This window comes from Streptomyces sp. M92, from assembly GCF_028473745.1.
Taxonomy (GTDB): Bacteria; Actinomycetota; Actinomycetes; order Streptomycetales; family Streptomycetaceae; genus Streptomyces.
In genome coordinates this window covers 3405365-3866737 of sequence record NZ_CP101137.1, presented here as the reverse complement: position 1 = coordinate 3866737, position 461373 = coordinate 3405365, and the positions used below count along the sequence as shown (strand labels likewise).

380 protein-coding genes, 6 tRNA genes, 3 rRNA genes, 14 pseudogenes and 2 riboswitches (2 of these 405 only partly in view) are annotated in these 461373 nt (G+C 71.3%); of the genes and pseudogenes, 144 read left to right on the top strand and 259 right to left on the bottom strand.

Features of this window, described 5'->3' with window-relative positions:
* Both M6G08_RS17565 and M6G08_RS17560 read right to left on the bottom strand, forming a co-directional pair.
* Positions 1 to 604, bottom strand: partial view of a type I polyketide synthase gene (locus tag M6G08_RS17565; RefSeq protein WP_272588095.1) — the beginning only. 5105 nt of this gene lie to the left of the window's left edge; 604 of the gene's 5709 nt are visible here — the first part of the coding sequence; it begins with the start codon at positions 602 to 604; its stop codon lies beyond the left edge, outside the window.
* Positions 605 to 615: 11 nt separating this feature from the next.
* On the bottom strand, positions 616 to 930 hold the full coding sequence (locus M6G08_RS17560) for an acyl carrier protein (RefSeq protein ID WP_272588094.1): 315 nt from the start codon (positions 928 to 930) through the stop codon (positions 616 to 618).
* 150 nt (positions 931 to 1080) lie between these two features.
* Here M6G08_RS17560 and M6G08_RS17555 point away from each other — a divergent pair, with 150 nt between their 5' ends.
* The 11 genes from M6G08_RS17555 (at position 1081) to serS (ending at position 11995) form a co-directional block, all read left to right on the top strand.
* The gene (locus tag M6G08_RS17555) at positions 1081 to 2712 is read left to right on the top strand and encodes an aldehyde dehydrogenase family protein (protein ID WP_272588093.1); all 1632 of its coding nucleotides are present in this window, start codon (positions 1081 to 1083) and stop codon (positions 2710 to 2712) included.
* Positions 2713 to 2757: 45 nt separating this feature from the next.
* Positions 2758 to 3897: an acyl-CoA dehydrogenase family protein gene (locus M6G08_RS17550; RefSeq protein WP_272588092.1), complete on the top strand. Its 1140-nt coding sequence runs from the start codon at positions 2758 to 2760 to the stop codon at positions 3895 to 3897.
* A gap of 185 nt (positions 3898 to 4082) precedes the next feature.
* Positions 4083 to 5384, top strand: a complete 1302-nt coding sequence (locus M6G08_RS17545) for an aspartate aminotransferase family protein (RefSeq protein WP_272588091.1) — start codon at positions 4083 to 4085, stop codon at positions 5382 to 5384.
* Complete coding sequence (locus M6G08_RS17540) at positions 5381 to 5863, top strand: type II toxin-antitoxin system RatA family toxin (RefSeq protein WP_272588090.1); 483 nt, start codon at positions 5381 to 5383, stop codon at positions 5861 to 5863. Before M6G08_RS17545 ends, M6G08_RS17540 begins: the two co-directional genes overlap by 4 nt.
* Before the next feature lie 21 nt (positions 5864 to 5884).
* Positions 5885 to 6478, top strand: coding sequence for a hypothetical protein (locus M6G08_RS17535; RefSeq protein WP_272588089.1), 594 nt, complete (start codon positions 5885 to 5887; stop codon positions 6476 to 6478).
* Complete coding sequence (locus tag M6G08_RS17530; RefSeq protein ID WP_272588088.1) at positions 6475 to 7032, top strand: flavin reductase family protein; 558 nt, start codon at positions 6475 to 6477, stop codon at positions 7030 to 7032. The genes M6G08_RS17535 and M6G08_RS17530 overlap by 4 nt, the downstream gene beginning before the upstream one ends.
* A complete protein-coding gene (locus tag M6G08_RS17525; RefSeq protein ID WP_272588087.1) occupies positions 7029 to 8021 on the top strand; it encodes a ferritin family protein in 993 nt (330 codons plus the stop codon). Before M6G08_RS17530 ends, M6G08_RS17525 begins: the two co-directional genes overlap by 4 nt.
* Positions 8018 to 9025 carry a beta-ketoacyl-ACP synthase III gene (locus M6G08_RS17520; protein ID WP_272588086.1) on the top strand — a complete coding sequence of 336 codons (1008 nt, stop codon included), beginning with the start codon at positions 8018 to 8020 and terminating at the stop codon, positions 9023 to 9025. The genes M6G08_RS17525 and M6G08_RS17520 overlap by 4 nt, the downstream gene beginning before the upstream one ends.
* Before the next feature lie 106 nt (positions 9026 to 9131).
* Entirely contained in the window at positions 9132 to 9362 is a 231-nt protein-coding gene (locus M6G08_RS17515; protein WP_018888444.1) for an acyl carrier protein, read from the top strand.
* Complete coding sequence (locus M6G08_RS17510; RefSeq protein ID WP_272588085.1) at positions 9362 to 10582, top strand: beta-ketoacyl-[acyl-carrier-protein] synthase family protein; 1221 nt, start codon at positions 9362 to 9364, stop codon at positions 10580 to 10582. The genes M6G08_RS17515 and M6G08_RS17510 overlap by 1 nt, the downstream gene beginning before the upstream one ends.
* A 135-nt stretch (positions 10583 to 10717) precedes the next feature.
* Entirely contained in the window at positions 10718 to 11995 is a 1278-nt protein-coding gene (gene serS, locus M6G08_RS17505; protein WP_272588084.1) for a serine--tRNA ligase, read from the top strand.
* Positions 11996 to 12078: 83 nt separating this feature from the next.
* Here the strand turns inward: serS and fabI are convergent, their stop codons facing one another.
* The 6 genes from fabI to M6G08_RS17475 all read right to left on the bottom strand — a co-directional run bounded on the left by fabI (position 12079) and on the right by M6G08_RS17475 (position 17431).
* A complete protein-coding gene (gene fabI / locus M6G08_RS17500) occupies positions 12079 to 12843 on the bottom strand; it encodes an enoyl-ACP reductase FabI (protein ID WP_272588083.1) in 765 nt (254 codons plus the stop codon).
* Positions 12840 to 13166 carry a ferredoxin gene (gene fdxA, locus M6G08_RS17495; RefSeq protein WP_272588082.1) on the bottom strand — a complete coding sequence of 109 codons (327 nt, stop codon included), beginning with the start codon at positions 13164 to 13166 and terminating at the stop codon, positions 12840 to 12842. Before fdxA ends, fabI begins: the two co-directional genes overlap by 4 nt.
* Before the next feature lie 2 nt (positions 13167 to 13168).
* Positions 13169 to 14593, bottom strand: a complete 1425-nt coding sequence (locus M6G08_RS17490) for an MFS transporter (RefSeq protein ID WP_272588081.1) — start codon at positions 14591 to 14593, stop codon at positions 13169 to 13171.
* Positions 14594 to 14778: 185 nt separating this feature from the next.
* Complete coding sequence (locus M6G08_RS17485) at positions 14779 to 15882, bottom strand: fatty acid desaturase family protein (protein ID WP_272588080.1); 1104 nt, start codon at positions 15880 to 15882, stop codon at positions 14779 to 14781.
* A gap of 245 nt (positions 15883 to 16127) precedes the next feature.
* Positions 16128 to 16292, bottom strand: coding sequence for a hypothetical protein (locus tag M6G08_RS17480; protein ID WP_272588079.1), 165 nt, complete (start codon positions 16290 to 16292; stop codon positions 16128 to 16130).
* 143 nt (positions 16293 to 16435) lie between these two features.
* Positions 16436 to 17431 carry a DUF2156 domain-containing protein gene (locus M6G08_RS17475; protein ID WP_272588078.1) on the bottom strand — a complete coding sequence of 332 codons (996 nt, stop codon included), beginning with the start codon at positions 17429 to 17431 and terminating at the stop codon, positions 16436 to 16438.
* 175 nt (positions 17432 to 17606) lie between these two features.
* Between M6G08_RS17475 and M6G08_RS17470 the strand changes: the two are divergent.
* The 7 genes and pseudogenes from M6G08_RS17470 (at position 17607) to M6G08_RS17440 (ending at position 23417) form a co-directional block, all read left to right on the top strand.
* Positions 17607 to 17699 (top strand): annotated as a pseudogene (locus M6G08_RS17470).
* Between the two features lie 31 nt (positions 17700 to 17730).
* Positions 17731 to 17823 (top strand): annotated as a pseudogene (locus M6G08_RS17465).
* A 415-nt stretch (positions 17824 to 18238) separates the two neighbouring features.
* A complete protein-coding gene (locus M6G08_RS17460; protein ID WP_030862306.1) occupies positions 18239 to 19033 on the top strand; it encodes an AfsR/SARP family transcriptional regulator in 795 nt (264 codons plus the stop codon).
* A 107-nt stretch (positions 19034 to 19140) separates the two neighbouring features.
* Complete coding sequence (locus M6G08_RS17455) at positions 19141 to 19572, top strand: hypothetical protein (RefSeq protein WP_272588077.1); 432 nt, start codon at positions 19141 to 19143, stop codon at positions 19570 to 19572.
* A gap of 24 nt (positions 19573 to 19596) precedes the next feature.
* Entirely contained in the window at positions 19597 to 21141 is a 1545-nt protein-coding gene (locus M6G08_RS17450; protein WP_272588076.1) for an acyl-CoA carboxylase subunit beta, read from the top strand.
* A gap of 32 nt (positions 21142 to 21173) precedes the next feature.
* The gene (locus M6G08_RS17445; protein ID WP_272588075.1) at positions 21174 to 21362 is read left to right on the top strand and encodes an acyl-CoA carboxylase epsilon subunit; all 189 of its coding nucleotides are present in this window, start codon (positions 21174 to 21176) and stop codon (positions 21360 to 21362) included.
* 1074 nt (positions 21363 to 22436) lie between these two features.
* Positions 22437 to 23417, top strand: a complete 981-nt coding sequence (locus M6G08_RS17440) for an SDR family oxidoreductase (protein WP_272588074.1) — start codon at positions 22437 to 22439, stop codon at positions 23415 to 23417.
* Between the two features lie 17 nt (positions 23418 to 23434).
* On the opposite strand, the gene M6G08_RS17435 is transcribed toward M6G08_RS17440, so the two are convergent.
* A complete protein-coding gene (locus tag M6G08_RS17435) occupies positions 23435 to 23602 on the bottom strand; it encodes a WCX domain-containing protein (protein ID WP_272591364.1) in 168 nt (55 codons plus the stop codon).
* Between the two features lie 44 nt (positions 23603 to 23646).
* On the opposite strand from M6G08_RS17435, the gene M6G08_RS36000 reads away from it, so the two are divergent.
* The 7 genes and pseudogenes from M6G08_RS36000 (at position 23647) to M6G08_RS17400 (ending at position 27994) form a co-directional block, all read left to right on the top strand.
* Complete coding sequence (locus tag M6G08_RS36000; protein WP_443049030.1) at positions 23647 to 23814, top strand: hypothetical protein; 168 nt, start codon at positions 23647 to 23649, stop codon at positions 23812 to 23814.
* Positions 23815 to 24016: 202 nt separating this feature from the next.
* A pseudogene (locus M6G08_RS17425) lies at positions 24017 to 24100 on the top strand (lamin tail domain-containing protein); the annotation flags it as partial.
* A gap of 527 nt (positions 24101 to 24627) precedes the next feature.
* Positions 24628 to 24831 carry a cold-shock protein gene (locus M6G08_RS17420; RefSeq protein WP_023586105.1) on the top strand — a complete coding sequence of 68 codons (204 nt, stop codon included), beginning with the start codon at positions 24628 to 24630 and terminating at the stop codon, positions 24829 to 24831.
* A gap of 350 nt (positions 24832 to 25181) precedes the next feature.
* The gene (locus M6G08_RS17415; RefSeq protein ID WP_272588073.1) at positions 25182 to 26678 is read left to right on the top strand and encodes a DEAD/DEAH box helicase; all 1497 of its coding nucleotides are present in this window, start codon (positions 25182 to 25184) and stop codon (positions 26676 to 26678) included.
* Positions 26679 to 26724: 46 nt separating this feature from the next.
* The gene (locus M6G08_RS17410) at positions 26725 to 27129 is read left to right on the top strand and encodes a CBS domain-containing protein (protein WP_272588072.1); all 405 of its coding nucleotides are present in this window, start codon (positions 26725 to 26727) and stop codon (positions 27127 to 27129) included.
* Positions 27130 to 27178: 49 nt separating this feature from the next.
* Entirely contained in the window at positions 27179 to 27490 is a 312-nt protein-coding gene (locus tag M6G08_RS17405; RefSeq protein WP_272588071.1) for an SCO5918 family protein, read from the top strand.
* 264 nt (positions 27491 to 27754) lie between these two features.
* Entirely contained in the window at positions 27755 to 27994 is a 240-nt protein-coding gene (locus M6G08_RS17400) for an alpha/beta fold hydrolase (protein WP_272588070.1), read from the top strand.
* Positions 27995 to 28030: 36 nt separating this feature from the next.
* Here the strand turns inward: M6G08_RS17400 and M6G08_RS17395 are convergent, their stop codons facing one another.
* From M6G08_RS17395 to M6G08_RS17380, 4 genes are all read right to left on the bottom strand, one after another.
* Entirely contained in the window at positions 28031 to 28423 is a 393-nt protein-coding gene (locus tag M6G08_RS17395) for a type II toxin-antitoxin system death-on-curing family toxin (RefSeq protein ID WP_272588069.1), read from the bottom strand.
* Complete coding sequence (locus M6G08_RS17390; RefSeq protein ID WP_272588068.1) at positions 28420 to 28614, bottom strand: ribbon-helix-helix protein, CopG family; 195 nt, start codon at positions 28612 to 28614, stop codon at positions 28420 to 28422. The genes M6G08_RS17395 and M6G08_RS17390 overlap by 4 nt, the downstream gene beginning before the upstream one ends.
* 285 nt (positions 28615 to 28899) lie before the next feature.
* Complete coding sequence (locus M6G08_RS17385) at positions 28900 to 30228, bottom strand: class I SAM-dependent RNA methyltransferase (RefSeq protein ID WP_272588067.1); 1329 nt, start codon at positions 30226 to 30228, stop codon at positions 28900 to 28902.
* A 78-nt stretch (positions 30229 to 30306) separates the two neighbouring features.
* On the bottom strand, positions 30307 to 32370 hold the full coding sequence (locus tag M6G08_RS17380; protein ID WP_272588066.1) for an APC family permease: 2064 nt from the start codon (positions 32368 to 32370) through the stop codon (positions 30307 to 30309).
* A 208-nt stretch (positions 32371 to 32578) separates the two neighbouring features.
* Here M6G08_RS17380 and M6G08_RS17375 point away from each other — a divergent pair, with 208 nt between their 5' ends.
* The 3 genes from M6G08_RS17375 (at position 32579) to M6G08_RS17365 (ending at position 34296) form a co-directional block, all read left to right on the top strand.
* On the top strand, positions 32579 to 32701 hold the full coding sequence (locus M6G08_RS17375; protein WP_272588065.1) for a hypothetical protein: 123 nt from the start codon (positions 32579 to 32581) through the stop codon (positions 32699 to 32701).
* 246 nt (positions 32702 to 32947) lie between these two features.
* On the top strand, positions 32948 to 33619 hold the full coding sequence (locus M6G08_RS17370; protein WP_272588064.1) for a potassium channel family protein: 672 nt from the start codon (positions 32948 to 32950) through the stop codon (positions 33617 to 33619).
* Positions 33619 to 34296 (top strand): potassium channel family protein, encoded by a 678-nt coding sequence (locus M6G08_RS17365; RefSeq protein ID WP_019325863.1) that lies wholly within the window; start codon positions 33619 to 33621, stop codon positions 34294 to 34296. The genes M6G08_RS17370 and M6G08_RS17365 overlap by 1 nt, the downstream gene beginning before the upstream one ends.
* A gap of 110 nt (positions 34297 to 34406) precedes the next feature.
* Here M6G08_RS17365 and M6G08_RS17360 read toward each other — a convergent pair whose 3' ends face one another.
* From M6G08_RS17360 to M6G08_RS17325, 8 genes are all read right to left on the bottom strand, one after another.
* A complete protein-coding gene (locus M6G08_RS17360; RefSeq protein ID WP_272588063.1) occupies positions 34407 to 35195 on the bottom strand; it encodes a DUF3159 domain-containing protein in 789 nt (262 codons plus the stop codon).
* Positions 35196 to 35198: 3 nt separating this feature from the next.
* Positions 35199 to 35597, bottom strand: a complete 399-nt coding sequence (locus tag M6G08_RS17355; RefSeq protein WP_071528847.1) for an OB-fold nucleic acid binding domain-containing protein — start codon at positions 35595 to 35597, stop codon at positions 35199 to 35201.
* A gap of 62 nt (positions 35598 to 35659) precedes the next feature.
* Positions 35660 to 36343 (bottom strand): response regulator, encoded by a 684-nt coding sequence (locus M6G08_RS17350; RefSeq protein ID WP_272588062.1) that lies wholly within the window; start codon positions 36341 to 36343, stop codon positions 35660 to 35662.
* Positions 36340 to 38886 carry a DUF4118 domain-containing protein gene (locus tag M6G08_RS17345; RefSeq protein WP_272588061.1) on the bottom strand — a complete coding sequence of 849 codons (2547 nt, stop codon included), beginning with the start codon at positions 38884 to 38886 and terminating at the stop codon, positions 36340 to 36342. The genes M6G08_RS17350 and M6G08_RS17345 overlap by 4 nt, the downstream gene beginning before the upstream one ends.
* 123 nt (positions 38887 to 39009) lie before the next feature.
* Complete coding sequence (locus M6G08_RS17340; RefSeq protein WP_272588060.1) at positions 39010 to 39708, bottom strand: ABC transporter ATP-binding protein; 699 nt, start codon at positions 39706 to 39708, stop codon at positions 39010 to 39012.
* A 319-nt stretch (positions 39709 to 40027) separates the two neighbouring features.
* Positions 40028 to 40780, bottom strand: a complete 753-nt coding sequence (locus M6G08_RS17335; protein WP_272588059.1) for a DUF3710 domain-containing protein — start codon at positions 40778 to 40780, stop codon at positions 40028 to 40030.
* Between the two features lies 1 nt (position 40781).
* Positions 40782 to 41360, bottom strand: a complete 579-nt coding sequence (gene dut / locus M6G08_RS17330; protein WP_272588058.1) for a dUTP diphosphatase — start codon at positions 41358 to 41360, stop codon at positions 40782 to 40784.
* On the bottom strand, positions 41357 to 41941 hold the full coding sequence (locus tag M6G08_RS17325) for a PaaI family thioesterase (RefSeq protein ID WP_272588057.1): 585 nt from the start codon (positions 41939 to 41941) through the stop codon (positions 41357 to 41359). Before M6G08_RS17325 ends, dut begins: the two co-directional genes overlap by 4 nt.
* A gap of 57 nt (positions 41942 to 41998) precedes the next feature.
* Between M6G08_RS17325 and M6G08_RS17320 the strand changes: the two genes are divergently transcribed.
* On the top strand, positions 41999 to 42460 hold the full coding sequence (locus tag M6G08_RS17320; RefSeq protein ID WP_272588056.1) for a DUF3093 domain-containing protein: 462 nt from the start codon (positions 41999 to 42001) through the stop codon (positions 42458 to 42460).
* 19 nt (positions 42461 to 42479) lie between these two features.
* Here M6G08_RS17320 and M6G08_RS17315 read toward each other — a convergent pair whose 3' ends face one another.
* The 4 genes from M6G08_RS17315 to M6G08_RS17300 form a co-directional block, all read right to left on the bottom strand.
* Positions 42480 to 43448 (bottom strand): hypothetical protein, encoded by a 969-nt coding sequence (locus M6G08_RS17315; RefSeq protein WP_272588055.1) that lies wholly within the window; start codon positions 43446 to 43448, stop codon positions 42480 to 42482.
* 13 nt (positions 43449 to 43461) lie between these two features.
* A complete protein-coding gene (locus M6G08_RS17310) occupies positions 43462 to 43758 on the bottom strand; it encodes a DUF4193 domain-containing protein (protein ID WP_003993510.1) in 297 nt (98 codons plus the stop codon).
* 406 nt (positions 43759 to 44164) lie between these two features.
* Entirely contained in the window at positions 44165 to 45409 is a 1245-nt protein-coding gene (locus M6G08_RS17305; RefSeq protein ID WP_272588054.1) for a sensor histidine kinase, read from the bottom strand.
* A 6-nt stretch (positions 45410 to 45415) separates the two neighbouring features.
* Positions 45416 to 46069 carry a response regulator transcription factor gene (locus tag M6G08_RS17300; RefSeq protein WP_003993508.1) on the bottom strand — a complete coding sequence of 218 codons (654 nt, stop codon included), beginning with the start codon at positions 46067 to 46069 and terminating at the stop codon, positions 45416 to 45418.
* A gap of 415 nt (positions 46070 to 46484) precedes the next feature.
* Between M6G08_RS17300 and M6G08_RS17295 the strand changes: the two genes are divergently transcribed.
* A complete protein-coding gene (locus M6G08_RS17295; RefSeq protein WP_019325850.1) occupies positions 46485 to 46658 on the top strand; it encodes a hypothetical protein in 174 nt (57 codons plus the stop codon).
* 178 nt (positions 46659 to 46836) lie between these two features.
* Here the strand turns inward: M6G08_RS17295 and M6G08_RS17290 are convergent, their stop codons facing one another.
* The gene (locus M6G08_RS17290; protein ID WP_272588051.1) at positions 46837 to 47655 is read right to left on the bottom strand and encodes an inositol monophosphatase family protein; all 819 of its coding nucleotides are present in this window, start codon (positions 47653 to 47655) and stop codon (positions 46837 to 46839) included.
* Positions 47656 to 47663: 8 nt separating this feature from the next.
* On the bottom strand, positions 47664 to 48791 hold the full coding sequence (locus M6G08_RS17285; RefSeq protein ID WP_272588050.1) for a ferrochelatase: 1128 nt from the start codon (positions 48789 to 48791) through the stop codon (positions 47664 to 47666).
* A 207-nt stretch (positions 48792 to 48998) separates the two neighbouring features.
* Here M6G08_RS17285 and M6G08_RS17280 point away from each other — a divergent pair, with 207 nt between their 5' ends.
* Positions 48999 to 50255, top strand: a complete 1257-nt coding sequence (locus tag M6G08_RS17280; RefSeq protein WP_272588049.1) for an MFS transporter — start codon at positions 48999 to 49001, stop codon at positions 50253 to 50255.
* Complete coding sequence (locus tag M6G08_RS17275; protein WP_272588048.1) at positions 50197 to 51534, top strand: FAD-linked oxidoreductase, L-gulonolactone oxidase family; 1338 nt, start codon at positions 50197 to 50199, stop codon at positions 51532 to 51534. Before M6G08_RS17280 ends, M6G08_RS17275 begins: the two co-directional genes overlap by 59 nt.
* Here the strand turns inward: M6G08_RS17275 and M6G08_RS17270 are convergent.
* Positions 51458 to 52318, bottom strand: a complete 861-nt coding sequence (locus M6G08_RS17270; protein WP_272588046.1) for a hypothetical protein — start codon at positions 52316 to 52318, stop codon at positions 51458 to 51460. The genes M6G08_RS17275 and M6G08_RS17270 overlap by 77 nt on opposite strands.
* Positions 52319 to 52789: 471 nt before the next feature.
* Between M6G08_RS17270 and sepH the strand changes: the two genes are divergently transcribed.
* Positions 52790 to 53851, top strand: coding sequence for a septation protein SepH (gene sepH, locus M6G08_RS17265; protein ID WP_272588045.1), 1062 nt, complete (start codon positions 52790 to 52792; stop codon positions 53849 to 53851).
* Positions 53852 to 54329: 478 nt separating this feature from the next.
* On the opposite strand, the gene M6G08_RS17260 is transcribed toward sepH, so the two are convergent.
* Positions 54330 to 55181 (bottom strand): sulfurtransferase, encoded by an 852-nt coding sequence (locus M6G08_RS17260; RefSeq protein ID WP_272588044.1) that lies wholly within the window; start codon positions 55179 to 55181, stop codon positions 54330 to 54332.
* Positions 55182 to 55466: 285 nt separating this feature from the next.
* Here M6G08_RS17260 and M6G08_RS17255 point away from each other — a divergent pair, with 285 nt between their 5' ends.
* Both M6G08_RS17255 and M6G08_RS17250 read left to right on the top strand, forming a co-directional pair.
* On the top strand, positions 55467 to 56321 hold the full coding sequence (locus M6G08_RS17255) for a VOC family protein (protein WP_272588043.1): 855 nt from the start codon (positions 55467 to 55469) through the stop codon (positions 56319 to 56321).
* Between the two features lie 57 nt (positions 56322 to 56378).
* On the top strand, positions 56379 to 57254 hold the full coding sequence (locus tag M6G08_RS17250) for a PhzF family protein (protein ID WP_272588042.1): 876 nt from the start codon (positions 56379 to 56381) through the stop codon (positions 57252 to 57254).
* Between the two features lie 65 nt (positions 57255 to 57319).
* Here M6G08_RS17250 and M6G08_RS17245 read toward each other — a convergent pair whose 3' ends face one another.
* The 4 genes from M6G08_RS17245 to M6G08_RS17230 all read right to left on the bottom strand — a co-directional run bounded on the left by M6G08_RS17245 (position 57320) and on the right by M6G08_RS17230 (position 63114).
* The gene (locus M6G08_RS17245; protein WP_272588040.1) at positions 57320 to 57970 is read right to left on the bottom strand and encodes a thymidine kinase; all 651 of its coding nucleotides are present in this window, start codon (positions 57968 to 57970) and stop codon (positions 57320 to 57322) included.
* Positions 57971 to 58028: 58 nt separating this feature from the next.
* Entirely contained in the window at positions 58029 to 59222 is a 1194-nt protein-coding gene (locus tag M6G08_RS17240; RefSeq protein WP_272588039.1) for an alkaline phosphatase family protein, read from the bottom strand.
* Entirely contained in the window at positions 59222 to 59815 is a 594-nt protein-coding gene (locus M6G08_RS17235) for a DUF5998 family protein (RefSeq protein ID WP_191887866.1), read from the bottom strand. The genes M6G08_RS17240 and M6G08_RS17235 overlap by 1 nt, the downstream gene beginning before the upstream one ends.
* Positions 59816 to 59877: 62 nt before the next feature.
* Positions 59878 to 63114 carry a bifunctional acetate--CoA ligase family protein/GNAT family N-acetyltransferase gene (locus tag M6G08_RS17230; protein WP_272588038.1) on the bottom strand — a complete coding sequence of 1079 codons (3237 nt, stop codon included), beginning with the start codon at positions 63112 to 63114 and terminating at the stop codon, positions 59878 to 59880.
* Positions 63115 to 63314: 200 nt separating this feature from the next.
* On the opposite strand from M6G08_RS17230, the gene M6G08_RS17225 reads away from it, so the two are divergent.
* The gene (locus M6G08_RS17225) at positions 63315 to 63596 is read left to right on the top strand and encodes an HPr family phosphocarrier protein (protein ID WP_100048058.1); all 282 of its coding nucleotides are present in this window, start codon (positions 63315 to 63317) and stop codon (positions 63594 to 63596) included.
* A 171-nt stretch (positions 63597 to 63767) separates the two neighbouring features.
* Here M6G08_RS17225 and M6G08_RS17220 read toward each other — a convergent pair whose 3' ends face one another.
* The 4 genes from M6G08_RS17220 to M6G08_RS17205 form a co-directional block, all read right to left on the bottom strand.
* Entirely contained in the window at positions 63768 to 64463 is a 696-nt protein-coding gene (locus M6G08_RS17220; protein ID WP_272588037.1) for a GntR family transcriptional regulator, read from the bottom strand.
* Between the two features lie 213 nt (positions 64464 to 64676).
* Positions 64677 to 65441 (bottom strand): M23 family metallopeptidase, encoded by a 765-nt coding sequence (locus M6G08_RS17215; protein ID WP_272588036.1) that lies wholly within the window; start codon positions 65439 to 65441, stop codon positions 64677 to 64679.
* Between the two features lie 12 nt (positions 65442 to 65453).
* Positions 65454 to 65618: riboswitch (cyclic di-AMP (ydaO/yuaA leader) on the bottom strand.
* A 189-nt stretch (positions 65619 to 65807) separates the two neighbouring features.
* On the bottom strand, positions 65808 to 67196 hold the full coding sequence (locus M6G08_RS17210; RefSeq protein WP_272588035.1) for a M16 family metallopeptidase: 1389 nt from the start codon (positions 67194 to 67196) through the stop codon (positions 65808 to 65810).
* On the bottom strand, positions 67193 to 68560 hold the full coding sequence (locus M6G08_RS17205; protein WP_272588034.1) for a M16 family metallopeptidase: 1368 nt from the start codon (positions 68558 to 68560) through the stop codon (positions 67193 to 67195). Before M6G08_RS17205 ends, M6G08_RS17210 begins: the two co-directional genes overlap by 4 nt.
* A 331-nt stretch (positions 68561 to 68891) precedes the next feature.
* Here M6G08_RS17205 and M6G08_RS17200 point away from each other — a divergent pair, with 331 nt between their 5' ends.
* Complete coding sequence (locus tag M6G08_RS17200; RefSeq protein ID WP_272588033.1) at positions 68892 to 71348, top strand: DNA gyrase/topoisomerase IV subunit A; 2457 nt, start codon at positions 68892 to 68894, stop codon at positions 71346 to 71348.
* 20 nt (positions 71349 to 71368) lie between these two features.
* Here the strand turns inward: M6G08_RS17200 and M6G08_RS17195 are convergent, their stop codons facing one another.
* Positions 71369 to 72451: a CobW family GTP-binding protein gene (locus M6G08_RS17195; protein ID WP_272588032.1), complete on the bottom strand. Its 1083-nt coding sequence runs from the start codon at positions 72449 to 72451 to the stop codon at positions 71369 to 71371.
* Between the two features lie 320 nt (positions 72452 to 72771).
* Here M6G08_RS17195 and M6G08_RS17190 point away from each other — a divergent pair, with 320 nt between their 5' ends.
* On the top strand, positions 72772 to 73323 hold the full coding sequence (locus M6G08_RS17190; RefSeq protein ID WP_272588031.1) for a DUF6082 family protein: 552 nt from the start codon (positions 72772 to 72774) through the stop codon (positions 73321 to 73323).
* A gap of 56 nt (positions 73324 to 73379) precedes the next feature.
* Complete coding sequence (locus tag M6G08_RS17185; protein ID WP_272588030.1) at positions 73380 to 73616, top strand: hypothetical protein; 237 nt, start codon at positions 73380 to 73382, stop codon at positions 73614 to 73616.
* A gap of 135 nt (positions 73617 to 73751) precedes the next feature.
* Here the strand turns inward: M6G08_RS17185 and M6G08_RS17180 are convergent, their stop codons facing one another.
* Positions 73752 to 74921 carry a citrate synthase/methylcitrate synthase gene (locus tag M6G08_RS17180; protein WP_272588029.1) on the bottom strand — a complete coding sequence of 390 codons (1170 nt, stop codon included), beginning with the start codon at positions 74919 to 74921 and terminating at the stop codon, positions 73752 to 73754.
* Positions 74922 to 75034: 113 nt separating this feature from the next.
* On the opposite strand from M6G08_RS17180, the gene M6G08_RS17175 reads away from it, so the two are divergent.
* From M6G08_RS17175 to M6G08_RS17160, 4 genes are all read left to right on the top strand, one after another.
* Positions 75035 to 76294 carry a citrate synthase gene (locus tag M6G08_RS17175; protein ID WP_272588028.1) on the top strand — a complete coding sequence of 420 codons (1260 nt, stop codon included), beginning with the start codon at positions 75035 to 75037 and terminating at the stop codon, positions 76292 to 76294.
* Between the two features lie 54 nt (positions 76295 to 76348).
* Complete coding sequence (locus M6G08_RS17170; RefSeq protein WP_272588027.1) at positions 76349 to 77293, top strand: ferredoxin family protein; 945 nt, start codon at positions 76349 to 76351, stop codon at positions 77291 to 77293.
* A 129-nt stretch (positions 77294 to 77422) separates the two neighbouring features.
* On the top strand, positions 77423 to 79138 hold the full coding sequence (locus M6G08_RS17165; protein WP_272588026.1) for an ATP-binding protein: 1716 nt from the start codon (positions 77423 to 77425) through the stop codon (positions 79136 to 79138).
* The gene (locus tag M6G08_RS17160; protein ID WP_272588025.1) at positions 79135 to 79815 is read left to right on the top strand and encodes a response regulator; all 681 of its coding nucleotides are present in this window, start codon (positions 79135 to 79137) and stop codon (positions 79813 to 79815) included. The genes M6G08_RS17165 and M6G08_RS17160 overlap by 4 nt, the downstream gene beginning before the upstream one ends.
* Before the next feature lie 21 nt (positions 79816 to 79836).
* Here M6G08_RS17160 and M6G08_RS17155 read toward each other — a convergent pair whose 3' ends face one another.
* The 3 genes from M6G08_RS17155 to M6G08_RS17145 form a co-directional block, all read right to left on the bottom strand.
* Complete coding sequence (locus M6G08_RS17155; RefSeq protein ID WP_272588024.1) at positions 79837 to 81429, bottom strand: monocarboxylic acid transporter; 1593 nt, start codon at positions 81427 to 81429, stop codon at positions 79837 to 79839.
* Positions 81426 to 81932: a DUF485 domain-containing protein gene (locus M6G08_RS17150; protein WP_272588023.1), complete on the bottom strand. Its 507-nt coding sequence runs from the start codon at positions 81930 to 81932 to the stop codon at positions 81426 to 81428. The genes M6G08_RS17155 and M6G08_RS17150 overlap by 4 nt, the downstream gene beginning before the upstream one ends.
* Positions 81933 to 82045: 113 nt before the next feature.
* Entirely contained in the window at positions 82046 to 84172 is a 2127-nt protein-coding gene (locus M6G08_RS17145) for a DNA gyrase/topoisomerase IV subunit B (protein WP_272588022.1), read from the bottom strand.
* Positions 84173 to 84612: 440 nt separating this feature from the next.
* On the opposite strand from M6G08_RS17145, the gene M6G08_RS17140 reads away from it, so the two are divergent.
* Entirely contained in the window at positions 84613 to 84843 is a 231-nt protein-coding gene (locus M6G08_RS17140; RefSeq protein WP_019325822.1) for a DUF7455 domain-containing protein, read from the top strand.
* Between the two features lie 111 nt (positions 84844 to 84954).
* Here the strand turns inward: M6G08_RS17140 and M6G08_RS17135 are convergent, their stop codons facing one another.
* The 7 genes from M6G08_RS17135 to M6G08_RS17105 all read right to left on the bottom strand — a co-directional run bounded on the left by M6G08_RS17135 (position 84955) and on the right by M6G08_RS17105 (position 95754).
* A complete protein-coding gene (locus M6G08_RS17135) occupies positions 84955 to 85812 on the bottom strand; it encodes a S1 family peptidase (RefSeq protein WP_272588021.1) in 858 nt (285 codons plus the stop codon).
* Positions 85813 to 85945: 133 nt separating this feature from the next.
* Positions 85946 to 87484, bottom strand: coding sequence for an RNA polymerase sigma factor (locus M6G08_RS17130; RefSeq protein ID WP_272588020.1), 1539 nt, complete (start codon positions 87482 to 87484; stop codon positions 85946 to 85948).
* Between the two features lie 439 nt (positions 87485 to 87923).
* Positions 87924 to 88811, bottom strand: a complete 888-nt coding sequence (whiH, locus tag M6G08_RS17125) for a sporulation transcriptional regulator WhiH (RefSeq protein ID WP_272588019.1) — start codon at positions 88809 to 88811, stop codon at positions 87924 to 87926.
* A 161-nt stretch (positions 88812 to 88972) separates the two neighbouring features.
* Positions 88973 to 91381 (bottom strand): ATP-binding cassette domain-containing protein, encoded by a 2409-nt coding sequence (locus tag M6G08_RS17120; RefSeq protein WP_272588018.1) that lies wholly within the window; start codon positions 91379 to 91381, stop codon positions 88973 to 88975.
* Between the two features lie 124 nt (positions 91382 to 91505).
* On the bottom strand, positions 91506 to 92264 hold the full coding sequence (locus M6G08_RS17115; RefSeq protein ID WP_272588017.1) for an NUDIX hydrolase: 759 nt from the start codon (positions 92262 to 92264) through the stop codon (positions 91506 to 91508).
* 130 nt (positions 92265 to 92394) lie between these two features.
* A complete protein-coding gene (locus M6G08_RS17110) occupies positions 92395 to 94314 on the bottom strand; it encodes a glycogen debranching N-terminal domain-containing protein (protein ID WP_272588016.1) in 1920 nt (639 codons plus the stop codon).
* Positions 94315 to 95055: 741 nt separating this feature from the next.
* On the bottom strand, positions 95056 to 95754 hold the full coding sequence (locus tag M6G08_RS17105; RefSeq protein WP_443048828.1) for a DUF4192 family protein: 699 nt from the start codon (positions 95752 to 95754) through the stop codon (positions 95056 to 95058).
* Between M6G08_RS17105 and M6G08_RS35995 the strand changes: the two genes are divergently transcribed.
* Positions 95727 to 96548 carry an endonuclease domain-containing protein gene (locus M6G08_RS35995; RefSeq protein WP_443048827.1) on the top strand — a complete coding sequence of 274 codons (822 nt, stop codon included), beginning with the start codon at positions 95727 to 95729 and terminating at the stop codon, positions 96546 to 96548. The two genes, M6G08_RS17105 and M6G08_RS35995, sit on opposite strands and share 28 nt — an antisense overlap.
* Here M6G08_RS35995 and M6G08_RS17100 read toward each other — a convergent pair.
* Positions 96459 to 96761, bottom strand: a complete 303-nt coding sequence (locus tag M6G08_RS17100) for a helix-turn-helix domain-containing protein (RefSeq protein WP_272588015.1) — start codon at positions 96759 to 96761, stop codon at positions 96459 to 96461. The two genes, M6G08_RS35995 and M6G08_RS17100, sit on opposite strands and share 90 nt — an antisense overlap.
* Positions 96762 to 96791: 30 nt before the next feature.
* Between M6G08_RS17100 and M6G08_RS17095 the strand changes: the two genes are divergently transcribed.
* From M6G08_RS17095 to M6G08_RS17070, 6 genes are all read left to right on the top strand, one after another.
* A complete protein-coding gene (locus M6G08_RS17095; RefSeq protein WP_272588014.1) occupies positions 96792 to 97922 on the top strand; it encodes a DNA methyltransferase in 1131 nt (376 codons plus the stop codon).
* A 121-nt stretch (positions 97923 to 98043) separates the two neighbouring features.
* Positions 98044 to 99168, top strand: a complete 1125-nt coding sequence (locus tag M6G08_RS17090) for a hypothetical protein (RefSeq protein ID WP_272588013.1) — start codon at positions 98044 to 98046, stop codon at positions 99166 to 99168.
* 44 nt (positions 99169 to 99212) lie between these two features.
* Positions 99213 to 101441, top strand: coding sequence for an ATP-binding protein (locus tag M6G08_RS17085; protein ID WP_272588012.1), 2229 nt, complete (start codon positions 99213 to 99215; stop codon positions 101439 to 101441).
* Positions 101442 to 101469: 28 nt separating this feature from the next.
* A complete protein-coding gene (locus M6G08_RS17080; RefSeq protein ID WP_272588011.1) occupies positions 101470 to 101805 on the top strand; it encodes a winged helix-turn-helix transcriptional regulator in 336 nt (111 codons plus the stop codon).
* Positions 101806 to 102031: 226 nt separating this feature from the next.
* Positions 102032 to 102607, top strand: coding sequence for a hypothetical protein (locus M6G08_RS17075; protein WP_272588010.1), 576 nt, complete (start codon positions 102032 to 102034; stop codon positions 102605 to 102607).
* Positions 102608 to 102843: 236 nt separating this feature from the next.
* Positions 102844 to 103317 (top strand): hypothetical protein, encoded by a 474-nt coding sequence (locus M6G08_RS17070; protein WP_272588009.1) that lies wholly within the window; start codon positions 102844 to 102846, stop codon positions 103315 to 103317.
* A 157-nt stretch (positions 103318 to 103474) separates the two neighbouring features.
* On the opposite strand, the gene M6G08_RS17065 is transcribed toward M6G08_RS17070, so the two are convergent.
* The gene (locus tag M6G08_RS17065; RefSeq protein ID WP_272591363.1) at positions 103475 to 103708 is read right to left on the bottom strand and encodes a helix-turn-helix domain-containing protein; all 234 of its coding nucleotides are present in this window, start codon (positions 103706 to 103708) and stop codon (positions 103475 to 103477) included.
* A gap of 182 nt (positions 103709 to 103890) precedes the next feature.
* Here M6G08_RS17065 and M6G08_RS17060 point away from each other — a divergent pair, with 182 nt between their 5' ends.
* A complete protein-coding gene (locus M6G08_RS17060; RefSeq protein ID WP_272588008.1) occupies positions 103891 to 104205 on the top strand; it encodes a transposase in 315 nt (104 codons plus the stop codon).
* 85 nt (positions 104206 to 104290) lie between these two features.
* Here the strand turns inward: M6G08_RS17060 and M6G08_RS17055 are convergent, their stop codons facing one another.
* The 3 genes and pseudogenes from M6G08_RS17055 to M6G08_RS17045 all read right to left on the bottom strand — a co-directional run.
* Positions 104291 to 106756 carry a tyrosine-type recombinase/integrase gene (locus M6G08_RS17055; RefSeq protein ID WP_272588007.1) on the bottom strand — a complete coding sequence of 822 codons (2466 nt, stop codon included), beginning with the start codon at positions 106754 to 106756 and terminating at the stop codon, positions 104291 to 104293.
* The gene (locus tag M6G08_RS17050; RefSeq protein WP_336298999.1) at positions 106743 to 107873 is read right to left on the bottom strand and encodes a tyrosine-type recombinase/integrase; all 1131 of its coding nucleotides are present in this window, start codon (positions 107871 to 107873) and stop codon (positions 106743 to 106745) included. The genes M6G08_RS17055 and M6G08_RS17050 overlap by 14 nt, the downstream gene beginning before the upstream one ends.
* Before the next feature lie 146 nt (positions 107874 to 108019).
* Positions 108020 to 109069, bottom strand: a pseudogene (locus M6G08_RS17045) (DUF4192 family protein); the annotation flags it as partial.
* A 141-nt stretch (positions 109070 to 109210) separates the two neighbouring features.
* Between M6G08_RS17045 and M6G08_RS17040 the strand changes: the two are divergent.
* Complete coding sequence (locus M6G08_RS17040; RefSeq protein WP_272588006.1) at positions 109211 to 111376, top strand: RecQ family ATP-dependent DNA helicase; 2166 nt, start codon at positions 109211 to 109213, stop codon at positions 111374 to 111376.
* 281 nt (positions 111377 to 111657) lie between these two features.
* On the top strand, positions 111658 to 112272 hold the full coding sequence (locus M6G08_RS17035; protein WP_272588005.1) for a hypothetical protein: 615 nt from the start codon (positions 111658 to 111660) through the stop codon (positions 112270 to 112272).
* Between the two features lie 193 nt (positions 112273 to 112465).
* Here M6G08_RS17035 and M6G08_RS17030 read toward each other — a convergent pair whose 3' ends face one another.
* The 3 genes from M6G08_RS17030 to M6G08_RS17020 all read right to left on the bottom strand — a co-directional run bounded on the left by M6G08_RS17030 (position 112466) and on the right by M6G08_RS17020 (position 114574).
* Complete coding sequence (locus M6G08_RS17030) at positions 112466 to 113098, bottom strand: hypothetical protein (protein ID WP_272588004.1); 633 nt, start codon at positions 113096 to 113098, stop codon at positions 112466 to 112468.
* Between the two features lie 68 nt (positions 113099 to 113166).
* Entirely contained in the window at positions 113167 to 113868 is a 702-nt protein-coding gene (gene rnhB, locus M6G08_RS17025; protein ID WP_272588003.1) for a ribonuclease HII, read from the bottom strand.
* Positions 113869 to 113950: 82 nt separating this feature from the next.
* Positions 113951 to 114574 (bottom strand): TetR/AcrR family transcriptional regulator, encoded by a 624-nt coding sequence (locus M6G08_RS17020; RefSeq protein WP_272591361.1) that lies wholly within the window; start codon positions 114572 to 114574, stop codon positions 113951 to 113953.
* Positions 114575 to 114758: 184 nt separating this feature from the next.
* Here M6G08_RS17020 and M6G08_RS17015 point away from each other — a divergent pair, with 184 nt between their 5' ends.
* Positions 114759 to 116306 carry an MFS transporter gene (locus M6G08_RS17015; protein ID WP_272591360.1) on the top strand — a complete coding sequence of 516 codons (1548 nt, stop codon included), beginning with the start codon at positions 114759 to 114761 and terminating at the stop codon, positions 116304 to 116306.
* 282 nt (positions 116307 to 116588) lie between these two features.
* Here the strand turns inward: M6G08_RS17015 and M6G08_RS17010 are convergent, their stop codons facing one another.
* The 3 genes from M6G08_RS17010 to M6G08_RS17000 all read right to left on the bottom strand — a co-directional run bounded on the left by M6G08_RS17010 (position 116589) and on the right by M6G08_RS17000 (position 118899).
* Positions 116589 to 117494 carry an ADP-ribosylglycohydrolase family protein gene (locus tag M6G08_RS17010; RefSeq protein ID WP_272588002.1) on the bottom strand — a complete coding sequence of 302 codons (906 nt, stop codon included), beginning with the start codon at positions 117492 to 117494 and terminating at the stop codon, positions 116589 to 116591.
* Between the two features lie 12 nt (positions 117495 to 117506).
* A complete protein-coding gene (locus tag M6G08_RS17005) occupies positions 117507 to 118166 on the bottom strand; it encodes a histidine phosphatase family protein (protein ID WP_272588001.1) in 660 nt (219 codons plus the stop codon).
* 127 nt (positions 118167 to 118293) lie between these two features.
* Positions 118294 to 118899, bottom strand: coding sequence for a YdbC family protein (locus M6G08_RS17000; RefSeq protein ID WP_073731754.1), 606 nt, complete (start codon positions 118897 to 118899; stop codon positions 118294 to 118296).
* A gap of 157 nt (positions 118900 to 119056) precedes the next feature.
* Between M6G08_RS17000 and M6G08_RS16995 the strand changes: the two genes are divergently transcribed.
* The gene (locus M6G08_RS16995; RefSeq protein ID WP_272588000.1) at positions 119057 to 119590 is read left to right on the top strand and encodes a TerD family protein; all 534 of its coding nucleotides are present in this window, start codon (positions 119057 to 119059) and stop codon (positions 119588 to 119590) included.
* 77 nt (positions 119591 to 119667) lie between these two features.
* Here the strand turns inward: M6G08_RS16995 and M6G08_RS16990 are convergent, their stop codons facing one another.
* Positions 119668 to 122562: a vitamin B12-dependent ribonucleotide reductase gene (locus tag M6G08_RS16990; protein ID WP_272587999.1), complete on the bottom strand. Its 2895-nt coding sequence runs from the start codon at positions 122560 to 122562 to the stop codon at positions 119668 to 119670.
* A 167-nt stretch (positions 122563 to 122729) separates the two neighbouring features.
* A complete protein-coding gene (gene nrdR, locus M6G08_RS16985) occupies positions 122730 to 123284 on the bottom strand; it encodes a transcriptional regulator NrdR (protein ID WP_272587998.1) in 555 nt (184 codons plus the stop codon).
* A gap of 615 nt (positions 123285 to 123899) precedes the next feature.
* Here nrdR and lexA point away from each other — a divergent pair.
* Positions 123900 to 124679: a transcriptional repressor LexA gene (gene lexA, locus M6G08_RS16980; protein WP_272587997.1), complete on the top strand. Its 780-nt coding sequence runs from the start codon at positions 123900 to 123902 to the stop codon at positions 124677 to 124679.
* A gap of 120 nt (positions 124680 to 124799) precedes the next feature.
* Here lexA and M6G08_RS16975 read toward each other — a convergent pair whose 3' ends face one another.
* The 4 genes from M6G08_RS16975 to M6G08_RS16960 all read right to left on the bottom strand — a co-directional run bounded on the left by M6G08_RS16975 (position 124800) and on the right by M6G08_RS16960 (position 130990).
* Positions 124800 to 126782 (bottom strand): ATP-dependent DNA helicase, encoded by a 1983-nt coding sequence (locus M6G08_RS16975; RefSeq protein ID WP_272587996.1) that lies wholly within the window; start codon positions 126780 to 126782, stop codon positions 124800 to 124802.
* Positions 126783 to 126921: 139 nt separating this feature from the next.
* Entirely contained in the window at positions 126922 to 127623 is a 702-nt protein-coding gene (locus M6G08_RS16970; RefSeq protein ID WP_272587995.1) for a GNAT family N-acetyltransferase, read from the bottom strand.
* Positions 127624 to 127690: 67 nt separating this feature from the next.
* Entirely contained in the window at positions 127691 to 129763 is a 2073-nt protein-coding gene (locus tag M6G08_RS16965; protein WP_272587994.1) for an IucA/IucC family protein, read from the bottom strand.
* Positions 129764 to 129805: 42 nt separating this feature from the next.
* Positions 129806 to 130990, bottom strand: a complete 1185-nt coding sequence (locus M6G08_RS16960) for an aminotransferase class III-fold pyridoxal phosphate-dependent enzyme (protein WP_272587993.1) — start codon at positions 130988 to 130990, stop codon at positions 129806 to 129808.
* Between the two features lie 307 nt (positions 130991 to 131297).
* Between M6G08_RS16960 and M6G08_RS16955 the strand changes: the two genes are divergently transcribed.
* Positions 131298 to 132527 carry a trypsin-like serine peptidase gene (locus M6G08_RS16955; RefSeq protein ID WP_272587992.1) on the top strand — a complete coding sequence of 410 codons (1230 nt, stop codon included), beginning with the start codon at positions 131298 to 131300 and terminating at the stop codon, positions 132525 to 132527.
* A gap of 77 nt (positions 132528 to 132604) precedes the next feature.
* Entirely contained in the window at positions 132605 to 133819 is a 1215-nt protein-coding gene (locus M6G08_RS16950; protein WP_272587991.1) for a trypsin-like serine peptidase, read from the top strand.
* 88 nt (positions 133820 to 133907) lie between these two features.
* Here the strand turns inward: M6G08_RS16950 and hflX are convergent, their stop codons facing one another.
* From hflX to miaA, 6 genes are all read right to left on the bottom strand, one after another.
* Complete coding sequence (hflX, locus tag M6G08_RS16945; RefSeq protein WP_272587990.1) at positions 133908 to 135401, bottom strand: GTPase HflX; 1494 nt, start codon at positions 135399 to 135401, stop codon at positions 133908 to 133910.
* Positions 135402 to 135557: 156 nt separating this feature from the next.
* A complete protein-coding gene (locus M6G08_RS16940; protein WP_272587989.1) occupies positions 135558 to 137045 on the bottom strand; it encodes a M1 family metallopeptidase in 1488 nt (495 codons plus the stop codon).
* 496 nt (positions 137046 to 137541) lie between these two features.
* Positions 137542 to 139713: a RelA/SpoT family protein gene (locus M6G08_RS16935; protein ID WP_272587988.1), complete on the bottom strand. Its 2172-nt coding sequence runs from the start codon at positions 139711 to 139713 to the stop codon at positions 137542 to 137544.
* A 216-nt stretch (positions 139714 to 139929) separates the two neighbouring features.
* The gene (dapF, locus tag M6G08_RS16930) at positions 139930 to 140799 is read right to left on the bottom strand and encodes a diaminopimelate epimerase (RefSeq protein WP_272587987.1); all 870 of its coding nucleotides are present in this window, start codon (positions 140797 to 140799) and stop codon (positions 139930 to 139932) included.
* A gap of 107 nt (positions 140800 to 140906) precedes the next feature.
* Positions 140907 to 141407: a hypothetical protein gene (locus tag M6G08_RS16925; protein ID WP_272587986.1), complete on the bottom strand. Its 501-nt coding sequence runs from the start codon at positions 141405 to 141407 to the stop codon at positions 140907 to 140909.
* Between the two features lie 107 nt (positions 141408 to 141514).
* Positions 141515 to 142453, bottom strand: a complete 939-nt coding sequence (gene miaA / locus M6G08_RS16920) for a tRNA (adenosine(37)-N6)-dimethylallyltransferase MiaA (RefSeq protein WP_272587985.1) — start codon at positions 142451 to 142453, stop codon at positions 141515 to 141517.
* A 183-nt stretch (positions 142454 to 142636) separates the two neighbouring features.
* Here miaA and M6G08_RS16915 point away from each other — a divergent pair, with 183 nt between their 5' ends.
* A complete protein-coding gene (locus M6G08_RS16915; RefSeq protein ID WP_272587984.1) occupies positions 142637 to 142909 on the top strand; it encodes a hypothetical protein in 273 nt (90 codons plus the stop codon).
* Positions 142910 to 142933: 24 nt separating this feature from the next.
* On the top strand, positions 142934 to 143227 hold the full coding sequence (locus M6G08_RS16910; protein WP_272587983.1) for an antitoxin: 294 nt from the start codon (positions 142934 to 142936) through the stop codon (positions 143225 to 143227).
* A gap of 413 nt (positions 143228 to 143640) precedes the next feature.
* Here M6G08_RS16910 and M6G08_RS16905 read toward each other — a convergent pair whose 3' ends face one another.
* From M6G08_RS16905 to M6G08_RS16890, 4 genes are all read right to left on the bottom strand, one after another.
* Positions 143641 to 144363 (bottom strand): class III extradiol dioxygenase subunit B-like domain-containing protein, encoded by a 723-nt coding sequence (locus tag M6G08_RS16905; protein ID WP_272587982.1) that lies wholly within the window; start codon positions 144361 to 144363, stop codon positions 143641 to 143643.
* Between the two features lie 54 nt (positions 144364 to 144417).
* Entirely contained in the window at positions 144418 to 145935 is a 1518-nt protein-coding gene (miaB, locus tag M6G08_RS16900) for a tRNA (N6-isopentenyl adenosine(37)-C2)-methylthiotransferase MiaB (RefSeq protein WP_272587981.1), read from the bottom strand.
* Between the two features lie 86 nt (positions 145936 to 146021).
* Positions 146022 to 146684 (bottom strand): response regulator, encoded by a 663-nt coding sequence (locus M6G08_RS16895; protein ID WP_073731733.1) that lies wholly within the window; start codon positions 146682 to 146684, stop codon positions 146022 to 146024.
* A complete protein-coding gene (locus tag M6G08_RS16890; RefSeq protein WP_272587980.1) occupies positions 146681 to 147757 on the bottom strand; it encodes a HAMP domain-containing sensor histidine kinase in 1077 nt (358 codons plus the stop codon). Before M6G08_RS16890 ends, M6G08_RS16895 begins: the two co-directional genes overlap by 4 nt.
* A 198-nt stretch (positions 147758 to 147955) precedes the next feature.
* Between M6G08_RS16890 and M6G08_RS16885 the strand changes: the two genes are divergently transcribed.
* Together M6G08_RS16885 and M6G08_RS16880 are read left to right on the top strand one after the other, a co-directional pair.
* Positions 147956 to 148441, top strand: a complete 486-nt coding sequence (locus M6G08_RS16885; protein WP_272587979.1) for a cation:proton antiporter regulatory subunit — start codon at positions 147956 to 147958, stop codon at positions 148439 to 148441.
* A 4-nt stretch (positions 148442 to 148445) separates the two neighbouring features.
* Positions 148446 to 149696: a cation:proton antiporter gene (locus tag M6G08_RS16880; protein ID WP_272587978.1), complete on the top strand. Its 1251-nt coding sequence runs from the start codon at positions 148446 to 148448 to the stop codon at positions 149694 to 149696.
* Positions 149697 to 149804: 108 nt separating this feature from the next.
* On the opposite strand, the gene M6G08_RS16875 is transcribed toward M6G08_RS16880, so the two are convergent.
* Complete coding sequence (locus M6G08_RS16875) at positions 149805 to 150215, bottom strand: pyrophosphohydrolase domain-containing protein (RefSeq protein ID WP_272587977.1); 411 nt, start codon at positions 150213 to 150215, stop codon at positions 149805 to 149807.
* 110 nt (positions 150216 to 150325) lie between these two features.
* Between M6G08_RS16875 and M6G08_RS16870 the strand changes: the two genes are divergently transcribed.
* Positions 150326 to 151318 carry a TAXI family TRAP transporter solute-binding subunit gene (locus M6G08_RS16870; RefSeq protein WP_272587976.1) on the top strand — a complete coding sequence of 331 codons (993 nt, stop codon included), beginning with the start codon at positions 150326 to 150328 and terminating at the stop codon, positions 151316 to 151318.
* On the opposite strand, the gene M6G08_RS16865 is transcribed toward M6G08_RS16870, so the two are convergent.
* Positions 151297 to 152739: a sensor histidine kinase gene (locus M6G08_RS16865; protein WP_272587975.1), complete on the bottom strand. Its 1443-nt coding sequence runs from the start codon at positions 152737 to 152739 to the stop codon at positions 151297 to 151299. The two genes, M6G08_RS16870 and M6G08_RS16865, sit on opposite strands and share 22 nt — an antisense overlap.
* Before the next feature lie 9 nt (positions 152740 to 152748).
* Complete coding sequence (locus M6G08_RS16860; protein ID WP_272587974.1) at positions 152749 to 153435, bottom strand: response regulator transcription factor; 687 nt, start codon at positions 153433 to 153435, stop codon at positions 152749 to 152751.
* A gap of 318 nt (positions 153436 to 153753) precedes the next feature.
* Between M6G08_RS16860 and M6G08_RS16855 the strand changes: the two genes are divergently transcribed.
* From M6G08_RS16855 to M6G08_RS16825, 7 genes and pseudogenes are all read left to right on the top strand, one after another.
* On the top strand, positions 153754 to 154530 hold the full coding sequence (locus M6G08_RS16855; RefSeq protein ID WP_272587973.1) for an amino acid ABC transporter ATP-binding protein: 777 nt from the start codon (positions 153754 to 153756) through the stop codon (positions 154528 to 154530).
* Positions 154531 to 154642: 112 nt separating this feature from the next.
* The gene (locus M6G08_RS16850; protein WP_272587972.1) at positions 154643 to 155467 is read left to right on the top strand and encodes a glutamate ABC transporter substrate-binding protein; all 825 of its coding nucleotides are present in this window, start codon (positions 154643 to 154645) and stop codon (positions 155465 to 155467) included.
* Between the two features lie 87 nt (positions 155468 to 155554).
* Positions 155555 to 156220, top strand: coding sequence for an amino acid ABC transporter permease (locus tag M6G08_RS16845; protein WP_272587971.1), 666 nt, complete (start codon positions 155555 to 155557; stop codon positions 156218 to 156220).
* Entirely contained in the window at positions 156217 to 157113 is an 897-nt protein-coding gene (locus M6G08_RS16840) for an amino acid ABC transporter permease (RefSeq protein ID WP_272587970.1), read from the top strand. The genes M6G08_RS16845 and M6G08_RS16840 overlap by 4 nt, the downstream gene beginning before the upstream one ends.
* Positions 157114 to 157288: 175 nt before the next feature.
* Positions 157289 to 158914, top strand: coding sequence for an FAD-dependent monooxygenase (locus tag M6G08_RS16835; protein ID WP_272591359.1), 1626 nt, complete (start codon positions 157289 to 157291; stop codon positions 158912 to 158914).
* Positions 158915 to 159000: 86 nt separating this feature from the next.
* A pseudogene (locus M6G08_RS16830) lies at positions 159001 to 159207 on the top strand (cysteine dioxygenase); the annotation flags it as partial.
* Positions 159204 to 159596, top strand: coding sequence for a rhodanese-like domain-containing protein (locus tag M6G08_RS16825; RefSeq protein ID WP_272587969.1), 393 nt, complete (start codon positions 159204 to 159206; stop codon positions 159594 to 159596). The pseudogene M6G08_RS16830 and the gene M6G08_RS16825, both read left to right, overlap by 4 nt.
* A gap of 43 nt (positions 159597 to 159639) precedes the next feature.
* On the opposite strand, the gene recX is transcribed toward M6G08_RS16825, so the two are convergent.
* Both recX and recA read right to left on the bottom strand, forming a co-directional pair.
* A complete protein-coding gene (recX, locus tag M6G08_RS16820) occupies positions 159640 to 160374 on the bottom strand; it encodes a recombination regulator RecX (RefSeq protein WP_272587968.1) in 735 nt (244 codons plus the stop codon).
* A gap of 3 nt (positions 160375 to 160377) precedes the next feature.
* Complete coding sequence (recA, locus tag M6G08_RS16815) at positions 160378 to 161496, bottom strand: recombinase RecA (protein WP_336298998.1); 1119 nt, start codon at positions 161494 to 161496, stop codon at positions 160378 to 160380.
* 277 nt (positions 161497 to 161773) lie between these two features.
* On the opposite strand from recA, the gene M6G08_RS16810 reads away from it, so the two are divergent.
* Complete coding sequence (locus M6G08_RS16810; RefSeq protein WP_272587967.1) at positions 161774 to 161974, top strand: DUF2191 domain-containing protein; 201 nt, start codon at positions 161774 to 161776, stop codon at positions 161972 to 161974.
* A gap of 5 nt (positions 161975 to 161979) precedes the next feature.
* On the opposite strand, the gene M6G08_RS16805 is transcribed toward M6G08_RS16810, so the two are convergent.
* Together M6G08_RS16805 and M6G08_RS16800 are read right to left on the bottom strand one after the other, a co-directional pair.
* Entirely contained in the window at positions 161980 to 163224 is a 1245-nt protein-coding gene (locus tag M6G08_RS16805; RefSeq protein WP_272587966.1) for an AI-2E family transporter, read from the bottom strand.
* A 60-nt stretch (positions 163225 to 163284) separates the two neighbouring features.
* On the bottom strand, positions 163285 to 163479 hold the full coding sequence (locus tag M6G08_RS16800; protein WP_007445009.1) for a DUF3046 domain-containing protein: 195 nt from the start codon (positions 163477 to 163479) through the stop codon (positions 163285 to 163287).
* Between the two features lie 81 nt (positions 163480 to 163560).
* Between M6G08_RS16800 and M6G08_RS16795 the strand changes: the two genes are divergently transcribed.
* On the top strand, positions 163561 to 164514 hold the full coding sequence (locus M6G08_RS16795; protein WP_272587965.1) for a hypothetical protein: 954 nt from the start codon (positions 163561 to 163563) through the stop codon (positions 164512 to 164514).
* A gap of 24 nt (positions 164515 to 164538) precedes the next feature.
* Here M6G08_RS16795 and M6G08_RS16790 read toward each other — a convergent pair whose 3' ends face one another.
* Genes M6G08_RS16790 through M6G08_RS16780 form a run of 3 tightly spaced genes read right to left on the bottom strand, consistent with a single transcriptional unit; the run spans position 164539 to position 166450 of the window.
* A complete protein-coding gene (locus tag M6G08_RS16790) occupies positions 164539 to 164847 on the bottom strand; it encodes an AzlD domain-containing protein (RefSeq protein ID WP_272587964.1) in 309 nt (102 codons plus the stop codon).
* Entirely contained in the window at positions 164844 to 165587 is a 744-nt protein-coding gene (locus tag M6G08_RS16785) for an AzlC family ABC transporter permease (RefSeq protein ID WP_443048823.1), read from the bottom strand. Before M6G08_RS16785 ends, M6G08_RS16790 begins: the two co-directional genes overlap by 4 nt.
* Positions 165584 to 166450, bottom strand: a complete 867-nt coding sequence (locus tag M6G08_RS16780) for an AraC family transcriptional regulator (RefSeq protein WP_443048822.1) — start codon at positions 166448 to 166450, stop codon at positions 165584 to 165586. The genes M6G08_RS16785 and M6G08_RS16780 overlap by 4 nt, the downstream gene beginning before the upstream one ends.
* Before the next feature lie 180 nt (positions 166451 to 166630).
* On the opposite strand from M6G08_RS16780, the gene M6G08_RS16775 reads away from it, so the two are divergent.
* Together M6G08_RS16775 and M6G08_RS16770 are read left to right on the top strand one after the other, a co-directional pair.
* A complete protein-coding gene (locus tag M6G08_RS16775; protein WP_272587962.1) occupies positions 166631 to 171688 on the top strand; it encodes an ATP-dependent helicase in 5058 nt (1685 codons plus the stop codon).
* Between the two features lie 18 nt (positions 171689 to 171706).
* Positions 171707 to 172555, top strand: coding sequence for a DNA-formamidopyrimidine glycosylase family protein (locus tag M6G08_RS16770; RefSeq protein WP_272587961.1), 849 nt, complete (start codon positions 171707 to 171709; stop codon positions 172553 to 172555).
* Between the two features lies 1 nt (position 172556).
* Here the strand turns inward: M6G08_RS16770 and M6G08_RS16765 are convergent, their stop codons facing one another.
* From M6G08_RS16765 to M6G08_RS16710, 12 genes are all read right to left on the bottom strand, one after another.
* The gene (locus M6G08_RS16765; protein ID WP_272587960.1) at positions 172557 to 173042 is read right to left on the bottom strand and encodes an SRPBCC family protein; all 486 of its coding nucleotides are present in this window, start codon (positions 173040 to 173042) and stop codon (positions 172557 to 172559) included.
* Entirely contained in the window at positions 173039 to 173431 is a 393-nt protein-coding gene (locus M6G08_RS16760) for an ArsR/SmtB family transcription factor (RefSeq protein ID WP_336298997.1), read from the bottom strand. The genes M6G08_RS16765 and M6G08_RS16760 overlap by 4 nt, the downstream gene beginning before the upstream one ends.
* A 59-nt stretch (positions 173432 to 173490) precedes the next feature.
* Positions 173491 to 173751, bottom strand: coding sequence for a hypothetical protein (locus M6G08_RS16755; protein WP_272587958.1), 261 nt, complete (start codon positions 173749 to 173751; stop codon positions 173491 to 173493).
* Positions 173752 to 173758: 7 nt separating this feature from the next.
* A complete protein-coding gene (locus M6G08_RS16750) occupies positions 173759 to 174229 on the bottom strand; it encodes a Dps family protein (protein WP_272587957.1) in 471 nt (156 codons plus the stop codon).
* A gap of 205 nt (positions 174230 to 174434) precedes the next feature.
* On the bottom strand, positions 174435 to 174815 hold the full coding sequence (locus tag M6G08_RS16745; RefSeq protein ID WP_007387871.1) for a helix-turn-helix domain-containing protein: 381 nt from the start codon (positions 174813 to 174815) through the stop codon (positions 174435 to 174437).
* Positions 174816 to 174924: 109 nt separating this feature from the next.
* Positions 174925 to 175470: a CinA family protein gene (locus tag M6G08_RS16740; protein ID WP_272587956.1), complete on the bottom strand. Its 546-nt coding sequence runs from the start codon at positions 175468 to 175470 to the stop codon at positions 174925 to 174927.
* Entirely contained in the window at positions 175467 to 176171 is a 705-nt protein-coding gene (pgsA, locus tag M6G08_RS16735) for a CDP-diacylglycerol--glycerol-3-phosphate 3-phosphatidyltransferase (protein ID WP_272587955.1), read from the bottom strand. The genes M6G08_RS16740 and pgsA overlap by 4 nt, the downstream gene beginning before the upstream one ends.
* Positions 176168 to 177649, bottom strand: a complete 1482-nt coding sequence (rimO, locus tag M6G08_RS16730; RefSeq protein WP_272587954.1) for a 30S ribosomal protein S12 methylthiotransferase RimO — start codon at positions 177647 to 177649, stop codon at positions 176168 to 176170. The genes pgsA and rimO overlap by 4 nt, the downstream gene beginning before the upstream one ends.
* Positions 177650 to 177740: 91 nt before the next feature.
* Positions 177741 to 178616, bottom strand: a complete 876-nt coding sequence (locus tag M6G08_RS16725; protein WP_272587953.1) for a helix-turn-helix domain-containing protein — start codon at positions 178614 to 178616, stop codon at positions 177741 to 177743.
* 263 nt (positions 178617 to 178879) lie between these two features.
* Complete coding sequence (locus M6G08_RS16720; protein ID WP_272587952.1) at positions 178880 to 181612, bottom strand: DNA translocase FtsK; 2733 nt, start codon at positions 181610 to 181612, stop codon at positions 178880 to 178882.
* A 156-nt stretch (positions 181613 to 181768) separates the two neighbouring features.
* Entirely contained in the window at positions 181769 to 182443 is a 675-nt protein-coding gene (locus M6G08_RS16715) for a response regulator (RefSeq protein ID WP_272587951.1), read from the bottom strand.
* Between the two features lie 415 nt (positions 182444 to 182858).
* Entirely contained in the window at positions 182859 to 188336 is a 5478-nt protein-coding gene (locus tag M6G08_RS16710; protein WP_272587950.1) for a HAMP domain-containing protein, read from the bottom strand.
* Between the two features lie 392 nt (positions 188337 to 188728).
* Here M6G08_RS16710 and M6G08_RS16705 point away from each other — a divergent pair, with 392 nt between their 5' ends.
* Complete coding sequence (locus tag M6G08_RS16705) at positions 188729 to 191482, top strand: SpoIIE family protein phosphatase (RefSeq protein ID WP_272587949.1); 2754 nt, start codon at positions 188729 to 188731, stop codon at positions 191480 to 191482.
* 56 nt (positions 191483 to 191538) lie between these two features.
* On the opposite strand, the gene M6G08_RS16700 is transcribed toward M6G08_RS16705, so the two are convergent.
* From M6G08_RS16700 to M6G08_RS16655, 10 genes and pseudogenes are all read right to left on the bottom strand, one after another.
* A tRNA-Thr gene (locus M6G08_RS16700) sits at positions 191539 to 191614 on the bottom strand.
* 79 nt (positions 191615 to 191693) lie between these two features.
* Entirely contained in the window at positions 191694 to 192356 is a 663-nt protein-coding gene (locus M6G08_RS16695; RefSeq protein ID WP_272591358.1) for a DegT/DnrJ/EryC1/StrS family aminotransferase, read from the bottom strand.
* 114 nt (positions 192357 to 192470) lie between these two features.
* Positions 192471 to 192587 (bottom strand): 5S ribosomal RNA (rrf, locus tag M6G08_RS16690).
* Positions 192588 to 192675: 88 nt separating this feature from the next.
* Positions 192676 to 195796 (bottom strand): 23S ribosomal RNA (locus M6G08_RS16685).
* A 305-nt stretch (positions 195797 to 196101) separates the two neighbouring features.
* A 16S ribosomal RNA gene (locus tag M6G08_RS16680) occupies positions 196102 to 197632 on the bottom strand.
* Together the 16S, 23S and 5S rRNA genes form the textbook arrangement of a ribosomal RNA operon.
* Positions 197633 to 198119: 487 nt before the next feature.
* On the bottom strand, positions 198120 to 199805 hold the full coding sequence (locus M6G08_RS16675) for a ribonuclease J (RefSeq protein WP_272587948.1): 1686 nt from the start codon (positions 199803 to 199805) through the stop codon (positions 198120 to 198122).
* Positions 199806 to 199965: 160 nt separating this feature from the next.
* Positions 199966 to 200865, bottom strand: coding sequence for a 4-hydroxy-tetrahydrodipicolinate synthase (gene dapA / locus M6G08_RS16670; protein WP_272587947.1), 900 nt, complete (start codon positions 200863 to 200865; stop codon positions 199966 to 199968).
* 227 nt (positions 200866 to 201092) lie between these two features.
* A pseudogene (gene thyX / locus M6G08_RS16665) lies at positions 201093 to 201542 on the bottom strand (FAD-dependent thymidylate synthase); the annotation flags it as partial.
* Positions 201543 to 201554: 12 nt separating this feature from the next.
* A pseudogene (locus M6G08_RS16660) lies at positions 201555 to 202472 on the bottom strand (intein-containing protein); the annotation flags it as partial.
* Positions 202452 to 202742: pseudogene (locus M6G08_RS16655) on the bottom strand (FAD-dependent thymidylate synthase); the annotation flags it as partial. The pseudogenes M6G08_RS16655 and M6G08_RS16660, both read right to left, overlap by 21 nt.
* Before the next feature lie 186 nt (positions 202743 to 202928).
* Here M6G08_RS16655 and M6G08_RS16650 point away from each other — a divergent pair.
* Positions 202929 to 203168, top strand: a complete 240-nt coding sequence (locus M6G08_RS16650) for a hypothetical protein (RefSeq protein ID WP_272587946.1) — start codon at positions 202929 to 202931, stop codon at positions 203166 to 203168.
* Positions 203169 to 203287: 119 nt separating this feature from the next.
* On the top strand, positions 203288 to 203842 hold the full coding sequence (locus tag M6G08_RS16645; RefSeq protein WP_272587945.1) for an SCO5741 family PH domain-containing membrane protein: 555 nt from the start codon (positions 203288 to 203290) through the stop codon (positions 203840 to 203842).
* Positions 203843 to 203908: 66 nt separating this feature from the next.
* Here M6G08_RS16645 and M6G08_RS16640 read toward each other — a convergent pair whose 3' ends face one another.
* From M6G08_RS16640 to rpsO, 5 genes are all read right to left on the bottom strand, one after another.
* Positions 203909 to 204364: a tetratricopeptide repeat protein gene (locus M6G08_RS16640; protein WP_272587944.1), complete on the bottom strand. Its 456-nt coding sequence runs from the start codon at positions 204362 to 204364 to the stop codon at positions 203909 to 203911.
* A gap of 59 nt (positions 204365 to 204423) precedes the next feature.
* The gene (gene dapB, locus M6G08_RS16635; protein ID WP_272587943.1) at positions 204424 to 205176 is read right to left on the bottom strand and encodes a 4-hydroxy-tetrahydrodipicolinate reductase; all 753 of its coding nucleotides are present in this window, start codon (positions 205174 to 205176) and stop codon (positions 204424 to 204426) included.
* Between the two features lie 42 nt (positions 205177 to 205218).
* A complete protein-coding gene (locus M6G08_RS16630; protein ID WP_272587942.1) occupies positions 205219 to 206598 on the bottom strand; it encodes a M16 family metallopeptidase in 1380 nt (459 codons plus the stop codon).
* Positions 206595 to 208814, bottom strand: coding sequence for a polyribonucleotide nucleotidyltransferase (locus M6G08_RS16625; protein WP_272591357.1), 2220 nt, complete (start codon positions 208812 to 208814; stop codon positions 206595 to 206597). The genes M6G08_RS16630 and M6G08_RS16625 overlap by 4 nt, the downstream gene beginning before the upstream one ends.
* Before the next feature lie 362 nt (positions 208815 to 209176).
* Positions 209177 to 209464, bottom strand: coding sequence for a 30S ribosomal protein S15 (gene rpsO / locus M6G08_RS16620; RefSeq protein WP_019330982.1), 288 nt, complete (start codon positions 209462 to 209464; stop codon positions 209177 to 209179).
* Positions 209465 to 209764: 300 nt separating this feature from the next.
* On the opposite strand from rpsO, the gene M6G08_RS16615 reads away from it, so the two are divergent.
* Positions 209765 to 210061 carry a DUF397 domain-containing protein gene (locus M6G08_RS16615; protein WP_272587941.1) on the top strand — a complete coding sequence of 99 codons (297 nt, stop codon included), beginning with the start codon at positions 209765 to 209767 and terminating at the stop codon, positions 210059 to 210061.
* 63 nt (positions 210062 to 210124) lie between these two features.
* Here M6G08_RS16615 and eccD read toward each other — a convergent pair whose 3' ends face one another.
* Positions 210125 to 211636: a type VII secretion integral membrane protein EccD gene (gene eccD, locus M6G08_RS16610; protein ID WP_272591356.1), complete on the bottom strand. Its 1512-nt coding sequence runs from the start codon at positions 211634 to 211636 to the stop codon at positions 210125 to 210127.
* Between the two features lie 258 nt (positions 211637 to 211894).
* Here eccD and eccCa point away from each other — a divergent pair, with 258 nt between their 5' ends.
* Positions 211895 to 215872 (top strand): type VII secretion protein EccCa, encoded by a 3978-nt coding sequence (gene eccCa / locus M6G08_RS16605; protein WP_272587940.1) that lies wholly within the window; start codon positions 211895 to 211897, stop codon positions 215870 to 215872.
* A 103-nt stretch (positions 215873 to 215975) separates the two neighbouring features.
* On the opposite strand, the gene M6G08_RS16600 is transcribed toward eccCa, so the two are convergent.
* The 7 genes from M6G08_RS16600 to M6G08_RS16570 form a co-directional block, all read right to left on the bottom strand.
* Complete coding sequence (locus tag M6G08_RS16600) at positions 215976 to 216275, bottom strand: WXG100 family type VII secretion target (RefSeq protein WP_272587939.1); 300 nt, start codon at positions 216273 to 216275, stop codon at positions 215976 to 215978.
* 109 nt (positions 216276 to 216384) lie between these two features.
* Positions 216385 to 216735 carry a WXG100 family type VII secretion target gene (locus M6G08_RS16595; RefSeq protein WP_272587938.1) on the bottom strand — a complete coding sequence of 117 codons (351 nt, stop codon included), beginning with the start codon at positions 216733 to 216735 and terminating at the stop codon, positions 216385 to 216387.
* A 114-nt stretch (positions 216736 to 216849) separates the two neighbouring features.
* On the bottom strand, positions 216850 to 218145 hold the full coding sequence (locus tag M6G08_RS16590) for a S8 family serine peptidase (RefSeq protein ID WP_272587937.1): 1296 nt from the start codon (positions 218143 to 218145) through the stop codon (positions 216850 to 216852).
* Positions 218146 to 218169: 24 nt separating this feature from the next.
* Positions 218170 to 219921, bottom strand: coding sequence for a hypothetical protein (locus M6G08_RS16585; protein WP_272587936.1), 1752 nt, complete (start codon positions 219919 to 219921; stop codon positions 218170 to 218172).
* Positions 219921 to 220340, bottom strand: a complete 420-nt coding sequence (locus M6G08_RS16580; RefSeq protein ID WP_443048818.1) for a DUF2563 family protein — start codon at positions 220338 to 220340, stop codon at positions 219921 to 219923. Before M6G08_RS16580 ends, M6G08_RS16585 begins: the two co-directional genes overlap by 1 nt.
* Before the next feature lie 1199 nt (positions 220341 to 221539).
* On the bottom strand, positions 221540 to 223723 hold the full coding sequence (locus tag M6G08_RS16575) for a hypothetical protein (protein WP_272587934.1): 2184 nt from the start codon (positions 223721 to 223723) through the stop codon (positions 221540 to 221542).
* Between the two features lie 5 nt (positions 223724 to 223728).
* Positions 223729 to 224175, bottom strand: a complete 447-nt coding sequence (locus M6G08_RS16570; RefSeq protein WP_272587932.1) for a hypothetical protein — start codon at positions 224173 to 224175, stop codon at positions 223729 to 223731.
* Positions 224176 to 224662: 487 nt separating this feature from the next.
* Here M6G08_RS16570 and M6G08_RS16565 point away from each other — a divergent pair.
* The 4 genes and pseudogenes from M6G08_RS16565 (at position 224663) to M6G08_RS16550 (ending at position 229380) form a co-directional block, all read left to right on the top strand.
* Positions 224663 to 225791 (top strand): annotated as a pseudogene (locus M6G08_RS16565) (IS3 family transposase).
* Positions 225792 to 225861: 70 nt separating this feature from the next.
* Positions 225862 to 226290 (top strand): hypothetical protein, encoded by a 429-nt coding sequence (locus M6G08_RS16560; RefSeq protein ID WP_272587931.1) that lies wholly within the window; start codon positions 225862 to 225864, stop codon positions 226288 to 226290.
* 20 nt (positions 226291 to 226310) lie between these two features.
* Complete coding sequence (locus tag M6G08_RS16555) at positions 226311 to 228671, top strand: hypothetical protein (protein WP_272587930.1); 2361 nt, start codon at positions 226311 to 226313, stop codon at positions 228669 to 228671.
* 28 nt (positions 228672 to 228699) lie between these two features.
* On the top strand, positions 228700 to 229380 hold the full coding sequence (locus M6G08_RS16550; protein ID WP_272587929.1) for a hypothetical protein: 681 nt from the start codon (positions 228700 to 228702) through the stop codon (positions 229378 to 229380).
* 121 nt (positions 229381 to 229501) lie between these two features.
* On the opposite strand, the gene mycP is transcribed toward M6G08_RS16550, so the two are convergent.
* Positions 229502 to 230767 carry a type VII secretion-associated serine protease mycosin gene (gene mycP, locus M6G08_RS16545; protein ID WP_272587928.1) on the bottom strand — a complete coding sequence of 422 codons (1266 nt, stop codon included), beginning with the start codon at positions 230765 to 230767 and terminating at the stop codon, positions 229502 to 229504.
* Between the two features lie 29 nt (positions 230768 to 230796).
* Positions 230797 to 232323: a type VII secretion protein EccB gene (gene eccB / locus M6G08_RS16540; RefSeq protein ID WP_272587927.1), complete on the bottom strand. Its 1527-nt coding sequence runs from the start codon at positions 232321 to 232323 to the stop codon at positions 230797 to 230799.
* A gap of 211 nt (positions 232324 to 232534) precedes the next feature.
* Here eccB and eccE point away from each other — a divergent pair, with 211 nt between their 5' ends.
* The 8 genes from eccE (at position 232535) to M6G08_RS16500 (ending at position 244568) form a co-directional block, all read left to right on the top strand.
* Complete coding sequence (eccE, locus tag M6G08_RS16535) at positions 232535 to 233893, top strand: type VII secretion protein EccE (protein ID WP_272587926.1); 1359 nt, start codon at positions 232535 to 232537, stop codon at positions 233891 to 233893.
* Positions 233893 to 234660, top strand: a complete 768-nt coding sequence (locus tag M6G08_RS16530) for a hypothetical protein (protein ID WP_272587925.1) — start codon at positions 233893 to 233895, stop codon at positions 234658 to 234660. The genes eccE and M6G08_RS16530 overlap by 1 nt, the downstream gene beginning before the upstream one ends.
* A gap of 313 nt (positions 234661 to 234973) precedes the next feature.
* Positions 234974 to 238228, top strand: a complete 3255-nt coding sequence (locus tag M6G08_RS16525; RefSeq protein ID WP_272587924.1) for an SCO5717 family growth-regulating ATPase — start codon at positions 234974 to 234976, stop codon at positions 238226 to 238228.
* Between the two features lie 411 nt (positions 238229 to 238639).
* A complete protein-coding gene (locus tag M6G08_RS16520) occupies positions 238640 to 240508 on the top strand; it encodes an ABC transporter substrate-binding protein (RefSeq protein ID WP_272587923.1) in 1869 nt (622 codons plus the stop codon).
* A gap of 4 nt (positions 240509 to 240512) precedes the next feature.
* The gene (locus M6G08_RS16515) at positions 240513 to 241559 is read left to right on the top strand and encodes an ABC transporter permease (RefSeq protein ID WP_272591355.1); all 1047 of its coding nucleotides are present in this window, start codon (positions 240513 to 240515) and stop codon (positions 241557 to 241559) included.
* On the top strand, positions 241556 to 242518 hold the full coding sequence (locus M6G08_RS16510) for an ABC transporter permease (protein WP_272587922.1): 963 nt from the start codon (positions 241556 to 241558) through the stop codon (positions 242516 to 242518). The genes M6G08_RS16515 and M6G08_RS16510 overlap by 4 nt, the downstream gene beginning before the upstream one ends.
* Positions 242515 to 243516, top strand: coding sequence for an ABC transporter ATP-binding protein (locus M6G08_RS16505; RefSeq protein ID WP_272587921.1), 1002 nt, complete (start codon positions 242515 to 242517; stop codon positions 243514 to 243516). Before M6G08_RS16510 ends, M6G08_RS16505 begins: the two co-directional genes overlap by 4 nt.
* Positions 243513 to 244568, top strand: coding sequence for an ABC transporter ATP-binding protein (locus M6G08_RS16500; protein WP_272587920.1), 1056 nt, complete (start codon positions 243513 to 243515; stop codon positions 244566 to 244568). The genes M6G08_RS16505 and M6G08_RS16500 overlap by 4 nt, the downstream gene beginning before the upstream one ends.
* 569 nt (positions 244569 to 245137) lie before the next feature.
* Here M6G08_RS16500 and M6G08_RS16495 read toward each other — a convergent pair.
* The 9 genes from M6G08_RS16495 to rimP form a co-directional block, all read right to left on the bottom strand.
* Positions 245138 to 246094 carry a bifunctional riboflavin kinase/FAD synthetase gene (locus M6G08_RS16495; RefSeq protein WP_272587919.1) on the bottom strand — a complete coding sequence of 319 codons (957 nt, stop codon included), beginning with the start codon at positions 246092 to 246094 and terminating at the stop codon, positions 245138 to 245140.
* 117 nt (positions 246095 to 246211) lie between these two features.
* Positions 246212 to 250237, bottom strand: coding sequence for a trypsin-like peptidase domain-containing protein (locus tag M6G08_RS16490; protein ID WP_272587918.1), 4026 nt, complete (start codon positions 250235 to 250237; stop codon positions 246212 to 246214).
* Positions 250238 to 250490: 253 nt separating this feature from the next.
* Positions 250491 to 251396 (bottom strand): tRNA pseudouridine(55) synthase TruB, encoded by a 906-nt coding sequence (gene truB, locus M6G08_RS16485; RefSeq protein WP_272587917.1) that lies wholly within the window; start codon positions 251394 to 251396, stop codon positions 250491 to 250493.
* Positions 251393 to 251872: a 30S ribosome-binding factor RbfA gene (gene rbfA, locus M6G08_RS16480; RefSeq protein ID WP_272587915.1), complete on the bottom strand. Its 480-nt coding sequence runs from the start codon at positions 251870 to 251872 to the stop codon at positions 251393 to 251395. The genes truB and rbfA overlap by 4 nt, the downstream gene beginning before the upstream one ends.
* A gap of 55 nt (positions 251873 to 251927) precedes the next feature.
* Complete coding sequence (locus M6G08_RS16475) at positions 251928 to 252221, bottom strand: DUF503 domain-containing protein (protein ID WP_217250894.1); 294 nt, start codon at positions 252219 to 252221, stop codon at positions 251928 to 251930.
* A 152-nt stretch (positions 252222 to 252373) separates the two neighbouring features.
* Positions 252374 to 255421, bottom strand: a complete 3048-nt coding sequence (gene infB / locus M6G08_RS16470; protein ID WP_272587914.1) for a translation initiation factor IF-2 — start codon at positions 255419 to 255421, stop codon at positions 252374 to 252376.
* A gap of 161 nt (positions 255422 to 255582) precedes the next feature.
* Complete coding sequence (locus M6G08_RS16465; RefSeq protein WP_272587912.1) at positions 255583 to 255888, bottom strand: YlxR family protein; 306 nt, start codon at positions 255886 to 255888, stop codon at positions 255583 to 255585.
* 134 nt (positions 255889 to 256022) lie between these two features.
* Complete coding sequence (gene nusA, locus M6G08_RS16460) at positions 256023 to 257033, bottom strand: transcription termination factor NusA (RefSeq protein ID WP_272587911.1); 1011 nt, start codon at positions 257031 to 257033, stop codon at positions 256023 to 256025.
* A 2-nt stretch (positions 257034 to 257035) separates the two neighbouring features.
* Positions 257036 to 257584 (bottom strand): ribosome maturation factor RimP, encoded by a 549-nt coding sequence (rimP, locus tag M6G08_RS16455; RefSeq protein WP_272587910.1) that lies wholly within the window; start codon positions 257582 to 257584, stop codon positions 257036 to 257038.
* 310 nt (positions 257585 to 257894) lie between these two features.
* Here rimP and M6G08_RS16450 point away from each other — a divergent pair, with 310 nt between their 5' ends.
* Genes M6G08_RS16450 through M6G08_RS16440 form a run of 3 tightly spaced genes read left to right on the top strand, consistent with a single transcriptional unit; the run spans position 257895 to position 259850 of the window.
* Positions 257895 to 258440, top strand: coding sequence for a hypothetical protein (locus M6G08_RS16450; protein WP_272587909.1), 546 nt, complete (start codon positions 257895 to 257897; stop codon positions 258438 to 258440).
* Positions 258437 to 258889, top strand: a complete 453-nt coding sequence (locus tag M6G08_RS16445; protein WP_272587908.1) for a ferritin-like domain-containing protein — start codon at positions 258437 to 258439, stop codon at positions 258887 to 258889. Before M6G08_RS16450 ends, M6G08_RS16445 begins: the two co-directional genes overlap by 4 nt.
* Positions 258890 to 258947: 58 nt before the next feature.
* Positions 258948 to 259850 (top strand): aminoglycoside phosphotransferase family protein, encoded by a 903-nt coding sequence (locus tag M6G08_RS16440; RefSeq protein ID WP_272587907.1) that lies wholly within the window; start codon positions 258948 to 258950, stop codon positions 259848 to 259850.
* A 562-nt stretch (positions 259851 to 260412) separates the two neighbouring features.
* Here the strand turns inward: M6G08_RS16440 and M6G08_RS16435 are convergent.
* The 7 genes from M6G08_RS16435 to M6G08_RS16405 form a co-directional block, all read right to left on the bottom strand.
* Positions 260413 to 262116: a proline--tRNA ligase gene (locus tag M6G08_RS16435; RefSeq protein WP_272587906.1), complete on the bottom strand. Its 1704-nt coding sequence runs from the start codon at positions 262114 to 262116 to the stop codon at positions 260413 to 260415.
* A 73-nt stretch (positions 262117 to 262189) separates the two neighbouring features.
* Positions 262190 to 262720, bottom strand: coding sequence for a GNAT family N-acetyltransferase (locus M6G08_RS16430; RefSeq protein ID WP_272587905.1), 531 nt, complete (start codon positions 262718 to 262720; stop codon positions 262190 to 262192).
* Positions 262721 to 262791: 71 nt separating this feature from the next.
* Entirely contained in the window at positions 262792 to 263640 is an 849-nt protein-coding gene (locus M6G08_RS16425) for a GNAT family N-acetyltransferase (protein WP_272587904.1), read from the bottom strand.
* A gap of 99 nt (positions 263641 to 263739) precedes the next feature.
* Positions 263740 to 264897 carry a flavodoxin-dependent (E)-4-hydroxy-3-methylbut-2-enyl-diphosphate synthase gene (gene ispG / locus M6G08_RS16420; protein WP_272587903.1) on the bottom strand — a complete coding sequence of 386 codons (1158 nt, stop codon included), beginning with the start codon at positions 264895 to 264897 and terminating at the stop codon, positions 263740 to 263742.
* Between the two features lie 225 nt (positions 264898 to 265122).
* On the bottom strand, positions 265123 to 266427 hold the full coding sequence (locus M6G08_RS16415) for a M50 family metallopeptidase (RefSeq protein ID WP_524540349.1): 1305 nt from the start codon (positions 266425 to 266427) through the stop codon (positions 265123 to 265125).
* Complete coding sequence (dxr, locus tag M6G08_RS16410; RefSeq protein WP_272587902.1) at positions 266424 to 267680, bottom strand: 1-deoxy-D-xylulose-5-phosphate reductoisomerase; 1257 nt, start codon at positions 267678 to 267680, stop codon at positions 266424 to 266426. The genes M6G08_RS16415 and dxr overlap by 4 nt, the downstream gene beginning before the upstream one ends.
* 406 nt (positions 267681 to 268086) lie before the next feature.
* Positions 268087 to 270042, bottom strand: coding sequence for an acyl-CoA dehydrogenase family protein (locus tag M6G08_RS16405; RefSeq protein WP_272587901.1), 1956 nt, complete (start codon positions 270040 to 270042; stop codon positions 268087 to 268089).
* 331 nt (positions 270043 to 270373) lie between these two features.
* Between M6G08_RS16405 and M6G08_RS16400 the strand changes: the two genes are divergently transcribed.
* On the top strand, positions 270374 to 271387 hold the full coding sequence (locus tag M6G08_RS16400; RefSeq protein WP_272587900.1) for a LacI family DNA-binding transcriptional regulator: 1014 nt from the start codon (positions 270374 to 270376) through the stop codon (positions 271385 to 271387).
* 89 nt (positions 271388 to 271476) lie between these two features.
* A pseudogene (locus M6G08_RS16395) lies at positions 271477 to 271734 on the top strand (glycoside hydrolase family 31 protein); the annotation flags it as partial.
* Between the two features lie 401 nt (positions 271735 to 272135).
* Here M6G08_RS16395 and M6G08_RS16385 read toward each other — a convergent pair.
* A pseudogene (locus M6G08_RS16385) lies at positions 272136 to 272396 on the bottom strand (IS200/IS605 family accessory protein TnpB-related protein); the annotation flags it as partial.
* On the opposite strand from M6G08_RS16385, the gene M6G08_RS16380 reads away from it, so the two are divergent.
* Positions 272319 to 273065, top strand: a complete 747-nt coding sequence (locus M6G08_RS16380) for a sulfotransferase family protein (protein WP_443048813.1) — start codon at positions 272319 to 272321, stop codon at positions 273063 to 273065. The pseudogene M6G08_RS16385 and the gene M6G08_RS16380 sit on opposite strands and share 78 nt — an antisense overlap.
* 94 nt (positions 273066 to 273159) lie before the next feature.
* Here the strand turns inward: M6G08_RS16380 and M6G08_RS16375 are convergent, their stop codons facing one another.
* From M6G08_RS16375 to M6G08_RS16350, 6 genes are all read right to left on the bottom strand, one after another.
* Positions 273160 to 275364, bottom strand: a complete 2205-nt coding sequence (locus tag M6G08_RS16375; RefSeq protein ID WP_272587899.1) for a glycosyl hydrolase family 95 catalytic domain-containing protein — start codon at positions 275362 to 275364, stop codon at positions 273160 to 273162.
* A complete protein-coding gene (locus M6G08_RS16370; RefSeq protein ID WP_272587898.1) occupies positions 275361 to 277337 on the bottom strand; it encodes a beta-galactosidase in 1977 nt (658 codons plus the stop codon). Before M6G08_RS16370 ends, M6G08_RS16375 begins: the two co-directional genes overlap by 4 nt.
* A complete protein-coding gene (locus M6G08_RS16365) occupies positions 277337 to 279568 on the bottom strand; it encodes a 1,4-beta-glucanase (RefSeq protein WP_272587897.1) in 2232 nt (743 codons plus the stop codon). Before M6G08_RS16365 ends, M6G08_RS16370 begins: the two co-directional genes overlap by 1 nt.
* Positions 279569 to 279648: 80 nt before the next feature.
* Complete coding sequence (locus tag M6G08_RS16360; protein WP_272587896.1) at positions 279649 to 280611, bottom strand: carbohydrate ABC transporter permease; 963 nt, start codon at positions 280609 to 280611, stop codon at positions 279649 to 279651.
* Entirely contained in the window at positions 280608 to 281645 is a 1038-nt protein-coding gene (locus tag M6G08_RS16355) for an ABC transporter permease (RefSeq protein WP_272587895.1), read from the bottom strand. The genes M6G08_RS16360 and M6G08_RS16355 overlap by 4 nt, the downstream gene beginning before the upstream one ends.
* A 25-nt stretch (positions 281646 to 281670) precedes the next feature.
* Positions 281671 to 283359, bottom strand: coding sequence for an extracellular solute-binding protein (locus tag M6G08_RS16350; protein ID WP_272587894.1), 1689 nt, complete (start codon positions 283357 to 283359; stop codon positions 281671 to 281673).
* A gap of 308 nt (positions 283360 to 283667) precedes the next feature.
* Between M6G08_RS16350 and M6G08_RS16345 the strand changes: the two genes are divergently transcribed.
* Positions 283668 to 286538: a glycoside hydrolase family 3 C-terminal domain-containing protein gene (locus M6G08_RS16345; protein ID WP_272587893.1), complete on the top strand. Its 2871-nt coding sequence runs from the start codon at positions 283668 to 283670 to the stop codon at positions 286536 to 286538.
* Positions 286539 to 286583: 45 nt separating this feature from the next.
* Here the strand turns inward: M6G08_RS16345 and M6G08_RS16340 are convergent, their stop codons facing one another.
* A complete protein-coding gene (locus M6G08_RS16340) occupies positions 286584 to 287294 on the bottom strand; it encodes a response regulator (protein ID WP_272587892.1) in 711 nt (236 codons plus the stop codon).
* Positions 287291 to 288505 carry a sensor histidine kinase gene (locus tag M6G08_RS16335; protein WP_272587891.1) on the bottom strand — a complete coding sequence of 405 codons (1215 nt, stop codon included), beginning with the start codon at positions 288503 to 288505 and terminating at the stop codon, positions 287291 to 287293. Before M6G08_RS16335 ends, M6G08_RS16340 begins: the two co-directional genes overlap by 4 nt.
* Positions 288506 to 288647: 142 nt before the next feature.
* Between M6G08_RS16335 and M6G08_RS16330 the strand changes: the two genes are divergently transcribed.
* From M6G08_RS16330 to M6G08_RS16320, 3 genes are read left to right on the top strand one after another with little or no spacing between them, the layout of a single operon-like run.
* Entirely contained in the window at positions 288648 to 289790 is a 1143-nt protein-coding gene (locus M6G08_RS16330) for a glycosyltransferase 87 family protein (protein WP_272587890.1), read from the top strand.
* Positions 289787 to 290980 (top strand): glycosyltransferase family 4 protein, encoded by a 1194-nt coding sequence (locus tag M6G08_RS16325; protein WP_272587889.1) that lies wholly within the window; start codon positions 289787 to 289789, stop codon positions 290978 to 290980. Before M6G08_RS16330 ends, M6G08_RS16325 begins: the two co-directional genes overlap by 4 nt.
* A 38-nt stretch (positions 290981 to 291018) precedes the next feature.
* Positions 291019 to 291432 (top strand): cytidine/deoxycytidylate deaminase family protein, encoded by a 414-nt coding sequence (locus M6G08_RS16320; protein ID WP_272587888.1) that lies wholly within the window; start codon positions 291019 to 291021, stop codon positions 291430 to 291432.
* Between the two features lie 82 nt (positions 291433 to 291514).
* Here the strand turns inward: M6G08_RS16320 and M6G08_RS16315 are convergent, their stop codons facing one another.
* The 4 genes from M6G08_RS16315 to M6G08_RS16300 form a co-directional block, all read right to left on the bottom strand.
* On the bottom strand, positions 291515 to 292960 hold the full coding sequence (locus M6G08_RS16315) for an aldehyde dehydrogenase family protein (RefSeq protein ID WP_272587887.1): 1446 nt from the start codon (positions 292958 to 292960) through the stop codon (positions 291515 to 291517).
* Positions 292961 to 293147: 187 nt separating this feature from the next.
* The gene (locus M6G08_RS16310; RefSeq protein ID WP_272587886.1) at positions 293148 to 293549 is read right to left on the bottom strand and encodes a hypothetical protein; all 402 of its coding nucleotides are present in this window, start codon (positions 293547 to 293549) and stop codon (positions 293148 to 293150) included.
* A 63-nt stretch (positions 293550 to 293612) separates the two neighbouring features.
* Complete coding sequence (locus tag M6G08_RS16305; RefSeq protein WP_272587885.1) at positions 293613 to 295262, bottom strand: PucR family transcriptional regulator; 1650 nt, start codon at positions 295260 to 295262, stop codon at positions 293613 to 293615.
* Positions 295263 to 295408: 146 nt separating this feature from the next.
* A complete protein-coding gene (locus tag M6G08_RS16300) occupies positions 295409 to 297811 on the bottom strand; it encodes a type IV secretory system conjugative DNA transfer family protein (RefSeq protein ID WP_272587884.1) in 2403 nt (800 codons plus the stop codon).
* A 266-nt stretch (positions 297812 to 298077) separates the two neighbouring features.
* Between M6G08_RS16300 and gabT the strand changes: the two genes are divergently transcribed.
* Together gabT and M6G08_RS16290 are read left to right on the top strand one after the other, a co-directional pair.
* A complete protein-coding gene (gene gabT / locus M6G08_RS16295; protein ID WP_272587883.1) occupies positions 298078 to 299412 on the top strand; it encodes a 4-aminobutyrate--2-oxoglutarate transaminase in 1335 nt (444 codons plus the stop codon).
* A gap of 461 nt (positions 299413 to 299873) precedes the next feature.
* A complete protein-coding gene (locus M6G08_RS16290) occupies positions 299874 to 300560 on the top strand; it encodes a phosphatase PAP2 family protein (protein WP_272587882.1) in 687 nt (228 codons plus the stop codon).
* On the opposite strand, the gene M6G08_RS16285 is transcribed toward M6G08_RS16290, so the two are convergent.
* The 8 genes from M6G08_RS16285 to M6G08_RS16250 all read right to left on the bottom strand — a co-directional run bounded on the left by M6G08_RS16285 (position 300499) and on the right by M6G08_RS16250 (position 310176).
* Positions 300499 to 302310: a chitinase gene (locus M6G08_RS16285; RefSeq protein ID WP_272587881.1), complete on the bottom strand. Its 1812-nt coding sequence runs from the start codon at positions 302308 to 302310 to the stop codon at positions 300499 to 300501. The genes M6G08_RS16290 and M6G08_RS16285 overlap by 62 nt on opposite strands.
* A gap of 87 nt (positions 302311 to 302397) precedes the next feature.
* Positions 302398 to 302856: a hypothetical protein gene (locus tag M6G08_RS16280; protein ID WP_272587880.1), complete on the bottom strand. Its 459-nt coding sequence runs from the start codon at positions 302854 to 302856 to the stop codon at positions 302398 to 302400.
* Between the two features lie 124 nt (positions 302857 to 302980).
* Entirely contained in the window at positions 302981 to 304408 is a 1428-nt protein-coding gene (locus tag M6G08_RS16275) for an NAD(P)/FAD-dependent oxidoreductase (protein WP_272587879.1), read from the bottom strand.
* A 12-nt stretch (positions 304409 to 304420) separates the two neighbouring features.
* The gene (locus M6G08_RS16270) at positions 304421 to 305242 is read right to left on the bottom strand and encodes an ABC transporter permease (RefSeq protein WP_272587878.1); all 822 of its coding nucleotides are present in this window, start codon (positions 305240 to 305242) and stop codon (positions 304421 to 304423) included.
* On the bottom strand, positions 305243 to 306172 hold the full coding sequence (locus M6G08_RS16265; RefSeq protein WP_272587877.1) for an ABC transporter permease: 930 nt from the start codon (positions 306170 to 306172) through the stop codon (positions 305243 to 305245).
* The gene (locus M6G08_RS16260; protein ID WP_272587876.1) at positions 306172 to 307332 is read right to left on the bottom strand and encodes an ABC transporter ATP-binding protein; all 1161 of its coding nucleotides are present in this window, start codon (positions 307330 to 307332) and stop codon (positions 306172 to 306174) included. The genes M6G08_RS16265 and M6G08_RS16260 overlap by 1 nt, the downstream gene beginning before the upstream one ends.
* Positions 307333 to 307337: 5 nt before the next feature.
* The gene (locus M6G08_RS16255; RefSeq protein WP_272587875.1) at positions 307338 to 308585 is read right to left on the bottom strand and encodes a polyamine ABC transporter substrate-binding protein; all 1248 of its coding nucleotides are present in this window, start codon (positions 308583 to 308585) and stop codon (positions 307338 to 307340) included.
* A 55-nt stretch (positions 308586 to 308640) separates the two neighbouring features.
* Positions 308641 to 310176: a gamma-aminobutyraldehyde dehydrogenase gene (locus tag M6G08_RS16250; RefSeq protein ID WP_272587874.1), complete on the bottom strand. Its 1536-nt coding sequence runs from the start codon at positions 310174 to 310176 to the stop codon at positions 308641 to 308643.
* A 203-nt stretch (positions 310177 to 310379) separates the two neighbouring features.
* Here M6G08_RS16250 and ybiA point away from each other — a divergent pair, with 203 nt between their 5' ends.
* A complete protein-coding gene (ybiA, locus tag M6G08_RS16245) occupies positions 310380 to 310946 on the top strand; it encodes a riboflavin biosynthesis intermediates N-glycosidase (protein ID WP_272587873.1) in 567 nt (188 codons plus the stop codon).
* Positions 310947 to 310987: 41 nt separating this feature from the next.
* On the opposite strand, the gene M6G08_RS16240 is transcribed toward ybiA, so the two are convergent.
* Positions 310988 to 311692, bottom strand: a complete 705-nt coding sequence (locus tag M6G08_RS16240) for a DUF4190 domain-containing protein (protein ID WP_272587872.1) — start codon at positions 311690 to 311692, stop codon at positions 310988 to 310990.
* Positions 311693 to 311749: 57 nt separating this feature from the next.
* On the opposite strand from M6G08_RS16240, the gene M6G08_RS16235 reads away from it, so the two are divergent.
* From M6G08_RS16235 to M6G08_RS16225, 3 genes are all read left to right on the top strand, one after another.
* Positions 311750 to 312910: an adenosine deaminase gene (locus tag M6G08_RS16235; protein WP_272587871.1), complete on the top strand. Its 1161-nt coding sequence runs from the start codon at positions 311750 to 311752 to the stop codon at positions 312908 to 312910.
* Positions 312911 to 312924: 14 nt separating this feature from the next.
* Positions 312925 to 313638, top strand: a complete 714-nt coding sequence (locus tag M6G08_RS16230; RefSeq protein ID WP_272587870.1) for a glycerophosphodiester phosphodiesterase — start codon at positions 312925 to 312927, stop codon at positions 313636 to 313638.
* 155 nt (positions 313639 to 313793) lie between these two features.
* Positions 313794 to 314954: a serine hydrolase domain-containing protein gene (locus tag M6G08_RS16225; RefSeq protein WP_272587869.1), complete on the top strand. Its 1161-nt coding sequence runs from the start codon at positions 313794 to 313796 to the stop codon at positions 314952 to 314954.
* Positions 314955 to 314960: 6 nt separating this feature from the next.
* Here M6G08_RS16225 and M6G08_RS16220 read toward each other — a convergent pair whose 3' ends face one another.
* The 3 genes from M6G08_RS16220 to M6G08_RS16210 form a co-directional block, all read right to left on the bottom strand.
* A complete protein-coding gene (locus tag M6G08_RS16220) occupies positions 314961 to 315506 on the bottom strand; it encodes an HXXEE domain-containing protein (protein ID WP_272587868.1) in 546 nt (181 codons plus the stop codon).
* A gap of 13 nt (positions 315507 to 315519) precedes the next feature.
* On the bottom strand, positions 315520 to 316716 hold the full coding sequence (locus tag M6G08_RS16215; RefSeq protein WP_272587867.1) for an ABC transporter substrate-binding protein: 1197 nt from the start codon (positions 316714 to 316716) through the stop codon (positions 315520 to 315522).
* A gap of 172 nt (positions 316717 to 316888) precedes the next feature.
* Positions 316889 to 318328 carry a gamma-aminobutyraldehyde dehydrogenase gene (locus M6G08_RS16210; RefSeq protein ID WP_272587866.1) on the bottom strand — a complete coding sequence of 480 codons (1440 nt, stop codon included), beginning with the start codon at positions 318326 to 318328 and terminating at the stop codon, positions 316889 to 316891.
* A gap of 227 nt (positions 318329 to 318555) precedes the next feature.
* Here M6G08_RS16210 and M6G08_RS16205 point away from each other — a divergent pair, with 227 nt between their 5' ends.
* The 7 genes from M6G08_RS16205 to M6G08_RS16175 all read left to right on the top strand — a co-directional run bounded on the left by M6G08_RS16205 (position 318556) and on the right by M6G08_RS16175 (position 325439).
* Positions 318556 to 319071, top strand: coding sequence for an Lrp/AsnC family transcriptional regulator (locus M6G08_RS16205; protein WP_272587865.1), 516 nt, complete (start codon positions 318556 to 318558; stop codon positions 319069 to 319071).
* A 2-nt stretch (positions 319072 to 319073) separates the two neighbouring features.
* A complete protein-coding gene (locus M6G08_RS16200) occupies positions 319074 to 320444 on the top strand; it encodes an aspartate aminotransferase family protein (protein ID WP_272587863.1) in 1371 nt (456 codons plus the stop codon).
* Positions 320445 to 320638: 194 nt separating this feature from the next.
* Positions 320639 to 321427, top strand: coding sequence for an ABC transporter ATP-binding protein (locus M6G08_RS16195; protein WP_272587862.1), 789 nt, complete (start codon positions 320639 to 320641; stop codon positions 321425 to 321427).
* A complete protein-coding gene (locus tag M6G08_RS16190; RefSeq protein ID WP_272587861.1) occupies positions 321409 to 322854 on the top strand; it encodes a hypothetical protein in 1446 nt (481 codons plus the stop codon). Before M6G08_RS16195 ends, M6G08_RS16190 begins: the two co-directional genes overlap by 19 nt.
* Positions 322855 to 322971: 117 nt before the next feature.
* Positions 322972 to 323379 carry a VOC family protein gene (locus M6G08_RS16185; protein WP_272587860.1) on the top strand — a complete coding sequence of 136 codons (408 nt, stop codon included), beginning with the start codon at positions 322972 to 322974 and terminating at the stop codon, positions 323377 to 323379.
* A 26-nt stretch (positions 323380 to 323405) separates the two neighbouring features.
* Positions 323406 to 324554 (top strand): LOG family protein, encoded by a 1149-nt coding sequence (locus M6G08_RS16180; protein ID WP_272587859.1) that lies wholly within the window; start codon positions 323406 to 323408, stop codon positions 324552 to 324554.
* A 156-nt stretch (positions 324555 to 324710) separates the two neighbouring features.
* A complete protein-coding gene (locus tag M6G08_RS16175; protein ID WP_272587858.1) occupies positions 324711 to 325439 on the top strand; it encodes an LAETG motif-containing sortase-dependent surface protein in 729 nt (242 codons plus the stop codon).
* A gap of 88 nt (positions 325440 to 325527) precedes the next feature.
* Here M6G08_RS16175 and M6G08_RS16170 read toward each other — a convergent pair whose 3' ends face one another.
* The 10 genes from M6G08_RS16170 to rpsB all read right to left on the bottom strand — a co-directional run bounded on the left by M6G08_RS16170 (position 325528) and on the right by rpsB (position 336316).
* Positions 325528 to 326328 carry a maleylpyruvate isomerase family mycothiol-dependent enzyme gene (locus M6G08_RS16170; protein ID WP_272587857.1) on the bottom strand — a complete coding sequence of 267 codons (801 nt, stop codon included), beginning with the start codon at positions 326326 to 326328 and terminating at the stop codon, positions 325528 to 325530.
* A gap of 25 nt (positions 326329 to 326353) precedes the next feature.
* On the bottom strand, positions 326354 to 327382 hold the full coding sequence (locus tag M6G08_RS16165; RefSeq protein WP_272591353.1) for an ABC transporter ATP-binding protein: 1029 nt from the start codon (positions 327380 to 327382) through the stop codon (positions 326354 to 326356).
* 14 nt (positions 327383 to 327396) lie between these two features.
* The gene (locus M6G08_RS16160; RefSeq protein WP_443048809.1) at positions 327397 to 329076 is read right to left on the bottom strand and encodes an ABC transporter permease; all 1680 of its coding nucleotides are present in this window, start codon (positions 329074 to 329076) and stop codon (positions 327397 to 327399) included.
* Positions 329052 to 330137 carry a thiamine ABC transporter substrate-binding protein gene (locus M6G08_RS16155; protein WP_272587855.1) on the bottom strand — a complete coding sequence of 362 codons (1086 nt, stop codon included), beginning with the start codon at positions 330135 to 330137 and terminating at the stop codon, positions 329052 to 329054. Before M6G08_RS16155 ends, M6G08_RS16160 begins: the two co-directional genes overlap by 25 nt.
* Positions 330138 to 330216: 79 nt before the next feature.
* Positions 330217 to 330322: riboswitch (TPP riboswitch) on the bottom strand.
* Positions 330323 to 330363: 41 nt separating this feature from the next.
* A complete protein-coding gene (rlmN, locus tag M6G08_RS16150) occupies positions 330364 to 331494 on the bottom strand; it encodes a dual-specificity RNA methyltransferase RlmN (protein ID WP_272587854.1) in 1131 nt (376 codons plus the stop codon).
* Between the two features lie 158 nt (positions 331495 to 331652).
* Positions 331653 to 332783 carry a phosphatidate cytidylyltransferase gene (locus M6G08_RS16145; RefSeq protein WP_272587852.1) on the bottom strand — a complete coding sequence of 377 codons (1131 nt, stop codon included), beginning with the start codon at positions 332781 to 332783 and terminating at the stop codon, positions 331653 to 331655.
* A complete protein-coding gene (frr, locus tag M6G08_RS16140) occupies positions 332783 to 333340 on the bottom strand; it encodes a ribosome recycling factor (protein ID WP_272587851.1) in 558 nt (185 codons plus the stop codon). The genes M6G08_RS16145 and frr overlap by 1 nt, the downstream gene beginning before the upstream one ends.
* 181 nt (positions 333341 to 333521) lie before the next feature.
* Positions 333522 to 334280: a UMP kinase gene (pyrH, locus tag M6G08_RS16135; RefSeq protein WP_043379389.1), complete on the bottom strand. Its 759-nt coding sequence runs from the start codon at positions 334278 to 334280 to the stop codon at positions 333522 to 333524.
* A gap of 205 nt (positions 334281 to 334485) precedes the next feature.
* A complete protein-coding gene (tsf, locus tag M6G08_RS16130) occupies positions 334486 to 335322 on the bottom strand; it encodes a translation elongation factor Ts (protein WP_272587850.1) in 837 nt (278 codons plus the stop codon).
* A gap of 97 nt (positions 335323 to 335419) precedes the next feature.
* Positions 335420 to 336316 (bottom strand): 30S ribosomal protein S2, encoded by an 897-nt coding sequence (rpsB, locus tag M6G08_RS16125; protein WP_073731571.1) that lies wholly within the window; start codon positions 336314 to 336316, stop codon positions 335420 to 335422.
* A gap of 608 nt (positions 336317 to 336924) precedes the next feature.
* Between rpsB and M6G08_RS16120 the strand changes: the two are divergent.
* Positions 336925 to 337400, top strand: a pseudogene (locus M6G08_RS16120) (murein hydrolase activator EnvC family protein).
* Between the two features lie 37 nt (positions 337401 to 337437).
* On the opposite strand, the gene M6G08_RS16115 reads toward M6G08_RS16120, so the two are convergent.
* From M6G08_RS16115 to M6G08_RS16035, 17 genes and pseudogenes are all read right to left on the bottom strand, one after another.
* On the bottom strand, positions 337438 to 337995 hold the full coding sequence (locus M6G08_RS16115; RefSeq protein WP_272591352.1) for a TetR/AcrR family transcriptional regulator: 558 nt from the start codon (positions 337993 to 337995) through the stop codon (positions 337438 to 337440).
* A 128-nt stretch (positions 337996 to 338123) separates the two neighbouring features.
* Complete coding sequence (whiG, locus tag M6G08_RS16110) at positions 338124 to 338966, bottom strand: RNA polymerase sigma factor WhiG (protein ID WP_055421734.1); 843 nt, start codon at positions 338964 to 338966, stop codon at positions 338124 to 338126.
* Positions 338967 to 339250: 284 nt separating this feature from the next.
* Positions 339251 to 340381: a DNA-processing protein DprA gene (gene dprA / locus M6G08_RS16105; RefSeq protein ID WP_272591351.1), complete on the bottom strand. Its 1131-nt coding sequence runs from the start codon at positions 340379 to 340381 to the stop codon at positions 339251 to 339253.
* 404 nt (positions 340382 to 340785) lie between these two features.
* Positions 340786 to 342411 (bottom strand): YifB family Mg chelatase-like AAA ATPase, encoded by a 1626-nt coding sequence (locus tag M6G08_RS16100; RefSeq protein ID WP_272587849.1) that lies wholly within the window; start codon positions 342409 to 342411, stop codon positions 340786 to 340788.
* Complete coding sequence (locus M6G08_RS16095; RefSeq protein WP_272587848.1) at positions 342411 to 342773, bottom strand: YraN family protein; 363 nt, start codon at positions 342771 to 342773, stop codon at positions 342411 to 342413. Before M6G08_RS16095 ends, M6G08_RS16100 begins: the two co-directional genes overlap by 1 nt.
* 117 nt (positions 342774 to 342890) lie before the next feature.
* A complete protein-coding gene (locus M6G08_RS16090) occupies positions 342891 to 343199 on the bottom strand; it encodes a DUF2469 domain-containing protein (RefSeq protein WP_003993268.1) in 309 nt (102 codons plus the stop codon).
* A 56-nt stretch (positions 343200 to 343255) separates the two neighbouring features.
* Positions 343256 to 343780 (bottom strand): NUDIX hydrolase, encoded by a 525-nt coding sequence (locus M6G08_RS16085; protein ID WP_272587847.1) that lies wholly within the window; start codon positions 343778 to 343780, stop codon positions 343256 to 343258.
* Positions 343770 to 344546 carry a signal peptidase I gene (gene lepB / locus M6G08_RS16080; RefSeq protein ID WP_272587846.1) on the bottom strand — a complete coding sequence of 259 codons (777 nt, stop codon included), beginning with the start codon at positions 344544 to 344546 and terminating at the stop codon, positions 343770 to 343772. Before lepB (M6G08_RS16080) ends, M6G08_RS16085 begins: the two co-directional genes overlap by 11 nt.
* Positions 344547 to 344669: 123 nt before the next feature.
* A complete protein-coding gene (lepB, locus tag M6G08_RS16075; RefSeq protein WP_272587845.1) occupies positions 344670 to 345674 on the bottom strand; it encodes a signal peptidase I in 1005 nt (334 codons plus the stop codon).
* Positions 345568 to 346647 (bottom strand): annotated as a pseudogene (gene lepB, locus M6G08_RS16070) (signal peptidase I); the annotation flags it as partial. The gene lepB (M6G08_RS16075) and the pseudogene lepB (M6G08_RS16070), both read right to left, overlap by 107 nt.
* Positions 346640 to 347440: a signal peptidase I gene (gene lepB / locus M6G08_RS16065; RefSeq protein ID WP_272587844.1), complete on the bottom strand. Its 801-nt coding sequence runs from the start codon at positions 347438 to 347440 to the stop codon at positions 346640 to 346642. The gene lepB (M6G08_RS16065) and the pseudogene lepB (M6G08_RS16070), both read right to left, overlap by 8 nt.
* Before the next feature lie 45 nt (positions 347441 to 347485).
* A complete protein-coding gene (rplS, locus tag M6G08_RS16060; protein WP_007444857.1) occupies positions 347486 to 347836 on the bottom strand; it encodes a 50S ribosomal protein L19 in 351 nt (116 codons plus the stop codon).
* Positions 347837 to 347972: 136 nt separating this feature from the next.
* Positions 347973 to 348806: a tRNA (guanosine(37)-N1)-methyltransferase TrmD gene (gene trmD / locus M6G08_RS16055; protein WP_272587843.1), complete on the bottom strand. Its 834-nt coding sequence runs from the start codon at positions 348804 to 348806 to the stop codon at positions 347973 to 347975.
* The gene (rimM, locus tag M6G08_RS16050; protein ID WP_272587842.1) at positions 348806 to 349372 is read right to left on the bottom strand and encodes a ribosome maturation factor RimM; all 567 of its coding nucleotides are present in this window, start codon (positions 349370 to 349372) and stop codon (positions 348806 to 348808) included. Before rimM ends, trmD begins: the two co-directional genes overlap by 1 nt.
* Positions 349373 to 349499: 127 nt before the next feature.
* Positions 349500 to 349739 carry an RNA-binding protein gene (locus tag M6G08_RS16045; protein WP_004924853.1) on the bottom strand — a complete coding sequence of 80 codons (240 nt, stop codon included), beginning with the start codon at positions 349737 to 349739 and terminating at the stop codon, positions 349500 to 349502.
* 2 nt (positions 349740 to 349741) lie between these two features.
* Positions 349742 to 350161, bottom strand: coding sequence for a 30S ribosomal protein S16 (gene rpsP / locus M6G08_RS16040; RefSeq protein ID WP_073731582.1), 420 nt, complete (start codon positions 350159 to 350161; stop codon positions 349742 to 349744).
* Between the two features lie 241 nt (positions 350162 to 350402).
* Positions 350403 to 350999: a hypothetical protein gene (locus tag M6G08_RS16035; RefSeq protein WP_043379434.1), complete on the bottom strand. Its 597-nt coding sequence runs from the start codon at positions 350997 to 350999 to the stop codon at positions 350403 to 350405.
* 684 nt (positions 351000 to 351683) lie between these two features.
* Here M6G08_RS16035 and M6G08_RS16030 point away from each other — a divergent pair.
* Positions 351684 to 352598, top strand: a complete 915-nt coding sequence (locus tag M6G08_RS16030; protein WP_272587841.1) for a class I SAM-dependent methyltransferase — start codon at positions 351684 to 351686, stop codon at positions 352596 to 352598.
* Positions 352599 to 352779: 181 nt separating this feature from the next.
* Positions 352780 to 353388: a hypothetical protein gene (locus M6G08_RS16025; protein WP_272587840.1), complete on the top strand. Its 609-nt coding sequence runs from the start codon at positions 352780 to 352782 to the stop codon at positions 353386 to 353388.
* 71 nt (positions 353389 to 353459) lie between these two features.
* Here M6G08_RS16025 and ftsH read toward each other — a convergent pair whose 3' ends face one another.
* From ftsH to nsdA, 6 genes are all read right to left on the bottom strand, one after another.
* Positions 353460 to 355406, bottom strand: a complete 1947-nt coding sequence (gene ftsH, locus M6G08_RS16020; protein WP_272587839.1) for an ATP-dependent zinc metalloprotease FtsH — start codon at positions 355404 to 355406, stop codon at positions 353460 to 353462.
* A gap of 102 nt (positions 355407 to 355508) precedes the next feature.
* Positions 355509 to 357059 (bottom strand): signal recognition particle protein, encoded by a 1551-nt coding sequence (gene ffh, locus M6G08_RS16015; RefSeq protein WP_272587838.1) that lies wholly within the window; start codon positions 357057 to 357059, stop codon positions 355509 to 355511.
* A 154-nt stretch (positions 357060 to 357213) separates the two neighbouring features.
* On the bottom strand, positions 357214 to 359661 hold the full coding sequence (locus M6G08_RS16010; RefSeq protein WP_272587837.1) for a [protein-PII] uridylyltransferase: 2448 nt from the start codon (positions 359659 to 359661) through the stop codon (positions 357214 to 357216).
* Between the two features lie 29 nt (positions 359662 to 359690).
* On the bottom strand, positions 359691 to 360029 hold the full coding sequence (locus M6G08_RS16005) for a P-II family nitrogen regulator (protein WP_006346309.1): 339 nt from the start codon (positions 360027 to 360029) through the stop codon (positions 359691 to 359693).
* Positions 360026 to 361390, bottom strand: a complete 1365-nt coding sequence (locus M6G08_RS16000; RefSeq protein WP_272587836.1) for an ammonium transporter — start codon at positions 361388 to 361390, stop codon at positions 360026 to 360028. The genes M6G08_RS16005 and M6G08_RS16000 overlap by 4 nt, the downstream gene beginning before the upstream one ends.
* Before the next feature lie 318 nt (positions 361391 to 361708).
* Complete coding sequence (gene nsdA / locus M6G08_RS15995) at positions 361709 to 363202, bottom strand: transcriptional repressor NsdA (RefSeq protein WP_272587835.1); 1494 nt, start codon at positions 363200 to 363202, stop codon at positions 361709 to 361711.
* A 444-nt stretch (positions 363203 to 363646) separates the two neighbouring features.
* On the opposite strand from nsdA, the gene M6G08_RS15990 reads away from it, so the two are divergent.
* Entirely contained in the window at positions 363647 to 364318 is a 672-nt protein-coding gene (locus M6G08_RS15990) for a bifunctional DNA primase/polymerase (RefSeq protein WP_272587834.1), read from the top strand.
* A gap of 208 nt (positions 364319 to 364526) precedes the next feature.
* Here M6G08_RS15990 and ftsY read toward each other — a convergent pair whose 3' ends face one another.
* Positions 364527 to 365735: a signal recognition particle-docking protein FtsY gene (ftsY, locus tag M6G08_RS15985; protein ID WP_272587833.1), complete on the bottom strand. Its 1209-nt coding sequence runs from the start codon at positions 365733 to 365735 to the stop codon at positions 364527 to 364529.
* Between the two features lie 176 nt (positions 365736 to 365911).
* Between ftsY and M6G08_RS15980 the strand changes: the two genes are divergently transcribed.
* Entirely contained in the window at positions 365912 to 367363 is a 1452-nt protein-coding gene (locus M6G08_RS15980) for a cytosine permease (protein WP_272587832.1), read from the top strand.
* A 1115-nt stretch (positions 367364 to 368478) separates the two neighbouring features.
* Here M6G08_RS15980 and M6G08_RS15975 read toward each other — a convergent pair.
* The 4 genes from M6G08_RS15975 to M6G08_RS15960 all read right to left on the bottom strand — a co-directional run bounded on the left by M6G08_RS15975 (position 368479) and on the right by M6G08_RS15960 (position 374812).
* The gene (locus M6G08_RS15975) at positions 368479 to 369894 is read right to left on the bottom strand and encodes a sugar porter family MFS transporter (RefSeq protein ID WP_272587831.1); all 1416 of its coding nucleotides are present in this window, start codon (positions 369892 to 369894) and stop codon (positions 368479 to 368481) included.
* A 216-nt stretch (positions 369895 to 370110) separates the two neighbouring features.
* A complete protein-coding gene (gene smc / locus M6G08_RS15970; RefSeq protein WP_272587830.1) occupies positions 370111 to 373665 on the bottom strand; it encodes a chromosome segregation protein SMC in 3555 nt (1184 codons plus the stop codon).
* Between the two features lie 273 nt (positions 373666 to 373938).
* On the bottom strand, positions 373939 to 374151 hold the full coding sequence (locus tag M6G08_RS15965; protein ID WP_003973418.1) for a hypothetical protein: 213 nt from the start codon (positions 374149 to 374151) through the stop codon (positions 373939 to 373941).
* Between the two features lie 379 nt (positions 374152 to 374530).
* Positions 374531 to 374812, bottom strand: coding sequence for an acylphosphatase (locus tag M6G08_RS15960; protein WP_073731596.1), 282 nt, complete (start codon positions 374810 to 374812; stop codon positions 374531 to 374533).
* A gap of 186 nt (positions 374813 to 374998) precedes the next feature.
* Here M6G08_RS15960 and M6G08_RS15955 point away from each other — a divergent pair, with 186 nt between their 5' ends.
* Both M6G08_RS15955 and M6G08_RS15950 read left to right on the top strand, forming a co-directional pair.
* Positions 374999 to 376228, top strand: coding sequence for a CAP domain-containing protein (locus M6G08_RS15955; RefSeq protein WP_272587829.1), 1230 nt, complete (start codon positions 374999 to 375001; stop codon positions 376226 to 376228).
* 24 nt (positions 376229 to 376252) lie between these two features.
* Positions 376253 to 376660 carry a winged helix-turn-helix transcriptional regulator gene (locus M6G08_RS15950; protein WP_272587827.1) on the top strand — a complete coding sequence of 136 codons (408 nt, stop codon included), beginning with the start codon at positions 376253 to 376255 and terminating at the stop codon, positions 376658 to 376660.
* A 19-nt stretch (positions 376661 to 376679) separates the two neighbouring features.
* Here the strand turns inward: M6G08_RS15950 and mutM are convergent, their stop codons facing one another.
* The 9 genes from mutM to fakA form a co-directional block, all read right to left on the bottom strand.
* The gene (gene mutM, locus M6G08_RS15945; protein WP_272587826.1) at positions 376680 to 377540 is read right to left on the bottom strand and encodes a bifunctional DNA-formamidopyrimidine glycosylase/DNA-(apurinic or apyrimidinic site) lyase; all 861 of its coding nucleotides are present in this window, start codon (positions 377538 to 377540) and stop codon (positions 376680 to 376682) included.
* A gap of 88 nt (positions 377541 to 377628) precedes the next feature.
* A complete protein-coding gene (rnc, locus tag M6G08_RS15940; protein ID WP_272587825.1) occupies positions 377629 to 378474 on the bottom strand; it encodes a ribonuclease III in 846 nt (281 codons plus the stop codon).
* Between the two features lie 7 nt (positions 378475 to 378481).
* Complete coding sequence (gene rpmF, locus M6G08_RS15935) at positions 378482 to 378655, bottom strand: 50S ribosomal protein L32 (RefSeq protein WP_003951102.1); 174 nt, start codon at positions 378653 to 378655, stop codon at positions 378482 to 378484.
* A 2-nt stretch (positions 378656 to 378657) separates the two neighbouring features.
* A complete protein-coding gene (locus M6G08_RS15930; protein ID WP_272587824.1) occupies positions 378658 to 379302 on the bottom strand; it encodes a YceD family protein in 645 nt (214 codons plus the stop codon).
* Positions 379303 to 379457: 155 nt separating this feature from the next.
* Complete coding sequence (locus M6G08_RS15925; RefSeq protein ID WP_272587823.1) at positions 379458 to 380576, bottom strand: F0F1 ATP synthase subunit B family protein; 1119 nt, start codon at positions 380574 to 380576, stop codon at positions 379458 to 379460.
* A gap of 121 nt (positions 380577 to 380697) precedes the next feature.
* On the bottom strand, positions 380698 to 381177 hold the full coding sequence (gene coaD, locus M6G08_RS15920; protein WP_272591350.1) for a pantetheine-phosphate adenylyltransferase: 480 nt from the start codon (positions 381175 to 381177) through the stop codon (positions 380698 to 380700).
* A 26-nt stretch (positions 381178 to 381203) separates the two neighbouring features.
* A complete protein-coding gene (gene rsmD / locus M6G08_RS15915; RefSeq protein ID WP_272587822.1) occupies positions 381204 to 381791 on the bottom strand; it encodes a 16S rRNA (guanine(966)-N(2))-methyltransferase RsmD in 588 nt (195 codons plus the stop codon).
* Positions 381792 to 381898: 107 nt separating this feature from the next.
* Entirely contained in the window at positions 381899 to 384109 is a 2211-nt protein-coding gene (gene recG, locus M6G08_RS15910) for an ATP-dependent DNA helicase RecG (RefSeq protein WP_272587821.1), read from the bottom strand.
* Between the two features lie 61 nt (positions 384110 to 384170).
* On the bottom strand, positions 384171 to 385931 hold the full coding sequence (gene fakA, locus M6G08_RS15905) for a fatty acid kinase ATP-binding subunit FakA (protein ID WP_272587820.1): 1761 nt from the start codon (positions 385929 to 385931) through the stop codon (positions 384171 to 384173).
* A gap of 268 nt (positions 385932 to 386199) precedes the next feature.
* Between fakA and rpmB the strand changes: the two genes are divergently transcribed.
* Positions 386200 to 386385 carry a 50S ribosomal protein L28 gene (gene rpmB, locus M6G08_RS15900; RefSeq protein WP_013000438.1) on the top strand — a complete coding sequence of 62 codons (186 nt, stop codon included), beginning with the start codon at positions 386200 to 386202 and terminating at the stop codon, positions 386383 to 386385.
* A 142-nt stretch (positions 386386 to 386527) separates the two neighbouring features.
* Here rpmB and thiD read toward each other — a convergent pair whose 3' ends face one another.
* Together thiD and M6G08_RS15890 are read right to left on the bottom strand one after the other, a co-directional pair.
* Positions 386528 to 387325 (bottom strand): bifunctional hydroxymethylpyrimidine kinase/phosphomethylpyrimidine kinase, encoded by a 798-nt coding sequence (gene thiD, locus M6G08_RS15895; protein ID WP_272587819.1) that lies wholly within the window; start codon positions 387323 to 387325, stop codon positions 386528 to 386530.
* Complete coding sequence (locus M6G08_RS15890) at positions 387322 to 388290, bottom strand: thiamine-phosphate kinase (protein WP_019328746.1); 969 nt, start codon at positions 388288 to 388290, stop codon at positions 387322 to 387324. Before M6G08_RS15890 ends, thiD begins: the two co-directional genes overlap by 4 nt.
* 228 nt (positions 388291 to 388518) lie before the next feature.
* On the opposite strand from M6G08_RS15890, the gene M6G08_RS15885 reads away from it, so the two are divergent.
* Positions 388519 to 388752 (top strand): Lrp/AsnC family transcriptional regulator, encoded by a 234-nt coding sequence (locus M6G08_RS15885; RefSeq protein WP_019328745.1) that lies wholly within the window; start codon positions 388519 to 388521, stop codon positions 388750 to 388752.
* Between the two features lie 240 nt (positions 388753 to 388992).
* On the opposite strand, the gene M6G08_RS15880 is transcribed toward M6G08_RS15885, so the two are convergent.
* From M6G08_RS15880 to M6G08_RS15870, 3 genes are all read right to left on the bottom strand, one after another.
* Positions 388993 to 390162 (bottom strand): D-alanine--D-alanine ligase family protein, encoded by a 1170-nt coding sequence (locus M6G08_RS15880; RefSeq protein WP_272587818.1) that lies wholly within the window; start codon positions 390160 to 390162, stop codon positions 388993 to 388995.
* Positions 390163 to 390254: 92 nt separating this feature from the next.
* Positions 390255 to 391265, bottom strand: coding sequence for an NAD(P)H-dependent glycerol-3-phosphate dehydrogenase (locus M6G08_RS15875; protein WP_272587817.1), 1011 nt, complete (start codon positions 391263 to 391265; stop codon positions 390255 to 390257).
* Entirely contained in the window at positions 391262 to 392059 is a 798-nt protein-coding gene (locus M6G08_RS15870) for a lysophospholipid acyltransferase family protein (protein ID WP_272587816.1), read from the bottom strand. The genes M6G08_RS15875 and M6G08_RS15870 overlap by 4 nt, the downstream gene beginning before the upstream one ends.
* Before the next feature lie 143 nt (positions 392060 to 392202).
* Here M6G08_RS15870 and cofC point away from each other — a divergent pair, with 143 nt between their 5' ends.
* Together cofC and M6G08_RS15860 are read left to right on the top strand one after the other, a co-directional pair.
* Complete coding sequence (gene cofC, locus M6G08_RS15865) at positions 392203 to 392841, top strand: 2-phospho-L-lactate guanylyltransferase (RefSeq protein ID WP_272587814.1); 639 nt, start codon at positions 392203 to 392205, stop codon at positions 392839 to 392841.
* Between the two features lie 9 nt (positions 392842 to 392850).
* A complete protein-coding gene (locus M6G08_RS15860) occupies positions 392851 to 393054 on the top strand; it encodes a hypothetical protein (protein WP_217246754.1) in 204 nt (67 codons plus the stop codon).
* A 720-nt stretch (positions 393055 to 393774) separates the two neighbouring features.
* Here the strand turns inward: M6G08_RS15860 and M6G08_RS15855 are convergent.
* From M6G08_RS15855 to leuC, 4 genes are all read right to left on the bottom strand, one after another.
* Complete coding sequence (locus M6G08_RS15855; protein ID WP_272587813.1) at positions 393775 to 394434, bottom strand: HU family DNA-binding protein; 660 nt, start codon at positions 394432 to 394434, stop codon at positions 393775 to 393777.
* Positions 394435 to 394571: 137 nt separating this feature from the next.
* Positions 394572 to 394802 carry an SCO5555 family protein gene (locus M6G08_RS15850; RefSeq protein ID WP_272587812.1) on the bottom strand — a complete coding sequence of 77 codons (231 nt, stop codon included), beginning with the start codon at positions 394800 to 394802 and terminating at the stop codon, positions 394572 to 394574.
* 276 nt (positions 394803 to 395078) lie between these two features.
* Complete coding sequence (gene leuD, locus M6G08_RS15845) at positions 395079 to 395672, bottom strand: 3-isopropylmalate dehydratase small subunit (protein WP_073731615.1); 594 nt, start codon at positions 395670 to 395672, stop codon at positions 395079 to 395081.
* Between the two features lie 5 nt (positions 395673 to 395677).
* A complete protein-coding gene (gene leuC / locus M6G08_RS15840; RefSeq protein ID WP_272587811.1) occupies positions 395678 to 397108 on the bottom strand; it encodes a 3-isopropylmalate dehydratase large subunit in 1431 nt (476 codons plus the stop codon).
* A gap of 197 nt (positions 397109 to 397305) precedes the next feature.
* On the opposite strand from leuC, the gene ndgR reads away from it, so the two are divergent.
* The gene (ndgR, locus tag M6G08_RS15835) at positions 397306 to 398022 is read left to right on the top strand and encodes an IclR family transcriptional regulator NdgR (RefSeq protein WP_073731617.1); all 717 of its coding nucleotides are present in this window, start codon (positions 397306 to 397308) and stop codon (positions 398020 to 398022) included.
* 98 nt (positions 398023 to 398120) lie between these two features.
* Here the strand turns inward: ndgR and M6G08_RS15830 are convergent, their stop codons facing one another.
* The gene (locus tag M6G08_RS15830) at positions 398121 to 398651 is read right to left on the bottom strand and encodes a DUF4188 domain-containing protein (RefSeq protein ID WP_272587810.1); all 531 of its coding nucleotides are present in this window, start codon (positions 398649 to 398651) and stop codon (positions 398121 to 398123) included.
* Positions 398652 to 398731: 80 nt separating this feature from the next.
* Here M6G08_RS15830 and M6G08_RS15825 point away from each other — a divergent pair, with 80 nt between their 5' ends.
* On the top strand, positions 398732 to 399376 hold the full coding sequence (locus tag M6G08_RS15825) for a MerR family transcriptional regulator (RefSeq protein WP_272587809.1): 645 nt from the start codon (positions 398732 to 398734) through the stop codon (positions 399374 to 399376).
* A 63-nt stretch (positions 399377 to 399439) separates the two neighbouring features.
* Here M6G08_RS15825 and M6G08_RS15820 read toward each other — a convergent pair.
* The 9 genes from M6G08_RS15820 to M6G08_RS15780 all read right to left on the bottom strand — a co-directional run bounded on the left by M6G08_RS15820 (position 399440) and on the right by M6G08_RS15780 (position 403914).
* Positions 399440 to 399512, bottom strand: a tRNA-Glu gene (locus M6G08_RS15820).
* 43 nt (positions 399513 to 399555) lie between these two features.
* A tRNA-Gln gene (locus tag M6G08_RS15815) sits at positions 399556 to 399627 on the bottom strand.
* A gap of 20 nt (positions 399628 to 399647) precedes the next feature.
* A tRNA-Glu gene (locus M6G08_RS15810) sits at positions 399648 to 399720 on the bottom strand.
* A 29-nt stretch (positions 399721 to 399749) separates the two neighbouring features.
* Positions 399750 to 399822: transfer RNA gene (locus tag M6G08_RS15805), tRNA-Glu, on the bottom strand.
* A gap of 39 nt (positions 399823 to 399861) precedes the next feature.
* Positions 399862 to 399933: transfer RNA gene (locus tag M6G08_RS15800), tRNA-Gln, on the bottom strand.
* Positions 399934 to 400025: 92 nt separating this feature from the next.
* Complete coding sequence (locus tag M6G08_RS15795; protein ID WP_272587808.1) at positions 400026 to 400760, bottom strand: HAD family hydrolase; 735 nt, start codon at positions 400758 to 400760, stop codon at positions 400026 to 400028.
* Between the two features lie 545 nt (positions 400761 to 401305).
* Entirely contained in the window at positions 401306 to 402790 is a 1485-nt protein-coding gene (gene gltX, locus M6G08_RS15790; RefSeq protein ID WP_272587807.1) for a glutamate--tRNA ligase, read from the bottom strand.
* Positions 402783 to 403559 carry a fumarylacetoacetate hydrolase family protein gene (locus M6G08_RS15785; protein WP_272587806.1) on the bottom strand — a complete coding sequence of 259 codons (777 nt, stop codon included), beginning with the start codon at positions 403557 to 403559 and terminating at the stop codon, positions 402783 to 402785. The genes gltX and M6G08_RS15785 overlap by 8 nt, the downstream gene beginning before the upstream one ends.
* Before the next feature lie 166 nt (positions 403560 to 403725).
* On the bottom strand, positions 403726 to 403914 hold the full coding sequence (locus M6G08_RS15780; RefSeq protein ID WP_272591526.1) for a hypothetical protein: 189 nt from the start codon (positions 403912 to 403914) through the stop codon (positions 403726 to 403728).
* A gap of 602 nt (positions 403915 to 404516) precedes the next feature.
* Here M6G08_RS15780 and M6G08_RS15775 point away from each other — a divergent pair.
* From M6G08_RS15775 to M6G08_RS15740, 8 genes and pseudogenes are all read left to right on the top strand, one after another.
* Positions 404517 to 408406: pseudogene (locus tag M6G08_RS15775) on the top strand (ATP-binding protein).
* Positions 408407 to 408415: 9 nt separating this feature from the next.
* Entirely contained in the window at positions 408416 to 408829 is a 414-nt protein-coding gene (locus M6G08_RS15770; RefSeq protein ID WP_003973453.1) for a roadblock/LC7 domain-containing protein, read from the top strand.
* A gap of 111 nt (positions 408830 to 408940) precedes the next feature.
* A complete protein-coding gene (locus tag M6G08_RS15765) occupies positions 408941 to 409339 on the top strand; it encodes a DUF742 domain-containing protein (protein ID WP_007387727.1) in 399 nt (132 codons plus the stop codon).
* A complete protein-coding gene (locus tag M6G08_RS15760; protein ID WP_003973455.1) occupies positions 409320 to 409895 on the top strand; it encodes a GTP-binding protein in 576 nt (191 codons plus the stop codon). Before M6G08_RS15765 ends, M6G08_RS15760 begins: the two co-directional genes overlap by 20 nt.
* A gap of 410 nt (positions 409896 to 410305) precedes the next feature.
* Positions 410306 to 413569, top strand: coding sequence for a nitrate- and nitrite sensing domain-containing protein (locus tag M6G08_RS15755; protein ID WP_272587804.1), 3264 nt, complete (start codon positions 410306 to 410308; stop codon positions 413567 to 413569).
* 10 nt (positions 413570 to 413579) lie between these two features.
* On the top strand, positions 413580 to 413993 hold the full coding sequence (locus tag M6G08_RS15750; protein WP_004983065.1) for a roadblock/LC7 domain-containing protein: 414 nt from the start codon (positions 413580 to 413582) through the stop codon (positions 413991 to 413993).
* A 94-nt stretch (positions 413994 to 414087) separates the two neighbouring features.
* The gene (locus M6G08_RS15745) at positions 414088 to 414660 is read left to right on the top strand and encodes a DUF742 domain-containing protein (RefSeq protein ID WP_272587803.1); all 573 of its coding nucleotides are present in this window, start codon (positions 414088 to 414090) and stop codon (positions 414658 to 414660) included.
* On the top strand, positions 414641 to 415222 hold the full coding sequence (locus tag M6G08_RS15740; protein ID WP_009314218.1) for a GTP-binding protein: 582 nt from the start codon (positions 414641 to 414643) through the stop codon (positions 415220 to 415222). Before M6G08_RS15745 ends, M6G08_RS15740 begins: the two co-directional genes overlap by 20 nt.
* Before the next feature lie 247 nt (positions 415223 to 415469).
* Here M6G08_RS15740 and M6G08_RS15735 read toward each other — a convergent pair whose 3' ends face one another.
* The 3 genes from M6G08_RS15735 to M6G08_RS15725 all read right to left on the bottom strand — a co-directional run bounded on the left by M6G08_RS15735 (position 415470) and on the right by M6G08_RS15725 (position 419780).
* Complete coding sequence (locus tag M6G08_RS15735; RefSeq protein WP_272587802.1) at positions 415470 to 415667, bottom strand: acyl-CoA carboxylase epsilon subunit; 198 nt, start codon at positions 415665 to 415667, stop codon at positions 415470 to 415472.
* Between the two features lie 17 nt (positions 415668 to 415684).
* Entirely contained in the window at positions 415685 to 417268 is a 1584-nt protein-coding gene (locus tag M6G08_RS15730; protein WP_272587801.1) for an acyl-CoA carboxylase subunit beta, read from the bottom strand.
* A 154-nt stretch (positions 417269 to 417422) separates the two neighbouring features.
* Positions 417423 to 419780, bottom strand: coding sequence for a polysaccharide lyase 8 family protein (locus M6G08_RS15725; protein ID WP_272587800.1), 2358 nt, complete (start codon positions 419778 to 419780; stop codon positions 417423 to 417425).
* Between the two features lie 166 nt (positions 419781 to 419946).
* On the opposite strand from M6G08_RS15725, the gene hpnR reads away from it, so the two are divergent.
* Positions 419947 to 421440, top strand: coding sequence for a hopanoid C-3 methylase HpnR (gene hpnR, locus M6G08_RS15720; protein ID WP_272587799.1), 1494 nt, complete (start codon positions 419947 to 419949; stop codon positions 421438 to 421440).
* Between the two features lie 91 nt (positions 421441 to 421531).
* Positions 421532 to 422089, top strand: coding sequence for a YceI family protein (locus M6G08_RS15715; protein WP_272587797.1), 558 nt, complete (start codon positions 421532 to 421534; stop codon positions 422087 to 422089).
* Here M6G08_RS15715 and M6G08_RS15710 read toward each other — a convergent pair.
* A complete protein-coding gene (locus M6G08_RS15710; RefSeq protein WP_272587796.1) occupies positions 422076 to 422627 on the bottom strand; it encodes a cysteine hydrolase family protein in 552 nt (183 codons plus the stop codon). The genes M6G08_RS15715 and M6G08_RS15710 overlap by 14 nt on opposite strands.
* Before the next feature lie 4 nt (positions 422628 to 422631).
* Positions 422632 to 423249, bottom strand: coding sequence for a TetR/AcrR family transcriptional regulator (locus tag M6G08_RS15705; RefSeq protein ID WP_272587795.1), 618 nt, complete (start codon positions 423247 to 423249; stop codon positions 422632 to 422634).
* Positions 423250 to 423325: 76 nt separating this feature from the next.
* On the opposite strand from M6G08_RS15705, the gene M6G08_RS15700 reads away from it, so the two are divergent.
* Positions 423326 to 424219 (top strand): DMT family transporter, encoded by an 894-nt coding sequence (locus M6G08_RS15700; protein ID WP_272591349.1) that lies wholly within the window; start codon positions 423326 to 423328, stop codon positions 424217 to 424219.
* A 40-nt stretch (positions 424220 to 424259) separates the two neighbouring features.
* Here M6G08_RS15700 and M6G08_RS15695 read toward each other — a convergent pair whose 3' ends face one another.
* From M6G08_RS15695 to ureA, 6 genes are all read right to left on the bottom strand, one after another.
* On the bottom strand, positions 424260 to 425612 hold the full coding sequence (locus tag M6G08_RS15695) for a hypothetical protein (protein WP_272587794.1): 1353 nt from the start codon (positions 425610 to 425612) through the stop codon (positions 424260 to 424262).
* Positions 425613 to 425695: 83 nt separating this feature from the next.
* Positions 425696 to 427300: a citramalate synthase gene (cimA, locus tag M6G08_RS15690; RefSeq protein ID WP_272587793.1), complete on the bottom strand. Its 1605-nt coding sequence runs from the start codon at positions 427298 to 427300 to the stop codon at positions 425696 to 425698.
* 355 nt (positions 427301 to 427655) lie between these two features.
* On the bottom strand, positions 427656 to 428264 hold the full coding sequence (locus M6G08_RS15685) for a TetR/AcrR family transcriptional regulator (protein WP_272587792.1): 609 nt from the start codon (positions 428262 to 428264) through the stop codon (positions 427656 to 427658).
* A gap of 10 nt (positions 428265 to 428274) precedes the next feature.
* Positions 428275 to 429294 (bottom strand): agmatine deiminase family protein, encoded by a 1020-nt coding sequence (locus tag M6G08_RS15680; protein WP_272587791.1) that lies wholly within the window; start codon positions 429292 to 429294, stop codon positions 428275 to 428277.
* Between the two features lie 32 nt (positions 429295 to 429326).
* Complete coding sequence (locus tag M6G08_RS15675) at positions 429327 to 431039, bottom strand: urease subunit alpha (RefSeq protein ID WP_272587790.1); 1713 nt, start codon at positions 431037 to 431039, stop codon at positions 429327 to 429329.
* On the bottom strand, positions 431036 to 431758 hold the full coding sequence (gene ureA / locus M6G08_RS15670) for an urease subunit gamma (protein ID WP_272587789.1): 723 nt from the start codon (positions 431756 to 431758) through the stop codon (positions 431036 to 431038). The genes M6G08_RS15675 and ureA overlap by 4 nt, the downstream gene beginning before the upstream one ends.
* Positions 431759 to 431902: 144 nt before the next feature.
* Between ureA and M6G08_RS15665 the strand changes: the two genes are divergently transcribed.
* Complete coding sequence (locus tag M6G08_RS15665; protein ID WP_272587788.1) at positions 431903 to 433357, top strand: cytosine permease; 1455 nt, start codon at positions 431903 to 431905, stop codon at positions 433355 to 433357.
* A 39-nt stretch (positions 433358 to 433396) separates the two neighbouring features.
* Here M6G08_RS15665 and M6G08_RS15660 read toward each other — a convergent pair whose 3' ends face one another.
* From M6G08_RS15660 to M6G08_RS15640, 5 genes are all read right to left on the bottom strand, one after another.
* Positions 433397 to 434485, bottom strand: a complete 1089-nt coding sequence (locus tag M6G08_RS15660; protein WP_272587787.1) for a branched-chain amino acid aminotransferase — start codon at positions 434483 to 434485, stop codon at positions 433397 to 433399.
* A gap of 259 nt (positions 434486 to 434744) precedes the next feature.
* The gene (locus M6G08_RS15655; protein ID WP_272587786.1) at positions 434745 to 435788 is read right to left on the bottom strand and encodes a 3-isopropylmalate dehydrogenase; all 1044 of its coding nucleotides are present in this window, start codon (positions 435786 to 435788) and stop codon (positions 434745 to 434747) included.
* Positions 435789 to 435864: 76 nt separating this feature from the next.
* Positions 435865 to 435996, bottom strand: coding sequence for a hypothetical protein (locus M6G08_RS15650; protein WP_079187824.1), 132 nt, complete (start codon positions 435994 to 435996; stop codon positions 435865 to 435867).
* Positions 435997 to 436304: 308 nt separating this feature from the next.
* A complete protein-coding gene (gene pruA, locus M6G08_RS15645; protein WP_272587785.1) occupies positions 436305 to 437945 on the bottom strand; it encodes an L-glutamate gamma-semialdehyde dehydrogenase in 1641 nt (546 codons plus the stop codon).
* Between the two features lie 46 nt (positions 437946 to 437991).
* Complete coding sequence (locus tag M6G08_RS15640; protein WP_272587784.1) at positions 437992 to 438918, bottom strand: proline dehydrogenase family protein; 927 nt, start codon at positions 438916 to 438918, stop codon at positions 437992 to 437994.
* Positions 438919 to 439083: 165 nt separating this feature from the next.
* Here M6G08_RS15640 and M6G08_RS15635 point away from each other — a divergent pair, with 165 nt between their 5' ends.
* The gene (locus M6G08_RS15635; protein ID WP_272587783.1) at positions 439084 to 440340 is read left to right on the top strand and encodes a PucR family transcriptional regulator; all 1257 of its coding nucleotides are present in this window, start codon (positions 439084 to 439086) and stop codon (positions 440338 to 440340) included.
* Positions 440341 to 440346: 6 nt separating this feature from the next.
* On the opposite strand, the gene M6G08_RS15630 is transcribed toward M6G08_RS15635, so the two are convergent.
* Entirely contained in the window at positions 440347 to 440931 is a 585-nt protein-coding gene (locus M6G08_RS15630) for a TetR/AcrR family transcriptional regulator (protein WP_272587782.1), read from the bottom strand.
* A gap of 96 nt (positions 440932 to 441027) precedes the next feature.
* Here M6G08_RS15630 and M6G08_RS15625 point away from each other — a divergent pair, with 96 nt between their 5' ends.
* Entirely contained in the window at positions 441028 to 442575 is a 1548-nt protein-coding gene (locus M6G08_RS15625; RefSeq protein WP_272587781.1) for an MFS transporter, read from the top strand.
* A gap of 63 nt (positions 442576 to 442638) precedes the next feature.
* On the opposite strand, the gene serA is transcribed toward M6G08_RS15625, so the two are convergent.
* The 6 genes from serA to M6G08_RS15595 form a co-directional block, all read right to left on the bottom strand.
* Positions 442639 to 444228 (bottom strand): phosphoglycerate dehydrogenase, encoded by a 1590-nt coding sequence (gene serA / locus M6G08_RS15620; protein ID WP_217246783.1) that lies wholly within the window; start codon positions 444226 to 444228, stop codon positions 442639 to 442641.
* Between the two features lie 262 nt (positions 444229 to 444490).
* On the bottom strand, positions 444491 to 445489 hold the full coding sequence (gene ilvC, locus M6G08_RS15615; protein WP_272587780.1) for a ketol-acid reductoisomerase: 999 nt from the start codon (positions 445487 to 445489) through the stop codon (positions 444491 to 444493).
* A gap of 139 nt (positions 445490 to 445628) precedes the next feature.
* A complete protein-coding gene (ilvN, locus tag M6G08_RS15610; protein WP_019329768.1) occupies positions 445629 to 446153 on the bottom strand; it encodes an acetolactate synthase small subunit in 525 nt (174 codons plus the stop codon).
* 21 nt (positions 446154 to 446174) lie between these two features.
* Positions 446175 to 448019 carry an acetolactate synthase large subunit gene (locus M6G08_RS15605; protein WP_272587779.1) on the bottom strand — a complete coding sequence of 615 codons (1845 nt, stop codon included), beginning with the start codon at positions 448017 to 448019 and terminating at the stop codon, positions 446175 to 446177.
* A gap of 253 nt (positions 448020 to 448272) precedes the next feature.
* Positions 448273 to 451311, bottom strand: coding sequence for a putative bifunctional diguanylate cyclase/phosphodiesterase (locus M6G08_RS15600; protein WP_272587778.1), 3039 nt, complete (start codon positions 451309 to 451311; stop codon positions 448273 to 448275).
* 393 nt (positions 451312 to 451704) lie between these two features.
* Positions 451705 to 452646 (bottom strand): 2-hydroxyacid dehydrogenase, encoded by a 942-nt coding sequence (locus tag M6G08_RS15595; RefSeq protein ID WP_272587777.1) that lies wholly within the window; start codon positions 452644 to 452646, stop codon positions 451705 to 451707.
* 75 nt (positions 452647 to 452721) lie between these two features.
* On the opposite strand from M6G08_RS15595, the gene M6G08_RS15590 reads away from it, so the two are divergent.
* Both M6G08_RS15590 and M6G08_RS15585 read left to right on the top strand, forming a co-directional pair.
* Positions 452722 to 453720 carry an aldo/keto reductase gene (locus M6G08_RS15590; protein WP_272587776.1) on the top strand — a complete coding sequence of 333 codons (999 nt, stop codon included), beginning with the start codon at positions 452722 to 452724 and terminating at the stop codon, positions 453718 to 453720.
* A gap of 101 nt (positions 453721 to 453821) precedes the next feature.
* On the top strand, positions 453822 to 454991 hold the full coding sequence (locus tag M6G08_RS15585; protein ID WP_272587775.1) for a PQQ-dependent sugar dehydrogenase: 1170 nt from the start codon (positions 453822 to 453824) through the stop codon (positions 454989 to 454991).
* An 8-nt stretch (positions 454992 to 454999) separates the two neighbouring features.
* Here the strand turns inward: M6G08_RS15585 and M6G08_RS15580 are convergent, their stop codons facing one another.
* From M6G08_RS15580 to M6G08_RS15555, 6 genes are all read right to left on the bottom strand, one after another.
* A complete protein-coding gene (locus M6G08_RS15580) occupies positions 455000 to 455203 on the bottom strand; it encodes a DUF6191 domain-containing protein (protein WP_272587774.1) in 204 nt (67 codons plus the stop codon).
* Between the two features lie 38 nt (positions 455204 to 455241).
* Entirely contained in the window at positions 455242 to 458331 is a 3090-nt protein-coding gene (locus tag M6G08_RS15575; RefSeq protein ID WP_272591348.1) for a helix-turn-helix transcriptional regulator, read from the bottom strand.
* Positions 458332 to 458435: 104 nt separating this feature from the next.
* Positions 458436 to 458621: a hypothetical protein gene (locus M6G08_RS15570; RefSeq protein ID WP_272587773.1), complete on the bottom strand. Its 186-nt coding sequence runs from the start codon at positions 458619 to 458621 to the stop codon at positions 458436 to 458438.
* A gap of 214 nt (positions 458622 to 458835) precedes the next feature.
* Positions 458836 to 459417, bottom strand: a complete 582-nt coding sequence (locus M6G08_RS15565; protein ID WP_272587772.1) for a hypothetical protein — start codon at positions 459415 to 459417, stop codon at positions 458836 to 458838.
* A gap of 35 nt (positions 459418 to 459452) precedes the next feature.
* Positions 459453 to 460037 carry a GNAT family N-acetyltransferase gene (locus M6G08_RS15560; RefSeq protein WP_272587771.1) on the bottom strand — a complete coding sequence of 195 codons (585 nt, stop codon included), beginning with the start codon at positions 460035 to 460037 and terminating at the stop codon, positions 459453 to 459455.
* A protein-coding gene (locus M6G08_RS15555; RefSeq protein ID WP_272587770.1) for an MMPL family transporter crosses the window boundary here: on the bottom strand, positions 460015 to 461373 show its 3' portion. Its footprint extends 888 nt past the window's final position; the window shows 1359 of its 2247 coding nt (coding positions 889-2247); its start codon lies beyond the right edge, outside the window; it ends in the stop codon at positions 460015 to 460017. Before M6G08_RS15555 ends, M6G08_RS15560 begins: the two co-directional genes overlap by 23 nt.

Below are 461373 nucleotides of genomic sequence, written 5' to 3'. Positions count from 1 at the left end.
TCTCGCCCGAGCGCAGGGCCTGCACCGCCAGGTGCAGTGCGACCAGGGAGGAGGAGCAGGCGGTGTCGACGCTCATGCTGGGTCCGCGCCACCCCAGGAAGTACGACAGCCGGCCCGACAGCGGGAACATCGTGATGCCGGAGGCCAGGTGGCCGTCCATCTCCTCGTATGGCAGAGACTCCAGCTCCAGCGCGTAGTCGATGGAGCTGGCGCCGACGTAGACGCCGCCGTTGCCGCGGCGCAGCGGTGCCGGGTCGATGTTGGCGTGCTCCAGGGCCTGCCAGGCGGTCTCCAGCAGCAGGCGCTGCTGGGGGTCCATGTACCGGGCCTCCTTCGGGGAGATGTTGAAGAAGCCGGCGTCGAAGAGGTCCACGCGGTCGAGGAAGCCCCCCGCGGTGGTGTGGATCTTCCCCTTGTCCTCGGGGGTCTCGGGGGTGAACGCGGCCACGTCCCACCGGTCCTGCGGGATCGGGCCGATCCCGCTGCGCCCCTCCCGCAGGAAGGCGTCGAACTCGTCGGGCGAGGTGCTGCCGCCGGGGAATCGCAGACCGATTCCGACGATCGCGACCGGCTCGGGCGGCTGCTGGGATTCCGCACGCGGCATGGAGGGACTCCTTAGCTTTCCTGAGAGGAACTGTTCTGGACGGCCTGGGTCAGGTGGTCCACCAGATGAGCGATCGTCGGCTCGTTGAAGAGCACGTTGACGTTGATGGAAAGATCGAGGAGCCGCTCCAGGCTCTGGCGTATCTCGGTCAGCCGCAGTGAGGTGAGTCCGAGATCGAAATAGCTGATGTCGAGCGGGAGGTCCTCGGATTCATCCATGAGGAGAACGGCCCTGAATTTCTTCAGGACGATCGACTCGATTTCTTCGGCGAGTTCGGCGCGCGGCAGGTCACGCAACCGCTGAACCGTGCTGTCGACGGATGGCATGCGGTCATGCAAGCAGCGCCGACTGACGCCCCACTGACGGACGGCCGGGCCGGCTCGGCTGAATCAGCCCCCTGTCAGCGCCGGGTCAGATTCCACTGCCACGCTCGCAGTGCTTCGAAAAATCCACTCGCCAAAGGTGAAAGGCTGAAGATGCTTCGCGAAGCCGCGCAGGAGGAGAGTGCCGAGGCACCTTCCGATATCAGGAGCTACGACCTCTACATCGCGGGCAAGGACGTCGCGGGTGACGGATGGGTGTACACCGTCAGTGGCCGGTCCCTGCTGGAAGACGTGTTCACCAGCGTGAGCCTGAAGCGTGCCCTGGAGCAGGACCCGGAGTCGGAGGCGGCCAGGCACCCGTACGTCGTCGGGCGCTGCGCGGTCGCGGACGACGCGTCCATCGACCTCGCCACGCAGGCCGCGGCCGCCGCCGCACCCGACTGGGCGGCCGTGCCGCTGGAGCGGCGGATGCGGCTGGGCACCCGGTTCCGCGAGGAACTCATCAAGCACCAGGACGAGTTCCTGCGCATGCTGGTCGCCGAGTCCCACCCGGTGAAGCTGGCCCGCTGGGAGCTGAGCTGCCTGCTGCAGATCTACTCCCCGGGCTCCCTTCGCTGGTACACCAAGCAGATGCGGGTGGAGAAGGAGTACGCCGGCCGCACGCTGGTGCTGCACCGCCAGCCCGACGGTGTGGTGGCGTTCAACCCGCCGCAGAACGCACCCCTGCCGAGCGCCGCTCTGTGCGTCCTGGCGCTGATGGCCGGCAACGCGGTGGTGGTGCGGGCGCCGCGCAGCATCGCGCTGAGCACCATGTGGCTGCTGCGGGACGTGGTGGCGCCGCTGCTGGAGGAGATGGACGCGCCGGCCGGGGTGCTCAACGCGGTGTGCAGCAACCCCAAGCAGACCATGGACCGCTGGATCGCGGACCCGCTGATCAACGACATCTTCTACATCGGCGGCAGCCAGGAAGGCCTGCGTTTCGAGCAGCAGTGCGTGGCGCACGGCAAGAAGCCGATCCTCGAACTGGCGGGCAACGACGGAATCGTGGTGTGGAAGGACGCCGACATCAAGTGGGCGGCCGAGGCCATCGCCGAGGCCTTCTACGGCTCCGGCCAGATCTGCATGGTGCCCAACTACGTGCTGGTGCACCCGGACGTCGCGGACAGCCTGATCGCCGAGGTGAAGGAGCAGGTCAAGGGCGTCCGGCCGGGCCTGCCCGAGGAGGAGGACGTGCTGCTGTCGCCGGTGCGGCGCAGCGAGCGGTTCTTCCGGCTGCTGCGGCAGGCGCTGGACAACGGCGCCGAGCTGGTCACCGGCGGCCACCGCACCGAACTGGACGGCACGCCCTCGGAGACGGGGGTCTTCCTCCAGCCGACGGTGGTGCGGGTGGACGGCCTGGACCGGGCGCGCACCTACGACGTGGTGCGCGAGGAGACGTTCTTCCCGCTGGTGCCGATCGTGGTCCCCGAGCGGGAGGACGACGACGCCCTCCTGGAGGCGTTCCTGCGCTTCGTCAACGGCAACGACTACGGGCTGCGCAACTCCCTGTGGTCGCGTTCCGACCATGTCATCGAGACCTTCGTGCGGCGGGTCGTCAACGGCGGCCTGCTGAAGGTCAACGACTCCCACATCGGCTTCCTGCCCTACCTGCCCAGCCACGGCGGTACCGGCCGCACCGGCGGCGCCTTCGGCGAGGCCAACTACCCGATGCTCAAGACCTCCCACGTGCAGGGTGTCAGCATCGCCCGCGACGTCAGCCCGTACGACGCGGTGTTCGGCGCCTGACCGCCCTCCGCCCCTGAACCCCGCCGTTTCCGCTGGAGGTTTCCGTTGCGTTCCCTAGACCTGGCCCGCTCCGTCTGCGAGCGCTTCCACCCCGGTCTGCTCAAGGAGCTGGACCAGATTCCGTACACCGACCGCGAGCGGCCCGGCAGCCCCGTGATCGACCTGTTCCGCATCCACGGCGGGGTCGGTCTGCTGATCCCCGAGGAGTACGGCGGCCACGGCGCCGACGCCCTGGACGCGCTGCGGGTCCAGCTGGCCCTGGGCGCCGTGTCACCGTCGCTGGTGGCGGCCGTGTCGATGCACCACTTCACCGCCGCGATGCTGTATTCGCTCGCCGCCAAGGCGGGCCGGCTGACCGACGAGCAGACGACCCTGCTGCGCCGGATCGTGCCCGACCAGCAGGTGATGGCGTCCGGGTGGGCCGAGGGCCGGACGGCGCAGAACGTCCTCAAGCCGGCCGTGACCGCCCGCCCGGTGCGCGACGGGTTCCTGCTCACCGGCGCGAAGAGGCCGTGCAGCCTGTCCCGTTCGATGAGCCTGCTCACGGCGAGCGTCGCCATCCACAGCGACGACGGCGAGCCGGAGCTGGCGCTCGCCCTGGTGCCGGCCGACGCGCCCGGCCTGTCCGTGCACCCGTTCTGGGGCAACGACCTGCTGGCGGGCGCGGAGAGCGACGAGGTGCGGCTGGAGGACGTGTTCGTGCCGGCCGGCATGGTCGTGCGGGCCGGCGCCGACGACCCGCACCGCCTCGACGACCTCCAGTCGGCCGGGTTCGTCTGGTTCGAGATGCTGATCTCCGCCGGGTACGCGGGCGGTGCGCTGGCGCTGGTGGAGCAGGTACTGAAGCGCGAGCGCGGCAGCGTGGCGGAGCGGGCCTCCCTCGCCGTGGACATGGAGGCAGCGGTCGCGCTGCTGGAGGGCGTCGCGCGGGCGACCGGTCCGGAGCCCGGCGACGAGGAGTCGGTGGCCCGCGTACTGGTGGCCCGGTACGCCGTGCAGAACGCCCTGCCCGGCATCGCCTCCCGCGCCCTGGAGCTGCTGGGCGGTCTGGACTTCGTCCGCGGCTCCGCTCCCGCGCAGGCCGCGGCGGCGCTGCGGGCCCTCGCCTTCCACCCCCCGTCGCGCGCCGCCGCCGCCGAGCCGCTGCTGCGCTGGTTCGGCGGCGGCGAACTCGTCCTCGCCTAGGCCCTGTCGTCGGATTCCCGTCTGCTCGGCGACGGGAATCCGACGACAGGACCCAGCCGCGGCCGGGACGGTCCGCCGTCCGCTGAACCCCCGGTCACGGCACCACCGCCGCCGGTCAGGCCCTCGGCCGAGGCACAGTCCCGGTCCCGTCCGCACGACCCCACGACCCTTGGAGTGAGCCACACGTGACCGTCATCCAGGAATCCCCGGCGGCTTCGTCCGCCGACGCCGAGGCAGAGGTCCTCGGCCTCTACCGCGCGCATCTGAGCAAGGGCCGGGCCACACTCGCCGAGCTGTTCGGCAGCCACATGGAGGTGGCGTCCGAGGGCGCCTGGCTCACCACCAGCGACGGTGAGCGCTTCCTCAACGCCGGCGGCTACGGCGTGTTCGTCATGGGCGCCCGCCACCCGATCGTGATGGAGGAGGTGGAGCGCCAGCTGCGCACCCACCCCACCGCGACCCGCATCCTGCTGGAGCCCACCGTGGCCCGCGCGGCCGAGGCACTGGTCTCGGTGCTGCCGGCCGGTCTGGACCGGGTGCACTTCGCGCTGTCGGGGGCGGAGGCGGTGGAGACCGGCCTGAAGCTGGCCCGCGCGGGCGGTTTCAAGCGCACGGTCTCCATGCGTGGCGGCTACCACGGCAAGACCCTCGGCGCGCTGTCGGCCACCGCCAAGGAGGTCTACCAGCGGCCGTTCCGCCCGCTGGTGCCGGACTTCCTGCACCTGCCCTTCGGTGACGCCGACGCCCTGCAGGCCGAACTCGCCGCCCACCCGGGCGAGGTGTGCGTCATCCTCGAACCGGTCCAGGGCGAGGGAGGTGTGATCATCCCGCCGAAGGGCTACCTCAAGCGCGTCGAGGAGCTGGTGCGCGAGTACGACGGCTTCCTGATCCTCGACGAGGTGCAGTCCGGCTTCGGCCGGCTCGGCGAGTGGTGGGGCGCCGACATCGATGGCGTCGTCCCGGACGTCCTGCTCGCCGGCAAGGCGCTCGGCGGCGGGGTGATGCCGGTCTCGGCGGCCGTCGCCACCCGCAAGGCCTTCCGTCCCTTCGACAAGGACCCCTACGTCCACACCGCCACCTTCTCCGGCCAGCCGGTGCTGATGGCCGCGGTCCAGGGCGCGATCCGGGCCGTGACGGAGGAGCGCCTGGTCACCAGGGCGCTGGACCTGGGAGCCCGGCTGCTGCCGGCGATCACCGAGATCGCGCGCCGCAACATCCCCGACCTCGTGGTGGACGTGCGCGGCCGGGGCCTGCTGATCGGTGTCGAACTCGTCGAGGCCGGGCTGGCCGGCGAGCTGCTGATCGAACTGTTCAACCACGGCGTGGTCGCCAACCATTCGATGAACGGCAGCTCGGTGGTCCGGTTCACCCCGCCCGCCGTGCTCGGCGACACCGACGTGGACTTCCTCCTCAACTCCTTCGACCTGGCCACCCGCGACCTCGTACGGGGCGCGGCCAAAATGCCGGAAGGCGGTAACCGATCGTGAGGCACGTCGAACTCGATGCCCTGATACCCGCGGAGCAGGCCGAGACGGTCCTGCACGCCGTACGGCGCTGGGAGCGATACCCGGACCTGGCGCCCCACGTCAACGCGACCACGGTGCACTCCGCCTACCCCGACCCCGCCGCCTCCTCCAGCTGGGAGCTGCACTTCCGCAGCGGCCTGCTGCGCTGGACCGAGGACGACACCGTGCTGCCGGAGCAGGGCGAGATCCGCTTCGAGCAGTCCGACGGGGACTTCGACTCCTTCTCCGGGACCTGGTCGGTGACGCAGGACGGCGACGATGTCGCGGTCCGCTTCGACGCCGACTTCGACTTCGGCATCCCGAGTCTGGAGGGCATCCTCGACCCGATCGCCGAGCGGGTCATCAAGGAGACCGTGGCCTGGGCGCTGACCGGGCTGTTCCCCGCCGTGCGCATCAGCGGCGGCATCGAACTCACCCAGTCCGCCGCGGTCGGCGCCTAGCGCATCAGGGAGCTGCTGACCATGGACCAGGCAAACCCGTTCGAGACACCGCGCACGTACTCGCTGCACCGCGCCGAGTACCTCGTGGGCTTCGCCGTCACCACCGGCCTGATGATCGCCCACTTCGACGAGATCCGCTGGCTGCCGGCGATCGCCCTCTTTCTCTACATCGACCTGATCGGCTACATTCCGGGCGCGATCGCGTTCCGGCGCAGCGGCGGGCGGCCGATCCACAAGGCGTACTACGTCCTGTACAACGTGATGCACAGCCTCATCACCCAGGCCGCCGTGGCCGCGCTGTGGTGCTGGCTGGTGAAGCCGGAGTGGGCGCTGCTGGTGCTGCCCTTCCACCTCTTCGGCGACCGCGGGCTGTTCGGCAACTTCATGAAGTCCTTCACGCTGCCCTTCGAGCCGGTCCGCCAGCCCGGCTACCTGCGGCTCCTGGACGACCTGGGTCTGCCCCACCCCAAGCCGGTCGGACATGCCGCGGACCCGGTGCCGGTCGGGCACATCCCGGTCCGCAAGCCGGTGCCGGCGCCGCGGGCGGACGCCGCCGCGGCGCGGGCCACCGGGGCCGGGGAGCCCGCGGCCAGGGAAGCGGAGGCACTGCGATGAGCATCGCGACCGCGACCGGCCCGCGCACCCGCCGGCCCGTCCGCCAGGACCCCGCGGAACGACGCCGGGCGCTCTACCACCTGGCGTCCCCGGTGTCGGTGCTGACCACCGGCCCGGAGAGCCGGATGCACGGCACCACCGCGAGCACGGTCACCCTGGTCTCGCGCGAGCCGCTGCTCGTCGGCGTCGTGCTGCGGGCCGGCTCGTCCTTCGCGCGGCGGGCCGCCGCCGAGGGCCGGTTCGCGATCAACGTGCTGGGCGGTGACCAGGCGGAGGTGGCCCGCCGGTTCGCCGACAGCGGGCGCCCCGACGGCAGCGCCCAGTTCGCGGGCCTGGCCTGGACGGCGGACCCGTACGCGCAGGCTCCGCTCATCGCGGGCGCGCTCGCCCACTACACCTGCCGCTTCCACTCCGCCCACGCCGCGGGCGACAGCGAGCTGCTGCTCGGCCGCGTCGTGCGCGCCCGGGCGGACGAAGGGCTCCCCCTACTGAGCTACGCCGGCCGCCTGCACGCCGGCACCCTGCACCTGGCGAAGGAGGCCGCCGCGTCATGACGCAGTCCAAGGTACTCGTGGCCCCCGAGGCCGACTGGGACAAGGCGCCCGGTCTGCTGGACGGGGCGAAGGAACTCACCCTCGGTCCCGAGGAGTGCGACCTCGCCTACTGGATCACCTCGGTGGCCCAGGGCACGCTGCGCGACCGCGGCGTGACCGGCCACCACGACGACGCGATCGTCCCGGACTTCCTGAAGGAGCCGGGCCCGCTGCGCGAGGCGCTGGTGCTGGAGTTCGGTCTGCGCGGGCTGTCCGAGGAGATAGCCACCCGGCTGCTCGGCCACTACGTGTCGATCGCGCCCGGCATCCCCGAGCTGGAGTTCTACGCCACCCAGTTGCTCGACGAGGCACGGCACGCCCGGGTGTTCCGCAACCACCTGGTGGAGCTGGGCGTCCCGGCCGACACGCTCCTGAAGAGCATCGACGAGATGGCCCGGGACTACCGCGCCCGGGTGCTGGACCCGGTGGTCGACTTCACCCTCGACATCGTCCGGGACCAGGCCGACTTCCCCGGCGGTGTCGCCGTGTTCGCCATCGTCATCGAGGGCGTGCTGGCGCCGGCCGCCGAGCTGAGCGAACGCAAGTGGACCCCCCTGTCCCCGGCCACCGGCGAGATCTCCCGCGGCACCGCGATCGACGAGATCCGCCATCTGACGGTGGCCAGCACCATCCTGCGCGACCACGTGGCCGCGCACCCCGAGTACCGTCCGCGCCTGCTGGAGATCCTGCGGGCCGGCGTGCGGCTGTGGGACGAGATCCCCGACCGGGAGTTCGTGATCCACCGCGAGGAGCTGTTCCAGGAAGGCATGCTCCGGCACGCCGACCGGATCGGCGACTACGAGATCTGGCCCGGCGTGCGGATGCTCGACACCACTCCCGAGCAGCGCTACGACATGGCCGAGCGGTGGACCGACGAGATGGCCGAGGCCCGGATGTCCTACATGGGCCTGCCCCTGGAGGTCCTCAGCGGTCCGGGACCGGAGGCGTGAGCACCCGGCCGGCCGCCGTGGTCTGCGGGATCGGGTCGTACGTCCCGCCCGACGTGGTCACCAACGAGGATCTGGCCCGGCGTCTGGACACCTCGGACGACTGGATCCGCTCGCGCACCGGCATCGCCCGGCGCCGTGTGGTCGCCCCGGGCACGGCAACCAGCGACCTGGCGGTCGAGGCGGGCCAGCGGGCCCTGAAGTCGGCGGGAGACGGGCGGGCGGGCGCGGTGGTGCTGGCCACCACCACCCCGGACCAGCCGTGCCCGGCCACCGCGCCGCAGGTCGCGGCGCGGCTCGGACTCGGCGAGGTGCCCGCCTTCGACGTGGCCGCCGTCTGCTCCGGCTTCCTGTACGGCCTGGCCAGCTCGGCGGGCCTGATCGCCGCCGGGGTGACGGACCGGGTGCTGCTGATCGCCGCGGACGCGTTCACGACGATCATCAACCCCGAGGACCGCGCCACGGCGGTGATCTTCGCGGACGGCGCGGGCGCGGTGCTGCTGCGGGCCGGCTCTCCCGGGGAGCCGGGCGCGGTGGGCCCGCTCGTGCTGGGCAGCGACGGCGGGCTGAGCGATCTGATCGAGGTGCCGGCCGGAGGGTCGCGGCAGCGGTCGTCCGGCCGGGATCCCGCGCCGGAGGACCACTTCTTCCGGATGATGGGCCGCGACACCTACCGGCACGCGGTGGCGCGGATGACCGCGACCTCCACCGAGGCGGCCGAGCGGGCCGGCTGGCGGCCGAGCGACGTCGACCGGTTCGCCGCGCACCAGGCCAACGCCCGCATCCTGGAAGCGGTCTCGGAGCGGCTCGGCATCCCCGCCGAACGGCGGCTGAGCAACATCGCACGGGTCGGCAACACCGGCGCCGCCTCACTGCCGCTGCTGCTGGCCGAGAGCGCGGCCCAGGGACGGCTCACCGCCGGGCACCGGCTGCTGCTGACCGCGTTCGGCGGCGGGCTGTCCTGGGGCGCGACCACGCTGGTCTGGCCCGAGGTAACGACCGTCTGACGTTCCGTCGTAAGCGGGGCCCGGACCGGCCCCTCCCACACGCGCTGTCCGACACAGCGGAGAACGGGCGCTTGCGCCTTCGAGAGAACTGTCGAAAGGAACCGACATGCTGGAGCAGCTCAAGGAAATCCTGTCCAACAAGCTCAAGGTGTCGCCCGAGGCCATCACTCCGGAGGCCACCCGGGAGGACATCGAGCTGGACTCGCTGGCCGTGGTGGAGCTGTCGCTGCTGCTGAAGTCCGAGCTCGGGCTGGACGTCAGCGACGACGATCTGCTGGAGGCGGAAACCGTGGCCGACATGGTCCGGTTGATGGAGGAGCGGAGCGCGAAGGTCTGATGGCCGGAATGGACATCGCCGTCACCGGGCTCGGCCTGGTCACCCCGGGCGGTATCGGGGTCGGGCCGAGCTGGGCGGCGGTCTGCGACGGCAGGCCGGCCGCCGCCCTCGATCCGCTGCTGACGGACAACCCTGTAAGTATCTCCTGCCGGGTGCCCGGCTTCGACCCCGAGCGCCTGCTGAGCGCGCGGCGGGCCCACCGCCTGGACCGGTTCGTCCAGTTCGCGCTGGTCGCCGCGCACGAGGCGGTGGCCGACGCGGGCCTCGATCCGCAGACGTGGGACGGGGCTCGGGTGGGTGTGGTGCTGGGCTGCGCAGACGGCGGCCCGGGTACCGTCGAGGAACAGCACCACGTGCTGCGCGAGCAGGGCGCCGACCGGGTCTCGCCGCTGTTGCTGCCCATGCAGCTGCCGAACATGCTGGCCGGGCAGACGGCCCTCGAGTTCGGGGCGACCGGGCCCAACCTGGTGGTGGCCACCGCCTGCGCCTCGGGCGCGACCGCCATCGGCACGGCCCGGGACCTGCTCGCCCTCGGCCGCTGCGACATCGTCCTCGCGGGCGGCAGCGAGGCCATGGTCACCCCGCTGGTCATGGCCGGCTTCGCCCAGATGGGGGCGCTGTCGAAGCGGCACGACGACCCGGCCTCCGCGTCCCGGCCGTTCGACGCCGACCGGGACGGCTTCGTCGCCGGGGAGGGCGCCGGCATCCTCGTCATGGAACGGGTGGCGGACGCCCGTGCCCGCGGCGCCCACGTGCACGGCCGGATCATCGGCTACGGCGCCACCGCCGACGCCCACCACATGACGTCGCCGCACCCCGACGGCGCGGGCATCGAGGCCGCCGTCCGCGCCGCGCTCGCCGACGCGGGCGCGGACCCGGACGACGTCCAGCACGTCAACGCCCACGGCACGTCGACACCGCTGAACGACCTGGCGGAAGCCCGCATGATCGGCCGGACGCTGCGCGGGGAGCCGCTGGTCACATCCACGAAGGGAGTCACCGGACACCTGCTCGGCGCGGCCGGGGCGGTCGAGGCCGCCTTCACCGTGCTGAGCGTCGAGCACGAACTCGTGCCCCCCATCGCCAACCTCGTCATGCCCGACTCCAGAATCGACATCAAACTCGCCCAGACCGCCACCTACCTGCCCATCGACCTCGCCCTGAGCAACTCCCTGGGCTTCGGCGGCCAGAACACGGCCCTGGCCATCGCCCCGGCCTGAACGGTCCGGGCACGTACCGGCAGCCGCCCCGCGGAGCACCTCCGCCGGGCGGCTGTTCCCGTGCGGCACCCGGCCGCACGGCGCCCGCCCCGCCGGTCCGCGGGCGCGCCCCCCGCCTCACGTCAGGAGTCCACCGTGCACGATCCCCAAGAACTGCTGAAGGACGGGCCGCAGGCCGTACGGCGGCTGGCCCGCCGCCGCCACGACCTCGACCCGGCCGCGCTGGCCGACGCCCTGCGCGAGCGCAACGGCGCGCAGGCGGAGGTGACCCGGCTGCGCACCGAACTGAACCGCACGGCCAAGGCCCGCCGCTCCGGCCCGCCGACCGAGGAGGAGAAGGCGTCCGCCCGGGCGCTGCGGACCGAGGTGCAGCGGGCCGAGGCCGCCGCCCGCACGGCCGCGGCACACCTGACCGAGCTGCTGCTCTCCATCCCCAACATCCCCCTGGACGCGGTCCCGGACGGCGACTCGGAGAAGGAGGCCGTGGAGATACGCCGGGGCGGTCCCGCTCCGCGTCCGGCGGACGGCGCCCGCCACCACGCCGACATCGGGGAGGCCCTCGGCATCCTCGACGGCCCGGCCGCGGCCCGGCTGTCCGGTGCCCGCTTCGCCGTCGCCCGCGGGGCCGGGGCACGACTGGAGCGGGCCCTGCGCGACTTCCTCCTCGACCTGCACACCCGCGAGCACGGCTACACCGAGCAGTCGGTGCCGTTCCTGGTCGACCGCGACACCATGACCGGGACCGGGCAGTTGCCCAAGTTCGAGGACGACCTGTTCCGCACCCGGGTCGGTGAGCGCGAGCTGTTCCTGATCCCCACCGCCGAGGTCCCGCTGACCAACCTGGTGGCCGGCCAGCTCCTCGACTCCCGCTCGCTGCCGCTGGCCTTCACCGCCAGCACGCCGTGCTTCCGGGCGGAGGCCGGGGCGTACGGCCGGGACACCCGCGGCATCCTGCGGCTGCACCAGTTCGAGAAGGTGGAGCTGGTGCGCGTCTGCGCCCCCGAGGACGCCGCCGCGCAGCTCGAACTCATGGTGAACCACGCCGAGGAGTGCCTCAGGCGCCTGGAGCTGGCCCACCGCGTGGTGCTGCTGCCGGCCGCTGACCTCGGGTTCTCCGCCCGGATGACCTACGACGTCGAGGTGTGGCTGCCGGGCAGCGGCTCCTACCGGGAGATCTCCTCGGTCTCCGACTGCGGCACCTTCCAGGCGCGTCGCGCGGACATCCGCGTCAAGCGGCCCGACGGGAGCAGGACCCCGGCGGTCACGCTGAACGGCTCGGCGCTGCCGATCGGCCGCACGGTCGCCGCGCTGCTGGAGCAGGGTGTGCGGGAGGACGGCTCGGTGGTGCTGCCCGAGGCCCTCGTCCCGTACACCGGCTTCCACCGGATCCTGCCGGGCGGGGACACCGCGTAGGCGCCGGCGGACGCCACCGCGAAAGGGGCGGGAGCCGGGTCCGCGACCCGCTCCCGCCCCTTTCTCCGCGCCCGGCCCGGGGCTCAGGCGCCCATCATGTGCACCCCTCCGTCGACGTGCACGATCTCCCCCGTGGTGCGCGGGAAGAAGTCCGACAGCAGGGCGACGACCCCGCGGGCCGCCGGGTCCGGGTCGGCGGGGTCCCAGCCCGCCGGGGCCCGGTGCTCCCAGACCTCGGCGAGGTCGGCGAACCCGGGGATGGACTTGGCGGCCATGGAGCGCAGCGGTCCCGCCGCGACGAGGTTGCAGCGGACGCCGCGACCGCCCAGGTCCCGGGCGAGGTAGCGGCTGGTCGACTCCAGGGCGGCCTTGGCGACGCCCATCCAGTCGTAGCGCGGCCAGGCGACCGCGGCGTCGAAGGTCAGCCCGACCACCGAGCCGCCGCGCCGCTCCATCAGCGGCAGGCAGGCCGTGGTCAGCGACTTCAGGGAGTACGCCGACACGTGCACGGCGGTCGACACGTCGTCCCAGTCGCCGTCCAGGAAGGAGAAGGCGCCCCGCGGCCCGTAGGCGATGGAGTGCACCAGTCCGTCCAGGGTGTCGGTGTGCTCGCGGATCCGGTCCCCGAGGCCGGCCAGTTGCCGCTGGTCGGTGACGTCGAGTTCGAGCACCGGCGCCGGCTTCGGCAGCCGTCCGGCGACGCGCTCGATCAGGGAGAGGCGCCCGAAGCCGGTGAGGAGTACCTCGGCACCCTCCTCCTGGGCGATGCGGGCCGTGTGGAACGCGATGGACGCGTCCGTGACGACCCCGGTCACCAGGATCCGCTTGCCGGCGAGGAGTCCGCTCATGCCCGGGCCACCCCCTCGGGCAGGGCCCGCACCAGCGGGGAGTCGTGACCGAGGGCGCCGAGTGCGGCGGCACCGCCGGGCGAGCCCACGGCGGCGAAGAAGTCGGCGTTGGAGGCGGTGTGGTCGCCCCACTCGGCGGGCACGTCGCCCTCGAAGCAGATCGCCTCGACGGGGCAGACGGGTTCGCAGGCGCCGCAGTCGACGCACTCGTCGGGGTGGATGTACAGGGCCCGGCGGCCCTCGTAGATGCAGTCCACGGGGCACTCGTCGACGCAGGAGCGGTCCTTGACGTCGACGCAGGGCAGCGCGATGACGTAGGCCATCGTCAGCTCCTCTTCGTCACGGGGGTGGTCGGGGGGCCGGGGACGCCGTCGACCGGAGCCCCGGTGGTGCGCTCGCCCAGCAGCAGGACGGTCGCCGCCAGGGCCGCCATCGCCGCGGCGATGACCCCGAACAGGGCACCGGGGCCGTGCGAGTCCAGGACCGGCAGCAGGACGAACGGCAGTGCGGCGGCGCTGAGTTTGGACAGCGAGTAGGCGGCGCCGGACGCGGTGGCGCGGATCGCGGTCGGATACTGCTCGGAGAGGTACACGTGCGAGACGCTGGAGAAGACGTTGCTGCACAGGGTGTAGACGAAGCCGAACGTCACGATGACCGCGGGGGACCCGGCATAGGCGAAGCCGAGGCCGGCCACCATCATCGCCGCCGCGGAGGCCGCGACCAGCGTCCGGCGCTCGAACCGGTCGACGATCGGCAGGGCCAGCGCGGAACCGACCGGGTAGCCCAGGAAGGACAGCGCGGTGAAGCCGATGCCCGCGACGATGCCATAGCCCTTGGCCGCGACGATCTGGGGGGCCAGCGTGCCGAAACCGTAGTAGCCGACCACGGACAGCACGCAGAAGATCCACAGCACCACCGTGCGGCGCCGCATGCCGCGGCCGAACACGTCGCGCACGCGGTGGCGCACCGCGGCCGGTTCCACCGGTCCGGCGGTGTCCGCGGCCACCGGGCGAACCGTCGCGGGACGGTCCGGGTAGGCCTGCTTCTCCATCTCGGCCACCAGCAGCTCGGCCTCCTCGGTGCGGCCCTGGGCGGCCAGCCACCTCGGCGACTCGATCAGCCGACGGCGCAGCACCCACACCACGGCGGAGCCCAGTGACCCGATCACGAACAGCCAGCGCCAGCCATCGATGCCCAGCGGGGACAGGGGCACCAGCCACAGCGCGGCGAAGCCGACGGCGGGCACCCCGCAGAAGGCGACGGTGTAGGCCCAGGCGATGTACCGGCCCCGCCGCTTGGCGGGCAGCACGTCGGCCAGGTAGCAGTCGGACAGCACCTGTTCGGCACCGATGCCGATGCCCGCCAGGAAGCGGGTGACGATCAGCCAGGCCGCGTTCGGCGAGAAGGCGCCCAGCAGGGAGAAACCCGAGTAGATGGCGAGGTTGATCAGGAAGGCCCGGCGCCGGCCGAACCGGTCGGCGACCCGGCCGAGCACCAGCGAGCCGATGAACTGGCCGATGAACACCGAGGCCAGGACGAGCTTGAGCTCGGTCGCTCCGAAGGCGAAGTCGTTCTGGAGCACCTTGGCGATGGTGCCCGAGAGGTTGTTCTCGAATGTGTCGAAGAGCAGACCGATGCCGACGACCATGGTGAGTCTTCGGTGCATCGGGGTGATCGGCATGCGGTCCAGGCGGACCCCGATCGCGGCGGGGGCGGTGACACCGCCCGCCACCGTGGTGGTCTGGGACATGGGGAGGCTCTCCTTGGACTCCTGGTTCTCAGGGACTCCGGTGAGGGAACCGCCCGGGCCGACGGCGGGCCCGGGCGTGCGGCCCGGGGGCCGGGGCTGTGGACGCGTGGGGGGGTGCGGGGCCGTGCAGGACCGGAGTGTGGGGGAGGTCCCGGACCGGCGGTGACCGAGGGGCGCGGGCCGGGTCAGGCCGCCTGGGCCGCCCGGCGCCTGATCTCCTCCTCCACGGTCCCGGCCCGCACCGGCTCACTGACCTCGTACAGGTAGGAGGCGACCTCCCGGTAGGAGGCCCAGAAGCCGACCTCGTGGTACGGCACCCCGCGCTCGGCGCAGTAGGCGCGGGTCAGTTCCCGGGCGCGCGGCAGGTGCTTCTGCGGCATGGCCGGGAAGAGATGGTGCTCGACCTGGTAGTTGAGGCCGCCGTAGAGGAAGTCGACCACCGGGTTCGGGCGGATGTTGCGAGAGGTGAGGACCTGGCGCTCCAGCCAGTCCAGGGTCTCCTCCTCGCCGTCGCGGACGTCCATGCCCTTGTGGTTCGGGGCGAAGATCATGCCGAAGTAGACGCCCAGGGCGGCGTGCTGCACAAGGATGAACGCGACGGCGAGGACCGGCGACAGCACCGTGAAGACCAGGGCGCAGTAGACCGCGGTGCGCAGCACGATCAGGAACGACTCCAGCACGGGCCGCTTGGTCTTGCCCTGGGCGATGGACACCACTGCCGTCCGGAGCATCTTGAAGCCCTCCAGGACGAGCAGCACGAAGAACAGCACGCTCTGGTGGCGCACGACGAACTTCTGCGTACCCCGTCGGCTGGGGTACTGCTTGACGTCGAAGATGACGGTGCGCCGGCCGATGTCCGGGTCCTTGTCCAGGTGGTTGGGGTTGCTGTGGTGCCGGTTGTGATGGTTGACCCACCAGCCGTAGCTGACCCCGTTGACGAGGTTGGCGTGGATGTAGCCGACGGCGGAGGCGGCCTTCTTGCCGCGGAACATGGCCTTGTGTCCGGCGTCGTGCCACATGAACGCCGACTGGCCGCCGCACAGCCCCATCCACAGGGCTGTCAGCAGCTGCCACCAGGAGTCGCCCAGGGCGAAGAACGCGGCGAATCCGATCAGCAGCAGGGTGGTGTTGAGCGCGAGGCGGCCCACGTAGTAGCGCGGGTCGAGGTCGAGGAGACCTTCCGCCTTGACGCGTTTGAGGAGCTCGGCGAACGTCGCCGAGGCGCCGGTGCGCGGACCGGCCGCGGAGGCGGCTGCTGCCCCGGCTTCTTGTGTGTGCGGACGCTGCATGCGTTGCTCTCCTTGGGAGAAGTGCCCCGTTCGGGCGGCGGCGCCGCTGCCCCGCCAACCTGCGGGCGCCGCGAGTCGACAATGCTCCCGCGGGCGGTCGGGAACGCGCGGGCGTGCCCGCCCGGCGGTCCGGTTACGCCGGAGCACAGTGCGGTACTCCGCCGGGGGACCACCGGACGAACACGTGTCCAGCGTGCCGCGCCAGGCTGATGTGCCACTGATGCCGGTCTGATCGGCGGCTGTCGTCAGGCGGCGGACTCGGCGCGCAGCCGGTCGTCGAGCGCCAGGACGGCGGCGTCCGCGTCGCGCGCCACATCCTCGTCGTCGGGCGCGCCGATGACGGCCATCAGCCGCTCGACCACGGTGTGCTGGAGGAGTTCGGTGCTGGTGTCGGGTCCGTTGTCGCTCATCGCTGGTTCTCCTGTTCCGGAAGACGGGTGGTGCGTGAGGGCGGTGCGCAGAGGGCGACCCGCGGCTCGCGGCGACGCCGTGTCCCGCCGCGGGCACGGTCGGTCCGGCGTGCCCCGCCGCGGACGTGACGGGTGATGCCCGGTCAGAAGGCCTTGCAGGCACGGAAGACGTGGGCGAAGGAGGCCAGCGAGGCCCCCGGGCCGTCGAAGGCGACGTACTCCGGGATGACCACGTCCGGAGCCCACTTCTGCTTGTACGACAGCTGGGTCTGCGCCGGGTACAGCGCGGCCCCCTCGGCCCATAGGGCGTGCATCAGCCACTGGAACGCCGGACTGTGGCCGTCGATCTCGTGGCCGGCGTCGAGGCCGGTGAACGGGGTGAAGCCGAAGTGCAGCCACTCGACGCCCTCCGAACGGAACACCTCGACGGCGGTCGCGTTGATGGCCTCCATCAGTCCCGGGGAGCCGTCCGGGACGCGCCGGCTCAGGTCGTGCATCCAGCCCGCCCGGCCGCCGTACACCGGCGAGTAGGAGATGTACGCCACGGGGCTGCCGTCGATGGTGCCGGTGAACAGCCGGCGATGCGCCTGCGCCGGTCCGCCGATCTGGCCGACCAGGAACTCCAGTTGCCGGGCGCCGCCCTTGGCGCCGAGCCAGGCCCGGTCGATGGCGGCGATCGCGTCCTGCCAGTCGTCGGCGGGGACCTCCTGGACGACCAGGCCGTTGCGGCGGGCCCGGGAGATCTTGTTGCGCAGCTGCATGAAGCGGGTGCCGCTCAGTGTGAAGTCGGGCAGGCCGACGGCCCAGGAGGCGCCGACCTGGTTGACGGTGAAGCCGCGGTGGGCGTAGTGCTCGGCGTCGGCGCGCTGAAGCTGGATACCGACCAGGGTGCGGCCCTCGTCGCGGACATGTCGGCGAAAGGCCTCCAGGAGGGGGCCGTAGGCGTCGGGGGCGGCGAAGGGGCCACCGAGCTGAACGGCGAACCGGCCCGTGCGGCGATACACGACGACGCCGTCGGCGCCGGGCAGTGTGAAGACGTCGTTTCCGCTGTTGAGGGCCAGGAACGCGCTGGGATTCTCGCTTGACGTATGGGTGCGTATCGCCTCGAGAATCTGGGTGTCCATGGCGGTCACGGTCATTGTTTTCCCCTTTCGGGAGCGTTTTCCGTCGTCCCGAGTAGAGCACCGGGGACAGGTTCTGGAAAAGACCGGACGAGCATTCTCCGATCGAGTCAGAGAGACGTCAGCGCTTTGTCAGAACCCTCTGCCAATGTTGTTCTCGTGAACGGCACGGGAGACCGGAGGCCGGGAACGAGGAGAGGTGCCCGGAGCGGCTTATCGGGGACCAGGGAGCAATCTCACGGTCGGGCCCACAAAGCCCACGCAGGTTCAAATCCTGCCCTCTCCGCGCAATCGGCCACGCACCAATGGCCACACAAGGAGAGGTGCCCGGAGCGGCCTATCGGGGACCAGAGAGCAATCTCACGGTCGGGCCCACAAAGCCCACGCAGGTTCAAATCCTGCCCTCTCCGCTCGTCGTCCACACCCCGGCACCCGGCTGCCGGCGCGGCCCCGCCCCATCGGCCGCGCGGCCCCGGTGCCGCATGCACCGTCGGTGACCCCCCGCGCCGGCGGACACACGCGCCCCGGTGCGCTGCCCGACACTGGGCGGCGCACCGGGGCGCGGACACGTTCGCATCCACCACCACGCCTTCCGCTTGGCCCCTGACGTCCAGCAAACGCGCAGGTCATCACCCTTGCGGGCCCGGCTCAGATTCGTTCAGCAGAAAAATACCTTCTCAAAGGAATGATTCTGTGCCAGGATGGAGTCGGGAGGAAACCCCGGGACGGAGACCGGCCGGGAGACCGCCATGCGGCCTCGGCGAGACGGACCGCCGTGACCGGCCCCCGACCACTCTCTGCCGCACTGATCGCCAAGGGGGAAACATGCTGAGGTTCTCGATCCTCGGGGCACTGCAGATCCGCACCGCGTCGGGACCGGCCGAGATCTCCGGCGATCTGCAGCGGACTCTGGTCCAGACGCTGCTGGTCAGCGAGGGTCAGTCGGTCTCCGGTGAGGCGCTGGTCGAGGAGATGTGGGGCGAGGGCGCCCCGGACAACCAGGCCAACGCGCTTCAGGCCCACGTCAGCCGGCTGCGTCGCAAGCTGCGCGGCCTGGAGCCCGACCGCACCACCTCGCGCGTCACCATCCACCCCTCGGGCTACCGCCTGACGGTCAACGAGGGGGAGCTGGACGCCGCCGAGTTCGTCAGGACGGTCCGCCAGGCCGAGACCCTCGGCTCGGGCTCACCGGAGGAGGCGGCCCGGTTACTGAGGCAGGCCCTGGCCATGTGGCGGGGGCCGGTCTTCGGCGGCTTCACCGGCGGGACCCTGTGCCAGCTCGCCGGTGCCCGCTACGAGGAGTACCGCATGCGGGCCATGGAGCTCCGCTTCGACGCCGAGCTGAGGCTCGGCCGGCACGCCGCGGTCCTGGCCGAACTCGCCGAGACCCATACGAGCCACCCGCTCAGGGAACGCTTCTGCGAGCAGCTGATGATCGCCTTGTACTGCGCCGGCCGCCAGGCCGACGCCCTGGACGTGTTCCGCCGTATGCGCCGCCACCTCGCTGACGAACTCGGCATCGAGCCCTCCCCCGCGCTGCGGCAGGTCGAGAGCGCCATCCTGTCCCACGACCCGGCCCTCTCCGGTGACGTGCGCGCTCCCCTGCTCCAGCTCACCTGACGCCACCGGTCCCGACGCCGCGTAAGCGGCACGTCAGCCGCCGGTCAGTACTGCTTGGGACGATCCGGACCGGAAGTGGAAACGCCCCCCGACCTTTGGAGAACCACATGACCACGAGCCAGTCGCCGGCCCGCGCCGTGACGACCCAGGGGCGCGCGGAGGCCGCGCGTCCGTTACGTCTCTTCCTCGGCCTCGACGCCGTCGTGACCGGCGGCAACGGCCTCATCTACCTGTTCGCGGCCGGCCCGGTGGGGGACCTGCTCGGCCTCGACACCGGCTTCCTCCGCGGCATCGGCGTGTTCCTCACCATCTACGGCGTGCTGGTCGCCGTGCTGGCCAGCCGCCCGGTGCCGTCCACCGCGGCCACCAAGGCGGTCATCGAGGCGAACCTGCTGTGGGCGGTCGCGAGCGTGGCCGCCGTGGTCTTCGGCTGGCTGGACCCGAACACCGTCGGCACCGTGTGGACCCCGCTCCAGGCGGCCGTCGTCGCGGCCTTCGCCGTGCTCCAGATGAACGGTCTGCGCCGGCTCGGCAACTGACATCCCGTCCCATCAGGGGGAGACATGAGGTCCCACGTCGCGGAACTGGCCGGGATACGCCGCCAGGTGCTGGCCGGCCCGAGTGAGAAGGCGACGGCGGCGCAGCACGCCAAGGGCAAGCTGACCGCGCGCGAGCGGATCAGCCTGCTGCTGGACGACGGCTCGTTCCGCGAGGTCGAGCAGCTGCGCCGGCACCGGGCGACCGGATTCGGCCTGGAGGCCAGGAAGCCGTACACGGACGGTGTGATCACCGGCTGGGGCACGGTCGAGGGCCGCACGGTCTTCGTCTACGCCCACGACTTCCGGATCTTCGGCGGTGCGCTGGGCGAGGCCCACGCCACCAAGATCCACAAGATCATGGACATGGCCATCGCGGCGGGCGCACCGCTGGTCTCCCTCAACGACGGCGCCGGCGCCCGCATCCAGGAAGGCGTCACCGCGCTCGCCGGCTACGGCGGCATCTTCCGGCGCAACACCAGGGCGTCCGGCGTCATCCCGCAGATCTCGGTAATGCTCGGCCCGTGCGCCGGAGGTGCCGCCTACTCCCCCGCACTGACCGACTTCGTGTTCATGGTCCGCGAGACGTCGCAGATGTTCATCACCGGACCGGACGTCGTCAAGGCGGTCACCGGTGAGGAGATCACGCAGAACGGTCTCGGCGGCGCGGACGTGCACGCCGAGACCAGCGGCGTCTGCCACTTCGCCTACGACGACGAGGAGACCTGCATCCAGGAGGTCCGCTACCTCCTGTCCCTGCTCCCACAGAACAACCGGGAGAACCCGCCCGCGGTGCCGTGCGACGACCCGCACGACCGTCGCTGCGACACCCTCGCCGACCTGGTCCCGGCGGACGGCAACCGGCCCTACGACATGGCGGAGGTCATCAAGGAGATCGTCGACGACGGTGAGTTGCTGGAGGTGCACGAGCGCTGGGCCCGCAACATCATCTGCGCGCTGGCCCGTGTCGGCGGGCAGGTGGTGGGCGTCGTCGCCAACCAGCCCCGAGTGCTCGCCGGCGTCCTGGACATCGAGGCCAGCGAGAAAGCCGCCCGCTTCGTGCAGATGTGCGACGCCTTCAGCATCCCGATCGTCACCCTCCTGGACGTTCCCGGGTTCCTGCCCGGTGTCGACCAGGAACACGGCGGCATCATCCGCCACGGCGCCAAACTGCTGTACGCGTACTGCAACGCCACGGTGCCGCGGATCTCCCTGATCCTGCGCAAGGCCTACGGCGGCGCCTACATCGTCATGGACTCCCAGTCCATCGGCGCCGACCTCACCTACGCCTGGCCCACCAACGAGATCGCCGTCATGGGCGCCGAGGGCGCGGCCAACGTCATCTTCCGCCGCCGGATCGCCGAAGCCGAGGACCCCGAAGCCACGCGGGCCGAGCTGGTCAAGGAGTACAAGGCGGAATTGATGCACCCCTACTACGCGGCCGAGCGGGGCCTGGTCGACGACGTCATCGACCCCGCCGACACCCGCCAGGTCCTCATCCACTCACTGGCGATGCTGCGCACCAAGCACGCCGACCACCCCGCCCGCAAGCACGGCAACCCCCCTCAGTGACGGCACGGCCGTCCCACAGTGACGGAGGTCCCATGCTCACTCCCCCGCCCCCCATCCGTATCGAGAAAGGCCAGGCCACGGACGAGGAACTGGCCGCCCTCGCGGCCCTGCTGCTCAGCCGTGCCGCCCGGGCCGGCGTCGACGCGCCGACGCCCACGCCCGGCACCACCTCCTGGCGCCCCCACCGCTTCCACCCCCCGCACAGCTGGCAGACGCCCTGAGCGGTGCCGCGCCGAAGCGCCGGACCGGCCCCCTCCCCCGAGGGGCCGGCCCGGCGCTTCGGCGCGCCCGGCTCCCGCCGGCTGTGCACCCCGCCGCGGGGCCCGCTGCCCTCCCTTGTCCGGCCGGACTTCCCGGACACGACGACCCCGCCGGGGACCGGGCACCTTGCCCGCGGCATCGGGGATCGCCGCGCACTCCCCGTGCGACCCCGTCGAAAGCAGGCGACTCCCTACCGACACGGGAAAGGACCAGGTGAGGTCGGGCCCTTCGCTTCCGCGACAGCTGGTTCGGTCACGGCGTCAGGCCCGTCCGGTCGGGAGCGCACCCGGACCCGCCGGTCCGCCGGGTCCGCCGGGTCCGCCGGGTCCGCCGGGTCCGCCGGGTCCGCCGGGTCCGCCGGGTCCGCCGGGTCCGCCGGGTCCGCCGGGTCCGCCGGGTCCGCCGGGTCCGCCGAGGAGCGTGCCGCCCGCGGTCGCCTCGGTACAGGGCGCCGGGACGGCGGTGTCCGGCATGCGTGCGGCGAGCGCCTCCCCCGCCCAGGGCGAGCCGCCACCCCTGACGGCCGGTCCGCCGGGCCCGGCCCAGCGGCGCACAAAAGCGCAGGTCAGACCCCCTGCCAGCAGGTTCGAGGATCGCGACGCACTCCGCATGCGACGTCATCGGAAGGATGTCGGTCTCAGCGAGCCACGGAAAAGACCAGGTCAGAGCCACGTTTCTTACTCCCCGCACAGCGTGAGTGCACCCAGAGCGTCAAACGAGCGTCACGGTCGAACATTCCGCAGACTCCAGAGGTCAACTGGCTCCTCATCGTGTCGGATTGGGTGTCCCAGACGAGCTGGTCCGGGCGGGTGGGGGTGCCGGGGACCCAGACCGGGCTGAGGTCGATCGCCCGTTCCCTTGATGCCAGCTGGTCTCCCGCTGGGAGATCATGCGTGCGGTGTCCATGCCGTGCACGGGAGCCTGACCGGCGTCTCAGTGTGAGGACGTACTTGGCGCTATGGCCGGGACGATGCGCGGTACCCGCACATAAAAGGTGACGTGTTCTGTCGGTTTTAGCGTGAACGATGGATGACATGAGCAACGAGGACATCACCAGGCAGACCACCAAGAACACCGAGCAGGCCAGTCCGAAGGGTCCGCTCGCGGGACGGATCGCCCTCGTGGCGGGTGCTACCCGCGGGGCGGGACGAGCTCAGGCTGTGGAACTGGGGCGGGCCGGCGCGACCGTGTATGTGACCGGCCGAACCACCCGGGCCCGGGCCAGCGAGGTCGGCCGGACGACCGAGACCATTGAGGAGACCGCCGAACTCGTCACCGCAGCGGGCGGCACTGGAATCGCAGTTCCCACCGACCATCTCGACGAAGCCCAGGTCCGCGCCCTCGTCGAGCGGATCGACCGGGAGCACGAGCGGCTCGACATTCTCGTCAACGACCTGTGGGGCGGCGAGCACCTTCTGACCGCCTCGGTGTTCGGAAAGAAGAGCTGGGAGACACCGCTCGCCGACGGCCTGCGGATCCTGGAGCTGGGCGCGCGCTCGCACGTGATCACGGCGGCGCTGCTGCTTCCGCTGCTGATCCGCTCCGACGCGCCGCTGCATGTGGAAGTCACCGACGGTACCGCGCACTCCAACCGCCGCTACCGGGAGAACATCTACTACGACCTGGCGAAGAACGCCCCGATCCGCCTCGCGTTCGGGCTGGCTCAGGAGCTGGCGGAGTACGAGGGCACGGCGGTCGCGGTGTCCCCAGGCTTCCTGCGTTCGGAGCAGATGCTCTCCCACTTCGGTGTGAGTGAGGAGAACTGGCGTGACGCGATCGCCCAAGAGCCGACGTTCGCGATCGCGGAGTCCCCGCTCTACCTGGCCCGTACGGTCGCGGCGCTGGCCGCCGACCCAGACCGCGCGAGGCGGTGGAACGGCAAGTCCACCTCCAGCGGGGAAATGGCCAGGGCATACGGGGTGACGGACGTGGACGGCAGCCAGCCGGATGCCTGGGCATACTTCGAGGACGTCACCTACGGCGGCAAGGAAGGCTCCCCTGACGACTACCGCTGATCCTCGGCTTCCCCGGGTTACGCCTCTCGAGGGTCGGCCTGGTAGAGGGCAGCCGGAGCTGCGGCGCGTTCACGGAAGCGGGCGCGCAGGCAAGCCGGGGACAGCACCTCGACGTCCGCGCCGAGCCGGGCCAACTGGTCGAAGACGACGTCCTCGTACTCCGCCGGCGGCTCGAGGCTGACCAGGCCAGCGGGGTTGGGGGCGCTCGCGGAGGCGGGCGCCCCCCGCGATGGCAGCCCCGTCCACGACGGCAGGCAGCCGCCGCAGCCCCTGGCCGGTCAGCCGGACCGTGACGGTGGTACGCAGCAGGGTGCGGGCGAAGGCGGCCGAGCCGGTCTCCGAGTGCGCGGCCAGGTCGAAGGCCGGGCCGCGCATGAACGGCTCCTCCGCTCCGTGAGCGGAGCCGAGGGCGGTGATCCGGTCGACACGGTAGGTACGCCAGCCGCCGTCATGGTCCTCCCGCTCACCGGGGAGCGGATCACGGCGTACCAGGTGCCGGCCTTCAGCACGAGCCCGTACGGCTCCACCACCCGCGTTCCGCTGCATCCGACAGCCCCAGATCCTGCAACGCAGAGGGCAGACCGGACGCATCCCGCGGCAGCGGAACCCGCGCCGACGTCCACGCCTGCACAAAGAAGGCCAACGACCACGACGGTAACGGCTACATCACCTACCACGGCTAACCAACCAGCCCGAGCCGACAGCCGGTTGCCAGGCAAGACGTCTGGCAACCAGCCCCTCCCCCGCAGTGCTCGCCGCGCGCGAGACATACACCCGATAGGCAGCAGTCCACTACGCCCCGAGCAGGTCGGCGTCATGGCCGGACCTGTCTGCCCCCGCGGCGGTGCGACCCGTGCAGTAGCGGAGAGCGTGGTGGGGACCGGATCACGCGAGCGCGGCATGCAATATATGGCGTCGCGCGGTGGGTCAATATCTGTGCGCGCGGTTTGAGTTTTCATCGGAGCATGCGGATAGATTCTCTGCCGCAATAAGCAAGGTGGCGTTCTTCACCGCACAGTGGCTGCTGTGGCGTGCTACTGTCGATGTCAGTTGCAGTTGTGGTTCCCGAAATTTCAAGTGCTCCGGTCGGGCTCTGTACCCCTGGAAGCGCTTTTATATCTCCGGTCTTTTTCCGGGCGGGGTGATCATTGCGGCGACACGTGGTTCGCACGGTGCGGATCCCGTATGACTGCCCCGAAGGAGAAATGACATGGCTGCTGGTACCGTGAAGTGGTTCAACGCGGAAAAGGGCTTCGGCTTCATCGAGCAGGACGGTGGCGGCGCTGACGTGTTCGCCCACTACTCGAACATCGCCGCCCAGGGCTTCCGCGAGCTGCTGGAGGGCCAGAAGGTGAGCTTCGACATCGCGCAGGGCCAGAAGGGCCCGACGGCCGAGAACATCGTTCCCGCCTGACGCTGACTGTCACATACTTGTAGCTGGGGCCCGCATCCTTCGGGGTGCGGGCCCCAGCTACATGCGTTTCCCGCAGTGTTTTCACCTGCGGACGACACCCCGGACAGCATGTGCTTACCGCACACGGATCGTCCTTCGAGGGTGCAACCCGCATCCTTCATAGCTACAGCGCAGTGGACGCTTCGAATATCGAAGCCCACAGCACCCCCAATCATTCCAGCGCATGTGCCGCACAGATTCTCTGTTGGCCAGATCCGCTGGCAAGGCCCACCGGTCCATTCTTGCGATTCTCCGTGCTGCCCATTGCTTCGGAAATTCCTTGATATGTGCCGCATCGAGGAAGGTTCCGTATGAACCGCACACGCACGAACGACCGCTTCACTCGCACCCGTCAGGGCAGTGCCGACTCCGGAAAGGGCGGCAGCCGCTTCGGTTCGCCGGCGCCGCGCCGGCCGGCCGGACCCAGCCGCTCCGGCGGTTACGGCCGGCGGCCCGCCGCCGTCCAGGGGGAGTTCGCCCTCCCCCGGACGATCACCCCCGCGCTTCCCGCCGCGGAGGGCTTCGCCGATCTCGACATGCCCGGGGAACTGCTGGCCGCGCTCGGCCAACAAGGGGTGACCGTGCCGTTCCCGATCCAGGCCGCGACCCTGCCGAACTCCCTCGCCGGCCGCGACATCATGGGCCGCGGGCGCACCGGTTCCGGAAAGACCCTCGCCTTCGGCCTGGCTCTGCTGGCCCGTACGGCCGGACGGCGGGCCGAGCCTCGGCAGCCGCTGGGGCTGGTCCTCGTACCGACACGTGAACTGGCGCAGCAGGTCACCGACGCGCTCACCCCGTACGCCCGCTCTGTGAAGCTGCGGCTGGCCACCGTTGTGGGCGGGATGTCGATCGGCAGGCAGGCGTCGGCGCTGCGCGGTGGCGCCGAGGTCGTCGTCGCCACCCCGGGACGTCTCAAGGACCTCATCGACCGCGGCGACTGCCGGCTGAACCAGGTCTCCATCACCGTCCTCGACGAGGCCGACCAGATGGCCGACATGGGCTTCATGCCGCAGGTCACCGCCCTGCTCGACCAGGTCCGCCCCGAAGGCCAGCGCATGCTGTTCTCCGCCACCCTCGACCGCAACGTCGACCTGCTCGTACGCCGCTACCTGACCGATCCGGTCGTGCACTCCGTCGACCCCTCGGCCGGCGCCGTCACAACGATGGAGCACCACGTACTCCATGTCCACGGCGCCGACAAATACGCGGCCACGACCGAGATCGCCGCACGCGACGGTCGCGTGATCATGTTCCTCGACACCAAGCACGCCGTCGACAGACTGACCCGGGACCTGCTCGACAGCGGGGTACGGGCCGCCGCCCTGCACGGCGGCAAGTCCCAGCCGCAGCGCACCCGCACCCTGGCGCAGTTCAAGACCGGACACGTCACCGTCCTGGTGGCGACCAACGTCGCGGCACGCGGCATCCACGTCGACAACCTCGACCTCGTCGTCAACGTCGACCCGCCGACCGACCACAAGGACTACCTCCACCGGGGCGGCCGCACGGCCCGCGCCGGCGAGTCCGGCAGCGTCGTCACGCTCGTCACCCCGAGCCAGCGCCGCGGCATGGTCCGTCTCATGTCGGACGCCGGGATCCGGCCGCAGACCACCCCGGTCAGCCCGGGCGACGAGGCCCTCAGCCGGATCACCGGAGCCCAGGCCCCGAGCGGCATCCCGGTCGTCATCACCGCCCCGGCGACCGAACGCCCCAAGAAGCGCGGCGCCACCTCACGCGGCCGACGCCGCCCCGCCTCGGCGACCCGGCGTACCCCCGCACCCAAGTCCACGACTGGCGCGGCCGCCTAGAACCGTCCTGATCAAGAACCCCGCCCGTCTGCGCAGGAGGCACCCCTTGACGCTAGGACAGCTGCAGTATCGCTCCGTTATCGCTCGCCCATTGCACGGCACGGTGGCCGACGTCATGGACGCCGCCGGGCCACAGGTCTGGTTCGACATGACCGTCGAGGTGGCGCTGTCTGTGATGACCGCCGCCCGTACCGAGCATCTGGTCGTCTGCGACGAGGATGCCCGGTGCGTCGGCCTGGTCACCCAGGCCCGGCTCACCGCCGTCCGGGACAGCTCCGAGTACACCGACCGGCTCCGCCTCGGTGACATCACCGACGGCAGCGAGCCCTTCGTCTCACCATTGGCCACGAGGGAAGAAGCCGAGGACGCGGTGCCCTTCGGACGGCTCGGGCTGGTGCCCGTGGTCGACGAACACGGCAGCGCCCTGGGCGTCCTCGCTCTCTCCCGCTGAACCGCCAAACGGCGGCCGGCCCCGTAACCTCTCCTGCCTGTGAGGCATCATGCGCTGTGTCATTGCCCGCTTCCCGTTCGACCTGACCAAGAGCGGCGTGCTGGAATCGATGAAGGGCGTCAAACCCGAACCGGTCACCGGCGAGTCCGTGATCATCGGACGACGCCGCTACCCCGCCAAGCAGGTCGGCCAGGTCATCACCCGCCAGGACCGCCGCGACTTCAGCGCCGGCGAAGTTCTGAGGGCCATGGCCCAGCTGGGCTTCACCTGCCGCACCCTTACCGAGGCCGCCCCCGCGCGCAGCGACAGTCCGTTGCAGCGGGCTTCCGCAATGCTCGGCGCCCCCCACCTGTCCGTCTGACCGACGCGACAAGCGCGCCGACACCAGAACAGCGGTGAGGGCCCGACCGGCACGCCGGCCGGGCCCTCACCACATGCCGCATTCCCCGATCGATGCGCGAGTGAGGCGGCAGCGCCGCGACGCCGTACTGAATCCTGCTGCTGGGGTCTGTAGACGGCACCCATCTGCTGGAGTTGTGGGACAAGCGACGCGCCTTCTACCGTCCCGGCGAGGAGGCGGCCCTGGGACGGTACGTCGTGGACCGCGCTGACTGCCCTCGACCGCGTGGAGGAGGGCCACGAAGCGGTGCGCCGCTACGTCATGGAACCCCGCCTGCCACAGATCACCGCACGCACGCTGGCGGTCTGTGCGCCCGACGATCACTCCTCCCGGCCGTCCCTGGCGAAGTTCGCGGCAGCGCTCGGCTGCCCGACCAGAGTGCTGTCCGACGGGCGCGTGGCGGCATCTGAGCAAGTGCCCCAGGAGTTCGCCGCGACCATAGCGGACTGGATCGGTCGCATGTGACCTCCGTGTAAGGCGACCCCGGGACGTCCTGGAGCGTCAGGAAACGGGGAACCATGTCGAGAGGCGCTTGGCGATGGCCGGTACCTCGATGTTGTCCTGCGCGACGTCCTCGACGAACGGGCCGGCCACGGAAACGTGCGGTGGGACGGTACTCGCGCTGACGCCGTTGAACCGCAGGAAGACACGCATGGCGAGCCAGGCGGTGCGCTTGTTGCCGTCGATCAGCGCGTGGTTGCGGGCGACGGAGTGCAGCAGTGCCGCAGCCTTCTCGTGCAACGTGGGATACAGCTCGGCCCCGAACACGTTGGTCCGGGGTCGCTCGATCGCCGACACCAGAAGGCCCATGTCGCGCACGCTGTGTTCGGTGCCGTTGACCGTGCGGGCGATGGCCAGGATCTCGTCGATCTGGAGGTAGCGCACGCCGGTCACTTCAGGTAGTCCAGGATCTCCGCATCGCTGTCCATCAGCTCGGCCAGGACGTCATCGACCTTCAGCTCGGCCCGGTTCTGGGCGTCACGGATGGCCTCGATGGCAAGTTCCTGCTTGCTGCGGCCTTCCCGACGAGCCCGCTCGGACAGCTTCGCGTCAAGGTCGTCGGGGAGTCGGAGTGTCATCGCCATACATGCATGATACCTGGCCGGTATCACGACTGACGTGGTCGAACCGTGTTCTAAAACGCGGAGCCCAAGATGGCGGCGCACAGCGCCTCAGGAGGTGCAGCAGAGGCTTCTGCTGCGAGCGTCACCCGAGCGTCAAGAATCCCCGAACGCCTCGAAAGACGTTGCCTGTGCACGCACCTCGCGCACGAACCCGCGGGTTAGCGAGTTATAGAGACCGATCCGCCCGCTCGAACCGCTGCACGGAGGGACAGGTCGAGCAACCCACCCGGACGAAAAAAGCGCATGTCAGGACCCCTTGCCAGCAGGTTCGAGAATCGCGACGCACTCGACGTGCGACGTCATCGGGAACAGATCGAACACCCGCAGCATCCGCACCCGGTACCCCCCGTCCCGGAAGTACCCCAGATCCCGCGCCAGCGCCGCCGGGTCGCACGCCACGTACGCGACGCGACGCGCCCCCAGGGACGCGAGGTGCTCCACCGTCTTCCGTCCCGCCCCCGCGCGCGGCGGGTCCAGGACGATCAGGTCGACCTCGTCGATGCCCGTGCGCGGCAGGACGGACTCCACCTTGCCCTGTTCGATCCGCACCCGGTCGAAGCCGGCGAGGTTGTGCCGGGCGTCCTCGACCGCGCGCTTGCCGGACTCGATGCCGAGGACGGCGCCCTTGTCGCCGACCCGGTCGGCGAGGGCGCCGGCGAAGAGGCCGACTCCGCAGTACAGGTCGAGGGCCATGTCGCCCTTGCGCGGGAGCAGGCCCTGCATGACCGCCTTGACCAGGGTGTCGGCGGCCTTGGGGTGGACCTGCCAGAAGCCGCCGCTGCCCACCCGGTAGGTGCGGTCGTCGGCGCGCTCGCGGACGAAGGGGCGGCCGTGGACGCGGTGGACGCCGCCGTCCTTCTCCCCGACGCGCATGACGGAGACCGGGCGGTCGAGCTCGACGATGGGCAGGCGGGCGCCCGGTCGCGGGGTCAGGATGACCTGGCGGTCCTGGGAGCCGGTGGCCGCGATCGCCTCGACGGACTCCATGCCCGGCCAGTCCCGTGCCTCGATGCCCAGCTCGCTGACGCCCTCCGCGGCGATCATGCAGTGGTCGATCGGCTGGACCTCGTGCGAGCGGTGCTTGCGCAGGCCCGCGCGGCCCTCGGAGTCGACGGCGTACTGGACGCGGGTACGCCAGGACGGGACCTGGCCGGCGGGCACCTTGTCGCCCTCGGCCGGCATCACCGTGCCGTCCCAGCCGGCCTCCTCGGGGGTGAGGCCCGCCAGGCGCTTCAGCTGCTCGGCGACGACCTCGCCCTTGAGGCGGCGCTGGGCGCCCGGCTTGGCGTGCTGCCAGTCGCAGCCGCCGCAGCGGCCGGGGCCGGCGAAGGGGCAGGGGGCCTCGATGCGGTCCTTGGAGGCGTCCAGGATCTCGACCGCGTCGGCGCGCAGGAAGCGGGCGCCCTCCTCGCCCTCGGTCACCCGGGCCACGACCCGCTCGCCGGGCAGCGTGTGCCGGACGAACAGCACCTGCCCCTCGGACGTACGGGCGATGCAGTGGCCGCCGTGGGCGACGGGGCCGATCTCGACCTCGTACTCCTCCCCCACCAGCGATTTCTTCGGTTCTGCCTGCATGGCGGGGTGACTCCAGAGAACGGGACGGCAAGGCACGGCCGCCGGAAGGCGGGCGCCGAAGGACAACAGCCGTCCAGTCTACTTCGACGGCGAGGACTCCTTCGCCCGGTCGGGGCCCGCGGGGCCGCGCCGGACCGCACCGGGCGCGTTCCAGTCCTGGCGCTTGCGCGCGCGCCGCTTGGCGGCCTCGGAGGACTGGAGCTGGTACGGGACCGAGGTGACCATGACACCGGGGGTGAAGAGCAGGCGGCCCTTGAGGCGCAGGGCGCTCTGGTTGTGCAGCAGGTGTTCGTACCAGTGGCCGACCACGTATTCGGGGATGATCACCGAGACCGCGTCGCGCGGGGACTCCTTGCGCAGGCTCTTGACGTACTCGATGACCGGCCGCGTGATCTCGCGGTAGGGCGAGTCCAGCACCTTCAGCGGTACGGCGATGCCGCGCCGTTCCCATTCGTCGCGCAGGGCCTTGGTCTCGGCCGGGTCGACGTTGACGCTGAGTGCCTCCAGGGTGTCGGAGCGCATGAGCTTGGCGTAGGCGAGGGCGCGGAGGGTGGGCCGGTGGATCTTGGAGATGAGGACGACCGAGTGGACGCGGGACGGGCGGACCATGTCGTCGGGCTGCGCCTCGTCGGGGTCCTCGGGGGCGGCGATCTCCTCGGCGACGCGGTCGTAGTGCTTGCGGATGGCCGTCATCGTCGCGAAGAAGATGCACATGCCGAGCAGGGCGACCCAGGCGCCGTGCGTGAATTTGGTGGCCAGTACGACGACCAGGACCAGGCCGGTGAAGAAGGCGCCGAAGGCGTTGATCGCGCGGGAGCGGATCATGCGGCGGCGGGCGGCCGGGTCCTTCTCTGTGGCCAGGTGGCGGTTCCAGTGGCGGACCATGCCGATCTGGCTGAGCGTGAAGGAGACGAAGACGCCGACGATGTAGAGCTGGATCAGGCGCGTCGAGTCGGCTCCGTAGATGAAGACCAGGAGCATCGCGGCGCCGGCGAGGAGCACGATGCCGTTGGAGAAGGCCAGGCGGTCGCCGCGGGTGTGCAGCTGGCGGGGCAGGTAGCGGTCCTGGGCGAGGATCGAGCCGAGCAGCGGGAAGCCGTTGTAGGCGGTGTTCGCGGCGAGGAAGAGGACGAGTGCGGTGGCGGCGGCCAGGATGATGAAGAGGAAGCTGCCCTCCCCGAAGACCGCCTCGGCGACCTGCGAGATCACCGGGTGCTGCACGTAGTCCGAGCCGAGCGCGACGCCGTTGTGGAAGAGGTCGGTGGCCGGGTTCTCCGACATGCGGACGTCGGTGGCGGCGGCCAGGGCGATGATGCCGCAGAACATGGTGACGGCGAGCAGGCCCATCAGCGCGAGGGTGTTGCCCGCGTTCTTCGACTTGGGCTTGCGGAAGGCCGGGACGCCGTTGGAGATCGCCTCCACGCCGGTGAGGGCGGCGCAGCCGGAGGAGAAGGCGCGCAGGAGGAGGAAGACCAGGGCGAAGCCCGCGAGGCCGCCGTGCTCCGGCTTGATCTCGTAGTCCGCGGTGGGGGCGCGCATGGTGTCGTCCAGGACCAGGCCGCGGAAGGCGCCCCAGGCAATCATGATGAAGACGCCCGCGACGAAGACGTACGTCGGGATGGCGAAGAGCGTGCCCGACTCCTTGACGCCGCGCAGGTTCATCAGCGTCAGCAGCAGGATGACGGCGATGGCGCAGAGGACCTTGTGCTCGACCACGAAGGGGATCGCGGAGCCGAGGTTCTCGATGCCGGAGGAGATGGAGACCGCGACGGTCAGTACGTAGTCGACCAGGAGGGCGCTCGCCACCGTCAGACCGGCCTTCGGGCCGAGGTTGGTGTTCGCCACCTCGTAGTCGCCGCCCCCGCTCGGGTAGGCGTGCACGTTCTGCCGGTAGGAGGCGACCACGGTGAACATCAGCACGACGACCGCGACCGCGATCCAGGGGCTGAAGTGGTACGCCGACACGCCCGCGATGGACAGGACCAGCAGGACCTCGCCGGGCGCGTAGGCCACGGAGGACAGCGGGTCGGAGGCAAAGACGGGGAGGGCGATGCGCTTCGGCAGGAGCGTTTCGCCCAGCCGGTCACTGCGCAGTGCGCGCCCGATCAGAATCCGTTTGGGCACGTCGGTCAGTTTGGACACAACAGAGGATCGTAAGCCTTCGAACGGGCGCCCGCCCACCCGCCACCCCCGATCGCCCCGCGCTCTGCCCTACGGGTGAATTCGGCGGCCGGGAGGGCTGCGGATTCCACAGGTCGCGCGGTCGGCGTGCCTGAATGTCCGACTGTATGACGAAGACTGCCCGATTGCCGACCGCTCCCCGGCCGTCGCACCGCCCCTTGGAGGTCCCATGCACCTGAGCGACCTGAGCGCAGAGCTGATCGGCGGCGCCGCCACGCTCGTCGGCCTCGGAATCCTGACTCTCGCCAGCATTCGCAGCATCGGCCGGCGGGACTCCTCGGCCGGAGGGTGAGACGGCCCCCTGCGGCCCCCGGAGGCTTGCCGCTACGTTGGGGGCGGACGACGGGGAGACCCGGCTTCCGATCGGGGTTCCGGACTTCCCGGGGCCCCGAGCGGCGTCGGGGTCGGTGCCCACCGGCATGATGTTCCCCTGCGGCCCGCACACCGGCCGCTATGTGTCGCCAGGCGAGCCGAAAGAGAGACATGAGCAGGACATCCACTAAGGCCGGCGGGCCCGCAGGAAGCGGGGTGTGAGGCGATGCACATCGTGATCATGGGCTGCGGGCGTGTGGGCTCGGCCCTCGCGCAGACGCTGGAGCAGCAGGGGCACACGGTCGCCGTGGTCGACCAGGACCCCACCGCCTTCCGCCGCCTCGGTTCCACGTTCGGCGGCCGCCGGGTCACCGGTATCGGCTTCGACCAGGACACCCTGCGCGAGGCGGGCATCGAGGAGGCCGGCGCCTTCGCCGCCGTCTCCAGCGGCGACAACTCGAACATCATCGCCGCCCGGGTGGCTCGTGAGATGTTCGGCGTGGAGAACGTCGCCGCCCGCATCTACGACCCCCGCCGCGCCGAGGTCTACCAGCGTCTGGGCATCCCCACGGTCGCCACCGTCCGCTGGACGGCCGACCAGATGCTGCGCCGGCTGCTCCCCTCGGGCGCCGAGCCGCTGTGGCGCGACCCGACCGGCGGGGTCCAGCTCGCCGAGGTGCACACCTCTGCGTCCTGGGTCGGCCACAAGATCAGCCGGCTCCAGGAGCAGACCGGGGTGCGGGTGGCGTTTCTCACCCGGCTCGGCGAGGCGATCCTGCCCTCCTCGCAGACGGTGTTGCAAGAGGGTGACCTGGTGCACGTGATGATGCGCACCGACGAGGTCGACAAGGTCGAGGCGGCGTTCGCCCAGGGTCCTGAAGAGGAGGGCGGTCACTGATGAGGGTCGCCATTGCCGGAGCCGGCGCGGTCGGCCGTTCGATCGCGGGCGAGCTGCTGGAGAACGGCCACGAGGTCCTGCTCATCGACAAGGCGCCGACCGCGATCTCGGTCGAGCGGGTGCCGATGGCGGAGTGGCTGCTCGCGGACGCGTGCGAGATCACGTCCCTGGACGAGGCGGCGCTCCAGCGCTGCAACGTCGTCATCGCCGCGACGGGCGACGACAAGGTCAACCTGGTCGTCTCCCTGCTGGCCAAGACGGAGTACGGCGTTCCGCGGGTCGTCGCCCGGGTGAACAACCCGAAGAACGAGTGGCTGTTCAACGAGTCCTGGGGCGTGGACGTCGCCGTCTCCACGCCGCGGCTGATGTCGGCCCTGGTCGAGGAGGCGGTGAGCGTCGGCGACCTGGTCCGGCTGCTGCGCTTCAGCCACGGCGACGCCAACCTCGTGGAGCTGACGCTGCCGGAGGAGTCGGCCTTGGCCGGCACGCAGGTCGGGGACGTGGAGTGGCCCGAGGACACCTCGCTGGTCACGATCATCCGCGGCACCCGGGTGCTGACGCCGTCCGGGGAGGACTCCCTGGAGGCCGGCGACGAGCTGCTGTTCGTGGCGGCGCAGGCCCGCGAGGAGCAGCTGGAGGACCTGCTGTCGGCGCGCAAGGGCAGTACGGCGCGCTGACCGGCGTACGGCCCGCACCTGGCCCGCGCACGGTCCGCGCATACGACGGTGGGGCGCCCGGAGATCTCCGGGCGCCCCACCGTCGTATGCCGTCACCCTTCCGGGGGGCGTCAGTCCTTGCGGTGCCTGCCGCCGGGCGCGGGGTCCAGGGTGTCCTCGCCGCGGGCCTCGCGCTCGGCCTTCGCGCGCTCCTCACGCTCCTTCTCGGCCTGCTCCGCCGCCTCCATCTCCGCGAACACGTCGATGGGAGCCGGCGCCTTGGCCAGGAAGACCCAGGTCAGCCAGACGGCGAGCAGGAAGGGCGGGATCTTCAGGGTGACCAGGACCCAGCCGAGCTGCTCGGTGTCCGCCCACCAGTACAGCGGGAAGAGGATCGCGGACTTGGCGAGCAGGATGAGGCCCCAGGCGTAGCTGGCCTTGGTGTAGGCCTTCTTGCGTCCCGGGTTCCGGGTGCGCCAGGAGAGGTTCTCCTTGAAGACCGGGCCGAGGATCAGACCGATCAGGGGCACGCCGGCCAGCGCGGTCACGATGTACGCCAGGGCCAGGCCCAGGGTGTAGAGCATGCCCGGCAGGTAGAAGTTCTTGGCGTTGTCGGTCATCATCGCGAAGACCACGCCGAAGGCGACGCCGAAGACGCCGCTGAAGGCGTGCTTGACGGTGTCCTTCATCGCCAGCCGGACCACGACCAGCACCAGCGACACGGCGAGCGCCGCGATCGCCGACATGTGCAGGTCGTTGTTGAGCGTGAAGATGGTGACGAAGAGCAGGCCCGGCAGCACCGTCTCGACCATGCCCCGCACGCCGCCGAACGCCTCGAACAGCGCGGCCTCCGTCACCGCCCGCGCGTCGCCGGCTTCCGTGTCCTGGGTGTCTTCGGTCGGCTTGTCGAGCGACGTCACCGGCTACTCCCGTCCGAGGGGTCTCAGTTCGTATTTCGGGTTGAAGAGCACCCGGCGGCCCCGGCTCATGGAGATCCGGCCCGATGCGATGAGCTTGCGCCCCGGCTCTATGCCCACGATGGAGCGCCTGCCCAGCCACACCACGTCCAGGGCGGCGGAGCCGTCGAACAGCTCGGCCTCCAGGGCCGGGACGCCCGCGCGCGGTCGCAGGGTGACCGTGCGCAAGGTACCAGTAACCGAGACGATCTGACGGTCCTGGCAGTCGCCGATACGGGTGCAGCCGGCGGTGTCGGCGTCCTCGCGCAGTTCCTCGGACTCCAGGTCCTCCTGCGACGAGGAGAGCCGGTCGAACATGCGCCGGAACCGGCCCACCGGCTTGTCGGAACGCGGAGCAGCACTCATGTCTGAAGCGTACCGGGGCGCGCCGACAGCGAGACACCCTCTCCTGGCCGGTATCGCGAGGCTCACTTCTCGAAGCGGTACCCCATGCCCGGCTCGGTGATGAAGTGGCGCGGGTGCGCCGGGTCCGTCTCCAGCTTGCGGCGCAGCTGCGCCATGTAGACCCGCAGGTAGTTCGTCTCCGTCCCGTACGACGGTCCCCACACCTCCTGGAGGAGCTGCTTCTGGCTGACCAGGCGCCCGGTGTTGCGCACCAGCACCTCCAGCAGGTGCCACTCGGTGGGCGTCAGCCGTACGTCCCGGCCGCCGCGGTTCACCTTCTTCGCGGCCAGGTCGACGGAGAAGTCGGCGGTGTCGACGATCACGTCGTCCTCGCCGCCCGGAACGGGTTCGGCCCGGCGGACGGCGGCACGCAGGCGGGCCAGCAGTTCGTCCATGCCGAAGGGCTTGGTCACGTAGTCGTCGGCCCCCGCGTCGAGCGCCTCGACCTTCTCGTCGGAGGAGTGCCGGGCGGAGAGCACCAGGATCGGCACCCGGGTCCAGCCGCGCAGGCCCCGGATCACCTCGACGCCGTCCATGTCGGGCAGGCCCAGGTCCAGCACCACCACGTCGGGGTGGCGGGCGGCGGCGAGCTGAAGGGCGGTGGCTCCGTCGTGGGCGGCGTCGACCTCGTAGTGCCGGGCCTTGAGGTTGATCACGAGGGCCCGCACGATCTGCGGTTCGTCGTCGATCACGAGCACCCGGGTCATCGGGCGGCCTGCCTTTCTGCTGTGGTGACAGGGAGAGCGCCGGCGTGTGGACCGGCCGCGCGGAGGGTGAGCACCATGGTGAGGCCGCCGCCGGGCGTGTCCTCGGCGTTCAGCGTGCCGGCCATCGCCTCGGCGAAACCCCGGGCCACGGCCAGGCCGAGGCCCACTCCGGCTCCGCGCGGGGCGTCGCCGTACCGCTGGAAGGGCTCGAAGATGCGCTCCTTGGCGCCGTCCGGCACGCCCGGTCCCCGGTCGACGACCCGGACCTCGACGCGGTCCGCGAGGGCGCTGGCGGCGACCAGGACGGTCCGGTCGGCGGGGCTGTACTTGACGGCGTTCTCGATCAGGTTGGCCATCGCGCGCTCCAGCAGCCCCGCGTCGACGGCGACCATGGGCAGCGTCTCGGGGACGTCCAGCTCGACGCTGCCCTCGGGGACGCCGCCGAGCGCCATCGGCACCACCTCGTCGACGTCTATCTCGCGGATCAGCGGCGTGACCGTGCCGGTCTGCAGGCGGGACATGTCGAGCAGGTTGCCCACCAGGTGGTCGAGGCGGTCGGCGCCCTCCTCGATCCCCTCGAGCAGCTCGGCCCGGTCCTCCTCGGACCACGCCACGTCGTCGGAGCGCAGACTGGTGACCGCGGCCTTGATGCCGGCGAGCGGTGTCCGCAGGTCGTGGCTGACGGCGGCCAGCAGCGCCGTGCGGATGCGGTTGCCCTCGGCCAGCGCGCGGGCCCGGTCGGCCTCCTCGCGCAGGCGCCGGCGGTCCAGTACGACGGCGGCCTGGGCGGCGAAGGCGGCCAGCACCCGGCGGTCCTCGGCGGGCAGCACCCGGCCGGTCAGCGCGAGGGCCATGTGGTCCCCGACCGGCATGTCCACGTCCGCGTCCTCAGGGCGCTCCACCGGCGGGCCCGTCCCCGCCCGTCCGGCGCAGGTCCAGGGCGCCACGTCGCCGTCCCGTTCCAGCAGGGCGGCCGACTCCATGCCGAAGGTCTCGCGGACCCGTTCCAACAGGGTCTCCAGGCTGGTCTCGCCGCGCAGGACGTCACCGGCGAGGAAGGAGAGGATCTCCGACTCGGCGCGCAGCCGGGCGGCCTGGTGGGTGCGGCGGGCCGCGAGGTCGACGACCGAGGCCACGGAGAGCGCGACGCCCACGAATATGGCGAGCGCAAGCATGTTCCTGGGGTCGGCGATGGTGATCCGGTTGACCGGGGGCGTGAAGAACCAGTTCAGCAGGAGGGAGCCGACCGCGGCCGAGGCGAGCGCCGGGTACAGGCCGCCGAGCAGCGCGGCGGCCACGGTCAGCGCCAGGTACAGCAGCACGTCGTTGGCGAGGCCGAGGTGGACGGTGTTCAGCAGCAGGGTGAGCAGGACCGGGCCGCCGAGGCCGGTGAGCCAGCCCCAGACGCTCCGGGAGCGGCCGAGCCGCGCGCCCGTGGCCACGGGCAGTCCCCGGCCCTTGGCGACCTCCTCGTGGGTCACGATGTGGACGTCCAGGTCGGGGCCGGACTCACGGGCCACCGTGGCGCCGACGCCGGGTCCGAAGACGTACTGCCAGGCCTTGCGGCGCGAGGAGCCGAGGACGATCTGGGTGGCGTTGCTGCCGCGCGCGAAGTCGAGCAGCGCGGCCGGTATGTCGTCGCCGAGTACGTGGTGGAAGGTGCCGCCGAGGTCCTCCACCAGGGTGCGCTGCACCGCCAGTTCCTTGGGGGAGGCCGCGGTGAGCCCGTCGCTGCGGGCTATGTAGACGGCCAGCACCTCGCCGCCGGCGCCCTTCTCCGCGAGGCGCGCGGCCCGGCGTATCAGGGTCCGGCCCTCGGGGCCGCCGGTCAGGCCGACCACGATGCGCTCGCGCGAGCCCCAGATCCTCGAGACGCGGTGTTCGCTGCGGTACTGCTGGAGGTACTCGTCAACCCGGTCGGCCACCCACAGGAGGGCCAGCTCGCGCAGGGCGGTGAGGTTGCCGGGGCGGAAGTAGTTGGACAGCGCCGCGTCGACCTTGTCCGGCTGGTAGATGTTGCCGTGGGCCATGCGCCGGCGCAGCGCCTGCGGCGACATGTCCACGAGCTCTATCTGGTCGGCCCGGCGCACCACCTCGTCCGGCACGGTCTCCTGCTGCCGTACGCCGGTGATCGACTCGACGACGTCGCCGAGGGACTCCAGGTGCTGGATGTTGACGGTCGAGATCACGTCGATCCCGGCGGCCAGCAGCTCCTCCACGTCCTGCCAGCGTTTGGCGTTGCGGGCGCCGGGGACGTTGGTGTGCGCCAGTTCGTCCACCAGGGCGACCCGGGGGGCGCGTTCCAGCACCGCGTCCGGGTCCAGTTCGGTGAAGACGGCGCCGCGGTGAGCCAGCTCCCGGCGCGGCACCTGCTCCAGGCCGTGCAGCAGCACCTCGGTGCGGGACCTGCCGTGGTGCTCCACGAAGGCCACGACGCAGTCCGTGCCCCGCTCCATGCGGCGGTGCGCCTCGGACAGCATCGCGTACGTCTTGCCGACGCCCGGTGCCGCACCGAGGTAGATCCGAAGCTTGCCGCGTCCCATGGCCTCATTGTCTTCCGGTCAGCGCTGGTTGCGCAGCGTCGACCCTACGGCCAGCAATCCCGACAAATCAGGGCGGGACAGGGGGCGCCGGTGCTCTTTGACGCAACTCTGACGCCCGCGGTGTCACTCCGCGACGATCTCCCCGTCCCGGAGTTCGAGCACCCGGTCGGCCAGGTCCAGCAGTGTGGCGTCGTGGGTGGCGACGAGGGCGGTGACCCGTTCGCTGCGTACGACGGCCCGCAGCAGCTCCATCACGGCGTGCCCGGTCTGCGCGTCCAGCTGGCCGGTGGGCTCGTCGGCGATCAGCAGCGCCGGGTTGTTGGCGAGGGCGCGGGCGATGGCGACCCGCTGCTGCTGCCCGCCGGACAGCTCACCGGGACGCTGGGCGGCGTGGTCGGCGAGGCCGACGAGGGAGAGGAGCAGTGCGACGCGTTCCTCGCGTTCGCGCGGTGCGGTACGGCGCAGCCGCAGCGGGACGCCGACGTTCTCGGCGGCGGTGAGGATCGGGATGAGGCCGAAGGACTGGAAGACGAAGCCGACGCGGTCCCGGCGCAGGGCGAGCAGGCCGTCCTCGTCCAGTTCCGCGAGGTCCCGGCCGTCGACCTCGACCCGCCCGGCGTCGGCCGCGTCGAGCCCGCCGACGATGTTGAGCAGCGTGGTCTTCCCGGAGCCCGACCGCCCCTTCAGGGCGACCAGCTCACCACGCCGCACCTCGAAGGAGACGCCGCGCAGGGCGTGTACGGCGGCGGCCCCGTGACCGTACGCCTTGCGCACGCCCTCGACGCGCACCATGGTGTCGGTGACCACCTGGCCCTGGCTCATGTGCCCTCCCCCGCCGGAAACCGGGCGCCAGTATCGCCGGGCGGCACCGGGACGTTCAAGGTGCGGCACGGGTCGTCACCGCGACCCCGGCACAACGGCGCGACCCCGGCACAACGGCGCGACCCGTCACGGCCGGTGCGGCCGTGCGGGGCCGGTGCGGCCCGTCACCGTCGGTGCGGCCGGTCACGGTCGGCACCGCCCGACACGGCCGCGCGGAGCGGAAGGGCCGGATGTCGCGGCGTGGCCCCGGCATGGCACGGAGGGCCGTGTCCCCTACGGGACGCGGCCCTCCGTGCCGAGTGCTCGAACTCGTACTCGCCTACCGGACCTCGGTGATCTCCGGGCCGCGCTGGAGCTGGCCCATGCCGCCGGAGAAGCGGGAGCCCTCCTCCTGCTGGACGCCCTCGGGGACCATCTGCGCGTCGTTGGGGAGCTTGAGGACGATCGGGTCGCGCGGGGCCATCGGACCCTCGCCGCGGACCACGACCGTGTCCCGGAAGATCTGCTCCAGCAGACCGGCGGCCTGCGGCTGCACGGCGCCCTGGCCGGAGATCACGCCGCGCAGGAACCAGCGGGGACCGTCCACGCCGACGAAGCGCACGACCTGGAAGCCGCCCGTGCCGTCCGGCAGCTGCACCGGGACCTGCGCCCGCAGCTCCCAGCCCAGCGGGCCCTCGACCTCGTCGATGATGCCGCCCTGCTGGGTGATGCCGGAGCCGATCTCCTCGCGCACCTCGGCCCAGATGCCCTCGCGCTTGGGCGCGGCGAAGCCCTGCAGCTGGATGGCGCTGTCGCGCAGCACGACGGTCGCGGCGACGATCGCGTCGCCCGCGACCTCCACCCGCAGCTCCATGCCCTCGACTCCGGGTACGAACAGACCGCCCAGGTCCACCCGGCCCTCGGCGGGGTCGCGGACCTCGGTGCTGTCCCAGGGCCCGTCGGGCCGCGGTTCGGGCTCGAGCCGCACGCGCTCGCGCTCTTCGTCCGCCTCGGTGTCGACGCTGTCGACGACCTGCTCGGCCTCGCCGGCCGCGTCCTCGGCGGCATCCCTCTTCTTGCGACGTCCGAACACGTCACTGTCCTTCCCGGTCGGATACGACCGAAGCGTATCGATTCCCACCCGTCGGGCCGCCCTCGGCGACCTGACCGCTTGTGCCGCTTGCGCGGTCCGTCCCGGCGTGGCCGCCGGTGGACCCGAAGCCCCCTCCGGCCCGCGCCGAGTCGGGAAGCTCCGCGACCTGATGGAAGCGGACCCTCTCGACCTGCTGGACGACCAGTTGGGCAATCCGGTCGAAGCGCTCGAACCGCACGCTGTCGCGCGGATCGAGATTCACCACGATCACCTTGATCTCCCCACGGTACCCGGCATCAATCGTCCCCGGGGCATTCACGAGGGCGACACCGAAGCGGGCAGCGAGCCCGGAACGCGGGTGCACGAAGGCCGCGTACCCCTCCGGGAGCGCCACAGACACGCCCGTGGGAAGAACGGCGCGCTCACCGGGCTTCAGTTCGCAGTCGACCGTGGTGCGCAGGTCGGCGCCCGCGTCGCCGGGCTGCGCGTACTCCGGCAGCGGAACGTCGGGGTCGACGCGGCGGATCAGGACGTCGAGGTCGGGGCGGGGCTCGCGGTGTCCGGGGTCCGGCAGACTCACGGGTTCACCTCGAAGGCACGGGCCCGGCGGACCTGGTCGGGGTCGTCCATGGCGGCGCGGATCTCCTCCTCGCGGCCGTGGTTCACGAAGTGTTCGACCTTGACCTCGATGAAGAGGGCGTCGGCGCGCACGGCCACGGGTCCGTCGGGGCCGCCGATCCGGCCGGTGGCGGTGGAGTAGATCTTCCGGCCGGCCACCGCGGTCACCTCGGCCTCCAGGTACAGCGTGGTGTCGACGGGCACCGGCCGCAGGAAGTCGGTCTCCAGCCGCCCGGTCACCGCGATGGTGCGCAGCAGCCAGTTGAGCGAACCGAGGGTCTCGTCCAGCGCGCTGGCCAGCACGCCGCCGTGGGCGAGGCCGGGGGCGCCCTGGTGGGCGGACTGCACGGTGAACTCGGCGGTGATCGACACGCCTTCACCGGCCCGCGCCTGGAGGTGCAGCCCGTGGGGCTGGTCGCCCCCGCAGCCGAAGCACTGGCCGTAGTGGGCGCCGAGCAGCTCGCCGGGGGCGGGCGCGTCGGGGTGCCGTACGGGTTTGACGGCGTCGGCGGGGGGCTGGAGACCTGGGGAAGTACCACTCACAGGCGCAGACCTTACCCGCGCGTCGGCCGAACACCGATACCGTGCCAAGCTTGGTGCATGCAGCTCTCGACCGCCCCGTACGAAGAACGCCTCACCGCGCCCCGCTCCTGGTGGCTGGGGTCCTTCCTGGTGGGGCTCTCGTTCGCCCTGATCCTGCTGCCCTTCGGCACGCTGCCGATGCTGGGCGGCCTGGCCGGCGGAACGGCGGTCGCGGCGGTTGCGGCCAGTTCGTACGGCGCGGTCCGCATCCGCGTCGTGGGGGACTCGCTGATCGCGGGCGAGGCGAGGGTGCCGCTCTCCGCCCTGGGCGAGGCGGAGATCCTCGACCCGGAGGAGGCCCGCGCCTGGCGGACCCACAAGGCGGACACCCGCGCCTTCCTGCTGCTGCGGGCCTACATTCCGAGGGCCCTGCGCGTGCCGGTCACGGACCCGGAGGACCCGACTCCGTACCTGTACCTGTCGACCCGCGAGCCGGAGCGGCTGGCCGAGGCCCTGAAGGCGGCGAAGGCGGCGGCGTAACGCCACCGCGGGCGGGCTGTCAGCGCCCGCCGTCCCCGTCGGAGCCGTGACCTGAGCCCTTGGGGCCGCCGAAACCCTTGGGGCCCAGCTCCTTGGTGAGCGAGCCCATGTCCAGCGCGTCCTGCGGCCCCTCCAGGGCCGGCAGCTCGTCGAGGGCGCTCCACGGCACCTGCCTCTTGCGCAGGTCCGCCCGGATCCTGTCGGCGAGCTTCCTGGTGTCGCGGCGGTTCATGACGGCGCCCACCGCGGCGCCGATCATGAACGGCATGAGGTTCGGCAGGTTGCGCACCATGCGCTTCATGATCTGCTGGCGCAGCTGGCGCTTCATGTGGCTGTTCATCGCCGAGCCGAGGGTCGACGGTTTGGACACGTCGACTCCGCGCTCGTCGGACCAGGAGTTCAGGTACGCGGTACTGCGCTGCGCGAGGCTGCCCGGCGGACGCAGGCCGTACACCTCGTGCAGTTCGGCGATCAGTTTGAGCTCGATCGCGGCCACGCCGGTCACCTCGGCGGCCAGTTCGGTCGGCATCGCGGGCGGCACGGGCATCATCGCCGCCGCGCCGATCCCCGCGCCGACGGTCGCCGTGCCCTTGGTCGCGCCCGTGACCAGCCGGTCGGCGATCTCCTCGGGGCCGAGGCCGGGGAACTGTCCGCGCAGCGTCGCCAGGTCCCGTACGGGCACGCGCGGCGCCAGTTCGATGATCCGGTCGGCGAGGTGCGCGAGGGCGGCCCTGGCGCGCTGACCGCCGTTGCGGACGCCCTGGCCGGCCTTGTGCCGGAACGCCGCTGCCCTGCGCCGGGCAGCGGGCGCCGGCGGCTGCGCGGTCGCCGGGAGGTCACCCCGGTCGGCCACTGATTCGAGCGGGGCCGTCCCCGTGTCGGTCGGGCCCCGCTCGTCGTCACGCGCGCTGTAGGAACCGTCGAGCGGCCCTTGGTCCGCTTCCCGCCTGTGGAAGCGGCGCTTCCAGGGAGGGGTCGAGCCAGTCACGGCCGACCCCGCCTCAGTCGCAGTCGCGGCAGATCGGCTGGCCGTTCTTCTCCCGGGCCAGCTGGCTGCGGTGGTGCACCAGGAAGCAGCTCATGCAGGTGAACTCGTCCTGCTGCTTCGGCAGTACACGGACCGCCAGTTCCTCGTTCGAGAGGTCGGCGCCGGGAAGTTCGAGGCCTTCCGCGGCCTCGAACTCGTCGACGTCGACGGCCGAGGCGGACTTGTCGTTCCGCCTGGCCTTCAGCTCTTCGAGGCTGTCCGAGTCGACGTCGTCGTCGGTCTTGCGTGGAGTGTCGTAATCGGTTGCCATGGTCGCTCTCCCCCTCTGGGTGTCTGCGGGTGTCTCCAGCGCACGTAACGCGTGAGAGGCCGGACTTGTGCCCGACCCGAGGCGGAGATTTTGCCTCACATCAAGGTCTGTTACTCAATCGACACCCAACCGGACTCCTCATGAGTGATCGGCTTGGATGGCGATGGGGACCGTACACGGTCCGAATGTCGCACTTCAAAGGCGCCTCACCGTGTACTTCCCGTGATCAGGGCCCCTGAAAACCAGGACTTTCCCGGCCTTCCGACAGGGTGCATGATCACGGAGAGTAGATGGCGAGAAAGCCGGTGCTGTGATCGATCACACAGGCAACTCCAGGGCCGTCGGCCTGGAAATTCCGCTCAAAGCGAACATCCTCGGGTGTCGGTGAGATGTCGGGGTCATGATCTCAGACGGGGAGCGTCACTCGCATCACGAGCCCCCCGCCGTCGCGCGGCTGAGCGTAGATGTGCCCGCCGTGCGCCCTCGCCACCGACCGCGCGATGGACAGCCCGAGACCGACGCCCTTGTCGCTCCCCGTGCGTTCGGTGCGCAGGCGGCGGAACGGCTCGAAGAGGTTGTCGATCTCGTACGCCGGCACCACGGGCCCGGTGTTGGTGACCACCAGGACCGCCTGGCCGTTCTCGACCGAGGTGGTGACCTCCACCCAGCCCTGTTCCGCCACGTTGTAGCGCACGGCGTTCTGGACGAGGTTCAGGGCGATGCGCTCCAGCAGGACGCCGTTGCCCTGCACGACGGCCGGGTCCCGCGTGCCGCGGATCTCCACGCCCTTGGTGTCCGCCTCGGCGTGCACCTGGTCGATGGCCTGGCCGGCCACCTCGGCGAGGTCCACCGGTTTGCGCTCGACGATCTGGTTGTCGCTGCGGGCGAGCAGCAGCAGGCCCTCGACGAGCTGCTCACTGCGTTCGTTGGTGGCGAGCAGGGTCTTGCCGAGCTGTTGGAGCTCCACCGGCGCGCCCGGATCGGACAGGTGCACTTCCAGCAGGGTCCGGTTGATCGCCAGGGGCGTGCGCAGCTCGTGGGAGGCGTTGCCGACGAAGCGCTGCTGGGCGGTGAAGGCCCGCTGCAGTCGCTCCAGCATGTCGTCGAACGTGTCCGCGAGCTCCTTCAGCTCGTCGTCCGGACCGTCCAGCTCGATCCGCCGGGAGAGGTCGGAGCCCGCCACCGCGCGCGCGGTGCGGGTGATCCGGCCCAGCGGCGACAGGACGCGTCCGGCCATCGCGTAGCCGAAGGCGAAGGCGATCACGGCGAGGCCCAGCAGGGCCAGCAGCGACCGGCTCAGCAGCCGGTCCAGGGCTTCCTGGCGCTGGCGGTCGATGCAGTCGCTGATCGCGGCGTTGAACTGCGACAGCGACAGGTTGCCGTCCGTGATGCCCGGGCAGTCGTTGCTGGCGACCTGGAGGTCCTGGAAGTCGACGATCTTGTAGAGCGGCTGGTTGCCGGTGCGTACCGCCTGGGCGGCGAGCAGGTAGATGATCGACAGCAGCAGGATGCCGGCGATGAGGAACATGCCGCCGTACAGCAGCGTGAGCCTTATCCGGATGGTGGGCCGCAGCCACGGCATGGGGGTGGCCGAGCGCGGGTCCCAGGTGGGCTTCGGGGGCGCCCCGGGGGGCGCGGGTGTCGTCGCCACGGCCGGTCAGATCCGGTACCCGGAGCCGGGGACGGTGACGATGACGGGCGGCTCGCCCAGTTTGCGGCGCAGGGTCATGACGGTCACTCGTACGACGTTGGTGAACGGGTCGGTGTTCTCGTCCCAGGCCTTCTCCAGCAGCTGCTCCGCGGAGACCACGGCCCCCTCGCTGCGCATGAGCACCTCGAGCACGGCGAACTCCTTCGGCGCGAGCTGCACCTCCTTGCCGTCGCGGAAAACCTCGCGACGGTTCGGGTCGAGCTTGATGCCGGCGCGTTCCAGGACGGGCGGCAGGGGCACGCTGGTGCGGCGGCCCAGGGCACGCACGCGCGCGATGAGCTCGCTGAAGGCGAAGGGCTTGGGCAGGTAGTCGTCGGCGCCGATCTCCAGGCCCTCGACCCGGTCGCTGACGTCGCCGGAGGCCGTGAGCATCAGCACGCGGGTGGGCATGCCCAGCTCGACGATCTTGCGGCACACGTCGTCGCCGTGCACGAGCGGGAGGTCGCGGTCGAGGACGACCACGTCGTAGTCGTTGACGCCGATGCGCTCCAGGGCGGCCGCACCGTCGTACACGACGTCGACGGCCATGGCCTCCCGGCGCAGTCCGGTGGCCACCGCATCGGCGAGCAGTTGCTCGTCCTCGACGACGAGTACGCGCACGTCGCTTGTCCTTCCTGTGTCCACCCGCGTAGCGCTTCCGGGGCGCACGAGGGCAGGGGCCGGCGGGGTGTGTTGCCTCCATCCTGCCCTTTTCGGCCATAAGTCGGCTGTAAGACGAGGGAAGGCCCGGGAGGAACACCGGTACGGGAGCGGGAATGCGAGATTTTCTCGCGTGGTTGAGGTTTCCGCGGAAGAGAGCGGGGGGAGGACGGCTTTACACCCCGCGATCACGCTCTGCCTGTACCGCGTCACCGCGCGGTATGCCGCGGTCCGCTTCCGCAGAGCGGGCGTGGGTGTCCGGCACCGTCGCCGCCCGGAAGGGCAGCGCTGGGCACTCCACCGGAGACGTGATCGTCCCTTCCGAACGGCACACCCCCGTGCCACCGACCCACGACCCAGGACGAGGGGGCGCAGCATGGACGCTTTCACCGCAGGACTTCTGCAGCGCATAAAGACGACCGAGTCCGACCTGTCCCGGGCCCGCGACGAGGGGGACGAGTTCCTCGTCGAGGTGGAGCTGGGAGAGCTCGACGACCTGCGCCGTCTCGCTGCCGAGCACGGCGTGGAGGTCGGCACGACCAGCGTCTGACCAGCCCGTGAAAGACAGGGCCCCGGCGGGATCCAGCGCCGGGGCCCTGTCGTGTGCGGTGCCGTCCGGGGGCGAGCGGCCGGCGTGTCGTCGCCGACCCGGACGACGTCGGCGCCGATAGCGGGCCGCAGCGGGGGCGCGCACACCGCCCCTCCCTGCCCGCCCAACCGCCGGAGGCCTACGCTCCGAAGTCCGTCAGGAGCCGCTGGAGGGGCTCGAAGACCTCCGGGGTGGCCGCGATCGTCAGGTCGGCGGACGGGCGCTCACCGGGGCGTCCGCCGGTCACCGCGCCCGCCTCCCGGGCGATCAGGTCCCCGGCCGCGAGGTCCCACGGGTGCAGCCCCCGCTCGTAGTAGCCGTCGAGGCGGCCGGCGGCCACGTCGCACAGGTCGATCGCGGCGGAACCGCCGCGCCGGATGTCGCGCACCAGCGGGATCAGCCGCCGCGCGATCTCGGCCTGCTCGGCGCGGACGTCGGCGACGTAGTTGAAGCCGGTGGAGACCAGGGCCTGGTCCAGCGGGGCCGGAGCGCGGCAGGCGAGCCGGCGTTCGCCGTCCCACGCTCCCGTCGCCCAGGCTCCGCCGCCGAGCACCGCGTGGTACGACTCGCCCCGCATCGGGGCGACGACCACGCCGGCCACCCGCTCGCCGTCCTGCTCGGCGGCGATGGAGACGGCCCAGGTGGGCAGCCCGTAGAGGTAGTTGACGGTGCCGTCGAGCGGGTCGACGACCCAGCGGACGCCGCTGGTGCCCTCGGTGGCGGAGCCCTCCTCGCCGAGGAAGCCGTCGTCGGGGCGGCGGTCGGCGATCAGGCCGGTGATCAGCTTCTCGGCCGCGATGTCCATCTCGGTGACCACATCGATCGGGCTGGACTTGGTGGCCGCGACCGCCAGGTCGGCCGGGCGGCCGTCGCGCAGCAGCTCGCCCGCGCGGTGGGCGGCCTCCTGGGCGATCTTCAGCAGCTCGGCATGGAGGGGGGCGGGCGTCACGTCGGTCACGGGGCTCCTCACGCGTAGGGGCTGTCGGCGCCCGCGGCGGCGGGGCGGGGGGCGCGGGCGGGGCAGCAGCCGACCGGGCACAGGTTGTGGCTGGCGCCGAGCGCGCCGAGGGCGCACGGTGCGACGTCCCGGCCCTGCTCGACGGCGGCCCGCTCCAGCACGAGGTCGCGGACCGCGGCGGCGAACCGCGGGTCGGCGCCCACGGTGGCCGAGCGGCGCACCGGCAGCCCCAGCTCCCGCGCCTTGGCCGTGGCCTCCGTGTCGAGGTCGTACAGGACCTCCATGTGGTCGGAGACGAAGCCGATGGGTGCCATCACCACAGCGGGGACGCCGGCCGCGTGGCGCTCCTCCAGGTGGTCGCAGATGTCGGGCTCCAGCCACGGGATGTGCGGGGCGCCGGACCGCGACTGGTACACGAGCTGCCACGGGTGGTCGACGCCGGTGCGCTCGCGGACGGCGTCCGCGATCACCTGCCCGACGTCCAGGTGCTGGCGCACGTACGCCCCGCCGTCGCCGTGGTCCTCGACCGGGCCGGAGGTGTCCGCGGCGGAGTCGGGGATCGAGTGGGTGCAGAAGGCGATGTGCGCGCCGTCCCGCACCTCCTCGGGCAGCTCGGCGAGGGACCGGACGACCCCGTCGACCATGGGCTCGACGAAGCCCGGGTGGTTGAAGTAGTGCCGCAGCTTGTCGATCCTCGGCAGCTCCAGGCCCTCGGCCTCCAGGGCGGCGAGCGCGTCCGCGAGGTTCTCGCGGTACTGGCGGCAGCCCGAGTACGACGCGTAGGCACTGGTGGCGAGGACCAGGACGCGGCGGCGTCCGTCGCGGACCATCTCGCGCAGGGTGTCCGTCAGGTACGGGGCCCAGTTGCGGTTGCCCCAGTAGACCGGCAGGTCCAGGCCGTGCTCGGCGAAGTCCTTGCGCAGGGCGTCCAGCAGGGCGCGGTTCTGGTCGTTGATGGGGCTGACCCCGCCGAAGAGGAAGTAGTGCTGGCCGACTTCCTTGAGGCGTTCCTTGGGGATGCCCCGCCCGCGCGTCACGTTCTCCAGGAACGGGACCACGTCGTCGGGACCCTCCGGGCCGCCGAACGAGAGCAGGAGCAGGGAGTCGTAGGGGCTGGCGTCGAGCACGTCTGGCATGTCTCGATCCTGCCACCCGCCACTGACAACCCACCAACGGCGGGGTCCCGCCGCGCGTCCCGGCCAGGTCCGCGGGCGCGCTCGCGCCCGTCCCGCGGGGTCTTTCCGGGCTGTCCTGCGGGGTGTTTCCCACGCGTCCGCACGAGTAATCTGTATCGACTGCGTTCGGACCTTACCGAGCCCACTGAGTCGTTCCCGGAGACCGCGTTGCCCAGTCCCTACCGCGCCCTGTTCGCCGCCCCCGGCACCAAGGCATTCTCGACCGCGGGCTTCCTCGGCCGGATGCCGCTGTCGATGATGGGCATCGGCGTGGTGACGATGATCTCGCAGCTCACCGGGCGGTACGGACTGGCCGGTGCCCTGTCGGCCACCATCGCGCTCGCCGCCGCCGTGGCCGGACCGCAGGTCTCCCGCCTGGTCGACCGGTACGGCCAGCGGCGGGTGCTGCGCCCGGCGACCCTGGTGTCGCTGACCGCGGCGGCCGTGCTGCTGCCGGCCGCGCACTACGGGTGGCCGGACTGGGTGCTGTTCGTGGCCTGCGTCGGCATCGGCTGCGTACCCAGCCTCGGCGCGATGGTCCGCGCCCGCTGGGCCGCGCTGTACCGGGGCACCCCGCAGCTGCACACCGCGTACTCGTTCGAGTCCGTGGTGGACGAGGTCTGCTTCATCTTCGGGCCGATCATCTCCATCGGCCTGTCCACGGCCTGGTTCCCGGAGGCCGGGCCGCTGCTGGCCGCCTGCTTCCTGGCGACGGGCGTCTTCTGGCTGACCTCGCAGCGCGCCACCGAGCCGGAGCCGCACCCGCGCGAGGAGAAGGGCGGCGGCACCGCGCTGCGCTCCCGGGGGCTCCAGGTCCTGGTCGCCACCTTCGTGGCGACGGGGGCGATCTTCGGGTCCATCGACGTGGTCACCGTGGCCTTCGCCGAGGAGGAGGGCCACAAGGCCGCCGCCAGTGTCGTACTCGCCCTGTACGCGGCGGGATCGTGCACGGCGGCCATGGTCTTCGGGCTGCTGCGCTTCGCCGGACCGCCCGAGCGCCGCTGGCTCCTGGGCGTCTGTGCGATGGCCGTGAGTATGATCCCCCTCCTACTGGTCGGAAACCTGCTGTTTCTGGCCGCGGCGCTGTTCGTTGCGGGTCTGTCCATCGCTCCCACGATGATCACGACGATGTCCCTCATCGACCAGCACGTACCACGCACGCAGCTCACCGAGGGCATGACCTGGGTGAGCACCGGCCTCGCGGTCGGCGTCGCGCTCGGCTCCTCCGCGGGCGGCTGGGTGATCGACGCCTCCGGGGCGCGTGCCGGGTACGGGGTTCCGGCGGTGGCCGGTGCCGTCGCGGTCGCGGTCGGTTTCCTCGGGTACCGCCGGCTCAAGCGGCCGGCTCAGCGTCGGGGAGGGACCGTTGAGCAGCACACGCACGGCACACGGGACGGCGAGCGGGAAGAACGGCACATGGCGTAACTGGGGCGGCAACGTCTCCGTGCGCCCCGCGCGGGAGGTCACTCCCGCCTCCGTCGAGGAACTGGCCGAGGCCGTCCGCGGGGCGGCGGACGAGGGGCTGCGGGTCAAGGCCGTCGGCACCGGCCACTCCTTCACGTCCATAGCGGCGACGGACGGCGTGCTCATACGCCCTCGGTTCATGACCGGGATCCGCCGCATCGACCGCGACGCGATGACCGTCACCGTCGAGGCCGGCACCCCGCTCAAGCGCCTCAACCTGGCCCTCGCTCGGGAGGGCCTGTCGCTGACGAACATGGGCGACATCATGGAGCAGACGGTGTCCGGGGCCACCAGCACCGGCACCCACGGCACCGGCCGCGACTCCGCCTCCATCGCCGCCCAGATCCGGGGTCTGGAGATGGTCACCGCTGACGGGTCGGTGCTGACCTGTTCCGAGCGGGAGAACGCCGACGTCTTCGCCGCCGCCCGGATCGGCCTGGGGGCGCTCGGTGTCGTCACCGCGATCACCTTCGCCGTCGAGCCGGCCTTCCTGCTCACGGCCCGCGAGGAGCCGATGCCCTTCGAGCGGGTCCTCGCCGAGTTCGACGAACTGTGGGCCGAGAACGAGCACTTCGAGTTCTACTGGTTCCCGCACACCGGAAACACGAACACCAAGCGCAACAACCGCAGCGCCGGTCCCGAGCAGCCGGTGGGCCGGCTGAAGGGCTGGTTCGAGGACGAGTTCCTGTCCAACGGCGTCTTCCAGGCGGCCAACTGGGTCGGCCGCGCGGCGCCCGCCACCGTCCCGGCGATCGCCCGGATCTCCAGCAAGGCGCTCTCCGCGCGGACGTACACGGACACTCCCTACAAGGTCTTCACGTCCCCGCGCCGGGTGCGGTTCGTGGAGATGGAGTACGCCGTCGCGCGCGAGGCCGTCGCCGAGACGCTGCGTGAACTGAAGGCGATGGTGGACCGGTCCCCGCTGAGGGTGAGCTTCCCGGTCGAGGTGCGCACGGCCCCGGCGGACGACATCACGCTGTCCACCGCGTCGGGCCGCGACAGCGCGTACATCGCCGTCCACATGTTCCGGGGGACGCCCTACCAGGCGTACTTCACCGCGGCGGAGCGCATCTTCACGGCCCACGAGGGCCGGCCGCACTGGGGCAAGCTGCACACCCGGGACGCCGAGTACTTCTCCCGGGTGTATCCGCGCTTCGGCGAGTTCACGGCGCTGCGGGACCGTCTTGACCCTGACCGTCTGTTCCGGAACGACTACTTGCGCCGGGTTCTGGGGCCGTAGCCGAGGCGTCGGGGGCCGGGCTCGCGGCGTCGCCGGAACCGCCGTCCCCGGTGGCGTCCGGGGTGGGCGTCGGGGTGGCCGCCGTACCGCCGTCCTCCTCGGCGGCACCGTCCGACGACGGGTCGCCGCCGGTGCCGCTCGGGGTCCCGGACGGGGTGGCCGCCGGGGTGTCGCCGCCGGAACCGGAGTCCCCCGGCTCACCGGTACCGCCGGGGTCCTCGTGCTCCTGTCCGTCGCCGGAGCCGCCGCCGGAATCGCCCTGCTCCCCCGTGCCCGAACCGCCCTTGTTGTGGCCGGAGAAGGCGCTGCCGACGGTGGTGCTGTGGCCGCCGCTCAGGGTCTCGCCGGAGGCGAGTTCGTACGCGGTGATCCCGGCCATGGTGACGCCGAAGACGAGGGCCGCCGCGACCAGGGGGCGTTTCCAGCCGCGGGTGCGCACGCGGTGGACGGTTCCCTCGGTGAACTCTCCCGGAGCCATGGCCGGCCCGGAGCCCGGCGCCGGGGCCGGTACGGCCCGCACACCGCCGCCCGTGCGCCTGACCCGCAACTGCTCGCCGGTGCGCTTGAAGAAGTGCTGGAGGACCGACCCTCCGCAGGTCGCGATGACGCTGATCAGGCCGGCGCCGAGGATGGTGCCGTACACGCCGAAGGAGGAGGCGAGTTTGGCGGCCACCACCGCGGCCAGGGCACTGCCCGCGACCTGGGGCACGCTCAGGTCGATCCGCCTGGACCGCACCTCCGTTCGCGCATTCGTCTCGCCTGCGGCATCGGGCTTTTCACGCATCACCGGACCTTGCCTGTCTTTCCCGTACGTGATCGATCAACTGCACGAGAAAGGGACGAGCGGTCGAAACCATTAGTTCCGTTTCTGGTGATTGCGTGAAGTACGCCACGCCGAGATCACGGAAAACACGCCGAGGGCGGCCAAGCGTCGCCTCTTGCCAGAAGTTGGGCGGCGTGCCAATCCACGCACGTGGCCCGAATGGAGTACTGTTGCGAGCCCTGGGTCCGGTCTCCCGTCAGGGGGTCCGGGACCGCGAAGGACCGCCGGGAGGGGGCTAGTTGCACAGGGTGACGAAATTCGTCACTCAGCGTTGCGAACAGGTAACCGTGCCATAACGGCGATCCAGGGCCCGTGCCCGACACGCCGGGCAACTCGGCAAGGTTGTGGCAGGCTGCACCCGGGCAGGCCACACTCGACAGAGCGGAAGCAGCGACGCACGTGACGTCGGCAGGCACCACCCGGGAGGTCCCCATGCCCGAACTGCGTGTCGTGGCCGTCTCGAATGACGGCACACGGCTGGTGCTGAAGGCTGCGGACAGCACGGAGTACACGCTTCCGATCGACGAGCGGCTCCGGGCCGCCGTGCGCGGCGACCGTCCCCGCCTCGGCCAGATCGAGATCGAGGTGGAGAGCCATCTCCGCCCCCGCGACATTCAGGCGCGTATACGTGCCGGCGCGACCGCGGAAGAGGTCGCCCAGATGGCCGGCATCCCCGTCGACCGCGTACGGCGCTTCGAGGGCCCCGTGCTCGCCGAGCGCGCGTTCATGGCGGAGCGGGCCCGCAAGACACCCGTCCGCCGTCCCGGCGAGAACTCGGGGCCGCCCCTCGGCGAGGCCGTGCAGGAGCGGCTGCTGCTGCGCGGCGCCGACAAGGACACCGTCCAGTGGGACTCCTGGCGCCGCGACGACGGCACCTGGGAAGTACTGCTGGTCTACCTGGTCGCGGGCGAACCCCACTCGGCGAGCTGGACCTACGACCCGCCCAGGCGCCTCGTCCAGGCCGTCGACGCGGAGGCGCGCACGCTGATCGGCGAGACCGACGACCTCGCCGCGCCCGAGCCCAGTGTCCCGTTCGTCCCGCGCATCGCCCGGCTGCCGCGCGACCGGCCGCTGGACCGTACGCTCGACCGGGAGCAGCGGGAGCGGCCGAGCCTGCCCCCGCCCCCGCCGTCGGAGCCGGACGAGGAGACCGTGGCCACGGCCTCGGCCGAACGCGAACGCGACTCGCTCACCAGCCTGCTGGAGGCGGTGCCGAGCTTCCGGGGCGACCTGGTGGTGCCCGAGCGCGCGCCCGAACCGGCTGAGGAGCCCGTCGAGGAGCCCGAGGTGGAAGAGCCTCCGGCCACCGCCGCGTCGGCCGGTTCCGCCTACGCCGACGTGCTCATGCCCCGCTCCGTGGGCAGCCACCGCGACCGCCTCACCGGCTCCACGGACCGCCAGGCCGAGGCCGACGGAGTACGGCCGGGCCGCCGGGCGGCGGTCCCCAGTTGGGACGAGATCGTGTTCGGGACACGGCGGAAGAAGCAGGAGTAGGCGGACTCTTCCGCCCGACGGACGCTCGACGACGCCCGATGAGTCAGGGGCGCACCCCGCGCGGGTGCGCCCCTGACTCGTCGGGCGGTCGGCGCCGGGCGTCCGGCCCGGCCCCCGGGCCCGGGTGTCTGCCGGGTCCGGCACCGGCGGGGGCGCTGCCCCACCAGGATCACGGCCTCGCCGGGAGTCGGCCCCGGCTGGGCAGCCGGGCCCGGCGCCGCTTGGTGCTACTCGCGGGCGCGTCCAGTGCCCCACCGGGAGCGCGTTCGGCACACTCACCGAGGGCCCGGCCCGGCGAGTCACGGGCCACCGGGGCGGCGCCGACGTGCCTCCAGGACCAGGCCGGCGTGCCCGCCGGGGTGAGCCCGAGGGGTCCACCGGCGTTGGCTCACGTACCCACCGGGCGGCGCACCGGACACACCCTGCGGCGGTCCGGTGTGTGCGCCGGCTGACGGACCTGCCTACCGGATCGGCACGCCTACTGGGGATCGGGTCCCACGGCGACCGGCCGCTCCGGGTCCGCCGACCACTCCGACCACGAACCCACGTACAGCGCCGCCGGGATGCCCGCCACCGCCAGCGCCAGCACCTCGTGGGCTCCCGACACGCCCGAGCCGCAGTACACACCCACCGCACCGTCCCCGTCGGCGCCGAGGGAGGCGAAGCGTGCGCGGAGTTCGCCAGCCGGCAGGAAGCGGCCGTCAGCCGCCACGTTGTCCGTCGTGGGCGCGGACACGGCGCCCGGGATGTGACCGCCGACCGGGTCGATCGGCTCGACCTCGCCTCGGTACCGCTCCCCCGCGCGGGCGTCGAACAGCACGCCGGACCGGGCGAGTGCGGCCGCCCCGTCGGCGTCCAGCAGGCCCGCCGCCCCCGGTTCCGGCGTGAAGTCTCCCTCCGCGGGGACGGGGACGTCCGTCGACAACGGCGCCTCCCAGGACGGCAACCCGCCGTCGAGGACCCGCACGTTCGGGTGACCCGTCCAGCGCAGCAGCCACCAGGCCCGGGCCGCCGCCCACCCCTGTCCGCCGTCGTACACGACGACCGGCCGACCCGCCGACACGCCGGCCCGGCGCATCGCCGTGCCGAACTCCGCCACGTCCGGCAGCGGGTGCCGGCCGCCGGTACCCGCGGCCGAGGCGAGTTCCTTGTCCAGGTCGACGAAGACCGCGCCGGGGAGGTGCCCGGCGGCGTACTCGGCCCGGCCGTCGAACGGCGGGGCACCGGCGGCCCCGGCCGTGCTCAGCTGCCAGCGGACGTCGAGCAGGACGGGCGGGTCCCCGCCCGCCAGTTCGTCGGCGAGTTCGGATGCGGAGATGATGGCGTTCATGGCTCCATCCTGGCGTACCGAGTGGCCGCCGCGCCGCTGTCGGGCTACTCTGCCCGCCGGACAGCACCGATCACGAGGCGTACGGGTTCGAGCACATGCTGTACCACCCGGGACAGCCGGCCTGCCCCGGCGGGCACACCCGAACGCGCCCGGCACCGGACGCGGTGCCGGCATCGGCGCGAAGGTCCGTCGGAGCGGAAGCCGTCGAAGCGGCATCCGCGCAAGCGCAATCCGTCGGAGCGGAAGCGGACGCACGGCCCGCGCAGGGCCGAGAAGAGAGTGGCGATGAGCGACGCACGGGGGTCGGCCGACCGGAACGGCGAGACGAACGCCCGGCGCGCACCCGGCACACCCTGCTGGGTGAGTCTGATGGTGCACGGGCCGGCCGCGACCCACGACTTCTACGGAGCTCTGTTCGGCTGGGAGTTCCGGCCCGGTCCCCAGCAACTGGGCCCCTACGCACGGGCGCTGCTCGACGGGCGGGAAGTGGCCGGCATCGGCCAACTGCCCCCGGACCGGCACCTTCCCATCGCCTGGACGCCCTACTTCGCCTCCGACGACGTCGACCGGACGGCCGAGACGGTACGCCTGTGCGGTGGCACCGTCGGCGTGGGCCCGCTGGACGCCGGCGAGGCCGGCCGCCTGGCCATCGGCTCCGACCCCTCGGGGGCCGTCTTCGGCGTCTGGCAGGCGGCGGCCCACCTCGGCACGGCGGTCACGGGAGTCCCGGGCACACCGGCGTGGAACGAGCTGGTGACGTACGAGTCGGCGAGCGTCGCCAAGTTCTACGAGACCGTGTTCGGCTTCGAACTGGTCCCGGAGGACACGGCCGACCGCGACTACGTGACCCTGCGGCTCGACGGCCGTCCAGTCGCCGGCATCCACGGCGTCGGAGGCGCCCTGCCGCGCGACCGGGGACCGCACTGGGTGACGTACTTCCAGGTGGCCGACGCGGAGGAGTCCCTGGAGCACCTCACGGCGCTGGGCGGCCACGTCCTCGAACCGGCCGGGGACTCCGCCCACGGCCGGGTGGCGATGGTGGCGGATCCGGAGGGGGCGCGGTTCGCGGTGCTGCAGGGCGGGCGGGACCGGGCCACGGACGCCCCGGACAACCGCCGGGAATCACACCCGCGTGGGTGACGGATCAGGGGCGGTGGCGGCCGGAATAGCCCTGGTCCGCCCGCTGTTGCCGCGAGCATGACGACGAATGTGACGCACCCCGAGGTGCTTCGCTACACCGCCTTCTCCGGCTCCCCCGACGGCGGGAACCCTGCCGGTCTCGTCCTGGACGCCGCCGGCCTCGACGACTGCGACATGCTGGCCGTCGCCGCCGAACTCGGTTACTCGGAGAGCGCGTTCCTGACCGCGCCCCCGGAAGGGCTCGGCGGCCAGGAGGGACGTGCGTACGGGATCCGCTACTTCAGCCCCAAGGCCGAGGTGCCGTTCTGCGGGCACGCCACCGTCGCGGCCGCCGTCGCACTGGCCGAGCGGATCGGGCCCGGGGAGCTGGTGTTCGCGACGCCCGCCGGCACCGTACCGGTGGAGGTCACCGAGGAGGGCGGATCGCTCCGCGCCACGCTCACCAGCGTCGAACCGCACGTCGAGCAGATCGCCGACGCCGACCTCGCGGAGGCGCTCGCGGCGCTCGGCTGGCCGGCCGCCGATCTCGACCCGGCGTTCCCGCCCCGGATCGCGTTCGCCGGCGCGCGCCATCTCGTGCTCGCGGCGGCGACGCGCGCCCGCCTCGCGGACCTGGCATACGACTTCGCACGTCTGGAGGCCCTGATGCACCGCCTGGACCTGACCACGGTCCAGCTGGTGTGGCGCGAGTCGGCCACCGTCTTCCACGTCCGTGACCCGTTCCCCGTCGGCGGCGTCGTCGAGGACCCGGCGACCGGCGCCGCGGCCGCCGCGTTCGGCGCGTACGCCCGGGAGCTGGGTCTCGTACCCGAGGACACCGTCCTCACCCTGCACCAGGGCGAGGACCTGGGCCGGCCCGGCGAGCTCACGGTCACGCTGCGCGCGGGTGACCGGCGGGTACGGGTGAGCGGCGCGGGAACCCGGATCGGCTGAGCCTGACGCTCGGGCGGTCAGGCGGTCAGGCGGTCAGGCGGTCAGGCGGTCAGGCGGTCAGGCGGTCAGGCGGAGGACACCGGCAGCACGTCAGGTGACAGCGCCGCCGCGCGGGACGCCGCCGCCGTCATCCGGCGCCGGTGGTGGCGTCGGCACAGCACCTCGTAGCCGACCTCGTCGGCGGAGTGGGCGACGTCGCCGACGACCACCTGGGCGCCCTCGACGACCATGACGCCGCCGACCGTCCGGGCGTTGTGCGTGGCGCGGGCGCCGCACCAGCACAGGGCCTCGACCTGGAGCACCTCGACGCGGTCGGCGAGTTCGACCAGTCGCTGGGAGCCGGGGAACAACTTGGAGCGGAAGTCGGTGGTGATGCCGAAGGCGTACACGTCGACGCCGAGGTCGTCGACCACGCGCGCGAGCTGGTCGATCTGCTCCGGCGCGAGGAACTGCGCCTCGTCCGCGATCACGTAGTCCGCGCGTCCGCCCTGGGAGAGGTGGTCGACGAGATAGGCGTACAGGTCCTGGCCGTCCTCGACCTCCACCGCGTCGGTGACCAGGCCGAGGCGCGAGGAGAGCTTGCCCTCGCCCGCACGGTCGTCCCGGGTGAAGATCATGCCGGCCAGACCGCGCGCCGAGCGGTTGTGCTCGATCTGGAGAGCCAGTGTCGACTTCCCGCAGTCCATCGTTCCGGAGAAGAACACCAGCTCGGGCATGAGGGGTTGAGCACCTTTCGGCATCGGCATCGGCATCGGTGAAGCGGAGGGGAAGGGGTCAGGAGCGTACTTCGAGCAGCGGGACGAGTTGCTCGGCGGGGGTCATCGACCCGTGGTTGCCGACCATCGAGGATTCCTTCGGCTCCCGCTCCGAGGCGACGAGCAGGACGTCGTCCCGCGCGGCGGCGATCACGTCGCCGATGCGGGCGTACACCCGGTCGTCGATGCGGGGGCCGAACCAGCCCGCCTCGATCGCCTCGTCCCTCGACGCCACCCAGAACTGCTCGCCGAGCACCTCGCGCCAGCAGGTCAGCACGTCGCTCTGCGCGCCCGGGACCGCGTACACGTGCCGGGCGCGGCCCTCGCCGCCGAGGAGGGCGACGCCCGCCTTCAGCTCCCAGTCCTCGTCGAAGTCGATGCGGTGGTCCTCGTCGAAGGGCACGTCGATCATGCCGTGGTCGGCGGTGACGTACAGGGCGCTGCGCGGCGGCAGCTGCTCGGCGAGGCGCTGGACGAGCCGGTCGACGTGGGCGAGCTGGCCGCGCCAGGTGTCGGAGTCGACGCCGAAGCGGTGTCCGGCGCCGTCGACCTCGGCGTAGTACGTGTAGACGAGGGCGCGGTCGGCGCCGGCCAGCTGCTCGGCGGCGAGGTCCATGCGGTCCTCGCCGGACAGCCGGCCGTGGAACGCGCCGCCGCTGAGCGCGACCTTGGTCAGCGGGGTGTTCGCGAAGGTCGGGGAGGAGACCTGGGCGGCGTGCACTCCCGCGCGGTGGGCGAGTTCGAAGACGGTGGGGTACGGCTGCCAGGCGCCCGGCACGGTCCACGGCTGCCAGCGCAGCTGGTTCATCAGCTCGCCGGTGTCCGGATTGCGCACCGTGTATCCGGGCAGGCCGTGGGCGCCCGGTGGCAGGCCGGTGCCGACGGAGGCTAGGGAGGTCGCGGTGGTCGCCGGGTAGCCGGCGGTGATCGGACGTCCGGTGCCGCCGCGTGAGCTGCTGAGCAGCGAGCTCATGAAGGGGGCGTCCTCGGGGTGGGCGCGCAGTTGCTCCCAGCCGAGGCCGTCGATGAGGAACACGCAGTTGCGGTCGGCGGGGGTCAGCTCGGTGATGCCCGCCGTCGTGCCGGGGACGCCGAGGCCGGCGGCCAGGGTGGGCAGCAGGTCGGCGAGGGATCCGCTGCCGTACTCGGGTACGGGGGCGGAGTCGACGGGGAGCGGTTCCGGGTCGGTGTCCCAGGCGGCGGGCTGGACCATCAGCGCGAATCCGCCGTCGCCTCGGAAAGGGCCTGCGCGAAGGCGAGCGCCTGGCGCACCGTCTCCGGGCCGTCCCCGGCCTCGCTGACGCGCAGGCTCAGGTCGTCGGCGGTCGAGCTGCCGGTGTAGCCGTGGTCGGCCTCGCAGTTGGGGTCGCCGCAGGCGGCGGGCTCCAGGTCGAGGCGGGAGACGGCGCCCCAGCCGATGGTGAGCACGATCTCGCGGGGCAGGGTGCCCGGCTTGTACTGCTCCGGGTTGGCGACCACGCGGCTGACGACGATGGACGAGATCCGGCCGAGCTTGACGGACTCGGTGGACGTCGTGGCGTACGGCGTCGGGGAGGTGTCGTCGGCGGCCTGCTCGTCGGTGTGGCTGACGATGAAGCGGTTGCCGGTGAGCACGAGCACGGTCACGTGCCGGCGCACCTCGTTCTGGTCGAACGTCGTCTCCTGGTGGACCAGGTACGACCGCACGGGCTCGCCGCCCACGGCAGCCTCCACCGCCTCGGCCACGAGGGCCGGGTAGTAGCCGCTGCGCTCGATCGCCGCTCGCAGCCCCTGGGTCGTCGTACTGGTCTTGGCCATGCCGTCCATCCTACGGGGGCCCACTGACTGCGCGGGACGCCTGTGCGGCACCCGTCCCGGACGGTGCGCGGTCAGTACGCGGGCAGGGTACGCGGGCCGAGATCGTCCCTGGCGGGAGGGGGCGCGAGGCGGACGGAGGCGCTGAGGACGCTCAGGCCGCGCGGGGCCACGACGACCGGTTCCAGGGTGACCGCGACGACCTCCGGGTGGTCGTCGACCAGCCGGGATACCCGCAGCAGCAGCTCTTCCAGGGCGGCGGAGTCCACCGGGGCCGATCCTCGCCAGCCGAAGAGGAGGGGTGCCGTGCGGATCGAGCGGATGAGCGTTTTCGCCTCGCGGTCGGTGACCGGGACCAGCCGGTGGGCCATGTCGCCGAGCAGCTGGGTGGCCGCCCCGGCGAGCCCGAAGGAGAGCGCGGCGCCGGCCGCCGGGTCGATGACCGCCCGTACGACGGTGTCGACACCGCGCGGAGCCATGCCCTGCACCACCGGGCGCAGCTCCGCGGGCGTCCCGAACAGCTCGGTCAACTCGGCGTAAGCCCGGCGCAGTTGCTCCTCGTCCGCCAGGTCGAGACGTACGCCGCCCAGGTCGGCGCGGTGGCGCAGGTGCGGGGCGGTGGCCTTGAGGGCGACGGGGTAGCCGATGGCGCGTGCGGCGGCGACCGCGTCTTCGGGGGTGGGGGCGGGAAGGGCGCGGTGGACGTGGATGCCGTACCTGCCGAGCAGCTCGCAGGCCTCCGCGTCGCCGAGGGCGAGTCCCTGCCCGCGCGCGAGGTGCCCGGCGATCAGTCCGGCGGCGCCCTTCTCGTCGATGTCCTCGTACTCCGGCACCTTGCCGGGGTCGGCGGCATCGCGCCGCCACTGACCGTAGGCGACGGCGTGGGCGAGGGCCCGGACGGCGCGTTCGGCGGCGGGGTAGGCGGGGATGAGGCGGGTGCCGCGCGGATCAGCGTCCTCCGGAACAGTGCCGGTGCCGGGCGCGGCCGGGGTGGGCGGCTGCGACCTGTCGGACGGGGCGGCGGGCGTGTCGAAAGCGGCGGTCCGGGGTTCGGCGGTGGGCGCCGGGTGGCGGGGGCGAGGGTCCGTCGACGCGGTGCTCCGGGACTCGGTGAGCCCGGCGGGCTGCGGGGTCGTGTGGTCAGTCGTCCGGGGGGCCGTGGGCGCGGAGGCCTGCGGATCCGGGGACGCGGAGGCCTGCGGATCCGGGGACGCGGAGGCCTGCGGATGCGGGGACGCGGAGGCCGGCCAGCCCGACGACCTTTCGAGCCGCGTGCCCGACGACGCGGTGGCCCCAGGCTCACCCGGCCCCGCGGCCCCCGGGCCCGAGGAGTCAGTGGTCCGGGGTTCGTAGGGCTCACCGCTCCGGGGGCCCGTGGGATCGCCACCCCCGGGCTCCGCAGGCGCCGGCTGCGGTTCCGTCGGCTGGAGCGCCTGCGGTGCGGTGCTCGCCGCCGCCGAGAGGGCCTCCGCCAGGCCGCCCAGTTCCACGTGGACCACCAGGACCGGCTTGGCCGGCACCGTGGCGGCCGCCGACCTCAGGGCCGCCGCCAGCGCGGCGTCCCCCGCCGACCCCTCCCCCACCGTCGGGATCGCGGTCACCACCACGGCGTCGCACGCGTCGTCGGCCAGGGCCCGGGACAGGGCCGCGTGGAAGTCGTCCGCCGAGGCGGCCGTCGTCAGGTCCAGCGGGGGGTGCGGACGCAGCCCCTCGGAGAGACACGCGTCGTATGTCAGCAGGCCCAGGGACTCGGAGTTCCCCAGGATGGCCACCCTCGGCCCGGAAGGCAGCGGCTGGCGGGCGAGCAGCAGCCCCGCGTCGACCAGGTCGGTGATCGTGTCGACGCGGATCACGCCGGCCTGCCTGAGCAGCGCGGAGACCGTCGCGTGCGGGAGCCGCGTCCCCCGCACGGCGTGTCCCTGCGGTGCCACGCCCCCGTGCCGGGCCCCCTGCACCACGACCAGGGGTTTGACGGCCGCCGTGCGCCGGGCGAGGCGGGTGAACTTGCGGGGGTTGCCGATGGACTCCAGGTACATCAGCGCGACGTCGGTCTCCGGGTCGTCGTACCAGTACTGGAGGACGTCGTTGCCGGAGACGTCGGCCCGGTTGCCGGAGGAGACGAAGGTCGACACGCCGGTGACGCCGGTGACCCCGCCGCCGCGCCGGTGCAGCCGGGAGAGCAGGGCGATGCCGATGGCGCCGGACTGGGCGAACAGGCCGATCCGGCCGGGGCGGGGCGTCTCGGGGGCGAGCGAGGCGTTCAGCCGCACGTCCGCGGAGGTGTTGATGATCCCGAAGGCGTTGGGCCCGATGATCCGCATGCCGTACGTGCGCGCCTGCCGCACGAGGGCGCGCTGGCGTTCGCGTCCCTCGGGGCCGCTGTCGGCGTATCCGGCGGAGATCACCACCAGGCCCTGCACACCGTGCTCGCCGCACTCGGTGACGACCTCGGGGACACGCTCGGCGGGGACGGTGACGACGGCGAGGTCGACCGGCCCGTCGATGTCGCGCACCGAACGGCACGCGGGCACCCCGTCGATCTCCTCCCGGTCCTCGGGGAAGGCCTTGTTCACGGCGTACAGCCGACCGGTGTAGCCCGCGGCCCGGATGTTGCCGAGGATGCTGCGGCCGACTCCCCCCGGCGTGCGGCCGGTGCCGACGACCGCGACCGAGCCGGGCCTCAGCAGCCGCTGCACGGAGCGCGCCTCCGCGCGCTGCTCGCGCGCGTACTGCACGGCCAGCGAGCGGTCGGTCGGTTCGAGGCCGAACTCCAGGCGGACCACGCCGTCCTCGAAACTGCGCTTCTGGGTGTACCCGGCGTCCATGAACACCTTGATCATCTTGGTGTTGGCGGGCAGCACCTCGGCGGCGAAGCGGCGGATGCCGCGCTCCCGGGCGACGGCGGCGATGTGCTCCAGCAGCGCGGAGGCGACGCCGCGCCCCTGGTGGGCGTCCTGGACGAGGAAGGCGACCTCGGCCTCGTCGGCGGGTGCGGTGGCGGGCGTTCCGCCGGCGCCGATCCGGTCGTAGCGTACGGTGGCGATGAACTCGCCGCCGACGGTGGCCGCGAGTCCCACCCGGTCCACAAAGTCGTGGTGCGTGAAGCGGTGGACGTCCTTGGCGGACAGGCGAGGGTACGGCGCGAAGAAGCGGTAGTACTTCGACTCGTCGGAGACCTGCTCGTAGAAGCTGACCAGGCGCTCGGCGTCATCAACGGTGATGGGGCGGACGCGCGCGGTGCCGCCGTCACGCAGCACCACGTCGGCCTCCCAGTGGGCGGGATACTCGTGCCGGTCCGACGAGGTCTGCATGGGCCCCAGAGTACGGCTCGCGTACGACAACGGCGCGAGGCAGTCTGTGGAGGACGGAAGGTCGGGCCGAGGCCGCGGTCCGACGATCACGCGGGGCGGCGCACGGTGCCGTCCCGGCACGCTTCACGATGTGGGAAACTGGTCTAGACAAGACTGGTCTAGACAACATGAAACCTTGAACACCTGAAGGGCAGCATCACATGGCTGAGCGCCGCGTCAACGTCGGCTGGGCCGAGGGCCTCCACGCCCGCCCCGCCTCCATCTTCGTCCGAGCCGCCACGGCCACAGGCGTCCCGGTCACGATCGCCAAGGCCGACGGTTCCCCCGTCAACGCGGCCTCCATGCTGGCCGTCCTCGGCCTCGGCGCCCAGGGTGGCGAGGAGATCGTCCTCGCCTCCGACGCCGATGGCGCGGACGCCGCCCTGGACCGGCTGGCGAAGCTGGTCTCCGAGGGCCTCGAGGAGCTTCCCGAGACCGTCTGACCGACGGAAAGAGCAATGCCGAACGGCCCGCCCGGAGCACCGGGCGGGCTTTTCCTTTTTCTCTTCTTCCCTCTTCTTCCCTCTTGACGGACCGCGGTGCTGCTTTTCGAGGGCATTCGGAGACAGGGGAGAAAACCCCCCGGCCAATACCTCTTGTATACGGACCGCGTGTTAATACCGCAGACTCGCCGTGTTTACGGCACGTTGCGAATTCCTCACGTGCTCCGTCCGCTCGCCCCCGGGGGCGAACCGCAGCCGGTACGCGGGAGCGGACCGCTCGGTGTGCAGCGCCATGAGCGCCCGCGCACGCTCGGCGTCGCCACGGGCCACCGCGTCGGTGATCGCGCCGTGCTCCGCCCAGCAACCCACCGGATCGGCGGGCGTCGCCGCGGCGTACATCCAGGCGATCTTCCGGCGCAGCTGGGTCAGCAGGGCCGCCAGGGAGGGGCTGCCGGCGGCCTGGACGAGGGTGTCGTGGAACCATCCGTCCAGTGCCCGCAGATCCTCACCGTGCCCCTGCCCGGCACGGCCCTGACCGAGCCTGACCAGCCCGCGCAGCACCTTGAGGTGGGCCTCGGTGCGGCGCCGGGCGGCCCGTGCGGCGCCCAGGGGCTCCAGGAGGGCGCGGGTCTCCAGCAGGTCGGCGGCCTCCTGCTCGGTGGGTTCCGCGACGCACGCGCCCGCGTGCCGCCGGGTCACCACGAAGCCCTCGGCCTCCAGCGTGCGCAGGGCCTCGCGGACGGGGACGCGGGAGACTCCGTAGCGGCGGGCGAGCAGTTCCTCGGTGAGGCGGCCGCCGCGCCCGTGGACACCGGCGACGATGTCGTCCCGGATCGCCGTACACACCGAGTGCGCCGGAATACGCATGCCCGACCTCCGCCTTGATCCCCGTGAAAACGTCGACGACTGACATGTATTCAGTGACTCTAGGCCAGTCGGGCGGACATTCCGACGGCAGGCCGGATTTCATGGATGTTTTTTGGACAGCGGTCATGGCCCCCGGACCGCACGCGGAAATGGGAAAGGCCCCGGCTCGGGGAGCCGGGGCCTTTCCAGAATCCTGCCGTCCGCGGTCCGTCGTCAGACGTTCACGCCGTGGGAGCGGAGATAGGCGACGGGGTCGATGTCCGAGCCGTACTCGACGCCCGTGCGGGCCTCGAAGTGCAGGTGCGGCCCGGTGACGTTGCCGGTGGCACCGGAGAGGCCGATCTGCTGGCCGGCGGAGACCGACTGGCCCACCGAGACGCCGATGGACGACAGGTGCCCGTACTGCGTGTACGTGCCGTCGTGCATCTTGATCACGACCTGGTTGCCGTACGCCCCGCCCCAGCCGGCCTCGACCACGGTGCCGACGCCGACGGCGTGCACGGTGGTGCCGGTGGAGGCGTGGAAGTCGATCCCGGTGTGGCTGCCGGAGGACCACAGGGAGCTGCCGGCCTGGTAGGCGGTGGAGACGTACGAGGCGGTGATCGGCGACACGAAGGTGTTGAGGCGCTTGCGTTCGGCCTCCCGCGCGGCGCGCTCCTTGGCCTGGCGCGCCTCCTCTGCCGCTTCGGCGGCCCGCTCGCGCGCGGCCTCCTGGGCCGCCTCGCGGGCGGCGGCAAGCTGGGCGGCCTGCTCCTGGGCGGCGGCCTGGGCGTCGATCTCGTCGGCTACGGAGTCGCCGATGGAGACGACCGGGGTGATCCCGGTCTGCTCCGCCTCGGGCTCGGCGGCGAGCGCCGGTGCGGCGAGGGTGCCGACGACGCCGGTGGTGGCGAGGGCCGCGACGCCCGCCGCGCGGGCGGTGGTGCGGTGCATCCGGCTGGGACGGCGGTGCTTCCCGGTGGCGCGCGTGAACGCCATGTAGAGGCTGGTCCTTTCCTTCCCTCTCGCCTACCGGGTTAGCTGACGGGTTCGGAGGTGGAAGGTCTCCTACGGACCCCCTCGCTGCACGCGCGGGCGCCCGATTCACCCCAGGGACTGCGGTGGGTCCCCGGCTCCCCTGGCTCGCGCCGTACGGGGACTCGGCGATGACTGTCCGGTGCCGCGGGTGCGGCGTACTGCCTGACGAACAGCCCGGAAGACGCTAAGCGCGGCTGCCTTCAATCCTCAAACGCAACAAGCTTTTTGTAGCGCATGCCACAGGGCAGACGGGCCGTCTCTCCCTCAATTCGGACAAACGGTGGCCCTGGTGACACTCAGGTCACCAGGGCCACCACGCGCGCGGCGCTACTCGGCCGGCACCACGGTGACTTCACCGATGCCGAGGGCCTCGACGGGCGCCTTGATCTGTGCGGCGTCGCCGACGAGTACCGTCACCAGGCGGTCCACCGGGAACGCGTTCACGACCGCCGCCGTGGCCTCCACGGTGCCGGTGGCGGCGAGTTGACGGTAGAGCGCGGCCTGGTAGTCGTCGGGCAGGTGCTGCTCGACCTGATCGGCCAGCGTGCTCGCCACGGCCGCCGCCGTCTCGTACTTCAGCGGCGCCACGCCCACCAGGTTCTGCACGGCGACGTCGCGCTCGGCGTCGGTGAGTCCGCCCTCCGCGAGCGTGCGCAGCACCGTCCACAGGTCCTGCAGCGCCGGGCCGGTGTTGGGGGTGTCGACGGAGCCGCTGATGGCGAGCATCGCGGCACCGGTGCCGTCGGGCGCGGAGAGCAGGACCTGCCCGAACGCCCGCACGCCGTAGGTGTAGCCCTTCTCCTCGCGCAGCACGCGGTCCAGGCGGGAGGTGAGGGTGCCGCCGAGGCAGTAGGTGCCGAGGACCTGTGCGGGCCAGACGCGGTCGTGCCGGTCGGCACCGGTGCGGCCGATCAGCAGCTGCGTCTGGACGGCGCCGGGGCGGTCCACGATGACGACCCGGCCCCGGTCGTCGGCGGTCACCGGCGGCACGGGGCGCGGTTCGGCGGCGGAGCCGGTCCACGCGCCCAGAGTGTCGCCGAGCAGCGCGCCGAGGTCGACACCGGTGAGGTCGCCGACGACGACCGCGGTGGCCGTGGCGGGGCGCACGTGCTTCTCGTAGAAGGCCCGTACGGCGGCGGAGTCGACGTTCGCCACCGTCTCCTCGGTGCCCTGGCGGGGGCGCGACACGCGCGAACCGGCCGGGAACAGCTCCTTGGAGAGCTCCTTGGCCGCGCGGCGGGCCGGGTTGGCCAGCTCGTGCGGGATCTCGTCGAGCCGGTTGCGGACCAGGCGTTCGACTTCGCCGTCCGCGAACGCGGGCGCCCTGAGGGCGTCGGCGAGCAGGCCGAGCGCCTTGGCGAGGCGCGAAGCGGGCACCTCCAGGCTCAGCCGGACGCCGGGGTGGTCGGCGTGCGCGTCGAGGGTGGCGCCGCAGCGCTCCAGCTCGGCGGCGAACTCCTCGGCGGAGTGCTTGTCGGTGCCCTCCGAGAAGGCGCGCGCCATGATGGTGGCGACGCCGTCGAGTCCGGCGGGCTCGGCGTCCAGGGGCGCGTCGAGGAGCACCTCCACGGCGACGACCTGCTGGCCGGGCCGGTGGCAGTGCAGCACGGTGAGGCCGTTGTCGAGGCTGCCGCGCTCAGGGGCGGGGAACGCCCACGGCTTGGGCTCGCCGCCCTGCGGCTGGGGGTGGAAGTCCATGGTGGCGAGCTCGGTCACTTGGCCGCCTCCTCGTTGTCGTCGGTGGCGTCGTCCGCGTCGGCGGCGGTCTCGTCGGCGGGGGCGGTGGGCTCATAGACGAGCACCGCGCGGTTGTCGGGGCGCAGGCGGGCCTTGGCGACCTCCTGGACCTCCTCGGCCGTCACCTCGAGCACCCGCTGCACGGCGGTGAGGGCGAGTTGGGGGTCGCCGAACAGGACGGCGTACCGGCACAGTTCGTCGGCGCGGCCGGCGACGGTGCCCAGGCGGTCCAGCCACTCGCGCTCCAGCTGCGCCTGGGCGCGCTCCATCTCCTCGGCCGTGGGGCCCTCCTCGGCGAACCGGGCGAGCTCCTCGTCGATGGCGGTCTCGATGACCGGCACCTCGACGTCACCGGACGTCTTCACGTCCAGCCACCCCAGGGAGGGCGCTCCGGCGAGCCGCAGCAGGCCGAACCCGGCGGCGACGGCCGTGCGGTCGCGGCGCACCAGCCGGTTGTAGAGGCGGGAGGACTCGCCGCCGCCCAGGACGGTGAGGGCCAGGTCGGCCGCGTCGCACGCGCGCGTGCCGTCCTCCGGCAGGCGGTAGGCCGCCATCAGGGCTCGGGCCGGGACCTCCTCCTCGACGACCTCGCGCAGCTGCCCGCCCATGACGTCCGGCAGCGAGCCGTCCCGCGGGGGCTGCTTGCCGTCGTGCGAGGCGATGGAGCCGAAGTACTTCTCGATCCAGGCGAGCGTCTGCTCGGGGTCGATGTCACCGACGACGGACAGCACCGCGTTGTTCGGCGCGTAGTAGGTGCGGAAGAACGCCCGCGCGTCCTCCAGGGTCGCCGCGTCCAGGTCGGCCATCGAGCCGATCGGTGTGTGGTGGTAGGGGTGGCCCTCCGGGTAGGCGAGGGCGGTGAGCTTCTCGAAGGCGGTGCCGTAGGGGACGTTGTCGTAGCGCTGGCGGCGCTCGTTCTTGACGACGTCGCGCTGGTTCTCCATGGACTCGTCGTCCAGGGCGGCCAGCAGGGAGCCCATGCGGTCGGCCTCCAGCCAGAGGGCGAGCTCCAGCTGGTGGGCGGGCATGGTCTCGAAGTAGTTGGTGCGCTCGAAGCTGGTGGTGCCGTTGAGCGAGCCGCCGGCGCCCTGCACCAGTTCGAAGTGACCGTTGCCCTTGACCTGGGCGGAGCCCTGGAACATGAGGTGCTCGAAAAGGTGAGCCAGGCCGGTACGTCCCTTGACCTCGTGGCGCGAGCCGACGTCGTACCAGAGGCACACCGCCGCGACCGGGGTCAGGTGGTCCTCGGAGAGCACCACGCGCAGGCCGTTGGCCAGGCGGTGCTCGGTCGCTGTCAGGCCGCCGGAGTCTGCCTGGGCTGTGGCCGTGTGACCCATGGGCATGTACGTCCCTTCGATCGCGAAACGCTGAGTGGGCTCAGCTGGGTGGAATCTTGGCCGGAACTGCGGAATTCCGCCGATCCTGCCGATCCTGCCACTGTATGCAAGCGTGCGGGCGGCCGGTGGAGTTCCCGGACCGCGTACGCCGAGAGCGAGAACGGGGTCGGCGGCCCGGGGACGGGCGTGCGGGACGAGGGCGTACTCTGCGGGCAGCGCCGGGCCGGGCAGCCCGTGACGGGTCCCGTGACGGGTCCTGGTCGGTCGCTGTCAGTGCCGCGGTCCACAATGGACCGCGTCAGATCACCGTTCACGCTTCAGCAAGGAGCCGGCAGCGATGGCCCGCCGTAGTACGAAGACCCCGCCGCCCGACGACTCGTACGAGGAGAAGATCCTCGACATCGACGTCGTCGACGAGATGCAGGGCTCCTTCCTCGAGTACGCGTACTCGGTCATCTACTCCCGTGCGCTGCCGGACGCCCGGGACGGCCTCAAGCCCGTGCACCGCCGCATCGTCTACCAGATGAACGAGATGGGCCTCAGGCCCGAGCGCGGTTACGTGAAGTGCGCCCGCGTCGTCGGCGAGGTCATGGGCAAGCTGCACCCGCACGGCGACGCGTCGATCTACGACGCCCTGGTGCGCATGGCCCAGTCCTTCTCGATGCGCGTGCCCCTGGTGGACGGCCACGGCAACTTCGGCTCGCTGGGCAACGACGACCCGCCGGCCGCCATGCGGTACACCGAGTGCCGGATGGCCGATGCCGCCGGCCTGATGACGGAGTCCATCGACGAGGACACCGTCGACTTCGGCCCGAACTACGACGGCCAGGAGCAGGAGCCGTCGGCGCTGCCCGCCGCCTTCCCCAACCTGCTGGTCAACGGCGCCTCCGGCATCGCGGTCGGCATGGCCACCAACATGCCGCCGCACAACCTGCGCGAGGTCATCGCGGCGGCCCGGCACCTCATCCGGTACCCGAACGCCGATCTGGACGCGCTGATGAAGCACGTGCCGGGCCCCGACCTGCCCACCGGCGGCCGGATCGTCGGGCTGCCCGGCATCCGGGGCGCCTACGAGACCGGCCGCGGCACGTTCAAGATCCGCGCGACGGTGTCCGTGGAGACCGTCACGGCCCGCCGCAAGGGCCTGGTCGTCACCGAGCTGCCCTTCGCGGTCGGCCCCGAGAAGGTCATCGCGAAGATCAAGGACCTGGTCGGCTCGAAGAAGCTCCAGGGCATCGCGGACGTCAAGGACCTCACCGACCGCGAGCACGGGCTGCGCCTGGTCATCGAGATCAAGAACGGCTTCGTGCCCGAGGCGGTCCTCGAACAGCTCTACAAGCTGACGCCGATGGAGGAGTCCTTCGGCATCAACAACGTCGCCCTCGTGGACGGCCAGCCCCTCACCCTGGGCCTCAAGGAGCTGCTGGAGGTCTACCTCGACCACCGCTTCGACGTCGTACGGCGCCGCAGCGAGTTCCGCCGCGGCAAGCGCCGGGACCGCCTGCACCTGGTCGAGGGCCTGCTCGTCGCGCTGGTGGACATCGACGAGGTCATCCGCCTCATCCGCTCCAGCGAGAACTCCGCCGAGGCCAAGCAGCGCCTGATGGAGCGCTTCTCGCTGAGCGAGGTCCAGACCCAGTACATCCTGGACACACCGCTGCGCCGGCTCACCAAGTACGACCGCATCGAGCTGGAGGCCGAGAAGGACCGGCTCAACGCGGAGATCGAGGAGCTGACCCGGATCCTCGACTCGGACGCGGAGCTGCGCAAGCTGGTCTCGGCCGAACTGGCCGCGGTCGCCAAGAAGTTCGGCACCGACCGCCGCACGGTCCTGCTGGAGTCCTCCGGAGCCCCCGTGGCCGCCGTTCCGCTGCAGGTGGCGGACGACCCGTGCCGGGTGCTGCTGTCCTCGACCGGCCTGCTCGCCCGGACGGTGAACGACGAGCCCCTGGTCACGGACGCCAAGGCCAAGCGGGTCAAGCACGACCTGATCGTCTCGGCGGTGCCGGCCACGGCCCGCGGCGAGGTGGGCGTGGTGACCTCCGGCGGGCGGCTGCTGCGGGTGAACGTGGTGGACCTGCCCCAGCTCCCCGAGTCCATGCCGACACCGAACCTCTCGGGCGGCGCGCCGCTCGCGGAGTTCGTGTCCCTGGAGGACGACGAGACGGTCGTCTGTCTGACCACCTTGGACGAGTCCTCGCCGGGGCTGGCGCTCGGCACGGAACAGGGCGTGGTCAAGCGGGTGGTGCCCGACTATCCGTCCCACAAGGACGAGCTGGAGGTCATCTCCCTCAGGGAGGGCGACCGGATCGTCGGTGGCGTCGAGCTGCGCACCGGCGAGGAGGACCTGGTCTTCATCACCGACGACGCGCAACTGCTGCGCTACCAGGCCTCCCAGGTCCGTCCGCAGGGCCGTCCGGCGGGCGGCGTGGCGGGCATCAAGCTCGCCGAGGGCGTCAAGGTCATCTCCTTCTCGGCGGTGGACCCGGCCGCGGACGCGGTGGTCTTCACGGTCGCCGGTTCGCGCGGCACGCTGGACGACTCCGTCCAGACGACGGCCAAGCTCACCCCCTTCGACCAGTACCCGCGCAAGGGCCGCGCCACCGGCGGCGTGCGCTGCCAGCGGTTCCTGAAGGGCGAGGACTGCCTGGCGTTCGCCTGGGCGGGAGCCGTCCCGGCGCTCGCCGCGCAGAAGAACGGCTCCCCGGCCCAGCTCCCGGACATCGACCCGCGCCGCGACGGCTCGGGCGTGTCGCTGCCGAAGACGGTGGCGGTGGTGACCGGTCCGGCCTGACGGGGGAGGTCAGGGTGTGATCAGGGCATGAGCGGCGGCTCCTCGCCGCTCTGCTCCGCTCCTTCGGGGTCCGGTACGTAACGCAGGACGCCCCACATGCCGTGCTCGTCGGCGGGTGGGGCGTCGTCGCCCCTGCGGCACGCGTCGAGTTGTTTGTCGAGGGCGGGGGCGTCGATGCCGGAGCCGATGAGCACCAGCTGGGTGCGGCGGGGCTCGCCGGGGGGCCAGGGCTCCGGGTGGAAACGCAGTAAGCGACCGACGGCGTGGACGGCGTAGCGGTTGCGTGAGTCGTACGGGCCGAAGTCGACGTAGCCCTTGATCCGGTACAGGCCTTCGGGACGGCTGTCGAGGAAGCGCATCAGCCCGCGCGGGTCGAGCGGGAGGCCGGAGACGAACGACAGGGTGTCGTAGGCGGCGTGCAGGTGTTCGGCGTACGCGCCGTGCGCGGAATGGTCGTGCAGGTCGTCGAAGGACAGCTGCCCCACGCGCTCCTCGCTCGGGCGGCAGTCGTAGAGGAACTCGGGATCGATGCGGCCGTAGGTCGCGGGCACGACGGCGGCGCGGTCGGTGAGCGAGCGGACGAGCGCGAGCACCCGCTCGGCGTCCGGGGCCCGGTCGGTCTTGTTGACGACGACCAGGTCGGCGAGAGCCAGGTGCCGGTCGATCTCGGGGTGCCTCGCGCGCGTGGCGTCGAACTCGGCGGCGTCGACGACCTCGACCAGCCCGCCGTAGACGACGCCCGGCTGGTCGCTGGCGAGCAGCATGCGCACGAGTTCCTGCGGCTCGGCGAGGCCGCTGGCCTCGATGACGATCACGTCGATGCCGGCCTCGGGCCGTGCGAGCCGCTCCAGGTAGCCGTCGAGTTCGGTCGCGTCGACGGCACAGCACAGGCAGCCGTTGCCGAGGGACACGGTGGAGTCGCCGAGTGCGCCGGCCACGGCCATCGCGTCGATCTCGATCGACCCGAAGTCGTTGACGATGGCGCCGATACGGCTGCCTCCGCTGCGGTGCAGGAGGTGGTTGAGGAGTGTCGTTTTCCCGGAGCCGAGGAATCCGGCGAGTACGACGACCGGGATCTGCTGCGGAGTCGGGCGCTGCCCCACCGTGCGACCTCTCTCTCCACCATGCGTACGCCGGCCCGCGGCAGGGCGTACACCCACGTACGGAATTGCCTGATCAGGATACGAGCCGACAGGGCCGGCGCGGTGTGAACGATTGTTAGCACCACTCGCTGGGCAGACGTCTGGGCAAGGTGCCGGAGTGTGCGACCCTCGCTTCCCTCCGTGCGCCTCCTCGCCGCCTCCCCGCCGATCAGCGCAGCTCGGCACTCTGGAGGCGGCAAGCGCCGCCCATCGCTCGCCGGTCCCCGTCAGCCGACCCGCACTCGACGACCGGCGGGCGGTCGCCTGATTCGGGGGTTGACATGGCCACACGGAAGAAGATCACGGGGAGGTTCGGCTCCGCCGCGGCGGGCATGCTGTTCGCCACGGCCGGGGTGACGTTGGCCGCCCGGCAGCGCGCGCTGGAAGTGGAACGGTTGCGCGCACGGCGACTCGCACTCGAAGCGACCGCATCGCGCCGCCGGGCGCTGGCGCACCAGCAGCGTATGCACTGGGAACTGCTCGCTAGGGCGATCGACGACCCTTCCCTGGCCGCGGTGATCGACACCTACGACAAGGACATTCCCGCTGAGAAGCGGCGCCAGTTCTTCTACGCCAACGCGTGGTACGTCAACCTCTTCCACGTCTACGAGGCCGGCCTGATGGACCAGGAGGAGCTGTTCGGACGTCTGCGTGAGTTCTTCCAGACACCACTGATGCGGGAGTACTGGGAAGCGTCCAGGGCGCAGCGCGCGACGCTGAAGGCGTCCTCGGAGGAGGCCCGGATCGGCGCGATGGTCGATGGCCTCATCAAGGATCTGGACGAGGCCGACACGGACGAGTGGTGGGTGGTGGGGACCCCTCCCGCGCCTTGAACTTCCAGTACCGTGCTGCCGACAGTGTGCCCAGCCTGCGTAAGGATCGGTACCCCTTGAAAATCGTGCGCCGCATCGGTGTGCCTCCAGGCTCGCGTGGCAGTACCTCGGGAGCCAATTGCCCGGATCTCTTCGAACTGAGCGACGGCAACTTCGCCGTGATCGGCACCGAGGCCACCGAGGCGCTGGAGCGGGAACTGCCCGCCGACGCCGCCCGCGCCGACTACGAACGCATCGTGGTCATCAGCCGGGAAACCCTGGTCCGCGCCAAGGCCGACATCCCCGACGCCTGAACCGCCCGCGTCTCCGGCCGTGTCCACCGCCGCCCGTGCCGGAAGCCCCACCGCCGAGCAGCGCGGAACCCCGCCCGCGCTCGACGCCCCACCGCTGAGGCCTGGCGCCCGAACGGCACCAGGCCGCTCGCATGCTCACCCTGCCGCGGGCACCCCGACCGGCGCCTCCGGCCCCACATACCGCGCCGCAGGGCGGATGATCTTCGAGTCCCGCGCCTGTTCCAGGATGTTCGCGCTCCAGCCCACCACCCGCGCCGCCGCGAAGGTCGGCGTGAACATCTCACGCGGCAGACCGCACAGTTCCATGACCACGCCCGCGTAGAACTCGACGTTCGTGTGCAGCTCGCGCCCCGGTTTCAGCTCCGCGAGGATCGCCTCGACCCGCCGCTCCACCTCGACGGCGAACTCCACGCGCGAGCCGCCGAACCGCCGCGCCACCTCGCGGAGCATCCGCGAGCGGGGATCCTCCGTGCGATAGACCGCGTGGCCGAAGCCCATGACGCGGTCGCCGGCGAGCACCCGTTCACGGATCCAGGAGTCGATGCGGTCGGGCGTACCGATCGCGTCCAGGGTGTCCAGCGCACGGCTGGGCGCCCCGCCGTGCAGTGGTCCGGACAGGGCCGCCACCGCGCCCGCCAGGCAGGCCGCGACGTCCGCCCCCGTCGAGGCGATGACCCGCGCGGTGAAGGTTGACGCATTGAATCCGTGGTCAATGGTGGAGATCAAGTACTGCTCGATCGCACGTGCCCGCTCCCGGTCCGGCTCCGAACCGGTCAGCATGTAGAGGTAGTTGGCTGCGTGGGGAAGGTCCGCGCGGGGCTCCACCGGCTGAAGTCCGCGCCCCAGCCGGTACAGCGCGGTGAGCAGCGTCGGTACGGCCGCGGCGACCACCAGCGTGTCCCTGCGGCGCTGCTCGGCCGACAGGTCGTAGACGGGCCCGAAGCCCCGGGCCGCGCCCAGCAACGACAGGGCGGTGCGCATTCCGGCGAGCGGGCCGGAGCGCCCGCCGGCGGCCGCGATGGCGGGCAGTGCCGAGCGCACCGTCCCGGGGAGTCTCCGCAACGCCGCGGTCTCGGCGGCGAACGCGGCGCCGCGCCGCGCGTCCGGCAGCTCGCCGTGGACCAGGAGATGCCAGACGTCCTCGAAGGCCCGGCGCTCGGCGAGCTCGACGGCCGAGTACTGGCGGTAGTGGTAGAACCCCTCCCGCCCTCGCACATCACCGACCTCGGTGTCGGCCACCACGACACCCGCGAGCCCTCGCGGCACCTCCACGGGCGGAGTGGGCGCGGTTCTGTCAACGGTCACGATTACCTCCCTGGCTTGAGTTCACTGTCCACAGTTGACGGATGGTCTGTCAATATTGATTGGATCAATACACGGGTCAAGACCGTCTCCTCGGAGTCGATACGGTGTCCCCCATGCGCGATCACGAACCCGGCCGCCCCGGCGACGGCGAGCACCGCCTGACCACCAAGGAGGCGGCCGAACTGCTCGGAGTGAAACCCGAGACCGTCTACGCGTACGTCAGCCGCGGCCTGCTCGGCAGCCGGCGCAAGTCAGAGGGCCGGGGCAGCACCTTCGACGCCGAGGAGGTGCGGGCGCTCGCCCGCCGCCACCGCCGCGGGAGCGGCACGGCCCCCGCTCCCGGCCAGGAGCCTGCCGTCCGCACGCGCATCACGCTCATCGAGAAGGACCGGTTCTACTTCCGGGGCGTCGACGCGGTGGAACTGGCCGCGCGTCACAGCTACGAGGAGGTCGCCGAGTGGCTGTGGACGGGCCGGATGCGACCCGGCATCGAATTCGCCGCGCCCGAGGCCTCCGTGACAGCCGCCCGGCGAGCCGTCGACGCCCTGCCCGAGCACGCGGGGCCCACCGACAGCCTGCGCGTCGCCGTCGTCGCCGCGGCGGCCGCGGACCCGCTCCGCTTCGACCTGTCCGAAGAGGCCGTGCTGGGCACCGCGCGGACCCTCATCCCCACCCTCGTCGCCGCCCTTCCCCCGGTGCGGCACGCCGGTCACGACCGGGGTCCGCTCGCCCACCGCCTGTGGACGCGGCTCAGCGGACTCCCCGCGGACGAGGCGTCGCTGCGCGCTCTCGACACGGCGCTCTCGCTGCTCGTCGACCACGACCTGGCCGCCTCGACGCTCGCCGTGCGCGTGGCCGCGTCGGCCAGGGCGCACGCCTACGCGGCCGTGTCCGCGGGCCTCGGCGTGATCGAGGGCCCGCTGCACGGCGCGGCGGGCGGACTCGCCCACCGGCTGCTGCTGGAGGTACTCGACCGGGGCAGCGCGGCGCCGGTGGTCGCCGAGGAGCTGCGGGCCGGTCGCCGCCTCCCCGGCCTGGGTCACCGCCTGTACCCCGGCGAGGACCCGCGCGCGCGTGCGCTCTTCGCCCTCCTGGAGGACGTCCCCCGGGCGGCCCCCGCCCTGGCGGCGGCCCGCGACGTCCAGGCGACCGCCGCCCGTCACATCCCGCTGCGCGCCAACGTCGATCTGGCGCTCGGAGTGCTCACCGCGTCCTGCGGCATGCCCTCCACCGCGGCCGAGACGATCTTCGCCGTCGCCCGTACGGCGGGCTGGATCGCCCACGCCCTGGAGGAGTACGGGGAGCGGCCGCTGCGCATGCGGCCGAGCGGGCTCTACTCGGGCCCCAGGCCGCCTCAGCCGCTGCCCGAGTAGGGCCCGAGCGCGGCTCGAGGTCACGGTGGCGCAAGTCAGGTTAGGCTCACCTCTGTGAGTACGTGCTCATCCGTTTCCCGGCACCTCGACGAACCCGTCGCGGGCACCGCCCCCGTCGCGAGGACCTGGCTGCTGCTGGAGCAGCCCGGCCCGTGGGGCGCCAAGGCGCTGACGTCGAGCCACCTGGATCCCGCCCTGGGGCGCGCCCTGGAAGCGGCCGTGAAGGGCACGGGCGTACGCGTCGCGCTGATCCGCAGGCCGGGGCGCCACGCGGATCGCCACACCCTTGCCGAGCGCCGGGTGTACGCGGCCCACACCGTGCCCGGGAGCGTGTGGTTGCACGGCGCCACGCTCACCGACTCCCGTAGGCTGCTCGACCTCGATTTCGCCGCGCTCGGCAAGGGTGACCGCCGCGCCTTCGACTCGGTACTCGAAGGCGCGCCCCACCTGGGCGAACCGCTCGCCCTCGTCTGCACCAACGGCAAGCGCGACCGGTGCTGCGCGCTCCTCGGCCGGCCGCTCGCGGCGGAACTCGCCGCTTCCGGCGACGGGGACGTCTGGGAGGTCACCCATCTGGGCGGTCACCGCTTCTCCCCGACCGTGCTGGTGCTGCCGCACGGCTACGCCTACGGACGGGTCCAGGGCCACGCGGTCGAGGAGATCCTGCGCGGTGCGCGCCGGGGGCGGATCGTGGTCGAGGACTGCCGCGGGAACTCCGCGTGGGAGCGTCCGGGGCAGGCCGCCGAGCTGGCCGTGCGCAAGGCCGTCGGCGAGGCAGCGGCCCAGGCACTGGACGTCGTACGGACGGACGGTGCGGCGCCTCACTGGGAGGTGACCGTGGCCCACAGCGACGGCCGGCACTGGCGGGTCACCGTCGAGCAGGCCGCGGCGGGGCCGCCGCGCCAGGAGAGCTGCGCGGCGTCGGTCCTGGGCTCGCCCGCGCGGATGGAGGTCACGAGGGTACGCGCACTGTCCGTGACGGCGGCGCTCGCCGGCTGACGCCCGGGCCGGAGCGCGGGACACCGGCCGACCTGGTGCGCTCTGCCGGGACCCGGCACGTCAGGCGCTCGGGAGATCCGCGCCACACCCGTCTACGGCATGTCGCCACGCCCACGTACCGTCATGGGTATGAGTTCCGCTCCCCCCGCCCGCCGACTGCGCCTCGGCCTGCCCCGGCGGGTGTTCTCGCAGGTGCTGCTGATGCAGCTGGCGATCGCCGCGGGGGTCGCCGTGCTCGCGACCGGCCTGTTCCTGGCGCCGCTCGGCGACCAGCTGGACGACCAGGCGATGCGCCGGGCCCTCGCGATCGCGCAGACCACCGCACAGCAACCCCAGATCGTCCGGGACCTGCGCGACACCGCACCCACCGCGAGCGGCCCGGTGCAGCGGGAGTCGGAGCGGATCCGTGAGGCCACGGGGGCGGAGTACGTCGTCGTGATGGACCGGCGGGGCGTGCGCTGGTCGCACACCGATCCGGAGCGGGTGGGCGGGGTCGTCTCCACCGATCCGGGGCAGGCGCTGGCCGGGCGCGAGGTCATGGAGATCGACGACGGCACGCTGGGCCGCTCCGCGCGCGGCAAGGTGCCGCTGCGCGACGACGAGGGCGACGTGGTCGGCGCGGTGTCGGTCGGCATCGCCTACGACAGTGTCCGGGCGCGGCTGATCCACGCCATCCCCGGGCTGTTCGCGTACGCCGGTGGGGCCCTCGCCGTCGGCGCGCTGGCCGCCTGGTTCATCTCGCGCCGGGTGCAGCGGCAGACCCGGGACCTGGCCTTCTCGGACATCGCGGGACTGCTGGCGGAGCGCGAGGCGATGCTGCACGGCATCAGGGAGGGCGTCGTCGCCCTGGACCGCGGCGGCAGGGTGCGCCTGCTCAACGACGAGGCGCAGCGCCTGCTGGGCATCGGCGGGGAGGCCGTCGGCCACTCCCCCGACGAGGCGCTGGGCGCGGGACGCACGGCCGACGTCCTGGCCGGCCGGGTGACCGGGGCCGACCTGCTGACCGTGCGCGGCCAGCGGGTTCTCGTCGCCAACCGGATGCCGACCGGCGACGGAGGCGCCGTCGCCACCCTGCGCGACCGCACCGAGCTGGAACAGCTCGGCAGGGAGCTGGACTCGACGCGCGGCCTGATCGACGCCCTGCGCGCGCAGGACCACGAGCACGCCAACCGCATGCACACCCTGCTGGGACTGCTGGAACTGGAGATGTACGACGACGCCGTGGAGTTCGTCGGCGAGGTGGTGGGCGACCACCGGGTCACCGCGGAGCAGATCACCGAGCGGATCGAGGACCCGCTCCTCGCCGCGCTGCTGGTCGGCAAGGCGACCGTGGCGACCGAACGCGGTGTCGCCCTGTGGGTGTCGGAGCGGACGCGCCTGCCGGACCGCCTGGTCGACTCCCGCGGGCTCGTCACCATCGTCGGCAACCTGGTCGACAACGCGCTCGACGCCGTCGCGGGTACGCCGCACGCGCGCGTGGAGATCGAGTTGCGAGCGCGGGGGCGCGCGGCCACGCTCCGGGTGCGCGACACCGGACCCGGCATCCCCGCGGAGCACCGCGAGCTCGTCTTCACGGCGGGCTGGTCCACCAAGGAGCCGCCGGCACACCGGCAGCGGGGCATCGGGTTGTCGCTGGTGCGCAGGCTGGCCGAGCGCCAGGGCGGCAGTGCCGCCGTCGGCGAGGCACACGGCGGTGGCGCGGAGTTCGTCGTCGTACTGCCCGAGGCCCTGACGGAACGCGACCCGGCCCAGCCGCTCCCGGCCCAGCCGGACGACCGGCCCGTCCCCGCCGCCCCGGCGGTCGCCGCCCACGTGAACACCGCTGCCGAGGAGGAGTCCCGATGATCGAGGTCCTGGTCGTGGACGACGACACGCGGGTCGCGCGGGTCAACGCCGCCTACGTCGAGAAGGTGCCGGGATTCCATGTCGCCGGGCAGGCGCACAGCGCGCTGGAGGCCCTTCGGAGCGTGGAGAGGCTGCCCCGCGTGGACCTGATCCTGCTGGATCACTACCTGCCCGACCGCACCGGCCTGGAGGTCGTCCAGGAGATGCGGCGCCGCGGCCACCAGACCGACGTGATCATGGTGACGGCGGCGCGGGACGTGTCCACCGTCCAGGCGGCGATGCGTCACGGTGCGCTGCAGTACCTGGTCAAGCCGTTCGCCTTCGCGGGGCTGCGCGCCAAGCTGGAGGCGTACGCGCGGCTGCGGCGCACACTCGACGGCGGGGGCGAGGCGGAGCAGGCGGAGGTGGACCGGATCTTCGGCGCCCTGTCGGCGCCGTCGGAGCCGGGACTGCCCAAGGGGCACTCCCCCACCACCGCCGAGCTGGTGCGCCAGTGCCTGATGAGGGCCGACGGCGCCCTCTCCGCCCAGGAGATCGCCGAACGGACCGGGGTGAGCCGCCAGACCGCCCAGCGCTATCTGAAGCTCCTGGAGCGCACCGGGCGTGCCACGCTGACCCTCAAGTACGGCGACGCGGGCCGGCCGGAGCACCGTTACGCGTGGGCGACCCGCGCCTGAGGCGGGACGCACCGCCGTCTCCTACACGGCCCCGGCCCCGGTCAGTGACCGCACCTCGGTCTCGGCGTGCTTGGCCTCGTCCGGGACCTCGGGCGAGGTGACCGTGCCGATCCAGCCGGCCAGGAAGCCCAACGGGATCGACACCAGACCGGGGTTCTGCAGCGGGAAGTACTGGAAGTCGACGCCCGGGAACAGCGAATGCGGGCTGCCCGACACCACGGGCGACAGCAGGACCAGTACCACGGCGGGGACGAGGCCGCCGTAGACGGCCCACACGGCGCCGCGCGTGGTGAAGCCGCGCCAGAACAGCGAGTAGAGCAGCACCGGCAGGTTTGCGGACGCGGCGACGGCGAAGGCGAGGCCCACCAGGAACGCGACGTTGAGGTCGCGGGCGAGCAGGCCGAGCGCGATCGCGACCGCGCCGATGGCGACGGCTGCGACACGCGCCACGGCGACCTCGCTGCGCGGCTTGGCGTCCCGGCGTCGCAGGGACGCGTACAGGTCGTGGGCCACGGACGCCGAGGAGGCCAGGGTGATGCCCGCGACCACCGCGAGGATGGTGGCGAAGGCGACTGCGGCCACGACCGCGAACAGCACCGCGCCTCCGGTGGACCCCGCGCCGCCGCCCAGGTTCAGGGCGAGCAGGGGGACCGCCGTGTTCCCGGCCGCGTTCGAGGCCCGTACGGCGTCCGTCCCGACCAGGGCCGCCGCGCCGAAGCCGAGCACGATCGTCATCAGGTAGAAGCCTCCGATGAGGCCGATCGACCAGACGACCGACCGCCTCGCGGCCCGGGCGGTGGGCACCGTGTAGAAGCGGGACAGGATGTGCGGAAGCCCCGCCGTGCCCAGCACCAGGGCGAGTCCCAGGCTGATGAAGTCGAAGCGCGAGGTCCAGTCCCCGCCGTACGCCAGACCGGGTGCGAGGAACGCCTCGCCGTGGCCGCTGCGCTCGGCCGCCGTGCGCAGCAGCCGGTCGACGTCGCCGTGGAAGCGCACCAGCACCAGCGTGGTCAGGGCCACGGTACCGCCGAGCAGCAGCACCGCCTTCACGATCTGGATCCAGGTGGTGGCCCGCATTCCGCCCAGCGACACGTAGATCACCATCAGGGCGCCGACGCCGATGACGGTCCAGGTGCGCGCCGCCTCGCCCGTGCCGCCGAGCAGCAGGGCGACCAGGCTGCCGGCGCCCACCATCTGTGCCACCAGGTACATGACGGACACGGTGACGGAGGACGTTCCGGCGGCGATCCGGACCGGCCGCTCGCGCATCCGTGCCGCCACGACGTCCGCGAGGGTGTACCTCCCGCAGTTGCGCACCAGTTCCGCGACGAGGAACAGCACGACGAGCCAGGCGACCAGGAAGCCCACGGAGTAGAGCATGCCGTCGTAGCCGTAGAGCGCGATGACACCCGAGATACCGAGGAAGGAGGCCGCCGACATGTAGTCGCCGGCGATGGCAAAACCATTCTCCATCGGGGAGAACAATCGGCCGCCCGCGTAGAAGTCCTCCGCCGAGCCGTGCCGGTGACGGCTCACCCACGTCGTGATGCCCAGTGTGACGGCTACGAAGGTGCTGAACAGCAGCAGCGCCAGCGTCTGGTGGTCACCGGTCACGACGCATCGCCCCGCACACCGCGTGTCAGTTCCTGCGTGTCCCAGCGCAGTTCGAGCGCGGCCCGGTCCCGGCGCAGCCTCGCGTGCCGGGCGTACGCCCAGGTGAGCAGGAAGGTGGTGAGGAACTGGCCGAGCCCGGCGAGCATCGCGACGTTGACCGCCCCCGCCACCGGCCGGGCCATCAGCGCGGGCGCCGCGGTGGCGGTCACCACGTACGCGACGTACCAGGCGAGGGACGCGGCCACCGCCGGCACCACGAACCGCCGGTAGCGGCTGCGGACCTCCTGGAAGGCCGCGCTGCGCTGCACCTCCAGGTAGACGTCGGCCGCGGCCCGCGGCGGTTGCGGGGCCGGGTCCGCGCGCATCTGCGGCACCGCCGCCGGCTCGGGGGCACCGGCGCCGGCCGACTCGCCCCAGCCGGAGGCGAGGGCGTCGTGCCACGGGTCGTCGTAGCCCGGACTCCGGGACGCCTCGGCGCGGGGCGGGTGGTTCCTTGACTGCATGCCCAAGGATGGACAGAACGAGAAGATCCCTGACTCTTCTTCCCTCGGCACTTCACCCCATCAGGTGACCGTGCCTCCTGATCCCCGGCTCAGGAGGCATCCGTCACGCACGGTCACGCGTCGATGCGCGACCGGTCCAGCGTCGCCGCCGAGCTGGAGATGAACTCCTTGCGGGGAGCGACGTCGTTGCCCATGAGCAGGTCGAAGACCTGCTCCGCGGATTCCAGATCGGTGAGGTTGATCCGGCGCAGGGTACGGCGCCGCGGGTCCATCGTCGTCTCCGCCAGCTGGTCGGCGTCCATCTCGCCCAGGCCCTTGTAGCGCTGGATGGAGTCCTTGTACCGGACGCCCTTGCTCTGGAACTCCATGAGCTTGTCCCGCAGCTCCCGGTCCGAGTACGTGTAGACGTACTTGTCCTGGCCCTTCTTGGGCTGGATGAGCTCGACGCGGTGCAGCGGGGGCACCGCGGCGAAGACCCGGCCCGACTCCACCATGGGCCGCATGTAGCGGTGGAACAGGGTCAGCAGGAGAGTGCGGATGTGGGACCCGTCCACATCGGCGTCGGTCATCATGATGATCTTGCCGTAGCGGGCCGCGTCGATGTCGAAGGTACGGCCCGAACCGGCTCCTATGACCTGGATGATCGCGCCGCACTCGGCGTTCTTCAGCATGTCGGTCACGGACGACTTCTGGACGTTGAGGATCTTGCCGCGGATCGGCAGCAGCGCCTGGAACTCGGAGTTCCTGGCGAGCTTCGCCGTGCCCAGCGCGGAGTCTCCCTCGACGATGAACAGCTCGCTGCGGTCGACGTCGTCGCTGCGGCAGTCGGCGAGCTTGGCGGGCAGCGAGGACGACTCCAGGGCCGTCTTGCGGCGCTGGGCGTCCTTGTGCTGGCGGGCCGCGATGCGGGTGCGGGCCGCCGCGACGGCCTTCTCCATGACCACCCGGGCCTGCTGGGCCGCGTCACGCTTGGTGGAGGTCAGGAACGCCTTCAGTTCCTTGCTGATGACGTTGTTCACGATGCGGCGGGCCGCCGAGGTGCCGAGGACCTCCTTGGTCTGCCCCTCGAACTGCGGCTCGGCGAGCCGGACCGTCACGACCGCCGTGAGGCCCTCCAGGGCGTCGTCCTTGACGATGTCGTCCTCGGCCACCCGCAGGAGCTTCTTGGCCCGCAGCGCCTCGTTCATCGTCCTGGCCACCGCCTGCTCGAAGCCGGCGACGTGGGTGCCGCCCTTGGGCGTGGCGATGATGTTGACGAATGACTTGAGGGTGGTGTCGTACCCGGTGCCCCAGCGCATCGCGACGTCGACGCCGAGCTCGCGCGTGACCTCGGTGGGCGTCATCTGGCCGTGCTCGTCGAGGACGGGGACCGTCTCCTTGAAGCTGCCCTGTCCACTGAAGCGGAGGACGTCGCAGACGGGCCTGTCACTGGCCAGGAACTCGCAGAACTCGCTGATGCCGCCGTCGAAGCGGAAGGACTCCTCGCCCTTGCTGCCGCCGTCGCCGAGACCGAACTCGTCCCGGACGACGATGGTCAGCCCCGGGACCAGGAAGGCGGTCTGGCGGGCCCGCTGGTGCAGGTTGTCCAGGGAGAGCTTGGCGTCCTTCAGGAAGATCTGCCGGTCGGCCCAGTACCGCACGCGCGTGCCGCTGCGGGTCTTGGGCATCTTCTTCTTGGTCTTGCGCAGTCCGCTCTTGGCCTCGAACTCGGCCTCCGGGCCCGCCCCCGTGAACGCGCCGGGGACGCCGCGCCGGAAGCTGATGGCGTGCGTGTACCCGTCGCGGTCCACCTCGATGTCCAGCCGGCTGGACAGGGCGTTCACCACGGAGGCACCGACGCCGTGCAGACCGCCGGAGGCGGCGTAGGAGCCGCCGCCGAACTTGCCTCCGGCGTGCAACTTGGTCATCACGACCTCGACGCCGGACAGGCCGGTCTTCGGCTCGACGTCGACCGGGATGCCCCGGCCGTTGTCCCGGACCTCGACCGAGGCGTCGTCGTGGAGGATCACCTCGATGTGGTCGCAGTAGCCTCCGAGGGCCTCGTCGACGGAGTTGTCGATGATCTCCCACAGGCAGTGCATCAGGCCACGGCTGTCGGTCGATCCGATGTACATGCCCGGACGCTTGCGCACGGCCTCGAGACCCTCGAGGACGAGCAGGTGCCGCGCGGTGTAGTTGGATCCGTCCCGGTCTGCTCCTGCCAGCAGCGCAGTGGACGGCACGGATGTCTCGGCGGTCACGCGGTTCGCTCCTCGCTGAATTTCAGATGGGGCCCCGCTGGGTAAGGGCGCGGCTCGGTTCACCGGTCAGAGGGTACCGAGGCCTGGTAGAGCCGTTGTAACGCCACCCTCGTCGAAGACTCACCCTAGTCGAGCGTCGCATGCTTGTTCGATCCCTCGATGGGGTGAAGTACACATCACGTTCCCATCGAGGCATGAACCATTTAGGCTCCGGGCACGTCCTCATGAACAAACCGGCAACCCAGCCGGCGGGACCGACACTGACCGACTGCGCGAACCCGTACGACACACAGACACGCAATACGGCACATTCGCCGCCAACCGGCAACAGCCGGCCCCTCGGAAATTTTTTTCGAGGAAAAGCCACGAGCGGGAACGTTTTGGGGCTGGTTGGATGTTGACCCTGGTACGACAGCTCGTCGAGCTAGAGAAGAGGCGACGTGACTACTGTTCTGACTTCCGCAAGCCCGCTGACGGCCGCTGATCGCTGCGACCGCTGCGGCGCCCAGGCATACCTGCGCGTCGTCCTGCTGAGCGGCGGAGAACTGCTCTTCTGCGCCCACCACGGGCGCAAGTTCGAGCCGGAACTCAAGAAGATCGCCGCTGAGATACAGGACGAGACGGAGCGGCTCACCGCCGTTCCGGGATCCTCCTCCGAGGAAGAGCGCTGACGCGACGCGCCCGACGACGAGCCGATCCGGCACAAGCCGGTCAACGGGCGGCCGCCCCTCCAGCCGAGGGGCGGCCGCCCGTGCGCGTGCCCGGCGGGCCTCAGGAGGCCGTCAGGCACCCTCGGACTGCCGCGCGGCCGGCTTGTCCCATCCCAGCGTCGTCAACACGGCGGAGACGCGTGTGTACACCCCGGGACTGCCCGGGCGCCCGCAGCCACTCCCCCAGGACACGAGTCCGATGAGCCTCCCCCGGGCGACCAGTGGTCCACCGCTGTCCCCCTGACAGGCATCGCGGCCGCCTGCGTCCTCACCGGCACAGAGCATGGTGCCCGCGAGATAGCGTCCGTCGTCGCTCCCCGGGTACGCCCGCTCGCACGCCGCGTCGGGCAGTACCCGTACGCGCGCCGCCCGCAGGCTGGTGGCGTAGTCCCCGGCCCCCGAGGTGTCACCCCATCCATAGACGAGTGCGCCCGTGTCGGGTCCGTAGACGGCGTCCCCCTCTGCCGCCATCCCTATGGCGGAGCCGGTGGGCAGGGCTTCCGACAGGGTGAGCACCGCGAAGTCGCCGGCGTTGCTGATGTCGTCGTGCGCCGGGTTCACCCAGACGTCGCGGACGGGAATCTCCCGTCCCTCGTCGGAGAGCAGGTCGGTGCGGCCGGCGATGACCTTCAGGTCGCGTACCTGCTCGGGCGGCGAGCCGAGAACCTCCTTCGCCAGGCAGTGGGCCGCCGTGAGGACGGTGGTGCGGCCGACGGCCACTCCCCCGCAGAATTGTCCCGCCCGCGTACCTCCGAACCGGTCACGACTGGACAGGGCGACGGCCCACGGGCTTTCGGACACTTCGACCGGAAAGCCACCGACGACGATACTGTCGGCGGATGCGGGCGCGGCGGACGCGAGCGGTATCGCGGTCGCCGCGGCCGCCAGGACCAGCGGCCGGGCCAGTGCCCGGGCAAAGAGGCGACGCATGCGGGCTCCTCACTCCTGGTGATGATGGAACACTCAGAGTGATCCAGCCCGCCTCCGCGCGCACCCGCTGCGCAAGGCGAAGGCCCGGCTCCCCACCTGGTGGAACCGGGCCTCGTCGTTCTACTACCTCGGTCTAGTCGAGGTAGTCGCGCAGCACCTGGGAGCGCGACGGGTGACGCAGCTTCGACATCGTCTTCGACTCGATCTGACGGATCCGCTCACGCGTGACGCCGTACACCTTGCCGATCTCGTCGAGGGTCTTCGGCTGACCGTCGGTGAGGCCGAAGCGCATGGACACGACGCCCGCCTCGCGCTCGGACAGGGTGTCGAGGACCGAGTGCAGCTGCTCCTGCAGCAGCGTGAAGCTGACCGCGTCGGCCGGGACGACCGCCTCGGAGTCCTCGATGAGGTCACCGAACTCGCTGTCGCCGTCCTCGCCCAGCGGGGTGTGCAGGGAGATGGGCTCGCGGCCGTACTTCTGGACCTCGATGACCTTCTCCGGGGTCATGTCGAGTTCCTTGGCCAGCTCCTCCGGGGTGGGCTCGCGACCCAGGTCCTGGAGCATCTGGCGCTGCACACGCGCGAGCTTGTTGATGACCTCGACCATGTGCACCGGGATACGGATGGTGCGGGCCTGGTCGGCCATCGCGCGGGTGATCGCCTGGCGGATCCACCAGGTGGCGTACGTGGAGAACTTGTAGCCCTTGGTGTAGTCGAACTTCTCCACCGCGCGGATCAGACCGAGGTTGCCCTCCTGGATGAGGTCCAGGAAGAGCATGCCGCGACCGGTGTAGCGCTTGGCCAGGGAGACCACCAGGCGGAGGTTGGCCTCCAGGAGGTGGTTCTTGGCGCGGCGGCCGTCCTCGGCGATGATCTCCAGCTCGCGCTTGAGCTTGGGGGCGAGCTTGTCGGAGTTCGCCAGCTTGTCCTCGGCGAACAGACCCGCCTCGATGCGCTTGGCGAGCTCGACCTCCTGCTCGGCGTTGAGCAGGGGGACCTTGCCGATCTGCTTGAGGTAGTCCTTGACCGGGTCGGCGGTGGCGCCGGCCGCCGCGACCTGCTGGGCGGGAGCGTCGTCCTCGTCGTCGTCGGACAGCACGAAGCCCGCGTTCTCGGTGCCCTCGGGCTCCTCCGCCGCGGCCTTCGGCTCCTCGATCGCCTCGTCCTCGAGAAGCTCGGCGTCGTCCTTCTTGGCGGTGGTCTTCTTGGCCGCCGTCTTCTTGGCGGTCGTCTTCTTGGCGGCCGCCTTCTTCGCGGTCGTCTTCTTGGCAGCCGTCTTCTTGACCGGCTCCTGAGCCTCATCCTCGGCGACGGCTCCGGCGGCAGGCGCGGCCGGGGCTGCGGGCGCCGTGGCCTTCCTGCTGGTCACCGGCTTCGCCGCGACCGTCTTGGTGGCGGTCCGCTTGGCGGGACTCTTCGCTGCGACGCTCTTACGGGTGCGCTTGGGCTCCGCGGCACTGACCATCAGCGTCACACCCTCTTCCTCGAGGATCTGGTTGAGGCTGCGCAGTACGTTCTTCCACTGAGTGGCCGGAATCTGGTCAGCTTCGAAGGCCCGACGCACGTCGTCGCCGGCGATCTGCCCCTCAGCCTTTCCCCGCTCAATGAGCGCCATGACAGAGACGGACTCGGCGATCTCCGGCGGGAGCGTACGGGATGTGCTGGCCGACACGAACAACCTCTCGGAACGTTGGAAAACGGCTTCCGGCCTCGTCCACGGCGGACAGGGGCCGACCGCCGGCTTGGAATGGGCCGACGGCGCGGGCGGAGGCCGGGGAGTTGCACAGCGCCGTAAACGGCGCCCGTATTCCCTCCGCGGCTGTCACCTCTTAGGTCATCGCGTTGTTCCCACGAGCGTTACGCCCAATCCGCGTGGCCCGAGTCACACCCCGTAAGCGTTCAAAACCGGTCATACGCGAATAAAAGGGGTCACTTGAGTACTCCGACCCGGCCCAACCGGAAGGCTCAGCCTCTCATCGCACCGTCGGACCCCGTCGGACCCCGTGGGATCGCGACGGATTCCACGGGGTCCGGGGTGGCGGCGAACCGGCCGGCCACTGCCATAGGAGGGGTCTGGCATGTCCGGCCCGCGCCGGCCCGGCGGAAGGCAGTCAGTGCTCGCGCGGGGCGGGCACCACGCGCTCCACCTCCGGGTGGACGGTCAGGAGCTGGCGCATGGCCGCCTCGGCCGCCGCTCCGTCCCCGGTGGCGAGGGCGTCGACGATCCTCCCGTGCTGCGCCAGGGAGACGTCGTTCGGCCGGTCACAGCCGGTGACCGGGCCGCCGGAGACGTGCAGGGCCGCGGAGACGATTCCGGACAGGTGGTCCAGCATGCGGTTGCCCGCGATCTGGATGAGGAGCGTGTGGAACTCGGCATCGGCACGCGAGAAGGTCAGGGCGTCGCCCTGCTGCATGGCGTGCCCCATGATCCCGACCATGTCGGACAGGCGCTGCTGCACCTCCTCGCGCCCGTGCCCGGCGGCCAGGCGCGCGGCGAGCGGTTCGATCGTCGAGCGCAGCTCACCGAGCTCGCGGCGCTGGTCGTCGCGCTGCGGCCCGAAGGCGCGCCATTCGATGATGTCCGGGTCGAGCAGGTTCCAGTCACTGACGGGGCGCACGCGGGTGCCGACGTTCGGGCGTGCGCTGACCAGGCCCTTGGCCTCCAGGACACGGAGGGACTCGCGTACCACGGTGCGGGACACCTCGAAACGCTGGCCGATCTCCTCGGGCACCAGTGGACGGTCGGCACCCAGGTCGCCGGAAACGATCATCTGTCCCAGCTGCTGGACGAGTTGCCCGTGCAGTCCGCGCCCACGGCTTCCCGTGGCGCGACGGCCCACGCGGCCCAGCTCGGTCTCCACCCCTTCCCAGGCGGGCGCCCCGACGCGGTCGACGGCGGGCGTCTCGGCGTAGGGGTAGCGGTCGAGTTCGCCCGGGTTGGTGAGGCCGGAGTCGGCGGAGCGGGCGGCGGTCATCATGGAGTGCGCAAGGGTAGTCACGCATCCTTTGTCGGCGTCGTTCCCAACTCCCTTGAGGTCTTTGGTGAAAAGCACACGAAAGGGTGATCGCTCACCCCGTCGCAATTGACGCCTTATCGGAAAGAAATGGGCTTTCCCCGGGGAGTTGCGCGCACGGTCGGACCGGAAGGGTGCGGCGGATGTCATTGGGGTCTGCTGCGCAGGGTCATGAGCAGATATGCGCAGAGCAGAGCGGTCACGGACAACGCCAGTGCGCTGCCGACGGGTTGGGCGATCATGCGCAGCACTTCGGCCACATACCGCTCGCCGCCGAAGGGCCACGTCGTCAGGAGGAGCTCCCGCGTCCGCATCGGGAGACCGGCGGCGGTCCGCACGGACGGGCCGTCCCAGACCCTCTGTACGAGCGGCACGATGAGTACGGGTACGGCGACCACCGCGGCCAGCCCGGCCGTGGTGGACCGGAAGACACCGGCGGCGAGCACGCCCGCCCAGCCGCATCCGACGACAAGGGCGAGCCAACCGGCGGCCAGTGCGGGCCAGTCGGCGGGAACGCCGGCGAGTTCCGGTCCGTAGAACAGGTGGAGCACTTCGGCGTTGCAGCCCACGGTGAGAAGGGCCAGCACCAGCGCGGTGGCCGCGGAGACGAGGAGTTTCGCGGTCAGCAGCCCCAGGCGCCGGGGGACGGCGCCGCGGTCCGCCGCCAGCGCGGGGTGGCGGAACTCGTCGCCGGAGGCGAGCGCTCCGAGCAGTCCCGCGCCGAGCGCCGCGGGCGGCAGCGGGAGCTCTTGCGGCCACGCGGCCAGCAGGCGTGGCTGCGGTGTGTGGCCGACTCGCGCCAGGACGACGGCGGTGAGGACGGAGAGCACGAGGACGACGGCGCCGGTGACGAGGCCGGTCCTGATGCCGGCCGCGCGGCGGAGCTCGTAGCGGAGCGGTCGCAGAGGGCTGGGGGCGGCGCGGACGGTGACGGGGGGCGGCAGTGGGGAGGCCGTCTCCCGGGTGTGGGCCGGTGCGGGGGTGAGGGAGGCGTGGCGGCGCGGGGACGCCCGGGGACCGGTGAGGTCGGGCCGGGTGGAGCGGGGGACCGGCGTGCGGGCGTCCGGTGTGCGGGGGTCGGGGTCGCGGGGCGCGGGAGTGTCGGTGGCCGCGTGCGGGGCCGGGGAGGCTTGGCCGTCGGTGTCGGCGGTTTCATGGGCGCCGGACGAGTGGGGGGCGGCATCGGGTCCCGGTCCGGGGCCGTCCGGGGCCGACCGGGGGGCGCCTGCCCGGGGCTCAGCGGCGGCTGGCAGGGACTGCAGGGCGGCGCCTGGCGACGGTGCCCCGGGGCCGGCGGCCGTCGGCAGTGCCTCAGTGTCGGCGCCTGCCGACGGTGTCCCGTCCCCGGCCGCCTCCGGCAAACCCTCGCCGACGGGGCCTGTCGCCGATTCCCCGGAGTTGTCGGCCACCGACAACGCCGCGACAGCCGGCGGCGCTTCGGCGGCGGTACCGGGCGTCGTCGGTTCCGCCGGCGGCCGCGGGGCGTCTGCGCCGGGAAGCGCCTTACCGGGGACCGACTGCGCCGCGGCGCCTGCCGAGGGCCTGGGCTCGGCAGACGACCTGGAGTCGCCGGACGGTCGGGGAATCTCGCCCCGGGGTGGAGCGGGCGCGCGCTCGGCGTCCCCTTCACCGCGGCTCCCGGTCCCGTGCCGCCGGGGCCCGGACTCCGTGCCGGCTCCCGGCCCCATGTCGCCCACCTCGTCGGCCAGTTGGTGCACGAGAATCCTGTGCCGGAACGCGGTGTCACCGATGTCGGCGCACGTACTGCCGTACACCGCCAGACGGTTGCCGCCCTCGCGCACCACCTCGACGGAACGTCGGCCCGCACGGGCCTCTTTGACCAGGACTGCGCCCAGTCGGGCGGCATGCGGAGTGCGCACGGCGACGCGGGGACGCAGCCGAGTGCGAGAGAACTCCGCCGCTTCCTGGTCGGCGACGACCCTGCCCCGCTCCAGCGTCACGACGTGATCGGCGGTCCGCGCGGCCTCCTTGGGATCGGCCGTGCTGAACAGGACGGTCCCTCCGTGGGACGCGTGCGCGCGCAGCGTGGCGTGCACCCAGGCGGCCTCACGGGCGGACAGTGCGCCGGCCGGGTCGTCGAGCACCAGGGTGTGCGGGTCGGGCAGCAGTGCGCAAGCCAGGCCGAGACGTCGGTCCATGCCGCGGGAGAGGGTGCCCAGGCGTTCATCGCGCAGACCGACGAGACCGACCGACTCGAGGACTTCGTCGGCCCGCCGGACGGGAACTCCGGCCGCCGCGCAGAGCATGCGCAGATGGCCGCGAACCGTGCGGGCCGGATGCCCCGGCACCTCCCCCAGCACTGTGCCGACCTCCCGCGCGGGATGGGCGATGCGGTGCAGTGGGCGGCCTCTGAAATAAGTGAGGCCACGGCCGCGCTGGAGTTCGAGCATGAGTCTGAGCACTGTCGTCTTGCCGGCGCCCGATGCTCCGAGCAGTGCGGTGACGCGGCCCGCGCACGCCTCGAAGGAGACGTCGTCGACGGCGGGCGGGAACTCCTTGCGGGGGTTGCTGGTCAGTCCGAAGGCCTCGATCACCCGCAGCAAGATAGCGTGTCATATCCGGTTTTTCGGGCATCGTGCGACCCACCGGGGTGCGGGAGGCCGGACCTCGTCGCTTCCTTGTTCTCCGTTCGCTCCGGGATCCCTTCCCGCAGCGGCCTCACACCTCGGGACGGAGCATCGGGGGGTTGAGGAGAGTGGCGCCGCCGGCCCGGAAGAGCTGGGCGGGTCGGCCGCCCTGGCGGGTGGTCGTCCCGCCGGTGGGGACAAGGAAGCCCGGGGTGCCCGTCACCTTGCGGTGGAAATTGCGTGGGTCGAGCGCCACGCTCCACACCGCCTCGTAGACGCGGCGCAGCTCGCCGACGGTGAACTCCGGCGGGCAGAAGGCGGTGGCCAGCGACGAGTACTCGATCTTGGAGCGGGCTCGCTCCACGCCGTCCGCCAGGATCTGGGTGTGGTCGAAGGCGAGGGGGGCCGGCGGTGCGCCCTCGCGACCGTGACCTGCCTGCTCGAGCAACTCCTCGACCGGCGCCCAGCGTGCGTTGCTGGCGTCACCGCCCGCCCGGGGCGCGGGCAGGTCCGGGGCGAGTGCGAGGTGGGCGACGCTCACCACCCGCATGCGGGGGTCCCGCTCGGGGTCGCCGTACGTCGCGAGCTGCTCCAGGTGGGCGCCGTTGTCCTGAGTGGGCGCGGCGGGGTCGTGGACGCAGAGCCCCGTCTCCTCGGCCAGCTCCCGCGCCGCCGCCTGCGCCAGGTCCTCACCGGCCCGTACGAAGCCACCGGGCAGCGCCCAGCGGCCCTGGAACGGAGGCTCGCCCCTGCGCACCGCCAGCGCGCACAGGGAATGGCGACGTACGGTCAGTACGACCAGGTCCACAGTGACGGCGAAGGGCGGAAAGGCTGACGGGTCGTAGGGCATGCGGCGATCATAGTCGTCTGCCTGACGATAAACACTCCCCTCACCGGCCGCATCGACGGCTGGTCCGCCACCGTCGAACCGTCTTGGCACCGTCTGCTCCCTGTGTCGGGCGAGGGAGGGTCCAACCTGGTCAAGCCCCTAGACGCAGCCCGTCGGCGGCCTCCTCCACCATGGCCAGGCCGAGTCGGCTGACCCGCACGGAGAAGGGCTCCCCCGCCACCCTCAGTCCGGTCAGACCGAGCTCCCCCAGGGGCGCGCTGCGTACGGGACGCAGGGTGACGGTACCGGCCGGGGCGTCGGGACGGATGCCCGCGAGCGTGGTCAGCATCAGCACTCCCGCGGCTGCCGCGGTGGCGGCGGGGCGGCAGGCCGCCGGGTGCGGCAGCGGAGCGCTCGTGTCGGTGCGCTGCTCCCCCGCGAACATCTCCGGCAGGCGGTGCCCGAAGGCGTCGGCCGCGGCCAGTACACCGCGCAGCAGCGAGCCTGCTTCCTTGTCGTGACCGGCGGCGGCCAGACCCGCAACCGCCATCGCCGTCTCCTGCACGTGCACGGCCCCCGCGCGATGCCCGAAGGGGTTGTATCCCGCCTCCGTGGCAGCCAGGCCACGCAGCCCCCAGCCCGAGTCCATGACCGGGTTGCCCAGCAACCGGGCGAGTCGGCCGGTGCGGACCGGGTCGAGCAGGCCTGGTGCGACTGTGCCCCCGCCCAGCAGCCCGGTGTCCAGGAGGTGGGCGGCGGCCGCGCTCAGGTGCGGCACGAGGCGTCCGTCCGGGGTACGGGCCGCCGCGGGTCTTCCGCCCGTCGCGTCGTCGATCCAGAAGTCTCGCCGGAACGCCGTGCGCAGCCGCTGGGCCCACTCCCGCAACCAGGCGCCGCCCGGCCTGCCGAAGTCGTCGAGCAGCTCGGCGCCGAGCAGGGCGGCGCGGTGAGCCTGGGCCTGGGTCGCGCAGCGGACGGGGCCCTGGGGGTGCGGGTCAGGCAGGTACGTGCCGTCGCCCACGGTGGCCCGCAGCCAGGTCAGACACCTCTCGGCGGCGGGCAGCAGCTCCTGCGTCTCGTGCGCCCCGAGCCCCCAGCGCCGGGCCTCCGCGAGGAGCACGGGAAAGAGCAGGGTGGCCTCCGTACCTGTACAGCCCGGCGGCAGGTGCGGGCCGGTGCCGCGCCCGGGTCCGGGGATCATGCCGGACCGCGGTCCGGGGCCGGACCGCTGGGTGCGGGCGAGGGCGCGCAAGGTACCCGCGGCGAGCCGGGTGCCGAGGGGGAGTGTCATCCGGGCGGCGGCGAGGGCCTCGGCGGGGGCCGGACCGCAGCGCCAGGGGACGCCGGCGACCAGGTGGACGTCGGCGGGATGCGCGGGGTCGCGCACCAGGAGGCCCCTGAGGTCCTCGATGCTGGTCCGCAGGAGAGCGGAGACCCCGGGGTCGTCACCGATGGCGTGTGCGGAGGCCAGCGGATCGGCCGCCGTGCGGCCCACTGCCCGGAGCGGCCCTGCGCCGTCCGGCCGTACGCGCAGTTCGACGGCGGCGCTGCCGCCCGCGGGCAGCACGAACTCCCATCGCAGCAGTCCCGCGGAGGCCAGTGCCTCGGCGGGCGGTGGGACCGCCATGACCGACGCGCCGCCCGTGCCGCGGGTCCACCGCAGCCCGGAGCCGTGCACGGTGGCCGGCAGGTCGGGCCCCGCTTCGCCCGCGGCGATCGCTCCCAGGTCGGCCAGGTCGGTCCCGAGCATCACCTCGACCGGCAGGCGCAGCGGGACGGACGCCCAACTGCGCAGCGTGATCCGCTCCGTGCCGTCGGCGTGGCGGGTGCGCTCGACCATCACGTCCGGATCCGGTCCCGGCGCGGAGGCTGTCCGAATCGTGGCGACGAAGCGAGTACCGTCGGCGCCGGTCATCCGGGCCTGGGACGGGAGCGGTTCACGTCCGGCCACGCGAAGGCGGCACCGGGACAGCAGGCGTCGGCCCGCGCGGTAGAACCCCTCCAGGCCCAGGCCGTTCAGCTGGCCCTGCTCCGTGGAGATCACGAGGCCGGGGAGCGCCACGCCGATCATGGTGCTGTGGGTGGGCGGCAACTCCCCGGGCCTGTGTGGCTTTCCGGGCGGTGTACGCCGGGCAGGGGGACGGTCCGCGGCAACGCCCGAGAGGCCGGTGCCCGTCGGCTCCCCACCGGGCCGGGAGACCGACGGTGCCGACGGCGGCCCGACCCGGGCAGCAGCCGGTCCGCCAGGATTCCGCCCCGGCCCCGGGCCGCCTCTTCTGACCGGCGCCGCGGGCCCGGCGAGTGACGGCACCGCGGTGCCCCGCCGGCCGCTCACGCCGAGGTCCGTGACGGCGGACGAGGACGGGGTCGGCTGGTGCATGGGAGACCTCCCTCTCTGCTCGACGCCCTCGAACGGAGCGACGCCGTGGCGGTGGTTTCGAAACTGGCGGTGCGGTGCCCCGGCCCGTCCGGGCGTTCGGCCACTCAGGTGAACGGAAGGGGGGACTTCCAGGTCACGCTCGGGGGCGGGAGGCCCCGGGGCCCGGAGGCACGCGGTCCACGTACCGCCTCCGGGGCCACGGTGCCTGGTCCTCGCCGATCGACCACGGCCGAGGAGCACACCGGAAGGACCACGGCCATGGAGCGCGGCCGAGGGTCGACGGTCCAGGGACGGTGGCCGGGAGAGGGCAGCCAGAAGGAACGGCCGGCGAACGGCGGCCAGGGACGGCGGCACAGCGCTGCCGGGCTGCCCACCGGCGGTCCGGCGCCGCCCCGGCGCCCACCGTCGGCCTGGTGCCGTCCCGCCCTGTGCTCATTCGGAGTCGCTCGCCGCCCCCTTCGGCCCGTGGTCTCCCGTGCGTGCGCCACCAGCGCAGGCGCCCGTCCGGCCCACGCCCTCCCCCTCCGCGGCCCGCGAACGCGCACGGCTCGTCCGCGCGGGACCCGGGCGCTCGCCCGACGCCGGAGTGCGAGGCCGCACGAGTTTCGCACCCGGCTCGCGGCCACGCGCCGCCCTCGGCCGACGGGGGACTCCGTCGGCCGTCACGCCGGAGCGCGTGCGACTCCGTCGGCCGAGGGGTGGCCGCACTGCCGGGGAGGGGTCGGCCGGCTCACGTTCCGCTGCCCCGGCGGCTTGCTTCCCGCCGTCCGGCACGCCGCCCTTCGGGGCCTCCCGGCCCCCGCGCTCCGCACGCAGACAGCGACGGACCGACTCCGGGTCGAGCCCCTCGTTGCACGCCTGGTGCAGGAGCCGGGCGAAGAGGTAGTCGGGATCCGCGCCGAGCGCCATGGCCAGGGCCTCACGGGCCTCCAGTTCGTCGCCCGTGGACCTTCTCTGCACTAACTCGGTTGTCGGAGTTACCCGGCATGCGTCTGAGGCACATACGGCAAGCAATTGAGTACCAGGCGTCAAATAGCCGCCGAGGCCACAGCTGGTGCGGTAGGTTCCGTCAAGTCTGGTGATCGAACCGGGGACGGGCTGGGGTGGCGGTGGGCCAGAACGCGGAAGCATGCAGTTTCCAAGGCTGCGGACGCCCCTTCCGGGCCCGGTCAGCGGGCGTGCCGTTGTGCAGGTCGCACTACGACCAAGCGCGTCAGGGACTCCCCCTTAGACCCATCAAGGCAAAGCTACCCGCGGGTCTGTACACCAAGTGTCAGTTCGACGCCCCACCGTGCGACCGCCCGCACTCCTCCGGTGGTTATTGCGCCACTCACTACCAGCAGTGGTCGGATGGTAAGCCGCTCACCCCCATACGGGGATGGAAGTCACAGGCGGAATGGGGACCGACCTGCCGGTACGGAGACTGCGAGGCTGCGTCCCACTCGCGCGGCCTGTGCAACGTGCACTACGGCCGGGGCATTTCCCAGTTTTCCCGCGACGCAATCCTGGCTCTTCAAGGCGGCCTCTGCCTTTGCGGAGCATCGGACCCAGGACAGAGGGGCTGGCAGCTCGACCATGCGCACGACTGCACAAGAGGACACAGCCCCAATAACTACTGCCAGGGCTGCGTGCGAGGGATGCTGTGCATCGCCTGTAACCGACACGCGCTCGGGTGGTATGAAGGCACCTACCTGGCGCAGCCCGGAAACGCCCCTATCCCTCTCCTCGAAGACTGGAGGAGCCGGCGTGTGCAGTTCCACGGCGACGTCGACTCCCCGGAGGTTACGGTGAGCTACAGGACCGCTGGGGACGCAAGCTCCTGCCGGTCGGAGGGTTCAGCTAGAGGATCTGACGCTTGGGTCGACGGGCGCTTGGGCGTCGTGGGCGGAGTCACGGCGGGTGAAGGTGTACAGCTCGTCCAGTGATAGCCCCAGCTCAGTGGCCAAGGCAGCAACGGTGAAGAATTCCGGCGTAGCTGTGCGGCCCTTCTCGATGCTGCGCACGGTTTCGACGGAGATGCCGGCGCTGCGAGCCACAGCCTCGGCTGATCGTCCAGAGGAACGGCGGGCCTGCGTCAGGCGGGAGGCGAGCACCTGCCCGCGGCGCTGGGCGGCGGGATCGAGCCTCCTTCGTGCCATGGGTGTAACTATACCTGTAGCATTACACCCATGACGGTGACCGCGGCGGCCCCTTCCTATAGCTGGCCCGAAGATGTGCTGCGGCTGAACGCCGTCTGCCCGTACTACACGATGTTCCCGTTGGACTTCCCGCTTCAGCAACTTGCCGCCCACCCTCAGGGCACCCGAGTGCTGGACCCGTTCTGCGGGCGGGGCACCACGCTATACGCCGCACGCCTAGCCGGACTGCCGTCGGTGGGCATCGACATCAACCCGGTGGCCGCCGCCATAGCCCAGGCCAAGCTCATCCAGGTCACACCCGCCGCCGTGGTCAGGCTCGCTCGGCAGATCCTCGACGGCGGCGTACGGGGCGAGGAACCCGAGGGCGATTTTTGGCAGTGGTGCTTCGAGCGCGAGACGCTGCGCGAGCTTGTGACTCTGCGCGAGGCCCTGCTGGAGATGACCACGCCGACGGCGGCGATGCTGCGGGCGGTCATGCTGGGCATTCTGCACGGCCCGCGCAATAAGAACCTCCCGTCATACCTGTCGAACCAGATGCCGCGTACCTACGCCTCCAAGCCTGCCTACGCGGTGAAGTTCTGGTCCAAGCGCGACATGAAGCCGGTGCGCATCCCGGCCCTGGAGGTCATCGAGCGGCGGGCCAAACGCCTACTAGAGGCGGCCCCTCTCGCCCATGGCGGGAAGGTCTACCTCGGTGACTCCGTCGAAATCCTCAACGGCCTGCGCCAGAAGTTCGACCTGGTAGTCACCTCTCCCCCGTACTACGGCATGCGCACCTACGTGGCGGACCAGTGGCTGCGCTCGTGGTTCCTCGGCGGTCCTCCGGAGGTCCCCTACGGTACGCACGGGCAGATCGCCCGTCAGCCGAACCAGGAGGCGTTCATCCAGGCCCTGGCCGAAGTGTGGGCTGCCACTGCCCGACGCTGCCACCAAGGTGCCCGGCTCGCCATCCGCTTCGGCGCCCTGCCCTCTGCACGTACCGACCCGGAACAGATGCTTCTGGCCTCCGTGAGGGAAGCGAAGGCCGGGTGGGTCGTCAAGGAGGTTCGCCAAGCAGGCACTCCGCCCAAGCGCGCACGTCAGGCCCAGCAGTTCGGCAAAGCGGGCTCCGCCGTCGATGAGATCGATCTTGTCGCCGAGTTGATCGGACTTGTCCGATGATCGGGTAACCCAGTTACTTCTCACAACTACGTGACGGATTGTCAGTGCCCCATGCCATGCTGTGGGGCCAGACGAGTGAACCACTCGTCTGTGACAACGCGAGCGTGGTGTGGGGAGAGGCATGTTCGACGCGGAGCAGATCAAGCAGCTCAAACAGTTGATCGGCGACCAGGTTGAGGCCGGCCGCGCGGAGTTGGACAAGCTCGTCGAGCAGGCCCGCGCCATCCGCTCCGAGGTCCGGGTGATCAAGCCGCGGGCGGCTACGTCGGTTGCCCTGATGGCCTCCGACGGTGGCAACAACAAGGTCGCCTTCAACCCGTTTTACCTTCAAGTCGTCCGGGTCGTGGACTCCAGCGGCAAGGAGCTGTGCATGGAGGTCGTCTCCCCGATCTCCGACATCGACGCCCTGAGTCGCCGCCAGTTCCACGAGGACGGCAGCCCACGCACCGCTCTCGGCAGGATGATGCACGGACTGGGCGTCGAGAGGCTCCAGGACCTGTCGCCAATGATGTCCGGCAAGTCGCCCAGCTGGGTGCTGGTCTTCCGCGACCTGTGCGAGTGGGCCACCCTGTACGACTTGATCTGTCACCGCGACTACGCAGTCGACACCCTCATCGTCCGCGACGGCCTGCTGCGCAGCAAGATCTTCCACGGCGAGCTGTTCGTGAAGATGGGCGAGCTGATGTACGAGGCCATCGAACGAATCCGCCGCAATGACCGCCGCAAGGTGTGGCTGGTGGGGCTGGCGAAGAAGACCCAGGTCCTGGAGTACTACCGGCTTGCGATCTCTCTGTCCGGCGTGTTCGACAACGGTGCCGCCTGCTTCGCCAAGGTTCCTTCGAAGATGCTGGACGAGGTGTACTTGTGGGACGAGTACACGAGGGGCATTGACGACGACTCGAAGGGCGAGAAGCCGAAGTTCAACATCGGCTCCATGTACTTCGTCCGCTTCGGACCTTACTCCGGCGACCCCATCTGGACTGTGGACGTGATGTCCCGCCAGGACAAGGAAGCCCAGGCAATCTTCGGCTACCTGCAAGCCGACGCCGTGGCCGGCTTCCCGATCCCGCTCTACCCGAACTGCATCCAGCAGGCTGACAGCTTCTCCCGCGTCGCCGACCTGGACATGGACATCATCGAAGACCAGCTCGTCGACGCCGTCCGAGACCAAGTCGGCGAAGAGAAGGCCCCGGTCATCGACGCCCTGCGGCTGGCCTCCGACGTGGCTGCCCGCCGCTACGAGTAACACCTCCTTCTGTCCGCCCCGCGCACTGTGGAGCAAGAACCGTCATGAGCCTGTTCGAGCGCGACAAAGTCGTCGGCACCTTCCGCGGCTTCGCTGAAAGTGGCATGGAGTTCCACGCCGATCTCGTCCTGCCGCACCACGACAACTTCCAGACCATGGCCATGCACGGCCAATTCGTCCTTGTCCAGCTTGAGCACGAGCGTGAGGCCATCCTGGGGCGGATCACCACCATCTCCTCCCAGGGACGCCTGGTGTCTCCCATCGGCGAGGACTACGCCACCCGCGCCGTGCGCGACCAGCGGCCCATCCCCGACGAGCTGCGCGAACGCTACTTGAAGTACAAGGTCGACATCCGCATCCTCGGCGTGCTCCGCATGGAGGGCGACAAGCACATCTTCGTCCCCAGCCACCGGCGCCTGCCGCACGTCGGCGCCCAGGTCGCACTCCTGGGAGACGACCTGCTCGCCGAGGTCGTCAACGCCAACGACACCGACGACGGCGCAGTGCCCATCGGCTACCTCGCCTTCGGTGAATTCGTCTACGCCGGCAACGACAAGCGCGTAGGCGACACCTCCTGGATGCAGATCCAGCAGCCCGCGATCATGCCCACCTTCCAGATCGACAAGCTCGTCGCCCGCCGCAGCTTCGTCTTCGCCCGCGCCGGCTTCGGCAAGTCCAACCTCGTCAAGCTGCTCTTTTCCGCCTTGTACGAGCACCAGCCCACCGTCCCTCGCCGCTCTGGCGAAGCCCCTGTGGGCACGGTCATCTTCGACCCGGACGGCGAATACTTCTGGCCCGACTTCAAGGGCCGCCCCGCCCTGTGCGACGTGCCGCACCTGCGCGACAAGCTGGTCGTCTTCACCAACCGCAAGGGACCCAGCGACTTCTACCAGTCCTTTGTCGTCAACGGCGTCAAGCTCAACATCAAGGAACTGCAGGCCTCGCGCGTGCTCGGTATCGCGCTGCCGCCGGAGAAGCAGGATCAACAGAACGTCGTCAAACTCAAGTCCCTCGACGGGCCCAGGTGGAGCCGTCTCGTCGACCTGATCCACCGCGACAAGTACGGAGCCGACCGCGACCAGGTCCGAGAGATCCTGAACCTTGGCGAAAGCCAGGAGGCCGAAACCAACGCCGCGATCGGCAACATGACCCGCGTCGTCAACGCGCTCCACGACCCCGACAGCCAGCTCCTGAGCGCTCTGAAGGACTGCCTGTCCCAGGGCAAACTCTGCGTGGTGGACATCTCCCAGATGCGCGGCTCTCAGGGACTTCAGCTCGCCGGCGTAATCCTCGGCGACATCTTCGAACACAACCAGACCCAGTTCACCGAATCCGACCCCAAGTCCATCCCCACCATCGCCGTCATCGAGGAGGCTCAGTCCGTCCTCGGAGGCTCCAGCCAGAGCGAGGACGGCCCCTTCGTCTCCTGGGTCAAGGAAGGCCGCAAATACGATCTCGGCGCACTTCTCATCACGCAGCAGCCGGGCAGTCTGCCGCAGGAACTCCTCAGCCAGGGCGACAACTTCTTCGTCTTCCACCTACTCTCGCAGGGCGACCTCATCTCCCTGAAGAAGGCCAACGCCCACTTCTCCGAAGACCTGCTCGCCACCCTGCTCAACGAGCCGCTCGTCGGCAACGGCATCTACTGGTCCAGCGCACCTGGCACCGACCGCCACTCACGCCCCTACCCCGTCTCCGTGCGCGTCCTCAGTTTCGAGGGCTCCTACGAGATGGCCGACCCTGACTACTCGCTCCCGGCCCCCGACAGCTTCGCCACCCAGGCCCGGACCGAAGTCGAAGAACGACGTTCCGAAGCGCGGGCCGCTTCCGCCAGCCTCGCCGCCACCCACCCCCAGAACACGACCAGCGTGGCAGCTGGAGAAGATCTCACGGGGGACGACAGCGCAATCGCGATCGTCCACCTGCGCGACAATAAGCCCGAGTTCCACAAAATGATCAACACCCCCCGCGGCATCAAGTGGGGTCATGTCTCCCACATGCTGGCAGAGAAGGCACCCGCTCACGCCCAGCGCGATGGATCCGCCTTCGACTGGGGCAGGCGCTTGGTGAAGCAGGCGCTTGATCAACTGTACCCGGATCAGTGGGTCTCAGAGTCTCGGGAAGACGACAAGAGCCCGGGCAAATTCCCCAAGTTCATCATGCTCAAGGAACACGCTCCGAAGTCCGAGACGGAAGCGAACCAGAAGGACGAGGACAAGCAGAGCGACACTCTGTTCGACACCGCCGAGAACGGAGAAAAGCCTCCCTTCTAAGCTCCTACCACACCGAGGAAGGAAGGACATGACCGCCAGCAATCGCAAAATCCCACTGACCGAAGCCGAAAATGACCTTCTTCAAACCCTTTCGGCCCGGTGGACGATGCACATCCTGCTGGCACTCCACACTTGCGGAAACCCGCGACGATTTGGCGAAATCCAGGGATACGTTCCTGGCATATCCAACCGCATGCTCTCCAGTCGCCTGGCTAATCTGGAGAGCAGCGGATTGGTCTCCCGACACGTCGCTGCAACCCGACCGGTAACCATCACCTACCGGCTCACAGACCTTGGCCAGCAAGTAGCTGCCGCTCTGAATCGGCTGCGCGACGTGGCAGCATACTCAGCCGGTTCACGCTGAATGCCCTACCGCAACTGCCACTTGGCGCTCGGGGAGGTGTGGTGACCGCCAACCTCCCCGAGCGCCGTAAGGAAGGGGCGCCCGATAGCTAGCCAAGGGCGCGAGCCGGACTGTACAGGGTCGGCAGAGCCCCGCACGCAACGCCGCCGCAGGCGCGCTTGACCAGCTGGCACGACCTCCGGGGAGGCCCGGAACGGGTAGCTTTTCATTCTCCTATCTCTGACCCATGACGCAAGCAGTCAAGACCTATGCCGCCAAACTCCCGACTACCAGAGAAGAGAGGGCGATCCGTCAAATGACAGCGCCGGACGATACGACATCCCGCTCTCCGAGCGGTGAGCCTCAGCCTTCCGAGCTAGCGCCAGAGGGCAGCCATGAGGCAAAGCCCTTGCGTCGACAAATCGCTGACAGATGGAACAGCCTCGGGCCCGTTGGCAAAGTAGGTATGGTCGGCGGCATCGCGGCTGCAGCGGTCGGAGGCTTCTTCGCCCTTTCCAACAGCCGCACGACTACAGCCATCCATAAGCGCGATAGCCGCGCCAGCGGCACCGGCCTCCCCGAAGAACAGTTCGTCCATTTCCAAATCGGGTTCAGCGACATGGATTTGGTAGCCGGCGAGTATGTATTTGCGTGCCTTGAATGCGACGGTGATGGGTCCCTACAAGTCATTGACCTCGAAGGCCAACTTGTCTGGGAGAGGTGCTTCGAGTGCCACGGCGAAGGCGTCGACTACTTGGACGAGGAGGAAGCGGCCGAACGGATCGACAGCGGCTACACGCCTCTCCGCACGCCCATCACGTGATCGAGAAGTGCGAAGTAGCCGCAAGGACTGCCAGCGTTCAATGCTCGCGACTGGCACCTCGTTAGCTCAAATGGGTATTCGACTGAGAGGAGACGCTGATCTTGTACCACCCGGACTGAGACTGGGCTCAGGTCTGGATGAGTATTTTACGAGGAGTTGGAGGACGCCTGACTGAGCCACGCGTCAAGAGCCCGACCGATGCCCAGTGAGGCGCCGTACACCCAGCAGGAGAAACCATGACAACCGAAAAGTCGACTGGTACATGCCGCGGCTGCCATCAGGAACGCCAACTAATGCAAGATGGCAAAGTTGGGCACCACAAAATTGACCCTTATGGAGACTGTGACGGATCCAAGCAGTACCCCCTCGGACCCAACCCCATCGGCTGCACCTGGACCGCAACCTACCGCGTGGAAGGACGCGACCACTCCCGCATCCCCTATTACAAAGACCGAGGCACCTATGCCCTGCACGGAACCCTTTCTGAGGCATACACCGAGGCCATGCCCCATGTCCGCGCCTACCTCGCCGAGATGAATAACACCGCAGTCCACAGAATTCACATCGACAGCTTCACAATTCACCCGATCATCCCGGTCACTAAGCGGGAGCGAGAAGACCCATACGGCGTGTACACCAAGCCTGTTCCCGAGTACACGATCCGCAAAGGACACCGCGGCGACAAAGGCTCCACTGGTCACTCCTCCTAACCCCCACCAGCTGCGCCGAATCGAGAACTCACGGAGTCCTGAGTCCAGCGCCAGGCCAAGGTACTGAGTCGGTCAACCCGCTTTAGAAGAGCGCGAGGTTGGATAGCAACGGCCCATGGAGACCTCAGCTCCGTGCAGGCTGCCTTGGTTCATCGCGTCAACCTTGGGGCGGGGTCTCTGCCTTCGAGAGTGCTCCCTGCTCGGCGTCGAAGACGGCCAGCAGACGGGAAGGTTGGACATGCAGGCCGCGAGCAAGGTTAATCAAGGTTGTCAAGCTTGGATTGCGCTGACCATGCTCGATGTAGACCACTCCGCGGAAGCTCAGGCCACTATGGGCTGCCAGCTCTTCCAGCGTCATGCCGCGATCTTCACGCATACGCCGAAGGTGCATCCCGAAGGCGTGGAGTACAGGATCGGGCAGGGACGGAGGCACGGCACCGACTTGATCACTCGCGCCTCTTTGACCACCATGAACAGTTGTGCATAATTCTTGCCGTGCCGCATGGTGACAGCTAAGTAGGCCGTGGTCCGTGACCGTTGTCTGGCCGCGCCGAACAGCTTGGAGGTAGTGACATGCCCGCTCAGCGCAGGTACCCGGCCGAGGTCATGGAGCGCGCCGTTCGTATGGTGCTCGACATCCGTACACAGGACCCGGACCGTGTTGGCGTAGTAGGTACCGTCGGTGACCTCATGAAGATCCACCCTGAGGTACTGCGGCATTGGGTTAAGAAGGCCGAGGCCCGTCGTGAACCTACGGTTGAAGTTCCGGCTGACGATCGGCTGCGCCAGCTGGAAGTTGAAGTCCGGGACCTGCGCCGGGCCAATGCAGTTCTCAAGGCAGCCACACTGACATTCATCTCAGAGCTTGAGGTTGCCCAGCCCCACTGACAGTTCAAGGTTTCTCCGCGGGGCGATTAATTCCCCTCACGAAAGGCACGTCTCTGACGGGCCATATCTGCACCACACCACCCCTCTAATATCCGCGTGCCCGATCACCTGTTGAGGACCTCTGAATAGGAAGCCCCAGGTAAACGGTTTCGCTACGCTGGAAGCGCTGGGCTTGCGTCCGCTTTCCACGCAGAAATGTGAGAGTCAGGTCGATGCCCTCAATCTCGCCCTGCCAGCCCTCCGTGACTGCCCGGTTGCGACGCTGGACCAGATCCTGCTCCAGCTCATCCAGCCGGAACAGCATTTTGGGATTGATGCTTAGCATCGGGCAGCGAATGCAGGCATGTTCGTGCGCGCAGGACGTTCCGTAAGGCCGGCCGCAGGACCCCAGCTCGACCCGACGCTTGTCGAAATGCTGTTGGAAGTCGCTCCACTCGTCGGCACTGGGCTCGCGGTATTCGTCCTTGGGCCGCTCGGCCCGACGCCGGGCGAGGAACTGCTGGTACTGACTGATCACGTCCTCGTCGAACACAGCGACGTAACCGCGGGTCGTCCGAATGTCGAGGTGTCCGAGCAGGGCGGCCCCAATGTGGATGGGTAGACCGTTGTTCACCAGCTCTGTGGCGAACAGCCTGCGGAAGTCGTGGGGCGCGAACTTCACCCCCTTGAACTGCGGGTGCGTGACCGCGAGTGTGTCGCAGGCCCGTTTGATCATGCGCCAGATGGTTGTGGTGGACATGCCTCGCTGGATGCCGCCGTGGAACGTTTGAAACAGGTAGGGCAGCTCCTCACTCCAGACCTTTTCGTGCAGGTCGTAGCGGGCGCAGACCGGAACAGTGCCGTGATGGTCACGGTGACGCCGGATGATCTGCGCGATCACGTGGAACAGCTCGGCCGACATGGGAATGACCCGTTCCCGGTCACTCTTGGACGGGGAGATGACCAGCAGGGCCACGACTTCGCCGCTGGATCGCTGGTATTGCCGGACGCTGAGATGCGTCAGCTCGGTCAGTTCCTCGGCCCGCAGGCCGGCCAGCCGCAGGGTCTCGACGACGGCCCACTGCCAGAAGGCATTGTTCTCGTCCCGGGACAGGTGGACGAGTTCGCCGGTGGTGCGGTTCACGGCCCGGATCGGCGGGCGGTTGTGCCGCTGGTCCTTGGTCGAGACCCGCAGCCAGGTGGTCCCGTCGACGGTGAACTCTTCGCCGTTCTCGACCTGCCGGGCGGCTTCAAGCATGGTCCGCAGTCGGTGCCAGGTGTCGTTGACGTACTGGGACAGCACCGGCAGGAGCGGCTGCCGGTCGCGGGTGCGGTTGGCCATGCGCTCTTGCAGCCGACGGCGCCGCAGGTGGAACCAACGCAGGTCAGCGTCTCGGACCGGACAGGGGGCGGACCACTTCGACCAGCGTTCTGGCTCGGCGACGGCCCAGGTCTGAAGATCCAGGTAAAGGGCGCGGACGGCCATCAGCGGCCCGTCGACGTCCAGCCGGGGCTTGCCGTTGGGCAGAACCAGCAGCCATTCCTTCCAGCTGGTGAAGGTCTCTTCCGACAGCCGCAGGTCCTTCTGGTCCGGGTTGATCTCCTCGATCTGCTTCCAGAACACCCTGACCAGCAGGTTGGTCAGCCCGCGCAGCGTGGAGTAGTCCAGTCCGGCGGAGCGTCGGCGGATGTACTCGACCAGGACGTCCCGGACTTCCCGGTTGCGCAGCTGGTGACGGTCGACGGCCTCCTCGACGGAGATCTGCCCGCGGGTCACGGCCGCCCGGAAGCTGCGGGGTGTGGAGGCGGGGAACTGTCCCATGTCGTGCAGGATCGGCCAGGCCAGAGTTCCGGCGTAGGTGCCCGATTCCGAGTTCTCACCGGCCAGGCCATGGGCCCGGGACTCGACGGCGTAGTGCATCAGGGCCTCGGGCGTCAGGTCCTTCAGGTCGATGCCGAAGACGGTCAGCGCGCAGCAGACGTCGAACTTCGCCTTGCTGCGGCGGGCCTGTGCCATCGGCAGCTGGTCGGCTCGCGCGCAGAACTCCTCCAGCCACGGGTCCTTCGCGACGCCGCGGAACCAGGGCGCGTAGTGGAAGAAGCGGTTGCAGCGGAACCCCAGCAGGGTGGGCCGGACCAGCCGCATGGCGAAGGCGTAACCGGCAGCGCGGTTCAGCCGGTTACGCAGCTGCTTGTCGTCGCCGGCAACGTCTCCGACCGGCCGTCCCCCATCGTGTCCGGACGCCTCCCATCGCTCCTGCCAGGTTGCCCCGGAGAACGTGGCGAGGTGTGCAAGGAAGTCCCGCATGGCATTGCGCTGCCTCCACCGCTCCTTCTCCTGCCCGCCCTGCGTGAAGTGCTCGGCAGCGACCGCGACGATCTCCGTGGCCGGTACAGTGCTGAAGTCGCCGAGAGAGCGGGGCGGCTGGGCCGGGGGCGGAGGCGGCGCGGGGGTGATCGCGGTCGGCGCAAAGTTGCCAGCCGAGACGGAGCTGTCGAGTTCGTGGCGGCGGACCCTGTTCGTTGTCGGGCCCTTCAACCGCAGGCTGTTGCCGACCTTACTGCCCGCCACCGAACACCGCCTCGATGTCGTCCGCAGCGTACTGGGTCGGCCATGACGTCGGCTGAACGGGCCGGGAGTAGTGGGCGGCAAGCTTGTCGACCAGGTCGTCCAGGCCGACAACCGTGTAAAGCTCGGTGGTGCTGATATGGGCGTGTCGCAAGATCGTCTGTACTTCCACGAGCGTGAGTTTCGGGTCCCGGGCCATGCGGGTGGCGGCCGTGTGCCGCAGGTCGTGCAGGGTCCAGTTCGAGTCGAGCTTCTCGACGGCCCGCTGGATGATCCGTCGGGCCGCCCAGTAGGTCAGCGGCCGGGGTTTACCTCGCCGGGTCCGCCAGATGAGGGCTCCGTCCGCTGGCAGTCCCGCCTCGTCCAGGTAGGCGGCGAGGTGGGCCAGGGCCTCCGGGGAGGCCGGGACGGGCTGCCGGGCCCGGGTGCCTTTGGTGATCACCCAGAGCTGGCCCTTGGTCCAGTCGACGTCGCCGAGTTCGACGCCCAGCAGTTCCGAGGCGCGGGCGCCGGAGGAGACGTAACAGGCCAGCAGAGCCCGGTCCCGGGTGCATCCCATTTGCGCGAACAGCTCGTTCCACTGCGGGTCGGACATGGCGCGCGGCTGCCGGGCGGTCAGCTTCGGCCGCAATCGGCCCCGCCGGTGCTCGGCCCGGGTTTCCAGGGGCGACCGGTGGGACAGCGCGGCACGGCGAGCGTGGTTCTCCGGGACGGGGTTGAGCACCGGTCCGCGGCCGAAGTGCATGTGGAAGGCGTAGAAGCCGTGGACCACGGTCAGGTTGTGGGCGATGGTCGCCGGTGCATATCCGGCCCGCAGCCTGGGCTTTCCGGTCTTCGGGTTCACCGTTCCGGGCTGGGGACTGCCGGGGCGCCGGCGCTGCCGCTGCGGGTTGCGGGCGTGGCGGAGCCAGCCCACCAGGGCGACGGCTTCCGCCTCGGTGACCTGTTCCCACCCGACGTCCAGGGCCCACAGGACTCGGAACCAGCGCAGCAGGTCGTACGCGTAGCTCCGGCAGGTCTCGGGGCTGGCGTCGCCCAGCATCCGGTCCCGCAGGTACCGGCTGACCGGCTCGACCTCCCGGCCGGCGGCATCGACCACGAACCACGGCAGCGATGGCATCGTACCCGCCACTACCGCCCCCACCCGGGGCATCCGTACCCGTCCGTCGATCAGATCGCCATGAAGCGAAGGAGTCTCATGCATCCCCACATGCTCACCACACACGGCCCTCGACGCGAGCAGATCAACCAGATAGTGCAGTTAACAGACCAGGCGACCCATCCGGCGAGGGTGAGCGGTGCGGCCGCGTGCTCGCCGTACGACCCGACGCAGCGACGGGCCAGGGCCCGCCAGAGGCGCAGCGCGGGTGCCGCCTCGTCCCCCTCCATCCATTCCGCGGCGCGATCACGGGTCGTACGGTCCTGGAGGCCGAGGATCATCGTCGCCGCCTCGTCGTGTCCGAGCAGCAGGTCGTCGCGCAGGTCCTCGGCGGCCGTTCCGGACACGGGCCGGGCCTCCGCGAGGCGTCGCATCACCCGCTGTGCCAGGTGCAGCGTCTCCTGCGCCACCTCCGTGCGGCCGGCGTCGTCGAGGATCCGCGTCACCAGCGGCACGGCCGCCGCGTCCAGGGCGGCTTCCTGCTCGAGGGCCACATCGTTCTCCCGGGGCAGGAGCCTGGCGCGCAGTTCGCCGAGCGTGCCGCGCACCTGGATTCCGGCGTACGTGGCCGCCGCGGCCAGCACGGACGTGCCTGGCAGCCCCATGGGCGTGCCTTCGGCCGGGCAGCAGGCCCGGTCGTCGCAGACGTACGACCAGAAGCGTCCCGCCGAGACGCAGAGCGCCTCGACCACCGGAACGTCCAGGGCGCCGCACTCGACGCGCAGTTGCTGAGCCAGCGGCCGCAGTCGTTCCATCACGTCCTGGCCCGTCTCGCCCGGTGCCGGTTCCTGACAGAGGTAGGCCACCATCTGCTCGGGGCGTGCCCCTCGGCGTTCGCTTCCGATCACCAGGCCGTGGACCAGCTGTCCGGCCGCGGCGGCCCAGTCGTCCGGGTTCGCGGGAACGCCGAGCCGGGCCCGGCCACCGAAACGGCCACGTCCGTCCCGGTCCCGCAGGGCGACCAGGACGATGCTGTCCTCGGGGCGGTATCCGAGCAGGTACGGCAGGGCGTCGGCCAGTTCGGCAGGGGTGCGGAGGGTGACCTGCGGCTCGTCACGGGATTGGTCGTCCGGGAAGCGGGCCGTCCGGCCGGAGTCCTCGAATCCCTCGATGTCACCGTTGTCGGAGGGTCCGGTCGTTTCGCTGTGGTTCGTCATGGCCCGACGATCTCGCGGATCGCGAAGTTCCGCTTTGCCCTGTGGATAACTCTGAGCAGGGACGCGTCACCGGGCACTCGGCGACCGCGCCCCTTCCTCCCGTACGTCCGGCTGTCAGTCCCGTCCTGTTGTATGGAACGCATGGAGCACACGAGCAACGCGGATCTCCGGACAGCCGCCGACGCGGTCCTCGCCCGCCTCGTCGGGGACGCGTCCGAAAGCGCCCGACTGCGGGACGACCAGTGGCGGGCGATCGAGGCACTGGTCGCCGAGGGGCGCCGGGCCCTGGTCGTCCAGCGCACGGGGTGGGGCAAGTCGGCGGTCTATTTCGTGGCGACCGCCCTGCTGCGCGAGCGCGGAGCGGGCCCCACCGTGATCGTCTCCCCGCTGCTCGCGCTGATGCGCAACCAGGTCGAGGCGGCGGCGCGGGCCGGCATTCGCGCCCGGACGATCAACTCCTCCAACACCGAGGACTGGGACGCGATCCAGGACGAGATCGCCGCCGGTGAGGTCGACGTGCTGCTGGTGAGTCCCGAGCGGCTCAACAACCCGGACTTCCGTGACCAGGTGCTGCCCAAGCTCTCCGCCGCGACCGGACTGCTCGTGGTGGACGAGGCCCACTGCATCTCCGACTGGGGCCACGACTTCCGTCCGGACTACCGGCGACTGCGCACGATGCTCACCGACCTCCCGCCCGGCGTACCGGTCCTGGCCACCACTGCCACGGCCAACGCCCGGGTGACCGCCGACGTGGCGGAGCAGCTCGGCACCGGGGGCACCTCGGACGCGCTGGTGCTGCGCGGACCACTGGACCGGGAGAGCCTCAGCCTCGGCGTGCTGCGGCTCTCCGACGCCGCGCACCGGATGGCATGGCTCGCCGACCACCTCGACCGGCTCCCGGGCTCCGGGATCATCTACACGCTCACCGTGGCCGCCGCCGAGGAGGTCACCGCCTTCCTCCGGCACCGCGGCCACACCGTCGCCTCCTACACCGGCAAGACCGAGAACGCGGACCGGCAGCAGGCCGAGGACGATCTGCTCGCCAACCGGGTCAAGGCACTGGTCGCCACGTCGGCGCTGGGCATGGGCTTCGACAAGCCCGACCTGGGGTTCGTGGTGCACCTGGGCTCCCCTTCCTCGCCCATCGCCTACTACCAGCAGGTCGGCCGTGCCGGACGCGGTGTCAAGCATGCCGAGGTGCTCCTCCTGCCGGGCAAGGAGGACGAGGCGATCTGGGAGTACTTCGCCTCGCTGGCCTTCCCGTCGGAGGACCTGGTGCGCCGCACCCTCGACATCCTCGGGGGCGCCGAGCGGCCGCTCTCCCTGCCCGCCCTGGAGCCGTTGGTGGAGCTGCGCCGCTCCCGCCTGGAGACCATGCTCAAGGTCCTCGACGTGGACGGCGCGGTGAAGCGGGTCAAGGGCGGCTGGATCGCGACCGGGCAGCCGTGGGCGTACGACTCCGAGCGGTACGACTGGGTGGCGCGGCAGCGCAAGGCCGAGCAGCAGGCGATGCGCGACTACGCCTCGACGAGCGAGTGCCGGATGGAGTTCCTGCAACGCCAGTTGGACGACGAGGGGGCCAAGCCCTGCGGTCACTGCGACAACTGCGCGGGGCCGCGCTTCACCGCGGACACCTCCGCCGGCAGCCTCGACGCCGCGCGGGTCGATCTGGGCCGGGCGGGCGTGGAGGTGGAGCCGCGCCGCATGTGGCCGACCGGTCTGCCGGCGATCGGGGTGGACCTCAAGGGGCGCATTCCGGCCGGGGAACAGGCCTCGACCGGCCGGGCCCTGGGCCGGCTGTCCGACATCGGCTGGGGCAACCGGCTGCGGCCCATGCTCTCGGCGCAGGCGCCGGACGGCCCGGTACCGGACGATGTCGCCCAGGCCGTCGTGACAGTACTGGCCGACTGGGCCAAGGGGCCGGGCGGCTGGGCTCCGGGCGCCGCCGACGGACGGCCCCGGCCGGCGGGTGTGGTGACGATCGCCTCGCGGACCCGGCCTCAGCTGATCCACTCCCTGGGGGCGCGCATCGCCCAGGTCGGGAGGCTGCCGTTGCTCGGTTCGGTCGAGTACACGGGCGAGGCGCCCGCGGCGTCCCGCAGCAACAGCGCGCAGCGGCTCAAGGTACTCGACGGCGCGCTGACGGTGCCGCCGGCGCTCGCCGCCACCCTGGACGGTCTTGACGGCCCGGTTCTGCTCGTGGACGACTGTACTGAGACCGGCTGGACCCTCGCGGTGGCGGCCCGACTACTGCGCCGCGCGGGCGCGCGGGAGGTGTTGCCACTGGTCCTGGCCGTGCAGGGATGAGACCCGGCCGTGAGTGCGCTTCGCGGGGCGGCGGCCTCGCGCGGCCGCCGGTGGTACGTTCCGTGCGTCACCCGGCCGCGCTCTGGGTAGGGATATAGGACGCGCATCATCCGATAACGGTCGTCGGTCCCAATTGCTCGTTGCCGCATCCCAGTTCGACAGGAAGAATTGAAGTCCGCTCCCCGCACGGCTCGTCCGTGATCCGGCAGGGCTTCACTGCGGTGCGCGCTCCCCGAACCCGACCCCGCCCGCAGTGTGGGCGCGCAGCCGAAGGGAGGAACGTGACCTTCGGATTCGCTCCGTCCTCGACGGCACCCTTGTCGTCGTCCGCCTCAACCGCCACTCGTATGCTCGAACCGGCGGAGTGGGCCGCCGCCGGAATCCCATTGCTGCGCAATCCGCGAGAGGTCGTCAGCGGACTCCATACGCGACACCGCCCGGGTCCCGCGACCGCGATCGTGGCCGTGCTCGATCCCGACGAACGAGTGCGTGCCAGCGCCTCGTTCACCGGCCACCGGGCCGCGGCCGACGGCTGGATGTTCCGCAACGCGCTGCTCGCCCAGCTGCGCCGCGTCATCCCGCACGACCTGCGGCGCCGCACTCCTGTGCGCACCGCCGTGCTGCTCTACTGCCGTGAGGGCGACGCGCGTTGGACGGAGGAGGACGGTGCGTGGATGTGGGGCCTGCGGGACGCGTGCACGTTGCACGGGCTGCGCTGCGGCGCGTACATCACGCTGACCCGGGACGGATGGCAGGTCCTCGGCGAGGGCCGTGGCGGCCGTCGGCCCAACGCGGACTCGGCACCGGAGCCGTTCGCCACGTCTCAGGCACCGCTCCCGCCACCGCGTACCGGCGGCGTCGCCTCGGACGTACTGCGTCGCGCAGCGGCCCGCTGAGCCCCACGGGCACGGTGCACCAGAGCACCGCGCCACGAAGTCCCGTACCGCGTCAGGTCCGTGGAGGAGCCTGACCACGGACCCACGGGTGCGACGAGCACGGCGGCCACCGGGGACGACGAGGCCCACACCATGCGGGGCCGGCCGAGCGGCCCCGCATCGCATCGGTGTCCGCCACCCCGGCCGAACAGGCTCAGACCCCAGCGCCCAGCAACGAGTTGATGCGCTCCGGGTCACCGCAGACGATCAGCAGGGCGCCGGCGCGGGCGTGCGCCGCGGACAGGGCGGTGACGGCGGAGGCCTCGGGGCCACCGTTGAGCGCCACCACGACCACCGGCCGGGACGTGGCACGGCTCGCGACGGCGGCGTCCGCGTAGAAGACGTCGTCGCCCGCGTCGTGCTGCGCCCAGTAGGCCGCGTCGCCGAAGGAGAGTTCGTGGGCGGCCCACGGGTGCGGATCGCCAGTGGTGATCACCAGCACGTCACCGGGGGTGCGGCCGGAGTCCAGCAGCAGGTCCACGGCCTCCTCGGCCGCGTCGAGCGCGCCCTCGGGAGAAGCCGGGATGAGCTGGATCTGCGCGGTGGCCGGGGCGGCGGCCGGAGCAGCCGGGCCCGAGGGGCCAGGCTTGGCGGCTGCCGAGTCACGCGACGCGCGTTGCGCCGGCGGCGCCGGTCGCGCGGGACCGGGACGGCCGGGGCGCGGCGGAGCCGCGGGGCGGGGGCCGGGTACGGGGCGGGGGGTCGGCGCGGTGCGGCCGCTGGCCGGAGTGGCGCGGGGACCCTGGGCCTTCTCGTGAATCTGAGGCTCCTCGGGAATGAGAGGCATGGGCTGATATTTATCAAACGTTGGTGCGGCTCGCGTCGGCGGGTGGCACGTGCCTGCGAGCGGAGCGGTCAGAAATCGAATCCGAGCTGGCCCTCGATTTCCGGAACGCTTCCGTCCACCCAACTGCGGACCTTCTTGAGGTGCCGCCACTGGGGCAGCGCATCAAGATACGCCCACGACAACCGGTGGTGCGGAGTGGGCCCCCGCTCCTCCAGTGCGGCCTTGTGCACGGGAGACGGGTACCCGGCGTTGTCCGCGAAAGCGAAGTCTGCATGGTCGATGCCCAGTTCGGCCATCATTTTGTCGCGCTGGACCTTGGCGAGCACCGAGGCCGCCGCGACAGCCACGCAGGACTGGTCACCCTTGATCACCGTACGGACCTTCCAGGGCGCCCCGAGGTAGTCGTGCTTGCCGTCGAGGATGACGGCGTCGGGGCGGACCGGCAGGCCCTCCAGAGCTCGCACCGCCGCCAGTCGAAGCGCCGCGGTCATCCCCATGGCGTCGATCTCCTCCGGCGAGGCGTGCCCCAGGGCGTGAGACGTCACCCAAGTCCGCAGTTCCTCGGCGAGTTCGGTGCGGCGCTTGATGGTGAGCAGCTTGGAGTCGGTGAGGCCCACCGGGGGCCGTCGCAAGCCGGTGACCGCGGCACAGACCGTGACCGGTCCGGCCCACGCGCCGCGCCCCACCTCGTCGACACCGGCAATGATCTTCGCTCCGGTCGTAGCGCGGAGTGAGCGCTCGACAGTGTGGGTAGGCGGTTCGTAGGGCATGACGCCCTTAGCCTACGCCGCCCCGAACCGCCGACGACACCCCGGTTCCCCGAGAGCGGCGGGGATCCACGCCGGCCGGGGATCAGGCGCCGTCGGGCCGCAGCAGCGGCACCATCATCCGGTCGATCATTTCCTCGATCTCCCGGTCCGTCCATTCGCTTCCACAAATCTTGGAGCGGTACATCATCATTGCCGGGATGGCGTCGAAGACGTATGCGTTCGCCGCGTCACTCCGGACTTCACCCCGCTCTATCCCACGGGTGATGACCTCGCGGAGCATGGCGAGGGTCGGCTCGATCACGCCCTCGAAGATCACCGCATGGAAGCGCTCCGCCTGCACGCTGTCGCATTCGTGAATAACTGATCGCAGGGCGAACCCCGGGCGCGAGAACATCGCGTCGCGCGCTCTGCGACAGAGCGCCAGCAGGTCGTCGCGCACACTTCCCAGGTCCGGCACCGTGTCGAAGCGCGGCAGCCCGGACCGCAGCGCGTCCGCGACGAGATCCTCCTTGGACGGCCAGCGGCGGTAGACGGCCGCCTTGCCGGTCTGTGCGCCGGCGGCCACGCCCTCCATCGTGAGGCCGTTCCAGCCGACGGTTCCGAGCTGCTCCAGCGCGGCGTCGAGGATCGCGCGTTCGAGGACCGCGCCACGCCGACGGGAGGGCGGCGTCTGGGCGGAGGCGGCCACCCAGTGCGAAGCAACCATGACCAAGGTCTCCAATGAGCGGGGACAACGGGTTTTCGGGGACGAGAGGCGTGCCGGGCGGCCACAGCGGGGGACGGACCGCACGACACCCCAACAAGTGAACGCTTGCGTTCACTGTCCGGGAGTCACTAACGTTTGAGCAGCAGTGAACGCGAGCGTTCACTAATTCGTTCGTGGGGGACACATAGTGACAACCTCTCTGATACCGGACCGGAAACCGGGGGCCGCCCGCCGGGAGGGGCGCCCCGGCATCGCGCTCACGGTCATCGCGGCCTGCCAACTCATGGTGGTACTCGACGCGACGATTGTGAACATCGCCCTCCCGCACATTCAAGAAGCGCTCAGCTTCAGCACCACCGACCTCACCTGGGTCGTCAGCGCCTACACGCTCACCTTCGGCGGTCTGCTGCTGCTCGGCGGCCGGGCCGGTGACATTCTCGGCCGGCGCCGGGTCTTCATGACCGGCATCCTGCTGTTCACCTTCGCCTCGCTGCTCGGCGGCTTCGCCCAGGAACCCTGGCAGCTGCTGGCGGCTCGTGTGCTGCAAGGCGTGGGCGGCGCGATCGCGTCGCCCACGTCGCTGGCCCTCATCACCACCACCTTCCCCGAAGGACCGGAACGCAACCGGGCCTTCGGTGTCTTCGCGGCCGTGTCGGCGGGCGGCGGCGCCATCGGTCTGCTGGCGGGCGGCATGCTCACCGAGTGGCTCGACTGGCGATGGGTCCTGTTCGTCAACGTGCCCATCGGCGTACTGATCGCCGTGCTCACCCCGCTGTACATCAACGAGTCCGAACGGCACTCCGGCCGCTTCGACATAGCCGGGGCGGTGACCTCGACGGCGGGTATGGCCTCCCTCGTCTACGGCTTCATCCGCGCCGCGGACGAGGGCTGGCGGGACGACCTGACCATCGGTTCCTTCGCGGCCGCCGTTGTCCTGCTGCTGGCCTTCGTGTTCATCGAGCGGCGGGCCAAGGAGCCGATCACCCCGCTGAGGATGTTCGCCGACCGCAACCGCGCCGGCACGTACGTGATCATGCTGAGCCTGGCCGCGGCGATGTTCGGCATGTTCTTCTACATCGTGCTGTTCGTGCAGAACGTACTGGGCTACACCCCGATCGAAGCCGGCCTGGCCTTCCTGCCGGTCACGGTGGTGATCGCACTGGGTGCGGGCCTGTCCCAGCGGTTCCTGCCGGTCTTCGGCCCCAAGCCCTTCATGATCGCGGGCTCGACGCTCGCCGCGATCGGACTCGGCTGGCAGGCCCTGATCAGCTCCGACAGCTCGTACGTCGGCGGTGTCCTCGGCCCGATGCTGATCTTCGGATTCGGCATGGGGCTGAACTTCGTGACGCTGACACTGACCGCCGTCTCCGGGGTCGCCCAGCACGAGGCGGGCGCCGCGTCCGGTCTGCTCAACACGAGTCAGCAGGTGGGCGGATCGATCGGCCTCGCCATCCTGACGACGGTCTTCGGCACGGCCAGCAAGAACGAGGCGGAGAAGCAGGTGCCGGACTTCCTCGCCGACGGCTCGGCGGAGCAGAAGGCGGAGTTCGCCCGGACACAGCAGCTGCCGGCCCCCTGGGGGCACGACGTGCTGGCGCAGGGCATCTCGGCGGCCTTCATCCCGGCCGCGGCCATGGCAGTCCTCGCCCTCGCCACGGCGTGGCTGGTGATCCGGGTGCGCAAGAGCGACCTGGAGGCCCTGTCCGGCTCCGCCGGTCCGGGGATCGGCTGACGCCGCGGTACCGGCGGCCGGGCGGATAGCGTCCGCGGGCGGCACACCTGCCCGCCGCCCGGCCGACCGGTACCGGTCCGCTCCGCGCTCCCCCGCCCGCGTGCTCGGCCGCGTGAGGAACACCAGGAGCGGCAGCGCGACAAGCAACAGCCACAGCACTTCCATGCCCCGCTTCCCCCTTCCCACGGCACCCCGACCCCCTACGAAGCTGCTGCCTCGCACGGCGGATGTCATGAGAACGGGCAGCGGTCACGCAGAGTTCCCGGCATGCACGGAGCGTGGCTATGCGGTCGTGGCCATCCACCCGGGCAGAGCCTCGACCCGCTCCGCCCAGCCGGCCGGCGGCGCACCCGCCTCGCCCGCGGCGACCACGCCGCCCACGATGGCGCACGTGGTGTCCACGTCCCCGCCGACCTGGGCGGTCGTCCAGAAGGCTCGCTCGTAGTCCCCGAGGGCCCGCGCGGCCGACCAGAGAGCGAAGGGAACGGTGTCGTGGGCGGTGGTACGCCTGCCGCAGCCCAGCACGGCCGCGACCGTCGCGGCGTCGCCGTAGTCGAGCATGTCCCGGGCCCGTCGCAACCCGGCCCCGACCGCGCTCTTCGGCACCAGCGCGATCACGCCGTCCAGAAGCGCGTGCGCGGTGGGAGGCCCGCCGGGGTCCGCGGCCAGCGCGGCAGCGGCGGCGACCGCCATGGCGCCGACCACCGCCTCACGGTGCTGGTGCGTGGGGTAGGCGGAGATCTCCGCCTGATGGGTGGCCTGTTCCGGGTCGTCCGCGTACCAGGCACCCAGCGGGGCGATGCGCATCGCCGCACCGTTGCCCCAGGATCCCTGGCCGTTGAACAGCGCGGCGGCGAGCTCCCGCCAGTCGCCGCCCTCACGGACCAGGCGCAGCAGCCGGTTGACCGCGGGGCCGTAGCCGCGGTCGAAGTCGTGGTGGTGGGCGAAGGAGAGGGCCAGCGCGTCCTGGTCGATGCGGTGGTGGGTGGCCAGGACGGAGACCACGGAACAGGCCATTTCCGTGTCGTCCGTCCACTGCCAGGTGCCGGGCGGCAACGCACGGTCCTTGAGCAGCGGGTAGTTCGCGGGCACGAAGAACTGTGAGCCGAGCGCGTCTCCCACCGACAGTCCGCGCAGGCTGGAGAGGGCGCGGTCCAGGCGCCCCTCGAAGGTTGAATGAGCGGTCATCGCCTCGCCACTCTAGCCGGTGATCCCGTACGGTTCCGGATCTCGCCAGCGTTCGAAGGGCCGGTCAAGACCGTACTTGCCGTCCTCACCGAGAACGAGCATCCGCATCTCGCCGTTCCCGGGGTTCGAGAGCGACTCGAACTCCGCGACCGTCCAGTGGAACCACCGCATGCAGAACAGCCGCATGGCCAGACCGTGGGTGACCAGGAGGACGTTCGGAGGATGGTCGGGGTCCTCGAAACTCCGGAACAGGCTCTCCAGGAAGCCACCGACCCGGTCGTACACGTCGGCACCGGACTCGCCCTGGGCGAAGCGGTAGAAGAAGTGGCCGTAGGCGTCCCGGTAGGCCTTCTGCAGGCGCACGTCGTCACGGTCCTGCCAGTTCCCCCAGTCCTGCTCACGCAGCCGGGGCTCCTCCCGGATCCGTATCAGCCCCGGATCCAGGTGGAAGGCGTGCAGCGTCTGATGCGTGCGGCGGTACGGGGAGACGTACACACTGACCCGCTCACGGCCGAACACCTCGCGCAGCGCCCTCCCGGTCTCCTCCGCCTGCGCCCGGCCCTGCTCGGTGAGGGCGAGGGCGTGGTCGGGTTCGCGCTCGTACACGGAGTCGTCGACGTTGCCGGTCGACTCGCCGTGCCGTACCAGAACGATGCGCCGTGGTCGTGCCATGCCTTGCACCCTAGATCGAGACGGGGCGAACCAAGCACTCGCAGGGGCCCCGTACGGCGTACGTCACACACTTCTCACACCGCCGCCGTCAGGGCCCGCACACCGGCACGGGGTGCCGGCCGGGCCCTCAGACGGTCCAGGAGGGTTCCAGCTGCACGATGTCCCCCGTCAGGGCCGCGATGTCGGCCTCCGTCTGGGCGCGCAGGGCGAGCCGCTCCACCCGCTCGGTGCGGTACTTGCCGTGCTCGGCGGCCGACCGCCACATGGACAGCACCAGGTACTCGTTCCCCGGCGCCTCGCCGAACAGCCCGCGGATCATGCCGGGCGAGCCGGCCATCGCCGGGTTCCAGACCTTCTCCTGCATGAGGACGTAGTGCTCGGCCCGCTCCTCGTGCACGCGGCAGAGCGCCACCCGCAGCAGGTCGGCGTCCGTGAAGCGGGGTTCGAACCCGGTTTTCACGTCGAAGCGGTAGTCGAAGAGCCTGACCTGCGCGTCCTTGAAGGTGCCCGCCTGCGCCGAGGCCAGCCGGTCGTGGGAGCGGGCCATGAAGGAGTCGTAGAAGGCACGGCTCTCCCAGAAGGCGAAGACGTGCGCCACGTCCGGGCGTCCCCGGCTCCAGCCGCCCCCCTGCCCCCGAAAACCCGGCTCCCCCGGAAGCCCCGCCCACTTTCGCTGCCCCCGCTCGAACCCCCGGCGGTCCACCACGGTGCAGCGAATCCACTTGACCAGCACCGCGCCATCGTAAGGCCAGGAACGTGGCACCGGTCACTGTCCGGCGGACCGCTTGCCACCGCCGGAGTCGCTGTGCGTGGCAGGATGGACAACCGGCCGTCACCGCTCGGCAGTTGAGGTGGCCGGGCAGGGGCGGGGTACCTGGAAGGGGAAGTCTGTGAACGGCCTCAGCAAAGGCATGGGCAAGGTCGAGGTCGCGCTGCGGTGGGATCCGAACCCGGCGGGGCAGCCACCCGCCGACCTGGACGTCGTCGCCGGGACCTACTCGGCCGAGGACCCGTACGGTGCTCCCGTCTACGTGGTGCACCACGACAGCCGCTCCCCCGACGGCACCATCTATCTCGACCGGGACAGCCAGGACGGCAAGGGCTTCGGCTACGACGAGGTCATGACCCTGGAGCTGGAGCGGCTCGACGCGCGGTACGCGCGCGTGGTGGTCGGGGTCGCGATCCAGCAGCGCACCGAGGACCGGACCTTCGGCGACGTGACCAACCCGGGCCTGCGCATCCGGGAGGGCTACACCGACCTGGCCACGGACGACTTCGGCGGAGTCCCCGGCGCGACCGCGGCGACGGTCGCGGAGTTCGTGCGGGACGAGACGGGGGCTTGGGAGTTCCGGGCCGGCGTCCACGGTTTCGAGGGCGACCCAGCGGCCTTCGCCGCCACCATGGGCGCGGTGCGCCGCTCCTGACGGCGCGCGTGCATGAGTAAGGGGCGTCCACCAGGGTGGACGCCCCTTACTCATTGAGCGCTACAGAGCACTACGGGTCAGCTGCAGCCGCTCGTCGAGCCGCAGCCCTCGCAGATGTAGCAGGAGCCGGCGCGCTGCATCTTCGTTCCGCAGGAGAAGCACAGCGGGGCGTCGGCCTGGATGCCCAGCTGCATCTCCACCAGCTCGGCGCTGGTGTGCGCCTGCTGCGGAGCGGGCTTGGCCGCCTCGACCTCGGCCTTCGGCGTGACGACGGCCTTCAGCTCCTGGGCGCGCGGCGCCGACTGGGCCAGGCCCTCGACGTCGAGCTCGTCGTCGGACGGCTCGTACGAGCCGGTCTCCAGGTGGCGCTGGCGCTCCTCGGCGGAGTGGATGCCGAGCGCGGAACGCGTCTCGAAGGGCAGGAAGTCCAGCGCCAGGCGGCGGAAGATGTAGTCGACGATCGACTGCGCCATCCGCACGTCCGGGTCGTCCGTCATGCCGGCCGGCTCGAAGCGCATGTTGGTGAACTTCGAGACGTACGTCTCCAGCGGCACGCCGTACTGGAGGCCGACGGAGACCGCGATGGAAAAGGCGTCCATCATGCCCGCGAGGGTCGAGCCCTGCTTGGACATCTTCAGGAAGACCTCGCCGAGACCGTCGTCCGGGTAGGAGTTGGCGGTCATGTAGCCCTCGGCGCCGCCGACGGTGAAGGACGTGGTGATGCCGGGGCGTCCCTTCGGCAGGCGCTTGCGGACCGGGCGGTACTCGACGACCTTCTCGACCGTCTCGCGGATGGCCGCCTCGGTCTTCTCGGTGATCTCCGCCTTCTCCTGCTCCTTCTTCTTGGCGGAGAGGGGCTGGCCGACCTTGCAGTTGTCGCGGTAGATGGCGAGCGCCTTGACGCCCATCTTCCACGCCTCGAAGTAGACCTCTTCGACGTCCTCGACGGTCGCCGACTCCGGCAGGTTGACCGTCTTGGACAGGGCGCCGGAGATCCACGGCTGGATGGCGGCCATCATTCGGACGTGGCCCATCGCGGAGATGGAGCGCTCGCCCATGGCGCAGTCGAACACCTCGTAGTGCTCGTGCTTGAGACCGGGGGCGTCGATCACGTTGCCGTGCTCGGCGATGTGGGCGACGATCGCCTCGATCTGCTCCTCCTGGTAGCCCAGGCGGCGCAGGGCCTGCGGGACGGTGCCGTTGACGATCTGCATCGAGCCGCCGCCGACCAGCTTCTTGAACTTGACCAGGGCGAGGTCGGGCTCGAGGCCGGTGGTGTCGCAGGACATCGCGAGACCGATGGTGCCGGTCGGGGCGATGACGGACGCCTGGGAGTTGCGGAAGCCGTTCTTCTCGCCGAGGCGCAGCACGTCCTGCCAGGCCTCCGTGGCGGCGGCCCAGACCGGCGTGTCCAGGTCGTCCATGCGGACGGCCTTGGCGTTCTCGTCGGAGTGCTGCTTCATGACCCGCAGGTGCGGCTGCGCGTTGCGGGCGTAGCCGTCGTACGGGCCGACGATCGCGGCGAGTTCGGCGGAGCGCTTGTACGACGTGCCGGTCATCAGGGAGGTGATGGCGCCGGCCAGGGCGCGGCCGCCGTCGGAGTCGTACGCGTGGCCGGTCGCCATCAGCAGGGCGCCGAGGTTGGCGTAGCCGATGCCGAGCTGGCGGAAGGCGCGGGTGTTCTCGCCGATCTTCTGCGTCGGGAAGTCCGCGAAGCAGATGGAGATGTCCATGGCGGTGATGACGAGCTCGACGACCTTCGAGAAGCGCTCGACGTCGAAGGACTGGTTGCCCTTGCCGTCGTCCTTCAGGAACTTCATCAGGTTCAGCGAGGCGAGGTTGCAGGACGTGTTGTCCAGGTGCATGTACTCGCTGCAGGGGTTCGAGCCGTTGATGCGGCCGGACTCCGGGCAGGTGTGCCAGTGGTTGATGGTGTCGTCGTACTGGATGCCCGGGTCGGCGCAGGCCCAGGCGGCCTCGGCCATCTTGCGGAAGAGCGCCTTGGCGTCGACCTCCTCGATGACCTCGCCGGTCATGCGGGACGTCAGGCCGAACTTGCCGCCGTCCTGCACGGCCTTCATGAACGTGTCGTTCACGCGGACCGAGTTGTTGGCGTTCTGGTACTGGACGGACGTGATGTCGTCGCCGCCCAGGTCCATGTCGAAGCCCGCGTCGCGCAGGGCGCGGATCTTCTCCTCCTCCTTGACCTTGGTCTCGATGAAGTCCTCGATGTCGGGGTGGTCGACGTCGAGGATGACCATCTTGGCGGCGCGGCGGGTGGCGCCGCCGGACTTGATGGTGCCGGCGGAGGCGTCGGCGCCGCGCATGAAGGAGACCGGGCCGGAGGCGTTGCCGCCGGAGGAGAGCAGCTCCTTGGAGGAGCGGATGCGGGACAGGTTCAGGCCGGCGCCCGAGCCGCCCTTGAAGATCATGCCCTCTTCCTTGTACCAGTCGAGGATCGACTCCATGGAGTCGTCGACGGACAGGATGAAGCAGGCGGAGACCTGCTGCGGCTGGGGCGTGCCGACGTTGAACCAGACCGGGCTGTTGAAGCTGAAGATCTGGTGCAGGAGGGCGTAGGCCAGCTCGTGCTCGAAGATCTCGGCGTCGGCGGGCGAGGCGAAGTACTTGTGGTCCTCACCGGCCTTCCGGTACGTCTTCACGATGCGGTCGATGAGCTGCTTCAGGCTCACCTCGCGCTGCGGGGTGCCGACGGCGCCCCGGAAGTACTTGCTGGTGACGATGTTGACCGCGTTCACCGACCAGAATTCGGGGAACTCGACGCCACGCTGCTCGAAGTTGACCGAGCCGTCGCGCCAGTTGGTCATGACGACGTCACGACGCTCCCAGGCCACCTCGTCGTAGGGGTGGACGCCGGGAGTGGTGTGGACGCGCTCGACACGGAGTCCCTTGCCCGCCTTGGTGCCCTTGGCGCGGGAACTCCGTGCCGGACCGCTCGCCGTCTCTGTCATGCCGCCTCCCTGTACGGGCGAAAACGCCCTGAAGTGCCCCGATTGTTCCCGTGGGCACGGTGTTCTGTCTGGTGTCGCGGGCGTCTCTCGCTCCGCCCGCGACAGGTCTTCTCGTTCGCCGTCGACCGGCCGGGCCCGGGCGCCGAAGTCCGGGTCCGGCCCGCCGGTCAGTCGGCGGCGCCTGCGGGCTCGGGGACCTGTGCCGCCCCCGTGGACCCGCGGTCGTTCTCCTGGCTCCCCGCACCGGCGTCGCCGTCGCCGTCCGCGCCGGGGCGCCCCGTCGTCTCCCTGAGCTCCGCGATCGCGGCCTCGAAGTCGTCGAGCGAGTCGAACGCCCGGTAGACGGAGGCGAACCGCAGATAGGCGACCAGATCGAGTTCCTGCAGCGGGCCGAGGATGGCCAGCCCCACGTCGTGGGTGGTCAGCTCGGCACTTCCGGTGGCCCGCACCGCTTCCTCGACCCGCTGGCCGAGCTGCGCGAGCGCGTCCTCGGTGACGGGCCGGCCCTGGCAGGCCTTGCGCACGCCGTTGATCACCTTGGTGCGGCTGAACGGTTCGGTGACCCCGGACCGCTTCACCACCATGAGCGAGCACGTCTCCACGGTCGTGAAACGACGGGAGCAGTCGGGACACTGGCGGCGCCTGCGGATCGACGTGCCGTCGTCGGTGGTGCGGCTGTCGACGACACGGCTGTCGGGGTGCCTGCAGAAGGGGCAGTGCATGTACTCCGAACCCTCCTCACAGCAGACCCATTAGCCACAAAGGGCCCTTCAGACCCCTCGAAGCAGCCCCAAGCATAGGCGATCGCGGCGGGCCCGAAGACCCGGGGGACCACAACTTGTGGGCTGCTCCCGCAATCCAACCACTAGATGTGGGGATTGGCTCACACATACACGCCCTGCACGCGTGTCGCGCCAATCCGTACGGAACCCGTACGGCCGCCACGGCCCCGCGGTCACTCACACGCGCCCGCACACGCATCTGCGGCCACACCCGCATGCACGCACATGCACACGCACGGCCGTATCCGGCGAGGGCATGCGGAGATACCGTGGCCGCCGCGGGGAGGGGGAGTGGGACTACCGCACAGATGGACGGACCCGCCCCGTCGAACGGGATGCCGGATGGCAGACTGGGGCGACACCTCCGAGGTTGTCGCCACGGCGGTGAAGAGTACAGCAATGAGCGCTTTTGTCCGTCGGGCGCCGCGGTAGCTATACACCCAGACATACGATCCAGGCGAGCGATTCCCGTTTTTTCACTCGAACGTGTGTTTGGCGCAACCTTTCGAAAGCTACTACCGTTGGGCAGCAGGGAGACCATCGAGAGGGGCCGACGTGACCACCACCGCCGACAGTGCCGCCATCACTGCCCAGGACCGCCCCCAGGGCCGACCTGAGCCGATGCACGCCATGAGCGACGCCGCGACTCCAGAGGGGCACAAGCGCTCCCTGCCGGGCCGCCCTCCGGGCATCCGGGCGGACAGCTCGGGACTGACCGACCGCCAGCGCCGGGTGATCGAAGTCATCCGCGACTCGGTGCAGCGGCGCGGCTACCCGCCGTCGATGCGGGAGATCGGCCAGGCCGTCGGCCTTTCCAGCACCTCCTCCGTCGCGCACCAGCTGATGGCACTCGAGCGCAAGGGTTTCCTGCGCCGCGACCCGCACCGCCCGCGCGCCTACGAGGTACGCGGCTCCGACCAGGCCGCCTCCGTGCAGCCCACGGACACCGCCGGCAAGCCCGCCGCGTCGTACGTCCCGCTCGTCGGGCGCATCGCGGCCGGTGGTCCGATCCTCGCCGAGGAGTCCGTCGAGGACGTCTTCCCCCTGCCCCGACAGCTGGTCGGCGACGGCGAGCTGTTCGTCCTGAAGGTCGTCGGCGACTCGATGATCGAGGCCGCCATCTGCGACGGCGACTGGGTCACGGTCCGCCGCCAGCCGGTCGCCGAGAACGGCGACATCGTGGCCGCGATGCTCGACGGCGAAGCCACCGTCAAGCGCTTCAAGCGGGAGGACGGCCATGTGTGGCTGCTCCCGCACAACGCGGCGTACGAGCCGATCCCGGGTGACGACGCGACCATCCTCGGCAAGGTGGTGGCCGTACTGCGCCGCGTCTGAGCGCCACGGCGGGCGGGTACGCGACACCAGCGACCCGCCGACCCGACCGGGCCCCGGAACCTCTGCGCCGGTTCCGGGGCCCCGCGCTGTGCGGCGGCCGCACAGCGCGGGCCCGGTCGCTCAGTCGCCCTCGGACTCCGTCCGCCGGGCCGCCGCGTCGATCGCGGCGAGCGACTTGCGGACCTGATTGCGGTCCGTGGTGAACCAGAAATCGGGCAGTGAGGCCTTCAGATAGCTCCCGTACCGCGCCGTGGCCAGCCGCTGGTCCAGTACGGCGACCACACCTCGGTCGCCCGACGCCCGCACGAGACGCCCCGCGCCCTGCGCCATCAGCAGCGCGGCGTGCGTGGCGGCGACCGCCATGAAGCCGTTGCCGCCGGCCTCCTCCACCGCCTTCTGGCGGGCGCTCATCAAGGGGTCGTCCGGCCGCGGGAACGGGATCTTGTCCATCACGACCAGCTGACAGCTGGGCCCGGGGACGTCCACGCCCTGCCAGAGCGACAGCGTGCCGAAGAGGCAGGTCTCCGGGTCGGCGGCGAAGTTCTTGATCAGCTCGCCGAGCGTCTCCTCGCCCTGGAGCAGGATCGGGTACTCCGGGATCCGGGAGCGCAGCTCCTCGGCGGCCAGCTGGGCCGCACGCATCGAGGAGAACAGGCCCAGCGTGCGTCCGCCGGCCGCCTGGATCAGCTCGGTGAGCTCGTCGAGCATGTCACCGCGGTCGCCGTCCCGGGCGGGGCGGGCCAGGTGCTTGGCGACGTACAGGATGCCCTGCCTGGGGTAGTCGAAGGGCGAGCCCACGTCGACGCCCTTCCACTGGGGCACGTCCTCGCCCTCGGTGCCCTCGGGGGCGAGGCCCAGGGAGGCCCCGACGCCGTTGAAGTCGCCGCCCAGCTTCAGGGTGGCGGAGGTCAGGATCACCGAGCGGTCCGCGAAGAGCTTCTCCCGCAGCAGGCCCGCGACGGACATGGGAGCGACGCGCAGGGAGGCGCCGAAGCGGTCGTGCCGCTCGTACCATACGACGTCCCACTCGGAGCCGTTGGTGATGCGCTCCGCCACGTCGTGCACGGACTCCACGGAGGCGAGCGCCTGCTTGCGCACGGCGTCCTCGTCCTGCACGGACTTGTCGCGGGTCGCGCCGATCGCGGAGATGACCGTACGGCAGGCGTCACGGAGCGCCATCAGCGCGTATCCGAGGTCTTCCGGGATCTCCTCCAGGCGGCCCGGCAGCGCCAGCTCCATCAGTCGCTCGAAGCCCTCGGCGGCGGTCTGGAGCTGGTCGGCGGCCTTCTCGTTGACCAGCTTCGCGGCCCGGCGCACCGCCCGGTTGACCTGGCCGGGGGTCAGCTCTCCGGTGGCGACCCCGGTGACCCGGGAGACCAGCTCGTGCGCCTCGTCGACGATCAGCACCTCGTGCTGCGGCAGGACCGGCGCGCCCTCGATGGCGTCGATGGCGAGGAGGGCGTGGTTGGTGACGACGACCTCGGACAGCTTGGCGCGCTCCCTGGCCATCTCGGCGAAGCACTCCGCGCCGTACGCGCACTTCGAGGCGCCCAGGCACTCCCGGGAGGACACCGAGACCTGCGACCAGGCCCGGTCCGAGACGCCGGGCGTCAGGTCGTCCCGGTCGCCGGTCTCGGTCTCGTCCGCCCAGTCGCGCATCCGCAGTAGGTCCTGGCCCAGCCTGCTGGTGGGCGCGGCGGCCTCGAACTGGTCGAAGAGGCCCTCCTCCTCGTCCTGCGGCACCCCCTCGTGGAGCCGGTGCAGACACAGGTAGTTCGACCGGCCCTTGAGCATCGCGAACTCCGGGCGGCGGCGCAGCTGCGGGTGGAGCGCGTCGACCGTGCGGGGCAGGTCGCGCTCGACCAGCTGGCGCTGCAGGGCGAGGGTCGCCGTGGCGACCACGACCCGCTCCCCCTGGGCCAGCGCGGGCACCAGGTACCCCAGCGACTTACCGGTGCCGGTGCCGGCCTGGACCAGCAGATGGGAGCCGCCGTCGATGGCTTCCTCGACGGCTTCGGCCATGGCCACCTGGCCGGGACGCTCCGTGCCGCCGACGGCGGTGACGGCGGCGTGCAGGAGTTCGGGGAGAGAGGGCTTCGTCATAGCGCGACCACCCTACGGCCCGGGACTGACAATCGGGCACGGAAGGCGGTTGCGGTCGGGAGGGGCCGGCGGGACTGTGGGGACGGCGGCGGCACAAGTGGCTCCTGGGCGGAATGGTCGGCGAGCGAGCGGCACGGCGTCACGGCACCTCGCGCGGGGACCGGTCGCGGATCATGAGGGCGGCCCGCTTGGCCGGCAGGTCGATCTCGCCGGACAACCGGAACCCGGCGCCGAGGAACGCGGCCACGGACGGACGGTTGCGGACGTCGGGTTCGGCGAGCACGCGCGTGCAGGAGGGCCGCCTGCCGAGGACGAGCTCGGCGACGGCCCTGATCAAGGTCGTCCCGATGCCCTGCCCGCGGTCGGCGGCGTCGCCGATCAGCAGGTGGAGGCCGGTGTCGTGCGGTCGTACGGGACAGTAGCGGGCCAGCGGGTCGAGGTCGGCGCGGTACAGCTCCCAGTAGCTCATCGGCACCCCCTCCAGCAGGCCGAGGCACGGGACGCTGCGTCCGTCACCGGCCAGCTGGGCCCGTACGTGGTCCTCGGTCACGCTCTGCGGTCCGGTCAGTTCCCAGAACTCGGCGACGGCGGGGTCGTTCATCCAGCGGTCGACGAGTGGCAGGTCCCGCTCGGCGTGCACGGGAACCAGGTGGAACTCGCCCGCCGCGGTGGCGACCGGGCCCCAGTCGGCGACGCGGTCGAGCAGATCGCCGCCGGTCCGCCGGGGCGGCGGCGTCCCGGCGGGCGCGCCCTCCTTCCCGTCCTTACCGAAGAGGGCGATGAACTCCGCGGGCAGGTGCAGGTCCAGGGTGTCGTCGGCGCTCGCGTCGGTGGAAGTCACGGGGTCGCTCTTTCGGGGACGGGGACGGGAACGGGGCAGGGGGCAGGGGGGATACGCCACGTGTTGCTCAGACGTGCAGTGGGTTGGCGATGGTGACGTAGACGGACTGCGTGTCCACCGGCCCGACCAGTTCGTCGAGTCCCCGCAGACGGGTCAGCAGGTTGGCCTTGCAGCGGAGTACGGGCGAGTCGAGGAGCAGCGCGGGCAGCGGGCTGTCCAGCGGGACGGGACCGGAGGCGACGTCTTCGAGGAAGAGGCGGAAGGCCGCCAGCAGCAGCCGCTCGTCGGCGAGTCGCTGGGAGCCGAAGGCGCCGACGAGGCCGAACACGTTGTTGATGGCGAGGTAGTACGCGAAGCGCTCGTCGGTGACCCGGTCGGCGACGAACGTGTCACTCCGCTCACCGATGCCGGGCAGCCGGGCGTCGAGTTCCGCGCGGCGCGACTCGCGGAAGTAGTAGCCCTGGTTGTCGCGGTAGCGGCCGCCGGCGGGCCAGCCGTCCGCGTCCAGCAGGAGCAGCGTGTTCTGCTGGTGCGCCTCCAGGGCGATCCCGGCGTGGGCGTCCAGCCACAGGACAGGCCGCACGACGTGGTGGAGGTACCGCAGGAACCACTCGGCGGCGACCGCCTCGCGGGGACGGCCGGTCCGCCCGGCCAGCCGGGTGACGAGCTCGGCCAGCCGGGAGCACGGCACGCGGGTGGTGGGCCGGTCTCGGCCGTCCGGCCACGGCGCGACGAGACCGGCCACGCAGGAGACGTCGTCCGAGGGCCGGAACGGGTTGTGCCGGACGACGACGTCGAGCCCTCGGACGGGCGTGCCGTCCGGTCCGTCGACGGCGAGCCAGGCCGGGTCACGGAGGATGTCGAAGTACGGGTGGGCGGCCCGCCACTGGCCGGACAGGCCCCTGCGCAGCAGACGGTGCACCTCGACTCCGCGGTGGAGTTCCTTGCGGACGTTCTCCCGGCGTGAGTTGGTGATGTGCAGGGCCAGGGAGAGCTTGAGCATGGCGGGGGCACCGGTGCGGTGGACGGTCCGCAGGGATGACGTGGGGTACCAGGGGACGCCCTGGACACCGAGGTCCCTGAGCAGCCCCGCGTCCAGCAGCGCCTCGGCCTCCGGTCTGTGCCGTACGGCGCGGAACTGCCAGGGGTGCAGGGGCAGCACCGCGTGTCCGTCCGGCGCCGCCGCCCGGTTTCCGAGGAGGCGCGCGGTGAGCCGGGAGGCGGTGACCGGGCGGCCCCCTTCCGTCCACGCGGAGTCGGCCGCGAGGACGGAGGGGGCGACGGCCAGCCAGTGCAGTCGGAAGGCGCCGCGCAGTTCGGGTGAGTACAGTCGCGCTTCCGCCTCGGTGAGGCCTTCCCTGCTCTTCGGGGTGGGGTGCAGCGGGTGCCCGAGGACGAGGGCCTGTTCGGCGGCGAGGAAGAGGTCCGGCTCCGTGGAGGTGCCGGCGGTGTCGCGGGCGCCGGGGGCGTGCGCGTGCGCCGGGCCCTTCGGCCGTTCGCGGAGGATCGCGGCGGTGCGGCGGACGGAGTCCGCGACGCGGGCCACGAGGTCCGTCCCGTCGGCCCCCCGGCCGTCGGACTCCGAACCATCGGTCACCCTGCCGTCGGTCTCACTGCCATCGGTCACCCTGCCGTCGGTCTCACTGCCATCGGTCTCACTGCCATCGGTCTCACTGCCATCGGTCTCATTGCCGTCGGCGCACTCCCGTGCCAGCAGCGCGGCGACGGTGACGGCGTCGACGGGTGGGGCCGGGGCGGGCGCGTCGGCCAGACGCGGGGCGCCGAAGCGGTGCCATCCCGTCGGCGACCAGTAGAGGACGGGAACGGCCAGGGCGGTACCGCTCGACGGCAGCGGTACGGCGAGGTCGCCGTCGTCGGGGGCACGGGCGTCGGTCTCGCGCGCCCAGCAGCGCAGCAGGTTCTCCACGGCCGCGGCCCGCGCCTCGGCGTACGGGCCCTGCCCTCCCGACGGGTCGACGGCGGTCGCGGGCGCGGGAACGACGGCGGTCGTGGGCCCGGGAGCGACGCCGTCAGCCGGCCCGGAGGCGGGCACGGCGCAGGAGGCCGACGCGGCAGCGGCAGTGCTGGACGGCCCGGCGTCCGCGGTGGCCGCCGGTTCCGGTGTGGGGGTGGTGTGCAACGCGGTTCCTCGTGACGTGCTGGGGGTCAGGGCTGCGGGTCGCTACAGCCGGCGCGCGGCGCGCACCCCGCGCGGTGGGGCGTGACCGCCCGAGCCCCGCTGCACCGCCTGAACAGCGTCGGCGAGACGGTCCAGCACCGCCGACATCTGCTCCTCGGTGACGATCAGCGGCGGCAGCAGTCGTACGACGTTCCCGGACGGGCCGGCGAGGTCCACGATCAGCCCCCGGCGCAGGCACTCCCACTGAACGGCGGCTGCGGTACCGGGACGAGCGCCGCGCGGTGCGGCATCGGCCGTGCCGTCCGGTGCCGTCAGCTCGATCCCGATCATCAGACCGAGCCCGCACACGGCGCCGACGCAGGGGAAGTCCTCCGCCAGGCCACGCAGCCGGGCCAGCGTCCGGCCGCCCAGGGCAGCGGCGTGTTCGGCGAGACCGTGCTCGCGGACGTGGGCGAGGGTGGCGGCGCCCGCCGCCATGGCGAGCTGATTGCCGCGGAAGGTGCTCCCCTCCCCCGTGTGCAGGTCGTCGTGATACACCACGGCGGCGAGGGGCAGGCCGCCGCCGATCGCCCTGGAGAGGACCAGGACGTCGGGAACGACACCGCTGTGCCCGACCGCCCAGAAGGTTCCGGTTCGTCCGACACCGGTCTCGGTCTCGTCGACGATCAGCGGAACGGACCGTTCGGCCTTGCCGTGGCGCAGGCGGCGCAGCACGGCGTCCGGCGTGGGGAGCACACCGTCCCGGCACCGGACCGGTTCCAGGAGCATTCCGGCGGGCAGTGCTTCTGCCGGCCCCGGGTCGGTGAGACCGGGCCGGGCCGCGTGGTCCGGGTCCGCGTCCATGAAGTGGATCACCCGCGTTCGGCCGGTGGCGGCACGGACCAGTCCGGCGGCGGTGGCGACCGGGCTCTTCCCGGCCGGATCGCAGAACCGCACGCGCGCGCGATCCGCCAGTGCGGGCGGCAGCGTACGCATCAGCTCGGCGACGAAGGCCTCCTCGACCGGAGTGGTCAGGCCGGCGACCTGCAAGGGAGCGCCGGCGTCGAGGACTTCGCGGATCGCCCGCAGGGCGACCGGGTGGTTGTGCCCCAGCGGCAGAGCGCCCGCACCGGACACACAGTCGAGGTAACGGCGGCCGTCGGCGCCCTCGATGGTGAGCCCCCGGGCCCGGACCGGTACGACCGGAAGGACGCCCGCCCCGGTGCCGGCCACGGCGTCGTCGCGCACCGGACCCCGTCTCGGAGCACACCCGCGCGCGGTCACCCTGCGTACTGCGCTCTTCGCCACGGCTCCGACCTCCCGCTGTCCCCGCGCGTCCGGCTCACCGGCGGCTCTCGGCGGGGGCCGCACCCGGACAGCGGGCCCCCACCGCTACAACCGCGGACGGTCGGCCGGGTTACGGGTGGTCCCGCAACGGCGTGCCAGGTCAGGCCGCTTGTATCCGAACCGTTGCCGTACCGTCGGAACTCCCCCACAGCGACCGCATAGTGTGTGGCCCGTTCTTATGCAGTTCACACCAGGGGGAGTCACCACCATGCGATCCATACGGCCGTCGTTCACCACGCGCGGGCACCAGCGCGGGCGGCGCAGGACCTCCCCCGCACCGGTCGCCGTCGCGCTCGTCTCGGCGCTCGCGCTCACCGCCACCGCGTGTGAGTCCGGCGACCCGGAGGCGGGCGGCGACGCCTCGGCCTCCGCGTCCGCCGCGGACGGGGGCAACGGCGAGATCCGGATCCCGGACCACATCAAGGACAAGCTCAAGGAACACGGCATCGACGTCGACAAGTGGCGGGACGGTGCCTGGAAGGACTGGAGCAAGGACGACTGGCTGCGCGAGGCGCAGGACTTCGTCAACCCGATCATCGAGGACCTGTGGGACCCGGACCGGATGCGGGACGCCGAGGAGCCGGACCAGGAGGTCGACGAGAGCGACCTCACGGGTGACCAGGGCGTCACCGACCCGGAGCCGGCGCCCGTCCAGGCGGCGGCCGTGCCGCCCAAGTACCACGACAGCGCCGCCACGTCCGGCAAGCTGCTCTTCGACTCGCCGAAGGGCTCGATGGTCTGCTCGGCCACCGTCGTCGAGGACCCGGCCAACCCCGGCAAGTCCAACCTGGTGTGGACCGCGGGCCACTGCGTGCACGCCGGCAAGAACGGCGGCTGGTACCGCAACATCGCCTTCGTGCCGTCGTACAACGACACGGGCATGTCGACCGAGGCACTGCAGAACGCCACCAAGGAGGACCTCGCTCCCTACGGCGTCTGGTGGGGCGACTGGGCGCAGACCTCGGACCAGTGGATCGAGCAGGGCGGAGCTACCGGTGGCGACGGGGCCTCGTACGACTTCGCCGTCATCCACGTGACGCCGGAGAAGGGCGGCGACGGCAGGTCGCTGGAGGAGACCGTCGGCGCGGCGCTTCCGGTCGACTTCGACGCGCCCGCCGTGCCGGAGATCGAGGGCATGAAGGCGATCGGCTACCCGGCCGCCCCGCCGTACGACGGTCAGAAGATGTTCCAGTGCGAGGACAAGCCCGGACGGCTGTCGATCAGCGCCTCCGACCCGACGATGTACCGCATCGGCTGCACCATGACCGGCGGTTCCTCCGGCGGCGGCTGGGTCGCGAACGGTTCCGACGGCGAGCCGGCACTGGTGTCCAACACCTCGATCGGCCCGGTGACGGCGGGCTGGCTGGCCGGTCCGCGGCTGGGTGATGAGGCCAAGGACGTGTTCGACGCGGTGAGCGACAAGTTCGCGGGCCAGTGAGCGCGGGCTGAGCGCAGCGCCCGTCAACGACATCTGTACGTTCCACATCCGCACGTTCCAACGGGGGTCGATCCACCATGCGTTCCGTACCCATGCCCGCCGCGCCACACCGGCGGCGTACCGTCCTGGCCGCCACCGGCCTGGTCGCCGCCCTGGCGCTGACCGCCACCGCCTGCGGCGGTTCGGAGAAGGACGAGGCCGACGCGAAGCCCAGCGGCGGTACCTCCCAGGCGGCCGACGCCGGCGACACCGCTGGCGGCGGGGTCCAGCTGCCGGGCGACCTCGCGGACCGGCTCAAGGAGCACGGCATCGACGTCGACCGGTGGAAGGACGGGGACTGGAAGGACTGGGACAAGGACAAGTGGCTCAGTGAGGCCAAGGACTTCGTCAACCCGGTGATCGAGGGCCTGTGGAAGCCGGACCGGATGCGGTCCGCGAAGGAGGCCGACAAGACGGTCACCACCAAGGACACGGCCGCCGACCAGGGCGCCACCGATCCGGAGCCGGCACCCGTCGAGGCCGTGGCCGAGAAGACGCCGTACCACGACAACGCCGCACCGGTCGGCAAGGTCTTCTTCGACTCCCCCGAGGGGTCGATGGTCTGCTCCGGCACCGTCATCAAGGACGTGAACAACCCGGGCAAGTCCAACCTGGTGTGGACCGCGGGCCACTGCGTGCACGCCGGCGGCAGCGGCGGCTGGTACCGGAACATCGCCTTCGTACCGTCGTACAACGACCTCGGCAAGTCCGAGACGGAGCTGGCGGGCGCGACGACCACCGAGATGGCCCCGTACGGCACCTGGTGGGCCGACTGGGCCTCGACTTCCAACCAGTGGATCCAGGGCGGCGCGGAGAACGGCGGTGACGGCGCCGCGCACGACTACTCCGTGCTGCACGTGAAGCCGGAGCAGGGCAGCAAGTCCCTGGAGGAGACGGTCGGCGCGGCGCTGGAGGTGGACTTCTCGGCACCCTCCGCGACCGAGGTCGGCAGCATGGGCGCCTGGGGGTACCCGGCGGCCCCGCCGTACAACGGCCTGAAGATGTTCACGTGCGTCGACCGGCCCGGCCGGTTGTCGCTGAGCCCGTCGCTGCCGACGATGTACCGCATCGGCTGCACCATGACCGGCGGTTCCTCCGGCGGCGGCTGGTTCCGGGTGGTGGACGGCGAGACGAAGCTGGTCTCGAACACGTCGATCGGCCCGCTCGACAACACCTGGCTGGCGGGCCCGCAGCTCGGCCCGGAGGCCGAGGCGATGTACCAGAACATGAGCCGGACGTACGGCGGGCAGTGACCCGCGGCGAGCGGTGATCCACGCATGACGAGGGCCCGTCCCTGCCTGGCAGGGGACGGGCCCTCGGTCGTCGTACGGTGCCGGGCCGTCAGGCGAGCGGCGCGGGAACGTACGGCGTGAGCTCCGCCGCCAGTTCCTCGTGCACCCGCACCTTGAGCAGGGTGCCCTCCGGGGTGTGCTCCTCGGAGATCACCTCGCCCTCGTCGTGGGCGCGGGCGACCAGCTTGCCGTGGGTGTACGGCACGAGCGCCTCGATCTCGACCGACGGGCGCGGCAGATCGTTGTCGATCAGGGCGAGCAGCTCGTCGATGCCCTGGCCCGTGCGTGCCGAGACCGCGATGGACCGCTTCTCGACCCGCAGCAGCCGCTGGAGCACCAGCGGGTCGGCCATGTCGGCCTTGTTGACCACGACGACCTCGGGTACGTCGGTGGCGCCGACGTCCCTGATCACCTCGCGCACGGCGGCCAGCTGCTCCTCCGGAGCCGGGTGCGAACCGTCCACGACGTGGAGAATCAGGTCGGAGTCGCCGACCTCCTCCATGGTGGAGCGGAACGCCTCGACCAGGTGGTGCGGCAGGTGCCGGACGAAGCCGACGGTGTCCGCCAGCGTGTACAGGCGGCCGCTCGGGGTCTCGGCGCGGCGCACGGTCGGGTCGAGGGTGGCGAACAGCGCGTTCTCCACCAGCACTCCCGCGCCCGTGAGGCGGTTGAGCAGCGAGGACTTGCCGGCGTTGGTGTAGCCCGCGATGGCCACGGACGGCACCTTGTGACGCCGGCGCTCCTGGCGCTTGATCTCGCGGCCGGTCTTCATCTCCGCGATCTCACGGCGCATCTTCGCCATCTTCTCGCGGATCCGGCGCCGGTCCGTCTCGATCTTGGTCTCACCGGGACCACGGGTGGCGAGGCCGCCGCCCTTGCCGCCGCCCATCTGCCGGGACAGCGACTGGCCCCAGCCGCGCAGCCTCGGCAGCATGTACTGCATCTGAGCGAGCGCGACCTGCGCCTTGCCCTCCCGGGACTTGGCGTGCTGGGCGAAGATGTCCAGGATCAGGGCCGTGCGGTCGATGACCTTGACCTTGACGACGTCCTCGAGGTGGATCAGCTGGCCCGGGCTCAGCTCACCGTCGCAGATGACGGTGTCCGCGCCCGTTTCGAGGACGACGTCCCGCAGCTCCTCGGCCTTGCCGGAGCCGATGTAGGTGGCGGCGTCGGGCTTGTCGCGGCGCTGGACGACGCCGTCGAGCACCAGCGCACCCGCGGTCTCCGCGAGGGCGGCCAGCTCGGCCAGCGAGTTCTCCGCGTCCTGCACGGTGCCCGAGGTCCAGACGCCGACGAGGACGACCCGCTCCAGGCGGAGCTGGCGGTACTCGACCTCGGTGACGTCCTCGAGCTCGGTGGAGAGGCCCGCCACCCGGCGCAGAGCCGCGCGTTCGGAGCGGTCGAACTGCTCGCCGTCCCACTCCGAGTCGATCTCGTGGCTCCAGGCGACGTCCTCTTCCATCAGGGCATCGGCCCGAAGGCCCTCGGGATAGGTCTGCGCGAGACGCTTGGTGTCCTGGGAAGGGGAAGAAGAGGAGGTCATTGGATCCTTACGTAGCTGGGAAACGAATCGACGAGTCGCGCGGCGGTGCGTCGCTGCGACACTCTTCACAACGCACGGACCGCCGGGGAGATTCCCGCGGCCCGTACCGTGCCGTCCCGAAGATGGTCGCACGGCACGGGCCGTCTCGTCACCGGCTTATTCCCCGGCCCCCGGCTTCCAGTCGGGGTGTCCGGGCATCGGCGGGGTCTTCTCGCCGTACAGCCAGCCGTGGAGGAAGTCGCCCAGGTCACGGCCCGCGGTCTCGGAGGCGAGCCGGACGAAGTCGGCGGTCGTCGCCGTGCCGTCCCGGTGGCGGGTGACCCAGGCCCGTTCCAGGCGCTCGAAGGCGGGGCGGCCGATCTCCTGGCGCAGGGCGTAGAGGACGAGGGCCGCGCCGTCGTAGACGTTGGCGCGGAAGATGCCGGTCTTGCTGCCGGAAGTGGGCGGCTTCGGGGCGGCGGGCGGCCCGCCCTTGGCGCGCCAGCCGTCGGAGGCGCCGTAGGCGGCCTTCATCCGCGCCAGAAGGGGCTTGTCGGCGGTCTCCTCCGCGTAGAGCGCCTCGTACCAGGTGGCGTGGCCCTCGTTGAGCCACAGGTCGGACCAGGTGGCGGGGCCGACGCTGTTGCCGAACCACTGGTGGGCCAGCTCGTGCACCATGATCGACTCGACGTACCACTTCGGGTAGCCCGGCTCGGTGAACAGCTCCCGTTCGAACAGGGAGAGCGTCTGGGTCTCCAGCTCGAAGCCGGTGGTGGCGTCGGCCATGAGCAGCCCGTACGTCTCGAAGGGGTAGCGCCCGACCTTCTCCTCCATCCAGGCGATCTGGCCGGGCGTCTTCTCCAGCCACGGTTCCAGCGCCGCGCGGTGCTCGGTCGGCACGACGTCCCGCACGGGCAGCCCGTGCGGGCCGGTGCGGTGCAGCACCGTGGAGCGGCCGATGGACACCTGCGCCAGCTCGGTGGCCATGGGGTGCGCGGTCCGGTACGTCCAGGTGGTGGTTCCGTCCGTCCGCTCGACGCCCGTCGGCAGGCCGTTCGCGACGGCGGTGAGGCCGTCCGGGGCGGTGACGCGGAAGGTGAAGCCCGCCTTGTCGGAGGGGTGGTCGTTGCAGGGGAACACCAGGTGGGCGACGTCCGCCTGGTTGGCCATGGCGAGCCCGTCCGAGGTGCGCACCCAGCCGCCCTCGCGGTCCTCCGGGTACACGGGGTCGCTGGTGTGCCGCACGGTGATCCGCGTCCACTCGTCCTCGTCGAGCGGGTCCTCGGGGGTGACGACGAGGTCCTCGCCGGCGGTGGCGAAGGCCGCGGGCTCGCCGTCGACCTCGACGGAGTCGACCTTGCCGTGGGCGAAGTCGAGGTTGACCCGGTCGAGGTCGGCCGTCGTCCGGGCGTCGATGACGGTGACGGCCCGCAACGGCTCGCTGTTGCTGCCGGAGTAGGTGAAGGAGAGGTCGTACGCCGCCACGTCGTACCCGGGGTTGCCCAGGTGCGGGTAGAGGCGGTCGCCGACGCCCAGAGGGGTCGGCGGGGCGCTCGCGGCGACCAGGCATACGGAGACGGCCGAGGCGAGCAGCGCGGCGGCCCTGAGCCGACGGCGTGCTCGCGCGCGGGGGCGGGAAGCCGGGGGGTGCGGGGTGTGCGGCATGCCCCACGGCTATCAGCGCGCACCCGTGCCGCGACGCCGACGCGCGCCCGGGGCACCCGAACGGGTGCGGTCCGGCGGGCGGGGCGGGTGTGCCGGCAACGGACGTACGGGGAGGTTCGGTCGGCTGCGGGTCGCACTGGGAAGTGCCGACCGGCCGCGGGCACGGCGCGGGGGGCGCGAGTAGTGCACGAAGGCCGCTGCCCGGTGGACGGGCATCCCTCGGCGGGCCGCACAGGGCGTCTGGCCCTGAGGGCTGGACCCCGGCATTCGCGAACAGGCGATCCTTCGCGCGGCAAGGGCGCGCTCCCGGGCCCCTGGAACGGGAACCTTGCCGCTGGGGCAGGGAGGCAATCACGTCCGGGACGGCGAGGCGATGGCCGACCGCGCGGGTGCGTCACGGTGCCCCGGGCCGGAGAGGGGTCGGCCATGCCCGACGGGGGAGCCCGCCGGTCGGGGCGGGTGCGTCCCGAGCGTCGGCCGGGCGGGGCGGTGCGGCTCAGACCCCCGTGGTCTGCGGCTGCGCCCGGCTCACGTCGTACACCCCGGGCACGTCCCGCATCGCGCGCATGAGGCCGGGCAGCCGTGCCGCGTCGGGCAGCAGGACGGTGTAGGTGTGCCGGACCCGCTGGCGGTCGGGCGGCTCGACGGTCGCGGAGACGATCTCGGCGCCCTCGACGGCCATCGCCTCGGTGAGGTCGGCCAGCAGATGCGGACGGCCGAACGATTCGGCGAGCAGGGTGACCCGGCACTGGGTGCTCTCCCCCCAGCGCACGCCGACCTCCGGTCGCCCCGCGCCCTTCATGCGCGCCACCACGGCGCACTCCGCGCGGTGCACGGTCACCACTCCCCCGCGCACGGCGAAACCGGTGATCTCGTCGGGCGGTACGGGAGTGCAGCAGCCGGCCAGCCGCACGGCCGCCCCCGGCCGGTCGGCGAGGACGTCGGCGGAGGCGGGGCGGGGCGCCGGTCCGTCGGATGCCGGGCGGGCGGCGGGTGCGTCACCGGTCAGGGAGGTGCGGGGCGCGTCCTCCGGCTCGACGGAGGTCTGCTCCGGGCGGGCCGCGAGCCGACGCTGGATGGCGATCCGCGCGGCCGGTGTGCGGGCATGCTCCAGCCACTGACGGGAGGGCTCGGAGGCGGGGTCCTGGCCCATGAGGAGTTGCACGGTGTCGCCGTCCCGCAGCACCGTGCTCATGGTCGCCAGGCGTCCGTTGACCCGCGCGCCCATGGCCGCGTGCGCGTCCTCGCCGTACTGGGCGTAGGCGGCGTCCACGCAGGTCGCGCCGTCGGGCAGGCCGAGGGTGCCGCCGTCGGGGCGGAAGACGGTGATCTCGCGGTCCTGGGCGAGGTCCTCGCGGAGGGTGGACCAGAAGGTGTCGGGGTCGGGGGCGCCGCGCTGCCAGTCGAGCAGCCGGGAGAGCCAGCCGGGCCGGGTCGGGTCGGCGCGCTCCCCGTCGCCCGTGCTCTGGTCCTCCGTCGGCTGGGCGTAGGGGTTGCCGAGGGCGACGACTCCGGCCTCGGCGACCTTGTGCATCTGGTGGGTACGGACGAGGACTTCGACGACCTGGCCGTCCTGCGGGCGGGCGAGGGCGGTGTGCAGCGACTGGTACAGGTTGAACTTGGGTACGGCGATGAAGTCCTTGAACTCCGAGACCACCGGGGTCATGCAGGTGTGCAGTTCACCGAGGACGGCGTAGCAGTCGGCGTCCTCCTGCACGAGCACCAGGAGGCGGCCGAAGTCGGCGCCGCGCAGCGGGTCGCGTTTGCGGGAGACGCGGTGCAGGGAGACGAAGTGGCGGGGCCGGATGAGGACTTCGGCACTGATGTCGGCCTCGCGCAGCACCTTGCGCACGTCCTCGGCGACCTCGGCCAGCGGGTCCTGGGCGCGGGCGGCGTTCGCGGCGACGAGCTCACGCGTGTGCGCGTACTCCTCGGGGTGCATGACCGCGAAGACCAGGTCCTCGAGTTCGGACTTGAGCGCCTGGACACCGAGCCGTTCGGCGAGCGGGATGAGGACGTCGCGGGTGACCTTGGCGATGCGCTCCTGTTTCTCGCGGCGCATGACGCCGAGGGTGCGCATGTTGTGCAGCCGGTCGGCGAGTTTGATCGACATCACGCGGACGTCGTTGCCGGTGGCGAGGAGCATCTTGCGGAAGGTCTCGGGCTCGGCGGCGGCGCCGTAGTCGACCTTCTCCAGCTTGGTGACGCCGTCGACGAGGTAGCGTACCTCGGCGCCGAACTCCTCGCCGACCTGGTCCAGGGTGACGTCGGTGTCCTCGACGGTGTCGTGGAGGAGGGACGCGGTGAGTGTGGTGGTCTCGGCGCCGAGTTCGGCGAGGATCAGGGTGACGGCGAGGGGGTGGGTGATGTACGGCTCGCCGCTCTTGCGCATCTGGCCGCGGTGCGAGGACTCGGCCAGCACGTAGGCGCGGCGCAGCGGGTCGAGGTCGGCGTCGGGGTGGTGGGCGCGGTGGGCCTCGACGACGTGGCCGATGGCGTCGGGGAGCTGCCGGCCGCGGGCGGCGGAGCCGAGCAGCGCGGCGCGGCCCAGGCGGCGCAGGTCGATCCGGGGGCGGGCCTTCCTGCGGGACGCGGACGGAGCGGCGGCGCCGGTGGTCGCGGGCGGCACCGGTCCCGGGCTCGCTGGATTCACGGCCTCCGCGTTCATGGGCACCTCCGGCTGCGTGGACCGGCGGACGGGGCATCCCGGGGCGGACGCGGCTCAAGGGATGGTGTCGTTCCCCCGTCCGGGCCGGTGCTTGATGCTATCGAGCCCATCACGTGCGGCCGACCGCCTCTCGCGGAGCGTGAAACGGATCACCCATTCGAGCGATGGACCGAGGGTTTACGTTTTCGCACTGAGTGTCATGGACCGGGCTGTGGTTCAGACGAGCACCCCCTCGAGCCATTCCGCGTCGAACTCGCCCTCGGCGACGATCACCGCGGGGCCGGTCATCTCGATCTCCCCGTCGGGGTGCTCGGTGATCACCAGGGTGCCGCCCGGCACGTCGACGGTGTACGTCACCGGGGTGCCCGTGACGGCCGGGTCGGCGCCGTCCCGACGGGCGGTGGCGACGGCGACGGCGCAGGCGCCGGTGCCGCAGGAACGGGTCTCCCCGGAGCCGCGCTCGTGCACGCGCATGGCGACGTGGCGCGGGCCGCGGTCGACGACGAACTCGACGTTCACCCCGTCCGGGTAGGCGGTGGCCGGCCGGAACGGCGGCGCGGTGTACAGGTCGCCCGCGTGGTCGAGGTCGGCGACGAAGGCGACCGCGTGCGGGTTGCCCATGTTCACGTTCCGCGCGGGCCAGCTGCGCTCGCCGACGCTCACCTCGACGTCGCCCTCGGGGAGCAGCGCGCGGCCCATGCCGACGGTGACGTCTCCGTTCTTGGCGAGGTGCACGGTCTTCACGCCCCCGCGTGTGGCGACGGCGAGGTCACCCTCGGTGGCGTGTCCGGCGCGCTGGAGGTAGCGGGCGAAGACGCGTACGCCGTTGCCGCACATCTCGGCGACCGAGCCGTCGCCGTTGCGGTAGTCCATGAACCACTCCGCCTCGGCGGCCATGTGCCGGGCCTCGGGGTGCGCCGCGGACCGCACGACGTGCAGCAGGCCGTCTCCGCCGATGCCCGCGCGGCGGTCGCACAGGGCGGCTGCGGCGGCGGGGGGCAGTTCGACGGCGTTCTCCGGGTCCGGGACGATCACGAAGTCGTTCTCGGTGCCGTGACCCTTGAGGAAGGCGATCCGCGTGCTCATTCCTCGATCGTACGGGGTGGGCGGGGCGTGCCGTCGTGTGGCGGGCGCCCGCGCACGCGCCGGTGCCGTGACGGTGGACCCGGGTCAGTGGCGCCGGTGGGCTCGTGTCACCCGCGCAGGCGGGCGACCCGCCACACGGCCAGGGCGACGACGGCGGCCACCGTCAGGACGTAGACGAGGATCATGCGCCAGTCGGCACGGCGTCCCGAGCCGCGCTGCGGCAGCCCCGGCAGGGTGTAGCCGACGCGGCGGGCGGCCATCATGCCCCAGCCGGCCGCGCAGGAGCAGATCAGCAGCCCCAGCATCGCGATCACGGCGCCGCTGTCGCCGAAGTCGAAGGCCAGCGGGAAGGCGAACATCAGGGAGCCGACCGCGGCCAGGCCCACGATGGGCGCGAGCTGCCAGATGCGCAGCCGACGCTGCGGGCGGAGCTCGACCTCGACCTCGTCGCCGTACATCTCGGCGGGCTCGGGGCCGTCCGTCGTCACGCCCTCCGACGCCTCGTCGGGGCCGTCGGGGCTCAGGGCGGTTCCGTCGGGCTCCGGGCCGTCGTGGTCGGCGGCGCCGTGCTCGGTGCTTGGTGCGGTGTCGCGAGGGCCGGCCTCCATCGCCACGCGCCCTCCCAACTAGGACTCACTCGGTCGATCGAAGCTCGATGATGGCACGCCGCCGAAGGCCCGGATGACGGCCGGGGCTTCCCGATGCCATCACGTGATCAGGCTGTAACCGGTCGTTCGACCAACGACAGCGCGAGCTGCGGAAGTTCCGTGCGGTCCGCCACAGCCCCACTCAACCAGTGCACCCGCGGATCGCGCCTGAACCATGAATCCTGACGGCGCGCGAAGCGTTTGGTGGCACGCACGGTCTCGGTCCGCGCCTCGTCCATGGTGCACTCGCCGGCGAGCGCCGCGAGCACCTGCTGGTAGCCGAGCGCGCGCGATGCCGTACGCCCCTCGCGCAGCCCACGCGCCTCCAGGGAGCGCACCTCGTCCACCAGACCTTCCTCCCACATCCGGTCGACGCGGCGGGCGATGCGCTCGTCCAGCTCGGGGCGGGCCACGTCCACGCCGATCTGGACCGTGTCGTAGACGGAGTCGTGGCCGGGGAGGTTGGCGGTGAAGGGCCTGCCGGTGATCTCGATCACCTCGAGGGCGCGCACGATGCGGCGTCCGTTGCTGGGCAGGATGGCCCGGCCCGCCTCGGGGTCGGCCGCGGCCAGCCGGGCGTGCAGCGCCCCGGGGCCGTGCAGGGCGAGCTCCTCCTCCAGCCGGGCCCTGACCTCGGGGTCGGTGCCGGGGAACTCCAGGTTGTCGACGGCTCCGCGGACGTAGAGGCCGGAGCCGCCGACGAGGACCGGCCAGCGTCCCTCGGCGAGCAGCGCGTCGATCCGCTCGCGGGCCAGCCGCTGGTACTCGGCGACGGAGGCCGTGACCGTCACGTCCCAGATGTCGAGCAGATGGTGCGGGACGCCGCCGCGTTCCCCGGGCGTCAGCTTCGCGGTGCCGATGTCCATCCCGCGGTAGAGCTGCATGGAGTCGGCGTTGACGACCTCGCCGCCGAGCCGCTGGGCCAGGAATACGCCCAGATCGGACTTTCCGGCCGCGGTGGGACCGACGACGGCGATGACGCGGGGGGCGGGGGGTGCGCTGCTCACCGCACCAGTGTCCCAAACCTCTCGCCCGGCCCTCGAACGAGTTACGTGACGGCGCGGGGCGGGAGTCGTTGCCCGTTGCGAAGTCCCCGCTCCCCGGGCCACCGGGGCCACGGCCCCGGCCACGCAAACGGACGCACCGGATGCCGCGGGATTTCGCCCGCACGAGTAACGTATGGAGTTGATATGGGCGTTTTTGCACGGCTTCTTCGGAGGTCGAAGACCACTGAGGAGGCGTCGGCCGAGGAGGCGCGGACCGGCACCCCGGACACCGAGCACGCGGCTGAGGAGACGGCACAGGCCGTGGAGACGGCCGACTCCGGCCCCCGGGACACGTCGGAGTCCGCGGAGGCCGACGAGGCCGCCGGTGCAACCGACGCGGAAGGCGTCGGCATCCCCAAGCAGCAGTCCGCCGGGGAGGCCGTCGACAACGAGGCCGACAACGGCGCCCGCACCTGACCGCCCCGTGAGGGAAGGCGAACCATGGGTCTGATGGACAACTTGAAGGCCAGGCTGGGACCGGCGAAGGGCAAGGTCTCCGACCTCGCGCAGCAGCACGGGGACAAGATCGATCGCGGTCTCGACAAGGTGGCGAGGACCGTCGACGAGAGGACCAAGGGCAAGTACAGCGACCGGATCCAGACGGGCACCGGCAAGGCCAAGGGTGCCATGGACCGCCTCGCCCACAAGGACGACGACGGCACGCCCGGAGGCGGAGGCACGCCGGGCACCACCCCGGGCGACCCCCCGCCCGCCGGGCCGCCGCCGGCTTCCTGAGGGTCACGCGTCCGGCGCGGACGGTCGCACGCGCGTCGGCGGACGGTCACGAGCCACCCCGGCTCCGGACCGTCCGCCGACGCGCGTGTGACCGGGTGGTGGGCAGCGTTGGCGACCGGGTGGCGGCGGCCGCTGCGGCCGGACGGTGACGGGGGCATCCCGGCCGGACGGTGACCGGGGCCCCACGGTCGGCCGCGGCCGGTGACCGGGGTCCCGGCCAGACAGTGACCGCGACCCTCACCACCAGACAGTGACCGCGACCCTCACCGCCAGACTGTGGCCGCGACCCTTACCGCCAGACTGTGGCCGCGACCCTTACCGCCAGACTGTGGCCGCGACCCTTACCGCCAGACTGTGGCCGCGACCCTTACCGCCGGACGGTGACCGCGACTGCGTCCCGGCGGTCGCCGCCGCTACGACCAGGTCGCCGCCACGTACCCAACCCCGTACGGCGCGTCCTCGTACAGCAGCGCGCCGGCGAGGCCGGCGTCGCCGACCGCGCCCGCCAGTACCTGCCACGGTGCCCTGCCGGAAGCCTGCAGCTCGCGTGCCAGCGTGACGTCGAGGGCCGCCAGGGCGGCGGGGTCCGCCGCCGCCAGCGCCCGCGCGACCTCCGCGTCGAAGGGCGCCGCCCGTTCGTCGAGGTAACCGGGGGCCTTGAGGGTGCGGCACGCGCTGGCGTCGCCCAGCACCAGCAGCGCGAGCCGTCCGGGCCGGGCGGCGAGGTCCCGTCCGAGGGCGGCACAGCGCTCGGCGGGCAGTTCCTCGCCGACGCCGACCCCCTCGACGGGGCCGTCGGCCCATCCGACGCGCCCGAGGAGCCAGGCGCCCACGGCCAGCCCGTACGGCAGCTCGCGTCCGGTCTCCTCCGTGCCGAGGCCGCGCACCGTGCCCAGGCGGACGTCCACGTCCACCCCGAAGCCCCGGAAGGTCCCCGGCGTGCCCTGCGGATAGATCTCGGGCCCCGCGTCGCCGGCGGGCCCGACGACCACCAGCCGGTCGGGCCGCGCGGCGGCGAGCACGCCCAACGCGTCCGTGCACGCGGCACGCGCGGCATCCAGCTCGGGTGCGGCGCCCGCGGCGACCTCCGGCACGAGGAGCGGCGGGCAGGGACAGACGGCGGCTGCGACAAGCATGATCGGCAGCGTATCCCCCGGACCGCCCGCCGCCACCGCACGCCCTGCGGTCAGTCAGTCGCAGCCGCAGCCACTCGCCACGGCGGGCTGGGGCTCGGGGACGCCGATCTTCGGCAGGCCCAGCATCACTCCCGCGGGCTTGGCCTGCTCGGCCGCGTTGCGCTTCTCCCAGGCGTCGCCCGCGCGGGTGCGGCGCACGTCGAGCACCGCGCCCTCGGCGAGGAGGTGGTGCGGGGCGGCGTAGGTGACCTCGACGGTCACCACGTCGCCGGGGCGGACCTGCTGGTCGGGCTTGGTGAAGTGCACCAGGCGGTTGTCCGGGGCGCGGCCGGAGAGGCGGTGGGTGGTGCCGTCCTTGCGGCCCTCGCCCTCGGCGACCATCAGCTCCAGGGTGCGGCCGACCTGCTTCTTGTTCTCCTCCCAGGAGATCTCCTCCTGGAGGGCGACCAGACGCTCGTAGCGCTCCTGGACGACCGCCTTGGGGATCTGGCCGTCCATCTCGGCGGCCGGGGTACCGGGCCGCTTGGAGTACTGGAAGGTGAAGGCCTGGGCGAACCGGGCCTCGCGCACCACGTGCAGGGTCTGCTCGAAGTCCTCCTCGGTCTCGCCGGGGAAGCCCACGATGATGTCGGTGGTGATCGCCGCGTGCGGGATGGCGGCCCGCACCTTCTCGATGATGCCGAGGTAGCGCTCCTGCCGGTAGGAGCGGCGCATCGCCTTCAGTACCGGGTCGGACCCGGACTGGAGCGGCATGTGGAGCTGCGGCATGGCGTTCGGCGTCTCGGCCATGGCGGCGATGACGTCGTCGGTGAAGTCGCGCGGGTGCGGGGAGGTGAAGCGCACGCGCTCCAGGCCGTCGATCTTCCCGCAGGCCCGCAGCAGCTTGCTGAAGGCCTCGCGGTCGCCGATGTCGGAGCCGTAGGCGTTGACGTTCTGCCCGAGGAGGGTGATCTCGGAGACGCCCTCCGCGACCAGGGCCTCGACCTCGGCGAGGATGTCGCCGGGGCGGCGGTCCTTCTCCTTGCCGCGCAGTGCCGGGACGATGCAGAAGGTGCACGTGTTGTTGCAGCCGACGGAGATGGAGACCCAGGCCGCGTACGCGCTCTCGCGACGGGTGGGCAGCGTGGACGGGAACGCCTCCAGGGACTCGGCGATCTCCACCTGCGCCTCTTCCTGGACGCGGGCGCGCTCCAGGAGCACCGGCAGCTTGCCGATGTTGTGCGTTCCGAAGACGACGTCCACCCAGGGCGCCCGCTTGACGATGGTGTCGCGGTCCTTCTGCGCCAGGCAGCCCCCGACCGCGATCTGCATCCCCGGACGGCTCGCTTTCTTCGGGGCGAGGTGGCCGAGGTTGCCGTACAGCTTGTTGTCGGCGTTCTCCCGGACGGCGCAGGTGTTGAAGACGACGACGTCCGCGTCGCCGTCGGCGCTCTCGGGGGCGCGGACGTAGCCCGCGTCCTCCAGCAGACCGGACAATCGCTCGGAGTCGTGGACGTTCATCTGGCACCCGTAGGTGCGTACTTCATAGGTGCGTGGGCCGCCCACTGACTGGCTCCGGTCGATGCTGCTCATGGCAATAAGGGTAGGCGGTCGGCGGCGGTGTCCCGGGCCGCCTGTGGACAACCGGGGTCACGGCAGGTCACGGCGGGTCGTGCAGGTCAGGGTTCGATGAGGCCGGCGCGGATCGCGTACCGGGTGAGCTCCAGTCGGTCGCGGACGCCGAGCTTCTGGAGGAGGTTCGCGCGGTGGCGCTCCACGGTCTTGGCGCTGATGAACAGCAGCTCGCCGATCTCCTTGGAGGTGTGGCCCTCGGCGACCAGCTTGAGGATCTCCTCCTCGCGTTCGGTGATGGGCCGGTCGGGCAGGCCGCCACCGCCGTGCAGGCGGTCCAGGTACGAGCGGACCAGGGCACGCTCGGCACCCGGGTAGATGAACGGCTCGTCGCGTACGGCCGCCCGGCACGCCTCGACCAGGTCGCGGTCGGCGACGGACTTGAGCACGTACCCGCAGGCACCGGCCTTGAGCGCCTCGAAGAAGTACTGCTCGTTGTCGTACATGGTCAGGATCAGGATGCGCAGTCCGGGCAGGCGGCGGGAGAGCTCTCGCGCCGCCTGGAGGCCCGTCATGCGGGGCATGGCGACGTCCAGGACGGCGAGGTCGACCTCGGTGGTCCGGGCCGCCGCGACCGCCTCGGCCCCGTCCCCGGCCTCGGCGACGACCGTGAGGTCCGGTTCACCGTCCAGAATGAGCCGGACTCCCCGGCGTACGAGGGTGTGGTCGTCGGCGAGCAGGACGCGGATCGGTGGCCGTGCGGACGTCAAGGGCGGTCTCCGGGGCGGTCTGTATGTCGGCGTGCGGGTCGGGCTGTGAAGGGGGCTGCGTCTTCGTCTGCATGCCGGTAGGCGGGTCGGTCCCTCGGTCGGTCTTCCTGCCGGGCCCGGTCGTCACGTCGGCTGCCGAGCGGGGCCGGGACGCGCAGCCGTACGTCGGTGCCGCCGCCAGGAGCCGGTTCCAGGTGGATCTCCGCCCCCACCAGCAGCGCCCGTTCTCGCATGCCGCGGATGCCGGCGCCCTCGGCAGCGGGCCCCAGACCGGTGCCGTTGTCGCGGACGAGCAGTTCGACGCCGTCGGGCAGCGGGCGAAGGCAGAGCTCCGCGCGGTCGGCGGCGGAGTGGCGGGCGGTGTTGGTCAGACCCTCCTGGGCGACCCGGTAGACGACGAGTTCCGCCTCCGGGGCGAGCGGGGGCAGGTCTTTGGGGACGTGGTGGTGGACGGTGAGACCGTGGTGCGTGAACTCGGCGGCGAGTGAACGCAGCGCGCTGGCGAGACCGAGTTCCTCCAGGACGCCGGGGCGCAGCCGGCGGGCGATGCGGCGGATCTCGTCCAGACCGGCCCGAGTGGCCTCCTGGGCCAGGGACACCTCCTCGCGCAGCTCCCCGGGCACCCGGTCGGCGACGCGCTTGAGCTGGAGCAGTACGGCGGTGAGGGTCTGGCCGACCTCGTCGTGGAGCTCGCGGGCGATGCGGTGGCGTTCGCGTTCCTGGGCGTGCAGCGCCCGGCCGGCGCCCGCGGCGCGCTCGGCCCGGAGCCGGTCGAGCATCGTGTTGTACGTCTCGATCAGCTCCGCCGCCTCGGCCGGCCCGGAGACCGCCGGGCGGGTGCCGGGCACCAGCAGGTCGGCGGTGGTCATCGCGCGGCCCAGCCGTTGCAGCGGGGTGAGTCCTATGCGCAGGACGAACGCGTTCCCGGCGAGCAGCGCCACGAGGCCGGCGAGCAGGATCAGTGCTTCGTGCCGCAGTACGGGGGTCGAGACGGTGACCGGGCCGAGCAGCAGTGCGGTGGCGACGACCAGGCCCGCGGCGTTGAGCGAGAAGATCCGCCAGAAAAGCGACACGGTCCTCTTCCCGCTCCTCCCGGCCTTCGCGCACGACACTGCCTCGGCCAGCTTCGCCGACCGTGTGCGGCTGCGTATATCCGTCACGACACCCATATCGCCACCGTATGTGCGGATGACAGCATGGCGGGGCCGTGAACACGTCACGCACGTGTGCGAAGTGCGGCAAGGGAAGCAAGACGAATGAGGGGAAAGCTCGTGTCAGCTCCACGCCTGAGGGCGACGCCGCTGCCGGGTATCGGGGTCCAGTACGACCTGGTGACCCGCGAACACCGCCATCTATCGGTGGTGGCACACCGCGACGGCACCCGGACGGTGAACATGTACCGGGCCGACGACCCCGATTCCTGCGCGCACTCGCTTCGGCTGGCCGGCCCGGAGGCGGGCGCGCTGATCGACGCGCTCAAGCCCTCCCACCACAGCGCGAATCTGCTCTACACCACCGACCTGGGGCTGGTCGCCGAGCGGATCGAGGTGGCCGCGACGTCCCGCTGGAACGGCCGGCTGCTGGGCGAGACCTGCATGCGCACCGAGACGGGTGCCTCGATCGTCGCCGTGCTGCGCCGGGCCGAGGCGGTTCCGTCGCCGGCGCCGGACTTCCGGCTGGTGGGTGGTGACACGTTGATCGTCATCGGCACCCGTGAGGGTGTCGACGCCGCCGCGGCGATACTCGGGCAGGAGTGAGCCGGTGCACTCCGCGGTTCTGCTGATCGAGTTCGGTTCCATCATTCTGGGGCTCGGGCTGCTGGGCCGGTTCGCCGGCCGCTACCGCCTCTCCCCCATCCCGCTGTACCTGCTGGCCGGCCTGGCGTTCGGCGAGGGCGGGCTGCTGCCGCTGGGCGCGAGCGAGGAGTTCGTGGCCATCGGCGCCGAGATCGGCGTCATCCTCCTGCTGCTGATGCTCGGCCTCGAGTACACGGCCGGCGACCTGGTCACCAACCTGAAGTCCCACTATCCGGCCGGTCTCGTGGACTGCGCGTTCAACGCGGTGCCGGGTGCGGTGGCCGCGCTGCTGCTGGGCTGGGGTCCGGTGGCCGCCGTGGTCCTGGCGGGCGTGACCTGGATCTCGTCGTCCGGTGTCATCGCCAAGGTGCTCGGCGACCTCGGCCGGGTCGGCAACCGCGAGACGCCGGTGATCCTTAGCGTGCTGGTCCTGGAGGACCTGGCGATGGCGGTGTACCTGCCGATCGTCACGGCTCTGGTGGCCGGTGCCGGTCTGATGACCGGGAGCATCACGCTGGCGGTCGCGCTGGCGGCGGCCGGCGCGGTGCTGTTCGTGGCGGTGCGTTACGGCCGTCTGATCTCGCGGTTCGTCTCGAGCGACGACCCGGAGAAGCTGCTCCTGGTGGTGCTGGGCCTGACGATCCTGGTCGCCGGTGTCGCGCAGCAGCTCCAGGTGTCGGCGGCGGTGGGCGCCTTCCTGGTGGGCATCGCGCTGTCCGGGGAGGTCGCCGAGGGCGCGCACACGCTGCTGAGCCCGCTGCGGGACCTGTTCGCCGCGGTCTTCTTCGTCTTCTTCGGGCTGCACACCGACCCGGCGAGCATTCCGCCGGTACTGCTGCCCGCGCTGGCACTGGCCCTGCTCACCGCGGTGACCAAGATCGCGACCGGTTACTGGGCTGCGCGGCGGGCGGGGATCTCCGTGAAGGGCCGCTGGCGGGCCGGCGGGGCGTTGGTGGCGCGCGGCGAGTTCTCGATCGTCATCGCCGGCCTCGCGGTCTCGGCCGGCATCGAACCGTCCCTGGGCCCGCTGGCCACGGCGTACGTGCTCATCCTGGTCGTCCTCGGCCCGCTCACCGCCCGTTTCACCGAACCGCTGGCGATGCGCCTGTTCCGCCGCCGCGACAATCCCGACCGTCCCGCCGGGTCCGCCGGGCTGCCCGGCGAGACCGACGGGACGCCTCGCCCGACGGGGGCGGAGGCGTCGGTGGGCGACTGACGCGGCGGCCGCCGACTGGCGGCGCACGACCCGACGTGGCCCCGGTACCGGTACGCAGGTGCCGGGGTCGTGTTTCTGCACCATTCCGGTCTCTGCACCACTCCGGTTTCAGGCCTCCGGCGTCCGTGGCACCCACCCCTGCGCGCGCAGGACGCCGGAGACGTCCGGTGCCTCGTAGTGGTCGCCCTTGAGGACCTTGCCGTCGGCTCTGCGGCTGATGCGGCCGTCGGGGCCCACCTTGGTCATGTTGGAGCGGTGGATCTCGGCGATCACCTCGTCGAGGTCGATGCCGTGGACGAGGGCCGTGCCGTAGGCGACGTAGACCACGTCGGCCAGCTCGTGCGCGAGCCGGTCCAGCGGCCCTGACACCGACACCTCGGCGACCTCGGCGGCCTCCTCGGCCAGCAGCTCACCTCTGTGCGCGGCCAGCTCGGGCGGCACCTCGGCCGGGACACCGCGGACGTCGAGCCCGAAGGCGTGGTGGAAGGCGCGGACCAGGTCGGCGGGCGAAGAGCTCATGCCACCGACTGTAGCGATCACCACCGACAGTCGGCCCCGGGCGCCGCGATGCCCCGTCGTGTGAGCTCGGCCCTGGTCAGCCGGGGTGGGGGGCTGGCAGGATCGCCCACATGTCCTCGTTCTCCCGCATCGGCGGGCGCCGCGCCGTCCAGGGCGCGGTCGCCGGTGCCGTCGCCCTCGGGCTGCTGCTGTGGTGGCTGCTCCCCCTGGGCGAGGAGCCGCCGGGCGGGACGATCACGTTCAGCACGGGCATCCGCGCGGGGGTCTACCAGAAGTACGGCGAGCTGCTGCGCACCGAGCTGCGCAAGGACATGCCGGAGCTGAACGTGCGGCTGATGACGAGCGCGGGCTCCCAGGAGAACGTCGAGCGGGTGGCGTCCGGGGAGGCCGACTTCACCATCGCCGCGGCCGACGCGGTGGAGACGTACAAGCTCGCCGGCCGGCCCGGGGCCGAGGCGCTGCGCGGTGTCACCCGCCTCTACGACGACTACGTGCAGCTCGTGGTGCCCAGCGACTCGGACATCCAGTCCGTCGCCGACCTGCGCGGCGAGCGGGTGGCCATAGGGCCGCCGAACTCGGGGGTCCGGCTGATCGCCACCCGGCTGCTGAAGGCCGTGGGCATCGACCCGGAGACGGACATCAGGCCCAGCGCGGACGGTATCGACACCGGACCGGGGCGGCTGGGCGAGGAGCTGGACGCGTTCTTCTGGTCGGGCGGCGTGCCCACGGACGGGCTCCGGGAGATAGCGGAGACCTCGGCCTTCCGGTTCGTGCCCATCACCGAGGACCTCGTCACCAAGCTGCACGAGTCCGGCGGCGCGACCCGCTACTACCGCACCACCAACATGCCGGAGTCGGCCTATCCGACCGTGCAGAACGGCGCCGTGGTGCCCACCATGGCGGTGTCCAACCTGCTGGTCACCCGCGCGGACATGGATCCGCGGCTCACCGAGTGGCTGACCAGGACGGTGCTCGACAGCCGCGACGGCATCGGGGCGCACGTCCACTCCGCGCAGCTCGTGGACCTGCGCACGGCGATCTACACCGACCCGCTTCAGCTGCACGAGGGCGCCCGGCGCTACTACCGGTCGGTCAAGCCGTAGGACTCCGCCGGCTCCCCGCGGTTGCCCGAGCGCGGCACCGTGACCGTCACCGCCAGGCCGTGCGGCTCGTGGTGGGCGAACGTGATCGAGCCGTCGCCCGCCGCGAGCAACGCCCGGCAGATGGACAGGCCGAGGCCGGACCCCTTGATGTTCTGGTGCCGACCGCTGCGCCAGAAGCGGTCCCCCACGCGAGCGAGTTCGTCGTCGGTCAGCCCGGGGCCCTCGTCGGTGACGACGACGGTCGCCGAGTCACCGGTGGAGGCGACCGTGACGCGTACGGTCTCGTCGGCGGGCGTGAACTTCACCGCGTTGTCGATCACCGCGTCCAGGGCGCTGGAGAGCGCCACCGGGTCGGCCCACCCGGTGGTCGGCGGGCAGTCCCCCACCAGTCGTACGCCCTTGGCCTCGGCCGTCGGCGCCCAGGCGGCCACCCGCTCGGCGGCCAGCGCGCCGATGTCGGTGACCGCGAGGTCCGCCTGGGTGTGCTCGGCCAGCGCCAGGTCGAGCAGGTCGTCCAGGACCCGGGCCAGGCGTTTGCCCTCGGTCTGGACGGAGGCGATCTCCTCGTTGCCCTCGGGCAGTTCCAGGGCGAGCAGTTCGATGCGCAGCAGCAGCGCCGCGAGCGGGTTGCGCAACTGGTGCGAGGCGTCGGCGACGAAGGCGCGCTGCTGCTCCAGCACGTCCTGCACGTGGTCCGCCATCTCGTTGAACGACCGGGCCAGCCGCCTCAGCTCCGGCGGCCCCCCGGCGGGCGCGACCCGGGACTTGAGCCGCCCGGTGGCGATGTCGTGGGTCGTGGCGTCCAGGACGCGCACCGGCCTGAGCACCCAGCCCGTCAGCCGGAGCGCGGCGCCGACGGCGAGCAGCATCGCCGCCGTCTCCCCGGCGACGATGATCAGCCAGCCGCGCAGGGTGCGCGACGCCATCGCTTCGGTGGGCGACTCGGTGACCACGACGGCGACGACGTCCCCGTCCCGGATGACCGGGGAGGCGACCACCAGGGTGCCGTCCTGCCAGGGCCACACCTGCCGGGGGTCGTGACTGCGGCGGCTGAGCAGTGCCTCGTCGAAGGCTTCACGCACCTCGCCCGTCTGCGGCAGGAACCAGGTCGTCGGGGCGTTGGCCATCGGGATGTGGTTGCGGTAGAAGACGCCGGCCTTGATGCCGTACACCTCGTGGTAGCTGGTCAGCTCGGTCTGCAGGGTCTCCAGGCGCTCGTCCGTGCTGGTGGGCCGGGAGCCGCCCGGCGCCTTCTCGGTGACGAACTGGGCGAGCGCCGCGAAGCGCGCGGTGTCGTCCATGCGGTCGATGACGACCTTCTGCTGCTCCGCGCGGGCGACGCTTACGCCCAGGGGGACGCCCAGCGCGAGAAGTACGGCCGCCATCAGGACGATGAGCAGCGGAAGCAGCCGTGTGCTCACCCGGCCCCGCTACGCACCGGGGGCGACGAGGCGGTAGCCGACGCCGCGGACGGTCTCGATCAGCGCCGGCATGCGCAGCTTGGCGCGCAGCGAGGCGACGTGCACCTCCAGGGTGCGCCCGGTGCCCTCCCAACTGGTGCGCCAGACCTCGCTGATGATCTGCTCCCGGCGGAAGACCACCCCGGGCCGCTGCGCGAGCAGGGCGAGCAGGTCGAACTCCTTGCGGGTGAGCTGGACGGCCGAACCGTCCACGCTGACCTGTCGCGTCGGCAGCTCGATGCGCACGGCTCCCAGGCGCACCACGGTCTCGGTGCTCCCCGTGGTGTCCTCGTGGGCGGTGCGCCTGCTGACGGCGTGGATGCGGGCGAGCAGCTCTCCGGTGTCGTACGGCTTGACCACGTAGTCGTCGGCACCGAGGTTCAGGCCGTGGATGCGGGAACGGACGTCGGAGCGGGCGGTGACCATGATGACCGGGGTGGCGGTGAGCTTGCGGATCTTGCCGCAGACCTCGTAGCCGTCCTGGTCGGGCAGACCGAGGTCGAGCAGGACGACGCCGAAGCAGTCGCCGTCGGGGACGAGCGCCTGGAGCGCCTCCTCGCCGCTGCGCGCGTGGGTGACGTCGAAGCCGTGCCGGGCCAGGATCGCGGACAGGGCGGCGGCCACGTGGTTGTCGTCCTCGACGAGCAGCAGTCTCATCCGGGCTCCCTTCGGTTCATCGGCCGTACGTCTGGAGGGTTGATCGTCATGGTGGGCGGGCATCGGACGGGTGCGGAACCGCATGCACACGCGCGTGCGTCCTGTGCAGTGACGCCGATGGAAGGGGACGGCGTCAAGAGCGTTCCGGTTGCGGCCGCTCGAAGTTATCCGGCCGATATGCGCCCTGCTCACAAGTGCTACGACTCGTGTCCGATTGCTATCGGATCGTGATGCTCAGATTCCCCTCAGATATAGAGACGCAGGTCGATCGGCGTTACTACTGTCCTCCGAAACCGAGGAGGACGGAGCCCGAGAGCGATGACCGAAGTATCGGTGGCCAAGGAAGACAAGGCCTCGACCGGCGAACTGGTCGTCCTGAAGAGTGTCAACAAGCACTTCGGCGCGTTGCACGTGCTCCAGGACATCGACCTGACGATCACCCGCGGCGAAGTCGTCGTGGTCATCGGGCCCTCCGGGTCCGGTAAGTCCACCCTGTGCCGGACCATCAACCGCCTGGAGACCATCGACTCGGGATCGATCGCGATCGACGGCAAGCCGCTGCCCGCCGAGGGCAAGGAGCTCGCCCGGCTGCGGGCCGACGTCGGCATGGTCTTCCAGTCCTTCAATCTCTTCGCGCACAAGACCGTGCTCGAGAACGTCACCCTCGGCCAGGTCAAGGTCCGCAAGGTCGACGCCAAGAAGGCCGAGGAGAAAGCGCGCGCCCTCCTCGACCGGGTAGGCGTGGGCGCCCAGGCGGACAAGTACCCCGCGCAGCTCTCCGGTGGCCAGCAGCAGCGCGTCGCCATCGCGCGGGCGCTCGCCATGGACCCGAAGGTCATGCTCTTCGACGAGCCGACGTCGGCTCTCGACCCCGAGATGATCAACGAGGTCCTGGAGGTCATGAAGCAGCTCGCCGAGGAGGGCATGACCATGATCGTGGTCACCCACGAGATGGGCTTCGCCCGGTCGGCGGCCAACCGCGTGGTGTTCATGGCGGACGGCCGGATCGTCGAAGAGGCCACGCCGGACCAGTTCTTCAGCAACCCGCGCAGTGACCGTGCCAAGGACTTCCTGTCGAAGATCCTGCACCACTGAACCGGTGCGGCCCCGGCGCCCCGCGTCGCCCGCATCCGATCACCTGAACCTCTGATCGCCCGGTCATCCGATCGCCCGATCGCCGTTCGACCACAGTCAAAGGATGTTCACCATGAAGCTCCGCAAGGTCACCGCCGCCTCGGCCACCGTCCTCGCCCTCGCCCTGACCGCCACCGCGTGCGGCGGCGACGACTCCTCCGGTGACAGCGACAAGAAGATCACCATCGGCATCAAGTTCGACCAGCCGGGCCTCGGCCAGAAGACCCCGGACGGCTACGAGGGCTTCGACGTCGACGTCGCCACGTACGTCGCCAAGAAGCTCGGCTACTCCGAGGACCAGATCGAGTGGAAGGAGTCGAAGAGCGCCGACCGCGAGACCATGCTGCAGCGCGGTGACGTCGACTTCATCGCCGCGACGTACTCGATCACCCCCAAGCGCGAGGAGAAGGTCGACTTCGCCGGCCCGTACCTGCTCGCCCACCAGGACGTGCTGCTCCGCGCCGACGACGACAAGATCAAGTCGCCGGAGGACCTGAACGACGCGAAGCTCTGCTCCGTCACCGGTTCGACCTCGGCCCAGAACGTCAAGGACAAGCTGGCTCCCGACGCGCAGCTGCAGCCGTACCCGACGTACTCGGCATGCCTGCCCGGCCTGCAGAACGGTGCCGTCGACGCACTGACCACCGACGACTCGATCCTCGCCGGTTACGCTGCCCAGTCGCAGTTCAAGGGCAAGTTCAAGCTCGCCGGCTTCAAGCTGACGAACGAGAACTACGGCATCGGCGTGAAGAAGGGCAGCGACCTCAAGGACAAGATCAACAAGGCTCTCGAGGAGATGGTGGCCGACAAGTCCTGGGACAAGGCCGTCAAGGACAACTTCGGCCCGGCCAACTACAAGAACGAGCCGGCGCCGAAGATCGGCGACATCAAGAGCTGAGGCCGGGCCTGACAGGGCGCGCCGCCCTCGGGAAGAAGGGGCGGCGCGCCGGGGCGGGCGTCCCTACACGCGGAAGCGCGGGAGATCGTGTTCGACTTTCTGCAGGATTACGACCTGTTGGGAGCCTTCTGGACGACAGTGCAGCTCGCTGTGCTCTCGGCCGTCGGCTCCCTGATCTGGGGCACCATACTGGCCGCCATGCGGGTCGGCCCGGTGCCGTTGATGCGCGGCTTCGGGACCGCGTACGTGAACATCGTGCGAAACATCCCGCTTACGGTGATCATCCTGTTCACGTCACTGGGCCTCAACCAGTCACTGGGAGTGTCCCTCGGCGCGAACGACGTCGAGACGATCAACTTCCGCCTCGCCGTCCTCGGCTTGATCCTCTACACCTCGTCCTTCGTGTGTGAGGCGCTGCGCTCCGGTATCAACACCGTGCCCGTCGGGCAAGCGGAGGCGGCCCGTGCGATCGGGCTCAGCTTCGGTCAGGTACTCGGCAACGTGGTGCTGCCCCAGGCGTTCCGCTCCTCCGTCGTCCCCTTGGCCAACGTGCTGATCGCGCTGATCAAGAACACGACGGTGGCCGCGGCCATCGGTGTCGCCGAGGCCTCCCTCCTGATGAAGGAAATGATCGAGAACGAGGCCCAGCTGCTGTTGATCTCCGCGGTGATCGCCTTCGGCTTCGTGGTCCTGACGCTGCCGACCGGCCTGATCCTCGGCTGGGTGGGCAAGAAGGTGGCGGTCAAGCGATGAGTTCCGTCCTCTACGACGCCCCGGGCCCCCGCGCCAAGCGGCGCAACGTCGCCTTCACGATCGTTTTCGTGGTGGCCCTCGCCGCCCTGTTGTGGTGGATCTTCGGCACGCTCAAGGACAAGGGCCAGCTGGAGTGGGCCCTGTGGAAGCCGTTCTTCTCCGGCACGGAGGCGTGGTCCACCTACATCTGGCCGGGCCTGGAGAACACGCTCAAGGCGGCCGCCCTCGCGATGGTCATCGCGCTGCCGCTCGGCGCGGCCCTCGGCATTGCCCGTCTCTCGGACCACGTGTGGGTACGGGTCCCGGCGGCGGTCGTAGTCGAGTTCTTCCGGTCCATCCCGGTGCTGGTCCTGATGATCTTCGGCCTCGCCCTCTTCGCCGAGTACACCGACGTCAGTTCGGACGACCGCCCGCTGTACGCCGTGGTCACCGGTCTCGTGCTCTACAACGCCTCCGTTCTGGCGGAGATCGTGCGGGCGGGCATTCTCGCCCTGCCCAAGGGCCAGTCCGAGGCCGCCATGGCGATCGGCCTGCGCAAGGGTCAGCTGATGCGGACGATCCTGCTGCCGCAGGCGGTCACCACCATGCTGCCGGCCATCGTCAGTCAGCTCGTCGTCATCCTGAAGGACACGGCGCTCGGTGGCGCCGTCCTCACCTTCCCGGAGTTGCTCGCCTCGGCCAACACGATGAGCGGCTACTACGGCGCCAACGTCATCGCCAGTTTCACCGTGGTCGCCGTCATCTACATCGCGCTCAACTTCCTCCTGACGAGTTTCGCGAGTTGGTTGGAGAAGCGGCTGCGGCGGGCCAAGAAGTCGACCGGCGCGGTGCTCAAGGCCGATGACGCCGGTGTCACCGGATCCAATGCGACCGGCGCCGGGGGCAACGCCTGACACTCGGTCACCCCGCGTAACGCCAACGGAGGCAGTGGCATGATCGCCACTGCCTCCGTCGCTTGACGCAAGCAGCGCCAATGGGTTGCATACGTTCTGTGACCGTGCACCCTGCTCCAACGTCCTGTTCACCTACGTCCCCCGGGACACCGCCACGGGCAGGGGGCGCCGCACCGTGGACCCGGTGATCGTCACCGGAGCGGGGCCCGTCGGGCTCACGCTCGCCCTGGCACTGGCGCGGCAGGACGTGCCCTGCGTCGTCCTCGACGAAGGGCCGGGCAAGGACGAACCGCGCCCCGCGCGCACCGTCGTGCTGCGCGAGGACACCGTCGCCCTCGTCGAGCGGCTGACCGGAACACCGTTGACGGGGTCGGGCTCCCGTTGGGCCGGATGGCGGTCGATGCGGCGCAAGCAGGTGACGCGCGAGGTCGAATTCGGCGACGCCGACCCCGCGCCGCTGCACATCGCCCAGCACGAACTGACCGGCGTCCTGCGCGCCGCGCTCGCCCGCGAAGCGCTCGTGAAGGTCGCCGTCGACAGCCGTCTCGACGGCATCGAGCAGGAGGGTTCCGGCGTCACCGCCCACACCCGCGGACCCGCCGGCACCTGGTGGCGCGGCAGTTACCTGGTCGGCTGCGACGGCCCCCGCTCCACCGTCCGCAAGCTCCAGGACATCCGTTTCCCCGGCCGTACGGCGGTGGAACGATACGCCGTGGCCACGCTGCGTACGGAACTCCCGTGGACCGACGAGGCGCTGCTCCACCGGATGCCGCCGTGGCGGACGTCGGGCCCGTCGGCGGGAGAGATCGTCGGCCGCCCCCTGCCGGACGGTGTCTGGCGCCTGGACTGGCTGGTGCCGCCCGGCAAGGACCTGGTCACGCCGGAACTGCTGGTGAACCGCGTCCGTGAGACGCTCACCGGCTGGGCGGAGGGCGTCGCTCCGTCGTACGAACTCCTCGACACCGGCGTCCACACCGTCCACCACCGGCTGGCCCGCCGCTGGCGGGTGGGGCGCGTCTTCCTCGCCGGGGACGCGGCCCACCTCCTGGGCGCGCTGGGCACCCAGGGTCTGGAGGAAGGGCTGCGGGACGCCGACAACCTCGCCTGGAAACTGGCCCTGGCCTGGCATCACGGGCCGCGTGACGCGCTGCTCGACAGTTACCAGGAGGAGCGGCGTACGGCGATCGCCGCGCGGCTGCGCGCCGCCGACCAGGTACTTCCTCTGCTGCGCGGCGGCGGTGGCCTGCGTGCCTACGTGCCCGGCTCGTCACGGGGCAATGACACACTGCTCGCCGACGGCCACCTGGGGCGTGGAGCCCTGGGCGCGCCGGGGGCGTACGCCGACTCACCGCTCATGCCCGGGCGACTCGCGGGGGAGACGGTCGTCGGTACGTCTCCGGGTTCGCCCGTCAGCGACGTGCGGGTCACGGCCGAGGACGGCACGTTCGTACGGCTGCGCGACCGGCTCGGGCGCGGGGCGCTGCTGGTGGTGCTGGTCGCGCCGGGTACGGGGGTGTGGGACCGGAAGCACTGGGTGACCGCCGGGATCATGCCCCGGCTGGCGGCCGCGGTGACGGCGCTGCCGCACCACGCCGAACTGCTCGTCGCCGAGGCGTACCCGGGTGCCGCCGCCCACACCGTGCTGCTCGTGCGGCCCGACGGTCACCTGGTCTCGGCGCAGGGCGGCGTGCGTCCGGCCGACCTGTACGCGGCGGCGGAGACAGCGTTGGGCGGGGCGGCGAGCGCGACGGCCGCGGAGGACGGGGCGGAGGCGAGTGCGGTGGCCGGGTCCAGCCGCTGACCGGCGGGCACGGCCCGCGTCGATGACTCGTGGGTGACTGGTGGGCGACTCGTGGGCGACCGGCTGTGGCCGGTCGCCGTCCGCATGGTGTGGACCGAGAACGCCGGCTGCACGCCGAACAGGGACGCGCCTTCGGCCGGCACCACGTGCACGAGGTCCTCAACGAGTCGACCGAGTCGCACACGATCTCCGTACACGCCTTCTACCCGCCCCTGCCCCGCATCCGCCGCTACAGCCGCAGCGGCCACATCCTGCGCCTGGAGCAGGTCGAGCGCCCGGAGGACTGGCAGTGAGCGAGCCGACCGGAATCGGCGCACTGTTGGAGCGGGTACGCAGTGGCTACCTGCGGATCGGGCCGCACGAGGCGTACGACGCCGCCAGAGCCGGCACGGCGCTGCTGGTCGACAACCGTAACGCAGCCCTCCGCCAACGGGACGGTGTGCTTCCCGGCGCCCTGGTGATCGAGCGCAACGAGCTGGAGTGGCGCCTGGATCCGCGCGGCAGCCACCGTGTCCCCGAGGCCAGGGGCCATGCCCTGCGCGTCGTCGTCATCTGCGACGAGGGCCACGCCTCCGGCCTGGCCGCGGAGTCCCTGCACCGCCTGAGGCTGCGCCGGGCGACGGATCTGATCGGTGAGTTCCAGGCGTGGCGGGCGGCGGGACTGCCGGTCGCCACTCCATAGTCTGCCGGCCGGGCGCTCCCGAGACCCGGCGCCCCGGTACCGGTCAGAATCCCTCCTCGCCGAGGAACTCCGTGTCCTCGCCCTCCTCCTCCAACGCCTGGCGGACCACCCGCAGGGCCATGCCCTCGGGATAGCCCTTGCGGGCGAGCATGCCCGCGAGGCGGCGCAGTCTCTTGTCGCGGTCGAGGCCCCGGGTGGTGCGCAGCTTCCGGTCGACCAACTCGCGCGCGGTCTCCTCCTCCTGCTCGGAGTCCAGCCGGGAGACCGCCGCGTCGATGAGCGTGGCGTCGACGCCCTTGGTCCGCAGCTCCCTGGCGAGGGCGCGCCGGGCCAGCCCGCGGCCGTGGTGCCGGGACTCCACCCAGGCGGCCGCGAAGGCGCTGTCGTTGATCAGTCCGACCTCCTCGAACCGGGACAACACCTCCTGGGCGGCCTCGTCGGGGATCTCTCGTTTGCGCAACGCGTCGGCGAGCTGCTTGCGGGTGCGCGGGGTCCCGGTGAGCAGGCGCAGACAGATCGCCCGTGCCTGCTCCACCGGGTCCCGCGGAGGCTCCGCCTCTTCGGCCCTCGACGAGGAGGTGGCACCTCCGTCCTCCGCGGACGGCTCCGCGCGCTCGCGCCGCCGCCGTCCGCGCCCGCCGCCCGTTGTTCCGCGGCCCCGTCCGCCCGAGCGGCGCGCCTCGCCGTCACCGTGGCGCGCCTCGCCTCCGTCACCGGCGTCGACGGCGAACGAATCCGTCTCGTACGTGGTGACCGCCCAGTCGGTTCGTCGCGTCACGGGTCAGCTCTTGGCTGCCGCGGCCTTGGACTTGGTGGCCTTGGCGGTCGCGGGGGCGGGCACCGCCGGTGCGGGGTCGGCCGCGGCGGCGTCCGGTCCCGGCTCGGTGGCCGCCGGCTCCTCGGGACGCACTCCGACGCCCAGCTTCTCCTTGATCTTCTTCTCGATCTCGTTGGCGAGGTCGGGGTTGTCCTTCAGGAAGTTGCGCGCGTTCTCCTTGCCCTGGCCGAGCTGGTCGCCCTCGTACGTGTACCAGGCGCCGGCCTTGCGGACGAAGCCGTGCTCCACGCCCATGTCGATCAGGCCGCCCTCGCGGCTGATGCCCTGGCCGTAGAGGATGTCGAACTCGGCCTGCTTGAAGGGCGGCGCGACCTTGTTCTTGACGACCTTGCAGCGGGTGCGGTTGCCGACCGCCTCCGTGCCGTCCTTCAGGGTCTCGATGCGGCGGATGTCGATGCGGACCGAGGCGTAGAACTTCAGCGCCCGGCCACCGGTCGTGGTCTCCGGGGAGCCGAACATGACGCCGATCTTCTCGCGGAGCTGGTTGATGAAGATCGCGGTGGTCTTGGACTGGTTGAGCGCGCTGGTGATCTTCCGGAGGGCCTGGCTCATCAGTCGGGCCTGGAGACCGACGTGGCTGTCGCCCATCTCGCCCTCGATCTCCGCACGCGGCACGAGCGCGGCGACGGAGTCGATGACGATGAGGTCGAGGGCGCCGGAGCGGACCAGCATGTCCACGATCTCCAGGGCCTGCTCGCCGTTGTCCGGCTGGGACAGGATCAGGTTGTCGATGTCGACGCCGAGCTTCTGCGCGTACTCGGGGTCGAGGGCGTGCTCCGCGTCCACGAACGCGACCTGACCGCCGGCCTTCTGCGCGTTCGCCACGGCGTGCAGGGTCAGGGTCGTCTTGCCCGAGGACTCGGGGCCGTAGATCTCCACGACCCGGCCGCGCGGGATGCCGCCGACACCGAGGGCCACGTCGAGCGCGGTCGAGCCGGTCGAGATGACCTCGATGGGCTCCTTCGACCGCTCACCCATGCGCATGACCGCGCCCTTGCCGAATTGCCGTTCAATCTGTGCGAGCGCGGCGTCCAGCGCCTTCTCGCGGTCGGTTCCTGCCATGGGTTCCACCCGGTTTGCTTGATTCGATCGCTTCACGTCAAAGACGCTAATGCCTGCCACTGACAATGCGCCCCGATGCGGGTCCGGCCTGTGGATAACTCGGGCACTTCTCCGTCCAAACCCAGTCGAATCACCCGTCACGAGCCTCGCCGGAGCCTCCATAAGAATGGATGTTCGATTTTCGTGTCAAGCGCACCACGCGGCTCCTCCGAGCGTACGTCTGCCGGTCCGGCCGCCACGTGGTCAGAGTGCGGTCGCGACGTGAAGAGGGGGCACCATGGCCAAGATCAGCATCAGCCTTGACGCCGAACTGGTGGTGGAGGTGATGGTCCTGGCCGGCATCGGCTCGCCCCAGGACGCCGTCGAGGCGGTGGTGCGGGACTACATCGCCCGCGGCCACCGCACGGAGACCCGCACCGGCGGCACGGACCTCGGACTGCGGGAGGTCGACGCCAAGCCGCAGGAGCCGCAGGGCTGATCCCCCTAAGAGCCGGCCCCGTCCTCCGGCCTCTTGGCCCACAGCTTGCGCAGGCGCGTGGAACCTCCGGCCCCGGCCGGCCGGCGGATCCGGCGTCCGTGGACGCGCGGATCGTCCGTGACGTCGTAGCGCTTGACGTACGCCCCCAGGAACGCCTGCAGCGTGGCGATCGCCGGAATGGCGATCAGCGCACCGACCGCACCGAGCAGGGCGGTGCCCGCGACGACCGAGCCGAAGGCGACCGCGGGGTGGATGTCCACGGTCTTGGATGTCAGCTTGGGCTGCAGCACGTAGTTCTCGAACTGCTGGTAGATCACCACGAAGACCAGCACCCACAGCGCGTACCAGGGGTTGACCGTGAAGGCGATCAGCATCGGCAGGGCGCCCGCGAGATAGGTGCCGATGGTGGGGATGAACTGCGACACCAGGCCCACCCACACGGCGAGCGCGGGGGCGTACGGCACCTCCAGGAACTCCAGCAGGATGTAGTGCGCGACACCGGACACGAGCGCCATCAGGCCGCGCGAGTACAGATAGCCGCCCGTCTTGTCGACGGCGATCTCCCACGCGCGCAGCACCTCGGCCTGCCGCGCGGGCGGCAGGACGGAGCAGAGCGCGCGCCGCAGCCGGGGACCGTCGGCGGCGAAGTAGAAGGAGAACAGCAGGATCGTCAGCAGCTGGAAGAGCCCGCCGAGGACCTGGGCCGACACGTCCAGGACACCGGTCGCGCTGTTCTGCACGTAGTTGCGCAGCCAGTCGGAGCGGAGCAGGCCCTCCTGGATGTCGACCCGTCTCAGCTCGGTGTGGAAGTGGCCGTTGATCCAGTTGATGACGGAGTCGAGGTACTCCGGGAAGTCCTCGACCATCTTGACGATCTGGCCCGCGAGCATGGAGCCGAGCAGCGTGACGAACCCGGCGGCGGCGATCAGCACCAGGAGGAACACGAAGAAGGTGGCCAGTCCGCGGCGCATGCCGCGAGCGGCCATCCAGCTCACCGCGGGCTCGATGGCGAGGGCCAGGAAGAACGCGATGAGGATGTTGATCAGCAGGCCGGTGAGCTGGTGGAAGGCCCAGCTGCCCAGCTGGAAGACGGCGATGAGCGCGAGAGCGAGCACCATGGCGCGCGGCAGCCAGCGCGGCATGCGCGCACCCGGCCCGGCGGCGCCCGCGGGCGGGGGCGGAGCGGGCGGCGTCGTGCCGGTCGTGGATGCGTGCCGGGTCGCCTGTCCGGTCTCGTCAGTGGGTGCCACGGACCAAGTCTCGCCCACGCCGGGGACGGCGGAGTCCCGTTCGGTGATCTTCGTACCCGGTCAGCGCTGCTCCCGCGGCACGTTCATGACCGTGCAGACCACCCGCCACACGTCCTTGGCGTCCCAGCCGGCGTCCAGCGCCTCGTGCACCGTACGCCCGCCCAGCTCCGCCATCACGTGATCGCGCGCGAAGGTGTCGGCGTACCCCGGACCGAAGTGATCCGTCATCCGCTCCCAGAAGACCGTCAACCGCATGACTCCAGTATCCCGCCCCTGAGGGTGGGCCCTGTGCCGGGACCACCTACCGGGACCGCTTTCCGTCCTACGGTCTTGACCATGGCCGAAAACGGAGCTTCCCCACCCCCCACGACACCCCCGCCCCCGGCGGGGCGCTCTCCGCTCGCACGCGCGGAGCACTTCGTCTGGCTCACCGCGCGGGTGCTGGAACAGCGCCTGTTCGCGTACCACTTCCGCGGTGGCGACGCCGGTCCGGTGGAGAGCGCCCTGGACGCCTACCGCAACGAGGACGGCGGGTACGGCCACGGGCTGGAACCCGATCTGCGCGGCCCGGTCAGCCAGCCCCTGCACACCGCGCGTGCCCTGCGCGTCCTGGACGCCGTCGGCGGTTGCGGCGGGCAGCGCGTGGAGCGGATGTGCCGCTACCTGACCTCCGTGTCCACGCGGGACGGTGCCCTGCCCGCGGTCCACCCCAGTCAGCGGGGGTATCCGGCGGCCCCGTTCGTGCCGGTCGTGGACGACCCGCCCGGCGAGCTGCTCGCCACGGGGCCGGTGGTCGGCCTGCTGCACCGCAACGACGTCTGGCACGCCTGGCTGTTCCGGGCGACGGACTTCTGCTGGCAGGCGGCGGAGTCGCTGGAAACCTCTCACCCCTACGAGATCGAGGCCGCCGTGGCCTTCCTGGACAGCGCTCCCGACCGTCCCCGCGCGGAGGCGGCCGCCGGCCGGCTGGGCCGCCTCGTGCGCGGACAGCGTCTCGCGGTGCTGGACCCGGACGACCGCGACGCGTACCCGGTCTCCCCGGGCTACGCCCCGGGCGAGCACCACTTCCCCCACGACTACGCGGGCCACCCGCACTCCCTCGCGCGCGCGTGGTTCACGGACGACGAGATGGCCCGCTCCCTCGACTTCCTCGCCTGGGAGCAGGAGGAGGACGGGGGCTGGCCCGTCCGCTGGCGCCGCTGGGCACCCGCCCCCGCCCTGGAGGCCCGCCCCGGGGTGACGCTCGAGGCCCTGCGCACGCTCCGCGCGTACGGCCGCCCGATCGGCTGACGGCCGACCGGCCGACCGGGCTCGTCAGCCGCCCATGGCCCGTACGCCCGCGGTCACCACCACGGCCGCCGCGACGACGAGCAGGAACGGCGCGCGCAGGACCAGCGCCAGAGCGGCCGCGGCGACTCCCGCGGCCCGCGCGTCCAGCACCGGCGTCTGCCCGTCGGCGAAGGTCTGCTGCGCGGTGAGCGCGGCGAGGAGCGCCACCGGCAGCAGGGCGGCGAGGCGCCGGACCAGGGGCCGCTCCAGCGCGCCCGCGGGCACCAGCAGTCCGACGAGTTTGACGGCGTAGCACCCCACCGCTGTCACGCCGATCGCGATCCAGACGCTCAACGGACCTCCTCCCGCGCCGATTCCTGGCCGGCCCCGCTCCCACGGTGTCCGCGCGCCCAGAGGACGGCCGGGGCCGCCAGTGCGGCCACCAGAACCGGCACACCGGCGGGCAGGACGGGGAGCAGGCCCAGCCCCAGGAGGACGGCCAGGGCGGCGACCATCCGTTCCGTGGTCGTCCTCAGCATCGGCGCGAGCAGCGCCAGGAAGACCGCGGGCCCGGCGGCGTCGAGCCCCCAGGCGTCGGTGTCCCCGATGGCCTCCGCACCCAGCGCGCCGAGCAGGGTGGTGAGGTTCCACAGCAGGTACAGCGTGAGTCCGGTGACGGTGAACCCGATCCGGACGCCGCGCCGCGTGGACTGGGCGAGGGCCACGGCCGTCGTCTCGTCGATCACCCACTGCGCGGCGAACGGCCGCACCGCGCGCGGGAGGGCCAGCAACTGCGACAGCCGCAGCCCGTAGAAGGCGTTGCGCACGCCCAGGAAGAAGGCCCCCGCCGCCGCGGTGAGCGGATTGCCGCCGGCCGCCAGCGCCCCCACGAGCGCGAACTGGGACGCCCCGGTGAACACCAGGAGGCTGAGCGCGCAGGTCTGCGCCAGGGTGAGTCCGCTGCCGGCCGAGGTCACCCCGAAGGCGAACCCGGACAGTCCGACGGCGACTCCGACACCGAGGGCGTCCCGTACGACGGCGGCGTCCGGCTTGCCCTCCACGTTCGTCTCCGGGACTACTGTCTGATCTGTCACTCCTCGGACGGTAGGAGAAATCTCCGCCGCGCGTCTTGTACGTTCTTGCGCTCCCGCTGGTAGGCGCCGGGCGGCACACCCACGATCCGCGCGAAGTGCCGGTTCAGGTGCGGCTGGTCGGTGAAGCCCACGGCGGCGGCGGCCTCGGCCGGTGACGTCCCGGCGTCCAGCAGCCGCCGCGCCCGGCGCACCCGGGCGTCCGTCAGCCAGGTGTGGGGCGGCATCCCGTAGGCGTCCCGGAAGGCGCGCAGCAGCGCGAAGGGACTGCTGCCGAGCTCGGCGGCGAGCCGTTCCAGGCTCGGCGGGCCGGCCATCCGCTCCTCCAGCACGGCACGCGCGCGTGCCGCGATCCGCGCCCCGGCCGTCCGCACCTCCCGGCGCGGCAGCGCACCGCCGTTCAGCCTCAGCAGCCGGGTGACGACCACGCGCAGCAGGGTGTCGGCGGCGAGCGCGTTCCCCTCGTCGGCGGCCCGCAGCACGCGGTGCACCAGCTCGACGGTGTACGGGTCGTCGAGCACCGGCCTGACGAATCCGGGCGTCCCGCGCAGCGTGGTCGTCTCCGCCGCGATGCCGGCCACGAGCTCGGGCGCCGGGTAGACGGCACCGTAGCGCCAGCCCTCCGGTACACCGGCCCGGCCCGTGTGCGGGGTGTCCGGGTTGACGAGGGCGAGCGATCCTGCCCCTGCGTACTGGTCGCTCCCGCCGTGGTGGAAGATCTCCACGCCGTCGGCGATGGCGGCGATGACGAAGTGCTCGTGCGTGTGGCGGATGAAGGTCTTCCGTATGTACTGGGCCCGGAGCAGGTCGACGCCGGGCAGCTCCGGGTACCGCCAGTGCCGCGCCCGCTCACTCGATCCCGCCATGCGCCCATTCTCCGGCACCGCTTGCGCGCAGCCCCGTCGGACGGCAGGGACCGCCCGCCGCGCCCGTCCCAGGCTCCTGGCGACGCGACGCTGCCGCCCCGCCACCGCAGCCGCAACCGCGGGCACCGCGCATCCGCCCAGCTCAGGCCGATTGTCAGTGCTCGGGTGCACGATGGATCCATGGTCAGCTCCGCACACCGAGCCCTGGACGGCTTCTCCCCCGCGACCCGCGGCTGGTTCACGGGGGCCTTCTCCGCGCCCACCGCCGCCCAGGCGGGGGCGTGGCAGGCCATCTCGGAGGGCTCCGACGTCCTGGTGGTCGCCCCCACCGGCTCCGGCAAGACGCTGGCCGCCTTCCTCGCCGCGCTGGACCAGCTGGCCTCGACGCCGCCGCCCGCCGACCCCAAGAGGCGCTGCCGGGTCCTTTACATCTCCCCGCTCAAGGCCCTGGCCGTGGACGTCGAGCGCAATCTGCGCAGTCCGCTGACCGGCATCCGCCAGGAATCCGTGCGCCTCGGCCTGCCCGAGCCCGAGGTCAAGGTAGGTATCCGCTCCGGCGACACCCCGGCCGCCGAGCGCCGTGCCCTGTCCACCCGTCCGCCGGACATCCTGATCACCACCCCGGAGTCCCTGTTCCTGATGCTGACGTCTGCCACGCGCGACGCGCTGACCGGCGTCGAGACGGTGATCATGGACGAGGTGCACGCGGTGGCGGGCACCAAGCGCGGCGCCCATCTCGCCCTCACTCTGGAGCGGCTGGACGAGCTGCTGCCGAAGCCGGCCCGCCGCATCGGACTGTCGGCGACGGTCCGCCCCGTGGACGAGGTCGCCCGGTTCCTGGCCCCGCGCGGCAAAGTGGAGGTGGTCCAGCCGGAGTCGGGCAAGGAGTTCGACCTGTCCGTCGTCGTCCCGGTAGAGGACCTGGGCGAGCTGGGCGGCTCCCCGGTCGCGGACGGCAACGAGGGCGCGGAGCGACCGTCGATCTGGCCGCACGTCGAGGAGCGCATCACCGACCTCGTCCAGGCGCACCGCTCCACGATCGTCTTCGCCAACTCCCGGCGCCTGGCGGAACGCCTGTGCAACAGGCTCAACGAGATCGCGTACGAGCGGGCCACCGGCGAGCCGCTGGACGAGCACCACTCCCCCGCGGAGCTCATGGGCGGGTCGGGCGCCGCGCAGGGCGCCCCGTCCGTGATCGCCCGCGCCCACCACGGCTCGGTCTCCAAGGAGCAGCGCGCCCTGGTCGAGGAGGACCTCAAGGCGGGCCGTCTGCCCGCGGTGGTGGCGACGTCCAGTCTGGAGCTGGGCATCGACATGGGCGCCGTCGACCTGGTCGTCCAGGTCGAGTCGCCGCCCTCCGTGGCCTCCGGCCTCCAGCGCGTCGGCCGCGCGGGACACCAGGTCGGCGCCGTCTCCACGGGCGTGGTCTTCCCCAAGTACCGCGGGGACCTGGTGCAGGCGGCCGTGGTCACCGAGCGGATGCGCGACGGCGCCATCGAGGCGCTCAGAATCCCGGCCAACCCGCTGGACGTCCTGGCGCAGCAGATCGTGGCGATGACGGCCCTGGACACCTGGCAGGTCGACGACCTGCTCGCCACCGTCCGCCGCGCCGCCCCGTTCGCCTCGTTGCCGGAGTCGGCCTTCACGGCGGTCCTGGACATGCTCGCGGGCCGCTATCCGTCCGACGCCTTCGCGGAGCTGCGCCCGCGCGTGGTGTGGGACCGGGTGGCCGGGACGGTCACCGGCCGGCCGGGCGCGCAGCGCCTCGCGGTCACGTCCGGCGGCACGATTCCCGACCGCGGGCTCTTCGGTGTCTTCCTCGCCGGAGCCGACCCGAAGAAGGGCGGCGGCCGGGTCGGCGAGCTCGATGAGGAGATGGTGTACGAATCCCGCGTGGGGGACGTCTTCACGCTCGGCACCAGCTCCTGGCGGATCGAGGACATCACCCGCGACCGGGTGCTGGTCTCCCCGGCTCCCGGCGTGCCGGGCCGGCTGCCGTTCTGGAAGGGCGACCAGCTGGGCCGGCCCCTGGAGCTGGGCCGCGCGCTCGGCGCGTTCCTGCGCGAGGTCGGCTCCCTCGCCAAGGAGGACGCCCGGCTGCGCCTGGTCACCGCCGGGCTGGACGCCTGGGCGGCGGACAACGTGCTGGCGTACCTCGACGAACAGCGCGAGGCCTGCGGACACGTCCCCGACGACCGCACCATCGTGGTCGAACGGTTCCGGGACGAGCTGGGCGACTGGCGGGTCGTGGTCCACTCCCCCTTCGGCGCGCAGGTCCACGCCCCGTGGGCGCTGGCGCTCGGTGCCAAGCTGACCGAGCGGTACGGCATGGACGCGCAGGTCATGCACGCCGACGACGGCATCGTGCTGCGCCTGCCGGACGCCGACCTGATGGGCCTGGACTTCCTCGACCAGGACCCCGCGAAGCCAGGCCTCGAGTACGACGCCGAGAAGGCGCCCGTCGGCGCGGCCGACGTCGTCTTCGACAAGGGCGAGGTCGACCGGGTCGTCACCGACCAGGTGGGCGGCTCCGCCCTGTTCGCGTCCCGGTTCCGCGAGTGCGCCGCCCGTGCGCTGCTGCTGCCGCGCCGCAGCCCCGGCAAGCGCACCCCGTTGTGGCAGCAGCGGCAGCGCGCCGCGCAGCTGCTGGAGGTGGCGAGCGAGTACGGCTCGTTCCCGATCGTCCTGGAGGCGGTCCGCGAGTGCCTCCAGGACGTCTTCGACGTGCCCGGTCTGGTCGAGCTGATGGGCGACCTGGAGTCGCGCAAGGTGCGCCTGGTCGAGGTCACCACCCCGGAGCCGTCGCCGTTCGCCCGCTCGCTGCTCTTCGGCTACGTCGCGCAGTTCCTGTACGAGGGCGACTCGCCCCTCGCCGAGCGCCGGGCCGCCGCCCTGTCGCTGGACTCCCGGCTGCTGGCCGAACTGCTCGGCCAGGCGGAGCTGCGCGAGCTGCTCGACGCGGAGGTGCTGACCGAGCTGGAGCGCGAGCTGCAGTGGCTCACCGACGACCGCCGGGTGAAGGACCCGGAGGGCGTCGCGGACCTGCTGCGGGTGCTCGGCCCGCTCACCGACGCCGAGCTGGCCGAGCGGGGTGCCGAGCCGCGGTGGGCGCCGGAGCTGGCCGCCGCCCGGCGCGCGATCAAGGTGCGGATCGCCGGTGCCGACCACTGGGCGGCGATCGAGGACGCGGGGCGGCTGCGCGACGCGCTGGGCACGGCGCTTCCCGTCGGTGTCCCGGAGGCCTTCACCGAGCCGGTCAAGGACCCCCTCGGCGACCTGCTGGCCCGCCACGCCCGCACCCACGGCCCGTTCACGTCGGTCACCGCGGCGGCCCGCTTCGGTCTCGGCGTCGCGGTCACCGACGGCGCCCTGCAGCGGCTCGCCGCGGCGGGCCGGGTCGTGCAGGGCGAGTTCCATCCGGCCGGCATCGGCCAGGAGTGGTGCGACGCGACGGTCCTGCGCCGGTTGCGGCGCCGCTCCCTGGCCGCGCTCCGGCACGAACTGGAGCCGGTGCCGCCGGCCGCGCTCGGGCAGTTCCTCCCCCAGTGGCAGCACATCGGCAAGGGACACGCGCTGCGCGGCGTCGACGGGCTGGTCCGTGCGGTCGAGCAGTTGCAGGGCGCGTCGGTGCCCGCCTCCGCGCTGGAGAAGCTGGTCCTGCCGTCGCGGGTGGCGCACTACAGCCCGGCGATGCTGGACGAGCTCACGGCCGCCGGTGAGGTGGTGTGGGCCGGAGCCGGCTCGCTCCCCGGCAAGGACGGCTGGGTCTCCCTCTACCTCGCGGACGCGGCCCCCGTGCTCCTGCCGCCTCCGCATCCCCTGGAGACGACCGCTCTGCACGAGTCCGTCCTGAGCGCCCTCTCCGGCGGGTACGGCCTCTTCTTCCGTCAGATCGCCGACCAGGTCCGTGCGACCACCCACCCGGACGTCACCGATCCACAGCTGGCCGACGCCGTGTGGGAGCTGGCGTGGTCCGGACGGCTGACCAACGACACGCTCGCGCCCCTGCGCTCCCTGCTGGGCTCCGGCCGCACCGCGGGCTCCACCGCTCACCGCGCCAAGCGATCCGTGCCCCGCGGACGCTACGGCTCGCTCACCGCCGCCGCCCGGCCCGCCTCCCGCGGCGGCCCGCCGACCGTCGCCGGACGATGGTCGCTGCTCCCGGCTCGCGAGCCGGACACGACAGTGCGCGCTCACGCGCTGGCCCGCACGCTCCTCGACCGGCACGGCGTGGTGACAAGGGGGGCGGTCGCGGCCGAGGGCGTCGAGGGCGGTTTCTCGGCGGTGTACCGCATTCTGGCCGCCTTCGAGGAGAGCGGGCAGGCCCGGCGGGGCTACGTCGTGGAGGGGCTCGGTGCGGCGCAGTTCGCCATGGAGGGCGCCGTGGACCGGTTGCGTGCGGTGGCGAACGCCCGGGAGCGGGGGGAGGGCACCCCGGGACCGGCGCCCTTCGCCGGCGGCCCCGAAAGCCCGGCGGCACCCGACGGCTTCCCCGGCCCGGCCCCCGGCTCGGCCTGGGTCGGCCCTCACGACGGCACGTTCGACGCCCCGTCCGACGGCTTCCCGCCCGGCAGCCACGGGCCACCCGGCGATTCCGGCGCGCCGGCCCCCTCGGACGATGTCTTCGCGGACCCGGACGGGCTGGGCCGGGCCCCGTCCCGTGGCGACTACATCTCACCCCGCGACTACGCCGAGCCGGGCGCCGGCGGCCCGCGCGGCGCCGGCGCACCGGGCGGTCCCGGCGGCTTCGGAGGGCCGCCCCCCGGAGGCGCTGACGGCGACCGCGGCGGCCGGCGTGGTTCGTACGGCACCGGTTTCGCCGGCCGCCGCGGCCGTGCTCCCGCCGGTCCGCCCGCCGTCGTACTGGCCGCCGCGGACCCGGCGAACGCGTACGGCGCCGCGCTCCCCTGGCCCGAGCCCCCCGCCGGTTCCACACACAAACCCGGCCGCAAGGCGGGGTCCCTGGTGGTGCTGGTCGAGGGCGAGCCCGCGTTGTACATGGAGCGCGGCGGCAAGACACTCCTGCTGTGGCCGTCCGCCCCCGAGGGCCCGCCTACGGACGATGCCCGCCTGCGCGCGGCGACGGAGGCGCTCGCCGAGGCTGCCCGCGCCGGATCCCTCGGCACGGTCACGGTGGAGCGTGTCAACGGCGCGACGGCTCTGACCTCCCCGTTCGATCCGCTGCTGGAGAACGCCGGGTTCATCGCCACCCCGCGCGGTCTGCGCATCCGCGCCTGAGCCTGCCACCCTTGACCCATGCCCGAAGGAGACACGGTCTGGCAGGCCGCGCGGCGGTTGCACGACGCCCTCGCCGGCAAGGTGCTGACGCGCAGCGACTTCCGCGTCCCCCGCTACGCCACGGCCGACCTCACCGGCCGCGCGGTCCTGGACGTCACCCCGCGCGGCAAGCATCTGCTGGCCCGCGTGGAGGGCGGTCTGACGGTGCACTCGCACCTGCGGATGGACGGCTCCTGGAAGGTGTTCGCCACCGGCCGGCGCTGGAGCGGCGGCGCGGCGCACCAGATCCGCGCCGTGCTCGGCACCGTCGACCGCACGGCCGTCGGCTACCGCCTCCCGGTGCTGGAGATCCTCCGCACGGCCGACGAGGAGCGCGCAGTAGGCCACCTCGGCCCCGACCTGCTGGGCCCGGACTGGGACCCCGACCGGGCTCTGGCCAACCTGCTGGGCGACCCCGCCCGCCCCCTGGGCGAGGCCCTGCTGGACCAACGCAATCTCGCCGGTATCGGCAATGTCTACAAGTGCGAGCTCTGTTTCCTGCTCGGCGTCACTCCCTGGCTGCCCGTCGGGGAGCTGCCCGCCCCGCACGCCGCGAAGGTGCCCGCGCTGGCGAAGCGGCTGCTGGAGGCCAACCGAGACCGCCCGGTCCGCCGCACGACGGGCCTGCGCGGCGCGGACCTGTTCGTGTACGGCCGGGCGCCCCGGCCCTGCCTGCGCTGCGGTACCTCGGTCCGGGTGGCCGACCAGGGCGACGGTTCGCGTGAGCGTCCCACCTACTGGTGTCCGGCCTGCCAGGCCGGCCCCGCCCCCATCCGCGCCGCCACCGGCCCGCGGGGCGAGCCCGGGTGGCAGCGCGGGCCGCGCTGACTCAGCCGACGAGCAGGGCGTCCATCTGGCCGGCCGCCTCGCGCAGGCCCTCCTCCATGCCCATCTTCATCAGCTGGTCCATCTGCTCCCGGGTGTCGAAGACCGCCAGCATCTCCATGCGGGTGCCGCCGTCGCGCTCGGTGAGCGTGACCCTGGTCGCGGTCGTCGGCATGGCGACGTCGGGCACCCCGTCCTGGTCGGCGAACCCGTCGGTGAACTCCAGGGACCTCGGCGCGTCCACCGTGGCGACCCGCCACCAGCCGCGGTACTTGTCCCCCTCGGGTCCGGTCATGAAGTACGTGACGTCCCCGCCCGGGGTCAGGTCGTGCCGTTCCACCGTCGCCGGGTAGGTCGGCGGGCCCCACCAGCGCTCCAGCTGCCGGGGGTCGGACCACAGTTCCCACACCCGTTCCACGGGAGCGGAGAAGTCGGCGATCAGGGTGAGGGTCAGGTTCTCGAGGTCCTTGTTCAGACTGGTGACGCTCATCGTTCCGGTCCTTCCAGCGGGTTGGGCACGTCGGTTTCCGCTTCTCCGGCGAGCAGACGGGACATCCGCTCCACCCGCCCGCGCCAGGCGGTCTCGAGCTCGTCCAGTGCCTGACGGGCCCGGTCCACGGCGTCGGGATCGGTGCGCACGAGCTGCTCCCGTCCACGGCGCCGCTTGACCACCAGGCCGGCCCGCTCCAGCACCGCGACGTGTTTCTGCACCGCGGCGAAACTCATCGGGTAGGTCTCGGCCAGTCGCGACACCGACAGGTCGTCCCGAACGCAGCGGCGCAGGATGTCGCGGCGCGTCGTGTCGGCCAGGGCGTGGAACAGGCGGTCCACGCCGTCTTCGGCTGCTTCCGTTCCTTCGGAGACTCCATCTACAACCATTTGGTTGTACGTTAACTCCGTCGGGAGGCCTTGTAAAGCGCTGCGGGACCGAGCGGGGGTCATGCACCGCCCCTCGGCGATCCCCGGCCGCACACGGCCGCGAACAGGGCACGCCGCCACCGCCCCGCGCCGACCGCCCCCACCGCCTGCCGCCTGGGGACGCAGTGCACCGGCAGCACACTCAGCCCCCAGCCGCCTACCGCGACCGCCCCTTCGAGCACCCCGGCCCCCGGTTCGAGCGCCAGGCGCAGCACGGCCCACCACCACAGCGCGCCGGCCCCCAGCGCGGCCGCCCGGCGAGCGGCCGACGCCGACACCATGGCCGGGTCAGCCGTTCCCGGCCTGGAACATCCAATGCTGCTTCTCGAGATCGGCGGTGACCTGGATGAAGATGTCCTGGCTCACCGGGTCGGGGTCCCCGGTCGCCGCGATCCGCTCCCGCATCCGCGTGATCACCGCGCCCAGCGCGTCCACGATCGTCTGCACCGCGGTGTTGTCGTCGACCCAGCCGTCCGGCGTCACGTCGATGCCGCTGCCGACGGCCACGGTCGCGGCACGACCGTCGGGGGAGACTCCCAGCGCGGAGGCTCGCTCGGCCACGGTGTCCGAGTGCGTGCGCGCCGTGTCGACGAGTTCGTCGAGCTGGAGATGGACGGAACGGAACCGCGGGCCGACCACGTTCCAGTGGATCTGCTTGGCCACCAGGGCCAGGTCCACCAGGTCCACGAGGCCGCCCTGGAGCGCCTCGGAGACGGCCTTCAGGTCCGCGTCGGACAACGGGCTCTTCACGACGTACATCCACACCTCCGTCGGTCGCCCCCCGGCCGCAACCGCCACGGCCAGTCCCTCCACGATGACCGCACCGCCGAGGACCGGCAAACCGGGCACCGCCGACCGTCGCCGACGACGCTTCTGCCGCCGCGCACGCAAAAACCCCGACCGCACCTCTCCGGCTTCCCGGAGAAGCCCCGGCCGGGGCCTCACACGCACACGTTCGCAGCGCTCAGGCGGCGACGACGTCCACCGCCTCCGCGGGCGCCTTGATGGTCACCCGTTCCGGTGGCACACCGGTCACCGACACGGAACCAAGCATCGGGCGAACCGGCGCGGGAACGGTCTCGCTGGGCGTGGCCGCAGCGGACTGGGCCAGCTCGGCGAGCGCGAGCTCGTCGCTCACTTCCCGCATGAGTTCGGACATCCGTACGTCCAGCGCGTCGCAGATGGCGGAGAGCAGTTCGGAAGAGGCCTCCTTCTGCCCCCGCTCCACCTCGGAGAGATAGCCGAGTGAGACTCGGGCGGACGAGGAGACTTCGCGCAGAGTACGGCCCTGGCGTTGGCGCTGCCGACGCAGCACGTCACCCAGTAGGCGACGGAGCAGAATCATCGGTGGCTCCCTCCTCGGACCGTGTAACCGCATCCTTCACGCCCCACCGTACCGCCTCGCGCCGCGGCCGTGCGGGGAGCGATGTCGTGTTCACTCAGGGCTGCAAACATCAAAACCCCCCGTTCCGTTCCGTATCCTGTGCCCGCTCATTCCCGGTCTGTTCGCCCGCAAGCCCCCTCACGAGGAGTGCGAGTACGCTCCGTACACTCTCCATACGAATTTCCGCGCGATCGCCGTTCAACCGCAGCGCCTCCACTTTTCCGCCACCGGCGGAACCGCCGTCTGCTGTGCAGGGGCCGTCCACGGCCACGAAGACGGTGCCCACCGGCTGTCCGTCCTGCGGGTCGGGGCCGGCCACGCCCGTCGTCGCGATGCCCCAGTCGGCGCCCAGCGCCTTCCGTACGCCTGCCGCCATCTGGGCGGCGACCTGCGGGTCCACCGCTCCGCGTGCCGTGAGCAGTTCTCCGTCGACGCCGAGCAGGTCCCGCTTCAGCTCCGTCGCGTAGGCGGTGACCGATCCCCGGAAGGCCCTGGAGGCGCCGGGGACCGCAGTGATCCCGGCCGCCACCAGTCCACCGGTCAGCGACTCGGCGACCGCGAGGGTCTCGCCCCTGACCGTGAGTAGCCGCACCACGTCTGCGGCCGTGGAACTCAAACTTCCGTCTCCTTCAACGCCGCTCTGCGCTCGGCGATTCCCCGGCGGCGCAGCACAATGGCCTGTTTCACGTAGTCCAGCCCGGTCGCCACGGTCAGGACGACCGCCGCCGCCATCACCCAGAACCTCAGGGTCGCCAGGGGGCCTGTCAGCGCCAGGACGTACATGCCGACGGCCACGCCCTGGGTGAGGGTCTTGAGTTTGCCGCCCCGGCTCGCGGGGATGACGCCGTACCGGATGACCACGAAACGCAGCACGGTGATGCCGAGTTCCCGGCCGAGGATCACGGCCGTCACCCACCACGGGAGGTCACCCAGGGCGGACAGGCAGATGAGCGCCGCCCCCATGATCGCCTTGTCGGCGATGGGGTCGGCGATCTTCCCGAAGTCGGTGACGAGGTCGTAGGTGCGCGCCAGGTGGCCGTCGAACAGGTCGGTGATCATGGCGACGGCGAAGGCCGCCCAGGCGAAGGAGCGCCAGGCCGGGTCGTACCCGCCGTTGCCGAGCATCAGGGCCACGAAGGCCGGTACGAGGAGCAGCCGGAGCATCGTCAGCAGATTGGCGACGTTCCACACGCTCGCCTGGTTGACGGCGGCGGCCGCGATCTTGCCGCCGCGCCCGGCGGCCCCGCCCTCGGTCGCACCGCCGGTCCTGCGCGCACCGGAGGAACCGCCCGCCGCGGACGCCGGGACTCCCGTCATCTGCCGGCCTCCTCACGCCACGCGGACGGCCCCGGCAGCGGCTCGGCCACCAGGTCGACACCCTCCGTACCGACCACCTTCGCCTCGACCATACTTCCGACCCGCAGGCCTTCGCCGCTCGTGAGCAGCACCTGACCGTCGGTCTCGGGTGCCTGGTGCTCCGCACGCCCGCGGACGCCGTCCCCCTCGTCGGAGGTGTCCACGGACTCGACGAGCACCCGCACGGTGGCGCCCACGCGCTCCTCGGCGCGCTGCGAGACGAGTTCCTCGGCGAGGCGGGAGACGCGTGCCAGCCGCTCGGCGACGACGTCCTCGTCCAGCTTGTCGCCGTAGGTCGCCGCCTCGGTGCCCTCCTCGTCGGAGTAGCCGAAGACACCGATGGCGTCCAGCCGCGCATGGTTCAGGAACCGCTCCAGCTCGGCGAGGTCGGAGGCGGACTCGCCGGGGAAGCCCACGATGAAGTTGGAGCGCACGCCGGCCTCGGGCGCCTTGCTCCGGATGGTGTCCAGCAGTTCCAGGAAGCGGTCGGTGTCGCCGAAGCGGCGCATCGCGCGGAGCACGTTCGGCGCGGAGTGCTGGAAGGAGAGGTCGAAGTAGGGCACGACCTTCTCGGTGGAGGTCAGCACGTCGATCAGGCCGGGGCGCATCTCGGCGGGCTGGAGGTAGCTGACGCGCACCCGCTCGATGCCGTCGACCTCGGCGAGGTTCGGCAGCAGCGACTCCAGCAGGCGGATGTCGCCCAGGTCCTTGCCGTAGGAGGTGTTGTTCTCGGAGACCAGCATGATCTCCTTGACGCCCTGCTCGGCCAGCCACCGCGTCTCGTTCAGCACGTCGCTCGGGCGGCGGGAGATGAAGGAGCCGCGGAAGGACGGGATGGCGCAGAAGGAGCAGCGCCGGTCGCAGCCGGAGGCCAGCTTCACCGAGGCGACCGGGGAGCCGTCCAGGCGGCGGCGCAGGGGCGCGCGGGGCCCGGAGGCGGGCGCGACGCCCTCGGGGAGGTCGGCCGGGGCGTGCCCGGGCAGGGCGACGGAGGCGCCGGCCTCCTGGCGCTCGGCGGGGCTGATCGGCAGCAGCTTGCGCCGGTCGCGCGGGGTGTGGGCGGCGTGGATGCCGCCGTTCAGGATGGTCTGCAGGCGGTCGGAGATGTCGGTGTAGTCGTCGAAGCCGAGGACGCCGTCGGCCTCGGGAAGGGCCTCGGCCAGCTCCTTGCCGTACCGCTCGGCCATGCAGCCCACCGCCACGACGGCCTGCGTTCTTCCGTGGCCCTTGAGGTCGTTGGCCTCCAGCAGGGCGTCCACGGAGTCCTTCTTGGCGGCCTCGACGAAGCCGCACGTGTTCACGACGGCGACGTCCGCTTCCTCGGCGTCGTCGACGAGCTTCCAGCCGTCCGCCTCCAGACGGCCTGCGAGCTCCTCCGAGTCCACCTCGTTACGGGCGCAGCCAAGGGTGACGAGTGCGACGGTGCGGCTTTCAGGCATGGGCTCAAGAGTACTTCGTCCCGCCGACAGCCCACGTCGACGGGGTTGGCCGATCCCGGCCAACCCCGTGGTGACGCGTTTCCCCGGTCCCCTAGCCGGCCTGCGGGTCGCCCTTCGTGTACGTCAGGCGTTCCACGGCGCCCGGCTGGAAGTCGTCCTCGATCTTCTTGCCGTTGACGTAGAGCTCGATGGCACCGGCGTCGCCGAGGACGAGCTTGATCTTCTCGTTGTCCTGGAAGGTCTTGGAGTCGCCCCGCTCGAGGATGTCGTCGAAGAGCAGCCGGCCGTTGTGGTCCGTGGCGGAGATCCAGCTGCGTCCGTCGGCGGCGGTGACCTTGACGGTCACCTTGTCCCGGGGCGCGGCGGCGATGGCGCTGTCGGTCGGGTCCGGCTGGGGATCGGCGGGCTTCTTCGGCTTGGCGCTCGGCGAGGCGGACTCGCCGGCCGACGGCTGGGCGCCCTCGGCGACGCTCGCCTCGTTGGCGGCGTCGTCGCCGCCCTTGACGAACGTGAAGGCGACGAAGCCGATCACGGCGACGATCGCGGCGACCATGGCAGCGGTCCAGTTGGGCCCGCGCCGCTCCGGACGGATGCGTTCCGCCTCGAACAGGGGCGCGGCCGGAGTCGGCGCCGGACGGCCTCCGTGCTCGGCGTCGAACTGCGCGAGCAGCTCCGCCGGATCCAGCCCGACGGCTTTGGCGAGGGTTCTGATGTGACCGCGCGCGTACACGTCCCCGCCGCACGGAGCGAAGTCGTCCGCCTCGATGGCGTGCACGATGGCGATCCGGACCCGGGTGGCGGTGGTGATGTCGTCGACGGTCAGCCCGGCGGCGATCCGCGCCTGCTGCAGGGCGCGGCCGACGGAGGGGCGGGATTCCTGAGGGGCGTCTTCGGAGACCTCGTCAGGAACGTCTGGGGACACGTCTGCGATCGGACGCTCGTCTTCAGGGGAGTTGCCGATGGACACGGGGGCGCCTTTCGAGCGTTTAGCCGCCTGTGCTGGACGTTCAGTCTAGGGGGGGTGCAAACGGGTGGGGCAAGCGGGCGGTACGACTTTGTACGCCATCGGTATGGCCCGGCATCCCGATGGTGGACTATCTGTTTGTCGTTTCCCTCAACTTGACGTACGCCATGAGGGAACGGTTGCCCAATGGTCCCTAACGGGTGAGTCACGATCGGCCGGCCGGTCGCCGTGACCCTCCGCGCGGGGAAACCCTCGCCTACCGTTCCCTACCCCTCAGACTCCCCCCGGATCACGGCGAGCACGCCGTCCAGCTCGTCAGGCTTCACAAGAACGTCACGAGCCTTTGAGCCTTCGCTCGGTCCGACGATGCTCCGCGACTCCATCAGGTCCATCAGCCGCCCGGCCTTGGCGAAGCCGACGCGCAGCTTGCGCTGGAGCATGGAGGTCGACCCGAACTGCGTGGAGACGACCAGCTCGGCCGCCTGGCACAGCAGGTCGAGGTCGTCGCCGATGTCCTCGTCGATCTCCTTCTTCTGCTTGGTCCCGACGGTGACGTCGTCCCGGAAGACGGGCGCCATCTGCTCCTTGCAGTGCCGGACGACCGCCTGCACCTCCTCCTCGGTGACGAAGGCGCCCTGCATGCGGGTCGGCTTGTTGGCGCCCATCGGCAGGAAGAGGCCGTCGCCCTTGCCGATCAGCTTCTCGGCGCCCGGCTGGTCGAGGATGACCCGCGAGTCCGCGAGGGAGGAGGTGGCGAAGGCCAGCCGCGAGGGCACGTTGGCCTTGATCAGGCCGGTGACGACGTCCACGGACGGCCGCTGGGTGGCGAGCACCAGGTGGATGCCGGCCGCGCGGGCGAGCTGCGTGATGCGCACGATGGCGTCCTCGACGTCACGGGGCGCCACCATCATCAGGTCGGCCAGCTCGTCCACGATCACCAGCAGGTACGGGTACGGCTGGAGCTCGCGCTCGCTGCCCTCGGGCGGCTTGACCTTGCCCTCGCGCACCGCGCGGTTGAAGTCGTCGATGTGCCGGTAGCCGTAGGCGGCGAGGTCGTCGTAGCGCAGGTCCATCTCGCGCACGACCCACTGGAGCGCCTCGGCGGCCCGCTTCGGGTTGGTGATGATCGGCGTGATCAGGTGCGGGATGCCCTCGTACGCGGTCAGTTCGACGCGCTTGGGGTCGACCAGGATCATCCGGACGTCCTCCGGGGTCGCCCGCATCATGATCGAGGTGATCAGGCAGTTGATGCAGGACGACTTGCCGGAGCCGGTGGCGCCGGCGACCAGCATGTGCGGCATCTTCGCCAGCGAGTGCATGACGTAGCCGCCCTCGACGTCCTTGCCGAAGGCGACCAGCATCGGGTCGTCGTCCTCGGCGGACTCGGCCAGCCTCAGCACGTCGCCGAGGTTGACCATCTCCCGGTCGGTGTTGGGGATCTCGATGCCGACGGCGGACTTGCCGGGGATCGGGCTGATGATGCGCACGTCGGGGCTGGCGACGGCGTAGGCGATGTTCTTGGCCAGCGCGGTGATCCGCTCGACCTTCACGGCGGGCCCGAGCTCCACCTCGTAGCGCGTGACCGTCGGGCCCCGGGTGAAGCCGGTGACGGCGGCGTCGACCTTGAACTCGGTGAAGACGGTGGTCAGGGACGCGACTATGGCGTCGTTGGCGGCGCTGCGCGCCTTGCCGGGGCCGCCGCGCGTGAGGAGGTCGAGGGCCGGCAGCGAGTAGGTGATGTCGCCGGAGAGCTGGAGCTGCTCGGCGCGCGGCGGAAGCTCCCGTTCCTGCGGGACCGGCGTCTTGGTGAGGTCCGGGACACCCGCCTTCTCCCCGGGACCGTCCTTCTTGAGCTTCCCCGGTTGCGGACGCGCCGCCGGGACCGGCGTCGGGGCCGGCGCCGACGACTCCCGCTCCCCCGTGCTCACGCCCTGGGTGAGGTCGGCGACCAGCGGGGACGGCGGCATTCCGTGCAGTACGGCGCCGTCGAGGGCGGCGGCCGCGGCGGCGGCGACGTCCACGGCGTCCAACGGCCGGTCCATGTCGGGCTGCGGCACGGCGGACCGCCGGGGCCTGGTACGGCGCCGGGCGAGCGCCTCCTGCTCCGCCCCGTCGGGGTCGTACGGCTCGGCGGCCGGCCCCCCGCGCTTGCGTGACCGCGCGGGCAGCGCCTCGCGCCACTGCTCGTCGTACCGCTCGTCGTCGTCCGTGAACTCGTCGGCCTCCGGGTCCCGAAGGAGGCCGAGCCGTACGCCGAGCTGCCGCAGCCGCTGGGGGACGGCGTTGACCGGGGTGGCCGTGACGACCAGCAGCCCGAAGACGGTGAGCAGCACGAGCAGGGGCACGGCCAGGACGTCGGTCATGGTGTACGACAGCGGGGTCGCCGCGCCCCAGCCGATGAGGCCGCCGGCGTCCCTTATGGCGTGCATGCCCTCCCCGCGGGCCGGTGAGCCGCAGGCGATGTGGACTTGCCCGAGGACCCCGACGACGAGCGCGGAGAGGCCGATCACGATGCGTCCGTTGGCCTCCGGCTTCTCCGGGTGCCGGATCAGGCGTACGGCGATGGCGCCGAGCAGGATCGGGACCAGCAGGTCGAGCCGGCCGAAGGCGCCGGTGACGAGGATCTCCACGAGGTCGCCGACGGGGCCCTTGAGGTCGGCCCAGGTGCCCGCGGCGACGATCAGGGCGACGCCGAGCAGCAGCAGGGCGACGCCGTCCTTGCGGTGCGCCGGGTCGAGGTTCTTCGCGCCCTGCCCCATGCCGCGGAAGACGGCGCCGACGGCGTGGGCGATGCCCAGCCACAGGGCGCGTACGACCCGGTAGACGCCTCCCGTGGGGCTGGGCGCCGGCTTGGGGGCGGGCTTCTTGGCCGCGGCTTTCCTGGCGGGTGCCTTCTTCGCCGGCGCCTTCTTGGCAGGGGCCTTCCTCGCCGGACCCTTCGCGGGAGCGGCCGCCTTCTTCGCGGGCTGCTTCTTGGCTGCGGAGGGACGTGAGGCCATAGGTGTGAGGTTACCGGGGGAGACGGCGGTCGACACGTGTGCCCACCGCTTCACCCGTTCGTGTCGCCCCCGCGGAGATACGGAACTGACGCTTCCGGTACTGCCCCTGACACGGCCTCACGGCACACGCACCACGGACGGTACCGCCCACGCCGCTCAGTTGGCCGCGGCCTGCCCTCCCGAAGAGCCCGGCTCCAGGGCGTCCAGCGCGCGCCGCAGTCCGGTGAGCTTGCGCTCCAGATGGGCCGCCGTCGCCACCGCCGCCGCGTCCGTCGACTCGTCGCCCAACTGCTTGGAGAGCGCCTCGGCCTGCTCCTCCACGGCCGCCAGCCGCGCCGACAGCTCGGCGAGCAGTCCCGCCGGCTCCTTGGTCTCGCCGACCGCCTCCTTGCCGCCGCCCTCCAACTGGAGCCGCAGCAGCGCCGCCTGCTCGCGCAGCTGGCAGTTCTTCATGTAGAGCTCGACGAAGACGGAGACCTTCGCGCGCAGCACCCACGGGTCGAACGGCTTGGAGATGTAGTCCACCGCGCCCGCCGCGTACCCGCGGAAGGTGTGGTGCGGACCGTGGTTGATCGCGGTGAGGAAGATGATCGGGATGTCCCGGGTCCGCTCCCGCCGCTTGATGTGGGCGGCGGTCTCGAAACCGTCCATGCCCGGCATCTGGACGTCCAGCAGAATGACCGCGAAGTCGTCCGTGAGCAGTGCTTTGAGCGCTTCCTCCCCGGACGATGCCCGCACCAGCGTCTGATCGAGCGCCGAGAGGATCGCCTCCAGCGCCAGCAGATTCTCCGGCCGGTCATCGACCAGGAGGATCTTGGCCTTCTGCACCATGGCCCGCCCTCCTCGCCCCGGCGTGGGGCCTCCCCTGTCCGCAGGACTTGGCGCAGCACCGGCGGGTGCCGCCCCAGGGGACGGCTCCCTTGCGCCGCCCGTCCTTGTGCCGGTCATCGTAGCCGCACCCCGCCTGTCGCCACACCCTGTCACCGCGATGTCACTGTGCACGTAGCAGAAACGCGGCGGGGGACCAGAAGGTTCCCCGAATCCCGCGCTTCTACACGGCTCCGGGCACACTGAGTCAGCGACCCGCGCGAACTCCGGAGCTTCCCGCCACGTGCGTACACCCACGTTCGCACACCGCCCCCAGGTGCGGTGCGGACGGCCCCCGTTCGCATCCGGGCACTGTGCCCGCAGGGACCGCCGGCACGCTGCCCGGAAGTACCGCCCCGTGCCCGCGAGGACCCGGCCCTCACTCCTCGCGCGTCCACTGCTGCATCACCGTCAGCAGGTGATCGGGGTCGACCGGCTTCGTCACGTAGTCGGAGGCGCCCGACTCGATGGCCTTCTCCCGGTCGCCCTTCATCGCCTTCGCGGTCAGCGCGATGATCGGCAGACCGGCGAACTGGGGCATCCGGCGGATCGCCGTGGTCGTCGCGTACCCGTCCATCTCGGGCATCATGATGTCCATCAGGACGACCGCCACGTCCTCGTGCTGCTCCAGCACCTCGATGCCCTCGCGCCCGTTCTCGGCGTACAGCACGGACAGGCCGTGCTGTTCCAGGACGCTGGTGAGCGCGAAGACATTGCGGATGTCGTCGTCGACGATCAGCACCTTCTGCCCGCCGAACCGGATGCCGCGACTCGGATGCGGCGTCGCTTCCCGCTCGGCGGACGGCGGCTGCTCCTGCTGCGCGGCGAGTCCCTGCGCGGCTTCCGACGCGGCCCGGCGACGGCGCCGGAAGAGGGAGGCGGCGCCGTTCTGGGCATCCTGGTACGACTTCACCTCGGCGGGCAGCTCGGCCTGCGCCCCCGGCAGCGCGATGTCGGCGCCCGGCGTGGCGAGCGTCCCGCCGGGCTCCAGGGCCGGCAGGGGCTGCTGGTAGCCGTGTGCGGGCAGCTCGCTCGGGTGCAGCGGCAGGTACAGCGTGAACGTCGACCCGCGGCCCGGCTCGCTCTGCGCGTGGATCTCGCCGCCCAGCAGCTGCGCGATCTCCCGCGAGATGGACAGCCCGAGGCCCGTGCCGCCGTACTTGCGGCTGGTGGTGCCGTCGGCCTGCTTGAACGCCTCGAAGATCACCCGCATCTTGCTGGCCGCGATGCCGATGCCGGTGTCGCTCACCGAGAACGCGATGAGTTCGGCGTCGGGGTCGGTCATCGAACCGGCCTCCAGCAACTGCTCCCGGATGGCCTGCGGAACGTCGTCCCGGGCCGGCCGGATGACCAGCTCGACCGCTCCCGAATCGGTGAACTTCACCGCGTTGGACAGCAGGTTGCGCAGCACCTGGAGCAGCCGCTGCTCGTCGGTGTGCAGCGTGGCGGGCAGCTCCGGCGACACCCGCACCGACAGGTCCAGGCCCTTCTCCGCGGTCAGCGGGCGGAAGGTGGCCTCCACGTAGTCGACGAGCTGGACGAGCGCGATGCGCGTCGGGGAGACGTCCATCTTGCCCGCCTCGACCTTGGACAGGTCGAGGATGTCGTTGATGAGCTGGAGCAGGTCGGAGCCGGCGCCGTGGATCGTCTCGGCGAACTCGACCTGCTTCGGGGACAGGTTGGCGTCCGCGTTGTCGGCGAGCAGCTTGGCCAGGATCAGCAGCGAGTTGAGCGGCGTACGCAGCTCGTGCGACATGTTGGCCAGGAACTCGCTCTTGTAGCGCATGGAGACCGCGAGTTGCTCCGCGCGCTCCTCCAGGACCTGCCGCGCCTCCTCGATCTCGGTGTTCTTCACCTCGATGTCGCGGTTCTGCTGCGCCAGCAGCTCGGCCTTCTCCTCCAGTTCGGCGTTGGACGACTGGAGCGCCTTCTGCCGCTGCTCCAACTCCTCCGACCGCTCGCGCAGTTGCTCCGTCAGTTCCTGCGACTGCTTCAGCAGCACCTCGGTCTTCGTGTTGACGGAGATGGTGTTGACGCTGGTCGCGATCATCTCGGCGATCTGGTTCAGGAAGTCCTTCTGGATCTGCGTGAACGGGGTGAACGACGCCAGCTCGATGACACCGAGCACCTGCCCCTCGAAGAGCACCGGAAGGACGATCACCTGCGCGGGCGGGGCCTCCCCGAGCCCGGAGGAGATCTTCAGATAGCCGCTGGGCGCGTTCTCCACGAGGATCGTGCGCTTCTCCTGGGCGGCCGTGCCGACCAGCGCCTCCCCGGGCCGGAACGAGGTGGGCATGGAGCCCATCGAGTAGCCGTACGACCCGAGCATGCGCAGTTCGTACTGGTCGCCCTCGGCGCCGGCCTGCTCCTGGCCGTCGACGTTCGGCATGGCGAGGAAGAACGCGCCGTGCTGCGCGGAGACCACCGGAGTCAGCTCGCTCATGATCAGCGAGGCCACGTCCTGGAGGTCCCGGCGGCCCTGCATCAGACCGGAGATCCGCGCCAGATTGCCCTTGAGCCAGTCCTGCTCCTTGTTGGCGATCGTGGTGTCCCGCAGGTTGGCGATCATCTTGTTGATGTAGTCCTGCAGCTCGGAGATCTCCCCCGAGGCGTCCACGTCGATCTTCAGGTTCAGGTCGCCGCGGGTCACCGCGGTCGCCACGCGCGCGATGGCGCGCACCTGCCGGGTAAGGTTCCCGGCCATCTCGTTCACGGACTCCGTAAGGTCCCGCCAGGTTCCGTCGACGTCACGCACGCGTGCCTGACCGCCGAGCTGCCCCTCGGTGCCCACCTCGCGGGCCACGCGGGTGACCTCCTCGGCGAACGACGACAGCTGGTCGACCATCGTGTTGATGGTCGTCTTCAGCTCCAGGATCTCGCCGCGCGCGTCGATGTCGATCTTCTTGGTGAGGTCGCCCTTGGCGATGGCGGTCGTCACCATGGCGATGTTGCGCACCTGACCGGTCAGATTGGACGCCATCTGGTTCACCGACTCGGTGAGGTCCTTCCAGGTGCCCGCCACGCCGGGCACGTGCGCCTGGCCGCCCAGGATGCCGTCCGTACCCACCTCACGGGCCACCTTGGTGACCTGGTCGGCGAACGAACTCAGCGTCTTGACCATGGTGTTGAAGGTGTCGGCGAGCTGAGCGACCTCACCACGCGCCTCGATCGTCACCGTCCGCGTCAGGTCGCCGTTGGCGACGGCGGCGGCCACCTGGGAGATGTTCCGCACCTGAACGGTGAGGTTCTTCGCCATCAGGTTGACGTTGTCGCTGAGGTCCTTCCAGATGCCCACCACGCCGGGCACGTGCGCCTGGCCGCCCAGGATGCCCTCCGTGCCCACCTCACGGGCCACCCGCGTGACCTGCTCCGCGAAGGACGACAGCTGGTCGACCATCGTGTTGACGGTCGTGACGAGCTCCAGGATCTCGCCCTTGGCGTCGACGGTGATCTTCTTCGACAGGTCGCCCTTGGCGACGGCCGTCGTCACCTCGGCGATGTTGCGGACCTGCATGGTCAGGTTGTTGGCCATGCCGTTCACGGACTGCGTGAGGTCCTTCCAGGTGCCGGAGACGCCCTGCACCTCCGCCTGGCCGCCGAGGATGCCCTCGGTGCCCACCTCGCGCGCGACGCGCGTGACCTCCTGGGCGAACGACGACAGCTGGTCCACCATCGTGTTCAGCGTGTTCTTCAGCTCCAGGATCTCCCCGCGCGCGTCCACGGTGATCTTCTGGGACAGGTCACCGCGGGCCACCGCCGTCGCGACCTGGGCGATGTTGCGCACCTGCGCGGTGAGATTGCCGGCCATGCCGTTCACCGAGTCGGTCAGGTCCCGCCACACTCCCGCGACGCCGGGCACCTGCGCCTGACCGCCGAGGCGCCCCTCCGTGCCCACCTCGCGGGCCACCCGGGTGACCTGCTCCGCGAAGCTCGACAGCTGATCCACCATCGTGTTGATGGTGTTCTTCAGCTCCAGGATCTCACCGCGCGCGTCGACGTCGATCTTCTGGGACAGGTCACCGCGCGCCACCGCGGTCGTCACCTGGGCGATGTTCCTCACCTGACCGGTGAGATTGGACGCCATCGAGTTGACGGAGTCCGTCAGCTCCTTCCACGTGCCCGACACCCCGTCGACCCGCGCCTGACCGCCCAGGCGCCCCTCCGTGCCCACGTCCCGGGCCATCCGTGTCACCTGGTCGGCGAACGACGACAGCTGGTCCACCATCGTGTTCACGGTGTTCTTCAGCTGGAGCATCTCACCGGAGACGTCCACGGTGACCTTCTGCGACAGGTCGCCGTTGGCCACCGCCGTCGTCACCTGGGCGATGTTCCTCACCTGACCAGTGAGGTTCCGGAACGCCGTGTTGACGGAATCCGTCAGGTCCTTCCAGGTCCCCGCCGCCCCGGGCACCTGCGCCTGACCGCCCAGCTCGCCCTCGACACCGACCTCACGCGCCACCCGCGTGACCTCGGCGCCGAAGGCGGACAGCTGGTCGACCATCGTGTTGACGGTGTTCTTCAGCTCCAGCATCTCGCCGGCCACGTCCACGGTGACCTTCTGCGACAGGTCACCGCTGGCCACCGCCGTCGTCACCGCGGCGATGTCGCGCACCTGAGTGGTCAGGTTCCGAAAGACCGTGTTGACGGAGTCCGTCAGGTCCTTCCAGATGCCCGCCGCACCCGGCACGTTCGCCTGCCCGCCGAGCTGCCCCTCGCCACCGGTCTCGTTGGCGACGCGCGTCACCTCGTCCGCGAAGATCCGCAGCGTCTCGGTCATCTGGTTGATCGTCTCGGCGAGCTGCGCGACCTCGCCGCGGGCCGGCACCGTCACCTTCTTCGACAGGTCACCGTTGGCGACCGCCGTCGTCACGTGGGAGATCTCCCGCACCTGGGCCGTCAGGTTCCCGGCCATGGTGTTGACGGAGTCGGTCAGCTCCTTCCATACCCCGGCCACCCCCGGCACCTGGGCCTGCCCGCCCAGGGCACCTTCGGTGCCCACCTCCCGGGCGACGCGCGTCACCTCGGAGGAGAACGCGGAGAGCTGGTCCACCATCGTGTTGACGGTGTTCTTCAGCTCCAGCATCTCGCCGGCCACGTGCACCGTGACCTTCCGTGACAGATCACCCTTGGCCACCGCCGTAGTCACCAGGGCGATGTCCCGCACCTGAGCGGTGAGCCGGTACGCCATCGTGTTGACGGAGTCCGTCAGGTCCTTCCACGAACCGGACATCCCGCGCACCCGGGCCTGGCCGCCGAGCTTGCCCTCGGTACCGACCTCACTGGCCACCCGCGTGACCTCGTCCGTGAACGTCGACAACTGGTCGACCAGGTTGTTCACCGTCCTGCCGACCTTCAGGAACTCCCCGCGCAGCGGCTGCCCGGTGCCCTCCGCCGACTGGGTCCGCAGCTCCATGCGCGGCGACAGGTCACCGTCCGCCACCGCCGACAGCACCCGGCTGACCTCGGAGACCGGCCGTACGAGGTCGTCGACCAGCGCGTTCGAGTTGTCGATGGCGGCCGCCCAGGAGCCCTCGCAGGCCCCCGTCTCCAGCCGCTCGGTGAGCTTTCCCTCACGTCCGACCACCCGCCGCACCCGGGCCAGCTCGCCCGTGAGGTGCAGATTGCGGTCGGCGACCTCGTTGAAGACCGCCGCGATCTCCGACATCACGCCGTCGCCGGACACCGTGAGCCGCTTGCGGAAGTTGCCCTCCCGCATCGCCACCAGCGCCGTGAGCAGCCGGTTCAGCGCGGCCGTGTCCACCGTCGTAGTGCCGCCCCGCGTTTTGCCCTGGTTGCTCAGGGACTGTCCGCCTTTCGCGCGCGCCTTTGTGCCCCGCGTCGCTGCGCCAGACTCCACTGTGTCCCTCCCGCAGGGGTCGACCGTTACTGCTGTGCCCGGCCGCCACCTCTCGGCGGACCGGTTACTGCCGCGTACTGCCTGTGCTGCCGCGCGGTCCGCACGCGTTCGCCGGACCGCTCCCGGGGCTGCTGCCCGCCGCACTGGGCGCGCATTCAATCTGCCCGGACCTTCATTGGAAGCTTGCCCAGTGTTTCACCCCGGCCGAACCAGGCCATAACAGTTCGGCAGCTTCGCACATCGTCCGCACACCCTCTGGGCGGAAACACAGCAGACCGGCATCCGCATGGACGGCGAAGGTAAGTAACCTTGCATGCGGCTGTCCAGCCTCGCCGGTCCGTCCGGCCTGGGCGGTGGCACGGAGACGAGCGGGCATCGGAGGGGCGGCCGGAATGACCACCGGACTGATCCCGGGGGAGCAGCCCCCGGATCCCGGGCCGACGGGTGGACTGCCGCAACAGCGGCGCGAGCCGGTCGGCCATGAGGCCGTGCACGGGGAGAGAGGGTCGAGGAGTTCTGTGATCACCGCGCGCGCGGCCGCCAGCTTCGAGCCCGTCGGACGATCGGTGGCGAGTGCCCGGTCCTTCGTCCGGGACACGCTGCAGGGCTGGGGCCATGCCGACATCGTCGACGACGCCGTGGTGCTCACCAGCGAGCTGGTGACCAACGCCGTGGTGCACGCCGGGACCACCGCCGACGTCGTCTGCCTGCGCAGCGACGACGGCGTACGGATCGAGGTCGCCGACCACTACCCCGAGCGCGAGGTCCCGCTCCAGGGCTCCCCCGCCACCATGGGCAGCCTCGACCGCGAGGGCGGCCGCGGGCTCCAGCTGTGCGCGGCCCTGGCCGACCGCTGGGGCGTCGAGTACACCCCCACGCTGAAGAACGTCTGGTTCCACCTCCATCTGCCCGAGCGCCCGGTCGGCACCCGCGCCGCCGGTCCATCGCTCCCCGCCGACCTGCTCCCGCTCGCCGACGGCCGCGTCCGCGTCGCCGTCGTCCAGATCGACCGCACCGGCGCCGTCACGTCTTGGAACGAGGACGCCGGTGAGCTCTTCGGCTACGCCGCCGAGCAGGTCGTGGGCAAGCCGCTGACCGACCTCGCCGCCTGGCCGCACACCCCGGGCACCAGCACCGGCATCGCCGAGGCGCTCCAGCTCTCCCGCTGGGAGGGCAGCTACGGCATAAGGGGCGCCAACGGCCGCGTCACCCCGGTCTACGCCTCCCACCTCCGCGTCCGCGACGCCGGCGGCGAGCCCTCCACCGTCTGCCTCCTCGTCCGCGACCACGAACGCGCCGTCCTCCAGACGCCGTTGCGCGTGCCGGCCTCCGACAGCGCCGCCTCCTCCGAGGGCCAGAGCACCGACCCCTTCGAGGTCTTCATCGGCTCCCCCGCCCCGGACGACCTCGACGGCCTCCTCCAGCGCACCGTCGAACGCGCCCGCGACATGCTCGACGCGGACGCCGCCTTCCTGCTCCTGGCCACCGACGACGAGACGGAGCTGGAGGTCCGCGCCTCGACCGGCCTGCCCTCCGCGCGCCAGCGCTTCGCCCGCGTCCCCGTCGAGGCCGGCCCCGGCCGCTACGGCTCCGCCCGCATGCCCGCCGTCCACGACGACCTGGCCGCGGTCCCCGGCGCCGTCCCACTGCTCAACGGCACCGGCATGCGCTCCGTCGTCACCGTCCCGCTCAAGGTCGAGGGCCGCCTCACCGGCTCCCTCGGCGTCGCCGCGGAGTCCGCCGGCCGGTACTCCAACGAGGAGGCGCTGCGCCTCCAGTTCGCCGCCGACCGCATCGCCCTGGCCGTCGAGTCCGCGCGCCTCGGCGAGCTGGAGCGCCTGCGCCGCGGCTCACTCAGCTTCCTCGTCGAGGCCTCCGACCTCCTCGCCGGCACCCTGGACCGCGACCAGACCCTGGCCCTGATGGCGCAGATGACGGTCCCGACCCTGGCCACCTGGTGCGCCGTCTACACCATCGCCGACCAGGCCTCGGAGCCATACCTCTCCTACGTACTGCACGAGGACGAGGAACTCATCGACGGCATCAAGTCCCTGCTCTCGAAGATCGCCCCACCCGACCCGGTGCCCACCCCCGGCGCCCGCGTCTGGTCGGCCCCCGGCGAACTGGCCCACCAGGCCGCCCTGCGCACCTCCATGCGCGACCTGGGCCTCAACAGCGGTACGACTCCCCAGCTGAGCACCGGCATCGGCCCGACGCTCGCCACGGCGGCCGCGGTCGGCGGCGAGACCGTGGTCCTCCCCCTGGTCGCCCGCAACCGCGTCATCGGCATGCTGACGCTCGGCAAGCCGACCGACGAACACTTCCGCCAGGAGATCCTGGAACTCGCCGAGGACCTGTCCCGCCGGGCCGCCCTGGCCCTGGACAACGCCCGCCTGTACTCGGAGCGCACGGCCATCAGCCAGTCCCTCCAGCGCAGCCTGCTGCCCCCGGAGCTCCCCGTCATCGACGGCGTCGAGGTCGAGGTCATCTACCGCGCGGCCGGCGAGGGCAACGAGGTCGGCGGCGACTTCTACGACCTCTTCCCCATCAGCGACGACGCGTACGGCTTCGCCATCGGCGACGTCTGCGGCACAGGTCCGAACGCGGCGGCCGTCACGGGCCTGGCCCGGCACGCCCTGCGCCTGCTCGCCCGGGAAGGCCTCAGCGGCCCCGCGGTCCTGGAGCGCCTCAACTCCGCCATCCTCGACGAGGGCGCCCGCAGCCGCTTCCTCACCCTCCTGTACGGCGAGATGCGCCCCCAGGGTGACGGCAGCGCCGAACTGAAGGTCGTCTGCGCCGGTCACCCGCTCCCCCTCCGCCTGCGCCAGGACGGCACTGTGGAGCCCGCCGCCGAGCCCCAGCCGCTCCTCGGTGTGATCGAGGACCTGGAGCTCTACGAGCAGACGGTCACCCTCGACCCGGGCGACGTCCTGCTCTGTGTCACGGACGGCGTCACCGAACGCCGGGAGGGCACGCGCATGCTGGGCGACGACGGCCTCGCCGACGTCCTCACCACCTGCACCGGGCTCACGGCGGGCGCGGTGGCGGCCCGCATCATGCGCGCGGTCGAGCGCTTCGCCTCGGACGCCCCGTCCGACGACATGGCGATCCTGGCGATGCGCGTCCCGGAGCCGCACGCGGACTGACCGGCCGCATCAGGGCATGCGAAAGGCCCCGCCCGATTGGGCGGGGCCTTTCGTGGTGGAGCCCCCAAACGGAATCGAACCGTTGACCTTCTCCTTACCATGGAGACGCTCTGCCGACTGAGCTATAGGGGCCTGTCGCTTTTCCGAGGTTTCCCTCGCGGCAACGGAATAGATCATACCCCGAACAGACCCGTGCTCCCAACCACGCCAGTCACAAGGCCGGCTGCAGAAGCCCGCCCAGGGCATTGCAGGCGGACACGATCCGCTGCATGTCCCTCTTGGTCAGCGCGGCGTCGACCGGCAGGCCGAGCGTCTCGTCGGCCGCCCGCTCCGTCTCGGGCAACGACACACACCGACGGAAGCCGGGCATCCGGTGCACCGGCGTCTTCACCGGCACCCAGCACCCGACCCCGCGCAACCGCACGGCCCGTGCGAAGGCGTCCCGGTCCGGACGCCCATTGCCCGGCACGCGCACCACGTACTGCTGATAGGTGTGGCCGTCTCCCCAGTCCGGGGTGCGTACCCCCTTCAACTTCCCGTCCAGGTAAGCCGCCCGCTGCCGCCGCTGCGCTATCTCGTCGTACGGCGCCTCGGATTCGCCGTGCTCCAGCACGAGCAGCCCGTGCCGTCGGCCGACCGCGTGCAGCGGCCCGAGGTCCGCGGGCCTTCCGAAACGGTGCACCACGACGACGGCGACGGTACGGGGCGTCAGCGCCGCCTCCACCGCTGAGGCGTCCAGGCAGTACGAGACAGGATCTATGTCGGCGAACACCGGCAGAGCGCCGGCCAGAGCCACGGCCTCCGCGACTTCCACGTTCCCGAAGGCAGGTACGACGACCTCGTCGCCGACTCCGACGCCGGCGGCCCTGAGCATTGCTGCAGTACCCATACGGCAGATGCTCGTAGCGCAACGTGAACTGCAAGTGACGGAAAACAAAAAAGGGTTGGACCCGGAACCGAAGTTCGGGGTCCAACCCTTTGAATAATTGTTCGGCGGCGTCCTACTCTCCCACAGGGTCCCCCCTGCAGTACCATCGGCGCTGTAAGGCTTAGCTTCCGGGTTCGGAATGTAACCGGGCGTTTCCCCTACGCTATGACCACCGAAACACTATGAAACTCTCAACCGCACCACGCCTGTGACGAGCGTGGGGTTGTTCGTGGTTTCAGAACCAACACAGTGGACGCGAGCAACTGAGGACAAGCCCTCGGCCTATTAGTACCAGTCAACTCCACACCTTACGGCGCTTCCATATCTGGCCTATCAACCCAGTCGTCTACTGGGAGCCTTACCCCATCAAGTGGGTGGGAGTCCTCATCTCGAAGCAGGCTTCCCGCTTAGATGCTTTCAGCGGTTATCCCTCCCGAACGTAGCCAACCAGCCATGCCCTTGGCAGAACAACTGGCACACCAGAGGTTCGTCCGTCCCGGTCCTCTCGTACTAGGGACAGCCCTTCTCAAGACTCCTACGCGCACAGCGGATAGGGACCGAACTGTCTCACGACGTTCTAAACCCAGCTCGCGTACCGCTTTAATGGGCGAACAGCCCAACCCTTGGGACCGACTCCAGCCCCAGGATGCGACGAGCCGACATCGAGGTGCCAAACCATCCCGTCGATATGGACTCTTGGGGAAGATCAGCCTGTTATCCCCGGGGTACCTTTTATCCGTTGAGCGACGGCGCTTCCACAAGCCACCGCCGGATCACTAGTCCCGACTTTCGTCCCTGCTCGACCCGTCGGTCTCACAGTCAAGCTCCCTTGTGCACTTACACTCAACACCTGATTGCCAACCAGGCTGAGGGAACCTTTGGGCGCCTCCGTTACTCTTTAGGAGGCAACCGCCCCAGTTAAACTACCCATCAGACACTGTCCCTGATCCGGATCACGGACCCAGGTTAGACATCCAGCACGACCAGACTGGTATTTCAACGACGACTCCACCCACACTGGCGTGCGAGCTTCAAAGTCTCCCAGCTATCCTACACAAGCCGAACCGAACACCAATATCAAACTGTAGTAAAGGTCCCGGGGTCTTTCCGTCCTGCTGCGCGAAACGAGCATCTTTACTCGTAGTGCAATTTCACCGGGCCTATGGTTGAGACAGTCGAGAAGTCGTTACGCCATTCGTGCAGGTCGGAACTTACCCGACAAGGAATTTCGCTACCTTAGGATGGTTATAGTTACCACCGCCGTTTACTGGCGCTTAAGTTCTCAGCTTCGCCTGGACGAATCCAAGCTAACCGGTCCCCTTAACGTTCCAGCACCGGGCAGGCGTCAGTCCGTATACATCGCCTTACGGCTTCGCACGGACCTGTGTTTTTAGTAAACAGTCGCTTCTCGCTGGTCTCTGCGGCCACCCCCAGCTCACGGAGTAAATCCGATCACCAGGCGTGGCCCCCCTTCTCCCGAAGTTACGGGGGCATTTTGCCGAGTTCCTTAACCATAGTTCACCCGAACGCCTCGGTATTCTCTACCTGACCACCTGAGTCGGTTTAGGGTACGGGCCGCCATGAAACTCGCTAGAGGCTTTTCTCGACAGCATAGGATCATCCACTTCACCACAATCGGCTCGGCATCAGGTCTCACCCTCATGTCACCCGGATTTACCTAGATGACGGGCTACACCCTTACCCCGGGACAACCACCGCCCGGGATGGACTACCTTCCTGCGTCACCCCATCACTCACCTACTAACCGCTTGGTTCAGCGGCTCCACCACTCCCCTTCACCCGAAGGATCCAGGGCGGCTTCACGGCCTTAGCATCACGATGCTCGATGTTTGACGCTTCACAGCGGGTACCGGAATATCAACCGGTTATCCATCGACTACGCCTGTCGGCCTCGCCTTAGGTCCCGACTTACCCTGGGCAGATCAGCTTGACCCAGGAACCCTTAGTCAATCGGCGCAAACGTTTCTCACGTTTGTATCGCTACTCATGCCTGCATTCTCACTCGTGAACCGTCCACAACTCGCTTACGCGGCTGCTTCACCCGGCACACGACGCTCCCCTACCCATCACAGCCGGCGTTAGCCGTCATGCTGCAATGACACGACTTCGGCGGTACGCTTGAGCCCCGCTACATTGTCGGCGCGGAATCACTAGACCAGTGAGCTATTACGCACTCTTTCAAGGGTGGCTGCTTCTAAGCCAACCTCCTGGTTGTCTGTGCGACTCCACATCCTTTCCCACTTAGCGTACGCTTAGGGGCCTTAGTCGATGCTCTGGGCTGTTTCCCTCTCGACCATGGAGCTTATCCCCCACAGTCTCACTGCCGCGCTCTCACTTACCGGCATTCGGAGTTTGGCTAAGGTCAGTAACCCGGTAGGGCCCATCGCCTATCCAGTGCTCTACCTCCGGCAAGAAACACACGACGCTGCACCTAAATGCATTTCGGGGAGAACCAGCTATCACGGAGTTTGATTGGCCTTTCACCCCTAACCACAGGTCATCCCCCAGGTTTTCAACCCTGGTGGGTTCGGTCCTCCACGAAGTCTTACCTCCGCTTCAACCTGCCCATGGCTAGATCACTCCGCTTCGGGTCTTGAGCGTGCTACTCAACCGCCCTGTTCGGACTCGCTTTCGCTACGGCTACCCCACAACGGGTTAACCTCGCAACACACCGCAAACTCGCAGGCTCATTCTTCAAAAGGCACGCAGTCACGACGCAAGGACAAGTCCTTGCGCGACGCTCCCACGGCTTGTAGGCACACGGTTTCAGGTACTATTTCACTCCGCTCCCGCGGTACTTTTCACCATTCCCTCACGGTACTATCCGCTATCGGTCACCAGGGAATATTTAGGCTTAGCGGGTGGTCCCGCCAGATTCACACGGGATTTCTCGGGCCCCGTGCTACTTGGGTGTCTCTCAAGCAAGCCGCTGACGTTTCGACTACGGGGGTCTTACCCTCTACGCCGGACCTTTCGCATGTCCTTCGCCTACATCAACGGTTTCTGACTCGCCCTACGGCCGGCAGACCGTAGAAGAGAGATCCCACAACCCCGCACACGCAACCCCTGCCGGGTCTCACACGTATACGGTTTGGCCTCATCCAGTTTCGCTCGCCACTACTCCCGGAATCACGGTTGTTTTCTCTTCCTGCGGGTACTGAGATGTTTCACTTCCCCGCGTTCCCTCCACACTGCCTATGTGTTCAGCAGCGGGTGACAGCCCATGACGACTGCCGGGTTTCCCCATTCGGACACCCCCGGATCAAAGCCTGGTTGACGACTCCCCGGGGCCTATCGTGGCCTCCCACGTCCTTCATCGGTTCCTGGTGCCAAGGCATCCACCGTGCGCCCTTAAAAACTTGGCCACAGATGCTCGCGTCCACTGTGCAGTTCTCAAACAACGACCAACCACCCGTCACAACCCGCTGACGCGGACCTTTACCGGGGCCGGCACTGAAGGAAAATCATTCCCTCAGACACCCAACAGCGTGCCCGGCCCAGTCCCGCCCGGTGATCATGCGTTCCACGCTCCGAAGAGCAGTACTAGCAGCCACCGACCCGTGGTCTGAACCGAGTAGTCAACGTTCCACCCATGAGCAACCAGTGCGAGACGTTCGCTCGCATGCTGGCCTCTGAACCAAGCAAAGCCTGGATAAGAAGTGCTCCTTAGAAAGGAGGTGATCCAGCCGCACCTTCCGGTACGGCTACCTTGTTACGACTTCGTCCCAATCGCCAGTCCCACCTTCGACAGCTCCCTCCCACAAGGGGTTGGGCCACCGGCTTCGGGTGTTACCGACTTTCGTGACGTGACGGGCGGTGTGTACAAGGCCCGGGAACGTATTCACCGCAGCAATGCTGATCTGCGATTACTAGCGACTCCGACTTCATGGGGTCGAGTTGCAGACCCCAATCCGAACTGAGACCGGCTTTTTGAGATTCGCTCCACCTCGCGGTATCGCAGCTCATTGTACCGGCCATTGTAGCACGTGTGCAGCCCAAGACATAAGGGGCATGATGACTTGACGTCGTCCCCACCTTCCTCCGAGTTGACCCCGGCGGTCTCCCGTGAGTCCCCAACACCCCCGAAGGGGCTTGCTGGCAACACGGGACAAGGGTTGCGCTCGTTGCGGGACTTAACCCAACATCTCACGACACGAGCTGACGACAGCCATGCACCACCTGTACACCGACCACAAGGGGGACCCTGTCTCCAGGGTTTTCCGGTGTATGTCAAGCCTTGGTAAGGTTCTTCGCGTTGCGTCGAATTAAGCCACATGCTCCGCCGCTTGTGCGGGCCCCCGTCAATTCCTTTGAGTTTTAGCCTTGCGGCCGTACTCCCCAGGCGGGGCACTTAATGCGTTAGCTGCGGCACGGACAACGTGGAATGTTGCCCACACCTAGTGCCCACCGTTTACGGCGTGGACTACCAGGGTATCTAATCCTGTTCGCTCCCCACGCTTTCGCTCCTCAGCGTCAGTATCGGCCCAGAGATCCGCCTTCGCCACCGGTGTTCCTCCTGATATCTGCGCATTTCACCGCTACACCAGGAATTCCGATCTCCCCTACCGAACTCTAGCCTGCCCGTATCGACTGCAGACCCGGGGTTAAGCCCCGGGCTTTCACAACCGACGTGACAAGCCGCCTACGAGCTCTTTACGCCCAATAATTCCGGACAACGCTTGCGCCCTACGTATTACCGCGGCTGCTGGCACGTAGTTAGCCGGCGCTTCTTCTGCAGGTACCGTCACTTTCGCTTCTTCCCTGCTGAAAGAGGTTTACAACCCGAAGGCCGTCATCCCTCACGCGGCGTCGCTGCATCAGGCTTTCGCCCATTGTGCAATATTCCCCACTGCTGCCTCCCGTAGGAGTCTGGGCCGTGTCTCAGTCCCAGTGTGGCCGGTCGCCCTCTCAGGCCGGCTACCCGTCGTCGCCTTGGTGAGCCATTACCTCACCAACAAGCTGATAGGCCGCGGGCTCATCCTGCACCGCCGGAGCTTTCGAACCTCACGGATGCCCGCGAGGATCAGTATCCGGTATTAGACCCCGTTTCCAGGGCTTGTCCCAGAGTGCAGGGCAGATTGCCCACGTGTTACTCACCCGTTCGCCACTAATCCCCACCCGAAGGTGGTTCATCGTTCGACTTGCATGTGTTAAGCACGCCGCCAGCGTTCGTCCTGAGCCAGGATCAAACTCTCCGTGAATGTTTACCCGTAATCGGGTGACACCACGAGAGCGGAACAGTCGGAGGAATAGTCCGACCGTTCACAGCGTCCTCGCTGTGTTATTTCAAAGGAACCTCAACCCGATCGAACCGATCAGGTCGGGGTATCAACATATCTGGCGTTGACTTTTGGCACGCTGTTGAGTTCTCAAGGAACGGTCGCTTCCTTTGTACTCACCCTCTCGGGCTTTCCTCCGGGCGCTTCCCTTCGGTCTTGCGTTTCCGACTCTATCAGATCTTTCCGATCCGATTTCCTCGGTGCTTTCCAGGTTCCCGCTTTCGCGTTTCCCTTTCCGGCGGTTCCGACTTTATCAGAGATTCTGAGTCGGGATTTCCACCCCCGGTCCCTTCCACGAAGTGGTCGGGTGCCCGTCCGAGCGGAGATGTAAACGTACTGGAGCGGGGCGCCTCGATGCAAATCGAGGCGCCCCGCTCCGGGTTGGCGCTGTCGGCGAGCCGACGACCCGTCAGACCTCCACCACGACGGGCAGGATCATCGGACGGCGTCGGTACGTGTCCGAGACCCACTTGCCGATGGTCCTGCGCACCAGCTGCTGGAGCTGGTGGGGTTCGACGACCCCGTCCTGGGCCGAGCGTTCCAGTGCCTCGACGACCTTGGGGAGCACCGCGGCGAAGGCCGAGTCCTCGATGCCGGAGCCGCGGGCCTGTACGTGCGGGCCGCCGGTGATCTTGCCGGTGGACGAGTCCATGACCACGAAGACCGAGATGATGCCTTCGTCACCGAGGATCTTGCGGTCCTTGAGGGCCGGCTCGCCCACGTCGCCGACCGACAGGCCGTCGACGTACACGTATCCCGCCTGGACCTTGCCGGAGATCTTGGCCTTGCCCTCGACCAGGTCGACGACGACGCCGTCCTCGGCGATGACGATGCGGTCGTGCGGGACGCCGGTCAGGGCGCCCAGTTCGGCGTTGGCGCGCAGGTGGCGCCATTCGCCGTGGACCGGCATCAGGTTCCTGGGGCGGCAGATGTTGTAGAAGTACAGCAGCTCGCCGGCCGAGGCGTGGCCCGAGACATGGACCTTGGCGTTGCCCTTGTGGACGACGTTGGCGCCCCAGCGGGTCAGGCCGTTGATCACGCGGTAGACCGCGTTCTCGTTGCCCGGGATGAGGGACGACGCGAGGATCACCGTGTCGCCCTGGACGATGCGGATCTGGTGGTCCCGGTTGGCCATGCGGGAGAGCGCGGCCATCGGTTCGCCCTGCGAGCCGGTGCAGACCAGGACGACTTCGCTGTCGGGGAGGTCGTCCAGCGTCTTGACGTCCACGACCAGGCCCGGCGGGACCCTCAGGTAGCCGAGGTCACGGGCGATGCCCATGTTGCGGACCATGGAGCGGCCGACGAAGGCGACCCGGCGGCCGTACTCGTGGGCCGCGTCCAGGATCTGCTGGATGCGGTGGACGTGGCTGGCGAAGCTCGCCACGATGATGCGCTTGCGGGCGCCGGCGAAGACCTGGCGCAGGACGTTCGAGATGTCGCGCTCGGGCGGGACGAAGCCCGGGACCTCGGCGTTCGTCGAGTCCGAGAGGAGGAGGTCGATGCCCTCCTCGCTCAGGCGCGCGAAGGCGTGCAGGTCCGTGAGTCGGCCGTCCAGCGGGAGCTGGTCCATCTTGAAGTCGCCGGTGTGGACGGCCATGCCCGCGGGGGTGCGGATGGCGACGGCCAGGGCGTCCGGGATGGAGTGGTTGACCGCGACGAACTCGCAGTCGAAGGGGCCGACGCGCTCGCGGTGTCCCTCCGCCACCTCGAGGGTGTACGGGCGGATGCGGTGTTCCTGGAGCTTGGCCTCGATGAGGGCGAGGGTCAGCTTGGAGCCGATCAGCGGGATGTCCGGCTTCTCCCGGAGGAGGAAGGGGACGCCGCCGATGTGGTCCTCGTGGCCGTGGGTGAGGACGATGCCCTCGATGTCGTCGAGGCGGTCCCGGATGGACGAGAAGTCCGGCAGGATCAGGTCGATTCCGGGCTGCTCCTCCTCGGGGAAGAGCACTCCGCAGTCGACGATCAGCAGACGGCCGCCGTACTCGAAGACCGTCATGTTGCGGCCGATCTCGCCGAGACCGCCCAGGGGCGTGACCCGGAGGCCACCCTTGGGGAGCGCGGGGGGACGGCCCAGTTCAGGGTGCGGATGACTCAAAAGACTCTCCTCACCACACGCGCCACGTACCGGTGGGCACGTGGCGCGCGTGACGTTCGTGCAGAAGCAGTTGTCATAGTGGGGTGCGGGCACCGGTGGCCCGCGTATTCAGTTGTGAGGTTTTCAGTCCGTCCGTCGTGCGGTGGTGCGAAGTCTGTTGTCAGAGCTGTACCCCGCCGGCGGCAAGATCGATCTTGAGCTGCTCGGTCTCCTCGGGCGTGAGGCCGACCATGGGGGCGCGCAGCGGTCCCGCCGGCAGTCCCTGGAGGGCGAGCGCGGCCTTGGTGGTCATGACGCCCTGGGTGCGGAACATGCCGGTGAAGACGGGGAGCAGCTTCTGGTGGATCTCCAGGGCCTTCTGCACGTCGCCCGCGACGAACGCGTCAACCATGGCGCGCAGCTCGGGGGTGACGACGTGGCCGACGACCGAGACGAAGCCGACCGCGCCCACGGAGAGCAGCGGCAGGTTCAGCATGTCGTCGCCGGAGTACCAGGCGAGGCCGGAGCGGGCGATGGCCCAGCTGGCGCGGCCGAGGTCGCCCTTGGCGTCCTTGTTGGCGACGATGCGCGGGTGCTCGGCGAGGCGGACCAGCGTCTCGGTGTTGATCGGGACGCCGCTGCGGCCGGGGATGTCGTAGAGCATGACCGGCAGCGTCGAGGCGTCGGCGATGGCCGTGAAGTGCTGGTACAGGCCCTCCTGCGGGGGCTTGTTGTAGTACGGCGTGACGAGCAGGAGGCCGTGGGCGCCGGTGCGTTCGGCGGCGCGGGCCAGCTCGATGCTGTGCTGGGTGTTGTTGGTGCCGACTCCGGCGATCACGTGGGCCCGGTCGCCGACGGCTTCCAGGACGGCCCGTACGAGGTCCGCTTTCTCCGCGTCGCTGGTGGTGGGGGACTCGCCGGTGGTGCCGTTGATGATCAGGCCGTCGTTGCCTGCGTCCACCAGGTGGGCGGCGAGCCGCTGCGCGCCGTCGAGGTCGAGTGCGCCGTCCGCCGTGAAGGGCGTGACCATGGCGGTGAGGACCCGCCCGAAGGGGGTCTGCGGAGTGGAGGTCGGAGCCATGGGTTACACGCTACTCGTTGCTCAGGGCGGGGTCTGCCCTCGGGGGAGGCGGCAGGCCGGGAGAGAGGTGGAGCCCGGCACTGCCTGCTCGGGGGTTCAAGCAGTGCCGGGTCCCTTTGATCAGGCTAGATGAACTTCTCCAAAAGCCGCAATCCGGACACTTCGCATGGTTGATGCGTACATCTGTGCCCGGCCGGGCGGGCCCGGGGACGGCCCTCCTTCTTCGCTTACGGCGCCACGCGGCCGTTGGCGTTGAAGGCGGCGTGGGTGAGCGGCATGAGTCGCGCCCACTCCTCCTCCATCCGCTCGCCGACCATCTCGATCTCCCGCTGCGGGAAGGACGGGACCTTCGCCAGCTCGTGCTGGGTACGCAGGCCCAGGAAGTGCATCAGCGAGCGGGCGTTGCAGGTCGCGTACATCGACGAGTAGAGACCGACGGGGAGCACCGCGCGGGCCACCTCGCGGGCGACGCCGGCGGCGAGCATCTCCTGGTACCGCTGGTACGCCTGGAGGTAAGACGCCTCCATGGAGCGGCTCACCAGTTCGTGCTGCTCGGTGGTGCCCTCGACGAAGATGTACTTGCCCGGACGGCCCTGCTGGACGAGCTTGCGGGACTCGTCCGGCGTGTAGAAGACCGGCTGGAGCTCGCGGTAGCGGCCGGATTCCTCGTTGTAGGAGTTGTGCACGACGATGCCGTTGGCCAGGAAGTTGTGCCAAGGACCCTCGACGGAAAGGTCGTAGGTCATCTCTTCCCCGTCGTCCTCGATTCCGACGACCTGGTCCGGCACCGCCTTCGCGATCTTGCCGCCGCGCCGTGCCAGCGCCTGCTCTCCGGCGCTCTTGACCGCGTGGCAGGGTTCGCAGGCGGGAGCGAGGTTCTTCTCGTCGAGGGCCTGAGTCAGGTCGCGTGCCACGGGGACGACATGGTCGAGGGAGAGCTGGTCGCGGGGGAAGTCCTGACCGCAGAGGTGGCAGGTGTCGACCTCCTTGATCAGCTCTCGACGCCGCATCGCGGTCCACACGCCGATGCCTCGCCGCAAGCTGGGCGGAACGAGGGATTCGGACGGGCGCGGGCCGGTACCGGCGGCCATGACGGCGTCGCCCACGACGAGCTCCCCCGCCTTGACCCATCCCTCGGGAGTGAACACGGCATGGTCCACCGTGCAGCGAAGTACCTTTCCGGAAGCCGTGGTGATCCTGATCAGGCGTTTGACGCCGGACTGGATGACGTCGACGATCCTGGCCCGCTGGGCGAGCATCGTCTCCTCGTCGTAGCAGCGCACATGGTTGCGACGCACGGACTCGAGTTTGCGCAAGCGCGTGCTGGGGTGCAGCTCACGGAACTCCGCCACTGCCGACTCGGCTGCCTCACGATTCTCGTAGAGCCCCAGGTAGTGGTTGGTCTCGCCACGCCTGACCTGCGCCATCCACTTTCCGGCCCGGCCGTGCCAGGTGACCCCACCGGCGGAGTGCGGCAGCCGGTCCTCGACGCCGGTGTGCCAGAGCTTGTACAGCTCGGCGATGGTGCGTCGGCGAAGGTTACCGGCTTCGCTCTCCAGTGTGATCTCGGTGTCACCCGCGATGCACCAGCCCACGCGGTGCCGCATGAACTCCCGGAAGACGAAGATCGGGGCGCTGATGAAGAAGGTCATCGAGTTGTGCTCGAACGGGCTGCCGTGCCGGTCCCGCATCAGGTAGTTGATCAGGCCCTTGGAGCGCTCCGGGTCCTTCTGCAACTCGTCAAGGGACTGCTCGCCGGCCGTCGAGACGCGGGCGGCGAACAGCACGTCGGAGTCGGTCGCGGCGCTCTTGACCAGCTCGACGGTGACGTCGCTGCGGAGGTCGATCTTGAAATCGTCGGCGGGGGTGTCGGTCACGGTGTGGAGGGCCTTCCCATCTCGTCGCTTGGCCAGGCCACTCTACGGCCAGCCAAGTGGCGCCGAATCGGGCGTTCGGTGCCGTGCCGCGATGAATTCGGTGAAACAGGGCACCCGCGAGGGCGTTCGTTCGTCTGTATGAGTAACAGCACTTCATTCCAGTCTCTGAAGGGAGACGCAGCCCCTATGATCCGCCGGCGTGAACCCGTGCCGTTCGCCTTCGTCGCCGAAGCCGACAGGTTCCGCAGCAATGTCACACCCCCGCCCCGGGAGCGGGCGTCCTTCGGCCAGCTGGCCGGGCGCTGGCTGCTCGGCCTCACCGTCGTCGCCGGGATCGCGGGTTCCCTCCTGATCGGGATGCCCGCGCTCTCGGCCGACCAGCCGTCCGGGCACAAACAGCCCTCGCAGGCCTCCGAGAGGCGTTAGCGGCGGCCCGGGGCCGGTCGGCCCTGACTCCATCCGGGGACCCGAGGGTGGTGAGCTCAGACACAGGTCGGTAGCCTCACCGGGCACAGCACCTGCCATGGAACGAGTGAGGACCAGCCGTGCCCCTGCCCTTCCTGACGGCCGACCGCGCCTTCGACGCCACCGACGACGTCGCGCTGCCGCACGACGACCGCGACCTCTGGCGTCGGCCCTACCGGCCGGGGCCGTGGCGTGTGGGGGCGGCGGCGCTGATGCTGCTGCTCGCCTCGTTCGTCCTGTTCGCGGCGGTCATCATCGCGGCGACGGACTCGCTGTCCGCCGCCGGTGTGGTGTTCGGCGTCGCGCTGGTCGTCATCGTGTGTGCGCTGCGGCTGCTGCGCATGGGCGCGTGGGTGAGCGCGCACGGGGTGCGGCACGTGAGTTTCTTCAGCACCCGCACGGTGGCCTGGCAGCAGGTCGCCAGCGTGCGGACGGTGCAGCAGCCGGTGCGCTGGCTCGGGCTGCCGCGCACCGTGCAGGGGCAAGCGCTGCTCCTGGTCCGCCAGGGCCGGTCCGGAGAGACCTTTCCGCCGCTGCTGACCACGCACAACACCGACTTCCTCGCCCGGGACGAGGCCTTCGACCGGGCGGCGGACGCCGTGGAGGCGTGGGCCGCCGAGTACCGGCAGGGCTGAGCAGACACAGCCAAGGGCGGGGCCCGAACCGCTGTCGCGGTTCGGGCCCCGCCCTTCGCTGTGCGCTCAGGCGGTTTCGACGGGTTTGCCGTCGTGCAGGGCGATCGCCCGCTGCATCGCCTTACGGGCGCGCGGGGTGTCGCGCGCGTCGTGGTAGGCGACGGCCAGCCGGAACCAGGTGCGCCAGTCGCCGGGCGCGTCCTCCGCCTCGGCCTTGCGCAGGGCGAAGACCGCGTCGGCCGACTCGCGGTCGATGCGGCCGCTGGGGGTGCGCTTGAGTTCGTCGACGGGCAGTCCGCCCTCGGCGTCGAGTTCCGCGGCGAGGGCATTGGCCCTGCGGACGAACTGGGTGTTCTTCCACAGGAACCACACGCCGATGACCGGCAGGATCAGTACCGCGACGCCGAAGGCGACGGCGACGGGCGTGCCGGTGCCGATGAGCATGACACCGCGGCTGCCGACCAGGGCGAAGTAGAAGACCAGGACGGCGGCCGTGACGGCGTAGGAGATTTTCGCGCGCATGGGGTCAGGGGCTCGGTTCGGCTCTCGTTCGGCTCTCGGTTCCGGTCTCGGCTCAGGTCTCAGTTCAGGTCCAGGAAGTGTTCCAGGCCGAAGGTGAGGCCCGGCGTGGTGACCACCCGGCGGGCGCCCAGCAGGATGCCCGGCATGAAGCTGCTGTGGTGCAGGGAGTCGTGCCGGACGGTGAGGGTCTCCCCCTCGGCGCCGAGCAGGACCTCCTGGTGGGCCAGCAGGCCGCGCAGGCGGACCGCGTGGACCGGGACACCGTCGACGTCCGCGCCGCGGGCGCCGTCCAGGGCCGTGGCAGTGGCGTCGGGCGCCGGGGCGGCGCCTGCCTTCTGCCGGGCCTGGGCGATGAGCTGCGCGGTGCGGGTGGCGGTCCCGCTGGGGGCGTCCACCTTGTTCGGGTGGTGCAGCTCGACGACCTCGACGGACTCGAAGTACGGGGCCGCGATCTGCGCGAACTTCATGGTCAGTACGGCGCCGATGGAGAAGTTGGGCGCGATGAGCACGCCCGTCCCAGGAGAGGCGTCGAGCCAGGAGGTCAGCCGCGCGAGGCGCTCGTCGGTCCAGCCGGTGGTGCCGACGACGGCGTGGATGCCGTGGCGTACGCAGTAGTCGAGGTTGTCCATCACCGAGTCGGGGGTGGTCAGCTCGACGGCGACCTGGGCGCCGGTCTCGGCCAGCGTGTCCAGGCGGTCGCCCCGGCCGAGGGCGGCGACCAGCTCCATGTCCTCGGCGGCCTCGACCGCCCGTACCGCCTCGGAGCCGATCCGGCCCTTGGCACCGAGGACGGCCACGCGCAGCTTGCTCATGATTTCGTTCGCTTCCTTACCGGGAGGTCGGGGCCGGGTGGGTCAGGCGACGGCGTCGTGCAGCCGCGACGCCTGCTTGTCCTTCAGCGGGCCGATGACCGACAGGGACGGTCGGCGGCCCAGGACGTCGCGGGCGACGGCTCGGACGTCATCCGGCGTGACCGAGGCTATCCGGGCCAGCATGTCGTCGACGGACATCTGCTCGCCCCAGCACAGTTCGCTCTTGCCGATACGGTTCATCAGCGCGCCGGTGTCCTCCAGGCCGAGGACCGTGGAGCCCCTCAGCTGGCCGATCGCGCGGCCGATCTCGTCGTCGGTGAGACCGTGCTCGGCGACGTGGTCGAGTTCGTCGCGGCAGATCCTCAGCACGTCGTGCACCTGGGAGGGCCTGCAGCCCGCGTACACGCCGAACAGGCCGCAGTCGGCGAAGCCCGAGGTGTACGAGTACACGCTGTAGGCCAGTCCGCGCTTCTCGCGGACCTCCTGGAACAGGCGCGAGGACATGCCGCCGCCGAGGGCGGTGTTGAGGACGCCCATGGCCCAGCGGCGCTCGTCGGTGCGGGCCAGGCCCGGCATGCCGAGGATGACGTGGGCCTGCTCGGTCTTGCGGCCGATCAGCTCCACCCGGCCCGCGGCACGGATGGTGCGCCGTCCGTCGCGCGGGGCGATGGGCGCGGCCACCGGCTCCCGGAAGGCGCCGGCCTTCTCGAAGGCGGCGCGGACCTGGCGTACGACCTTGTTGTGGTCGACGTTGCCGGCCGCGGCGACCACCAGGTGGGTGGGGTCGTAGTGCTTCCGGTAGAAGCGGCGGATGCGGTCGGCGGTGAGGGCGTTGACCGTGTCGACGGTGCCGAGGACGGGGCGGCCCAGCGCGTTGTCGCCGAACATGGTCTGCGCGAACAGGTCGTGTACGCAGTCGCCGGCGTCGTCCTCGGTCATCGCGATCTCTTCGAGGATCGCGCCGCGCTCGACGTCCACGTCCTCCTCGCGGATGAGCGAGCCGGTCAGCATGTCGCAGACCACGTCGATGGCGAGCGGCAGGTCGGTGTCGAGCACGCGTGCGTAGTAGCACGTGTACTCCTTGGCCGTGAACGCGTTCATCTCGCCGCCGACCGCGTCGATCGCGGCGGAGATGTCCAGGGCGCTGCGCTTGCGAGTGCCCTTGAAGAGCAGGTGCTCCAGGTAGTGGGTGGCGCCGTTCAGGGCCGGGGTCTCGTCGCGGGAGCCGACGTGCGCCCAGATGCCGAAGGTCGCGGAGCGGACCGAGGGCAGGGTCTCGGTGACGATGCGCAGGCCGCCCGGGAGGGTGGTCTTGCGGACCGTGCCGATGCCGTGCTCGCCCTTGATCAGGGTTTGGGTACGGGCGACGGCCCGCGCCTCCGAGGAGGTGCGGGCCGTCGCCTTGGAGCCTCGGGACGTCACTGGTCGGCGTCGTCCTTCTTCTCTTCGCCGCCTTCTTCGCCCTCGATCACGGGGATCAGGGAGAGCTTGCCGCGGGAGTCGATCTCGGCGATCTCGACCTGGACCTTCTGGCCCACGCCGAGGACGTCCTCGACGTTCTCCACACGCTTGCCGCCGGCGAGCTTGCGGATCTGCGAGATGTGCAGCAGACCGTCCTTGCCCGGCAGCAGGGAGACGAACGCGCCGAAGGTGGTCGTCTTGACGACCGTGCCCAGGTAGCGCTCGCCGACCTCGGGCATGGTCGGGTTGGCGATGCCGTTGATCGTGGCGCGGGCGGCCTCGGCGGCCGGGCCGTCGGCGGCACCGATGTAGATGGTGCCGTCGTCCTCGATCGTGATGTCGGCGCCCGTGTCCTCCTGGATCTGGTTGATCATCTTGCCCTTGGGGCCGATGACCTCACCGATCTTGTCGACGGGGATCTTCACGGTGATGATCCGCGGCGCGTTCGGGGACATCTCGTCCGGCGTGTCGATCGCTTCCATCATCACGTCGAGGATGTGGAGGCGGGCGTCACGGGCCTGCTTGAGGGCGGCGGCCAGGACGGAGGCGGGGATGCCGTCCAGCTTGGTGTCGAGCTGGAGGGCGGTCACGAACTCCTTGGTGCCGGCGACCTTGAAGTCCATGTCGCCGAAGGCGTCCTCCGCACCGAGGATGTCGGTGAGGGTGACGTAGTGCGTCTCGCCCTCGATCTCCTGGGAGATCAGGCCCATGGCGATACCGGCGACGGGGGCCTTGAGCGGCACACCGGCGTTCAGCAGCGACATGGTGGAGGCGCAGACCGAGCCCATGGACGTCGAGCCGTTGGAGCCGAGGGCCTCGGACACCTGACGGATCGCGTACGGGAACTCCTCGCGCGTCGGCAGCACCGGCACGAGCGCGCGCTCGGCGAGGGCGCCGTGGCCGATCTCGCGGCGCTTCGGGGAGCCGACGCGGCCGGTCTCACCGGTGGAGTACGGCGGGAAGTTGTAGTTGTGCATGTAGCGCTTGCGGGTCACCGGGGAGAGGGTGTCCAGCTGCTGCTCCATGCGGAGCATGTTGAGGGTCGTGACGCCCAGGATCTGGGTCTCGCCACGCTCGAACAGCGCCGAGCCGTGCACGCGCGGGATGGCCTCGACCTCGGCGGCCAGGGTGCGGATGTCGGTGACACCGCGGCCGTCGATGCGCTTCTTCTCCTTGATGACGCGCTCACGGACCAGGGACTTGGTCAGCGAGCGGTACGCGGCGGAGATCTCCTTCTCGCGGCCCTCGAACTCCGGCAGGAGCTTCTCGGCGGCGAGCGCCTTGACGCGGTCCAGCTCGGCCTCGCGCTCCTGCTTGCCGGCGATGGTGAGCGCCTGGGCCAGCTCGGGCTTGACGGCACCGGTGAGCGCCTCGAGGACGTCGTCCTGGTAGTCCAGGAAGATCGGGAACTCGCCGGTCGGCTTCGCGGCCTTCGAGGCGAGGTCGGCCTGGGCGCGGCACAGCACCTTGATGAAGGGCTTCGCGGCGTCCAGACCGGCGGCGACGATCTCCTCGGTGGGCGCCTCGGCGCCGCCCTCGACGAGCTTGATGGTCTTCTCGGTGGCCTCGGCCTCGACCATCATGATCGCGACGTCGCCGTCCTCCAGGGTGCGGCCCGCGACGACCATGTCGAAGACGGCGTCCTCGAGCTCGGAGTGCGTCGGGAAGGCCACCCACTGGCCGCGGATCAGCGCGACGCGGACGCCGCCGATCGGGCCGGAGAAGGGCAGACCGGCCAGCTGCGTGGACGCGGAGGCGGCGTTGATCGCCACGACGTCGTACAGGTGGTCGGGGTTGAGCGCCATGATCGTCGCGACGACCTGGATCTCGTTGCGCAGGCCCTTCTTGAAGGACGGGCGCAGCGGGCGGTCGATGAGGCGGCAGGTGAGGATCGCGTCCTCGGAGGGCCGGCCCTCACGGCGGAAGAAGCTGCCGGGGATCTTGCCGGCCGAGTACATCCGCTCCTCGACGTCCACCGTGAGGGGGAAGAAGTCGAGCTGGTCCTTGGGGTTCTTCGAGGCGGTGGTGGCCGACAGCACCATGGTGTCGTCGTCCAGGTACGCCACGGCGGAGCCGGCGGCCTGACGGGCCAGGCGGCCCGTCTCGAAGCGGATGGTGCGGGTGCCGAAGGCGCCGTTGTCGATGACGGCCTCGGCGTAGTGGGTCTCGTTCTCCACTAGCGATTTCTCCATTACGTGTCGTCTACGTGTCGTCTTTGTCCTCCTCGCCCGTGTGGCGGGGGGGACGGGGTGGAGAAGCGCTCATCCGGTGCGGGCCGGTCTTCGATCGAAGCACCCGGGGGCTGCCCCCGGGGGCCACTACCGAGGACCGGCGGCGGCGAGGTGCGCTTCTCCTCGTGCACCGCGTACGTCTTGTACGCGGATACGTGTGTGTACGTTTTGTTCGGTGTCGTGCGTTCGTACGTCGTGTGTCGTGCGTCTCGTGTTCTGTTACCACACTACAAAGCCGCGGCGACACTGCGCACGTACAGCAAAGGGAGCGGCCCCCGAACGATGGGAACCGCTCCCTTCACGGCGTCTTACTTGGCGCCCGCCGCACCGCGGCGGATGCCGAGGCGCTCGACCAGCGCACGGAAGCGCTGGATGTCCTTCTTGGCGAGGTACTGCAGCAGCCGGCGGCGCTGGCCGACCAGGATCAGCAGACCACGACGGGAGTGGTGGTCGTGCTTGTGGGTCTTGAGGTGCTCCGTCAGGTCGGAGATGCGACGGGACAGCAGAGCGACCTGGACCTCGGGGGAGCCGGTGTCGCCCTCCTTGGTACCGAACTCGGTGATGATCTGCTTCTTCACTGCGGCGTCGAGCGACACGCGTACTCCTCTGGTCTGTGAGTGGCCACCGAGTGCCCCCGGTCTACGTCTCGGGGGATCTTCCATGACTCGGAAGGCGGGGATCCGCTGAGCGCGGCCTCCAGGGCTCGGGGCTCCGGGGGCGCGTACACAAACGGCCGTCACACAGCGTACCAGTCCGGATGGGCACCCCCGGCCGGAGGCCCTGGAGCCGGGCCGTCACTCCTGTGGGCACGGACATGAACAAACCGCTGACCAGGAGAATCGCGGCCACTAGGGTAGCCGCACACCCGACCGCAGGACAGGAAGGACCGAGCCGCGATGGCCGATGCCGAGGACCTCGAACTCAAGGCGCGCAAGGAACGGGAGCGGGACGAGCTCTACGCCCTCGACATCTCCGGTGTCGAATGGCACAGCGCACCCGGCACCGAGGAGCACGAGGAGCGGGTGGAGATCGCCTACCTCCCCGCCGGCGCCGTCGCCATGCGGTCGTCGCTCGACCCGGACACCGTACTGCGGTACACGGAGGCGGAGTGGCGGGCGTTCGTGCTGGGGGCGCGGGACGGGGAGTTCGATCTGGAGCCGGCGACGGGAGGCGGGGGAAACGACGCGGAATGACGCGGAAGGGGCGGCAGCGCCTGCCGGCCTGCCGCCCCGGACCGAGCCTGGGAAGGCCGGCGGTCAGTCGCCCGTCATCGACCGTGCCGAGGCGTAGACGTCGAACACCGCGAGTGCCAGAGGGATCAAGGTCAGGAGAACGAAGGCTTCGGCGATCTCCATGAAGCGGCCCCAGAAAGGCGTGACGCCGCGTCGGGAGGTGATCAGGCCGATCGCCGTGACCAGGACGACAGCCGCGGCCACGGCCGCCGCCAGCCACACGCTGCGGATGTCGAGGGCCGTGGTGTCACCCTGGAGGGCGTCACGCCAGTACTCCGTCGGCGGGTTCATGGCGAGCCCGAGTCCGAGGAAGACGAGCGAGCCGAGTCCGGCCGCCAGCGTCGCGGCGACCTGGGCGGTGTAGCGGAACAGGTGGGCCCGCATCAGCATGGCGATCCCGGTGGCCAGCGCGAGGAGCTGGGCCCACACGTTGGTGGAGAAGCTGAGGACGATCGCCGCACCGACGGAGACGAGCCCGCAGCCGCCGACCAGTCCTGCGAGGAGTTCGTGACCGCGGCGCGCCTGAGCGGCGACGCGCTCCACGTCGACGGGCTCCGAGGAGACCGTCTCGTCCGTCGTGTAGGTACCCTGCGAGCTGTTGGGCAGTTCGAAGCCGATGGGCAGCCGGGCGAAGCGCACGGACAGTCCGGGCAGGAAGGCCAGGGCACACACCGAAACAGGCGCGCACATCGCGGCCGTCTCCATGGGCTGCAGATGCGTCAGCATCGCGATGAACGTCGTGATCAGGCCGATCGCGGCGGCGAAGACGAACGCCACGAAGGGGCTGTCGCCGCCCGGTGACACCAGCATCAACAGCACTGAGGCGACCAGCACCGCCGCGCAGGCGAGGAGGAACTGGAGCCGTCCGATGCCCTGGCCGCCGGCGAGCGGCACCAGCCCCGAGCCCGCCACGGCGATGTTCGGGAGAGCTCCCAGCCCCAGGGCGATCGCCGAGCCGCGATCGTCGTACACGCGAGCGCGCACGCAGGCGAAGGTGACGAGCAGGACGCCGACGACCGCGGCGATGATGCCCTGGAGGCTGTGCATGTCGTGGCGGACCTGGGAACTCCAGGCCACGAACGCGAGCAGCACCGGGAGGACGCCCGCACCGATCAGACCGGCGGTGCGCGTGAGCTCGCCGTCCCACAGGGATCGGTCGCGGGTGACGGCCGAGGCGACCGCCTCCGAGACGTCGTCGATCACGGCGGGGGGCAGTGATGTCGCGAAGGGCCGCAGCGTGAGCAGTTCCCCGTCGAGGATGCGCTGGGCCGCGAAGGACCGGGCGCTGTCGAGTACGGTTCCGTCGCGGCGCACGAGGTGGTAGCCGACCGGCGCGCCCTCCGCGGGGCTCTGCTGGGAGAACCGCAGGATCTCCGGGTAGAGGTCGACGACCGGTACGTCGTCGGGCAGTGCCACGTCGATGCGGCTGTCGGGTGCCACGATGGTGACCCGGCAGAAGCCGAGCCCCGCACCTGGCCCCGCCGGGACTGTGCTGCCCGGTCCACCGGCCGCGCCGGCCGGCGCGGAGGCCGTCATGCTCACCTGCTGTTCCCCCTCGTCGGTAATGCGGGCAGGGCACGGTACCGATGCGCCTCGCTCTCCGGTACCCGTCGTGTCCGGCCGTTCCGCGACGCCCGCACTCCCGGCCGATTCGCAACTGTTCACGCGTCTTACGGGCACCCTATCGTCCGCCGTTGTCAGGCGGAGTCAGTAGGATCGCCCTTCGCGATCGACGTGCGCCGGACACGGGGCGGTGGACGGAACGGATCGGCCGGGCAAGGGAATTGGTGCGAAGTGAGCCACATCGTCGTCAAGCGCCCACCGCGAGCATTGCCGAAGGACGTGCCCACGCAAGAAGTCGTGCTGCAGCCACCGCCCGAACTTCCGCGGGGACAGCAGGAAGGCGCCTTGATGCAACTCCTGCCCATGCTCGGCATGGGCGGGTCCGTGGTCTTCTTCTTCAACCCCCAGGCCCAGCCGTTCATGAAGATCATGGGCATGGTGATGGTGGCCTCGACGATCGCCATGGGCATCGCGATGCTGATCCGCTACCGCCGGGGCAACCAGGGGCAGATGGCCGACATGCGCCGGGACTACCTGCGCTACCTGTCCCAGACCCGGCGTTCCACCCAGAAGACCGCACAAGCCCAGCGCGACGCGCAGTACTACCTCCATCCTTCACCGGAGCAACTGTGGGCGTTGGTCGCCGAGGGCAGCCGGGTCTGGGAACGGCGCAGCGGCGACGACGACTTCGGCCAGGTACGAGTGGGCCTCGGCCCGCAGGCCCTCGCCACTCCCCTGATTCCGCCGGAGACGGCTCCGGTCGACCAGTTGGAGCCGCTGACCACCGGCGCCATGCAGCGCTTCCTTGCCACGCACAGCGCCCTCGACGGCCTGCCGATGGCGATCTCGCTGCGTGCCTTCTACCACGTGACCGTCAGCGGTGAACCCGGCACCGTGCGCGCCACCGCCCGCGCCGTCACCGCCTCGCTCGCCTCACTGCACTCCCCCGACGACCTGGTCATCGCCGTCGCCACCGGCCGCGACTCCGGGCAGGAATGGGAGTGGAGCAAGTGGCTGCCGCACGTCCAGTCCCGGGGCGCCGCGGACGGTGCGGGCAGTATCCGGCTGATCACGAACGATCCGGTGGAACTGGAGGACCTGCTCGGCGACCGGCTGCAGGGGCGTCCCCGCTTCCACCCCGACGGCCGGCCCGCGCTCGACCAGCCGCATCTGGTCGTCGTACTCGACGGAATCTCCCTGCCGCCGACGTCGATGCTGGCGAGCCCGGAGGGCCTGCAAGGTGTCACGGTGCTGGAGGTTGTGCCCGGAAACCTCGCCAGCGGGCGCGGCGACCTCTCGGTCGTCGTTCACCCGAAGGAGCTGCGGCTGGAATCGGCCCACGGCATGGTGTACGAGGGCACGCCGGACGGCCTGTCGTACGAGGCCGCGGAGGCCCTGGCGCGGCAGCTGGCGCCGCTGCGGATGGCGTCGGGCGGGGACGACGACGAGCCGCTGCTCGCCAACCTGGAGTTCACCGATCTGCTGAACCTCGGGGACGCTGCGTCCGTGGACACGAGGCGCACCTGGCGGCCCCGTTCGCAGTCGGAGCGGCTGCGGGTGCCGATCGGTGTCGGCGAGGACGGCCGGCCGGTGATGCTCGACCTGAAGGAGGCGGCACAGGAGGGCATGGGCCCGCACGGCCTGTGCGTCGGTGCGACCGGTTCCGGAAAGTCGGAGCTGCTGCGCACCCTGGTCCTCGGTCTCGCTGTCACGCACTCCTCCGAAACCCTCAACTTCGTGCTGGCCGACTTCAAGGGCGGTGCCACCTTCGCAGGCATGGCCCAGATGCCCCACGTGGCGGCCGTCATCACCAACCTCGCGGACGACCTGACCCTGGTCGACCGGATGGGCGACTCGATCCGTGGCGAACTCAACCGCCGCCAGGAAATGCTCCGGGACGCGGGCAACTACGCCAACATCCACGCCTACGAGAAGGCCCGCGCCGCCGGCGCCGCGCTGCAGCCGATCCCGTCTCTCGTGCTGGTGATCGACGAGTTCAGCGAACTGCTCACGGCGAAGCCCGACTTCATCGAGATGTTCGTGCAGATCGGCCGTATCGGCCGATCGCTGGGCGTGCACCTGCTCCTCGCCTCGCAGCGACTGGAGGAGGGCCGCCTGCGCGGCCTCGAGACCTACCTGTCGTACCGGATCGGTCTGCGCACCTTCTCGGCGGCGGAGTCGCGGGCCGCGCTCGGTGTCCCCGACGCCTACGAACTGCCGAACGTCCCCGGCTCCGGTTTCCTGAAGTTCGGTACCGACGAGATGGTCCGCTTCAAGGCGGCGTACGTGTCGGGTGTGTACCGTACGAGCGCCCAGCGGACGGCGTCCTACGGCGGTCCTCTTCCGGTCGACCGCCGACCCGTGCTGTTCACCGCCGCCCGGGTCCCGGTGCAGTACCTCGCGGTCCCCGCACAACGCGAGGAGGCAGGGGACGACGCGCCCGACGAGGCACTCGCCGACACCGTCCTCGACGTCATCGTGCGGCGCCTGGAGGCACAGGGGCCGGCCGCCCACCAGGTATGGCTGCCGCCGCTGGACAGCCCTCCGTCGCTCGACACGCTTCTGCCGGGCCTCGCTCAGGTGCCCGGCCGTGGCCTGACCCAGCCCGGTTACGAGGGCGCGGGCCGGCTGGTGGTGCCCGTCGGTCTCGTCGACAAGCCGTACGAGCAGCGTCGTGACCCCCTGTGGGTGGATTTCAGCGGCGCGGCGGGTCACATGCAGATCCTCGGCGGACCGCAGTCCGGCAAGTCGACGCTGCTCCGCTCGATCATCGCGTCCTTCGCTCTCACCCACACCCCGCACGAAGTGCAGTTCTACGGGCTGGACTTCGGCGGTGGCGGCCTGTCGGCCGTGGCGGGCCTTCCGCACGTGGGGGGCGTGGCCTCACGCCTCGACCCCGAACAGGTACGGCGCACGGCTGCCGAGGTGTACGGCGTCATGACGCGCCGCGAGGAGTACTTCCGCACCGCCGGCATCTCCTCCGTCGCGGAGTTCCGCAGCCGCCGCGCGCGGGGCGACATCTCCGTGACCGATCAGCCCTGGGGTGACGTCTTCCTGGTCATCGACGGCTGGGGCAGTTTCCGTACGGACTACGACGCCCTGGAGCCGTACGTCCTCGACATCGCGGCGCGCGGTCTCGGCTACGGCATCCACCTGCTCCTCACGGCGTCCCGCTCCATGGAGGTCCGCAGCAACCTCAAGGACCAGCTGATGAACCGCCTGGAACTGCGGCTCGGCGACCACATGGACTCCGAGTTCGACCGCAAGGTCGCGGCCAACGTCCCGACGGGCGTGCCCGGCCGTGGCCAGACCCCGCAGAAGCAGCACTTCATGGCGGCGGTGCCGCGCATCGACGGGCTGTCCTCCGACACGGACCTGGCGGAGGCGACGCAGGCGCTCGGCACCGAGGTGTCCCGGCACTGGCAGCAGCCCGGTGCCCCCGCGGTGCGGCTGCTGCCGAGGGAGTTCCCGGCGCACCAGCTTCCGCCCGGCGACCGGTTCCCCCGCCGCGGGGTGTCCTTCGCTCTCGACGAGGACAACCTCGAGCCGGTGTTCGTGGACTTCGAACAGGACCCGTTCCTCCTGGTGTTCGGTGAGAGCGAGTCCGGCAAGTCGAATCTGCTGAAGCTGCTCATCCAGCGCATCACCGAGCGCTACGACGGGGACAGCTGCAAGCTGTTCGTCGTCGACAACCGGCGCTCGCTGCTGGGCGTGACCCCCGCCTCGCACCTGGCTGAGTACGTGCCGATGTCGAACCAGATGCAGCACCACATGGACGCCCTCGCCGAACTGATGCAACGCCGTACCCCGACGGCAGACGTCACGCCGGAGCAGTTGCGCAACCGCAGTTGGTGGCGCGGCCCGACGATCTACGTCGTCATCGACGACTACGACCTGGTGGCCACGTCGAGCGGCAATCCCCTGGCGGTGCTGACGGAAATGCTGCCCTTCGCCCGGGACGTCGGCGTGCGCTTCATCATCGCTCGCTCCACCGCGGGCGCGGGCCGGGCCGGTTACGAGGCCTTCATGCAGCGCATCAAGGAACTCGGCGCCCAGGGCATCGTCCTCAGCGGCGACCCGGCCGAGGGCGACCTGATCGGCGGAGTACGTCCGCGCCGGATGCCGCCGGGGCGGGGCGTGTTCGTGTCGCGGCGCCGGGGGAAGCCGCTGGTTCAGGTGGGGTTGGTGGAGGACGGCAGCGGGCGGTGACCACCTGAAGAGCAAAGGAGGGTGGGCGTCTCCCGCGCACGCCCACCCTCGTCACCGCGGCGGCTCCGGCCGCATGCGGTTGCTACAGCTGCAACACCTGCGACTACTGCAGGTACCTGGACGCAGCCAGGTCACCCTCCATGTACGTACCGCCGGAGGAGCCGACGACATGTCCGATGCCCATGAGGGCCTGGTGGATTTCGCCGGTTTCCTTGCGCCAGGCCTCCAGCTTCACCGCGAAGGCATCCTGGGCCTTGCCCTCCCAGTACTGCCTGCTGCTTTCCACCATCTTGGTGAGGTGCTGAATGTCCTCGTCGAGCAGCTTCGCCTCGTTGGCGAGGTTGGTCGCCGCGAAGTCGAGTCCGTCGTACGTTACCTGCAGACCGTCCGCGTTACGGCTCATCCCTGCCTACCTCGTCTCTTCCGCCTGTGATTGATGTTCGCGCATCGACGCCCTCGTGTCTCATGTCCGACAGGCCCGTCGACACCACAGATTCCGTGATGGATCCCGTTTAGGTCATCGAGCTGAACGGTGACGACTGCACCGTGGGGGCGCCATCCTTGACGTTGATCTTGTTCACGGCCGCGCGGATTTCGTCTTCCTTGCTGTCCTTGATGTTGCGCGTCGATGTCATCGCGTCGACGACGTCAGCGAGGATGCGGCCCATGTTCTGCAGCGACGTGTTGATCTCGTGCTGCTTGGTGTCGAACGCGGCACGGCCGATGCCCTGCCACTGGCCCTCGAGGCTGTCGATCACACCCTGCAGGTTGTGCACCCGCTTCCGGATGCTCTCGAACTTCTCGTACATGTCCTTCTGCAGCTTGATTACTGCTGCATCTTCGAGCTTCTGGTCGACGGCCATGTCCGCCTGCCCTCCCTTGTTCCGTTCCGGGGTCCAACTGTGCCGCTCAACGCCTCACAGCGGTGAGCACGTTCTCCATGCCCTGCCGCGCAGCGCGGGCTCAGGCGGCCGACGTCACGTGGCGCGACGCGACCGCAGCAGGGCAAAGGCGCCGCCTCCGACCGCGACCACCGCCGCGGCAGCGCCGAGCGCGATCCACAGTGTGCTGTTGTCGTCACTCGAGGACTCCGCTGCCGCGTTCTCCGACTTCTCTGCCTTCTCCGCCTTCGATCCTGCCGCCGCCTTGTCGACATCAGAAGAGGCTTCCGGGGCTTGTGACGAGCCTGATGCGGAGGGGGAGGCAGCAGAGGCGGGAGGAATCTCCGTCACCAGCTTCTTCCCCTCTTCCTTGTTCCACTTGGCGAGGGGGTCGGAGTAGGGCGCGCCGGCGTCGTAGTTCGGGTCCGCGAGTACCGTGCGGGGCCGGACAGTCCCGTAGCCGGCGTACTGGGTCGGCTCGTCCTTCGGCCAGTCGCGGCCTGCGGTGTCAATCAACGCCCGGGTGACCTGGTTCGCCGTCCAGTCGGGGTGGGCGGACCAGATGAGGGCTGCGGAGGCTGAGGCGATGGCGGTGGAGGCGCTGGTTCCCTCTAGGCCGTGGCAGTACGACTCAAAGCTGGGTCGGCAATAGCCGGGGATACCCTCGCCGGGAGCCACCAGGTCGACGTAGTTCCCGTGCGAGGAGAACTTCGAAATGTTGCTGTCCTTGTCCATCGACGAGATGCCCAGCACATAGGGGGCTGCAGCCGGGTAGCCAACTTTACCTTCGCCGGTTTCACCGTCGTTTCCCACACCTGCGATCAGCATCTTGCCTTTCGACGCAGCGTAAATGACCGCTTCTTCAATGTCTGGGTCAAAGTACGGACTGGAAAAAGACATGTTGATGATTTTCGCGTCGGTGTCGGCCGCGGCTTTGATGGCCTCGGCTGGCTCAGCCGTCTTCTTCTCCTCCGCCTCTGGCACACCTCGCGTCTGAATGCGGTACGGAACGATCTTTGCACCCGGTGCAAGACCCTGCACACCGCCCCCTGCCCCGGTACCTGCGATCAGTTCAGCCATGGACGTTCCGTGACCTTCATAGTCATCCGTGGCACCGTAGGCGACTTGCTTCGGCACTTCATCGGCTAGTACCTGCCCCTTGAGGGCGGCCGTACCGGGATTGACCCCCGAGTCGATGACAGCGACCTTGATGCCCTCGCCAGTGCTGACCTTCCACATCTCTTCAGCCTGCATCGGCCCCAGATACCACTGTTCCGTCTGTACGTCGACGGCAGCGGCGTCTGGAGCGATACCCACGCCGACGGCGACCAAGGCGCTCACTGCAACGCCCCCCACACGTACTTGCAGTCCGCGACGTGTTGCTGACTTCATGATGAGGTGTGTCCTCGCTGGGGTTTAGTTGACGACTGGCGGCACATCGCGCCGCGGCTTACTGGGCAGGTGGGTCTCTTCGTCCTCGACAAGGTAGTCGGGTCGCTCTGCCCCTTGCTCACCGCGCTCGTCACGACGCTTGTCCCGCCCTCCCGGCCCGCGTACAAGGCCCGTCCCTCCGCGGGTCATACCGTTCCGCTCGGCTCCGGCGGCGGAACCGCGTCCAGCGGGAGTGCCGGTAACGGGGGACTTGGCAGAAGGATTCACGGAACCGTTCACGCCACCGCGCTGCCCGGGGCGCCCCGCCATAAGCTGGGAACCGGAAGTGGCCTCCGCCCCGACGACCGTGCCCCGTGGGATCCGGGCACCGCCGCGAGCCGCACCTCCAGGCGTGGCCCCAGGCCGGCCACCCACCACGCCGTTACCTCGGCCGGCTCCCGTCACCGGGCCACCCATTGCCTTCGGCGCCGTTGAAGAGTTGGCCCGGGGGGTGCCACCACTGACCCCGTGGCTCGTCGGCAGCGGCTTCGTCACCGCGTTCGCGCCCCTGGCTGTGGACTGACCGGCCGGCATGGTCCGACCCATTTGGTTCAGAGGGCCTTGACTGACCTGACGACCAGGCCCGGTAACCCCGGTGTTTCCAGGTGTGGCAGAAGTCGCTCGCCCCTGCGCAGTCAGCGGCGGCCGAAGGCCATTTGATTGACCACTCGTCCGGCCAACCGACCGTGCCGCGGAAAACGGTGCCGTCTGGCCGGAGATCGGGCTAGACGGACCGCTGCCCTCAGACGGTGGCAGCGAAGTCGGCCAAGTCTGACCGTGGGACGGAGTCGTGGGAACCGTCGGAGCAACAGCGTTGTCAATGGTCGTACCGACGGACTCAATGGGATCGAGGCGTGGCTTCGTGCCCGCGTCCCGAATGACGGCTGTGTCGCTCGCATCTCGCGGTCGGGCGCGGCCCTCAACGCCTTCGGTCGTATGGTGGCCAGTGAGGTTACCGACGTCGCCACCCTGTTCTGCACCAGGAAGCGCCGCTGCTGGCGGGGGCCAGACCAAGCCGGTCTTAGGCTTCGGTACCCCCACGTCCGGCATGGTTTCGAACTTCGGAGGCTCCAGCGCGATGAGTTGCTCGTGGGCCACCGCGTAGTAGGACGACAACCGGTTCATCTGGTTGATCGCCTCTTGCCGGTTCTTCTCCACGCGGACCGCTTCGGCGTACTCGGCGTTGCCCTCGACCTGCTTGGGCGTCGGGAGCTTGTCGGGCTTCAACGCCTGACTTTCCGGCCTCGTGTCGCGGGGCGGCATGGCCTTGCGCACAGCTGCCAGGCCCACGGCGGCAGCCGTGATCTGGTCCCCAGCCCCACCGGCGAAGTCGCTCAGTCCGTACGTGCTGGTGACGAGCGAACGACCCCACTTACGAAAAGCCTCGCCCGACTCTCCGACCCAGTGGACGTTCTCGATGTGGCCGTCCAGTTCCTTGGCGGCCTCCGTGATGGCGTCCCGTGCGTCCCACAGGGCCTTGCCCGAAGACTCGAGGTCCTCCGGGTTGGTCTCCTCGACCAGATCGATCATGTCGTTCAGACGGTGATCGTCGAAGTTCGTGCGACCGTGGACCCCTCGCTCGTACGGCGTGCCCTCTGCCGCCGAACGCACCATGCTGTCGATGGCTCCGCGGAGGAAGCCACTGCTCGGGTGCTCCTCGGCATGCCGCGTAAGGTCCGTGAACATGTTCTGCCCAGAGACCCGCTCCAGGTCCTGCTCATGCTGCTTGTCGATCATCACAGGCCCCCGGTGGTGTTGTCGCCCTGAGTGCGCTGCTTGCCGTCTCCTGCGTCCTGAATGCCCTTGATCTGCATCTGGATCGCATAGAAGCGACGCCGCTGCTCCTCTTCGAGATTGTCGAAGCCCACGTGCGCGCCCCGGACAGCGATGCCGATCGCCTCGATCTGCAGGTGCAGGGTCCTGGAAAGAGAGGTGAGCTTCTCGTGCACCTGGTTGTACTGCAGGTACAGGGCATGCGCCTCTAAAAAGGCGGACGGGCTCCCTGCCAGCGACCCCGGCGTGATCGTCTGAGCCCCGACCCGCGTCGGGTTGCCGGGTGACTTCTCCAGACCGGTCAGGACGCCGTCCACACGTTTCACGAACGTGCTCAGCGCCTCACCGGTAACCTCCAGGTTCACCGCCCTGGCGGCCGACACGCCCCCCACCATGTCCGCTGGAAGCACTTCGCTCCCTCCCCGTTTCCCCGTAGAACCATGGCTGTGGCCGACTGACCACCTGCCCCGCGATCGCAAACCAAGTCGCGCGCACCATGCGATCACCACTGTAGTCAACTGGTACGGCAGGGCCAACCGTGGTGTGTGCTAGCGGAGTTACAAAGTCGGCTGAGACATGACACTTTGACCGATTCACTGAACAGTGTCGGCAATGCTCGCACCCCAAGGGTCACGTGACGGTGGACAGGTTGTGTCCACCGTCACGTGACCCAAACGACAAGATGGCGCCACTCTGACACCACCTCGAACACCAACTGTGCATCACTCGAAGTAGTGCAGCCCCAGGAAGGAGAGACCGCAGTCTCCCGGCACGCAGCAACACGCGACGCCCCCCAGCGACACAAAAGAGGCGAAGGCGCTAACTCGCGCAGCAGCGCCCCCTGCTGACCAATCGAGGCAGGCCTGGCCGGATGTGGCAGGAACGGGCAGTATGGCGGCTACGCCGGATTACTGGACGCGACTGGCAACGCCACAGAAAGGGGCTCACGCTCTACCCATCTACGCCTTGTTACATTCCCCAACCGTATAGGCGTGTTCCGACATCTGAACCGCAAACTCAGTCAAGGCCTCCCGCAGCTCGTTCCCTTGGACCCGACTTTCACCGATGACTCTGGCCTCCGTGATCAGCGCGTACTGTCGCAAAGACCTTTTAGCACTCCCGCCAGCGATAGAACAGGGCATGTAGACCGAGGCAAGTCGATCAAGAGTCAGGGTCTTTACGCCCTTGCGGCCGGCGGCCTCCCGTAGTTGCCCATATGTGTCTCCCGCTTCCTGCTCATAGCCCGACAGCCACTCATCCGTAGTGGCATCCTGCAGCTCTGACTCGCCTGAGACGATGTGATCGTCGCTCGTCAACACTCGACAGAAGAAGACGAAATCCCTGCCCTGGTCGGTACTCCTACCCCGTTCCTCGGCCGATCGCGCGTCAGGAAGAATTTGCTTCACTGTGCTGCGAGCCACCGCACCAGTGCATGGACGTTCGGGCAATCGATCAAGCCCTTTGGTGAAGACCTCCAAGTACCCGAATACCCCCCCTCCAACCACAACCGCGAATGCAGCAGCAACTATCGCTACCCGCCTGCCGACAGAAGCTTTTATGTCCACGAAACGATCCGTCCCAGTCAGGCACTTGGCCTCGCGTGAATGTCTTCAAGGATCGAGTCACTACGGACCCACCCGCGATTGTGCGCCTCGCGAATTAGGTTTTCCGTCGCGTCAACCTTCAGATCTGACTTGTGCGCATCAATCGAATCGGCTGCCGACCACTGAGTCTGCTGCAGCGAAGACTCCTCGGCTTTGTTGAGTTCTCGACCAGTACGATAAAGCGCCTCATCCAGCGCACCATCGATTTCCCTACCTTCCACCAGCCGGTCGACTGCCATTCCTGATACCCCACTAAAAAATCCACCGGCTACAGCTCCGGTGAGGGCGCCAGCCGGTGTGGCAGGAACCAAAGCAACGGCCCCAACAGCTACACCCGCGGAAAGCGCAGCCTTGAAGAAATCACCCTGCTTCTTGAGGGCGTCATTATAATCCTTTTCGGCTTCCGTAGATGCCTTGATACCAGCATCCGCCACCGAATGGCCGACAATTCCCTCAATAGTTCCAGCGTTCTCGGCGACAGCGCGCACAGCGTCCGAAGTATCGCCATCATAAAGAGACGGATCAGCAATATGAGCCTCGAGGAGGCTGCTGGTGTAAATACTCTCGCCGTATATAATTGCCGCCCTCCCATTGTCGTCCCGCGCCACCTCATACAGGAATCTCGTGACGTCGCCTTTGTTCAAGCCGTCGGGTGCTGCACTATCAGTGATAAAGATCGATTCGGCACCCTTGCCAGCCATCTCAAGGCTAATCTCAGGCATGTAGGCAGCCGCCATATGTCCGAAGCTCTCACCCATTCCAGAGGTAGCAAGGTCCGCACCACCTTCAGGCTGAGCAACCGCTGCCGTGATGTTCGCCATTATTTTCACCTGCTGCTCACTGTGAGGCGGAGCAGCATGCGTATTGTCGCCCGCCGCTGCCCCCGTGACTGCGGCTTCAAGGGCGGGCCCGAGAAATGCTTCACGATCTGTGTACCTGGTAGTACCGAGCATGTGATCAAGGTCCGACTTGGCATCAAAGGCATGGGCCGCCGCTTCGGGGTTGTGGGACAGGCCTGAGAGCAGTCCTTCCAATGGGTCTCGACCGTTACCATCTCCGAATACTAGATCCAGGCCGTCGTACCCCTTCACCCACAAATCATTAGTATCTGACTGACCTGCCCCTTGGTCAGCCTTGAAGAGCTTCTTCCGGTATTCATCAAGAAACTCTGTATCGTATTGACCCTGACGCATAAGGCTACTAATGACGTGTGACCCAAGCGCTCCGATCGGACTACCTGAATTACTGGACCGGAAGTTAGTATTCACCTCCGCAAGAAGGTTCTTCTTCCACTCCTGCATGGCATCTGAGTCAGAGTTAGACGCCGTAGCCAGGGTCAGGCTCAGGTTCTTCTGCAGGCTCTTCATCGTCTCAAGTTCGGCGTCCCGTGCACCAGCGCGCGTGAAGGTCATGTCAGTCCAGAACTGAAGTGTCTCCTTGGGACCCAACCGCTTCGCGAACTGCTCCGAGAACAAAGCATCGTTGCGGTATATCTCCATCATGCGGTTGAATCTGGTGATGTCGTCCAGAGTCATTTTGGCTGGGTCCCTGGCCATATTGGCCAGCTTCTCGGCGGCTGCCACGGCATTGGCTGCGGAATCGCGATCGCCATAGGCGGAATCCGAGAAGCCGTACTTGGCCTGGTCGACGACCAACCGCAGCACCTTCGCTGCAGTGGAGTCACTCTCCGTAGCTTTATCGAGAATACGTTGAATCTCGTCCCGCGCATTATCTACGTCCGTCTGCACAGGTTGATCACTCTGCCCACTGGGATCAGACGCCCAATCGGGACGAGTGTTCGCGGTGACAACAAAGCCACCTTCCCCCGTGTCCGCCACGGTGAGATGTTTCTTGCCCGCGCGGTCGACAGCATCGTTCACCTGCGTGCGGTAGCGAATGAGTTCCGCACGGGTATCCATGAGGATCTTGGTGATGGATTCGGCCTGTGTATGGGCATCGGCAAACTCAGCGGCGGTTTTATCGACAAACTCACGGGTGACCGTGGCATTGACACCGGCCCATCGAGCCTTCCAGGCCTTGGCTTTGAGATTGCTCTCTGCGGCCTCCTTGAGGCCCAAGAGGTCCTTCGTCATCTTTTCCCAGTCGGTGATCGCTTCACCGAGCTTCGCGAAGTTGCCGAACCGAAGCGCATCGAGGTCCATCGCTGTCAGTGGTCCTTCCGGTCATCGAAGCCTGCGTCCAGAGCAGTAATGCTGCTGACTACTCCAGCGATGTACGACTCATCAGCGTCATGCTGGTTCTTGGTAAACCGGAGGTGATTCGAGATGTGCGCGCAGGCATCCAGCAGGGTCTTTGCCTGCTCGCCCCATCGTTCCGCTACGTGTGCGAGTGCTGCTCCTAGATCAAATCCCTCACTTTTGAGTCCACTTGCGGCTACCTCAGACGCGGCGCGCGCGTGGTCGCTGTAGCGCGTGAAGTCATCGAAAAGCTCATGGGCCGCCTTACCGACGGCCTCAAGATCCTTATGACCTACTTCGAGATCACCTTGTGTCCCCTCGCCTCCCCGGTCTCCCGGATACTGGTTGAGCTGCATCCTTGTGGAGTGCCGCTCAGCAGCCGCTGCCTTGAGTTGCTCCCATTCGTCCCACGCCATGCGTGAGCCCCCTCCCGTGTACTGCGCTGCCAAGCAGGCCCTGCCATACACAACCACACTGAGGTGATCGATACCGACTGTACGACCCATGACCATCCTGACCATGTGTATCGGCCACCATGAATAGAGATGCCCGGCATGACCCCCTCCGGCGTCCCAGCCTCGCCCATCGCTTCACCGGTCCCCACCGGCCAATCCGGCCACGTGGTACCTGACCTTCACATTGTGGTGTCGTAGAAGCTAACGTCTTCTCTGCGGCATGCCGACTGCATGAGGTATGTGCAAGGGCACAGGCTGACCAACAAGCGGCGGTCGTTCCGGGAGAAGTTGCGGTTGCAGGCGACTCATCGGTTCAGCAGGGCGCTGACAACTGAGCTGCACCACGTTTCGTGGAGTCCCTGATGTCAGGGTTACGATCCTGGCGAAGGAGATCCGCGAGCACCATGCCTGCACCACGTAAGTACCGGACGAACTCCGGGAGCGCGCGATCCGTGAGGTCCGCAGCACCGGCCGCCCGATCGCGCACGTCGCGGAGGACCTCGGCATCCACAAGGAGGCCCTGCGCGGCCGGGGCGAACGCGACGACCGGCTGACCTCCGCCGAGCAGCACGAACTCAGACAACTTCGCAGGGAGAATGCTGAGTTGGGGCGGACGAACGAGATCCTCAAAGCCGCGTCGGTGTTCTTTTTGCCCAGGAGATCGACCGTCCCCGGACGAGGCCGAGCAGGTGAGAGACCACCTGCGCCAGAAGGGTCTCGGGGTCGATCCCGTCGGCCGGGTTCTCGGGCTGTCGCCTTCGACGTACTTCGCCCGCAAGAAGCGGCCGAAGTCGGCCCGCCGGCTCCGCGACGAGATACTCATGCCGCTGATCGAGAGGATCCACGCGGAGTCGGGCGGCACCCATGGCGCCCGCCGGATCACCCGCGTGCTTCGGCGCAAAGGCGTCGTCGTGGCCCGCTGCACGGTCGAGCGGCTGATGGCCGAGCTGGGCCTGGAGGGCGTCATCCGTGGCCGACGCCGCCGCACCACGGTCCCGGAGCCGTCGGCACCCCGGCCGCCGGACCTGGTCGACCGCGATTTCACCGCAAGCCAGCCGGACCAGCTGTGGGTAGCGGACACGACATATGTCCGCACCTGGTCCGGCTGGGCATATGTAGCGTTCGTCCTGCTCGTGTACTCGCGGATGACCGTCGGCTGGCAGGTCGCGAACCACATGCGAACAGAACTGCCGGTGGACGCACTGGAGATGGCGCTGTCGAGGCGGCGGATCAAGAAGGACTCCGGCCTCATCCATCACAGCGACTGCGGGTCGCAATACGTGTCAATCCGGTACACCGGCCGACTCGCGGACATCGGCGCCTCTTCCTCCGTCGGGTCGATCACGGACTCGTATGACAACGCGATGGCCGAGGCACTGAACGGCACCTTCAAGGCCGAACTCATAGAGATGCAGGGCCCCTGGAAGGACGTCGACTAGGTCGAACGGGCGATCTTCCAACGGATCACCTGGTACAACGAAGAACGCCTTCACTCCGCGCTCGACTACGTTCCGCCCGCCGAGTACGAGGAAGCCTTCTGGCGAAGCCAGGAGCAGACCACCCCGCAGTCCGCCTGAACCAAGACCACCGGACTCTACGAAACTCGGGGCGGTTCACAGGGCCTGCCCGGATAACATTGGGGGATTCATGACGTTCGAGCAAGAATGGGCACAACTGCGCGAGGCTGCGGCCGAGCGGACTGCCATGCAGATCGACAGCCTTCCGGCCCAGGGTGGCGGAGGTGGCGGCGGGAAGGACCTGGTGGTCCATCGTGACGACCTCGGCGCCATCGGCAACGACGCGTATGACCTGCTGGGGCGGCTGACGAAGGATGGTGACCACGCCCGTGTCTCCACGTTCGACGCGGCGACGGCGCTGACCAACGGGAACTTCGTGAGCGGTTCGGGGTTGCTGAAAGTGCACGACAACTGGCAGACCCACCTGAGGACGTTGCTGGACGCCTGCGCGCAGATCTCGAATCACCTCGATTACAGCAAGGCCCGGCACGCCAAGGACGAGGCGAAGGTCGAGGGGGACCTGACCCGGGTCTCCGTGCTCACGACATACATCAAGTAGCGCTCGGGGGAGCACGCAGCATGCTGAAGTACGAGGACATCATCGACGCCCCGCTGGGGAAGCTGAAGACCGCGGTCGACGACTGGTCGGAAATGGCGGGAAAACTGGACACACTCGCCACCGACGCCACCGACGGGATGAAGGCCAAGGCGGACAAGGCGGCCTGGGAGGGCGTCAACGCAGGGGTCACCAAGGCGTTCATCGGCAAGACCGTCAAAGAGTTCGCGGACGCCGTGGCCGAAGCGAAGGGCGTGCACCGGATCCTTCAAGAAGGCTACACAGCCATCAAGAAGGCCAAGGACGACCTGGTCAATATCAGGGACCACGAGGGTCCCGAGGCCGGCATCCGCGTGGACGGCAAAGGCAAGGTTTCGGCGAAGCAGCCGTTGTCCGAGATCCCCGCGGCGCGACACGACCCCGACTACAGCGAGCTCCTGCAGGAGGAGAAGAAGAACATCGAGTCGTGGCAGAAGAGGATCGACCTCATCGTCGACAACTGCAACGACACCGACGTCTCCCTGAACAACACCCTTGCGGCCAACGCCACCGGCCGCAAGGACTTCGGCGCTCCCAAGTACACGAAGCTGGACCAGGAGGAGGCCGCCCGGGCCGCGGCTCTGGCAGCCCAGGGTCGGGACATCTCGCACAAGGACCTGGTGAAGCTCAACGAACTGTTGAAGGACAACAGTTCGTCGGTGGGGTTCTCCAAGTACTTCTACGAGACACTCGGTCCCGAGAAGTCGCTCGCGTTCTTCGGCCAGCTCGCCACGGACACGTACGACTACAGCAAGGTCGACGCGGAGCGCCTCAAGGACGTCCAGGAGCTCCAGAAGAACCTCGGTCTCAACCTGGCCACCGCCTCCCACGACAAGGCATTCACCGAAAAGTGGGGCCCGGAGCTCCGCAAGTTGGGCACGGAGCACATCCCGCTGTCCAAGTACGACTCGGGTGGGCCCTTCGGATACCAGTTGCTCGGCGGGATCATGCGGTACGGGAACTACGACGCGAAGTTCCTCAACCCGATCGCCGAGCACGTGGCGCAACTACACGCGAAGAAGCCTGACCTGTTCGCCGAGACCAAGATGGTGAACGGCTGGCTCCAGAATCCGTACAACCCCTCGGGAGTGAACGGCGCCGGCTACGAGCCGACCACCGCCATGCTGGAGGCGCTCGGCAACAGCCCGGAAGCGGCGAAGAAGTTCTTCACCGATCCCCCGACCGCGTACAACGAGGACGGTACGGTCAACCGCGGGGCCACGGCCGATCTCGGCAAGGACAAGGACGGCCAGGCGTTCGGCAACTACCTCGACTTCTTCACCAATGAGAAGTGGGAGTCCTTCGGCGACGTCAACTCGCTCGACCCGAAGGAACTCAAGGCGTCGCTCGGCTACATGCCCGACGCCCTCGGCCACGCCCTGGAGGCGGCGACCCTCGGCTATCCGGCCGGGCACCCGGACGCCGGCGTGGTGCGGGACGAGGACAACGTCGCGGTCATGCAGCAGGTCATGGAGAAGTACTCCGACGACCCCGGTCTCCTCAAGAAGCACCACGAGGCGATGGCCGACAGCCTGGGCGTCATGGGCGCGGGCTACATCGACGACATCAACTGGGCGTTGACCAAGAACGATCCGGAGAGCGTGTTCGCGCCGGGCAAGAATCCGGAAGGTCACCTCGACTTCTCGGACACCGTGGACGGGAACGGACGAAGCGTCGTCCGAGGCTTCCTCAGCACACTGGGGCAGCACCCGGACGCCTACGCGACGGTCGCGACCGCGGAGCAGGTCTATACCCGCAGTGTGCTGGAAGGCTCAGTGGGCCCCGATGGAAAGATCACCGAGGAGGTCGAGGCCAGAGCCAGGGCGGCCGTGCGCACGGGCGCCGAGGTACAGGGCATGCTCGACCAGTCCCGGGCCGACCAAGTGGAGGCGACCAACCTCAAGACCCACGAGGACTACGAAAAGGCCGTCGCCGAGCGGGCGGGCTGGGTCGAGTTCGGAGCCACAGCCGGCATCGCGGCGGGCGTCGCCTTCCTTCCCGCAACCGCTGCCGTGGGCACGGCCGCGGTGCTCATCCCGTTGGCTACCGACACCGCCAGTGGCGCTGCCGAACAGCTCATCGGCCAGATGGTCGGCGACATATCCGACAACGCCATGGATGAGCACAAGGAGAAGATGGAGGAACTCACCGACGAGGAGAGAATGACGATCTTCACTGCCGGTGAGACCCTAGCCGAGGCGCCGATGGAGGAGTTTCTGGGGCGCCACGTCCCGGATCCCAGTAACAGCACGTTCGCACAGGACCTTCGCGAATCGATGCTGATCGGCTACGGGGTCGGCAATGACCGGGAGAACCAGCAGGGCAACCGCCCGGAGACCGGCTGAGGCCGGGGCGAGGACCGGACACGTAAGGATGCGGATAGTGATCAGTCGTAGGCCAGTGCGCGTTGGACTCCTCACCACGGCCGTGGCCGGTCTGCTATGTCTCGGGGCCACAGGTTGCGGCGGGGACGGAGATGACGAGACGGCCGACAAGGCTCTGGTGGGGACACAGCTGTGCGGTGGTGACGCCGTGTCCGCCCAGGCATCCAAAGCACTGAAGGTGATCACGGGGTCATCACGGTTCGGGACGACGGCCGAGAGGTCCACGGTCGCGCGGGCCGCGACAGACCTCGTCGAAGCGTATCCCGTCGCCACCGACGGGCGCGACGACGTCTGCCGCATCTACACGGACGACGGTACGTCAGATTTCGCGGTCCGTGTCACCTGGGGCCTGGCCGACGCGCCCCCGACAGGAACTCCAGCCTCCGATTTCACCGTGCTGAAAATGGGGGAGCGCACCCTGGCAGCGGCGAACAGGGCGTCGGTCTGGTTCGCATGCCGGAGCGACAGGTTCTCCAACTCCACGAGTACGGCTCACGTCACCATCGGCGTGGAGCACTGGGGCATGCCGACGGAGCCTGAAGGCAACGTCGAGGCGCTGAAGGACGCCTACGCGACCGTGGCCCACTCCTTCTCGCTGGCCATGGCCAAGGAGCTGGGCTGTGCGAAGAACGGCGGGCTTCCCGCGAAGCCCGTGCTGGATCCCGCGTAGCCACCGGTGAGGTGTCGCAGCGGGGCCGCAGGAAGCATGGTCGCCATGCGTCATCACGCCGCGACGCGCCGCCCCGTCGGAACATCCCCGGCCTCGTTGACCGACGGCATCAGAGACGCCATCAGGCGTTGCCCCCTCGCCCCCCACCCCGCCGCCGCGAGTCCCGTACCGCCACTGCCGTGCCGGCCAGGCCTGCTGCCAGTACCAGGCCGCCGACGACGACGTACGTGCCCACGCGGGTGTTGCGTTCCTGGGCCGTCTCGCCGAAGTGGACCGGTGCCACTGAGGGGGCCTCGGCCGGGAGTGCGCCCTTGTCCGGGGTCGGGGACTCCACGGGGTGGGCCGGGTCCACGTTGGTGAGGGCCTTGACCGGGTCGATCACGCCCCAGCCGACGAGGCGGTCGTGGCCGGGAATGGAGCGTTCGGCCGTCTGCTCTATCTGGGCGACGATCTGAGCCGCCGTCCACTTGGGGTACTTGGCCTTGAGGAGTGCCGCCACCCCTGCCACGTATGGCGCCGAGAAGCTGGTTCCGTTGTCCGAGCAGTGGCCGCCGCCAGGGACCGTGGAGACCATGTCGACGCCGGGAGCCGCCACGCCCACGAACTCGCCGGACTGGGAGAAGGGCGCACGTTCGTTGTTGCGGTCGGAGGACGCCACGGCCAGGACACCGTCGTAGGAGGCCGGGTAGGTGACCTTGACGTTACCGCCGAGGCCGTCGTTGCCGGCCGAGGCGACGACCACGACCTGCCGGTCCAGGGCGTAGTCCACCGCGTCCTTCAGGCTCTGGGCGGGCTCGACGGCCTTGGCGGTGTCCTGGGAGATGTTGATGACGTCGGCGCCCGCGTCGACGGCGTGCTGGATCGATGACGCGAGCGTGTCCGCGGTGCCGTTGCCCTCCGCGTCGTTCTGCTTGACGGGGATGATCGTGGCCTCGGGGGCCACGCCCACGAAGCCGGTTCCCTTGGCGGGGCGGGCGGCGATGATGCCGGCCACGCGGGTTCCGTGGCCGACGGTGTCGGTGGTGCCCTGCGCGTTGCCCCGCTCGATCTCCTCGCCCTTGCGGTTCTTGAGGGGCAGGTAGTTCTTGCCCTTGGACGCGTCGACGGCATCGGTGAGTTGCGGGTGCTTGACGTCGACTCCCGTGTCGATCACCGCGACCCGCACGCCGGCGCCCTTCGACTGCGCCCACAGTTCGTCTAGGTTGACGCGCTGCAACGACCACGGCCGGCCTTCGTACTTCTTCGACGGGAACGTGCACTGTCCGCCGTCGTCGGCCCTGGCCTCGGGCGCGGGAAAGGCCCACACGGTCGTCCCCGCGAGGACCGTTGCCGCGAGGACGGTCGTCGCCGTACGGGGGATTCTGCTGAAGCGGCTTTCCTGCAGCATGCCTTCGCTCTCCTGTGGGGCCACGACCGCTAAGAACCCTGCGGCTGTCGGGCCGCCGCCTCCGACAGGCGGGGGCCGGTGGGCAGGAACGTCGACCAGTTCACCGGAACGGGGGACGGTTTCACCTTCTCGTACCCGAGACGGGTCTGGGCGATCCGAGCCTCGTTGAGCTGCTGCTCACGCTGTTTGTCGGAGGTTCCGATGCCCTTGTCGTCCGTGGCGCTGTCGTTGTTGGACTGCAGGGCGTAGCGCAGCCCCGTGTCGGTGACGAGGAAGACCCCGCCCGCCTCGGTCTCGGTGCCCTGGAACTGTCGGTAGAGCTGGCCGGAGCCCGGGGTCACGTACGCGCTGGAGGAGCCGGTGGGCAGCTGTTCGGGGAAGTCGGTGCCCGCCCAGGTGGACAGGGTGGTCTCGCCGTTCTTGGCGTTCACCGAGCGCAGAACGTTGCAGACGGTGTTGCGGCCGGCGGTGGCGGACGAACCGTCGTTGACCGTCTTGGGCCGGTACGCCGGCCAGTTCCGCTGTCCGTCGAACTCGGTGCTGTCGACGACCGCGCCGGGGCTGACCTGCTGGGCCTCACCGGCCTGTCCGACGCCGACGAGGTCTGCGCTGTTGAGGAGCAGGGTGGCGGTGAACTCCGAGATGCGCGCCATGCCGCCCTTGAGGACCACGTAGTACTGCATGCGCTGACCGTCATAGGCCTTGATGACCATGCCGACCTTGTCGTACTCCCGGAGCATGTCGGAGGCGCCCGCGTCCTCGCCCGGCGTGCCCGCGATCTCGGGGATCGCGATCGGGTCGCCCTTGTGGAGGGTGTCCAGCCACTCCTGGGACACGCGCTGCGGGGCACGGCCCTGCGTGTCGAGGGCCTTGAGGAGCTCCTTGTCCGTCGGATCGGCCAGCGGGTAGGCGTAGCCGCGTGAGTCGGCCACGTACTGGCTCTTGCCGTCCGGGCCGACGACGTACATCAGCTCGCCCCCGGCGAGCTTGTCCGAGCCGTCGGTCCTGGACCAGTCCTTCTCGGCGAGGAGGAACGCCGCCTTCTGGATGGCCCGGCCACCAGGACCGGGACGTTCGCAGACGGCCCATCGCATGGCCTTCTCCGCCTCCGCGGGCGACGGCAGGCGGTCGGGTGCGTAGGGAATGCCGATCGTGGCTCCGTGCGGGGGTTCGCCGCTGTCCAGTACCTCTTCGTCGACCGTGATGACGCTGTCCTTGTCGGGGTCCAGGAGGAGCTTGGCGGAGGCCATGTTGAGAACCGGATGCAGCTGCTTCTCCCCGCCCGTCTTCAGTACGACGTACCGGGTGGTGGAATCGCTCGCCACGATCACGTGCGCGCCCGTCTCGTCCCATCCCTTCGGCGCCTTCGGACTGAACATGCCGATCGCGCCGAACACGGCCAGGACGACCACCCCGACGATGAGGCCGGGCACGACCGCTCTGAGCGGCTTGGGGGCTCCCTCCTCCGAACCGGACGGAGAAGGCTGCAGGAAGGACGCGAGAGTGCGGCGCTTCGCGAAGGTGTAGGCGTTCAGTTCATCGCGCCGTGATGCCATCTGTGTTCGTTCTCTCCCCGTACGAAGCCATGGAGGACCGGCGGGGCAGCAGTGCGAGCCACCGGCGCGGTCGTCCTCCGGAACCTCGGCTGTCAGACCCGGCACCTACTATGCCTGTTGCACAGTGGCGGGCATGGCACGGGTAGGGTGCTGAAGCCTTGCCGCCTGCTGAGTGCGGTGTTTATCGGGATAGTTCGGGGGTTTTGCAGTGATGGCTTCCGCACCGCGAACCCGGTCGCGATCGCAATCCGCGGCGCGGCGGGCCGACGCGGCGGCGACCACCGGCGGTTCTGCGGCGTCTCACGGTTCCGCGACCGTGCGCGACGCCGCGACCACGCGGCCTTCTGCCACTCCACACCTGCAGACGCGTTCGGGGCGCGGTGGCTCATTCGCGTTGCAACGGCTGGTGATGCTGGAAACGGCCGGAGCGCTGGTCGTGTGCGGTTGGCTCATCGGTCCCGTCGCCCTGGTGCCGGCGGGTGTGGTGGCCGGCATCCTGGCGCTGCTCGCCCTCGTGCGCCGGCGAGGGCGCTCCCTGCCCGAGTGGCTGGGCAGCCATCTCGCCCTGCGGGCCCGCATGCGCAGAGCGCCCGGAACTCTCCTGCCGCCGGGCGTGGACTCCACCCTGGCCCCCGCCGTGGAGTGCGAACCCAACCTGCGTACGTACAGCTTCGTCCACCGGGACGAACGTGACCGGCAACCGGTGGGCATGGTGGGCGATGGCAGCTTCCTCACCGCCGTGCTGCAGGTGGAGGCCGACGCCGGTGCCCTCAGAGCCGACCGAGCGAGTCTGCCGCTCCCGCTCGCCCTGGTCCGGGATGTCCTCGAGGTGGACGACATTCGCCTGGAGTCGGCCCAGGTGGTACTGCACACGCAGACCGCACCCGCGCCTCATCTGCCCCGGCAGTCGGTCGTGGTGACCAACTACACCCAACTGCAGTCCGACATCGCTTCACCCGCGGTCCGCATCATGTGGATCGCCCTGAAGTTCGACCCCGAGCTGTGCCCGGACGCGGTGGCCGCGCGTGGTGGCAGGCTGGCGGGGGCACAGAGATGTCTGGTGCGGTCGGCGGAGCACCTCTCCAGCCGCCTGACAGGGGCCGGATTCCGGGTGAACCTGTTGACCGAGGAAGGGCTGTCGTCCGCCCTCGCCACCTCGATGTGCGCGAACCCGGTGGTGACCGTCCAGACCGGGCAGGGTGAGGCCCGGCGGCGTACGGAGGAGTCCGGCCGCAACTGGCGGTGCGACAACCGACGCCACACCACGTACTGGGTGCGCCGCTGGCCCCAGCTCGGCGGCCAGGGGCCCGGGTTGCCGCAGTTGGTGGCCCAGCTGACCGCGGTGCCCGCGCTTGCGACCACGTTCAGCCTGACGCTCGCCCCGAATGGCTCGCAGGACGTGACGCTCACTGGACACGTGCGGGTCACCGGTCGAAGCAGCACCGAACTCTCGGACGCCCGGCGCGGCCTGGAACACGTCGCGCGTCAGGCTCGGGCCGGGATCGTGCGTCTGGACCGCGAGCAACTGCCCGGCATGCTCGCCACGTTGCCGCTCGGAGGTGCTCACTGATGGTGTCGACGCCACCAACCGCCGCCGCGTCGGCCGCGTCCCAGTCGGTCACGGACCTGCGAGAGCGCCTGCGCACCGGGTTCGGTCTGCTGGGGCCCCGCCACCCGCGGCACACGCTATCCAGCGACCAGATCGACACGCTCGCCCTGCCCATCGGGGACGACGGTGTCGTGGTGGGCGTCGACAGCGAGGGCCGGCCCGCAGTGCTCGGGGTCAACCGTCCGACGCCCTTCGACATCCTGTTCATCGGGGGCCTGTGGACAGCGCAGGTCCTGGCGCTGCGGGTGGCGGCGACCGGAGCGAGAGTGGTGGTGGAGACCGGTCGGCCGGCGCACTGGGGTCAAGTGGTGCAGGCGGTCGGAGGGGGCCAGGCCGGCATAACCGTGCATGAGGTGGGCCGGGTGCCTCCCCAGGGGGCCACCGCTGCCGGGCCGGTGCTGGTCATCCGGGACTGCGGTATGCGCCCCCCGCGCGGACGGGTGGTCTCGGCGCCCTGGCAGTCGGTGCTGACCCTGCTTCCCTATCTGAGTCCGGTCGCTCCGCGGTTGATGCGGCAGGCACGCCTGGTGGGCGTCCAGCGCATTTCGCCGGACGAATCGGTCGAGGTCGGACGCCTGGCCGGCCTGTCCCGACACGAGTACGAGGCGCTGCCGACACTGGCCGACGGAGTCACCCTCTGGTGCACCGAGAAGGACCGTCAATACGTGATGACGCACCCGACCGATACGGAGACCGGCCTCCTGGGCACTCCTCGGCGGATGGACTGACGCCGGCGTACGGATTGACACCCACACACAGGTCGACATGCCCGTTTCCGCCGTTTATGTCGTAGCAGTCGGCGGCTTCTGCGGGAGCTGTGACCCCGGGCACTGGAGTGTGCAGAGGTAAGGGGCCTGACGATGTCGGGCTACTCGTGATTAGGCTGGTGTCCGGCGCGACGCCAGAACCCGTGGACGGGGCGTCGGCGTCGTACGGGGAGGGCCGACGATCGGACGACCTCGTTTCACTTCGGACAACGTCGGACGACGAAAACGGTCGCCCCAGCACGGCTTGGGGGGCTCGACCACACCAGGAGGAACTGTGAGCAGCGATCGGGACGGGAACCGCGGGGGCTGGGCGACGCCCGGCGATGACCAGCCCGACACGGAGTCCGCAGTCGAGACGACGGGCGAGTTCACCATCGACTACGCCCCGCCCGCCTGGTACACGCAGAACGCCTCCAGCGACTCGGGTCAGGGGCAGGGGCAAGGCGCGGGGACTGCGGGGGGTTCTGGTGCCGGTTCCGGTTCGGCTTCCGGAGCCGCCGCTCCGTCCGATCCACCGGCTCCTCGCGGGCCGGTTCCGCCGCTGCCGGGGCTGACTCCCCCACCGCACGCTGCCGGGGCAAGCGGCCCCTCGTCCTTTCCGGCTCCCTCGCCGGGGGCGCCCTTCACCCCGCCGCCGCCCGCTCCGGGCACCGCGTTCACGCCGCCTCCGCCGCCGGGTCCGGGGGCGCCTTTCACTCCGCCCGCGCCGTCGGGTCCGGGGGCGCCCTTCACTCCGCCCGCGCCGTCGGCCGACGGGCCGGCCGGAGTTCCCAAGCTGCCGGTCGGGAGCGGCTTCGAGCCGCAGCCGCCCGAGCAGCCGCAGGGGCGTGAGGAGTGCGAGCCCGAGGCGGAGTCGCAGGTGCGGTCCGAGCCGGAGGGCGTGACCACCCCCGCGCCCGCCGCGGACCCGTCCTCTCCGGCTGCCGTACCGGCGTTTCCGGCCGGTGGGTTCCAGCTCCAGGCACCCGCTCCCCCGCCGGCCGAGGAGCCGGAGCCCGAGGAGGAGCCAGGCAACGGTGACCTGGAGAGCGGCGCCACCATGCGCTTCTCCGCCGCCGCCCTGAAGCGGGAGATCACCGAGCGTGCCGCGGCCGACGACGCCGCGCAGGACGAGGAGCAGCCGGAGTCGGAGACCGACGAAGCCGAAGCCGGCGTCGGGGGCGACGTACCGGTCCCTGCCGACGAGGGTCTCTCGGTGGCGGATGACGCCGACGCTGACACGGACCAGCCGGACGACGTACTCGACGAGAGTGGTGCGCCCGACGCTGCCGACCCGTCGGACACGACCGATAAGGCCGATGACGGGGACGAGTCGGACGAGTCGGGCGAATCGCTGCCTGTGGCTCCGGCTCCGGCTCCGGCTCCGGCTCCGGGCAATGAGCCCGAGGACGCGGTGCCTGAGCCACAGGACACCAAAGTGCCCACGCCGGACGCCGTGACGCCCGCCGCCGAGCCCACGGACGCCGTCCCGGCCGACAGCGCGCCCTCGGACGCCACCCCGGCCGACGCCCCGCCCGCGGCGCAGGCTCCCGTGCCGCCGCTGCCTCCGTCGTACCCTCCCGTCGCCCCGGCCCCGGCGAACCAGTGGCCCGCGGCGTCGCAGCCCGCCCCCGCCGCTCCGGCGCAGCAGCCTCAGCCTCCGTTCCAGCCGCAGGCGCCCCAGCCGGCGCCCGCCGCGTGGAACCCGTCGGCCACCGCGCCGACGCCGCCGAACCACGCGTTCCCGAACCAGGCGCCCCCGCAGCCCGCGCCGCAGCAGGGCTACGGCTTCCCGCAGCCGGAAGCCGCGGCTCCGGTGGCACCGCAGCCGCCGGTCCAGCAGACGGGCGGCGCTCCCGCCCCCGCGGCCGGTTACGGCTTCCCGCAGGCGCCCACGCCGCACGGGCAGGAGCCGCAGCCCCAGCCCGGCGTGCCGCAGCAGGGACAGCCGCAGGGCGGTGCCGCGCAGCCCCCGTCGGCCGCGCCGCAGGCCGCTCAGCAGGGCTTCACTCCGCAGGTCCCCACGGCCCAGCCCATGGCCCACCCGGCCCAGCCCATGGCCCACCCGGCCCAGCCCATGGCCCAGCCGGGTCAGCCCATGGCCCAGCCCGATCAGGCCGCACAGACCCCGTCGGCCCCGGCCGCCCAGCAGCCGCACCAGGCAGCGCCCGCGCCGCAGCCCGGACAGCCGGACCAGCCCCACCCCCAGCAGCCCGCCGACCCCCGCCTCGGCGCCGCCTGGCCGCAGCCCATGCAGCACGACCAGCGGCAGCCCACCAACCCGGGTGCCGCGCCCCTCGGTTACACGGCGGCCGTGGAGCTGTCGTCGGACCGGCTGCTCAACAACAAGAAGCAGAAGGCGAAGAGCAGCCGCCCGGCGGCTGGCGGCTCGCGCTTCAAGCTCGGCGGGAAGAAGGAGGAGGCCGAGCGGCAGCGGAAGCTGGAGCTGATCCGCACGCCGGTGCTCTCCTGCTACCGCATCGCGGTCATCAGCCTCAAGGGCGGCGTCGGCAAGACGACCACCACCACCGCCCTCGGCTCCACGCTCGCCACCGAGCGGCAGGACAAGATCCTCGCGATCGACGCCAACCCGGACGCCGGTACGCTCGGCCGCCGTGTGCGCCGCGAGACCGGGGCGACCATCCGCGACCTCGTCCAGGCGATCCCGTACCTCAACTCGTACATGGACATCCGGCGGTTCACCTCGCAGTCCGCGTCGGGGCTGGAGATCATCGCCAACGACGTGGACCCGGCCGTGTCCACGACCTTCAACGACGAGGACTACCGGCGCGCGATCGACGTGCTCGGCAAGCAGTACCCGATCATCCTCACCGACTCGGGCACCGGTCTCCTCTACAGCGCCATGCGCGGTGTGCTCGACCTCGCCGACCAGCTCATCATCATCTCGACGCCGTCCGTGGACGGTGCGAGCAGTGCCAGTACGACGCTGGACTGGCTCTCCGCGCACGGGTACGCCGACCTCGTGTCCCGTTCCCTCACCGTCATCTCGGGTGTCCGTGAGACCGGCAAAATGATCAAGGTGGACGACATCGTCGGGCACTTCCAGACGCGGTGCCGGGGCGTGGTCGTGGTCCCGTTCGACGAGCATCTGGCCGCCGGTGCCGAGGTGGATCTCGACATGATGCGACCGAAGGTTCGGGAGGCGTACTTCAACCTGGCGGCGATGGTCGCCGAGGACTTCGTTCGCCACCAGCAGATGCACGGGCTGTGGACGTCCGACGGCAACCCGCCTCCGGTCGCCGCCCCGCCCATGCCGGGCCAGCACCATCCGGGACAGCCCCAGCACCAGGCCCAGCCTCCGGTGCCAGGCCAGCAGGCCGTGCCCGGCCAGCAGCCCACGCCGGGCCCCGTGCCGGGCCAGCCCGGCGCGCCCGGCCAGCCGGGCCCGTACGCCCAGCCCGGACAGCCGTATCCTCAGCAGCCCGGACAGCACCACCCGGGACAGCCCTACCCCGGGCAGCCGTACCCGCAGCAGCCCGGTTACGGGTATCCGCAGCCGGGGCAGACGCCTCCGCCGCCGCCGCAGTAGTCCCACCCGCCCCGAACGCCCGCCTCGTCATCCGACGTCGCGGGCGTTCGCGCGTGCGCGGCATGCGCGGCGTTCGCAGCGTTCGCAGCGTTCACGGCATTCGCAGGCAGAACCGGTGGGACTCGGCCGTCACGCTCTCACCAGGGAGGCACCAGAGGTCTGCGCCAATGAGAGTGATCCTTCGGTCAACTCCTCGTTTCCGCAGGCCACATGGGGTTTGACGGACCGTTGACGCGTGCAGACTGCCGCTGATAGACACTCACTTCATTCCGCAGGCGCCACCCGATCGAGCACGATCCAGCCATTCGCAGTTCGCTCCGACCTGTTCACAACTGTTCACACCTGTTCAAGCCCGCCTCACGCGGGGGCGCACGGCGTCTCCCGCGTGCGATGACGTGAGGTCAGGGAGTCATGAGCACACACGATCAGCATGGCAGTGGACGTACCGGACCCCGTCCCGGGAGGGCACGGCTGCTCGCCGCCGCGGGCGCCGCGGCGCTCCTCCTCGTGGCGGGGGCCGTCTCCCCGGCGGCCTCGACGGCGCGGGCCGCGGACGGTGACCAGGGGCAGAAGAAGGTCCTCACCGTCGCCGTGGCGCAGAGTGTCGACTCGCTCAGTCCCTTCCTGGCGGTGCGGCTGCTCAGCACCAGCATCCACCGGCTGACGTACGAGTACCTGACGAACTACGACCCGGAGGACAACCACGTCATCCCGGGCCTGGCCACCGAGTGGAAGTCGTCGCCGGACAAGCTGACCTGGACGTACACGATCCGCTCCGACTCCAGGTGGTCGGACGGGGAACAGGCCACCGCCGAGGACGCGGCGTGGACGTTCAACAAGATGATGACGGACGACGGTGCCGCCACCGCCAACGGCAGCTTCGTCGCCAACTTCGAGCAGGTCACCGCGCCCAGCCCGACCCAGCTGGTGATCCGGCTGAAGAAGCCGCAGGCGACGATGACCGCGCTGGACGTGCCGATCGTGCCCAAGCACGTGTGGGAGAAGGTCGGGGACTTCTCGAAGTTCAACAACGACGACACCTTCCCGGTCGTCGGGAACGGGCCCTTCGTCCTCACCGATTACAAGCCGGACAGCTACGTCCGGCTGGAGGCGAACAAGGCCTTCTGGCGGGGCGCGCCGAAGTTCGACGAGCTGGTGTTCCGGTACTACAAGGACCAGGACGCCGCCGTCGCCGCGCTGCGCAAGGGCGAGGTGTCCTTCGTCGCCGGCTCGCCGTCGCTGACGCCCGCCCAGGCCGCCTCCCTCAAGGAGGACGAGAACATCCACGTCAACGACGCCCCCGGCCGCCGCTTCTACGCCCTCGCCACCAACCCGGGCGCCCGTGCCAAGGACGGTACGAAGATCGGTGACGGCCACCCGTCGCTGCTGGACCAGCGGGTGCGGCACGCACTGTTCCTGGCGGTGGACCGCGAGGCGATCGTCGACAAGGTGTTCCAGGGCCACGCGGTCAAGGGCGAGGGCTACATCCCACCGCGCTTCTCGCAGTACTTCTTCGAGCCGTCGGCCGAGCGGGAACTGGCCTACGACCCGGCACAGGCGGCGCGGCTGCTCGACGAGGCGGGCTACCGGAAGAACGCCGACGGCAAGCGGGTCGGCAAGGACGGCGAGCCGCTGAACTACCGCGTCCTGTGCCACGCCACCGACCCGAACGACAAGGCGGTCGGCAAGTACCTCCAGGAGTGGTGGGGCGAGCTGGGCATCTCGATGACCCTGGACTGCCGGGACAACGTGACCGACCCATGGCTGGCCGGGGAGTACGACCTCGCCTTCGACGGCTGGTCCGTCAACCCCGACCCGGACTTCGTCCTCTCCATCCACACCTGCGCGGCGCTGCCGGCGACGCCGAAGGACACCGGGGCCACCGACAACTTCATCTGCGACGAGAAGTACGACGAGCTGTACGCGCGGCAGCTCGGCGAGTACGACGCCGGCAAGCGGGCTCAGATCGTCAAGCAGATGCAGTCCCGGCTGTACGACCTGGGGTACATGAACGTCATGGCCTACCCGAACGCGGTCGAGGCCTACCGCACGGACCACATCGAGTCGATCACCACCATGCCGTCCGCGGCGGGCAACATCTACGGGCAGGACGGCTACTGGAGCTGGTGGTCGGCCGTCCCCGCGGAGTCCGGCGACTCCTCCGGCGGCTCGTCGTCGACCGGGGTCGTGATCGGGGCCGTCGCGGGCGGGGCCGTCCTGGCCGGGCTCGTGGTGTTCTTCGCCCTCCGCCGCCGGGCTTCGGCGGACGAACGTGAGTGAGGTGGTGGCGCCGCCGCCGGCCGCCCCGGTACCGGCCGGCGGTGACGCCACCGGCCGCCCGTTCCGTGCGCGCCGCGCGTACCCGAGGTACGTGGCGGGCAAGCTGGCCGGAGCCGTCGTCTCCCTGTTCGCCGTCCTGGTCACCAGCTTCTTCCTCTTCCGGATGATCCCCGGCGACCCGGTGAAGTTCATGACCGGCGGCCGTCCGGTCTCGGCCGACCAGATCGCCGCCTACCGCCGGGAGTTCGGGCTCGACCTGCCGCTGTGGCGGCAGTTCACGGAGTACTGCGGCAAAGCGCTGACCGGGGATCTGGGCACGTCGTACCAGTTCCGCGCGCCCGTCGTCGACAAGATCACCGAGGCGCTGCCGAACACGCTGCTCCTCACCGGTACGGCCTTCGTGCTGTACACCGCGCTGGGCGCGTTCCTCGGCACCCGCTCGGCGTGGCGGCACGGCCGGCTCGGCGACCGGCTGAACACCGGGCTGGCGCTGACGCTGTACTCCGTTCCGTCCTTCTGGCTGGGGCTGCTGCTGATCATCGTCCTGTCGGTGGGGGTGGACCCGCTCCCGGGCCTGTTCCCGACCGGGGGCATGGAATCGGGAGGCGGCGAGGAGGGTTTCGCCTACGTCGTCGATGTCGCGCACCACCTCGTGCTGCCGGTACTGACGCTGGTCGCGGTGGAGTACGGGCAGACACTGCTGGTCACACGGTCGGCGTTGCTGGACGAGATGGGCGGCGACTATCTGACGACCGCGCGGGCCAAGGGCCTGCGGGACGATCTCGTACGGCGCCGGCACGCCGTGCCGAACGCGCTGCTGCCGACCGTGACGCTGGTCTTCGTCAATCTCGGCCGGACGGTGGCCGGTGTCATCCTCGTCGAGACGGTCTTCTCCTGGCCGGGGCTGGGCGGGCTGTTCTACCAGGCGCTCAGCGTGCCCGATCTGCCGCTCGTGCAGGGGCTGTTCTTCGTCTTCGCCGCGGCGGTGATCCTGATGAACACCATGGCCGATCTGCTGTATCCGCTGTTCGATCCGAGGGTGGGCCGATGACCGCCGAGAAGGCCGAGACAGCAGAGACGATCGAGACGGCCGAGACACCTGGGGCTCCCGAGGCGGCGTCCGGTTCGCGTGCGCTCGCGTGGCGGCGACGCCGGGCATCCGCCGCACGTTTCTGGCGGGAGTACCGCAGGCACCGCGCGGGCGTGTTCGGGCTGGCGGCGCTGTCGTTGTTCGTGCTCGTCGCGCTGACCGCGCCGCTGACCGTCGGTTCCGACGTGGAGAGCGTGACCAACGCGCCCGGGCAGCCGCTGGAGAGCCCGAGCGGGCGGTTCCCGCTGGGCACCGACCAGTTCGGACGGAGCCTGCTGGGCCTGCTGGTCTGGGGCTCCCGCGTCTCCCTGCTGGTCGGGCTGCTGGCCGCCGCGCTGTCCGTGACGATCGGTGCGCTCATCGGGATCACGGCCGGGCACTTCCGCGGCTGGTACGCCACGGTGACGATGCGGATCACGGACTGGTTCCTGGTGATGCCGACGCTGGTGCTCGCCATCGTGCTGGCGACGGTCCTGTCCCGTTCGCTCGGCACGATCGTGCTGGCGATCGGGGTGACCACCTGGCCGACCACGGCCCGGCTGGTGCGGGCGCAGACGCTGGCGGTGGAGTCCCGGCCGTACATCGAACGCGCGAAGGCGCTCGGGGGCGGGCACTGGCACATCATGTCCCGGCACGTGCTGCCCAACGTGATGCCGCTGGTCCTCGCCCAGACGACCCTGATCATCTCCTCCGCCATCCTGGCCGAGGCGACCCTGGCCTTCCTGGGGCTCGGTGATCCGACGGTCGTGTCCTGGGGCGGGCTGCTTCAGGACGCGCGGGAGGCCGGGTCGGTGAGTTCGGGCGACTGGTGGTACCTGGTGCCGCCGGGCGTCGGGATCGCGGCCGTGGCGCTGGCGTTCACGCTGTGCGGACGTGCGGTGGAGGCCGTGCTCAATCCCAGGCTGGGGGTGTCCCGTTGACTCTGCTCGAGGTACGCGACCTGAAGGTGACGTATCCCGGGGGTGTGGCGGCCGTGCGCGGGGCCGGCCTGACCCTGGCGGCCGGCGAGAAGCTCGGCGTCGCGGGCGAGTCCGGCTGCGGCAAGTCCACCCTGGCGCTGGCGCTGCTGCGGCTGCTGCCGACCGGGGCCCGGGTCGGCGGGGAGATCCTGCTGGACGGCGAGGACGTACTGACGATGAAGTGGGGCCGGGTCCGGGCGGTGCGCTGGGCGGGGGCCTCGATCGTCTTCCAGGGCGCCATGCACTCGCTGAACGCCGTGCACCGCATCGGGGACCAGATCGCCGAGCCCGTCCTGCTGCACCGCAGGGCCACGCCGGCCGGTGCGCGGAAGCGGGCCGGGGAGCTGCTGGAGCAGGTCGGCCTGCCGACGGCGCGGGCGCGCGCCTACCCGCACGAGCTGTCCGGCGGACAGCGGCAGCGCGTGATGATCGCGATGGCCCTGGCCTGTGACCCTCGTCTGATCATCGCCGACGAGCCCACCACTGCGCTCGACGTGATGATCCAGGCGCAGATCCTGCGGCTGATCGAAAACCTGGTGGGCGAGCAGGACGTCGGCCTCATCATGATCAGCCACGACCTCGCCGTGCTGGCCGACACCTGCGACCGGCTCGCGGTGATGTACGCGGGACGGGTGGTGGAGGAGGGCCCGGCCCGGCAGGTCTACGAGGACGCCCTGCACCCCTACGGCCGGGCGCTGTCGGCGGCCTTCCCGAGGATCGGGGACCCGGGCTCGCGGTTCGCGCCGCGCGGGCTGCCCGGTGACCCGCCCGACCCGGCGGCGGTGCCGTCGGGATGCGCGTTCCATCCGAGGTGCCCGGTGGCGCTGGACGTCTGCGCCACGGACGACCCGTGGCTGCGGGAGGCGGGGACGGACCGGCGGGCGGCCTGCGTCCACGTGGGTTCCGGCGCCGGCACTCCGCCGACGCGGGACGAGGGAGTGAGGAGCAGCACTTCATGACCGGCACCACGCCCGAACTGCTGAGCGTCCAGGGACTGCACGTCGCCTTTCCCGGCCGGGGCGGCGGACCGTCCGCCCGAGCCGTGGACGGGGTCGACCTCGACGTCCGGCGGGGCGAGATCGTCGCGCTGGTCGGCGAGTCGGGCTGCGGGAAGACGACACTCGCCCGGAGCCTGCTCGGCCTGGTCCGGCCGACCGAGGGCCGCGTCACCTTCGACGGCGCGCCGCTCGAACACTCCGCCCGCGCGCTGAAGGCGTACCGCAAGCGGGCGCAGCTGGTCCTCCAGGACCCGAGCGGCTCGCTGAACCCCCGGCACACGGTGTACGACATCGTCGCCGAGGGCCTGCGCGTCCACCGCCAGGCCGGGGACGAGCGGACGGCGGTGGCCGAGGCGCTGGCCCGTGCCGGGCTGCGTCCACCGGAGCGCTTCTTCCTGCGCTACCCGCACGAGCTGTCCGGGGGCCAGCGCCAGCGCGTCGTCATCGCGGGCGCGCTGGTCCTGGAGCCGGAGTTCCTGGTCGCCGACGAGCCGGTGGCGTCCCTCGACGCGTCGGTGCGCGGGGAGATCCTGGCGCTGCTGCTGCGGCTGCGTACCGAGTTGGGCCTGTCCGCGCTGGTGGTGACCCACGATCTGGGTCTGGCGTGGAACATCGCCGACCGGGTCGCGGTGATGTACCTCGGTCGCATCGTCGAGACGGGTGCGGTGGAGCAGGTGCTGACGGCGCCCCGGCATCCTTACACCCAGGCCCTGCTGTCCGTCCTGCCGGAGGCGCCGGGCCGTCCCGTGGTCCTGACCGGCGAACCGCCCGACCCGGCGCACATCCCCACCGGCTGCCGTTTCCACGTCCGCTGCCAGGTCCTGGCCGGGGGCGAGGCGGCACGCGCCGGTGTCGCGGACGCCTGCCGGAACCGGAACCTGGAGATCCTGCACGGGGATGGCGAGTCCCAGGTGGCCTGCCACTGGGCGCGGGCCCGGGCGGTCGGGGCGACGACCGCCGGGGGTGGGACCGGGGACGGGTCCGGGGGCGAAGCGGCTGTGGAACCGGGCTGAGGGAAAGCCGGGCTGACGGAGCCGAGCCGACGGGTGGCTGGTGACGAGCGGGCGCACGTCCGTGGCGGACGGCTTGGGGCTCGTCTCCGGCACGGGCCGGGCTGGCCCGTGCCGTGGCGGGCGAACATGGCGGGCAAGCCTGACGGCCGGTGGCGGGCGCACACGCGTCCGTGACGGGCAGGCCCACGACCGATGACAGCCGTGCACGACCCAGTCGCCGCAAACCAGCCACGACCGATACCGAGCGCACACGCCACCATGACGGACCGACCCACCACCGAGAACAGCCGTGCACGACCCAGTCGCCGCAAACCAGCCACGACCGATACCGAGCGCACACGCCACCATGACGGACCGACCCACCACCGAGAACAGCCGTGCACGACCCAGTCGCAGCAGACCGGCTGCGACCGGTCACGCGGTGCGGCGTGGAGTGGCCGCCGCGAGGCGTGGGCCTCGGTGCGGGGCGGCGCGTCGGCGGGGTGCCCGCACCGGGGCCGGGCCGGGACGGGGCCGCGCGGAAGCAGACCGGTGGTCAACCCGGGCCGACGGGGCCACCGGCCAAGTCGTCAGTGACGGTCGGCGTGTGCCGTGATGATCTCGCGGCACTTCTCGACGTCCTCGCCCATCTGGTCCAGCAGCGCGTCCAGCGTGTCGAACTTCGCCTGCCCCCGTACGAAGGCCAGGAAGTCGACGGCGACGTGCAGCCCGTACAGGTCGAGGCCCACACGGTCGATCGCGTACGCCTCCACCGTGCGCTCGGTGCCCTCGAACTGCGGGTTGGTGCCGACGGAGATCGCGGCCGGCATCACCTCGCCCTGGGCGTTCAGCCAGCCGGCGTAGACGCCGTCGGCCGGGATGGCGGTGTGCGGGAGGGTCTCGACGTTGGCCGTGGGGAAGCCCAGCTCACGGCCGCGCTGGGCGCCCCGGACGACGACGCCCTCGACTCGGTGCGGCCGGCCCAGGATCTCCGCGGCGCCCCCGACGTCGCCCTCGGCGACCAGGCGGCGGGTCAGGGTGGAGGAGAACGGCTCACCGCCGCCCGCCTCACCGGTCACGTACAGGTCGACGACCTCGACCTCGAAGTCGTACACCTTGCCCTGCTCGGTGAGGAAGTCGGCGTTCCCCGCGGCCTTGTGGCCGAAGCGGAAGTTGGGTCCCTCCACGACCGCCTTGGCGCGCAGCCTGTCGACCAGGACCTTGACCACGAAGTCGGCGGCGGACAGCTTCGAGAACTCGGTGGTGAAGGGGAGGATCAGCACGGCGTCCACGCCCAGCTCCGCCATCAGTTCGGCGCGGCGGTGGTGCGGAGCGAGCAGCGGCGGGTGGCTGCCGGGGCGGACGACCTCGCTGGGGTGCGGGTCGAAGGTGACGACGACTGCGGGGACGCCCATCTCGCGGGCGCGGTCGACGGCGTGCTTGATGATCAGCTGGTGCCCTCGGTGGACACCGTCGTAGGAGCCGATGGTGACGACGCTGCGCCCCCAGTCCTCGGGGATGTCCTCCAAGCCACGCCAGCGCTGCACTGTGTCTGCTCCTTGTCGCAAACTCGTCGGAGTCGATGCCTCTTACGCAGCTCTAAGAGTGCCATGCCGTCCGTCCCGCGCCCGCATCGGCATGGGCGCTGTGACCGGGTGCACGCTTCACGCCGGGACCCGTGCGCCCGCCAGGCCCTCGATGGTGCGGCGGGCGCTGGGGCCGACCAGGGCGGCCCAGTCCTGGGGGGCGTCGGCCAGCCAGTCGGTCAGGCGCCCGGCGAAGCCAGGCAGGTGGCGGGCCAGGTCGACCAGGCCCTGGTCGAAGCGGGTGGCGCCGTCCGGGGTGCGCACGAGGAGCCGGCCGGTGCGGTGGACCAGGGCGCGCTGGCCGTCGCCGCCGCACCGGGCGGCCGCGTGCAGCAGCGCGTCGAGCACGGCGGGGTCCTGCTCGTGGGTCAGAAGGTGTTCGCGCAGTTCGTGGCGGAGCAGGCCGCGAGCCGAGGTGCCGTCGGCGGCGAGGACTCCGGCGAGTGCGGCCCGCACCGGCTCGGGTCCCGCGTCCAGCAGGCCGGTGACCAGGGGCTGGAGCACGGCGCGGGCCGCCGGGTCGTGGTCGAGGCGCCGGTCGACGTAGGCGGCCACGTGCCCGGCGGTCTCGGGGCGCTCCGCGACGGCCTCCCCGACGAGTACGGCCACCCGGTGGGCCAGCGCGGGTGTGGTGGCGTCGGCGAGCCTGCGCAGCGCCTCCCCGGCGTCGGGTCCGCGCAGCCTGGCCCGGAAGGCGTCGAGGACGGGCTCCGGGTGGGTCGGCAGGGCGGCGGCCACCGCGCTCGGCGGCAGATACGGGTCTGCCGCCGCGAAACGGCCGAGGGCCCGCGCGAGATGGCGGTCCCGGCTGTCCGGGTCCATGACGAGCAGGGCGAGGGCGCCGCCGTGCAGCCGTTCGTCGGGGGGACCGGCGAGCAGGAGCAGGGCAGCGTGGCGGAGCAGGGTGCGGTCGGCGCCGGTGCGGGCGTGCGGGGCGGTGCGCAGGCCGTGGGCGACGGACTGCGCCCGCCGCTCCGGCCGCTCGTCGCGCGCCCAGCGTTCGACGGCCCGGCAGAGGGCGGAGGGCTCCTCCTCGGACAGTACGGCGAGCAGTTCGTCGGCCCGCCGGTGCGCGCTGTCGGCGAGCGCGTCGGTGAGGGCGTCCAGGCCGCGGTGGCGGTGGGTGTGCAGCAGCGCCTGCGCGGCCGTGGCGACGGTGGCGTGCGGGGTCGCGGGCAGCGGCCGTTCGTCGTCGAACCAGCGGACGAGGAGCGGTTGTACGGTCGTGGGGTCGGCGGCGAGCAGCCGGGCGGCGGTGTCGAGGTGGCGGGGGCCGGGTTCGTGCGGGGGGCCGTCGGCGAGGACGAGGCGGCGCAGCAGGTCCAGGCGGGTGGCCTCCGGCAGTCGCAGGACGGTCCAGAAGGCCGGTCCGAACTCTCCCTGCTCCGCGGGTCCCTCGCCGCTCCGCTCCGCGATGCCGTCGGCGAGCAGCCGCAGCACGTCCGTGTACGGGGTGGCGTCGGGCACTCGGGTCAGTACCTCGGTGAGCAGCCGGGCGGCCCACCAGGAGTGCGGGTTCTCGTCGAGGGCGCCCACCAGCTCTTCGAGGGTGAGGGCGAGTTGGGGGATGCCGTGCTGGCGGGCGAGGAGCAGCACGGCTTCGACGACGGGGCCGATGCGGTGGTGCGGCACGGGCCGGGCGTGCGCGTGCTGCGGGGTGGCGCCGCGGTGGACGAGGGCGCGCAGGGCCTCCGCCAGGTCGAGGTGGGTGCCCTGGAGCCAGTCGGCGAGTTCCTCGTGGACGAAGCGGTAGCCGTTGCCGGCGGGGGCGAAGAGGCCTTCGGCGAGCACGGCCGTCGCCCAGCCGGTGCCGCCGCCCAGCCGTGCCGGGGCCGGTCCCCGCGGGAACACCGCCTCGAACGACTCCCGGTCGAGCACGCCCTGCCCGGGGCCGAGACTGCGCCGGGCCGCCTCGTGCACCTGCCCGGAGACCTTCGCCGCGAGGCGGCGGCGCACGCCGGTGCCGTGCAGGGCGTTCTCCCGGGCCAGCCGGGTCGCGACGCGCAGACAGACCAGGTCCAGGTAGGCCGTGAAGACGGCGTCCCGGTCGACGCGGGCGGGGGGAGGCACGGTGGGCAGGGCCCCGTGGACCTCCGCGAGCAGGCGGAGGGTGAGGGGGTGCCGGGCGTCCGCGCCGTCGAGGGCGCCTTCCGGTACGCGGTAGCGTGCGCGCGCTTCACGGGCCTCCTCGTCCGAGAGGTCACCGAGGCGGACGCAGGGCGGCGCCCCCGTACCCGCCGGCGCGGAGTGGGGGGCCTGCGGGGCGGTGCCGGCCGGAAGCCCGGCGGGGCCCGACCCGTACGGGAGCCCGGCGGGACGTGAAGCGGGCGGGAATCCGGCGGGACCTGAACCGGCCGAGAGCCCGGCGGACTCCTGGCCGGACGACGGCCCGGCGGAATCCGGCCCACTCGAAAACGCACCGCGGCCCGCCCCGGACGAAAGCCCGACAGGACCCGAACCGGCCGAAAGCCCGACAGGACCCGAACCGGCCGAAAGCCCAACAGGCTCCAGGTCGGACGGAAGCTCGGTGGGCCCCGCCCCGTACGGAAGTCGGGTGCGCCTCACCTCTTCCGAAGGCCCGGGGGGCACCGCTTCGCGGGAAGGCCCGGCAGACTCCGCCCCGCACGTAAGCCCCGCCGTCGTCGCCCGCCACGCCGTGCCGTCGCTGTCGGCGGCGTCGGCGCCGTCCGGCCCGGTGCACGACCCCGGTGTCACGGTCGGCCGGGAACACCCGTCGCCGAGCACCGGCCCGGCCGACGCGCACCCGCGTTCCCCGTGCAGCAGAGCCCGCGGGAACTCCGCCCCCGCCCGCTCCCAGTACTCCGCCCGGCAGGCCACCACGAGCCGTGCCTCCGTCTCCGTCAGCCATGCCGCCGTGCCCTCGGTCCACTCGGGGAGGCGGTGGGCCAGGATGGGCGGCATTTCCTCGGGGCCGTCGAGGAGGAGCAGGAGCGGACGTCCGGCGGTGTGCGCGAGGTGGGCCAGGCGCTCCGGGGTGATGTCGCCGAGGCCGGCGGGGCGGGAGCGGTCGGCGGCGGCCACGACGCGGGCGGCTCGGCCCAGCGCTCTGCGTGCGGCGTCCGCCACCGACATGTCGTCGTCGTGCAGGTCGGCGCCGCGCAGCCACAGGGTGGGCGCCGGCTCCGGGTCCCGGGAGCGGCGGGCGGCGAGGGCGGCCAGCTCGGTCGTACGGCCGCTGCCGGGGGCCCCGACGAGTCCGAGGACACGGGCCCGGCCTCGGGGCTCGGTGAAGGCGGCGAACTCCCGGACCACGTCGGCGCGTTCGACCGGTTCCACCCGGTCGGCGCCCCCGTCGTCCGGGCCGTCCTGCCGCACCTGGGCCGCCGTGAGGGCGAGCACCCCGGCCAGGTTGAGGTCGGCGCCGTAGGCCGGGACCGTAGCCGCGTTCTCGGCGAGGAGGCCGGCGAGGGGGCCGGGGGCGTGCGGCAGCGGGACGGCGAAGCCGATGTCGCTGTGGCCGGAGCTCAGGGCGGTGCCGAGCACCCCGAGGACCGCGCCGGTGGCGAGGTCGAGGACCGGCCCCCCGGCCGCGCCGCCCCCGAGCCGCAGGGCGTCCCGCCCCGAGGTGCCGACCGCGAGCTCCAGCGCGTCGGCGAGGAGGTGGAAGCGGTCGGTGGCCGCGTAGTGGACGTCGGTGGTGCCCAGCACCCGGGCCTCGCGCCAGCCGCCCGCGGCGATCCGGACGTACGTCCCGGCCTCGGTCCTGCCACGCGTGCCGACGGGCAGCGGGGGCAGGCCGAGGCCCTCAGCGCGTACGAGGGCCAGGCCGAGCGCGGGCAGCGGGGTCACGTCGGCGGCGGCCACGACGCGTCGGCGGCCGCCGACGGCGCTCAGCACGAGCCGGGACAGACCGTCGACGGCCTCGTGGCTGGTGATCACCGTGCCGTGGTGGTCGGCCGCGAACCCGGTACCGCGGGGACGGCCGGCGAGGTCGTGGACGCGGACCAGGGCGTCGTCGGGCCCGTACTCCGCGGGGTCTGTGTCCTGGGCCCGCGGCCCGGCGTGCGGATCCCGGACTTCGTACCCCGACCGCCGTGCCACCCTGCCGCTCCCCGCCTCCCGGGACCGGTTACGCGACGCCATCGCCGCACCTCCCCGCCGTACACCCGTGCTGTGTGTTCGACGGTAGGCGCGTGATGATCAGCGGGACAGGGCGCGTCGTCAACGCGCCCCCTTCCACACCCCCGGTTCACTCCGAGCGCCTGCCCGGACGGGTGAACGGACGGGGTGGGTTGGATACACCCTGGGGGGTGGGGGAACCGAGGGGGGCCGTGGAGCGGCGGCGGTGGAAGTCCCGTGGTCGCCGCTCCACGGACGGAGCCCGTGGTCGGGCCGTTCAGCCGAAGACGGCCAGGCTCTTGGCCTTGCCCTTCTGTTCCTCCACGAGGGCGAGGAAGCGGCCCTCCTGGTCGAAGACGGCGACGGCACCGGCGCCCGCGTACTCGTCGGGCATCTCCAGCCGTACGCCGTTGAGGAGGAGCCGGGCGCGCCTGGTGTCCACCTTCCACTGCGGGAAGGCGGCGCGGGCCGCGTCCGCGACCGGCATGACGGTCAGCTCCTCCTGGAGCTGGTCCAGGGTCTTCGCCGTGTCCAGCTTGTAGGGGCCGACGCGGGTACGGCGCAGCGCGGTGAGGTGGCCGCCGACGCCGAGGTCGGCACCGAGGTCCCGGGCCAGGGCGCGGATGTAGGTGCCGGAGGAGCAGACCACCGAGACCACCAGGTCCAGCACCGGGGTGCCGTCCTCGGCGACGGCGTCCCGGACGTCGTACACCGCGAAGGAGGAGACGGTGACGGGTCGGGCGGGGATCTCGAACTCCTCGCCCTCGCGCGCCCGCTTGTAGGAGCGCACGCCCTTGATCTTGATGGCGCTCACCTTGGACGGCACCTGCATGATGTCGCCGGTGAGCTTGGCGACGGCCGCGTCGACGGCGTCCCGGGTGACCTTCGAGGCGTCCCGCGACCCCGTGATCTCGCCCTCGGCGTCGTCGGTGAGCGTCGTCTGCCCGAGCCTGACGGTGCCCAGGTACTCCTTCTCGGTGAGGGCGAGGTGCCCGAGGAGCTTGGTCGCGCGCTCCACACCGAGGACCAGGACACCCGTCGCCATCGGGTCGAGCGTGCCGGCGTGCCCGACGCGCCGGGTGCGGGCGATGCCCCGCATCTTGGCGACGACGTCGTGCGAGGTGAAGCCCGACGGCTTGTCGACGATGACGAGGCCGTCGGGCGTGGTGTGCTTCTCGGTCATTTAGCGGTGTCGTCCGTCTCGTCGGCCGCGGCCTCGGCGGCCTCGTCTTCGGACTCGCCCGGCTTGCGGTACGGGTCCGCCTCGCCGGCGTACGCGGCGCCCGCGGAGGACTCGCGCACCTTGGCGTCGGACTGGCGTGCCTTGTCGAGGAGGTCCTCGATGTTCCGGGCGGTGTCCGGGAGGGCGTCCATGACGAAGGCCAGGGTCGGCGTGAACTTCACGCCCGCCGCCTTGCCGACCTCGGAGCGCAGGATGCCCTTGGCGCTCTCCAGGCCCGCGGCGGCGGCCGCCCGCTCCTCGTCGTCCCCGTACACCGTGTAGAAGACGGTCGCCTCCCGCAGGTCACCCGTGACCCGGGTGTCCGTGATGGTGACGTGCGAGCCGAGCCGCGGGTCCTTGATCCCGCGCTGCAGCTTCTGGGCCACCACCTCTCGGATGAGGTCCGCCAGCCTTTTCGCCCGCGCGTTGTCGGCCACTGGTCCGTCTCCCGTTCTTTCTTCTCTGTGTTTCGTGGGTCTGTCGTGTTCGCGGTCAGTCGTCTTCGCCGTGGAAGCGCCGTCTCACGGACAGCAGTTCCACCTCGGGCCGGCCGGCCACCAGCCGTTCGCACCGGTCGAGTACGTCTCCCAGGTGCCCGGCGTCGCCGGACACCATGGCCAGGCCGATGACGGCCCGGCGATGGAGGTTCATGTGATCCACCTCCGCCGCGCTCACCGCGTACTTCCGCTGGAGTTCGGCGACGATCGGACGGACGACGGAGCGCTTCTCCTTCAGCGAATGTACGTCGCCGAGGAGAAGGTCGAAGGACAGCGTCCCCACATACATGTGCAACCGGTTCACCCGCCGGTCCGGGATCGATGGCCCCGCCATCCACGGGCGGGGACATCAGAACCGTACAACGAACGGCCGGGGCCGATCGACGGATATTGCTCTCCGCCGACCGGCCCCGGACCGCACCGTCTTCGAAGTCGGGGATGTTACACCCGCGGCTTCTCGCGCATCTCGTACGTCGCGATGACGTCGTCGACCTTGATGTCGTTGAAGTTTCCGAGGTTGATACCGCCCTCGAAGCCTTCGCGGATCTCGGTGACGTCGTCCTTGAAGCGACGCAGACCCTCGATGTTGAGGTTCTCCGCGATGACCTTGCCATCGCGCAGGAGGCGCGCCTTGGTGTTGCGCTTGACCTCGCCGGAGCGGATGAGGACACCCGCGATGTTGCCCAGCTTGGACGAGCGGAAGACCTCGCGGATCTCCGCCGTACCGAGCTCGACCTCTTCGTACTCCGGCTTGAGCATGCCCTTGAGGGCCGCCTCGATCTCCTCGATCGCCTGGTAGATGACCGAGTAGTACCGGACGTCCACACCCTCGCGCTCGGCCATCTGCTGTGCCCGCCCGGCGGCGCGCACGTTGAAGCCGATCACGATGGCGTCGGAGCCCATCGCCAGGTCGATGTCGGACTCCGTGACCGCACCGACGCCGCGGTGCAGGACGCGGATGTCGACCTCTTCGCCGACGTCCAGCTGGAGCAGGGAGGATTCCAGCGCCTCGACCGATCCGGACGCGTCGCCCTTGATGATCAGGTTCAGCTGCTGGACCTCGCCGGCCTTCAGCACCTTGTCCAGGTCCTCCAGCGACACGCGGCGCGTGCGCTTGGCGAACGCGGCGTTGCGCTCGCGGGCGGCGCGCTTCTCCGCGATCTGGCGGGCCGTACGGTCCTCGTCGACCACGATGAAGTTGTCACCGGCGCCCGGGACGTTGGTCAGGCCCAGGACCTGGACCGGCGTCGACGGACCGGCCTCGGCGACGTTGTTGCCGTTGTCGTCGAGCATGGCGCGGACGCGGCCGTAGGCGTCGCCCACCACCATCGTGTCGCCGACCCGCAGGGTGCCTCGCTGGACGAGGACCGTCGCCACGGCACCGCGGCCGCGGTCGAGACGGGACTCGATCGAGATGCCCTGCGCGTCCTGGTTCGGGTTGGCCCGCAGGTCGAGCGAGGCGTCCGCGGTGAGGACCACGGCCTCCAGCAGGGAGTCGATGTTCTCCCCCTGCTTGGCGGAGATGTCGACGAACATGGTGTCGCCGCCGTACTCCTCGGCCACCAGGCCGTACTCGGTCAGCTGACCGCGCACCTTGGTCGGGTCGGCACCCTCGACGTCGATCTTGTTGACCGCGACGACGATCGGGACCTCCGCCGCCTTGGCGTGGTTCAGCGCCTCGACCGTCTGCGGCATGACGCCGTCGTTGGCCGCGACGACCAGGATCGCGATGTCGGTCGACTTGGCACCGCGGGCACGCATGGCGGTGAACGCCTCGTGACCCGGGGTGTCGATGAAGGTGATCTTGCGCTCTTCACCGTTGACCTCGGTCGCGACCTGGTAGGCACCGATGTGCTGGGTGATGCCGCCGGCCTCGCCCGCGATGACGTTCGTCTTGCGGATGGCGTCGAGCAGCCGGGTCTTTCCGTGGTCGACGTGACCCATGACGGTCACGGCCGGCGGACGGACGACCAGGTCCTCCTCGGAGCCCTCGTCCTCGCCGAACTCCAGGTCGAAGGACTCGAGGAGCTCGCGGTCCTCCTCCTCCGGGCTGACGATCTGAACCGTGTAGTTCATCTCGTCGGCGAGGAGCTGGAGCGTCTCGTCGGAGACGGACTGGGTCGCGGTGACCATCTCGCCGAGGTTCATCATGACCGCGACGAGCGACGCCGGGTTGGCGTTGATCTTCTCCGCGAAGTCGGTGAGTGACGCACCGCGCGACAGGCGAATGGTCTCGCCGTTGCCGCGAGGCAGCATCACGCCGCCGACCGACGGGGCCTGCATGGCCTCGTACTCCTGGCGCCTCTGCCGCTTCGACTTGCGACCGCGACGCGCGGGACCGCCGGGACGACCGAAGGCGCCCTGCGTGCCACCGCGGCCACCGGGACCGCCGGGACGGCCGCCGAAGCCGGGACGGCCACCGCCGCCGCCGAAGCCGCCGCCACCGGGACGACCGGCGAAACCGCCGCCGCCACCGGGACGACCGCCGCCACCGCCGGGACGGCCGGCGAAGCCGCCGCCGCCCGGACGGCCGCCACCGCCGGGACGACCGGCACCGCCGGGACCGCGACCGCCGCCACCGGGGCCGGGACGCGGGCCGGCAGCCGGACGCTGCGGCATCATGCCGGGGTTCGGACGCGGGCCGCCGGGACGGGGACCGCCCTGGCCGCCGCCCTGCGGGCGCGGCATCGAGCCCGGGGTCGGGCGGTTGCCGCCCGGAGCCTGGGGACGGGGACCGCCGCCCTGGCCGCCGGGAGCCTGCGGACGCGGGCCGCCGCCGGGAGCACCGGGACCGCCCGGACGTGGGCCGCCCTGCGGGCGGGGCGCCTGCGGGCGCGCCATGCCGGCGTTGCCGCCGGAGGTGAAGGGGTTGTTGCCCGGGCGCGGACCGCCGGGACGGCCGCCGGGGCGCTGGCCCGGAGCGCCGGGACGCTGGCCACCGGGACGGCCCTGGCCGCCCTGCTGGCCGCGGTCCTGACCCGGACCGGACGGACGGGCGCCGCCGGGCTTGGGGGCGCCGGGACGCGCGCCACCGGGCTTCGGACCGGCCGGAGGCTGGGACGAAGCGGCCGGGGCCGCCGGCGGAGCGGTGAACTCCGGCGCGGCCGGGCCGGACGCGGCGCGGGCGCGGGGCTTCGGGCCCGGCGTCGGACGCGGGCCCGGCGTCGGGGCGGACGGGGCCGCGGGCTGCTGGGCGGCCGGAGGCTTGGGAGCCGCCGGACCCGGACGGGGCGCGGCCGGGCGGGCCGCCTGCGCCGGGGAGGGCGCCGACGGCCTGGGGGCAGCCTTCTTGGGGGCCGCGGGACGACCGGCGGACCGGCCGTTGCCGCCACCCTGCTGGAAGGCGTCTGTCAGCTTGCGTACTACGGGCGCTTCGATGGTCGAAGACGCCGAACGGACGAATTCACCGAGTTCCTGGAGCTTGGCCATGACGACCTTGCTCTCGACACCGAACTCCTTGGCGAGTTCGTAGACCCGGACCTTAGCCACTTCGCTCCTCTGAGGTCCGGGTTGCGTCCGGACCGTCGCTAGTTCATGGGCGTACTCATCGCGTACTCATCGAGTGCTCATCGCAATCTCGACCTGCTTTCGACTCGCGAGGTACCAGACCGCGCGGGGTTCCGCGCGGCACGTCTTCCTTACCAGATTGCTCACGTGCCGCCTTCGGCGGCCGTGCTGCAACCCTGTGCCTGCTCGACGTAGTGGCGCAACGCCTTTACGTCGAGCGGTCCCGGGACGCGGAGCGCCCGCGGGAACGCCTTGCGGCGCACTGCCTGGTCGACACAGACCGGTACGGGGTGCACGTACGCACCCCGGCCGGGCAGCGTACCGCGTGGATCGGGGGCGCATTCGCCCTCGACCGCCACGGTGCGCAGCAGCTCGCTCTTGACCGCTCGCTCCCGGCACCCCACGCAGGTGCGCTCGGGGCATGCTCGGGTACGTGTCCGGCCAGACACTCCTAAGTCTACCTCCCCGGACCGACCTCACCCCTTTGGGGCAAGAATCGAACACGTGCCGCACACAAGACTGTCGTGATCTCAGCGCCGTGCGGCTTGGATCTATTCCCCCGTACCCGCCGGACGGCCCGGGCCTACTCCCCGTGCCCGCCGGGCGACTGGTCGGAGGGCTGCTCGGTGTCGGGCCGGATGTCGATCCGCCAGCCGGTCAGCCGGGCCGCGAGGCGGGCGTTCTGGCCCTCCTTGCCGATGGCCAGCGACAGCTGGTAGTCCGGCACGATCACCCGGGCGGAACGGGCCGCCAGGTCGACGACCTCCACCTTGGAGACGCGGGCCGGGGAGAGCGCGTTCGCCACCATCTCGGCCGGGTCGTCCGACCAGTCGACGATGTCGATCTTCTCACCGTTCAGCTCGCCCATGACGTTGCGCACCCGGCCGCCCATGGGGCCGATGCAGGCGCCCTTGGCGTTCAGGCCCGAGCGGGTGGAGCGCACGGCGATCTTGGTGCGGTGGCCGGCCTCGCGGGCGATCGCGGAGATCTCTACCGAACCGTCGGCGATCTCCGGGACCTCCAGGGCGAAGAGCTTCTTCACCAGGTTGGGGTGGGTGCGGGAGAGCGTCACGGAGGGGCCGCGTACGCCCTTGGCCACGCGGACGACGTACGAGCGCAGGCGGGTGCCGTGCGGGTACGTCTCGCCGGGCACCTGCTCCTGCACCGGCAGGATGGCCTCCAGCTTGCCGATGTCGACCAGCACGTTCTTCGGGTCGCGGCCCTGCTGGACCACGCCGGTGACGATGTCGCCCTCGCGGCCGGCGTACTCACCGAGCGTCGCGTCGTCCTCGGCGTCGCGCAGCCGCTGCAGGATGACCTGCTTGGCGGTGGTGGCGGCGATGCGGCCGAAGTCGGACGGGGTGTCGTCGAACTCGCGGGGCGCCTGGCCCTCCTCGAGGTCGTCGGGGTCCTCCTTCGCCCACACGGTCACGTGTCCGGTGTCCCGGCTGAGCTCCACGCGCGCGTGCCGGCGGCTTCCCTCGGTGCGGTGGTAGGCGATGAGGAGGGCCGACTCGATCGCCTCGACCAGCAGGTCGAAGGAGATCTCCTTCTCCCGGACCAGACCCCGCAGGGCGCTCATGTCGATGTCCACGGCTACGCCTCCTCCTCTTTCGTGTTGTCGTCGATGCCGCTGTCGGCGTTCTCGGTGCTCTTGGTGTTCTTGGTTTCCTTGCGGTTGAACTCGACCTGGACGCGTGCCTTGTCGATGTCACCGAAGGGAAGTCTGCGGGTGGTGGCCTTGCGTCCCTTGACGCCGGGGACCTCGAGGTCGAGTCCGTCGTCGTCGACGCCGAGGATGCGGGCGACCAGTTCGCCGCCCTCGTGGAGCTGGAACCGCACCAGGCGGTCGGTGGCGCGCACGAAGTGGCGGTGCTCGGTGAGGGAGCGCTCGGCGCCCGGGGTGCCGACCTCGAGGGTGTACTCCGCGTCGCCCATCGCGTCGGTCTCGTCGAGCTTCGCCGAGAGCGCGCGGCTCACATCGGCGATCCGGTCCAGGTCGGCACCGGTGTCGGAGTCGACGACCACGCGCAGCACACGCTTGCGGCCGACCGAGTCCACCGCGATCTCCTCGAGGTCCAGTCCCTGGGAGGCGACGAGCGGCTCAAGCAGCTCTCGCAGCCTCTCGCTCTGGGTGGTGCTCATCCGGGTGACTCCTCGGCCGCGTGTGCTGTTGTGGGACGGTGCGCGTGTCTGGTCAAAGGGTATCCGGTCGCGAGGGGTGTTGCCGTCCACCCCGGCTCGGCGGTGCCGATGGGTGGTGCCCGGCCGGGGCCCGGGTACCGTGATCACGGGCAGGCGGCCGCGGTGCGGGGTTCCGTTCGGCGCGGGTTTCGTTCGCGCCGCGCTTCGCTCCTCTGTGGTTGTCTCCGCCATCTGTGTCCGCCGTCTGTCTCCGCCGTCTGTCTCCGCCGTCTGTCTCCGCTTCCGTACGAGCCCGTCGAGGACGTCTGTCGTGTCGCTTCCCGTATCGCCGCGTCTGCCCTCCGGGCCGCGCAGAAGGAGCCTGCTCGCTTCGGCCGCCGGGGCCGCGCTGCTCGTCGGCTGTTCCGGCGGCTCGGACTCCGCCGGTCCCGGCGGTGATCCGTCCGCTGCCGACCGGGCCCGCGCGCGTGCGGCTCGGGACAGCGAGGCGCTGGCCGGGCGGTACGCGGCGGTGATCGCCGCGCATCCCGGGCTGGCGGAGCGGCTGCGGCCGCTGCGGGAGGAAGTCGTACGGCACGCGGAGGCGTTCGGTGCGGTGCGGGCGGCCTCGCCCGAGGCGTCGGCCGAGGCGTCTCCGTCGGTTTCCGCGCGTGCCGCCGGGCCGGAGGAGGGCTCCGGTGCCGTGCCCGCGGGTGAGAAGGACGCGCTGGCTCTGCTCGCCGCCGCCGAGCGGGAACTGACCGACCGGCGGATCGGGGCGCTGGCGGGAGTGCCGGGCGAGCTGGCGCGGCTGCTGGCCTCGGTGGCGGCGGCCGGGGCGGCGCACGTGTATCTGCTGACGGAGGGTGACGGGTGAGCAAGGCGGAGGACCGCGAGCTGGTCGCCCTCCAGGCGGCGCTGGCGGCGGAGCACGCGGCCGTGTACGGCTACGGGGTCGTCGGTGGGCGGATCGGCGAGGAACGGCGTGCCGAGGCACGGACGGCGTACGACGCGCACCGGGCGCGGCGGGACGCGCTGGCGCGCGAGGTGCGCGATCTCGGTGCGAAGCCGGTCGCGGCGGCGGCCGGGTACGCGCTGCCCTTCGAGGTGCCGGACGCGGCGTCGGCGGTGCGGCTGGCGGCCGAGCTGGAGGAGCGGGTGGCCGGCGTCTACTCCGACCTGGTGCGGGCCGCCGGCGGTGACCGGCGGACGGCGGCGGCCGGGGCGCTGCGGGAGGCGGCGGTCCGTGCGGTGCGGTGGCGGGGCGGGAGCGTAGCCTTCCCTGGGCTCGTCGAGCGGGCCGGTTCGGCGACACCGACTGCGTAACACGTACGGCTGCGTAACACGTACGGCTCTGCCCGTACGGGAAGGGAACGGCTCGCGCATGGCTTTCGAACCGCCGCGGCGTCTGGTCAGGGCGCTCGGTGAGACGGCACCGGCCGGTGACGACTGGTTGGAGAAGCTGCCCGGGGCGGCCGAGCGGGCCGCGGAGTCGCGCGACCTGGACGTGGAGCGGGTGCAGGTGCCCGGCGGGCGCAGCAGCCTGGTCGTCCTGGTGAAGCGGGCCGACGGGACTCCGGCCGTGCTGAAGCTGGCCCCGCGCCGGGCGCGGCCGGAGAGCGAACGGGCCGCGCTCGCCCACTGGGGCGGGCTGGGCGCCGTGCAGTTGCTCGACGAGGCGGCCCGAACGGAGGGGGTGCTGCTGCTGGAGCGGCTGCATCCGGATGTGTCGGTGCGGTCGCTGCCGGAGTCGAAGGCGCTGCTGGAGGCGGCGGGGACGCTGCGCCGGCTATGGGTGGAGCCGCCCGTCGGTCATCCGTTCGAGACCGTGGCGGAGCGGACCGGGCGGCAGGCCGAGGCCATGCGGGCGGGTGCGCTGACCGACCCGGAGGTGGCGCCGCTGGTCGACGCGGCGCTCGGGGTGCGCGGGGAGTTGCTGGACGGGGCTCCCGAGGAGCGGTTGCTGCACGGCACGTTCCGGCAGAGCAAGGTGCTCGCCGGGGACCGGATGCCGTGGCTGGCCGTGGGGCCCGACCCGGTGGTCGGTGAAAGCGCCTTCGACCTGGCGCGGCTGGTGCGGGACCGAGTGGAGGACCTCGTCGCCCAGCCCTCGGGGGCCTCGACGACCCGGCGCCGGATCAAGCGGCTCGCGGAGTCGCTGGAGGTGGACCAGGAGCGGCTGCGGGGGTGGACTCTCTTCCGGGCGGTGGAGTCGGGGGTGCGGGCCCGGCGCGTGGGGCGGGAGCGGGACGCGGAGCTGCTGTTGGAGTTCGCCGGCTGGTTGTGACGGTCGCGGGTGCCTCCGGCGGTGGGGCGGGGGGCCTGCGGCGGCCTGTGGCTGTTCGGTGGGGGTGCGGATGCCTGCGGCGCCGCTGCGGGTTCGGTGGGGGTGCGCGTGGCACGGTGTGTTGTGTGTTGGGTCGGGGCCTGCGCCGGGGGCCGTCCTCGGAACGGCGCGGAATAGGTCGGCCACAGAAGTGAACGGCGCGGACGCGCCAACCGCTGCGGACGGACACCCCGACACGTCCCCTTCCCGCCGTACGCCGCCAACCGCCCGCGCGGGGCGGCCCAGTCACCGGGCGGGCGCCGCGCCATCGTGCGCGACTGCGGGCCGCCGTCCCGCCCAGCTGCCCCAGCTGCGGGCAAGTCGTGCCTCCCCCAGTGCCTGAACGGCCTGGGAGGCGCCCCCCAGGGCAATGGGGGTCCCCCGCTCGACTAAGCCGAGAGTGGGGGAGGCACCCCGCCACGCCGGGCGGCGACACCCACGCCGGGCGGCGACACCCACCCCGACGGCCACACCCGCGCCGGGTGGGCCCTGAACGCCGGGTCCAGGGCCCAACCCCGCACCGTCAGGCGGTGAGGCGGGTGATGGCCTCCTCGACCGTCACTTCCTCGCGCTCGCCCGTGCGGCGGTCCTTCAGTTCGACCACGCCTTCCGCGGAACGGCGGCCGGCGACCAGGATCTGCGGGACGCCGATGAGTTCGGCGTCGGTGAACTTGACGCCCGGGGAGACACCCGCGCGGTCGTCCACCAGGACGCGGACGCCTGCGGCGGCCAGCTTGTCGGAGACCTCCAGGGCCAGTTCGGTCTGCAAGGCCTTGCCGGCGGCGACGACGTGCACGTCGGCCGGGGCGACCTCCTTGGACCAGACGAGGCCCTTCTCGTCGGCGTGCTGCTCGGCGAGGGCGGCCACCGCGCGGGAGACGCCGATGCCGTAGGAGCCCATGGTGACGCGGGCCGGCTTGCCGTTCTGGCCGAGGACGTCGAGCTTGAGGGCGTCGGTGTACTTGCGGCCCAGCTGGAAGATGTGGCCGATCTCGATGGCGCGGTCCAGCTTGAGGCCGGTGCCGCACTTCGGGCAGGGGTCGCCCTCGCGGACGACCACGACGTCGACGTACGCGTCGACCTCGAAGTCGCGGCCCGCCACCACGTTCTTGGCGTGCGTGTGCTCCTTGTTTGCGCCGGTGATCCACGCGGTGCCGGGCGCGACGCGGGGGTCGGCGATGTACTTGACCTTGTCGCCCAGGCCCTGCGGGCCGACGTAGCCGCGGACCAGGTCGGGGCGGCCGACGAAGTCCTCGGCGGTGACCAGTTCGACGGCGGCCGGGGCGAAGTGGGCCTCGACCTTGTCCATGTCGACCTCGCGGTCGCCGGGGACGCCGACCGCGACGATCTCGCCGTCCACCTTGACGAGGAGGTTCTTGAGGGTCGCGGAGGCCTCTACGCCGAGGGAGGCGGCCAGGGTCTCGATGGTGGGGGTGTCGGGGGTGGGGATGTCCTCGGCGGCGGGCACCCCGGCCGCGTCGACGGGGCTGAGCGCGTAGGAGATCGCCTCGGTGTTGGCGGCGAAGTCGCAGTTCGGGCAGTCCGCGAAGGTGTCCTCGCCGGCCTCGGCGGGGGCCAGGAACTCCTCGGACTTGGAGCCGCCCATCGCGCCGGCCGTCGCCGCGCAGATGCGGTAGTCGAGACCCAGGCGCTCGAAGACGCGCTGGTAGGCGGCGCGGTGCAGGGCGTAGGACTCGGCGAGGCCCTCGTCGGCGACGTCGAAGGAGTAGGAGTCCTTCATCAGGAACTCGCGGCCGCGCAGGATGCCGGCCCGGGGGCGGGCCTCGTCGCGGTACTTGTTCTGGATCTGGTAGAGGATGACCGGCAGGTCCTTGTAGGAGGACGCCTGGTCCTTCACCAGGAGGGTGAAGATCTCCTCGTGGGTGGGGCCGAGGAGGTAGTCGCCACCCTTGCGGTCCTGGAGGCGGAAGAGTTCGGGGCCGTACTCGTCCCAGCGGCCGGTGGCCTCGTAGGGCTCGCGCGGCAGCAGGGCGGGGAGCTGGACCTCCTGGGCGCCGATGGCGTCCATCTCCTCGCGGACGATGCGCTCGATGTTGCCGAGGACCTTCTTGCCGAGCGGCAGCCAGCTCCACAGGCCGGCGGCGGTGCGGCGCACGTAGCCGGCGCGGACCAGCAGCTTGTGGCTGAGGACCTCGGCGTCCGCCGGGTCGTCGCGCAGCGTCTTCGCCATCAACTTCGACATGCGCTGGACCGGTGCGTTGGCCATGGTTCTCGTGTCTCCTGCTGCGTAAGGGTGGTGCTAGGAGGTTAGCCGGGGGGTCCCGTGCGGTGGAAATCGGTTATGGCCTGCGGAGCGGCAGCGGGGCGCCCATCACCGCGTACGGCTTGGGGGCGCTGGGGAAGAGGACCTGGCGGGCGAGGTCCTGGTAGCCGAGGGAGTGGTAGAGCCCGCGGGCGGGGCTGTCCCGGTCGATCGCGGAGAGGATCGACCGGGGCTGGACGGCGTCGTCGGTGATCGTGGTGATCAGGGAGCGGCCCAGGCCGCGGTTCTGGTGGGCCGGGTGGACGTGGAGTTCGGTGATGACGAAGGAGTCGTCGAGCCAGGAGTCGTTGCCCTGGGCACGGAGGTAGGGCTCGACGACGGTGGACCACCAGTGGGAGCGGTCGTTGGGCATGCCGTAGACGAAGCCGACCAGGGCGCCGCCGACGGTGGCGCCGAGGGCCCGGGCGCCGGGGTAGGTCATGTGGCGCAGGACGATCTGGCGGCGGACGGCGACCTCGTCGGGGCCGAGGCCGAACGCGACGGCCTGGACGGCCAGGGCCTCGTCGACGTGGGCGGAGAGGTCCAGTGGGCCGATCACGACGTCCATGTGCGGGAGCCTAGCGCTTCGCTGGTCGGGGCAGGGGTGCGGCTGTCGTTCGGGTACCGGTCGGGCGGGTCTCAGAAGAGCACGCTCATGAAGGCGCCGACCTCCTGGAAGCCGACCCGCTGGTACGTGCGCCGGGCCGCCGTGTTGAAGTCGTTGACGTAGAGGCTGACGACCGGGGCGACGTCCGCGAGGGCGTAGCGCAGGACCGCCGCCATGCCGGGGGCGGCGAAGCCCTTGCCCCGGTATTCGGGGGCCACCCACACGCCCTGGATCTGGCAGGCGCGGTCGGTGGCGGCGCCGATCTCGGCCTTGAAGACGACCTTGCCGTCGGCGTCGAAGCGGGCGAAGGAGCGGCCGGAACCGACCAGTTCGGCGACCCTGGCCTGGTAGAGCAGGCCGCCGTCGCCGGCCAGTGGGGAGATGCCGACCTCCTCGGTGAACATCGCCACGCAGGCCGGCATGATCCGCTCCATCTCGTCCTTGCGGACGCGGCGGACGTAGGGGTCGGGGGCTATGTCGGCGGGGAGGTGGTCGGTGACCATGAGGGGCTGGCGGGTGCGGACCTCGCGGGCGGGGCCCCAGCCCGGTTCGAGGAGTCGCCAGAGCTGGGCGGTGGTGTCGGCGGGGCCGACGATGGAGGAGCAGCGGCGGCCGGCCCGGCGGGCGCGGTCGGCGAAGGCGCGGACGGCGCGCGGGGTGGCGCAGATGGGGACGAGGTTGGCGCCCGCATAGCACAGGGACGTCAGCATGCCGTGCTCGTACCAGCCCCACATCTCGCCGCCCAGGCGCCACGGGTCGAGGCCCGCGATCTGCACGCGGGCGGTCACGAAGGCGTTGGCGACCGGCTCGCGGTCGAGGACGGCGAGCGCGGCGTCCAGGTCGCTCGGTTCGAGCACGCGGGAGGTGGTCTGCGTCAACACGTGCGGGGGCCTCACCCTGAGATCTGCTGGTCTCCGCACTGTACCTGCCACGAATATGCCGCGCCGCCCGCCGGGCGACGCGGCAGGAGCGCAGGTGGCTCAGCCCGCGACGGATACCGAGGGCTCGCCGGAGGTCACGCCGTCGGCCTCCATCTGCTCGGCGATCTTCATGGCCTCCTCGATGAGGGTCTCCACGATCTTGGACTCGGGGACGGTCTTGATGACCTCGCCCTTGACGAAGATCTGGCCCTTGCCGTTGCCGGAGGCGACGCCCAGGTCGGCCTCGCGGGCCTCGCCGGGGCCGTTGACGACGCAGCCCATGACGGCGACACGGAGGGGGACGTCCATGCCGGTGAGGCCCGCGGTGACCTCTTCGGCGAGCTTGTAGACGTCGACCTGGGCACGGCCGCAGGACGGGCAGGAGACGATCTCCAGGCCGCGCTGGCGCAGGTTCAGCGACTCCAGGATCTGGATGCCGACCTTGATCTCCTCGACCGGCGGGGCGGAGAGGGAGACGCGGATGGTGTCGCCGATGCCCTGGGAGAGCAGCGCGCCGAAGGCGACGGCCGACTTGATGGTGCCCTGGAAGGCGGGGCCGGCCTCGGTGACACCGAGGTGGAGGGGGTAGTCGCACTGGGCGGCGAGCTGGCGGTAGGCCTCGACCATCACGACCGGGTCGTTGTGCTTGACGGAGATCTTGATGTCGCGGAAGTCGTGCTCCTCGAAGAGCGAGGCTTCCCAGAGGGCCGACTCGGCGAGGGCCTCGGGGGTGGCCTTGCCGTACTTCTGGAGCAGGCGGCGGTCGAGGGAGCCGGCGTTCACGCCGATGCGGATCGGCGTGCCGTGGTCCTTGGCCGCCTTCGCGATCTCCTTGACCTGGTCGTCGAACTTCTTGATGTTGCCCGGGTTCACACGGACCGCCGCGCAGCCCGCCTCGATCGCGGCGAACACGTACTTCGGCTGGAAGTGGATGTCGGCGATCACCGGGATCTGCGACTTCTTCGCGATCACCGGCAGGGCGTCGGCGTCGTCCTGGGTGGGGCAGGCCACGCGCACGATCTGGCAGCCGGAGGCCGTCAGCTCGGCGATCTGCTGGAGGGTCGCGCCGATGTCGGACGTGCGGGTGGTGGTCATGGACTGCACGGACACGGGGGCGTCGCCGCCCACCGCCACGGTCCCGACCTGGATCTGCCGGCTCTTGCGGCGCTCCGCGAGCCTGGTCGGAACGTCCGGCATGCCGAGAGAAATCGCAGTCATCTGCTGTGCAACCCCAAGTCGTGGATCAAGGTCCGGTCCCGTCAGCGGCGGGCTCCGGCATTCGAGATTACGGCACGGACATGAACGTCCGGCACACGGCGTACGGGAGATGCACCCTTTGGCGTCCATCTGCCGTACGACCGGCTTGAGGCCCGGTCCGGAGGGACATGCTCTCCGGATCGGGCTTCTCGTCGGACCATGTGAATGGTCCGGTTCGCACGGATGTCAGCTGATCCGTACCGGATTGACGACGTCCGCCACCAGGACGAGCAGCGTGAAGCAGACGAAGACGCCCGCCACCACGTAGGCCACCGGCATCAGCTTCGCCACGTCGAAGGGTCCCGGGTCCGGGCGGCGCAGCACCTTCGCCGCGTTGCGGCGCAGCGACTCCCACAGGGCGCCCGCGATGTGGCCGCCGTCGAGCGGCAGCAGCGGGAGCATGTTGAAGAGGAACAGGGAGAGGTTGAAGCCGGCCACCAGCATGACGAACATCGCCAGCTGCTGGGTGGGCGGGATGTCGAGGGTGGCGATCTCGCCGCCGACGCGGGCGGCGCCGACGACGCCCATCGGGGAGTCGGCCTCGCGGGGGCCGTCGCCGAAGGCCGCGTCCCACAGGGCGGGGATCTTGGAGGGCAGGGCGGCGAGGGAGTCGACGGCGTCGCCGATCCGGTCGCCCATCCAGGTCACGGACTGGCCGAAGTCCTGTTTTACCACGCCGGTGGCGGCGCTGAAGCCGAGGAAGCCGGCGGTGACGTACTCGCCCTCGACGATCTGGCCGTTGGAGTCCTTCTTGGCGACCTGGTTGGTGGCGATGGTCGCGTGCAGGGTCGTCTCCCGGCCGTCCCGCTCGACCACGACCGGCACCTTCTCGCCGGGGTTGGCGCGGATCATGTTGGACAGCCGGTCCCAGTCGTCGGTCCGTACGCCGTCGAACGCGACGATCTTGTCACCCGCGCGCAGGCCGGCCGCGGCGGCCGGGGAGGCCGGGTCGGACTTGGTGCAGTCGTCCCGGTTCTCGCTCTGCGAGATGACGCACTGGGAGACCGAGCCGACGGTGGTGGTCTGCTGGGAGATGCCGAAGCCCATCAGGACGGTCAGGAAGAGCACGACCGCGAGGATGAGGTTCATGAACGGGCCGGCGAACATGACGATGACGCGCTTCCACGGCTTGCGCGTGTAGAACAGGCGCTTCTCGTCACCCGGCTGCAGTTCCTCGAAGGCGGCCGAGCGGGCGTCCTCGATCATGCCGCGCCAGGGCGAGGTGGAGCGGGCCTCCATGCGGCCGTCGGCGCCGGGCGGGAACATGCCGATCATGCGGATGTAGCCGCCGAAGGGGATGGCCTTGACGCCGTACTCGGTCTCGCCCTTTTTCCGCGAGAAGAGCGTCGGGCCGAAGCCGACCATGTACTGCGGCACGCGGATGCCGAACATCTTGGCCGTGGACAGGTGCCCCAGCTCGTGCCAGGCGATGGAGAACAGCAGGCCGACCGCGAAGACGACTATGCCGAGGATGAACATCAGGGTCGTCATGCACGGGCCTCCGCCGTCTGTGCCGCCAGTTGCCGGGCCCGGGCGCGTGCCCAGGTCTCCGCTTCGAGGACGTCCGGGACGGTGAGCGAGGTTCCCGCACGCGGGGTGCCGTGTTCCTCGACCACTCGCGTGACGGTCTCCATGATCCCGAGGAACGGCAGCGCGCCGGAGCGGAACGCCTCGACGCACTCCTCGTTGGCGGCATTGAACACCGCCGGGGCCGTGCCCGCGAGCTGCCCGACGTGCCGGGCCAGGTTCACCGACGGGAAGGCCTCGTCGTCGAGCGGGAAGAACTCCCACGTCGAGGCCTTGCTCCAGTCGAAGGCGGGCGCGGCGTCGGGGATGCGTTCGGGCCAGCCGAGGCCCACGGCGATGGGTCCGCCCATGTCGGGGGGCGTGGCGTGGGCCATCGTCGAACCGTCCGTGTACTCGACCATCGAGTGGACATACGACTGCGGGTGCACGACCACCTCAATGCGGTCGAAGGGAATGTCGTAGAGGAGGTGGGCCTCGATCACCTCCAGGCCCTTGTTGACGAGGGTGGCGGAGTTGATCGTGATCACCGGGCCCATGGCCCAGGTGGGGTGGGCGAGGGCGTCCTCGACGGTGACGCTCGCGAGCTGCTCCTTCGTACGCCCGCGGAAGGGGCCGCCGGAGGCGGTGACGACCAGCTTGCGCACGTCGGCGCGGGTGCCGGCGGCGAGCGCCTGGAAGAGGGCGGCGTGCTCGGAGTCGACCGGGATGATCTGCCCCGGCTTGGCGAGGGCCTTGACCAGCGGGCCGCCCACGATGAGCGATTCCTTGTTGGCGAGCGCGAGGGTGCGGCCAGCTTCCAGGGCGGCGAGGGTCGGGGCGAGACCGATGGAGCCGGTGATGCCGTTGAGGACGGTGTGGCAGTCGGAGGCGGCGACGTGGGTGGCCGCCTCCGGTCCCGCGATGATCTCGGGGAGCGGCTCCCCACCGCCGTACCGCGCCCGCAGGGCTTCCCGCAGCGCCGGTACGGCGTCCTCGCGGGCGACGGCGACGGTCCTTGCCTTCAGCCGGTACGCCTGCTCGGCGAGGAGGGCGACCCGGCCGCCGTTGGCGGACAGCGCGGTGACCCGGAAGCGGTCCGGGTTGCGCAGCACGAGGTCGATGGCCTGGGTCCCGATCGACCCGGTGGACCCGAGGATCACCACGTCCTTCGGGCCGTCGCCCGCCACCGGGTCGTACACGAGGTGGGGGTCGGCGAGGGGGGCTGGACTGTCGCTCATTCCCCCATTGTGGCCGCAACGGCCCTCCGCGAGGACAGCGCGTCCCTCGGTCGGGTGTCGCGGGCTCCCGGGGCGGGGTTCGGGACCATGTCCGGCTGTGTCGGCGGGGGTGCCGAGGCCGGGTACGGGGAGGGCCGGTGGGGCCGGGTGGCGGGTGGTCGTGCACGGACGGCGGGGCGGGGCGAGCCCGGGACGGCGGCCGGGGGCGCCCGGCAGCGGGGCGGGGACGCGTCCTGGCCCGGCCCGCCGAACGGGACATGGCCCGCCACCGCCGGCGGAGGCGAGAGCGGACTCGCCGTCCGCCGATCGGCCCGGCGAGGCCGACCGGACCGGCGGGCCGCGCGCCGGGGCGGGGCGCCCGGAGCCGCCCGTCACGGGCGGGAGACACCCGGAGGAACGGTCGGGCTCAGCCGATGGGCCGGCGGACGTTCTCCCTGGTGCTCGGGCCGGGCGCGGCGTCCGCGATCCACGGGCCGTCGCCCGACGGGTCGACGACTCCCTGTTCCAGCCACTCGTAGGCACCGCCCAGCACACCCTTGACGACCTTGCGGTCGAGGTCGTCGGTGTTGGTCCACAGCCGGCCGAAGAGTTCCTCGACCCGGATGCGGGACTGGTGGCAGAAGGCGTCGGCGAGCTGGTAGGCCTCGCGGCCGTGGCCGCCCTCGGCGCGCAGGTGCTCGGCGCGGACGCAGGCGGCGCTCATCGCGAAGAGTTCCGCGCCGATGTCGACGACGCGGCCCAGGAAGCCCTGCTTGGTCTCCATCCGGCCCTGCCAGCGGGACATGGCGTAGAAGGTGGAGCGGGCGAGCTTGCGGGCGGTGCGTTCGACGTAGCGCAGGTGTCCGGAGAGGTCACGGTGGCCGGACGGGTGGAAGTCGGCGTAGGAGCGCGGGAGCTGTCCCGGTCCGGCGACGAGCTTCGGCAGCCACTTGGCGTAGAAGACGCCGGCCTGCGCGCCCGCCTTCGCCTTGTCGGTCAGGGTCTTGTCGGGGTCGATCAGGTCCCCGGCGACCGAGAGGTGGGCGTCGACGGCCTCGCGCGCGATCAGCAGGTGCATGATCTCGGTGGAGCCCTCGAAGATGCGGTTGATCCGCAGGTCGCGCAGGAGCTGCTCGGCGGGGACCGCGCGCTCGCCGCGGGCTTCGAGGGAGGCCGCGGTCTCGAAGCCGCGGCCGCCGCGGATCTGGACCAGCTCGTCGGCCATGAGGCAAGCCATCTCCGAGCCGTAGAGCTTGGCGAGGGCGGCCTCGATGCGGATGTCGTTGCGGTCCTCGTCGGCCATCTGGGAGGACAGGTCGAGGACGGCTTCCAGGGCGAAGGTGGTCGCCGCGATGAAGGAGATCTTCGAGCCGACCGCCTCGTGCAGGGCGACCGGCCTGCCCCACTGCTCGCGCACCGCCGACCATTCGCGGGCGATCTTCAGGCACCACTTGCCGGCGCCGACGCACATGGCGGGCAGGGAGAGACGGCCGGTGTTGAGGGTGGTGAGGGCGATCTTGAGGCCGGCGCCCTCCGGGCCGATGCGGTTGGCGGCGGGTACCCGGACCCGGTGGAAGCGGGTGACGCCGTTCTCCAGGCCGCGCAGGCCCATGAAGGCGTTGCGGTTCTCGACCGTGATGCCTTCGGAGGCGGCTTCCACGACGAAGGCGGTGATGCCGCCCTTGCCGCCCGTCCCGTCCTCGGACTTCGGTACGCGGGCCATGACGACGAGCAGGTCGGCGACCACGCCGTTGGTGGTCCAGAGTTTCACGCCGTCGAGGACGTAGTCGTCGCCGTCCCGCACGGCGGTGGTCGCCAGCCGTGCCGGGTCGGAGCCGACGTCCGGCTCGGTGAGCAGGAAGGCCGAGATGTCGGTGCGGGCGCAGCGCGGCAGGAACGTCTCCTTCTGCTCCCGCGTGCCGAACATCTTCAGCGGCTGCGGAACGCCGATCGACTGGTGGGCGGAGAGCAGCGCGCCGATCGCCGGGTTCGCGGATCCGACCAGGGCGAGGGCCTTGTTGTAGTAGACCTGGGTCAGGCCGAGACCGCCGTACTTGGTGTCGATCTTCATGCCGAGGGCGCCCAGCTCCTTCAGCCCGGTGATCACGTCGTCCGGGATGCGGGCGTCGCGCTCGATCACGGCCCCGTCGATCTTCGTCTCGCAGAAGTCGCGCAGCTTGGCGAGGAACTCCTCGCCGCGCTGGACGTCCTCGTCGGCGGGGAGCGGGTGGGGGTGGATGAGGTCGAGACGGAAGCGGCCGAGGAAGAGCTCCTTGGCGAAGCTCGGCTTGCGCCAGTCCTGTTCGCGGGCCGCCTCCGCGACCTGGCGGGCCTCACGTTCGGTGACGGTGGGTCGGGAGGAGGGGGTGATGGGGGCGGACATGAGGCTCACCTCGCCGCGAATCGGCATCGGGGGACCGTACGGGACCGTACCCCCGCGAAGATCGACACGATGCGTGATGCGCGAACTTGCGGACGTACGTTACTAGTCGGTGCTACCCGATCGTATGTACCCGATCCCGGACGGACCCACCACCCTTCGTGCGGCCGTTCGGCCGACAGGACCGGGGAGGGGCCAGCGGAAAAGAAGGGTGTCGAAGCGCTTCGACGAAGCTATGGACACTCACCTCCAGTAGAGTTACTGTCGATCCACCCTCACCCGAAGTTGCCCGTCTCGCGCGCTGTCGAAGCGCTTCACAAACTTGGAGAGCCGGATGGTCACCCTCGCCGAGGTCGCCCAGCACGCCGGAGTCTCGGCGAGCACGGTGAGCTATGTCCTCAGCGGCAAGCGGTCCATCTCCACCACCACCCGCCAGCGGGTCGAGGAGAGCATCCGGAAGCTCGGCTACCACCCGAACGCCGGCGCCCGCGCCCTGGCCAGCAGCAGGTCGAACATCATCGCGCTGATGATCCCCCTGCGCACGGACATGTACGTGCCGGTGATGATGGAGATCGCCGTCGCGGTCGCGACCACCGCGCGCACCCACGGGTACGACATCCTGCTGCTCACCGGTGAGGAGGGCCCCGACGCGGTGCGCCGCGTCACCGGCAGCGGGCTCGCCGACGCGATGATCCTGATGGACGTCGAACTCGACGACGAGCGGCTGCCCCTGCTGCGGGGCACCGACCAGCCGTCCGTGCTGATCGGGCTGCCCGCCGACACCACCGGGCTGACCTGCGTCGACCTCGACTTCCGGGCGACCGGCGCGCTGTGCGTGGAGCACCTGGCCAAGCTGGGGCACCGCGACATCGCCGTCATCGGCGAGGCCCCCGCCGTCTACGAACGGCACACCGGCTTCGCCGAGCGCACGCTCGACGGGCTGCGCTCCCGGGCACGCGAGCTGGAGCTGCGGCTGCTGCACCGGCCCTGCGAGGGCGGGTACGACGCGATGGCCGCCACCCTGGCCCGCGTCTTCGACGAGCGGCCGGAGACGACCGGGTTCGTCGTCCAGAACGAGTCGGCGGTCGAGCCGCTGCTCGCCCTGCTGCGCCAGCAGGGCCGGGCGGTGCCCGAGGACGTGTCGGTGGTCGCGGTCTGCCCCGAGCAGGTCGCCACCCAGGCCTCGGTACGGCTCACGTCCGTCGCCCTGCCCGCGCAGGAGATGGGCCGGCACGCCGTGGAGCAGCTGATCGCCAAGCTCGACGGGCACGGCGGCGACGAGGTCGTGCTGCTCGCGCCGGAGCTGACGGTGCGGGCCAGCTCGGGACCGGCGCCCGTCCGGTCGTAGCGTCTCCCCCTCCTCCCGCCGGGTCTCTTCCACTTCCCACTCGCAGGTGGCCTTTTCTCGCCCGCAGGAACTCCCAAGGAGCGTGCCTCGTGACCCAGCCTGCCCAGACACCGCCCGAGGTCGGCCTCGCCCAGTCCTCCCCCACCGTCGGCACGCTCCGCGAGCGGGACGGGGCGCTGGAGTGGAGCGGCCGTCAGGAAACCGTGCGGATCGAGCCGTGGGGGCCGGACGCGGTCCGGGTCCGGGCCCGGCTCGGCGGCCCCGTGCTGGCGGACCTCCCGGGCGCCCTGCTGCCGGACGCCCCGGCGACCGGCGGCACCGTCAGGATCGAGGACGGGTCCGGCGAGCGTGACGGTGGACGCGCGCTGGACCGCATACCGCTGTTGCTGCGAGACGGGGCCGAGCTGCCGGTGGCGGAGTAGGGACGCCGTGCGCGCTGCCAACTAGGCTGGGTGGCAGCAGAGTTGCCCGGCCGCGAAAAGGAATTCCGTGCCTTCGACTCCGCTCGCCCTCAGGCTCGCCGACCTGGCGCTGCGCCCCGCGTTCGGCCACGTCGGCAGGCACCTCACCAACCGGGCCCGGATACGGCGGCTGATCGCCGAGCATCCCGGGTCCGGGCGGGAACCCGTCGAGAAGCCGGTCTTCGTGGTGGGCCTGCCCCGCACCGCGACGACGCTCACGCACGGCGTGCTGCCCTGCCGGGCGAGCACCGCTGCCCCCTGCTGTAGGAGCTGCTCAACCGTCCCTGATCAGCGAGCAGGAGTGAGTCTTGGAGCCATACCTGGTCACCGCGGACATCCCGAACGGTGTTGGGTGTCCTGGTCGCCCGCTTTCGCTCCGTGTCCGGTGACACGGATCGTGTCCGTGGTCCGGGGATACGGGGGCGAGGTCCCTCACGCCCAGGGGTGTCCCGGTCGGCCTGGACGGTCCGATGCCCGCATCCATCGCTCCGGTGGGGGCGGGGCGGTGCCGTCCGACGCCGGATGGGAAAGCCCTGGGCGCGGCGACCGCGCCCGCGCGCCGGATGACCGCCGGCATCAACATGCTCACGCCGCGCTTCCGCGACACCCACCCGATGACCGCCGAAGGCCCCGAGGAGTGCGCCTTCGCCCTGCCGCACGCGCTGGTGCCGCTCTCCTCGGCACGGATACCCGAGTACCAGGCCTGGCACTACGAACGGGACTTCGTCGCCGACTACCGCCACCTCAAGCAGGTCTACCAGGTGCTCCAGTACGGTCGTCCGCGCCGCCGCTGGATCCTCAAGTCCCCCATGCACCTGGAGAACCTGGACGCGCTGCACACCGTCTTCCCGGACGCCACCATCGTGTGGACGCACCGCGACCCGGTCACCGTCGTGGCGTCCTTCTGCAGCCTGGTCGAGCACGGCATGGCCGTAAGCACCCGCCCCGTCGACCCGCGCGGCATCGGTGCCACCTGGCTGGAGCTGCTGAGCCGCTCCGCGACGCGTGGTCTCGCGGCCCGCGCCGCCATCCCCCGCCAGTCGCTCGTGGACGTCCCGTACTCCTGGCTCGGGACCGATCCGGCCGCCGGCGCCCCCAGGCTCTACGCCGCCGTCGGCGCCCGCTGGACCGGCGCCGAGGCCGCCCGGCTCGCCGCTGTCGCCGCCCGCCCCAAGGGCCCCGCCCGCACCGGTACGAGCTGTCCCGGTACGGCCTGACCCGCGCCGACGTCGAATCCGCCTTCGCGGAGTACAACGCGCTGCGGGCCGAGGTCGACCGCGCCTGACGGCACGGCCGGCGGGTGCGGTGCTGCTACCGCGCCTTGACGCCGATGACGCGGTCCGCTCCGGCGACGAGGTCGAGCGGCTCGGCGCCGGAGGGGGTCCGGAGTTCGACGCGGTGCGTGCGGGCGGGGCGCAGGACGGCCGTCGCGTCGCCGTCGGGCGTCCAGGTGAGGTCGAGTGCCGCCCCGAAGCGGGTGCGTACGCCCTTGAGCTCGCCCTGCGGGCAGGACTCCGGTAGCGCGGGCAGCAGGACCAGCCGGTCCGGGGTGGACTGCACCAGCATCTCGATGAGCACGGCCGGGAGGGCGTGCGCGGCGTCCGCGTTGTAGACGTCGCGGCGGGGGTAGTGCGCGCTCATCAGGGAGGCGTGGAAGAAGTCGCCGTCGAGTACCCGGCCGAGGGCGTGGGCGACCCGACCGGCGTCCCGCAGGCGGGCCGCGATCAGGGCGTGGTGGAGGTGGCCGTGGGCGGAGTCGTTCTCGGCGCCGCGCAGTTCGAGGGCCCGGTGGGCGGCCTCGGCGAGTGCGGGGGTGTCGTACGGGTTGATCTCGTCGAGGGGCCAGACGCCGTAGAGGTGGCTGAGGTGGCGGTGGTCGTAGGTGTCCTCCAGGCCCGGGCTCGCCCATTCCGCCAGGGCTCCGTCGGCGTTGGTCCGGTGCGGTGGGAGGCGGTCGGCGAGGGCGCGCCAGCGGCCGGCGTGTGCGGGGTGGCGGTCGGCGGCGGTCAGCAGGGTGTGCCGGGCGGCGGAGAGGTCCATGGCCGCGTTGACGGTCCCCCAACTGGCGTTGGCGGGGCGGTTCTCGGGTGAGTAGGAGGGGACGACGAGCACGTGGCCGTCCTCGTCGGTCCGGGTGAGGAAGTCCTCGTAGAAGAGGGCGGCCTCGGCGAGCGCGGCGGTGGTGCGGGGGTCGTGGGCGCCGCGGGTCTCGTCGTGGTCGACCAGGGGCTTGAGCAGCCAGTCGGCGCCCGCCGTCCACAGGTGCAGCGGGTACTCGCGGCTGAAGTGGCAGGTGTGCCCCGACTCGCCGTCCGTGTGGGAGGGGGCGACGACGCCGCGGGTGCCGAAGATCGCGCGGGCGTTGTCCCGCCAGTCCGGGAGCTGCCCGTGGACCAGTGCGGCGTGGGCCTCGGTGACCTCGGGGAGGGCGGCGGCCGCGGCGGAGGCGGTCTGGAGGTTGAGGTTGGCGTTGGTGGTGAACGCTCCGGACCACGCGGTGTTCCAGTCGCCGGTCCACAGGCCGGTCAGGCGGGGCGGGAGCAGGCCGCTCGCCGACAGGAGGTGGTAGCGACCGGCGGCGAAGAGCCGCTCCAGGAGGGCGGTGCCGCGAGGGCGTCCGAGCAGCGCGGAGCCCGGCAGGGCGCGTTCGGCGGGGTCGGCGGCGAGGTCGAGGGTGACGCGGTCGTAGGCGGTGCGGTGCAGGGCGAGGTGGCGGTCGAGGAGGGCGTCGTACGACGTCCCCTCCCGCAGGTCGCGCAGGGCGCGGCCCTCGGTGACCACGTCCAGCTCGCCGGTGTGGCGGCGCACCCGGGTGAGGAGCAGTACCTCCGTGGCGCCCTCGACGAGTACGCCGGGCGGGACCAGCTTCGTGGTGCCGCCGGTGACGGCGACCAGGGTGACGCCGGTGTACGCCAGGCCGCTGTCGCCGGGGTAGCGGGCGCGCAGGCTGAGCTGGGCGCCCTCGGGGGTGAGGACGGCGCCGTGGCCGACGCCGAGGCCGGCGGGGGCGCCGGGGAGGCGGGGGTCGAGGGAGAGGTCGAGGGTGAGGTGCGGGGCGGTGATGTGCTGGACGATCACGTCGTCGGCGCGGGAGACGAAGACGCGGCTGGTCCAGGAGGAACACGTGGCGGTCGTCTCGCCGGAGGTGAAGTCGACGGAGCGGCGGTAGGGGGCGTGGGCGTCGCCGGGCGGTCTGTTCAGGCGGAGCTGGAAGGCCGGGTGGAAGGGGCGTACCCATTGCAGCGGGCGCCCGTCGGTGAAGCTCTCGGCGGCGTCCGTCTCCCCGGCCAGCAGGCGGTCCTGGAGGTCGGGGAGCCCGGCGGCGAGCCGGGGTGGGCGGCGGTGCTCGTCGTCGCCGTTCGGGCGGACGAGGGTGTGGTGGGTGACGACGACCCGGTCGGCGTGCGGATCGCCGAACACGAGGGCGCCGTGGTGGCCGTTGCCCGTCAGGAAGGCGTCCTCCCAGCGGGCGGCGGGCTCGGGCTCCCAGGTGCCGTGCACCGGCGTACCGGTCATGAGGCCGGCTCCGTGAGGACCGCCACGCCGTAGCGGCCGAGGGTGACGCGGTCGGTGACGGTCGTGTCGGTCAGCAGGTCGCGGTGGGTGCCCGGGACGTCGACGGTGACCGGGTCGCGGCCGTGGTGGAGGAGGAAGAGCAGGTCGCCGCGGCGTACGGCCTCGACGCCGGCCGGAAGTCCGTCGAGCGCGGGGCGGACGCCCGCGTCGGCGGCGATGCGGGCGAGCAGGTCGCGCAGCGCCGCCGGCTCGGGGAGGGTGGAGAGGTACCAGGCGCGGTCCTTGCCGAGGACGGCCGGCAGTCCGTCCAGCTCGCCGCCCTTGTAGCGGACCGTCTCGGTGGCGGTGCCGTCGGGTTCGATCTCCTCCGACCACAGGGTGCCGCGGAAGCCGTCGCAGGTGACCGTCTCGTCCTTCTCCAGGGGCCACCACTCGTGCAGGACGCGGATGCCGAACAGCTCGCGCAGCCGGGCGTCCATGGCGCCGGGCCTGACCCGGTCGTCCTCGTCGGCTACGCCGGTCAGGAAGCCGCAGACGAGGGTGCCGCCGCCGCGGACGTAGGCGAGGAGGTTGTCGATCGCGGTGTCGGTGAGGGCGTAGAGCTGGGGTACGACGACCGCCTTGTACGGGGTCAGGTCGTGCTCCGGGTGGGCGAAGTCGGTGGTGAGGTGGGCCTCCCACAGCGCGCGGTGCCAGGCGCGCAGGACGTCGGGGTAGTCGAAGCGGGTGGAGGGGCGGCCGTCCTGGGCGCCGGCCCACCAGGAGTGCCAGTCGTGCAGGACGGCGACGTCGGCGGTGACGGTGGTGTCCGCCGCGTGCGGGCCGAGCCTCGCGAGGTCGGCTCCGAGCTGCTTGACCTCCTGGTAGGTACGGCCCCGCTCCCCCGCGTGGGAGACCATCCCGGAGTGGAACTTCTCGGCGCCCTGCCTCGACTGGCGCCACTGGAAGCAGCAGAGGGCGTCGGCGCCGCGGGCGACGGCCTGGAGGGACCACAGGCGGTTGAGGCCGCGCGGTTTGGGGTGGTTGGCGCCGCGCCAGTTGACGGGTCCGGCCGCCTGTTCCATGAGCATCCAGGGGCCGCGTGCCTGGGAGCGGGTCATGTCCTGGACCAGGGCGCCTTCCTGGGCGCCGAGGGGGTCGCGCGGGTCGGGGTAGAGGTCGACGGAGACGACGTCCTCCTCCTCGGCCCAGCGCCAGGCGTCCTGACCGGACCAGAGCGGCATGAAGTTGGTGGTCACCGGGATGTGCGGGGTGTGGCGGCGGACGATGTCGCGTTCGGCGGCGTAGCACTCCAGGAGCATGTCGGAGGTGAAGCGCCGGAAGTCCAGGACCTGGGCGGGGTTCTTCAGGTAGTGGGTGCGGCGGGCGGGCAGGATCTCGGCCCAGTCTCCGTAGCCCTGGCTCCAGAAGGCGGTGCCCCAGGCGGTGTTGAGGGCGTCGAGGGTGCCGTACCTGGCCCGGAGCCAGCGGCGGAAGCGGGTGGCGGCCTCGTCGCCGTGGTCGTAGGTGCAGTACTCGTTGTTGATGTGCCACATGGTGAGGGCGGGATGGCCGGCGTAGCGGGCGGCCAGGGCCTCGGTGATGGCGGCGGCGTGGCGGCGGTAGGTGGCGCTGGAGTGCGAGAAGTGCTGCCTGCCGCCCCACCACTCGGTGCGGCCGTCCTCGTCGCGGGGCAGGGTGTCCGGGTGCAGGTGCCCCAGCCAGGGCGGGGGCGAGGCGGTGGGGGTGGCGAGGACGACGCCGATGCCGTGCGCGTGCATCAGGTCCATCAGGCGGTCCAGCCAGCCGAAGTCGTGGACGCCGGGGCGCGGTTCGAGTCCGGCCCAGGAGAAGACGCCGAGGGTGACGGAGTTGACGCCCGCGTCCCTCATCAGGCGGACGTCCTCGTGCCAGGTCTCCTCGGGCCACTGCTCGGGGTTGTAGTCGCCGCCGTAGAGGATGCGGTGGCGGGTGGTGTCCGACAGGTTCGGCATCAGCGGGGGTCTCCGTACTGGATGCCCCGTCCGTTGGTGGCGAGGTAGACGCGGCCGTACACGCGGGGGTCGCCGGTGATCGTCTCGCCGGTCCACCCCCACTGGTGCTGGTCGTCGTTGATCCGCGTCCAGGTCCGTGCCTCGTCGTCGGAGCGGTAGACGGCGGTGATGGTCTCGGTGGAGCCGACCTGGTAGACCGCCGGGTAGCCGGCGCCGTCGGCGGCCTTGCCGAAGCCAAGGGTGTACGAGGCCCAGCAGCTGTCGACCTTGGTGAAGCTGGTGCCGCCGTCGGTGGAGCGGTGCAGACCGTTCCACTTGGTGCTCAGCCACAGGTCGCCGCTGCGGCCGGGCGCCGCGACCAGCTGGAACTGGGCGTCACCGGCGGGCAGTCCGGTGGCGCGGGCGGTGAAGGTGCGGCCGCCGTCGGTGCTGGCGAGCAGCGTCCCCGCGTCGGTGTCGTACGCGTAGAGGAGCGCCGGGTCCACCGGGTCGGCGACCGGCGTGGCGCCCTTGGGGAAGGAGGGGACCTCGGTCCAGGTCGTGCCGTTGTCCGCCGAGCGGTGGGCCGGGTGCCGGGTGCCGTCCCAGTGCACGAAGGACCACAGGAGCACGCTGCCGTCGGCGTTGGCGGCGATCGGTCCGGGTGCGTCCTCGGCGATGCCGGGCTGGGAGGCGAAGGGTGCCCAGGTGACGCCGCCGTCGTGCGAGTACGCGCCGTTGCCCTGATCGCCCCAGCCCGCCCGGACGACGTACGCCGGTCTGCGCGCGGCCTGCGCGAGTCCGGTCGCCGAGCCGGACACGGGGTTCGTGGCCATGCCGCGCGCCGGGGACGCGGTGAGCCGCTCGTGGTACATGACGCCGATGTCCCGTGAGCCGCTGAGCAGGTGTGCCCGCCCGCGCGGGGGTGAGATCAGCTGGGTCACGGACGCCTCCTCCAGGCCGCGGATCCGCGGGGCCCAGTGGCGCAGGTCGCGGGTGCCGTAGAGGGTGGCGCCGGTGCCGTACACGAGGTGCTCCGAGTCGTACGGGTCGACGGCGACGGCCTGGATCCACCAGCCGAACTTGGGCTGCTCCTCGCCCCACTTCAGGTACGGGGTCTCGGAGACGTCGAGGACGGCCGACTCCTTCAGGGACGTCCAGGTGCGGCCGCCGTCGGTGGTCCGGTACAGGGTGTCGACGGCGGCCCAGCGGTTGTTGGTGGAGACGACGGCGGTGCCGGGGCGGCGGGCGTCGACGGCGACTCCGCCGTAGCCGAAGGTGTCGGCGCCGCCGTCGGGGGTGGTGCCGCCGGGCTCGACGGGGGTGACGTCGGCCCAACGGCCGTCGGTGGTGCGCAGCTTGTGCACGCTGCCGGTGGACTGGCCGTTGGGACCCGGTGCGTCGGCGTAGGCGACGTACAGCTCGCGGGTGTGCCGGTCGTACGCGGCGCGGACCGGGACCCTGGCCGCGGCGCCGGAGGGCTGCCCGGGGACGGGCTCCCAGGTGGTGCCGTCGGGCGTGCGGAAGAGGTTCGGCGCGGTGCCGTCGGCGTCTCCCCAGCCGGCGTAGAGGGTGCGGCCCGCGGCCACCAGGAGGGTGACGCCCTGGCCGGTGGCGGTCGGGGCGGCGGGGAAGCCGGTGACGGGGCCCCAGGTGGCGCCCCGGTCCACCGACTTCCACAGGCCGTCGTGCCGGGTGCCCAGCCACAGGGTGTCGCTGTCGCGCGGGTCGACCAGGAGCCGCTCGCCGGTGCCCCGGCCCTCCTCGTTGGCGCCGAGCTTCACGGGGAGGTCGGTGCGCCGCCAGGTCCTGCCCCGGTCCTCGGAGCGCAGGATCGCGCCGTTCGCCGACCACGCCTGGGCGTAGGTGCCGCAGGCCAGGTGGAGCCGGTCCGGGTGGGCGGGGTCGACGGCCATCGCCTCGACGCCGTGCAGGTTCCAGTCGTCCCAGCCGAGGTGGTCCAGGAGCGGGATCCAGCGGTCGGCGCGGTCGTCCCAGCGGTACGCGCCGCCGATGTCGGTACGGGCGTAGGCGAGGCCGCGGACGCGGGGGTGGAACAGGACGCCGGTGATGAAGCCGGTGCCGCCGATGACGACGTTGCGCCAGCGGTAGGCGGAGGCCGGGACGTCCGCCGTGTCCTCGGCGGCGTGTGCGCGCCCGGGGGCGAACGGAACGGCGGTGAGCGCGGCGGCGGCCGCGGTCCCGGCGAGTACGGCGCGCCGGCTCGGGCTGCGTGACACGGACGCATGCATGACATACCTCGTTCTGTGCGGCTCGGGAGCGGGGACGGCGGCGGGCGAGGCGAGCGGGTCCGGGGCGGTGAACGAGGGCGTCAGCCCTTCACCGCGCCGGTCAGCATCCCCTTCTTGAAGTGGCGCTGGACGAAGGGCGACAGCACGGCGACGGGCAGCAGGGCCATGACCATCACGGCCATCTGCACGGCCAGCCCGGACAGCTCGCCGGTCTTGATCGCCTGGCCGAGCCCGACCGGCGCCTCCTGCTTCTGCACGAGCTGGATCATGACGTTCTGCAGGGGCAGCATGTCCTGGTCGTTCAGGTACAGGGAGGCGTTGAACCAGGCGCTCCAGTAGCCGACGGCGTAGAACAGGGTGATGACCGCGACGACCGCGCGGGACAGCGGCAGGACGATCTGCCACAGGATGCGCAGGTCCCCGGCGCCGTCGATGCGGGCGCTGTCGATCAGTTCCTGCGAGATGCCCATGAAGAAGCCGCGCAGCACCAGGATGTTGAAGACGCTGATCGCGCTGGGCAGGATCAGCGCGAGGTAGCTGTCGGTCAGCCCCAGGGACTGCACCAGCAGGTAGGTGGGGATCAGGCCCGCGCTGAAGAACATCGTGGCCAGCAGCACCAAGAGGATCCAGCGGTGGCCCAGCGAGCCGCTGCGGGACAGCCCGTAGGCGCACAGCACCGACACCGCCATCGAGAACAGGGTGCCGACGACGGTGATGCCGACGCTGACCAGCGCGGCCCGGGTGACCTGGCCGCCGCTGAGCAGTTCCTGGTAGGCGACGAAGGTGATGTCCGTCGGGATCATCACCAGTCCGCCGGCCTCGTCGATGGCCTTGCGGGAGGAGAGGCTGGTGACGACCACGATCCACAGCGGGAACAGGATGGCCAGGCAGGCCAGGAGCAGGACCAGGCCCTTGCCGGCGAGTCCGGCCCGGCTCGGCTTCTCCTCCCACACGGGCCGGGGCGGGGCCGCCCACCGGCTCGGCCTGCGCGCGGGCCCGCCGGTGGCTTCTCGCTCGGCGGTCGCTTCTCGTACGGCGGTCACTTCTTGTACACCCCCTGCTCGCCCATGAGGTGGGCCACCTTGTTCGCTATCAGGACCAGGCCGAGACTGATCACGCCCTTCACCAGCCCCGCGGCGGCGGCGTAGCCGAAGTCCTGGTTGCGCACGCCGTTCCACCACACGAAGGTGTCCAGGACCTCGGCCGCCCCTGGTCCTACGGCGTCGCGTTGCAGCAGGATCTGTTCGAAGCCGACCGTCAGGGCGTCGCCGACGCGCAGCACCAGCAGCAGTGCGATGACCGGGCGCAGCGCGGGCAGCGTGACGTGCCACATCCGGCGCCAGCGGTTGGCGCCGTCCATCGCGGCGGCCTCGTAGAGGTCGGGGCTGACGGAGGCGAGCGCGGCGAGGAAGACGATGATCCCCCAGCCGGCGTCCTTCCACACGCTCTGCGCGGTGACGAGGAACTTGAAGGTGTCCGGGTCGGTCATGAGGCTCAGTCCGTCGTAGCCATGGTCGCGCAGCAGCTGGGAGAGGAGTCCCGCCCCGCCCAACAGCTGCTGGAAGACGGCGATGACCAGCACCCAGGAGAAGAAGTGCGGCAGGTAGAGGATGGCCTGGGAGATCGCCCGGACGCGGGGCCGGACCACGCTGTTGATGAGCAGCGCGAGCAGGATGGGGATGGGGAAGTACAGGACCAGCTGGAGCACGAAGAGCACCAGCGTGTTGCGCACCGAGTTCCAGAAGGCGGAGTCCTCGAAGATCCGCTGGAAGTTCTCCAGGCCCACCCAGGGGCTGTGCAGGATGGAGACGATCCCGTTGTCGCTGAGGTAGGGGTCGTACTCCTGGAAGGCGACGACGTTGCCGAGGATCGGCACGTAGTTGAAGAGCAGCACCAGCAGAACGGCCGGCAGTGTCATCAGCAGCAGCACGCGGTCGCGCCGGAACCTCAGCCGCAGGCTGAGCTTGCCCGTGGCCGGCCTGCCCTTGCGGGGGCCGGTGGCGTCGCCGGACGCCACCGGGGTCTTCTTCGTCGTATCGGCCTCGGTCCCGGTCCGAGGCACCGTGCTGTTCGACACGGCCGTTCTCCTCGCCTCGGTACCGTCAGCCCGCCGCCGTGCCGTTCTCGTCGAGCAGCTTCTTGTACCAGTCGCGCAGTTTGTCGCCGCCCTTGCTCCGCCAGTCGGAGACGGCCTGCTGCACGTCGCTGATCTTCTTGCGGCCGCGGACGACGTCGTCCTCCAGCTGCTCGAAGTCGTTGGACAGGTTGGTCCAGCGGGCGGGCTCGACGATCTGCATGCCGTAGAAGGCGGACTTCTTCGTGAAGGCGCCCATGCGCTGCTGCCACTCCACCTGCCCCTTGGCGACCTCGGGGAAGTCGGGGTGGGCGATGGTCGGAGCGGGGCTCGCGATCATCACGTAGGCGTTCATCACGTCGATGTTGCCCTGCTCGGTCTTGGTGGGCACGCCGTCCTCGACGGTGTAGTGGGTGCCCTCGACGCCGTAGTTGGTGGCCATGTACTCCGTGGTCCCGTACGGCGCGGCGGTGACGTTGGCGACGGCCAGCACGTCGCGGATCACGGACTCGGGGGCGTCCTTGTTGACGAAGGCGAAGATGCCCGCCGGGTTCTGCGCCCACAGCGTCGGGTCGCCGCCGTCGTGCCCCCAGATGTCCATGCCCCATATCTTGAACTCGGGGTTCTGCGTGGCCTGCTCGGCGGTACGGCTCCACCACTGCGAGGAGTCCTGGTTGTAGACGATGAACTCGCCGGCGGCGAACTTCGGCCCGGGGTCGGCCGCGTTGGACTTGCCGAGCCTGGCGTCGGGGTGCACGACGCCGGCGGCGAACAGCTTGCGCGTCCACTCCAGGGCCTCGAGGTACTCCTCGGTCTCGATGCGGTAGACCAGCTTGCCGTCGGCCTCGTTCCAGCCCAGCGACTTCTCGTTGCCGGAGAGCACACCGAAGGCGTTGAAGGCGGTCCACTTCATGTCCAGACAGGCCCAGCGCTTGGCCTTCGCGTTGGTGGCGTCCTTCGCGAACGCCATGAAGTCGTCGCAGGACCGGGGGACTTCGTAACCCTCCTTCTCGAAGACGTCCTGCCGGTACAGCGGCACGATGCCGGTGACGTACGAGGCCGGCATCGGCAGACCGCGCAGCTTGCCGCCGAAGATGGACCGCCGCCAGGCGTCGGTGGGGATCGCCGCGAGGTTGGGGTACTCCTTGACGGCGTCCCCGGACAGGTACGGGCCGAGGTCGGCGAACTTGCCGATGATGGCGCTGGGTATCTTGCCGGTCATGTTCCAGCCGGGCACGACCACCACGTCGGGCACCTCGCTGGAGGCGAGGACCGCGCCGAGCTTCTGGTCGTAGGTGTTGCCGTCCTGGTTCTGCCAGACCACGTCGACGCCGATGAGCTCGTTCATGGCCTTGTAGTAGGCGTTGCCGTCCTTCGGCGGGGAGCCCCAGAACGGCGACATGACGGTGACCTCGCCGCCCTTGCCGAGCTTCTTCGGCACCGAGGTCTTCAGGTCCGCGAGGTCGAGCTTGCCGGTGAAGCCGACCGCGGAACCGTTCTTGCTGGGGATGTCGGGGGTGACCACGTTGCCGGCCACGTACGCCGGCAGCAGCTTCTTCGCCTCCTTGCCCGACGTGGTGCCGTCGCGCGAACCGCCGTCGGACCCACCGCCGCAGGCGGAGAGCAGCGGCACACCTCCCGCCACCGCTGCGGTGACGGCCGCGGAGGAGGCGAGGAACTTTCTCCGGCTGGGACCGGAGGCGGCGTTCGGCGTCATTGCGTCAACCCTTCATGGCGCACCAGCACACCCGGCGGTGGCCGTCGGCTGCGGTGTCTTCACTGGAACTGGCTGAGCTGAAGCGGTCGTCGGAGGAATGCGCGGTTCCGGATGCACCTGCGGGTGCGTCCTGGGGTCACAGCTCCGTAGTCGAAGCGCTTCGATGTTGCTGCGAGGTTAGGTGAACCCCTGAGGCCGCACAAGGGTCGCTCCCAGAATTCCCTGACGTCTTGACACCCACCCGTACGGCGAATGAGCATCGAAGCGCTTCGAAAGCGTTCGTCGCTCCATCGCAAGGGGAACCTCACGTGTCCGCACCCACGCTGCCCACGCCGCCTTTCCGCGACCCGCACCTGCCGTTCGGGAAGCGCGTCGACGACCTGCTGTCGCGGCTGACGCTCGATGAGAAGACCGCTTCCCTGCACCAGTTCGCCCCCGCCGTCGAACGCCTCGGCATCTCCGCGTTCCGCACCGGCCAGGAAGCCCTGCACGGAGTGGCCTGGATGGGCCCGGCGACGGTGTTCCCGCAGGCCGTGGGCCTGGGCGCGACCTGGAACGAGGATCTGGTGCGCCGCGTCGGCGAGGCGGTGTCCAAGGAGGCCCGCGCGATGCGCGCCCGGGACGAGCGCGTCGGCCTCAACGTCTGGTCCCCGACCGTCAACCTGCTGCGCCACCCCCTGTGGGGCCGCAACGAGGAGGGCTACTCCGAGGACCCGAAGCTGACCTCCGCCATCGCGACCGCGTACACCCGCGGCCTGCGCGGCGACCATCCGGTGTACTGGCGCACCGCACCGGTCCTCAAGCACTGGCTCGCGCACAACAACGAGACCGACCGGGACACGTCCTCGGCGTCCGTCCGCCCGCGCGTGCTGAACGAGTACGACCTGCGCGCCTTCCACGAGACGGTCCGGGCGGGCGCGGTGGCCGGAGTGATGCCGGCGTACAACCTGGTCAACGGCCGCCCGAACCACCTCTCCCCGTACCTCGGCCGGCACCTTCGCACCTGGACCGAGGACGACCTCCTGGTCTGCTCGGACGCGGGCGCGCCCTCCAACCTGGTCGACTCCGAGCACTACTTCGACACCCACGAGGAGGCGACCGCCGCCGCGCTGCGGGCCGGGGTGGACAGCTTCACCGACCACGGCACGGACTCCTCGGTGATCGTCGCGCGGGTCCGGGGCGCCCTGGAGCGGGGCCTGCTGACCGAGGCCGACATCGACACGGCGGTGCGCCGGCAGCTCTCGGTCCGCCTCCGGCTCGGCGAGTTCGACCCGGCGCGGGACCCGCACGCGGGCACGGACGACTTCGACACCCCGGAGCACCGTGCGCTCGCCCTGGAGGCCGCCGAGCAGGCGGTCGTCCTGCTCAAGAACGACGGTGTGCTGCCGCTGGCCCCCGACGCCCGGATCGCCGTCGTCGGTCTGCTCGCCGACGAGTGCAAGCTCGACTGGTACAGCGGCACGCTCATCCACCGCTCGACTCCGCTGGAGGGCCTGTACGACCGGTTCGGCGCCGAACGCGTGACCTTCGCGGAGGGCGTGGACCGGGTCCGACTGCGCACCGGTGCCGGCACGTTCCTGCACGTCCTTCCGGCGGCGGAGGACTCGGCCGACTCCCCCGCCGGGGCCCCGGGCTCCGAGGGTGCCCTCGACCCGGCGCTGCTCGCCGGCCGGACCGACCTGCCGCCCCTCACCACCGACGCCGACGGCACCGAACTCGCGCTGGCCGACTGGGGCGAGGGTGTCCTCACCCTGCGGGCGCCGGACGGCCGGTACCTGTCCGTCGCCGAGGACGGTTTCCTGCGCGCCTCCGCCGACCAGCCCGGCGGCTGGGTCGTGCAGGAGACCTTCCGGCTGGAGCCCCATGGCAACGGTCACCTCCTGCGGCACTTGGGAACGGGTCGTCCCGTCTGTGTCGCCGCCGACGGCGTGCAGGTTGCCGCGGAGGGCATGGACGATGCGCACGCCGAGGTCTTCGAACTGGTCGTCGCCGAGCGCGGCGAGGACGCGGTGGCGCGGGCGGCGGCGGAGGCGGACGTGGTCCTGGTGGTGGCGGGCAACGACCCGCACATCAACGGCCGGGAGACCGAGGACCGCACGACGCTGCGGCTGCCCGCCCACCAGGAACGGCTGCTGCGCGCCGCCCGCGCCGCAAGCGAGCGCACGGTACTGGCGCTGGTCTCCGCCTACCCGTACACGGTCGACGCCGACGTGCTCCCGGCGGTGCTGTGGACCGCGCACGGGGGCCAGGCGGCCGGCACCGCACTGGCCCGGGTCCTCGCCGGTGACGTCTCCCCCGCCGGGCGGCTCCCGCAGACCTGGTACGCCGACGACGCCGACCTGCCCGGGCTGCTGGACTACGACGTGATCGGGAGCCGCCAGACCTACCTGTACTTCGAGGGGACCGCGCTGTTCCCGTTCGGGCACGGCCTGTCGTACGCGTCCTTCGGCTACGCGGACCTCTCCGCCCGGGTCGGCGACGCCTCGGTGCGCGTCTCCTTCACCGTCACCAATACCGGGGGCGTCACGGCCGACGAGGTGGCCCAGCTCTACGCCCGCGCCGAGGAGCCCTCGGTCCCGCGTCCGCGCCGGGAGCTGCTCGCCCACCGGCGGCTCACGCTGGCCCCGGGGGCGACGGAGGAGGTGTCGTTCGAGATCCCGCTGTCCGCGTTCGCGTTCTGGGACGTGGCCCACGGCCGGTGGCGGCTGGAACCCGGCCCGTACGCGCTGCTGGTGGGCGCCTCCAGCGAGGACGTACGGCTGTCGGCGACCGTGCGGCTCGACGGGGAGCCGGCCGTTCCCCGCCCGGTACGCGAACACGGCCTCGACGCGGCCGACTTCGACGAGCAGAGCGGCACGGAGATCGTGGACCGCACGAAGGTGGCGGGCGACGCGGTGACGCCGGTGGCGGGCGGCACCGGCTCCGGCGAACTCCTCTACCGTTCCTGCGACTTCGGCCGAGGCGTAGCAGGGGTGACCGTGACGGTGGCGGGCGAGGGCAGCGTGGAGATCGCCCTCGACGGCGGCCCGTCGATGGCGGTGCTGTCCCCGGGCACGCCGACGCCGGGCCCGTACGACTACGTGGAGGCCGGCGCCGCGATGGCCGCCGAGGGCGTGCACGACCTCCGCATCAGGCTGCGCGGCGCTCTGCGGCTCGCGCACGTCGGCTTCTCCGGTTGAGGGTCCGGAGCAGGCCGACGCGGTGAAGGGGCCCGGCACCGGTGGTTACCGGTGCCGGGCCCCGAAGTCGCCGCCCGCCCGGACCAGCCCCGTCTCGTAGGCCGCGATCACCGCCTGCGCCCGGTCGCGCAGCTCCAGCTTGGCGAACAGCCGGTTGATGTGGGTCTTCACGGTGTGGTCGGTGATGGTGAGGCGGTCCGCGATCTCCGCGTTGGACAGCCCCCGCGCGATCAGGACCAGCACCTCCGTCTCCCGGGCCGTGAGGTCGGCGGGCGGGTGGGCGGGGAGCCGGGAGCCACGCGCGTGGACGAACTCGGCGATCAGCCGCTTGGTGATCTCGGGCGAGAGCAGTGCGCTGCCGTCCGCCACCACCCGGACGGCGTGCAGCAGTTCGGGGAAGGTGGCGTCCTTGAGCAGGAAGCCGCCCGCTCCGGCCGCGAGCGCGTCGTACACGTACTCGTCGAGGCCGAAGGTGGTCAGCATCAGCACCTTCGTCGCACCGCCGGAGGCGGCCAGGATCTCACGGGCGGCCTCGATGCCGTTCTTGTGCGGCATCCGGATGTCGAGGAGGGCTAGGTCGGGCCGGGTCTCGGCGGCGACCCGCACCGCCTGCGCCCCGTCCTCCGCCTCACCGACGACCTCGATGTCCTCCTGGGTGCCCAGCAGGTTCACGAAGCCGGTGCGGACGACCGCCTGGTCATCGGCGACCAGCGTCCTGATCACCCGCGTCTCCCCCGCCCGCTGCCCGCACGTCATGCGGTCCCCCAGGGCAGTTCCGCCTCCACCAGGAAGCCGCCGCCCTCGGCCGCGCCCGCGCTGAGCCGGCCTCCGACCAGCGCCGCCCGTTCCCGCATCCCGGTCAGACCGTGGCCGGGAGTGGCGTCGGTACCGGCACCGGTGTCCGGGCGGGCGCCCGGGGCCGGGCCGTCGTCGCGGACGCGGAGGGTGAGCAGCCGGTCCGCCCCGTAGTCCACCTCCACCACCGTACGGGCGCCGGGCGCGTGCTTGCGGGCGTTGGTCAGGGCTTCCTGGGCGATCCGGTAGGCGGACAGCTCCCATGCGGCGGGCAGTGCGACCCGCTCCCCGGTGATCCTCAGCTCGGCCGTCCCGCCCACCGCCCGGTGCTGCTCGACCAGTTCGGCGAGGTGGTCCAGTGTCGGCTGCGGGGCGGTCAGGGCCGTATCACCCCGGGGGGTGCGCAGGACACCGAGCAGGCGCCGCAGTTCGGCCATCGAGGAGCGGGCGGTGCCGGCGATCTGCTGGAAGCCGTCGCGTGCCTCGGGCGTGAGCCCCGGGGCGGTGTACGTGGCGCTCTCGGCCTGGACGGCGATCATCGACACCGAGTGGGAGACGATGTCGTGCAGTTCGCGGGCGATCGCGGCCCGCTCCGCCTCGGCGGCCTGCTGCCGCTCCATGGAGATCAACCGGGCCTGGGCGAGGTGCCGTTCGGTGCGGGTCTCCTCCCGGGCGCGGACCGCGTCACCCATCATCACCGCGCCGAAGACGACCACGCTCAGCAGGAACGACTCGGCGAACAGGCTCAGCGAGCCCTTCTCCCACAGCGCGGGCACCGGCAGCTCCATCCGCGACCAGGTGTTGATGTGCACCAGGTTCACGCACAGGGCACCGAGAGCGCCGCCCGCGACGGTCACGGCGGGGTGCAGCACCCGGTGGCGGCCCAGCGTGTAGCAGCCGATCAGCCCGCTCGCCATGATCGAGAGGTACAGGTTGACGTCCCCGGCGAACCCGATGAGCCCCGCGGCGACCGTGAGTATCGCGACGGGCGGGAGGGACTGGCGCCACATCAGCGAGACGGAGGACACCAGCACACCCGCCGTGGTCGTCACGGACCCCGGGAAGGCGATCAGCTCCACGACGGCCGCGACGCTCAGCAGACCGCCGGTGACCCAGGCATAGGCGGGAGCGGCGACGCAGGCGCGGTACCGCTGTCGAAGCGACGTACTCATGTCTCCATGATCTGTGCCGGGTCGGGGGCGCGCGTCACCGCACGGGTGGAGGCGGCCGACGTAGGTCGTACCACGGGTTGACTCCCAGGTGCGGAGCCTCGGTTGACGCTCTTCGATCTGGGGCTTCCTAGCGTCGGCGGACATGAGGAAGACCCTTGGGAAACATGTCGCGCGGTACGCCGGACGCCCTCCCGGACCGCGTGCCGAACGGTACGCGTGGGCGGGGTGCGCGGTCCTCGCGCCGGTTTTCGCGCTCGCGTCCGACGTGGGGCCGCACCGCGTGTGGGGGCTGGGCGCGGGTGCGGGGTACGCGTTGGCGGCGTGCCTGGCGTCCGGTTCCGGACGGCGCCGTGCGGCGGCGCGCGCGGTGGCGGTGGCGGGGGCCGTGGTGGTGCCGCTCGTGGCTCTGCCGGCGGCGGGGCTCGGGCAGTCGGAGGTCGGGGTCGTCGAGCGCTCGGGGCACCTGCTGCTCACGACCGGGAGCCCGTACGTCACCGATCCGGTGGCCGTCGGCGACTTCAACCCGTACCTGCCGGGGATGGCGCTCTTCGGGCTGCTGCCCGGCGACCCCCGCTGGTGGCTGGGCGGCGCGTTCGTCGCCGCGCTCGCCGCCACCGGTCTGCACCGTGCCTGGCTGCTCGCCTGCCCGCCGGTGGCGCTGCCCCTCGCGGTGGGCGGGGTCGACCTGCCGGTGGCGGGACTGATGTGCCTGGGCGTCGCACTCGCCGGTCGGAGGCGTCCGGGACGGGCCGGTCTGGCGCTCGGCGCCGCCGCGGCCCTCAAGTGGACGGCCTGGCCCGCGCTTCCGGTGGCGCTCGCCCTGGTCGCGGCACGTGGGAGCGGCTGGCCCGCACTGCGGTGTGCGGCAGCGGGGCTGGCCACCGCGACGGCCGCGGTGCTGCCCTTCGCCCTCACCGACCCGGCCGGCTTCGTGCGGAACGTGGTCGCCTTCCCGCTCGGCCTCACCTCCGTCGTGTCGCCCGCCGCGAGTCCGCTGCCCGGCCACCTGCTCGCGGCGCACGTCCCCGGCGGCACGCTGATCGCCCTCACGCTCCTGGTGGCCGGCGCGCTGCTGATCACCCTCTCGCTGGTGGTGCGGCCCCCGGGGACGGTGCGGGAGGCGGCGGACCGGCTCGCGCTCGGTCTGGGGCTGGCGACGGCCCTGATGCCCGCGACCCGGTTCGGCTACGTGGTCTACCCGCTGGTGCTGGGCGCGCTGGCCTGCCGGGGACGTCCGCCCGGCACGCCCGCCACCCGGTCCGCGGCGAAGGCGGCGGTCGCGTGACCGCCCGCGCCCGCACCCTGATCGTCACCAACGACTTCCCGCCCCGGCAGGGCGGCATCGAGACCTTCGTCCGTGAACTGGCCGACCGCTTCCCGCCCGACGAGGTGGTCGTCCTCACCTCGACGCCTGCGGCTGCCACCGCGGAACCGGACCCCGGCGGACCCTTCCCCTACCCCGTGGTCCGCCACCGGGCCCGCACCCTCCTCCCCACGCCCCGCGCCACCGCCCACGCGGTGTCCGTGGCCCGGCGGTACGGCTGCGACCGGGTGTGGTTCGGCGCGGCGGCGCCCCTCGGGCTGATGGCGGGACGGCTCCGGCGCACGGCGGGCGTCCGCACCGCCGTCGCCACCACCCACGGCCACGAGGTGTGGTGGGCCCGCACGCCCGGGACCCGGGCTCTGCTCCGTCGCGTCGGCACGGAGGTGGACACGGTGACCTGGCTGGGCGCGAGCACCCGGGGCCCGATCGAGGCGGCGCTGGCGCCGGGGACCCGGACCGCCCGTCTGGTCCCCGGTGTCGACACCCGGGTCTTCCACCCCTCAGTGCCCGGCACCCCGGTCCGGACCAGGTACGGCCTGGGCCACCGCCCGGTGATCCTCTGCGCGGCCCGGCTGGTCCCGCGCAAGGGACAGGACACCCTGATCAGGGCGTTGCCCTGGGTGCGCAGGGCGGTCCCCGACGCGGTGCTCCTCCTGGTCGGCGACGGCCCGTACGCCCCCGCACTGCGCCGGCTCGCGCTGGACGAGGGAGTCCTGGACTCGGTCGTCTTCGCCGGCGGCCACCCCCACCACGCGCTCCCGCCGTTCTACGCCGCCGCCGACGTCTTCGCCATGCCCTGCCGGACCCGGGGAGGCGGCCTGGAGGTGGAAGGCCTGGGCATCGTCTACCTGGAGGCCGCCGCTTCCGGGCTCCCGGTCGTGGCGGGCGACTCGGGCGGTGCCCCGGACACCGTGCGGGAGGGCGAGACGGGTCACGTCGTGGACGGCCGCTCACCGGCGGCGACGGCGGACCGGCTGATCCGGCTGCTGCGCGACCCCGGGCTCGCCCGTGCGATGGGTGCGAGGGGGCGCGACTGGGTGCGCTCGCAGTGGAGTTGGGACCGCTCCTGGGCGGTGCTGCGGGACCTGCTGTCGGGGGAGCCGACGCGTTCCGGCACAGTTGGCCCTCCGCTCCGCCCGCGGACCGACTGACGGCTCCGCGCCGCCCCGCACCCGACGAAGGCAGGACGATGACCACGCAGCACCACCCCGTCGACCAGGAACTCGTCGAAGCCGCGGCCCACGTGGCCCGCACCCGTTGCCGCGGCGACAACCACACCATGGCGGCCGCGGCCCGCGCCCGGGACGGCCGGATCGTCACGGCGGTGAACGCCTACCACTTCACCGGCGGGCCCTGCGCCGAGCTGGTCGTCATCGGCGCGGCGGCGGCCCAGGGCGCCTACGAGCTGGACACGATCGTCGCGGTGGGCGACCGCGACCGGGGCATCGTCCCGCCGTGCGGCCGGTGCCGCCAGGTCCTCCTCGACTACTTCCCCGCCCTGAAGGTGATCGTCGGCGGCGGCGACCGTGTCCGGGCCGTTCCCGTCGCGGACCTGCTCCCGGAGACCTACGTCTGGGCCGACCACCAGCTCGACGCCGGCTGAACCCCGCCGTTCCTCACCGGAACGCGCCGGCGGCCCGAACCCCCGCACAGTGGGTTCGGGCCGCCGGCCTTCTCGGGGTGGGTCAGAGGGCGAGGCCCGTCAGGACCAGCACCCGCTCGTAGGTGTAGTCGTCCATCGCGTACTTGACGCCCTCGCGGCCCACGCCGGACTGCTTGGCGCCGCCGTACGGCATCTGGTCGGCGCGGTAGGAGGGGACGTCGCCGACGACGACGCCGCCGACCTCCAGGGCGCGGTGGGCGCGGAAGGCGGTCTCCAGGTCGTGGGTGAACACGCCCGCCTGGAGACCGTACTTGGAGTCGTTGACGGCCGCGAACGCCTCGGCCTCGCCGTTCACCTTCTGCACGCTGAGGACCGGGCCGAAGACCTCCTCGCAGGCGAGGGTGGTGCCGGCCGGGAGGTCGGTGAGGACGGTCGGCGCGTAGGAGGCGCCGTCGCGCTTGCCGCCGGTGTGGAGGGTGGCGCCCGCGGCGACCGCCTCGTCGACCCAGGACTCCACGCGCTCGGCGGCGGCCTCGTTGACCAGCGGGCCGACGTCGGTGGCGTCGTCGTTCGGGTCGCCGGTGACCTGGGCCTCGACGGCGGCGACGATGCGCGGCAGCAGGCGGTCGTAGACGGCGGCGTCGGCGATCACGCGCTGCACGGAGATGCAGGACTGGCCGCCCTGGTAGTTGGAGAAGGTCGCGATGCGCTGCGCGGCCCGGTCCAGGTCCGCGTCGCTCGCCCAGTCGCCGAGGACGACGGCCGCGCCGTTGCCGCCCAGCTCCAGGGTGCAGTGCTTGCGCGGGACCGAGTCCATGATCGCGTAGCCGACGGTCTCGGAGCCGGTGAAGGAGATGACCGGCAGGCGCTCGTCCTGGACGAGGGCGGGCATGCGGTCGTTCGGCACCGGGAGGATGCTCCAGGAGCCGGCGGGCAGCTCGGTCTCGGCGAGCAGTTCGCCGAGGATCAGGCCGGAGAGGGGGGTGGCGGGGGCCGGCTTGAGGATGATGGGGGCGCCTGCCGCGATCGCGGGGGCGATCTTGTGGGCGCACAGGTTGAGCGGGAAGTTGAAGGGCGCGATGCCGAGGACGACGCCCTTGGGGAAGCGGCGGGTGAGGGCGAGCCGGCCCTGACCGCCCGCGTCGGTGTCCAGGCGCTGGGCCTCGCCGCCGTTGAAGCGGCGGGCCTCCTCGGCGGCGAAGCGGAAGACGGAGACGGCGCGGCCGACTTCGCCGCGGGCCCACTTGATCGGCTTGCCGTTCTCGGCGGAGATCAGGCGGGCGATCTCCTCGGTGCGCTCGGCCAGCCGGCGGCTGACGTGGTCCAGGGCGGCGGCGCGGCTGTGGGCGGGGGTGGCGGCGAACTCGTCCCGTACGGCGTACGCGGCGGCCACGGCCTCTTCCACCTGGGCGTCGGTCGGGAGGCTCACCGTGCCGACGTGGCTGCCGTCCCAGGGGGACGTGACGTCGAAGGCGGCGTCGCCGGTGGCCTGGCGGCCGGCGAGCCAGAAGGCGTGGGTGGAAGTCATCGTGAGTCCCGGCCCTTCCGCGTTGGGGGTGTGTACGGGTGCGTGTCTTGCGGGTCCACGGTAGGGCGGGGGGCCGTGGGGGGTGTTTGTCCGGGGTGTAGTGGTGGGGGTGGGTTGTTCGACGCAGTGGCCAGGTGGAGGTCGGCGGGATGTGCGGTGGGGGCGTTCTCGAACGCCGGGCGGGGCCTTACGACCCCGCGTCGGCCTGCCGCCCTCGGTCGGCCGAGACCCGGGCCACTTCGGCGTCGTACTGACCGGCGTCGAAGTGGAAGGCCGGCGGACGCACCCCGCCGTCGGGGACCTGCCAGTCGGACCACTCCACGATGCCTCCGTGCCGTTGCACGAACACCGAGAGACAACCGCAGCATCCGCCCGTGCACTCGGGCTCTCCCAGCACCACACGCTGCCCTCGCTCGGTCGCCCACAGGAGGCTGCGACCGTCGGCCGGCAGGATCTCGTGCGCCAACGGGCCGCGTCCGCCCTCGCCGACCGCCTCCGCGACCACGTCTTCGCCGTCGACCCGCACCTGCCACTGGGCGGCCCATCGGAGGCCCGGCGGCAATGCGCCGAGCTGGAGTCGATTGAGCATCCGCTCACTCTACGGGCGCGGCGGCCCGACGACTCGGGCCGCACGCACGGCGACACGGAAGTTCTAGTCGGTCGAGGTTGCCTTCAGAGCGAGCCACAGCTCCATCCGCACGTCCGGATCGTCCAGCGAGCGGCCCAGGATCTCCTCCACCCGCCGCATCCGGTAGCGGAGTGTGTGCCGGTGGACGCCGAGGTCGGCCGCCGCCGCGTCCCATTGGCCGTGGCGGGAGAGCCAGGCGCGCAGGGAGGCCACCAGGTCGCCGCGGCCGGTCGCGTCGTGGTCCCGCAGGGCCCGCAGGAGTCCGTCGGCGAAGGCGCGTACGGCGTCGTCGGCGAGGAGGGGGAGGACCGAGCCGGCCGCCAGGTGTTCGTGCTCCACGCAGACGCGTCCTCGGCGGCGGGCCACCGAGAGGGCCTGTTCGGCCTGTTTGTAGGCGGTGGACGCGGCGATGGGCCCGGAGGGCGCCGAGAGGCCGACGACCAGACCGTCGACGTCGCCGTTCGGCGTCGGTTCGGGCGCCGGGCGGGCGGTCTCCAGCGCCGTCGCGTACTCGGCGCAGGCGGCGACGGCCGCGCCCTGGTCCGTGGCCAGCACCACCAGCCGCTCGCCCTCGGGGACGACGAGCACCGCCTCGCCGGAGCGGGCGGCCGCCGACTCCACGACCTCGGCGAGCGCGCCGAGCGGGTCGCCGTCGGTGTCGGCGGCGGGTACGCGAGCCTGTGGACCGGCGTGCGCCCGTGCGGCGGACCCGGAGGCCCGCTCGGCGACGATGATCCGGAAGGGGGCGTCCAGCAGGCCGCCGTACAGGTCGCCGGCGACGGTGCGCGCGTGGTCGGGTTCGCCGGCCAGCAGCATGCGCAGGACCGCCGCGTCGATGCGCAGCCCGGCCTCGTGGAGCGAGCGCGAGCGTTCGGTGGTCAGGGTCAGCAGGGCGATGGCCGAGTGGACGGCGTACCGCTCGGCGGTGCCGGGGGCGGCGGCGGTGCCGACGGCGAGGGCGGAGCGGGGCCGGCGGGAGGTGCCGAGGGAGTGGAGTTCGACGCGGTCGGCGTTCTCCGGGTGGTCCGAGGACTCGGCTCCGCCGACGACGGAGGAGGCGGGGGCCGGGCGCTCCCGCAGCCGCTGGACGTCGGCCGTGAGGCGTGCGGCCCGGCGGCCGGCCCACTCCGGGGCCGCGGCGACGACGGCGCCCGAGGCGTCGTAGAGCGCCGCCCAGCCGTCGACCTGCGCGGCGAGCGCGGCCAGCAGCCCTTCGGGGCCGTCGGTGAGCGCCTTCCTGGTCAGTTCCCGCTGGGCCGCGAAGCCCGCCGTGACCGCCCGGTACTGGTCGGCGGCGATCGCGGCGGACACGGCCTTGCTGATGGCGAGGAAGGGGGTGCGGCGGGGCACCTCCAGCAGCGGCAGCCCTTCCCCCCGGGCCGCTTCGACCAGGGCCTCGGGGATCTCGTCGTAGTTGACGCCGACGGCGAAGCCGAGCCCCACCACTCCGGCACCGGCCAGCCGCTTCACGTACCGGTGCATCGCCTCGGGGTCCCCGGCGTCGAGCTTGAGCGCGGTGATCAGCAGCAGTTCCCCGCCCTCCATGTAGGGCACGGGGTCGGCGAGCTCGCTGACGTGGGCCCAGCGCACCGGCACGTCGAGGCGGTCCTCGCCCGCGCGCACGGTGAGCTTCAGCGCGGAGTGGTGGACGAGCGAGGCGAGCGTGGGGGGCATGGGGGCCTGGGCCTTCGGGTCTGCGTCGGTGGGAGGGGCGCGGTGGGCGTGCGGTGGGGCGTCGGTGATCTTTTGGCCGTCGCGTATGAACGGCCCGTGTCGATTCTGCCTCACTGTACGGTCCCCGGGTGCCCGCCCCGGACAGGTCACCCGCGCAGGTCCACCAGGAGCGGCGGCGTGTGCTCGCCCTCGACGCTGGTCAGTGACAGCACGGCGTGTCCGGCGGGCACGGTGTGCGCCAGCTCGGACGCCGACCAGCGCTCCCGTTCGACCTGGCGCACGGTCACCGCGTCCGTCGTGACCGCCTTGCCCGTCAGCAGCTTGCGCAGGGCGTGGAAGAGGCGGGTCATCGGCTGGTCGGCGAAGACGGTGTGCTTGGCCACTTCCGTCGTCTCGACCCACTCGGTGCCCCACGTCTGGGCGAATCGGCTGCCGTCCCAGGTCGAGACGCCGCAGAAGGCCATGCGGCAGCCGACCGCGCCGTACAGCGGCCCGTGCAGCGTCTCGGGGACCTCCCCGATGCTGCACAGAGTCAGCAGTACTCCCGCGTTCCGGGAGCGCAGCTGCTGGATGCGGCGTACCGACTCCACGGTGACTACACCGGTGGCGTCGTCCAGGACCAGGCAGGCGAAGTGCGGACGCCGGCTGTCCCGGACGATGTCGTGGAACTGGGCGAGGACCAGGCGGGTGAGCACGCGGCCCGCCTCCTCGTGGCCGTGCTCGGGCAGGTCGATCCGCACGCGCAGCGGGTGCTGGGCGACGGCCCGCAGCGAGAACGACCGGTCGGTGCCGCCGCCGAGGAAGTCCGCGAACACCGGCCGGTTCAGCAGAGCCAGCCGGTCGGCCAGGGCGCGGCCCGCGTCGCCCGGTGCGCCCGCCTGCCGGGCCCTCGCGTCCAGTTCCCGGCACAGGGCGTCCTCCCCGCTCGCGGCGAGTGTGTCCCTCAGCGGTGTCAGGGCGCTCTCCACACCCTCGAGCAGATCGCGCAGCTCGGGGAGGGAGGGGAAACGGCCGTACGCGGCCCGGAAGGGGGCGAGCAGCTGCACCAGCGCGGTGGACGCGAGCGGCGTCCCGACCGAGTCGAGGTCGCCCACGAGTGCCTCGGCGAGGATCGCGGCGGCCTGGTCCGGGTCGTCGGAGTCGGCATACGGATCGAGGGCGTACGCCGAGGCCGGGTCTCCCATCCGCACGATCACGTCGAAGGCGTCGTCGCTGCCCAGCCGGCCGCCGGCGGCGGACACGGCGACCACGGCGCAGCTCCCGGTGAGCGCCTGGAGCGCCAGCGCCTCGGTCACCGGTTCCACCAGGGTGCGGGTCTTTCCCGACCCGGACGGACCGACGGCGAGCAGGGAGGTGCCGAGCACGGCCGGGTCGAGGGCGGCCGCCGCGTCCCGGTACTGCAGCGGTGTCCGATCGGTGGACACCCAGCGGCCGATGCGCACCTGCCCGGTCAGCAGGTCGTGGCGGGCCCGCCGGGGCAGGTCCCGCGCTCCGGAGGGGTGGGTCCACGCCGCGCCGCGCCGGCGCAGGACGGTCTCACGGAATGCGGGCAGCGTCGCCTTTCGGCAAGCCGTGCTGAAGGCGTGCTCGACGCGGACGCAGTCGACGTCGTTCATGCGGTCGCCGGACACCTCGGCGGCGAGGACGTCGGCGGCCTCGTGCTGGCCGGCGTCGCGCAGGGCGGGCCAGTGCGAACGGGGACGGGCGGAGTCCGGTGCGCTGTCGACGGTGGCCCCCCCGCGCGGGCCCAGCCGCTGCTTCGCGTACGGCCACCAGTCTCCGAGCCGTGCGAAGGGCCACACGACGAGCAGTGCGACGAGTGTGTACACCGTGTTCGTGAAGAGGACGGAAGCCATCAGGTCGTAACTGTCCGTGATGAGTACGGTCAGCGAGAGCAGCGGGTCGACGAGGGGCACCGGGGACCACCCGGCGCCCGGGAAGGCGTCGGGGAAGACGAGGGCGAGGGCCACGAGGGCGAGCGCGGCGGTGGCCAGAACCCGCACGGGCGGGCGCAGGCGGCCGAAGTAGTGGCGGAGGATGGCGCGCCAGCTGCCGAGTCCGACCACCGCGAGGAAGAGCACGGTGAAGAAGACGCCGTCGTAGACGACGAGCGCGTCCCATCCCGGAAGCCGCACGGTCCGGCCCTCCACCGGCTTGGGCGCGGCCACCGAACCGCCCCACCACCAGCCGTCGGGCGTGAACATGCGCAGCAGCGCGCCTTTGTAGGGGAAGTAGCCACCGCTCCAGAAGGACCACACGACCAGCGCCAGGGCGAGCGGCACCAGCATGCCGGCGACCGTCACCGGGGCGAGCTTTTCCTTCGGCTCCTCGGGCGGGCGGTGGCCGTACCGCCAGATGCCGGGCCGGGTGGCGGGCCTGATCGCGTCGAGCCAGGCGGCGACGGCCGACGAGGGCGAGGGCGCCTGATGCGGCACGGGGGGCGGCGCCGAAGGGCGCGGTGGCGCCGACGGCACCTCGGGGGGCCCCGCCGGGCGCGGCACAGGATTCGCATGGGTGCCCCGCGCGTCCCGCATCCCGTCGCTGTCCATCGCCCTTTCCCCCTGACCAGCCGCTCCGACCACCGTCCGCGAGCCAATCTAACGCCCTCCCAGGGGGAGTTCACCGCTTACGCGGCCGGGCCCGTGCCGATGTGTCCACGGGCCGCCGCGTCCACCACATGTCCATCGCGGACAACGGGCACCGCGGACAACGCCCACATGGAGCATGCCCGCTCCCCCCTCCCGGTCCTAGCCTGCGAGAAAAGAAGGCAAGCGTCCGTAAGATCCCGCAGATCGCGCAAGACCCAGGAGCCCCCATGACCGCACTTGAGCAGGAGCGCCGCGTCGTCACCGCCATTCCCGGCCCGAAGTCGCAGGAGCTGCAGGCCCGCCGCACGGCCGTGGTCGCGCAGGGTGTGGGCTCCACGCTCCCGGTGTTCGTCACCCGCGCCGGCGGCGGCGTCATCGAGGACGTCGACGGCAACCGCCTGATCGACTTCGGTTCCGGCATCGCCGTGACCTCCGTCGGCGCCTCCGCCGAGGCCGTCGTACGCAAGGCGTCCGCGCAGCTCGCCGACTTCACCCACACCTGCTTCATGGTGACGCCGTACGAGGGCTACGTCGCCGTCGCCGAGGCGCTGGCCGAGCTGACCCCGGGCGACCACGCCAAGAAGTCGGCGCTGTTCAACAGCGGCGCCGAGGCGGTCGAGAACGCCGTCAAGATCGCGCGTGCTTACACCAAGCGGCAGGCCGTCGTCGTCTTCGACCACGGCTACCACGGCCGTACCAACCTCACCATGGCGCTGACCGCGAAGAACATGCCGTACAAGCACGGCTTCGGTCCCTTCGCGCCCGAGGTGTACCGCGTCCCGGTCGCCTACGGCTACCGCTGGCCGACCGGCGCCGAGAACGCCGGCCCGGAGGCCGCCGCCCAGGCGATCGAACAGATCAGCAAGCAGGTCGGCGCGGAGAACGTGGCCGCGATCATCATCGAGCCGGTGCTCGGCGAGGGCGGCTTCATCGAGCCGGCCAAGGGCTTCCTGCCCGCGGTCCGCCAGTTCGCCGCCGACAACGGCATCGTCTTCGTCGCCGACGAGATCCAGTCCGGCTTCTGCCGCACCGGCCAGTGGTTCGCCTGCGAGGACGAGGGCATCGTCCCGGACCTGATCACCACGGCGAAGGGCATCGCGGGCGGTCTGCCGCTCGCCGCCGTCACCGGCCGCGCCGAGATCATGGACGCCGCGCACGCGGGCGGCCTCGGCGGCACCTACGGCGGCAACCCGGTGGCGTGCGCGGGTGCGCTCGGCGCCATCGAGACGATGAGGGAGCTGGACCTCAACGCCAGGGCGAAGGACATCGAGGCGGTCATGAAGGCGCGCCTGTCCGCCATGGCCGAGAAGTTCGACGTCATCGGCGACGTCCGGGGCCGCGGCGCGATGATCGCGGTCGAGCTGGTCAAGGACCGTGCCACCAAGGAGCCGAACCCGGAGGTGACCGCCGCGCTGGCCAAGGCCTGCCACGCCGAGGGCCTGCTGGTCCTGACCTGTGGCACCTACGGCAACGTGCTGCGCTTCCTGCCCCCGCTGGTGATCGGCGAGGACCTGCTCAACGAGGGCCTCGACATCATCGAGCAGGCCTTCGCCCGCGTCTGAGCGAGCACCCCGGGAAGGGCGCCGGGCGCGCACGTGCGCGAGGACCCGAACGCGCATCTGAGCTGCGTTTCGCACGCCTGGTGCGGCGAACCGCAGAGCGTGTGAAGAACGTGTGCGGGGTGGATGGCAGGACGCCGATGGCCCTGTCCTCGGCCCACCCCCTGCCGTAGGTTCTACGCAGATGAGAGATACACCCGCCCACAGGGGACTGTGGGCGGATCTCAGGACGAGGCCTCCCCAGCTTCGGCCTGGTCGTGCCTCGCGCACACAACCGGAACCCTCGGGTTCCGGGTCTCCTCACCGATCGGACGGTCGCCCGCCCCAAACCCCCCGGGGCGCGCGGCGTTCCGGTCAGGACGGCCGCCTCGGCACCCGGGACGGTGGTTCACCGAAGGGCCGGCGCACTCCCCCCCTTGTGCCGGCCCTTCGGTGCGTCCGGCGGGCCTGCGAAGCTGGGCGCCATGCCGGTCTCCCCACCTCGCGCGCTGCCCGCCCTCCTCGCGCTGCCCGTCCTCCTCTTCTCGCTGATCACCTGGCAGGTCCTCGCCGACGGCCCGCTGATCGGCGTGGACGAGCGGCTGAGCCGTGCGCTCGTCCACCCCGACCGGCTCTCCGAGCTGCTGGCCGACCTCGGCAACGTGCCGGTCGCCGTGCCCGTCCTCGCCCTCGCGCTGGCGTACGTCGGGTGGCACGGGCGCGCCCATGGTGTGGACCACTGGTGGCTGCCTCCGCTGGCCGGGGCCGTGGCGATGGCCCTGGTGCCGGCGCTGGTCGCCCCGCTGAAGGCGTGGACCGACCGTCCCGGCACCCCGGCGGTGCCCCCGGCCGTCGGCTACTACCCCTCCGGCCACACCGCGACCGCGGTCGTCGCGTACGGCGCGGCGACGCTGCTGCTCCTGCCGCTGCTGCGCTCGCCGGCCGCCCGCCGGGTGCTGGTGGCGCTGTGCGCGGCCCTCGTCCTCGGCGCCTCCTACGGGCTGGTGCGCCGCGGCTACCACTGGCCGCTGGACGTGGTGGCGAGCTGGTGTCTGGGCGCGGTGCTGCTGGCCGGGGTCGCGCGGGTGGCCGGCCGCACCGCGCCGCCGGTCACCCGAAGTACGCGTCGAAGTTCTTCTGGAACTCCCAGTCCGAGTAGCGGTCCCAGTTGATCGACCAGGTCATCAGGCCGCGCAGGGCGGGCCAGGTGCCGTGGGTCTGGTACGAGCCGCAGTCGGTCTTCTTGGTCAGGCAGTTCAGGGCCTTGTTCACCTCGGCCGGGGGGACGTGGCCGTTGCCCGCGTTGGTGGAGGCGGGCATGCCGATGGCGACCTGGTCCGGGCGCAGGGGCGGGAAGACGTTGGCCGTGTCGCCCGCGACGGGGAAGCCGGTGAGGAGCATGTCCGTCATGGCGATGTGGAAGTCGGCGCCGCCCATGGAGTGGTACTGGTTGTCCAGGCCCATGATCGGGCCCGAGTTGTAGTCCTGGACGTGCAGCAGGGTCAGGTCGTCGCGCAGGGCGTGGATGACCGGCAGGTAGGCGCCCGCGCGCGGGTCCTGACCGCCCCACTTGCCGGTGCCGTAGTACTGGTAGCCGAGCTGGACGAAGAAGGTCTCGGGGGCCATCGTCAGCACGAAGTCGTCGCCGTACTGGGCCTTCAGCGTCTTCAGGGCCGAGATGAGGTTGACGATGACCGGCGTCTTCGGGTTCTTGAAGTCGGTGTCGTCGGCGTTCAGGGACAGCGAGTGGCCCTCGAAGTCGATGTCGAGGCCGTCGAGGCCGTACTCGTCGATGATCGCGGAGACGGACGAGACGAACTTGTCGCGGGCTGCGGTGGTGGTGAGCCGCACCTGGCCGTTCTGGCCGCCGATGGAGATCAGCACCTTCTTGCCGGCTGCCTGCTTGGCCTCGATCGCCGCCTTGAACTCGGCGTCGGACTCCACGTTCGGGCACTGAGTGACCGGGCAGCGCTCGAAGCGGATGTCGCCGGAGGTGACCGAGGTGGGCTCGCCGAAGGCGAGGTCGATGACGTCCCAGCTGTCGGGGACGTCGGCGAGGCGGGTGTAGCCGGAGCCGTTGGCGAAGCTGGCGTGGAGGTAGCCGACCAGGGCGTGGGCCGGCAGATCGGAGCCGCCGCCGTCCGGCTGCTCGGCGGTGGTCGCGGTGACCGTGGCCGAGCGCGCGGACTCCCCCGCGTCATTGAGCGCCGCGACCTGGAAGGCGTACGCCGTCGAGGGGGTCAGGCCGGTGACGGTGGTGGAGGTGCCGGTGACGGCGCGGACCCTGGTGCCGTCGCGGTAGACGGCGTAGCTCGTCGCGCCCGGGACGGGTGACCAGGACAGGGCGACGCTGGTGGAGGTGACCGAGCCGGTCGCCAGGCCTTCGGGGGCCGCCGGGGGCTGTCCCGTCTCCCCTCCCGGGCCGGTCAGCGAGATGTCGTCGGCGTGGTAGGCGCCGGTGCCGTACCAGCCGTGGGTGTAGATCGTGACGCGGGTGGTGGACGGGCCGGTGCGGAAGGTGGTCGTGAGCCGCTGCCAGTCGGGGGCGGACTGGGCCCAGGTGGAGACGTCGGTGGTGCCGGTGCCGCTCGCGCCGAGGTAGACGTAGGTGCCGCGGACGTGGCCGGTCAGCGTGTACTGGGAGTCCGGTTTCACGGTCACCGTCTGCGCGCAGCGGGCGTTGTCGGCGCCGGCCGGGGTGGCCTCGAGAGCCGCGGTGCCGCCGTGGACGGGCGAGGTCACCGTCTTGCCGGCCGTGCAGGTCCAGCCGTCGAGGCCGGACTCGAAGCCGCCGTTGCGGGCGAGGTCCGCGTCGGCCGCACGGGCGGCCGACGAGAGCGCGGTCATGCCGGACGCGGCGAGCGCGGCGGCGGTGAGCAGGGTGACGAGCGGGCGACGGGCGAGCGGTCTGGAGCGTTCCACAAGTGCCTCCGGACATGGGGGAGATGGGGAGGGTGGAGCGCGCCCAACTTGGTCCAGACCAATTCCGTTGTCAACCCCTCGCGCACCTCACCCGCCGCCGTCCTCCACCGCGAGAGCCGCCGCCGCCTCGTGCATCGCCAGTTCGAGGAGGGCCGGATCGGTGAGGGTGCCCGTCCCGTCGGGCGGGATCAGCCAGCGGATGCCGCCCGACGACAGGCCTGCGGGGTACGGCACCACGATCCAGGTACCGAGCCCGGCCGTCCGGACCCCGGTGCCCAGCCAGCGGGCCGCCGTGCCGGCCGGCACGAAGAAGCCCGTGCGCGCGTCGCCGAAGTCGACGAGCACCGGGCCCGGTTGGTCCAGGACGCGGGAGAGCACGTCGAGGGTCGGATAGCCGAGCCGGCTCGGCACGATGAGCACGTCCCAGGCCTTGCCGGCGGGCAGCAGCGCGACCCCTAGGGGGTTGCGCTCCCACTCCCGCCGGCAGGTCTCGGGATCCGGTGCGACGGATGCCAGCCACGCGACCGCCGTCTTCGCACCAGGCATATGAAGACCTCCCGTTCACTCGTGGACGCGGGGTGCGTCACGAGGGAGAGGGAGGTCTCCGGCGTGCATTACGCGGGTTGGGGCGCCTCGTTGGGGTGAACCGGGTCACACCCCGCGCCCGGGTTCAGCTGTCGAAGCCGAGCCCCAGTCTGTCCATCGTCCGCAGCCACAGGTTGCGCCGGCCGTCGTGCGCGTCCGCGCGGGCCAGCGACCACTTGGTGAGCGCGATGCCGGTCCAGGCGAAGGGCTCGGGCGGGAACGGCAGCGGCTTCCTGCGGACCATCTCCAGTTCGGTGCGCTCGGTGCGCTCCCCCGACAGCAGGTCGAGCATCACCTCGGCGCCGAACCGGGTCGCGCCCACACCGAGGCCGGTGTACCCGGCCGCGTACGCCACCTTCCCCTGGTGGGCGGTGCCGAAGAACGCCGAGAAGCGGGAGCAGGTGTCGATCGCGCCGCCCCAGGCGTGGGTGAAGCGGACGCCCTCCAGCTGCGGGAAGCAGGTGAAGAAGTGCCCGGCGAGCTTGGCGTACGTCTCCGGGCGGTCGTCGTACTCGGCGCGCACCCGACCGCCGTAGGGGTAGACGGCGTCGTAGCCGCCCCACAGGATCCGGTTGTCGGCGGAGAGCCGGAAGTAGTGGAACTGGTTGGCGCTGTCGCCGAGTCCCTGCCGGTTCTTCCAGCCGATGGAGTCCAGTTGCGCGTCGGTGAGCGGCTCGGTCATCAGGGCGTAGTCGTAGACCGGGACGGTGTACGAGCGCACCCGCCTGACCAGGTTCGGGAAGATGTTGGTGCCGAGCGCCACCGTGCGGGCGCGGACGCCGCCGTACGGGGTGCGTACGGCCATGCCGGCGCCGTACTGCCGCAGGGTCAGCGCCGGGGTGTTCTCGTAGACGCGGACGCCGAGGCCGAGGCAGGCCCGTTTGAGGCCCCAGACGAGCTTGGCGGGGTTGACCATGGCCACGCCCCGGCGGTCCCACAGTCCGGCGCGGAAGGTCGGGGAGTCGACCTGTTCCCGTACGGCCTCGGCGTCCAGGTACTCCACGCCGTCGGCCAGACCCTTGCCGCTGATCTCCTGGTACCAGTCCTTCAGCTCCCGGGCCTGGTACTCCTCGGTCGCCACGTCGATCTCGCCGGTCCGCTCGAACTCGCAGTCCAGGGAGTACCGGGCGACCGCCTCCTCGATGGCGTCGAGGTTGCGGGCGCCCAGCTCCTCCAGCCGGTGGATCTCGTCGGGCCAGCGGGTGAGGCCGTTGGAGAGGCCGTGGGTGAGGGAGGCGGCGCAGAAGCCGCCGTTGCGGCCGGAGGCGGCCCAGCCCACCTCGCGGCCCTCCAGCAGCACCACGTCCCGCCCCGGGTCGCGCTCCTTGGCGATCAGCGCGGTCCACAGTCCGCTGTACCCGCCGCCGACGACCAGCAGGTCGCAGGTGTCGGGGCCGGTGAGGGCGGGCTGCGGGCGGGGGCGGCCGGGGTCGTCCAGCCAGTACGGGACCGGCTGGGCGTCGGAGAGGGATTTCGTCCAGTCGTTGCTGCGGCTCATGGCGCTCGGGGCCATGATTTCAACTCCCTACGAATACACAGATGTGCTGCATGCCTTGCGGCGGTTTCGGCGGTTGCCGACGACCATGGAGGCCAGGACGAACAGTACGGCGATCACGAACATGGCCGTACCGATGACGTTGATCTGGACGGGCGTGCCGCGCTGGGCCGATCCCCACACGAACATGGGGAAGGTGACGGTGGAGCCCGCGTTGAAATTGGTGATGATGAAATCGTCGAAGGAGAGCGCGAAGGCGAGCAGCGCGCCGGCGGCGATTCCGGGGGCGGCGATGGGCAGGGTGACCCGGACGAAGGTCTGGAAGGGACCGGCGTACAGGTCCTGCGCGGCCTGCTCCAGCCTCGGGTCCATCGACATCACGCGTGCCTTGACGGCCGTCACGACGAAGCTGAGGCAGAACATGATGTGGGCGATCAGGATCGTCCAGAAGCCCAGCCGGGCACCCATGTTGAGGAACAGGGTGAGCAGCGAGGCGGCCATCACGACTTCGGGCATCGCCATCGGCAGGAAGATCAGCGAGTTGATCGCGCCGCGCGCCCGGAAGCGGTAACGGACCAGCGCGAAGGCGATCGCCGTGCCCAGCGCGGTGGCGCCCAGCGTCGCCCAGAGGGCGATCTGGAGACTGATCGACAGGGAGCCGCACAGTCCGGAGACGCCGCAGGGATCTTTCCAGGCGTCCGTGGAGAACTGCTGCCATTCGTAGTTGAAGCGCCCGTTCGGTTTGTTGAACGAGAAAATCGTGACGATGACGTTGGGCAGCAGGAGATAGGCGAGCGTCAGCAGTCCGGCGATGACGACCAGATTGCGCTTGAGCCAGTTGACGAAGGTCATTTAAACCAGATCCTCCGTGCCGGACTTGCGGATGTAGAAGGTGACCATGGCGAGGATCGCGGCCATCAGGACGAAGGAGAGCGCCGCCGCCGTCGGATAGTCCAGCACCCGCAGGAACTGGGACTGGATCACGTTTCCGATCATTCCGGTGTCCGCCGATCCCAGCAGGGAGGCGTTGACGTAGTCGCCGGTGGCCGGGATGAAGGTCAGCAGGGTGCCGGAGACGACACCGGGCATCGACAGCGGGAAGGTGACCTTGCGGAAGACCGTGGAGGGCCTCGCGTACAGGTCGCCCGCCGCCTCGTGCAGCCGTCCGTCGATGCGCTCCAGCGACGTGTACAGCGGCAGGATCATGAAGGGGAGGAAGTTGTACGTCAGACCGCAGACCACCGCGAGCGGTGTGGCCAGCACACGGTCGCCGGCCGTCCAGCCGAGCCAGCTGGTGACGTCCAGGACGTGCAGCGTGTTCAGCACCCCGACGACCGGGCCGCCGTCCGCGAGGATCGTCTTCCAGGCCAGGGTGCGGATCAGGAAGCTGGTGAAGAACGGCGCGATCACCAGGATCATGATCAGGTTCCGCCAGCGGCCCGCGCGGAAGGCGATCAGGTAGGCGAGCGGGTAGCCGAGCAGCAGGCACAGCACGGTGGCGGAGGCGGCGTAGGCGACCGAGCGCAGGAACTGCGGCCAGTACTCGGACACCGCGTCCCAGTAGGTCACGAAGTGCCAGGTGACCTTGTATCCCTCCTCCAGCGAGCCCGTCTGCACGGACGTGGAGGCCTGGTAGACCATCGGCGCCGCGAAGAAGACGACCAGCCACAGGATGCCGGGCAGCAGCAGCCAGTACGGCGTCCAGCGGCCCCGCTTGCGCGGGGGCTTCCGCTCCGGGGCGGGCGGGGAGAGCGGCGGTGGCGCCTCGGTGAGGGTGGACATCAGGCGGCCTCGCCCTCGGCCACACCGGCGTCGATGTCCTGGGCCGCGTCGAGGCCGAAGGTGTGCGCCGGGTTCCAGTGCAGGACGACGTCGGCGCCGGGGGCGAGGCGGGCGTCGCGGTCGATGTTCTGGGCGTACACCTCGAACTCGGGGCAGGCCGCGCAGTCCACGACGTACTGCGTGGAGACGCCGATGAAACTGGTGCTGCTGATCTTGCCGGTGATGCGGTTGCGGCCCTCGGGAATGGAGCCGGCCTCGTCGGCGTGGGCGATGCTGATCTTCTCGGGGCGTACGCCGACCAGGACCTTGTCGCCGGCCCGGGAGGGTGCGGAGCAGCGGGCGCCGGGCAGGACCAGCTTGTCGCCGGCCGCCTTCACCGCTACGTCGTCACCGCTGCGGGTGTCGACCTCGGCCTCGATGAGGTTGGAGGTGCCGAGGAAGTTGGCGACGAACGTGGTCCGCGGGTTCTCGTACAGGTCGGCGGGCGCGCCCAGCTGCTCCACCCGGCCCCCGTTCATCACGGCGACCTGGTCGGCCATGGTCATGGCCTCCTCCTGGTCGTGGGTGACGTGCACGAAGGTGATGCCGACCTCGGTCTGGATGCGCTTGAGCTCCAGCTGCATCTGGCGGCGCAGCTTGAGGTCGAGGGCGCCGAGCGGTTCGTCGAGGAGCAGCACCTTGGGGTGGTTGATCAGGGCGCGGGCCACCGCGACGCGCTGCTGCTGGCCACCGGAGAGCTGGTGCGGCTTCTTGCGCGCCTGCTCGCCGAGCTGGACCAGGTCGAGCATCTCCCCGACCTGCTTCTTCACGCTCTTGATGCCACGTCGGCGCAGGCCGAAGGCCACGTTCTCGAAGATGTCGAGGTGCGGGAAGAGGGCGTAGGACTGGAAGACCGTGTTGACAGGCCGTTTGTACGGCGGCAGCGCGGTCACGTCCTGGTCGCCGAGGTGGACGGTGCCGCTGGTGGGCTCCTCCAGTCCGGCGATCATGCGCAGGGTGGTGGTCTTGCCGCAGCCGGAGGCGCCGAGCAGGGCGAAGAAGGAGCCCTGGGGCACGGTCAGGTCGAGCGGGTGCACGGCGGTGAAGGAGCCGTAGGTCTTGCTGATGCCGGAGAGGCGGACGTCCCCGCCGTGCTCCGTGGAGTCTGTGGTGGTCTTCATCGTCGTCACGCCCCAGTGAGCTTCGCGAACTTCTCTTCGTAGGCCGTCTCTTCCTTCTGGCTCAGTGAGCGGAAGGCGCGGGAGAGGGCCTGCATGTCCTTGTCGGGAATGATCAGCGGATTGTTCGCCGCGTCCTCGTCGATCTTCGCGAGCTCGTCCTTCACCCCGTCCACGGGACAGACGAAGTTGATGTAGGCGGCGAGCTGCGCGGCGGGCCCCGGCTCGTAGTAGTAGTCCATGAGCCGCTCGGCGTTGGTCTTGTGACGCGCCTTGTTGGGGACCAGCATGTTGTCGCTGGACGTGATGTAGCCGCTGTCCGGGATGACGAAGTCGACGTCCGGGTTGTCCGCCTTGAGCTGGACGACGTCCCCGGCCCAGGCCAGACAGGCCGCGAAGTCGCCCTTGTTGATGTCGGCGGTGTAGTCGTTGCCGGTGAAGCGGCGTATCTGGCCGCTGTCGACGCCCTTCTGCAGCCGGGCGATCGCCGCGTCGTAGTCGTCGTCGGAGAAGCGGGCCGGGTCCTTGCCCATGTCGAGCAGCGTCATGCCGACGGTGTCGCGCATCTCGGTGAGGAAGCCGACCCGCCCCTTGAGCTTCGGGTTGTCGAGCAGGTCGGAGACCGACTTCACCTCGACGCCGTCCAGCGCCTTCTTGTTGTAGGCGATGACGGTCGCGATGCCCTGCCAGGGGTAGGAGTAGGCGCGGCCCGGGTCCCAGTCGGGGTCGCGGAACTGCGGCGACAGGTTGGCGAAGGCGTGCGGCAGGTTGGCCGGGTCCAGTTTCTGGACCCAGCCCAGGCGGATCAGCCGGGCGGCGAGCCAGTCGGTGAGCACGATGATGTCGCGCCCGGTCTCCTGGCCCGCGGAGAGCTGCGGCTGGATCTTGCCGAAGAACTCGCTGTTGTCGTTGATGTCCTCGGTGTACTTGACCTTGATGCCGGTGCGCTTGGTGAACGCCTCCAGCGTCGGGTGCCGCCGGCCGCTCTCGTCGATGTCCATGTACTCGGTCCAGTTGGAGAAGGAGACCTCCTTCTCCTCCTTGGACCGGTCGTCGGAGGAGACACTGCCCTCGGTCTTGCCGGCTGGCGGGATGCCGCAGGCGCTCAGCGTGCCGAGTCCGCCGGCCGCGAGCGCGCCGCCCGCGGAGGCGCGCAGCAGTGAGCGGCGGGTGAGGGCGGCCCTGCCGCTGGTGAAACTGCGCCGCATGGCGGCCACTTGGGCCGGTGACAGGCGGTCGGGCTCGTACTGCTCCATGCGCGTGGTTGCCCTTTCGGGTCGGTCGGCCGTGGTCGGCGGCCTCTCGTCGTGACTATCGGTCCCCGAAGACGGTGCGGTGCCAGTCCTTGGCCGCCACCGCGGTGTTGTCGAACATGACGTGCTTGACCTGCGTGTACTCCTCGAAGGAGTAGGCGGACATGTCCTTGCCGAAGCCGGACGCCTTGTACCCGCCGTGCGGCATCTCGCTGATGATCGGGATGTGGTCGTTGACCCACACACAGCCCGCCTTGATCTCGCGGGTGGCGCGGTTCGCCCGGTACACGTCCCGGCTCCAGGCGGAGGCGGCGAGCCCGTACGGCGTGTCGTTGGCCAGCCGGATGCCCTCGTCGTCGGTGTCGAAGGGCAGCACGACCAGGACCGGCCCGAAGATCTCGGACTGGACGACCTCGCTGTCCTGCGCCGCGTCGGCGATGAGGGTGGGCCGGTAGTAGGCGCCGTCCTTCAGGTCGCCCTGCGGTGCCTCGCCGCCGCACACCACGCGCGCGTAGGAGCGGGCCCGGTCGACGAAGCCGGCGACGCGGTCCCGCTGGACGTGGCTGACCAGGGGGCCGAGGTCGGTGCCGGGGGCGAAGGGGTCGCCGACGCGGACGGTGTCCATGAGGGCGGCGGTCTTCTCGACGAACGCGTCGTACAGGGGCCGCTGCACGTACGCGCGCGTGGCGGCCGTGCAGTCCTGGCCGGTGTTGATCAGCGCGCCCGCGACCGCGCCGTGGACGGCCGCGTCGAGGTCGGCGTCGTCGAAGACCAGGAAGGGCGCCTTGCCGCCGAGCTCCAGGTGGAGGCGCTTGACGGTGGCGGTGGCGACCTCGGCGACCCGCTTGCCGACGGCGGTGGAGCCGGTGAACGAGGTCATGGCGACGTCCGGGTGGCCGACCAGGTGCTCGCCCGCCTCCCCGCCCGTGCCGGTGACGATGTTGACGACACCGTCCGGGATGCCGGCCTCGGTGGCGGCCTGGGCGAACATCAGGGAGGTCAACGGGGTGATCTCGGCGGGCTTCAGCACGATGGTGTTGCCCGCGGCGATCGCCGGGAGGATCTTCCAGGCGGCCATCTGGAGGGGGTAGTTCCAGGGTGCGATGGACCCGACGACGCCGATCGGCTCGCGGCGCACGTACGAGGTGTGGTCGCCGGAGTACTCCCCCGCCGACTGGCCCTGGAGGTGCCGGGCGGCGCCCGCGAAGAAGGCCGCGTTGTCGATGCTGCCCGGCACGTCGAACTCGCGGGTCAGCTTCAGCGGCTTCCCGCACTGCAGCGACTCCGCGCGGGCGAATTCCTCGGCGCGGTCGGCGAGGACGGCGGCGAACCGGTGCAGGGCGTCGGAGCGCTCGCCCGGGGTGGCGCCGGCCCAGCCGGGGAACGCCTCCCGCGCGGCGGCGACGGCCGCGTCGACGTCGTCGGGACCGGCGAGTGCGTAGGTGAGGACCTCGTCGCCGGTCGCCGGGTCGACGACGGTGTGCGTGCGTCCGGAGGTGCCCCTCGTCAGACGGCCCGCGATGTACTGGGCCCCGTCCGCGAAGCGGTCCTGGGCCGGGAATCGGTCCGGGGTGTCGTTGCCCGGGTTGTGCATGTCGGCTCTCCTCGGTCTCCCCAGGTACGGGGGCCGGCGTGGCTCAGGCTCGATGTGAGTGCCGATCCTGACAGAGCACTGGGCCACCAACAAGTGATTCCGTTGTTGCCATTTGGTTACGCGACGGAATCTGTCGACCAGGTGTCGAGTCGCCACGGAAAAGGCCGGACGGAGTGTCAGTGGCGCGTGCCAGACTGGCGTGCATGGAGAAGATCACGGGGGACAGCAGAGAGGCGCTGGTCGGGCGGGTCCGGGCCGGCGAGCGGATCAAGTACCTCTGCTTCTGGGGCCACCGGCCGCGCCCCGACGGCCGGATCGGCCCGAGCTGTCTGAGCCAGTGGTGGCCGTCGCCGTTCACCGTGGCCGGGGTGGAGTACGCGACCGCCGAGCACTGGATGATGGCGGGCAAGGCCAGGCTCTTCGGCGACGCGGAGGCGGAGCGCCGGGTGCTGGCGGCGGAGCATCCGGCCGAGGCCAAGAAGGCGGGGCGGCTGGTGCGCGGCTTCGACGAGGCGGTGTGGGAGCGGGAGCGCTTCCCGGTCGTCGTCGAGGGCAGCGTCCACAAGTTCGCCTCGGACCCCGCGCTGCGCGGGTTCCTGCTGAACACGGGCGACCGGGTGCTGGTGGAGGCGAGTCCCGTGGACCGGGTGTGGGGCATCGGCCTGGCCGTGGACGACGAGGCGGCGACGGACCCGGAGCGGTGGCGGGGGCCGAATCTGCTGGGGTTCGCGCTGATGGCGGCGCGGGAGCGGCTGCGCGAAGGCGGCTGACGCCGGCCGGACGGACCGTCGGGCGTCAGCCGCCGAGCCGCTCAGCCCTGCGCCTGCGCCTGCGCCTGGGCCGCCACGGAGACCGCCGCCGGGCGCGGGGCGCCGTAGTAGGGGTCCTCGTACTCCGAGTCCTCGTTGATCGCGGCGATGATGCCGACGGCGATCAGGGCCATCACGGCGATGCCGAGGACGATGCCGATGATGCCCATGATGAAGCCGGCCTGGGCCTGTCCGTGGTTGTTGGCCTCGCCGCGCTCGGCCTTGCGGCGCCCCTTGACGCCGAAGACCACGGCGAGGATGCCGAGCACCAGCGAGACGATGCCGTAGGCGCAGAACATGCAGCAGGCCAGGATGCCGAGCACCATCGCCGCCGTGCCCATGCCGTTCTGCGGGGGCAGCGGGGCGGCGCCCCAGCCGTAGCCGCCCTGGGGATAGGCGGGGTAGCCGTACCCGCCCGGGACACCCGGGCCGCCGGGCGCGATCGGCGGTGGCGGCACCGCGGAGCCGGGCGGAGGGAAGCCGGCGGCGGGCATCGAGACGACGGTGGCCTGGTCGTGCACGGACGGCGGCTGCGCGGACGGCGGCGGCTGCCAGGGCGGCACGTCGCCGGCGGCGGGCGGGGCCGGCTGCTGCGGCGCTCCCGTCGCGGCGTCACGGTTCTTGTCCAGCGAAGGCCCGCTCTCCGGGGGCGCCCAAGGATCGTTGGCGCCGTTGGAGTCCCCGCCCGGCCGTATCGCGTCCGTCATTTTTCCGTCCCCCTGGGTCGATCGTGCCCGTCATGCTACGGGCCCTGCCCGCCCGGCGTGAGACCGGCCTACGATGATCCCCGTACCACCGATCAGCCGATCACCCGCGTCCCGCCGCCACCCGCGCGGCCCGGGGCGCCGTCCGGGGAGGAACCCTTGACCGAGCACCTCGTCGACCCCGCCGTCCCGCGCGATCTGCACGCCTTCATCGCCGGGCTGCCCAAGGCCGAACTGCACGTCCACCACGTCGGCTCCGCCTCCCCGCGCATCGTCTCGGAACTGGCCGCGCGCCACCCCGACTCCAAGGTCCCCACCGACCCCGAGGCCCTGGTCGACTACTTCACCTTCACCGACTTCGCGCACTTCATCGACGTGTACCTGTCCGTCGTCGACCTGATCCGCACCCCCGAGGACGTCCGGCTGCTGACGTACGAGGTGGCCCGGGACATGGCCCGGCAGCAGGTGCGGTACGCCGAGCTGACCATCACCCCGTTCTCGTCCACCCGGCGCGGCATCGACGAGGGCGCCTTCATGGACGCGATCGAGGACGCCCGCAAGGCGGCGGAGTCCGAATTCGGGACCGTACTGCGCTGGTGCTTCGACATCCCGGGCGAGGCCGGTCTGGAGTCCGCCGAGGAGACGGCGCGGCTCGCCACCGACGACCGGCTGCGCCCGGAGGGCCTGGTCTCCTTCGGGCTCGGCGGACCCGAGATCGGGGTGGCCCGGCCGCAGTTCAAGCCGTACTTCGACCGCGCGATCGCCGCCGGGCTGCACTCGGTGCCGCACGCCGGCGAGACCACCGGCCCGCAGACGGTGTGGGACGCGCTCACCGATCTGCGCGCCGAGCGCATCGGGCACGGCACCAGCTCCGCCCAGGACCCGAAGCTGCTGGCGCACCTCGCCGAGCACCGCATCCCCCTGGAGGTCTGCCCGACCTCCAACATCGCCACCCGCGCGGTGCGCACCCTGGACGAGCACCCGATCAAGGAGTTCGTGCGCGCCGGGGTGATCGTGACGATCAACTCCGACGACCCGCCGATGTTCGGCACCGACCTGAACAACGAGTACGCCGTCGCCGCCCGGCTCCTCGACCTCGACGAACGGGGCCTCGCCGACCTGGCGAAGAACGCGGTCGAGGCGTCGTTCCTGGACGCGCCGGGCAAGGCGCGGATCAGGGACGAGATCGACACGTACACCTCCGCCTGGCTCGCCTCCTGAACCGGGTGCCCGCCATGAGTCCCGCACGCGACCTGACCGCCGTGGCCCACCGCGGCGACCCGTACCGGTACCGCGAGAACACTCTGGACTCGCTGCGCGCCGCGCTCGACCGCGGCGCGGACGCGGTCGAGACCGACGTACGGCTCACCCGTGACGGCGTCCCCGTGCTGCTGCACGACGAGACGCTGAAGCGGCTGTGGGGGCACGACCGGCCGCTGCGGTCCCTGTCGGCCGAGGAGGTGCGCGGGCTGACGGCGGGCAGGGTGCCGACGCTCGCCGAGGCCCTTGCCGCGACCGACGGCAGCCGGCTGATGCTGGACCTGCCGGGCGGTCCGGGCGAGCGGGCGGTGCGGCGCGTCGTGGACGTCGTCCGGGAGTGCGGGGCCCAGGACCGCGTGTACTACACGGCGGGCCCCGCGGCCATGCTCGCCGTGCGCGCCGCCGACCCCGCCGCCGAGATCGCCATGACCTGGACGACGGCGGCACCGCCGCGGCCCGCGCTGCTCGCGGCGGTGCGGCCGAAGTGGCTGAACTACCGGTTCGGGCTGGTGAACAAGGTCCTGGCCGAGCGGGTCCACGGCGACGGCTGCCTGCTGTCGGTGTGGACCCCGGACACCCGGCGCTCCATGCGCCGGCTGATCGCGCTGGGCGTCGACTCGATCACCACCAACCGCATCGACACGCTGTGCGCGCTGCGCGACGGCAACGGGGCCGTCCAGGCCCCGTAAGGGAGGCCCCGCACAACACGCCTTCGCCGTAAGGGAGTTCCCTGATTCCGGCTACGGGGCGGGCGCCCTACTCACCGACGATCCGCCACGGGGCGCGACGCACAAGGATGATCAACGATCCTTCCCGCCGCAACCGCCTTCCCCTGGAGCAGTCGATGCGTGCCCGAACCTCCTCCGTCCTCGCCGCTTCCCTCGTCCTCGCCCTGGCCGCCGGCCCGTCGGCGGTCCCGGCGTTCGCCTCGCCGCCCGCCACGGCCGCCGGCTCCGTCGACCAGCGCGGGCCGGACGAGAAGGCACTGCGCGACGCGCTCTCCGCCGTCCCGAACCGGCACGCCACGGCCGCCCTCGTGCGGGTCGGCGGCCCCGACGGCGACTGGCACGGCAGCGCGGGCGTGCGCGACCTGGCCAGTGACCGGCCGGCACACCCCCATGCCCGCTTCCGGGCCGGTTCGGTCACCAAGGTCGTCACCGCCGCCACCGTCCTGCGGCTCGCGGCCCAGGACGAGATCGACCTGGACGCGCCGGTGCAGGGCTACCTCCCCGACCTGTTCACGCCGGAGTTCGAGCAGCCGATCAGCGTGCGCCAACTGCTGAACCACACCAGCGGCATCAAGCCGGGTGACGGTCTCGGCGACGACTTCGCGGAGGTGTACGCCAACCGTTTCGAGACCCTCACCCCGCAGCGGGTCGCGGCGTCGGCGATCGCCAAGGGACCGGAGGAGTTCATCCCGGGGACGCGGCAGCAGTACCTGAACATCAACTACACGATTCTCGGCCTGCTGATCGAGAAGGTGACGGGGCACTCGTACTCCTCCGTGGCCACGCGCCTGGTCCTGCGCCCGGCCGGCATGCACCACACGTACTTCCCCGGCACCGACCCCCGCGTCCGGGGCCCGCACAACCGGGGCTACCAGGCGGTGGAACAGCCGGACGGCACGGTGAAGCTGCTCGACGTGACCGAGTGGAACCAGGCGGACCGCTGGGCGGCCGGCGACATGATCTCCACCACCGCCGACCTGGAGAAGCTTCTCACCAAGCTGTTCCGGGGAAAGATCGTGCCGCAGCCGGAGCTGGAGGAGATGTTCACGACCCCGGCAGGTGTTTCGGGCGCGCGGCGCAGCGCGGGGCTGGAGTACAAGGAAGTCGACGGCGAGATCTTCTGGGGCAAGTCGGGGTCCCGCTACGGGTACAGCGCCCTCATCGGCGGCACCCGCGACCTGAGCCGCACGCTGGTCTACTCGGTCAACGCCACGGACGCCAAGAGCGCGGAGCAGAACCCGGTCCTCGACGCGATCACCGCGGCCGCCCTGAAGTAGCCCCCGTCACGCGCCGCGCCCCGTCAGCCGCCGCGCCACCGCATGCGCCCCGACCGTCGCCGCGCCCGCGAAGCCGAGCCCGAAGGCGAGGTCGCGCGGGCGCGTGGCGCGCAGGACGCCGGCGCGGCGCAGCCGGTGGCGGGCCCAGAGCGTGAACGGCACGACGACGAGCGGCGAGGTCGCGGACCCGGGCGTGTAGCCGCGTACCGCCGCCGCCTGGGCGAGGTGGACCAGGCCGTGCAGACCGAAGGCGGTCAGCGCCGTCTGGTACGCGGCCGACCGGCCTCCGGTGAGCCGTCCCGCGGCGGACGCGGCGGCCACGGCGGCGGCCATCGCCCCGACCGCCACCGCGAACTCGCGCCCGTCGACCGAACCGGCCCGCCGCCACACGGCCTGAGGCACGGCGGGGAACCGCTCACGCAGGGCGGGCAGCTCCCGCCGCCACCATCCCGGCACGGTCGCCAGTTCCTCGGCGTCGTGCAGCGCCCAGGCGGCCAGCAGCCCGAGCGTGACCGCCGCACCCACCTTTTCATCGTCCGGTGAATTCGTCACGCCGGTCAGTCTCCTACACCCCGACGATCCCGTTCCACCGCTTCGCGAACTCCGACCGCTCCCCGGCCGCGATGTCCCGCGCGATGGCGAGCCGTTCGCGCATCGCCGCGTCCGGGAAGATCAGCGGGTCCTCGGCCAGCGCGGCGGTCTCCTCGTCGCCGGAGGAGGCGAGCACGTCCCGGGCGGCGGGGACGGGACAGACGTAGTTGACCCACGCGGCCAGCTCGGCGGCGACCTCCGGTTGGTAGTAGAAGTCGATCAGCCGCTCGGCGTTGGTCTTGTGGCGGGCCAGGTTGGGGATCATCAGGGACTCCGACCACAGCTCGGCGCCCTCCTCGGGCACGACGAACTCGATGTCCGGGTCGTCCGCCTGGAGCTGGATCACGTCACCGGAGTAGGCCTGGCAGGCCAGGACGTCACCGCTGGAAAGGTCCTTGATGTAGTCGTTGCCGGTGAAGCGGCGGACCTGACCCTTGGCCACCTGCTTGTCCACCTGGTCGCACATCGTGTGGAAGTCGTCCGCCGTCCAGTCGGTGATGTCGACGCCGTTGCCCTGCATCAGCAGCGCGAACGCCTCGTCCATGCCGGACAGCAGGGTCACCCGGCCCCTGAGGTCGTCCGCCCACAGGTCGGAGACGTGCCGGACCTCCCGGCCGAGCCGGCGGCGGTTGTAGGCGATGCCGGTGATGCCGGACTGCCAGGGCACGGTGAACTTCCGGCCCGGGTCGAAGGCGGGCGAACGCAGCAGCGGGTCCAGGTACTCGGTGACGTTCGGCTGGCGGGAGCGGTCCATCTCCTGCACCCAGCCGAGCCGTACGAACCGCCCGCACATCCAGTCGCTGATGACGATCAGGTCGCGGTCGACGGGCTGGTGGTTCATCAGGGACGGGCTGATCTTGCCGAAGAACTCGTCGTTGTCGTTGATCTCCTCGATGTACTCGACGGAGATGCCCGACTCCTTCTCGAACGCCTCCAGCGTGGGCCGCCGGTTCGGACGCTCGTCGTCGGTGTCAATGTACAGCGGCCAGTTCGCCCAGGTCAGCCGCCTCTCGGTGGCGGACCGGTCGGTGGCGGCGCGGTCGCCCGGTGCGACGTAGGCGGCCGGTACGCCGCAGCCGGCCAGTGCGCCGAGCGCGGCGGAACCGCCCAGGCCGCGCAGCAGGGTACGGCGGGACAGGGACAGCGAGGGCGTCTTCGGGAGCGGGGGCATGGCCGCAGGATGCCGGGCCCGCGCTCACCGGGACAATCGACGCTGCGTCGAGCGGGTCCGGCCAGGCCCGACACCCTGTCGACCGGGGCGAGTTCACGCCTTCGCCCTGCACGCGGCGCGGCCCCGGACGGAAGGGTTCCCGTCCGGGGCCGCACACGTGGAGCCGGGTCCGTCACGCGTCCAGCGACGTCATCACGTGCTTGATCCGGGTGTAGTCCTCGAAGCCGTAGCCCGACAGGTCCTTGCCGTAGCCGGACTTCTTGAAGCCGCCGTGCGGCATCTCGGCGACCAGCGGGATGTGGGTGTTGATCCACACGCAGCCGAAGTCGAGCCGCTTGGACATCCGCATGGCGCGGCCGTGGTCCTTGGTCCACACCGAGGAGGCGAGGGCGTACTCGACGCCGTTGGCCCACTCGACCGCCTGGTCCTCGTCGCGGAAGGACTGGACGGTGATGACGGGGCCGAAGACCTCCTTCTGGATGATCTCGTCGTCCTGCTTGAGGCCGGAGACGACGGTCGGGGCGTAGAAGTAGCCCTTGTCGCCGACCCGGTGGCCGCCCGCCTCGACCTTGGCGTGGGCGGGCAGGCGCTCGATGAACCCGGTGACCTGCTCGAGCTGGTTCGGGTTGTTGAGCGGGCCGTACAGGACGTCCTCGTCGTCCGGCATACCGGTCTTGATCTCGGACGCGGCCTTCGCGAGCGCGCTCACGAACTCGTCGTGGACCGACTCGTGGACCAGCACGCGGGTGGCGGCGGTGCAGTCCTGGCCCGCGTTGAAGTAGCCCGCCTCCGAGATGCCCTCGACGGCCTTGGGGATGTCGGTGTCCTCGAAGACCACGACCGGCGCCTTGCCGCCGAGCTCCAGGTGGACCCGCTTGAGGTCCTTGGACGCCGACTCGGCGACCGACATGCCCGCCCGCACCGAGCCGGTGATGGAGGCCATCGCCGGGGTCTCGTGCTCGACCATCAGGCGGCCGGTGTCGCGGTCGCCGCAGACGACGTTGAAGACGCCCTTGGGCACGATCGAGCCGATGATGTCGGCCATCAGGGCCGTCGAGGCGGGGGTGGTGTCGGACGGCTTGAGGACGACCGTGTTGCCCGCGGCGAGGGCCGGGGCGAACTTCCACACGGCCATCATCATCGGGTAGTTCCACGGCGCGACCTGCGCGCAGACGCCGATCGGCTCGCGGCGGATCATGGAGGTCAGGCCCTCCATGTACTCACCGGCGCTGCGGCCCTCCAGCATCCGCGCCGCGCCCGCGAAGAAGCGGATCTGGTCGACCATCGGCGGGATCTCCTCGGAGCGGGTCAGCCCGACGGGCTTGCCCGTGTTCTCCACCTCGGCCGCGATCAGCTCCTCGGCCCGCTCCTCGAACGCGTCCGCGATCTTCAGCAGGGCCTTCTGGCGCTCGGCCGGGACCAGGTCCCGCCAGGCCGGGAAGGCCGCGGCGGCGGCCGCCATGGCGGCGTCGACGTCCGCCTGCCCGGACAGGGGGGCGGTCGCGTAGGCCTCGCCCGTGGCGGGGTTGACCACCTCCGTGGTCCGTCCGTCGGCGGCGTCCCGGAACTCACCGTCGATGTAGTTGCGCAGACGACGCAGCTCGGTGCTCACTGCCGGCCCTCCAAGTTCGATGGTTACTTCGGTCTGCTTCGGTCTTTCGGTCTCTCCGGTCCGGACCTCACCGCTGTCGCGCGTGTCCAAACACTGAGACACCCACCCTAGACGGAGACCCCACGTTTTCAACACCCCCGATCGCCTCCGCATTGCGAAATCCGTCGACTCTGGCGCTTCAGACAACGAATTTCATCGATCCGGGCTTGCGAAACTGCCGATCCGTCGTGCACAGTGAAGCCGTGGCCAGTCGAAGCGCAGACCAGAAGGACTCCCGCGAGTCCAGGAGCGGCGGACCCCAGTTGGACGCCGTCTCCCTCGCCATCATCGAACAGCTCCAGGAGGACGGCCGCAGGCCGTACGCCGCGATCGGCAAGGCCGTCGGCCTGTCGGAGGCGGCCGTGCGCCAGCGCGTCCAGAAGCTGCTCGACCAGGGCGTGATGCAGATCGTCGCCGTGACGGACCCGCTCACCGTGGGCTTCCGCCGCCAGGCGATGGTCGGCGTCAACGTCGAGGGCGACGTGGAGTCCGTCGCCGACGCGCTGACGGCCATGTCCGAATGCGAGTACGTGGTGATGACAGCGGGCTCCTTCGACCTGATGGTGGAGGTCGTCTGCGAGGACGACGACCACCTTCTGGACGTCATCAACAAACGCATCCGGGCCGTCCCCGGAGTGCGCTCCACCGAGAGCTTCGTCTACCTCAAGCTCAAGAAGCAGACCTATATGTGGGGAACCCGATAATCGTGAGCACCGACAGCAAGGACCTCAGCAGGACCGCCTACGACCACCTGTGGATGCACTTCACCCGCATGTCGTCGTACGAGAACGCCCCCGTCCCCACCATCGTCCGCGGTGAGGGCACCCACATCTACGACGACAAGGGCAAGCGCTACCTCGACGGCCTCGCCGGCCTCTTCGTGGTCCAGGCCGGGCACGGCCGCCAGGAGCTGGCCGAGACCGCCGCGAAGCAGGCGCAGGAGCTCGCCTTCTTCCCGGTGTGGTCCTACGCCCACCCCAAGGCCGTCGAGCTGGCCGAGCGCCTGGCGAACGAGGCCCCCGGCGACCTCAACAAGGTCTTCTTCACCACCGGCGGCGGCGAGGCGGTCGAGACCGCCTGGAAGCTCGCCAAGCAGTACTTCAAGCTGACCGGCAAGCCGACCAAGTACAAGGTCATCTCCCGCGCTGTCGCCTACCACGGCACCCCGCAGGGCGCCCTGTCCATCACCGGTCTGCCGGGCCTGAAGGCCCCCTTCGAACCGCTGGTGCCGGGCGCGCACAAGGTCCCGAACACCAACATCTACCGCGCCCCGCTCTTCGGCGACGACCCCGAGGCCTTCGGCCGCTGGGCCGCCGACCAGATCGAGCAGCAGATCCTCTTCGAGGGCCCGGAGACGGTCGCGGCCGTCTTCCTGGAGCCGGTGCAGAACGCGGGCGGCTGCTTCCCGCCCCCGCCCGGCTACTTCCAGCGGGTGCGCGAGATCTGCGACCAGTACGACGTGCTGCTCGTCTCGGACGAGGTCATCTGCGCCTTCGGCCGCCTCGGCACGACCTTCGCCTGCGACAAGTTCGGCTACGTCCCGGACATGATCACCTGCGCCAAGGGCATGACCTCGGGTTACTCCCCGATCGGCGCCTGCATCATCTCCGACCGCCTGGCCGAGCCGTTCTACCAGGGCGACAACACCTTCCTGCACGGCTACACCTTCGGTGGCCACCCGGTCTCCGCCGCGGTCGGCATCGCCAACCTCGACCTGTTCGAGCGCGAGGGCCTCAACCAGCACGTGCTGGACAACGAGGGCAACTTCCGCGCGACGCTGGAGAAGCTCCTCGACCTGCCGATCGTCGGCGACGTCCGCGGCAACGGCTTCTTCTACGGCATCGAGCTGGTCAAGGACAAGAACACCAAGGAATCCTTCAACGAGGAGGAGACCGAGCGGATCCTGTACGGCTTCCTGTCGAAGGCGCTCTTCGACAACGGCCTGTACTGCCGTGCCGACGACCGCGGCGACCCGGTCATCCAGCTCGCCCCGCCGCTGATCTCCAACCAGGAGACCTTCGACGAGATCGAGCAGATCCTGCGCGCCACGCTGACGGAGGCGTGGACGAAGCTCTGATCATCCTTCCAGAGGATCATCACCCGGCCCCGGTGCCGCCCGTTCGAGTGAGAAACGGCGGCCCGGGGCCGCGTGCTGTCCGGCCTCCCCACGGCGCCTGCCTACGGTGCCCAGTGACCGATCGGCCCCGCCTTCGTTCGCCCGTACGGGGGAAGCGAACGGGGAAACACGGATCAGAACCGAGGTGTACGCCCATGGAGGCTCCGCCGGACAACGACGTGCTGTGGGCCCGCGCCCTGCACTTCACGCACCACGACGGCTCCCCCGCGCTGCAAGGCGTGTCGGTCGGCGTCCGCGAGGGCGAGATCCTCGCCGTCAGCGGCCCGCGCGGCAGCGGTAAGACCACGCTGCTGCGGTGCCTGTCCGGCATGGTCCGGCCGCAGGACGGCGAGGTCTGGTTCAACAGCCTGCCGGTGCACACCATGGGCCCGCTCAAGCGGGAGCGACTGCGCCGCGACCGCTTCGGCTGGATCGATCCCGCCCCGGTCCTCGTCCCGGAACTCAGCGCCTGGGAGAACGCCGCCCTGCCCCTCATGCTGCGCGGCACCGGCCGACGCCGGGCCAAGACCGCCGCCATGGAGTGGCTGGACCGCCTCGACGTCGGCGGCCGGACGGCCCGCAGGCGCCCGCACGAACTCCAGCAGGCCGAGCGGCAGCGCGTGTGCATCGCCCGCGCCCTCGCCGTCGCGCCCGCGGTGCTCTTCGCCGACGAGCCGACGGCGCCGCTGCACCGGGTCGACCGCGCGCACGTCCTGCGCACGCTCACCACCGCGGCCCGCTCGCACGGCATCACCGTCCTGCTCGCCACCGGCGACGCGCAGACCGCCGCCCTCGCCGACCGCACGGTGTCCCTGCTCGACGGACGGCGGGTGCGGACCGTGCACCTGCCGCCGGTCGCGGACACCGCGGTGGCCACCGGGCCCGGCGGGACCTCCGGCACCCCCGGAACGGAAGGCCGGGCGGCGTGCTCGCTCTCCGCCTGACCCGCGCCGCCCGCCTCGCCGTCCAACTGCGCCGTCTGCTGGTCGCGGTGGCGTCGGCGGGCACGGGCTTCCTGCTCCTGTGCGCCCTCGGCCACGCGCTCACCCACCCGGACTCGCCCGGCTCCTCCGCCCTCCGCCTGGCCTGGTGCGCGGCGCCGCTGGCCGCGACGGTGTACCTCGCCGTCGCCGTGGCCCGCACCGACCCCGGCACGCGGCCACGCGCGGGACTGTCGGCGATCGGCCTGGGCCCCGGCCGGCTGATGGCGGTCTCGGCGACGACCACGGCCCTGTCCGCGGCCCTCGGTTCGGTGGCGGCCCTGTTCGGCTTCCTGTACGTGCGCGGAGACCTGACGGGCACGCCGGTCGACGGCGCCGTGACCGAGGCGCTGGCGCTCGGCCAGCGCCTCCCCGCCCCGGCCGTGGTGACCCTGCTGACCCTGGTACCGGCCGCCGCGTCGGCCGCCGTCGCCCTCAACCTCCGCCCGCGCGACCCGAGGCCCGCCGCCGCCAGCGGCCCCCGCCGCTACGGCCGGTTCGGCGCGTACGGCTGGGGCGCGGCCCGCGAAACCTTCGGCACCTACGGCCGCTACGGCGCCCGCCTGGCGTCGGCGTCGGCGTCGGCGTCGGCGTCGGCCCAGCTTGCGGACAGTCGTGCCGCGGAGTCGCCGGTTCCCGCGGCCGCGGAGCCTGCGGGCAGTCGTGCCGCTGGGGCGGCACGGGCGGGCGCTGGGGGCACCCCCTCTGGGGGAGGCACCCTGCTCACGCAGGCCAGTGACGCCCACCCCCCAGCCGCGACGGACGGCCCCCTGCCGACGCCCGACGCCGCACCCGACCCCACCCCCCGACCCCACACCGCCACCCTCCCCTGGGGCATCGCCGTACTCACCGCCGGTCTCGCCGTCGAGACCTACGCCGGTGACACCGCCACCCCCGGCACCACCCCCTCCGCGGCAGTCCTCCTCGGCTGGTCCCTCACCGTCCTCGGCCTCGCCCTCGCCGGCCCCGGCCTCACCCACCTCTGCGGCCGCCTGCTGCAGGCGGTCCGCCCCGGCGCCCTGCGCCTCCTCGCCGGCCGCGTCCTCATGGAGGAGTCGCACCGCATCGGCCGCCCCCTCGGCGTCGTCTGCGCCGTGGCCTGCGCCGCCTACGCCGCCACTACCCTCTACGACACGGACGGCCCGGACTTCGGCCCGCTGAGCACCCTCGGCGCTCTCGTCGTGGCCGGCTGCACGGTGGCCACCCTCCTCACTGCCGCCGTCGAGGCCAAACACGCCCGCACCGACACGACCGGCGCCCTGCTCCGGCTGGGCGCTCCCCCGGCGACGCTGCGCGCCGCGGCGGCCCTACGCGCCGGTGCGCTGCTCGCCCTGTTCGCCCCGCTGACCGTGATCGTCGCCCAGTTGGCGTCCCTGCCGCTGGCCCGCTGAGGGGCGTGGGAAATTCCCTCGAAAAAATCTCCGATCCGGCGATGAGTTCCGCACTCCCCGCGCGTCTAACCTCTCGAACGGCACGACAGCAGCAGGACACCGACGGGAGAGGCCCCCATGTACCAGCAGATGATCTTCGTGAACCTGGCCACCAACAACCTCGACGCCTCGAGGAAGTTCTTCACCGGGCTCGGCTACGAGATCAACGCTCAGTTCAGCGACGACTCCACCGCGTCGATCCCGCTCAGCGACACCATCGTCGTGATGGTGCACACCCCGGAGAAGTACCGCCAGTTCACCAAGAAGGACATCGTGGACTCGACGAAGTCCAGCGAGGTGCTGATCGCGCTGAGCGCGGAGAGCCGCGAGAAGGTCGACGAGCTGGTCGACAAGGCGGTCGCGGCCGGCGGCTCCGTCTCCGGCGAGACCCAGGACCACGGCTTCATGTACGGCCGCGCCTTCGACGACATCGACGGCCACACCTTCGAGGTCGTCTGGATGGACCCGGCGGCGGTCCAGGGCTGAGCCAGGCGCACGCCTAGCATGGGCGGGTGGATTCGACGACACCCGCCCAGCCCGGTGCCCAGCACCGCCAGTCCCACCACGCCTCGCACGACCGGGAGATCGAGAGCCTCGCCGAGTTCGACGACGTCGTCTCGGCGCACGGCACACTCGCCCACTACCGCGTCCAGGCCGTCGACCTGACGGCCCGTACGGACGCCCTGATGTCCGCGGACCCCACGGGCGCCGTCTTCCTCGGCTGTCCGATGGCCCCCGAGGCGGCCGCCCGGGTCGCCGCCGCCGGCGCCCTGGTCTTCCCGCCCATACCGGGCCTGCCCTTCGAGCCCTACCGGGCGCACGTCTACACCCCGGACGCGCTGTACGCCTCCCTCGACGAGGGCTACGAGGCGACCCCGGACGCCCTCGCCTACGACTGGTTCCAGCAGACCAAGGCGGACGGCGACGTGTTCGCCTCCATGCTGCGCGCGATCCACGACGACGCCGTCTCCGACGCGATCGACGAACTCCTCGTCGGCGCGCGGGTGGTCGGCGTCATGGGCGGTCACGCCATGGCGCGCGGCACGAGCGCCTACGCGGGCGCCGCGCGTCTGGGCCGCGAACTGTCCCGCGCCGGCTTCACCGTGGCCACCGGCGGCGGTCCGGGGGCGATGGAGGCGGCCAACCTCGGCGCGTACGCGGCCCCGTTCGACGACGGGATGCTGGAGGAGGCCCTGCTGCTCCTCGCCAAGGTCGCCTCGTTCACGCCGTCGGTCACCGACTGGGCACGGTCCGCGTTCGAGGTGCGCGAGCGGTGGCCCGGAGGCGGTGCCTCGGTCGGCATCCCGACCTGGTTCTACGGCCACGAGCCGCCCAACGCCTTCGCGGCGCACATCGCCAAGTACTTCGCCAACGCGACCCGCGAGGACGGCCTGCTGGCCCGTTCCAACGCGGGCGTGGTCTTCCTGCCGGGCGCCGCCGGAACCGTGCAGGAGGTCTTCGACAACGCGACGCCGAACTACTACGAGTCGCGGGGCGAGCCCACGCCGATGGTGCTGGTGGACCGGCGGCACTGGACGGAGAAGCTGCCCGCGTGGCCGCTGCTCGCCTCGCTCGCCGGGGGGCGGACCATGGAGTCCCGGATCGCGCTGGTCGACCGGATCGAGGAGGCTCCCGAGGCGCTGAAACGTCTCGGCGGTTAATAAGAGAGCAAAGCCAACGTCCTTGACGGGCCTATGCGTTGACACTGCTTATGCCCCGCTTATAGACCAGTGAGGCTCATGGGTGTGCTGGTGCCGCGTCATCAGGCGTCAGCACCCCTCTCCACCCCCCGCATCTGCGCTCCCGTAAGGACAAACGTGGCAGTCCTGTCCATAATCAGAAGCACGGCATCGCGCCGTGGTGTCCGCGCCCTCGGTGTCGCCTCCGCCTCGGTGGCCCTGGCGATCGGCGCCGCCGGCAACGCTCTCGCCTGCGACATCAGCGAGTTCTCCGCCACCGCCGAGTGCGAGGGCGGCAAGGGCGTCATCACGGTCACCGACGTGGACCCCGCCGGCATCCCGGCCACCGTCAGCGTGTACCTGCAGAACAACGGCGCCGACGCGAAGAAGGTCGGGGAGCAGGTGGTCAAGGGCTCGCGCGAAGGCACCACCATCACCTTCACCGAGGACTGGAAGCCGAACGCCGAGTACCGCGTCCACGTCAAGGCCGACAAGTACGTCGACGAGGACATCAAGCCGAACCTCGTGACCCCGGCGACCGCCTGCGCGACGGAGGAGACGGAGTCGCCCTCCCCGACCCCGTCGGATAGCTCCCCCGTCCCGTCCGACACCCCGTCCGAGGAGACCAAGACGCCGGACCCGGCGCCCTCCACGTCGGCCCCGGCCCCGTCGGGCGGCGAGAGCACCGCTCCGGCGGCCGTGCCGAGCAACGCCCCGTCCCCGGCGGCCGGTGAGTCCAACCTCGCCGAGACCGGGGCCAACTCCAACACCGGCGTGATCGTCGGCATCGCGGCGGCCCTGGTCGTCATCGGTGGCGGCGCGGTCTTCCTCGGCATGCGCCGTCGCGGAGCCAACGGCAAGGACTGACGCCCTCCGGGTTCCACAGGGCCTACGCGACAGCGGTGGCCCGTCCCCCGGCCGGGGGCGGGCCACCCGTCGTGTCAGCTCCCCCGGATCATCCGAACGTCGCCTTCTCCAGCCAGAAGTCCAGCAGCTTCCGGTCACCGAGCACCTCGAGGCCCGGCGCGTCCGGGGGCAGCCGCCGGTAGAAGGCCAGCAGTACGTCCGTGAGCGGTCCGCGCAGCGCCACGTCCGCCTTCTCGTGGCCGCGCCGCCAGGTGACGCCCTCCTCAGCCGGCTCGATGACCCACTCGGCGTCCAGCTCCGCCGGCGCGTCGGTGGCGTGCAGGTGGATGCTCCGGCCCGGCGCCCGCAGCTCCCTCGCCGGCCCGTCGGGGAGGGCCCGCTGCACGAACCGCACGATCTCCAGCCACTCGTCGACGGCGTCGGCCGCCACCTCGGGCGCGACCGCCTCGAACGGCCGGCCCGCCGCGAACGCCGCGTCCGCACCGTGCACGACGAGTTCATGCGTCATCCGGCGCGCCCAGAAGCCCGAGGTGTCGATCCCGGCCCACGACCACGCGTGCGCGTCCGGACCCGCCTCCCGCAGCGCCGCGACGACCACCTGGCCGGACTCCGCCAGCCAGGCGTCGAGCGCGGCCACGTCGCCCCGCGTGCCGGGCCCCTCGGAGCCCGGCGCCCGGTCCAGCGGGACGTCCTCCTCGGCGCGGGTCTCCACGATCAGCCCGGTCCAGCGCAGGGCCCGGCCCACGTGGAGCACCAGGTCCTCCAGGGACCAGTCCGGGCAGGTCGGCACGGTGGCGGCGGGGTCGGCGCCGGAGGTGAGGACGTCCCTCAACCTGTCCACCTGAACGGCGATCTCGTCGCAGTAGCGGTCATGCGCAAGGAGTGTCATGGCCGTCACCCTACGAGCGGAAGGATCACCCGAGCACCACGATTTCCGCCACGTCGAACTCCACCCCGACCGCGTCCCCGACCTCCGGCGCCGCCCGCAGCGCGCACGCCGCCTCCAGGCGCGGGGCGTCCTCGGGCTGGAGGTGGACGGCGACGTGGGTGCCGCGGAAGGTGCGGGCGGTCACCGTGCAGCGCAGGCCCGCGTCGGCTGCCGTCAGGCGCACCCCGGCGGGGCGGACGAGCAGCGTACGGGCGCCCTGGGGGGCGTCCTCGGGAACCGGCACCTTGCCCCACGGGGTGTCGGCGGCCTGCCCGGTCACGGTCGCGGCGACCACGTTGTCGAAGCCGAGGAAGCGGGCCACGAAGGAGTCGGCGGGCCGCTGCCACACCTGGAGCGGCGTCCCCGACTGGGCGATCCGCCCGTCCCGCATCACCACGACCCGGTCGGCCAGCGCGAAGGCCTCGCCCTGGTCGTGCGTCACGGCGAGCACCGTGGTGCCCAGCCGGCCGAACAGCTCCCGCAGTTCCACCACGAGCCGCTCCCGCAGCGAGCGGTCCAGCTGGCCGAGAGGCTCGTCCAGCATGAGCAGCCGGGGCCGGGACGCGAGGGCGCGGGCCAGCGCCACCCGCTGCTGCTCACCGCCGGAGAGCGCGGCGACGGACCGCCGGGCGGCGTCGGGCAGGCCCACCAGCTCCAGCAACTCCGCCACCCGTGCCTGCTGTTCGGCGCGGGACGCACCCCGCATCCGCGGCCCGAAGGCGACGTTCCCGGCCACATCCCGCTGCGGGAACAGCTGGTGGTCCTGGAACATCAGCCCGAGCTCACGCTTGTGCGCGGGCACCCCGGACTGGTCCCGCCCGTCCAGCGTCACCCGTCCGGCGTCCAGCGGCTGGAGGCCGGCGACCGCCCGCAGCAGCGTCGACTTGCCGCTGCCGCTGGGACCGAGCACGCACACCACCTCGTGCTCGGCGACATCGAGGTCCACGGCGTCGAGCACGGCCCGCCCGCCGAAGCGGACGGTCGCACCCTCAAGGCCCAGCAGGCTCGGCGGCAGGCTCGTCGGCATGTCTAGAACTCCCCGGTCCGGTCGGTCCGCAGCCGCTCCAGCACCACCAGGGCCACGGCGCACACCAGCATCAGAATCGTCGAAAGGGCCATCGCCTGTCCGTAGTTCATGTCCCCGGGCCGCCCCAGCAGCCGCGCCACGGCCACCGGCAGCGTCGGGTTGTCGGGCCGCGCGATGAACACGGTCGCCCCGAACTCCCCGAGCGACACCGCGAACGCGAACCCGGCGGCCACCAGCAGCGCCCGCCGCACCATCGGCAGGTCCACCTCGCGCCACACCCGCCACGGCGACGCCCCGAGCACCGACGCCGCCTCCCGCAGCCGTACGTCCACCGCCCGCAGCACCGGCAGCATGGTCCGTACGACGAAGGGGACGCCGACCAGCGCCTGCGCGAGCGGCACCAGGATCCAGGAGGCGCGCAGGTCCAGCGGGGGCTCGTCCAGCGCGATCAGGAAGCCGAAGCCGACGGTCACGGCGGACACCCCGAGCGGCAGCATCAGCAGGGCGTCGAAGCCGCGCACGAAGCGGCCCGCGTCGCGGCGGGTGAGCGCGGCGGCGGCCAGAGCGCCGATCACCACGGCGATGGCGGTGGCGGCGACGGCGTACTGGAGGGAGTTGCCGATCGCCTCGATCGGCGGGACCAGGAAGGTCCCGCCGTCCTCGCGGGTCAATGCCCGGTAGTAGCCGAAACCGGGTGCGTCCAGCGAGCGCCGCACCAGTACGGCCAGTGGCAGCAGTATCAGTGCGGCGACGGTGACCAGGACCGCCGCCAGCAGCGCCCACTGCCCGGTGCCGCGCGGGCGGCGCGCGGTCGTGGCCGCGTCCACCAGCCGCAGGGCCGCCTCCCGCCGCCGTACCGTCCAGGCGTGCACGGCGAGGACGGCGGCGACGGCCACGAACTGGACCAGCGTCAGTACGGCGGCCGTGGACAGGTCGAAGACCTGGGAGGTCTGCCGGTAGATCTCCACCTCCAAGGTGGAGAACGCGGGCCCTCCGAGGATCTGGACGACACCGAAGGAGGTGAAGGTGAACAGGAACACCATCAGCGCGGCGGCGGCCACGGCGGGTGCGAGCGCGGGCAGCGTCACCTGCCGCCAGGCCGTCAGCCGCGAGGCGCCGAGCATCCGCGCGGCCTCCTCCTGACGCGGGTCGAGCTGCGACCAGAGGCCGCCGACGGTGCGGACGACGACGGCGTAGTTGAAGAAGACGTGCGCGAGCAGGATCGCCCACACGGTGGTGTCCAGCCGCAGGCCCCACAACTCGTCGAGGAGCCCGCCGCGGCCGACCAGCGCCAGGAACGCCGTGCCGACGACGACCGTCGGCAGCACGAACGGCACGGTCACCACGGCCCGCAGCACCTGCTTGCCGGGGAAGTCGAGTCGGGCGAACGCGTAGGCGCCGGGCAGGGCGATCAGCAGGGTGAGCGCGGTGGAGGCCAGCGCCTGCCAGGTGGTGAACCACAGCACCTGCCGGACGTCGGACTGCGCCAGCACTTCCCCGATCCGCCCGAACTGCCAGGCCCCGTCGACCTTGAGCCCGCGCGCGACGATCGCGGCGACGGGGTAGGCGAAGAACGCCGCGAAGAACGCGACGGGCACGGCCATCAGACCGAGCCGAGCCGCGCTCCCGCGCGCGCTCCTCACCCGTTCCACCCGCTTCACCTCACCACGAGCGAGGTCCACGACTTGACCCACTGGTCACGCTTGTCGGCGATCTTCGCCGGCTCCATGGTCCGCGGGTCCTCGGCCGGCGGACCGAACTTCCGGAAGGACTCGGGGATCGCGGCGTCCTCGCGCACCGGGTACACGAACATGTTGAGCGGCAGGTCCTCCTGGAACTGCTTGGTCAGCATGAAGTCGAGGAGCGCCTTGCCGCCCTCCGGGTTCCCGGCGTTGCTCAGCAGACCGGCGTACTCGATCTGGCGGAAGCAGGTGCCCTGGGCGACGCCCGTCGGCGCGGTGTCCGGCTGCGGGTCGGCGTAGATCACCTCGGCGGGCGGGGAGGAGGCGTAGGAGACGACGAGGGGCCGGTCGCCCTTGGCCTTCTTGCCGCCGGACGAGCCGGAGAACTCCTCGTTGTAGGCCTGCTCCCAGCTGTCGACGACCTTGACGCCGTTCGCCTTCAGCTTCTTCCAGTAGTCCTGCCAGCCCTCGTCGCCGTACTCGGCCGCGGTGCCGAGCAGGAAGCCCAGGCCGGGCGAGGAGCCGGCCGCGTCCTCGGTGACGAGCAGGTCCTTGTACTCGGGCTCGACCAGGTCGTCGAAGGAGTCCGGCGGGGTCAGCCCGTGCTCGCTGAAGTAGGCCTTGTCGTAGTTGACGCAGATGTCGCCGGTGTCGACGGGCGTGACCTTGTGGTCGGTGTCGGTCCGGTACGCGGCGTCGACCTGGTCGAGCCCCTTCGCCTCGTACGGCTGGAACAGCCCGTTGTCGAGGGCGCGGGACAGCAGTGTGTTGTCGACGCCGAAGAAGACGTCGCCCTGCGGGTTGTCCTTGGTGAGGATGGCCTTGTTGACGGCCTGCCCGGCGTCGCCGTCCTCCAGGACCTCGACCTGGTAGCCGGAGCTCTTCTCGAAGGCGGCGACGACGTCCTCCGAGACGGCCCACGAATTGTGGCTGACGAGGGTCACGGTCCTGGAGTCGCCGGAACCCCCGCCGTCCCCGTCGGACGACGATCCGCACGCGGCGAGGCCGCCGGCCATGCCCAGCCCGACGGCGAGGGCGGTGACCTTCTTGGTGATGCTCACTGAATTCCTCCTGGGTGACCAGGAGAAGACGCGGCCCTGCCCGGAGCCCCTGGCGAGGGTCCCGGGCAGGGCGCAACAGCTCGAGTGGTGACCGATCTCCCTACCCAGAATGACCTGGGCCAGGTTCGGAGGGTCTGCGGCCGGTGCCGCACTCTCAGCGCTGTGGCGCTCCCCTGTCGGAATATGAAGATGTGATTTCTGTCAGGTCGTACTTCCGCCGGTCAGGTTACCTCTCGCTCGCGGCGAGCTGCCCGCACGCCCCGTCGATCTCCTGGCCACGGGTGTCCCGGATGGTCACCGGCACACCGTGTGCCGCGATCGCCTCCACGAACGCCTTCTCGTCCTCGGGCCGCGAGGCGGTCCACTTGGAGCCGGGCGTCGGGTTGAGCGGGATGAGGTTGACGTGCACGGGCCTGCCCTTGAGCAGCCGTCCGAGGCGGTCACCGCGCCAGGCCTGGTCGTTGATGTCGCGGATCAGGGCGTACTCGATGGACAGCCGGCGTCCCGACGTCGCCGCGTACTCGAACCCGGCGTCCAGCACCTCGCGCACCTTCCACCGCGTGTTCACGGGGACGAGGGTGTCGCGCAGCTCGTCGTCGGGGGCGTGCAGGGAAATGGCGAGGCGGCACTTGAAGCCCTCGCCGGTGAAGCGGTGGATCGCCGGGACGAGACCGACCGTGGAGACGGTGATGCCGCGCTGGGACAGGCCGAGTCCGTCGGGCTCGGGGTCGGTGAGCCGGCGGATGGCGCCGACGACCCGGTTGTAGTTGGCGAGGGGCTCGCCCATGCCCATGAACACGATGTTGCTGAGCCGGGCCGGCCCGCCGGGGACCTCCCCGTCCCTGAGCGCCCGCATGCCGTCCACGATCTGGTGCACGATCTCGGCCGTCGACAGGTTGCGGTCCAGGCCGGCCTGGCCGGTGGCGCAGAACGGGCAGTTCATGCCGCAGCCCGCCTGGGAGCTGATGCACATGGTCACCCGGTCCGGGTAGCGCATGAGCACGGACTCGACGAGCGTCCCGTCGAACAGCTTCCACAGCGTCTTGCGGGTGGTGCCCTGGTCGGTCGACAGGTGCCGCACGACCGACATCAGCTCGGGCAGCAGCGCCTCCCGCAGCCCCTCGCGGGAACCGGCCGGGATGTCGGTCCACTGCTCGGGGTCGTGCGCGTACCGCGCGAAGTAGTGCTGCGAGAGCTGCTTGGCGCGGAACGGCTTCTCGCCGATGGCGGCGACGGCCTCCTTGCGCTCGGCGGGCGTGAGGTCGGCGAGGTGCCGCGGCGGCCGCTTCGCTCCGCGGGGTGCGGCGAAGGTCAGCTCACCGGGGGCTGGACGGGCCACGGTCGGACAACTCCTCATGACGGCGGGCCTTGGCAACAACCCCCGCGGTCGGCGGGGAGAACGGCAGAGCCATGCCGAAGCCAGGAGACCTCACTGGATCATCCCCGCGTCGGCGGGGATACACGGAAGGGCCCGCGGCCACACGCCGCAGGCCCTTCCAGGCTACCCGATGACCGTCAACCCGAGCCGACGAAGATCACCAGCAGCAGCCACACCACCGGCGCCGTCGGCAGCAGCGAGTCCAGGCGGTCCATGATGCCGCCGTGCCCCGGCAGCAGCGTGCCCATGTCCTTGATGCCGAGGTCCCGCTTGATCATGGACTCGCCGAGGTCGCCGAGGGTGGCGCTGACGGCGACCGCGAGTCCGAGGAGCAGGCCCTGCCACCACGTGCCGCCGTCGATGGCGAACTGCATGCACAGCGCGCCCGCCGCCATCGCGAAGGCGACCGCGCCGAGCAGGCCCTCGCGGGTCTTGCCGGGGCTGATGCGCGGGGCGAGCTTGGTCCTGCCGAAGCGCCAGCCGACCGCGTACGCGCCGGTGTCGCTGACCACGGTGAGGACCAGGAAGGTCAGGACGCGCCAGGCGCCGTCGTCCGCCATCAGCATCATCGCGACGAACGTGGCGAGGAACGGCACGTAGAACGCGGCGAACAGGCCCGCGGTGACGTCCTTGAGATAGCCCTCCGGCGGTTCGGTCATCCGCCAGACCAGCACCGCGAGCGCCGTGAGCGCCATGGCCACCCACGCGCCCTCGGAGCCCCGTACGTACCCGGCGACGACCATCGCCGCGCCGCCGACGGCGAGCGGCACGAGGGGCGCCTTGATGCCCTTGCGCTCGTCGAGCCGCTTGGTCAGCTCCCACAGGCCCACCACGACGGCGACCGCGATCACGCCGACGAAGACGGCCTTGACGACGAACAGCGACGCGATGATGACCACGCCGAGTCCGACGCCGACCCCTATCGCGGCACCCAGGTCGCGCCCCGCGCTCTTCTTCTGCGGCTGCGGCTGGGGCTGCGCCGGCTGCGGGGCGTCGGGCATGGGCTCCGGATTCCGCGGCGCCGCCGCATACGGCTGCGCCGACTGGTGCTCGTCGAACAGGGGACCGCTCAGCCGAGCGGTCCCCTGGTCGTGGTCCTGGTCACCGCCGTGTTCGGGTACGTCGGGCACGATGGGCATGGGGCGAGTCTGCTGCGCGTAGTGCGCATCGTACGCGGGACCCGCCGGGGCAGCGCCCTGGACAGGTCCCCGGTCGGACGGCCCCCAGTACCCGGCTTGTGGCGGCGCTCCCCAGGAAGAGTCGTTCATCAGACCTCGAGCAGCTCCGCTTCCTTGTGCTTCAGGAGCTCGTCCACCTGGGCGACGTACTTGGCGGTGGTGTCGTCGAGCTCCTTCTCCGCACGGCGGCCCTCGTCCTCGCCCACCTCGCCGTCCTTGACCATCTTGTCGATGGCGTCCTTGGCCTTGCGGCGCACGGAGCGGATCGAGACCTTGGCGTCCTCGCCCTTGGCCTTGGCGACCTTGATGTAGTCGCGGCGGCGCTCCTCGGTGAGCTCGGGGAACGTCACCCGGATGATGTTGCCGTCGTTGCTGGGGTTGACACCCAGGTCGGAGTCGCGGATCGCCTGTTCGATGTTGCGCAGGGCGCTCTTGTCGAAGGGGGTCACCACGGCCATGCGCGGCTCGGGCACGGAGAACGAGGCCAGCTGGTTGATCGGCGTCAGCGCGCCGTAGTAGTCGGCCACGATCTTGTTGAACATCGCCGGGTGCGCACGGCCGGTGCGGATCGCGGCGAAGTCCTCCTTGGCGACCACGACGGCCTTCTCCATCTTCTCCTCGGCCTCGAGGAGGGTCTCTTCGATCACCACTTGCTCCTGCGTGTCTTGAGTAGGCCCGGCTGCGGTCCCCTGTCGGAGCTGCGGCCGGCTGCGTCGCGTTCTTCCTGCACGGTTCCGGACCGGCGGGACATTGTCCATCCCCCGGCCCGGTCCCGTCCCGTCCGTCCCCCGGACAGGTGGTGTCCACGGACGGGGGGTGCTTCTCCGGTCAGTCCCGGCTGTCCTGGTCACCCACAAGCGTGCCGATCTTCTCACCCTTGACGGCGCGGGCGATATTGCCCTCCTTCAGCAGCTCGAAGACCACGATCGGGAGGCTGTTGTCGCGGCAGAGCGTGACGGCCGTCGCGTCGGCGACCTTCAGGTCGCGGGTGATGACCTCGCCGTAGCCGAGCGCGTCGAACTTCACGGCGTCCGGGTTGGTCTTCGGGTCGGAGTCGTAGACCCCGTCCACGCCGTTCTTGCCCATGAGCAGCGCCTCGGCGTCGATCTCGAGGGCGCGCTGGGCAGCGGTGGTGTCGGTGGAGAAGTAGGGCATGCCCATACCGGCGCCGAAGATGACCACGCGGCCCTTCTCCAGGTGGCGCACGGCGCGCAGCGGGATGTACGGCTCGGCGACCTGGCCCATGGTGATGGCGGTCTGCACGCGGCAGTCGACGCCTTCCTTCTCCAGGAAGTCCTGGAGGGCCAGGCAGTTCATCACGGTGCCGAGCATGCCCATGTAGTCGGAGCGGGCCCGGTCCATGCCGCGCACCTGCAGTTCGGCGCCGCGGAAGAAGTTGCCGCCGCCGATGACGACCGCGATCTGGGCGCCGTCGCGTACGACGGCCGCGATCTCGCGGGCGATGGCGTGCACCACGTCGGGGTCGACGCCCAGGCCCCCGCCGCCGGAGAAGGCCTCTCCGGACAGCTTCAGCATGAAGCGGCCGCGTACTTTGCCGTCGTCGCTCTTCTCGGCATTGGTGGTCATGGAGCTCTCGCCTCTTTTACGTGGTCACACACACGAAGAAGGCCACTGCCGGTGGGGGCGTGTTTCGCATCCCGTACGCGGCAATGGCCTCCTCGTCAGATCTGCTGTCGTCCGCCGCCGCGCGCGCGTGCGCCACGGCAAGCGCGTACGGCGCCGACGACTTGCGTCGACCCTACCGGGGTCGCGCGTCCGTCGCGGTACGGACTCAGATGCCGACCTTGATGCGCGAGAAGCGCTTCAGGGTGACACCGGCCTCTTCCAGCACCTTCTGGACGGACTTCTTGTTGTCCAGGGCGTAGGGCTGGCCGAGCAGGGTGGCGTCCTTGAAGAAGCCGTTGAGGCGACCCTCGACGATCTTCGGCAGGGCGGCCTCGGGCTTGCCCTCGGCGCGGGTGGTCTCCTCGGCGACGCGGCGCTCGGACTCGACGACCTCGGCCGGGACGTCCTCCTTGGAGAGGTACTTCGGCGCGAAGGCGGCGATGTGCTGGGCGACGCCCTTGGCGATCTCGGCGTTCGGCTTGTCCAGCTCGACGAGGACACCGATCTGCGGGGGCAGGTCGGGCATCGTGCGGTGCATGTACGCGGTCACGAAGCCGCCGGAGAACTGCGCGAAGCGGTCCAGGACGATCTTCTCGCCGAGGTTGGCGTTGGCCTCGTCCACGAACGCCTGGACGGTCTTGCCGGGCTCGATCTCGGAGGCGAGGAGCGCCTCGATGTCGGCCGGGGCGGCCTTGGCGACGTGCTCGGCGATGGCCGTGGCGACGTTCTGGAACTTCTCGCCCTTGGCGACGAAGTCCGTCTCGCACTTCAGCTCGACGATGACACCCGAGGTGTTGTCGTCGGCGATGATCGAGACGACCGCGCCGTTCTCGGCGGAGCGGCCCTCGCGCTTGGCGACGCCCTTCTGGCCCTTGATGCGGAGCGCCTCGACGGCCTTCTCGACGTTGCCCTCGGCCTCGTCCAGCGCCTTCTTGCAGTCCATCATGCCGGCGCCGGTGAGCTCGCGGAGCTTCTTGACGTCGGCGGCGGTGTAGTTCGCCATGATTCCGGAATCTCTCTCGAAGTCTGAAGATCTACGGGCGCCGGACGGCGGGGGCTTCATGGGCCCCCGCCGTCCAGAACCCGAAGGTGGTGAGGGGTCAGGCCTGCTCGGCGTCCGCGGCAGGAGCCTCGGCGGCGGGCGCCTCGGCGGCCGGGGCGGCCTCGGCGGCCGGAGCCTCGGCGGGCTTCTCGGCCTCGGCGGCGGGCGCCTCCTCGGCCTTCTTCTCGCCCTCGAGCAGGTCGCGCTCCCACTCGGCGAGCGGCTCGCCCGCGGCCTTGTCGCCCTCGGCGGCCTTGCCGGCACCGGAGCGGGCGATGAGGCCCTCGGCGACGGCGTCGGCGATCACGCGGGTGAGCAGGGTGACGGAGCGGATCGCGTCGTCGTTGCCCGGGATCTTGTAGTCGACCTCGTCGGGGTCGCAGTTGGTGTCGAGGATGGCGACGACCGGGATGTTGAGCTTCCGGGCCTCGCCGACCGCGATGTGCTCCTTCTTGGTGTCCACGATCCAGACGGCGCTGGGCACCTTGGACATCTCGCGGATACCGCCGAGGGTCTTCTCCAGCTTGGCCTTCTCGCGGGAGAGGACCAGCAGCTCCTTCTTGGTGAGGCCGGAGGCGGCCACGTCCTCGAAGTCGATCTGCTCGAGCTCCTTCAGGCGCTGCAGGCGCTTGTAGACGGTCGAGAAGTTGGTGAGCATGCCGCCCAGCCAGCGCTGGTTGACGTAGGGCATGCCGACGCGGGTGGCCTGCTCGGCGATGGCCTCCTGCGCCTGCTTCTTCGTGCCGACGAACATGACCGTGCCGCCGTGGGCGACGGTCTCCTTGACGAACTCGTAGGCGCGGTCGATGTACGACAGCGACTGGAGCAGGTCGATGATGTAGATGCCGTTGCGCTCCGTGAAGATGAAGCGCTTCATCTTCGGGTTCCAACGACGGGTCTGGTGACCGAAGTGGACGCCGCTTTCCAGCAGCTCCCGCATCGTGACGACGGCCATGGCCGTATCTCCTTGGTGTTCTCGGTTGTGCCGCGCGAGCCGGACGGCTCCCGCGCCTGACGCCCGCGACGCGCCTGCCACAAGGGACCGAGGGGCGCTGACACGAGCCTTGACCGGCCTCGTGTCGGGGCGTGCGAAGTCGACCCGGTGACCCGGATCGCCATCAGAAGTGTACGGGACCCGCGGGGCACCGGGTGACGCGGCTGTCCACAACCGGGGAGCGGTCCACAGGGCGGACCGGCGACCGGCCGGAGTGCGGGACGGTTTCGGGCATGCGAACGAGGCGATGGGCGAGTGCGGGTGTGTGGGCGGCGCTGCTGCTGACGGTGGTAGCGGGACCGGCCGGGAGCACGATGGCGGAACCGGCCGGGAGTGCCGCGGTGGGACCGGCCGGGAGTGCCGTGGCGGAACCGGCCGCGAGTGCCGTGGCGGAACCGGCCGGGGCGACCGTGGCGGGCGCGAGCGAGGGCCAGCCCGCGGACGCCGGGGCCTCGGGTCCGGGGCTGCGTGGTCCGGAGACACCGGAACCCGAGGCGCCGGGGCAGGAGGCGCGGGGACCGGAGGCGCCAGGAACGGGCGGTCCGGGCCCCGGAGCGCGGGACGCGGGGGTGCCGGCCGTGCGCGCGGCTGGCCGGTCGGTGACCGGCCGGCGGTGCTGCGGGGCTGGGAGCCTCCGGTGACCCCGTACGGCCGGGGGCACCGCGGCGTGGACCTCGCCGCGCCGGCCGGGGCACCGGTTCGGGCGGTGGCGGGCGGGACGGTGTCGTTCGCGGGGCGGGTGGCGGGGCGGGGCGTCGTCTCGGTCGAGCTGACGGGGACGGGGGAACCACCGCTGCGGACGACGTACGAACCGGTGGCGGTCTCGGTCTCGGTGGAGAAGGGGGACGATGTCGCGGCCGGGGAGGTGCTCGGCACGGTGGAGCCCACGGGCTCGCACTGCACGGGCTGCCTGCACTGGGGCCTGCTGCGCGGCGACGTCTACCTGGACCCGCTCTCCCTGCTCCCGCCCTGGCTGCTGGACGGAGGGCCCCCGGTCCTGCTGCCGGTCCTCGGGGTACCGGAGCCCGCCCGGCCACGGGCGTAGGGGGCGGGCTTCGGGCCTCGTCCTCCGGACGGGGCCGTCAGCCCCGCACGCCGCGCAGTGCCATGGAGACCGCCGCCTCGGTGATCGCCGTCGGATCCTCCGCCGCGCCCAGCTCGATCCGGCGTACGGCCGCGTCCACGACGCCCTGGAGCAGCATCGCGGCCAGCCGGGGCTGGGCGTGCCCCATCTGCCCCAGCGCCTCGACGATCATCGCGATCAGCCCGCCGTGTGCCGCGCGGATCTTCTCCCGCGCGCCGGCGTCCAGCTCGCTCGCGGAGATCGCCACGACGGCCCGGTGCCGCCGGTCCCCGACGAGGCCGAGCTGCTTGCGGACGTACGCCTCGACCTTGCCCTCGGGGCTCGTCTCGCGCTCCATCGCCGCCTCGACCTCCGCGGCCCAGACCGGGAAGTCGACGGCACACAGCTCCTCGACGACAGCGGCCCGCGACCGGAAGTACTCGTAGACGGACGACCGGGCGAGGCCCGTGCGCTCGGCGAGGGCGGGGAAGGTCAGCGCCTCCGTCCCGCCGTCGGACAGCAGGGAGCGGGCCGCGTCCAGCAGGGCGGCACGCTGCATCGACCGGTGCTCGGCCACGGAGGCCGCTCGAATCCTTGGCACCCCACCACTTTACGGACGCGGGCCCGCCTGCGGGAGTCGCTCACCCGCCCGCACGACCGCCGACCGGGTCACGGGGAGCGCCGGCCACCGGGCGCGAGCGCGGCTCAGCGGCCGAATCCGGCGAGCTTCGCCCGCAGTTGCAGCACCGACTTGGTGTGGATCTGGCTGACCCGGCTCTCCGTCACACCCAGCACGTTCCCGATCTCGGCGAGCGTGAGCCCCTCGTAGTAGTACAGCGTGACGACGGTCTTCTCCCGCTCGGGCAGCGTGTTGATCGCGCGCGCCAGGAACCGCCGCAGCTCCCGGTCCTCGGCGACCTCCACCGGATTGTCGGCGGCGGTGTCCTCCAGCGTGTCCATGAGGCTCAGCCGGTCCCCGCCCTCGCCCCCGGCGTGCAGCAACTCCTCCAGCGCCACCACGTTGGCCAGCGACAACTGGCTGAACACGGCATGGAGGTCCTCCACCGCGATGCCCATCTCGACGGCCACCTCGCTCTCCGACGGGGTGCGGCGCAGCCGGGCCTCCAGCGTCGCGTAGGCACGCTCGACGTTGCGGGCCTTCTGCCGCACCGACCGCGGGATCCAGTCCAGGGCCCGCAGCTCGTCGATCATCGCGCCCCGGATGCGGGTGATCGCGTACGTCTCGAACTTGATCTCGCGGTCCACGTCGAACTTCTCGATCGCGTCGATCAGTCCGAACACGCCGGAGGAGACGAAGTCCGCCTGCTCGACGTTGGGCGGCAGCCCCACGCTCACCCGGCCCGCCACGTACTTCACGAGGGGCGAGTAGTGCAGGATCAGCTGTTCCCGCAGCCGCTCGTCCCCCGTCGCCTTGTACGACCGCCACAGCTCGTCGAGCGTCGAGGGGGCGGGCGGTCGCACGCTGCCACCGTCGCGGGCGGCTGGGGGGATCGCCGCCCGGTCGGACCCGGAGGTGTGCTGGGGCATTCGTCGCCTTGTGCCGTTCTGCCGTGATCTGGTGTGCCTGGTGAGGCTGCCGGTCTGCTGTCTGGTTGTCGCCTGTTGTCCGTGTTCTGCGTGGGGGTCCTCGTGAGCGTAGCGTGACTGGGCTGTCGCGGTGCGCGAAGAGCGGAGGGAGGGCGGTGCGCAGATACGTTCCGCTGAACGCTCTACAGGGGGGACGATGATCGCTCTGCGTGATCACTCGAATACCTCAACTGCCTGGATTCCCAAGGGCGTCGGGGTTCCCCCGGACGGCCGAACACGGAGGGTCAGGACGGAGGCCGGGCGCCGCGGACAGAGATCATCGCCTGGCGTGTCAACTTCCAGCCGTCGCCGTGTCGTTCGACGTAACCAAGTGCTCGAAGCTCGTACAGTCTCGCGATCGCGTCGTCCTGTGTGGTCTGGGCCCGGCACGCGACCTCGGCGGCCGTGGCCGCTCCGCGCGCGGGGAGCCCGGCCAGCACCTGACGGGTGCGGGATTCCAGCAGGTCGGTGGGGAGCACCGGTCCGCGCCGGTCCGGGGCCACCTCGCCCATGTCGCCGACCAGTTCCACGACCTCGGCGGCGTCGCCGACGAGCACCGCGTCGCCGCGCAGCAGCTCGTGCACTCCCGCGGACAGCGCGCTGGTGGCCGGTCCGGGCACGCCCATCGTGTGCCGGCCCAGACGCTGGGCGGCCCGCGCGGTGACCAGCGAGCCGCTGCGGTAGGCGGCCTCGACGACCACCGTGCCCCGGGTGAGCGCGGCGATCACGCGGTTGCGCAGGATGAATCTGCTCGGCGTCGGATGATCGCCCGGTGGCAGCTCCCCGACGACCAGGCCCTGTTCCGCGATCCTGGTGATGAGCCTGGCGTGTCCGGGCGGATAGGGGCGGTCGACGCCGCAGGCCAGCACGGCCGCCGTGGCTCCGCCCGCGCCGAGGGCGCCCCGGTGGGCGGCGCCGTCGATTCCGTAGGCGCCCCCGGACACCACGACCCAGCCGCGTTCCGCCAGGCCGGCGGCGAGGGTGGCCGCCATGTGTGCTCCGTACTCGGTGCAGGCGCGGGCGCCCACGACTGCCACCGACCTGAGCGCCCACATCCGCAGACTGGGCCTGCCACGCACCCACAGTCCGAGGGGACGGGCGTCGCCCAGGTCGTCGAGCGGGCCCGGCCACTCGACGGTCCCGGGTGTCACGAACCGCACCCCCGCCGCCCGCGCGACGGCGAGGTCCCGGCGGGGGTCGGCACGTGCCGCCCGGGCGCAGAGGCCGGCCCACCGCTTGGGGCTCACGCCCGGCAGGGGGCGCACACCCTCGCGCAGCCGCCGCACCACGTCGGGGACACCGCGCTCACGCACCCACCGGCCACCGGTCTCGTCCCCGGGTTCGATGACCCTGGTGAGGAAGACGCGACCGAGCAGCTCGTCGTCGTCCGCCCAGGTGCCGCACGCCCCACCGTCGCCCCGGCGCGGCTCCGCACGTTCTTGCGAAGCCTCACGTCCTTGCGGAACGTCGAGGTCCCGCAGGTCCGTCCCTCCACGCAGTGCCGCGTCTCCGCGCGGGCCCTCACGCCCACGCGGGCCCGCACCTCCACCCAGGTCCGTCCCTCCACGCACGTCCGCACCTCCACGCAGTGCCGCGTCTCCACGCACGTCCGCCCGCCCGCACAGATCTTCACTCCCGCGTGCGTCCTCGCCTGCCCTCGCTTCATCCCCTCCCGGCAGGTCGCCTCCCCGCGGGTCTTCCCGCCCGCCCACTGCCTCGCGCCCACGCAGGTCTTCACGTCCGCGCGAGGCCTCAGGACCTCGCGCCTCCCCGCCGCCGTTCACGTCAGCGCCCCCAGGGTCATGGGCACGCCCCGCGGCACTCCCGTGCGCAGTTGCAGCGCCAGTGCGACGTCCCGTGCGTCGGGCCGGTCGTGGCCGACGAGGTCGGCGACGGTCCAGGCGACACGCAGCACCCGGTCGAGGCCCCGGGCGGTGAGCGCGCCCCGCTCCAGGCTGCGCTCGGCCTCCTCCAGCGCACCCGGCGCGGTGTGCCAGCGGCTGCGCAGCTCGCGTCCGGGCACCTCGCTGTTGGACCGCCACGGCGTGCCGTGGAGGCGTACGGCCGCCCGTTCGCGGGCCGCCCGCACCCGGTCGGCGACCGTCGCGGTGGTGTCGCCCCGGGAGCCCTCCCCGGCCAGCTGGCCGCGCGTGAGGCGCTCCACCTCGACCCGCAGATCGACGCGGTCCAGCAGCGGGCCGGACAGCCTGGCCTGGTAGCGGCGGATCGCCGCGGACGGGCACTGGCACAGCTCGTCGTTCCTCGAGAACCGCCCGCACGGGCAGGGATTGGCGGCGAGCACCATCAGGAACCGCGCCGGGAACCGCACCACGCCCGCACTGCGCGCGATGACGACGTGCCCGGACTCCAGCGGCTGCCGCAGGGCGTCGAGGGCCTGGCCGCTGAATTCGGGTGTCTCGTCCAGGAACAGGACGCCCCGGTGTGCCAGGGAGACGGCTCCCGGCCGTGCCATGCCGGGGCCGCCCCCGACCAGGGCCTGCATCGTGGCGGAGTGGTGCGGTGCGCAGTAGGGGGCCACGTCGATCAGGGGTTTGCCCGGCGGCAGCAGTCCCGCGACCGAGTGCACGGCGGTGACCTCCAGCGACTCCGTCCGGTGGAGCCGGGGCAGGATGGCCGGCAGGCGCTCGGCGAGCATGGTCTTGCCGGCGCCCGGCGGCCCCTCCAGGAACAGGTTGTGTCCGCCGGCCGCGGCGACCTCCACCGCCGTGCGCGCCGAGTCCTGGCCCACGACGTCGGCCAGGTCGCGGCCGTTCTCGCACTGCGCCGTGCCCATGCTGTGCGTCCCGGTGGCGGCGCCGGTGCCGGGCATGCGCAGGCCCGCCAGGAGCGGGTCGGGCCGGCCCTGCTGGTCCTGTGCCTCCTCCGGCACGGGCTCGTCGGCGAGGACGGCGATCAGCTGGCGCAGGCTGCGCACGCCGAGCACCGAGACGCCGGGCACCAAGGACGCCTCGGCGGCGGCGCACTCGGGCACGACGACCTGCTCGTAGCCGGCCTCCGCCGCGGCCAGGACCGCCGGGAGGATGCCGCGCACCGGCCGTACCCGTCCGTCCAGGCCCAGCTCGCCGATCATCACGATGTCGGCGAGCACACGGGGATCGATCCGCTCGGCGGCGCCGAGGACGGCCGCGGCGACCGCCATGTCGAAGCCGCTGCCGCTCTTCGGCACCGACGCCGGGCTGAGGCCCACCGTCAGCTTCTTCTGCGGCCACTCGGCGCCCGAGTTCACGACCGCGGCCCGCACCCGGTCCCGGCTCTCGGTCAGGCTCTTGTCCGGCAGCCCCACCAGCGTGAACGCCGCCACGCCCGGCTCCAGGTCGGCCTGGACCTCGACGACCACGCCCTCGACGCCGACGAGCGCCACGGAGCACGTACGCGCGAATCCCATCACGCCACCCCCCGGGCGTGCTCGACCACCGGGGCCCCGCGCTGCGGGAGGAGCACCCCGATCAGGTCGATGCGGACGCCGCCGGGCGGAGCCCCTCCGTGGGTCTGGATCCAGCGTTCGGCGAGCCGCCGCAGCCGGTCCGCCTTCTCCGGGGTCACCGCGGCCATCGGATGCTCGAAGGAGCCGTCCCTGCGTGTCTTGACCTCGCAGACGACCAGGACGTCCCCGTCCCGGGCGACGATGTCGATCTCGCCGGTCCGGCCACAGCGCCAGTTGCGCTCCAGGACCGTCATGCCGGCCCCGGTCAGCCGGCGGGCGGCGAGCGTCTCGCCGTACTTGCCCATCGCACCTCGTGCGTTCATGTCGGCACCACCTCCGGCGCCAACGATGAGGGCAGCTCGGCGAGCTATTGGATCTTGGTGGACGGTCGGACGACTGTGGACAACCTTGCCACCCACACGGGTGGCAAGCGCGGATCGTCAGCCGCTGGGAAGTTCGAGGTCGCTCTTGTTGAGCTCCTCGATGTTCACGTCCTTGAACGTCAGGACGCGCACCTGTTTCACGAACCGGGCCGGGCGGTACATGTCCCACACCCAGGCGTCGGCCATGGACACCTCGAAGAAGACCTCTCCCTGGACCGAGTGCACCTGCATCTCGTAGTCGTTGGTGAGGTAGAAACGCCGCTCGGTCTCGATCACGTATTTGAACAGACCGACGACATCGCGGTACTCCCGGTAGAGCTTGAGCTCCATCTCGGTCTCGTACTTCTCGAGGTCCTCGGCGCTCATGGCATGTTCCCCTTCAGCCGTGCGGTCCCACCATTGTGCGCCAGTCCCGTGAGCCCCTAGACGATTTCCGTGTCCAGGGTCACCGGCCCGGCGGGGGGACCTTCGTCGAGCAGCTCGCGCAGCAGCTCGGCGAGTCTGGTCGGATACACCGTCTCATGTGCCCGGGTCAGTTCCCGACACGTCCACCAGCGCGCTCCGGCGACGCTGCGCCGCTCCAGTTCGGTCAGCCCGAGGGCCTGGGTCGCGGTCTGCTTCGTCCGGGCCAGGTAGTACCACTCGTCCTGGTCCCAGCGGCGGCCCGCGAAGGGGAAGGAGCATCTGCGCCGCCACAGCACCGGGCCGAGCTCGATGTCGGTGATGCCGGTCTCCTCCGCGAGCTCCCGCCGTGCGGCCTCCTCACGGGTCTCCTCGCCCTCCACACCGCCGCCCGGGGTGAACCACCAGTCGTCGGCCGGGTCGTCGGGTTCGTGCCCGTGCAGGAGCAGGATGCGGTCCTCGGGGTCGAGCAGCACCACCCGGGCGACCCTGCGCAGTCCGCCCTCGTAGGTGTCCTGACCGGCCGGTGTCGTCTCAGCGGCCACCGGTGCTCCCCGTCGCGGTCCGGGAGCGGGCGGCTGCGGCCCGCTTGGCGACGGGCCCGTACGCGGCACCGCCGAGGATCAGTACCGCGCCGGCGACGATCAGCCCGACCACTGTCCTGAGCGGACCGGGCGAGGAGAGGCCGCCCAGCGTCTCGAAGCCGGCCGGACGTTCCAGCATGCCGTTCATGGGCCAGACCACGGCGTCGACGCGGGCGTCCACGTTGGCGCGCGACACGGTGCCGCCGGCGGTGTCGGTGAGGTGGGCGGTGGAGTCCACGGAGGTGCCCCGCTCGTCACCGAGCAGGAACAGGCGGCCCTCGGGAACGGTCACGGTGGGGAAGCCGCTGTTCTCGGCCGGCGTACCGGCGGCCAGGTACGGCTCGTCGATCACCTTGCCGTTGACCTTGAGCTTGCCCTCCTGGCAGCAGGAGACGGTGTCCCCGCCGACGGCGACGACCCGCTTGACCATCGGGGCGTTGGCCCAGGTCGCGTCCTTGAAGACGACGACGTCACCGCGCCGTACGTCGGCGCCGTCGATGCGCTGCGCCAGCACCCGGTCACCGGCGTCGATGCTGGGCGACATGGAGCCGGTCGGCACGGTGTAGGGGCGGTAGACCACCGCTCCCCAGGCGAAGCCCCCGAGGAACAGCACCAGACCGAGCGCCACGGCGAGGCCGGACAGCCGCTGTCCGGTCCGGCCGCCCACCGGGCCCTTGCCACCGCCGCCGCCTCGCGGGGCCGTACGTGTCGTGCTCTCGCCACCCATGAAGCCGCACCTTACCCGGCGGTACCGGAACGGGGCAGCCCCTCCTGGAGCCCGGAAGGGGCCGCTCTCGCCGGGGTGACGGCCGTCGGCGGCCGCGGTGACGGGCGTAGGGATCGAGGCGGCTCAGCGGGTCTCGGCGGCGGCGATGCGCCTGCGGCGCCACCAGACGACCGGAACGACCCCGGCGACCGCCAGGCCCTGGGGCGCGACGGACAGCGCGGCGGCGGCCGAGCGGGCCTGCGGGCCACCGGCCTGCAGACCGTCCTGGTCGAAGGTGTCCGGGACCGGGAGGGTGTCCCAGCGGTTCATCGGCCAGGCGATCACGATGGCGCGGCCGACGACCTCCTTCACCGGGACCATGCCGCCGTGCTCGTCGGACTGGTTGTAGCGGGAGTCCCGGGAGTTCTGCCGGTGGTCGCCCATGACCCAGATGTGGCCCTCGGGGACCTTCACCTTGAACTGGCCGCCCTGGTCGTCGACGCTGCACGGCGTGTTGCCGGGGTAGACGTACGACTCCTCGTTCAGCGCCACGCCGTTCACCTTGACCGGGCCGGTGCCCTCGCACTCGACGGTGTCGCCGCCGACCCCGATGACACGCTTGATCAGGTCCTTCTCGTCGGCGGACGGCATCAGGCCGATCCAGCTGAGGACCGTCTGCAGTGCGTTCGGGTCGGGCGTCGGCTCACCGGCCAGCCAGTCGTCCGGGTCGTGGAAGACGACGATCTCGCCGCGCTCGGGTTCCGAGCCGAACCAGGGGGTGAGCTTGTCGACCAGGACGCGGTCATTGATCGTGAGCGTGTTCTGCATCGAGGCGGACGGGATGGAGAACGCCTGCACCAGGAAGGTCTTGATCAGCAGCGCGAGCACCAGCGCGATGCCGATCAGGATCGGCAGCTCCTTCCAGAAGGAGCGCGGCTTCTTGGCCGCCTTGGCCCTGGGTGGCGGCGTTCCGCCCACGCCCTCGCCCTCGGTCCCGTTCTGTTCGTCCGTCACCCTGCCGTCCTCGGTCCCGGAGTCGTGCCCGGAGGCCGGGGCGCCGTCCGGGGCCGGGCCGGCCGCTTCCACGGGGTGTCCGCGGTTCTCCTCGCCGTCGTGTCCGGACCGTGCGCCAACCGCCACATCCCCCACGCCAACTCCTCACTCTCTGCCACCGCCTGCGCCGCACACGGTGCAGGCCCACCACTCCCATAACGAGCGGGAGTTCCGCAGGGGTCGGGAGTTGAATCATCGCGTTCGGATCGTAGGGGGCAACCCTATGCGACAGCCCGGTGGCGGTGGTCGAGGCGGTGGCCGAGTCGGACACGGACGCATACGTTTTCGGTTCGTCCAGGGTCGTCCAGTGGCCGAACGGCCAGGCGATCACCATGGCCCGCCCCACCACCTCGTCCTCGGACACCGTGCCGAAGTCGGTGTCCTGGTGCGCGCGGGAGTCGGCGGAGTTGGATCGGTGGTCGCCCATCACCCACAGCCGGCCCTCGGGGACCGTGACGTCGAAGGGCGTCCTGGAGGGGACGTCGCCGGGGTACAGGTAGTCCTCGTTCAGGGGAACCCCGTTCACTGTGACGCGTCCCTGGGTGTCACAGCACTTGACCCGGTCCCCGCCCACGCCGACGACTCGCTTGATGAGGTCCTTCTCGTCGTCCGAGGGCAGCAGGCCGATGAAGGCGAGGCCTTCCTTGACCTGCTTGACGACGACGGGGTCGTCCTTCTTGGCGGTCTGCTCGCCCTGGAGCCAGCCGCCGGGGTCGCGGAAGACCACGACGTCGCCGCGCTGCGGCTCGGAGCCGAACCAGGGGGTGAGTTTGTCCACCAGGACCCGGTCACCGATCCGGATGGTCTGCTCCATGGAGCCGGACGGGATCACGAACGCCTGGACGAGGAAGGTCTTCAGCACCAGCGCTATCAGGACGGCCACGCCGATGAGGAGGGGTATCTCCTTGACCGCGCCGCGCCTGCGGCGCCGCTTGACCTTGCGCTGCAGCTTGCGCCGCTCAGCGCGGGACCGGCCGCCCGACGGCGGGCCGGTGCGCCGTGAACCGGTGGGCAGCAGGTTCTCCGTGGGGCTGCTGGGCGCCCCGCGCGGTTTCCCCCGGCTACCCATCGGCGCCCTCGGACCGGCGCGCACCGCCGGACGCTGTGCCGGAGGCGGCACCGGACGTGCCGCCGGAGGTGCCATCCGCCGCTTCCCCCGCCTCCGCGTCCGGCACGCGCGCGTAGGCGTCGGGTCGGTCGAGGTGGGTGGCGTGGCCGAAGGGCCAGACGATCCAGTCGGCGCGGCCAATGACCTCGTCGACGGGGACCATGCCGCCGCCCGGCGAACCCAGGTGGTCGCGGGAGTCGCTGGAGGCGGAGCGGTGGTCGCCCAGGACGAGCAGGGTGCCGTCGGGGACGACGACGTCGAAGGGCACCGTGGACGGACGGTCGCCGGGGTACAGGAACGCCGATTCGTCGGCCGACTGGCCGTTCACCTGGACCCTCCCCTCCCTGTCGCAGCACACCACGTGGTCCCCGCCCACACCGACGACGCGTTTGATGTAGTCGCCGGGCCCGAAGAGCCCGGTGCCGTCGAAGACGACGATGTCGCCCCGCCGCGGCCCGTCACCGAAACGGTACGCCAACTTGTTTACGAGAACCCGGTCCCCGATCCTCAATCCGCGCTCCATGGATCCGCTGGGGATCTGGAAGGGCTGGAGCACGAAGGTGCTGAACAGCAGCAGGAACATCAGCAGTCCGAGCACGGCCACGGTGATCCGGCCGCCCGGCACCCACTGCGTGATCCACCCCGTCAACGCGGAACGCGACCGTTCCTCCGGGCCCTCCGGGTCCGAGGGCTGCTCGGAGTCGGAGGGGTGGGAGGAGCGGTCGCGCTCCGTGTGCTGTGCTTCGGTGTCCATCGGGGCCAGATGCTATCCGGCCCCGGCGCGGACCTCGGAGGGCGCTCAGCTCTCGCGCTTCTCCTTGATCTTCGCGGCCTTGCCGCGCAGCTCGCGCAGGTAGTACAGCTTGGCACGGCGGACGTCGCCCTTGGTGACGAGCTCGATCTTCTCCACGATCGGGGTGTGCACCGGGAAGGTGCGCTCGACGCCGACGGAGAAGGAGACCTTGCGGACCGTGAAGGTCTCGCGCACGCCGGCACCCTGGCGGCGGATGACGACGCCCTTGAACTGCTGCACACGGGAGCGGTTGCCCTCGATGACGCGCACGTGGACGTTGACGGTGTCGCCGGGGCGGAAGGCCGGGACGTCGCTGCGCAGCGACGCGGCGTCGACGGAGTCGAGCAGGTGAGACATTTCGTCTGCTTTCTTCGCTGATGCCACAGGTCATCAACGGAAACTAGGTGTTTCGGAATCAGGGTCGTGCGGGTCGGGACGGGCGTCGTCTCCCCCTGTGGCAGGGGCGCGCTCCGGACGGACGCACAACAGCCGCCTATTCTTCCATGCCCGGGACCCTGCGCCAAAATCGGCCGTACGGCTCCCCCTCCGGGTCGGGTTCCCAGCCCAGGATGGAGAGCATCTCGCGGTCCTTCTTGTCGAAGGCCGCGGGCTCGCACCGCTCGATCAGGTCGGGCCGGTTGGCCGTGGTGCGCCGCAGGGCCTCGTCCCGGCGCCAGCGGGCGATCTTCCCGTGGTGGCCGCTGAGCAGTACGTCCGGGATGCCGCGCCCGCGCCACTGCGGCGGCTTCGTGTGGACGGGCCCCTCCAGCAGGCCGGCCATGGCACCGGGGGCGAAGGAGTCGTCGCGGTGGGACTCGGCGTTGCCCAGGACGCCGGGCAGCAGCCGCGCCACGGCCTCGGTGACGACCAGGACTGCCGCCTCGCCGCCGGCCAGGACGTAGTCGCCGATGGACACCTCGTAAACCGGCATCCGGGTCGCGTACTCGTCGATCACGCGGCGGTCGATGCCCTCGTAGCGGGCCGGGGTGAAGATCAGCCAGGGCCGTTCGGAGAGGTGGACGGCGAGCTCCTGGGTGAAGGGCCGGCCGCTGGGCGTGGGCACGATGAGGGCGGGCTCGCCGGAGCCCGTCTCGTAACCGTCGGCCAGGACGGCGTCCAGCGCGTCGCCCCAGGGCTCGGTCTTCATCACCATGCCGGGCCCGCCGCCGTACGGGGTGTCGTCGACGGTGTTGTGCCGGTCGTACGTCCAGTCGCGGAGGTCGTGCACGTGGACGTTCAGCTGTCCGCGCGCGCGTGCCTTGCCGACCAGGGAGACGTTCAGCGGTTCCAGGTACTCGGGGAAGATCGTGACGACGTCGAGCCGCATTACGCCTCTTCTCCGGAGGCGTCCTGCGAGGCGTCACGCGAGGAGGCGACCTCCGCGCGGTCGTCGATCAGTCCGGGCGGCGGATCGATCACCGCACGCTGCTCGTCCAGGTCGATCCCGGTGACGATCTCGGAGACGAACGGCACGTAGACCTCGCTGCCGTCGGGGCGCTCCACCACGAAGAGGTCCTGCGTGGGCAGGTGGGAGATCTCGGTGATCCGGCCGACCTCGTCGCCGTCCTCGGTCACCACGTCGAGGTCGATCAGCTGGTGGTCGTAGTACTCGTCCTCGTCCTCGGGACGCTCGTCCGGGTCGACGTCGGCGATCAGGAGGGTGTTGCGCAGCGCCTCGGCGCCGGTGCGGTCGTGGACGCCGGCGAAGCGCAGCAGGAGGCGTCCGCTGTGCACCCGGCCGGTCTCGATGGTGAGCGGCCCGGCGGAGGCGGGGTCGGTGGCCAGGACGGCGCCGGGCCCGAGCCGCAGCTCCGGCTCGTCGGTGCGGACCTCGACGGTGACCTCGCCCTTGATCCCGTGGGCGCGGCCGATGCGCGCGACTACCAGCTGCACTGTGCTTGATCTCCTGTCGGAACTGCGGCGAGCCGTACGGGGCTACTGCCGTACGGGGCTCACAACGACTGCGGGCCGGGGACGGCCCAGTGGCCCTCCCCGGCCCGAGCCGGTGCTGCGTTCGGCGTCAGCGGACGTGGTCCACGTCGACGAGGTCGACGCGGATGCCCCGGCCGCCGATGGCGCCCACGACGGTGCGCAGAGCGCGTGCGGTGCGGCCGTTGCGGCCGATCACCTTGCCGAGGTCGTCGGGGTGGACCCGGACCTCGAGCACCCGCCCGCGGCGCAGGTTGCGCGAGGCGACCTGCACATCGTCAGGGTTGTCGACGATGCCCTTCACGAGGTGCTCGAGAGCCTCCTCGAGCATGCTCAGGCCTCGGTCGACTCGGACTCGGCCGGGGCCTCGTCCTTCTTCTCGGCCTTCTTCTTCTGGGTGATCGCCTCACCCTTGCCCTCGTCGTCGCCACCGAGCGCCTCGAAGGACGGACGGGCCGACTTCTCGGCCGGCTGCAGCAGCGGCGCCGGGGCGGGCTCGCCCTTGAACTTCTGCCAGTCGCCGGTCTTCTTCAGGATGGCGAGCACGGGCTCGGTCGGCTGGGCGCCGACGGAGAGCCAGTACGCCACGCGCTCGGCGTCGACCTCCATCACCGACGGGTTGTACGTCGGGTGGTACTTGCCGATCTCCTCGATGGCCCGGCCGTCACGGCGGGTACGGGAGTCGGCGACGACGATGCGGTAGTGAGGCGAACGGATCTTGCCCAGACGCTTCAGCTTGATCTTGACTGCCACGGGAGTGGGTTCTCCTGGATTTGACGTGGGTGGGCACGGCGGGAAGGCCGCGTGGGGTTGCGGTACCCGAGTGCCCGATGGACGCGTCAGCCGGAGGAGAGAGGGGTCCTGTGCGACTGTCGAGTACAGCTAGCCATTGTGCCACACACGGGCGGACCCTTCGGACCGAGGGCGGACCGGGGCGGACGGGGCGGGCCGGGGGCGCCGCGCCCGGATCCGGCTGCCACGAGCAGCCGGATCCTCAGCCCGCCGCCGCGCCGACCACCTCCGGGATCCGGAACGGCTTGCCGCAGCCACCGCACATGATCGGGGCCTGCGCCAGGACCGACGGGACGACCCGTACATTGCGTCCGCAGTCGCAGACCGCCTTCACGCGCACCCCTCCCCCGGAGGAGCCGTGGCGGGCGGCCGGTCCGCGGAAACTGCGGGCCGAGTCGGTCGCGGTCGCGGCGGTGTGGGCTTTCAGGGCGCGCTGGAGGCGCTCGATCGTCGGACGGTAGCGGCGCTTCGCCTCGGGAGAGAGCGTGACCAGCGAGAAGCCACTGCTGGGATGCGGCTCCTCGGGGTGGTCGAGGCCCAGCTCCTCGGCGATCGCAAGGAATCGACGGTTGTGATAGCGCCCCGCGCGGGAGGTGTCGCGTACTCCGCGCGCGGCGGCGATGCCGTGGACTGCCTCATGGAGCAGTCGCTCGAAAGAGAGCTCGTGCCCGCAGGCGGACGACGACTCTCCGATCAGGGACTCGGGCGCGGCAAGATCCGGCAGCTCGGTGTGGTGCCGCTGAATGTCGGCCCACGCCTGCGCCAGCTCTGCGGCGAGAACAGGTGGTGTCGTGCTCACGTAATGACAACGAGCCGGGGTGCCGCTGTGTTCCTATTCCGGGGCATCCCAAATAATTTGCACGTACCCGTCAGTTGCCGCTGATGCGTCGCGACGAGGGCGGGTGCGCTGATCTGCGGAGAAGCCTCACAGCTCGTCACAAGCTGGTGCGTAGTCCGACGTACGCGCCGGCGCGTAGGCCCCGTCCACGCGCCGGGTTGCGTGAGGCTCGCGGATGCGCAAGAGGCGTTTTCGGCCGCGGTCGAACCGGAGGGGCGCCACCCGATCGGGCGCATCGCGGGACGCGTCGACGGGAGCGAGGTTACCGGGTGTGCCACCGGTGTGCGGCACCGCCCCTCCCCGGGCCGCTCCGCCTCCGGGCCGGGTGTTCGCCGGGCCCGCCGACCTTGGCCGGAACCGCCTCGTCGGCACGGCCGCCACCCGCAGTCATCACCGAGGGACGCCTTCCGGCCAACCGCCCGAGGCGTCGAACCGGGGCTACCCGGAGTACCGCACGGCCAGGCCCACGTTGCCGGGAAGTGAAATCTCGCCACTGCGGCGGAGATCGGGCAAACCGGCCGCCGCTACCACTGGACGCCACGGCGAGCCCGGAGTTTCCTGGCATACGGGGGGAGTGCGAGCGCACTGCACGGGGGCCATGGAATCGGGCACGGCGGCAACACTCGGCGATTGGGGCGCTTTCCTATGACACCTACGCTCGTGCGGCAGCACTCATCTCACGCGGGGGCGATGCCCGGCGTGGACCTGCGTGCACGCGCGCGTGACTGGTCCGAGATACAGGAGCGGATGCTCGTACCGCTCTACGAGGCCGTCTACGAGCGACTGGACGTGGGCGGCGGCACACGCGTGCTGGGGCTGGGCTGCGGCTCCGGACTGGCCCTGCTGATGGCCGCCTCGCGGGGCGCCTCGGTGACCGGGGTGGACTCCCGTTTCCCGGAGCGGCTGGACCTGGCGCGGCGGCGGCTGCTTACCGAGGCGCCCGACGCGCCCGGCGCGCGGGACGCACGCGCGCGTGCCGACGACGTACGGGCGCGCGCCCACTCGGTACGCGCGGACGCGGTACGGCTCGTCGAGGGGACCCCGCGGGACGCGGCGGACCCGTCACAGCCGGCGTTCGACCTGGTGACCGCCTTCGAGCCCATCGGGTGCCTCGCGGGCGACTCGGACGGGCTCGCCGAACTGCTCGCCCGGGCCACGCCCCTCGCCGCGCGGGGAGCGGCCGTCGTGCTGGCCGGCTGGGGCCCGCCGGAGCGGTGCGCCACGACGTCGGTGCTGCGGGTGGCCACCAAGCTCGCGGACCCGTTGCGCAGCGCGGGCAGCTGGCGTCCCGCTCTCCGTGACGACCTGGAGGAGGTCGCCCAGCGGGCCGGGCTCAGGCCGGACGGCTCGGGACGGGTGGCATGCCCCTTCGGCTACGCCGACACCGGCAGCGCGGTGCGCGGCCTGCTGTCGACCGGCCTGTTCGACGCGGCGATCGCGGCGACCGACCAGGAACAGGTCGACAAGGAGCTGACCGAGGCCCTGCATCCGCACCAGCGGCCGGACGGGACCGTGTGGATGCCGAACGTGTTTCGGTACCTGATCGCCCGGATTCCCTGACGACCGGTTCCGACCGGGCGGGAACGGTACCTGAGCGGCTTCTTCTGACTCAGGTGCGATGCAGGTGTGAATGGTGTGAAGATGCCGGTTCAGGCCCTCACTCCCTCCACCAGGCGGATCTCGGGCCTTTAGTCTGATCCACCGTTCGGGGGAAAGACACATCTGCATACAGGAGCCTGTAGTGCCGCACCACAAGACCGCGCTGCGCCTCGCCGCGCCCGTCGCCGTCCTTGCCCTGGCCCTCACCGCGTGCGGGGGCGGAGACGACGGCGACGCCGACGCGAAGGGCAAGGGCTCGTCGAGCCCCGAGGCGTCCGCCTCTCCGTCCGAGGCGGCCTCGGGCGGCGACCTGGCGACCGGCGAGAGCGCGACGGGGCAGGTCGCGGAGGACCCGGGCGAGGTCACCTACGAGATCGTGGCGCAGAAGGTCGACGTCGGTACCGAGGCGGAGGCCGCCAAGGCGGTGGCGGACGCCGCGGACGCCAAGGGCAAGGTGCTGGCCACCGCGCACGTCAAGTACACCCACAAGAGCGGCCCGGCCCTCACCGACGGCTCCAGCGTGCACGACGGCACCACGGTCTTCGCCGACGGACAGCGCGGCGGCGTCCTCATCGGCGCCTCCGAGGACGCCCCGGGCTGCGAGGACCCGTACGACGTGGACAGCTGGAAGCAGGGCGAGAGCCACGTCTTCTGCGAGACCTACGTGATCCCCGCGGGCGCCACGAGCGTCGAGGTCCACTGGGAGGAAGAGGACGGCGAGCCCTACGTCTGGAAGTTCCCGCAGAAGTAGGCACCCGCGCGGAGGCGCTCACGGAAGTGGGCCTCTGCGCGCAGACGCGTCAGGAGGGAGCCGGACGGTGATCAGGCCTCCGGCCCCTCCTTCGTCAGCCGGGTGATCCCGGCGATCCGGTAGGCGTCCGCCTCGTCCAGCGTCTCGCTCGCGAGCAGTGCCTCGGCGAGGGCGTCGAGCTGCCCGCGGTGGTCGCGCAGCTTGTGCACGGCCTCCGCGTAGCACTCGTCGACGACCCGCCGCATCTCGCCGTCGATGGCGTCCAGCGTCGCCGGGGCGGCGGCGAGCCCGTACGCCTGCTGGGCGTCGCCGGGCAACGCGGAGAGCCGGCCGACCTGCCGGCTCATCCCCCAGCGGCCCACCATGCCGCGCGCGATCCGCGTGACCTGCTCGAGGTCGCTCTCCGAACCGGTCGTGATCACGTCGTACACCACCTGCTCGGCCGCCATCCCGCCGAGCGCGCCGATGATCCGCCCGCGCAGGTACTCCTCGGTGTACGCGTACTTGTCCGCGTCCGGCGTCGACAGCGTCACGCCCAGCGCCCGGCCGCGCGGCACGATGGTGATCTTGCGAACGGGGTCGGCGCCCGGCTGCAGCATCCCCAGCAGGGCGTGCCCGCTCTCGTGGTAGGCGGTGCGCCGCCGCTCCTCCTCGGGCATCACCAGGGGACGTTCGGCGCCGAGCTGGACCTTCTCCAGGGCCTCGGAGAGGTTCGCCTGCGTCACCCGGTCCTGCTTCCGCTTGACGGCGATCAGCGCGGCCTCGTTGGCGAGGTTGGCCAGTTCGGCGCCCGTCATGCCCGGGGTCGTGCGGGCCACCTGGGCGAGGTCGACGTCGGGGGCGAGCGGGATCTCGCGGGTGTGGATCTCCAGGATCGCCTTCCGTCCGCCCCGGTCCGGCGGCGAGACGCTGACCACCCGGTCGAAGCGGCCCGGACGGGTCAGGGCGGCGTCGAGGATGTCGGCCCGGTTGGTGGCGGCGATGACGATCACGCCCTCGGCGCCGGAGAAGCCGTCCATCTCAGTGAGGATCTGGTTCAGGGTCTGCTCGCGCTCGTCGTGGCCGCCCATGCCGGAGCCGCCGCCACGGGCCCGGCCGATGGTGTCGATCTCGTCGATGAAGATGATCGACGGCGCCACCTTGCGGGCCTCGGCGAACAGCTCCCGCACCCGGGAGGCCCCCACGCCCACGATCATCTCGATGAACTCGGACGCGGACGCCGAGAAGAACGGCACCCCCGCCTCGCCGGCCACCGCGCGCGCCAGCAGCGTCTTCCCGGTGCCGGGCGGCCCGGACAGCAGGACACCCCGGGGCATCTTGGCGCCCATGCGGCGGTAGGCGCCGGGGTTCTTCAGGAAGTCGACGACATCGCTGAGCTCGCCCTCCACCTCGTCGATCCCGGCGACGTCCGCGAAGGTGGTGCGCTGCCTGCCGGGCTCCAGCTCGACCGGCTTGGGCGGCTCCTTGCGGCCGAGCATGCCGCCCGCCCCGCCGCCGAGGGCACCCCGCATCCGCCGGGCGATGAAGATCCACAGCACCACCAGGAGCAGCATCGGCGCCAGCGCGATCAGCAGGTTGACCAGGAAGCTGCGCTGCTGGACGACCGGTTCGGCGGTGACGGTGACATTGTGCTCGGTCAGCTCGCCCCAGAGCCGGTCGTCGGCGAAAGTAGGCCGTTCCGTCGTGAACTTGGTGTACGTCCCGTCGCCCTCGGGATTGTCCCGGGCCTTCTTCAGCTGGCCCTGGATCGCGTCGCCCTTGGCGTAGATCTTGCTGACGTTGCCCGCGTCGACCTGCTTGCTGAACTCCGTGTAGGAGATCGTCGGCTCGTCACCCTCGTTGAAGAAGGAGAGCACCAGGTTGGCGATGAGGTAGACGACGAGCGCGGCCAGGACCAGGTTCCACCAGCCGCCGCGCATCCTCCTGCCGCCGGAGGGCGGCTTCTCGGGCTCGTCGGGCGTGCCCTCGGTGCGCCAGGGCGGCTCGGGGGCCTTGCGCGGCGGGGACGGATTGGTCATACCGGGACGTTACGACAGGAAAGCCACGCGGGCATGCGGGTGCACGGCCCGGGGGCGCCCCCTCCGAGAAGGGGCGCCCCCAGGGACGTACGGACGAGGGCGTCAGCCCATGAACTTCTTGAACTCGTCCGGGAGCTCGAAGTCCTTGCCACCCTGCTGCGGCAGGCCGAACGCACCCCCGCCCTGCGCGGCGGCGGCGCGGCGGGCGGCCTCCTCCTGCTCCTGCTGCTTGCGCTTCATCGGGTTTCCGGAGCGCTGCTTGCCCTTGGCCTTCTTCTGCTGCTTCTTCTGCCGACCGGGGCCGCCACCCATGCCGGGCATCCCCGGCATACCGGGCATGCCGCCGCCCTGGGCCATGCGGGACATCATCTTGCGGGCCTCGAAGAACCGCTCGACAAGCGACTTGACCGCGCTGACGTCGACACCGGAACCCTTGGCGATACGGGCGCGGCGCGAGCCGTTGATGATCGTGGGCTCCTGGCGCTCGGCCGGGGTCATCGACTTGATGATGGCGGCCGTGCGGTCGACGTCGCGCTCGTCGAGGTTGTTGATCTGGTCCTTCATCTGGCCCATGCCGGGCAGCATGCCGAGCAGCTTGCTGATGCTGCCCATTTTCCGGACCTGCTCCATCTGGGCCAGGAAGTCGTCCAGGGTGAAGTCCTGGCCCTTCTTGGACGCCAGCTTGGAGGCCATCTTCTCGGCCTCTTCCTGGCTGAACGTCTTCTCCGCCTGCTCGATCAGGGTGAGCAGGTCACCCATGTCGAGGATGCGGGAGGCCATCCGGTCAGGGTGGAAGGCGTCGAAGTCCGTGAGCTTCTCGCCGTTGGACGCGAACATGATCGGCTTGCCGGTCACCGAGGCGATCGACAGGGCCGCACCACCGCGGGCGTCACCGTCGAGCTTGGACAGCACCACGCCGTCGAAGCCGACGCCGTCGCGGAAGGCCTCGGCGGTGTTGACCGCGTCCTGACCGATCATCGCGTCGACGACGAAGAGGATCTCGTCGGGGCTGACCGCGTCGCGGATGTCCGCGGCCTGCTGCATCAGCTCCTGGTCGATGCCCAGGCGGCCGGCGGTGTCGACGATGACCAGGTCGTGGACCTTGGACTTGGCGAACTCGATGGAGTCCTTGGCGACCTTGACCGGGTCGCCCACGCCGTTGCCCGGCTCGGGCGCGTAGACCGCGACGCCGGCGCGCTCGGCGACGACGCTCAGCTGGTTGACGGCGTTGGGGCGCTGGAGGTCGCAGGCGACCAGCAGCGGCGAGTGGCCCTGCTCCTTGAGCCACCGGCCCAGCTTGCCCGCGAGGGTGGTCTTACCGGCGCCCTGGAGACCGGCCAGCATGATCACGGTCGGCGGCTGCTTGGCGAAGCGCAGGCGGCGGGTCTCGCCGCCGAGGATGCCCACCAGCTCCTCGTTGACGATCTTGAGGACCTGCTGGGCCGGATTGAGCGCCTTGGAGACCTCGGCGCCCAGGGAACGCTCCTTGACCTTCTTGATGAAGGCACGGACGACGGGCAGGGCGACGTCGGCCTCGAGGAGCGCGATGCGGATCTCGCGGGCCGTGGCGTCGATGTCCGCCTCGGTCAGCCGTCCTTTGCCCCGGAGGGATTTGAAGGTGGCTGACAGGCGGTCGGAGAGAGTATCGAACACGGCGGCGTAGGTCCTCGCGTCGGCGTTGGTGTGGGTCGCCCTCCAGGGTATCCGGCCCGGCAAGCAAATCGTCCCTGCCCGCTGCAGAGAGCGGACAGGGACGGATCCCCGCAGGGGCGGGGGGCACATCCAAACGCACGAGCCGACCATATGGTCACGCCCGCAGCAACTCCTCCAGTTCCCTGGCCACGGCCGCCGCCTCCTCCCCCAGCAACGGTGCCCCCTCGCCCCCGGTCACATAGAAGGCGTCCACCGCGTTCGCCCCCAGCGTGCTGACATGCGCACTGCGTACCCGCACCCCCGCCCCCTCCAGCGCCCGCCCGAGCCGGAACAGCAGGCCGGGCGCGTCCTGCGCCCGGACCTCGATCACCGTGGCCAGCCGGGACGCGGCCGGGGCGACCGTCACCCGGGGCGGGGGCGGCGCCGCGCCCCGGCGGCGCGGGTAGGCGGCGTCGCGCTCGGCGAGCCGCGCGGCGGTGTCAAGGCTGCCGTCCAGGGCCCGGACCAGGTCGGCCCGCAGCCGGGTGGCCTGCGGCAGCGAGCCGTACTCGGCGGCGACCCGCCAGTCCAGCAGCAGCACGGAGCCGTCCACGCCGTCCGGCAGCGGCAGGGACCGCAGCTCGGCGGTGCGGACGGTGAGCCGGTGCAGGGCCAGGACCCCGGCGACCGCGGGGAGCACGCCCGGCTGGTCGGGCACGGCGAGCAGCAGCTCCACACCGAGCGGCTCCGGGTCGGCACGCGGCGCCGCACCGCCCGGGGGCTCCGTCTGCGCCCGCAGCGCGAGCACCGGCCCGCCCGTGCGGAACGCCTCGACGGCGAGCCGTTCCTGCTCGGCGGTGGGCGCGCCCGCCTCGGGCTCCGCCGGCGGGTCCCCGGCCAGGACCGCCGAGACGCGCTTGACCAGGTCGGCGACGAGGGAGGCGCGCCAGGACGACCAGGCCGCGGGTCCGGTGGCGAGCGCGTCCGCCTCGGTCAGGGCGTGCAGCAGTTCCAGGGTGCCCTCCGTGCCGACCGCCTCGGCGACCGTGCGGACGGTGGCCGGGTCGTCGAGGTCGCGCCGGGTGGCCGTCTCGACGAGCAGCAGGTGGTGGCGTACGAGGGTGGCCAGGACGGCCGCGTCGGCGCGGTCGAAGCCGATGCGGGCCGCCACGTCCCGGGCGATGGTCTCCCCGGCCACCGAGTGGTCCCCGGGCCAGCCCTTGCCGATGTCGTGCAGCAGCGCGGCGACCAGGAGCAGGTCGGGCCGGTGGACCCGGCGGGCGAAGCCGGAGGCGCGGACGGCTGTCTCGACGAGGTGCCGGTCGACGGTCCACACGTGCACGGCGTTGCGCTGCGGGCGGCAGCGCACCCGCTCCCAGTCGGGCAGCAGCCGGGTGACCAGCCCTTCGGCCTCCAGCGCCTCCCAGACCTGCACCATGGGCCCGCCCGATCCCAGCAGCGTCACCAGCTGCTCCCGCGCTTCGGCGGGCCAGGGCGTGGGCAGCGGGCCCGCGGTGGCGGCGAGGCGCCGTACGGCGTGCAGGGAGAGCGGGAGCCCGGCCTGTGCGGCGGCGGCAGCGGCGCGCAGCGGGAGCACGGGGTCGCGTTCGGGGCGCGCGGTGCGGGCGAGCACCACCTCGCCGTCCTGCTCGACGACACCCTCGGCGAGCGGGGAGCGCTCGGGGACGGGTTTGCCGCCGCCCAGCAGGGTGCGCAGCCTCGGCCGTACGGAGCGTGCCCGCAGTACGCGCCCCACCTCGCGCCAGGTGACGTCCCCGGCGTAGGAGATGACGCGGGCCGCCTCGTACACCTGCCGCAGCAGCGCGTCGGCGTCCAGCAGACCCAGTTCGGCGGCCACCTGGTCCTGCTCCTGCAGCGCCAGCCGGTCGGTGGCCCGGCCCGTCGCCAGGTGCAGCGCGTCCCGTACGTCGAGCAGGCGGCGCCGGGCGTCGGCGAGGCCCTCGCGCGGTGCGTCGGCCAGCCAGGAGGCGGCGACGGCGCGCAGGGCGGTGGCGTCGCGCAGGCCGCCGCGTGCCTCCTTGAGGTCGGGTTCGAGCAGGAACCGCAGTTCGCCCTGGCGTTCGGCGCGGTCGGCGCAGAGGTCGCGCAGCTCGGGGAGGCGTTGGGGGGCCTGGTTGCGCCAGTCGGCGAGGACGGTGGTGCGCAGTGCGGCGGTCAGTCCGAGGTCGCCGGCGAGGTGGCGGGCGTCCAGCAGGCCGAGGTGGACCTTGAGGTCCTCGCCCGCCGTCTTCCGGGCCTGAGCGGGCGTGCGTACGGAGTGGTCGAGGGCGAGGCCGAGGTCCCAGACGGGGTACCAGAGGCGGTCGGCGAGGGCGGCGACCGCCGTGTCGTCACCGCCGTCGTGCAGCAGGAGCAGGTCCAGGTCGCTGCGCGGGGAGAGCTCACCCCGCCCGTACCCGCCGACGGCGACGAGCGAGACCCCCTTCACTCCCCCGGCCCCCGCGGCGAAGAGGCCGGCCAGCCACGCGTCGGTCAGTTCGGCGAGGGCGGCACGGCGCGGCGGCCCGGACCGCGCCCCCTCGGTGAGGAGGCGCAGCCGGGCCGCCGCGTAACCGCCGGGTCCGGAGTCCTCTGCTTCGTTCGTCACGTCCGTACTCGTCACCCGGCGGCTCCTGTTCCGTTCGTCGCGCCTCAGAGGGCGTCCGGGCCGCGCTCGCCGGTCCGGACCCGTACGGCCGTGTCGACGGGGACCGACCAGACCTTTCCGTCACCGATCTTGCCGGTGCGGGCCGCCTTGACGACGACTTCGATGAGCTGTTCGGCGTCGTCGTCCTCGGCCAGCACCTCGATACGGATCTTGGGCACCAGGTCGACGGTGTACTCGGCACCGCGGTAGACCTCGGTGTGGCCGCGCTGCCGTCCGTAGCCGCTGGCCTCCGTCACGGTCAGTCCGTGCACCCCGAAGGCCTGGAGGGCCTCCTTGATCTCGTCGAGCCGGTGCGGCTTGACCACGGCGGTGATGAGCTTCATACGTCCACCTTCTTGCTGTCGGCCTGCTTGCTGTCGGCCCGGGCCGCGGTCGCGGGAGCGGCCGGGAGTGCGGTCGTCCGGGCGGCACCGCCCCCGGCGCCGCTGAAGTCGTACGCGGTCTCGGCGTGCTCGGCCTGGTCGATGCCGGCCACCTCGTCGTCCTCGGGGACCCGCATGCCGATCGTCCTGTGCAGGATCAGGGCGAGGATCGCGGAGACGACCAGGGAGTAGGCGAGGACGCCGAAGACTCCGGCGCACTGCTTCCAGAACTGGTCCAGTCCGCCGCCGTAGAAGAGGCCCGCGACGTCGGACTGGCCCTTGCCGGTGGCGAAGAAGCCGACGAGGAGGGAACCGAGGATGCCGCCGACGAGGTGGACGCCGACGACGTCGAGGGAGTCGTCGTAGCCGAACTTGTACTTCAGGCCGACGGCCATGGCGCAGAGCACGCCGGCGATGATGCCGACGGCGATGGCGCCGAGCGGGGAGACCGCGCCGCCCGCCGGGGTGATGGCGACCAGGCCGGAGACGGCGCCGGAGGCGGCGCCGAGCGTGGTGAAGGCGCCGTGCCGGATCTTCTCGTAGGCGAGCCAGCCGAGGACGGCCGCACCGGTGGCGACCTGCGTGTTGACGAACATCAGCGCGCCGACGCCGTCGTCGTTGCCGAGCCAGGAGCCGGCGTTGAAGCCGAACCAGCCGAACCACAGCAGACCGGCGCCGAGCATGACCAGCGGCAGGCTGTGCGGACGCATCGGGTCCTTCTTGAAGCCGACCCGCTTGCCGATGACGAGGATCACGCCGAGCGCGGCGGCACCGGCGTTGATGTGCACGGCCGTACCGCCGGCGAAGTCGATGACGCCCAGTTCGAAGGCCCAGCCGCCGGCGCCCCACACCCAGTGGGCGACCGGGAAGTAGACGATCGTGGCCCACAGGGCGACGAACAGCGCCCAGGCCGTGAACTTCACCCGGTCCGCGAGGGCGCCGCTGATCAGGGCGGGGGTGAGGACGGCGAACATCAGCTGGAAGACCAGGAAGACGAAGACGGGGATGGTGTAGCCGTCCCACAGCTCGGTCAGGCCGATGTCGCTCAGGCCCACCCAGTCGGAGTTCCAGCCGACGATGCTGCCGGTGTCGGTGCCGAACGCCATGGAGAAGCCGTAGAGCACCCACAGGACGGTGACGATGCCGAGGCTGATGAAGCTCATCATCAGCATGTTCAGGGTGCTTTTGACGCGGACCATGCCCCCGTAGAAGAAGGCCAGGGCCGGCGTCATGAGCATCACCAGGGCGGAGCAGATGAGCATGAAGCCCGTGTTGGCGGCAGAGAGCTCCGTCTCTGCGGCGAGCGTGATGGCTGGAGCCATCGGCGTCTCCTCGTCGTTGGTACGGCCCCGTGCGGGCGAAGCCTGGCGGGCGGGCTGTGAGGGGTGGGCCGGTTATGCGCCAAGAGATTGGCGCAGCGCGGTTTCGGTGGGTGCCCCTCGTTGTTTCGCCGCCGTGACGAAGGCGCTGTGCGTGTTACGCGTCGGTGAACTGCGGGATGCGGGGCCGGGCGGTCGTTGTCGTGGCGCGACGTCCCGGCCGCGGACGTGAGCCGGCCGCGGCGGCCTCCGAATGACCTGGCATGGGGGAGCCGAGTCGGGCAGTTCGGGAGGGCCGGCCGCGGCCGGGGCTGGTGGGTTTCAGACCGCTTCGGCGGTCTCCGGCAACTCGACCGCGAGCCGTTCGGTCAGGTCGATGACCTCGCCGAGGTCGCCGAAATCGCGTACGGCCGTGTCGACGGTCTTGCGGATGCGGGTGTTGACGCGTTCGGAGCGGACCTTCTTGGCGATGCCCATGGCCTCGACGGCCAGTCCGGTGCTCTGCTCGGGCTCGCGGCGCAGCAGGTGCACGGTGGCCATGCCGATCAGGTTCAGCGCGTAGGAGCGCTGGTGTTCCTCGTCCTCGGCGAACAGCTCGACCGCGCGGCGCATCAGCGGCTCGGCCAGGGAGGCGTAGGTGGGGCTGCGGCCGGCGACGTAGGCTAGGTCGCGGAAGGAGTGGCTGTTCTCGCCGTAGAGCTCGGCCTCGGAGAAGAAGCGGATCCAGTCGGGGTCCGGCTCGTCCCACTCGTCGGCCTCGGCGAAGGTGTCCTCCGCCATCCGCACCGCGCGCTTGCAGCGGCCGGGCTGGCCCATGTTGGCGTAGGCGCGGGCCTCCATCGCGTACAGCATCGACTGGGTGCGGGGGCTGGCGCAGTCCCGGCTGCCGTACTGCGCGAGGTGGATCAGCTCCAGGGCGTCGTCGGGCCGGCCGAGGTGGATCATCTGGCGGCTCATGCTGGAGAGGATGTACGAGCCGAGCGGCCGGTCGCCGGCTTCCTTGGCGGCGTGCAGGGCGAGGACGAAGTACTTCTGCGCGGTGGGCTGGAGCCCCACGTCGTACGACATCCAGCCGGCCAGCTCGGCGAGTTCGGCGGCAACCTTGAACAGCTTGGCGCGGGTGGCCTCGCCCTGCGGTTCCTGGAGGAGGTCGGTCACCTCGTGCAGCTGTCCGACGACCGCCTTGCGGCGCAGGCCGCCGCCGCACTGGGCGTCCCAGCGGCGGAACATCACCGCGGTGGACTCCAGCAGGTCCAGCTCCGGCCTGGACAGGCGCCCGCGCGCGCGTGAGCCCGGTGCGGACTCGCGCGCGGCGCCGGCGGCCGGGGGCGAGGGCACGAGCCAGCGCTGCATGGGCTCGATGAGGGACGGGCCCGCGGAGAGGGCCAGCGAGCTCCCGAGGAAGCCGCGCCGCGCCAGCATCAGGTCGCTGCGCGAGAACTCGCTGAGCAGGGCCACGGTCTGCGGGCCCGTCCAGGGCAGGTCGACGCCGGTCGCCGAGGGAGCCGGGCGGGAGGTGCGCAGGCCCAGGTCCTCGACGGAGACGACGACACCGAAGCGTTCGGAGAACAGCTCGGAGAGGATGCGCGGGATCGGCTCGCGCGGATTCTCACCGTCGAGCCAGCGGCGCACGCGCGAGGTGTCCGTGGAGATGTGGCTGGCGCCCAGCTGGCGGGCCCGGCGGTTGACCTGGCGGGCCAGCTCGCCCTTGGACCAGCCGCTGCGGGCGAACCAGGAGGTGAGCAGCTCATTGGGGCGCTTGTCAGCGTGCGAGGCGCTTCCCGCGCTCGTACCGCTTCCGCCGTTGCCGCTCACTGGAACGCCCCCATCCCTGGAACCACCTGTCGCCGAGTGCGCCAAGCCCTATCAGAATGCCGGTGGCCGGGGCCCTCCGTCCGGCGGTTGCCGCCCTTCGAACGGAAAGCCGAGTTGCCTCCGGCATACCCACAAGTGCATGTGCCCAACGGCTTCATGCACACAAAGTAATCCTACGATCACCCGTCCAGCCATGGCGATTGCGGAATCGCCACCATTCGCCACCCCTTCGAATGAACTGGCGACGGCCTGCACGCGATTCACTTGACATAGGCCAACCGGGAGTCGGTGCAACGGTGCACACCGGGGCGTGCGTGGGCCCGCACGCGACCCGGAGTGCATCAGGACGCTGTCTGAACCGCGCCACACTGGGGAGTTGGAAGCAGAGAGTCACGTTTCGCGTCCGCTGCGTAACCGCGTCGGGTCGGACCCGTTGGAGGGGGCATGGGCTTCACGATCGGCATCGGCGGCACCCGGGGCATGCGCGACATCCGGTCCGGCACGCGCCGCCGCGCTCGCGCGACGGAGTGCACCGCGGTGGCCGAGTTCACCGGACTGTGGGGCTGGGACGTGGTGCCGGGGGCCCGGGCCGCCGCCGGCGCCTGCTCCTGCGGGCGGCGCGACTGCCCGGCGCCGGGCGCGCACCCGCTGGACTTCGCGCCCCAGGTGCCCGCCGGGGCCACCCTGGACGAGGCGAGCGAGGCCTGGGCCCAGTTCCCGGGCGCCGCGCTGATGCTGCCGGTCGGACGGCGGTTCGACGTGATCGAGGTGGCCGAGGCCGCCGGGGTGCGGGCGCTGGCCCGGCTGGAGCGCATGGGTCTGCCGCTCGGGCCGGTCACGGCGACCCCGCAGGGCCGCGCCCACTTCTTCGTCGCCCCGGGCTCCGCCGCCGAGTTGCACCGGCTGCTCTACCGCATGGGCTGGGACGACCCCTTGGCCCTGGACCTGCGCGGCCTCGGCCCCGGTACGTACGTCACGGCCCCGCCCTCCGACCGCGGCGGCCTGGGCCCGGTGCGCTGGCTGCGCCCACCGGCCCTCGACTCGGCGACGAAGCCACCGGCGGCCCGGCTGCTGCTGGGGACGCTGGCGTACGTCGCCCATCGGTCGCGGGTGTAGGGCCGCCGCCGGCCCAGGTCCGCTGCGGCTGAGCGCTCGATCACGGCCGGCCACCCCAAGCGGCCCGCCGGAGGAGTCCGCCAGGACACGGTGCGCCCCGACCGTCCGCGAGCCTCCGTGGCAGGACATCCCTTCCGCACACGACGAAGCGCCCGTCCCCGGCCGAGACCCGGGAGCGGGCGCTTTCGCTCGTGGTGCCGCGGCGGCGTCACTCGCCGATGAGGGCATCCACGAAGGCCGCCGGCTCGAACGGCGCCAGGTCGTCCGCGCCCTCGCCGAGCCCGATCAGCTTGACCGGCACGCCCAGCTCGCGCTGCACCGCGACGACGATGCCGCCCTTGGCCGTGCCGTCCAGCTTGGTCAGCACGATGCCGGTGATGTCGACGACCTCGGCGAAGACGCGGGCCTGGATCAGGCCGTTCTGGCCGGTGGTGGCGTCGAGCACGAGCAGCACCTCGTCCAGCGGCGCGTGCTTCTCCACGACCCGCTTGACCTTGCCCAGCTCGTCCATGAGGCCGGTCTTGGTGTGCAGGCGGCCGGCGGTGTCGATGAGCACGACGTCCGAGCCGAGCTCCTTGCCCTCCTTGACCGCGTCGAAAGCGACGGAGGCCGGGTCGCCGGCCTCCGGGCCGCGCACGGTGTGGGCGCCGACCCGCTCGCCCCAGGTCTGGAGCTGGTCGGCGGCGGCGGCACGGAAGGTGTCGGCGGCACCGAGGACGACGCTGCGGCCGTCGGCGACCAGGACGCGGGCGAGCTTGCCGGTGGTGGTGGTCTTGCCGGTGCCGTTGACCCCGACGACCATGACGATGCCGGGCTTGCTGTTCGGCGGCTCGGTCTTGACCTCGCGGTCCATGTCGGGGCCGACCAGGTTGATCAGCTCCTCGCGCAGCAGGCCGCGCAACTCCTCGGGAGTGCGGGTGCCGAGCACCTTCACCCGCTCGCGCAGCCGCTCGACCAGCTCCTGCGTGGGCTGCACCCCGACGTCGGCGGTGAGCAGCGTGTCCTCGATCTCCTCCCAGGTGTCGTCGTCGAGGTGCTCCCGTGAGAGCAGGGTGAGCAGGCCCTTGCCGAGGGCGTTCTGCGAGCGGGAGAGGCGGGCACGGAGCCGGACCAGACGACCGGCGGTGGGCTCGGGAACCTCGAGCTGAGGAACCTCGAGCTCTTCGACGACGGGCGGCTCCTCGACGGTGGCGGTGCCGCCGTCCGGGAGGTCGACCTCCTCTATCGTCCGGCGCGCTTCGTCGCGCGGTGTCTCGGCCTCTTCGCCGACGTGCGGCTCGGTCGGAGGGGCGGTGATGTCGGGCGCGGACGGGGGCGGCGGAGGCAGCTGCTTCTTGCGGCGGCTGCCCACGATCAGCCCGCCGAGCGCGCCGATCACGACCACGGCGATGACTACAGCAAGGATGACGATTTCCATAACCCGTCCAGTATCAGCCATGGACCCCGAGGACCGTCTGTTTGTGGCTTTCCACAAAGGACAAAGGGCACTGGAAGGAAGGAGTCGGATCAAAGTACGATGGTAGAGGCCACGTCAACGCGCGTAGAGTCCCGACCGACTCCTCTTCTCACACGATCGAGGCACGGACCCCCCACATGAGCAAGACCGCCGAGACCGAAGGCGCACTCGAAACCCGCGGCATCGAGCAGGTGCCCGACCACGAGCGCACCGCCCGCACCCGCGAGCTCTTCCCGACCTGGGTCGGCGCCAACATCAGCGTGCTGCTGCTCACGATGGGCGCGAGCCTCGTCGTGGCGTACCAGCTCAACTTCTGGCAGGCCCTGGTCGTCGCGGCCGCCGCCCCGGTCGTGTCGTACGGCCTGGTCGGGCTGATCGGCATCGCCGGCAAGCGCGGTGGCGCGCCCGGCATGGCGCTCTCCCGCGCGGTGTTCGGCCAGCGGGGCAACCTGCTGCCCGGTTCGCTGATCTGGATCGCCCGCTGGGGCTGGGAGACGATCAACGCGGTAACCGGCGCGTACGCGCTGCTCACCGTGCTGGACATCGTGTTCGGCATCAAGGCCAACAGCGTGCTGGACATGGTGACGCTGCTCGCCTTCGTGGTGGCGACGTTCGCGATCTCCGGGCTGGGCATCAACGCCGTACAGAAGTGCAACAAGTACGCGACGTACCTCTTCGGCGCCTTCTCGGTGCTGGTGCTGGGCTACCTGGTCGTCGACACCGACTGGTCCGCGGTCTTCGACCGGTCCGCCGGTTCGGTGGCCGCGATGATCACGGGCGTCGGCCTGATCGCGGCCGGCGGCGTGAGCTGGATCCCGTCCGCCCCGGACTTCACCCGGTACCTGCCGCGCACGGCCTCCTCGAAGGGGATCGTGGGCGTCACGGTCGGCGGCGCGGGCATCGTCGTACTGCCCATGGTCCTGATGGGCATGATCATGGCCGTCTCCACGCCGGACCTGGCCTCGGCCGCCGACCCGGTGTCCTTCCTCGGTGAGATCCTGCCCACCTGGATCGCGGTGCCGTACCTGCTGATCGCGCTGATCGGCATGCTGCTGATCAACTCGATGTCCATGTACTCGGCCGGTTTCACCGCGCAGACCCTGGGCTTCAAGATCCCGCGCCACTGGGCGGTCTCGGTCAACGCGGTCATCTCGCTGATCTTCGGCGGCGTGCTGATGCTGGTGGCGACCAGCTTCATGGGCTCCTTCATCGCCTTCCTGTCGCTGCTCGCGGTCGCCTTCTCGGCCTGGGTCGGCGTCTTCGGCGCGGACATGCTGCGCGGTCGGGAGTACGACGGCGCGGCTATGGCGGACACCACGCGCACCAGCGCGTACTGGTACCGGGGCGGCTTCTCCCCCGCCGCCGTCGCCGCCTGGGCGGTGGGTCTCGTCGCGGGCCTGATGTTCACCACCTCCGACTGGTTCACCGGCCCGCTGGCCACGAACAACTTCGTCGGCGAGTACGGGCTGGGCTGGGTGGCCACGGTCGTGATCTCCGGTCTGCTGTACGCGGTACTGCCGAAGCCGGCCCTGGTCGTCCCGGCGACGCCGGCCGAGCGGGCGGCGGAGCAGGAGCCCGCGTCCGTCTGAGCCGACCGCGTCCGGTCCGGCCCGCGTCCCCTCTCGCCCTCCGGCGAGGGGGGACGTTCGCTTTGCGCTCGGCGCGCACGGCCCCGGCCGTCCCATCACGGGATCGGGCGGCACTCGGCGACGACGGGCGCCCGCCGCAGTGTCCCCCCACGGTCGGGCCCCTCGGCCGCTCACCCGGCCCCGGGGACCCGGCCACCCGGCGCCGAAGCCCTCGGCGCGCGTGGAGACCGCGGCCCCGCAGCGACCCGAAGCACCCGCGCACGACAGCGGCCATTGGCACGCCCACCATCGGAAACGGCGGGCTCGGCGCCCCTGGGCACCCACCGCCCCGTTCCGCGAGACGCCCCCGAACCGTAGGGCCCCCCACGGTCGAGCCCCTCGGCCGCTCACCCGGCCCCGGGGACCCGGCCACCCGGCGCCGAAGCCCTCGGCGCGCGTGGAGACCGCGGCCCCGCAGCGACCCGAAGCACCCGCGCACGACAGCGGCCATTGGCACGCCCACCATGGGAAACGGCGGGCTCGGCGCCCCTGGGCACCCACCGCCCCGTTCCGCGAGACGCCCCCGAACCGTAGGGCCCCCCACGGTCGAGCCCCTCGGCCGCTCACCCGGCCCCGGGGGCCCGGCCACCCGGCGCCGAAGCCCTCGGCGCGCGTGGAGACCGCGGCCCCGCAGTGACCCGAAGCGCCCGCGCACGACAGCGGCCATTGGCACGCCCACCATCGGAAACGGCGGGCTCGGCGCCCCTGGGCACCCACCGCCCCGTTCCGCGAGACGCCCCCCGAGCCGTAGGGACCCCCGCACGGCCGGGCCCTCGACGCCCCGCCCGCCGCGCCCAGGGGCCCGGCCAAGCCGGCGCCAGGGAGCCCCCGACAGGCACGGAGACCGCCTCGGTCCCGGAGTAACCCGAGGCACCCGCGTGCGACCGCGGTCGGCGCCACTCGCCGGTGGCGGCCCCGCCGCGCTGGGACAAGCCGGCCATGCCGGCCGGCGGGCGCGGGTGACCTGCCGCGCACACACCGCCGCCCCGCCCGGAAGTGACCGGGCGGGGCGGCGGACGGTACGGGGAGAGGGGCAGCGGGGATTGGGCCCTTCTCCCCGGGTTCGGGGCGGGCGGTCAGCCCATCTCCTCCAGGGCCTTGCCCTTCGTCTCCTTGACGAACTTCAGGACGAAGGGGATGGAGAGCGCGGCGAAGATCGTGTAGATCACGTAGGTGCCGGAGAGGTTCCACTCGGCCAGCGACGGGAAGCTCGCGGTGATGGCCCAGTTGGCGATCCACTGCGCGGCGGCGGCCACGCCCAGCGCGGCGGCACGGAGCCTGTTCGGGAACATCTCGCCGAGGAAGACCCAGACGACCACACCCCAGGACAGGGCGAAGAAGAGCACGAACAGGTGCGCGGCGATCAGGGCGACCCAGCCCTGCGTGGCCGGGAGCTTGCCGTCGACCAGGTCGAAGGAGAAGGCCCAGGCCTCCAGCGCGAGGCCGATGACCATGCCGACCGAGCCGATGATGGCGAGCGGCTTGCGCCCGATGCGGTCCACGAAGATCATCGCGATCACGGTGCCGACGATGTTGATGATCGACGTCGTGAACGAGTAGAAGAAGGACTGCGTCGGGTCGACGCCGACCGACTGCCACAGCGTCGCGGAGTAGTAGAAGGCGACGTTGATGCCGACGAACTGCTGGAAGACCGACAGGCCGATGCCGATCCAGACGATCGGCTTGAAGAAGAAGCTGCCGCCGAGCAGGTCCTTGAAGGAGGACTTCTCCTCACGGTGCATGGCGTGCTCGATCTCGGCGACGCGGGCGTCGAAGTCCACGTCCTTGCCCTCGACCTCTTCGAGGATCTTCTTCGCGCGCTCGTGCTTGCCGACGGAGATCAGGAAGCGCGGGGACTCCGGGATGGCGAAGGAGAGCAGGCCGTACAGGACCGCCGGGATCACCATGATGCCCAGCATGACCTGCCAGGCCTCCAGGCCCATCAGCTCACCGCGCTGGTCACCGTCGGCGGCGTTGAGGATCCCCCAGTTGACGAGCTGCGAGACGGCGATGCCGATGACGATCGCGGCCTGCTGGAAGGACCCGAGCCGGCCGCGGTAGGCGGGCGGGGAGACCTCGGCGATGTAGGCGGGGCCGATCACCGAGGCCATCCCGATGGCGAAGCCGCCGATGACGCGCCACATGGCGAGGTCCCACAGCGCGAAGGGCAGCGCGGAACCGACGGCGCTGACCGTGAAGAGGACCGCCGCGATCTGCATGCAGCGGATGCGGCCGATGCGGTCGGCGATGCGGCCCGCGGTCGCCGCGCCGATGGCACAGCCGATCAGGGCGATGGCGATCACCTGGGCCAGCACCGCGGAACCGACGTCGTAGCGGTCCCGGATGGCCTCGACCGCACCGTTGATCACGGAGCTGTCGTAGCCGAAGAGGAAACCGCCCATCGCGGCCGCCGCGGCGATGAAGATGACGTGCCCGAGATGGTCGGGGTGAGCCGTCCGGGCTCCTGATGATGCCTGCGATGTGCTGGCCACGTGTACTCCTCGGGCTACCGGCAACGCTGCCGGGGTGGTTCGCCTTCGAGGTGCCGTCAGAAGGAAGCTGAAGGGACCTGAAGGTAAAAGCAACGTTGCAGAGACTATGCCTTCAAGTTTCGAAGTCAATAGGTCGAGAGGTGTGAGTTTAGAGATGCGATAGAGGGTCACTCGTTCAAGACTTGAAGCTATGCACCTGCTGTGCACCCCAGTGAACTAGCGCAGCCGCTGGCTGATGACCTTCGACACACCGTCGCCCTGCATGGACACGCCGTAGAGCGCGTCGGCGACCTCCATCGTGCGCTTCTGGTGCGTGATCACGATCAGCTGCGAGGCCTCCTGCAGCTCCTGCATGATCCGGATCAGCCGCTGGAGGTTGGTGTCGTCGAGTGCCGCCTCGACCTCGTCCATGACGTAGAACGGGCTGGGCCGCGCCTTGAAGATCGACACGAGCATCGCCACCGCCGTCAGCGACCGCTCCCCGCCCGACAGCAGCGACAGCCGCTTGACCTTCTTTCCCGGCGGCCGGGCCTCGACGTCCACGCCCGTGGTGAGCATGTTGTCGGGGTCGGTCAGGATCAGCCGCCCCTCACCGCCCGGGAACAGCCGGCCGAAGACCCCCTCGAACTCCCGGGCCGTGTCCCGGAAGGCCTCGGTGAAGACCTGCTCGACGCGCTCGTCGACCTCCTTGACGACCTGGAGCAGGTCGGCGCGGGTCTTCTTCAGGTCCTCCAGCTGCTCGCTGAGGAACTGGTGCCGTTCCTCCAGCGCCGCGAACTCCTCCAGCGCCAGCGGATTCACCTTGCCGAGCTGCTGGTAGGCGCGCTCGGCGGCCTTCAGACGCTTCTCCTGCTCGGCGCGGACGAAGGGCCGGGGACGGTTTCGCGGGTGTTCCGGGTCGGCGGGGAGCTCTTCGCCGTCGGCGGGGGGCGAGGGCGGCACCTCTTGATGGGGGCCGTACTCGGCCGCGAGCCCCTCCGGTTCCACACCGAGTTCCTCCAGCGCCTTGGTCTCCAGCTGCTCGATGCGCAGCCGCTTCTCGGCGCCGAGTACCTCGCCCCGGTGGACTGAATCCGTCAACTTGTCGAGCTCCGCCTTGAGATCGCGCCCGGCGGTGCGCGCGGCGGCCAGCTCCTGTTCGCGCCGGGCTTTGGCGGCGTCGGCGGCGGTGCGCTCCTCGTCGGCGCGGGTCAGGGAGACCTCGACGTGCGCGAGCAGCTGCCGGGCTCCGGTGGCGACCGCTTCGGCGACGGCGGCCTCGTGGCGGAGCCTTGCCCTGCGCTGTTCGGCACGCGCGCGTGCCTCACGTTCGGTGCGGGCCGCGCGGTCCAGGGAGTCGGCGCGCCCGGCGAGGCCCTTGACCCGCTCCTCATGGGTACGGGCCTGGAGCCGGGCCTCCATCTCCGTCTGGCGGGCGTTGGCACCGTCGGCGGCGAGCCGGTCGCGCACGGAGGTGTCCGGTTCCTCCTCGACCGGCATCTCCTCGGCGACGGCCAGCCGCTCGGCCAGCTCCTCGACCTCCATGAGCGCCTTGTCCAGCGCCTCCTGGGCCCGCGCGGCCGCCGCGGCGGACCGTTCCGCCTCACCGGCCGCGCCCCGCGCCTGGCCCGCGAGCCGCCCGAGCTGCTGGGCGACGGCCGACTTCTCCCGGTCGGCGGCCCGGCGCCGCTCCCCCAGCTCCTCGACGAGCGCGGCGCACTCCCGGCGCCGTTCGACTGCCGCCTCCTGCGCCCCGGCCAGCTCCTCGCACCGCACGCCCAGCTCGGCCAGCTCGGCCGCGGCCTGGTCCACGGAGGCCTGCACCTCCAGCAGGCTGGGCGCCCCGGCGGATCCGCCCTGCGCGAAGTGCGCGCCCAGCAGGTCGCCCTCGGCGGTGACGGCGGTCAGCTCCGGGTGGGCGTAGACGAGGTCCTCGGCGTCCTCCAGGGTGCCGACCACGACGATCCCGCGCAGCAGCCGCCGTACGGCGGGCATCAGGTCGTCGGGGCCCCGGACCAGGTCGGCGGCGTACGGCGGTCCGTCGCCCGGGCGCCCGTCGGGTACGTCGTCGGGGGCGCCGGCGAGCAGCAGGGCGGCCCGGCCGGCGTCCTGCTTGCGCAGCAGGCGGATGGCGTCGGCGGCGGCCGCCGGGGAGGTGACGGCGAGAGCGTCGGCGGCGGCGCCGAAGGCGGTGGCCAGGGCGGCCTCGTGACCGGGCGTGACGGTGAGGAGTCCGGCGGCCGGGCCGAGCAGTCCGGCGAGCCGGTCCTTGGCCGCGAGCACCGCGCCGGTGCCGTCCTTGCGGCGCAGCCCGAGGGCCAGGGCCTCGTGGCGGGCCTGCGTGGCCGCGCGTTCGCGCTCCGCCGCGGTGACCGCCTCGCGGGCGGCGCTGAGGGCGGCCTCCGCCTCGGTGAGCCGGTGCTTGGCGGTCTCGTGCCGCTCGGCGAGTTCCTGGTCGTCGGCGTCGAGTCCGTCGACCTCCGCCCGGAGCGCCTCGTACTCCTCCTGGGCGGCGGCGGCGCGTTCCCGGGACTCGTCGCGGGCCTCGGCCAGCCGCTCGATCTCGGCCTGGGCGGAGGCGGCGCGGGAACGGGCGGCGCCGACCTGGCCGCTGAGCCGGGCCAGTCCCTCTCGGCGGTCGGCGATGGCGCGGGCGGCGTCCTTGAGACGGCGCTCCTCCAGGGCCAGTTCGCGTTCGAGGTCGGCGCGGTGGGCGACGGTGTCCTCCAGGGCGCGTTCGGCCGCCTCCAGGGCCGCTTCGAGTTCGGCCTCCTGCTCGCGGACGCGGGCGGCCTCGCGCTCCAGTTCCTCCGGGTCCCGGCCGCGGCGCTCCTCGGGGGGCGCGGAGGTGGCGCTCTTCACGCGGGCGTCGGCGAGGGAGATCGTGCCGCGCACCCGTTCGGCGAGCTGGGACAGCTCGTACCAGGTCTGCTGGGCGCGCTGGAGGCGCGGGGTGAGCCGGCGGACCTCGTCCTCCAGATCGGCCTCGCGGCGCAGTGCCCGGCTCAGCTCCCGCTCGGCGGTCTCCTTGCGTTCCTTGAGCGCGGCCTCGTCGGCGATCTCGGCGTCGAGCGCCTCGCGGAGCCGTACGAGGTCGTCGGCGAGGAGGCGCAGGCGCGCGTCCCGCAGGTCGGCCTGGATGACGGCGGCCCGGCGGGCGACGGCGGCCTGCCGGCCGAGCGGTTTCAGCTGGCGGCGCAGCTCGTCCGTCAGGTCCTGCACGCGGGCGAGGTTGGCCCGCATCGCGTCGAGCTTGCGGAGCGCCTTCTCCTTGCGCTTGCGGTGCTTGAGGACGCCCGCGGCCTCTTCGATGAAGGCGCGGCGGCCCATCGGGTCGGCGTGCAGGACGGAGTCGAGCTGGCCCTGGCCGACGATGACGTGCATCTCGCGGCCGATGCCGGAGTCGGAGAGCAGTTCCTGGATGTCGAGGAGGCGGCAGGTGTCGCCGTTGATCTGGTACTCGCTGCCGCCGTTGCGGAACATGATCCGCGTGATGGTGACCTCGGCGTACTCGATGGGCAGGGCCCCGTCGGAGTTGTCGATGGTCAGCGACACCTCGGCCCGGCCGAGCGGCGGGCGGCCGGTGGTGCCGGCGAAGATGACGTCCTCCATCTTGCCGCCGCGCAGCGACTTGGCCCCCTGTTCGCCCATGACCCAGCTGAGCGCGTCCACCACGTTGGACTTGCCCGAGCCGTTCGGTCCGACCACGCAGGTGATGCCGGGCTCGAACCGGAGCGTGGTCGCCGACGCGAACGACTTGAACCCGCGCAGGGTCAGGGCCTTCAGGTGCACGCCGTCGGACTCTACCTTTCGCGGGTGTCTCACTCCATGAACCGGTGAACCGCCGCGGTTTCACGAGTGAACGTGCAGGGCACATCAGACGTTGAAGAGGGTGAAAGGATGCGCGGGGCAGGAACGGGCGGGGGCCGGACGGCACAGGCGCTGGGACGGGGGCAAGAAAGAAGGGACGCCGAAGCGTCCCTTGCAGACTCTGACACCTGCGGTGGTACGGGCGAGCCCGACCACTGCCGTGCCGTAGTGGAGCGATGCAGTGATCGGCGGTGATCAGGTGAGCGCAGGCTCCGCCTGGTGTGCGTCAACGCTCTCCATGCTCTCCATGATCCTGTCGTGAGAAGCGGCAGCCGCCAGCGCGTCGTTCTCCGCCTGGATCCGTCCGAGCTCGGATTCCAGGTCCTGGACGCGCTGCTGGAGCCGTCGCATCTCGGCGAGGAGTCGCGGGTCGGAGCCGCCGACGTAACCGAGAAGCGCCTTTGCCATGATGGATGGTCCTCCACAATGAGTGACCGACCGAAGCGGTGTGGGTCGTGTAGGGATCGCACCCGCGGTGCTTGGCACTTTGGAGTTTTTCTGCCGTTCAACCATGCCAAACAGCTAAGGTGCGCGGGGCTTTCAGCGTCTCACCAAAAAGTTTGACGGTCAACACGATCACGCCCCGTATCGACGGGCGCCCGGGGGCGCGCGGCCGGGGAACGGCGGCGCGGCGACTCCTGCGGGCCCCTGGGGGCGTGGCGATCATCCTGCGTGGGGAGCCTGCCACGAGGACGTCATTCTTGGCAACCACCTGCTCGTTTCCATCGTGGAACGCCCTCCCGGGAGACCCTTCCCGGGCACCGGAGGCCGCCGGCGCGACACCGGGTCAGCGGATGGCGAAGCCCTCGTAACCGCCTCGGGGTGTGTCCCAGATCTCGGTCACACCGTCCACGCGTCCGGGCGTGTCGTCACCGTGCAGCCATTCGAGCAGCCCCTCGCAGCGCTCGCGCGGGCCCTCCGCTACGACCTGGACCCGCCCGTCGGCCAGATTGAGAGCAAAGCCACTCATCCCGCCGAGCTCCAGCGCCCTGGCCCGCGTGAACCAGCGGAAACCCACACCTTGAACCTGTCCGCGCACCCACGCGACCAGCCGTACATCCTCGCTCATGGGTGCAAGCTAACCAGTCAATGTCTCGCCGGACACTTCACCCCCTTGCGTCATGCGGTACCGTCCCCACCCAATGAAACTCACCTGAAACTCACTCGAACGTGTGAGTTCCGTGTTGATCGTGAGGAACGTCGACCGCGAGGACACGTCCCGCGTCAGGACCGCGAGGACGAGAAGGGCCAGAACATGGGACGCCACCGACGCTCCGCCGCCGGCCGCGCCGCCACGGGCCGCGCCGCGGGAAGCCGGCAGCCGGACGGTACGACGGGACGGGACGGGCAGCAGCCCGCGCCGGGCGACCGCCCCACGATGGGAATCGCGCCCTACCTGAACCCCGAGGCCTACGCCGAGGTCCGCGCGAAGAGCGACGCCTACCTGTTCGCACCGGACGACGCCGACGGCGGTGGGGACGGCGGCCGCCCGCGGGCCGGCCGCACGGTCCCCTTCCCGAGCGACGGATTCAGCCCCGACGAGGGCACCCGGCACCCGGGAGCGCACCGCCGGCGCCGGAAGAAGGCCGTCACTCCCGTCCGCACCGGCCTCCTCGGCGTCTCCGCCGCGGTCGCCATCGGCACGGTCGCGGTGGCCACGGGCACGGTGCCCGGCCTCGACAACTACCGCTTCGACGGCGGCAGCGGCGCGGGCGACCGGGTGCAGGCCCAGGACGTGCCGACCAACACCCCGTCCGGACAGGGCGGCACCTCCGGCAGCGCCGAGGCGGGCCGGGGCGGCGACACCGCCACGAGCCGCGGCACCGACCGGTCCTCCGCACCGTCCTCGGACGGGACGCCCTCGAAGGGCCCGTCTTCGAAGGCCCCGTCCTCGAAGGCTCCGTCCTCGAAGGCTCCCTCCGAGAAGTCCCCGTCCGAGAGGACCTCCCCCTCGGCCCCGGCGTCGCAGCCCGAGGCCCTCGCCGAGACGCCCTCGAAGTCCCAGCGGCCGGAGTCGACGACTCCCGGCGAGAAGCCGAAGCCCACGCCCTCCCGGCCGGCCACGAAGGACCCGGCGAAGCCGAGCGCGCCCGCGGCGGCCTCGGAGCAGGCCGTCGCCCAGGCCCAGGTGCTCAAGCTGGTCAACGACGAGCGGGCCAAGGTGGGCTGCCGCCCGCTGGCCGCGAACAGCGCCCTGACCGGACTCGCCGAGGACTTCAGCCGGTCCATGGCCGAGCAGGGCTTCTTCGACCACACCGACCCCAGCGGCGCGACCCCCTGGGACCGTGCCGAGGCGGTCGGCATAAGTACCCTCGGCGGCGAGAACATAGCCCGCGGCCAGGCCGACGCCCAGGCCGTGATGGACGCCTGGATGGACAGCCCCGGCCACCGCGCCAACATACTGAACTGCGACTTCCAGACCCTGGGCGTCGGCGTCCACTTCGGCTCCGGCGGGCCGTGGTGGACGCAGAACTTCGGCTACTGACGCCGGCCCACGTACGCTGGCGGTATGTCGACCACGCAGGAGCGCACGGCGGAGCAGGACCTGCCGTACGACGTGTTCTCCCGGGCCTGTCCCTCGCGCGGCACCCTGGAGCACGTCACGGGGCGCTGGGGCGCGCTGACGCTCGGGGCGCTGTACGAGGGGTCCTTCCGCTTCAACGAGCTGCGGCGCCGCGTCGACGGCGTCAGCGAGAAGATGCTGGCCCAGACGCTGCACGCGCTGGAGCGCGACGGCCTGGTGCACCGCGAGGCCCAGCCGACCAACCCGCCGCGCGTGGACTACGAGCTCACGCCGCTGGGGCGTGAGGTGGCCGGGCGGCTGATCGCGCTCATCCAGTGCCTCGAGGGGCGGATGGACGAGGTCCTGGCGTCGCGGGAGCGGTACGACGACGCGCGCCGGACGCCTGCGGTGTGATCCCTGATGGGACGATCACCTAGGGAGCGGTCCTCGGCGGGCGCTGGCACTTCGGGCAGAAGTAGCTGGAGCGGTTCATCCACGGCCTGCGGCGCATCGGTGTGGCGCAGCGGCGGCAGGGCAGGTCCTCGCGGCCGTATGCGTCGAGGGAGCGGTCGAAGTAGCCGGATTCGCCGTTGATGTTGACGTAGAGACTGTCGAAGCTGGTGCCGCCGACGGCGAGGGCGGCGTTCATCACGTCCCGGACGTGGCCGAGGAGTTCGGCGGTGCGGGGGCGGGTGAGGGTCGCGGTGGGGCGTTCGTAGTGCAGGCAGGAGCGCCACAGGGCCTCGTCGGCGTAGATGTTGCCGACGCCGCTGATCAGGGACTGGTCGAGCAGGGCCCGTTTGACGGTGGTGCGCTTGCGGCGCAGGGCGAGGTGGAAGGCCTCGTCGTCGAAGAGCGGGTCGAGCGGGTCCCGGGCGATGTGCGCGATGACGTCGGGCAGGCCGTCGGGGCTGGTCTCGTGCAGGGAGAGACCGCCGAAGGTGCGCTGGTCGACGAAGCGGAGTTCGGTGCCGAGGGCGTCGGTGAAGCGGACGCGGACGCGCAGGTGCTTCTCGGCGGGTGCCTCGTGCGGCTGGACCAGGAGCTGGCCGCTCATGCCGAGGTGGGCGAGGACCGCCTGGCCGGTGTCCTCCAGGGGCAGCCACAGGTACTTGCCGCGGCGGCTGGGCGTGCCGACGCGGTGGCCCTTCAGACGGTGGGCGAAGTCGTCGGGGCCGGCGATGTGCCGGCGTACCGCGCGCGGGTGGAGCACCTCGGCGTCGGCGACGGTGCGGTGGGCGACCCAGCGCTCCAGGCCGCGCCGGACGACTTCGACCTCGGGCAACTCGGGCATGGCATCCCCTCGGACGGTCCGGTGGACCTCCCGAACGCCCACCCCGGTAGTGGGGCGGGCGTTCGGGACGTGCGCTGGTACGGGTGGGTCAGGCGGAGGCCGACGAGGCGTCGGCGGCCTCGGCGGCTTCGGCGGCAGGCTGGTCGGCCGTCGCCTTGGCGCGCTCGTCCGCCGCGGTCTTGATCGACCGCCACGCGGATTCCGCGGCCTGCTGCTCCGCCTCCTTCTTGCTGCGGCCGGTGCCGGTGCCGTACGAGACGCCTCCGACGCGGGCGGCAGCAGTGAAGGTCTTCTCGTGGTCGGGGCCGGTCTCCGTGACCAGGTACTCGGGGACGCCGAGCCCTTCGGTCGCGGTGAGCTCCTGGAGGCTGGTCTTCCAGTCCAGGCCGGCACCGAGGTTGGAGGACTTCTCGATCAGCGGGTCGAACAGGCGGTGCACCAGTTCGGAGGCCGCGTCGAGGCCCTGGTCGAGATAGACCGCGCCGATCACCGCTTCGAGGGTGTCGGCGAGGATGGATGCCTTGTCCCGGCCTCCCGTGCCCTCTTCACCGCGGCCGAGCCGGATGAAGGAGCCGAGTTCGAGCCCGCGGCCCACCTCCGCCAGCGCACGCGAGTTGACCACCGCGGCCCGCAGCTTGGCCAGCTGGCCTTCGGGCAGGTCGGGGTGGGTGCGGTACAGCGTGTCCGTGACGACGAGGCCGAGGACGGAGTCACCGAGGAACTCCAGCCGCTCGTTCGTCGGCAGACCGCCGTTCTCGTACGCGTAGGAACGGTGGGTCAGTGCACGCACCAGAAGGGCGGACTCGAGCCGGTAGCCGAGCCGCCCTTCCAGAAGCGTGTGGGACGAGGCCTGGTTGTTGTCCGCCTTCTTCTTGGCGGGTGGGTCCGCCTTGGCGTCATCCGCCTTCTTGGGGACTGACACAGTGCCTCTCACCAGCCGCTCAGACCTCGAGGACCTGGCGCTTGTTGTAAGTGCCGCAAGACGGGCACGCGATGTGCTGCTGCTTGGGCTCGTGGCAGCGCTCGCACGCAACCAGGGTGGGGACCGCAGCCTTCCACTGCGACCGGCGGTGGCGCGTGTTGCTGCGCGACATCTTCCGCTTCGGAACAGCCACGGCTACTTCTCCTGCTTCTCGTCGACGCCAGGTTCGGCGCCGCTCATCTCGTCCTTCTCGCCGTCTCCGAGTGAACCGGCGAGTCCCTGCAAAGCCGCCCAACGAATGTCGACGGCGTCATGGTGGTGGTCCGGATCGTCCGCCAGGCGTGCTCCGCACTCGGAGCACAGACCCGGGCAGTCTTCCCGGCACACCGGCTGCATCGGCAGTGCGAGCACCACCGCGTCGCGCAGCACGGGTTCGAGGCCGATCAGTCCGTCCTCGACGAAGAACCTGTCCTCGTCGTCCTCGGCGTCGTCGCCCGGTTCCGCCACAGGGCGGCCCCGGTCGTCGGCGTCAGGGTACGAGAACAGTTCCTGGAAGTCCGCGTCGAGCTCCTGCTCGAGCGGCTCCAGACACCTTACGCACTCCCCCTTGGCCTTGGCACGGGCGGTGCCTGTGACGAGCACCCCTTCCATGACCGACTCGAGCCGGAGATCGAGTTCCACCGGGGCGCCTTCCGGCACCGCGATGACTCCCTGGACACCGAAGTCTTTGGGAGCGTCGACCGTGCGGGTCAGGCGCTGCAGCGCACCGGGCCGCCGTCCCAGCTCGTGTGTGTCGAACACGAGGGGGTCGCGGTGGTCGAGGCGCGCGTTCAGAGCCATTCCTGCTTTCGGTCTTCGTGACTGGGGTACAGCTGGGGGACGCCGCCCTTCGGTGCTCCCGGGCAGCGGCGATCGCGGACGTACACGCGACCGAAGAGCCAGGATACTGGACCATTCGCTCACGGCCCAATCCGGGCCGGTCGAGGGCTCCCGCCCTAGAGGCCGCGGCCCTGTTCGTAGGCCCGCAGCTGCTCGGCGCTGATCATGCTGGTGTCGAAGAGGCTGGTCTCGTCGAGGGTCTGAGGCTGGGCCTGCGGGGGGTGCTCGGGCTGCTGGGGCTGTTGCGCCTGAGGGTAGGGCTGCTGTCCGTCGTACGTCTGCTGGGACGCGTCGTAGCCCTGGTACGCATAGGGGTCGGCGGTCTGCTGCTGGTAGGCGTAGGGGTCCTGGCCGCCGTACTGCTGCTGGTAGCCCGCGTACGGGTCGGGCTGCTGCTGGGCGTAGCCGTACGCCGGCTGCTGCGACGGCATCTCCGGCACCGCCTGCTCCGGTGCCCGGGCCGCCGCCGGCTGCGGCTCGTCGTACTCGTGCCGGCGGGGCTGCTGGGCGGGGGTGTCGGAGAGGGCGGCGAGGCCGGCGAGGTAGTCGGCGTCGCTGGAGTGCTGGACGGTGGTGGAGTCGTCGGCGAGGGCGCCGAGGTCGTCGGTGGCGATCCGGCCGTGCAGCTTCTGGCGGCCCCGTCCGACCGCGTCCAGGGTCTTGGCCAGCACCGCCTCGAAGGCGCCGAGCTTGGTGTCGACGTAGGCGTCGGCGTCGCGGCGCAGGACCTCCGGGTCGTGGCTGCGCTCGGGGGCGTCCTCGTCCTCGTAGCCGTTCTCGTCGAGGCCGGGCCCGGTGCCGAGCAGCTTCTCGCGGCCCCGGCCGACGGAGCCGAGGGTCTTGGTGAGGACGACCTCGAAGTTGGCGAGCTTGGAGTCGACGTAGTCGTCGGCCTCGGCGCGGACCTCCTCGGCCTCCTGGCGGGCCTCGGCGAGGATGCGGTCGGCCTCGGCCTGGGAACGGCGGGCGACCTCGGTGTCGGAGATCAGCGAGCCGCGCTCCGCGTGTGCGCTCTCGATGATCCGGTCGGCCTCCTGGCGGGCCTGCGCGACCATCTGCTCCCGGTCGCCGATCAGCTCCTGGGCCTGGGCGAGGGAGCCGGGCAGCTCGGCGCGCAGCTCCTCCAGCAGCGAGAGCAGTTCGGCGCGGTTGACCACGCACGAGGCCGACATGGGCATGGCGCGGGCGCCGGAGACCATCGCGGTGATCTCGTCGAGCTTGTTCTGCACGTCCACCGTGTGCTCGCCACTCTCTACAGCTGTGTTGGAGACGGACGGGACGACTGTACGACCCTGGGGTGTCCGGGGGACACCGGGTGACGGTTTGTCAGTCTCCGGGAGCCGGGCGGCGGCGGTGTCAGTTCTTGCGCAGGCGTTCCGAGAGCGCTTCGAGGACCAGCGGCGGCACCAGGTGGGAGACGTCGCCGCCCCAGGTGGCGACCTCCTTGACCAGGGAGGACGACAGGAAGCTGTAGGTCGGGTTGGTGGGGATGAACAGGGTCTCCACACCGGAGAGGCCGTTGTTCATCTGGGCCATCTGCAGCTCGTAGTCGAAGTCGCTGACCGCACGCAGGCCCTTGACGATGGCCGGGATCTCGCGCTGCTTGCAGAAGTCGACGAGGAGGCCGTGGAAGGACTCCACGCGTACGTTCCCGTACTCGGCGGTGACCTGGCGGATGAGGTCGATCCGCTCCTCGATCTCGAACAGGCCCTTCTTGGCCTGGTTGATCATCACCGCGACGTAGACCTCGTCGTAGAGGCTGGAGGCACGGGCGATGATGTCGAGATGTCCGTTGGTGATCGGGTCGAACGACCCGGGACAGACGGCGCGGCGCACTTGAGTTCCCTCGCTCTCCGGTCCGGTCATCGTGCGTCTTCGCACGTAGAGGCGGCGCGACCGTACCAAAACGTTCCCTCGCCGTAGCGACGGGACCGGATCGCTTCGAAGCCGTCCGGCCACCGGAATTCGCCGCCCCTGGTGCTGCGCTCCACGGTGACGAGCGCTTCGGCGGCGAGCCACCCCTCCGAGCGGAGTGTGAGCAGGATCTCCCGAAGATCGTCGTCGGAGACGGCGTAGGGCGGGTCCAGGAAGACGATGTCGTACGGCTCGCCCGGGGCCGCGCCGCGGACGATCTGTTCCGCCTTGCCCGCCCGGACCTCGGCGCCGGGCAGGCCGAGGGCCTTGACGTTCTCCCGGACGGTTTGGGCGGCGCGGGCGTCTGCCTCGACGAGCAGGACGTGCCCGGCGCCCCGGGACAGGGCCTCCAGGCCGACGGCGCCGGAACCGGCGTACAGGTCGATGACCCGCTCCCCGTCCAGGGGGCCGCCGAGCAGGGACTGCCACGTGGAGAAGAGCCCCTCGCGGGCGCGGTCGGAGGTGGGGCGGGTGCCGGTTCCCCGGGGGACGGCTAGGCGGCGTCCCCCGGCTTTGCCGGCGATCACTCGGGTCATCTGGTGTCCTTGGTCGTGAGCGGCTCTGGGTCCAGTGTGGCTGGTCGTGCCCGCGCCGGTGGAGCCGCACGTCGGCACAGCCCCGCGCTCCCCCGGGCGGGCGATGTTCAGCCCTTCTCCAGGTACTGCTCCCTCTCCTCGTCCAGGAGGGCGTCCAGGGCCGTCCGCAGCCCGGGCAGGGCGGTCAGCTCCGGGTCGGCGGCCACCACCGCCGCCGCCTCCTGTCTCGCCTCGGCGATGATCTCCTCGTCCTCGATCACCGCGAGGACCCGCAGGGAGGTGCGGGCGCCGGACTGGGCCTGGCCGAGGACGTCGCCCTCGCGGCGCTGTTCGAGGTCGATGCGGGAGAGCTCAAAGCCGTCGAGGGTGCCGGCGACGGCGTTCAGCCGCTGGCGGGCCGCGCTCGCCTCTGGCATCTCGGTGACCAGCAGGCACAGACCGGGGGCGGAGCCGCGGCCGACGCGTCCGCGCAGCTGGTGGAGCTGGGAGACACCGAAGCGGTCGGCGTCCATGATGACCATCGCGGTGGCGTTGGGGACGTTGACGCCGACCTCGATGACGGTCGTGGCGACCAGGACGTCGGTCTCGCCGGCCGCGAAGCGGCGCATGACGGCGTCCTTGTCGTCGGGCTGCATACGGCCGTGCAGCACCTCGACCCGCAGGCCCTGGAGCGGGCCCTCGGCGAGCTGTTCGGCGACGTCGAGGACGGCGAGCGGGGGCCGCTTCTCCGCGTCCCCCTCCGGGGCCTTCTTGGCGGCCTTCTTCGGGTCCTCGTCCTCGTCGCCGATGCGCGGGCAGACGACGTACGCCTGGTGGCCGTTCGACACCTCCTCGCGGACCCGTTCCCAGGCCCGCGACAGGAAGTGAGGCTTGTCGGCGGCCGGGACGACGTGGCTGGCGATCGGGGAGCGGCCGGCCGGGAGCTGGTCCAGGACGGAGGTCTCCAGGTCGCCGAAGACGGTCATGGCTACGGTGCGCGGGATGGGCGTGGCGGTCATGACGAGCAGGTGCGGGGGCTGCTTGCCCTTGCCGCGCAGGGCGTCGCGCTGCTCGACGCCGAAGCGGTGCTGTTCGTCGACGACGACCAGGCCGAGGTCGTGGAACTGGACCTTGTCCTCGATCAGCGCGTGGGTGCCGATGACGATGCCCGCCTCGCCGGTGGCCAGGTCGAGCAGGGCGTGCCGGCGGGCGGCGGCGCCCATGGAACCGGTGAGCAGCACCACCTTGGTGGCGTGTTCGGCGCCGCCGAGCATGCCTCCCTCGGCCAGCTCGCCCATCATCTCGACGACCGACCGGTGGTGCTGCTGGGCGAGCACCTCGGTGGGCGCCAGCATCACGGCCTGTCCGCCCGCGTCGACGACGGCGAGCATGGCGCGCAGGGCCACCATCGTCTTGCCCGATCCGACCTCTCCCTGGAGCAGCCGGTGCATGGGGTGGTCCGTGGCGAGGTCGTCGAAGATCTCGCGGGAGACCTTCTGCTGCCCGTCGGTGAGGGTGAAGGGGAGACGGTCGTCGAAGGCCGTCAGCAGGCCGTCCGGGCTCGGCCGCCTCGGGACCGCGGGGAGCTGGGTCTCGGCGTGGCGGCGCCGCGCGAGGGCGACCTGGAGGACGAAGGCCTCGTCCCACTTGAGGCGGGCGCGGGCGTCCTCGATGTCCGCCTTGGTGTGCGGGCGGTGGATCTTCAGCAGGGCCTCGGGGAGGGAGACCAGGCCGCGGCCCTCGCGCAGGGAGTCCGGCAGCGGGTCGACGGCCTCCTGGGCGCTGGGCAGGACCGTCTGGATGGCCTTGGCGAGCTTCCAGGACTCCAGCTTGGCGGTGGCCGGGTAGAGGGGGATGAGGGCGCCCGCCCAGGACTCCACGGTCTCGCCGCCGTCGGGGTCGCCGCGCAGCAGCTCGTACGCCGGGTGGGCCAGTTGGAGCCGGCGGTTGAAGACGGAGACCTTGCCCGCGAACATCGCGCGGGTGCCCGGCAGGAGCTCCTTGTGGGGCTTGTGCACGCCGTTGCCGAAGAAGACCAGCTGGAGGCGGCCGCTGCCGTCGGTGATGGTCACCTCCAGGCGCTGTCCCTTGCCGCGCGGCGCCTTCGACGAGGCGAAGGTGTGCAGGCGGGCGTCGGCGACCTGGGCGACCACCGTGACGTGCTCCTCCATGGGGAGGTCGGCCAGGTGCGTGAGCTGACCGCGCTCCTCGTATCTGCGGGGGTAGTGGTGGAGGAGGTCGCCGACGGTGTGCAGGCCGAGGTGCTCGGCCATCACCTTCGCGGTGGCGGGGCCGAGGACCTTCTTCAGTGGTTCTCGCAGTGCGGGCACGAGATCCATTGCACACCACGCCACTGACAATGGCCCCGAACCTCCCGGCGGACCGGCGGTGCCCGTCGTGCTACTCCACACCGACCAGCAGCAGCGCGCCCTGCCGCCCGCCCCGGTAGACCACCGTGTCGACGGCCAGGTACGCCTGGCGGACCCGGGCCTGAAGACGGCCGGCGACGGACTCGGGGGCCTCTTCGCCGAGGACGAGGGTGACCAGCTCGCCGCCGGCCGCGAGCATCCGGTCCAGGACGGTCGCGGCGACCTCGGCGACGTCCGCGCCGATCACGGCCACGTCGCCGTCGATGAGGCCGAGCACGTCACCGGCCTGGCAGATGCCGGCGGTGGTCCAGGCCTGGCGTTCGGCGACGGCGACCTCGGCGTACCGGGTGGCGCCGGCCGCCGAGGTCATCGCCACCACGTCCTCGTCGAAGCGCCGCCCGGGTTCGTGCACGGCCAGCGCGGCGATGCCCTGGACCGCGGAACGGGTCGGGATCAGGGCCACCCGGACGCCCTCGGTCCGGGCCTGCTCGGCCGCCGCGGCGGCGGTGTGGCGCAGTTCGGCGTCGTTGGGCAGCAGCACGACCTCGCGCGCGTGCGCCCGGCGTACGGCCTGGACCAGCTCGCCGCTCGCCGGCGGCTCCCCGGGGCGGGCGAGCACGGTCGTCGCGCCGGCCTCGGTGTAGAGCCCCGCCAGCCCCTCCCCCGGCACGACGGCCACCACGGCGCGCTGGGCCCGCTCCCGGGGCGGGCGCTCGGAGTGGGTGGTGTGCGCGTCGCCGTGCCCGAAGTGGGTGATCCGGATCCGGTACGGCCGTCCGGCCTCCACACCCGCCTCGACGGCGGCGCCCGCGTCGTCGACGTGCACGTGGACGTTCCACAGTCCGTCGCCGCCGACGACGACGAGCGAGTCCCCGAGGGCGTCGAGCCGCCGCCGCAGCCGCGCGACCTCCGTGTCCCCGGCCTCGAGGAGGTAGATCACCTCGAAGGCGGGGCCGCCGCTCCCGGCACCGCCGTTCCCGGCACCGCCGTCCGCGGAAGCGCCGTCCAGGAAGCCGCCGTCCACGGGGCACTCGCCCACAGGGTCCGCCGGGTCGAGCGCCACGCGTGCGTGCGACACGGTGAGAGGCTCCGGTGCCCGACCCGTGAAGGTCTCCACGAGGGCCGCGAGGACGGTGACGAGGCCGTGTCCGCCGGCGTCGACGACTCCGGCGCGCTTCAGGGCGGGCAGCTGGCCCGGGGTGGCGGCGAGCGCCGCGCGGGCGCCGTCGTACGCCGCGCGGGCCACGTCGGCGCAGTCGCCCTCCGCCCCGTCGGCCGCGTCCGCGGCGGCGGTGGCGACGGTCAGGACGGTGCCCTCGACGGGGTGGGCCACGGCCTGCCGGGCGGACTCGGCCGCGTGCCGCAGGGCCGCCCGCAGTCCCGGGCCGTCGGTGTGGGCGCCTTCACCGTCCGGGCGGGCGCCTGCGGCGTCGGCGGTGAGCACCTGGGCCAGGCCGCGCAGCAGCTGCGCGAGGATCGTCCCGGAGTTGCCGCGGGCGCCGATCAGCGCGCCGTGCGCCATGGCGCCGACGGTCTCGGCCAGCGAGGGGCCCTCGTCCGGGCCGCAACCCGGCTCCCCGGCGCCCACCGCGTGCGCCGCGAACACCGCCTCCACGGCGGCGACGGCCGACTCGACGGTCAGGTACAGGTTCGTGCCGGTGTCCCCGTCGGCGACCGGATAGACGTTGATCGCGTCGATCTCCTCGCGCGCCCGCCCGAGCGCGCGCAAGGACAGACCGCACCAGGTACGCACCGCCAGAGCGTCGAAGAACCTCTGCGGCACCTGCGCCACCTGCGCCTCCCTGAGCTGCTGGACGTGGCTGGCAGCGTAGACCTCGGGAGGGCGCCCACCGGAAGAGGGCCGGGGGCGGGCCCCTGAGCTGCCATGGTAGTTTCGTTGTACGGGAGCAGCCGTTGTATGCTGCTCCGGTTGCCCGGTCCCGATCGGGCTCTTCCCCCTGGCACCGCCACTCAGACCCCGGACCGTTCGCGGCCCCGGAACCTTGATCCCGGCATGCCGGGGTCAACCGTAAGTGCATCTGAAGTCTTTGGAGTGACCCGTGGCTGCCAACTGCGACGTCTGTGGCAAGGGGCCGAGCTTCGGCAACAACATCTCGCACTCGCACCGCCGTACGTCCCGTCGCTGGAACCCGAACATCCAGCGCGTGCGTACCGTGGTCGGCGGGACGCCGAAGCGCGTGAACGCTTGCACCTCGTGCATCAAGGCCGGGAAGGTCTCGCGCTGACGCGTCAGCTGAGCGCGCGGCCACTGCCTGGTCCGCTGCATGGAGCCGGTCCACCTCGGGTGGGCCGGCTTTTTGCCGTGCCGTAAAGCTTCTCCGTACGGTGGCCGCCCTTGGCCCAGAAGGCGGCCACCGTGCGTCGGGCTCAGGGCACGTCCCGTCCGAGCGCCCAGCCGTGGTCCACGGGCCCGATGCCGCCGCCGAGCGCGAACCCGGCCCCGATCCCCCCGGTGACGTACTCCTTGGCCGCCGCGACCGCCTCGGGCACCGGCTGCCCCTTGGCGAGCCCGCAGGCGACGGCCGACGCGAGGGTGCAGCCGGTGCCGTGGGTGTGCCGGTTGTCGAGGCGCGGTGCGCGCAGCCAGTGCTCCTCGGAGCCGTCGGTGAGCAGGTCCACGGCGTCGCCCGCCAGGTGGCCGCCCTTGACCAGCACCCAGCGCGGCCCGTACTCCAGGACGGCCGCCGCGGCCCGGCGCAGGTCGGTGTCCGACTCGACGTGTATGCCGGTGAGTTGGGCGACCTCGTCGAGGTTGGGGGTGGCGACGGTGGCGGCCGGGAGCAGCTTGGTGCGGACCGAGTCCAGCGCGGAGGCGGCGAGCAGCGCGTCCCCGTGCTTGGAGACGCCTACTGGGTCGACGACGGCCGGGGCGTCGGTGTCCGCGATCAATTCGGCGACCGTCTCGACCAGTTCGGCGGAGGAGAGCATCCCGGTCTTGACCGCCTGGACGCCGATGTCGTCCACGACGCTGCGGTACTGGGCCCGCACCGCCTCCACGGGCAGCTCCCAGGCTCCCTGGACGCCCAGCGAGTTCTGCGCGGTCACCGCGGTGAGCACGCTCATGCCGTGGGTGCCGAGGGCGAGCATGGTCTTCAGGTCGGCCTGGATGCCGGCGCCGCCGCCGGAGTCGGAGCCGGCCACCGTGAGGACGTTCGGCAGGCTCATGCCTCGACCTCCCCGCCGAAGTGGTCCCAGCCGCCCTTGCTGGTCCAGGGCGCGCCGTCGACGGTCACCTGGGGCAGCGCGGAGGGGTTGAGCACCTCGCCGATGACCTTCCAGCGGGCGGGCAGTTTCACGTCCGGCGGGAAGGTCGCCACGATCGCGTGGTCCTCTCCCCCGGTGAGCACCCACTGCATCGGGTCGACGCCGACGGCCTGGCCGATGTCGTTCATCTGGGTGGGGATGTCGATCTGGCCGGAGCGGATGTCGATCCTGACCTTGCTGGCCTCCGCGATGTGGCCCAGGTCCGCGATGAGTCCGTCGCTCACGTCGCACATGGCGGTGGCGCCGAGCCCGGCGGCGGCCGGTCCCGCGTGGTAGGGCGGCTCGGGACGCCGGTGGGCCTCGACGAAGGCGCGCGGCGAGCGGAAGCCCCGGGAGAGCACGGCGAACCCGGCCGCGGACCAGCCGAGCCAGCCGGTCACCGCGACGAGATCGCCGGGCTGGGCGCCGCCCCGGGTGACGGGCTCCTGGTTGCGCAGGTCACCGAGGGCGGTGATGGAGACGGTGATCGTGTCACCGCGCACCACGTCGCCGCCGACCACGGAGGCGCCCGCGACCTGGCACTCGTCGCGCAGCCCGTCCATCAGCTCGGTCGGCCAGGTCACCGGCAGTTCGGCGGGGACCACCAGGCCGAGCAGCAGCGCGGTCGGCACCGCCCCCATGGCGGCGATGTCGGCCAGGTTCTGCGCCGCCGCCTTGCGGCCCACGTCGTACGCGGTGGACCAGTCGCGGCGGAAGTGCCGCCCCTCGACGAGGATGTCGGTACTGGCCACGACCCTGCGGTCGGGCGCGGCCACCACCGCGGCGTCGTCGCCGGGGCCGACCCGGACCGCCGGAGTGGTGGTCAGACGGGAGGTGAGCTCCCTGATGAGCCCGAACTCCCCGAGCTCACCAACAGTGCCCTTCATTGCCTTGACTCCCCTTCTGTCCCTGTCCGTGCCCGGTCGCGCGTCATCTCTGTCCTCGTTACGGTCGGAATGACCGTCGCCACTCGCCGGCGCGCTCGTCAACTCGTGTCATCGCGGCACCACGGCGCGAGCGGCCCGTGCCCCGCGGGTCTCCCCGCGAAGAGCGCCGACGCGATACCGTGGCGTTCCTTTTCCCCACATGATCCTCGTGGCCGCTCTGGAGGTTTCGTGGTACAGGCGTACATCCTGATCCAGACGGAGGTCGGCAAGGCGTCGACCGTCGCCGAGACGATCAGCAAGATCCCCGGAGTGATCCAGGCCGAGGATGTGACAGGACCCTACGACGTCATCGTCCGCGCCCAGTCCGACACCGTCGACGAGCTGGGCCGCATGGTGGTGGCCAAGGTCCAGCAGGTGGACGGCATCACTCGTACTCTGACCTGTCCGGTCGTTCATCTCTAGCCCCCTTCCGCCCGCTCGCTCTCCCACTGCTGATCGCCGCCACGGGCTGCTCCTCAGCAGACGACAGCGAGTCGGCGGCGGTTCCCCGGGCCGCCGGCCCGGGCGCGTTGGTCACCGAGCTGTGGCACAACGCGGACAACGCACCGCTGCCCGCGGGCGAGCGGGCTGGGAAACCCGCTGATCATACTGCGAGAAGGCGACCCCCGAGGGGGCCGCCTTCTCGTCCGTGTGCGGGAGACGTCAGCGCAGTCCCGTGGAGCGCCGCAGCGCCGCCTGGACCAGCCGGTCCACCAGCTCCGGGTAGCTCACTCCGGTCGCCTGCCACATCTGCGGGTACATGGAGATCGGCGTGAAGCCCGGCATGGTGTTGATCTCGTTGATCACGAACTCGTCGTCCTCGGTGAGGAAGAAGTCCGCGCGGACCAGCCCTTCGCAGGAGGCGGCGTCGAAGGCCGCGACCGCGAGCCGCCGGACCTCGGCGGTCTCCTCGTCCGTGAGCGGGGCGGGGACGACGCCGGGCGTGGAGTCGATGTACTTGGCCTCGAAGTCGTAGTACGCGTGCTCCGAGGGCGGTGGGATCTCGGCGGGGACGGAGGCCCGGGGGCCGTCCTCGAACTCCAGCACCCCGCACTCGATCTCCCGGCCGCGCAGCGCCGCCTCGACGAGGATCTTCGGGTCGTGGCGCCGGGCCTCCTCGATCGCCTCGTCGAGGCCGGAGAGGTCGTCGACCTTGGTGATGCCGATCGAGGAGCCCGCCCGCGCGGGCTTCACGAACAGCGGCCAGCCGTGCTCGCCGGCGAAGTCGACGACCTTCTTGCGGGCGGCGGAACGGTCCTGCTCCCACTCGCGGGGGCGGATCACCGTGTACGGGCCGACTTTCAGCCCGTAGGAGGTGAACACCGCCTTCATGTACTCCTTGTCCTGGCCGACGGCCGAGGCGAGCACTCCCGAGCCGACGTAGGGCACGCCGGACAGCTCCAGCAGGCCCTGCAGGGTGCCGTCCTCGCCGTAGGGGCCGTGCAGCACGGGGAAGACGACGTCGACCTCGCCCAGGGCCTTGGGCACCGAGCCGGGTTCGCTGTAGACGACCTCGCGGCTGGCGGGGTCGACGGGGAGCACCACGCCGCCCTCGGTCGACTCGGCCAGTTCCTCGACGTCGGGCGTACGGCGGTCGGTGATCCCCATGCGTTCCGGTTCGTCGGCGGTCAGGGCCCACCGGCCGTCGCGGGTGATGCCGATCGGCAGGACGTCGTACTTCGTCCGGTCGATGGCCGCGAGGACGGCGCCGGCGGTGACCACGGAGATCCCGTGTTCGGAGCTGCGTCCGCCGAACACGACGGCCACGCGCGGCTTGCGAGGGGGCTGCTCCGGACTCTGCTCGGGGCTCTGGGGGAGGTTCTCGGTGCTCATATCGCGTTGAGAGTACCCGCCCGAGGTGCCCCGAGACAGCGTCGGCGGGGCCGCGTGGCGCGAGCGGGACACGGGTGCCGGAGGGGTGTCGCTCAGCGTCGTTCGGGCTTCGCGCTGCGCGACATCAGCTCCTTGACCGCCACCACCGGGGCCTTGCCCTCGTGGACGATCGCGACGACCGTCTCGGTGATCGGCATGTCGACGCCGTGTCTGCGGGCCAGATCCAGCACGGACTCGCAGGACTTGACGCCCTCGGCGGTCTGCCTGGTGACCGCGATGGTCTCCTGGAGGGTCATGCCCTTGCCGAGGTTGGTGCCGAAGGTGTGGTTGCGGGACAGCGGCGAGGAGCAGGTCGCCACCAGGTCGCCGAGCCCGGCCAGTCCGGAGAAGGTCAGCGGGTCGGCGCCGAGGGCGACCCCGAGACGGGTGGTCTCGGCGAGGCCGCGGGTGATGAGGGAGCCCTTGGCGTTGTCGCCCAGGCCCATGCCGTCCGCGATGCCGACGGCCAGCCCGATCACGTTCTTGACCGCGCCGCCCAGCTCGCAGCCGACGACGTCGGTGTTGGTGTACGGGCGGAAGTACGGCGTGTGGCAGGCGGCCTGGAGGCGTTGGGCGACCGACTCGTCGGGGCAGGCGACGACGGCGGCGGCGGGCATGCGGGCGGCGATCTCACGGGCCAGGTTGGGACCGGTGACCACGGCGACGCGCTCGGGGCCGACCTTGGCGACGTCCTCGATGACCTCACTCATCCGCATCGTGGAACCGAGTTCGACGCCCTTCATCAGCGACACCAGTACCGTGCCGGGCGCCAGCAGCGGTGTCCAGTCGGCGAGGCCCGCGCGCAGGGTCTGGGAGGGGATCGCGAGGACGGTGAAGTCGGCGCCCCGCGCGGCCTGGGCGGCGTCGGTGGTGGCGCGCAGGTTGGCGGGGAGTTCCACACCGGGCAGGTAGTCCGGGTTGGTCCGGTCCAGGTTGACGGCGTCGGCGAGTTCGGCGCGGCGCCCCCACAGGGTGACGTCGCAGCCGGCGTCGGCGAGGACCATGCCGAAGGCCGTGCCCCACGACCCGGTGCCGAAGACGGCCGCCTTGACGGGCTCGCTCACGTGCTCTGCCCTTCCGCCTGCTGCGGCTGCTGGTTGTGCGTGTGCTCGTTGTGCCGGTTCTGGGCCTGTGTGCGGCGCCGCTGCTCGATCCGCTCGCGGCGCGGGTCGTAGGGCGTCTCGGGCGCCTTCTCGCCTCGGATCTCCTCCAGCTGGCGGGTGACGGCGGCCATGATGACCTCGGTGGCCTCCTTCAGCAGCTCCGCGGTCATCTCCTTGTCGTAGAACCGCGAGAGGTCGACCGGCGGGCCCGCCAGCACCTGGTGGGTCTTGCGCGGCAGGAGGTGGGGCTTCTTGGTGTAGGGCGGCAGCAGTTCGTTGCAGCCCCACTGGGCGACCGGGATCACCGGGCACTTGGTCTGCAGGGCGACGCGCGCGGCACCGGTCTTGGCGGTCATCGGCCAGCCGTCCGGGTCGCGGGTGAGGGTGCCCTCGGGGTAGAAGGCGACGCACTCGCCGCGCTCCACGGCGTCGATCGCGGCCCGGAAGGCGCTGAGCGCGTCCGTGCTCTCGCGGTAGACGGGGATCTGTCCGGTGCCCCGCATCGCGGCACCGACGAATCCTTTCTTGAAAAGGCCGCTCTTCGCCAGGAATCGCGGGACGCGCCCGGTGTTGTACTGGTAGTGCGCGTACGCGAAGGGGTCGACGTGCGAATTGTGGTTCACAGCGGTGATAAATCCACCGTCGGCCGGAATGTTCTCCATTCCCCGCCAGTCCCGCTTGATCAGAACCACGAGCGGCGGTTTGCAGATCACCGCGGCCAGGCGGTACCAGAAGCCGATTCTGCGGCGGGGCACGCTGACACCTTTCCTCCAGGGCCTGGGGCCGGACAAGTGTCGCCCCGGGCCGCCCGTCTGTCGAGAACACCGTACGCCCCGGAGAGTGAACCGGCGGATCTCCCAGGTGACAATGGCGGCGACGAGAGAAGGACGGAACGCTCGTGCAGTGGACCTTGGTCGTACCCGTAAAGCCCCTCCCCCGGGCCAAGAGCAGGCTGGCGGACACCGCCCACGACGGGGTGCGGCCGGGCCTCGCGCTGGCGTTCGCACAAGACACCGTGACAGCCGCGCTGGCCTGCCCGCAGGTGGCGGATGTGGCAGTTGTCACGGCTGACGCCCGGGCGGGGCGGGAGCTGGCGAAGCTGGGCGCCGGGGTCGTTCCGGACGAGCCGGGCGACGGCCTGAACGCCGCCCTCGCGCACGGGGCGGCCGCGGTGCGGGCGAGGCGGCCCGCACACCCGGTGGCCGCGCTCAACGCCGATCTCCCCGCACTGCGGCCGGCCGAATTGGCGCGAGTCCTGGCGGCGGCCGCGGAATTCCCGCGCGCATTTCTCGCCGATGCGGCCGGAATCGGCACGACTCTGCTGGCCGCGGCGCCGGGCCATGAATTGGCTCCGGCTTTCGGGCCGGACTCCAGGTACCGGCACCGCGCGTCCGGCGCGGTGGAACTGCGGCTCGGCGAGGTGGATTCCGTACGGCAGGACGTCGACACCGGCGGTGATCTGCGTGCCGCGCTGGCACTGGGAGTGGGGCCCCGTACTGCCGCGGTGGCCGCGCGGCTGCTGATCGCCGGGCAGTAGGCTGCCGGCATGCAGGCGACCGCTTACACGTACGACCCGGAAGAGCGCAGCGGGCAGGTGCTGCTCGACGACGGCACACCGGTGCCCTTCGACGCGGCGGCGTTCGACGCGGGGGGCCTGCGGCTGCTGCGGCCCGGGCAGCGGGTGCGGATCGAGACCGAGGGCTCGGGCGCGGAGCGCAGGATCACGCTGGTGACGCTGCAGACGTTCTGACCGGACGGGCGGGGGCTCTGGCGGCCGGACGCGGCGGAGTTCTGACGCCGGGCACAGCGGAGTTCTCGACACCGGACGCCGGAGAGTTCCGGCGCCGGACGCGGCAGACGTGATGGCAGCCAGGGAGTCCGGACACCATGACGGCCGGGCGCCGCTGCCCCTTTCCGACCGGCAGGGTGCCGCGAACCCTTCCGACCCACCCGGTGTCCAGAGCTTCCTGACCGGCCGGATGCGCAGACCCCTCCGACCCACCGGGCGGCGCAAGCCTTCCCGCCCGCCCGGGTGCGCTTCCGACCCGTCGGGCGGCGCACTCCTTCCCGACGGCCGGATGCGCGGACCCCTCCGACCCACCAGGCGCCGCAAGCCCTCCCGGCCGCAAGCCTTCCCGACCGACCGGGCGGCGCAGACTCCTCCGACCCACCAGGCGCCGCAAGCCCTCCCGACCGGCCGGGCGGCGCAGACCCCTCCGACCCACCAGACGCCGCAAGCCCTCCCGACCCGTCAGGCACCGCAGGCCTTTGGCCCCCGACCAGGCACCACAAGCCACTCTTCCCACCAGGCACCGCAGGCCGTTCTGACCGCCCCCGCGGCGCCGCGGGCTCCCCGTCTCCCGGTCGGGCACCGCATCCGGTCGTGCACACGCCGCGGGCCGGACTCCGAGAGGGAGTCCGGCCCGGCGCGTGAGTGCCCGTGCGGCCTGCCGTTCGCCGCGTGCCGCTGCTACTTCTTGCGGGCGGTGGCCTTCTTGGCGGTGGTCTTGCGGGCGGTCGACTTCTTGGCCGGAGCCTTCTTCGCCGTCGCCTTCTTGGTGGCAGGAGCCTTCTTCGCCGTGGTCTTCTTCGCCGCCGTGGTGGTCTTGGCGGTGGACTTCTTGGCGGGGGCCTTCTTCGCCGTCGCCGTCTTCGCCGCCCCGGTGGTCTTCTTCGCGGTGGTCTTCTTCGCCGCCGCGGTCGTCTTCTTGGCCGCGCCCGTGGTCTTCTTCGCGGCGCCCGTGGCCTTCTTGGCGGCGGCCTTCTTGCCCGCGGCCTTGGAGATGGTGGGCGGCGGGCCGGACAGGCTGCCCTTGGGGGCCTTCTTGACCGCGATGTCGTTCTTCGGAAGCTTCTTCGAGCCGCTCACCAGGTCCTTGAAGCCCTGACCCGCGCGGAAGCGCGGCACGGACGTCTTCTTGACCCGCACCCGCTCACCCGTCTGCGGGTTGCGGGCGTAACGGGCCGGGCGGTCGACCTTCTCGAAGGAACCGAAGCCGGTGACCGAGACCCGGTCGCCCGCGACCACTGCGCGGACGAGTGCGTCCAGGACCGCGTCGACAGCGTCGGCGGCCTGCTGGCGACCGCCCAGCTTGTCGGCAATCGCTTCTACGAGCTGCGCCTTGTTCACGTCTTCCCCTTCGGAGACATCGCCAGAACGAATCTGTTCAAGCTTTTTCGCACGTTAGGCAGATATATACCGCAAATCAAACACGAAACGGGCTAATCACCCTTGTGCCGCAACGGACTCGGGCCGCCCCGGCCTGTTCAGCCGTCCTCTTCGGGGAGACGACCCTCGTCGAGGTCCGCGATGAACCGCTCCAGGCGCCGTTCCGCACCGGCGAGATCGTGTTTGGCCGCGGCCGTAATGACCAGCAGCTTCCGGGTCAGCGCCATCCGTACGCCCTCCGGGACTTGCAGTGCGCGCACTGTTGTGTGCGCTTCCTTGAGCCGGGACGCGACCGCCGCATAGAGCTGGAGTTGGCCGTCGTGTTCCATGCACAGATTGTGCCATCTGGGGCGAGTTGTCGCCTGCGCAGGGGGCAACTGCCGCCTCGGACGGCCGTCCGGCCACACCCGGAAACCACGCGTCCAGAACCCGCGTACCCCCGCAACCACGCTTCCAACCAGGCAAGTTGACAGCCCCGGCCCTGACACGCACACGCGCGCGAACGCAGAAAAGGCTGTACCCCCGATCAGGCCGATCGGGGGTACAGCCGGAGTGTTGGGTGGCCGAAACTCGACCTTGCCGGGGCCCTTGAGGAGGCCCCGGTGTCAGGCCTGGAGGGTCTGCGGCTTGAACGACGGGCGCTTCGCCTCGTACGCGGCGATGTCCGCCTCGTTCTGGAGGGTGATCGAGATGTCGTCCAGCCCGTTCAGCAGCCGCCAGCGGGAGTTCTCGTCCAGCTCGAAGGAGGCGGTGACGCCCTCCGCGCGGACCTCACGGGCCTGGAGGTCGACCGTGACCTCGGCCTGCGGGTCGTTCTCCGTCAGCTCCCACAGCGCGTCCACGACCTTCTGGTCGAGGACCACGGTGAGCAGCCCGTTCTTCAGCGAGTTGCCGCGGAAGATGTCGGCGAAGCGAGAGGAGATCACGGCCTTGAAGCCGTAGTTCTGCAGCGCCCAGACGGCGTGCTCACGGGAGGAGCCGGTACCGAAGTCGGGGCCGGCGACCAGGACGGTGGCGCCCGCGCGCTCGGGCCGGTTGAGCACGAACTCCGGGTCCTTGCGCCAGGCCTCGAACAGCCCGTCCTCGAACCCGTCCCGCGTCACCTTCTTGAGCCAGTGGGCGGGGATGATCTGGTCGGTGTCGACGTTGGAGCGGCGCAGCGGGACGGCCCGGCCGGTGTGGGTGGTGAATGCTTCCATGGCTCTCAGACTCCAGCGGGCGTGGGGACGTCGGCGGCGGACAGGTCGGCCGGGGAGGCCAGGTGGCCCAGGACCGCCGTCGCGGCGGCTACCTGCGGCGACACCAGGTGGGTGCGGCCGCCCTTGCCCTGCCGTCCCTCGAAGTTGCGGTTGGAGGTGGACGCGGAGCGCTCACCGGGGGCGAGCTGGTCCGGGTTCATGCCCAGGCACATCGAGCAGCCCGCGTGCCGCCATTCGGCGCCGGCCTCCTTGAAGACCACGTCCAGGCCCTCGGAGACGGCCTGCAGACCCACCCGCGCGGAGCCGGGGACGACCAGCATGCGTACGCCGTCGGCGACTTTGCGGTCCCGGACGATCTCGGCGGCGGCGCGCAGGTCCTCGATGCGGCCGTTGGTGCAGGAACCTACGAAGACGGTGTCCACCTTGATGGAGCGCAGCGGCTGCCCGGCCTCCAACCCCATGTACTCCAGGGCCTTTTCGGCAGCGAAGCGCTCCGAGGCGTCTTCGTACGAAGCCGGGTCGGGGACGGCGGCGGACAGCGGCGCGCCCTGGCCCGGGTTGGTGCCCCAGGTGACGAACGGCGACAGGTCGGCGGCCTCGATGACGACCTCGGCGTCGAACTCGGCGTCGTCGTCGGTGCGCAGCGTCCTCCAGTACTCGACGGCCGCGTCCCAGTCGGCACCCTCGGGGGCGTGCGGACGGCCCTGGAGGTAGGCGAAGGTGGTCTCGTCGGGGGCGATCATGCCCGCGCGGGCACCGGCCTCGATGGACATGTTGCAGATGGTCATGCGGGCCTCCATCGAGAGCTTCTCGATGGCCTCGCCCCGATACTCCAGGACGTAGCCCTGGCCGCCGCCGGTGCCGATCTTCGCGATGATCGCGAGGATCAGGTCCTTCGCCGTGACACCCTCGGGCAGTTCCCCGTTGACGGTGATCGCCATGGTCTTCGGGCGGGCCATGGGCAGCGTCTGGGTGGCCAGCACGTGCTCGACCTGGGAGGTGCCGATGCCGAACGCCAGGGCGCCGAAGGCGCCGTGCGTGGAGGTGTGCGAGTCGCCGCAGACCACGGTGGTGCCGGGCTGGGTCAGGCCCAGCTGCGGGCCGACGACGTGCACGACGCCCTGCTCGACGTCGCCCAGCGGGTGCAGCCGGACGCCGAAGTCCGCGCAGTTCTTGCGCAGCGTCTCCAGCTGGGCCCGGGAGACCGGGTCCGCGATGGGCTTGTCGATGTCGAGGGTCGGGGTGTTGTGGTCCTCGGTGGCGATGGTCAGGTCGAGCCGGCGCACCGGGCGGCCGCTCTTGCGGAGGCCGTCGAAGGCCTGCGGGCTGGTCACCTCGTGCAGCAGGTGCAGATCGATGAAGAGGAGGTCGGGCTCGCCCTCGGCGCGCCGGACGACGTGGTCGTCCCAGACCTTCTCCGCGAGTGTCCTACCCATCGCTTTCCCTCCGGCCGACGACAACGCGACGGCCCAACTAGAGATCTTGGGGAAGCGGCGCCCACACCCCTGCGTTTCCGGGCAACCGCCACCAGGCCCTTTCGTCACGGGCCGCTGTGACTTCCTGCCGTCAAGAGTGGCGGGTTCCACGGAAAATTGAACTTGCGTTTCACAGAGTGAGACGGGAGTATCGTTTCATGGACAACAGTAGCGGCGTCGGCGTTCTGGACAAGGCGGCCCTCGTCCTGAGCGCTCTGGAGTCCGGCCCGGCCACCCTCGCGGGACTGGTCGCGGCGACCGGACTGGCACGACCCACGGCCCACCGCCTGGCCGTGGCACTGGAACACCACCGTATGGTGGCGCGCGACATGCAGGGCCGTTTCATTCTCGGCCCGCGCCTGGCCGAACTGGCCGCGGCGGCCGGTGAGGACCGCCTGCTCGCCACGGCGGGCCCGGTGCTCACCCATCTCCGCGACGTGACGGGCGAGAGCGCGCAGCTCTACCGCCGCCAGGGCGACATGCGCATCTGCGTCGCCGCGGCCGAGCGACTGTCCGGCCTCAGGGACACGGTCCCGGTCGGCTCCACGCTCACGATGAAGGCCGGTTCCTCGGCGCAGATCCTCATGGCCTGGGAGGAGCCCGAGCGCCTCCACCGGGGTCTGCAGGGCGCCCGCTTCACGGCGACGGCGCTGTCCGGCGTGCGGCGCCGGGGCTGGGCCCAGTCGATCGGCGAGCGCGAGCCGGGCGTCGCGTCCGTCTCCGCGCCCGTGCGCGGTCCCTCGAACCGCGTGGTGGCCGCCGTCTCCGTCTCCGGCCCCATCGAGCGCCTCACCCGCCACCCGGGCCGCATGCACGCCCAGGCGATCATCGACGCCGCCGGCCGTCTCTCCGAGGCCCTGCGCCGCTCGGGCTGACCCCGCCCGGGTACGCGACCGGGACCGGGCCCGCCTCAACGCCGCGGAGGGCCCTTCCCTGACCCGCGACCCCCGGTCAGGCCGTACTCACCGCGTGCTCACGCCCTTTCGGACCCCGCCCGCTTCCCGGACCGGTGCGCGAACCGGTCCTCGGCCCGCCTGCCCCGCCGCTCCAGCGGTACCTGGCCGTGTGCCGCAGCGAGCCCGAAGGGCGGCATGTCCGCGTAGATCGACTCGTAGGAACCCTCCGGCACCACGTACGCCTCGTGCCACAGCCCCACGTGTCCGCGCACCTTCCGCGCCCGCTCCTTGCGGTTGACGAACGCCCACGCCCGGTGGTGGAACATGTCGGGAGAGTGGGCGTACCGGTAGAGCTTCTCCTTGGACTCCCAGTACTGGACCACGTAGTACGTCCGCGGCGAGGCCGTCAGCAGCACGTGGCCGAGGAGTCCGCGGTCCGGGTCCTTCGCCAGTTCGCGCAGCATGCGCGGCATGGACAGCAGGACCGGCAGCCAGTGGTGCACCGCCCAGAAGTGGTTGATCCGCATGCCGATGAGCAGGACGACCACGTCGCCCTCGGCAGCGGCGGTGGTACGGACCGCGGTACCGGTGCCGGAATCGCCGGTCATCTCGACCTCCCCGTCGGCGGGCTGGACTCTCCGAGTCGCCGTGCTTGGATAGTGCCGGTACCCGAGGAGGGGCGCAAGGGATGCGGCTGGCCGAGTTGAGCAAGCACAGCGGTGTGTCCACCGCGACGATCAAGTACTACCTGCGCGAGGGCCTGTTGCCGCCCGGCCGGCAGATCAACGCGACCACGGCCGAGTACGACGAGGTCCACCTGCGCCGGCTGCGCCTGGTGCGGGCGCTGATCCAGGTGGGGAAGGTGCCGGTGGCGACGGCGCGTGAGGTGCTGGGGCACGTCGACGACGACTCCCTGGGCCGGACCATCAGGCTCGGCGCGGCGCTGTGGGCGCTGCCGCAGGGACCGGAGCCGGACGAGGAGGACCCGTCCGTGATCGCGGCGCGGGCGGAGGTGGACCGGTTGCTGGAGATGCTGGGCTGGGAGACGGCCCGGGAGCTGTCCTCCCTCTCCCCCGTGCACCGGTCGCTGGTGACGGCGGTGGCGGCGCTGCGCCGGCTGGACTACCCGTGGGACGCGGAACTGATGGCGCCGTACGGGCAGTTGATGCACGAGGTGGCCCGCAGGGACCTGGACTTCATGGAGAACCACGGCTCGGAGGCGGAGAAGGTCGAGATGGCGGTCGCGGCGGCGGTGCTCTTCCAGCCGGTGCTGCGGGCGCTGCACCGGCTGGCGCAGGAGGAGGAGTCGGCGCGGCGGTACGGGATCGAATGAACGCCGGTGCCGAGTGAACGCCGAAGGGGCTCCCGCCTGAGCGGGAGCCCCTTCGGACTCGTGTACCCCCGACCGGATTCGAACCGGCGCTACCGCCTTGAGAGGGCGGCGTGCTAGGCCGCTACACAACGGGGGCGAGGATCGTACAAGCGCTTGATACCAGGCGCCGCAGACCCGAGCTGGTCTACCAGGACTCGAACCTAGACTAACTGAACCAGAATCAGTCGTGCTGCCAATTACACCATAGACCAATGTGGTTTAGACCAGTTTGTACCCCCGACCGGATTCGAACCGGCGCTACCGCCTTGAGAGGGCGGCGTGCTAGGCCGCTACACAACGGGGGCCCTAGCGATCACCTCGTGAGAGATCACCGTACCCCCGACCGGATTCGAACCGGCGCTACCGCCTTGAGAGGGCGGCGTGCTAGGCCGCTACACAACGGGGGCCTTGCGGATGTTCTCCGCGGCGCAGATAAGCTCTGCGAGCTGGCCTACCTGGACTCGAACCAAGACTAACTGAACCAGAATCAGTCGTGCTGCCAATTACACCATAGGCCACTGGAACGCAAGCCCCTGAGGGGATCTTGTTCTAGCTTTGCGCTTCCGGTTCCCGGCCTTTCGGCCCGCTCCCCGGCGGCGCAGAAAGAACATTACCCGAAGGTGGACGGGGCTCCAAAACGAGTATCGGCACCGAGGAGCGCCGGGAGTTCGGACAGGGACGCGATACGGCGTGGTCCGGCGGGCGGGTCGAGGGTCGCGTACGCGCCGCCGCGGTCGATCCACACCGACAGCAGCCCGGCGTCGGCGGCGCCGCGGCCGTCGATCTCCGGGTGGTCGCCGACGTACGCGACCTCGTGCGGGGCGAGGGAGAGGGCGTCGCAGGCGGCGAGGAAGGCGCCGGGCTCGGGCTTGGAGACGCCCAGCTCGGCGGCGCACAGGATGGCCTCGAAGCGGTCGTGCACGCCGAGGACGCGCAGCTTGCGGTCCTGGACGGTGAGGCTGGAGTTGGAGAGCACCGCGTGCCGGTGGCTGTCGGCGAGGGCGTCCAGGACGGGCATCACGTCCGGGAAGAGGGACCAGGCGGCCTCGTAGTGCGTGACGTAGCGCTCGAACCAGCCGTCGGCCTCGGTGTCGGTCAGTTCCGGCCGGCCCAGGAAGACCCGGGTGCGGTCGCGGCGCTGTGTGACGAAGTCGACTTCACCGGCCGCGAATCTCGCCCACTGCTGGTCGGTGATCTCCCGCCAGCGCGCGAGGGCCTCCTCGGGCGTCCCGTACCCGGCGAGCAGCCCCTCGGCGACCAGGTGGGCGCGCATGCCCTCGCGGTCGGCGGTGGTGTAGTCGAAGAGGGTGTCGTCGACGTCCCAGACCACAGCTTGGATCGGCATGGCGCCAGCCTAGGCGGTACGGACGGTGGGTGCCCCGGAGTCGGCGGACTCGGCCCCTGCCGGGCGGCGAGGCCCTCGATGCCGACGGTGAGGATCCTGGTCTGGACGAGGTCGCTCAGGGCGAACCCGGCCTTGTCCAGCGTCTCGGCCAGGCGCCGGAAGGTCAGCCGGAGCTGGCCGCGGACGTCGCCCACGGCGGCGATGCCCGCCCTCGTCGTCCCGGGCCTCGTGACCGGCGACCACGAGCCGGCGCCGGGGCTGTCCGACGAGTACGGCCCGGTTGTCGGCCGGGCTCCCGCGCCGGGCACGTCCGCCCTGCGCGAGCGGGCGGCGGCCTGGGGGCGTCCGCGACCCGCCGGCCGCGTACGTCCCACCCCGGCGGCAGTTGCGGGCCGGGCGGTCCCCGAAGAGGCGTGGGTCGACGCCCTCGTGGTGCATGCCGCCCGTCTGCGAGGGCTTCGCGGACGGCGCCGGCCGGAGGGACCCGGGCGGGGTACGGAAAGGGCGGCGCCCGTGCGGACGCCGCCCTTCACACCTGCTGCCGGTTACGCCGCCAGGCGTGCCAGCGCCGCGTCGATCCGGGCCAGCGCCTTCTCCTTGCCCAGGACCTCCAGGGACTCGAAGAGGGGGAGGCCGACCGTGCGGCCGGTGACGGCGACGCGGACGGGGGCCTGGGCCTTGCCGAGCTTGAGGCCGTGGGCCTCGCCGGCGGCCAGGACGGCCTCCTTGAGGGACTCCGGGGACGTCCAGTCGGCGGCGTCCAGCTTCTCCCGGGCCGTGCGCAGGAGCGCGTCCGACCCCTCCTTCATCGCCTTCGTCCAGCTCGCCTCGTCGAAGACCGGCTCCGGCAGGAACAGGAAGTCGACGTTGTCGGTGATCTCGGAGAGGACCTTCAGGCGGGTCTGCGCGTGCGGCGCGATCGCCTGCCACTTGGTCTCGTCGAAGTCCTCGGGCGCCCAGGGGGCGACGGGGGCCTTCAGCCAGGGGCGGCAGCGCTCGGTGAAGTCCTTGACCTCCAGCAGGCGGATGTGGTCGCCGTTGATCGCCTCGCACTTCTTCAGGTCGAAGCGGGCCGGGTTGGGCTGGACGTCGGCGACGTCGAAGGCCGCGACCATCTCCTCGATCGTGAAGATGTCCTGGTCGGCCGAGAGCGACCAGCCGAGGAGGGAGAGGTAGTTGAGCAGGCCCTCGGGGAGGAAGCCGCGCTCGCGGTACAGGTTGAGGCTCGACTGCGGGTCGCGCTTGGAGAGCTTCTTGTTGCCCTCTCCCATGACGTACGGCAGGTGGCCGAAGGCGGGGGTCTCCTTGGCGATGCCCAGCTCGGTGAGCGCCTTGTAGAGGGCGATCTGGCGGGGGGTGGAGGAGAGCAGGTCCTCGCCACGCAGGACGTGGGTGATCTCCATCAGGGCGTCGTCGACCGGGTTGACGAGCGTGTAGAGGGGGGCGCCGTTGGCGCGGACGATGCCGTAGTCCGGGACGTTCTCGGGGAGGTAGGTGATCTCGCCGCGGACCAGGTCCGTGAAGGTGATCGGCTCGTCGGGCATCCGGAAGCGGACGATGGGCTCGCGGCCCTGCGCCTTGTACTCCTCGGCCTGGGCGTCGCTCAGGTCGCGGCAGTGGCCGTCGTAGCCGGAGGGCTTGCCGGCGGCGCGGGCGGCCTCGCGGCGGGTGTCCAGCTCCTCCTGGGAGCAGTAGCAGCGGTAGGCGTGGCCGGCGTCCAGGAGCTTCTGGGCGACGTCCTGGTAGATGTCCATGCGCTGCGACTGGCGGTACGGCGCGTGGGGACCGCCGATCTCGGGGCCCTCGTCCCAGTCGAAGCCCAGCCAGCGCATCGAGTCCAGGAGCTGCTCGTACGACTCCTCGGAGTCGCGGGCCGCGTCGGTGTCCTCGATGCGGAAGACCAGCGTGCCCTGGTGGTGGCGCGCGAAGGCCCAGTTGAACAGGGCGGTGCGGACCAGGCCCACGTGGGGGTTACCGGTCGGCGAGGGGCAGAAACGGACACGGACTGCTGGGGCGGATGCGCTAGCCACGCTTGACAACCTTGTTGGTGAGAGTGCCGATGCCTTCGATGGTGACGGCGACCTCGTCGCCGACGTTGAGGGGGCCGACCCCAGCCGGGGTGCCCGTGAGGATCACGTCGCCGGGGAGCAGCGTCATGGCCTCGGAGATGTTGACGACCAGGTCCTCGATGGAGTGGATCATCTCGCTGGTGCGGCCGAGCTGGCGCTGCCCGCCGTTGACCGTCAGCTGGACGGTCAGGTCGGCCGGGTCCAGGTCGGTCTCGACCCAGGGGCCCAGCGGGCAGGCGGAGTCGAAGCCCTTGGCCCTGGCCCACTGCTTCTCGCGGCGCTGCACGTCGCGGGCGGTGACGTCGTTGGCGCAGGTGTAGCCGAAGATCACGTCCTTGACGCGCTCGCGCGGCACCTCGCGGCACATGCGGCCGATGACCACGGCGAGCTCGGCCTCGTGGTGCAGTTCCTCGGAGAAGGAGGGGTACTGGATGGCGTCGCCGGGGCCGATGACCGAGGTGGACGGCTTGAAGAAGGCGAACGGGGCGTCGGGCACCTCGTTGCCGAGTTCGCGGGCGTGTTCGGCGTAGTTGCGGCCGAAGGCGACGACCTTGTTGGGCAGGACGGGCGGCAGCAGCCGCACCTTACTCAGGGGCACCTTGGTGCCGGAGAGCTCGAAGTCCGCGAACGGGATGCCCTTGATGATGTCGAGGACGAGCTGGTCCGGCTGGTCGCCCTCGACCGCGCCGAAGGCGACGTTCCCGTCGATGGAGAACCTGGCGATGCGCACGGGTTGCTTGGCCCCTTGCTGAGCTGGCTGGAGTCTGACGCTCCAGGCTAACGCGGCAAGGCGGGGGCGCCTCGCGCATCACCGGTTCCCCTCGGGGTGGCGGTCGTGGCGCGGGCGCCCTCGTGTTCCGTGCGGCCCGCTGAACGTGCGGTGGCCGGGCGGCGTACTACTGTGCGGCGGTGGCCGCGACCGGGACCTCCATGAGGACCGTGCGGCGGGGGTTGGCGGTCTGGGCGGGGAGCTCGACGGCGTGCTCCCGCTGCTCCGGCGTCCGCAGTTCGTCGGCGCCGTCGAGGTGCGCCAGCGTCGTGCGTCGCGGGTTGGCGATCTTGTGGAACATCATCGTCGTCTTCACGGTTGTACGGAACCCTGTCGTGTCCGGGCGCCGGAGGGGCTGCAAGAAGCCCTGCGAGGGCGCGGGTTGTCGGTTTTGCCTTCTCTGTAAAGCGTCAGGCTAAACATGCGATTCCCCGCGACTCCGGCCGGGGCTCACGATCGGCATGTGAGTTTGCTCACTTATCAAGGGTCAAACCGGTCAATTCCGACCGCCACACCACTCCGACGAAACCGACATTGCCCACCTGAAGCGCGCATTCCGCTGCTGATCATGTCGACTGGGACACCCGTCCGGCGTCGGCGATTCACGGGCATACGTCCGGTTTGTGGGTGATCATTTTCTACGTCCGGTGACTCGCCCCTCACGTGCTGTCACCTATGTCACGGCCTGACCCACGGGCCTTGTTGGAGATCCGGCACTGTGCTGGAATTCCACGGACCGCTGCGGGATCGAGCCGGCGCACAGGGGGCGCACACCAGCGCCGAGCGGCGGCGAGAAGGGGGAACCAGCGCCGGTCACTCACGACCACCACGGGGGCGTATTCAGGGCGCCCCTACGACGCCGACACCGTGCCCAGCCGTTCACGCGGCCGGGTGCCTGGTCCAGAGGTTGCGACGCTAGTGCAGGGACGTTTCAAGAGGGATGGCAGCGCTTCGGCGGAGCCGGAGCCGCAGCACGGCGGGACTGGCCCCAAGGCCGTCAGCTCCTCGCCCCAGCACGCCCAGAACCCGGGCCAGGACCGGCCGAGCGACAGCGGGGACGGCGCCGGGCGCCAGGGCTCGGCAGACTCCGCTTCCGGCCAGCAGCCGCCCGCGAAGCCGGCCAAGGGCTCGACCGGCCCCGGTCCGCGAATAGCCCTGCGCAACTGGCGGATCTCCACCCGCCTGGTGTCGCTGCTCGCGCTCCCGGTGGTCGCGGCCACCTCGCTGGGCGCGATGCGCATCAGCCAGTCGGTCGAGGACATCCAGCAGCTCGACAACATGAAGCTGCTGACCGAGATGACCAAGCAGGCCACCGAACTGGCGCACGCCCTCCAGGAGGAGCGCGACCAGTCCGCCGGTCCGCTGGCGCACGACTCGTCCTCCGGTGCGATCGCCGTCAAGGGCGACCGGGAGAAGACCGACCGGGCCCGGAAGAACTTCCTCGACAGCTCCGAGGCGATCGACGCCGCCAGCAAGGACGGCAACCTCGTCGGCGTCCGCGACAGCCTCGTCGGTCTCGCCGGAGACCTGAACGACCTGGAGCGGATCCGCAGCACCGCCTACCAGGCCGAGGACAACTCGACGCAGACCGTCGAGGCGTACCACCGCCTGATCACCCACCTGCTGGACCTCTCGCAGGACATGGCGGAAGCCACCAGCAACCCCGAGATGATCCAGCGCACGCGAACCCTGGCGGCCTTCTCCTCCGCCAAGGAGTACGCGTCCATCCAGCGCGCGGTCCTCGCGGCGGCGCTCCCGGCGAGCAACACCGGCAAGCCCGACCTCGCGGAGAACGACCGGCTGTACGCCGAGTCCGCGCTGCAGAGCCAGAAGTCCGAGATCCGCAGCTTCACCAGCATCTACGGCGACGGCGCCGAGGAACTCCTCAAGCCGATCTCCGAGGGCAACCCGGTCATCGAGTCCTCCGACGCGTACGCGGGCCGCGCCCTCGCCAAGGAGGGCGCCCTCGGCGGACTGGACAAGCGGTCCTACCAGGACTGGCTGGACGACTCCTCCACCAAGATCCAGCAGATGAAGAACATCGAGCTGAAGCTGCTGGAGGACATGGAGCAGCAGGCCCGTGAGCTGCGCAGCGAGTCCGAGCGCGAGGCGATCATCTCGGGTGTCGTGATCCTGCTGGTGCTCGGTGTCTCCCTGGTCGGTGCCTTCGTCGTGGCCCGCTCCATGATCCGCTCGCTGCGCCGCCTGGAGGACACCGCGACCAAGGTCGCCCAGGACCGTCTGCCCGAGCTGGTCAAGCAGCTCTCCGAGACCGACCCGCAGGACGTCGACACCTCGGTGGAGTCGGTCGGCGTGCACTCCCGGGACGAGATCGGCCGAGTGGCCGCGGCCTTCGACGACGTGCACCGCGAGGCGGTCCGCCTCGCCGCCGAGCAGGCCCTGCTTCGGGGCAACGTCAACGCGATGTTCACCAACCTCTCGCGCCGTTCCCAGGGCCTCATCCAGCGCCAGCTCTCGCTCATCTCCGAACTGGAGTCCCGCGAGGCCGACCCGGACCAGCTGTCCTCGCTCTTCAAGCTCGACCACCTCGCGACGCGCATGCGCCGTAACGGTGAGAACCTCCTGGTCCTCGCCGGCGAGGAGCCGGGCCGGCGCTGGACCCGCCCGGTCCCGCTGGTCGACGTGCTCCGTGCCGCCGCCTCCGAGGTGGAGCAGTACGAGCGCATCGAACTGGCCTCCGTGCCGACCACCGAGGTCGCCGGCCGCGTGGTCAACGACCTCGTGCACCTGCTCGCCGAGCTGCTGGAGAACGCGACCTCGTTCTCCTCCCCGCAGACCAAGGTCAAGGTCACCGGTCACGCGCTGCCCGACGGCCGCGTGCTGATCGAGATCCACGACACCGGCATCGGCCTCTCCCCCGAGGACCTGGCCGCGATCAACGAGCGGCTCGCCTCGCCGCCCACCGTGGACGTCTCCGTCTCCCGCCGCATGGGCCTGTTCGTGGTCGGCCGCCTCTCGCAGCGCCACGGCATCCGCATTCAGCTGCGTCCGTCGGACTCCGGTGGTACGACCGCGCTGGTCATGCTGCCGGTCGACGTCGCCCAGGGCGGCCGCAAGCCGCAGCCCAAGCCCGGTCAGGGCGCCGGCAACGGCGGTCCGGCCGCGGCCCAGGCGGCCGCGGGTGTGGCGGCGGCCCGGCGCGGTGGCGGCCAGGGCGGCGGTGCTCTCGGTGGCGGCGGTGGTTTCGGTGGTGGCGGTGGTGCCCTCGGCGCCGGTCGCCGGGCGGTGGCCGGCTCGCCGCCGGTCAGGGACCGCGGGCCGCACACTGCCCGGGCGGGACGCGGACGGGCGCCCGGGTGCGCCGGGCGGCGCGCGCGGACCCCAGTCCCCCGCGGGCCCGGGTCAGCAGAACCGGCCGGCCCCGGCCGGCGCGGGCGCCGGTGCCGGACAGGCCCCCGGTGCTCCGCAGGGCCTGCAGGCCGCGGGCATGAGCGCGCCGCAGGGCAACGCGCTCCAAGGCAACGCTCCGCAAGGCAACGCTCCGCAGGGCCGGGACATGTTCGGTGGCGGACGCGGTCCCTCCGCGCCCGCGCAGCGCGGGAAGCGCCGGGAAGCGCCGGGGGTGGCGGTGGCGCGAGATGCGAGCAGCCGAGCAGGGCCGTCGGCCGCAGCTGCCGCCGCGCGGCGGACCGCGGGCCGAGCTGCCCGGCGGCAACCCGCAGCCACGCACGCCCAGCTGGAGCGACGAGAACGCGCAGCCGTCCGTGCCGCGCGCCTCGCTGGACGTCCCGCGCGGCCACGAGGAGCCGGACAGCTCCCGTACCGACCGCGCTGCGCGCCACGACGACCGGCAGGGCCCGGGCTCGACCGCGGAGATGCCGGCGGTCCCCCCTCTCGGCGAGGCCCAGGGCCCCGGCGCCACGGCCGAGTTCGCCCGTCCGGACTTCGACGCCCCGGCACCGCGCCAGGAGGACCCGCAGAGCACCGGACAGTTCACCCAGCCGGGTCAGGACCAGTACGGTCAGGAGCAGTACGGTCACGACCCGTTCGGTCAGGACCAGTACGGCGCGAACGCCCAGTCGGGCGACCGGTTCGCGCGGCCCGAGCCGGCCGCCCCGCAGCAGAACGGCGCCTTCGTCCGCTCGGACGTCTTCGGCGGACAGCCCGGCCAGGGGCACGACAACGGCTCGACCGGCCAGCACCATCTGCCGGGGCACGAGAACCCGGCCGACACCGGCCCGTTCGAGCGCTCGCAGGGGTCCGGCACGCACGGCGGCAACGACTTCGCCGCGCCGCGGCCCCCCGTACCGCAGCAGCGTCCCGCCGCCGAGGAGCCCCAGATCGGGACCGCCGCGCAGCGGCCGGAAGACGCCTGGGCGCTGCCCCCGGCCTCCGGCCCGGGTGACGGACGTACGCCGCTGTTCGACACGCTGGAGACCAACTGGTTCCACGGCGACCGCGAGGGGCGGGCCCAGCAGAGCGCGCCGGCCGCGTCGCCGGAGCCGCAGGCGGCCCAGCCCCAGACCCCGGCGGCCCCTCAGCGGCCCGCCACCTCCGCCTGGCGGAGCTCGCCGAACGACGACCTCGTCCGGCAGGCCGAGCGTGTCCGGCAGCCCGCTGCGGGCGGGATCACCACCTCCGGCCTGCCGCGCCGGGTCCCCCGGGCCAACCTCGTCCCGGGCACGGCCCAGCAGCAGTCGAACCAGAACGGTCCGCAGGTCTCGCGTGCGCCCGACGACGTGCGCGGCCGGCTGACCAATCTCCGTCGGGGAATCGCACAGGGCCGTCAGGCCGGTACCAACCAGACCGGCAGCTACCCGCGGCCCACTCACCAGCAGGAGCGTTAGTTGAGCCCGATGAGCCAGGCGGCACAGAACCTCAACTGGTTGATCACGAATTTCGTGGACAACACCCCGGGGGTGTCCCACACCGTCGTCGTGTCCGCCGACGGACTCCTCCTGGCGATGTCGGAGGGCTTCCCGCGCGACCGCGCGGACCAGCTCGCGGCCGTCGCCTCGGGGCTCACCTCGCTGACCGCGGGGGCGTCCCGGATCTTCGAGGGCGGCAACGTGGCACAGACGGTCGTGGAGATGGAACGCGGGTTCCTCTTCCTCATGTCCGTCTCGGACGGCTCTTCCCTGGCCGTCCTCGCCCACCCGGAGTGCGACATCGGCCTCGTCGGCTACGAGATGGCGCTCCTGGTCGACCGCGCGGGCGCGGTGCTCACGCCCGACCTGCGCGCCGAGCTACAAGGAAGTCTGCTCCACTGATCGGCCCCGGCACCACCCGTGTTACCAAATCACCGTCCGGCCGCCACAATCCCCCCACCGGCCTCGTCAGACGGCACGACTGACCAACCTGCTGTCCCGCCCGGAGGATTCATGACCCCGCCCACCGCCTCTCATGATCCGTACGCGGAGCCGTACGAGGACGAGGGCGACCAGCCGCTGGTACGTCCGTACGCGATGACCGGTGGCCGGACCAGGCCGCGCTATCAGCTCGCCATCGAGGCGCTGATCAGCACGACGGCCGACCCGGCAGCGCTCATGGGGCTCCTGCCCGAGCACCAGCGCATCTGCCACCTGTGCCGCGAGGTGAAGTCGGTGGCCGAGGTGTCGGCCCTGCTGGCCATGCCGCTGGGTGTGGCCCGGATCCTGGTCGCGGACCTCGCGGAGGCCGGGATGGTCGCGGTTCACCAGCCGGGCGGCGACGAGAACAACGGCGGTGCGCCGGACGTGACACTGCTCGAAAGGGTGCTCAGTGGACTTCGAAAGCTCTGACGGAGGGCGGGCGACCACCTCCGCGAAGATCGTGGTGGCCGGCGGCTTCGGCGTCGGCAAGACCACGTTCGTGGGCGCCGTCTCCGAGATCAACCCCCTGCGCACGGAGGCCGTGATGACCTCCGCCAGCGCCGGGATCGACGACCTCACGCACGCCGGGGACAAGACGACCACCACGGTCGCCATGGACTTCGGCCGCATCACGCTCGACCAGGACCTGATCCTCTACCTGTTCGGCACGCCCGGCCAGGACCGCTTCTGGTTCATGTGGGACGACCTGGTGCGCGGCGCGATCGGCGCGGTCGTGCTCTGCGACACCCGCCGGCTGGCCGACTGCTTCCCGGCGGTGGACTACTTCGAGAACAGCGGCCTGCCCTTCGTCGTCGCCCTGAACGGCTTCGACGGACAGCAGCCGTACTCGCCGGACGAGGTGCGGGAGGCGCTGCAGATCGGCCCGGACACCCCGATCATCACGACCGACGCCCGGCACCGCGCCGACGCGAAGAGCGCGCTGATCACGCTGGTGGAACACGCGCTGATGGCACGGCTCCGGTAGTACGCAGGCCGCAGCAGCCAAGTCGGAAGTGATCTACGGCAGTTGTCGTAGACGACACGGAGCCGACTGTGTCCTTTGACACGGTCGGCCCGGCCGTTCATAACGTTTCGGCAGAGGAATCGGGTGGTATCAACACGCGTCGCGGTCAACTGGTCTCGCTGCGCGCACGAAGGCACCGTCTTTTGACGGGCCTCGCTCTTTATGACCGTTTTATCTGGGGCTTACATCACGTGTAACCCCGGCGTTCCACTGTTTGGAAGAGCGCAGGTCGCCGTGCTGGAATGCCAGAACTGCCCAACGGTCAACCACGCACGAGACGTACTCAGCGGTAGCACGTACTCGTCGACGGACTGGGCTCTGAGACACAGCGGCACGACGTAGGTGCCGACCGCCGAGAGGTTGTTGGTCGAGTGAGGCGAAGCAAGAACAGTCCCGAGCCATCGGCCCGGGGCAACTTCACCCCGCCGCCGCGTACAGCGGCGCCCGCCCCCGTGCCCGCTGCGGAACCCACGGAGGAACCCGCCCCGAGCGGCGGCCGCTTCTCCCCGCGCAACTGGCGGGTGACCACCCGGCTGAACGCGATCCTGCTCATTCCCGTGCTGGTCGGCCTGGTCATGGGCGGCTTCCAGGTTAAGAGCTCGATCGACACCTGGCAGGACGCCGAGGACGCCGAGAGCACCGCTCGCCTGGTGCAGGCCTCGCTGAACTACGCGAACGCCCTCTACAACGAGCGCGACACCACCGCCGCCCCGCTGCTTGCGGGCAAGGGCCAGAAGGACGACGCCGTCGTCAAGGCCCGCCAGGCCACCGACGAGGCGGCCGACGTCTTCGACGAGGCGGCGCAGGGCATGCCGTCCAAGCCCGGTCTGGAACGCCGGCTGAAGGTGTTCCGCGAGCAGGAGCCCAAGCTCCAGTCGCTGCGCGTGGCCGCCTACACCTCCAAGCTCAAGGGCGTGGAGACCGAGGAGGGCTACACCGGCGTCGCCCACCCCCTGATGGAGTTCGCCAACGAGCTCGGTCTGGGCACCGGCAACATCACCTCCTACGGCCGTACCGTCTACGCGATCTCCCTGACCAAGGCGGCGCTCTCCCTGGAGCGTTCCATCGGCATGCACATGCTGGTCAAGCCGGGTCCGGAGCCCAGCCACCTCGCCAGCCAGCGCGTCGCCCTCTCCTCGTACGCCTACCTCGAGCGCATCGCGATCGAGGAGTACATCGGCGGCGGCACGGAGGAGGACGCCCAGAAGCTCGAGGACGCCGAGGCGCAGCTCAAGGAGGACGGCGCGGCCATGGCCAAGGAGGCCAAGGCCAAGGACCCGGACTACGTCCCGCCGCCGGCCAACCCGACCACGATGGTCTCGGAGCTGGCCCAGCTGGACTCCACGGACCCCAGCGCCCGGGCCGACCTGGCCGAGCAGGGCATCACGCCGGAAAACTGGTGGGCGGTCAACACCCTCAAGTTCGACGCGTACCAGAAGATCGAGTCGGACCTGGCCGACAAGGCGGTGACCGAGGCGGCCACGATCGCGGACGACGCCGAGCGGGACGCCTACATCACGGGTGCCGCGGTCGTGATCGCGCTGCTCGCCGCGTTCATCCTGGCCGGCATGGTGGCCCGCCAGATGAGCCGCTCCATGCGCCAGCTGCGCACCGCCGCCTTCGGCATCGCCGAGCAGCGCCTGCCGATGCTGGTCGACCAGCTCTCCCGCACCGACCCCGGCCGGGTCGACACCCGGGTCGCGCCAATCCCGATCACCTCGACCGACGAGATCGGCGAAGTCGCCCGCGCCTTCGACCAGGTGCACCGCGAGGCGGTCCGGCTCGCCTCCGAGCAGGCCCTGCTGCGGGGCAACATCAACGCGATCTTCACCAACCTGTCGCGCCGCAACCAGTCGCTGATCGAGGGCCAGCTGACCCTGATCACCGACCTGGAGAACAACGAGGCCGACCCCGACCAGCTGGAGAGCCTCTTCCGGCTGGACCACCTGGCCACCCGTATGCGCCGCAACGGCGAGAACCTCCTGGTCCTCGCCGGCGAGGAGCCCGGCCGCCGCTGGGACCAGCCGGTGCCGCTGGTCGACGTGCTGCGTGCCGCCTCCTCCGAGGTGGAGCAGTACGAGCGCATCGAGCTGTCGGGCGTCCCCGAGGCCGAGATCCACGGCCGTGCCGTGACCGACCTCGTGCACCTGCTCGCCGAGCTGCTGGAGAACGCCACCACGTTCTCCTCCCCGCAGACCAAGGTCCGCGTCACCGCGACCCGGCTGCCCGACGGCCGCGTGATGGTCGAGATCCACGACAAGGGCATCGGCCTGACCGCCGAGGACTTCGCGGACATCAACCACAAGCTGGCCAACCCGCCGACCGTGGACGCCGCGATCTCGCAGCGCATGGGCCTGTTCGTGGTCGGCCGGCTGTCCGACCGGCACGGCATCCGCGTCCAGCTGCGCCCTTCCGGCGAGCAGGCGGGCACCACCTCGCTGGTCATGCTCCCGGACGCCATCACCCACGGTGGCGGCGGCGAGCACCAGCAGCGCGACGAGTTCACCGTCTCGCAGATCATCCCGGAGCAGAACTTCCAGGGTGAGAACTTCGCGCAGGTCGGTCAGCCCATGCGGACCGCCGCCGAACTCGGCTTCGACGACAGTCGGTACTCCGACGTCCCCGACGACCTACGCGAGCTCGACCCGGTCGGCCGCTCGCTGATGCGCGAGGAGCGCCGCGCGGCCCTGGAGGCCCAGTCGCACCCCGAGCAGACCGGCCCGGAGGAGCACGGCGGCCGCGAGGACGCCGAGACTCCCGGTTTCCAGGACCAGTTCACCGGTCAGCAGCCGGCCTACGACCAGGGCCAGGGCGGCTACCGGGACCAGCAGACCGGCGGGTACGACCAGCAGGCGTACGCCGACCAGCAGCAGACGGCGTACCGGGACCAGCAGCAGACGTACGACGAGCAGTACTTCGCGCCGAACGGCGGCCTGCCGCAGGGCGAGGGCTACCCGGCGGGCGGCGGCTACCCGGACCCCTCGTACGGGGACCCGGCCCGCAACGGGCACGAGTCGGCCGGCGTCGGCGCGCAGGAGGGCTACTCGGCCTTCGAGCAGCGGCGCCACCAGGACGACTGGCCGCAGCAGGACGGCTATCAGAACGGCTATCCGGACCAGTACCCCTCCGGGGCACCGGAGACGGAATCCGCGCAGGCCGCTGACGTGAACGAGGCGGACCGCGTAGGCTTCGACCGTCCGGGTCCGGCCGCCTCCGGCACCCACGAGATGACCGACGCCGGTCTCCCCCGCCGCGGATCCACCGCGGGCAGCGCGGGTCACGTGGGCCAGGAGACGCCGGCCGACACGGCCGGTGCGAACGGCACGGACAACTGGCGGTCGGCCAACGACGACCGCTGGCAGCAGGCGTCACAGCTGCGCAGGCCCAAGGCGGGCGGGGTGACCTCCTCGGGGCTGCCGCGCCGGGTACCCAAGGCCAACCTGGTCGAGGGCACCGCCGAATCCACTCCCCAGGGAGGCCCACAGGTCTCCCGCGCTCCGGAGGACGTCCGGGGCAGGCTGAGCAACCTGCGGCGCGGCGTCGAACGGGGCCGCAACGCAGGCAGTGAAACGAACGGCCAGGACACAAGGAATGAACACCGTGGTCCTGACAGCACCTACAACCAGGAGCGTTAGTGTGAGCCCGATGAGCCAGGCGGCACAGAACCTGAACTGGTTGATCACCAACTTCGTGGACAACACCCCGGGGGTGTCCCACACGGTGGTGGTCTCCGCCGACGGACTCCTTCTCGCGATGTCCGAAGGGTTCCCGCGCGACCGCGCCGACCAGCTCGCCGCCGTCGCGTCCGGCCTGACCTCGCTGACCGCCGGTGCCTCGCGCATCTTCGAGGGCGGCAGCGTGAACCAGACGGTTGTGGAGATGGAGCGGGGATTCCTCTTCATCATGTCCATCTCCGACGGTTCCTCCCTCGCGGTTCTCGCACACCCGGAGGCGGACATCGGTCTCATTGGGTACGAGATGGCCCTTCTGGTGGACCGTGCCGGCACGGTCCTGACGCCCGACCTGCGGGCTGAGCTCCAGGGCAGCCTTCTCAACTGAAGGACAGACGGTGCGTTTTGGCGTCCCGTGGCCGTAAAGTTTCGGGACGCGGCTCCACAGTGATGGATGCCCGGCACAGTCGGAGGAGGAAAAAGTGGCAACACCCCCAGGCGGTCCGTCTTCGGGCAACTGGTCGTACGGCCCTGGCCAGGGCCAGCACGACGGCTCGGCGAACGGTTACGGCTACCCCTCCGTCCCGGACCACCGGCAGCCGTACGCACCGCAGGGCCCCGGCCCTTCGCCGTACGACCAGCCGCAGGCTCCGCGCATCCAGCCCGTGCAGCCACAACGCCGCACCCCTGAGCCGGCGCCCGCCGGGGCGTCGAACAACCCCCTGGTGCGCCCGTACGCCATGACGGGCGGCCGCACCAGGCCTCGGTACCAGCTCGCCATCGAGGCGCTGGTGCACACCACCGCGCAGCCGCACCAGATGCAGGGCCAGCTGCCCGAGCATCAGCGGATCTGCAACCTCTGCCGGGAGATCAAGTCGGTGGCCGAGGTCTCGGCCCTCCTGACGATCCCTCTCGGCGTGGCCAGGATCCTCGTCGCCGACTTGGCGGAGGCGGGACTGGTCGCCATCCATCAGCCCGGCGGCGACGAGAACGCCGGCGGCCAGCCAGACGTGACACTGCTCGAAAGGGTGCTCAGTGGACTTCGCAAGCTCTAGCGGCGGTCCTTCCCGCTCCACCACTTCCGCGAAGATCGTGGTGGCGGGCGGCTTCGGCGTGGGCAAGACCACGTTCGTCGGCGCTGTCTCGGAGATCAATCCGCTGCGCACCGAGGCCGTGATGACATCCGCTTCGGCGGGCATCGACGACCTCACCCACACGGGGGACAAGACGACCACGACGGTCGCCATGGACTTCGGCCGCATCACGCTCGACCAGGACCTGATCCTCTACCTGTTCGGCACGCCCGGCCAGGACCGCTTCTGGTTCATGTGGGACGACCTGGTGCGCGGCGCGATCGGCGCGATCGTGCTGGTCGACACGAGGCGGCTCGCCGACTGCTTCCCCGCCGTCGACTACTTCGAGAACAGCGGACTGCCGTTCGTGATCGCGCTGAACGGCTTCGACGGGCAGCAGCCGTACAACCCGGACGAGGTCCGGGAGGCTCTGCAGATCGGGCCGGACACGCCGATCATCACGACGGACGCGCGGCACCGGGCCGACGCGAAGTCGGCGCTGATCACGCTGGTGGAGCACGCGCTGATGGCCCGTCTCCGCTAGCACTTCCTCAGCCTGCGGGCAGTCGTGCCGCCTGGGGCGGCACGGGTGGGCGCAGGCGGCACCCCGCTGCGCCGGGTTGCGTTACGCCCCCTGCGGCCACTGGGCTGCCGGGGGCTGTTTCGTTGCCGGGTGCGGGTGGTTCGTGGTTGGTCGCGCAGTTCCCCGCGCCCCTAGGTGGGCTGCCCCTGGCCCGCGTCACGCGTAGAGGCCCCCTCCTGTGCGGAGGGGGCCTCTACGTCGTGTCGGGTCAGCGCCAGCTGTGCGGTGCGCGGAAGCCCGGTTCGCGTTCCAGGCGGCGCCAGCCCGCGCGGACGCGGCCGCCGCCGTGGGTCGGGGCGATCTCGGCGGGGCGGGCGGCGGCGCGGGCGAGGAGGAGGGCCGTGATGGCGGCGACCTCCTCGGGCTCGGCGTGGCCCTTCTCGACGCGGATGTCGGCAGGGGGCATGGTCGTGGCTCCTCGGGTCACTGCGGCGGGTTGCCGTGCTTGCGGGAGGGCAGGTCGGCGTGCTTGGTCTGGAGCATCGCCAGGGACCTGATCAGCACCTCGCGGGTCTCGGCGGGGTCGATGACGTCGTCGACCAGGCCGCGCTCGGCCGCGTAGTACGGGTGCATCAGCTCGGTCTTGTACTCCTTGACCATGCGGGCGCGCATGGCCTCGGGGTCCTCGGCCTCGGCGATCTGGCGGCGGAAGATGACGCCCGCGGCGCCCTCGGCGCCCATCACGGCGATCTCGTTGGTCGGCCAGGCGTAGGTCAGGTCGGCGCCGATGGACTGGGAGTCCATGACGATGTACGCGCCGCCGTACGCCTTGCGCAGGATGAGGGAGATCCGGGGCACGGTCGCGTTGCAGTAGGCGTAGAGCAGCTTGGCGCCGTGGCGGATGATGCCGCCGTGTTCCTGGTCGACGCCGGGCAGGAAGCCGGGGACGTCCAGGAGGGTCAGGATCGGGATGTTGAAGGCGTCGCACATCTGGACGAAGCGGGCGGCCTTCTCGGAGGCCTCGATGTCCAGGACGCCGGCCAGGGCCTGCGGCTGGTTGGCGACGATGCCGACGACCTGGCCGTCCAGGCGGGCCAGGGCGCAGATGATGTTGCGGGCCCAGCGCTCGTGGATCTCCAGGTACTCGCCGTCGTCGACGATCTCCTCGATGACCTTGGCCATGTCGTACGGGCGGTTGCCGTCGGCCGGGACCAGGTCGAGGAGGGTGTCGCCGCGGCGGTCCGCGGGATCGGCGCACTCGTGGCGGGGCGGGTTCTCCCGGTTGTTCTGCGGGAGGAGGGAGAGGAGGTAGCGGACCTCGGCGAGGCAGGTCTCCTCGTCGTCGTAGGCGAAGTGGGCGACGCCCGACGTCTCGGCGTGCACGTCCGCGCCGCCCAGGCCGTTCTGCGTGATCTCCTCACCGGTGACGGCCTTGACCACGTCCGGGCCGGTGATGAACATCTGCGAGGTGTCGCGGACCATGAACACGAAGTCGGTCAGGGCGGGGCTGTAGGCCGCGCCGCCCGCGCACGGGCCGAGCATCACGCTGATCTGCGGGATGACACCCGACGCCTTCGTGTTGCGCTGGAAGATGCCGCCGTACCCGGCGAGAGCGGAGACGCCCTCCTGGATACGGGCGCCGGCACCGTCGTTCAACGACACCAGCGGCGCACCGGCCGCGATGGCCATGTCCATGATCTTGTGGATCTTCGTCGCGTGGGCCTCGCCCAGCGCGCCCCCGAAGATCCGGAAGTCGTGCGCGTAGACGAAGACCGTACGGCCCTCGACCGTGCCCCAGCCGGTGACGACACCGTCCGTGTACGGCTTCTTGGCCTCCAGGCCGAACCCGGTCGCCCGGTGCCGGCGCAACTGCTCGACCTCCCGGAACGAGCCCGGGTCCAGGAGCAGCTCGATACGCTCCCGCGCGGTCAGCTTGCCCTTGGCGTGCTGCGCCGCCGTCGCCTTCTCGCTCGGCCCGGCCAGTGCCTGCGCACGGATCTCGTGCAGCTCGGCCACCCGCCCGCGCGCGTCCGTCGGCTCACCCGGCGCCTCATCCAAAACGGTCATGTAGCGACTCTACGAACCCGACCAAGGATTGCGAGCCGTCGACTCCGTACAGTCTCCGACGCGTTTTCCTGGTAGCACTGAACAGAACCCCCATGGCATGCAGCCGTTTCGACTGCTCAGGGGGCCCGAAACTTGTAGGGGTCGCACAAAGCCGTCAGCTGAGAGTCACCTCACATTCATGGGTGGTACATACCACCCCTGGAGTGACGCGCAGATGCAGTCGGCGGCCGGCGGCGAGGATCTCGACCGTCTCGTCGGCCCGCACCACTCCTCGCACCGGCCGGTCCCAGACGATCTCCAGCGGCTCGCCGGTGCGCGGTGGTTCGCTCACGCAGAGGGTAGCGGTGCGGCCCCGGCGCCGGACCAGCACACTGGCCCCCGCGGTGGCGGTGAGCCGCCCCGCCGTGCCGGCCTGCCAGAAGTTGGCCGCCGTGAGGCCGAGCGGGTGAACGGTGACGGCCTGGCGGCGGGCGTCGTTGGCGAGGACGGTCAGTCTGCGGCGGGCGGCGGCGCGGCGGGCGACGGTCCCGCGGGAAGCGCCCGGCAAGAGGACGTAGTGGTACCCGGCGTCGGCCGGATCGGTGCCGTGGTCGAGCCAGAGGGTCTGCCAGCGGCGGGTGCGGCGCTCGGTGGTGCTGGTGGTGTTGATGTCGGACCAGGCGCCGGTGCGGTCCTCGCGCAGGGTGCGCAGGTCGCCGTCGGGCACGATCCAGCCGCCGTGGCCCTCCAGGTGGGCCCAGTGCCGGCCGCGGACCAGGGCCTGGGTGCCGCCCTCGCCCAGGTTGCGGTTGTCGACGACCGTCTCGACCGGGACGCCGTCCGCGCAGGTGATGCCGGCGCCGAGGCAGACCACCTCGTCGTCGAGGAAGAACCAGGACTTGCGGGCTTCGAGGGTGGAGCCGAGGCCCTTCAGGTGCTGGCCGACGGCCGCGTACTCGCCGTCGGTGGTGCCGCCGACCCAGCGCACGCCGGGCTTGGGCGCGCCCCACTCGCCGCCCGCCCGGTCGGGCAGGCGCTTGGTGGAGACGGTGGTGCCGGGCAGCCGGTACCAGTCGACGGTCGGCCAGAACCAGTCCGTGTACTGATCCGAAGCGGTCCCGTTCGCCCACCAGGTGAGCAGGCCCGCGCCGGTGTGCCAGCCGCGCGGGTTCTCGCCGTTGCCGCACTCGTAGTGCGCGATGCGGTCGCTGGCCATGGCGAGGCCCGCGGTGAAGGCGGGCCGACGGTGGACGGCGCGGTCCATGGCGGCGAAGAGGCGGTGCTCCGTGGGCTCGGGCGCGGCCTGGACCGGCGCGTCGGCGATCGCGTGCAGCCGGGCCAGGTCGGCGACCTGGAACTGCGGTGCCGTGAGAACGGGGGTGATGGTGTCCCGTTCGATCCAGCCCTTGATCCGCGCGTGCCAGCGCTCGCGCTCGGCGTCGCTCGCGCCGCCCGCGAGGACCGCCATGGCCGCGATGAGCTGCTGTCCGTGGAAGTGGTCGCTGCGCATGACGTGCAGGTCGTCGCTCTTGAGGTAGCCCCGGCTGATGGCGCGCCCGTTCACGGTGTCCATGACGAGTCCGTCGTGGACGAGGGGCGCGTAGGCGTGCTCGACGCTGTCCAGGACGTTCTGCCTGGCGGGGTCCGTCACCGCCCAGTCCGTCCCGGCGAGCAGGGTGAGGAGGCGGCCGAGGCCGTCCAGCATGACCTGGCCGTACGTTCCCGAGTAGGCGACCCAGGTGTGCTGCACGAAGGAGCCGTCGGCGTAGAGGCCGTCGCCCTTCGTGACGTACGGGAAGACCGGGGAGAGGGCGTCACGGGCCAGGGCGATCTTGTCGGGGGCGCGGCCCAGGATGCCGCGCAGGGCGACGGACCGGCACAGGTCGACGCGGTTGGCGCCGGTGGAGGTGCCGGAGTAGTCGCGGAGCACGGCGTCGGGGACGAAGTGGTCGACGGCGGCGCAGGCGGCGGCGGTGCGGTCGGGGCCGAGGTGGTCGTACAGGGCGGCCGTGATGTCCATCAGGAGGCGGGGGCTGCCGATCTGCCATTCCCACCAGTTGCCGTAGCGGGTGGTGGAGGGGTTGTAGACGGTGGCCGAGAGGTGGTCGAGCCCTCGGAGGATGTCGGCGAGGAGCGCCTGGTCGCCGGTGGAGCCGGTGCCCCGCTGGACGTAGGCCTGGGTCATGGTCCACAGGCGGCCGTAGGCGAAGGTGATGCCGGCGGGCGGGTCGAAGGGGTGGCCGGGCCACAGCGAGGTCGGGGTGGGGGCCATGGTGGCGCGGTGGTCGCGGGCGCGGGCGCCGGTCTCGGCGAGGCGGGAGGCGTACGGTTCGGCGGCCGGGTCGTAGCCGGTGCCGAGTGCGATGTCGAGCCAGCGGCGGCGGAGGGTGTCGTAGGGGTCGGCGCGGGGCGCGGCGGACGCGGGGGCGCCGAGGGTGGGGGTGAGCGTGGCGGCCAGGGCGGTGGCGAGGAGGACGGTGCGGCGGGTGGGTCCGGCGGCGGTCCGGCGGGTGTGCGGCCACATGGGGGTCATGCCCGTGACCCTTCCCCGTTCCGGGGTCCGCCAGGCGGCGGTACGGGAGCTGCGGCGGTGGGCGGGCCGGGTTACGAAAGGGGGGCCTGCCCATGCCCCACCGAGCCCTACCGCCGTTCCGGTTCGCCTCCCGTTCCGGTGCGTTCCGACCCGCGACGAGGTGACCATGCGTCTGCTGCTCGTGCATCCCAGCGCCCTGATGTACTCCGAGATCTTCCTCCGCCTGGAACCGCTCGGCCTCGAGCGGGTGGCGGGCGCGGCCCGCGAGGCCGGGCACGAGGTGCGGGTCGTGGACCGCCAGGTGCTCAGCGAGCGGGTGCTGCGCGACGAGGTGCGGTCGTTCCGGCCCCAGGCCCTCGGCATCTCGCTGAACTACCTGGCGAACATCCCGGAGGCGATCGAGCTGGCGGTGAAGGTGAAGCGGGAGGTGCCGGACTGCTTCGTCTTCTTCGGCGGACACAGTGTCTCGTTCGTCGCCGAGGACGTCCTGGAGCAGGCGGCGGGGGCGGTGGACGCGGTGGTCCGGGGCGAGGGCGAGCCGGTGGTCGCGCCGCTGCTGGAGGCGGTGCGCGACGGCGGGGTGGACGGCGTCCCCGGCGTCATCACCGCCGCCGGACGCGGGCCCGCGCCGCTGATGATGCACGGCATCGACTCCCCGCTCCCGGCCCGCGACCTGATGCGCAACCGGCGCCGCTACTTCATCGGCGAGCTGGACCCGTGCGCCTCCATCGAGTTCACCCGCGGCTGCCCCTGGGACTGCTCGTTCTGCTCGGCCTGGACCTTCTACGGCCGCAGCTACCGCAAGGCCTCCCCGGAGGCGGCGGCCGAGGACCTGGCGCGGGTCCGCGAGCCCAACGTCTTCATCGTGGACGACGTGGCCTTCATCCGGCCCGAGCACGGCAACGCCATCGCCGACGAGATCGAGCGGCGCGGCATCCGCAAGCAGTACTACCTGGAGACGCGCAGCGACGTGCTGCTGCGCCACCCCGAGGTCTTCGAGCGGTGGGCGCGGCTCGGCCTGCGGTACATGTTCCTGGGCATGGAGGCCATCGACGCCGAGGGCCTGGACCTGTTCCGCAAGCGGATCAGCCCGGACGACAACTTCCGGGCGCTGGAGGCGGCCCGCCGCATGGGCATCCAGGTCGCCATCAACCTGATCGTGGACCCGGCCTGGGACGAGGAGCGTTTCCGGGTCGTACGGGAGTTCGCGCTGTCGGTGCCGGAGATCGTGCACTTCACGGTGATGACGCCGTACCCGGGCACGGAGATCTGGCACACCGAGTCCCGCCGCCTGACCACCCGCGACTACCGCCTCTTCGACATCCAGCACGCGGTGGTGCCGACGACGCTGCCGCTGGAACGGTTCTACGAGGAGCTGGTGCGCACCCAGGCGGTGATCAACCGCAAGCATCTGGGCCTGAGGACGGCGTTCGGCGCGGCCCGCATCCTCGGCCGGAACCTGCTGCGCGGGCAGACGAACTTCGCGCGGATGCTGTGGAAATTCAACCAGGTCTACAACCCGCGCCGGCAGTTCGCGGACCACGGCATGCCGGTCCGCTACGAGCTCCCGCTGCCGCAGCCCGTGGACGTCGGCGACCGGCGGCAGCTGTACGTACACACCCGGCCGGCTCCGCAGGCCTCGCCGCCACGCCGGTCGTAACCGTTGAAGCATGTACGGAATAGGTCTAGAGTCGTGACCGTTGGACTGGTTGAACATTCAACATCACGGCTCGGCCTTCCTGGAGGACGCCATGACCAGCACCCCCGACCTCGCGACCCTGACCGGCGAGTACACGATCGACCCCGCCCACACGACGATCGGCTTCACCGCGCGCCACGCCATGGTCACCAACGTCAAGGGCAAGTTCCTCGACTTCAGCGGCACGCTGCACCTGGACGGCACCGACCCCGCGAAGTCCACCGCGACCCTCGACGTCACGATGGACAGCATCGACACGGGCTCCGCCGACCGCGACGGTCACCTCAAGAGCTCGGACTTCTTCAAGACGGACGAGTTCCCGAAGATGACCTTCCGCTCGACCGAGGCGGAGTCCCTGGGCGGCGACGACTACCGCATCACCGGCGACCTCACCATCCTCGGCACCACCCGGCCGATCAGCATCGACCTGGAGTTCAACGGCGCCGCCAAGGACCCGTTCGGCAACGAGCGCGTCGGCTTCGAGGGCAAGGCGGAGATCAAGCGCTCGGAGTGGGGCCTGACCTGGAACGCGGCCCTGGAGACGGGCGGCGTGCTGGTCTCCGACAAGATCAAGCTGAACTTCGACATCTCGGCGATCAAGCAGGCGTGAGTCGCACGTCGGCGGCGGCCCGGACCCGGATGCTCCGGCCGGGCCAGCCGATCGTCCGGTAGATCGTGTTGCACTGCGCGATCGAGTCGTCCGCCGGGACCAGGCGGCCCGCGTCCGCGGCCGTCCGGCGTGAGGTGGTGTGCCCGTCGGCCACGACGACCAGGTCGTAGCCCCGGCTCAGCGCCTGCCGTGCCGTGGTGTCCACGCAGACCTCCGTGGCGAACCCGGTGACGATCACCTCGGTGACGCCGAGCGCCTTCAGGACCGCGTCGAGACCGGTGCCGAGGAAGCTGTCCGGAGTCGTCTTGTCGACGACCGGCTCGCCCTCCCGCGGCGCGAGCTCCGGGACCACCCGCCATCCGTCGGTGCCGGGCTCCATGCCCTCGCCGCGCTGCCTGACGGTCACGACCGGCACACCGGCCGCCCGCGCCCGCTCGCTCAGTGCGGCGATCACGGCCACCGTCTCGGCGGCCCGGTGCGCCACGGCGACGGTGGCGTGCTGCATGTCGATGACGAGGAGCGCGGGGGTGGACGGCATGGGCTCACCGTAGCGGCGCGTCCGGCCCCGGCGCCGTCCCTTTCCCCAGAGTCTCCCGGACGTGGTCGAGCGCCACGGCGAAGGGGTCGGGCAGCACCCCCGTCCCGTACGCGACCAGTGCGCCTTCGTGGAGGAGCATCAGGACGCGCGCGAGACGGTCCCCGTCGGCCGTCCCGGTCTCCCGGGCGAGGCCGGTGAAAAGGTCGAGCATCCAGCGCTTCTGCCTCGTGATGACGGAGTACGCCGGATGCGCCGGGTCACTGATCTCCGCCCGCGCGTTGATCATGCTGCACCCCTTCGACCCGTACTCCGCGGCCCACGCCCGCGACGCCTCGAAGACGGCCGCGATCCTGGCCGCCGCCCCCTCCCCCGCCCCGTCCAGCCGCCCGGCGAGCAGCTCCCGCCAGCGCTCGTCCCGTCCCGCCAGGTACTCCACGACGATCTGCTCCTTGGAGCCGAACCGGTCGTAGAGCGTCTTCTTGGTCACCCCGGCCTCAGCTGCGATGAGGTCCACGCCCACGGCATGGATGCCGCGCTCGTAGAACAGCCGCTCGGCGGCTTCCAGTACACGTCGCGCACCCGGCGTCATCCGGACGCGGTGCGGCTTGTCCTCTTCACCCATGACCATGAGTATACCGATCTGTATAGTGGGCACCCGAGACCAGTAAACCGATCTGTCTACTCTGGATGTGGTCGACGTGAACGCCCTGCTCTCGGTCGCCTTCGTACTGTGCTGGAGCTCCGGTTTCATCGGCGCCAAGCTCGGCGCGGGGACCGCGGACGCGAGCACCCTCCTCATGTGGCGCTTCCTGCCGCTCGCCGTGGTCCTCGTCGCCGTCGCGGCCGTCTCCCGGCCGGCGTGGCGGGGACTGACGCTCCGGGACGCCGGCCGGCAGGCCGCCATCGGCGCGCTCTCCCAGAGCGGCTACCTGCTCAGCGTCTACTACGCCATCCAGCTCGGCGTCTCCAGCGGCACCACCGCCCTGATCGACGGCGTCCAGCCGCTGGTCGCCGGTGCGCTCGCCGGGCCCGTGCTGCGGCAGTACGTGACACGCCGGCAGTGGCTGGGCCTGTGGCTGGGCCTGGCCGGTGTGACCACGGTGACCGTGGCCGACGCCGGGGCTGCGGGCGCGGACGTGGCCTGGTGGGCGTACTTCATACCCTTCCTCGGCATGCTGTCCCTGGTGGCGGCCACCTTCCTGGAGGGCCGCTCCCGCACGCCGGTCGCTCCCCGGACGGCGCTGACGATCCACTGCCTGACCAGTGCCGTCCTCTTCTCGGCGCTGGCGGTGGGCGCCGGGGCGGCGACCCCGCCCGCCGACTCCTCGTTCTGGGTGGCGACCGCCTGGCTGGTGGTGCTGCCCACCTTCGGCGGCTACGGGCTGTACTGGCTGATCATGCGCCGGTCGGGCATCACCGAGGTCAACACGCTCATGTTCCTGATGGCTCCGGTCACGGCCGTGTGGGGCGCCCTGATGTTCGGCGAGCACTTCGGCCCGCAGACCGCGCTCGGTCTGGCCGTGGGCCTCGCGGCCGTCGTGGTCGTACGGCACGGAAAAAGGACCGCACCGTCCCTCGCCCCGGGCCGCTGACGTGACCGGCCCGCCCGGCCCCGCCCCGCCCCTCCCCCGGTCAGAAGCCTCCGCCGAAGTCCCCGCCGCCGAAGCCGCCGCCACCGCCGAAGTCCCCGCCGCCGAAGCCGCCGCCGAAGTCGCCTGGGTCGAAGTCGGCGCCGGAGACGTCGCCGCCCTCGTAGCCGCCGAAGTCCCCGTAACCGGCGCCGTACCCCGCCCCGTAGGCCGGGCCGGCCATCATGCCGCCCAGCATCGTGCCGACCAGCAGGCCGGGCAGGATACCGCCGCCGAAGTAGCCGCCCGCCCAGGGACCGTAGGCCGGGCCCGCGTCCCAGTAGGGGCGGCGACCGTACTCGGTATCCACCTCGCGGATGGCCGGGTCCCGCCCCTCGGACAGCCGAGTCCGGTCGGCCGCGCAGACCGGGACCTGGCGGGTGGTGCCGCCCGGTGGCGTCCAGGTGACGTCGGCGACCGAGGGACCGTGGCGCGGGTCGAAGAAGCAGGGCGGGCGGCGTTCGGGCAGCTGCCTGCCCTCGCGGCGGGCGGCGAGCTGGGCCAGCGAGAAGCGGCCGTCCTCCAGGGCCTGCGTGACGCCGCGGACGTCCTCCGGTTTGCGGGCGTCCGCCATGTACGTCTTGGCCTGCTCATAGGCGTCGAGGGCACGCTCGTAGTCGGTGCGCATCGCGTCGTCGGCGCCCGGCTCGCCGGGGTGGAAGTCCAGCCGGTCCAGTTCCTCGCCGAACGCCGTGATGTCCTCGTCGACCACGACCCGCAGCTTCTCCAGCGACTGCCGCTGCTCCTCCTCGCGGCGGCGCCGGTTGCGCCGCGAGACCGCGTAGAGGCCCGCGCCGCCGGCCACCACGACGGCGCCCGCGGTGATCAGGGCGCCCGTCGAGACGTAACCGCCGCGGCCGGAGTCCCAGGACGCCGGGGCGGAGCCGCGGACGCTGCGCAGAGCGTCGTCGACGAAGCCGTTGAGCTGGGCCTTGGGATCGCCCGCGCCCTGCGCGGCCGTGACGAGGTTGTCCACGCCCTGGCGGCTGAGCACGCTGCTGTCGGCGCGCGCGTCGAACCGGTCGCCGAGCCGGATGCCGTACAGGCCGGTGATGCCGGTCTCGGTGCGCAGGTTCTGGAAGAGGTTCTCGGTCGGGTAGCCGGCCGGGAGGACCGCGACGAAGACGGGTTCGTCCGCGTCCTCGATCTTGTCGGCGAGCGCCTCGGCGTCCGACTTCGACAGCAGGTCGGTGGCGGCCGGGTCCACGTACACCGGACTCTCGCGCAGGGCCGCGCCGATCTCGGAGACGTCGGTGGCCGCCTGCGCGCCGGGCGCACCGGCCATCAGCACCGCCAGGGCGGCGACGACCGGCGCGACCAGGAGGCGTATGAGGACTCGAATCCGTGCGTCCTTCATACGTTCGAAAGTACCCGAATCGACGCCAATAAGACATCAGTGCGGAAGGGGAAACCGTCCGCGAGACCGACCCGGCATCCGGCTCACTCCGCGGGCTCGACGCCCGCCCGCAGCAGCCCGTACGTGTACGCGTCCTCCAGGGCCTGCCACGAGGCGGCGATGACGTTCTCCGCGACGCCGACCGTGGACCACTCCCCCGTCCCGTCGGTCGTGGAGATCAGGACCCTGGTGGTGGACTGGGTGCCGTGCACGCCCTCCAGGATGCGGACCTTGTAGTCGACGAGGTCCAGCTTGGCCAGCTCCGGGTAGAGCTTCTCCAGCGCGACGCGCAGGGCGCGGTCCAGGGCGTTGACCGGGCCGTTGCCCTCGGCGGTGGCGACGATGCGCTCGCCCTTGGCCCACAGCTTGACCGTGATCTCGTTGGCGGGGCTGCCGGCGGGATGGTCCTCGAGGATGGCGCGCCAGGACTCGACCCGGAAATGGCGCGGCCGCTTGCCCACCATCTCCTCACGCAGCAGCAGCTCGAAGGACGCGTCGGCCGCCTCGTACGTGTATCCCTTGAGTTCCCGCTCCTTGACCCGCTCGACGACCCGGCCGACCAGTTCGCGGTCGCCGCCGAGGTCGATGCCCAGCTCCTTGCCCTTGAGCTCGATGGAGGCGCGGCCGGCCATGTCGGAGACCAGCATCCGCATGGTGTTGCCGACCAGCCCGGGGTCGATGTGCTGGTACAGGTCGGGGTCGACCTTGATGGCGGAGGCGTGCAGGCCGGCCTTGTGCGCGAAGGCGGAGACGCCGACGTAGGGCTGGTGGGTGGAGGGCGTGAGGTTGACGACCTCCGCGATGGCGTGGGAGATGCGGGTGGTCTCGCGCAGCCGGCCCTCGGGCAGGACCTTCTTGCCGTATTTCAGTTCCAGCGCAGCCACGACGGGGAACAGGTTGGCGTTGCCGACGCGCTCGCCGTAGCCGTTGGCCGTGCACTGCACGTGGGTGGCGCCCGCGTCGACGGCGGCGAGGGTGTTGGCGACGGCGCAGCCGGTGTCGTCCTGGGCGTGGATGCCGAGCCGGGCGCCCGTGTCGGCGAGCACCGTGGCGACCACGGCCTGGATCTGCGCCGGGAGCATGCCGCCGTTGGTGTCGCACAGGACGACCACGTCGGCGCCCGCCTCGGAGGCGGCGCGGACGACGGCCTTGGCGTACTCGGGGCTGGCGCGGTAGCCGTCGAAGAAGTGCTCGCAGTCGACGAAGACCCGGCGGCCCCGGGCCTTCAGGAAGGAGACCGTGTCCGCGACCATGGCGAGGTTCTCGTCGAGCGTGGTGCGCAGCGCCAGCTCGACGTGCCGGTCGTGGGACTTGGCGACCAGCGTGATCACCTCGGCGCCGGACTCCAGCAGCGCCCTGACCTGGTGGTCCTCGGCGGCGGTGGCGCCCGCGCGGCGCGTGGCGCCGAAGGCGACCAGCTGGGCGTGCTGGAAGTCGATCTCCTGGCGGGCGCGGGCGAAGAACTCGGTGTCCCGCGGGTTCGCGCCGGGCCAGCCGCCCTCGATGAAGCCCACGCCGAAGTCGTCCAGGTGCCGTGCGATGGCCAGCTTGTCCGCGACCGTGAGGTTGATGCCCTCGCGCTGCGCGCCGTCGCGCAGGGTGGTGTCGAAGACGTGGAACGAATCGTCGAGTTCGCTGGTTGCGGTCATGATCTGAAGGCTCCTGTATGGGATCTCGGTCTACCGGAATGACCGGTTCCACCGTCCGTCTATGATCCCTCGCGCTCTCTTCCCGGCTGGGGGTGGGCCAGGAAAACGAAAAACCTCTCGCGGGTGCGAGAGGTCTGCGCGCGGGTCGAGGACGACGGTGTCCACCCGTACCTGGTCGTACGTGGTGGTCACTGCGGACCGGCGCGCCTGCTGCCAATAATCATGGCGAACGAGAGCACGGTGGAAGTCTGGCACAGTCCGTCCCCCTGCTCACCGCCCGTCTCAGAATGCGAGCAACGTCCGTCCGGAACCGGACACCCGGGCGTCCCCGCGGGACCCGTCCGCGACCGCACGCTCAGGCGTCGGCGTAGAGCCCGTCCGCCAGGAACTCCCGCACGTGGCCGAGCACCTGCGCCCGGTCCGTGCCGCGCAGCCCGATCGCCACGTGGATGGCGAAGCCGTCGAGGAGGGCGCGCAGCCGGGAGGCGAAACGGTCGGGGTCGACGGGCCGGAACTCGCCGCGCGAGACCCCCTCGGCGAGCAGCGCGACCAGGTCGCGGTGCCAGGCGCCCTCGATGGCGGCCTGCCGGTCGCGGGCGTCGGACTCGACGGCGGCGCTCTGCGAGCGGTTCCAGACCTCCAGCCACAGCGTCCAGTGCGGGTCGCGGTGGCCCTCGGGGACGTACAGGTCGACGTAGGCGTCGAGACGTTCGCGGGCGGTGCCGGGGCGGGTGAGCAGGCGACCGCGTTCGGCGCCGAGGCGGCCCTCGCTCCACTCCAGGGTGCGCAGCAGCAACTCGTCCTTGGAGTGGAAGTAGTAGAGGAGGTGGCCGCTGCTCATGCCGACGTCGCGGCCGAGCGCCGCCATGGTCAGCTTCTCCAGGCCGCGCTCGGCGATCATCTCCATGGCGGCGGCGAGCACGTCCTCGCGCGGCGGGGCCGGTCTGCGCCCACCACCGGCCATGTCCCCGCTCCTAGATCCTCGGCTGCTGCTGTGTGATGCAGTGGATGCCTCCACCGCCCGCGAAGATCGTACGCGCGTCCACGAGCGTCACCGTGCGCTCGGGGAACAGGCGGCGGAAGATGCCCGCCGCGAGTTCGTCGTTCGGGTCGTCGAAGGCGCACAGGACGACGCCGCCGTTGCACAGGTAGTGGTTGATGTACGAGTAGTCGACCCAGTCGCCGTCCTCGTCCTTCAGGACGGTGGGGGCGGGGACCTCGACGACCTCCAGGCGGCGGCCCTTGGCGTCGGTCTGGCCGCGGAGGATCTCCAGGTACATCCGCGAGCGGGCGTGGTCGGGGTGGCCGGGGTCGCGCTGGCTGTGCACGACGACGGTGCCCGGCCGGGCGAAGGCCGCGACGATGTCGACGTGGCCCTGGGTGCCGTACCTGCCGTAGTCGCCGGTCAGGCCGTGCGGGAGCCAGATCGCCTTGCTGGTGCCGAGCTTGGCGTGGACCTCCGTCTCGACCTCCCCGCGGCTCCAGCCGGGGTTGCGGCCGGAGCCGAGCTGGACGGTGTCGGTCAGCAGGACCGTGCCCTCGCCGTCGACGTGGATCGCACCGCCCTCGTTGACGAGCGTGCTGCCCAGCACGGGGGCGCCGACGAGGTCCGCGACATGGCGGGCGATCTTGGAGTCGTGCTCCCAGCGGGCCCAGTCCTGGGCGCCCCAGCCGTTGAACACCCAGTCGACGGCGGCCACCCCGCCCTGCCCGTCCGTCACGAAGGTCGGGCCGATGTCCCGCATCCAGGCGTCGTCCAGCTCGCGCTCCACCAGGTCGACCTCCGGGCCGAGCAGCTCGCGCGCCCCGTCGCCCTGGCCGGGCCCGTGCACCACCGTCACCGGCTCGAAACGGCGCACCGCGCGGGCGACGGCGGCCCAGGCCGCACGGGCCTCGGCCAGCTCCCCGTCGTTCGAGAACGTCGGGTTGGGGCCGGGCCAGGCCATCCAGGTGCGTTCGTGCGGGGCCCACTCGGCGGGCATGCGGAAGGTCATGGAGGTGTCCCAGGAGGTCGGAGGAGCGTGCGTCAGAGGAAGTAGAGACGGTTGAGCGAGACGGAATCGGCCGGTTCCGAGCGCAGCGGGTCCCCGTCGAGGGTGACGAGTCCGGTGCGCTGGTCGACGTCTACCGCGCCGGTACGGGAGTTCAGGCGCAGGTCGGCCGGTCCGATGCCGCGGGTGCCGCGCACGGCGACCCGGCGGCGGCGGGTCGGCATGGTGTCGCCGCCCTGGTCGAGGGCGGCCTGCGCGACGAAGGCCACCGATATCTCGGCCGGGGTGGCACCGTGGGCGCCGAACTGCGGGCCGAGGACGAGCGGTTCGCAGGTGTCGGTGGCCGCGTTCGGGTCGCCGACCACGCCGTACGCCGGGAAGCCCGACTTGAGGACGAGCTGCGGCTTGGCGCCGAAGTGGTCCGGGCGCCAGAGCACGATGTCGGCCAGCTTGCCCACCTCGATCGAGCCGACCTCGTGGGACAGGCCGTGGGCGATGGCGGGGTTGACGGTCAGCTTGGCCATGTAGCGCAGGACGCGCTCGTTGTCGTCGTCCCCGTCGGCGCCGAACTGGGCCTTCATCTTCCCGGCCATGGCGAAGGTGCGGCGGACGGTCTCGCCGGCCCGGCCCATGCCCTGCGCGTCCGACGACGTGATGCCGATGGCGCCCAGGTCGTGCAGCACGTCCTCGGCGCCCATGGTCCCGGCGCGGATCCGGTCGCGGGCCATGGCGGCGTCGCCGGGCAGGTCGGTCTTGAGGTCGTGGACGGAGACGATCATGCCGTAGTGCTCGGCGACCGCGTCCCGGCCGAAGGGCAGGGTGGGGTTGGTGGAGGAGCCGATGACGTTGGGCACGCCGGCCATCTTCAGCACGTTCGGGACGTGTCCGCCGCCGCAGCCCTCGATGTGGAAGGCGTGGATGGTGCGGCCCTCCAGGACGCGGAGGGTGTCCTCGACGGAGAGGCATTCGTTCAGTCCGTCGCTGTGCAGGGCGACCTGGACGTCGTGCTCCTCGGCGACGCGCAGGGCGGTGTCGAGGGCGCGGGTGTGGGCGCCCATGTCCTCGTGCACCTTGAAGCCGCTCGCGCCGCCCTCGGCCAGCGCCTCGATCAGCGGCGCCTCGTGGGACGAGGAACCCCGGCCGAGGAACCCGATGTTGACCGGCCAGGCGTCGAAGGCGCCGAACGCGTGCTTCAGCGCCCAGGGAGAGTTGACGCCGACGCCCCAGACCGGGCCGAACTCCTGCCCGATGATCGTCGTCACGCCGGACGCGAGCGAGGCCTCCATGATGCGCGGGGAGAGCAGGTGGACGTGGGTGTCGACGGCTCCGGCGGTGGCGACGAGCCCTTCGCCGGACACGATGGTGGTGCCGGTGCCGACCACGACGTCGACCCCGTCGAGGGTGTCGGGGTTGCCGGCCCGTCCGATGCCGCTGATCCGCCCCTCGCGGATGCCGATCGACACCTTCCGGATGCCCTGGACGGCGTCGATCACGACGACGTTGCTGATCACCACGTCGCAGGTCTCGCGGACGGCGGCGGCCTTGAGGTGCAGTCCGTCACGGGCGGTCTTGCCGAATCCGGCGAGGAACTCGTCGCCGGGCAGCTGGCTGTCGGACTCGACGCGGACCACCAGCCCCGAGTCGCCGAGCCGGAGGCGGTCGCCGGCACGGGGGCCGTGGGTGGCGGCGTAGGCGTGCGGGTCGACGTGGATCGACTCGCTTACCTCGCGTCCCTTCGAGCGGCTCATCGCCCGCCTCCTTCCGGTGCTTCCGGTTCTCCCGGTACTTCCTGTGCGACCCCCAGGTATCCGCAGGCCGCGGCCCGCCGCAGCGCCTCCTCCTTCGCGCCCGGCGCGTCCAGCGGACCGTCGACCAGGCCGGCGAAGCCGACCGCGACCCGCCGACCGCCGATGGGCACGAGCCCGACCTCGGCGCTCTGACCGGGCCCGAAGCGGACCGAGGACCCGGCGGGGACGGCGAGGCGCATGCCGTAGGCCCGTTCGCGGTCGAAGTCGAGGCGCGGGTTGGCCTCGAAGAAGTGGAAGTGGGAGGTCACGGAGACGGGCACGGTCGCGGTGTTGGTGACCGGCAGGCGCACCGCCGCCTCGGGCTCGGCGTGGTCGGGCCCCGGCAGCAGGGCACCCGGCGCCTCGTCACCGAGGCCGCCCCCGACGGGGTCGGAGACGACGGCGAACCGGGACCCGTCGTCGAAGACGGCCTCCACGTGCACCTCGGTGACCACGTCCGCGACGCCCGGCAGCACGTCGTCCGGGCCGAGCACGGACCGGGCGCGCTCGATCGCCTCCGCGAGCCGGGCACCGTCCCGGGCGGCCTCGCACACGGTGTCGGCGATCAGCGCCGTCGCCTCCGGCACGTTGAGCCGCAGCCCACGGGCACGGCGTGCCCGGGCCAGCTCGGCCGCCCCGAAGAGCAGCAGCCGGTCACGTTCGGTGGGAGTGAGTCTCACGACGTGGCACCTCCTTGCCGTCCACACATTAGAGCATCACTCTAAACATCGATTCCCGTCGACGAAACCATTGACGGACGGGCGGGGCGGACGTCACATTGAGCGTCGCTCTAAACCGTGGGCGGCCGTCGAAGGAGACCAGCCATGCCGATCGAACAGCGCGGAGTCGACACCATCCCCGAGGAGGAACGCACCAGCGGGCCACGGGACCTCGTCTCGATCCTGCTGGGCTCCAACCTCTGTCTCGGCGTGATCGTCTTCGGCTGGCTGCCGCCGTCCTTCGGCCTGGGCTGGTGGGCGTCGGTCAGCTCCGTGGTGGCGGGCACGGTCGTCGGCACCCTGTTCACCGCGCCGCTGGCCCTGGTCTCCCTGCGCACCGGCACCAACCTGTCCACGTCGTCCGGCGCCCAGTTCGGCGTGCGCGGACGGCTGGTCGGCTCGGTGGTCGGGCTGCTCCTCGCCCTCGGCTACACCGCGCTGACCGTGTGGATCGGCGGCGACGTGATGACGGGCGTGCTCGGCCGGCTCTTCGGCCTGCCGCAGGGCGGGACCGCGTACGCCGTCGTCTACGGGCTGCTCGCGGCGGCGACCGTCGCCGGCGCGGTCTACGGGTACCGGGTGCTGCTCGCCATGTCCAAGGTGCTGGCCTACGGCATGACCGCCCTGCTGGTCCTCGGCGTGATCGCCTACGCCCCCGACTTCACCACCGCCGCACTGCCGGAGGCGGGCGGGTACCTGCTGGGCGGGTTCTGGCCGACGTGGCTGCTGGCCGCCGTGGCCGCGGGACTGTCCGGGCCGATCGCCTTCATCACGCTGCTCGGCGACTACACCCGCTACATCTCCCCGGCCCGCTTCTCCTCCCGCCGGGTGCTGCACGCGACCTGGCTCGGGCTGATGCTGGGCCTGCTGGTGCCGCAGCTCTTCGGCACCTTCACCTCGTACGCCGCCCGCGCCGCCCTGGACTACGCGGGCCCGCTGGTCGACGCGGCGCCCACCTGGTACCTGCTGCCGCTGTTGCTCGCCGCCTCCGCGGGCTCGGTCGGCAACGCGGGGCTGATGCTGTACTCCATGGGCCTGGACCTGGACGCCATCTCGCCGCGCGCCTCCCGCGCCCGGGCCACCTGCGCGGTCGCGGTCGTCGCCACGGCCTGCGTCTTCGTCGGCCACTACGCCTGGGACGCGCAGTCGGCGATGACGTCCTTCGTGCTGCTGCTGACGGCGATCGGCACCCCGTGGGCGGTCATCACGATGATCGGCTTCGTGCGCTGCGGCGGGGAGTACGACGCCGACGCCCTCCAGGTCTTCAACCGCCGGGCGCGGGGCGGGGCCTACTGGTACCGCGCCGGCTGGAACATCCCGGCCACGGCGGCCTGGGCGGCGGGCGCGGTGGTCGGCGTGCTGGCGGTGTCCCTGCCGTCGTACGAGGGTCCGCTGCTGGCCTTCACCGGCGGGGTGGACTGCAGCTTCCTGCTGTCGGGGCTGGTGGGCGGGGTGGTGTACCTGCTGTGCACGCCGGGTGCCGCCGTGGCGACGGCACCCGCGGCGGGGCCGGCCGAGCCCGCTCCCTGTCCGACCGAGTCGAGTGGCGGGCGGGCGTAGGCCGGAGGCCCGGAGGCGGAGCCCCCGGCCGGACAGGTGCTACGCGAGGCGGTGCATCCACCCGTGCGTGTCCTCGGCGGTCCCCCGCTGGATGTCCAGCAGCGCGTCGCGGAGCCGCTGCGTCACCGCGCCGGTCTCGCCACCGCTCTGCTGCCACTGCGCACCGGCGCGCTTCACGGTGCCGACCGGCGTGATCACGGCCGCCGTACCGCAGGCGAAGACCTCGGTGAGGGTGCCGTTCTCCGAGTCGCGCTGCCACTGGTCGACGGAGACGCGGCCCTCCTCGGCCTCGTAGCCGAGGTCGCGGGCGACGGTGAGGAGGGAGTCGCGGGTGACGCCCTCGAGGATGGAGCCGGTGAGCGTGGGCGTGACGATCTTGTCGCCGTACACGAAGTACAGGTTCATGCCGCCGAGTTCCTCGACCCACTTGTGCTCGACCGCGTCGAGGTAGCAGACCTGGTCGCAGCCCTTGGTGGCGGCCTCGGCCTGCGCGAGGAGCGACGCCGCGTAGTTGCCGCCGGTCTTGGCGTCGCCCATGCCGCCGGGCACGGCGCGGACGCGGTCCTCGGAGACCCAGATGGAGACCGGCTTGACGCCGCCGGGGAAGTAGGCGCCCGCCGGGGAGGCGATGACGAGGAAGAGGTATTCGTTGGCCGGCTTCACGCCCAGGCCGACCTCGGTCGCGATCATGAAGGGACGCAGGTAGAGGGACTCCTCACCGCCGTGCGCGGGGACCCACTTCTCGTCCTGCCGCACCAGCGCGTCGCAGGCCTCGATGAAGGTGTCGACCGGAAGCTCGGGCATGCCCAGGCGGCGCGACGAGGCCTGGAAGCGGGCGCCGTTCTTCTCCGGGCGGAAGGTGGCGACGGAGCCGTCGGGCCGGCGGTAGGCCTTCAGTCCCTCGAAGATCTCCTGCGCGTAGTGCAGGACCATGGTGGCCGGGTCGAGGGAGAGCGGGGCGTACGGCACGAGCTGACCGTCGTGCCAGCCGCGGCCCTCGGTCCACTTGATCGTCACCATGTGATCGGTGAAGTGGCGGCCGAACCCGGGGTTGGCCAGGATCGCCTGGCGCTCTGCGTCGGAGAGCGGGTTGGCGGAGGGCTTGAGCTCGATCGTGGGCGTCGTCATGGGTTGATGTCCTTCACCGGTTTGATTGTGACGGGCCGCTGTCACGCCCGTACGGCCGGTGGCCGGTGCTAGGACGTCCGAGCATTCCCTCATGTCGCGGCTTCGCGTTCGATTATCGCGCGCGGCCCACGGCGGGTGAAACGGGGTGAATGCGGCCCAGGGTTCGATGGTCGCACCTGGCGGACGCAGGAGAAAGCCGCCGGGTGCCTTGTTTTACGGACCCGGCGGCTTCCAGAGGTTGGATATCGAGTGCGCCGAGTCAGCCGGCTACTCGTACGGCGAGTGCGTCGCCGATCTCGGAGGTGGAGCGGGCGGGCTTGCCGACGCGCTCGCCGAGGTCGGCGGAGACCGCGTCCTCGATGCGGGCGGCCTCGGCCTCGTGGCCGAGGTGACGCAGCAGCAGGGCGACGGAGAGGACCGTCGCGGTGGGGTCGGCCTTGCCCTGGCCGGCGATGTCGGGCGCGGAACCGTGGACCGGCTCGAACATGGAGGGGAAGTCGCCGGAGGGGTTGATGTTCCCGCTCGCGGCGACGCCGATGCCGCCGGAGACGGCCGCGGCGAGGTCGGTGATGATGTCGCCGAAGAGATTGTCGGTGACGATGACGTCGAAGCGCTCGGGCTGGGTGACCAGGTAGATGGTCGCCGCGTCGACGTGCATGTACTCGGTGGTGACGTCGGGATACTCCTCGGCCACCTTGTTGAAGACGTTCGTCCACAGGTGACCGGCGAAGGTCAGCACGTTGTTCTTGTGGACCAGCGCCAGCTTCTTGCGCGGGCGGGCCTGCGCGCGGGCGAAGGCGTCGCGCACGACGCGCTCGACACCGTAGGCCGTGTTGACGGACACCTCGGTGGCGACCTCGTGCTCGGTGCCCTCGCGGATGGTGCCGCCGTTGCCGGTGTACGGGCCCTCGGTGCCCTCGCGGACGACGACGAAGTCGATCTCGGGCTGCCCGGCGAGCGGGGTGGCGACGCCGGGAAGGAGCTTGCTCGGCCGCAGATTGACGTGGTGGTCGAAGGCGAAGCGGAGCTTGAGCAGGAAGCCGCGCTCCAGGACGCCGGACGGCACCGACGGGTCGCCGATCGCGCCGAGCAGGATGGCGTCGTGGGCCTTGAGGGCGTCGATGTCGGCGTCGGTGAGGGTCTCACCGGTGGCGTGGTAGCGCCGGGCGCCGAAGTCGAACTCCTTGGTCTCCAGCTTCACATCCTGGGGAAGGACGGCGGAGAGGACCTTCAGACCTTCGGCCACGACCTCCTGGCCGATGCCGTCACCGGGAATCACTGCGAGTTTGATGCTGGGAGACATGACGGCACCCTACTCCTCGTCCCACGGGATGACATGAGGCGTCCGGCATCCGGACGCCCGAAGTCGTCCGCGCGGCTCAGTGGCCGGTGGCGCCGCCGTTGTCACGGCGGTCGAGGGCGCGCTGGAGGGCGGCGGCGGCGTTCTTGCGGTCGGAGTCGCTGGTACGGGAGAGGTGGCGGACTCGGCGGCGGAGGGTGGTCTCGGCCATGGGAATCGACTCCTTCGGCACAGCACACGGGGCGCGGAGAAAGGGGATTGCGAGAGGCCGGAAGGGGCGGGGAGCGCGGTGCCGCAGGGGTTGCCTGCACGGGGCCCGGCTCACGACCGCCCTTCGCTCGATCGAGCGGGACGTTCGGCTCCTACAAAGCTAAGGGAGCGCGGAGCGTCTGTCTCCACAATTACTCGGACTTCCTACTATCTGAGACGGTGGCCTCGGCCACACCGCACCGACCTGCGCAAACGCCGACGGGCCAGGTCGAGGTGACCTGGCCCGCCGGCGGGCGCACGGAGGGGGCGTCAGCCCATGTGCGGGTACGCGTAGTCGGTGGGCGCGACCAGCGTCTCCTTGATGGCGCGGGTCAGGGTCCAGCGCATCAGGTTCTGCGGGGCACCGGCCTTGTCGTTGGTGCCGGAGGCACGGCCGCCGCCGAAGGGCTGCTGGCCGACGACGGCGCCGGTCGACTTGTCGTTGATGTAGAAGTTGCCGGCCGCGTAGCGCAGCTTCTCCATCGTGTACGCCGCCGCGGCGCGGTCGCCCGAGATGACCGACCCGGTGAGGGCGTAGTCGGACACCGACTCCATCTGGGTCAGCATCTCGTCGTACGCGTCGGCCTTGCTGTCGTCGTAGACGTACACCGCGAGGAACGGGCCGAAGTACTCGGTGCGGAAGACCTCGTTCTCCGGGTCGGTGCACTCGACGACCGTCGGGCGGACGAAGTAGCCGACCGAGTCGTCGTAGGAGCCGCCCGCGACGATCGTGCAGGTCTCGTCCTCCTTGGCCCGGTCGATGGCGGCCTTGTTCTTGGCGAAGGACCGCTCGTCGATGACGGCGCCGATGAAGTTGGACAGGTCGGTGACGTCCCCCATGGTGAGGTAGTCGACCTCGGCCGCGAACTCCTCCTTGAACCCGTCGTTCCAGATGGACGCCGGGATGTACGCGCGGGAGGTGGCGCTGCACTTCTGGCCCTGGTACTCGAAGGCACCGCGGGTCAGGGCGGTCTTCAGCACGGCGCGGTCGGCCGACGGGTGGGCGACCAGGAAGTCCTTGCCGCCGGTCTCGCCGACCAGGCGCGGGTAGGTGCGGTACTTCTCGATGTTGTTGCCGACCGTCTTCCACAGGTGCTGGAAGGTCTTGGTCGAGCCGGTGAAGTGGATGCCCGCGAGGTCCCGGTGCTCCAGGGCGACCTCGGAGACCGCGATGCCGTCGCCGGTGACCAGGTTGATGACACCCTTGGGCAGCCCGGCCTCCTCCAGGAGCTGCATCAGCAGCACGGCGGCGTGGGTCTGGGTCGGGGACGGCTTCCAGACCACCACGTTGCCCATCAGGGCCGGGGCGGTGGGCAGGTTGGCGGCGATCGCGCTGAAGTTGAACGGCGTGATCGCGTAGACGAAGCCCTCCAGCGGGCGGTGGTCCATGCGGTTCCACACGCCCTGGGAGTTGGCCGGGGGCTGCTCGGCCAGGATGCCTCGGGCGTAGTGGACGTTGAAGCGCCAGAAGTCGATCAGCTCGCAGGGGCTGTCGATCTCGGCCTGCTGGGCCGTCTTGGACTGGCCGAGCATGGTGGAGGCGGCGATGGTCTCGCGCCACGGGCCGGACAGCAGCTCGGCGGCGCGCAGGATGATCGCCGCGCGGTCGTCGAAGGACATCGCGCGCCAGGCCGGGGCGGCGGCCAGGGCGGCGTCGATCGCGTCCTGGGCGTCCTGCTGGGTGGCGTTCGCGTACGTGCCCAGGCGGGACTTGTGGTTGTGCGGCTGCACGACGTCGAAGCGCTCGCCGCCGCCCATCCGCTTGACGCCGCCGATGGTGCAGGGGAGGTCGACGGGGTTGTCGGCCAGCTCCTTGAGCTTGGCCTCCAGACGGGCGCGCTCGGGCGAGCCGGGGGCGTAGCCGTGCACCGGCTCGTTGACGGGGGTGGGGACCTGGGTCACAGCGTCCATGGTTGCCGTTACTCCTTACTGAGCGGGTGTTGCGAGCGGTGTGGGCTCAGCCCTTGCTGACCATCGAGCGGGCGAAGAACCGGAGGTTGGCCGGCTTCTCCGCCAGACGGCGCATGAAGTAGCCGTACCAGTCGGTGCCGTAGGCGGTGTACACGCGCATGCGGTGGCCCTCGGCGGCGAGCCGCAGGTGCTCGTCGCCGCGGATGCCGTACAGCATCTGGAACTCGTACTCGTCGAGCTTGCGCCCGGCGGTCCGGGCCAGCTCCTGCGCGATGGAGATCAGCCGCGGGTCGTGCGACCCGATCATCGGGTAGCCCTCGCCCTCCATCAGGGTCCGCAGGATGCGCACGTACGCCTTGTCGATCTCGTGGCGCTGCTGGTACGCGACCTCGGCGGGCTCCTTGTAGGCGCCCTTCACCAACCGTACGCGAGAGCCGTTGTCGGCGAGCCGGCGCGCGTCGGCCTCGGTGCGGAAGAGGTAGGCCTGGATGACGCAGCCGGTCTGCGGGAAGTCCTTCCGCAGCTCGTCGTGGATGGCGAACATCGAGTCGAGGGTGGTGTGGTCCTCGGCGTCGAGGGTGACGGTGGTGCCGATCTCGGCGGCGGCCTCGACGACCGGGCGGACGTTGGCGAGGGCCAGCTCGTGGCCGCCGTCCAGCGCCTGGCCGAACATCGACAGCTTCACGGACATCTCGGCGCGGGTGCCGAGGTCCAGCGGCTTCAGCCGGTCGACCAGCTCGAGGTAGGCGTCGCGGGCGGCCTCGGCCTGCGCGGGGGTGGTGATGTCCTCGCCGACGACGTCCATCGTCAGCTCCAGGCCCTGATCGGTCAGCTCCTGGACGATCGGAACGATCTGATCGACCGTCTCGCCGGGGATGAACCGGTCGACGACCGGCTTGGTCACGGGCGCGGCGGAAACCAGCCGACGCATCCGGTCGCTGCGCGACGCGGCGAGAATCACGGGACCCAGCACGGGGCACCTCCACTTACCAACCAACACAGGGCCGTCCACCCGACGTTTCGGGAACGGCACGGAGAACCACCGTGAAATCTAAGGATGACCCCGATCGTGGGCCATCGACAGCTGTCACGCATCCGTGCGGCGGATCTCAGACAGATGTATGAAGACGGCGCGCAAATGCGGCAGAATGCCCGGGTGACGTCGGATTCCAGAGGTTCCGCAGGCTCCGGTGGCCCCAGTGGCGACTACCAGGAGCTGATCGACGAGATCTCCGAGCTGCTGGGCGCTCCCGCGACCCTGGAGAACCGCGACTTCGAACTGATCGCCTTCGGCGCCTACGACAGCGAGGGCGACCTCGATCCGTCCGCCCTGGACCCGGTGCGCACCCGCTCGATCCTGACCCGGCGCTCCACCGCGGCCGTCCGCGCCTGGTTCGAGGGCTTCGGCATCACCCGCGCCAAGGGGCCGGTCCGCATTCCGCCGACCCCGGAGGCGGGGGTCTACCGGGGACGCACCTGTCTGCCGGTACGCCATCGGGGTGTCGTCCTCGGCTATGTGTGGCTGCTGGACACCGATCCCGGGCCGACCGACCGGCAGCTGGCGGCCGCCATGGAGGTCACCGGCCGGATCGGCGCGCTGCTGGCGGACGAGGCGCAGCACGGCGCCGACCTGAGCCGGGAGCTGCGGGCGGTGCTGACCGCCGAGCGCGACTGGCAGCGGGACATGGCGGTGGCCGAGCTGCGCACCGCGCTCGGCGCCCGCGCGGACACCCCGCACGCGGTGGTGTGCGTGGCGCCCTGGCCGTCGGCCGGCCCCGACGACGCCCCGTCGGTCCGTACGGTGCCGGGGGCGACGGCGCTGTGCACGGTGCCGTGGGGCGCCTCGGCCCAGTCGCTGGCGCTGCTGGTGCGGCTGCGGTCGGCTGAGGTGCTGACCCCCGCGACGTCGGCCGCGGGGCGGCTGCTGGAGCGGGCGCGGAACGCGGCGGCCGGGGCCGGCGGGGCGGCGGCCGGGGCGGGCACGGGTACGGCGGCCGGGGTGTCCGGCCCGCGCACCGGCCTCGCGGAACTGGGGGCCGCCTGGCAGGAGGCGTCGGCGGCGGCCCGTGCGGCGGGCGCCGAGAGCCGGTTCGGGCCGGTCGCCGAGTGGACGTCCATCGGGGCGTTCCGGCTGCTGACCGCACTGCCGTCGCGGTCGGCCCACGATCCGGCCGTACGGGTGCTGCTCTCCCCCGCGCACCGCGAACTGGCCCGCACCGCCGAGGTCTACCTGGACTGCGCGGGCCAGGCCGGCCGCACCGCCGCCGAGCTGGGCATCCACCGCCAGACCCTGTACTACCGCCTGTCCCGCGTGGAGCAGCTGACGGGGCTGGACCTCGACGACGGGGAGGACCGGCTGCTGCTGCACATGGCGCTGAAGCGCGCCCGTCTGTGAGCCGGGTCAGCCCTTGCCGAAGCCCTCGACCGCCTGACGCAGCCCCTCGGTGAGCCGGTCGGCGTCGGGGGCGTCCTGCGGGCTGAACGACCACTGGACCATGAGGCCCATCAGCAGGCTCACGTAGAAGCCGCCGAGGGTGTCGACGGTCTCCTCCGGGACATCCTCCTCACGGCCGCCCATGAAGAGCGTGACGAGGCCACGCGCGCCCGCCCGCTGGGCCCGGGCCAGGTGCTCCCGGACCTGGGGCAGCTCGTCACCCATGGCGACGATCTCCATGCTGAGCCGCCACAGCGAGCCCGGCTCGCGCATGGTCCCGATGATGTTCGACCACACGGCCGTGAACCGCTCCGGGGAGCCCGGTTCGCCGGGCAGGTCGCCGTCCGGGTCCCCCTCGAACGCCTCGGACATCGCCTCCACCAGCTCGATGTACGCCTGGACGAGCAGGGCGTCCTTGGAGCCGTAGTGGTAACCGATCGACGCGAGGTTGGTCCCCGACTCCTTGACGATGTCCCGCGCGGTGGTGCGCGTGAACCCCTTCTCCAGCAGGCAGCGCTTGGCGCCGGCGAGCAGATCCTCACGGTGTCCCATGCGGCCACCCTATCCCCGGTCCATACACACGTCCTATACGTACGTCCCATACAAGCGTCATAGACAGCCGTATAAGACGCTCGTATAGTCGCTCGCATGACACCCAACCCGCCCCGCGCCGGCCGTCGAGAGTGGACGGCGCTCTGCGTTCTCATGCTTCCGCTGCTGCTGGTCTCCATGGACGTGTCGGTCCTCTACTTCGCGATCCCGGCGATCAACGCCGACCTGGCTCCGAGCGGCACCCAGCAGCTGTGGATCTTCGACGTCTACGCCTTCGCCGTGGCCGGCCTGCTCATCACCATGGGCTCGCTCGGCGACCGCGTAGGCCGCCGCAGGCTGCTGCTGATCGGTGCCGTCGCCTTCGGTGCCGCCTCACTGGCGGCGGCGTACGCGAACAGCTCCGAGATGCTCATCGCGGCCCGCGCGCTGCTGGGCATCGGCGGCGCCACGCTGATGCCGTCGACGCTGGCCCTGGTCCGCTCGCTCTTCACCGACCCCGGCCAGCGGGCGCAGGCCATCGCGGTCTGGTCCGGCGTGATGACGGCCGGCGTGGCGCTCGGTTCCGTGCTGAGCGGGGTGCTGGTGGAGTTCTTCTGGTGGGGGTCGGTCTTCCTGGTGAACCTGCCGGCGATGGTGCTGCTCCTGGTCCTGGGACCGCTCCTGCTGCCCGAGTCGAAGGACCCGGCGCCGGGCCGCTTCGACTGGGTGAGCATCCCGCTGTCGATGGCCGCGGTGCTCCCGGTCGTCTACGGCCTCAAGGAGATCCCGTCCGAGGGCTGGCACGTCCGCTACGTCATGGCGGTCACCGTGGGCCTGCTCTTCGCGGCCCTGTTCGTGCACCGGCAGCGGACCACCGCCTCGCCGATGGTCTCCCCCGCCCTCTTCCGGGGGCGTGGCTTCGCCCCCGCCGTCGTCCTCAATCTCGTCACGATGTTCGCGATGATGGGCTCGGCGTTCTTCACCACGCAGTACATCCAGTCGGTGCTGGGCAAGAGCGCGCTGGAGGCCGCCCTGTGGGCGCTGCTGCCCTCGGTGCCGATCGGCTTCGCGGCCCCGCTCGCCGCCCGTCTGGTGCGGGGCGGCGTCAACCGCGCCCTCGTGGTCTCCGCGGGCTTCGGTCTGGCCGCGTGCGGCTACGCGCTGCTGACGCTGGTGGACACGGACGCGCTGGCGCTCGGGCTGGTGGCCTGCGGTGTCCTCGCCTCGGGCGTCACCATGGTGATGTCCCAGATCATGGACCTCGCGCTCAGTGCCGCGCCGGTGGAGCGGGCGGGCTCCGCGTCCTCGCTGATGGAGACCGGCGCGGAGTTCGGCGGGGCGCTGGGGATGGCGGTGCTCGGGTCGATCGGCACGGCGGTCTACCGGCAGGACATGCCCGACTCGGCACCGGCGGTGGCGCGGGAGACGCTGGGCGGCGCGCTGGCCGTCGCCGGGCAGTTGCCGGGGCGCGCGGGGGACGCCCTGGCGACGGCGGCGCGGGAGGCGTTCACCAGCGGGATGCACGCGGCGGCGATCGCGGGCGCGGTGGTGCTGGCCGGGGCGGCGGTCCTGGCGTCGGTGACGCTGCGGAGGGTGCGGGTGCGCGAGGAGCCCTGCACGGAAAACGCCGGACAGGCTGATCAAGTCAGCCCGTCCGGCGTTTGAGGACGAGGCCCGTTCAGGGCCGAAGCGGGGGTCCCGGGGGCGGCAGCCCCCGGGACGGTCGCCTCAGACCAGGTTCACCGACCGGGCCGACGTCGCGCCGATCTCCGCCGAAACCTCCGCCAGCACCCCGGAGGGCACCGTGTCGTCGACGGTCAGCACGGCCAGCGCCTCGCCGCCGACCGTCGCACGGGCGACCTGCATGCCGGCGATGTTGATGCCGGCCTCGCCGATGACGCGGCCGACGGTGCCGACGACGCCGGGACGGTCCTCGTAGCGCAGGACGAGCATGTGGTCGGCGAGGGCCAGGTCCACGTCGTACTCGCCGACGGCGACGATCTTCTGGAGGTGCTTCGGGCCGGCCAGCGTGCCGGAGACCGACACCTCCTCGCCGTCCGAGAGGGTGCCGCGCACGGTGACCACGTTGCGGTGCTCCGGGGACTCCGAGCTGGTGGTCAGGCGGACCTCGACGCCGCGCTCCTGGGCGAACAGCGGGGCGTTGACGTACGACACGGTCTCGTCGACGACGTCCTCGAAGACGCCCTTGAGGGCGGACAGCTCCAGCACCTTCACGTCGTGCTGGGTGATCTCGCCGTAGACCTCGACGTCGAGGCGGACGGCGACCTCGCCGGCGAGCGCGGTGAAGATGCGGCCGAGGCGCTCGGCGAGCGGCAGACCCGGCTTGACGTCCTCGGCGATGACGCCGCCCTGGACGTTGACCGCGTCGGGGACCAGCTCACCGGCGAGGGCGAGGCGGACGGACTTGGCGACGGCGATGCCCGCCTTCTCCTGGGCCTCGTCGGTGGAGGCGCCGAGGTGCGGCGTGCAGACCACCTGGTCGAACTCGAACAGCGGCGAGTCGGTGCAGGGTTCCTTGGCGTACACGTCGAGGCCGGCGCCGGCGACGCGGCCCTCCTTGAGCGCCGAGTACAGCGCCTCCTCGTCGACGATGCCGCCGCGCGCGGCGTTGACGATGCGGACGCTGGGCTTGACCTTGCGCAGCGCCTCGTCGCCGATCAGGCCGAGGGTCTCGGGGGTCTTGGGGAGATGGACGGTGATGAAGTCGGAGACCTCAAGCAGCTCGTCCAGCGACAGCACCTTGACGCCCATCTGCGCGGCCCGGGCGGGCTGCACGTAGGGGTCGTAGGCGACGACCTTCATGCCGAAGGCGGACATGCGCTGTGCGACGAGGGCGCCGATGCGGCCGAGGCCGACCACGCCGAGGGTCTTCTCGGCCAGCTCGACGCCGGTGTACTTGCTGCGCTTCCACTCGCCGTTCTTCAGCGCGGCGTTGGCCTGCGGGATGTTGCGGGCGGTGGCGACGATCAGGCCGCAGGCCAGCTCGGCGGCGGTCACGATGTTGGAGGTCGGGGCGTTGACCACCATGACGCCGGCCTTGGTGGCGGCGGAGACGTCCACGTTGTCCAGGCCTACACCGGCGCGGGCGACGACCTTGAGCTTCTTGGCGGCGGCGATCGCCTCGGCGTCGACCTTGGTGGCGGAGCGGACCAGGATCGCGTCCACGTCGGCGATGGCGGGGAGCAGTTCGGCCCGGTCCGCGCCGTTGCACTGGCGGATCTCGAAGTCGGGGCCGAGCGCGTCCACGGTCGCGGGCGACAGCTCTTCGGCGATGAGTACGACGGGTTTCGAGCTCACGTGAGTCCTCACAAGTCCAATGCGGACGGCCGTCCCGACGGCCGCATTCGGTGTCGCTGAGCCGCGTGGAAGACGCACGACGCTGTGGGCCTGACGCGTATGTTGTGCAGCAGTCTAGTGGCGTGACGCGGGTCGTCCTGCGCCTTGGCGGAAGGATCACCCGTCCGTGGCTGGACGGGTTGGACAACGCCGTGCCTCCGACGTTACCCCGGGTTCGCCGAAGGGGCCGGAGCGGCGTCGCCCCGGCCCCCGGCAGTGAGGCCTACGCCTCCTCGTCGACCCAGCTCATGAGCTTGCGCAGCTCCTTGCCGGTGGTCTCCAGCAGGTGCTCGGAGTCCTGCTGCTTGTACTCGTTGTACTTCTTCAGGCCGCCGTGGTACTCGTCCATCCAGTTCTTGGCGAAGGTGCCGTCCTGGATCTCGGCGAGGACCTTCTTCATCTCGGCCTTGGTGGCGTCGGTGATGATCCGCGGGCCGGTGACGTAGTCGCCCCACTCGGCGGTCTCGGAGATCGACCAGCGCATCTTCTCCAGGCCGCCCTCGTACATGAGGTCCACGATCAGCTTCAGCTCGTGCAGGCACTCGAAGTAGGCGATCTCCGGCTGGTAACCGGCCTCGGTCAGGGTCTCGAAGCCCGCCTTGACCAGCGCGGCCGTGCCACCGCAGAGGACGGCCTGCTCGCCGAAGAGGTCGGTCTCGGTCTCCTCGGTGAACGTCGTCTTGATGACGCCGGCGCGGGTGCCGCCGATGCCCTTCGCGTACGACAGGGCCAGCGCGAAGGCGTTGCCGGAGGCGTCCTGCTCGACGGCGGCGATGCAGGGAACGCCGCGGCCCTCCTCGTACTGACGGCGCACCAGGTGGCCCGGGCCCTTGGGGGCGACCATGCAGACGTCCACGCCGGCCGGGGGCTTGATGAAGCCGTAGCGGATGTTCAGGCCGTGGCCGAAGAACAGGGCGTCGCCGTCCTTCAGGTTGTCCTTGATGTGCTTCTCGTAGACCTCGGCCTGGATCGGGTCCGGGACCAGGATCATGATGACGTCGGCCTCGGCGGCGGCCTCGGACGGGCTCACCACGCGCAGGCCCTGCTCCTCGGCCTTGACCTTGGACTTGGAGCCCTCGTGCAGACCGACGCGCACGTCGACGCCGGAGTCGCGCAGCGACAGGGCGTGGGCGTGGCCCTGGCTGCCGTACCCGATGACCGCGACCTTGCGGCCCTGGATGATGGACAGGTCGGCGTCGGCGTCGTAGAACAGCTCGGCCACTGGGTTCTCTCCTTGAGTGCAGGTGTTGCGTCCCACCGTATGCCGGTGAGGGGAAGGGAAGTTTCGGGGTCTCGGAATGCGGGCGGCCGGTGGGTCCGCGGCCGCCCGTTTCCGTCGATATGCGGACCGTTTTCCGCCGTTACGCGGACCGGTCGAGTGCGCGCAGCGAGCGGTCCGTGATCGAACGGGCGCCGCGGCCGATGGCGATCGTGCCGGACTGGACGAGTTCCTTGATGCCGTACGGTTCCAGCATCCGGAGCATGGCGGACAGCTTGTCGCTGCTGCCGGTGGCCTCGATGGTGACGGCCTCCGGGGAGACGTCGACGGTCTTGGCGCGGAAGAGCTGGACGATCTCGACGATCTGGGAGCGCGTCTCGTTGTCGGAGCGCACCTTCACCAGAACGAGTTCGCGCTGGACGGCCTGGGTCGGCTCCAGCTCGACGATCTTGAGCACGTTCACCAGCTTGTTGAGCTGCTTGGTGACCTGCTCCAGCGGAAAGTCCTCGACGCTCACCACGATGGTGATGCGGGAGATGTCGGGGTGCTCGGTGACGCCGACGGCGAGGGAGTCGATGTTGAAGCCGCGGCGGGAGAAAAGGGCGGTGATCCGCGCCAGGACGCCGGGGGTGTTCTCCACCAGGACGGAGAGCGTGTGCTTGGACATGGTCTCTTCGGTCTCTCTCGCTCAGTCGTCTTCGTTGTCGCCGAAGTCGGGGCGGACGTCCCGGGCGGCCATGATCTCGTCGTTGGAGGTGCCGGCGGCGACCATCGGCCAGACCATCGCGTCCTCGTGGACGATGAAGTCGACGACGACGGGACGGTCGTTGATGGAGTTGGCCTCCTCGATGACCTTGTCGAGGTCGGCCGGGTCCTCGCAGCGGATGGCGTAGCAGCCCATGGCCTCCGACAGCTTCACGAAGTCGGGGACGCGGGTGCCGCGGGCCTCCGGGTTGACGTCGTCCGGGCCGGAGTGCAGCACGGTGTTGGAGTACCGCTGGTTGTAGAACAGGGTCTGCCACTGGCGGACCATCCCGAGGGCGCCGTTGTTGATGACGGCGACCTTGATCGGGATGTTGTTCAGGGCGCAGGTGGTCAGTTCCTGGTTGGTCATCTGGAAGCAGCCGTCGCCGTCGATCGCCCAGACGGTGCGGTCGGGGACACCGGCCTTGGCGCCCATCGCGGCGGGGACGGCGTAGCCCATGGTTCCGGCGCCGCCGGAGTTCAGCCAGGTGGCGGGCTGCTCGTACTGGACGAAGTGCGCGGCCCACATCTGGTGCTGGCCGACGCCGGCCGCGAAGACGGTGCCCTCGGGTGCGAGCTGTCCGATGCGCTCGATGACCTGCTGCGGGGAGAGTGAACCGTCCTCGGGCTGGTCGTAGCCCAGAGGGTAGGTGTCGCGCCAGCGGCTGAGGTCCTTCCACCAGGCGCTGTAGTCGCCGGTGTTGCCCTCGCTGTGCTCCTTCTGGACGGCCTGCACGAGGTCGGCGATGACCTCGCGGGCGTCACCGACGATCGGCACGTCGGCGGCGCGGTTCTTGCCGATCTCGGCCGGGTCGATGTCGGCGTGGACGATCTTGGCGTACGGGGCGAAGCTGTCCAGCTTGCCGGTGACGCGGTCGTCGAAGCGGGCGCCGAGGGCGACGATCAGGTCGGCCTTCTGCAGCGCGGTGACGGCGGTGACCGCACCGTGCATGCCCGGCATTCCCACGTGCAGCGGGTGGCTGTCGGGGAACGCGCCGAGCGCCATCAGGGTGGTGGTGACGGGCGCTCCGGTGAGTTCGGCGAGGACCTTCAGCTCGGCGGTGGCCTGTGCCTTGAGGACGCCGCCGCCGACGTACAGGACCGGCCGCTTGGCGGCGGTGATGAGCTTGGCGGCCTCGCGGATCTGCTTGGCGTGCGGCTTGGTGACCGGGCGGTAGCCGGGCAGGTCCATGACCGGGGGCCAGGCGAAGGTGGTCTTCTTCTGGAGGATGTCCTTGGGGATGTCGACCAGGACCGGGCCCGGGCGGCCGGTGGAGGCGATGTGGAAGGCCTGCTCGATCACCCGGGGGATGTCCTCGGCCTTGGTGACCAGGAAGCTGTGCTTGGTGACCGGCATCGTGATGCCGACGATGTCCGCCTCCTGGAAGGCGTCCGTGCCGATCGAGGAGGACACCACCTGGCCGGTGATGGCGACCAGCGGCACGGAGTCCATGTGCGCGTCGGCGATCGGCGTGACCAGGTTGGTGGCGCCCGGTCCCGAGGTCGCCATGCAGACGCCCACCTTGCCGGTGGCCTGCGCGTAGCCGGTGGCCGCGTGGCCGGCGCCCTGCTCGTGGCGGACCAGGACGTGGCGCACCCTGGTGGAGTCCATCAGCGGGTCGTACGCCGGGAGGATGGTGCCGCCGGGAATGCCGAATACCGTGTCGACTCCGACCTCCTCGAGGGAGCGGATGAGGGACTGCGCACCCGTGACGTGCTCGGGGGCGGACTGTCCTCCGGATCGGGGCCGGGGCTGCGGGTGATGGGCCCCGGTGGCCTGCTCGGTCATCGGCATTCTCTTCTCGATGCTGAGGGTTGATGCTGAGGGTTCTGCGAGGTTTGAGCGGTGTGCGGCTGTTGCCCAGGGGTGCTGGTGCAACAAAAAACCCCTCGTGCCAAAAGGCAAGCGAGGGGAGCGCGCCGGGTGTGTGTCGCGGGGAGTCCGGAACGGTCCGGACGTCACCTGCTCAGCCGACGCGCTTTCCAAGTACGAGAATTCGGGTGCGCATGGCACTGACCCTCCACCCGGCGCACACCCACTGTCAAGTGGGTGGGACGGGCGTCTCATTATGTGAGCGGAGGGCTGTGCCACCACGCAGGACGGCGGGCAGGCCGGCCGTGACACCGCCCGCGAAGGCGGGTTCGGCCGGGCCGTGCGGCACCGGGTAGCGGCCGGTTCCGAGCGCTCTGCGCAGCCGGTACTCGTCGAGCGGACCGGAGAACGCCATGCCCTGTCCGTGCGTGCAGCCCATCGCGCGCAGGGCCACGATCTGCTCGGGCAGGTCGACCCCGTCCGCCACGGACTTCAGCCCGAGGTCGGTGGCGATGCGCAGCAGGCCGCTGGTGATCTTGTGCAGCCGCGCCGACTCCACGACGCCCTCGACCAGGCCGCGTTCGAGTTTGAGGACGTCCACGGGCAGGCGCCGCAGTGCGGTGATCGCGGAGTAGCCGCTGCCGAAGCCGTCGAGGGCGATGCGGACGCCGACCCTGCGCAGGGCGTTCAGCCGGCGGTCCAGTTCGTCCAGACCGACCCGTGGGTCGATGTCCGACAGCTCGATCACAAGGGCGCCGGGGGGCAGCCCGTGCCGGGTCAGCAGGGCCTCCACGGTCCCCAGCGGCATGGAGCGGTCCAGCAGCCGACGGGCACCGATGCGTATGGCCACGGCCGCCGAGAGCCCGGCCGCCGCGCGCTCCGCGGCCTGTTCCACGGCCTCCTGGAGCACCCAGCGGTCCAGCTCGGCGGTCTTGTCGCCGTCCTCGCTCACGCGCAGGAACTCCGCGGGGGTGAACAGCACGCCCTGGGAGGAGCGCCAGCGCGGCTGGGCGCAGACCGACGCGATCCGGCCGTCGGTGAGGGAGACCACCGGCTGGTGCAGCAGCGCGAACTCCCCGTCCTGGAGGGCGGCCCGCAGCCGCGTGGCCAGCTCGGCCTTGCGTACGACGTCCTGCTGCATCTGCGGTCTGTACAGCTCGACGCGCCCCTTGCCGCCCGCCTTGGCCCGGTACATCGCGAGGTCGGCGTTGCGCAGCAACTCGCCCGCCCCGAGGCCGGCTTCGGCGAAGGCGACTCCGATGGAGGCGTTGACGCGGACGTCGTTCCCGTCGATGAGGTAGGGCTGCGAGAGGGTCACCCTGAGGCGGTCGGCGAGTTCCAGGATCTGCCGCTCGCGGGCCGCCCGCTCCCGGGTCGCGCCGTCCCCGACGATGAGGGCCGCGAACTCGTCGCCGCCCAGCCGGGAGGCGGTGTCGCCCTTGCGGACGGCCTCCTGGAGTCTGCGGGCGGCCTGGACGAGCAGCTCGTCGCCGGCCTGGTGCCCGATGGTGTCGTTGACGCCCTTGAAACCGTCGAGGTCGATGAAGAGCACCGCGGTGCCGCGCAGGGCGGCGCCCCGGTCGGAGGCGCGACGGCCGGACAGTGCCTGCTGGACGCGCCGGGTGAACAGGGCCCGGTTGGGCAGGTCGGTGAGCGGGTCGTGTTCGGCGTTGTGCTGGAGCTGCGCCTGCAGGCGCACTCTCTCGGTGACGTCCCGGCTGTTGAAGATCAGGCCGCCGTGGTGGCGGTTGACGGTGGACTCCACGTTGAGCCAGCCTCCCCCACCCCCGGAGCGGAAGCGGCACTCGATGCGCGTGGTGGGTTCCTCCACCGGGCTGGCGGCGAGGAACCGGCGCACCTCGTGCACCACGCAGCCGAGGTCCTCCGGGTGGATGAGACCGGCCAGTTCGCTGCCGACGAGTTCCTCGGCCGGGCGTCCGTAGACCCCGGCGGCGGCCGGGGAGACGTAGCGGAGGATGCCGTTGGGCGCGGCGATCATGATGACGTCGCTGGAGCCCTGGACCAGGGAGCGGAAGTGGTTCTCCTTCTGGGCCAGTTCCTGGGTGAGGGTGATGTTGTCGAGCAGCATGATGCCCTGGCGCACGACGAGGGCGAGCACCACGGTTCCGCCGGTGAGCAGCACCACGCGGTCGACGCTGCGGCCGTTGAGAACGTTGTAGAGGATGCCCAGGGTGCAGACGGCGGCGGCGAGGTAGGGCGTGAGCGCCGCCAGGGAACCGGCGATGGGCCGGGCGCCCGGATAGCGCCCGCGCTCGCCCCCCGGGCCGGGTCCGGTCACCGCTGCGGACGCGTTGGCGGCCGCGGACGCCGCGTGGTGGCCGGTGGTGCCGCGCTGGCCGGGCACGTGCTCACGCACCACGCGTGTGTGCCCGCCGGTCCGCTCCTCGTCCGCCTGCCCCCCGCGCCGGGACGCGGCCCAGGGGGCGTAGGCGAGCAGCAGCGAACCGGCGAACCAGCCGGCGTCGAGCAGTTGCCCGGAGCGGTAGCTGTTGTGCAGCAGCGGCGAGGTGAACAGGGCGTCGCACATCACCGTCAGGGCGAGTGCGCCGATGGCGGTGTTGACCGCGGAACGGCAGACGGGCGACCGTCTGAAGTGCAGCGCGAGCACCATGCTGACCAGGGCGATGTCGAGCAGCGGGTAGGCCACCGACAGCGCGCCGTGCGCCACGCTGGAACCGCCCCCGGCCTTCGCCGCCTGCGCCAGCGCCAGGCTCCACGCCAGCGTCAGCAGCGAACCGCCGATCAGCCAGGCGTCCAGGCCGAGGCAGATCCAGCCCGCCTTCGTCACGGGCCGCTTGGCCAGCACCAGCAGACCCACGATGGCGGGCGGCGCGAAGCACAGGAAGAACAGGTCCGCGTAGCTGGGGCTGGGCACGGGCTGGCGCAGGACGACCTCGTACCACCCCCAGACCGCGTTGCCCAGGGAGGCCATCGCCGAGGAGAGGGCGAACAGCAACCAGGCGGGCCGGAAACGGACCCGGCGCCCACGGGCGTAGACGAAGCAGGAGACCGCGGCGGCGGCCGCGGCGGCGCTCAGCCCGAAGTCACCCATGATCTTGGCGAGGTGGTCCGAACCCCAGCCGAACGCGGAACCGACGGCGTATCCCGCGCAGACCAGGGCCAGGACGAGCTGGCGGACGAGGGTCGGCCCGCCGGCGACGGCCGACGGCCGGGGCGGCAGCGGTCCGGGCGAGGGCTGCGCCCGCAGCGCGCCGTCCAGCGTGGGTACGGAGGTCGGCGGACTCACCGGGGCCTCCCGGTCCGCGCCGGTCCCGCGGCCCGCGCGCCCCGCGGGAGGGGCGGCTTCTGCTTGCTGCGGCCGCCGTGCCGGCGCTGGTGGGGGCAGGGCCGACCGTCGCGGCCGGACCGGCCTCGCCCGCGCGCGGTCGCGGTCGTGCGCCAGGGTCGCCGGCGGCGGCTCCGCCGCGTCGGGTCGTTCGTCCATAGGCCGTGCATCGCCCGTCGCCCCCCTCACAGTCTGAGATCCATCCCCGGCGCCGACCGGTGCGCGGCGCGTCCCCTGTCGGACGATACACCAGGATGGTCACTCAGGGACATAGGTTCTCTACGCTCCGTGACGACCAGCGGATATGCGCGTACCCACCGCGTCCGGAGAGTTGCGGAGGGTACCCGGAAGGGATTACGCGCCCGTCGTCAGGATCACGTTGCGCAGCGGCTCCCGGTTCACGAAACGGCTCAACTGGTCCACCAGCAGCCGCTTGGCGCGCGGCAGGAAGGCGGAGGTCGGGCCCCCGGCGTGCGGGCTGACGAGTATGCCGGGAGCACGCCACAGGGGGTGGCCGGGCGGCAGCGGCTCGGGGTCGGTCACGTCGAGGGCGGCGGTGATGCGTCCGCTCTCCAGTTCGGTGAGCAACGCCTTCGTGTCGACGACGGGGCCGCGGGCGACGTTGACGAGCAGGGCGCCGTCCTTCATGCGGGCCAGGAACTCCGCGTCGGCCAGCCCGCGGGTCTCCTCGGTGAGCGGTGTGGACAGGACGACGACGTCGGCCTCCGGGAGCAGGGAGGGCAGTTCGGTGAGCGGGTGCACCGGGCCGCGCGCCGTGGTGCGGGCGGAGCGTGCGACGCGCACGACCGGCGCGACCTCGAACGGCACGAGCCGGTCCTCGATCGCGGCGCCGATCGATCCGTATCCGACGATGAGCACCGTGCGGTCGGCGAGCGCGGGCCGGAAGCCGCCCAGCCACTCGCCGCGGTCCTGCGCCCGGACGAAGTCGGGCACGCCGCGCAGGGAGGCGAGGATCAGGGCCAGGGTGAGTTCCGCGGTGCTGGCCTCGTGCACGCCGCGCGCGTTGCACAGTTGGACCCCCGCGGGCAGGTGCCGCAGGCCGGGCTCCACGTGGTCGATGCCGGCGGAGAGGGTCTGGACGACCTGGACGGAGCGCATCCCGGGCAGCGGGCGGGTGCCGATGCCGCTGGGCTTCATGTAGGGGACGACGTAGTACGCGCAGTCGGCCGGGTCGGCGGGGAAGGACTCCTCACCGTTCCAGTAGCGGTAGGCGGGGCCCTCGGGAAGACCCTCGATCTCGTCCGGCGGGATGGGCAGCCACACGTCAGCACTCATGGTCAGGAGGCTATGTCAGGGGCGCGGAAGGGCAGAGGTTAGGTTGGGTGACCTGACGAGGGAGGGTCACGACCGGTGGAGCGCAGGACGATCGGCGCGACGGCACTCGCGGTGGGGGCCGTCGGACTCGGGTGCATGCCGATGAACTGGGCGTACAGCGCGTCGCGGCAGCGGGGCGAGGAGTCGGTCAGAGCGGTGCACCGGGCCCTCGACCTGGGTGTCTCGCTGCTGGACACGGCGGACATGTACGGCCCGTTCACCAACGAGCTGCTGCTGGGACGGGTGTTGAAGGAGCGGCGGCCGGACGCCTTCGTGTCGACCAAGGTCGGTCTGCTGGTGGGCGACCAGCACATCGTGGCCAACGGCCGCCCCGGCTATGTGAAACGTGCCTGCGACGCCTCCCTGCGCCGGCTCCAGACGGACGTCATCGACCTCTACCAGCTGCACCGTGCCGATCCCGAGGTGCCGATCGAGGAGACCTGGGGCGCGATGGCGGAGCTGGTGCGGGCCGGGAAGGTGCGGGCGCTCGGGCTCTGCGCGGTGGGCGCGCGGTCGGCCCGGCGGCCGGGGGCGCGGCTGCACGACGCCACCGTCCGGCAGCTGGAGCGGGTGCAGCAGGTGTTCCCGGTGAGCGCGGTCGAGGCGGAGCTGTCGGTGTGGTCGCCGGAGGCGTTGCGGACGCTGCTGCCGTGGTGCGTGACGCGCGGCGTCGGCTTCCTCGCCGCGATGCCGCTCGGCAACGGCTTCCTGACCGGCACGCTGACGCCCGGGCAGGGCTTTGAACCGGAGGATCTGCGCGCCCGGCACCCCCGCTTCACCGCCGAGATGATGGCCGCCAACCAGCCGATCGTGGCGGGCCTGCGCCGGATCGCCGCCCGGCACGGCGACGCGGTCACGCCCGCGCAGGTGGCGCTGGCCTGGGTGCTGGCGCAGGGGCCGCACGTGGTGCCGGTGCCGGGCACCAAACGGGAACGCTGGGTGAGCGACAACGCCGGGGCGGCCGGCCTGCGGCTGACCGAGGAGGACCTGACGGAGGTGCGCCGGCTGCCGACGGCCCGGGGCTCGTGGGACTGAGGCGGGCGATTGCCCGGTTCGGGATTCGGCGATCGGGAACTTGAAGGGCGCGTGCGGTGTATGACAAGGAGAACCCGCCGCGTCGAAGGGACCTGTCGACCATGATCGTGCGACGTCGAGCCGTGCCGGCCGTGTTGGCCACCGCCGCCCTGCTGCTGACGGCCGGCTGCTCCTCCGACGCCGGGGAGCCGTCGGGCGCGGACGGCTCCACCTCCGCGAGCAGTACGGCGGACCGGTCGTCGCCTCCGGGGTCGGCCGCCGAACGGACGCCGCCCGCGAAGGGCTCCGTGGAGGTGGTCCGTACGGTCGCCACCGGCCTGGAGAGCCCCTGGGGCCTGGCGCCGCTGCCCGGCGGTGGCCTGCTGGTCTCCTCCCGCGACGGGGCCACGATCACGCGGGTCGACGAGAAGACCGGCGAGAAGACGGAGCTGGGCGAGGTGCCCGGGGTGGCCGCGGCCGGCGAGGGCGGTCTGCTCGGCATCGCGCTCTCCCCCGACTACGCCTCGGACCACATGGTCTACGCGTACTTCACCTCGGCCTCGGACAACCGGATCGTGCGCATGCGGTACGACGAGAAGAAACCGTCCGGTGAGCAGCTGGGGGAGCCGGACACGGTCTTCCGGGGCATCCCCAAGGGAGTGGTCCACAACGGCGGGCGGATCGCCTTCGGCCCCGACAAGATGCTCTACGCGGGCACCGGCGAGAGCGGTGACGAGGGCCTGTCCCAGGACAAGGAGTCCCTCGGCGGCAAGATCCTGCGGATGACACCGGACGGCGAGCCGGCGCCCGGCAACCCGTTCCCCGACTCGGTCGTGTACTCGTACGGCCACCGGAACGTGCAGGGGCTGGCCTGGGACGACGAGCAGCGGCTGTTCGCCGCGGAGTTCGGACAGGACACCTGGGACGAGCTGAACGCGATCAAGCCGGGCGACAACTACGGCTGGCCCGAGGCCGAGGGCAGGAGCGGCGGCTCCGGCTTCCACGATCCGCTCGCCCAGTGGAGCACCGACGAGGCCTCCCCCAGCGGTATCGCCTTCGCCGAGGGTTCGGTGTGGATGGCGGGCCTGCGCGGTGAGCGGCTGTGGCGGGTGCCGCTGAAGGGGACGGAGGCGGCGGCCGACCCGCAGGCCTTCCTGGAGGGCGAGTACGGGCGGCTGCGCACGGTCGTCGCGGCGGGCGGCGACCGGCTGTGGCTGGTGACCAGCAACACGGACGGCCGGGGCGACCCGAAGCAGGACGACGACCGGATCCTGGAGCTGCGGGTCAGCTAGGACGGGCCTCAGGGGCCGCTCGGGTGTCCTCGGTCGTCGGCCGCCTCGGCGGGGCGGGGGACGTGGACGACGACCTTGCCCGACGAGAGGTCTATCGGGCCGTGGCCGGGGTCGCCGTCACCGACGTCCTCGCGGGTCAGTTCCAGTCGGTTCTGCTCGTCGCGGGTGTGCTTGCGGCCGGGGGAGAACAGCTCCTCGAATGCGTTGAACACAGTGCCTCCGTCCGTCGGCGTCCTTTACAGCGTAAGCCTCACTCGGCCGAACCGGACGTGAGCCGGTCGGCCGGGAAGAGCGCCAGCCGGTGGGCCACCGCCGCCGCCTCACCGCGGCCGGACACGCCGAGCTTGGCCAGGATGTTGGAGACGTGGACGCTGGCCGTCTTCGGGGAGATGAAGAGTTCCTCCGCTATCTGCCGGTTGGTGCGGCCGTCGGAGACCAGGCGCAGCACGTCGCGTTCCCGGCCGGTGAGGCCCAGGGCCTCGGCCGGGTCGGCGGGGACGCGCTCGGGTCCGGCGGCGCGGCCCAGGGTGAGGCGGGCGCGGCGGCCGAGCCGGTCGACCGCGTCGGCCAGCGGACGGGCGCCGAGGTGCCGGGCGACGGCGCCGGCCAGGCGGAGCAGCTCCGTGGCGCGGGCGCGCTCGTCCTCGCCGCCGGTGTCCAGGAGGGCGGCGGCGAGCCGGTGCCGGACCCGGGCGAGATCGTAGGGCCGCTCCAGGCACTCGAAGGCGGTGACCACCTCCGTCCAGAGCGCCGGGGTGTCCCGGCCCTCGGCCCGGTGGAGTTCGGCACGGACCCACTTCTCGTGGGCGAGCCAGACGGGTGCCCCGGTGGTGAGCGACTTGGCGGTGCCGGCGATCCGTTCCAGGGCCTCGGCCCGTCCCTCCTCGGCGGCCGGCAGCCCGCGGGCGTCGGCCTCCGCCTGGGCGGCGAACAGCAGCAGCGGCCAGCCGTAGCGCTGGGTGCCGGGCGGCAGGCCCGCGTCCAGGGCCCGGCCGAGTTCGGCGCGGACGTCGGGGAGGCGGCCCTCGGCGGCGGCGATGCCGAGGGCGAGGGCGGCCAGCGGGAGGCGGTACTGCGGCATGGGGTCGTGCGTGCCGTAGGCGGCGCGGGCCTCGGCGAGCAGCCCGGCGGCCTCGGCCGTCCCGCCCCGGGCGAGGGCGACGACGGCGCGCTTGAGGGCGGCGCCACCGCGTGGTGCGGGGCCGCGGCCCGGGGCCGATGCCCGCGCCGCGGCCTCCAGGGCCTCGTCCCAGCGGCCCAGCGAGATCAGCGACTCGGAGAGGTTGCCCCACACCCAGGCCTCGGACTCCAGCAGCCCCATCCGCCGGGTCAGCTCGACACCCTCGCGCAGGATGCCGAGCGCCTCCTCGGAACGGCCGACGCTCTCCAGGACGGACGGCAGGTTGACGTGGCTGCGGGCCACCACGGCGGACCGCCCTTGCGCCACCACCAGGCCTCTGACCTGGTACATCTCGGCGAGCCCCGCGTCGATGTGGCCCGCGTCGACCATCAGGCCGCCCAGGGTGAGCCGGGCGTTGAGCTCGATGTCGTCGGCGCCGACCATGCGCGCGTACTCGACGGCCCGCTCGGCGGCGACGACCGCGTCGGGGCCCGGGTCGTGGAGCATCGACCAGTTGGCGGCCATGGCCAGCACCTCGGCGTGCACCTGGGAGGGCGGCAGGCCGCGGACCAGTTCCTGGGCGATGCCGAGCTCCCGCCAGCCGTCGCCGCGTCCCTGGGCCTGGACCAGCAGGGAGCGCTGCGTCCAGAACCAGGCGGCGCGCTGCGGGTCCCGGCCGCTCGCGGGCACCCCCGCGCCCGTCTCCTGCTCCTCCTCCAGCAGGCGCAGCGCCCGCTTGGTGATCTTCAGGGCGCGTTCCCGCTCCCCGCACAGCCGTCCGGCGACGGCGGCCTCCGCCATGAGGTCGAGGTAGCGCAGGGGCGTGGTCTGCGGATCGCAGCCGCAGGGCGGGTAGACCTCGGTGTAGTCGACGGGGCGCAGGGTGGCGCGGATGTCGTCGGGCACGGAGTCCCACAGCTCCATGGCGCGTTCCAGGAGCCTCAGTTGCTCGGAGTAGGCGTGGCGGCGGCGGGCCTCGACGGAGGCGTCCAGTACCGCGGGCAGGGCCCTGGCGGGGTCGTGGGCGTGGTACCAGTAGCTGGCCAGGCGCATCACGCGCTCGGCGGCGGGCACCAGCGTGGGGTCGGCGTCCAGGGCCTCGGCGTAGCGGCGGTTGAGGCGGGAGCGCTCGCCGGGGAGCAGGTCGTCGGCGACGGCCTCGCGGACCAGGGAGTGCCGGAAGCGGTAGCCGTCGCCGTCGGGGGCGGGCAGCAGGATGTTGGCGCCGACGGCGGCGCGCAGCGCCTCGATGAGGTCGTCCTCGGCGAGTGAGGCGACGGCGGCGAGCAGCCGGTACTCGACGGTGGAGCCGCCCTCGGCGACGGTCCGGGCGACCCGCTGGGCGCTCTCGGACAGCGCCTCGACGCGGACCAGGAGCAGGTCGCGCAGAGAGTCGGTGAGGCCGGTGCAGCAGCCCTCGTGAGCGGCGACGGCCAGTTCCTCGACGAAGAAGGCGTTGCCGTCGGAGCGTTCGAAGATCTCGTCGACCTGGAGCGGGTCGGGTTCGTAGGCGAGGATGCCGGCGATCTGCCGGCCCACCTCGTCACGGGTGAAGCGGCCCAGCTCGATGCGGCGGACGGTGCGCAGCCGGTCGAGTTCGGCGAGCAGGGGGCGCAGCGGGTGGCGGCGGTGGATGTCGTCGGAGCGGTAGGTGGCCAGGACGACGAGGCGGCCGGTGCGCAGGGTGCGGACGAGGTAGGCGATCAGGTGGCGGGTGGAGGCGTCGGCCCAGTGCAGGTCCTCCAGGACGAGGACGACGGTGTGCCGGGCGGCCACGCGCTCCAGCAGGCGGGCGGTGAGCTCGAAGAGGCGGGCCATGCTCTCCTCGTCGTGCCGGCCGCCGCCGGTGACCGGGGCGCCCTCGCCCAGTTCGGGCAGCAGCCGGGCCAGTTCCTCCTCCTGTCCGGCGGCGGCGTCCGCCAGTTCCCCGGGCAGTTGGCGGCGCAGGGCGCGCAGGGCGGTGGAGAAGGGCGCGAAGGGCAGTCCGTCGGCGCCGATCTCGACGCAGCCGCCCAGCGCGACGACGGCGCCCTGCCGGCGTGCGGCGTCGGCGAACTCCTCGACGAGACGGGTCTTGCCCACGCCTGCCTCGCCGCCGAGGAGCAGCGCCTGCGGCTCGGCGGAGGCGGCGCGGACGAGCGCGTCGTGCAGGATGGCCAGTTCGCCGGCGCGGCCGACGAACACGGGACTGACGGACCTGGTCTCCACGGAAGCGAGCATCGCACGCGGGTCCGACAGCGGCGCAGCTGTTTTCGACAGGTGGACGGCGGGCGGTACGGCGACGGGGAGGGCGGCCGTACGGCCACCCTCCCCGGTTCCCCCGTTCACGCCGCCCGGGCGAACCGGTGCCTGCGCGGGCGCCGGCTATGGCTCTCCTCCGGCGCGGCTGTGCGGCTGGCGTCCCGGCGGGCGGCGCGGCGGGCGCGGACGGCCTCGCGGGCCAGCCGGGCCTCGTCGGCGCGGCGGATCAGTTCGGTGGCGCGGGTCTGCTGGATCTCGTACTCGAACACGGCGTGTCTCCTGTGGTGAGGCCGGTTGCTGCTTCGCTGACTGCGATGCCTCAACCTTCGTCTCCCAGGGGGGTCCGCCACATCGGGTAAGTTCCGCATCTTCGGCACCGCGCGGGACCTTAGACGTGCGTGAGGGGGCTTAGACATGCGTGAGGGGTCTTAGGGCGTGCGCCACAGGCGCGTGGATGCCCTAAGACCCCTGCGGAAGGCCTGGTCAGCCGGTGGACGGCAGACCGAGCAGGATGTCCGTGTACTTCAGGACCGCGAGCAGCAGGCCGATGACGCCGAGGGCGACGCCCGCCCAGGCGACCGACTTGATCCACGGGGCCTGCGGGCGGCCGGGCGCGCCGAACGCGGGACGGGCCAGCACCACGACGCCGACGATCAGCGCGACCAGGGCGAACGCGCCGCCCCACAGCGCGGTGGCGTGCCAGGCGTCGCCGTAGCCCTTCTCGATGAGGGTGCCGACGTTCGACGACGAGGACGTCTCCAGCTGGCCGATCAGCGACTGGCGCGCGGAGGCGACGGTGCCGACCCAGCTGCCGGTCAGCGAGACGAGGCCCAGCCCGGCGGAGACGACGGCACCGGCGCCCTGGCCGACGCCGGTGGCGCCCTCGGTTGCGGGGGCGGCGGAGTCGGCGTCGTCAGCGGCCTCGTCGTCCGGCGTGGTGTCGTCCGGCGTGACGTCCGCGCCTTCCTCCTTCTCGACCTCGGTGGTCTCGGGAGCCTCCGCCGCCTCGTCCGTCTTGTGCTCGTCGGTCTTCACGCCGGTCTCGTCCACTGTCTTCGTTCCCATGTCTCGCACCGTACGGACGCTGTCTGAGAGGTCCCTTAATGATCCTTTTGAGCGGCACGCGCGCGTGCCTCACGTGCCGCACGCCACTCGGGCGCGAGCACGGCCCACACCTCGATGTCCTGGCGGACGCCCCGGTGCAGGGAGCTTTCGCGCAGCACTCCCTCACGCATCATGCCGAGTCGCCGGGCGGCGTTGACACTCGGGGTGTTGGCGGACGACGCGTGCCACTCCACGCGGTGCATGCCGCGCTCGTCGAACGCCCAGTCGATCAGGACCCGGGCACCACGGGTGACCAGGCCCCGGCCCGTTCCGGCGGGCTCCAGCCAGCAGCCGATCTCGCAGACTCCGGTGGCGGCGTCGAAGACCCGGAAGAGCAGTCCGCCGACGAGTTTGCCGTCCAGCCACAGTCCGTGCAGGAAGCCGCTGTCGGCGGCGTGCCGGTCGGCGTAGGCCTGGAGGATCTCCCGGGCGGAGGTCACGTCGGTGGCCTTGGCGCCGAAGGGGATGTGCTGGGTGATGAACTCCCTGCCCCGCTCCAGGTGGGCCAGGAACTCCTCGGCGTGCCAGGTCTCCAGCGGGCGCAGTTCGGCTCCGTCGTCACCCAGTGGTATCGCGTACATCCCGGTGTCGCTCCTCCTCCGCAAGGACGTCCGCCACCTCGGCGTCCGTCGCCGCGGCCAGCCTCTCATGGGCGGCGCGGCACTCGGGCGGCTCGATGCTGATGCGGGGCAGGAGCTTGTCCAGGCGGCGTGGCAGCCACCAGTTGGCGCCGCCGAGCAGGTGCATCAGGGCGGGCACCAGGAGGGTGCGCAGGACGAAGGCGTCCAGGGCGACGGCCGCGGCGAGCGCGATGCCGAACATGGCGATGACCCGGTCGCCGCTGAGGACGAAGGCGAGGAACACCGAGATCATGATGACCGCCGCCGAGTTGATCACCCGGCTGGTCTCGGCGAGACCGACCCGGACGGCGCGGCGGTTGTCACCGGTCTCCAGCCACTCCTCGTACATCCGGCTGACCAGGAAGACCTGGTAGTCCATGGAGAGACCGAAGAGTACCGACACCATGATCACGGGGAGGAAGGGTTCGATCGGGCCGGCGCTGCCCAGGCCCAGCTGTTCGCTCCCCCAGCCCCACTGGAAGATCGCCACGACGACGCCGAAGGACGCGGCGACGGCGGCGACGTTCATCGCGGCGGCCTTGACCGGGATGCCGATCGAGCGGAAGGCCAGCAGGAGCAGCAGGCAGCCGAGGCCCACGACCACGCCGACGAAGAGGGGCAGCTTGCCGACGATGACGTCGGCGAAGTCGTCGTAGCCGGCCGTCACCCCGCCGACGTGCACGTCGAGGGCGGTGCCGGCCTCGGCGCGCGGCAGCACCTCGGAGCGCAGCCGCTCGACGAGCTCGCTGGTCTGCGGCGACTGCGGGGAGGACTCGGGTACGACGGTGAGGTACGCGGTGTCGCCGCCCGAGTTGTAGGCCACCGGGGTCACCGAGGAGACGCCCTCGGTGGTGCGCAGGTCCGCGTCGAGGTTGTCCAGGGCGAGCCGGTCCTCGGCGCCGGCGACCTCGGTGACCAGGGTGAGGGGGCCGTTGACGCCGGGGCCGAAGCCCTCGGCGAGGAGGTCGTAGGCCTGGCGGGTGGTGCTGCCCTCGGGGTCGTTGCCCTGGTCGGAGGTGCCCAGACGCAGGCCGAGGGTGGGCAGGGCGAGGACGGTGATGACGACGAGCGCGAGGGCGCCGAGCAGCTTGGGGTGGCGCTCGACGAACGCCGACCAGCGGGCGGCGAACCCGGTCGGCAGCTCGGGTTCGGGCCCGTGCTCCGCGAGCCGGCGCCGCTCGCGCCGGCTCAGGGCGCGCGGGCCGATGTACGACAGCAGCGCCGGCAGCAGCGTCACGGAGGCGGCGACGGTGAGGACGACGGTGAGCGAGGCGGCGATGGCCACGCCGCCCAGGAA

What these genes read in the sequence shown, in the direction of transcription:
- gabT (WP_272587883.1), top strand. Translation starts at nt 298,078, where the DNA reads ATGACCGCACTTGAGCAGGAGCGCCGCGTCGTCACCGCCATTCCCGGC.
- M6G08_RS15560 (WP_272587771.1), bottom strand. Translation starts at nt 460,037, where the DNA reads ATGTACGCGATACCACTGGGTGACGACGGAGCCGAACTGCGCCCGCTG.
- M6G08_RS16290 (WP_272587882.1), top strand. Translation starts at nt 299,874, where the DNA reads ATGCCGGTCTCCCCACCTCGCGCGCTGCCCGCCCTCCTCGCGCTGCCC.
- M6G08_RS16230 (WP_272587870.1), top strand. Translation starts at nt 312,925, where the DNA reads ATGAGTCCCGCACGCGACCTGACCGCCGTGGCCCACCGCGGCGACCCG.
- M6G08_RS17105 (WP_443048828.1), bottom strand. Translation starts at nt 95,754, where the DNA reads ATGCTTCCGCGTTCTGGCCCACCGCCACCCCAGCCCGTCCCCGGTTCG.
- M6G08_RS17350 (WP_272588062.1), bottom strand. Translation starts at nt 36,343, where the DNA reads ATGACCCGGGTGCTCGTGATCGACGACGAACCGCAGATCGTGCGGGCC.
- M6G08_RS17375 (WP_272588065.1), top strand. Translation starts at nt 32,579, where the DNA reads ATGCACCTGAGCGACCTGAGCGCAGAGCTGATCGGCGGCGCCGCCACG.
- M6G08_RS17085 (WP_272588012.1), top strand. Translation starts at nt 99,213, where the DNA reads ATGAGCCTGTTCGAGCGCGACAAAGTCGTCGGCACCTTCCGCGGCTTC.
- M6G08_RS17040 (WP_272588006.1), top strand. Translation starts at nt 109,211, where the DNA reads ATGGAGCACACGAGCAACGCGGATCTCCGGACAGCCGCCGACGCGGTC.
- M6G08_RS16365 (WP_272587897.1), bottom strand. Translation starts at nt 279,568, where the DNA reads ATGCATGCGTCCGTGTCACGCAGCCCGAGCCGGCGCGCCGTACTCGCC.
- M6G08_RS17285 (WP_272588050.1), bottom strand. Translation starts at nt 48,791, where the DNA reads ATGCCAGACGTGCTCGACGCCAGCCCCTACGACTCCCTGCTCCTGCTC.
- M6G08_RS17475 (WP_272588078.1), bottom strand. Translation starts at nt 17,431, where the DNA reads ATGACCGTGACCGCCATGGACACCCAGATTCTCGAGGCGATACGCACC.
- ispG (WP_272587903.1), bottom strand. Translation starts at nt 264,897, where the DNA reads ATGACTGCGATTTCTCTCGGCATGCCGGACGTTCCGACCAGGCTCGCG.
- M6G08_RS17530 (WP_272588088.1), top strand. Translation starts at nt 6,475, where the DNA reads ATGAGCATCGCGACCGCGACCGGCCCGCGCACCCGCCGGCCCGTCCGC.
- M6G08_RS15930 (WP_272587824.1), bottom strand. Translation starts at nt 379,302, where the DNA reads ATGGCTCTGAACGCGCGCCTCGACCACCGCGACCCCCTCGTGTTCGAC.
- M6G08_RS15980 (WP_272587832.1), top strand. Translation starts at nt 365,912, where the DNA reads ATGAGCAAGACCGCCGAGACCGAAGGCGCACTCGAAACCCGCGGCATC.
- lepB (WP_272587844.1), bottom strand. Translation starts at nt 347,440, where the DNA reads ATGGACACCGAAGCACAGCACACGGAGCGCGACCGCTCCTCCCACCCC.
- recA (WP_336298998.1), bottom strand. Translation starts at nt 161,496, where the DNA reads ATGGCAGGAACCGACCGCGAGAAGGCGCTGGACGCCGCGCTCGCACAG.
- M6G08_RS16415 (WP_524540349.1), bottom strand. Translation starts at nt 266,427, where the DNA reads ATGACGACCCTGATGTTCATCCTCGGCATAGTCGTCTTCGCGGTCGGC.
- M6G08_RS17250 (WP_272588042.1), top strand. Translation starts at nt 56,379, where the DNA reads ATGACGACGAATGTGACGCACCCCGAGGTGCTTCGCTACACCGCCTTC.
- M6G08_RS16430 (WP_272587905.1), bottom strand. Translation starts at nt 262,720, where the DNA reads ATGGACGTCGTGATCGGCCCACTGGACCTCTCCGCCCACGTCGACGAG.
- fabI (WP_272588083.1), bottom strand. Translation starts at nt 12,843, where the DNA reads ATGAGCGGACTCCTCGCCGGCAAGCGGATCCTGGTGACCGGGGTCGTC.
- M6G08_RS16850 (WP_272587972.1), top strand. Translation starts at nt 154,643, where the DNA reads ATGAAGCTCCGCAAGGTCACCGCCGCCTCGGCCACCGTCCTCGCCCTC.
- M6G08_RS16650 (WP_272587946.1), top strand. Translation starts at nt 202,929, where the DNA reads ATGATCCGCCGGCGTGAACCCGTGCCGTTCGCCTTCGTCGCCGAAGCC.
- hpnR (WP_272587799.1), top strand. Translation starts at nt 419,947, where the DNA reads ATGCGTCTGCTGCTCGTGCATCCCAGCGCCCTGATGTACTCCGAGATC.
- M6G08_RS16100 (WP_272587849.1), bottom strand. Translation starts at nt 342,411, where the DNA reads ATGGGATTCGCGCGTACGTGCTCCGTGGCGCTCGTCGGCGTCGAGGGC.
- M6G08_RS16030 (WP_272587841.1), top strand. Translation starts at nt 351,684, where the DNA reads ATGACACCTACGCTCGTGCGGCAGCACTCATCTCACGCGGGGGCGATG.
- M6G08_RS16195 (WP_272587862.1), top strand. Translation starts at nt 320,639, where the DNA reads ATGGAGGCTCCGCCGGACAACGACGTGCTGTGGGCCCGCGCCCTGCAC.
- M6G08_RS16315 (WP_272587887.1), bottom strand. Translation starts at nt 292,960, where the DNA reads ATGACTTCCACCCACGCCTTCTGGCTCGCCGGCCGCCAGGCCACCGGC.
- pyrH (WP_043379389.1), bottom strand. Translation starts at nt 334,280, where the DNA reads ATGACCACCAATGCCGAGAAGAGCGACGACGGCAAAGTACGCGGCCGC.
- M6G08_RS16570 (WP_272587932.1), bottom strand. Translation starts at nt 224,175, where the DNA reads ATGGCGTGGGACGAATGGGAGCAACTCAAGGCAGCGGCTGCTGAGCGG.
- M6G08_RS16875 (WP_272587977.1), bottom strand. Translation starts at nt 150,215, where the DNA reads ATGAGCTCTTCGCCCGCCGACCTGGTCCGCGCCTTCCACCACGCCTTC.
- M6G08_RS15750 (WP_004983065.1), top strand. Translation starts at nt 413,580, where the DNA reads ATGAGCCAGGCGGCACAGAACCTGAACTGGTTGATCACCAACTTCGTG.
- M6G08_RS17455 (WP_272588077.1), top strand. Translation starts at nt 19,141, where the DNA reads ATGACCACGAGCCAGTCGCCGGCCCGCGCCGTGACGACCCAGGGGCGC.
- M6G08_RS16765 (WP_272587960.1), bottom strand. Translation starts at nt 173,042, where the DNA reads ATGAGCGTCACCAGTCTGAACAAGGACCTCGAGAACCTGACCCTCACC.
- M6G08_RS17100 (WP_272588015.1), bottom strand. Translation starts at nt 96,761, where the DNA reads ATGGCACGAAGGAGGCTCGATCCCGCCGCCCAGCGCCGCGGGCAGGTG.
- M6G08_RS16555 (WP_272587930.1), top strand. Translation starts at nt 226,311, where the DNA reads ATGCTGAAGTACGAGGACATCATCGACGCCCCGCTGGGGAAGCTGAAG.
- M6G08_RS16340 (WP_272587892.1), bottom strand. Translation starts at nt 287,294, where the DNA reads ATGACGTGCGGGCAGCGGGCGGGGGAGACGCGGGTGATCAGGACGCTG.
- M6G08_RS17090 (WP_272588013.1), top strand. Translation starts at nt 98,044, where the DNA reads ATGTTCGACGCGGAGCAGATCAAGCAGCTCAAACAGTTGATCGGCGAC.
- M6G08_RS17230 (WP_272588038.1), bottom strand. Translation starts at nt 63,114, where the DNA reads ATGCAGACCTCGTCGGACCGGCACGAGTATCCCGCCCACTGGGAGGCC.
- M6G08_RS16370 (WP_272587898.1), bottom strand. Translation starts at nt 277,337, where the DNA reads ATGCCGAACCTGTCGGACACCACCCGCCACCGCATCCTCTACGGCGGC.
- M6G08_RS17245 (WP_272588040.1), bottom strand. Translation starts at nt 57,970, where the DNA reads ATGCCCGAGCTGGTGTTCTTCTCCGGAACGATGGACTGCGGGAAGTCG.
- M6G08_RS16800 (WP_007445009.1), bottom strand. Translation starts at nt 163,479, where the DNA reads ATGCGGTTGACGGTCTTCTGGGAGCGGATGACGGATCACTTCGGTCCG.
- recG (WP_272587821.1), bottom strand. Translation starts at nt 384,109, where the DNA reads ATGGATCTCGTGCCCGCACTGCGAGAACCACTGAAGAAGGTCCTCGGC.
- rimO (WP_272587954.1), bottom strand. Translation starts at nt 177,649, where the DNA reads ATGCCTGAAAGCCGCACCGTCGCACTCGTCACCCTTGGCTGCGCCCGT.
- M6G08_RS16575 (WP_272587934.1), bottom strand. Translation starts at nt 223,723, where the DNA reads ATGGACCTCGATGCGCTTCGGTTCGGCAACTTCGCGAAGCTCGGTGAA.
- M6G08_RS16975 (WP_272587996.1), bottom strand. Translation starts at nt 126,782, where the DNA reads ATGACGAAGCCCTCTCTCCCCGAACTCCTGCACGCCGCCGTCACCGCC.
- M6G08_RS16745 (WP_007387871.1), bottom strand. Translation starts at nt 174,815, where the DNA reads ATGATTCTGCTCCGTCGCCTACTGGGTGACGTGCTGCGTCGGCAGCGC.
- whiG (WP_055421734.1), bottom strand. Translation starts at nt 338,966, where the DNA reads ATGCCCCAGCACACCTCCGGGTCCGACCGGGCGGCGATCCCCCCAGCC.
- M6G08_RS17095 (WP_272588014.1), top strand. Translation starts at nt 96,792, where the DNA reads ATGACGGTGACCGCGGCGGCCCCTTCCTATAGCTGGCCCGAAGATGTG.
- rlmN (WP_272587854.1), bottom strand. Translation starts at nt 331,494, where the DNA reads ATGAGGAGTTGTCCGACCGTGGCCCGTCCAGCCCCCGGTGAGCTGACC.
- M6G08_RS15585 (WP_272587775.1), top strand. Translation starts at nt 453,822, where the DNA reads ATGATCGTGCGACGTCGAGCCGTGCCGGCCGTGTTGGCCACCGCCGCC.
- M6G08_RS16215 (WP_272587867.1), bottom strand. Translation starts at nt 316,716, where the DNA reads ATGCCCCCGCTCCCGAAGACGCCCTCGCTGTCCCTGTCCCGCCGTACC.
- M6G08_RS15765 (WP_007387727.1), top strand. Translation starts at nt 408,941, where the DNA reads ATGACCCCGCCCACCGCCTCTCATGATCCGTACGCGGAGCCGTACGAG.
- M6G08_RS17080 (WP_272588011.1), top strand. Translation starts at nt 101,470, where the DNA reads ATGACCGCCAGCAATCGCAAAATCCCACTGACCGAAGCCGAAAATGAC.
- M6G08_RS15955 (WP_272587829.1), top strand. Translation starts at nt 374,999, where the DNA reads ATGGGACGCCACCGACGCTCCGCCGCCGGCCGCGCCGCCACGGGCCGC.
- M6G08_RS17515 (WP_018888444.1), top strand. Translation starts at nt 9,132, where the DNA reads ATGCTGGAGCAGCTCAAGGAAATCCTGTCCAACAAGCTCAAGGTGTCG.
- M6G08_RS17525 (WP_272588087.1), top strand. Translation starts at nt 7,029, where the DNA reads ATGACGCAGTCCAAGGTACTCGTGGCCCCCGAGGCCGACTGGGACAAG.
- M6G08_RS17240 (WP_272588039.1), bottom strand. Translation starts at nt 59,222, where the DNA reads ATGGTCCAGCCCGCCGCCTGGGACACCGACCCGGAACCGCTCCCCGTC.
- M6G08_RS16860 (WP_272587974.1), bottom strand. Translation starts at nt 153,435, where the DNA reads ATGAGACTGCTGCTCGTCGAGGACGACAACCACGTGGCCGCCGCCCTG.
- M6G08_RS15710 (WP_272587796.1), bottom strand. Translation starts at nt 422,627, where the DNA reads ATGCCGTCCACCCCCGCGCTCCTCGTCATCGACATGCAGCACGCCACC.
- M6G08_RS17415 (WP_272588073.1), top strand. Translation starts at nt 25,182, where the DNA reads ATGAACCGCACACGCACGAACGACCGCTTCACTCGCACCCGTCAGGGC.
- M6G08_RS36000 (WP_443049030.1), top strand. Translation starts at nt 23,647, where the DNA reads ATGGCAGCCCCGTCCACGACGGCAGGCAGCCGCCGCAGCCCCTGGCCG.
- M6G08_RS17005 (WP_272588001.1), bottom strand. Translation starts at nt 118,166, where the DNA reads ATGGCACGACCACGGCGCATCGTTCTGGTACGGCACGGCGAGTCGACC.
- M6G08_RS15715 (WP_272587797.1), top strand. Translation starts at nt 421,532, where the DNA reads ATGACCAGCACCCCCGACCTCGCGACCCTGACCGGCGAGTACACGATC.
- M6G08_RS16095 (WP_272587848.1), bottom strand. Translation starts at nt 342,773, where the DNA reads ATGAACGCACGAGGTGCGATGGGCAAGTACGGCGAGACGCTCGCCGCC.
- M6G08_RS17385 (WP_272588067.1), bottom strand. Translation starts at nt 30,228, where the DNA reads ATGCAGGCAGAACCGAAGAAATCGCTGGTGGGGGAGGAGTACGAGGTC.
- M6G08_RS16250 (WP_272587874.1), bottom strand. Translation starts at nt 310,176, where the DNA reads ATGCACAACCCGGGCAACGACACCCCGGACCGATTCCCGGCCCAGGAC.
- M6G08_RS15630 (WP_272587782.1), bottom strand. Translation starts at nt 440,931, where the DNA reads ATGGGACACCGTGAGGATCTGCTCGCCGGCGCCAAGCGCTGCCTGCTG.
- M6G08_RS17060 (WP_272588008.1), top strand. Translation starts at nt 103,891, where the DNA reads ATGCCCGCTCAGCGCAGGTACCCGGCCGAGGTCATGGAGCGCGCCGTT.
- M6G08_RS16600 (WP_272587939.1), bottom strand. Translation starts at nt 216,275, where the DNA reads ATGAGCCGTAACGCGGACGGTCTGCAGGTAACGTACGACGGACTCGAC.
- hflX (WP_272587990.1), bottom strand. Translation starts at nt 135,401, where the DNA reads ATGACCTCCTCTTCTTCCCCTTCCCAGGACACCAAGCGTCTCGCGCAG.
- M6G08_RS16350 (WP_272587894.1), bottom strand. Translation starts at nt 283,359, where the DNA reads ATGACGCCGAACGCCGCCTCCGGTCCCAGCCGGAGAAAGTTCCTCGCC.
- M6G08_RS16695 (WP_272591358.1), bottom strand. Translation starts at nt 192,356, where the DNA reads ATGCTCAGGGCCGCCGGCGTCGGAGTCGGCGACGAGGTCGTCGTACCT.
- tsf (WP_272587850.1), bottom strand. Translation starts at nt 335,322, where the DNA reads ATGGCGAACTACACCGCCGCCGACGTCAAGAAGCTCCGCGAGCTCACC.
- M6G08_RS16795 (WP_272587965.1), top strand. Translation starts at nt 163,561, where the DNA reads ATGGCCGAAAACGGAGCTTCCCCACCCCCCACGACACCCCCGCCCCCG.
- M6G08_RS17420 (WP_023586105.1), top strand. Translation starts at nt 24,628, where the DNA reads ATGGCTGCTGGTACCGTGAAGTGGTTCAACGCGGAAAAGGGCTTCGGC.
- ybiA (WP_272587873.1), top strand. Translation starts at nt 310,380, where the DNA reads ATGGAGAAGATCACGGGGGACAGCAGAGAGGCGCTGGTCGGGCGGGTC.
- M6G08_RS17445 (WP_272588075.1), top strand. Translation starts at nt 21,174, where the DNA reads ATGCTCACTCCCCCGCCCCCCATCCGTATCGAGAAAGGCCAGGCCACG.
- M6G08_RS16270 (WP_272587878.1), bottom strand. Translation starts at nt 305,242, where the DNA reads ATGACCTTCGTCAACTGGCTCAAGCGCAATCTGGTCGTCATCGCCGGA.
- M6G08_RS16715 (WP_272587951.1), bottom strand. Translation starts at nt 182,443, where the DNA reads ATGGTGCAGAAGGCCAAGATCCTCCTGGTCGATGACCGGCCGGAGAAT.
- M6G08_RS15880 (WP_272587818.1), bottom strand. Translation starts at nt 390,162, where the DNA reads ATGAGCACCGAGAACCTCCCCCAGAGCCCCGAGCAGAGTCCGGAGCAG.
- M6G08_RS15605 (WP_272587779.1), bottom strand. Translation starts at nt 448,019, where the DNA reads ATGACCGAGCAGGCCACCGGGGCCCATCACCCGCAGCCCCGGCCCCGA.
- M6G08_RS15695 (WP_272587794.1), bottom strand. Translation starts at nt 425,612, where the DNA reads ATGAAGGACGCACGGATTCGAGTCCTCATACGCCTCCTGGTCGCGCCG.
- M6G08_RS16760 (WP_336298997.1), bottom strand. Translation starts at nt 173,431, where the DNA reads ATGGTTGTAGATGGAGTCTCCGAAGGAACGGAAGCAGCCGAAGACGGC.
- M6G08_RS17310 (WP_003993510.1), bottom strand. Translation starts at nt 43,758, where the DNA reads ATGGCAACCGATTACGACACTCCACGCAAGACCGACGACGACGTCGAC.
- M6G08_RS16905 (WP_272587982.1), bottom strand. Translation starts at nt 144,363, where the DNA reads ATGCTTGTCGCAGCCGCCGTCTGTCCCTGCCCGCCGCTCCTCGTGCCG.
- M6G08_RS15625 (WP_272587781.1), top strand. Translation starts at nt 441,028, where the DNA reads ATGACACCCAACCCGCCCCGCGCCGGCCGTCGAGAGTGGACGGCGCTC.
- M6G08_RS17460 (WP_030862306.1), top strand. Translation starts at nt 18,239, where the DNA reads ATGCTGAGGTTCTCGATCCTCGGGGCACTGCAGATCCGCACCGCGTCG.
- M6G08_RS16530 (WP_272587925.1), top strand. Translation starts at nt 233,893, where the DNA reads ATGGTGTCGACGCCACCAACCGCCGCCGCGTCGGCCGCGTCCCAGTCG.
- M6G08_RS17065 (WP_272591363.1), bottom strand. Translation starts at nt 103,708, where the DNA reads ATGCACCTTCGGCGTATGCGTGAAGATCGCGGCATGACGCTGGAAGAG.
- M6G08_RS16260 (WP_272587876.1), bottom strand. Translation starts at nt 307,332, where the DNA reads ATGAAGACCACCACAGACTCCACGGAGCACGGCGGGGACGTCCGCCTC.
- M6G08_RS16400 (WP_272587900.1), top strand. Translation starts at nt 270,374, where the DNA reads ATGGTCACCCTCGCCGAGGTCGCCCAGCACGCCGGAGTCTCGGCGAGC.
- M6G08_RS16640 (WP_272587944.1), bottom strand. Translation starts at nt 204,364, where the DNA reads ATGCGCGCGAAAATCTCCTACGCCGTCACGGCCGCCGTCCTGGTCTTC.
- M6G08_RS16170 (WP_272587857.1), bottom strand. Translation starts at nt 326,328, where the DNA reads ATGACACTCCTTGCGCATGACCGCTACTGCGACGAGATCGCCGTTCAG.
- M6G08_RS16475 (WP_217250894.1), bottom strand. Translation starts at nt 252,221, where the DNA reads ATGTATGTGGGGACGCTGTCCTTCGACCTTCTCCTCGGCGACGTACAT.
- M6G08_RS17340 (WP_272588060.1), bottom strand. Translation starts at nt 39,708, where the DNA reads ATGAGCCAGGGCCAGGTGGTCACCGACACCATGGTGCGCGTCGAGGGC.
- M6G08_RS16780 (WP_443048822.1), bottom strand. Translation starts at nt 166,450, where the DNA reads ATGGCGGGATCGAGTGAGCGGGCGCGGCACTGGCGGTACCCGGAGCTG.
- miaB (WP_272587981.1), bottom strand. Translation starts at nt 145,935, where the DNA reads ATGAGCAGCATCGACCGGAGCCAGTCAGTGGGCGGCCCACGCACCTAT.
- M6G08_RS15770 (WP_003973453.1), top strand. Translation starts at nt 408,416, where the DNA reads ATGAGCCAGGCGGCACAGAACCTCAACTGGTTGATCACGAATTTCGTG.
- M6G08_RS17110 (WP_272588016.1), bottom strand. Translation starts at nt 94,314, where the DNA reads ATGATCGGCGTGGCGCTCCCCGGCCTCGTGATCTCCACGGAGCAGGGC.
- M6G08_RS17135 (WP_272588021.1), bottom strand. Translation starts at nt 85,812, where the DNA reads ATGCGTCGCCTCTTTGCCCGGGCACTGGCCCGGCCGCTGGTCCTGGCG.
- eccE (WP_272587926.1), top strand. Translation starts at nt 232,535, where the DNA reads ATGGCTTCCGCACCGCGAACCCGGTCGCGATCGCAATCCGCGGCGCGG.
- ilvN (WP_019329768.1), bottom strand. Translation starts at nt 446,153, where the DNA reads ATGTCCAAGCACACGCTCTCCGTCCTGGTGGAGAACACCCCCGGCGTC.
- M6G08_RS17175 (WP_272588028.1), top strand. Translation starts at nt 75,035, where the DNA reads ATGCGCGATCACGAACCCGGCCGCCCCGGCGACGGCGAGCACCGCCTG.
- trmD (WP_272587843.1), bottom strand. Translation starts at nt 348,806, where the DNA reads ATGCGGCTCGACGTCGTCACGATCTTCCCCGAGTACCTGGAACCGCTG.
- M6G08_RS15685 (WP_272587792.1), bottom strand. Translation starts at nt 428,264, where the DNA reads ATGGCCGGTGGTGGGCGCAGACCGGCCCCGCCGCGCGAGGACGTGCTC.
- M6G08_RS17440 (WP_272588074.1), top strand. Translation starts at nt 22,437, where the DNA reads ATGAGCAACGAGGACATCACCAGGCAGACCACCAAGAACACCGAGCAG.
- M6G08_RS15660 (WP_272587787.1), bottom strand. Translation starts at nt 434,485, where the DNA reads ATGACGACGCCCACGATCGAGCTCAAGCCCTCCGCCAACCCGCTCTCC.
- M6G08_RS16185 (WP_272587860.1), top strand. Translation starts at nt 322,972, where the DNA reads ATGTACCAGCAGATGATCTTCGTGAACCTGGCCACCAACAACCTCGAC.
- M6G08_RS16380 (WP_443048813.1), top strand. Translation starts at nt 272,319, where the DNA reads ATGCCCGCATCCATCGCTCCGGTGGGGGCGGGGCGGTGCCGTCCGACG.
- M6G08_RS15960 (WP_073731596.1), bottom strand. Translation starts at nt 374,812, where the DNA reads ATGAGCGAGGATGTACGGCTGGTCGCGTGGGTGCGCGGACAGGTTCAA.
- dapB (WP_272587943.1), bottom strand. Translation starts at nt 205,176, where the DNA reads ATGAGCAAGCTGCGCGTGGCCGTCCTCGGTGCCAAGGGCCGGATCGGC.
- M6G08_RS17220 (WP_272588037.1), bottom strand. Translation starts at nt 64,463, where the DNA reads ATGCGTATTCCGGCGCACTCGGTGTGTACGGCGATCCGGGACGACATC.
- M6G08_RS15565 (WP_272587772.1), bottom strand. Translation starts at nt 459,417, where the DNA reads ATGGGAACGAAGACAGTGGACGAGACCGGCGTGAAGACCGACGAGCAC.
- M6G08_RS15735 (WP_272587802.1), bottom strand. Translation starts at nt 415,667, where the DNA reads ATGCCCCCTGCCGACATCCGCGTCGAGAAGGGCCACGCCGAGCCCGAG.
- M6G08_RS17050 (WP_336298999.1), bottom strand. Translation starts at nt 107,873, where the DNA reads ATGCCATCGCTGCCGTGGTTCGTGGTCGATGCCGCCGGCCGGGAGGTC.
- M6G08_RS17450 (WP_272588076.1), top strand. Translation starts at nt 19,597, where the DNA reads ATGAGGTCCCACGTCGCGGAACTGGCCGGGATACGCCGCCAGGTGCTG.
- nrdR (WP_272587998.1), bottom strand. Translation starts at nt 123,284, where the DNA reads ATGCACTGCCCCTTCTGCAGGCACCCCGACAGCCGTGTCGTCGACAGC.
- M6G08_RS16935 (WP_272587988.1), bottom strand. Translation starts at nt 139,713, where the DNA reads ATGAACGCGGAGGCCGTGAATCCAGCGAGCCCGGGACCGGTGCCGCCC.
- M6G08_RS17320 (WP_272588056.1), top strand. Translation starts at nt 41,999, where the DNA reads ATGCAGCTCTCGACCGCCCCGTACGAAGAACGCCTCACCGCGCCCCGC.
- M6G08_RS16560 (WP_272587931.1), top strand. Translation starts at nt 225,862, where the DNA reads ATGACGTTCGAGCAAGAATGGGCACAACTGCGCGAGGCTGCGGCCGAG.
- M6G08_RS15890 (WP_019328746.1), bottom strand. Translation starts at nt 388,290, where the DNA reads ATGAAGGGCACTGTTGGTGAGCTCGGGGAGTTCGGGCTCATCAGGGAG.
- M6G08_RS17560 (WP_272588094.1), bottom strand. Translation starts at nt 930, where the DNA reads ATGCCATCCGTCGACAGCACGGTTCAGCGGTTGCGTGACCTGCCGCGC.
- leuC (WP_272587811.1), bottom strand. Translation starts at nt 397,108, where the DNA reads ATGGGTAGGACACTCGCGGAGAAGGTCTGGGACGACCACGTCGTCCGG.
- M6G08_RS17075 (WP_272588010.1), top strand. Translation starts at nt 102,032, where the DNA reads ATGACGCAAGCAGTCAAGACCTATGCCGCCAAACTCCCGACTACCAGA.
- M6G08_RS16590 (WP_272587937.1), bottom strand. Translation starts at nt 218,145, where the DNA reads ATGAAGTCAGCAACACGTCGCGGACTGCAAGTACGTGTGGGGGGCGTT.
- M6G08_RS16045 (WP_004924853.1), bottom strand. Translation starts at nt 349,739, where the DNA reads ATGCTCGAGGAGGCTCTCGAGCACCTCGTGAAGGGCATCGTCGACAAC.
- M6G08_RS17480 (WP_272588079.1), bottom strand. Translation starts at nt 16,292, where the DNA reads ATGAGCGACAACGGACCCGACACCAGCACCGAACTCCTCCAGCACACC.
- M6G08_RS17405 (WP_272588071.1), top strand. Translation starts at nt 27,179, where the DNA reads ATGCGCTGTGTCATTGCCCGCTTCCCGTTCGACCTGACCAAGAGCGGC.
- pruA (WP_272587785.1), bottom strand. Translation starts at nt 437,945, where the DNA reads ATGGACGCTGTGACCCAGGTCCCCACCCCCGTCAACGAGCCGGTGCAC.
- leuD (WP_073731615.1), bottom strand. Translation starts at nt 395,672, where the DNA reads ATGGAAGCATTCACCACCCACACCGGCCGGGCCGTCCCGCTGCGCCGC.
- M6G08_RS16775 (WP_272587962.1), top strand. Translation starts at nt 166,631, where the DNA reads ATGGTCAGCTCCGCACACCGAGCCCTGGACGGCTTCTCCCCCGCGACC.
- truB (WP_272587917.1), bottom strand. Translation starts at nt 251,396, where the DNA reads ATGACCGAGAAGCACACCACGCCCGACGGCCTCGTCATCGTCGACAAG.
- M6G08_RS17215 (WP_272588036.1), bottom strand. Translation starts at nt 65,441, where the DNA reads ATGGCGTTCACGCGCGCCACCGGGAAGCACCGCCGTCCCAGCCGGATG.
- rsmD (WP_272587822.1), bottom strand. Translation starts at nt 381,791, where the DNA reads ATGACCCGAGTGATCGCCGGCAAAGCCGGGGGACGCCGCCTAGCCGTC.
- M6G08_RS16585 (WP_272587936.1), bottom strand. Translation starts at nt 219,921, where the DNA reads ATGATCGACAAGCAGCATGAGCAGGACCTGGAGCGGGTCTCTGGGCAG.
- M6G08_RS16910 (WP_272587983.1), top strand. Translation starts at nt 142,934, where the DNA reads ATGGGTCTGATGGACAACTTGAAGGCCAGGCTGGGACCGGCGAAGGGC.
- eccB (WP_272587927.1), bottom strand. Translation starts at nt 232,323, where the DNA reads ATGGCATCACGGCGCGATGAACTGAACGCCTACACCTTCGCGAAGCGC.
- M6G08_RS17225 (WP_100048058.1), top strand. Translation starts at nt 63,315, where the DNA reads ATGGCTGAGCGCCGCGTCAACGTCGGCTGGGCCGAGGGCCTCCACGCC.
- rnhB (WP_272588003.1), bottom strand. Translation starts at nt 113,868, where the DNA reads ATGCCCTACGAACCGCCTACCCACACTGTCGAGCGCTCACTCCGCGCT.
- M6G08_RS17490 (WP_272588081.1), bottom strand. Translation starts at nt 14,593, where the DNA reads ATGTCCCAGACCACCACGGTGGCGGGCGGTGTCACCGCCCCCGCCGCG.
- cimA (WP_272587793.1), bottom strand. Translation starts at nt 427,300, where the DNA reads ATGACCGCAACCAGCGAACTCGACGATTCGTTCCACGTCTTCGACACC.
- M6G08_RS16940 (WP_272587989.1), bottom strand. Translation starts at nt 137,045, where the DNA reads ATGCCGCACACCCCGCACCCCCCGGCTTCCCGCCCCCGCGCGCGAGCA.
- M6G08_RS16240 (WP_272587872.1), bottom strand. Translation starts at nt 311,692, where the DNA reads ATGACGGACGCGATACGGCCGGGCGGGGACTCCAACGGCGCCAACGAT.
- rimP (WP_272587910.1), bottom strand. Translation starts at nt 257,584, where the DNA reads ATGAGCACCACCCAGAGCGAGAGGCTGCGAGAGCTGCTTGAGCCGCTC.
- M6G08_RS16305 (WP_272587885.1), bottom strand. Translation starts at nt 295,262, where the DNA reads ATGCCCCCCACGCTCGCCTCGCTCGTCCACCACTCCGCGCTGAAGCTC.
- M6G08_RS17270 (WP_272588046.1), bottom strand. Translation starts at nt 52,318, where the DNA reads ATGCGTGAAAAGCCCGATGCCGCAGGCGAGACGAATGCGCGAACGGAG.
- M6G08_RS17365 (WP_019325863.1), top strand. Translation starts at nt 33,619, where the DNA reads ATGAGGGTCGCCATTGCCGGAGCCGGCGCGGTCGGCCGTTCGATCGCG.
- M6G08_RS16840 (WP_272587970.1), top strand. Translation starts at nt 156,217, where the DNA reads ATGAGTTCCGTCCTCTACGACGCCCCGGGCCCCCGCGCCAAGCGGCGC.
- M6G08_RS16615 (WP_272587941.1), top strand. Translation starts at nt 209,765, where the DNA reads ATGGCCGATGCCGAGGACCTCGAACTCAAGGCGCGCAAGGAACGGGAG.
- M6G08_RS16950 (WP_272587991.1), top strand. Translation starts at nt 132,605, where the DNA reads ATGCGTTCCGTACCCATGCCCGCCGCGCCACACCGGCGGCGTACCGTC.
- M6G08_RS16855 (WP_272587973.1), top strand. Translation starts at nt 153,754, where the DNA reads ATGACCGAAGTATCGGTGGCCAAGGAAGACAAGGCCTCGACCGGCGAA.
- M6G08_RS16705 (WP_272587949.1), top strand. Translation starts at nt 188,729, where the DNA reads ATGACCACCGGACTGATCCCGGGGGAGCAGCCCCCGGATCCCGGGCCG.
- lepB (WP_272587846.1), bottom strand. Translation starts at nt 344,546, where the DNA reads ATGGGTGGCGAGAGCACGACACGTACGGCCCCGCGAGGCGGCGGCGGT.
- M6G08_RS16280 (WP_272587880.1), bottom strand. Translation starts at nt 302,856, where the DNA reads ATGCCTGGTGCGAAGACGGCGGTCGCGTGGCTGGCATCCGTCGCACCG.
- M6G08_RS17115 (WP_272588017.1), bottom strand. Translation starts at nt 92,264, where the DNA reads ATGCCCTACGACCCGTCAGCCTTTCCGCCCTTCGCCGTCACTGTGGAC.
- ndgR (WP_073731617.1), top strand. Translation starts at nt 397,306, where the DNA reads ATGGACAACAGTAGCGGCGTCGGCGTTCTGGACAAGGCGGCCCTCGTC.
- M6G08_RS15725 (WP_272587800.1), bottom strand. Translation starts at nt 419,780, where the DNA reads ATGACCCCCATGTGGCCGCACACCCGCCGGACCGCCGCCGGACCCACC.
- M6G08_RS16955 (WP_272587992.1), top strand. Translation starts at nt 131,298, where the DNA reads ATGCGATCCATACGGCCGTCGTTCACCACGCGCGGGCACCAGCGCGGG.
- M6G08_RS16320 (WP_272587888.1), top strand. Translation starts at nt 291,019, where the DNA reads ATGACCACGCAGCACCACCCCGTCGACCAGGAACTCGTCGAAGCCGCG.
- M6G08_RS15650 (WP_079187824.1), bottom strand. Translation starts at nt 435,996, where the DNA reads ATGGCCGAGACCACCCTCCGCCGCCGAGTCCGCCACCTCTCCCGTACC.
- M6G08_RS17555 (WP_272588093.1), top strand. Translation starts at nt 1,081, where the DNA reads ATGCTTCGCGAAGCCGCGCAGGAGGAGAGTGCCGAGGCACCTTCCGAT.
- M6G08_RS16870 (WP_272587976.1), top strand. Translation starts at nt 150,326, where the DNA reads ATGTCCTCGTTCTCCCGCATCGGCGGGCGCCGCGCCGTCCAGGGCGCG.
- M6G08_RS17205 (WP_272588034.1), bottom strand. Translation starts at nt 68,560, where the DNA reads ATGCCCATGGGTCACACGGCCACAGCCCAGGCAGACTCCGGCGGCCTG.
- M6G08_RS15795 (WP_272587808.1), bottom strand. Translation starts at nt 400,760, where the DNA reads ATGCCGATCCAAGCTGTGGTCTGGGACGTCGACGACACCCTCTTCGAC.
- M6G08_RS17160 (WP_272588025.1), top strand. Translation starts at nt 79,135, where the DNA reads ATGATCGAGGTCCTGGTCGTGGACGACGACACGCGGGTCGCGCGGGTC.
- M6G08_RS16520 (WP_272587923.1), top strand. Translation starts at nt 238,640, where the DNA reads ATGAGCACACACGATCAGCATGGCAGTGGACGTACCGGACCCCGTCCC.
- M6G08_RS15965 (WP_003973418.1), bottom strand. Translation starts at nt 374,151, where the DNA reads ATGGCAAAGGCGCTTCTCGGTTACGTCGGCGGCTCCGACCCGCGACTC.
- M6G08_RS15730 (WP_272587801.1), bottom strand. Translation starts at nt 417,268, where the DNA reads ATGACCGTTTTGGATGAGGCGCCGGGTGAGCCGACGGACGCGCGCGGG.
- M6G08_RS15635 (WP_272587783.1), top strand. Translation starts at nt 439,084, where the DNA reads ATGCGGCAGAATGCCCGGGTGACGTCGGATTCCAGAGGTTCCGCAGGC.
- M6G08_RS16375 (WP_272587899.1), bottom strand. Translation starts at nt 275,364, where the DNA reads ATGACCGGTACGCCGGTGCACGGCACCTGGGAGCCCGAGCCCGCCGCC.
- M6G08_RS17020 (WP_272591361.1), bottom strand. Translation starts at nt 114,574, where the DNA reads ATGGTTGCTTCGCACTGGGTGGCCGCCTCCGCCCAGACGCCGCCCTCC.
- rpsB (WP_073731571.1), bottom strand. Translation starts at nt 336,316, where the DNA reads ATGGCCGTCGTCACGATGCGGGAGCTGCTGGAAAGCGGCGTCCACTTC.
- M6G08_RS17355 (WP_071528847.1), bottom strand. Translation starts at nt 35,597, where the DNA reads ATGAGTGCTGCTCCGCGTTCCGACAAGCCGGTGGGCCGGTTCCGGCGC.
- M6G08_RS17030 (WP_272588004.1), bottom strand. Translation starts at nt 113,098, where the DNA reads ATGCCTCTCATTCCCGAGGAGCCTCAGATTCACGAGAAGGCCCAGGGT.
- thiD (WP_272587819.1), bottom strand. Translation starts at nt 387,325, where the DNA reads ATGAGCCTGCCGAACGTCCTCACGGTGGCCGGCTCCGACTCCGGCGGC.
- M6G08_RS15595 (WP_272587777.1), bottom strand. Translation starts at nt 452,646, where the DNA reads ATGAGTGCTGACGTGTGGCTGCCCATCCCGCCGGACGAGATCGAGGGT.
- M6G08_RS17010 (WP_272588002.1), bottom strand. Translation starts at nt 117,494, where the DNA reads ATGACCGCTCATTCAACCTTCGAGGGGCGCCTGGACCGCGCCCTCTCC.
- M6G08_RS17345 (WP_272588061.1), bottom strand. Translation starts at nt 38,886, where the DNA reads ATGGGACGCGGCAAGCTTCGGATCTACCTCGGTGCGGCACCGGGCGTC.
- ftsY (WP_272587833.1), bottom strand. Translation starts at nt 365,735, where the DNA reads ATGGAAATCGTCATCCTTGCTGTAGTCATCGCCGTGGTCGTGATCGGC.
- M6G08_RS16275 (WP_272587879.1), bottom strand. Translation starts at nt 304,408, where the DNA reads ATGGCCCCGAGCGCCATGAGCCGCAGCAACGACTGGACGAAATCCCTC.
- M6G08_RS16335 (WP_272587891.1), bottom strand. Translation starts at nt 288,505, where the DNA reads ATGAGTACGTCGCTTCGACAGCGGTACCGCGCCTGCGTCGCCGCTCCC.
- M6G08_RS16990 (WP_272587999.1), bottom strand. Translation starts at nt 122,562, where the DNA reads ATGACAGAGACGGCGAGCGGTCCGGCACGGAGTTCCCGCGCCAAGGGC.
- M6G08_RS17255 (WP_272588043.1), top strand. Translation starts at nt 55,467, where the DNA reads ATGAGCGACGCACGGGGGTCGGCCGACCGGAACGGCGAGACGAACGCC.
- M6G08_RS16330 (WP_272587890.1), top strand. Translation starts at nt 288,648, where the DNA reads ATGAGGAAGACCCTTGGGAAACATGTCGCGCGGTACGCCGGACGCCCT.
- M6G08_RS15680 (WP_272587791.1), bottom strand. Translation starts at nt 429,294, where the DNA reads ATGACCTTCCGCATGCCCGCCGAGTGGGCCCCGCACGAACGCACCTGG.
- M6G08_RS16300 (WP_272587884.1), bottom strand. Translation starts at nt 297,811, where the DNA reads ATGGACAGCGACGGGATGCGGGACGCGCGGGGCACCCATGCGAATCCT.
- M6G08_RS16550 (WP_272587929.1), top strand. Translation starts at nt 228,700, where the DNA reads ATGCGGATAGTGATCAGTCGTAGGCCAGTGCGCGTTGGACTCCTCACC.
- M6G08_RS16405 (WP_272587901.1), bottom strand. Translation starts at nt 270,042, where the DNA reads ATGTCCGCCCCCATCACCCCCTCCTCCCGACCCACCGTCACCGAACGT.
- M6G08_RS17190 (WP_272588031.1), top strand. Translation starts at nt 72,772, where the DNA reads ATGGCCACACGGAAGAAGATCACGGGGAGGTTCGGCTCCGCCGCGGCG.
- eccD (WP_272591356.1), bottom strand. Translation starts at nt 211,636, where the DNA reads ATGACGGCCTCCGCGCCGGCCGGCGCGGCCGGTGGACCGGGCAGCACA.
- M6G08_RS15655 (WP_272587786.1), bottom strand. Translation starts at nt 435,788, where the DNA reads ATGTCTCCCAGCATCAAACTCGCAGTGATTCCCGGTGACGGCATCGGC.
- M6G08_RS16925 (WP_272587986.1), bottom strand. Translation starts at nt 141,407, where the DNA reads ATGGAGGCCGGCCCTCGCGACACCGCACCAAGCACCGAGCACGGCGCC.
- dapA (WP_272587947.1), bottom strand. Translation starts at nt 200,865, where the DNA reads ATGGCTCCGACCTCCACTCCGCAGACCCCCTTCGGGCGGGTCCTCACC.
- M6G08_RS16500 (WP_272587920.1), top strand. Translation starts at nt 243,513, where the DNA reads ATGACCGGCACCACGCCCGAACTGCTGAGCGTCCAGGGACTGCACGTC.
- M6G08_RS15825 (WP_272587809.1), top strand. Translation starts at nt 398,732, where the DNA reads ATGCGGCTGGCCGAGTTGAGCAAGCACAGCGGTGTGTCCACCGCGACG.
- M6G08_RS17150 (WP_272588023.1), bottom strand. Translation starts at nt 81,932, where the DNA reads ATGCAGTCAAGGAACCACCCGCCCCGCGCCGAGGCGTCCCGGAGTCCG.
- M6G08_RS16915 (WP_272587984.1), top strand. Translation starts at nt 142,637, where the DNA reads ATGGGCGTTTTTGCACGGCTTCTTCGGAGGTCGAAGACCACTGAGGAG.
- M6G08_RS15675 (WP_272587790.1), bottom strand. Translation starts at nt 431,039, where the DNA reads ATGAGCCGCTCGAAGGGACGCGAGGTAAGCGAGTCGATCCACGTCGAC.
- M6G08_RS16145 (WP_272587852.1), bottom strand. Translation starts at nt 332,783, where the DNA reads ATGAACGACTCTTCCTGGGGAGCGCCGCCACAAGCCGGGTACTGGGGG.
- M6G08_RS17165 (WP_272588026.1), top strand. Translation starts at nt 77,423, where the DNA reads ATGAGTTCCGCTCCCCCCGCCCGCCGACTGCGCCTCGGCCTGCCCCGG.
- M6G08_RS15665 (WP_272587788.1), top strand. Translation starts at nt 431,903, where the DNA reads ATGCCGATCGAACAGCGCGGAGTCGACACCATCCCCGAGGAGGAACGC.
- M6G08_RS16225 (WP_272587869.1), top strand. Translation starts at nt 313,794, where the DNA reads ATGCGTGCCCGAACCTCCTCCGTCCTCGCCGCTTCCCTCGTCCTCGCC.
- sepH (WP_272588045.1), top strand. Translation starts at nt 52,790, where the DNA reads ATGCCCGAACTGCGTGTCGTGGCCGTCTCGAATGACGGCACACGGCTG.
- rplS (WP_007444857.1), bottom strand. Translation starts at nt 347,836, where the DNA reads ATGTCTCACCTGCTCGACTCCGTCGACGCCGCGTCGCTGCGCAGCGAC.
- M6G08_RS17370 (WP_272588064.1), top strand. Translation starts at nt 32,948, where the DNA reads ATGCACATCGTGATCATGGGCTGCGGGCGTGTGGGCTCGGCCCTCGCG.
- M6G08_RS17295 (WP_019325850.1), top strand. Translation starts at nt 46,485, where the DNA reads ATGGACGCTTTCACCGCAGGACTTCTGCAGCGCATAAAGACGACCGAG.
- M6G08_RS15850 (WP_272587812.1), bottom strand. Translation starts at nt 394,802, where the DNA reads ATGGAACACGACGGCCAACTCCAGCTCTATGCGGCGGTCGCGTCCCGG.
- M6G08_RS16265 (WP_272587877.1), bottom strand. Translation starts at nt 306,172, where the DNA reads ATGTCCACCCTCACCGAGGCGCCACCGCCGCTCTCCCCGCCCGCCCCG.
- pgsA (WP_272587955.1), bottom strand. Translation starts at nt 176,171, where the DNA reads ATGACGGGAGTCCCGGCGTCCGCGGCGGGCGGTTCCTCCGGTGCGCGC.
- M6G08_RS15950 (WP_272587827.1), top strand. Translation starts at nt 376,253, where the DNA reads ATGTCGACCACGCAGGAGCGCACGGCGGAGCAGGACCTGCCGTACGAC.
- M6G08_RS16750 (WP_272587957.1), bottom strand. Translation starts at nt 174,229, where the DNA reads ATGTACGTCGTGAAGAGCCCGTTGTCCGACGCGGACCTGAAGGCCGTC.
- M6G08_RS17510 (WP_272588085.1), top strand. Translation starts at nt 9,362, where the DNA reads ATGGCCGGAATGGACATCGCCGTCACCGGGCTCGGCCTGGTCACCCCG.
- M6G08_RS16310 (WP_272587886.1), bottom strand. Translation starts at nt 293,549, where the DNA reads ATGCTCAATCGACTCCAGCTCGGCGCATTGCCGCCGGGCCTCCGATGG.
- M6G08_RS17260 (WP_272588044.1), bottom strand. Translation starts at nt 55,181, where the DNA reads ATGAACGCCATCATCTCCGCATCCGAACTCGCCGACGAACTGGCGGGC.
- M6G08_RS15705 (WP_272587795.1), bottom strand. Translation starts at nt 423,249, where the DNA reads ATGGGTGAAGAGGACAAGCCGCACCGCGTCCGGATGACGCCGGGTGCG.
- M6G08_RS17485 (WP_272588080.1), bottom strand. Translation starts at nt 15,882, where the DNA reads ATGCAGCGTCCGCACACACAAGAAGCCGGGGCAGCAGCCGCCTCCGCG.
- M6G08_RS16490 (WP_272587918.1), bottom strand. Translation starts at nt 250,237, where the DNA reads ATGGCGTCGCGTAACCGGTCCCGGGAGGCGGGGAGCGGCAGGGTGGCA.
- M6G08_RS16435 (WP_272587906.1), bottom strand. Translation starts at nt 262,116, where the DNA reads ATGGCCAACGCACCGGTCCAGCGCATGTCGAAGTTGATGGCGAAGACG.
- mycP (WP_272587928.1), bottom strand. Translation starts at nt 230,767, where the DNA reads ATGCTGCAGGAAAGCCGCTTCAGCAGAATCCCCCGTACGGCGACGACC.
- M6G08_RS17390 (WP_272588068.1), bottom strand. Translation starts at nt 28,614, where the DNA reads ATGGCGATGACACTCCGACTCCCCGACGACCTTGACGCGAAGCTGTCC.
- M6G08_RS17200 (WP_272588033.1), top strand. Translation starts at nt 68,892, where the DNA reads ATGGCCCGCCGTAGTACGAAGACCCCGCCGCCCGACGACTCGTACGAG.
- M6G08_RS16770 (WP_272587961.1), top strand. Translation starts at nt 171,707, where the DNA reads ATGCCCGAAGGAGACACGGTCTGGCAGGCCGCGCGGCGGTTGCACGAC.
- M6G08_RS15830 (WP_272587810.1), bottom strand. Translation starts at nt 398,651, where the DNA reads ATGACCGGCGATTCCGGCACCGGTACCGCGGTCCGTACCACCGCCGCT.
- dapF (WP_272587987.1), bottom strand. Translation starts at nt 140,799, where the DNA reads ATGAGCACGCGGATCGCCTTCCTCAAGGGTCACGGCACCGAGAACGAC.
- M6G08_RS16000 (WP_272587836.1), bottom strand. Translation starts at nt 361,390, where the DNA reads ATGGCTCCAGCCATCACGCTCGCCGCAGAGACGGAGCTCTCTGCCGCC.
- fdxA (WP_272588082.1), bottom strand. Translation starts at nt 13,166, where the DNA reads ATGGCCTACGTCATCGCGCTGCCCTGCGTCGACGTCAAGGACCGCTCC.
- M6G08_RS15860 (WP_217246754.1), top strand. Translation starts at nt 392,851, where the DNA reads ATGCAGGCGACCGCTTACACGTACGACCCGGAAGAGCGCAGCGGGCAG.
- M6G08_RS16810 (WP_272587967.1), top strand. Translation starts at nt 161,774, where the DNA reads ATGGCCAAGATCAGCATCAGCCTTGACGCCGAACTGGTGGTGGAGGTG.
- M6G08_RS16510 (WP_272587922.1), top strand. Translation starts at nt 241,556, where the DNA reads ATGACCGCCGAGAAGGCCGAGACAGCAGAGACGATCGAGACGGCCGAG.
- M6G08_RS16005 (WP_006346309.1), bottom strand. Translation starts at nt 360,029, where the DNA reads ATGAAGCTCATCACCGCCGTGGTCAAGCCGCACCGGCTCGACGAGATC.
- M6G08_RS16720 (WP_272587952.1), bottom strand. Translation starts at nt 181,612, where the DNA reads ATGGCCTCACGTCCCTCCGCAGCCAAGAAGCAGCCCGCGAAGAAGGCG.
- ftsH (WP_272587839.1), bottom strand. Translation starts at nt 355,406, where the DNA reads ATGACCAATCCGTCCCCGCCGCGCAAGGCCCCCGAGCCGCCCTGGCGC.
- M6G08_RS16755 (WP_272587958.1), bottom strand. Translation starts at nt 173,751, where the DNA reads ATGGTGTCGGCGTCGGCCGCTCGCCGGGCGGCCGCGCTGGGGGCCGGC.
- M6G08_RS16255 (WP_272587875.1), bottom strand. Translation starts at nt 308,585, where the DNA reads ATGGAGCAGTACGAGCCCGACCGCCTGTCACCGGCCCAAGTGGCCGCC.
- M6G08_RS16595 (WP_272587938.1), bottom strand. Translation starts at nt 216,735, where the DNA reads ATGGCCGTCGACCAGAAGCTCGAAGATGCAGCAGTAATCAAGCTGCAG.
- M6G08_RS15990 (WP_272587834.1), top strand. Translation starts at nt 363,647, where the DNA reads ATGGGCTTCACGATCGGCATCGGCGGCACCCGGGGCATGCGCGACATC.
- M6G08_RS17235 (WP_191887866.1), bottom strand. Translation starts at nt 59,815, where the DNA reads ATGGACGGCATGGCCAAGACCAGTACGACGACCCAGGGGCTGCGAGCG.
- M6G08_RS16090 (WP_003993268.1), bottom strand. Translation starts at nt 343,199, where the DNA reads ATGAGCGCCGAGGACCTCGAGAAGTACGAGACCGAGATGGAGCTCAAG.
- mutM (WP_272587826.1), bottom strand. Translation starts at nt 377,540, where the DNA reads ATGCCCGAGTTGCCCGAGGTCGAAGTCGTCCGGCGCGGCCTGGAGCGC.
- M6G08_RS17535 (WP_272588089.1), top strand. Translation starts at nt 5,885, where the DNA reads ATGGACCAGGCAAACCCGTTCGAGACACCGCGCACGTACTCGCTGCAC.
- dxr (WP_272587902.1), bottom strand. Translation starts at nt 267,680, where the DNA reads ATGAGCGACAGTCCAGCCCCCCTCGCCGACCCCCACCTCGTGTACGAC.
- M6G08_RS16440 (WP_272587907.1), top strand. Translation starts at nt 258,948, where the DNA reads ATGGCTTTCGAACCGCCGCGGCGTCTGGTCAGGGCGCTCGGTGAGACG.
- M6G08_RS17070 (WP_272588009.1), top strand. Translation starts at nt 102,844, where the DNA reads ATGACAACCGAAAAGTCGACTGGTACATGCCGCGGCTGCCATCAGGAA.
- M6G08_RS15575 (WP_272591348.1), bottom strand. Translation starts at nt 458,331, where the DNA reads ATGCTCGCTTCCGTGGAGACCAGGTCCGTCAGTCCCGTGTTCGTCGGC.